Here is a 345,101-nt window from a genome sequence, read left to right as displayed (position 1 = left end):
GGGGCCCCCCCCCCGCGGCGGATCAGGCGCCGACGGCGGCCAGGGACTCCTCGGCGGCCTCGACGACGGCCTCCGGGGTGAAGCCGTACTCGCGGAACAGCGTCTTCGCATCGGCGGAGGCGCCGTAGTGCTCGAGCGACACGGCCCGGCCGTGCGCGCCGAGGAAGCGGTACCAGGGCATGGCGACGCCGGCCTCGACCGTGACGCGGGCGGTCACGGAGGAGGGAAGCACCGACTCCTTGTACTCCTCGTCCTGCTCGTCGAACCACTCGACCGACGGCATGGAGACCAGGCGGGTCGGGGTGCCCGCGGCCTCGAGGCGCTTCTGCGCCTCGGCCGCGTACTGCACCTCGGAGCCGGTCGCGATGAGGATCACCTTCGGCTCGCCGGTGGAGGCGTCCTTCATGACGTACCCGCCCTTGGCGACGTTCTCCGCACCGGCGTACTCGCTGCGGTCGAAGGTGGGCAGCGCCTGGCGGGACAGGAGCAGGCCGACGGGGCCGTTGTCCCGCTCCAGCAGCACCTTCCACGCCTGCGCGGTCTCGTTCGCATCCGCCGGGCGGACGATCGAGAGGTTCGGGATCGCGCGGTAGGCGGCGAAGTGCTCGACCGGCTGGTGGGTCGGGCCGTCCTCGCCCAGGCCGATGGAGTCGTGGGTCCACACGTAGGTGACCGGGGTCTTCATCAGCGAGGCCAGGCGCACGGAGCCGCGCATGTAGTCCGCGAACTGGAAGAAGGTGCCGCCGTAGGGGCGGGTCAGTCCGTGCAGGGAGATCCCGGAGAGGATCGCGCCCATGCCGTGCTCGCGGATGCCGAAGTGGAGCGTGCGGCCGTACTGGTCGCCCGCGAACTCGGAGGAGCTGAGCTCGGCGGGGAGGAAGGACGGCTCGCCCTTCATGGTGGTGTTGTTCGAGCCGGCGAGGTCGGCGGAGCCGCCCCACAGCTCGGGCATGACCTCGGCGAGCTCGCCGAGGACCTTGCCGGAGGCGGCGCGGGTGGCGACGCCCTTCTCGTCGGCCTCGAAGGTCGGGATCGCCTCGGCGAAGCCGCCCGGCAGCTCGCGCGCGAGGAGGCGGTCCAGCAGCGCGGCCTTCTCCGCGTTCGCGGAGCGCCAGGCCTGGTAGCCCTTGTCCCACTCGGCCTTCTTCTCCGCGGCGCGGTCCGCGAGGCTGCGGGTGTGGGCCAGCACGTCCTCGTCGACCTGGAAGGTCTGCTCGGGATCGAAGCCGACGGCCTCCTTGAGACCCTTCACGCCCTCGGCGCCGAGCTTCGCGCCGTGCACGGAGTGCGAGCCGGCCAGCTCCGGGATCGGCCAGCCGATGACGGTGCGCAGGCGGATGAAGGTGGGCTTGTCGGTGACCTTCTGGCCCTCGAGGATCGCGTCCTTGAGCGCGGCGACGTCCTCGCCGTACTCCGTCCCCCCGTGGGTCCAGTCCACGGTGCGCACGTCCCAGCCGTAGGCCTCGTAGCGCGCGGCGGTGTCCTCGGTGAAGGCGATGGAGGTGTCTCCCTCGATGGAGATCTCGTTGTCGTCCCAGAGCACGATCAGGTTGCCGAGCTGCTGGGTGCCCGCGAGGGAGCTGGCCTCGGAGGAGACGCCCTCCTGCAGGTCGCCGTCGGAGGCGATGACGTAGGTGAAGTGGTCGAAGGGGCTGGTGCCGGGCGCCGCCTCGGGATCCAGCAGGCCGCGCTCGCGGCGCTGGGCCATGGCCATGCCGACGGCGGAGGAGATGCCCTGGCCCAGGGGACCGGTGGTGATCTCCACGCCCTCGGTGTGGAAGTTCTCGGGGTGGCCGGGGGTCTTCGAGCCCCAGGTGCGCAGCTCCTCGATGTCCTTCTTCTCGAGGCCGAAGCCGCCGAGGAAGAGCTGGATGTACTGGGTCAGGCTCGAGTGGCCCGCCGAGAGCACGAAGCGGTCGCGGCCGAGCCACGCGTGGTCGGTCGGATCGTGGCGCATCACGTCCTGGTAGAGCAGGTACGCGGCCGGGGCGAGGCTGACGGCGGTGCCGGGGTGGCCGTTGCCGACCTTCTCGACCGCGTCGGCGGCCAGCACGCGGACGGTGTCGACCGCCCGCTTGTCGAGCTCGGTCCAGCCCTCGGGGGCCGTGAAGTTCTCCGTCATGTCGTGGACATCCTTTCGCCGGGATGCGGCCTGGACGGCCGCTCGGAAAGACGGACCTCTCCGCACGGCGCCGGATGACCGGCTGCGACGTGCGCGTTCCGCACGGGAGGCAACGGGGTTCACCTTAGTCCGGGCGGTGGGGCGAGGTCATGCGCGTCCAGGCTGTTGCCGTGGCGGACGGTGCCCACTCTCACCCCGCGCCTCGCCCCGCCGCCGCGGGCGAGCACCTAGACTGGGGTGGTTCGTCGGCCGCGTGCCGTGACCAGGAGGAAGGACGGTGGGCGGTGACCGCCACCCAGGGAGCTCAGCTGCGGGGCGCAGGCCAGGACGGCGGGCGCGGTCCGCGGACCGTCGGCTCCACCCTCCGCGCCTACGTCGCGCTGACCAAGCCGCGGATCATCGAGCTGCTGCTCATCACGACGATCCCCACGATGTTCCTCGCCGCCGGCGGGTTCCCCTCGCTGTGGCTGATCATCGCCACCATGGTCGGCGGCTATCTCGCCGCGGGCGGCGCGAACGCGCTGAACATGTACCTCGAGCGCGACATCGACGCGAAGATGAAGCGCACCCGGAAGCGTCCGATCCCCTCCGGCGCCGTCACCCCGCGCGCCGCGCTGATCTTCGGCCTGACCATCTCCGCGGTCTCCGCGCTGTGGCTGGGCCTGCTGGTGAACTGGGTCTCCGCTGCGCTCGCGGTCGGCGCGATCCTGCTGTACGTCGTCTTCTACACGATGATCCTCAAGCGCCGCACCAGCCAGAACATCGTCTGGGGCGGCATCGCCGGCTGCATGCCGGTGCTGATCGGCTGGTCTGCGGTCACCGGCACCGTCTCCTGGACCGCGGTGCTGCTGTTCCTGGTGATCTTCTTCTGGACGCCGCCGCACTACTGGCCGCTGGCCGAGAAGTTCCAGGACGACTACGCCAACGCGGGCGTGCCGATGCTGCCGGTGGTGTCCTCGCGCTCGAACGTCGCCCGCCAGATGCTGCTGCACACCGCGCTGATGATCGCCTCGAGCCTCGCGATCATCCCGCTGGGCGAGACCGGCTGGGTGTACGGCGTCGCCGCCGCCGCCTCCGGCGCCTGGTTCGGCTTCCTCGTGGTGCGCTACGCGCTGCGGGTCCGCCAGGGGCTCTCCGGGAAGGCCCTCGCCCCGATGAAGGTCTTCCACGGCTCGATCACCTACCTCACGGTGCTCTTCGTCGCCCTCGCGATCGACCCCTTCGTCACCCTCTGACCCCATGAGCTCCGGGGAGGCCCCGCGCCCGACGGGCGAGGAGGACCCCCTGCGCCCGGGCGACCGGCGGATCCTCGAGCAGTACCTCGGCCACCTGCGCATCGAGCGGGGCCTGTCCGAGAACACCCTGGCGGCCTACCGGCGTGATCTGCGCCGCTACCTCGTCGACCTCGCGCGCCGCGAGGTCGACCCCGCCGCGGTGGACCCCGAGCAGCTGGGGGAGTGGCTGCAGTCCCTGCGCACCGGGGCCGACGGGGGGACCCCGCTCTCCGCCGCCTCGGCCGCCCGCTCCCTCGCCGCGGTGCGCGGGCTGCACTCCTTCCTCGACGCCGAGCGAGTCTCCACCACCGGCGACCCCTCCCGCCTGGTCCCGACCCCGACCCTGCCGCGACGCCTCCCGCACCCGCTGACCCTCGACCAGGTCGAGGCGCTGCTCGAGGCCGCCGGACGCCCCGGCACCGGGCGCGACGCGACCGAGCGCGCCCTGCGCGACCGCGCCCTGCTCGAGCTGCTCTACGGCATCGGCGCACGGATCTCCGAGGTCACCGGCCTGGACCTCGACGACGTGGACCTGCCGGGGCGCTCCGCCGTGCTGCGCGGCAAGGGGGACAAGCACCGGGTGGTGCCCGTCGGCCGTTTCGCCGCCGAGGCGCTCGGGGCATATCTCACGCGGGGCCGCCCGGCCCTCGCCGCGCGCGGTCGCGGCACCCCGGCGATCTTCCTCGGCGCCCGCGGCACCCGCCTGACCCGCCAGGCCGCCTGGCAGGTGGTGCAGCGCTGCGCCCGCGACGCCGAGCTGGAGGACCTCCCCGAGCCGATCAGCCCGCACACGCTGCGCCACTCCTATGCCACCCATCTGCTGCACGGCGGCGCCGACGTGCGCTCCGTGCAGGAGCTGCTGGGCCACGCCTCGGTCACCACGACCCAGCTCTACACGCAGGTGACGGTCGACTCCCTCCGCGAGACGCACGCCGGCGCCCACCCCCGCGCCCGGCGGGGGGCTTAGACTTGGGCGGCACGACGCCCCCGACCGGCCCCGGCCGCCGGGGGCTCGCCGCGGGTGGCGCGGGGACCGACGCGCAGCCGTCCCTCCCCGGGCTGGGACCGGAGCACCTCCGGAGCCCGCTCGCCCCGCGGCGTGCACGCACCAGACCACGACGCCGACGACAGGACAACGACGTGAGCCCGACCTCCCCCCAGCAGCTGGACATCGATCTCGGCCCGACCGGCCGGCCGATGCCGGAGCTCCCGGAGCCGGCCGCGCTCGACTCCCACGGGCCGGCCCGGATCATCTCGATGGTCAACCAGAAGGGCGGGGTCGGGAAGACCACGAGCGTCATCAACCTCGGCGCGGCCCTCGCGGAGCTCGGCCGCAAGGTGCTGCTGGTGGACCTCGACCCCCAGGGCGCGCTCAGCGCCGGCCTGGGCGTGAACCCCTACGACCTCGACGTGACCGTCTACAACCTGCTCATGGAGCGGGGCCACGACGTGCGCTCGGTGATCCAGGAGACCGACACCGAGGACCTCGATGTGCTCCCGGCGAACATCGACCTCTCCGCCGCCGAGGTCACCCTCGTCAACGAGGTCGCCCGCGAGATGGCGCTGGCCCGTGTGCTGCGCCCCGTGGCCGACGACTACGACGTGATCATCATCGACTGCCAGCCCTCGCTGGGCCTGCTCACCGTCAACGCCCTCGCCGCGAGCCACGGCGTGATCATCCCGCTGGAGGCCGAGTACTTCGCGCTGCGCGGCGTGGCGCTGCTGGTGGAGACGATCGAGAAGGTGCAGGACCGCATCAACCCCCGCCTCGAGCTCGACGGCATCCTGATCACGATGTTCGACCCGCGCACGCTGCACGCCCGCGAGGTGTGCCAGCGCGTGGTCGAGGCGTTCCCCGACAAGGTCTTCCACACCACCATCAACCGCACCGTGAAGTTCCCCGACGCCTCCGTCGCCGCGGAGCCGATCATCTCCTTCGCCACCTCGAACAAGGGCGCCGCCGCCTACCGGCAGCTCGCACGCGAGCTGATCTCGCGCGGCGCCGCGGCCTGATGGCCGGGCAGCGGCCGCGCCGCGGCAGCGGCGGAGGAGCGGGACGCGGCGGCGCGGGGAAGCCGGCCCGCCGGCGCAGCGCCTTCACCCCGCCCCGGCAGGTCCGGCTGCGCGACGACGAGGGCACGCGCCTGCCCGCGGCGGACGGCGAGGAGCCCGAGGTCCACCGCGAGGACGGCGAGCGTCTGCAGAAGGTGCTCGCCCGCGCCGGCTTCGGCTCCCGCCGCGCCTGCGAGGCGCTGATCTCGTCCGGACGGGTCCGCGTGGACGGCGCCGTCGTCCACGAGCAGGGCGTGCGCATCGACCCCGCGTCCCAGGTGGTCCACGTCGACGGGCGCCGGCTCCAGCTCGACGACGCGAAGCTCACCGTCGTGCTGAACAAGCCCCGCCGCGTCGTCTCCGCGATGAGCGGCCCCGAGGGGCGCCGCGACCTCACCGAGTTCACCGCCGCCTACTCCCAGCGTCTCTACCACGTGGGCCGCCTGGACTACGAGACCGAGGGGCTGCTGCTGCTGACAAACGACGGCGAGCTCGCCCATCGGCTGACCCACCCCAGCTTCGAGGTCGACAAGACCTACGTGTGCCGCTTCGACGCGCCGGGCGGCCCGCCGCGCGGGCTCGTGAAGGCGCTGCGGGAGGGCGTCGAGCTCGAGGACGGCCCGGCCCGCGCCGACCGCGCCCGGGTGCTCGCCCAGGACGGCCGCGAGGCCGTGGTCGAGGTGACCCTGCACGAGGGGCGCAACCGGATCGTGCGCCGCATGTTCGCCTCCCAGGGCTTCGATCTCACCGCGCTGGTCCGCACGCGGATCGGTCCCGTGCTGCTCGGCGAGCTCGCCCCGGGCGAGACCCGCGAGCTCACCGATCGCGAGCTCGGCACCCTGATGGCGGAGGTCGGGCTGTGAGGACCCTCGTCCCCTCGCCCGTGCGGATCATCGGCACCGGGCTGATCGGCGGCTCCCTCGGCATGGCGCTGCGCCGCGCCGGGGTGCAGGTCCAGGTCGAGGACGTCTCCCCGGGCACCGCCGCCCTCGCGGTCGAGCTCGGCGTGGGGGAGCTGCCCGCCGCCGGGGACCGCCACCCGGAGCTCGTGCTCGTCGCCGCGCCGCCCGACGTCGCCGCGTCCATCGTCGACGGGGCGCTGCGCCGCTGGCCGGACGCGCTGGTCGCCGATGTCGCGAGCGTGAAGACCACCGTCCTCGAGGGCCTGCGCCGCCTCGCCCGGCCCGAGGACCTGCCGCGCTACATCGGCGCCCACCCCATGGCGGGTCGCGAGGTCTCCGGCGTGATCGCCGCCCGCGCCGACCTGTTCCAGGGCCGGCCCTTCGTCGTCGTCCCCCACGAGGAGACGCTCCCCGACGCGGTCAGCGTGCTGAAGGGCCTGGCGACGGAGATCGGCTCCGTGCCGATCGTGCTGGACGCCGCGGCGCACGACACCGCCGTCGCGCACGTCTCCCATGTGCCGCAGGTGATCTCGAGCCTGCTGGCCACGACCCTGCTGGAGCCCTCCGAGCAGGCGCTGGGCCTGGCCGGGCAGGGGCTGCGGGACACGACCCGGATCGCGGACTCCGATCCGCGGCTCTGGGTCGAGATCCTCGGCGCGAACGCCGGGGCCGTCGGCGCGGTGCTCTCCTCCATCGCGGACCGCCTGGAGGCGGTGCGCGGGGCTCTGGTGACCCTCGAGGGGGACCCCGACCCGGGCACCGGGTCCCGACGCGCCCTGGCCGACCTGATCGCCGAGGGCAATCGCGGCGTGCGCCGTATCCCGGGCAAGCACGGCGGGGCGACCGACGCCTTCACGACCCTCGTGGTGCTGGTGCCGGACAGGCCCGGCGAGCTCGCGCGTCTGCTCACCGAGATCGGGCAGATCGGCGTGAACCTCGAGGACCTCCGCCTCGAGCACGAGCTGGGGCGCGAGGTCGGCCTCGCCCACGTCGCGATCGACGCCGCCCGTGAGGACCTGCTCACGCGGGAGCTCGCGGTGCGCGGCTGGAGGGTCGCAGGGGCCTGAGCGCCCCGTATCCTTCTGGAATGCACACCAGCGCGCCGCACGACCCCGCCGAGGGCATCACCATCGCGATCGACGGTCCGGCCGGCTCCGGGAAGTCGACCGTCTCCCGCCTCGTCGCCGAGGCGCTGGACGGAGGCTTCCTCGACACCGGCGCGATGTACCGGGCGATCGCCTGGGCCTGCCTCGAGGACGGCGTCGACCTCGCCGACCGCGAGGCCGTCGCCCGCGTCGCCGAGGAGATCGACCTCGACCTCGGCACCGACCCGGCCGGGGCCACCGTGGTCGTCGCCGGCACCGACATCACCGCCGCGATCCGCGAGCAGCGCATCTCCCAGCAGGTCTCGGCCGTCGCGACGAACACCCTGGTGCGCCCGATCCTCCAGCGCCGCCAGCGCGAGGTGCTCTTCTCCACCGCCGCCGAGCGCGGTTTCTGCGTCGCCGAGGGCCGTGACACCACCACCGTCGTCGCCCCCGACGCCCGGGTGCGGGTGCTGCTGACCGCCTCGGACGAGGAGCGGATGCGCCGCCGCGCCGCGGAGCTCGGCCTCGAGGACACCGAGGAGACGCGCGAGCGCATGGCCGACCAGGTGCTGCGCCGCGACCGCGACGACTCCTCCGTCTCCGAGTTCCTCACCGCCGCCGAGGGCGTCGAGCAGATCGACACCACCGGCCTCGGCATCGAGGACGTCGTCGAGAAGGTGCTGATGCTGGTCGCGGCCGCGGAGGCCGCCGACGAGACCGCCGAGCACGGCCCGGCCGAGCCCGCCCCCGCGGTGCCCGTCGCGGTCGAGGCAGGGGCCGACGGCCCGAGCGACGAGGACATCGAGGCGGCGCTGCGCGCGGGCCTGTCCGACTACGAGCTCGACGAGGAGGACCTCGCCCTGCTCGGCGGCGGCGAGGAGGCGCAGCTGCAGCCCGAGGCGCGGCGGAACCTGCCCGTCGTCGCCGTGGTCGGCCGCCCCAACGTCGGCAAGTCCACGCTGGTCAACCGCATCCTCGGCCGCCGCGAGGCTGTCGTCGAGGACCGTCCCGGCGTGACCCGCGACCGCGTCTTCTACGAGGCGGAGTGGTCCGGCAAGGACTTCTGGCTCGTGGACACCGGCGGCTGGGAGGACAGGGTCCAGGGCATCGCCTATCGCGTCGCGGAGCAGGCCGAGGTCGCCGTCTCCCTCGCGGACGTGGTCATGTTCGTCGTCGATGCGAACGTCGGCATCACCACCACCGACGAGCAGCTGCTGAAGGTGCTGCGCAAGGCGCGGGTGCCGCTGGTGCTGGTCGCCAACAAGGTCGACGACCAGCGCGGCGAGCTCGAGGCCGCGGCGCTGTGGAACCTCGGCCTCGGCGAGCCGTACCCGGTCTCCGCCCTGCACGGCCGCGGCTCCGGAGACCTGCTGGACGCGGTCGTCGCCGCCATGCCGGAGGAGGGTCGGGGAGCGCCGGTCGACCACGGCCCGCGGCGCGTGGCCCTCGTCGGCCGCCCCAACGTCGGCAAGTCCTCGCTGCTGAACCGGCTCGCGAAGGAGCAGCGCGTCGTCGTCGACGACATCGCCGGCACCACCCGCGACCCCGTGGACGAGAAGATCGTCCTCGGCGGCAAGGAGTGGACCTTCGTGGACACCGCGGGGATCCGTCGCCGCATCGCGCAGTCCCAGGGCGCGGACTACTACGCCTCGCTGCGCACGCACGCGGCGCTGGATCGCGCCGAGGTCGCCGTCGTGCTGCTGGAGGCCAACGAGCCGATCTCCACCCAGGACCTCAAGATCATCGACATGGTCCTGGAGTCCGGGCGCGCCCTCGTGCTCGCCTTCAACAAGTGGGACCTGCTGGACGAGGAGCGGCACAAGGCGCTGGAGCGGGAGATCGAGCGGGACCTCGGCCATGTCGCCTGGGCGCCGCGCGTGAACATCTCCGCAGCCACCGGCCGCCACTCCGAGAAGCTCGTGCCGGCGCTCGAGAAGGCGCTCGAGTCCTGGGACCGCCGCATCCCGACGGGCCGGCTCAACGCCTTCCTGGGCCAGCTCGTCGCCGCGCACCCCCATCCGCTGCGCGGAGGGAAGCAGTCCCGGATCCTCTTCGCGACGCAGGCCCGCACCCGTCCGCCGCGGTTCGTGGTCTTCGCCAGCGGCTTCCTCGAGCACGGCTACCGCCGCTTCATCGAGCGACGGCTGCGGGAGGACTTCGAGTTCACCGGCTCCCCGATCGTCATCGGTGTGCGGATCCGCGAGAAGCGCCGCCGCTGAGCGGACCCGTCGAGCGGCTCCGTGGACGCCCCGTTCCCGCTGCGGCGGGGGCGGGGCGATGTCGTCGGGGGGGGCTGCGCCGGGTGCCCCGGGGGCCCAGCGCGCCGAGATGCCGGGCACCGCCGGCGGCACGTATCGTGGCGCCCATGAGCAACACCGGTGACGACGGCTCCTGGACCCCGCAGCACGACCCCTTCGCCCCGCAGGACCCCTCCGGGCGGCAGGCGCCCGGCGCGGGCCAGGACCCCTACGCCGCGCCGAGCGGCGGCCAGGACCCGTGGGCGCAGCCACCGGCGGGACAGCCCGCGCCGGGACAGGGCGCGCAGGACCCCTTCGCCGCCCCCGCGGGGCAGGACCCGTTCGGGCAGGCCGAGGCGCCCGCCGGCCAGGAGGCCTACGGCCAGCAGGATCCGTACGGCCAGCCGGGAGGCTCCGGCGACGCCTCGCCCTACGGCCAGGCCTCGCCCTACGGCCAGGCCTCCCCGTACGGCCAGGCCTCCCCGTACGGCCAGGCCTCGCCCTACGGCCCCGCCTCCGGGGCGTCGGCCTCTGATCCCCACGCCGACGCCTCTGGCGAGGAGCGGTGGTCGCCCGCGACGGGATCCGCCGCCGATCCCTACGGCCAGGCGCCCGGCTCCGACCCCTACGGCCAGGCCTCCCCGTACGGCCAGGGCTCTCCCTACGGCGCCCCCGCAGGCGCCCAGGGCTTCCCTCAGGACGGTGCGCAGGGCGCCGGCCACGCCGCCCAGCCGGGTGCGGCGCCCGTGCAGGGCGAGGCGCAGAGCCGCGTGCTCGTCGGGGTCCTGGGGATCTTCTTCGGCGCCTTCGGCGTGCACCGCTTCCTCATGGGGTACACCGCCATCGGCCTGGTGCAGGTCCTGGTCACCGTGCTCAGCTGCTTCACGCTGTCCCCGATCACGACCATCTGGGGTCTCGTCGAGGGCATCATGGTCCTCGCCAAGTCCCCCTCCTTCGAGCGGGACGCCCATGGCCGCCCGCTGAGGGACTGATCCCACCCGTCCCGGAAGGACGCCCATGACGCTCCCGCCCGCTCCCGATCGCGGCTCGATCCAGACCAGTGCGATCCTGCTGATCGTGCTCGGCTTCCTGTGCGGAGGGTGGATCCCCACGATCTTCGGGATCATCGCCCTGGTGCAGATGGAGTCCGACCCCCGCTCCGCGCGCACCATGAACAAGGTGGGCTGGATCGTCTTCTGCGTGATCGTGGGGCTCGTGATCCTCGGGATCCTCGCCTACTTCGTGTTCGGCATCGCGATCCTGGGGATCTTCGGGATCGCCGCGAGCACCGGCTGAACCCGGGAACCGTCCCCGCCGCCGCCGGCCGCGGCCGCACCCCGTCGACCCCTGCCAGGAGGAGCATCATCGCCACCCCGGACTTCGTCCTCTCGCTGCGCGAGAGGATCGGCAACGAGCTGCTGTGGATGCCGGGCGTCACGGCCGTCGTCCTGAACCCCGCACGCACCCGCCTGCTCGTGGTGCGCCGCGCCGACGACGGCCGCTGGACCCCGGTCACCGGGATTGTCGACCCGGGGGAGGAGCCCGCCCGCGCCGCCGAGCGCGAGGTCGCCGAGGAGGCGGGCATCGCGTGCACCGCCCTGCGCCTGCTGGACATGCGCGCCCTGCCGGAGATCACCTACCCCAACGGGGACCGCGCCCAGTACCTCGACATCTGCTTCCTGTGCGAGGCCGACGACTCCCAGCGGCCCTTCCCGGCCGACGGGGAGAACACCGAGGCGCTCTGGTGCCCCGTCGAGGACCTGCCGCCGATGAACGACCGCTTCCGCGAGCAGCTCGCCCTCGCCCTCGAGGACCGGGCCGAGGCGAGGTTCCGCCGATGAGCACGGGCAATCCCCTCCCCGGCACGCGGGTGCGGATCCCGCTGACCGACCGGCCGGGAGACCAGGCCGTGGTGCGGGTGATCGCCGCGCCGCGACGGGACCTCGCCCGCGCGGGACGCCTCAGCGAGGCGCTGCGCCCCTTCGCCGAGGCGCTGCTGGTCGACGTCCACGTGGGCGAGAAGCTCCTGCTGCCCGGCGCCTGGGTGCAGCACGAGGTGCTGCAGCGGGGCGAGCCCCTCGCGCCCGTCCCGGTCGCCGCCGCGGACCTGCGCCCGCCGGCCGTCATCGCCGGCACCCCCGAGCGGGCGGAGCTGCACTGGGGCGAGACGGTGTGGCCGCTCGACCTCGGCGGAGCGGTCGCGATCCCCGAGGCGGCCCGCGCCGACTCCCATCCGCTCTCCCGCCTGCGACGGCTGCTGCTGGTCGCCGCCGGACGCCGCGCGGAGATCGCGCTGACCCTCTGGCAGGCGCCCGACTTCGAGATCCCCTGGCAGGACGTGCGCCTCCTCCCGCGCGCCGCGTCCTGGTTCGAGCTCGCACAGGTCCCGACCGGCATGCGCTACGCCGACGCGGAGCGCGCGCAGGGCGTCGGCCGCGCCCGCGGCTGAGGGCACCGCCGGGGAGGACGGGACAGGGGAGGGGAGGACGCAGGACGTGCGACGCGCCGGGGCGCACCGTCTTCCCGGCGTGACGGGTCTCACCCGCTACTCTCAGGGCCTGAGAGACGTCGACGAGGAGGTCTTCGTGGCCCCGACCCCTTCCCCACGGACAGGCACCGACCGCCGGTCCTTCCTGCGCTTCACCGCGGGTGCCGCCGCCCTGCTGCCGCTGGCCTCGCTGGCCGGCTGCTCCGGAGGAGGGCGTGACGCGGGCACCCTGCGCATCGCCTTCCAGCAGTTCGGCTCCAACACGATCAAGCAGGAGTGGATCGAGCGCGCCGCGGAGACGTTCTCCGCGCAGAACCCGGAGCTGGTGATCGACCTGGTGCCGATCGTCGCCTCGGAGAACGACTACTTCACCAAGAACGAGCTGCTGATGAGCTCCCCGAGGACGAGCCCGGACCTCGTCTACGAGGACTCCTTCATCCTCCTGTCCGACGTCGGGGCCGGATACCTCCAGCCCATGACCGACCTGGTCGAGGGCTGGGACCACTGGGACGACATCGCCGAGGCGTCCAAGCTGGCCGTCACCGGCGAGGACGGGGAGGTCTACGGGGTGCCGATCACCACCGACACCCGTGCGATCTGGTTCCACCGCGAGGTGTTCGAGCAGGCGGGCCTGCCCGCCGACTGGCAGCCCACCTCCTGGGAGGACATCCTCGAGGCGGCCCGCGCGATCAAGGACTCGGGCTCCGAGGCGATCCCGTTCTTCATGTTCGCCGGCACCCCGCAGGGCGAGAAGGCCTCGATGCAGGGCTTCGAGATGCTGCTGTACGGCACGGGCGACGGCACCGGCCTGTACGACGAGGACACGAAGAAGTGGGTGCTGGGCTCGCAGGGATTCATCGACTCCCTCGCCTTCCTCAAGACCGTCGTGGACGAGGAGCTGACCGCCTCCCTCGGCCAGCTGCTGGATCCCAACATCTCCGAGCAGATCTACACCTCTCTGCTGCCCGACGCGAAGCTCGGCATGCTGATCGACGGCTCCTGGATCTCGCAGAACTGGACCGAGACCGCCGGCCGGCCCTGGCCCGAATGGCCCGAGGTGGTGGGGCTCGCGGACATGCCCACCCAGGACGGCGGCGGCACCGGCACCGTCACCCTCGCCGGTGGCTGGGGCCTGTCCATCCCGCAGCACGTCACCGACCGCGAGACGGCCTTCCGCTTCCTCGAGACGCTGGTCTCCACCGAGACCCTCGTGGACTACGCGATCGCGGACAACCACATCTCCGTCCGCAACGACGTCGCCGAGGTCGAGGAGTACCTCAGCTACTCCCCGGCGGTCGAGTACTTCACGAAACTGCTGGACACCGCCTACTACCGGCCGGCGCTGCCCGCCTACCCGGAGGTCTCCTCCGCGCTCCAGGAGGCGATGGAGGCCGTGCTCACCGGGAGCGAGCCCGAGGCGGCGGCCGCCGCGTACGACGCGACGGTGCGCGACATCGTCGGCCCCGAGAACGTGCAGGAGGCCCAGGGATGACCGCGACCGACACCACGACCCGCCCCGCTGCAGGGGCCGGCGCCCCGCGCCGCGGGGGCCGACGCACCCGGCTCGGGGACGGGCTCTCGCCGATGCGCGCCGTGCCGATGCTCCCGGCCGCGCTGCTGCTGCTCGGCTTCATGCTCGGCCCGATCCTGTACTCGCTCTACCTCGCCTTCACCGACTCCGCGATCCGCGGCGACGGCGCCTCCGACACGAGCTTCGTCGGCGTCCAGAACTTCACCGACGCCTTCGCCGACGGCGACTTCTGGAACTCGGTCGTCCTCACGCTGGTGTTCACGCTGATCTCCGCAGTGCTCGGACAGAACCTGCTCGGCATGGGCCTGGCCCTGCTGATGGAGCGCTCGCACCGGCTGGTCACCTTCGCGGTCACCTCGATCGTGATCGCCGCGTGGATCCTTCCCGAGGTGGTCGCCGGCTACCTGCTCTACACCTTCTTCGCCGACGAGGGCAGCCTGAACACCCTGCTCACCTCGATCGGCCTGCCCGGGCAGGAGCTGCTGTTCAGCGCCCCGATCATCGCGGTCTCCTTCGCGAACATCTGGCGCGGCGCGGCGTTCTCGATGCTGGTCTACTCCGCGGCGCTGAGCTCCGTGCCCGGGGACGTGTACGAATCCGCGGCGCTGGACGGCGCCGGGCCCGTGCGTCGCTTCGTCTCGGTGACCGTGCCGCTGCTGCGGCCCGCCATCGCGACGAACCTGATGCTGACCACCCTGCAGACCCTGTCGGTATTCGGACTGATCTTCATCATGACCGGCGGCGGCCCCGCCCGGCAGAGCCAGACCCTGCCGCTGTACATGTACGAGCAGGCGTTCTCCTACGGGCAGCTCGGCTACGGCACCGCCGTCGCCCTGCTGCTCCTGCTGATCGGGGCGCTGGCCTCGATCGCCTACCTGCGCCTGCTGCCCGAGGAGGACAAGCGATGACCGCCGCTCCCACGACCACGACCGCCCCCGCGGGCGGTGCGTCGGCCGCTCGTCCCGCACCCCGCAAGGGACGCTCCCGCGCCGCCGGCACGAAGCTCGCCAGCAACCTCGTCATGGCCGCGATCGGCATCACGTTCCTGGTGCCGCTGCTGTGGGTGGTGCTGGCCTCCTTCGACACCGAGGCCTCGCTGTCGGTGGCCTGGCCGCAGCGCTGGAGCCTGGACAACTACGCGGCGATCTGGAACGAGGAGACGACCTTCCGGCCGCTGGGGAACTCGCTGATCCTGTGCGGCGGCGCGACGATCCTCACCATGGTCTCCGCGGTGCTGTGCGCCTATCCGCTCTCCCGCTACCGCTTCCGCGCCAAGCGTCCGCTGCTGCTGACGATCATCTTCTCGACCGGTCTGCCGATCACCGCGATCATGATCCCGGTCTATTCGATGTTCGTGCAGGTCAACCTCATCGACTCGATGGGCGGGGCGATCCTGTTCCTCGGGGCGAGCTCCCTGCCCTACGCCATCTTCCTCACCAAGGGGTTCATGGACGGGGTGCCGCTGGAGATCGAGGAGTCCGCGTGGACCGAGGGAGCGGGGGTGCTGCGCACCCTGTGGTCGGTGGTGCTGCCGCTGATGCGCTCGGGCCTGTCGGTGGCGACGATCTTCACCTTCGTCTCCATGTGGGGGAACTTCTTCGTCCCCTTCATGCTGCTGCTGAGCCCGGACAAGCTCCCCGCCGCGGTGACGCTGTACACCTTCTCCTCCCAGTACGGGCAGGTCGCCTACGGCCAGCTCGCCGCGTTCTCGATCTTCTACTCGCTGCCGGTGGTGGTGCTGTACCTGTTCCTGGGCCGGAACCTCGGACAGGGCTTCGCCGCCGCGGGCGGCGTGAAGGGCTGAGCCGGCCCGGTCCGGGACCGACCGGGCGTTCGGGCCCTCGGCGGCCGGGGCCCGTGGTGGGTAGCGTGGGCGTCCCGCATCCGTCCCACCGCCCCAGGAGGCTCCCGTGACCGAGCAGGACCCGTCCCAGGACCGCGTGCTCTCCCGAGTGGCAGAGCGCGCCGAGCAGCTCTCGACCTCCGGCGGCGAGCCGGCCTTCTCCCCGCAGGACCAGGAGCCGCCCGGACTGACGGGACCGATGAGCCCCGTGCCCGATCACGGCGAGCGCAGCTACGTCGGACACGCACGACTCGAGGGGATGGCCGCCCTGATCACCGGGGGTGATTCGGGCATCGGCCGGGCCGTGGCGATCGCCTACGCCCGCGAGGGCGCCGACGTGGCGATCGCCTACCTCCCCGAGGAGCAGGAGGACGCGGAGGAGACCCGGCGGTGGATCGAGGACGCCGGACGCCGTGCCCTGCTGCTGCCCGGCGATCTCCGCGACGAGGAGCATGCGCGCTCCCTCGTTCGTCGAACTGTCGAGGAGCTCGGCCGTCTCGACGTGCTCGTGAACAACGCGGCCTTCCAATGGGGCAGGGCCGAGCCGAAGGGCCTGGAGGGGATCACCTCCGAACGGCTGCGCCGCACCCTCACCACGAACCTCGAGGTGCTGTTCTGGCTCACCCAGGAGGCGGCCCCGCACCTCCGACCCGGAGCGAGCGTCATCAACTCCTCCTCGATCCAGAGCTACGACCCGTCCGTGCCGCTCATGGACTACGCCGCGACCAAGGCCGCGATCAACAACCTGACCGTCAACCTCGCCGGGGATCTCGGGCCTCGCGGTATCCGCGTCAACGCCGTTGCCCCGGGGCCGATCTGGACCCCGCTGAACGTCGCGACGCGCGTGCCGGACGACTACGTCGCCTTCGGGGCGAACACGCCCCTGGGCCGTGCAGGGCAGCCCGCCGAGTGCGCAGGGGCCTACGTGTTCCTGGCCAACCCCGAGGAGGCGAGCTACGTCTCCGGCACCGTGCTCGGCGTCACCGGGGGCCGCCCCGTGTTCTGAGCGGCGCGCCGTGCTTGACGGGGAGCCTCCCCGCCTGTGAAGGTCATCACACCGGGCCGCATCGCACCGAGAGGCGGCCTTCGCTCTCGGCCCGGACGGGGAGGTCGGGCCGCCTCCTGAGCAGGAAGAGGTCTCCCATGGACACCGCCGTCTTCGAGAACCACGAATCCGAGATCCGCGGCTACTGCCGCAACTACCCGACGGTCTTCGCCTCCGCCTCCGGCGCGCGTCAGGTGGACGAGCAGGGTCGCAGCTACATCGACTTCTTCGCCGGGGCCGGGGTGCTGAACTTCGGCCACAACCATCCCGCGATGAAGAAGGCGCTGATCGAGTTCCTCGAGGCCGACGGGGTCGCGCACTCGCTCGACACCTACACCACCACCAAGCGCGACTTCGTCGAGCGCTTCCACGAGGTGGTCCTCGCGCCGCGCGGCATGGACCACCGCCTGCAGTTCATGGGGCCGACGGGCTCGAACGCCGTGGAGGCCGCGATGAAGCTCGCCCGCGCCGCCACCGGCCGGCGCGAGATCGTCGCGTTCAGCCACGGCTTCCACGGCATGACGCTGGGCTCGCTCGCCGCGACCGCGAACGACGCCTTCCGCCGCTGGGCCGGGGTGCCGCTGGAGAACATCCTGCGCCTGCCGTTCGAGACCGCGCCCGGCGGGGACACGGCGCTGGCCGAGTACGCCGCGGCGCTGAAGGACCCCTCGAGCGGGCTGCTGCCCCCGGCCGCCTTCCTCGTCGAGGTCGTGCAGGCCGAGGGCGGGGTCAACGTCGCGAGCCCGGACTGGCTCCACCAGGTCCAGGACCTCGCCCGTGAGCACGGGGCGCTCTTCGTCATCGACGACATCCAGGCGGGGATCGGCCGCACCGGCAGCTACTTCTCCTTCGACGGGATGGGGCTGGACCCCGACATCATCACCCTGGCCAAGGGACTCGGCGGATTCGGCACCCCGATCGCGATGAACCTCAACAAGCCCGAGGTGGACCGGCACTGGAGCCCCGGCGCCCACACCGGCACCTTCCGCGGACAGGGCCTCTCCTTCGTCGCCGGGAAGGTGGCGCTGGACTTCTTCACCGACGACGCCTTCCTCGAGGGGGTCCTCGAGAAGGGCGAGCAGATGCGCACCCGCCTCCAGGCGATCGCCGATGCCCACCCGGACCGCGGCTGGGTGGTGCGCGGACGCGGCATGATGCAGGCCCTGGACACCGGCGACGGTGCGCTGAACGCGCGCCTGCAGCGGGAGTGCTTCGACCGCGGCCTGCTGTTCGGCCCCTGCGGCAGCGGCGGCCGGGTGATCAAGCTGATCCCGCCGCTGATCATCGAGCCGGACGACCTCGCCGAGGGCCTGGACATCCTCGAGGCGGCGATCGCCGCCGCGCTGGAGGAGGCGTGATGCGCCGCCGCGAGGACATGACCTTCGCGCCGGAGGAGTACGAGCGGAGGATCCGGGAGCTGCGGGAGCGGATGGCGGCCAGGGAGCTGGACGCGGTGATCATCAGCGACCCCGAGAACCTGATGTACCTCACCGACCACCAGACCACCGGGTACTCCTTCTTCCAGGCCCTGATCGTGCCGCTGGAGGCGGAGCCGGTGATGATCACCCGCGCGCTCGAGGAGTCCAACGTCGTCTCCCGCACCTGGCTCGAGCACTCCCGCGCCTATCCCGACTCGGGCGACGCGATCCTCGAGCTGGTCTCCACCCTGCGGGACCTGCGCCTGGCGGACTCCCGGGTGGGCTACGAGCGCAACAGCTACTACTTCCCCGCCCATCAGCAGGACCGCTTCCACGACGCCTTCGGCGAGGGCCTCGTGGACTGCTTCGGGATCGTCGAGGAGGGGCGGATCCGCAAGTCCCCGGCGGAGATCGAGGTGATGCAGCTGGCCGCCTACGCGGGGGAGGCCGGCATGGCCGCCGGCCTGCACACCGCCATGTCCGGCGCCACCGAGAACGAGGTCGCCGCCGCGATCGCCTCGGCGATGTTCCGCGCAGGCGGGGAGTTCCCGGCGGTGATGCCCTATGTCGCCTCCGGCCCGCGCTCGATGATCGGCCACTCCACCTGGGAGGGGCGCATGATCCGCCCCGGGGAGCACGTCTTCCTCGAGGTGGGCGGCTGCTACCGCCGGTATCACGCCGCGATGATGCGCACCGTCGTCAACGGCGCGCTCTCGGACTCGATGCGCTCCGCGCAGGACCTCATGAAGCACACCCTGGCGGAGCTGCGCTCGCTCATGAGGCCGGGAGTGACGGTCTCCGAGGTGGACCGGCTGACCCGACGGATGATCGAGAGCAACGACGTGGGCGCGAGCCTCGCCACCCGCGCCGGCTACTCCATCGGCATCGCCTTCCCGCCCTCCTGGGACGAGGGGTACATCCTCTCCCTCCTCGAGGGCGACGAGCGGCCGCTCGAGGAGGGGATGACCTTCCACCTCATCCCCTGGATGTGGGGCGTCGACGGGGACAAGACCGTCGGGATCTCCGACACCGTCCGGATCACCGCCGACGGCTGCGCCTCCTTCCTCACGCTCCCGGAGGACTTCACCGTCCACGAGAGCTCCGCCCGATCCTTCCCGGCCGCGGCCGGCACGCCCCGCCCCTGAGAGGAGCAGCACCATGACCACGCAGAGCACACAGGCCTCGCCCCGGACGGCGCTCACCGCCGTCGACCCCTCGACCGGCGCCGTCGTCCGCGAGGTGCCCGCCGCCACGCCCGCACAGATCGACGCCGTCCTCGACCGCGCCCGCAGCGCCTTCCTCGCCTGGCGCGAGACCTCCTTCGAGGAGCGGGCCGCGCTGCTGGAGGCCGTCGCCGCCCACCTGCGCGAGCACGTCGAGGAGCTCGCGCCGCTGATGAGCGAGGAGATGGGCAAGCCGATCGGCGAGGCCCGAGGCGAGGTGGGCAAGGCGGCATGGGCGGCCGAGCACTACGCCGCCCACGGCGCCGACTATCTCGCCGACCAGCACATCGCCTCCGACGCGAGCTCCTCCTACGTCCAGCACCTGCCGCTGGGGACCGTGCTGGGGGTGCTGCCCTGGAACGCCCCGTTCTGGCTCGCCTTCCGCTTCGCCGCCCCCGCGCTCATGGCCGGGAACACGGCGGTGATGAAACACGATCCCCACGTCCCCGGCTGCGCGGCCGCGATCGAGGAGGCGTTCCGCGCCGTCGGCGCCCCGGAGGGGGTGTTCCAGACGCTCCACGCCGCGACCGCCGACGTCGAGCAGGTGATCCGCGACCCGCGCATCCAGGCGGTGTCCTTCACCGGCTCGGACCGGGCCGGCGCCGTCGTCGCCTCGATCGCGGCGAGCGAGATCAAGCCCGCCGTGCTCGAGCTCGGCGGCTCGGACCCGTGCCTCGTGCTGGCGGACGCCGACCTCGAGGAGGCCGCGCGGGTCGCCGCGCTCTCCCGCATCATCAACGCCGGCCAGTCCTGCATCGCCGCGAAGCGGGTGATCGTCGAGCGGCCCGTCCACGACCGCTTCGTCGAGCTGCTCGCCGCGCAGCTCGCGGCGCTCGTCGTCGGCGACCCGCGCGAGGAGACCACGCAGGTGGGCCCGATCGCCCGCGCCGAGCTGCGGGAGAACCTCCACCGCCAGGTCACCACCTCCGTCGAGGCGGGGGCGGAGCTCGTCCTGGGCGGCGAGATGCCGACGGCGGAGGGCTTCTTTTATCCCGTCACGCTGCTGACCGGGGTCGAGGCCGGGATGAGCGCCTGCACCGAGGAGACCTTCGGCCCGGTCGCCTCCGTGATGGTCGCCGAGGACGCCGAGCACGCCCTCTCCCTCGCCAACGACACCCCGTACGGGCTCGGTGCGAGCATCTGGACCGAGACCTCCCGCGGCGAGGCGATGGCGCGCCGGATCGAGGCCGGGCAGGTGAGCGTCAACGGGATCGTCAAGACCGATCCGCGCCTGCCCTCCGGCGGCATCAAGCGCTCCGGCTACGGGCGGGAGCTGGGCCCGCACGGGATCCGGGAGTTCGTCAACGCCCAACAGGTCTGGGTGGGGCCGGCCCGGAGCTGAGGGACCGGGACGACGACGGGGCCGCACCGCTCGCGCGGTGCGGCCCCGTCGGGCTGTGCTGTGCGGGGAGATCCCGTCGTGCCCTGCGGCGCGGCAGGGATCGGTGCCGAGCCGCTCAGCGGAAGACGATGGTGCGCGAGCCGTCCAGCAGGACCCGGCGCTGCGCGAACAGGCCCACGGCCTCGCGCAGGGTGCGCACCTCGGTGTCCTGACCGATCGCCATGAGCTCCTGCGGGGAGCGGGTGTGGTCCACGCGGATGACCTCCTGCTCGATGATCGGGCCCTCGTCGAGATCGTCGGTGACGAAGTGGGCGGTCGCCCCGATCTGCTTCACGCCGCGGGCGTGGGCCTGGCGGTACGGGTTCGCGCCCTTGAACCCGGGCAGGAAGGAGTGGTGGATGTTGATGCAGCGTCCGGAGAGCTCGGCGCTCAACTCGGGGGAGAGGATCTGCATGTAGCGGGCCAGGACCACGAGCTCGATGTCGTGCTCGACGACCGCCTCGCGCACCCGGTCCTCGAAGGCCGCCTTCTCCTCGGCGGAGGTCACCGGACGGTGCTCGAAGGGGACCCCGTGGAACTCGGCGTACCGGGCCGGGGTGTCGTGGTTCGCGATCACCAGCGGCACCTCGATCGGGAGGTTCCCGATCGAGGTCTGGAACAGCAGGTCGTTCAGGCAGTGGGTCGACTTCGAGGTGAGCACGAGGGTGCGCACCGGGCGGCCCACCTCGTCGATCTCCGCCTCGATCCCGAAGCTCTCGATCGGTGCGGCGAGCGCGGCGCGCACCTCGTCCAGGGACGCGTCTGTGAGGATCTCGACGCGCATGTAGAAGCGGTGGGAGTCGCCGCTCTCGAACTGGCGGCTCTCGACGATGTTGCCGCCGGCCTCGACGATCGCTCCGGTGATCGCGTGCACGATGCCGGGGCGGTCCTCGCACGCGAAGGTCATCACGTAGCGGCGGGCAGGGGAGGGGGAGTGATGCGCTGAGGTCATGGCCCGAGTGTAGGAGAGCGCTGCGGGGAGTGCGGCGCACGGGTCCGCCACGGCGAGCGGCACCGGGTGGATAGGCTGGTCAGCGCACCGACGAGGAGGGGACGGGCGAGCATGGCAGCAGCAGGCGGGCGGCTGGATCGAGGTCCCCTGGTCGGGGTCCTCGCCGTCCTCGTCACCTCCGTGCTGTGGGGCACCACCGGCACCGCGGCCACCTTCGCCCCGGACGTCGGACCGCTCGCCATCGGCGCCGCGGCGCTGGGCATCGGCGGGATCCTGCAGGCGCTGATCGCCCTTCCCTCGCTGCGCCGCGAGCGCACCGCCCTGGCCTCCCACCGGGGCACGGTGGTCGCCGGAGCACTGGGCGTGCTGATCTACCCGCCGGCGTTCTACAGCTCGATGCACCTGGCCGGCGTCGCCGTCGGCACGGTCGTCTCCCTCGGATCGGCGCCGCTCGCCTCGGGCCTCCTGGAGCGGATCCTCGAGGGACGCCGGCTCGGCGCCTGGTGGATGCTCGCGGCGGGCCTGGGCATCGCGGGCAGCGCCGTGCTGTGCGCCGCGACGATGCACGACGCCGCCGCCGACACGGCCGGCACGACGGCGGGCGTGGGGCTCGGCCTGGTCGCCGGAGCGACCTACGCGCTCTACTCCCGGAGCGCGCACCGCCTGATGGGCCGAGGTGTCGGTCGCGCCGCGGCGATGGGCTCCGTGTTCGGGCTCGGCGGACTGGCGCTCCTGCCCGTGCTCGCGCTCACCGGCGCCCCGCTGCTCGCCTCCCCGCAGGCGTTCGCCGTCGGCGCCTACATGGCGCTCGTGCCGATGTTCCTCGGCTACGTGCTGTTCGGCCTCGGCCTGACCCGGATCTCCGCGAGCACGGCGACGACCCTCACCCTCGCCGAGCCGGCGGTCGCGGCCGTGCTGGCCGTGCTCGTCGTCGGGGAGAGGCTGCCGCTGCTCGGCTGGCTCGGGATCGCCGGGATCGGCCTCTCGCTGCTGATCCTCGCCCTCGCGCCCTCGGGACGGGAGGTCGAACCGCTGGCGGTGCCCGATGTCGCGGCCGCCCCGTGAGCCCCGGCGCCGCGGGGTCGGGCGGGGGCCGGACATGACGAAGGCCGCCGACCGGTGTTCCCACTGGTCAGCGGCCTCTCTCGGTCGGGCTGACAGGATTTGAACCTGCGACCCCTTGACCCCCAGTCAAGTGCGCTACCAAGCTGCGCCACAGCCCGAGACCCTCCGTCACCGGAGGACCGAGGAATACAGTACCCCGCTCCGAGCGCTGGGGCGAATCGAGAGGGGCGTGACCTGCGGCACCCGTGGCGGAGCGCGGATCCGCGGCGTCCATGGGATAGGCACGCCGGGCGGTGGTCGTCGGGCGCATCGGCCCCGCCCAGCTCCTACACTCCAGGCATGGCTGAGCGACGGATGCGACGGGGGGAGGAGCACGCGACTCCCCATGGCGAGACCCCGTACTCGCCGACCTCCCTCCTGCGCGCGCTCACCGCGGATCCCTACTCGGTCGACCCTCTGCGGGAGGACGAGCATCCGCTGGAGTCGGCCACGCCGCCCGACAATCGTCGGATGCGCGCCGTCACCCTGCTGCTGGCCGTGCTGCTCGGCTTCGCGGTCGCCGTCTCCGTGGTCGACCTGCGGCAGGAGGCCGCCGGCGCCGACAGCCCCCGCGCGCTTCTCGAGGAGGAGGTGCTCGAGGTGCGCGCCGAGACCGACCTGCTCGAGGATCGTCGCACCCTCCTCGAGCAGGAGATCCTCGAGGCCCAGGAGGAGGTCCTCGACACCGCCGACGGCAGCTCCGCGGAGCGGATCGGCGAGTACGAGCGCGCGGGCTACGGCGTGTCGCTGACCGGCCCGGGCGTGCAGCTGACCCTCGACGACTCCGCTCCGCTGCCCTCCCGCCCCGGCGCGGGTCCGGGCGCCGTGAACCGGGTGGCCGACGGCGACCTGCAGATCGCCGTGAACGGCCTCTGGGCCGCCGGTGCCGAGGCGATCTCCGTCAACGGCCAGCGCGTCACCGAGACCACCGCGATCCGCACCGCCGGCTCCGCGGTGCTCGTCGACTTCCGCCCGCTCTCCCCGCCCTACGAGATCACCGCGCTCGGCGATCCCGAGCAGCTGCGCGCCGGGGTCGAGGAGGCGGAGGCGGGCGAGTACCTCTCCGAGATCTCGACCCGCTACGGCATCGGCCTGACCTGGACGGCGGGGGAGGATCTCTCCACGCCCGCCCGCGCCCAGGGCACCCTGCGCGAGGCCTCCGTGCTCGAGGACCCCGCCGGGTCCGCGCCCGCGGACCTCCGCGACCCGACCCCCGACAGCGCCGCCGAGGGCGGCGAGGACCAGGAGGACACCCCGTGATCGCCATCCTCGGCCTGGTGGTGGGCATCGTGCTGGGCGTCGTCGTCCAGCCCGACGTCCCCGCCGGCCTCCAGCCCTATCTCCCGATCGCCGTGGTCGCGGCGCTGGACACCCTCGCGGGCGGTCTGCGCGCGAGCCTCGACGGCGCCTTCGACGCCCACGTGTTCATCACCTCGTTCCTTTTCAACGTGCTGATCGCCGCGTTCCTGGTGTTCCTCGGGGACCAGCTCGGCGTCGGCTCCCAGCTCTCCACCGCCGTGATCGTCGTGCTCGGCATCCGGATCTTCTCCAACGCGGCCGCGATCCGTCGGCTCCTGTTCCGGTCATGAGCGACGGCACCCGCACCCCGTCCAGCCGGGACCAGCAGCGGATCGTGTGGCACCGGCTGAAGGACACCCTCCGCCCTCAGGCGACCGTCGCCCAGGTGATCGTGGGTCTGCTGTGCCTCCTGCTCGGCGTGTCGATCGCCGCGCAGATGGGTCGCAACGACGAGTCCCTCGAAGGGGCCACGCAGCAGGAGCTGGTGCGCCTGCTGGACGAGTCCGGTCGCCACGCCTCGGACCTCGAGCTCGAGAACGCCGAGCTCGAGCGCACCCTGGAGACCCTCCGCTCGGGACGCGAGGGCGACGTCGCCGCGCAGGACGCTGCCGAGCAGCGGCTCGCCGACCTCGAGATCCTCGCCGGCACCGCCCCCGCCCAGGGGCGCGGGATCGTCGTCTCGATCGCGGACCCGGAGCAGGGCGTGCGCGCCTCGACCCTGCTGGGCGTGCTGCAGGAGCTGCGCAACGCCGGCGCCGAGGTGGTGCAGATAGGCGACGTGCGCGTGGTCGCCTCCACCTCGATCACCACCGCGCCCGACGGGGGTCTGCTCGTGGACGGCCGGGCGATCCGTGCGCCCTACACGCTGAAGGCGATCGGCGATCCCGCCGTGATGGAGCCCGCGCTGCGGATCCCCGGCGGCGCGGCCGACTCGGTCTCGGGCGACGGCGGGACGCTCTCCGCGGCCGCCGAGGACGAGGTCCGGATCGAGGCGACCGTGGACCTCAGCGCCCCCGAGCACTCCCGGGTGGTCAAGTGATCGTCAAATCCTGACGTGCTGGAGGGAAGGAACCCCCGGTGGGCGCCATGGGCGTGCGAGAATGGATCAGCGGCGGCCTGCACCGCCACGACGCACGGTCGCAGCAGGCCAGGAAGGGGTGTGAGGTGTCAGGGAACACCGAGTGGAACGACGCCAATCTCGACCACACGTCGAAGCTGAGCGCGATCTCGCCCAGCGACCCCCTCGAGGACGCCGAGCCCGGCCTGTCCTCGCAGGATCGTCGGGCGATCGAGAACCTCCCCCCGCGCAGTGCGCTGCTGATCGTGCGGAAGGGCCCGAACCTCGGCGCCCGCTTCCTGCTGGACTCCGAGACCACGGTCGCGGGGCGCCACCCCAAGAGCGAGATCTTCCTCGACGACGTCACGGTCTCCCGCAAGCATGCTGCCTTCGTGCGTGACGGAGACGGCTTCCTGGTGCGCGACCTCGGCTCGCTCAACGGCACCTACGTGGGCAAGGAACGCGTCGACGAGGCGCGCCTCCACGCCGGCCAGGACGTGCAGATCGGCAAGTACCGCCTGACGTACCACCCGTTCCCCGGGGCGGTCTGACCCGATGCCGGCCGCCGCCTCGCGCAGGCCGGGCTCCACCGCCGCCGCACGCATGAGCATCGGCCAGGTGCTCGAGATGCTGCGGGACGAGTTCCCCGACCTCGCCCACTCCAAGCTCCACTACCTGGAGTCCGAGGGCCTCCTCGCGCCCGCACGCACCCCCGCCGGCTATCGCAAGTACAGCCGCGAGGACGTGGACCGACTGCGGTTCGTGCTGCGCGCGCAGCGGGACCGGTTCTGGCCGCTGAAGGTCATCAAGGAGCATCTGCTCGAGCACGGTGTCGACTCCGAGGTCACCTCGATCGCCTCCCGGCCCGGCCCCAGCTCCACCCTCCAGCCGGTGCGGCTGGACCGGCGCGGCCTCGCCCGTGAGGCGGGGGTGGAGGAGGACTTCCTCGCCGAGCTGGAGCAGTACGGCTTCCTGACGGACGACGTGCTCTTCTACGGCACCACCGAGCTCGAGATCGTCACCGCCGCCCGCGACCTCGCCGACGAGGGCCTGCACCCGCGCCATCTGGTGATGCTGCGTACCGCCGCCGAGCGGGAGGCGCACATGATCCGCTCCGTGGCCCGGCCCCGCTCCCGGGCGGGGGACGCCGCGGCGCGCGGCGAGGCGGAGGACTTCGCCCGCGACCTCGGCGAGTCGATGATCACCCTGCACGGCGCGATGCTGCGCACGAAGCTGCGGGAGGTCTGAGCGCACCGGGTTCCTGGCACCTCACTCGTCACCTCTCCGTGACCTTCGCGCGGCGCGTTGGTACCGGAGAGGGGGCACTTCGCGCTACTCTGGGCGGGCGCTCTCATCCTTCCCCCTCTGAGAGCCGGAACCCGGAGGTAGACGTGAACGCCACCCGAGGCGATGATCGCACTGAGCAGTCCACCGTCCCCGCGGAGCCCGCCCAGGGCGTGCTCTTCGACGACGTGGTGGACACCCCTGGCGAGCTCGGCTATCGCGGCCCTGCCGCGTGCAAGGCCGCCGGCATCACCTATCGCCAGCTGGACTACTGGGCCCGCACCGGCCTGGTCGAGCCCGGCGTGCGCGCGGCCCACGGCTCCGGCAGCCAGCGCCTCTACGGCTTCCGCGACATCCTCGTGCTCAAAGTCGTCAAGCGCCTCCTCGACACGGGCGTCTCCCTCCAGCAGATCCGCATCGCCGTCGCAGCTCTTCGTGAGCGCGGCATCGACGACCTCGCCGGCATCACCCTGATGAGCGACGGCGCCTCCGTCTACGAGTGCACCTCCGCCGAGGACGTCTTCGACCTGGTCCAGGGCGGCCAGGGCGTGTTCGGCATCGCCGTCGGCCGCGTGTGGCGCGAGGTCGAGAACGATCTCGCCGTGCTGCCCGGCGTCGACCCGGCCGACGACGCGGCGCTCGCCCTCCAGGACGAGCTCGCGGCGCGTCGCCGCTCCCGCCAGGCCGGCTGAGCGCCGCCCGCACCACCACCGACGAGAACGGCGGGACCCTCGGGGAAGGGGGCCCGCCGTTCTCTCGTGCGGTGATCGTGTCACTCGTGCGGTGATCGTGCTGGGGTTGCGCGACGCCGAGCTCACGGGGCCCGGGGAGCCCGGCGCGGGCGACGAGCTCCGCGGCCGCGCGGTCCCGCGCAGAACCGGGGCCCGCGCGGGGGAGGAGCGCTCAGGAGTTCTGGCGCGAGTCCATCACGGTGCGCAGCAGCGCGTCGAAGTCCTCGGTGAGGCGCGCGCCGGAGGCGCCCTCATAGCGGTGCAGCGGGACCGCGCCGCCCTGCGCCTGCTGCAGGCCCACCCGCTCCTCGATGACCGGGTCCAGGACCGAGTCGCCGAAGAGGTCGCGCAGCTCGGCCAGGCGGTACTGGTGCTCCACGGAGCGCGGACGGTAGCGGTTCACCACGAGCCCCAGAGGCTGCAGCCGCGGGGCGATGCCCTCCTCGTGCATCTCGGCGGCGAGCTTGAGCGCGCGGTCCGCGGCGGTGACCGCGAAGAAGCCCGGCTCGGCCACCACGAGGGAGCGGTCCGAGGCGGCCAGCGCCATCTGCGTGAGCCCGTTGAGGGAGGGCGGGCAGTCGATGATGACCAGGTCGTACTGGTGGGTGCGCTTGTCCAGCGCCTGGTGCAGCCGCCCCACGTCCTTCTGGTTCAGCGCGGGGGAGTCCATCACCGCGGAGCGGCTGGTGCCCGGGATGATGTCGAGGTGGGAGGCGGCGTCCTTCGACCACGGCGTGGGGATGATCGCGCGATCGATCGTCTCCGTGCGCGGGGAGGAGAGCACCTCGGCGATATCGAGCGTGGAGGCCGGCTCCCCGAGCAGGCCCAGCGTCGAGTCGCCCTGGGGGTCGAGATCGATGACGAGCGCGTTCACCCCCTGGTGCAGGGCGGCAGAGGCCAGGCCCAGGGTCACGGACGTCTTGCCGACGCCGCCCTTCAGGGAACACACACTCACGATGAACACCCCCGCAGTCTACCGACCCGGGCGGGCACCTCGGTGCCGCGACGAGCGGTAACCTGCCGTGGCCACCCGCACCCCGCCCCTGGAGGGACCCCGATGACGCAGCTGACCCACGACCTCGTGCTCGAGGTGCTCGAGGGATGCGCCGCCAGCGCCCTCGCCGAGGCCCGCGAGCTCGGTGCCGTGCGCACCGTCTCCGCGACGGAGCTGATGCTGCGCACCGACGATCTCGACGCCGCCCGCTCCCTGCGCCGCGTCGTCGCCGCCTCGACCTCGCTCACGGTCCCCGCGCGCCGCCCCCGGGAGCTGCTGGAGACCTCCGTGCAGCAGCGCCTCGCCGAGCTGCTCGAGGACCTGCGCCGGCAGCGCCCCCGCCAGGTGTTCCACGGGCTGCGCCTGGAGGCGGCGGGCGCCGGGACGCCGGAGATGCGACGCCTGGCCACCGCCCTCGCCGAGCTCGCCGATCTCCCGATCGACGACGCCGACGGGGACCTCGTCGCCCGGGTGCGCCGCGGCGCCTCGCCCGGGACCTGGCAGGTGCTGCTGCGCACCACGCCGCGCCCGCTGGCGACCCGGGCATGGCGCGAGGTCGACTACCCCGGCGCCGTCAACGCCACCATCGCCGCGACCGTCCTGGACCTCCTGGACGTCGGCGCGGAGGATTCCCTCCTGGACATGACCTGCGGCTCGGGCACCTTCCTCGTCGAGCAGCTGCACCGGGCGGCACCGGCCCGCGCCGTGGGCGTGGACCTCGATCCCGCGGCGCTGGACGCGGCGCGCCGGCACCAGCGCGCGGCCCGGCGCAGAGGCCGCATCGACTGGGTCGAGGGCGACGTGCTGACCGCGGAGCTCGAGGGAGGCTTCACCCGCCTGGTCACCAACCCTCCCTGGGGCACCCTCCACGGCGAGCACGAGAGCAACGAGGACCTCCTCGCGGCGCTGCTCGAGCGCGCCGCCGAGCTCGCCGCACCCGGGGCGCGCCTGGGCGTGCTGACCCACGAGATCACCCGCATGCAGCGCGTCCTCGAGCAGCGCGCCGCGGGCTGGCGCCGGGCCGGGGAGCACCGCTTCTTCCAGAAGGGACACCACCCGCGCCTGTTCCTGCTCGAGCGCTGAGCAGGCCCCCGCCGCAGCACGACCCGAGCGGGGGCCGGCGGGCTCAGAGCCCGCGGCGCCCCGCCGCCAGCGCCCGCCTGCCGCCGGAGTCCCCGTGGATCCGCACCCGCGCCACCTCATCGCGGCCCGTCACCCACAGCAGCAGCTCGAGCGGCTCGCCGTGCACGCGCAGGCTCCCCTCGGCGCCGCGGGAGCGCAGCCGCCGCCCGCCCCGCGGGGAGACGAGCGTGACGTCGGCCGGGATCCGCATCGCCAGCGGCGCCATGAGACCGACCGCCCGCCACGCCGCCCGGTCCCGCTCCGCGTCCGGTCGGCGCGGCTGCCAGCCGCACCGGCCCCGGCGCAGGTCCTCGTGATGGATCAGCAGCTCGGCCTGGCCGCTCAGCCGGTCCATCCGTCCGGCGAAGGAGAGCGGGCCGGGGCCCATCCGGAAGTCCTCGACCCGTTCCGTCCACGGGCGATCCCGCCGGCTCTCCCGCGCCTCGCGGGCTCGTCGGCCGAGCGACCCGGGCAGGCGCGGCCCGACGATCAGGTGCGGCGCGGACTCCCGCAGCACGAGATGCTCCAGGAGGTCCTCCGCGTCCCAGCCGGGCAGGATCGTCGGCGCCTCGGGGCCGAGCGCGGCGAAGCTCGCCGCGAGGGCCTCGCGCTCATCGCACTCGCGGCCGCCTCCGGCGCGGTCCCCGGCTCTGCGCACGCGGCTCATGCCTGGTTGCTGAAGGCCGCGTCGAAGGACTGCTCCGAGACGGGGTAGTCCAGGCTGCGCAGCAGCTCGAGTGCCTCCTTCGCGCCGTGCAGGCGGTCCATCCCGGCGTCCTCCCACTCGATGGAGATCGGGCCCTCGTAGCCGATCGAGCGCAGCGCCCGGAACGCTGCGTCCCACGGCACGTCCCCGCGGCCGAAGGAGACGAAGTCCCAGCCGCGCCGCGGATCGCCCCACGGCAGGTGCGAGCCGAGACGGGTGTTGCGCCCGGTGGTGCGCACCCGGATGTCCTTGCAGTCCACGTGGTAGATCCGGTCGGCGAAGTCGGTGATGAAGGAGACCGGGTCGATCTCCTGCCACATGAAGTGGGAGGGGTCCCAGTTCAGGCCGAAGGACTCCCGGTGCCCGATCGCCTCGAGGGTGCGCTTCGTGGTCCAGTAGTCGTAGGCGATCTCGGAGGGATGGACCTCGTGCGCGAAGCGCACGCCGCACTCCTCGAAGACGTCGAGGATCGGGTTCCAGCGGTCGGCGAAGTCCTGGTAGCCCTCGTCGATGACGTCCTGGCCGACGGGCGGGAACATCGCCACGTACTTCCAGATCTTCGAGCCGGTGAAGCCCACGACCGTGTCCACGCCGAGCTTCTGCGCGAGGCGGGCGGTGTTCTTCATGTCCTCGGCGGCGCGCTGCCGCACGCCCTCCGGATCGCCGTCGCCCCACACGGCGGGGCCGACGATCGCCTGGTGGCGGAAGTCGATCGGGTCGTCGCAGATCGCCTGGCCCTTGAGGTGGTTGGAGATCGTCCAGACCTTCAGCCCGTGCTTCTCCAGGATGCCGAGCCGCTCGGCGATGTAGGCCTCGTCGTCCCAGCGGCTCGCGTCGAGGTGCTCGCCGGAGACGGCGATCTCGAGGCCGTCGTAGCCCCAGCCGGCCGCGAGCTCCGCGACCTGCTCGAGGGTGAGATCGGCCCACTGGCCGGTGAACAGGGTGTGGGGGTGCGCCATGGCGGCGTGGCTCCTTCTCGTCGGTGAGGGTGGCGTGCGTGGGGTCAGAGGCGGACGGTCGCGCCGTCGGCCCGGTGGGAGGCGATGACGGCGTCGAGGATCCGCTGGAGGGTGAGCCCGTCCTCGAAGTCGGGGGAGTAGGCGGCGGGGTCGCGGTCCCGGACGGCCCGCAGCAGGTCGCGGGCCTGGTTCGTGAAGGCGTTCTCCCAGCCCAGGATGTGGCCCTGCGGCCACCAGCCCTCGAGATAGGGGTGCTCGGGCTCGGTGACGAGCACCCGGGTGAAGCCCTGCTCGGCGACCGGTGCGGTGGCGTCGAGGAACCACAGCTCGTCCAGGCGCTCGAGGTCGAAGCGCAGCGCGCCCTTCGTGCCGTACACCTCCACGGACAGCTCGTTCTTCGCACCGGTGGCCATGCGGCTGGCCTCCACGGACGCGATCGCCCCGCCGTCGAGCTCGAGGGTGGCCCAGGCGGCGTCGTCGACGGTGACGGGCTCGGGCCCGTCGGGGCCCGGACGCTCGGGGACCATCGTCGCGAGCCGGCCCCGCACCGCGGTGACCTGCTGCCCGGTGACGTACTGGATCTGGTCGATCGCATGGGAGCCGATGTCGCCGAGCGCGCCGGAGCCCGCGGTCTCCTCGCGCAGCCGCCAGGTCATCCCGGCCTCGGCGTCCACGAGCCAGTCCTGCAGGTAGGAGGCGCGGATCTGGCGGATCTGGCCGAGCCGGCCGGCGGCGACGAGGTCGCGGGCGTGGGCGAGGGCGGGCACGCGCCGGTAGGTGTGGCCGAGGGCGGCGACCTGGCCCCGCTCGCGCGCGGCGCGGGCGGCCTCGACCATGCGCTCCGCCTCGGCCGGGTCGTTCGCGAGCGGCTTCTCGCACAGCACGTGCTTGCCGGCCTCGAGCGCTGTGATCGCGATCTCGGCGTGGAGGAAGCCGGGGGTGCAGATGTCGACGATGTCGACGTCGTCCCTCGTGATCGCCTCGCGCCAGTCGGTGGCGTGCTCCTCCCAGTCCAGGCGGCGGGCCGCCTCCGCGACGGCCTGCTCGTCCCGGCCCACGATCACGCGGCGTGCGATCGGCGGCACGTCGAAGGCGGCGCCGACGGTGCGCCAGGCCTGGGAGTGGGCGCGGCCCATGAAGGCGTAGCCGATCAGGGCGACGCCGAGCGGACGGGCGGGGGACTCGGGCACAGGGGCTCCTTCGGACGACGGGTCGTGGACGGGCGGGCAGCAGCCCGCGAGTGCGCGGCGTGCTCGGCGGGGCCGCGGGCCCGGGTCGACCTCGCCCCGGGCGTACGGCGCTCGGGCACCGATGACGCACCGGTGACCACCCTATGTCGCTGATCACATCCGGGCAAAGGCGCCGGCCGCCCGCCGGGCATCCGCCGATGCCGGAGACTGGGGGGATGGAACGTCATGTGCGCGCATGGATGAGGGCCGAGGTCCAGGAGGGGACGGACGTCGCTCTGCTGGTCGCGGTCTCGGACGCCCCGGTGGCGGAGGAGACGCTGAGCGTGCGCGCGGGCGGGGCCGAGCATCCGGTGACGGAGACCCGGGACCGCTTCGGCAGCCGCCTCCACCTCCTGCACGGCCTGCCCGGCGGGGAGGTGGAGATCGTCTACGACGCGCGCGGCATCGGCGAGGCGCCCGCGCCGCGGGTGCTCGAGGCGGACTCGGTGCTGCACCTGCGCCCCTCCCGCTACTGCGAGGTCGACGAGTTCACCCGCAGCGCCCAGGAGATCGTGGGGGAGCGCGAGGGGATCGAGGCCCTCGACGCGGTCGTGGACTGGGTGCACGGCCACCTGGACTACGTGCCCGGATCGAGCACGATCACCGACTCGGCCCGCAGCACCTTCGTCGCCCGGCGCGGAGTGTGCCGGGACTTCGCCCATCTCACCGCGACGCTGCTGCGCGCGGCGGGCATCCCGGCGCGCTGCGCCTCGGTGTACGCGCCGGGTCTGAGCCCGATGGACTTCCACCTCGTGGTCGAGGCGCTGGTCGAGGGGGAGTGGCTGGTGGTCGACGCGACGCATCTCGCGCCGCGCGCCTCCATGGTGCGCATCGCCACCGGTCAGGACGCCGCGGACACGGCCTTCATGACCACCCTCGCCGGGGACGTAGCGCTCACCGGCATCCAGGTCACCGCCGTGGTCGATCCGGAGCTGCCGCGGGAGCGGCCGGGGGAGCGGCGAGCGCTGCGCTGAGCGCTGCGCCTGCCGCCGGGCGCTCCGCTCAGGCCTGCGGCGTCCCCGGCCCGGAGGGGTCCTCGGGATCCGTCTCTCCGTCGATCCCCGTCGGCCCCTCGGAGCCGGTCGAGCCCTCGTCGTCCGTCGGCCCCGCCGTGTCCTCCGGCGACTGCCCGTCGGAGCCCTCGGGTGCCTGCCCGTCCTCGGCCTCGAAGCTCGCAAGGTACTCCTCGACCTCGGCGGCGATGTCCTCGGCGCTCGGGACGACGGAGCCTGCCCCGGAGGTGATCATCCTGTCGTAGCGCTGCTCGAACCCGGCGACCATCTCCTGCAGCTGGGGCTGGGCCTCGATCTGCGCGGCGATCGCCTCGCGCACGGGGAGCGCCTGCGCCTCGAGCGCGCCGGCCCCGATCCGGGGACCCCGCTCCTCGCCGATCGCGGTCAGAAGCGCGATCGCGGCATCGGGGAAGGACATCTCGTGGAGGTACTGGGGCACGTGCACGGTCAGGCCCACCACGTCGTGCCCGCCCTCGGCCAGCCGCATCGTCAGCAGCGCCGTGAACGGGGCGCGGAGGCGGAAGGTGCCGGGCATGGTGCGGCGCACCGCGATCGACTCCGGGTCGCCGGCGAAGCGGGTCACCGGCAGCTCGCGGGTATGGGGGACCGGGGCGGGGAAGCCCTGGAGCAGCAGGGTCCGCTCGATGCCGAGCTGCTCGACCACGATCCGCAGCGCGCTCGCGACGCGCTCCCACTGGAAGGACGGCTCCGGCCCGGTGAGCAGGAAGAAGGTCTGCCCCTGCTCGTCGGTCACCTCGTGCAGCAGGATCTCGGGCTTCTCGTAGTCGTCGAAGTGGTCCAGCTGCAGCGTGACCTCGGGGCGGCGCCCGGCGTAGTCGTGCACCTGGTCCATGTCCAGCCGTCCCACGACACGGCTGGAGAGCGTGTTGAGCAGGTGGTCGTCCAGGAGCCGCTGCGCATCGCCCGCATCGGTGAAGGCGCCGAGGGTGACCAGCAGCGTTCTGCCGTGCAGGGCGCGCGAGTCGACATGGCGCTCGTAGCTGAACAGGGTCGTCGGATCCATCATGACCTCCAGGGCGACAGGACGGCCTCGGCGGGCCGCGGGTGGGTGACCTCCTGGTCAACGGCCCCTCCGTCGGAACTATTCCGCCCTCGGCGCAGACGGGCCGGAGTTGGCGCACCTCACAGCAGCATCAGGGCCGTGTCCACGGCGAGCCGCGCCGCGAGCGCCCCGGTCACCACCAGGAACACGATCCGCACGAAGCGCGATCCCAGGCGCAGCGCGAGCCTCGCGCCGAGGAAGCCGCCGCTGAGGTTCGCCAGCGCCAGCACGCCGCCCAGCAGCCACCACACCTGGCCCTGCAGCCCGAAGACCAGCAGCGCCCCGACGTTGGTGGTGAGGTTCGCGAGCTTCGCGTGGACGCTCGCCTCGAGGAAGCCGTAGCCCAGCAGGGAGACCATCAGGATGATGAAGAAGCTGCCGGTGCCGGGGCCGAGGATCCCGTCGTACACGCCGACGCCCGCCCCGATCCCGCCCGCGCGCAGCAGATGGGAGCGGCCCTGGTGGCGCGGGGCGTGCTCGAGCCCCATCGACGGCTTCAGCAGGGTGTACGCCCCGACGGCGAGCAGGGCGACCAGCACGATCGGGGTCAGCCACGGCTTGGGGATCAGGCTCGCCATCGCCGCTCCGGCCGCGCTCCCGCCCAGCGCGCACACCACCAGCGGCCCCGCGGTCGCGGCGACCGGGGTGATCCGTCGGACGTAGGTCCAGGAGGACACCGCCGTCCCCGCCGCGGAGGCGATCTTGTTCGTGCCGAGCACGGCGCCGCTGGAGGCGTCGGACGGCATGGCGGTCAGCAGCGCGGGCAGCTGGATCAGACCGCCGCCGCCGACGACCGCATCCACCCAGCCGGCCACGAAGGCGGCCCCGATGAGCAGGACGAAGGTCAGGGCGGAGAGCTGGGTGAGCTCGGCGAGCAGAGGCACCGCACCAGTGAACCACCGCCCCGGCCCGGCGTGCCGGGCTGACACACTGGGGCCATGCACGCGCTCATCTGGGACCTCGGCGGCACGCTCGTGGACACCTATCCGGACGTCGACCGGGCGCTCGCCGAGGCGCTGCGCGCGGAGCCCGACCAGGAGCTGCTGCACGAGGTCGCGGTGCTGACCCGGCGCTCCAGCTCCGAGGCGATCACCGAGCTCGCCGCCCGCCATGAGGTGCCCGAGGCGCGCCTGCGCACCGCCTACGAGGCGACGAAGGAGCAGTGGGCGCGCAGGCCGCCGCCGCTGAAGGACGGTGCCCGGGAGGTGCTGGCAGCCGTGCGCGAGCGCGGCGGTCCGAACCTCGTGGCCACCCATCGCGATCGCGAGAGCGCCGCCGCCCTGCTCGACTCGCTCGGTCTGGAGGTCGACGACATGGTGTGCGCGCCCGACGGCCACCCCCGCAAGCCCGCCCCCGACATGGTGCTCGCCCTGCTGGCCCGGCACGAGCTGACGGCGGGGGAGTGCCTCGCGGCGGGGGACCGGCCGGCCGACGTCGAGGCCGCGCGGGCCGCCGGGGTCGAGGGCGTGCTGCTGGAGACCCCCGGGATCCCGCTCGAGGCGCCGGGGGCGCGCCGCATCCACTCGCTGCGCGACCTGATCCCGATGCTCTGACCGCCGTCGACCCGGACGGCCCACGTGGTGCTGCTCGCCCGCACCGGCGCGGCACTCATGGCGCGCCTGGCCGGCGCGGAGCCCTCCGCTGCACCGCCGGATCCAGCCGGTAGTGGCCGCTCGCAGCATCGTGCTGGAAGAGGCTGATCAGGGCCGCGAGCGCGAGGGCGATCCCGCTCATCTCCAGCAGCTCCTCGATCATCGTGCCGCAGATGTAGCGGTTGTCCACGATCCAGTCCGATGCCGCCAGATGACGGCCGTTCAGGCTCTCCACCCCGACCGCGCCCACCAGGAACAGCGCCCCGCCCAGCAGGATCCCGATCAGCGCCCGGCGGGGGAGCGAGAGCACCAGGCGCAGCAGGAGCAGCCCGATCACCAGCGCGATCGGCGCGCCGACGAGGACCCAGGTGAACCCGACGTCGAACGGCAGCAGCGCCACGAGCCGGTCGCCAGGCACGTCGAAGCGCTCGTGGATCTCGAGGTACTCGTCGACCGAGGCGAGCAGCGCCACCACCGCCAGCAGCCACCAGGAGCGACGGAAGGACGGCCCGGCCAGGGCGATCATCGCCGCGAGCCCGCCCAGCAGCAGCCAGAGGCCGGAGTTGTACCAGGTCGCCATGTTGTACTCGCGCCCCACGTCGAAGTACCAGAACACGGTGTGGAAGTTCTGCGAGGTGACGCCGGTGATGCGCTGATGGGCCAGCAGCGTCACGAGCGCGACGAGGATGATCACCACCGCCACGGCGATCAGGCGGGCGGCGATGCGGGGGAGCGAGAGCGGGCGGAAGTCGGCCTCGTCGGGAGTGACGGCGTCGGTGGCGCGTGCGTCTGCGGTGCGCACGGCGGCGGGGTCAGTCATATCGGACACCCTATGAACTCCCGATGAGATCTCGGTGAACCCCGGATGTGGACGCTCTCATGCGTGTCGCGGCACGTCGGGGGACTACGTTGGGGACATGGCGATCATCTACAAGGCAGAGCTCAGCCCGACGAAGCCCGAGGTGCTGCGAGAGCTGCTCACCTCCCGCCCCTGGGGCGAGGACGAGGAGCTCCAGGTGCTCGGCGCGTACCGCTTCGACGACCCGTCCGGCGAGGTCGGCGTCGAGTGCCACCTCGTGCGTGTGGGGGAGAGCATCTACCACCTGCCGCTGACCTACCGGGGCGCGCCGCTCGAGGACCCCGCGGCGCAGCTGGTGACCACGATGGACCACTCGGTGCTGGGCACCCGCTACGTCTACGACGGCCTCGAGGACGAGCTCGCGATCGAATGCTTCGCCCGGGCGCTCGCCGGCGAGCAGCAGCAGGCGGTGCTGGAGACCTTCGCGCCCGACGGCACGCCCGCCGGGACGCGTCCGCAGTCGGTGGAGCTGACGCTCGAGGTCGACGAGGGCGAGGTCGCGCCGACCCTCGAGGAGCTGCTCGACGGCGACGAGACGTTCACGATCGCGCGCACGGTCGACGGGCTCGACGGCGCAGTCCGTCTCGTCGCCGCCTGGGACGGCGGGCGCGGGGTCGTCGCGGCCTGCTGAGGGCACGAGGCGACCGCTCCCGGTCCGGGCGACGGGGGAGCAGTGCCGCGGGCTCCCCGTGATCCCGCCGCACGGCAGGGCCCGCCGCCCTAGTCGCTCTCCCCGGCGAGGTGGGTGGCGAGGACGTCCTGGGCGATCTCGCGCAGCAGCCGGATCGAGTCGCGGGGGAGCTGGGCCTCGGCGCTGCCGGCACGCATCGCCGCGATGATGCGCCGGCTCAGACGGCCCGGGCCCGCCAGGCGCACACGACGAACGCCGGGGGAGTCCGAGAGGCTCACCAGGCGGGGGAGCAGGCCGACCCCCGCTCCGGCGCCGACGAGGGCGATGGCCGTCCCCCACTCCGTGGCCTCGTGGGCGATCCGCGGGGTGAGGCCTGCCGCCGTGAAAGCGGTCGTGAACAGCGCGCGATAGGCGGAGCCGGGCTGGTCGGTCACCCACGGGTCGGCGACGAGCTGGTCCAGCGACACGCGCTCCTGCGCGGCGAGCGGGTGGCCCGCCGGCACCATGACGTCCAGCGGGTCGTCGAGCAGGGTGATCTTCTCGAACCGGGGATCGGCCTCGAGAAGCACCTCGCCCTGCATCGAGACGACCACCGCCACGTCGATGCGCTCGGCCACCAGCAGGTCGAAGCAGCGTGCCGGGCTCGCCTCCATCACCTGGACCTCGACGGAGGGGTGCAGGTCGCGCAGGCGGGGCAGGAGGGGGGCGATGAGGTGCGAGGCCGCGGTGGAGAAGCCGCCGATGCCGAACTGCCCCGGGACCTGACCGTCCGCGCTCGCGCTCGCGGCCCGGATCTGCTCCCACTGCGCGAACAGCGCGTCGCTGCGGCGCACCAGCTCCTTCCCCGCGGCGGTCAGGCGCAGCCCTCGGCCGTCGCGTGTGAGCAGCGTCTGGCCCAGGGACTGCTGCAGCTCTCTCAGCTGCGCCGACACCGCCGAGGGGGAGTAGCCCATGAGCTCCGCGGTGGCCGCGACGGTCCCGCATCGGGCGAAGGTGCGCAGGGTGACGAGGCGAGGATCGATCATGCGGAGATTCTGCACTGCACTCGTCGATGATTCGCGCTTATCGTGCATGATCCGCGGCGCTAGCCTTCTGCGTATCCGCTGTCATCCCCCGACGATGAGGGAGAGCATGGCCACGATCGACGCACGACCCGCAGCACCCTTCGCGACGGCCGCCATCGCGCCCGAGAAGCTCTCCGAGCTCCAGGCGCTCATCGACTCCCGTCGGCCCGGCTTCTCGCTGACGGCCCCGTTCTACACCGACAGGCAGCTGTTCGACCTCGACATGCGCGCCGTCTTCGGACGGCACTGGCTGTTCGCGGGGAGCATCGCCGAGCTGCCCGAGCCGGGCGACTACATCACCGTCGACTTCGGCCCCTATGCGCTCATCCTGCTGCACCACGACGACGGCTCCGTCAGGGCCCTGCACAACGTGTGCCGCCACCGCGGCGCCCGGATCCTCACGGAGGACTCCGGCACGACGGGAAACCTCGTGTGCGGGTACCACTCGTGGACGTACGCCCCGGACGGAGCGCTGATCCACGCCTCCGCGCCCGGCGAGATCGACTTCGACGCCGGCTGCTTCGCGCTCAAGCGCGCGCACTGCAGAGTGGTGGGCGGCCTGATCTTCGTGTGCATCGCGGCGGAGCCGCCGGAGGACTTCGACGAGGTCGCCGAGATCTTCCGTCCGTACATCGAGCCGCACGAGCTCGGCGCGACGAAGGTCGCGTACCAGCAGGACATCGTGGAGCAGGGCAACTGGAAGCTCGTGATGGAGAACAACCGCGAGTGCTACCACTGCGACGGCCACCCCGAGCTGGCGTGCTCGCTGTTCCCCACCTGGGGCCTCACCGACGAGACGGTGCCGTCCCACCTCGCCGACGTGTGGGACCGCAACCTCTCGGCGAGCGCCGCCCTCGAGCAGCGATGCCGTCGGTACGGTCTGCCGTTCGAGGTGGTCGAGGAGCTCGACACCCGCGAGGCCGGCATCCGCATCTCGCGCGAGCCGCTCGACGGCGAGGGGGAGTCGTTCTCGGCCGACGGCCGTCGGCTGTCGAAGAAGCTGCTGGGGGACCTGCCCGACTTCCGGCTGGGCCGCTGCTCCATGCACCTGCAGCCCAACAGCTGGTTCCACCTCCTCGGCGATCACGTCATCACCTTCGCGGCGTTCCCCCTCGACGAGGAGCGCACGCTGGTGCGCACCACCTGGCTGGTCGCCGACGACGCCGTCGAGGGCGTCGACTACGACCTCGAGACCTTGACGCACACCTGGAAGCGGACCAACCTGCAGGACAAGGCGTTCGTCGAGCTGTGCCAGCGCGGCGCCGCCAGCCCCGCCTACGAACCGGGCCCCTACATGAAGAGCGAGTACCAGGTCGAAGCGTTCGTGAACTGGTACATCACCCGCCTGCGGGAGGCGCTGCAGTGACCTTCGACGTCGACGTGGACAGGGGCGCGGTTTCGCTCGCCCTGCGCACCCGCGGCCTCGAGATGCCATGGAACCGCGTCCTTGCGGCCGTGGCGGGGCCGGCGCGCGCCGCGACGGCGCTCGGCCCCTGGTACCCGGAGGAGTTCCAGGCCGAGTGCGTCGAGACCATCCCCGAGTCCCAGGACTGCACGACCTTCGTGTTCCGACGGCTCGACGGCGCGCCGCTCGCGTTCCGCGCGGGCCAGTACCTCAACATCGACTTCCCCGTGGACGGGGAGGACGCCGAGCCGGTCAGCCGCAGCTACTCGCTCTCCAGCGCCCCGACCTCTCCCTGGACCTTCGCCGTGACGGTGCGCCGCGACCCGGCGGGTCGGGTGTCCTCGTGGGCTCATGCCACCATCCGTCCGGGCATGATCCTCGACATGCTGGGCCCGGTCGGCGCGTTCCACCTGCCTGACTACGACCGCCGGGCGCGCTACCTGTTCCTCGCCGCCGGATCGGGCATCACCCCGATCATGTCGATGATCCGCACGATCCACTCCCTGCCGGGACAGGCCGACGTCTGCCTGCTCTACCACGGCTCGTCCCCGGATCGCTTCGCCTTCGTCGACGAGCTCGACTTCCTCGAGAAGGCCGACTTCCGCATTCGGGTGGCCTATTCGCTCGGCGACCGCGAGCGGCCCGAGGGGTGGGGCGCCCGCGTGGGACGCATCTCGGCGGAGATGATCGACGCCGTCGCGCCCGACGCCAACGGTCGCCAGGTGTACGCCTGCGGCCCGCAGGGATACCTCGAGCAGGTCCTCGACTGCCTGCCCGCGGTCGGCGTGGACGACACCTCGGTGTTCGTCGAGAACTTCACCGGCGACTCCGCCACACGACGCGAGTACGCGGCCGAGCTCGCGGCCGCCACGGAGTTCGCCGAGGACCTGCAGGTCGCCGCCGAGGAGAGCGCGGAGCACCAGGGCGCGGTCCTGGACGTTTACGACCTCGCGGCAGACCTCCCCGAGCTCGCGCACGTGGAGCCCACCGTGGCGGTCGACGCCGAGGCGAGCGCGCCCGTTCCCCGCACCCCGGACGCACCGGAGGGGGAGCGCCAGGTGGTCGGTGCCGGCGCGCTCACCATGTCCTTCGTCCGCAGCGGGCTCGACGTGCGCATCGACCCCGAGCAGAACATCCTCCAAGCGGCGCGGGCCTCCGGTGTGCGCATCGGCGCCAACTGCCAGGAGGGCATGTGCGGCTCCTGCAAGATCGTGAAGCTGGAGGGCGACGTCGACATGCACCACCAGGGCGGCATCCGCGCACGCGAGATCGCCGCCGGGAAGTTCCTGCCCTGCTGCTCCACCGCACTGACCGATCTCGTCATCGACGCCTGACCCCACGAGAGAGAGCTCCCATGAGCACCGCACCCCGCATCGTCATCATCGGCGCCGGCATCGTCGGCGCGAACCTCGCCGACGAGCTCGCCCAGCGCGGCGCCACGAACACGCTCGTGCTCGAGCAGGGCCCGCTCGAGACGCCGGGCGGCTCCACCTCGCACGCCCCCGGCCTCGTCTTCTCGACGAACCCCTCGAAGTCGATGACCGCGTTCGCGCAGCAGACCATCGAGAAGTACACGCACCTGAGGGGACCGGACGGCACCGGGTCGTACCTGGCCGTCGGCGGTCTCGAGCTCGCGACCAGTCCCGAGCGGCTGCAGGACCTGCATCGTCGTGCCGGCTGGAACCGCTCCTGGGGAGTCGAGGCGCAGGTGGTCGACACCGACGAATGCCGGCGACTGTTCCCGATGGTCGATCCCGAACCCGTCCTCGGCGGCCTCTGGACGCCCGGGGACGGCCTCGCGCTCGCGTTGAAGGGAACGCGCCTCGTCATCGAGCGCGCTCGGAGGGCCGGGGTCGAGTTCCGCGACCGCACCACCGTGACGGGGATCGACACCTCGGGCGGCCGCGTGCGCGCCGTGCTCGTGGGGGAGGAGTGCATCCCGGCCGACATCGTCGTCTCCTGCGCCGGATTCTGGGGCCCGCGGATCGGCGAGATGGCCGGGGTCGACGTGCCGCTGCTTCCGCTCGGCCACCAGTTCGCGATCACCTCGCCCGTGCCGAGCCTCCGGGGCAGGAACGAGCTGCCGAAGGGCGCCTCCGCCCCGATCCTGCGCCATCAGGACCGCGATCTCTACTTCCGCGAGTGGGGCGACCGGATCGGGATCGGCTCGTACGCGCACCGCCCCATGCCCGTCGCCCTCGACGACCTGCCGCAGTACCGCGCCGAGGAGATCACCGACGAGGCGATGCCCTCGAGCCTCCCGTTCACGCCGGAGGACTTCGCGGCCGAGTGGGAGGAGTCGCAGAGGCTGCTGCCCGAGCTGCGACAGACCTCGGTCGATCGTGCCTTCAACGGCGTCTTCTCCTTCACGCCGGACGGCGGATCGCTGGTGGGGGAGTCCGCCGGGGTCGACGGGTTCTTCATGGCCGAGGCCGTCTGGGTGACCCATTCGGTCGGCATCTCGCGGGCGCTCGCCGAGGTGATCACGACGGGGACCTCGGAGACCGACCTGTCGGGCCTCGACCTCAACCGGTTCGAGAAGAACCAGACCACGCGCGCCTACGTGGACGAGACGAGCCAGCAGAACTTCGTCGAGATCTACGACATCCTGCATCCCCGCCAGCCGCGGGTCTCGCCGCGCGACCTCCGGCTCAGCCCGTTCCACCGGCGCCAGGTGGAGCTGGGCGCCTTCTTCCTGGAGGCGCACTCCTGGGAGCGGCCGCACTGGTACGAGGCCAACGCCCCTCTGCTGGACGAGCTGCCCCCCGAGTGGGCGGCCCCGCCGCGCGACGACTGGTCGGCGCAGTTCCACTCGCCCGTCGCGGCGTGCGAGGCATGGAGGACGCGCACCGCCGTCGCGATGTACGACATGACGGCGCTGACGCGCTTCTCGGTGACGGGCCCCGGTGCCGCCGACCTGCTCGACCGTCTGACCACGTCGTCGATGCGGCGCAGGCCCGGCGCGGTCAGCTACACGCTCCTGCTCGACCGGGCGGGCGGCATCACGAGCGACATCACCGTCGCGATCCTCGGCGAGAACGACTACCAGGTGGGCGCCAACGGCAGCATCGATCTCGCCTATCTCGCCCGCGAGGCCAGGCACCAGTCGCAGGAGGACCCCGCGAAGTGGGTCGAGGTGCGCGACATCACGCCCGGGACGTGCTGCATCGGGCTGTGGGGCCCGCTCGCCGGCGAGGTGGCGGCGCGGCTGACGGACGAGGACCTCGGCGCCGAGGCGCTCGGCTACTTCCGCACCCGCAGCGTCACGCTCGCGGGGATCCCGGTGACGGCGATGCGGCTGTCGTACGTCGGCGAGTTCGGCTGGGAGCTGTACACCTCGGCGGACCTGGGGGAGAGGCTGTGGGACGCGATCTTCGCGGCGGGGCAGGAGTACGGCATCGTCGCGGCGGGGCGCGAGGCGTTCGAGTCGCTGCGCCTGGAGAAGGGCTTCCGCTCCTTCGGGACGGACATGACCACGGAGCACGAGCCCGTCCAGGCCGGCATCGGCTTCGCGGTGAAGGCCTCGAAGTCGGCGGACTTCGTGGGCAAGGACGCGCTGGCCGCGCGTGCGGCCGCGGCGACGACGCGACTGACGTGCCTGACCTTCGACGAGCCGACATCGATCGCACTCGGCCTCGAGCCGGTGTTCCTGCCCGGGTCCGGGACCGCCGCCGGGTACGTCACCAGCGCCGCCTACGGCTACACGCTCGGTCGTGCGATCGCGTACGCCTGGCTGCCCGACGACCTGACGGTCGGCGACGGCGTCGAGGTCGAGTACCTCGGCACGCGCTACGCGGCGACCGTGTCGGAGGAGCCGCTCTACGATCCCGCCATGGACAGGATCCGTCCCGAGAAGGCAGCGCAGGTGCCCGCAGGCCGGTCAGCGTGAGGGGGAGGGCAAGCAGCCCGGGCCTCTCACCGTACTTTACATAACGTGCATTATCGGCCCAGTGTTCAGAGGTGTTCAGAACCGAGTGGCGGGTATCAGTCGGTATTCCTTTCATGAAGCGATCGAAGCATGCCACTCGATCACGACCGGTCAGGTCTCCGAGTGTCTACGACCGGTCATGACTCCGAGCGTCGTCTCACGCCGGCATCACCTCTCGTGTCGTCGCAGTGCCTAGTCTTCCGGGACCTTGTGGCAGCGAGATGTGGACGTGTTCTGCCTCCGGGCAGTCGCTGGGCGCTGTCGACGATGCGTAGGCGATGCCCGGTGTGAAGACGGCATAAAGATGGCATGCGGTGCGTCAGGGCCGTCGACCTCAGCGGTCATCCTCGGCATCGTCCGGCGCTGCGAGGGTTATCCGACCGCTGTCCAGGAACTCATCCTTAGGGCCGGGAACGTCGAGACCGGCGGCGTCCGCGTCGTGCGCGATCTCGATGGAGTCGACGCCCTTCTCGCCCGGGTACAGCTCGGGCAGAGACGGTGTTCCGCCCGGGCTGAGCCGTCGTCGAATGCGTTGCCACGTCTCATTCATGCTCACTCCGTCCGAAGCTCCGTCAGCACGACTGGTGTATCAATGCAGGTCAGGGGCGCTGGAGCGCTTGCACCCATGCCCTGGGGCCGCTCCCCCTTATTCTCGCTGTGATGTGCGTCATGCGCAACGAGGCGAGGCCGGGGAGCATGCGCGGGATCAAGGGCGGGCAGGGCTCAGGCCTCACCCGGCATCCTTCCGGTGTCGGCGCCGCTCCCCCGGCCCGCCATGACAAAGAAGGCGCCGGAGATCAGCACGCCGCACACCATCGCGATCGCCATCGGCAGCGAGGAATGAGTTCCTGCCACACCGACGAGCGGCGCCGCGATCGAGGCGGCGAAGGAGAAGCCGAGGCCCAGCATCGCCGAGCCCGTCCCGGCGAACTCGCGCGCCTGGTCCGAGGCGAGCGCGCCGCCGTTGCCGAAGATCATGCCCTGCGGTGCGACGGTGAAGAAGAACGCCGGCAGCACGATCCACGCCGGGGTGTCCAGGAACAGGCTCCCGATCAGCAGCGAGAAGCTCGCGAGGGACACCACGATCAGGCCGACGCGGATCAGCCTGCGCGGATGGATGGTGCGGGTCAGCCGCGCCGAGAGCAGCGACATCGCCATCATGCCCATCGAGTTGATCGCGAAGCTCACCGAGTACTCGCTCGAGGAGAAGCCCAGCATCTCCTGCACCACGAAGGACGACGCGGAGACGTACGCCATCAGCGCGAAGGCCGAGAACGCGTTCACCAGCATGTATGCGACGAAGATCCGTCGGCCCAGCAGGGTGCGGCAGTTGCGCAGGAAGGTGCGGAAGCCGCCCGAGTGTCGCCGGGAGACCGGCAGCGACTCGGGGATCAGGAAGAGCACGCCGATCAGCGAGATCAGAGACATCACCGAGATGACCACGAAGATCTCGCGCCACTGGCCGAACACCAGGATGATCCCGCCCAGCAGCGGGGCGACGATCGGGGCGACGCCGCCGACGCCCTGCATGATGTTCATGATCCGGAACAGCTCGGGGCCGTCGGTCATGTCGATCAGCACCGCGCGACCCAGCACCATCCCGAAGCCGCCGCCGATCCCCTGCAGCACGCGCAGCACCAGCAGCACCTCGACCGAGGGTGCCAGGGCGCAGCCGATCGACGCGAGCAGGCACAGGATGATCCCGATCAGCAGCGGGCCGCGCCGGCCCATGCGGTCCGAGAGCGGACCGGCGACGATCTGGCCGCTCGCGGTGCCGAGGAAGAACGCGGTGATCGTCAGCTGCATCCGCGAGGCGGTGGTGCCCAGCTCGCCCGCCACCTCCGGGAAGGCGGGGATGTACATGTCGGTGGCGAGCGGGCCGATCGCGCTCAGCGTGGTCAGCACGACGATCACCATCACGGTGACCTTGGCGCGGGTGCGGCTCAGCTGCTCCTCGTCGGGCAGGTGCGCGAGCTCGTGATCGGCAGGGTCCTCGAGGACGGGGATCGCGCCGGTGATGGTGGGGATCGATCCGGTGACGGTGGGGACGGAACCGGTGGAGGTGGGGACCGGGCCGGTGGAGGTGGTCGGCTCGGGGCGCGGGTCCTGGGCGGGATCCTCGCGGGGGATGTCGTCGGCGGCGGGGGCCACGGTGCTCCTTCTGGGGATCGGCAGACGACGAGCCGGGAGGAGATCACAGGGATCCCGCCCGACTCGATCGCACCATCCTAGGGACGCTGTGACCTCTCGTACAGCCACACCAGGCCGACGGCCACGAGGTCCACCACGATGAACACGAGCATGACCGGCCCGCCCATCCCCACGCTGCGGTCGATGACGATGCCGCCGCCTCCGGCGAAGAGCGCACCGACGACCATCATGATCAGGTTGTTCATCACGTGGAAGGCGATCGGCGCCTCCAGCCCGCGGCTGATCACGGCCATCGCCGCCATGCACAGCCCGAAGACCGCGTAGTAGCTCAGCAGCCACGGATCCACCGACATGTGCACGAGGCCGAAGACGATGCTCGAGGCGATCATGCCGAGCACGAGCGCGGGCCTGACCGCTCGGACCCAGGAGGCGAGCAGCGGCATCATCGCCCCGCGGAACAGCAGCTCCTCCCCCGCCGCCTGCAGCGGGGTGGTCAGCAGAGCGACCAGGACCAGCCCGATCGTGGTCGAGGTGATCGCGAACTGCCCGATCCCCGCGGCCGACGGGTCGATCAGGGCGGTGAGCGCGAGCGCGACTCCGACGAGCGCCGAGAACGCCCCTGCGTACACCAGGCCGCGACGCAGGCTCGCCCGCCGCGGCGAGGCGATCAGCGAGCGCCAGGGAACGCGCGCCACCAGCGCAGTGACCAGGATCGCCAGCGGTCCCATGGCGGCGAGGCCGAGGTTCATCACGGCCATCATCAGCGGGCTGATGGTCGCGTCCATCGGGTCGCGGCCGAAGGCGGCCATCTCCATGAGGACGACGATCAGCGTCAGCACGGTCTGGAGCACGACCATCGCCACGAGCAGGCCGGGGATGATCAGCAGCGGCTTCCACCAGGCCAGGCGCAGGTGTGCGCCGAAGGGACGCTCCGGGTCGAGGCCCGAGCGGGGTTCAGGGGCGGAACCGGGTGCAGCGGCGGGACGGGGGGCGGTATCAGCGGCGACGGGAGCGCCCGACGGCTCGGCGGCCGACGGGGCCGCGGCGGACGGGACCCGGCCGACGGGATCGCGGGGCGGGGGCGAGGAGGTGTGCGTCGTGCTCATGGGACCACCCTCCCCGCCCTCGCACCGCCGAGGAAGTGCCGCTTCGTCGGCGCCTCGGCCGACCATCGTCGAGCCCTCGGGCGCCGCCCGTGACCTTCGTCGGGCGGGACGAGGGCCGCAGGTCGGCCGGCCGCTGCACCCCTCGGCGAGGACCCGGCGAGCACGAGCCTCCGGGCGGGGCCGACGATCGCCGCGGTCCACCGGGCGGCGCGGGACGGTCGCTCAGGCCGCGCCCGTCCCCTGCTCCGCCAGCCGTCGCTGATAGGTGGGGTCCGTGCGCTTCAGCCAGCGGATCACCGCGGAGGTCACCGGGATCATCGCGTACTGGACGAGCACCTTGTAGAGCACGCCGAGCACGGTGTACTCCACGTACTGCTCGAAGGTGGTGATGCCGATCGCGACCGAGGCGATGGCGCAGAAGATGATCGTGTCCACGAGCTCGCCGAGGCCGCTCGAGGTGAACAGGCGCGCGATCAGGCCCCGCTCCCCCATCCGGCGCTTCATGCGGGAGACGACCAGGGAGTTCAGGGTCTGCCCGGCGAGGAAGCCGGCGAGGCCCGCGAGCACGACGATCCAGACCGGCCCGAGGGCGAGCTCGAGGGCCTCCTGCTTGGCGAGGCCGTACTCGTCGGGGAAGGGCGGCAGCGCGATGATCACCTGGTAGCTGAGCGAGGCGAGGATGCTCACGGCGAAGGAGGTGAGGATGGCGCGGCGGGCGCTGCGGGGGCCGTACAGCTCGGTGATGATGTCGCCGAGCACGTAGGCGAGGGGGAAGAGGAAGAAGCCGCCGTCGGTGATGATCTCGAACCCGGTGCCGGGCACGTCGCCGAAGCTGACGCCCTTGGCGGCTCCGATGCCGGAGAGGATCACGACCGTGACCATGGCGGCCAGGAGGATGTCGAAGTGGGAGGAGCCCCGGTCGGCGTAGACGGCGCCGGCCGGGCGTCCAGACGGTGGGGCGGGGGCGGTGCGGTTCTGTTCAGCAGTCACCGGGGAAGGGTACACAGCACGGCGCCGCCCCGACCGGTCACGGGACCGGACGGGGCGGCGCGGGGGCCGACGGGGACTCGCCGGGAGGCGAGTACGTCGGCGGTGTCAGATGCCGGCGGCGTCGTAGTCCGCGTCGGCGACGAAGCTCTCGAACTGGCTCTCGCTGCCGTACCAGAGGTTGGAGTCGCCGGCGAAGGGGCCGGAGTCGGAGTACTGCCACAGCTCCCAGCCCCACCAGCGGCCCGGCAGGGTGCTGGGACGGGAGGAGCTGTAGGAGGCGAGGAAGAGCGGCGAGTTCGTCGGGGTCCAGTCCCCCACCACGTCGTTCCACCAGTGCAGGTTGGTGTAGATCACCGGGCGGCGCCCGGCCTGGTCCCGATAGCGGATCGAGAAGGCGGAGATCCAGTCCCGCATCTCCTGCTGGCCGAGCCCGTAGTTCCGCGGGAGCCCGGAGTAGGCCTCGAAGTCGACCATGCCCGGCAGCGTGATCCCGTCGCCGGTCCAGCCGCCGCCGTTGTTCAGGAAGAAGTCCACCTGCTCCTCGGGGCCACCGGAGTCGGGGCGGGCGAAGTGGTAGCCGCCGCGCACGAGCCCTGCGCCGCCGGCGCCGGTGTACTGGTGGGAGAAGGCGGGGCTGCGGTAGGAGCGGCCCTCGGTGGCCTTGACGTAGGCGAAGCGGGAGCCGGCCGCGGCCTGGGCGGCCCAGTCGACCTCCCCCTGCCAGCCGGAGACGTCCTGGCCGTAGATGCCGGCGGCCTGCGCGGCGGGTGCGGCGAGGGCGGCGGTGCCGGTGCCGAGCGCCATGGCGCCGACGGCTCCGCCGCGCAGCACGCTGCGGCGGGAGGCTCCCGAGGCGGGGCCGGCGGTCGGGGCGGGCGGGGCGAGATGGCGGGGACGGTAGGACGACATGGGGAAGCTCCTGGGGAAGGGGACAGCTGCACTGCGAGGAAGAGTGCGACGGGGATCACACCGGGTCCACCGTAGAGGGGTCCCCCGGGACCGCGCCACCGCCCGCTCCTGTTCCGGCGTGTCGCGGCGAAACGGGCGGAAAGTGCGCAGTGCTGCGAAGCGGTCAGTCCGTCTTCGGGGCGATGAAGGCCCGCAGGGTGCCCAGGATGGTGGTCGCCGCGAGCTGGGTGACGTCCCGTCCTTCCAGCTGCTCGCGCACGAGCAGGTCGATGAAGATGCCCATCAGCAGCTGGGCGAGGTCCTCGACGGGCAGCAGCGCCCGCTCCCCCGAGGCCTCCAGGCGTGTGGCCAGGAGCGCTCCGATCTGGTTCCGCATCCGCTCCCGCTGCTCGGCGAGCTCCGCGCGGAGGGCCTCGTCGCGCAGGGAGCGGGCGATCGCGTCGGAGTACAGCAGGTACCACTGGCGGCCGAAGGGGCGGATCCCCTCGAACACCGCGAGCATCACCTGCGCGTCGTCGGCCTCGAGGATCGAGCAGCTCTCGTCCGCCCCGACGTCCGCGACCGCGCTCTCCACGGAGCTGTTCGCGATCGCCATGAGCTCGGCGGTCACCTCGTCGAACAGGGCGATGAACACCTCCTCCTTGCTGGAGAAGTTCGAATAGAAGGCCCCGCGCGTGAAGCCGGCCGCCTTCACCAGGTCGTCGACGGTCACGCCGTCGATGCCCTTCTCGACGAAGACGTCCAGCGAGGCGCGCACGAGCTTGGCGCGGGTGTTCTCCTTGCGTCGCGTGCCCGCCGACTCGGGCAGCGGCTCGAACAGATCGGTCATGGCTCCTCGGATGCGCGACTGACGGACGTCTCGCGCGGTGACGCCCATTGAAGGGGTGCGGCGAGCCCGATACTATCCCATCGATACATCTTCGTATCGAATTCGCGGACGTCTCGGGCAGGGGTCCGTCGTCGTCCTCGTGCCGAGCTCGTCCTGGAGGCCGCGTGTCCTCGTCCCTGTACCGTCTGGGCCTTCTGATGGCCTCCCTGCGCTGGAAGATCGTCGGCGCCTGGGTCGCCCTGCTGGTGATCGTCGGCGGCCTCGCCGTCGGCCTCGGCGGCACCTTCACCGCCGACATCGAGATCCCCGGCACCGAGGGGCAGCGCGGCATCGACACCCTCGCCAACCGCTTCCCCGAGATGGGCGGCACCGCCGGGCAGGTCGTGCTGGTGACCGAGGACGGCTCGAGCGTCGACCAGCACCAGGACGAGATCGACGCGCTCATGGAGGACATCGCCGAGGTCGAGGGCGTCGCGGCCGCCCCCTCCCCCTTCGACGACCTCTCCCCCGGCACGCGCACCGACGACGACACCGCGATCATCGCCCAGTTCCAGATGGAGGGGCAGACCGGCGCCTTCCCCGAGAGCTCCGTCGAGGAGATCCGCTCGATCGTGGAGGAGGCGGGCACGCCGAGCCTGGAGACGCACCTCGGCGGGCAGGTGCTGCAGAGCGCGGAGGTTCCCTTCGGCGCCGGCGAGGTCTTCGGCATCATCGCCGCCCTGATCATCCTCGCGATCGTGTTCCGGTCCCTGATCCCCGCCTTCATCCCGATCGTCACCGCGATCGTCGGCGTGGGCGTGTCGATGCTGGCGCTGGTCGCGCTCTCTGCCGGGGTCGACATCCCCTCGGTCACCACCGCGCTGGGCGCGATGCTCGGCCTCGCCGTCGGCATCGACTACGCGCTGTTCATCCTCTCGAGGCACCGCGACCAGCTCGCCCACGGCGACGACGTGCACGAGTCGATCGGCAAGTCCCTGGCCACCTCCGGCAGCGCCGTCATCTTCGCCGGCCTCACCGTGATCATCGCGCTGGTGGGCCTGTTCATCACCGGCATCCCCTTCCTCACCGTGATGGGCGTCGCCGCGGCCGCCACGGTGGCGCTGTCCGTCGTGGTGGCGCTGACCATGCTGCCGGCGCTGATGGGCATCCTCGGCGAGCGGCTGCGGCCCCGCAGGATCCGGCGCCTGATGGCCGAGAACGAGGGCGCCCTGCCCGAGCCGGACCCCGCGCAGCGCCCCCGCCGCTCCTTCGGCCGCGCCTGGGTGCGCCTGGTGACCAAGGTGCCGGCGCTGACGATCCTGGCGGTCGTGATCGGCGTCGGCGCGCTCGCGATCCCGATCAAGGACCTCGAGCTGGCCCTGCCGGACCTGGGCACCGAGCCCGTCGGCACCGATGCGCGCGACACCTACGCCCTCGTCTCCGAGGAGTTCGGCCCCGGCTACAACGGCCCGCTGCTGGTCACCGCCGACATCATCAACACCACCGATCCGCTCGCCGTCGTCGACGAGCTCGAGAGCGACATCTCCGAGCTCGACCACGTCAAGGAGATCCAGCTGGCGACCCCCAACCAGGGCGCCGACATGGCCGTGGTGGTCGTGATCCCCGAGGGCGGACCCACCGAGCAGTCCACCAAGGACCTCGTCGCCGATCTGCGCGACAGCGCCGACGGCTGGGAGCAGGACCTCTCGATCTCCGACGTCACCGTCACCGGCGCGACCGCGATCGGCATCGACGTCACCGACAAGCTCTCCGCCGCGCTGCTGCCCTTCGCGCTGTTCGTCGTCGGCCTGTCCCTGATCCTGCTGACGCTCGTCTTCCGCTCCCTGTGGGTGCCGCTGAAGGCGTCGGTCGGCTATCTCTTCTCGGTCGCCGCGGCCTTCGGCGTCACCTCGATGGTTTTCGAGTACGGCTGGTTCAACGGGCCGCTGTTCGTGGACGTCAACGGGCCGGTCGTCTCCTTCATGCCGATCATGGTGATGGGCGTGCTGTTCGGGCTCGCGATGGACTACGAGGTCTTCCTCGTCTCCCGCATGCGCGAGGAGTTCGTGCACACCGGCGACGCGAAGCACTCGATCGAGCGCGGCTTCACCGCCAACGCCCCCGTCGTCACCGCCGCCGCGCTGATCATGGTCTCCGTGTTCGCGGGCTTCGTGACCTCGGGGTGGTTCATGCTGCAGCCGATCGCGGTGGCGCTCGCCGTGGGCGTGCTGGTGGACGCCTTCGTGGTGCGGATGACCTTCGTGCCCGCGGTGCTCGCGCTGCTGGGCCGGCACGCCTGGTGGCTGCCGCGCTGGCTGAACCGCCTCCTGCCCACGGTCGACGTCGAGGGCGAGGGTCTGGCCGGGGTGCTCGAGCACCGTCGCTGGACCGAGGAGCACGGCGTGCACTCGCTGCGCCTCGAGGACGCGGTCGCTCCCCTGCTCGGCGAGAAGGGGACCCTCGGCCCGCTCACCGGCGCGGTCGCCCCCGGCTCCCTGCTGGTGGTCCGCGCCCCCGACAGCGCCGCCCGCGCGACCTTCCTCGGCCTCGTCGCAGGCCGCGTCGCCCCCGTCTCCGGCGTCCTCGCCGTGCACGACCGGCTCTCCCCCGACGACATCGGGGCCGTGCAGGCCCAGGCCCACTGGATCGGCGCGGACGCCCCGGTGGCCCGGCGGCTCGAGCAGATCGACGGCCGACGTGTCGGCCGCTCCGTGATCGTGATCGGGGAGCTCGAGGACCTCGCCCACGCCGCCGTGTCCGTCGACGACACGCTCGTCGAGCGGATCGACGCGCTCCTCGCCCGCGGGGCCACGATCGTGGTCGGCTCCCGCGCCGAGCACGCCACCGACGCCGAGCGCCGCCTCCACGCGACCCTGCGGGACCCGCGCCGCATGCTCGCCCTCTCCGTCCAGCGCTCCACCGCACAGACCCCCGAAGGAGCTCTCGCATGAAGCGCCTCGCCCACCCCCGCACGTTGATCGTCGTCCTGGTGCTGCCCCTGCTCGTGGCGGCGCTGGGCATGTGGGCGCTCAGCGGCCGCGTGGACCGGCTCGACGCCGTGCCCGCCGCCGTGGTCAACCTCGACGAGGGCGCGGAGGTGACCGACGCGGACGGGGAGACGCAGACCGTGCCCTTCGGCCGCCTGCTCGCCGGCTCCCTCACCCAGCCCGGCACCGTCGAGGGGCAGGACGCCCCGGAGACCACCGGCTTCGACTGGCAGCTGACCAGCCAGGAGGACGCCGAGGAGGGGCTGAAGGACGGCAGCTACTCCGCCGTCGTCATCATCCCGAAGGACTTCTCGAAGCATCTGGCCACCCTCGGCACGCCCGAGGCGTCCCGGGCGATCCTCGAGGTCACCACCAACGACGCGAGCGGCCAGATCAACGCGCTCGTGGGCACCGCCGTCGCCGAGGCCTCGGCGAACACCATGGGCGGGCAGATGGCGGAGCAGTACCTCGACCAGCTCTACGTGGGCTTCAACGACCTCGGCGACGGCTTCTCCGATGCGGCCGACGGGGCCGAGGAGCTCGCCGGGGGCACCTCCGAGCTCGCCGACGGCGCGGAGGAGCTCGCCGGCGGCACGCGCACTCTCGCGGACGGGAGCACCGAGGCCGCCGAGGGCGCCCGGGAGTTCTCGGGCGGCGTGTGGACCTTCGCCGACGGCACCTGGCAGGCCGCCGACGGCAGCCGCACCCTCGCCGACGGGCTCGACGACCTCGCCACCGGCAGCGAGGAGCTCGCCGGCGGCATCGGGGAGCTGCAGACCGGGATGCGCGGCACCGAGGGGCAGCCGGGCCTGCTCACCGGCGTCGAGCAGCTCGCCGCCGGGGTCGAGGGCGACGGCACCGCCGAGAACCCCGGCCTCGAGGCCGGCGCCGACCAGCTCGCCACCGGCCTCGAGCAGTTCGCCGGCGGCGTCGAGCAGACCGGCACTGCGGTCGCGGGCGACGGCACGGAGCAGAACCCGGGCCTCGCCCCCACCGCCCGGCAGGTGGACCAGGGCATGACCGAGCTCGGCCAGGGCGCCCAGCAGGCGGCCGACGGGCTCCGCGGCACCGAGGACGAGCCCGGCCTCACCCAGGCCGCCGAGGGCGTGGTCGCCTACGCCGACGGCGTCGACCAGGCCGCCGGCGGGCTGGACACAGCCCTTGACGGCGACGGCACCGCGAAGAACCCTGGCATGACGGCTCTCGCCGTCGGGGACGGCTCCGCCGAGGAGCCCGCTCCCGGCTCGATGCAGGCGAACGCCTGCGATCTCGCCGAGCGCTATCCCGAGGACCCCCAGGCCGTGGCGCTGTGCCAGCAAGCGACGGGCATGTCCGGCTACGTCGACGGGATCGACCAGGCCCGCTCGGGCCTGCACACCGTCGTCGACGGCGACGGCACCGCCCAGAACCCCGGCCTCGCCGCCACCGCTCAGGGCGTCGGCGAGGGCGCGACCGCAGCCGCCGACGGCGTGCAGCAGATCGCGGACGGCATCAACGGCACCGATCAGCAGCCCGGCCTCGTCCAGGGCACCGGGGGCATGGTCACCTATGCCGAGGGGATCGAGACGGCCTTCGCCGGAGACGGCACCGCCCAGAACCCGGGCCTCACCGAGTCCGCGAACCAGCTCGCCACCGGCGCCCGCGCCAGCGCCGACGGCGCCGGCGAGCTCGTCACCGGCGTGACCGGTCTGCGCGACGGGCTCACCGAGTACGCGAACGGCGTCGACCAGCTCGCCGCCGGCGCGGACCAGCTCGCCGAGGGCACTCGCGGCGCCGCCGACGGGGCCTCCGACCTCGCCGACGGCAACGAGGAGCTCGCGCTCGGCGCCGGCCGGCTCGGCACCGGCGCGGACCAGCTCGCCGACGGCAGCGAGCAGCTCGCCGACGGTGCGGGCGAGCTCGCCGACGGCACCGACGAGCTCGCCGAGGGCTCGGGCCAGCTCGCCGAGGGCTCCGACGAGCTGGCGGGCGGTCTGCGCGAGGGCGCCGACGGCGTGCCCTCCTACAGCGAGTCCGAGCGGCAGCGGATGAGCGAGATGGCCGCCGCCCCCGTCGGCACCGCGGCGGAGCGTCAGAACGAGGCGAACGGCGCGGACACCGCGACCTTCCCCTTCGTCACCGCGCTCGCGCTGTGGCTGGGCGCCTTCGGCACCTTCCTGCTGCTGCCGGGCCTGTCCCGCCGTCTGCTGGACCGGGCGATGCCGATGTGGAAGGTGGTGCTGCGCTCCCTCGCCCCGGCGCTGCTGATCGCGGTGGTGCAGACCGTCGCGGTGCTCGCCGTGCTCACGGCGATCGGGATCTCCCCCGTCTCGCCGCTGTCGGTGGGGGTGGTCGCCTTCGCGGGCGCGGTGATGTTCGCGGCGCTGCACCAGGCGCTGCTGACGGCGCTCGGCGACCGGATCGGCCGGATCGCCTCGATCGTGCTGATGGTGCTGCAGGTGGTGACCCTGGTGGGGATCGTGCCCGTCGAGACGGCCCCCGCGCTGCTGCAGTCGGTGGGCTCGCTGATGCCGCTGTCGATCGTCACCCAGGGCCTGGTCCATGCGGCGCTCGGCGGCAGCCTGGTCAGCACCACCGGGACGCTGCTGGCGATCCTCGCCTGGGCGGCGGTGTCGCTGCTGGTGACCTTCGCGGCCTCGCGCACGGCGAGGATCGCGCGACGCTCCTCGCACGTGAGCGTCGTCGGCGCGGTGCCCGCCGCGGCCTGATCGCGCCTACTGGAAGTCCCTGGACCGGCCCGCCGCGGCCAGGTCCAGGGGCTCCACCGCGTCGGCGACGAGGTTCACCGCGCCGGTGCGGTTCTCGACGATGCCGCGCAGCACGATCGCCCGCGCGGTGCGCAGCAGGGCCCGGTGCCGCACCCAGAACCCCTGGGAGCAGACCACGTTGAGGATCCCGGTCTCGTCCTCGAGGCTGAGGAAGGTGACGTTCCCGGCGGTCGCGGGGCGCTGGCGGTGAGTGATCACCCCGGCGACCCGGATCCGGCTGGAGTCCTCCGCCTCCCGGGTGCCGGTGATCGAGAGCACCCCGTCGGCTGTCATCCGTTCCCGCACCAGCGCCATCGGATGGTCCGCGAGGGTGATCCCGGTGGCCCAGGCATCGGCGGTGGCGAGCTCCGCATCGCTCATCCCCGGCAGCATCGGCGCCTCGGCGCCGACGGCGAGGTGCGGGAGCGTGTCCGGGGACTCCTGCGCGGCGGCGCCCGCCGCCCACAGCGCCTGCCGGCGCGAGCTCGCGAGGCGGTCCAGCGCCCCGGCCGTCGCGAGCGCCTCGAGCTGACGGGCGGTGAGGCGCACCCGCCGCGCGAGGTTCGGGACGGAGGCGAAGGGGCCGCCGCGCTCCCGCTCGGCGACGATCTGCTCGGCGGTCTCGGTGGAGATGCCGCGCACCTGGTCCAGGCCCAGCCGGATCGCGGGGCCGCTCGCGGCCCGCTCCCCCTGCACCTGCTCCCCCGGTGTCTCGAGCCGGTACCCGACGTGCTCCTCGTCGGTCTCCAGGTCGGTGCGGGCGCGGGAGGCGAGCACATCCGGGCCGTGAGTGAGCACGCCGTGGCGCCTCGCGTCGGCGACCAGGGACTGCGGGGAGTAGAAGCCCATCGGCTGGGAGCGCAGCAGCGCGGCGGTGAACGCGGCCGGGTAGTGGCACTTGAGATAGGAGCTCGCGTAGACGAGATACGCGAAGGAGTAGGCGTGCGACTCGGGGAAGCCGTAGTTGGCGAAGGCGAGTAGCTTGCGGTGGATCGCCTCGGCGTCCTCCCCGGTGATGCCGTGGCGGGCCATCCCCGTGAACAGCGCATCGGACAGCTCGAGCATCTTCTGGGTGGAGCGCTTGGAGCCCATGGCGCGGCGCAGCTGGTCGGCCTGGGCGGGGGTGAAGTCGGCGACGTCGACCACCATCTGCATCAGCTGCTCCTGGAACAGCGGGATCCCGAGCGTGCGGCCCAGGGACTTCTTCAGCTTCGGATGCAGGTAGGTGACCTCCTCCTCGCCGGCGCGGCGGCGGATGTAGGGGTGGACGGACCCGCCCTGGATGGGGCCGGGCCGGATCAGCGCCACCTCGACCACCAGGTCGTAGAACACCCGCGGCTTCAGCCGCGGCAGGGTGGAGATCTGGGCGCGGGACTCGACCTGGAACACGCCCACGCTGTCCCCGGCGCAGAGCATGTCGTAGACGGCCGGGTCCTCCTGCGGCAGGGTGCGCAGCTCGAAGTGCTGGCCGTGGTGCTCGGCGACGATCTTCAGCGCATGGTCGAGCGCCGTGAGCATCCCCAGGCCCAGCAGGTCGAACTTCACCAGGCCCGCATCGGCGCAGTCGTCCTTGTCCCACTGCAGCACGGAGCGGTCCGCCATCGCCGCCCACTGCACCGGGCACACCTCGATCACGGGCCGGTCGGCGAGGACCATCCCGCCGGAGTGGATGCCGAGGTGGCGCGGTGCGTCGCGCAGCTGCTGGGCGAGGGCGACCACGTCGTCGGGAACGTCCGCGTCCTTCAGCGAGGAGAAGGAGCGCTCGATCCGCTTGGCGAAGGCGTCCTGCGCGCCGGGGTCGTAGCCGAGCGCCCTCGCCGCGTCGCGCACCGCGAGCTTCGCCCGGTAGGTGATGACGTTGGCGACCTGCGCGGCGTTCTCCCTCCCGTAGCGCTCGTAGACGTGCTGGATCACCTCCTCCCGGCGGTCCGAGGCGATGTCGATGTCGATGTCCGGCGGGCCGTCCCGCTCCGGGGCGAGGAACCGCTCGAACAGCAGCTCGTGGCCGACGGGTTCGACCGCCGTGATCCCCAGTGCGTAGCAGACCGCGCTGTTGGCGGCGGAGCCGCGGCCCTGGGCGAGGATCCCCTCCCCTGCGCAGAAGTCGACGAGCTCGTGGACGATCAAGAAGTAGCCGGGGAAGTGCAGGTCGGTGATGACCTTCAGCTCGTGGTCGATCTGCGCCCACGCCCCGGGGATCTTCTCGGGAAGGCCCGGTGCGGGCCGCGGCCCGTAGCGCTCGCGCCCCTCGATCTCCACCAGCTCCACCAGCCAGCTCGCCTCGTCGTGCCCGGCGGGGACGGGGAAGGGCGGCAGATCTGGGGCGAGCAGGCGCAGGTCCAGGGCGCAGTCCCGGCCCAGCTGCGCCGCCTGCGCGATCGCGGAGGGATAGCGGGGCAGCAGCTGCGCCATCTCCTCCCCGCTGCGCAGGTGCGCGGGGCGGGAGGCGAGGTGGGGGTCGGCGCTCTCCAGCGACCCCCCGGCGCGCAGGGCGGCGTGGGTGTCGGCGAGGCGCTTGTCCGAGGGACGGGCGTAGTGCGCGTTCGTGCTCGCCACCAGCGGCAGGGAGACCGCGTCCAGCCCGTGCGACTCGCGCACCAGGCGGGCGCCCTGGGCGAGCGCGTCGTGGAGCTCGTCGGCCTCTCCCCCGCCGCCGACGATCAGCTCGACGGCGACGTTGCCCGCCCCGAACAGCTCCACCAGGCGGGCGATCTGCTCCGCGGCGGCGTGGGCGGCGCCCTCGAGGTCCCCCTCGGCCAGGCGCGCGCTCGCGGCCCGGGTCACGGCGCCCTTGCGGCAGCCGGTGAGGATCAGCCAGTGCCCCTCCCGGGCGATCCGCGACAGCTCGGCGAGGCGGTAGCGGGGTGCGGCCTTCTGCCCGCTGCCCAGGTGGGCGCGGGCGATCGCGGCGGAGAGCCGGCGGTACCCGGCCTCGTCCCGCACCAGCACCAGCAGGTGCTCCCCCTCGGGGTCGGGCGTTCCGGTGCGGGGTGCGGAGGTCACGGGGGTGCTGCTCGCGGTCTCGGCCCCGGGCTCGAGGCCGAGGGTCAGCTCGGCGCCGAACACGGTCGCGATCCCCGCCTCGGCCGCGGCCTTCGCCGCCTGCACCACCCCGGGCAGCCCGTCGTGGTCCACCAGCGCGATCGCACCGAGCCCGAGCCGGGCCGCCTGGATGGCCATATCCTCGGGGCTCGAGGCGCCGTCGAGGAAGCTGAAGTGGGAGTGGGCGTGCAGCTCCGCGTACTCGACGTGACGGGCAGGACGGTACGGATCCTCCGCCTGCTTCCCGGTGTGCTCGACGACGATCGGCGGGGAGACCAGCTCGGCGGGACGGTCCGAGAGGACCGCCTCGAGGTCCTTCCACGCGGGCGGGCCCAGGAACCAGCGGGCCATGGTCAGACGCCCCGCGCTGCCGCGCCGTCGTGCAGCGCCCGAGCCGCCCTGCTCGCCACGTCGGCATCCGCGTCCCCGACGCTGGAGGCCTCGTAGCGCAACTGGTTGCGTGCACGGCGCATCTGATCGAATCGTCGTGCCCCTGACTGCCCTGGGGGCGTGGTCAGCACTGCCCTCAGGAAGCGTCCCAGCGCTTCGTGCTGTCCCGGTCCGTTGGTCGTCCGGTACCCGTAGGCGGCCAGCAGCGCTTCTCCGACGTCATGGGCGGCGTCGTAGGCGAGGTTGTATCGACTCTCCGCCCAGCTGAGGTTGTCGAGGTCCGCGAGACGACGACGGGCCTTCTCCAGGAACAGCTCTGCACGCCGCAGGTCGACGGGCACCTGTTCCAGTCGGCGCGCGGCCACGAGAGCGCGCACTGACTGCTCCTGGTTCGGGTCGAGCGGGGTCAAGGCCATGGCAGCTCTCCGAGGACGGGGACGGTGGGACTGTTCCGCACCCGGGTGTGGAATCCCGAGTCGCGATCGAACTCGCTGCGGGTGGTGATGGTGGGATTGACCGGGCGGTGCACGATCTCCTCGACCCGTCCGCAGGCGTCGTACACCGCATCGGGGTCCGGGGTCCCGATGATCATGAGATCGATGTCGTTCGGAGCAGGACCGTCCACCCGTCGCATCCGTGCGGCGAAGGAGCCGTGGAGGAATGCGCTCTCGATCCCGTGGATCCGGGAGAGCTCGTCCTTCAGCAGCGGAACGGGCCCGGTGGTGATGAGGAGGATCTCCCGCAGGGGGGCGACGAGGGGGCTGTCCGGGTCGGCGCGGAGCAGACGTGTGCGTCCTGCCTGGCGCTCGGTCAGGATCCCCGCCTGGAGAAGTCGGGTGGCTTCCCGATGGACGGAGGGGTACGCCAGTCCGGTCTGCTCGGCGAGCTGGGTGAGACTCCGCTCCTCGTCCTCGAGCATGAGGGCGGACAGCAGACGAGCCTGGCCGTCCGATCGGAAGATGGGGGCGAGCAGCGGCGCTTCGGTTCTCATATAACGGAGGATATCCTCCATTATTTTGACACTCAAGAGATCCCGGACCTCAGTCCCGACCCCCTCTGCCCGTGCTCCTGCCGCTCGTTCCTCGCAGCACGTCGCCTCAGCGGTGCCGTCGGACTGCGCTCCTGCCGCTCGTTCCTCGCAGCACGTCGCCTCAGCGGTGCCGTCGGACTGCGCTCCTGCCGCTCGTTCCTCGCAGCACGTCGCCTCAGTCATAGAGCCCCTCCAGCGTCCACTCCCCTGCCCGGGACAGGGCGAGCACGGCGACCTCCTCGGCGCTCGCTCCGCGCACCACGAGCTGCAGGCGCGCGCCACGCCTGCCGTCCCGCGCCCACCAGCGCTCGTCGAGCACGACGGGGGCGGCATGGGCGAGCACCTGGCAGCCGGAGCCGGCGCGCAGCCCGGCCCGCTGCAGCGCCGGCGCGCCCGGGGCGAGGACGAGCAGGCGGGCCGGCGCGCCGCTCAGCAGACCACGGGCGGTGACCACGACGGGACGGCCCGCGGCGTCCTCGAGCCGCACCGCGGGCGGGTCGCGGAACACGGTCGCGGGCACCGGGCGGGGCAGGGCGCCGGGCCAGGGACCCTCGCGCCGTGCGGGCCTCTCGCTGCGCCAGGGCACCAGGGCGACCTCGTCGGCCAGCAGCCTCCCCCCGACGAGGGCCGGGACCTGCACCGCCTCCTCCCCGGCCAGGCCCTGCGCGCGGGCGAGCGCACGGGAGGCCCGCTGCGCCGCCTCCCCGGCGCTGCCCCACAGCGCGGGCGCGTTCTCCCCCGCCGGGGCCAGCTGCAGAGGATGCAGCCCGATCCGGGTGATCGCCCCGGTCGCAGGACCGCCGAGTCGCGCCCGGGTGATCCATCCGTCGCACTGCCAGCGGATGCGGTCCACGACGTCGGCGACGGTCAGCGCCCCGTCGTGCCGCCAGGTGCGCTCCATCTCCTCGCCGCCCTCGGTGCGGGCCACGATCCGCAGCCTGGTGCACACCAGCCCTCGTTCGACCAGCATCGCGTGCAGCTGCTCGGCCAGCGGACGCGCGATGAAGGCCGCCTGGTCGGTGCGCACCAGCGGGGTCTCCAGCGTCGTCTCGGCCAGCAGCGGCTGGGTGGGATGGTGCGCGGCGGGCGGGGCGGGCTCCTGCCCGCGGGCGAGCAGGTGCAGCGTCGCGACGTCCGGGCCGAAGCGGTCGGCGACCGCGGCCGAGGGCAGTGCGGCGAGATCGCCGAGGGTCGTGATCCCGAGCCGCTGCAGCAGGTCGACCGTCTCGGCGAGGTCGAGGCGTCGTTCGGGGCGGGCGGCCGAGGGCTGACCGCGATGGCCCCAGCCGGGGCCGACGGGGGCGCTGCGCAGGGCCTGGATCGGGTGCGGGGCGAGGTAGTCGGCGCTGCGGCCCTCGTGCACGATCCGGCCCGGCCCGGAGGCGAGCAGTGCGGCGAAGGGACCGTCGGCGATCCCGACGGCGCAGTCCCAGCCGGTGAGGTCGGCGACCGCGTCGAGGATCCGCTCGGCGAGGCGCTCCTCCCCGCCCTGGTGGCGGGCCGGCCCTCGGGCGGACATCAGCAGCACCCCGGGGCGCAGCACGTCCACCCCGGCCGCGATCGTGTCCACCGCGGCGGCGACCAGCTCGAACAGCGCGGTCTCCTGCTCGCGGTCGGCCTCCAGCACGAGCGCCTCGGGACAGGCGGCCCGGGCGGCGCGGCGCGTCATCCCCGGGCGCACCCCGGCCTCGAGGGCGGCGGCGCCGGCATGGGTGACGCGGTGCTGGTCGAGCAGGATCACCGGGACGGCGGCGAGATCGAGCGGGGCCGGCGCGGGGGCGTCCTCCTCCCCTGCGGCGGCCTCGAGGCGTCGCTGGTGGCGGTCCAGCGCGGCCAGCAGCGGCCAGTCCGGGACGGTCACGGCGACGGTGCGGGTCGCCCGGACGGTGGCGGCATCGACAGCAGCGGGGCCGGCCGCGGCGGGGGCGTGGAGGTCGGCGGGGGCGTGCACGCTCATCACCCGGCCCTCCGCACGCTCGGCAGGAGCTGCATCGCCGGACGCCGCTCCGAGACCGCCGCCGGACGGGCCGCAGCCCCCGCCGCCGCACCGGCGGGAACCGCTGCGAGCATCCCGTCCACCTGCGGCAGCAGCACCTCGGCCGACCGGTGACCGGCGATGCCGCGGCCCTCGGCGGTGATCTCGAGACGGCGCCGACGCAGTCGTCCCGAGCCCTGGCCGAGGCCGGACCATCCTCGAGCGGTGGAGCGCAGCGTGAGGTCGGCGCGGCCGGGCGGGGTGGCGGCGAGGACGAGGGTGTCGGCGGTGCGGGCCCGACCCAGCAGGCTGCGCCAGAGCGCCGGGGCGAGGTCCAGGTCGGGGCCGAGCACGAGCACGCCCACCCCGTCGGCAAGGGCGGAGAGCACCTGGGGCCGCTGCTCGCCGTCCGCCGGGGCGAGGGCGAGGCGGCAGGGATCCAGGCCCGCGTCCATCGCGGAGCGCAGCCCCAGATCGGGCATCCCGGCGATCGCGCACCAGGAGTCCTCCCCCGCCGCGGCGACCGCGAGGGACAGCAGCAGCGAGGTGCTCGCGGCGCCCTCGAGCGCCACGGAGCTGCCGGCGCGCAGGCTCCCGCGCGGGAACAGCGTCCGGAGCGGCCCCGGGACCGGCAGGCGGGCGCCGAGCCCGTCGTCCTCGGCCTCGGAGACGGGGCGCGCCGAGGGCTGCAGGGCGGTGCGGTCGATCCGTCCGCCCCAGCGGGCGGCGGAGCGCTCGGCCGCACCGAGTGCGGCCCGGGCCCGGGACAGCCGCTCCTCGCGGTCCTCGATCTGCAGGGCGGTGCCCATCGCGCTCCTCCTTCCGGCCCTCGCCGTTCCTTCGCACACGTGTTCGAGCAGGGGTTCGAACTGTACGCCTCGGCGGGGTGGCGCTCAAGGCGCCCAGGTCGTGATTTCGAACGTGCATACGAAGGTTCGGGGAGGGGTGTGACAGACGAGAGGTATGAGGAAGTCGTCCGCCCGGCTCAGAACGGCGGGGGCGGTGCGGGCGGTGGATCCTTCCGACGCTCGAGCGCGCGTCGTCGACCCTCGCGTGCGGCCTCGTAGCGCGTCCAGGAGTCCATGAGCTCCCTGGTCATGGCCGGGCTCGCGAGGTCGGTGCCGTCGCGGACCATCACGCTCACCCGGTCGTGGATCGACCAGGCGGTCCGTCCCGGCAGCCCGGGCGTGCAGGGCAGGCGGGCGGGGTCGAGCAGGCCGGCCGTCTTCGCCCGGTGGTGCTGCCAGCACAGCAGGTGCAGGTTCTCGAGCTCGGTCAGGCCGCCGCGCTCGGGGTCCTCGTGGCAGTACTCCTCGATGTGGTCGGCCTCGGAGGCCCAGGAGGTGGAGCGGGTGCAGCCCGGCACGGCGCAGGTGCTGCTGCGCAGTCGCAGATGCTCCAGCATCGCCCGGGTCGGGGTGTAGCGCTCGGCCGGCAGGGGCAGGAACGCGCCGGTGCACGGGTCGGTGAGCACCCGGTACCAAGTAGTGCTCTGACCGGCCAGCTCGCGGGCCATCGCGGGAGGGATCGGGATGGTCCCCTCGAGCATGCCGGGCTCCTCGGAGCCGCCGAGCAGGGTCAGGACGGGAACGGTGACGTTGAGGCGGAAGCGGGGCCGCGGGACCGGGATCCCGTCGGTGTCGAGGGCGGCGCCTCCCAGCAGGTCGTACTGGAGCAGGGCGAGGGAGGCGACCTTCCCCGTCTCGGCGGCGGTGCCCCGCGGGTCCAGGGGGATCCTCTCCCCGGTCTCGAAGGCGCGGCGCTGGGCGGCCTGGACCGCGCGGGCGGCGGCATCGAGCCGGCGGGCGAGGTCGAGGATCTCCGGTGCCGGCCCGATCACGCGCAGGCAGCCGATCCCGTCGTCCCGGGTCGGAAGCAGCTCCACACGGCGCCGGCCTTCCGGGGTCATGTGCGCAGGGCTCTCCTGCTGGGACTCCAGCCGGGAGAGGAGGCGGGAGAGGCGCAGCTGGAACTGCTCGGCGGTGAGGCTGACGGGCCAGTGCACGGTGGCAGCGTCCACGTCCTCCATCCGGGCCGCGGTCAGGTGCCGGGTGCGCCGCAGGATCCTCTCGAACCAGGCCGCCGGGAACTCCCCGGTCTCCAGACGTTCCAGGGTGCGGGGCAGCTCGGTGACCGCGCGGTGCGCATCGCGGACGATCCTGGCGGCGACGGCACGGGTGCACCGCAGGGCGAGGGCCGCGGCGAGCAGCTCCGCCTCGGCCTCGTCCTCGTCGGTCCCGTCCTCCGCGGGGTCGAGGAACGACGGGGCGAGGGCCCGGAAGCGCACGGCGAGCCGGCGGCTCTCCTCGAGCGAGGCCTCGTGCACCGCGCGCAGGCGCGACGGCAGGACGGGGTGTGCGGGCGTCGCGGACCGTCGGCCGGGGACGGCGGAGCCCGCGTCCTCGATGCCTCGAGGCCGCGCGTGCTCCGGCGCGTCCTGCTCGAACTCGCCCATCTCCCCCACCTCCTCGCGGCTCTCCCGCCGTCCGGGTCGTCGGCTCACTGCCTGGTCGTGCACTCCTCTCGACCCTAGGGAGAGCGCCCCTGCGGCGACAGAGGCACCCGGTTCCTGTGGACCCGGAGCCGTTGTGGAGGAACGATCGACGCCGTCGACGACATGGGTCGGCGCTCCAGGCGCCGTCGACCGTGCCGGTCCCGATGCCGTCGGACGTCCCCTCCTCCCCCGCCGCTCCTCTGCGATCATGAGACGGACCGCACATCGAGGGAGAGGACTGGGATGCGAGCGCTGGTGCTGCACGAGAAGAGCCGGATGTCGATCGAGGAGGTCGAGGCGCCCGGCGCTCCCGGCCCCGGCCAGGTGAGGATCGCGATGCACACCGTCGGCATCTGCGCCTCCGACGTGCACTACTGGACCGACGGGAAGATCGGCCCGTTCGTGGTCGAGGCGCCGATGATCCTCGGCCACGAGGGCGCCGGCACCGTCCTCGAGGTCGGCGAGGGCGTCACGGATCTCGCCGTCGGCGACCGTGTGGTCATGGAGCCGGGCGTGCCGGACCCCACCTCCCGCGCGGTCAAGGAGGGCAACTACAACGTCGACCCGGGCGTCGAGTTCTGGGCGACCCCGCCCGTGCACGGCTGCCTGGCCGACGAGGTGCTCCACCCCGCCGCCTACACCTACAAGCTCCCGGAGTCGATGAGCTTCGCCGAGGGCGCGCTGATCGAGCCCTTCGCGGTCGGCATGTTCGCCGCGACCAAGGCGGAGATCTCCCCCGGAGACGTCGCCGCCGTGGTCGGCGCCGGCACGATCGGGATCATGACCGCGCTCGCCGCGCTCGCCGGCGGTGCCAGCACCGTCTTCATCTCCGACGTCCTGCCGGAGAAGCTCGCGCTGCTCGACGGGATCGACGGCATCGTCACCGTCGACGCGACCCAGCAGGACCTCGGCGAGACGGTGCGCGACGCGACCGGCGGCTGGGGCCCGCAGGTCGTCTTCGAGGCGACCGGCGCCGCGCCCGCGTACAAGGCCCTGTGGTCGCTGCCCGCGCCGGGCGGGCGGATCGTCCTGGTGGGCATGCCGGTGGATCCGGTGCCCTTCGACATCGCCACCGCCCAGAGCCGCGGCGTCTCGCTCGAGACGGTGTTCCGCTACGCGAACGTGCACCAGAAGGCGATCGACCTCGCTGCGAGCGAGGCCGTGGACCTCTCCCCCTTCGTCTCGGAGACCTTCGCCTTCGACGACTCGGTCGCCGCCTTCGAGCGGTTCCTCGAGGGGCGGCCGACGGACGTGAAGATCCAGATCACGCTGTGAGTCCGTCGGCAGGATCGGCGTCGAAGCTGCGAGGTCCGCAGGAGACGGCGCTGCTGCTGCCGGTTCCCGGCGCCGAGCGAGCTGTCGCAGAACATCGGCGACGGCTCGACAGTGCGGCGGCCGATGGGATCCCCGCGCACCTCACCGTGCTCCATCCCTTTGTGCCCCTGGAGGCCCTGCGCGCACGGGACCACGATCGACTGGAAGCACTGTTTGCCGATGAACCTCCTATCTCGTATGCGGGTAGACGGACCGGGTGGTTCGGGGGACAGGTTCTCTACATCGCGCTCGACGACGCCTCCCCGGTCCGGAGACTCACCGAGCAGGTCGTCGCCGCCTTCCCCGACCACCCTCCCTACGGCGGCGCGATCCCGCTCGAAGACGTCATGCCCCATCTGACGATCGGACATGACCGCCCTCTGTCCGAGCTCCTGGCGGCCGAGCACGCGGTCGCGGCGCATCTGCCCGTCGAGGACCGCCTCGATCATGTGGAGCTCTGGAGCGGTCCCGCGCTCGCGGGACGCACGTCGCCGAAGCCGTGGCGGCACGTCCGCTCCTACCGACTCGGAACGCGATGACCCCTCGAGACCCTCTGCAAGACGGCGTCGTGGCCCGCACCGACCGCGAGACGGTGCCGCCGCGGGTCGACTACGAGCTCACCGAGCTCGGTCATGCCCTCGCTCCGGTCGTGGAGGCGATGAACCGATGGGGCGCCGACTACGCGGCAGCTCTCCCGCCCCGTGGATGACCGAGGGACAGCAGCAGTCACGAGGGGTGCCCTGGCAGTTCCTCCCGGCGAGGACGGCGGCGGCATAGCGTGCCGGGAGCTCGACCTCCGAACGATGAAGGATCTCCATGCCCTCTGATGCCCCGCAGCGCCCCCTCGCCTCCCGCCTGCTCGTGCCGTCGGCGGCGCTGCTGTGGGGGCTGCACTCCTCGCTGCTGAGCCCCGCGCTCGCGCTGATCCTCGCCACGCTCTACGACGCCTCCACCGCGGACATCGGCTGGTCGCTGGCGATCTACAACGCCGGCGGCTTCATCGCCTCGATCGTGCTGCCCGCCTGGGCGGACCGGCGCCGCACCTACCTGCCGATGCTGATGGCCGCCGCGGTGCTGACGATCGCGCTGGCCGCAGCGCTCGCCGCGGTGAGCACGCTGCCGCTCGCGACGGTGGCGCTGGTGGTCCTCGGCGGCCCGGCGGGGCTCGGCACCACGATGCTCTTCGCCCATCTGCGGGACGTCGGCGCGGCCACCTCCACGATCGTCGACACCCGCGCGATCATCTCCGCGGCGTGGATGGGCGGGCCGCCGCTCGCGACCGCGATCATCGGCTGGGCCGGGGCACGCGGGATCCTGCTGGCACTGGTGGTGATCGCGGTGGTGAACATCGTGATGACCGCGGTGATGATGCGGCAGCACCGTTCCGCAGCTGCGGAGGCGCCCGAGCCGGCCCGCTCCCCGCACGCGCTGCCGCCCGGCAGCGGGCTCGCGACCGTAGTGATCATCGGCGCGTTCGTGCTGTTCCAGGCCACGAATGCGACGGCGATGACGTTCATGGCGCTGTACGTCACCGAGACGGTGGGCCTCAGCGTCATGTGGGCGGGGATCGTGCTCGGCGTCGCCGCCGCGCTCGAGGTGCCGGCGCTGATGATCATCGGGCGGCTCGGCGACCGCATCTCGCACCTGACCCTGGTCGCGGTCGGCGCCGTGCTCTCGGCCGTCTACTACGCCGGGCTGATGCTGGTCACCGAGCCGGTGCTGCTGCTCGTGCTGCAGATCCCGAACGCTCTCGGCTTTGCCGCGATCTCCGGGATCGGACTGACCCTCTTCCAGGACCTGATCCCGGGGGCGGGGATGTCCACGGGACTGTTCATGAACGCGAGGCGCGTCGGCGCGATCCTGTCCGGGCCGATCATCGCCGCCGGGGCGCTGCCGCTGCTGGGACAGCGCGGCATCTTCGCGATCTGCGCGGTGCTGACCGTGATCGGGCTCGTCATGATCCCGCTGGCGAAGCGCCTCGCGGCCCGGCCAGCGGAGACGGCGCGAGCCTGAGCCACGTGAGCCGGAACGGCTGATTCAGGAGCACGATCGCCACGCGTCCGGTCCCTGGTCGGCGGGCCTTGGTCGGTCCTCGGCACTGCCGTCAGCCGGCTGCGGCGGTGCGCCCGTCGGCGGACGTGCGGGCCCAGTCGGCCGACTCCTGCGCGAGGCTGCCCAGCAGCCGCAGTCGCTCCTCGCTCGGTGAGCCGGGCGCGGCGGTGTACCCGAACATGAACCAGTCGGGATGGGCGGGGAAGTCCATCGCCTCGTAGCCGAGCTCGAGGTCTCCCACCTCCGGGTGGTGGATGCGCTTGAGGCCGGTGCGGTGGTGGCGCACGTCGTGCGCGGCCCAGCGCACACGGAAGTCGTCGCTGCGGGTGGCGAGCTCGCCGATGAGGTCGCTGAGCCGCTTGTCGCGCGGGGACTGGCCCGCATACGTGCGCAGCGTCGCGACGATGCCGGTGGCGTTGTCCTCCCAGTCCGGGAAGAAGCTCTGCGACGCGGGGCTGAAGAAGACGAAGCGGGCCGTGTTCCCGCGGGCGGCGGGGTCCTCCAGCACCGGGGCGTACAGCGCGCGGCCGACGGGATTCGTCGCCACCACGTCCATGCGCCGGTCCCGCACCCACACCGGCACGGAGACCGCGTCGACGAAGCGCTGCAGGGTGTCCGGGAAGGGCTGTTCGGCGTGACGGGGCCGCCGCCGGGCCGGCGGCCCCGCGGCCTCGGCGAGGTCGTGGAGGTGGTCGGTCTCCGCCTCGTCCAGCAGCAGGGTGCGAGCGAGCGCGTCCAGCACCTCCGTGGAGACGCCGCGCAGGTCGCCGCGCTCGATCCGGGCGTAGTACTCGACGCTGATCCCCGTGGCCGCGGCGACCTCCTCGCGGCGCAGCCCGGGAACGCGTCGACGCGTGCCGCCGAGGATCCCCGCCTGGGAGGGCGTGATCCGGTCCCGACGCGTGCGCAGGAAGTCGCTCACCTCTGCTCGATGGTCCATGGTCACACCGTATTCCTCCCCGCTCACGCCTCCGGGATCTCGCGGCCGAAGGTCTCCAGCGTGATCGCATCGGGGTCGGGGCCGCCGCGCTCGCCGGTCTCCAGCGCGTCGATCCGGGCGACCTCCTCGTCGGAGAGCGCGACGCGGAACACGTCGAGGCTCTCGGCGATCCGCTCGGGGCGCACGGACTTCGGGATGACCGAGCGGCCCTGCTGGAGGCCCCAGCGCAGCATGACCTGCGCCGGCGTGAGGCCGTGCGCGGCGGCGATCTCGCCGATCACCGGGTCGGTCAGGGTGGAGCGCTCCACGTCGCCTCGGTAGTGGGTGATCCCGCCGATCGGGGACCAGGCCTGGGTGAGGATGCCGTGGCGGGCGTTCGCCTCCTGCACGTCGCGCTGCGCGAAGTAGGGGTGGGACTCGACCTGGTTCACAGCGGGGGTCACGCCGGTCGCCTCGAGCAGGCGCTCGAGCACATCCGGCATGACGTTGCTGATGCCGATGGCGCGCACGCGCCCGTCGGCCAGCAGCGTCTCCAGCGCCTTGTAGGCGCCGATCGTCTTCTCGAACTCGCTGGTCAGCGGCTGGTGCAGCAGGAGCAGGTCGATCTGGTCGACGCCGAGCTTCGCGGCGGACTTCTCGAAGCCGTGCAGCGCCTGGTCGTAGCCGTAGTCGGTGATCCACAGCTTCGTCTCGAGGAACACCTCGGAGCGGTCCACGCCCGAGGCGCGCAGCCCCTCCCCCACCTCCCGCTCGTTGCCGTAGGAGGCGGCGGTGTCGATGTGGCGGTAGCCGATGCGCAGGGCCTCGGCGACCGCGGCGGAGGTCTCCTCCGGCGGGGTCTGGAACACGCCGAGGCCGAGGGCCGGCATCGTCACGCCGTTGTTCAGGGTGAAGGAGGGATTCGGTGCGGTGAGATCGATCGTCATGCCGACCACGCTAGGAGCGGTGACGCGCCGGTGGGAGGAACTGCTGGTTCCCCCTTCGCGACCGGGGGGGGCTCATCCCAGCGAGAGCATCGCCCGACGCTGCCAGAACACCACGGCGCTGGCCGCGGCGACGTTGAGGGAGTCCACTCCCCCGGCCATCGGGATCACCACGTGCTCGTCGACCGCGCGGAGCGTCGCGGGCTTCAGGCCGTGGCCCTCCGCGCCGAGCACGAGGGCGACCTTCCGCTTCGGGCCGAGGTCCACTCCGTCCAGCGGCGCCGCCCCGTCGGTCAGCGCCAGGGCGAGCACGTCGAAGCCGGCCTCGTGCAGGCCGTCGATGCCCGCGGCGGGCCAGGAGGTCAGCCGGGTCCACGGCACCTGGAAGACGGTGCCCATCGAGACACGGATCGAGCGGCGGTACAGCGGGTCCGCGCACTGCGGGGTCACCAGCACCGCATCCACGCCCAGCGCCGCGGCGGAGCGGAACATCGCCCCGACGTTCGTGTGGTCGACGATGTCCTCGAGCACGGCGACGGTCCGCGCGCCCTCCAGCAGCTGGGCGACGCCGGGCAGCTCGGGGCGCTGCATGGCCGCGAGCGCGCCGCGGTGGAGGTGGAAGCCGGTGAGCTGCTCGAGCAGCGCCTCCTCCCCCACGAACACGGGCACCTCGGGGAAGCGCTCGTACAGCGGCGCGAACTTCTGAAGCCACTTCTCGCTCATCAGGAACGAGCGCGGGGCCATCCCCGCGTCCATCGCCCGGGAGATGACCTCGAAGCTCTCGGCCATGAACAGGCCCCGCTCCACCTCGACGCGGGAGCGTAGCTTCACGTCCGTCATGCGCAGGTAGTCGTCGAGCGCCGGGTCCCCGAGCTCGGTGATCCGGCGCAGCTGCGCCTCGCTCATGCGCTCAGTCCAGGGAGAGGGAGCGGGCGGTGAAGCGCTCGCCGCGCTGCTCCACCACGAGCGGCAGCCCGAACGTCCTCGTCAGGTTCTGGGAGGTGAGGGTCTCGGCGATGGGGCCGGCGGCGACCAGGCCGCCGTCGCGCAGCAGCGCGACATGGGTGTAGCCCGGCGGGATCTCCTCGACGTGGTGGGTGACCAGCAACGTCACCGGGGTCGCGGGGTCCTTCGCGAGCCGCCCCAGGGTGCGCACGAGCGCCTCGCGGCCGCCGAGGTCCAGGCCCGCCGCGGGCTCGTCCAGCAGCAGCAGCTCCGGGTCGGTCATCAGGGCACGCGCGGCGAGGACGCGCTTGCGCTCGCCGGTGGACAGGGTGCCGAAGTGGCGGTCCGCGAGGCCGCCGACGCCGAAGGCGGCCAGCAGGGTGCGGGCGCGCTCGAGGTCGACCTCGTCGTAGCTCTCCCGCCACCGGCCGACGACGCCGTACCCGGCGGTGACCACGACGTTCTCGGCGGTCTCGTCGGCCGGGATCGTGTCGGCGAGCTCCTGGCTCGCCAGGCCCAGCAGTGGGCGCAGCTCGAAGATGTCCACGCGCCCCAGCTGCTCGCCGAGGATCTCGACGGTGCCGGAGGTGGGGTGCAGCCGTGCCGAGAGCAGGCGCACGAGGGTGGACTTGCCGGCGCCGTTGGGGCCGAGCACCGCCCACCGCTCCCCCTCCCCGATCCGGAGGGTCACCTCGTCGAGGATGGTCTTCCCGCTGCGGGTGACGGTGACATCGGTCAGGGAGGCTGCTGCGACGGACATGGCCCCGAGCCTATCGCCTGGGCGCCCTGGTCCGTGGTCGGCCCACCGGGCGCGTCGGCCCCTGCCTAGACTGGCCCGGTCCGACCCCGACCTGCTGGAGGTCCCTGTGGCGCACCGTCCCGTCTCCCTGCTCGCACCGCGCGGCTCGGTCGCCGCCGACGACCTCCGCGAGGGCATCGACGCGCTCCTGGCGGACCACGACGGCGACGTGCCGCTCGAGTTCCCCGCCGACGTGCTCGCCGCCGCCGAGAAGGCCGCGGGGCGTGACGCCGCGGCAGGCGGTGCGGACCGACGCGATCTCACCGACGTGCCCTTCGTGACCCTGGACCCGGCAAGCTCCACGGACCTCGACCAGGCGATGCACCTGGAGCGCACCACGGAGGGGTACCGGGTGCTGTACGCGATCGCGGACGTGCCCTTCTTCGTCGACCTCGACGGCGTGATCGATCATGAGGCGCGGCGGCGCGGGGAGACCCTCTACCTCCCGGACCGACGCATACCGCTGCATCCCGAGGTGCTCTCCGAGGGCGTCGCCTCCCTCCTGCCGGAGCAGACCGCGCCCGCCTTCGTGTGGGAGCTGACGCTGGACGAGCGCGGCGAGGTCGTCGGGATCGGGCTCGAGCGGGCGCTGGTCCGCTCCGTCGCGAAGCTCGCCTACGACCAGGTGCAGCAGGAGCTCGACGCCGGGCAGGGCCATCCGATGATGGTGCTGCTGGAGGAGATCGGCGACCTCCGCACCGCGCTCGAGGCCGAGCGCGGTGGGGCGAGCCTGAACGTGCCCGAGCAGGAGGTGGTGGCCGAGGAGGACCACGTGCGCCTGACCTGGCGGAGCATGAACCCGATCGAGGACGCGAACGCGCAGCTCTCGCTGATGACCGGCATGGCCGCGGCGAGCCTGATGCTCGAGCACGGCGCGGGGATCCTGCGCACCATGCCGCCGGCGGAGCAGCGCGCCGTGGACCGCTTCCGCCGCCAGAGCCAGGTGCTCGGCGTGCCCTGGCGCGAGGGCGTGGAGTACGGGGAGTTCCTGCGCTCCCTGGACTGGCGCGAGCCGACCCATCTCGCGCTGCTGAACCTCGCCACCTCCCTGTTCCGGGGCGCCTCCTATGCGGCGTTCACCCGTCCCGAGGAGGTGCCCGAGGACCCGGTGCAGGCCGCGATCGCCGCGCCCTACGCCCACACCACCGCCCCGCTGCGCCGCCTCGTGGACCGCTTCGTGCTGCTGGTCTGCCTGGACCATGCGCAGGGCCGCAGCCCCTCGCAGGAGCTGCTCGCCGCCCTCGGCGAGATCCCCGAGGCGATGCAGTCCACCGGCGCGCAGGCCGGGAACCTCGAGCGGGCCGCCCGCGAGCTCGTGGAGACCGCCGCGCTCGTCGCCTGGCAGGGCGAGACCTTCGACGCGACGGTGATCGAGCGGCGCGAGGCGAGCGAGGGCAACGGCAACGGGTCCGGCGCCCCGCTGCGCGTCGAGGTGCAGCTGACCGATCCGCCGGTGACCGCCTGGGTGCCGATGGACGCGGAGGTCGGGACCGTGGTGCGGGTACGGCTGGAGACGGTGGACGTCCCCGCGCGGCGGGCGGTCTTCGTCGCGGCCGACGAGTCGAGCGCGGCCGACGACGAGGCGCCCGGCGGCGAGGACGGAGCCGGCTCGTGAGCGAGGCCGCTGCCGGGCGTGATCTCGTCGCCCTCCCCCGGGCGGCGGTGCTGATGCTGTGGACCGCCGCCTACCTGCGCGGCGATCTCGGGCCCGACGACGCCGCCCGGATGAGCCACGGCGTGGGCCGCTCCGGACCCTCCGGCGAGGGCACGGACCTGTTCGAGTGGATGACGGCGCTGCGCCGCCTGCCGCTCGCCCAGCTGCGTCTGGTGCTGCCCGCCCCCGGCCGGCTCGCGGGCCTCGTCGGCCCGCCTCCGGTGGTGCCGCTCGCCCTCGAGGCGGAGCAGGCGATCATCGTCACCGGCGCCGGGATCGCCGATCACACCCTCGTCCCGGTGCTGAGCCCGGTCGAGGTCGAGGGACGCGAGGTCACGGCGGTGACCTGGGTGAAGGTCGAGGCGCCGCTCGGGGCGCAGGTCCCGCCGGCGGCGACCTCGGGCAGCGCCCGCGAGGAACTGCTGCGCGCGCTGCGGCGCACGGCCGAGGGGAGCGTCGACCTGGACCTCGTGCCGGAGGAGCCGGTCGAGGCCGCCCGCATCCCTCCCACCTGGATCTGCACCGCACTGCCTCGCCACGTCGACGGGGCGGCCGCGCACCTGCTGGTCCTCGCCTCCCGCACCCTGCTGCTGACCCGCTCCGAGATCGAGGAGGGCCACGGCCACACGATCGACCTCTCCGAGGCGCTCGCACGGAGGGGCCTGCTCGACGAGCTGCACGAGGCGGCGCGCGCGGCGCTGGTCGAGGCGATCGAGCGGATCGTGCTGGACGAGCTCGGCTGAGACGGGCCGCCCCGGCGCACGCCGGGACGGCCGGGGCTCAGGCGGTCAGCGCGACTGCTCGATGACGGTGCGGTAGACCTCCAGGGTGCGCTCCGCGATCGAGGTCCAGGAGAAGTGCTCGGCGGCCCGGCGGCGCGAGGCCTCGCCCATCTCCTTCGCCCGTGCCGGGTCCGAGACCATCCGCACCAGCGCGTCGCGGGTATCGGCGATGAACCTCTCCGGGTCCACGGGGGTGCCGGTGCCGTCGCTGAGCTGCTCGAGCTGGACCAGGTAGCCGGTCTCCCCGTCGGCGACGACCTCGGGGATCCCGCCGGTCGCGGAGGCGACCACGGGGGTGCCGCAGGCCATGGCCTCGAGGTTCACGATGCCGAGCGGCTCGTAGATGCTCGGGCACGCGAAGGTGGTCGCGTGGGTGAGGATCTGGGTCAGCTCGTGGCGCGGCAGCATCTCGGTGATCAGGTGCACGTTGCCGCGGGTGGTGGACAGCTCCCTGACGAGCCCGTCGACCTCCTGGGCGATCTCCGGGGTGTCCGGGGCGCCGGCGCACAGCACCACCTGGTAGTCCTCGGGCAGCTCGCGCACCGCCCGCAGGAAGTAGGGCAGGCCCTTCTGGCGGGTGATCCGGCCGACGAACACGATCGTCGGCGCCTCGGGGTCGATGCCGCGGGAGGTCAGCGCCGAGGTGTCCTGGTTCGGGGCCCAGGAGTCGATGTCGATGCCGTTGTGGACCACGTGCACCTTGGCCGGGTCGACCGAGGGGTAGGCGCGCAGGATGTCCTCCCGCATCCCGGCGGAGACCGCGATGACCCCGGCTGCGCCCTCATAGGCGGTGCGCTCGGCGAAGGAGGAGACGCGATAGCCGCCGCCGAGCTGCTCGGCCTTCCACGGGCGCAGCGGCTCGAGGGAGTGGGCCGAGAGCACGTGCGGCACCCCGTGCAGCAGCGAGGCGACGTGCCCGGCGAAGTTCGCGTACCAGGTGTGGGAGTGGACCAGGTCCGCGCCGCCGCAGTCCGCGGCGATCAGCAGGTCGGTGCCGAGGGTGGACAGGGCGGCGTTGGACCCCTCGAGCTCCGCGGGGGTGCTGTAGGAGCTGGTGCCCTCCTCCTCGCGCTCGGCGCCGAAGGCCCGCACCCGCACGTCGATGTGCGGGCGCAGCACCTTGGTGAGCTCGGCGACGTGCACTCCGGCACCGCCGTAGACCTCCGGGGGGTACTCCTTGGTGAGCAGATCGACGCGCATGGGGGTTCCTTCTCCTTCGTGCCTCGGCGCGGGGCGCCCGACGCAGACCGGATTGCCCGTTCCGCCCGGTGTGCCCACGCTCTCGGGGATGTGCGTGACGAGTGCCACGATTGGACTATCCTCGCACCATGTCGTCCCAAAAGGTCCTCGCCATCGTCCTCGCCGGCGGCGAGGGGAAGCGGCTGATGCCGCTGACCCTCGATCGGGCAAAGCCCGCGGTGCCGTTCGGCGGCATCTACCGCCTCATCGACTTCGCCCTGTCGAACATCGTCAACTCCGGCTATCTCAAGATCGTCGTGCTCACCCAGTACAAGTCGCACTCGCTGGACAAGCACATCGCCCAGACGTGGCGGATGAGCTCGCTGCTGGGCAACTACGTCGCGCCGGTCCCCGCGCAGCAGCGGATGGGCAAGCACTGGTTCCGCGGCAGCGCCGACGCGATCGCCCAGTCGCTGAACCTGATCCACGACGAGAAGCCGGAGTACGTGGTCGTCGTCGGCGCCGACAACATCTACCGCATGGACTTCTCGCAGATGCTGGACGCGCACATCGAGTCCGGCCGCTCCTGCACGGTCGCCGCGATCCGTCAGCCGATCGAGCTGTCGGACCAGTTCGGCGTCATCGAGACCGATCCGTCGGACCCCACCGCCATCAAGGCCTTCGTCGAGAAGCCGAAGGAGACCGAGGGCCTGGCTGACGACCCCTCCTCGGTCCTCGCCTCGATGGGCAACTACATCTTCACCGCCGACGCGCTGGTCGAGGCCGTCACCCGCGACGCCGAGGACGACTCCTCCAAGCACGACATGGGCGGGGACATCGTCCCCTCGTTCGTGGAGAACGGCGACGCGACGGTCTACGACTTCATCCACAACGACGTGCCGGGCTCCACCGATCGCGACCGCGACTACTGGCGCGACGTCGGCACCCTGGACGCCTTCTACGACGCGCACATGGATCTGATCTCGATCCACCCCGTGTTCAACCTCTACAACGACAAGTGGCCCACCTTCACCGGGCACCGCAACGCGCCGCCGGCGAAGTTCGTCCACGCCGGCCCCGGCCGCGTCGGCTCCGCGGTGGACTCCGTCATCTCGCCCGGCGTGGTCGTCTCCGGCGCCTCGGTCTCCAGCTCCGTGCTCTCCCCCGGGGTGCGCGTGAACTCGTGGTCGACGGTCTCGGACTCCGTGCTGATGGACGGCGTCACGGTGGGTCGGCACTGCCAGATCCACCGCGCGATCATCGACAAGGACGTGGTCGTCCCCCCGCGCACCCAGATCGGCCTGGACGCCGAGAAGGACCGGGCCCGCGGCTGGGTCGTCACCGACTCCGGCATCACCGTGATCGGCAAGGGCACGGTCATCGAGCCGTGAGCGCCGCAGTTCCCGGGACCACGACGACCTCCCTCGCGACGGGGCTGCTCGTCTCCGACGTCGACTCGACCTTCCTCACGCAGGAGGTGATCGAGCTCGTCGCCGATCACGCCGGCGTGCGGGCCGAGGTCGAGGAGATCACCACCGCGGCGATGCGCGGCGAGCTCGACTTCGCCGCGTCACTGCGGGCGCGGGTGGCGCTGCTGGAGGGGCTCGACGACTCGGTGCTCGCCGAGGTGCGCTCCTCGCTGGTGCCGACGCCCGGCGCGCTCGAGCTGGTGCGCCGCGCGAAGGCGGCCGGCTGGGCGACCGCGCTGGTCTCCGGCGGGTTCCACGAGGTGATCGATCCCCTCGCCGCCGAGGCGGGCATCGACCACGTGCGGGCGAACCGCTTCGAGATCGCGGGCGGCCGCCTCACCGGGAAGGTCTCCGGCCCGATCATCGACGGCGCCGCGAAGCGCGCCACCCTCGAGGAGCTCGCCGCGCGGCACGGCGTGCCGGTCGCGCGGATCGTGGCGATGGGCGACGGGGCGAACGACCGCGAGATGCTCGCCGCCGCCGGCACCGGCATCGCCTTCCGGGCGAAGCCCGCGCTGCGGGAGATGGCCGACGTGGTGCTGGACGGGGAGTCGCTGCTCGACGCCTGGCCGCACCTGGAGGCCGCGGCCTCCCGCTGAGCGGCTCCGGACAGCACAGCGCCCGCCCCACCGCGACGGTGGGGCGGGCGCTGTCGCGTCGGCCTCAGGGGCGGACGATGGTGTGCAGGGTGAGCGCGTCCTCGCCGAGCGCCTCCCAGTTCTCCAGGGAGCCGGAGAGCACGGACATGGAGCCGGTCGGCATGCCGATGCGGGCCTGCGCGGTCGCCCCGGCGTCGGAGTCGTCGTCCGCCAGCAGCGCGCTGAGCGAGGAGATGGTCGGCTCGTGCCCGATCACCAGGACCACCGCGTGCTTCGGGGCGACGCCCCGGACCAGCGAGAGCAGCTCCGAGGGGCCGCCGGAGTAGATCTCCTCGTGCGAGGTGACCTCTCCGTCGAAGTCCGTCATCTGCGAGCGGACGCCCTCCCAGGTCTGCGCGGTGCGGGTGGAGTCCGAGACGAGCACCCGAGAGACCTCCACGTTCTGCGCGGCGAGGTACTCCCCCACCAGTCGGGCCTGGGACTGTCCGCGCTCGGCCAGCGCACGCTCGTGGTCGGGCTGGCCGGAGCTGTTCTCCGCCTTGCCGTGGCGCATCAGGAGCAGCAGACGACTGGCGGGGTCGGAGGAGGACATCGGGGTGGGTTCACACCTTCACGGTCGGTCGGTTCGGGACGGGGATCAGTGTCCCATGCCCAGGCCGCCGTCGACGGGGATGACGGCGCCGGAGATGTACGCCGCATCGTCGCTCGCGACGAACGCCACGACGCGGGCCACCTCCTCCGGGTCCGCGAAGCGCCCGGCGGGGATCGCCTTGCGGTAGCTGTCCTGGAGGTCCTCGGAGAGCTGCTGGGTCATCTCGGTGTCGATGTAGCCGGGCGCGACCACGTTCGCGGTGATGCCGCGGGAGCCGAGCTCGCGGGTGAGCGCGCGGGCGATGCCGACGAGACCGGACTTCGAGGCCGCGTAGTTGACCTGCCCGGGCGAGCCGTACAGGCCCACCACGGAGCTGATCAGCACGATGCGGCCCTTCTTCTTGCGCACCATCGACTTGATCACGCGCTGCACCGTGCGGAAGGCGCCCGTGAGGTTGGTGTCGAGCACCGTCTCGAAGGACTCGTCGCTCATCCGCAGCAGCAGCTGGTCATCGGTGATGCCGGCGTTCGCGACCAGCACCTCGATCGGTCCGTTCTCGGCCTCGACGGCCTTGATCGCGGCGGTGAGGCTGTCGCCGTCGGTGACGTCGGCGGCGACGGTGAGCGCGCCCTCGGGGCCGCCGGTGCCGGAGCGGCTGGTGACCGCGACCTTGTCGCCGCAGCGGAGGAACTCCTCCGCGATCGACCGGCCGATGCCCCGGTTGCCTCCCGTGACCAGGACGCTGCGGGGCTCGGGGGTGCTCTCGGTCATGCGGACTCCTTCGTGTCAGGGGCGGCGGACGCGGTGTGTCGGCACGCGGCAGGGACGCCGCCCGGTAGGGGTGTGTGCTCTACGATACGGGGCGAGAGAGTGTCGGGACCCGAGGGGGGACCCGGCCCCGCCCACAGCTCCGGAAGGTGCCCCACGATGGCCTATCGCTTCAATCCTCCGCCGAACTGGCCGATCGACGATCCGCAGTGGAGCCCGCCTCCCGGCTGGCAGCCGGATCCGTCGTGGGGCCCCGCGCCCGAGGGCTGGAACTTCTGGGTCAGCGCCGAGGACGCCCCGGCGGCCCCGTCGGCCGCGCCGGAGCAGGCTCCGGCCGAGCAGCCCGCTCCCGCGCAGGAGCCCGCGCCGGTCGAGGACGACGCGACGCGGCTGAGCGCCGGCGATGATGCGCAGACGCATGTGGCTCAGCAGCCGGAGCAGCCCGTGACCACCGCGTCCGAGCCCGCGGCGGACGCCCAGGATTCCTCCGCCGGCCAGGATGCTGTCGCCGGCCAGGATGTTCCTGCCGGCCAGGATGCCGCCGGCCAGGACGCCTCTGCCACGCAGGGCGCCACCGGCCAGTACGGCGCGATCAACCCCTACGGCGCCGCTCCCAGCGGTGGCGACGCCCCGCAGGGCGCGCCGTCCGGCGAGCACGCCGACGACACCCGCGGGCGGCATGCGGCGGAGCCCGTCGACCAGGGGGCGCCCGCACCGGTGCCCGCCGACGAGGGTGCGCCGGCATCTGCGCCCACCGGGGCCGATGCGGCGCAGCAGTCCGCGCCCTCCGACGCCGAGGACGCGACGCATGTCGCGGGCACCGATCCCCGCACCGCCGGGACCGACTCCGAGGCCGCCGGCGCCGTCGGCGCGACCGCCGGGACTTCCGGGGCCTCGGAGACCGCCGAGTACGCGGGGCCCGACCTCGAGGCGGGCCTCGCCCAGCAGGCCCCGTACGAGACCGCCGAGCCGGCGCCGGGCGCGGGCCAGGACGCCTCCGCCCAGGGCACGGACCACAGCGGTGCGGGCTGGGGTGCGGCAGCGGCCGGGGGTGCTGCCGTCGGCGGTGCGTACGCCGCCCAGAGCTCGGCCGACGCCTCCCAGGGATCCGCCGACGGCGGTGCCCCCTCCGCCCCCGACTACGGCCAGGCCCAGGGCCAGGGCGATGCCGCGTCCGGCTACGGCCAGGGCTCCGCCGACCAGGGCTACGGACAGGCGCAGGCCGGCTACGGCCAGGCCTCCCCGGCCCAGGGCTACGGCCAGGCCTCGGCCGACCAGGGCTACGGCCAGGCCTCGGCCGACCAGGGCTACGGCCAGGCCCCGCCCGCCGACTACGGCGCCCAGGGCTACGGCCAGGGATCGCCTGCGCAGGGCTACGGCCCCGGCTCCCCCGCCCAGGGCTACGGCCAGGGCTCCCCCTCGACCGACTCCGGGGCAGCATGGACCGCGTCGACCGGCGCAGAGCCGCCGAAGAAGGGCATCGTCCGGCGCTTCTGGTGGGTCGGCTGCATCCTCCTGATCATCATCGCGCTCGTCCTCGCGATCATCGGCGGCGTGTTCCTGCTGAACCGCGGCGGCGACGAGCCGACCGGCGGCGGCGACCCGACCACCTCCCAGGAGGAGACCACCGACGGCGGCGAGGAGACGACCCCCGAGGAGACCACCGACGACGAGGCGGAGGAGCCCGAGCCGACCCCGACCGACCTCGCCACCATCGACCCCTCCGCGAAGCCGGTCGAGATCGTGGGCACCGACGGCACCGGGACGCTCGCCGTGCACATGACCTACACCCCCGCCGACAAGCTCCCGAGCGAGTACGGCGGCACCGTCGAGCCCGGCGAGCAGGGCGACTACCTCGTCCTCACCGCGAAGCTCACCGTCACCGAGGGCACCTTCGACGGACTGAACCCGCAGCAGTTCACCGTGATCACCCCCTACGGCGGCGGCATCACGCCGTCGAGCGAGACCTACGGGCTCAAGGGCTCCGGGGCCGGCTTCTACCCCGAGAACGGCTTCGTGGCCGGCGACGAGTACACGATGACCATGCTGTTCGACGTCAAGCGCGCCGGCGACCTCAAGCTGGAGTTCGACTCCTACTCGGACACCTACTCCTGGGACGTCCCCGCGTGACCTCTGCACAGCGCTTCAACCCGCCGCCGAACTGGCCCGAACCCCCGCATGACGAGTGGGTCCCGCCGGCGGACTTCCGGCCCGGCCCCTCCTGGGGGCCGGTGCCGGCCGGGTGGAGGCTCTGGACGGACGACCGATCCGCCCCGCAGGCCGCGGCGCCGCTGCAGGACTCCGAGGACGTCCCCGCCAGCGGCGCCCGCCCCCGGGCGCGGGTCGAGCAGTACCCGGTCTCCGTCCTCAACCCGGGGATGTGGACCGAGAACCATCTCCAGGACGAGGACTACGGCTTCCCGCCGGCACAGCCCCGCAAGGACCGGCCGCGGCTGCGGCTGGGGATGACCATCACGGTCACGGCCCTCGGCCTGCTGCTCACCGCCGCGACGGTGATCCTCTTCGTGCAGCTGGTGCAGTTCGGGATCGAGGACCTCACCGGCGTGCTCGGCGAGCAGGCGAGCAATCTGCACGGGGCCGGGCACGCGATGTCCGGTGAGCACGGGACGGGCGCCGCGGCACCTGATCGCGGATGACCGACCGCTCCGCCCGTCGCCGCATCCTCTTCTCCCGCGACACCCTCCTCGGCCTCGTGGTCGTGCTGCTGCTCGCCGCCGTCTGCGTGTCGCTCGGGCTGTGGCAGTTCGGCCGCTTCGAGGACAAGCGCGACCGCGCCGCGGTCATCGAGGAGAACTACGACGCCTCTGCCGTCCCCCTCGCCGAGGCGATGCCCGATCCTGCTGCCCCGCTCCCGGACGCGCAGGTGTGGACCCCGGTCGAGATGCAGGGCAGCTACTGCACCGATCCCGGCTGCGTGCTCTACGTCCGCAACCGCCAGCTCGGCGGCGAGGTCGGCTTCTGGCAGCTGGTCCCCTTCCGCGGCGAGGACGGCACCACGCTGATGATCGTGCGCGGCTGGGTGCCCGAGGACGCCGACGCCAGCTCCCCCGCCGACCCGGCGCCCGTCCCGGAGGGCACCCTCACGGTGACCGCCCGTCTGCGGACGGCGGAGCCGGTGCTGGACCGGGTCCCGCCGGAGGGCCAGGCCCACTCCGTCAACCCCACCCAGATCGCCTCCCAGCTCGGCCTGGACACTGACGCCGTGGTGATCGGCGCCTTCGGCGAGCTCGCGCAGGAGCAGCCGGCCGCGGACCGGCCGCAGCCGCTCCCGGCACCGGAGACGGGCCTCGGACCGCATCTGTCCTACGCCTTCCAGTGGTGGATCTTCGCGCTGTTCTTCCCGGGCGCCCTGATCTTCCGCCTGCGCCGCCAGTTCCAGGACCTCGCCGCGGAGGAGGCCGAGACCGCCGCAGGGGCCACGCCCGGCGAGGGCGACGACGATGCTGCGGTCGCCATCGCCCCGTCGGACCCGCACGCCGCCGCCACCGCCCCGGCGTCCCGGACCGCCGCGCGGACCGGCGCACGGGACACCGCAGACCATCGCCCCCGACGCGCCGTCCGCGCGCGTCGACGGGGCCAGGACGAGGAGGAAGAGGATGCCCTCATCGACCAGCAGCAGCCCTGAGCGGCACGGAGCGCCCGCCTCGCGCTTCCTGCCCGGCCCGCGGCCGCGCCGCATCGCCCACCGGGGCCTCGCGCTCGAGGCGCCGGAGAACACCCTCGAGGCGTTCCGCGCCGCCCTCGACGCCGGCGCGGACATGCTCGAGACCGACACCCGCGCGACCCGGGACGGACTGGCCCTCGCCGTGCACGACGAGGACCTCGCCCGCATCGCCGGCGACCCCCGCCGCATCGACGAGCTCTCGGCGACGGACGCCGGCGCCGTGCGGCTGTCCGGCGACCGGCCGCTCGCGATGCTCGAGGACGTGCTGGACGCCTTCCCGGACGTCCCGCTGAACATCGACGTGAAGAGCCCCTCCGCGATCGGTCCCGCCGTCGCCGCGATCGCCCGGACACGCAGCGCCGACCGGGTGTGCCTGGCGGGCTTCGACGGCGCCGTGGTGCGCCGTGCGGTCGCCACGCTCCGCGCCGCGACCGGGGTCACGGCCGTGCGCAGCCCCTCCCGGGGTGTGATCGGCCGCTTCCTCGCCGCCCGTGCGCTCGAGGCCCCGCTCGCCGTCACCGATCGGCTGCTCGCCCCCTACGGCGCGCTGCAGGTGCCGGAGACGTTCAAGGGGATCCCGGTGGTGACCCGGGACACCGTCGCCGCCGCGCACCATGCCGGCTGCGAGGTGCACGTCTGGACCGTGGACGAGCCTGTGACCATGCAGGATCTGCTGGTCAAGGGCGTGGATGGTATCATCACCAATCGCGTCGACCTGCTCTCCGAGCTCCTCGACGACGCCTGACCCGCGAGGGCCGTGCAGCTCCCGGGAAGAGATCCGGCCCCGCAGGCGTTGACACCTCCGGGTGTCGCCGAGCACGACACCCCACAGACCTTCCGGACGGCACACCGTCCGGCCCCGTACCCCGGCAGGAAGCGAGAACCGCATGAACAGCCGCAGCCTGCGAGGCACCCGACTGGGCTCCCTCTCCATGGAGACCGACGAGGGCGTCCTCGCCGCACCGCGCCAGGAGGCAATCTACGACTGCCCCAACGGCCACCACATCGTCCTCCCCTTCTCGGTCGAGGCGGACGTCCCGGCCGTGTGGGAGTGCCGCTGCGGCCAGACCGCGGTGCTGCGCGACCACGAGAAGCCCGAGGAGAAGCCGGGCAAGCCCGTGCGCACCCATTGGGACATGCTGCTCGAGCGCCGCAGCGAGGAGGACCTCCAGGTCCTGCTCGACCAGCGCCTCGAGCTGCTGCGCGCCGGCAAGCTCCACCAGCGCCGCAACCTCTGAGCCCTCCAGCTCATGGGAAGAGCCCCCGCACCGCCGATCACGGCGGTGCGGGGGCTCTTCCCATGGGCGGTCTCGCAGCCCGGGTCACTCCGGGGAGGGCGGGTCCTGCACGATCATCGGCGGGACGGCGCCGTCCTCCCGCCGTCCGTCGGCCCCGCCGGAGGCACCGCCGGTGCGGCGGTTCTCGACGATGATCTCGCCGTCGATCACGCCGCTGCCGGAGCGGCGGTAGAGCACGGTGCGAGCCTGCTCCGAACCGCTGCCCAGCCCCATCGCGGAGACGGCGCGCTTCTGCACCGGGGTGAGCAGCAGCACGAGCGCGGCGAGGTCGGTGAGCAGTCCGGGGAAGAAGAACAGCAGCGCCGAGAGCATCGTGAAGGCGGGACGCGAGAGGTGGTCCTGCACGTCGCCGCTGCCGCGCACGGCACGGAACAGGGAGCGCACACGCACGAAGGACTGCTGTCCGACGGCGACCAGCAGCGCCACGCCCACGAGCCAGCCCACCACGACGATTAGCACGGACCACCACAGGCTCGTGTTCACGCCGATCAGCACCAGGATCGCGAGCTCGAGGAGGCCCACGACGACGATCGCGAGCGGGATCGCGCTCGCGCGGCGCGAGCGGCGGCGGTCGGCGGGGTCGGTCGGGCGCCCGGAGGCCCCCGGGGTGCTGTGGGGCGAGCTCGTCACGGCGGTTCCCTTCCTGTGCGAGGAGACGGCCAGGTTAGCGCAGGGCCTTGCGAAGGCCCTGGGCGCGACGTGCGAGTCCCCAGAGGGTCACCTTCACGAGCGCCTCGCGCACGATGTCGGAGGACATCTTGCTGGCCCCCTCGGTGCGCTCGTCGAAGTCGATCGGCACCTCGACGATCACGGCGCCGAGGTCGCGTGCACGGCGGGTCATGTCGACCTGGAAGCAGTAGCCCTGGGAGGCGATGTCCTCCTCCATCAGGCGCGAGAGCAGCCCGGCGCGGAAGACGCGGAACCCCGCGGTGGCGTCGGCGACCCCGAGACCCATCAGCACCGTCACGTACACGTTCGCGCCGCGGGAGAGGAGCCGTCGACGGGCGGGCCAGTCGTGGACGGCGCCGCCAGGCACCCAGCGGGACCCGATCACGAGGTCGGCGCCGCGCCGCACGGCCTCCAGCAGGCCCGGCAGCTGCTCGGGCCGGTGCGAGGCGTCGGCGTCCATCTCCACGAGCTGCTCGTAGCCGTGCTCGAGACCCCAGGCGAAGCCCGCGAGATACGCCGGGCCGAGGCCCTGCTTCCCCGCCCGGTGCAGCACGTGCACGGCCGCATCGCGTCGGGAGACCTCCTCGGCCCACTCCCCCGTGCCGTCCGGGGAGGAGTCGTCGACCACGAGCACGTGCGCCTCCGGCACCGCGCGACGCAGCCGCTCGAGGGTGCCGGGCAGCGCCTCCCGCTCGTCATAGGTGGGGATCACCACGAGGGTCGGCGGCAGCGGGGCGGTGGACGGGCGGGTCATCGGTCTCCTCGGAGGATCGGACGGCGCGGGCGGGACGGCGGGGACGCCGGAGGATCAGCGACGGGCCGCAGGCCGGGCCAGGGCGCGCCGGCCGGAGGTCAGCGCCCCGAGCAGCCCGGCGACGCCGAGGGCGGAGATCCCGATCGCGATCCACGGCCCGGCGGCCACGGCCGGGGTGGTCCCGGTGCGCAGCGGCACGTCGGCGACCATCGTGCCCTGCTCCCAGTGGTCCACGAAATCGATCTGGCGTCCCTCGGGGCTGTAGATCGCGGAATGGCCGACGGTCGAGACGTGCACGACGCTGCGCCCGGAGAGCACCGCCATCACCCGGGCCTGCGCGAGCTGCTGGATCGCCTCGTTCGAGTCGCCGAACAGCGCATTGTTCGACTGCACGACGATCACCTCGGCGCCGTCGTCGACCACGTCCCGCACGAGGCTCTCGTAGGCGATCTCGAAGCAGATCAGCAGCCCGGCGGTGCCCTCGCCCTGGCCGAGCTCGGCGAGGTCCATGGTGCCGATCTCCTCGCCGGCGATCATGTCCCGGGTGACGAGGTCGACCTGGTCGGAGAGCCGGCTGAACACGCCGCGCATCGGGATGTACTCGCCGAAGGGGACGGGGTGGCGCTTGGAGTAGGCGTAGGGGGTCTCGCCCTCCGGGGTGATCAGCACGGACTGGTTCAGCCGCTCCGTCTCCCCCACGGGCACCTGTGTGCCGACCAGGACGGGCGCGTCCGCGTCCCGGGCGAGGGAGGTCAGCAGCGAGGAGAGATAGGGGTCCTGACGGGGGTCGTAACCGGTGGAGTCCTCGGGCCAGACGACCAGGTCGAGGTCGGTGTCGTCGGCCGTGGCCTGGTCGACCGCGGTGCGGGCGGCGGTGAGGTGGTTGTCGAAGACGTCGTCCGGCATGGTGTAGCTGCCTGGGTCGATCTCCCCCATCGAGCCCTGCACGGCGGCGACCGTCATGGAGGGCCGTTCGGCCGGGGCGCGGTTGAGGGGATGGGGCACGACGACGGTGGCGAGCACGGCGGCGACGGCGATCGCGAAGGGCCACACACCGGAGAAGCCGGTCAGCCCGCGGTGGCGGCGCCCTAGGAGGGCGAGCGCGCCGAGCAGCAGCAGCTGCGCCAGCAGGGCGACGACGAGGGCGAGCCCGGCCATCCCGATCCACGGCGCGAGATTCACCAGCGGCGAGTCGGACAGCGCGAAGCCGCTCGCGCCCCAGGTCAGCCCGCCCCACGGGACGGTGCCCCGCAGCGTCTCGACGCCCACCCAGAGCGCGGAGACGACCAGCGCGGAGGAGACGCAGAGGCCGCGGCGCACCATCACCGCGCGGGCGGCGAGGCCGAACAGCACGATGTACAGCGCCTCGAAGATGCCCAGCGCCAGCCAGGGCGCGCTGCCGGCATAGGTGCTGGCCCACTCGGTCAGCGGGATGAAGAAGGCGAGCCCCCACAGCAGGGAGACGAGGACGGCGAGCCAGGTCGAGCGCACCAGCAGCCCTCCGCACAGCAGCGCGATCCCCACCGGCAGCAGCATCCACAGGTCGTAGGGCGGGAAGGCGAGCAGCGCGCAGATCCCGCCGAGGAGCCCGCAGCCGATCGCGACGGCCCAGTGCGTGGCCTCGTACTCCTCGCGCGGTCCGCGGCCTCGCGGGCGCGCGCGCGCGGCGGTCCGGTCGGCGGTGCTCACGCGGCGTCCCCGCCGAGCTCGTCGTGGACGACGCGGCCGTCGACGACGGTGCGCAGGGCGCGCGGGCTGCCCTGGTCCAGGTCGGGCAGCAGCGGGGTGCGGGAGCGGGGGTCGGTGGACCAGGTGTCGACCCGCTCGGCGAGGGAGCGGACGGTGAGGTCCCAGGGCTCCCATAGGACGAACGTGGCGGGCAGCCCGGTGCGCAGGGTGCCGGGATGGCGCCTCCCAGCGACCCGCTGGCCACCGCGGCTCGCGGCCAGGAAGGCGGCGCGGTCGCTGAGGCGCTGCGCGGCTGGGGCGGTGCGGGCGGCGACGCGGACCCAGGTCCACGGATCCGCGGCCTCGTCCCGGCCCGCGGAGCCGAAGGCGAGCGGGGTGCCGTCGCTGACGAGGTCGAGGAAGGCGGCGTCCTCGGTGACGGGGGCGATGACCTGCACGCCCTCGCGTGTCCCCGTCGGCCCGGGCAGGCGCAGGACGATCCCGTGCACGGCCGCGGCGGCGTCGCCGGCCGGGTCGGGGTCGGTGCCGTCCGTGGTCGCGGCGGCATCGACGAAGCCGGGGGTGACCAGGCAGCCGGTGGCGTCCACGCGCTCGGCCTCCGGGTGGAGCACGAGGGCGCTGTCCTCGGGGCCGGTCCAGGCGATCAGCCCGTCGGCCACCAGCATCGCGGAGGCCTCCGGGTCGTCCGCGCTGTACAGGACGATGCCGGTGTAGAGGACGGGCACCGTGGGATGCGAGGGGGGCTGTGCAGGCGGGTTCTGGGCACTCACGCGTCCCATCCTCCCCGCTCCCCCTGGGAGAACGCTCATCGGCCGATCTCCTGGGCGACCAGGCCGCGGCGCACGCCGTCGATCGCGGCGCGCGCGGTCCTGCCCAGGCGCTCGTCGGCGGTGAGCTGGTCGAGCAGGTCGATCACCTGGCGGCAGTGGCGCACGAAGTCGCCCGGCGGGAGGTCGTTGCCCTCGAGCGCGGCGGCCAGGTGCGCGCCGCGCGCCCAGCGGTGCACGATCGCCGCGATCGCGGGATCCGGCGGGAGGGTGGGGTCGATGCCGTGCCTCGCCTCGGCGGACTGCAGCTCGGCGGCGATCCTGCTGGAGGCCTCGAGCGCCGCGCCGACGGCGGGATCGGGGATCAGCTCCGGCGCACGGTCGTCGCGGCGGGTCTCGTGGACGGCGGCGGAGACCACGGCGGCGAGCCCCGGCGCGTCCAGACCGTCCCAGGCGCCGTGCTCGAGGCATTCGGCGATCAGCAGGTCCCGGTCGCTGAACAGGCGTCGCAGCCGCATCCCGCTCGTCGTGGGCACGAGCTCCTCCCCGTCCTCGCCCGCGTGCTCGAGATAGCCGAGCTCGAGCAGCAGGTCGGTGAGGCAGTCGAAGCGGCGGGCCAGCGAGCTGGTGCGTCCGCTGATGCGGCGCTGGACGCCCTCGAGCTCTCCGCGGGACTTCCGCCACCGGCCCACCCAGCGCAGGTGCGACTCGAGGTCGGGGCAGGCGGCGCAGGGGTGCTCGGCCAGATGCGTGCGCAGCTCCTGCAGGCGGGGGTCCTGGGCGGCGGTGGAGGGGGTGCGTCCGGCGCGCCGGCGCACTTCGCGGCGGGCGTCGTCGTCCTGGCCCGCCAGGCGCTGTCGGAGCGCGGAGGCGGTGTCCTTGCGCACCTTGCCGCTGCCGAGCGCCTCCGGGCGCGGCAGGCGCAGGGTGTCGATGACCGCGGGCGGGGAGGGCACGTCCCCGGGGCGGAGGCTGCGGCGGCGTCCCTCGGTGTCCAGCAGGTCCACCTGGGGGCCGCCGAGGACGTGGCGGTCCACGTCGAGCACGACGGCGTAGCCGCGGCGCTTCCCGCCGGGCAGTGCGATGATCTCGCCGCGGCGCAGGTCGCCGAAGACGCTGCGGGTGCGGTCGCGGTCCGCGGCGGCCCGTGCCTGGGAGAGCTCCTTCTCCCGCGCGCTGATCGCCTCCTGGACCTCGGCGTACTCGAGCAGGTCGCCGCGCTCGCAGGTGACCGCCGCGCGGTAGTCCTCGACGGTGTCCTCGAGCTCGCGGGCACGCCGGGCGAGGCCCACCACGGAGCGGTCCGCCTGGAACTGGGCGAAGCTGGTCTCGAGGGTCTCGCGGGCGCGGGAGTGGTCGAAGCGGTCCAGCAGGTTCACCGCCATGTTCGGGGTGGGCCGGAAGGCGGAGCGCAGCGGGTAGGTGCGGCGCGAGGCGAGAGAGGCGGCGGCCGGGGCGTCGAAGCGCGGCCCGCCGACGATCACGGCATGTCCCTCGGTGTCGATGCCGCGCCGTCCGGCACGTCCCGTGAGCTGGGTGTACTCCCCCGGTGTGAGGTCGGCGTGCTCGACGCCGTTGAACTTCACGAGCTTCTCGAGCACCACGGAGCGGGCCGGCATGTTGATGCCGAGGGCGAGGGTCTCGGTGGCGAAGACGACCTTGAGCAGCCCGCGGGCGAAGAGCTCCTCGACGACGGTCTTCAGCAGCGGCAGCATCCCGGCGTGATGGGCGGCGTAGCCGTCCAGGACGGCGCGGCGGAAGGCGTGCAGGCCCAGCACCTCCTCGTCCTCGACGCCGATCTCGGCCAGGCGTTCGTCGAGGACGGCGCGGATCTCGCCGCGCTCGTGGTCGTCGGTCAGGCGCAGGCGGGCCCGGGCGCACTGCTGGACGGCGCCCTCGCAGCCGGCGCGGGAGAAGATGAACATGATCGCGGGCAGCAGCGCGGCGTCGTCGAGCAGCTCGACCACATCGGGGCGGCGCAACGGACGGCCACCGGCGCCGCCGCGAGAGCCGCCGTGTCGACCGCCGTCATGCCGCGAGCCGTCACGTCCCGAGCCCGGACCGTGGTGGCGCGGGCCCTCGTGCTCGCCGCGCCGGTCCCCGCCCCGCTCGCCGCGTGGCGAGCCGTGGCGTCCGGCGCCGCGGGGGCGGTGGCGGCCGCGGGTGCCCTTCCGGCCGCGATAGCCGCGGCCGCGCTGTCCTCCGCTGCGCTCGTCCACCGGCAGGGAGAAGGAGGTGATCCGCTCGATCTCGGGGTTGACCTGTCGATCGCTGCGGGCACCGGGGCCGTGGGAGACGACGGCCTCCCCGTCGGCGTCGACGAAGAGGTCCAGCAGCTCCTCGCCGACGATCACGTGCTGCCACAGCGGCACCGGCCGCGTCTCGGAGACGACGATCGAGGTCTCGCCCCGCACCTCCTGGAGCCAGGCCCCGAACTCCTCGGCGTTCGAGACCGTCGCCGAGAGCGCGACCAGCTGGACGGAGCGGTCCAGGTGGATGATGACCTCCTCCCACACGGGGCCGCGCAGGCGGTCGGCGAGGTAGTGCACCTCGTCCATCACCACGAAGCCCAGCCCGTCCAGCAGGTCGGAGTCCGCGTAGAGCATGTTGCGCAGCACCTCGGTGGTCATCACGACCACCTCCGCGGTGGGGCGGATCGAGGTATCGCCCGTCAGCAGGCCGACGCGCTCCGCGCCCAGCCAGTCCGCGAGCTCGCCGAACTTCTGGTTCGACAGCGCCTTGATCGGCGCGGTGTAGAAGACCTTGCGGCCCTGCGCGAGCGCGAGATGCACCGCGAACTCGCCGACGACGGTCTTGCCGGCGCCGGTGGGAGCGGCCACCAGCACGGAGCGGCCGTCCTCGAGGGCGCGGCCGCCGGCGAGCTGGAAGTCGTCCAGCGCGAAGTCGTAGCGGGCGGTGAAGGCGGTGAGCTCGGAGTTCTCCCGCCGCTTCTCCTCGGCCCAGGCGGCGTACTTCTCGGAAGGAGAGGTCACTTCGCTCCCCCGTCGACCGCCCTCTCGCCGCGCAGCGCCGAGAGATCGGCGAGCAGGCGCACAGCGCCGGGCAGCACACGCGCGGTGAGGGGCAGCAGGGAGCGGGCCTCCCCGTCGGCGTAGGCACGCAGCGAGCGGCCGTGGCGCAGTCCCACGGTCACCTCGCGCACCGGGCGGATCCGCACGCCCTCGAGCTCGGTGTGGGTGCCCTTGAAGACGCGGGGGAAGAAGCGCAGGAGATCGCGCCTCCCCCGTCCCTCGACGCTCAGCAGCTCGAGCTGTCCGTCGTCGATGCGGGCGTTCGGGACCATCTGCATCCCGCCACCGTAGACCCCGGAGCTGCACAGGGACAGCAGCGGCGCGTCGATCTCGAACCGCTCGCCGCCGTCGATCTCGAGCCAGTACGGCAGCGGGGTGAAGGTGGGCAGCTCTCGCAGCACGGCGGTGGTGTAGCGCACGGTGTGGGAGGCCCGGGAGCTGTTGGCCCGCGCGTTGACGATCGCGTCGAAGCCGAGGTTGACGTTGCCGAGCGCGAGGGAGCGGTGGGGCAGCGCGTTCTCCCCCGCGGAGGTCACCTCGATCGCGTCGATGGTGACGACCGGGCGGGACAGCGCGTGCAGCAGCGCGCGGGTGGACTCCTCGGGATCGTTGACGCTGAGCCCCAGGGCGCGGGCGAAGTCGTTGCCGCTCCCGGCGGGCACGATCCCGAGCCGTACGGGGGTGCCCGCGACGATCTAGGCGCCGAGCGAGACGGTGCCGTCCCCGCCCACCACCACGAGTGCCGTCAGCGAGTCGCGGACCTCCTCCGCCCGGGCCCGGGCGACGTGCGCGCTGGGACCGGACAGGTCGACGACCGAGATGCCCGCGAGATGGAGCAGATGCCCCACCTGCCGTCCCACGCGATGGGCCGTGCCCTGAGCGGCGGTGGGGTTCGCGAGCAGGCCGACGCGGAGTCTGCTCACCGGCCGCCCTCGTCGGGCTCGTCGAGCCGGGAGGGGCCGTCGATCTTCTCGACCTCGTCGTCGATGCGGCTGGCCTCGTCGTCGTCTAGGTCCTCGTCGCCGCTGCGCTTCGCCCGGCGGCGGTCGTGGAGCATCGAGATGACGATCGCTCCGAAGAAGAGGCTGGCGATCGCGGCGGACATCGCGATGAGGGTGATCGGCTCGGGCGTGGGCACCATGACCGCGGTGAAGGCGAAGCTCAGGAAGATGATCCAGCGCCAGGCCTTGAGCATCGCGCGGCCGCTGACCAGGCCCATGAAGTTCAGCAGCACCATGACCACCGGCACCACGAAGGCGACGCCGAAGGCGAGCATGGTCTTGACCAGGAGCGAGAGGTACTCGTCGTAGCTGATCAGCTGCTCGACGCCATCGGCCTGCGGCGTGAAGCTCAGCAGCACGGGCACGAGCTGGTTCACGGCCCAGTACCCGGCGAGACAGCCGACGAAGAACAGCGGGATCGCGAAGCCGAAGAAGCCGATCGCGTAGCGCCGCTCGTTCTTGTGCAGGCCCGGCATCACGAAGAGCCAGATCTGCAGCATGATCATCGGCGACGAGAGCAGCAGGCCCACATAGGCGGACATCTGCAGCTTGACGTTCAGTCCGGTGCCGACCCCCCGGAAGTTGAGGTCGGCCTGCAAGCCCTGTTCTGCGGCGAGTGTGAAGGGGCGCTTGAGCGCCTCGAAGACCCAGTCGAACAGGAACCAGCCCACGACCGAGAACACCAGCACCGTGATGGCGCTGATGACCAGCCGGTTGCGCAGCTCGGTGAGGTGCTCGCCGAGGGACATGCGTCCCTCGGGGTCGCGTCCCCTCTTCGTCGCGGGCGCGCCCTGCGCCTGGTCGCGTCCCTGGGTATCACTCGCCACGGATCAGTTTCCTCCCAGCCCGGCAGAACGGGACGGGCACACGGCCCTGCCCCGTCCCGGCGCGGAGCTCAGTCGCGGCGGTAGGGCTCGTCGTCCTCGCGCGGGGCGCGCACGGTCTCGCGGTCGCGGTCCTCGCGGATCTCACGGTCGCGGGGGTCGTACTCGCGGTCGTCGCGAGCGCGGTCGTCACGTGCACGGTCGGAGCGGGCGGGACGCTCGTCCTCGGCCTCGTCGTCCCCGCCCTTGTCGTCACCGCGCATCTCCTCGACCTCGCTCTTGAAGATGCGCATGGACTTGCCCATGTTGCGCGCGAGTCCCGGAAGCTTGTTGGCCCCGAACAGCAGGATCACGAGCACGATCAGCAGCACGATCGCCCAGGGGTTGCGGAAGAAGTTCATGGAAGTCCCTTTCAACAGCGCCATGACTCAGCGCAGGCGCGCCCATCATCCCACAGCGGACTGGGCGCCGGACGGGCCGCCACGGCGACGGCTCGGCCCACCGCACGGCGGGTCGTCCCAGGGTAGCGCCTAGCGAGGGGTGTGACGTGCAGCGCCCGCGCGCGCCACAGTCACGATCGTGTCTCTGAGCGCGGCAGGGGACAGCACCTCGGCGGCGCCGGCGGACTCGAGCACCGCGTCCACCAGCGGTGCCCGCACCGGGCTCTCGAGACGGGCATAGGTCGCGCCGCCACCGGCGTCGGCACCGTCCGTGCCGTCCTCGCCGTGGCCGCCCCCGCCGTCGCGCAGCTGGGTGGCGGCGAAGGACTCGGCGATCCAGTGCCCGGCGGGCTCCAGGCGCAGCCACACCTCCCCCTCGACACGGCCGGAGAGGTCCGCGTCGACCCCGGGGGCGGGCCGGCTCATCGGTGTCCCGGCCGGCAGGATCTCCACGATCCGGTCCAGGCGGAAGCGACGGCGGCCGCCGGCGAGCTCGCAGTCGGCCACGAGATAGGAGCGCGCCCCGTCGGACTCGATCCGCTCGGGACGGATCCGGCGCACGCTCGTGCCCGAGCGGTCCGTCGAGGAGTAGCGGATGGTCAGCGTCCCCTCGTCGGAGCCCTGCTCGGTGCGCAGCGCTGTGCCCACCGCGGCGAGCACCGTCTCGGCGCGGTCGGCGGTGCGGGCGGCCCGCTCGTCGGCCGAGATCGCCTCCGCGATCTCCTCGCGGCGCGGGACGGGCGGGGCGGGGGCACCCTCGGCCGGCGCCTCGCCGGACATCGCGGCCAGCAGCTTCGCGCGGGCGGAGTCGACGACCTGCTCCGCCTCGCCCGCGGCAGGCTCGAGGGCGGCGAGGCCCGCCAGCAGCGCGGTGATCTCGACGGCGCTGAGGCTGAGGGCGCGGCGCAGCGGCTCCGCATTGCGCACCCGCACGGTGCCGTGCTCCCACTCCGCCTCGATGAGGTCCTCCCAGCCGGCGCCCATGTCGCCGCAGACGAAGAGCACCTGCAGGTCGTCGACCAGCTGGGTCTCGCTCACGCCGAGCGCCTCGGCGAGCTCGGCGAGGTCCGCCTCGCCCCGGCTCATGACGAAGGACGCGGCGGAGATCAGGCGCGAGAGGTGGTCGCCGCTCTGCGGGCTGATCCGGATCCGCGGGGTGGGGCGCGGCGCGGCGGCCTCGAGGGCGTCGAGCGCGGCAGGGCCCTCGTGCCGCGCGGCGACCGCCTCGAGCACCTCGGCGATCTCGGCGCGCCAGGCGGCGGGCTCGAGCAGCTCGACCCAGCGCACGTCGGCGAGGACAAGGCGGCGGGCCGCCGGGCGGGGCAGCTCGGGAAGGCGCAGCTGCTCGACCTCGAGCGGGGCGACGGCGCGGTCGCGCAGGGCGAGCGCCTTGTAGGGGGCGGCCTGCAGGAGCGCAGAGTCCCGGTCGTCGCTGTCGAGCATCCGCTCGAGCACGTCGGCGAGGTCGATGTCGTCGGGGCGGGGTGCCTTCGCGGCGGGACCCCCGGCGGGGAAGGACTCGATCCTCGAGGCGCGGAACACGCGGGGCGCGTCGCGGTCGCGGTCGTGGCCGTAGACGTACCAGTGCCCGTCGTGGACGCCGACGACCCACGGCTCGACATGGCGCTGCGCGGGGGCGCCGTGCGTGCCTCGATAGCTGAAGCGCACCGAGCGCCCGGTCACCACGGCGTCCAGCAGCGGGGAGAGCACGGGCAGGGACTCGACGGCGCCGCGCGGTGTGCGCCGCAGCAGGTCGGGGTCCGCGTCGTGGCCGAGGCTGAGCAGCTTCGCGCGCACGCGCCGGGCCGCTCCCCCGGCGGTCGCATCGTCCCAGGCGCGGCTCGCGGCGAGCAGCACCGTGTACTCCTCGGTCGTGAGATCGAGCACCGCCGTGGAGGGCGAGGCGTCGATCCGGTAGTGCACGGTGTTCTCGTCGAGCACGTCGCGCTCGGCGACGAGCGGGAGCCCGAGCTCGAGGATCGCGGCCTTGTCGCGCTCGAACATCCGCTCCGCGGCCTGCTCGGACGTCGCCTCGGCGTAGTCGGGGATGACGGAGAAGAGCTTCGCGCGGTCGATACGCCGTCGCGAGCCGATCGTCATGATGACGTTGAGCAGTCTCTCCACGTTCTTCGAAGCCACCCGCCCAGACTAGCCGGACGGGATCACGGGGATGCGGAGCTTCCGCCGCGCGCCTCTAGGCTGGGGCCATGCTGCGATGGGAACGGGGCACCGTGAGTGCCGTGACCAGCTCCTGGCCCGGAGTGGACCGACTCGAGATCGATCTGGACGACGGGGCGGGGACGCTGAGCGCGATCGCCTACGAGGAGCTCACCGGGCGTCCGCGCGCCGGCGAGCAGGTGCTGCTGAACACCAACGCCGTGCGGCGCGAGCTCGGCACCGGCGGCGACGCCATGGTCGTGGCCCGCACGGAGGTGCTCCCGGAGACCGCCGACGTGCGGGGCCACATGGTCAAGGCCCGCTACACGCCGATGCAGACCATGGTCGACGCGCTCGACGACCCGGACAGCGAGCACTACGAGACGGTCCGGGAGGCCACCGGCATCGACGGGATGCCCGTGGTGGTCGCGGACCTGCACTCCTCCCTCCCCGCGATCGTCGCCGGGATCCGGGCGCGGCGCCGCTCGGCCCGGATCGCCTACGTGCACACCGATGCCGCGGCGCTGCCCGCCGTCTATTCGAAGAGCGCGGCCCGGCTGCGCGAGGCTGGCCTGCTCACCGCAGTGATCAGCGCCGGGCAGTCCTTCGGCGGCGATCTCGAGGCGGTCACGGTCCACTCGGCGCTGCTGGGCGCCCGGCACGTGGTCGGCGCGGACGTCGCGATCGTGATCCAGGGCCCGGGCAATCTCGGCACCGGCACCGGCTGGGGCTTCTCCGGCATCCAGACGGCGGAGTCGCTCCACGCGGCCTCCGTCCTCGGTGGCGTGCCGATCGCGACCCTGCGGGTCTCGGAGGCCGATGAGCGGGAGCGGCACCGGGGCCTGTCCCACCACTCCTCCACCGCCTACGGGCGGGCGCTGCTCGCCCCCGTGCATCTGCCGGTGCTCCCCCGCACCGACTCCCGGTACAATTCTTTTCATGAGTCAGTGCGTAAACAGGTCAAGAGCACGATCCTGAAGCCGGCGAAGAAGCGCGGCGTGCTGCACCACCTCACCGAGGTCGACGCCAAGGGGCTGCGCGATGCGCTCGAGGAGATGCCCGTGCGGATGACCACGATGGGACGGACCCTCGCCGAGGACTACGCCTCCTTCCAGTACGCGGCCCTCGCCGGGCGCTGCGCGGCCGAGCACGTCCGCGGCGCCGGCGGCGGCTCGGGCGGCGCGAAGGGCGAGTCCAAGGGGCCCAAGGGAGGCGCGAAGCGCTAGAGGCTCCGGCGCCGGCACGGGCCCGACGGGGTTGCCGGGACAGGCGACCGACGGAGTTGCCGGGGCAGGCGACCGACCGAGTTGATCGACGTGAGGTACCAGGAAAGCGGTACCCGACGTCGAACAACTGGCCGTCCTGCCCTGCGCCGCGGCCGGCGGGGCCGTCCCGTGAGGCTGATCGACGTGAAGTACCAGCAAAGCGGTACCTGAGGTCGAACAACTGCCCGGGCGGAACCGCGACGGTGCGAGCCGGGCCGCCCCGTGGGGTTCTTCGACGAGAGGTACCAGGAAAGTGGTACCTGGGGTCGACCAACTGCCCGTCCGGCCGACCGATCCATGTCGGCCGTCCGATCCGCGTCAGCCGCGCTGGGCGTCGCCCTCGCCGTGGGCCTCGCCGCGCTCCTGGACCAGGTGCAGCAGGCGGTGCGCGGCAGAGATCGCCCGCTCCCCGTCGTAGCGCTGGATCGCGTGCAGCGGATGGGTGCGCCCGTCCGCGAGGTCGAGATGGGCCCAGGGATCGCCCATCGGGAAGCTGATCCCGAGCACCTCGGGCCATTCGAAGGTACGGGTGCGCATGAGGTTGCGGACCTCGAGCCCGTCGGGACGGGCGACCACGCGCACCGAGGCCTCGAGATGGCAGAACAGCGCGATGAGCAGGCCGATCATGAGCAGGCCGAGCCGTCCGCCGAGCTGGAAGCTCGTGATCATGACCGCGCCGCCGATCATCCCGGCCATCACGATGACGGCGGTGATGTAGGCGGCCCAGCGCACCGCCCGCGGACGGAACACCTCGACGGCGCGTGCGTCGTCGCGGCCCGGGGTCCCTGCGGCACTGCTCATCGGGATCTCAGATGCGGCAGGCCTGGATCGCCGTGACCAGGATGGCGCGGGCGCCAGCCTCGTAGAGCTCGTCCATCATGCGGTGCGCGGAGCGGCTGTCGACCATGGCGCGCACGGCCGACCACTCCCCGCCGTGCAGCGGAGAGACGGTCGGGGACTGCAGGCCGGGGGTGATCTCGACCGCCCGCTCCAGCAGCGCGGAGGGGATGTCGTAGTCGAGCATGACGTACTCGCGGGCGACGAGCACGCCGCGGATGCGCCGCTCGAGCACCTCGAGCGCGTGCTGCGCCTCCTCGTCCAGCTCCATGCCGGGGCGGGAGAACAGCACGGCCTCGCTGGTCATGATCGCCTCGCCGAAGGGTTCCAGACCTGCCTCGCGCAGCGTGGTGCCGGTCTCGACGACGTCCGCGATCACGTCGGCGACGCCGAGGCGGATCGAGGACTCGACCGCGCCGTCGAGGTGGACCACCTCGGCGCTGATCCCCCGCTCGGCGAGGTAGTCCTCCACGAGGTTCTCGTAGCTGGTGGCGATGCGGGAGCCCTGCAGCTCCTCGACGGTGCTGTGCGTCCCGGCGGGCGCGGCGAAGCGGAAGGTGGAGCGGGCGAAGCCCAGCGAGAGGATCTCCTGGGCCGGGGTGCGGGAGTCCAGCAGCATGTCCTGGCCGGTGATGCCGACGTCGACCGTGCCGGAGCCGACGTACACCGCGATGTCCCGGGGACGCAGATGGAACAGCTCCACCCCGTTGTCCTCGTCGACCACGACCAGCTCCTTGGAGTTGCCGCGGCGGCGGTAGCCGGCCTCCTGGAGCAGGTCGGCGGCGGGGTCGGACAGGGCGCCCTTGTTGGGCACGGCGATGCGGAGCACGGATCCTCCTCGGCCGATGCGGCGGCCTCGAGACGGGTGGGACGGGAAGTCGGGGGCGAGCGGCGCGGGGCCGGCTCAGAGATGTCGGTAGACGTCCTCGAGGGAGATGTCCTTGGCGATCATCATGACCTGGAGGTGGTAGAGCAGCTGGCTCATCTCCATGGCGGCGTCGTCGGTGGACTCGTGCTCGCAGGCCATCCACACCTCGGCGGCCTCCTCGACGATCTTCTTGCCGATCTGATGGACGCCGGCATCGAGCTCCGCGACGGTGCCCGATCCCTCGGGTCGGGTGCGTGCCTTCTGGGTCAGCTCGGCGAACAGTGCCTCGAAATCCTTCACGGGACCAGGGTACGCGTCCCGGCAGGTGCTCCGCGGTGCGGACCGCCTGCCGGGCACGCGCCCCGCCCGTGGCTCAGCCGCGGCGGACCGTCGGGTCCAGGTGCGCGGTCTCGACCGTGACCCGGTCGGCCTCCGCGTCGCGGCGACGGCGCACCCGCCACCAGACGAAGAAGCCGGTGAGGGTGAACGCGCCGTAGAAGAGGTACATGAACGCGCTCGCGTAGTAGCCGGCGCTCCACAGCAGCGGCACGCCGACGAGGTCGACCGCGACCCAGATCAGCCAGAACTCGACCCAGCCCTTGGCCATGCCGAAGGTCGCCAGCAGGCTGCCCATGAAGATCCAGGCGTCGGCCCAGACCGGCTCGTAGGAGCCCAGCGCCCGGAACAGCGGGGTGAGCGCCGCGGTGCCGCCGACGAGCACGACGAGCAGCAGGGCGCGGGTGCCCCAGGAGGCCCAGACGGGCTCGACGGCGGTGCCGTCCTCGTGCTTCGCCTGGCGCCAGCGCACCCAGCCGTAGACGCTGGTGGCGATGAACATGATCTGTCGGCCGGCCTGGCCGAGCAGGTCGACGGAGTTCGGGTTGCCGAAGACGCTGCCGAGGAAGACGGTCAGCAGCAGGGCGTTGCCCAGGATGCCGATGGGCCAGGCCCAGACCTTGCGGCGCATGCCGCCGAGCGCGCTGAGCAGTCCGAAGACGTTGCCGAGCACCTCGCGGAGCAGGAGGAACTGGCCTCCGCCGAACTCGATCTTGGCGTCGAAGAGCCACTGCAGGATATCCATGTCGGTCCTTTCACCTCGGATGCAGTGGCTCCGGGGGAAAAGGGTTGCCTGCGGGGCTCGGGGAGGCGTGCGCCGTCCCGGGACCTGCGGGACGTGCGCCTCTCATCCAGGCTGTACTGTCGGTGCCGGAATTCCACCGGCTCCACCGCAGGATGCGGGTCGCGGACTGTCACCGCCGGCTCGGACTTTCACCGACCCCGGAGCACGTCACAGGATGTGACGGAGCAAGGATAGGTCAGTGCGCGGCGTGGGCGCCCGCCAGTTCGCGCAGGGCGGAGATCTCCTCGGCGGCGTCCTGCGCCTTGTAGATCGCGGAGCCGGCGACGAAGACGTTCGCGCCCGCCTCGGCGCAGCGCTCGATCGTCTCGCGGCTGACGCCGCCGTCGACCTGGATCGACACCTCGAGGTTCGCCTCGGAGATCGCGCGGCGGGCCCGACGGATCTTCGGGAGCATCGTCTCGAGGAAGCTCTGCCCGCCGAAGCCGGGCTCGACCGTCATGATCAGAAGCATGTCGAACTCGCCGATGATGTCGATCAGCGGCTCGACCGGGGTGGCGGGGCGCAGGGCGACGCCGACCTGGGCGTTCTTGCGGCGCAGGTCGCGGGCGAGCTTGACGGGGGCGCGGGCGGCCTCGAGGTGGAAGGTCACCGAGGAGGCGCCGGCCTCCGCGAAGACGGGCGCCTGGTTGTCGGCGTCCTCGATCATCAGGTGCGCATCGATCGGGATGCGGCTGCGCTCGACGATCTGCTCGACCATGCTCGGCCCGAAGGTCAGGTTCGGCACGAAGTGGTTGTCCATGACGTCGACGTGGACGCTGTCGGCGCTGGAGATCTTGTCGAGCTCGGCGCCGATGGACATGAAGTCGGCGTTGAGGATGCTGGGGTGGATGAAGCTGGAGTCGGTGGAGTACGAGATGCTCACGAGCTCGGGGTTCCTTCCTCGGTGGGGACGGGGAGCCTGCGCAGCAGGCAGATGAACATGGCGTCGGTGCCGTGGACGTGGGGCCACAGCTGCACGTCGGGGCCCTCGCCCAGCTTGACCTCGTCCCGCACGGCGGGCAGCAGGCCGGCGCGGACGGCGGGGCGGGCGTCGAGGCGCTCGACGTCGTCGCGGCGCTTGAGGACGTCGGCGACGATCAGGCGGGTCTCGGCCAGGTGCGGCGAGCAGGTGACATAGGCGACGACGCCGCCGGGCGCGGTCGCGTCCAGCGCGGAGGTCAGCAGGTCGCGCTGGATCGCGCCGAGCTGGCCGACGTCCGCGGGGGTGCGGCGCCAGCGGGCCTCGGGCCGGCGGCGCAGCGCCCCGAGCCCGGAGCAGGGGACGTCGGCGAGGACGCGGGAGAACTCCCCGGGCCGCTCGGCGCCGATGGTGGTGCCGTCGGCGGTGAGGGTGGTGATCTCGCAGCCGGCCTCGCGCAGGCTCGCCACCGCGCGGTCCACCAGCTCGGTGCGGTGCTCCTGCAGCTCGACGGCGAGGAGGTCGGCGTCGTGGTCGATGGTGAGCCCGCCGAGCAGGGCGGTCTTCCCGCCGGGGCCCGAGCAGAGGTCGAGCCAGTGGGCGTCGTCGGCGAGGACGAGGTCGTCGGCGCCGAGCGCGAGGGAGAGGGCCGCGAGCTGGGAGCCCTCGTCCTGGACGGCGACGCGGCCCTGCTTGACCAGGTCCATGCCGCCGGGGTCGCCGGAGGGCCAGGCGGCGGCGAAGACGGAGAGCCGGCCCCGGCTCGCGCCGTGGTCGATCAGCTCGTCGAGGTCGGTCAGGCCCGGGCGCATCACCAGCGAGACCGCGGGGGCCTGGTTCTGCGCCTCGAGCAGCTGATCGATCTCGTCGCGGGAGCGGCCGTTCCCGGCGAGGGCGTCGGACAGGGCCCGCACCACCCAGCGGGGGTGGGAGTGGACGACGGCGAGATGCCCGGTGGGGTCCTTCTCGCGGTCCGGGGCGACCTCCGCGATCCAGGTGGCGAGGTCCTTCTCCCCCACCCGACGCAGCACGGCGTTGGCGAAGCTCGCACCTCCCGCGCCGACCTCGGCGCGGGCCAGGGCCACGGTCTCGGAGGTCGCGGCGTGCGGGGCGACGGTCATGTCCAGCAGCTGGTAGGCGCCGAGGCGGAGCACGTCCAGCAGCGCCGGCTCGACCTTCGCCAGCGGTCGGTCCACGCAGGCGGCGATGATCGCGTCGAGCCGGCCCTGGGCGCGCAGCGAGCCGTAGAACAGCTCGGTGGTGAAGGCGGCGTCGCAGCCGGAGACGCGGTGGCTGCGCAGCAGGCGGGGCAGGACGAGGTTCGCGTAGGAGTCCTCCTCGCGCACCAGGCGCAGCCCCTCGAGGGCGACCAGGCGGGAGGGGGTGGAGGCGCGGGAGCGCTCGGAGGGGCGGGAGGAGGACCAGCCGCGGCGCGGGCCGCCCTGGCCGCGCGAGCCGGAGCGCTCGCGGCCCTGCGTGTCGCGGGGTCGGTCACGACGGTCGTCCCGCCGACCACCCCGGTCATCGCGCCGGTCGCCGCGATCGTCCTGTCGGTTGCCGCGGTCGTCCCGTCGGTCGCCGCGCCGGTCGTCCCGGCCTCGGCGATCGTCGCGGCCTCCCCGGTCGTCCCGGCCCCGCCGGCTGTCGTCGTGGCGGCGCCCGCCGCGTCGGTCCTCGCTCATGCGCGTGCTCCGTCCTGCTGGTCGTCCTCGAAGCGGGCGTCGGGGCCGAGCCCCGCCCCGCGTGCCCAGTCCGCCGCGCGCATCGGGCGCTTCCCCGCCGGGGCGAGGGTCGCGATGGCGAGCGGGTCGGTGCCGGTGCCCACGAGCACCTGTCGCTTGGTGGCCGCGAGCGCGCCGGGGGCCGACGGGGCGCTCGCGCGCGAGGCCTCCTCGACGGCCTCGAGGCCGAGGATCTTGGTGCGGGCGCCGTCCAGGAGCGTCCACGCGCCGGGCTGCGGGCTCATGCCGCGGATGTGGGCGGAGACCTCGTCCGCCGGACGGGTCCAGTCGATCCGGGCCTCGGCGGTGGTGAGCTTCGCGGCGTGGGTCGCGGCCGCGTGGTCCTGCGGGGTGAGGGTCGCGGTGCCGTCCTCGAGCGCGTCGAGGGCCTCGAGCAGCAGCGCGGCGCCGTCGTGGGCCATCCTCTCGAGCAGCTCTCCGGAGGTCTCGAACTCGCCGATGGCGGTGGGGGCGGCGGCGATCACGTCGCCGGTGTCCAGGCCCTTCTCGAGGCGGAACACGCTCATCCCGGTCTCGCGGCGGCCGGCGAGCACGGCCCGCTGGGCGGGAGCGGCGCCCCGCAGCTCGGGCAGGAGGGAGAAGTGGAGGTTCACCCAGCCGTGGCGGGGGATCTCGAGCGCCGCGGGCGGCACGAGGTTGCCGTAGGCGACCACGGGCGCGGCGTCCGGGGCGAGATCGCGCAGCTGCTGCTGCACCTCCTCGTCCCGCAGCGTGGTCGGGGTGAGCACCGGCACCCCGGCCTCGAGGGCGAGGGACTTCACCGGGGACGGGGTGAGCCTGCGCCCGCGGCCGGACGGGGCGTCGGCGCGGGTGAGCACGCCGACCACCTCGTGGCGGGAGTCGAGCAGGGTGCGCAGGGAGGGGAGGGCGGCCTCGGGGGTGCCGGCGAAGAGGAGACGCATGATGGCCCGAGTCTACGGTCCCACCGGCGGCTCCTGTCGGGCCGTGCCTACAGTGGAGGCCATGAGGCGAGCGCGGTGCGAGGGATGAGCGGGATCGACCCGATCCCCGGCCATGCGCTCGGCTCCCCCGCCTACCGACGGATGCAGCTGGCGCTGGTCTGCGCGGGCATCGCCTGCTTCGCCCAGCTGTACTCCCCGCAGGGGATCCTGCAGCTGATCTCCGCCGATCTCGGCATCGGGCCGGAGCAGGCGGCGCTGACGGTCTCCGCCGCGACCGCCGGCCTGGCGCTGGCGGTGATGCCGTGGTCCTTCGTCGGCGATCGCCTCGGCCGGCGTCCCGCCATGATCCTCGCCGTGATCGCGGCGACGGTGCTGGCCCTGGCGGCGGCCTGGTCGCCGAGCTTCCCGCTGCTGCTCGTGCTGCGCCTGCTGGAGGGGGTGGCGCTCGGCGGGGTGCCGGCCCTGGCCATGGCGTATCTCTCCGAGGAGGTCGATGCGCGCTCGCGCGCGGTCGCGGCGGGCTGGTTCGTGGCGGGGACGACGCTGGGCGGCCTGTCCGGCCGGGTGCTTGCCACCCCGGTCGCCGATGTGCTCGGCTGGCGGGCGGGGATGACCGCGGTGGTGATGCTGGCGGTGCTCGCGGCGGCGGGGTTCGTGGCCCTCGCCCCGCGGGAGCGGCGCTTCGTGCCGCGGCGGCGGGCATCGGGCGGGGCCGTCCCGGGTGGAGGGGCGGGCCGGCTGCTCGCCCCGCTGCGTGACCCGGGCCTGCTGGCGCTGCTGGCCTGCGCTTTCCTGCTGATGGGCGGCTTCGTCGCGGTCTACAACTATCTCGCCTTCCACCTCAGCGGTCCGCCCTACCTGCTGCCCGCCTCGCTGATCGGGCTGATGTTCCTCGCCTACCTGGGCGGCACCGCCTCGTCCCCGCTCGCGGGCCGGCTCGCGTCCCGGCACGGGCGCCTGCCCGTGATGCTGGGCGCGATGACGGTGATGCTGATCGGCCTGCTGCTGACGCTCGCCGCTCCCCGGCCGGTGCTGATCCTGGGCCTCGTGCTGATGACGGCGGGCTTCTTCGGCGCGCACTCGGTCGCCAGCGGATGGGCGGGCACGCGCGCGCCCGGCGCACGATCGCAGGCGACGGGGCTGTACAACCTCGCCTACTACGCGGGCTCGAGCGTGCTCGGCTGGGCGCTCGGCTTCGTGCTCGCCGGGGCCGGCTGGGGCGGGGTCGTCGCCGCGGTGGGCGCGGCGGTGGTGCTCGCGGGCCTCGTCTCCGCGGCGCTGCTGCGCGACGAGGACCGTCCCGTCGCGTCGGCCGGGAGCGCCTGAGCACCCGCACGCGGCGCCGTGGCCCCGCCGTCCGGGGTCGGGGCGCCGACTCCACCGCCCCGGGCGCGCCCGCCACGGCTCAGTACACGAGAGAGAACACCCATACGGCGAGGGTCATGGTCGTGGCGGAGATCAGCACGATGCCGATCAGGTTCAGCCACAGCCCGGCCGCCGCCATCTGCGGGATCCGCACGTAGCCGGAGCCGTAGGCGATGGCGTTCGGCGGCGTTGCGACCGGCAGCATGAACGCGCAGGTCCCGGCCAGCGCCACCGGGATCGCCAGCAGCATCGGGTCCACGCCGATGCCGACGGCGACCGCGGTCGCGACCGGGAGGAAGGTCGCGGCGGTGGCGGTGTTCGAGGTGAGCTCGGTGAGGAAGAGGATCCCCGCGGCGACGATCGCGACGATCAGCACCACGGGCAGGCCGCCGATCCCGGCGGTGACCTCGCCGATCCACTCGGTCAGGCCCGAGGAGCTGAACTGGGCGCTGAGCGCGAGGCCGCCGCCGAACAGCAGCAGCACGCCCCAGGGCAGCTTCACCGCCGCGTCCCAGTCCAGCAGGCGCACTCCGCGGGCGGCGCCGGCGGGCAGCACGAACAGCAGCAGCGCGACGACCATGGCGATGCCCGCATCGCCGATGGGCGGGTCGCCGGCCCCGGCGATCTGCCAGATCAGCGGGATGAACACCCAGCTCAGCGCCGCGAGCACGAACACGGACAGCACGCGCACCTCGCCGGAGGAGATCCTCCCGAGTCCGCGTCGCTCCTCGCGGATCAGCTCCGCACCGCCGGGGATCTCGGAGATCTCGGGCTTGAACACGACCTTGGTGAGCAGCAGCCAGGCGATCAGCAGGAACACCACGGCGATCGGGGCGCCGACGACCATCCAGCGGCCGAAGCCGATCGTCACCCCGAACTCCTGGCTCATGTGGGCGGCGAGCAGGGCGTTGGGCGGGGTGCCGATGATGGTGGCGAGGGAGCCGATCGAGGCGGCGTAGGCGATGCCGAGCATCAGGGCGGTGCCGAAGTTGGAGCGCACCGCGGAGCTGGCGGTGCCGGCCGATCCCTCGGCCTCGAGGTCGGGGTCGACGCCCTCCCCCGGCTCCTCGCCCTTGCGGGCGGCGTCCTCGAGCCGCAGCCGGTTCACGAGCACCAGCACGGAGACGCCGGTGGGCAGCATCATCACGGCGGTGGCGGTGTTCGAGACCCACATGGAGATGAATCCGGTGGCGATCATGAAGCCGAGGATCAGCAGGGAGGGGCTGGTGCCGATGGCGCCGACGATCGCCAGCGCGATGCGCTTGTGGAGGTTCCAGCGCTGCATGGCCAGGGCGAGCATGAACCCGCCCATGAACAGGAAGATGATGTTGTTGCCGTAGGAGGCGCCGACGTCGTCGAAGCCCACCTCGGGGTTCAGCACCGGGAAGACCACCAGCGGGACCAGCGCGGTCGCGGGGATCGGCAGCGCCTCGGTCATCCACCACACGGCCATCAGCACCGCGGTCGCGGCGGTCAGCTTCGCGGCATGGGGGACGTCCGCGGGCATGACGAGGTAGATCAGGAGCGCGGCGACCAGGCCGACGGCGAGGCCGAGGCGGCGCACCAGCAGCGTCCGGTGGGTCTCGGCCGGGGCGCGCTCACCCTCGGAGACGTCCGAGCGTCCCTCCTGCGCGGTGCGCTTTTCGGGGTCGGCGGCGGGGTCCGGGGCGGGGTGGTCGGACGTCGGGGAGGCGTTCGAGGCCATGGTGGGGGTCCCTTCAGCGCATCGTCGCGGCGGCAGGCGGTGACCCAGAACACTAGCGGATCGTTCAGAACACGTCCGGCGGATCGAGACGGACGCGCAGGGAGCCGCGGTCCTTGCGGGCGCTGCGGGCCGCGACGCCGAAGCGCAGCGCGGCGGCGAGCTCGCGGGAGCGGCGCGGCTCGATCCGCAGCACCGCACGAGCGCGTCCGGCCTGGTCGGGGCCCTCGAGGTCCACGGGGCCGAGCACCTCGGTCCCGTCCGGCAGCTCGGTCGTCTCGAGGAAGCCGCGGCAGGCCTCCCGCTCCCCCACCACCTCGGCGACACGCCGGAACGGGGGCAGGTCCAGCTCGCGCCGGTCCTCCAGCACCCGGTCCAGGAACAGCGCGGAGCGGTGGGCGACGAGGTCGCGGATGGCGGGGAGGGTCGAGGTGCCGACGACGAGCACCTCGCCGCCCTCCTCCGCGGTGCGGACCAGGGAGATGGCGCCGCGCCAGCGGCGGACGGCCTCGACGTCGGCGTCGAAGGCGGCGCGGCCCAGCATCGCGTCGGCGTCGAGCAGCAGGCAGGCGCTGTACCGGCCGGGCGGGGCGGGCTCGGCGCCGGGGGTCGCCACGACGATCCCGTGCTCGGGCACGGCATCGTCCTCGAGAGGGCCGTGGGCGCCGCCGGCGACCTTCAGCGGCGCGTCGGGGAAGGCGCGGTGGAGCTCCTCGGCGGTGCGGGTGGAGCCGATGACCATGGCGCGCACGTGGGTGCGGTCGCACTCGGGGCAGCGGTAGCCGTCCTCCCGTCGGCCGCAGACGGTGCAATGCAGGGGCCCGTTCCGGCCGCGCTGCGACAGGGGCGCCGCGCACTCGGGGCAGCGGGCGCGGGTGCCGCAGAAGGTGCAGGCGATCGCGGGGGCGTAGCCGGTGCGCGGCACCTGGACGAGCACGGGCCCGCGCTGGAGGCCGTTGCGCAGCACGCGCATCGCCTCCTGCGGGAGGCGGGAGCGGCCGGAGGGGCCCTCGCGGTCGCGGAGGTACTGGTCCATGGCCACGATGCGGGGGCGGACCGCGGTAACGGGGGCGGGCACGGGATCGAGGCGAGCGAGATAGCCGGCATCGGTGAGGGCGCGCATCGTCACCGACTCGCTCGCGGCGAGGAAGAGGAGGGCGCAGCGCTCCTCGGCGGAGCGGCACTGGAGCACGGTGCGGGTGTGCGGGTAGGGGGCGCGGGGCTCCTCGAGCAGGTCGTCGGCCTCGTCCCAGCAGATCACGAGGGCGAGGTCCTGCACGGGGGCGAAGGCGGCGGAGCGGCTGCCGAGCACGACCCGGGTCGCGCCGCGCAGGATCCGGCGGAAGGTGCGATAGCGCTTCTCGGGTCCCTCGGTGCCGGCGAGGACCTCGTGGGCGATGCCCCGCTCCGTCAGGACGCGGGAGAGCCGGGCGACGTCGCGCTGGTCGGGGGCGATGACGAGGGCGCCGCGGTCGGGCCCGAGTGCGGCGATCGACTCGGCCGCGATCGCGGTCCACGGGTCCACGGGATCCAGCACGAGGGAGGCGCGGGGCACGGGGCCCTCCGCGCTCCCGGCGCGGGAGAGCAGGGCGGCGAGGCCCGGGTAGCGGTCGGCGTGGCGGGGCGCGACGGGCGCCTCGGCGGACGGTTCGGCTGCGGGAACCGTCTGTTCGTCGTGCCCGGTCTCCCCGGCATCCGTGGTCGCCGCGGGCTCCGCATCGTCGGCGCTCTCCGTGCTCTCGAGATCCTCGGCGGCCTCGGCCTCGGCCTCAGCCTCAGCCGCTGCCGCCTCCTCCTTCTCGGCGGCGGCGCGGTCGGCCTTCTCGGCGCGGGCGTGACGGGGCGGGAGGGCGAGGCGCAGCACGTCGCCGATGGTGCCGGCGCTGCGCTCGGCGACGTCCTCGCACACCCGCATCATCGTGGGCGGGACGACGACGTCGTCGGAGACCAGGCGGTGCAGCGGGGCGAGGGCCCGGTCGGTGGTGGGCTCGGCGCGGCGCTCGAGCACGATCCCCTCGGTGTCCTTGCCGGAGAAGCGCACCCGTACCCGCATGCCCGGACCGGCCGCGGCGGTGTCGGGGGTGACCGCGTACTCGAAGGGACGGTCCAGGTGGGGCAGCACGCCGACGAGGCGCACGCTCGCGACCGGCAGCTCGCTCACGACCTCGAAGCCGGCGGTGGTGCGCAGGCCGGGACCCCGGACCGCATCGGGGCGGTCCGGGGAGGCGGTGGCGTTCTCCGCGACGGCGGGGACGGAAGCGGCGGGGGCCGCGAAGAGGGGTGCCTGGCCGTCGGCCGGTCCCTCCTCGCGCTCCCCCGCCGCTCCGTGGGCGGTGCTGGTCAGCGCTTGTGCACCGCCACCAGGTCGCACACGAAGATCAGGGTCTCGCCGGGGGCGATGACCGGCGGGGCGCCGCGGTCGCCGTAGGCGAGGTGGGCGGGGATCTCGAGGCGGCGACGGCCGCCGACCTTCATGCCCTGCACGCCCTGGTCCCAGCCGGTGATGACCTGGCCGACGCCGAGCTGGAAGCGCAGCGGCTCGCCGCGGTCCCAGGAGGCGTCGAACTGCTCGCCGGTGGAGTGGGAGACGCCGACGTAGTGGACGTCCACGACGTCGCCGCGGCCGGCCTCCTCGCCCTCGCCGAGGATCTCGTCGGTGCTGACGAGCTCGGTGGGTGCGGGGCCCTCGGGGGCGTCGATCTCGGGCTTGGTGCGATCGCTCATGCGATGTTCCTCCTGTGGTGGGTGAGAGGGTGCAGGGGTCAGTCTGCCGTGTGGGCGGCGTCGAGGACGTCGACGACGAAGATCAGGGTCTCGCCCGTCAGGGGGCTGTCCTCGGTGGGCTCTCCTTCCCCGTAGGCCTCGGCGGGCGGGATCACGAGCATCACCTGGGAGCCGATCTTGAGGTCCAGCAGGTTCTCGTCCCAGCCCTGGATCACCTGGCCGCCGCCCTGGACGAAGGAGAAGGGCGCGCCGCGCTCCCAGGAGGAGTCGAAGGCGGAGCCGTCGGACCACTTCCAGCCGGAGTACTGCATGGTGAGGTAATCGCCGGCGCGGGTGGTGTCGCCGGTGCCCTGGATCAGCAGCTCGCGGACGGTCTTCGCAGGCGGCTCGCCCTCGCCGGGGCCCGAGATGGACGGCGCGCCGCTGTCGTCGAGGGTCACGTCCGGGTAGGTGCCGGACGGGTCCCCCTGCTCGCCCTCGGCCCGCAGCGGGGAGACGACGCGGTCGACATCACCGACCTGGAGCAGCGAGTATGCCTGTCCGTCGTTGCCCTGCTGCCAGCCGGCCATCACGAAACGGGAGCCGACGGTCATAGTGGTGAAGACGTCGAAGGCAGCCTGGCCGATGGAGTCTGTGGTGACCTGCACGCCGCCGGCCGGCCCACCCTGCCACCAGGACTGCAAGGTCTCCCCGGTGCTCGCGTCGACGTACAGGTGGCGCCAGATCACGGTGTCGCCGTCGGCGATGGTCGCGCCGTCGCCAGGGACCACGACCTGTGCCTGAGCCGCGGAGATCTCGAGCGGGGCGGTGAACTCGACCGTCGGCTCGGCGCCGAGGTCCTCGCTGACGGTCACGCCGGACAGGGCGTCGCCCCCGCCGTCCGAGGCACCGCCCGCGTCGGAGGCGTCGGAGCTGCTCCCGTCGTCGGTGCAGGCGGCGAGGCCGATGGCGGCGGTCGCGGCGAGGGCGGTGGTCAGCAGCGTGCGGCGGCGGATCAATGGAGGACCTTTCGGATCGGCAGCCCGTGAGCGGGCACCGCACCAGGGTACGGGGCGCTCGGTGGGCGGAGCCTGGGGCAGGGAGTGGCTGTCGTCTCAGGCGGCATGCGCCCGACGGCGGTGCTCAGGCGAGCGGGGGCTCGGCGGGAGCGTCCTGCTCCCGGATCTCCGCCAGCAGGGCGTCGACGGCGGGCAGCTCGGTCGCGAAGGGGTCCATGACCTGCACCGGCATCGCGCCGCGGCGGGTGAGCCGCAGCGTGGTCCAGTCCACGACGTGGTCCACGCCGTGCTCCTGGGCGGCGGTGACCACCTGGCCGCGCAGGTGGGCGCGGGTGGTGGTCGGGGCGACGGTGCGGGCCCGCTCGATCCGCTCCTCGGGCAGGATCGCCGGAGCGAGGCCCCGTCGCTGCAGCGCGAAGAACACGCCGCGGGCGGGGTCGATGTCGTGATAGGCGAGGTCGAGCCGTTCGATCGCCGGGTCCTCGAGGTCGATGCCGCGACGCTCCCTCACCTGGGTGAACAGCCGCTCCTTGATCGCCCAGTCGAGGTTCTGCCCCGCCCAGGTCCGGTCCCCCGTGCGCACCGCATCCAGGGCCTTCTGCCAGCTCTCGAGCACCTCGGTCTCCTCCCCTTCGGCGAGGTCGACGACATGGTCGAGCCAGCGCTGCTGCACCTCGAGCGCGGTGGTCGTGCCGCCGCCGGCGGTGGGCAGCGGTGCGGCGCCGGTGAGGTCCCGGGCCACGGCGCGGATCGCGGCGATGTCGTCGGCCAGGCCCAGCTCGGGCAGGGCCCTGCCCGATTCGATGGCGCGCAGCACCAGGTCGGTGGTTGCGAAGCGCAGGTGGGTGGAGACCTCGCTCATGGTCGAGTCGCCGACGATGACGTGGAGGCGGCGGTACAGGTTCGCGTCCCCGTGCGGCTCGTCGCGGGTGTTGATGATGGGGCGGGTGCGGGTGGTGGCGGAGGAGACCGCCTCCCACATGTGGTCGCTGCGTCGGGAGAAGACGAACTGCGCGCCCGCCCCTGCGCCCGCCTCGCCCGGGACGGCGGGGGCGACGCCCCCGGCACCGGTGACGATCTGGCGGGTGACCAGGAAGGGCAGCAGGTAGCGGGGCAGGCGGGTGAACTCGCCGCGCCGGTCCACGAGGAAGTTCTCGTGGGAGCCGAAGGCGTTGCCGGCGGAGTCGACATTGTTCTTGAGCAGGTGGATGCGGGCGTCGTGGCCGGCCTCCGCCAGGCGCGCATCGGCCTGGGCGGTGAGCTCGGCGAAGATCCGCTCCCCCGCCCGGTCCTGGGCCACCAGGTCCCACCAGTCGTCGCACTCGGCGGTCGCGTACTCCGGGTGGGAGCCGACGTCGAGGTAGAGCCGGGCGGCGTTGCGGAGGAACACGTTCGAGGAGCGGCCCATCGCGACGACGGGCCGGAACAGCTCCCGTGCGGCCTCCTCGGGCTCGAGGGCGCGGCTGCCGTCGGCGCGCACGCACACGAGCCCGAACTCGGTCTCCAGACCTCCCACTCGGCGCTTCATCGGGTCACTGGCCGCCCTTCTGCACGAAGGAGCGCACGAAGGTCTCGGCGTTGGACTCGAGGACGGAGTCGATCTCGTCGAGCAGGTCGTCGGTGCCCTGCACGGAGGCGAAGGTCTGGCCTCCGGTCAGCGTCTCGTCGTCGGGCGCGTTCTCGTCGGGGCCGCCGCCGGGGGCGTTCAGGGACTGCTGGGACATGGCGTCCTCCTTCAGGGGTGCGGGTGGGTCAGGATGCGGTGACGGCCCGGCGCAGCGCGTCGAGCACGGTGTCGAGATCGGAGTCGGGGTCGATGCCGTGGCGGGCGCACCACTCGGCGCTGCCCAGGCGCGGGTCCGCCAGGCGCAGGCGGTGTCCGCCCGTGGGGCCCGCGACGGTGATCGCGTCCCAGCCGGCGGAGGGGACGTTCGCGCCGTGGGCGGAGATCAGCCCGCCGCGCAGGTGGGCGCGGGTGCTGGTCGGGGCGGTGGTGATCGCGGCCTCGACCTCGTCGGCGCCCACGAGGGTGCCGACGGCGCCGGCGGCGCGGAGCCTGTCGAACAGGCCCTTGCCGGGGCGGAGGTCGGAGTACTGCAGGTCGACCATGGCCAGCCGCGGATCGGCCCAGTCCAGGCCGTGCCGGGCCCGGTAGCGCTCGAGCAGGGAGAGCTTGGCGACCCATTCGACGCGGGAGGCGGCGCGCATCGGGTCCTCCGCGAGGAGGTCGAGGATGTCGCCCCAGGCGCGGAGCACCTGCGCGGTCTCCTCGTCGGCCGCATCGGCCGCGGCGGAGAGCGAATCGAGGTGGGCGCGCTGGATCTCGAGGGCGGTGAGCTCGCGGCCGTCCGCGAGCGGGACCGTCGCCCGCAGGCTCGGGTCGTGGCTGATCGTGCGCACGGCGGCGACCGGGTCGGCCAGCGCCAGGTCCGGCAGGATCCGCCGCCCGGTGCGATGCTCCGCCTCGAGCGCTGCGAGGACGAGGGAGGTGGTGCCGAGCTTGAGGAAGGTGGACTCCTCGAGCAGGTTCGCGTCCCCGATGATCACGTGGAGGCGGCGGAAGCGGCCCGGGTCCGAGTGCGGCTCGTCGCGGGTGTTGACGATCGGGCGGTTCAGGGTGGTCTCGAGCCCGACCTCCGCCTCCATGAAGTCCGCGCGGGAGGAGAGCTGGAAGCCGGGCTCCTGCCCGCGGGTGCCGAGGCCGACGCGGCCTGCACCGACCAGCACCTGCCGGGTGGCGAAGAAGGGCAGCAGCGCCTCGACGATCCGTTCGAAGGGCACGTCCCGGTCCACGAGGTAGTTCTCGTGGGTGCCGTAGGAGGCGCCCTTGCCGTCGGTGTTGTTCTTGTACAGGGCGACCTCGGGGATCCCCTCGGCGCCGGCGAGGATGCCCATCGCCCGGCGGGCGATCTCCTCCCCTGCGCGGTCCACGACGACGGCCTCGCGGGCGCGCAGGACCTCCGGGGCGGAGTACTCGGGATGGGCGTGGTCGACGTACCAGCGGGCGCCGTTGCGCAGCACTGCGTTCCCGATCGAGCGCTGCGAGGCCCAGGCGAGGACCTCGGCGTCATCGCCCTCGGGTGCGACCTCCGGGCCGGTCACGGGCGCGTCGAGCTCGACGCTCGGCACGTGGGCGTCGCGCACCTCGTCGGTGAGCTGGGTGGGGTGGGCGGCGGCGCGCTGCATCTCGAAGCCGCGCGCGTCCCGCAGGGGGGTCTCGTCGCCGTAGTCCCAGCGCACGCGCCGGCCGCGCTCCCCCTCGGCGGGGTCGAGCAGGGCGTAGGCGCCGACGACGAGATGGGACAGCAGGATCGAGCTGCCGGCGCCGGCGCGGGCGCGGTCCTCGACGTCGGCGTGCAGCACGCCGAACTCGGTCTCGATGCCCATCACCCGCTCGGTGGTGAGGGCGGGCCGGTTCTGCTCGGTCACGCGGAGACCTCCTCGGCGGTGGCGGCGGCGTCCTCGGGCCGGCTGCGGTCCTGCAGCGGGACCACGGCCTCGACCCGGCGGCGGGAGCGGCCGGGCAGTCCGGTCACCCGCGCCCAGTCCTCGGCGTGGGCGGCCGAGGGCATGTCCTCGTTCTCCGCGAACTCGACCCGGATCGCCTCGGTCAGGTGCTCGGAGCCGACGCCGGGCTCGCCCGTGGCGATCTGGTCCTTCACGGCGAGCTTCTTCGCCCGGTCCACGATGTTGCGCAGCGTCGCCCCGGAGACGAAGTCGCGGAAGTGGAGGGTGTCGTGGCCGCCGTCGGCGTACTCCACGCGCACGTAGGCGGTGGCGGGGCCGTCGGCATAGATCTCGCGCACGGCGAGGTCCAGCAGCGACTCGCGGTCCTCCCGCACGGGCACGTCCTCGCCGAGGTACAGGCCGAGGATCTCCCGTCCGGCGCGGGCGTTCGGGCGGCGCACCCGGATCTTCACGTCCAGGCGGCCGGGCCGCAGGATCGCCGGGTCGATCATGTCCTCGCGGTTCGAGGCGCCGATGACGATCACGTTGTCCAGGCCCTCGACGCCGTCGATCTCGGCGAGCAGCTGGGGCACGATCGTGGTCTCGACGTCGCTGGACATGCCGGTGCCGCGGGTGCGGAACAGCGCCTCCATCTCGTCGAAGAAGATCACCACGGGGTGGTCGGCGGCGGCCTTCTCCCGCGCCCGCTCGAACACCAGGCGGATCGACCGCTCGGTCTCGCCGACGTACTTGTTCAGCAGCTCGGGGCCCTTGACGTTGAGGAAGGCGGAGTTCGCCAGCGCGTCCTCCACGCTCACCCCGCGCACCTCGGCGCTGCGCAGCACGAGCTCGTGCGCGACGGCCTTCGCGATCATGGTCTTGCCGCAGCCGGGCGGGCCGTAGAGCAGCACGCCCTGCGGGGGCCGCAGCCCGTAGGTGCGGTAGAGGTCCTGCTGCAGGAAGGGCAGCTCGACCGCGTCGCGGATCGCCTCGATCTGCTCGCCGAGCCCGCCGATCTCGCCGAAGGACACCTCCGGCACCTGCTCGAGCACGAGGTCGGTGATCTCGGCGCGGTCGATCCGCTCGAGCACGAGCTGGCTGCGCAGGTCAACGAGCACGTGGTCGCCGGGGTGGAGGGTCTCCTCGGTCAGCGCGCCGGCCCGGCGCAGCACGCGGGTGTCGTCGGGCGCGACCGCGACGAGGACGCGCGAGTCGGCGAGGGCCTCGACGACGGGCACGACGTTGCCGGAGTCGCCCTGCGGCACCGCCTCGACCGCGGCGAGGGCCTCGTTCAGGCGCAGCTCGGTGCCGGGGGCGAGGGCGTCGAGGTCGAGGCTCGCGGCGGTCGCGACGCGCAGTCGTCGGCCGTTGTGGAGCACGTCGATGGTGGTGCCCTCGCAGCGGCGCAGGAAGGTGGCGTAGGAGTTCGGCGGGTCCCCCACCCGCTCGAGGTCGTTCTTGAGCTCGACGATCTGGGCGCGGGCGGAGCGCAGCCCGCTGACCAGTCGCTCGTTGTGGGCGGCGAGCTTCTCGAGCTCGGCGGTCATCTCCGCGTAGGTCTTCATCGTCGTCTCCTCCCCGTGGGGCGGGTTCCTCGGTGGTCTGTGATGGTGCCGCTCAGCGGTCCCGGCCCTGGCGGATGTCGCGCAGGGCGCGCTTGAGCTTGCGGGGTGCGACGCCGCGCTCGCCGACGTCCTGGGCGGTCCACTCGCCCGAGCCGCCGCCGAAGCCCTCGTTGTCGGGGTGGTTCAGCTCCTCCTCGTCGCGGGAGCCGGGCGCGGGCCGGGTCGCGCGGCGCAGCGCCTCGGTGCCGTGCGCGGTGCGGCGGGCGGTGAGCAGGAAGCCTGTGTGCGCGTTCATGCGGTGCTCGGGGCGCACGGCGAGCCCCTCGAGGTGCCAGGGACGCACGAAGGACTCCCAGGCATGGGGCTCGGTGAACTCGCCGTGGTCGCGCAGCGCCTCCGCGGTGCGGGAGAGCTGGGTGACGGTGGCGACGTAGGTGAGGAACACGCCGCCGGAGACGAGCACGTCCGCGGCGGCCTCCACGCACTCCCAGGGGGCGAGCATGTCCAGGACCACACGGTCCACCGCGGCGGTGCCGAGGGTGGGGGCGACGTCCTGGAAGTCGCCGACGGTGAGGTCCCAGCGCGGGTGCAGCGCCTCCTCCTCGAGCCCGAAGAAGGTGCCGACGTTCTCGCGGGCGACCTCGGCGAAGTCCTCGCGACGCTCGATGGAGTGGACGGAGCCCCCCGGGCCGACGGCGCGCAGCAGCGCGGTGGTCAGCCCTCCCGAGCCGACGCCGGCCTCGAGCACGCGCGCCCCGGGGAAGATGTCGCCCCACATGAGGATCTGCGCGGAGTCCTTGGGGTAGATGATCGCGGCGCCGCGCGGCATGGCGAGCATGTAGTCGGCGTACAGGGGCCGCAGCGCCTGGTAGCGGATGCCGTGGCTGTTCTCGACGACGGTGCCGTCCTCGGCGCCGATCAGCTGGTCGTGGTGGAGCACGCCGCGGTGGGAGTGGAACTGCCCGCCCGGCTTCAGGGTGATGGTGTGCAGGCGGTTCTTGGAGTCCGCGAGCTGGACCTTGTCGCCGAGGGCGAAGGGTCCGGTGCGGTCGAGGCCGCGACGGGGCGCGCGGGGCGCGGGGCCCGACGCCGTGTCGTCGGCGGCGGGCGGCGGCTGAGAAGTCATGCTCTCCAGCATAGGGCCGGACCAGCGCGGTGACCGGGCCTGTTCACCGTCCGCGCAGGAGCGTGTTCACGTCGGCGCTGAGGATCACGCCCCGGGGCCGCCCGTCGGGGTCGACCACGAGGTAGACCGGCGCGGGGCGCGCGAGCATCGCGGAGACCAGCTCCTCGCCGCCGAGGCCCGTGCGCAGCGCGACCACGTCCCCGACGGGCTCGGCGACGGCGGAGGCGGGGACCTGCTCGCGGTGCTCGGGCGGGACCGCGGCGACCGCCTCGGGCTGGAGGCGCAGCGCCCGGCCGACGGTGCCGGGGCGCGGGGAGGCGGGATCCAGCAGCAGCACCTGCTCCGCCCCCGGCCCGTCGGGCAGGCCGGCGAGCGGGGTGTGCGGGGCGAGCAGGCGCACCGGGCGGGCGAGCGCGGCGGCGTCGAGCGCCCCCACCCGCTCCTGGACGCGCGCCTCCTCCAGGGCGCGGCTCGCCCCCTGCCAGAGCAGGCCCGCGATGAGCAGCGCCCAGACCAGGGTGAGCAGGGAGAACCCGCCCGCCCCGCCGAGGCGCACGATCCGCGACAGCGGCAGCACCACCACGCCGACGGCGATGGCCCGTCCGATCCAGGCGGTGATCCGGGTGCCGAGGACCGGACGGCGCAGGACCGCGCCGAGCAGGGACTCCAGCGCCCGCCCGCCGTCCATCGGCAGGCCGGGGAGCAGGTTGAACAGGGCGAGGACCACGTTCAGCCAGGTCGCGAAGGAGGCGGCGACCGAGAGCACCGAGCCCTGTGCCGCGATCGCGGCCAGGGCGCCGGTCGCCGCGGCGAGCAGGCCGTTGCTCGCGGGACCGGCGAGGGAGACCAGCATGGACCCGATCGCGGGCATCCGCTCGGCCCGGTACTGCGTGTGCCCGCCCCACAGGGTCAGCGCGATGTGGTCGACCCTCGCCCCGAAGGCGCGGGCGACGAGCGCATGGGCGAGCTCGTGGACCAGCACGGAGAGGATGAGGAACAGACCCAGGCCGAGGGCGACGAGCGCGCTCCGCCCGACGGAGAGGCCCGGGCCCTGCAGGGAGGGGAACATCAGCACGGCCACCAGCAGCACCGTGACGAGGGTGGCCGGGCTGACCTGGAGCGGCGGCAGCGCGCCGATCCTCAGCATCGTCCGTGGCATGGGGCCTCCTCGATCGCGGGGCGGCTCCCCGGGGCAGGGCGAGGATAGTCCCTGCTCCTGCGTCCCGGCTCAGGACGGGCCGGCCCCGGCACGAGAGGCCGACGAGCCTATGATGGAGTGATGAGTCGAATCGCCATCACGGCCTTCAGCGGGTGGAACGACGCCGGCGAGGCGGCCACCGGGGTGATCGAGCATCTCCTCGAGGTGTGGCCCTCGCGGCCCGTCGGCGCGGTCGATGCCGAGGAGTTCATCGACTTCCAGGTCAACCGGCCCGAGATCCGCACCACCGAGGAGGGGCTGCGGGTCGTGGACTGGCCCGACACCCGCCTGCACCTGATCACCCCGCCGCGGGGGCCGGAGATCGTCGCGGTGCTCGGACCGGAGCCGTCGCTGCGCTGGAAGAGGTTCTGCGACGAGGTGCTCGAGCAGCTGCAGGCGCTCGACGTCTCCTCGGTGGTGTCCCTCGGCGCGCTGCTCGCCGACTCCCCGCACAGCCGTCCCCTGCCGGTCTCCTCGCAGGTCGAGCCGGTGCCCGCGCAGCGGGTCGAGGACTCCGAGCAGTACTCGGGGCCCATCGGGGTGCCGACGATCCTCGCCCGCCGCACCGCGAGCGCGGGGCTGAGGACGACGAGCATCTGGGTGCAGGTCCCCCACTACGTCTCCCAGAACTCCTCCCCGAAGGCGGTGCTGGGACTCGTGCGCGAGGTGCAGGAGCTGATCAGCGCGCCGATCCCGGTCGGCGAGCTGGTGGAGGACGCCGAGGCGTGGGAGCGCGGGGTGGACGAGCTGGCCCGCACCGACGAGGACGTCGCCGAGTACGTGCGGCGCCTCGAGCAGGCGCAGGACGCGGCCGAGCTGCCCGAGGCGAGCGGTGACGCGATCGCGAAGGAGTTCGAGCAGTTCCTGCGGCGCCGCCGCGAGACTGACTGAGCCTCCCGCCCCGCCGGCTCAGCCGGCCAGCGTGATCCCGAACAGGGCGTCGACCGCGGCGGCCACATCGCCCGGGGCGTCCGCGGGCAGCTCGCGGCCCGCGGTCCCCGGGAGCTCGTCGCCCGCGGCCCAGGCATCGAGCGCAGTGAGCGCCGCGGGGGTGTCGAGGTCGTCGCGCAGCGCGGCGCGGAGCGCCTCGACGACGTCGGGGCCCAGTTCGCGGCGGTGGGCGGCGGCGCGATAGGCCTCCAGGCGCTGCTGCGCGACCTCGAGCTCCGCGTCAGACCACTCCCAGTCGCTGCGGTAATGGTGCGCCATGAGCACCAGGCGGATCGCCATCGGGTCGACGCCGTCGCGGACGAGGCGGTGGACGAAGACGAGGTTGCCGAGCGACTTGCTCATCTTCTCGCCCTCGTGGGCGACCATCCCGGCATGCGCGTAGGAGGTCGCGAAGGGACGGCCGAGGCCGACCGCATGGGCGGCGCTCAGGTCGTGATGGGGGAAGACGAGGTCGCTGCCGCCGGCCTGGATGTCGAAGGGCAGGCCAAGGCCCTCCTCGGCGATGGAGACGCACTCCACGTGCCAGCCGGGGCGGCCCCGGCCGAGGGCGCCGCCGTCCCAGGCCGGCTCCCCCTCGCGCTCGGCGCGCCACAGCAGCGGGTCGAAGCGGCCCCGCTTGCCCTCGCGGTCGGGGTCCCCGCCCCGGTCGGCGAAGACCTCGAGCATCTGCTCCTCGGTCCAGCCGGAGACGTCTCCGAGGGCTCCGTCGAGGGAGAGGTCGTGGTACCAGTCGTCGCCCTCGGCATCGGGGGTCGGCACCTGGTAGGCGCGGCCCCGCTCGCGCAGGGTGTCGACGGTGGCGATGATCTCGTCCATCGCCTCGCTCACGGAGCGGTAGGTCTCCGGCGCGATGATGCGCAGCGCCGCCATGTCCTCGCTGAACAGCGCGACCTGGGACTCGGCCAGCTCGCGCCAGTCGACCCCGTCGCGGTCGGCGCGCTCCAGCAGCGGGTCGTCGACGTCGGTGATGTTCTGGGCGGTGGTGACCTGGAGGCCGGAGTCCACGAGCGCACGACGCATGAGGTCGGCCGCGTGATAGGTCGCCGCATGGCCCAGGTGGGTCGAGTCGTACGGGGTGATCCCGCAGACGTAGAGGCGGGCGTGTCCCGGCACGAGCGGCGTCACGGGGGCGATGCGCCCGGTGCGGGTGTCGAACAGCCGCAGCGGCGTCGTGGAGGCGGGCAGCGGGGTCAGCTCAGGGGTGGTCCAGGATTGCACCACTCGATCATACGGTCGACGTCCTCGAGGTGGGATCAGGCGCCGCCCAGCGGGTCGATCACGCCGAACCAGAGCAGACCCAGCAGGGCCACGCCTGCGACGATGCGGTAGATCACGAAGATCAGGTAGGAGCGGTTCTCGATCAGCCGCATGAACCACACGATCACCGCGTAGCCGACGCCGAAGGCGACGAGGGTCGAGATCACGATCGCGGCCAGCGAGGGCTCCCCCGCGGCGGCCGCGGCGGCGCGCCCGTCGGCCGTGAAGAGCACCGGGACCTCCTTGGCGGCCTTGTAGAGGCCGGAGGCGAACACGGCGGGGACCGCGAGCAGGAAGGCATAGCGGGCGGCGGCCTTGCGGGAGTAGCCCATGAGAAGCCCCGCGGTGATCGTGCCGCCGGAGCGGGAGACGCCGGGGATCAGCGCGAGGGCCTGGGCGAGGCCGAAGAGGATGCCGTCGCGCACCGTGAGCTGATCGAGCTCCTTGCGGTGCGGGGCGATCCTGTCGGCCAGCCCCAGCAGCAGGCCGAAGAGGATCAGCATCGAGGCGGTGATGTACAGGTTCCGCAGGCTGTGGTCGATCTGGTCCTCGAAGAGGAGCCCGAGCACGCCGATCGGGATCGAGCCGAGGATCACCAGCCAGCCCATCCGCACGTCGGGATCCGAGTGCGGGACCTTCCCGGCCAGGGCCTTGAACCACTTGCCGATGATCCGGGTGATGTCGTTCCAGAAGTAGATCAGCACCGCGGTCTCGGTGCCGAGCTGGATGATCGCGGTGAACGCGGCGCCGGGGTCCTCCCCCGGGTTCATGAGCTCCCCGACCACGCGCACGTGGGCGCTGGAGGAGACGGGGAGGAACTCGGTCAGCGCCTGGACCAGGCCCAGGATCACCGCCTCGATGAAGGACATGGACTCTCCTCGATGGACTCGCGCTCGGGGTCGCCGCGGACGGCGTCGTGGTCGCGGCAGCGCCGCGATCGACCCCGCACAGCGTACGCGGCGCTGATGAGGTGAAGACTGCATGGAGGTCCGGCGGACGAGGTCGGACCGTCCGCCGGGAGGGGGCGCCCGGCCCGGCCGGAGCCTCAGCCGAGCGCGACCTCAGCGGTCCTCGTCGTCGTCCTCGTAGTCCTCGTCGTCATCATCGTCGTAGTCGTCGTCGTCCTCGAAGTCGTCGAGATCGTCGAAGTCGTCGTCCTCATCGTCCTCGTCGTCATCGTCCCCGTCGAAGACGATCAGCGGGGTGGCGATGTCGTACGCGTCGAAGAGGGCGTCGTCGTAGGTGTCGAAGGCCGTGGAGAGCTGCTCGGTGGCGGCGTCCAGGGCCGGGTCGTCGTCACCGCGGGAGGCGGCGGCCGCCTCGTAGTGACGCTCGAGGGCGGCGATCAGCGCAGCGAGAGCGGAGCGAGGATCCGTGTTCATGGTTGGACCGTACATCGTCCGAGGGCACAATGGACAGGGGAGAACGGCGGGCCGTCCCCGGGATCCCGGGCCGGGATGCGCAGGCGGCCCCCCGTACCGCAGCGACCGTGCCGCATCTCACGCCGCGACGGCCCCGTCGCAGGTCATCGCGCTCAGGAGGAACTGTTGATCCGACCCCGCACCCCGCTCACCGCAGAGGTCCAGCACGTGAGCGATCCCCGTGGCCGTCGCGACCTGCCCGTGGAGCGCGGGCGCCGGCTCGAGGACTACGAGTACCAGATCATCACCGTCCCCCGCGGCAGCTCGATCGGCCAGGTCCGCGCCGAGCTCGCCGAGCAGGCGGAGTACGGGCGCTGGGAGCATGCGCGCACCCGCCTGTACATGGGCGGCGGGAAGAAGGTCTGGATGCGGCGGCGGATCATCCGGGTGCAGTCCACGCTGTAGAGCAGCCTCCGGGCGGCGTCCGCCCGTCGTCCACATCGCTCGCGCCGGCCGGGCGCGGACAGTGCGGATCTGGTGGGATGGGCCCGTGCCCGTCTCCTCCCCGCTCCTGCTCGCCGTGCTGCTGGTGGTCTACCTGCCGCCGGCGGCGGTGCTCGCCTGGCACGACGGCACCTCGCACCGTCTCCCGAACTGCTGGGTCGCCGGGCTCACCGGCGGGGTCGGCCTCGCCCTCGGCGTGCTCGCGCTGCTGGTCCCCTCGCTGCGTCCCGCCCTGTCCTCGGCGGTGATCCTCGCCCTGGTGCTCGGGGCCGGCGCCATCCTCCTGGGGCTCCTCGCCCCGTCGCTGCTGGGGATGGGGGATGCGAAGACGGTGCCGGTGGTGGTGCTGATGTCGTCGGCGCTCGGCGGGGAGGTGCTCCTGGCGGGGCTGCTCGCAGGGATGCTCCTGGCGGGGGTGCTGGGCGGCGTGGTCCTGCTCGCGACCCGGCGTGCGGGGGCGCGCTTCGCCGTCGGTCCGGTGCTGCTGGCCGTCCCGTTCCTGGGACTGCTGGGCGCTCCCCTGGTCGCCGGGGCGCTCGGCACCGCCTGAGCGGCAGCACCTGGACGGCAGCGCTCGGACGGCACCGCCTGGGCGGTGGCGGGCGGGCCCCGCTCAGCGGCCGCGCCGGCGCTGCCGGGCGACCTCGTAGAGGGCGAGGGACCCGGCCACGGAGGCGTTCAGCGACGAGGCGCTGCCGCTCATCGGGATCTCCGCGATCGCGTCGCAGGCCTCCCGCCACCCGGCGCTCATCCCCACGGTCTCGTTGCCGACGACCAGCAGCGTCGGACCGGTCAGGTCGACGTCCGCGACCTCGTGACCGCCTGCCTCGTCCAGCCCCAGCACCGTCCACGGCTCCCCCGCGGGCCGACGACCCTCCACCCACTCGAGCACCTCGCGGTGCGAGGGCACGCGCAGGACGGGCACGGCGAAGACCGAGCCGGTGCTCGCCCGGATCGCGGCGGGATCCCAGGGATCGGCGGCGTGGCCGGTGACCACGAGCCCCGCGCCGCCGAGCGCGTCGACGGAGCGGGCGAGGGAACCGATGTTCCCCGGCCCCGTCGGCCGGTCGAAGACGACCACGGTCGAGCGCGGCCCGGCATCGAGGCGGGAGAGGTCGTCCGCGGGCATCGCGGCGACGGCCAGCAGCTCGGGGGCCCCGTCCTCCTTCTCCCCCAGCTCGGCCATCAGCTCGGGGGCGAGGTGGACGACGGGCGCCGGCGAGGACTCGAGCAGCTCGCGCGCCCAGCGGGAGGGGTTCTCCCTCGAGTCGGTCAGCAGCGCGCGGATCTCGTGGCCGTGGTCGATCGCCTGGGTGATCGGGCGGACACCCTGGACCAGCATCTCCCCGGCCCGGCTGCGCTTGGTGCGGTTGGTCAGCAGGGCCTGCCACTGCTGGAACTGCGCGTTGCGGCGCTCGATGCGGCGCGCGGTGCGGCGGGGGTCGCGAGGGCTCATGCCCCGGCCCCGTCGTAGCCGAGCTGGCGCCAGGCCTCGTAGACGGCGATCGAGACCGAGTTGGCGAGGTTCAGGGAGCGGCGGGCCGGGAGCATCGGGATCCGCACCCGGGAGGTGATGCGCGGATGGGCCATGACCTCCTCCGGAAGCCCGGTCGGCTCGGTGCCGAAGAGCAGCACGTCCTCCCGCCGGTACTGGACCTGTCCGAAGGCGGTCTCGGTGCGCGCGGTGAAGGCGAAGACCCGCGCGTCGGGCACCGCGGCGAGGGCGGTCTCGAGATCTTGGTGGATGCTCACCTCGGCGAGGTCGTGGTAGTCCAGTCCTGCTCGGCGCAGCTTCGCGTCCTCGAGGTCGAAGCCGAGCGGCTCGATGAGGTGGAGGCGGGCGCCGGTGACGGCCGCGAGACGGATCGCGTTGCCGGTGTTCCCGGCGATCGCCGGCTCGTGGAGGAAGACGTGGACCATGAGGAGGATTCTCCCACGCACCGTCCCCGTCCCCTCACCAGTGCGCGGCCTGCCGGATCCCGGCGTCGCGCAGCGCCTCCCACCACTGCCCGTCGCGCAGCAGCTGCGTCTCCCGCTCCCTCACCGCAGGGACCCCGGCGCCCGCTGCGGAGGGATGCATGACGAGCTCGGAGGTCCCCGGCGGGAGCAGTGCGAGCCCGCTCGTGAGCGACGTGCGCAGCGCGTCGACGGAGGGCGCGGTGCCGTGGTGGGAGAGCAGCGCGGCGGGCAGGGGCACGCCGAGGGCGTCGGCGAGGTGCACGGCGGCGGAGTGGACCCCGCGGGCCGCGACGGGGAGGGCGTCCGTGCCCGGGAAGGGGTCCATGCTCCGCGGCAGGCGGAAGCCGAGTCCGTGCCGGGCGCACCAGCGCAGCGTCGCCTCCAGCAGCGCGCCCGACCGCAGGCTGTACAGCGCCGTGGTGTGGAAGTCTGCCGCGCCGGGCTCCAGGCCCCGCCCCCGCATCCAGGCGAGCTGGGCGTCGAACTCCTCGACCGCCTCGTCGAGGTCGAGCTCCCGGGCGAGGCGTCGCGGGTCCGTGGTCATCGCGCCGCCCCGCTCCCGCAGGCTCGCTCCGTCGGACAGCGGCCGCCACGGGGGCAGGTCCGCCTCGCCCATGAGGGCCAGGTGCAGACGGGGCGTGAGGCCCGCATCGCGCAGCCGTGCCGCGGCGCGCGGCGACTCCTCGGTCACGGTGAGCAGCGTCGCCGCGCTGATCAGCCCCTCCTGTCCGAGGGCGATGATCACCGCGGTGCCGGCGGGGTCGCGTCCGAGGTCGTCGGCGGTGACGACCAGGCGCCGCTCGTGCTCCTCGGCCCTCATGCACGCCGCCCGGTCCGCACGGCGACGTCCGCGGACGCCTCGGCGGCGCTCCGCTCCGGCGAGGGGACTCTGACCAGGTGCGCCGAGAGAGCGCCGAGGGCGCAGAGCAGGAAGGGATAGACGCGGAAGGCCTGGCCCGGGTCAGTACCGGGGCTGTCCCCGGAGTGATACCCGAAGAAGGTGCCCAGAGAGGCGAGGGCGAGGCCGCTCACCGCGCCGCTGAGGCGTCCGAGGGCACCGGTCACCGAGAGGAACAGGCCCTCGCGGTGCAGGCCGTGCACCGCCGCGTCCCGGTCCACGACGCGGGCGACGACGAGGTCGTTGGTGGCGAGCAGCCCGGCCCAGCCGATCCCGAGCACCGCTCCGGCCAGCAGCGCGGTGGTGAGATCGCGGGCGAGGTACAGCAGGGCGAAGGAGCCGGTCAGGGCCCAGAAGGCGAGGCGCCAGGTGCGCAGCGCACCGAGCCTGCGCACTGCCGCGAGCCAGGCGAACAGCGCTGCCGCGCAGGTCAGCAGCACCACGCCCTGGACGAGGAAGGCGGTCGCGACGGGCAGGCCGAGGGTGTGGCGGACGTACAGCTGCACCCCGGAGAGCACGATCGCGACCGCGCTGCCGTAGCAGAGGCTGGGCAGCGCCACCATCCACAGCAGCGGGGTGCGGAGGATCTGGGCGAGGGAGGGAAGCAGACGCGGCCGCTCCTCCTGCCGGCGGTTCGGCTCCTCGTGCGCGCCGAGCGCCATCACCACGATCGCGGCCACGGCGATCACGGCGTACAGCGCCGCGGTGCGGGAGAAGCCGCCCACCTCCTCCTCGGAGCCGAGCAGCGAGGTGGTCAGGACCGGGGTGAGGGCGAGCGAGATGACCATCGCCACCAGCTGGAACCCCTGGCGCAGCACGTTCGCCAGCGCGCGGCGCCGCTCCTCGGGGAACAGCTCGGGCAGCAGGGCGCCGTAGTTGGCGTTCAGCATCGAGTCGAAGAGCTCCGACAGGATCGCGAAGAGCGCGAACCAGGCCACCAGCCCCGGCCCGTCCAGGGAGCCCGGCGGGCTGAACAGGGCGATCATCGAGGCGGCGAGCAGGGGCGCGCCGAGCAGGAGCCAGGGGCGGCGTCTGCCGAGCCGGGTGCGGGTGCGGTCCGAGAGGTGGCCGAGGACCGGGTTGTCGATCGCGTCGATCACGGCGTAGACCGCCATCACGGCCGCGTAGGCGCGCACGTCCATGCCGAGGATGTCGACGTACAGCAGCACGATCGAGCCGCGGATCAGGTTGATCGGGATCGAGGTGCCGAACATCCCCAGCGCGTAGCGCCAGGCGGGGGTGCGCACCGGGGCGGGCGCGGGGAGCGGGACGTTCGATGACGCTGCGGCCACGGCGGCCTCCTCGACTTCGGGGCGATGCTGCCCCACTCTAGACCGGCGCCCGCTCCCCGCGCCCCGGCCCGCCTCCCGCTCAGAGGATCAGGAACAGGGCTCCGGCCATGACGAACCCGATCACGGACTCGAGGGTCTGCTGCACGGTCCAGGTGCGCAGCGTCGTGGCCACGTCCATGTTCAGCAGCCGGCCGACGAGCCAGAAGCCGGAGTCGTTCACGTGCGAGGCGAAGACGGAGCCCGCGGCGGTCGCGACGGTGATCGCGGCGATCTGTCCGGCCGAGTAGCCGGCCGCCTCCACCGCCGGCGCCATCAGGCCGGCGGCGGTGACCAGGGCGACGGTCGCCGAGCCCTGCGCCACGCGCATCACCACGGCGATCACGTAGGCCGCGAGGATCAGCGGAAGGCCCAGGTCGCTGAGCGCGCCGGAGAGCGCGTCGCCGATGCCCGAGGAGCGCAGCACGCCGCCGAACATGCCGCCCGCGCCGGTGATCAGCACGACGGAGCAGATCGGGCCGAGGGAGGAGTCCACGATCTTCTCGAGCGCGGAGCCGTTCTCGCCGCGGCGGGAGCCGAGCACCACGAGGGCGACGAGCACGGAGATCAGCAGCGCGACGGCGGAGGAGCCGAGGGTGGTGAGTACGCCGTACCAGACGGCGTTCTCGTCCACCACGCCGGCGGCGCGCAGGAAGTCGAGCCCGGTGTTGAGGAAGATCAGCGCCATCGGGAGCAGCAGCACGGCGATGACCGTGCCGACCTTCGGCGGGTTCGCGACCGGCTCGCCGTCGCCGCCGCCGAAGATCCCGCCCATGGTCTCGAGGGTGAAGGGGAACTTCCTGGCGGTCACGCGGCCCCACAGCACGCCGGTGAGGTAGAAGGTGGGGATCACGCAGACCAGGCCGATCAGGAGCACGATCCCGAGGTTCGCGCCGTACAGCTCCGTCGCGGTGACGGGTCCGGGGTGCGGCGGGACGAAGACGTGCATCGCGGAGAAGGCGACGGCCGAGGGCATGGCGTAGAGCAGCACGGGGCCGCCGAGCCGTGCGGCGACCGCGAAGACGATCGGGAGCATGACCACGAGCCCGGCGTCGAAGAACATGGGGAAGCCCATGAGCAGGGAGGCGACGCCGAGGGCGAGCGGTGCCCGCTTCTCGCCGAACATGCGGATCATCGTCTCGGCCAGCACGGTCGCGCCGCCGGAGTGCTCGATGAGCTTGCCGAGCATCGCGCCGAGTCCGACGAGCAGGGCGACGCTGGCGAGGGTGCCGCCGAAGCCGTCCAGCATCACGTCCACGATCGAACCGGAGGGGATGCCGGTCGCGAACGCCGTCAGCAGGCTGACCAGGACCAGGGTGAGGAAGGCGTGGAGCTTGAACCGGATGACGAGGACGAGGATGAGCGCGATGGCGCCGGCCGCGATCGCGAGCAGCGGCGCGGCCCCGAGCGTCTGGGACCAGCCTTCGATCTCCATGAGGTTCTCCTTGGGGGGAAGGGACGGAGGGACGCCGCGCGGGGCGGGGTCCTGGGAACGCGGTCGGGCTGCGGGCCGGCGCCGACGCCGGACGGGGCAGCCGCCGACTGCTCATCCTGTCAGACAGGTCGCCTCGCCGCCCGGGACCGGTCGTCCCTCGGGACGCAGGGAACCGGACATGCGGAAGGCCCCGGCTCATCGAGTGAACCGGGGCCTTCCCTGTGGTGTCCGAGGGGGGACTTGAACCCCCACGCCCTAAAGCGGGCACTAGCACCTCAAGCTAGCGCGTCTACCAATTCCGCCACCCGGACAGGTGCGTCGTGCTGACTTGAGAACAGTAGCACGGTCCGGACTTCGCTCCGCACCAGAAAGCGCCTCTGCCAGGGTGAACGTGAAGACAATCACGCCGTGGCGCCCACCCGGCCCCGATCCATCACGGCGTGCAGGACGGCCAGGACGAGCTCGATCCGCTCCTCGAGGCCGGCCGGGGCCGGGACCGGCAGGCGGTCGGCCAGGTCCTGGAGCGCAGCGGCGGCGAGCACGACCATGGTCGGATCGGGGTCGACGAGGTGCGACGCCTCCCAGCTCCCCATCTCCTCGAGGAGCGCGGCGAGCTGGGCGGCGGCGTCGTGTCGGCCGCGCGTGAGCAGATCGGCGCGGGCGCGGGTGGCCAGGGCGGTGCAGCGGCGCAGCGCGGCCGTCGAGAGGTCTGCGGGGATCGACGTCGCGGTCATGGCATCCGGGGAGGGGATCACCTGCCGTGCAGCCTCCGTCCCCTCGGCGTCCTGCGCCGTCGTGCCGCCGTTCAGGCCGTCCTTCGCCAGCTCCATGCCGCCCGTCCCCTCCCGCTCGTCCCGGGGCCCGGAGGGGCCCCTGCGACGCGCGTCACTTTACCCCGTCTTTACCTGGGTGGACAAGGGTGGCGCGGAGCGCGCTCAGCGCCCGGCGCTCCCCCGGCGCCGTGCGAGCTCGTCCCGGGCGGCGGCGAGCATCGTCGCGACCGGGGCGGCGGGGACGTGCAGCATCGAGCGCACCTGCATGTCGGCCTGGTGGGCGAGCATCTCGAGGCCGTCGGCGACCTCTCCCCCGGCCTGCTGCACGACGGCGGCGACGGGGGCGGGCCACGGGTCGTAGAGCACGTCGAGCAGCACCCGCGGCGGCGTGATCCCGGCGTCGCCGCGGGCCTCCCAGGCGGCGGCGACGGCACGGGCACCCTCGACCGCGAGGGCGCTGACGACTGCGTCGGCCCGCAGCACCTCGTGGTGCGAGGACCAGGGGATCTCGACCGCCTCGGCGCCGGCCTCCTGGGCGAAGCGGTGCAGCGGCGCGAGCTTCTCGGCGCTGCGGGCGGTGAGCAGGACGGTGGCGGCGCCGAGGTCGAGCAGCGCCGCGAGCGCGCTGAGCGCGGTCGCCCCCGAGCCCACCACGCCGCCGGTGTCCACGGACCGGGCGCCGTGGTCGCGCAGGGTCGCGGCGATCCCGTGCACATCGTGGTTCTCGGCCCGCCAGGTGCCGCCGGGGCGGCGCAGCAGGGTGTTGGCCACGCCGAGCCGCCGGGAGACCTCGTCGTGCTCGGCGGCGAGGGCGAAGGCCTCGGGCTTGCCGGGCATGGTGACCGAGAGGCCCTCGAGCTCGCGCCCGGGCCCGTCGGCGAGGAAGGCGGGCAGCTCCCCCGCCCCGACCTCGAAGCGCTCGTAGCGGGCGTCGTCCACGCCGAGCGCCCGGTATGCGGCGCCGTGCAGCACCGGGGAGAGCGAATGGCCGACGGGAGACCCGATCACCGCGAAGCGGCGCAGCGGGGCCGCGGAGGTCATCCGTTCGAGGCCGCCCATGCCTGCCACTCCTTGACGTTCTCCTCGTGCTCGGCCCAGGTGGCCGCGAACTTGGTCTCGCCGGTGTCGGTGTTGACGGCGACGAAGTAGAGCCAGTCCCCCTCGGGCGGGTCCGCGGCCGCGTCGAGCGCCTGGGCGCCGGGCGCGGCGATCGGCCCGGGCGGCAGGCCGTCCTTGAGGTAGGTGTTGTAGGGGCTGTCGGTGGCGCGCTCCGCATCGGTGGTGCCGACGCTCGCGGACTTCCCCGTGACGTAGTGGACGGTCGAGTCGAACTGGAGCTTCATCGGCGAGCCCTTGGCCTCGCCGGTGCCCTCGAGGCGGTTGTGGATCGTGCGCACGACCTTCCCGTAGTCCTCCGGGTTGCGCACCTCCATCTCCGCGAGGGAGGCGTAGGTGAGGGTGGTGTGCCACTGGTCCTTCGGGATCTCGCGCTCGGTGAGCTGCTCCTCCATCCGGCCCCACATCATCTCGATCACGTCCTCGGCGGTGTGCTCCTCGAGGATGTCGTAGCGGCCGGGCCAGAGGTAGCCCTCGAGGGTGCCGGCCTTGTTCTTCGGGATGCCGTAGGAGGTGTAGTCCTTCGCGGCGGCCTCGAACTCCTCCACCGGGATGCCGGTCTCCTCGGAGAGCAGCGCCCAGATCTGGGTGAGGCGCAGCCCCTCGGGGACGATCACGCGGTGCCCGGCGAGGTTCTCCGGGTCCATCAGCATGGTCAGCGCGTCGGCGGAGGTCATCTCCTGCTTCAGGCGGTACACGCCCGGCTCGATCTTCGAGGCGTCCTGGGTGGAGGAGAACAGCGTGATGAACGGCGCGGAGGTCTTGATGACGCCCTCCTCGACGAGGGTCGCGGCGATGTCCGTGCCGGTGTCGCCCTCGCCGACCTCGACGAGCGCCTCCCCGCTCCCGGGCCCTTCGAACTCCGGGGCCTCGTCCTCGACGCTGACGTTCGCGGTGACCCACCGGTACCCCTGGAATCCGCCGACGGCGAGGGCGCCGACCACGGCGAGGACGAGCAGCACGGGCAGCAGCGAGCGGAAGAACCCGCCGCGTCGGCGGCGCGGCTCGCCGCGATGCCCGCCGCGGCGGGGACGAGGAGCGCCCGATCCGCCGTCCTCGGGGTCCTGCGCCTCGGCGAGCTCGTCGAAGGAGTGGTGCTCGTCCTTCATCAGCTGTCCTCCTCGGTCGGGTCCTGCGAGGTCGTGCTCGGCGGCTCCTCGACGAGCTCGCCGCCGCGCCGCCCGGTGGACCTCTCGAGGTCCAGGGCCTGCTGGAGGATCATCACGGCGGCGACCTGGTCCACGACCTGGCGATGGCGACGACCCTTGCGCCCGGAGCTGTGCAGCACCTTGTGCGCGGACACGGTGGTCAGTCGCTCGTCGATCAGGCGGACCTCGATCTGCCGTGAGGCCGCGACCAGCAGCGTCACGAGCTCCGCGGCGAAGACGCGCGCCTTCGTCGCGGCCGCGCCCTCGGTCCCGTCCAGGGACCGCGGGAGCCCGACCATGATGACATGGGCGTCGAGCTCGAGAGCCTCCTGGACGACACGGCGCGCCGCCGAGTCGCGCTCGAGGGTCTCGATCGGCGTGGCGATGAGCCCGTCGAGATCGCTGCGGGCGAGCCCGACGCGGACGTCTCCGACGTCCACGCCGAGCCTCACCCCGCGCGGGAGGCCCGTCGGCGCCTCGGCGTCGACCGGGCCGCTCATGCGGTCCGCGCCTCCTCGATCGCGCCGCGCACCGCGCCGAGCGCCTCGGCGATGCGGGCCGGCTCGCCTCCGCCGCCCTGGGCGAGGTCGGGCTTGCCGCCGCCGCGGCCGCCCATGGCCTCCGCGCCGGTGCGCAGCAGGGTCCCGGCCGCGAGGCCGAGGTCGCGGGCGCCGGCGCTGGTGGCGATCACGAGGGCGGCGCGACCGCCCTCGTGCCCGGCCACGGCGACCACGACGGGCGCGTCCTCGCCGAGGCGGGCGCGCAGGTCGGTAGCGAGAGTGCGCAGGTCGCCGGCGGCGACGCCCTCCCCCGCGTCGTGCAGCAGCACGCGCACGCCGGAGACGTCCTGGGCGCTGTCTACCAGGCGGCCCGCCTCGGCCTGCAGCTGCTGGCCGCGGAGCGTCGCGAGCTGCTTCTCCATGTCCTTCATCCGCTGGGTGAGGGAGCGGACGCGCTCGGGCAGCTCCTCGGCGGAGCCGACCTTCAGCATCTCGGAGAGCTGGGAGACCAGGGCATGGGACTTGGCCTGGTGACGGTAGGCGGACAGGCCCACGAGCGCGTCGACGCGGCGCACGCCCGAGCCGATCGAGGCCTCGCCCATCAGCTGGACGGTGCCGATCGCGCCGGTGCTCGCGACGTGGGTGCCGCCGCAGAGCTCGCGGGACCAGTCCCCGCCGATGGAGACGACGCGCACGATGTCGCCGTACTTCTCGCCGAACAGCGCCTGGGCGCCGAGCGCCCTCGCCTCGTCGATCGGCATCTGCTGATCGGTGACGGTGAGCTCCTCCTGCAGGAGGGTGTTGACGCGTCCCTCGATCTGCTCGAGCACGGACTTCGGCACGGCCTGGCTGTAGCGGAAGTCGAAGCGCATCCGGCCGGGCGAGTTCTCGGAGCCGGCCTGGGTCGCGCCGTGGCCGAGCTCCTCGCGCAGGGACTCGTGGACCATGTGCGTGGCGGTGTGGGCGCGGGCGATCGCCCCGCGTCGGTCGCGATCGATCGACGCGATGGCGGAGACGCCGGGGGCGAGCTCGCCCTCGACGAGGCGGCCGCGGTGGACGATCAGGCCCTTCACCGGCTTCTGCACGTCATCGACCTCGACCAGTCCGCCGCCGGTCAGCGCGATGCTGCCCTGGTCGGCGAGCTGGCCGCCGGACTCGGCGTAGAACGGGGTCGAGGCGAGCACGACCTCGACCTGCGCGGGCGCCTGGACGGAGTCCACGAGCGCGCCGTCGACGAGCACGGACTCGACGGTGGTGGCGACGGTGTCCTCGGTGTAGCCGAGGAACGGGACCTCGCCGCCGCGCTCGGAGAGCAGGCGGTTGTACAGCCCGGTGTCGGTGTGGCCGGTCTTCTTCGCGGCCGCGTCGGCGCGGGCGCGCTCGCGCTGCTCCTGCATCGCGGAGCGGAAGGCGTCCTCGTCGACCTGGAGCCCGACCTCGGCGGCCATCTCCATGGTCAGGTCGATCGGGAAGCCGTAGGTGTCGTGGAGCTTGAATGCCTCGTCGCCGGGCAGCACGCGCCCGCCGTCGGCCGCGGCGCTCTTCGCGACCTGGTCGAAGATCGCGGTGCCGGTCTCGAGGGTGCGTCGGAAGGTCTCCTCCTCGGCGTAGACGATCTCGGCGATCCGCGGGAAGTCGGCCTCGAGCTCCGGATAGGACTCGGCCATGAGGTCCTTGGAGATCGGCAGCAGGTGCGGCATCGACGGCTCGGCGTAGCCCAGCAGGCGCAGCGAGCGCACGGCGCGACGGATGAGGCGGCGCAGCACGTAGCCGCGGCCCTCGTTGCCGGGGCGCACGCCGTCGCCGACGAGCATCAGCGCGCTGCGCACGTGGTCGCCGATGATGCGCAGGTGGACGTCGTCCTCCGCGTCCGCGCCGTAGCGGCGGCCGGAGAGCTCCTGCACCTTCTCGATGACGGGGAAGATCTGGTCGATCTCGTACATGTTCTGCTTGCCCTGAAGCAGGTAGGCGAGGCGCTCGACCCCGAGGCCGGTGTCGATCGCCTTCTGGTCGAGCTCGCCGAGCAGCTCGTAGTCCTTGCCCTTGCCCGGACCGCGCAGGAACTGGTCGAAGACGAGGTTCCAGATCTCGAGATAGCGGTCCTCGGCGCGCTCGTCGCCGGGCCACTGGGGCAGGCGGCCGGTGGGGGCGTCGGGGCCGTATTCCGGGCCGCGGTCGTAGTACCACTCGCCGGTGGAGCCGGCGGGGCCGGGCTGGCCGGTGTCCCAGCAGCTCTCCTCCCAGGGCAGCTGCACGATCCGCGCGGGGTCCAGGCCGATGACCTGCACGAGGTGGTCGTAGGACTCCTGGTCCTGCTCCCACAGGGTGATCCAGAGCCGCTCGGGCTCGAGGCCGAAGCCGCCGTCGTCGACGGAGGAGGTCAGCAGCTCCCAGGAGAAGTCGATCGCGCCGGTCTTGAAGTAGTCGCCGAAGGAGAAGTTCCCGGCCATCTGGAAGAACGTGCCGTGGCGGGTGGTGCGCCCGACGTTCTCGATGTCGTTGGTGCGGATGCACTTCTGCACGCTCACCGCACGGTCGTAGGGCGCCTTCTCGGTGCCGACGATGTACGGGATGAACGGGACCATGCCGGCGATCGTGAAGAGGATCGAGGGGTCGTTCGAGACCAGCGAGGTGCTGGGCACGACCTCGTGCGCCTTCTTCTCGAAGTGGGCGAGGAACCGCCGGTGGATCTCGGAGGTGCGCATGGGTGCGGGATGTCCTTCCTGGAGCCGCGTCGGCGGCGCGGCGGGATGCTGTGGGGCGGACGGCCGTGGTGCGGCCGGCACTGCGGACACGAAGGCCCCGGTCAGGGTACCGGAGTACACCCGCCGGGGCCTGTCGCGCCGCGGAGAGGAGAGGTCAGCGCGCGTAGTACTCGACGACCATCTGGACGTCGACCGTGACGGGGACCTCGGCGCGCTTGGGGCGCGAGACGAGCTGGGCCTTCAGCTCGGGCAGCTCGACGGAGAGGTAGGAGGGGACCGACGCGAGCACGTCGGAGTTCCCGCCCTCGGCGGCGATCTGGAAGGGCTCCATGGCCTGCGACTTCGGCTTGACCTGGATGGTCTGGCCGGGCGCGACGCGGAAGGAGGGGCGGTCCACCAGCTGGCCGTCGACCAGGATGTGGCGGTGCACGACGGCCTGGCGGGCCTGGAGGATGGTGCGGGCGAAGCCGGCGCGCAGGACGAGCGCGTCCAGGCGCATCTCCAGCAGCTCGACCATCGACTCGCCGGTCAGGCCCGGCTGCTTCTTGGCGTCCAGGTAGGCGCGGTGCATCTGCTTCTCGCGGAGGGCGTACTGCGCGCGCAGACGCTGCTTCTCCTTGAGGCGGACCGCGTAGTCGGACTCGGTGCGGCGACGGGCGCGGCCGTGCTCGCCCGGGGGGTACGGGCGCTTCTCGAAGTACTTGACCGACTTCGGGGTGAGCGGGAGCCCGAGGGCTCGGGACAGACGCGCCTGGCGGCGCGCACGGGTGACGTTGGTCACGAGGTATACCTCTTGTTCGCGTGTGGTGAATCCAGTCTTGCAGCCGCGGATTCAGCGACCGACTCTACCGCACGCCCCCGTCCGGGTCCATGTCCGACGGGGCTGGTCACACCGGGCTTCCTGTGGAGTGCCTCACGCGCCTGCGCCGGGCGGGGGCGGAGCCTGGTCCAGGATGCGGCGCAGCGCCTCGACCCGGCGGCTCGTGACCTCCTCGTGTCCGTGGCCCTTGGGATGGTAGTAGCGGGTGCCGACGAGGTCGTCGGGCGCGTACTGCTGGGCGACCACGGCGTGCGGGGCGTCGTGGGCGTACTGGTACTCGACCCCGTGTCCGAGCTTCTTCGCTCCCGAGTAGTGGGCATCGCGCAGGTGGGCGGGGACGCCCTGGCCCTTGCCGGCGCGGACGTCCGCGATCGCGGCGTCCAGCGCCTTGTAGGAGGCGTTGGACTTCGGGGCGGTGGCGATGTGGACGACGGCCTGGGCGAGCGGGATGCGCCCCTCGGGCATGCCGAGCATCTGCACGGCCTGCATCGCCGAGACCGCGACCTGCAGCGCGGCGGGGTCGGCCATGCCCACCTCCTCGCTCGCGGCGATCACGACGCGTCGGGCGATGAAGCGGGGGTCCTCCCCCGCCTCGATCATGCGGGCGAGGTAGTGGAGGGAGGCGTCGACGTCGCTGCCGCGCATGGATTTGATGAAGGCGCTGGTGACGTCGTAGTGCTGGTCGCCGCCGCGGTCGTAGCGCAGCGCGGCCCGGTTCACGGCCTGGGAGAGGGTGGCCGCGTCGATCTCCTTGGACTCCTTCATCAGGGCCGCGGCGGCGGCCGCCTCGAGGGAGGTGAGGATCTTGCGGGCGTCCCCGCCGCCGAGCCGCAGCAGCGCCTCGCGGGCGTCGCCCGTGAGGGTGACGGCGCCGCCGAGCCCTCGCTCGTCGGTGAGCGCGCGGTCCACGAGGGTGTCGAGGTCCTCCCGTGCGAGCGGCTCGAGGGTGAGCACGATCGAGCGCGACAGCAGCGGGGAGATCACCGAGAAGTAGGGGTTCTCGGTGGTCGCGGCGACGAGGGTGACCCAGCGGTTCTCGACGCTCGGCAGCAGCGCGTCCTGCTGCGACTTCGAGAAGCGGTGGACCTCGTCCACGAAGAGGACGGTCTCGCGGCCGACGGTGCGCAGCCGGGAGCGGGCCTGGTCCACCACGTCGCGGATGTCCTTGACCCCGGCGAGCACGGCGGAGACCTCGACGAACTCGCGGTCGCCGGACTGCGCGACGACATAGGCGAGGGTGGTCTTGCCGGTGCCGGGCGGTCCCCACAGGATCACGGAGCTCGGCGCGGTGCGGGAGTCGTCGGTGGAGACCAGGCGGCGCAGCGGGCTGCCGGGCTCCAGCGCCGCGTGCTGGCCGACGATCTCCTCGAGGGTGCGGGGGCGCATCCGCACTGCGAGCGGGGCGCGGTGGTCGACGTTGCGGTCCGACAGTGTGCGCGGCGCGGGCGCATCACCACCCAGCGAGAAGAGGTCCTCGTCCATCCCTCCAGGGTAGGCCCGGCGCCCGGGCGGGGAGGGCCTCGCCCGCGGTGACTCCCGTGACGGCAGGGGTCAGCGGCGCAGGGCGCGCGCGATCCGGCCGGGCCAGGACGGGCCCTCGTAGATGAAGGCGGTGTAGCCCTGGACGAGGTCGGCGCCGGCGGCGAGGCGCTCGCGGACGTCCTCGGCGGTGGTCACGCCGCCGCAGCTGATGACCACGGCCTCCTCCCCCAGCTCGGCGCGGAGCAGTCGGAGGATCTCGAGGGAGCGGCGGGCCAGCAGCGGGCCGGAGAGCCCGCCGGCGCCGATCCGCTCGATCTCGGCGCGGTCGGCGCGCAGCTCCTCGGGCCGGGAGATGGTGGTGTTGGTCGCGATGACGCCGGCGAGCCCCACCTCGGCGGCGAGGCGGGCCACCGCCGTGACGTCGGCGTCGTGGAGGTCGGGGGCGATCTTCACGAGCACCGGCACCTCGCGGCGCAGACGACGGGCGGCGCTGCGGCTCTCGTCGACGACGGCCTCGAGGATCGGACGGAGCATCTCGACGCTCTGCAGGTCGCGCAGCCCCGGGGTGTTGGGGCTGGAGACGTTGATGGCGAGATAGGAGGCGTAGGGCGCGAGCAGACCGGCGGAGAAGCGGTAGTCCTCGGCCGCGTCCTCGAGCGCCGTGATCTTGGACTTGCCGATGTTCACGCCGATCACCGCGCGCTGGCCGCGCTCGGTGCGCCGGGCCGCGGCGAGGCGGTGGGCGAGGGCCTGGGCGCCGTGGTTGTTGAAGCCCATGCGGTTGATCAGCGAGCGGTCCCCCACCAGGCGGAAGGAGCGCGGGCGCGGATTGCCGGGCTGCGCCTTCGCGGTGACGGTGCCGACCTCGACATGGCCGAAGCCGAGGTCGAGGAACGCGAGCGGGAGCTCCCCGTCCTTGTCGAGACCCGCCGCGAGTCCGAGCGGGGAGGAGTGCTCCGCGCCGAGCACGCGACGACCGGTGCCCGCGGGCCGCATAGGGTCCGGCGTGCCCGTCGCGCGGCGCAGGAGCCGCGGCGCGCCGGGGACCGCGTGCGCGAGCGACAGCGCCCGCAGGGTCAGCAGGTGCGCCTGCTCGGGGTCGAGACGGGCGAGCACGTGACGGAACAGGACGTCGTAGGGCCCGCGACGGGCGGCGGTGTCGGTGGTCACGGGCATACGGTACGCGGTCCGGGCCCTGCTCCCCGGGTCCTAGGGCTCTTCCGGACGCGCCGCAGGGGTGCTCCGGCCGGGCCGCAGGGGCCCGATGGTCAGGCCTCGGGGTGCTTCCGGGCCCCGAGGAGCATGTAGACCAGCGCGAGCACGGGCAGCGCGAGCGGCACGTAGCCGTAGCCCTGGCCGTACACGCTCCACACGGTCGCCTCGGGGAACAGCACGGGGTCGAGCACGGTCAGGGTGCCGACGGCGAGCACGCCGATCAGCTCGATCACGACGAGCACCCGGGCGACCCTCGAGCGCCGTCCGCCGCGCACCAGGGCGACGGTCACGGCGATGTAGGTCGCCGCCGCGAGCAGCGAGAGGGAGTAGGCCACCGGTGCGCGGTCGAAGTCCCGCAGCACCTGCACCAGGCTGCGCGCGGTCGCCGAGAGGGCGAAGATGCCGTAGACGGCGACGAGGACGATCTCGAAGCCGCGCCCGCCGCGGCTCCTGCCCGCCGCGGTGCCGCGTCCGTCGCGGTCCGCGGGGCGGTCGTCGGTGCGCGGTGCGGTCATGCGAAGCCTCCCGGCCAGATCTGGTGGATGCGCATCAGGAGCACGAGGGTCACCGCGCAGGTCACGGCGATCACCACACTCCCCCAGCGCGTGCGCTCGAAGGCGCCGAGCCAGCCCCCGCCGACGACGAGCATCAGCCCGGTCAGCACGTACCCGTAGAGCGTCACCCGCTCGGGCGGCGGGCCTGCGGAGGTCGCATCGCGCACGCCGAGGGCGATGCCGAGCACGATCCAGCCGATCGCGGTCAGCGCCGCGGCGCCCAGCAGCACGAGGTCGGCGCTGAGATCCTTCGCGGCGTAGTAGATCGCGAGCGCGGCGGTCAGACCGCCCAGCACGGCGACCACGATGCTCAGCAGGCTCATCGGTGCGGCTCCCTCATCGTGCGGTCGGTCCTCCTCCACGGCCGCGGACGGTCGGTCGGGGCCGAGACCTACGATAGGCCCATGCCGATTCTGGAACTGACCGCTGAACCCTTCGTCGACGTCGCCGCCGACGTCCTCGTGCTCCCCCTGGTCGCCGGCGCGGGCGATGCCCCCGCCTCCGTCCCGGGATCCCCCGAGATCTCCGAGGCCGTCGCGGGCCTCGCCCCCTCCGCCGCGCGCGGGGACCTGCACCGTCTGCCCTCCACGGGCCTCGCCGCCGCGACCACCCTGCTCCTCGTCGGCGTGGGCGAAGAGGATCTCTCCGCCGTCTCCGCCGAGGACCTCCGCCTCGCCGTCGGCGCCGCGACCCGCTCGCTGACCGGCGTCGGCCGCGCCGCGCTCGCCCTGCCCACCGCCTCCGACGCCCAGCGCGCCGCCGCCCTCGAGGGCGCCGCGCTCGGCGCCTACGCCTTCACCGCCCACAAGACCGGCACCGGTGAGAAGGCCCCCAAGGGCGCCCTGGCCGAGATCGTCCTGCTCGCCGGCGAGGCCGGGACCGATGCCCTCGAGCCCGCGCTCGAGCGGGCCCGTGTGCTCTCCGGCTCCGTCGACCTCGTGCGCGACCTCGTGAACACCCCGCCGAACCTGCTGCCCCCGGCGGAGTTCGCCCGCCGCGCGGAGGAGCTCGTCGCCGACCTCCCGATCACGGTGACCGTGCTGGACGAGGCCGCCCTCGCCGAGGGCGGCTACGGCGGCATCGTCGGCGTCGGCCAGGGCTCGACGCGCCCGCCGCGCCTGGTCCGCCTCGAGTACGCGCCCGCCGGGGCGAGCCGCTCGGTCTCGCTGGTGGGCAAGGGCATCACCTTCGACACCGGCGGCATCTCCCTGAAGCCGGCGCCCGGCATGGACGACATGACCTCGGACATGGCCGGTGCCGCGACCGTGCTCGGCGCGACCCTCGCCGCGGCCCGCCTCGGGCTGGGCGTGAAGGTCACCACCTTCCTCGCCCTCGCCGAGAACATGCCCGGCGGCGGCGCCCAGCGCCCCGGCGACGTGGTCACCATGCGCGACGGCACCACCGTCGAGGTGCTGAACACCGACGCCGAGGGCCGCATGGTCATGGCCGACGCGCTCGTCGACGCGGTCGCCGGGGAGCCGGACCTGGTGATGGACGTCGCGACCCTCACCGGCGCGGCCGTGGTCGCGCTCGGCAAGCGCACCGGCGGGGTGATGGGCACGGAGACCGGCCGGTCGGCCGTGGTCGCGGCCGCCGAGCGCTCCGGCGAGCCCTTCTGGCCGCTGCCCTTCCCGCAGGAGCTGCGCGCCGACCTCACCGGCCGCGTCGCGGACCTGCGCAACATCGGCGAGCGTCCCGGCGGGGCGCTCTCGGCCGGCATCTTCCTCAAGGAGTTCGTGGGCTCGACCGAGTGGGCGCACCTGGACATCGCCGGCCCCGCCTTCGCGAGCGCACCGCTGGGATACATGGGCAAGGGAGCCACCGGGATGAGCGTCCGCACCGTCCTGCAGGTCCTCGAGGACCACGCCGGGGCCGCGGGGGCGTGATGCTCGCCGCATCGACACCCTGACCGTTGCGCGCAACAGGTCCGCCCGGCGCCGCCCGGTGCCCTAGCATGGGGCACGCAGGCGGCGCCGTCGGCCATCCGGGTCCGAACGCGCCGCGGAACACCCAAGACACCGAGGAGCACACAGGTGGCGGACACAACCACTGACCAGTTCGACGTCGTGATCCTGGGCGGTGGCAGCGGCGGCTATGCGGCCGCGCTGCGCGGAGCCCAGCTCGGCCAGAAGATCGCCCTCGTGGAGAAGGACAAGCTCGGCGGCACCTGCCTGCACCGCGGCTGCGTCCCGACGAAGGCTCTGCTCCACGTCGGGGAGCTCGCCGACGCACCGTCCGAGGCCGCCGCCGCCGGCGTGGACCTCACCCTCAACGGCGTCGACGCCGCGAAGGTGCTCGGCTTCAAGGACAAGATCATCGGCCGCCTGTACAAGGGTCTCCAGGGCCTGGTGAAGTCCCGCAAGATCGACTACGTCGAGGGCTTCGGCAAGCTCACCGGCCCGAACACCGTCACGGTCGAGACCGAGTCCGGCACCCGTACCCTGACCGGCAAGAACGTCATCCTCGCCTCCGGCTCCTACTCGAAGACCCTCCCGGGCATCGACCTCGGCGGCCGCTTCCTCGACTCCGAGACGGCGCTGCAGCTGCCCGAGCTGCCGAAGAACCCGATCATCCTCGGCGGCGGCGTGATCGGCGTCGAGTTCGCCTCGGTGTGGAAGTCGCTCGGCGCGGAGTCCGTGACCATCGTGGAGGGTCTGCCCCACCTGGTCGCCAACGAGGACGAGGCGATCTCCAAGGCCCTCGAGCGGGCCTACAAGAAGCGCGGCATCGCCTTCTCCCTCGGCGTCTTCACCGAGAAGGCCGAGCAGACCGAGACCGGTGTCAAGGTCACCCTCGCCGACGGCAAGGTCTTCGAGGGCGACTACCTCCTGGTGGCCGTGGGCCGCGGCCCGAACACCTCCGGCCTGGGCTACGAGGAGCAGGGCGTCGAGATGGATCGCGGCTTCGTGCTCGCGAACAAGGAGACCCTCGAGACCAACGTCCCCGGCGTCTACGCCGTCGGCGACATCGTCCCCGGCCTGCAGCTCGCCCACCGCGGCTTCGCCCAGGGCATCTTCGTCGCCGAGCGGATCGCGGGCCTGAACCCCGCCCCGATCGTCGAGTCCGGCATCGAGCGCATCACCTACTGCGAGCCCGAGGTCGGCTCCGTCGGCGTCACCGAGAAGCAGGCCAAGGAGCAGCTGGGCGAGGACAAGGTCGAGGCCTACGAGTACAACCTCGGCGGCAACGGCAAGTCCCAGATCCTCGGCACCACCGGCTTCATCAAGCTGGTGCGCGAGAAGGACGGCCCGATCATCGGCGTCCACATGATCGGCTCGCGCACCTCCGAGCTGATGGGCGAGGCGCTGCTCATCGTCAACTGGGAGGCCTACCCCGAGGACGTCGCCTCCCTCATCCACGGCCACCCCTCGCAGCACGAGGCCATGGGCGAGGCGGCTCTCGCCCTCGCCGGCAAGCCGCTGCACGCCCACGCCTGAGTCTTCCCAGAGGAGAGAACCCCATGTCTGAAACCGTGAAGATGCCGGCACTCGGCGAGTCCGTCACCGAGGGCACCGTCACCCGCTGGCTCAAGGGCGTCGGCGACACCGTCGAGGTCGACGAGCCGCTGCTCGAGGTCTCGACCGACAAGGTCGACACCGAGATCCCCTCCCCCGTCGCGGGGACCATCGAGAAGATCCTGGTCGAGGAGGACGAGGACGCCGAGGTCGGCGCCGATCTCGTCGTCATCGGCGACGGCTCGGGCGCCGAGGGCTCCGGCTCCGACGACTCCGGTGCCGAGGCCCAGGCCGAGCAGGCTCCCGCCGAGGAGCAGGGCGAGGACCTCGCCTCCGACGAGACCGTCGCCCCCTCGACCGACGAGGAGACCCCTGCCGGGGAGTCCGAGAAGCCCGCGGACGCCTCCGGCGATGCCGGTTCCGGCGCCTCCGGCGGCGCGGCTGAGGGCGAGGAGGTGACGATGCCGGCGCTCGGCGAGTCCGTCACCGAGGGCACCGTCACCCGCTGGCTCAAGGCCGTCGGCGAGACCGTCGAGGTCGACGAGCCGCTGCTCGAGGTCTCGACCGACAAGGTCGACACCGAGATCCCCTCCCCCGTCGCGGGCACCGTGCTCGAGATCCGCGTCCAGGAGGACGAGGACGCCGAGGTCGGCTCCGTGCTGGCGATCGTCGGCTCCGGCGCCGCCGCGGCCCCGAAGGCCGAGGAGCCCGCCGCTCCCGCACCCGAGGAGAAGAAGGCCGAGGAGAAGCCCGCAGAGGCCCCGAAGGAGGAGGCTCCGAAGCAGGAGGCGCCGAAGGCCGAGGCCCCGAAGCAGGAGGCGCCCGCGGCGCCCGCCGCTCCCGCCCCGCAGGCCGCCGATGCGGTCTCCGGCGCAGAGTCCTCCGGCTACGTCACCCCGCTGGTGCGGAAGATGGCGGCCGAGGCCGGCGTGGACCTCTCGAGCGTCAAGGGCTCCGGCCTCGGCGGTCGGATCCGCAAGCAGGACGTGCAGCAGGCGATCGAGGCGCAGAAGGCCCAGGCCGCACCTGCCGCCGCTGCCGCACCTGCCGCCGCGGCCGCCGCTCCCGCGGCGCCGAAGGTCGAGGTCTCCTCGAAGCGCGGCACCGAGGAGAAGATGCCCCGCATCCGCAAGGTCATCGGCCAGCGGATGATGGAGTCCCTGCACGGCATGGCGCAGCTGACCACGGCGGTCGAGGTCGACGTGACCCGCATCGCGAAGCTGCGCGCGAGGGCGAAGGACGAGTTCGCCGCCCGTGAGGGCGCCAAGCTCACCTTCCTGCCGTTCCTCATGATGGCCGCGATCGAGGGTCTGAAGACCTACCCGCAGCTGAACTCCACCATCGACGACGACAAGATCGTCTACCACGGCTCGGAGAACATCGGCATGGCGGCGGACACCGAGCGCGGTCTCGTGGTCCCGGTCATCAAGAACGCGGGCGACCTGAACCTCGCGGGCCTCGCCCGCCAGATCGGCGACCTCGGCGGCCGGGCGAAGAGCAACAAGCTCGTCCCCGACGACCTCTCCGGCGCGACGTTCACGATCACGAACACCGGTTCGGGCGGTGCGCTCTGGGACACCCCGATCGTGCCCGCCCCGCAGGTGGGCATCCTCGGCACCGGCACCATCACGAAGCGTCCCGCCGTGGTGCAGAACGCCGAGGGCGACGACACCATCGCGATCCGCTCGATGATGTACCTGTTCCTCTCCTACGACCACCGCATGGTCGACGGCGGCGACGCCGCCCGCTTCCTCACCTACATGAAGAAGCGGCTCGAGGAGGGCGCGTTCGAGGGCGAGCTCGGCCTCTGACCCCATCCCCGCGCGCAGCCATCGGCTGAGCATCGGCAGGGCCCCGGCACCGTCACGGTGTCGGGGCCCTGCCTCGTCCCGGCCCTCCTCGGGCGTCTCACGCGGTGCGCGTCTCGAGGATCCTCCAGCGGGCCCCGTCCCAGACCAGCACGAGATCGACCTGCGCCGCACCGCTGTTCGAAGTCTCCTGCACGAGGCCGGAGCCCTCGCGCACCTGGCCGGCCTCGGTCGAGACGAGCACGCGCAGCACGGCCCTGCCGTCCTCGTCGGGTCCCTCGATCAGATCGGCCTCGTGCACGACGGGGCCGCTGCCCTGCACCTCGTAGCCCTCGTAGGCCTCGCGGATGCGCTCGTCCTCCTCCTGCGCGGCACCGCCCTCGGCGGCGACGGGCACGTCGGAGACGCCGGTGAGATAGGAGTGGCGGGAGCCCGCGAGTTCCGCCGCCAGCGCCCACGGGTCCTCGATCGCGGGCACCTGCCCCTCCTGCGAGCTGCCGGCGCCCGCAGGAGCTGGGCCGGAGGCGGCCATGGGGGTTTGTGGCGCCGGCTCCGGGCAGTCCATGGTCAAGGTGATCGCCGCCGCCGCGCCGAGGCCGAGGGCGAGCACCACCGCCCCGCTGAGCAGGGCGGTGCGCCGATGTCGACGCTCCCCCAGCACCGCGGAGAGCGCACCGCCGGGCCCGCGCCGACGCGATGACCCGGCGTCCGCTCCGCTCGCGTCGCGCGCCTCGGTCCGCGCTCTGCGCAGCCGAGGCGTCGGAAGCGGCGCCACAGGTCCTGCGTCGGCCGCCTCGACTTCCTCCTCCGCCTTCTCCTGCGCTACCTCCTCCTGTGCCGCGTCCGGCCGGTCCGGCTCCTCCTTCTCGCCCGGTAGCCGCGGCGGATCCGCCGGACCCGCCCCCGCGGGGGCGTCGAGGAGTCCGGGCAGGTCGAGCGAGGGCGCGCCCCCGCCCGGGAGGGCGTGGACCCGTCGGCGCAGCGTCCGCTCCTCGTCCTCGAGCACGGAGTCGATCCAGTGCAGATCCGCGCTGCGCACGGCGAGGGACTGCTCGCGTCGCAGGCCGCTGAGGTCGAGCACCAGCACGCTGCCGTCGGCCCGGACCCCGAGCCCGCGGCCCCGTGGCGCCCCGAGCACCCAGCCGCGCTCGTGGAGCGCCGCGACGAGGGCCTCGAGCTCCTCCCGCGCCCGGGCCTGAGCCACCCGCTCCCCCGTCGCAGGTGCACCGCCGTCGGCGGCGCGTCGTCCGCGGCCTCGCGCGAGAGGCGGGGCGGTCTCGCGGATGTACCCGTCCTCCTCCCTGCCGATCACGTCCGGCGCGGCGCTGATCCCGGCCACCTCGAGCGCGGCGAGCAGCTGCATCTCCGCGGTGACGGACTCCCGCCCTTCCGGGCCCCGCCATCGCACCCGCAGCGCGTCCTCCCGCCCCGGCGCTCCGAGACTCTCCTCCTCGCGCCCGGTCCGGTCCCCGGCGCCACCGTCCAAGCCGGCGCCAGCGGGTCCCGGGCCCTCCCGGCCCGGGCCGTCGCGGCCCGGACCGTCGACCGTCGGACCCAGGACGAACCTGTGGCGTCCTCCGCTCCTGGCGTGCTCCCCCTCATCCATAGCCACAGTGAACCCCACCACGACGCGCACCCCCGCTGGTCATCCACAACGCGCAGGTCGCGGCAGGAGTAGCCTGGAGAGATGCTCGATGTGATCCGTCTCGGCCTCAGCGAGCCGCTCCCCCACGAGGACCGGCACGCACAGTTCGACCTGCCTCCGGGGCCGGTGGACTACCGCGCCGCCTGGGACCTGCAGCGCCGGATCCACGCCGAGGTGGTCGCGGGCGAGCGGCCGGACACGCTGCTCCTGCTGGAGCACCAGCCCGTATACACCGCGGGCAAACTCACCCAGGACCACGAGCGCCCCCGCGACGGCGCCGAGGTGGTGGACATCGACCGGGGCGGGAAGATCACCTGGCACGGGCCGCAGCAGCTCGTCGGCTACCCGATCGTGAAGCTCCCTATCCCGATCGACGTGGTCGGCTTCGTGCGCGCCCTCGAGCAGGCGATCATCGGCGTCTGCGCCGGGCTCGGCCTCGAGACCGTCCCGATCGAGGGGCGCAGCGGGGTGTGGGTGGCTCCCGAGGGCGAGGAGGAGCGCAAGGTGTGCGCGATCGGGATGCGCGTCTCGAAGCGCGCCACGATGCACGGCTTCGCCCTGAACTGCGCCAACGACCTCTCCTGGGCCCAGAACGTGATCCCCTGCGGGATCGACGACGCCGGGGTGACCAGCCTCAGCCGGGAGCTGGGCCGCAGGGTGCCGGTCGCCGAGCTGCTCGACCCGGTCGCGGAGGCGATGATCGACCTCGTGGCGCACCGCACCTCCGCACGGGCGCTGTGAGCGCCGCGCGAGCAGACGGGGTCGATAGACTCCAGGGACGTCGAGACGAGGAGGCATCACGGTGACGATCGCTGCCGAGGGCCGTCGCATGCTGCGCGTCGAAGCGCGCAACGCCGAGGTCCCCATCGAGCGCAAGCCCGAATGGATCAAGACCAGGGCCGTGATGGGCCCCGAGTACACGGCCATGAAGCAGCGCGTGCACGGCCAGGGCCTGCACACGGTCTGCGAGGAGGCCGGCTGCCCGAACATCTTCGAGTGCTGGGAGGATCGGGAGGCGACCTTCCTGATCGGCGGGGACACCTGCACCCGGCGCTGCGACTTCTGCAACATCGCCACCGGCAAGCCGATGGCGGTGGACCCGATGGAGCCGTTCAAGGTCGCGCAGTCGGTCAAGGAGATGGGCCTGCGCTACTCGACGGTCACGGGTGTGGCCCGCGACGATCTCGAGGACGGCGCGGCGGGGCTGTTCGCCCGCACCTGCCAGCAGATCCACGCGATGAACCCCGGCACGGGCGTCGAGCTGCTGATCGACGACATCAAGGGCCGCGGCGAGCACCTCCAGCAGGTGTTCGAGGCGAAGCCGGAGGTGTTCGCGCACAACCTGGAGACGGTGCCGCGGATCTTCAAGCAGATCCGTCCCGCCTTCCGCTACGACCGGTCGCTGGACGTCATCTCGATGGGCAAGGACGCCGGGATGATCACCAAGTCCAACCTCATCCTGGGGATGGGCGAGACGGACGAGGAGATCCTGGAGTCGATGCAGGCCCTGGTCGACGCCGGCTGCGACATCCTCACCATCACCCAGTACATGCGGCCCTCGAAGCTGCACCACCCGATCGACCGCTGGGTGAAGCCCCAGCAGTTCGTCGAGCTGTCCGAGGCCGCGACGGAGATGGGCTTTCTCGCGGTGATGGCCGGTCCGATGGTCCGCTCCTCGTACCGCGCCGGGAAGCTCTGGGCGCAGGCGATGCGCGAGCTCGGCCGCGAGATCCCGGAGAACCTCCGCCACCTCGACTCCGATCAGCCCGCCCGTCAGGAAGCTGCGAGCGTCGTCGCCCGCACCCAGCAGGCCGCCGCGAGCTGACGCTCCGCCGGCCCCGAGAGGACACATCCCCCATGGCTCGCACGTCCGAGACCACGTCCGCCAAGGACGACACGAAGAAGCGCGGCAAGCGCAACGCCGACGGTACGAAGAAGCCCGGTCGCCTCAAGCAGATGCTCGAGGTCTTCAAGTACACGCAGGAGGTCGACCGGTCGACCCTGCCGCTGATGATCCTCGCGGTCGTCGGCGCGATCGCCGTCGGCGTGCTGCTGACCGTGCTGATCTTCGACAGCCCCTGGTACGGCATCTTCATGGGCCTCGCCGTCGGCGTGCTGATCGCGATGATCATCCTGGCGCGCAAGGCGGAGCGAGCGGCCTTCGACCGCATCAAGGGCCAGACCGGCGCGGCGCTCGCCGCGATGCAGTCGATCCGCCGCGGCTGGAACGTCGAGGACGAGCCGGTGCAGATCGATCCCCGCAGCCAGAAGATGCTCTTCCGCGCCTCGGGACGGGCGGGCATCGCGGTCGTGGCCGAGGACTCCACTGGCATCTCGATGAAGCTGCTGGAGAAGGAGCGGCGCAGCATCCGACGCGTGCTCCAGCACGACAACGTGCCGGTCCACCAGATCGTCGTCGGCGACGGCGAGGGCGAGGTGCCGCTGCACAAGCTCCCCACCTACATGCAGCGCATGAAGAAGCAGCTGACCAAGCAGGAGTCCGCACAGGTGACCAAGCGCCTGAACGCGCTGCACCGCTCGCTGCGCCAGCAGGTGCCCAAGGGCGTGGACCCGATGCGCGCCCGTCCGAACCGCAAGGCGATGCGCGGCCGCTGACCCGGCACCCGCCCTCTCGGCGACGCCCCCTCCCGCTTCGGGGGGGCGTCGTGCTGTGCGCGGAAGGGCTGCCCGTGGGGCCGGGAGGCGGCCGTGACCTTCTCGTTATCTGCGTGACCTTTTCGTGACATTCGGCATCGACGCAGGTCAGCGCCATGAAGTGGGGAGGCGTCCTGCGGGTCGACGACAGGGCGCGTCCAGGGGTGCTGGAGTGCTCTCCCCCGCCGGACAGGCGAGGCGGCGGACCACGTCAGAGGGTGACGACCGCGGTGCCCGCGACGACGTCGTGCAGGGGCTGGGTGTCGCGGTTCCAGACCACTGCCGGAAGCACCAGCAGCATCAGCGCGGTGCGCACCACCGCGCGCAGCAGCATCGGGCTGCGGCCTCTGACGGGGACGACCCGCACCCGCAGCAGGAACTGGCCCGGGGTCACCCCGAAAAGCGTCAGGAACAGCACGTTCACCGCCGCGAAGAGGATCAGGTTCGCCAGCGGGTCCCCGCCGAACAGCAGGGCCGAGATGCCCACGCACAGCCCCCAGTCGACGATCAGCGAGAGGGGCCGGCGCCAGAACGGCGCGACGGCGCCGCGGCCCGAGGCCGGCAGTCCGAGAGCGGAGCCCTTGACGTAGCCCGCCTCCCCGGGCGGGCCGTCCATCCAGGAGCCGAGGTCCTTGCGATCGATCACGGGCGGAGCCTACGCGGCAGTGCTGGGAATCGCCGGGCGCTCCCGGGCGCGGGGCACCACTGCCCCTAAGCTTGGTCTCACCCGAGTCCGGGCCCGACGCGGTCCCTCGGCACTCGAGCGGTTCGGCCCCTCGGGGTGAGACAGCACTTAACGCGCCGTACGGCGCGGATGGAGGAGATGTGTTCAACAATCCCAGCGAGGTCACGAAGTACATCGAGGAGGAGGGCGTCGAGTTCATCGACATCCGCTTTTGCGACCTTCCCGGCGTCATGCAGCACTTCAACATCCCGGCGAGCACCTTCGACGAGGAGGCCATCGCGACGGGCCAGCTCTTCGACGGCTCCTCGATCCGCGGCTTCCAGGCCATCCACGAGTCCGACATGAAGCTCGTCCCGGACCTGGAGACGGCCTACCTGGATCCCTTCCGGGAGCGGAAGACCCTCATCGTCAACTTCTCGATCGTGGACCCGTTCACGGACGAGCCCTACTCCCGCGATCCCCGCACCGTCGCGGCCCGCGCCGAGGAGTACCTGAAGTCCACCGGCATCGCCGACACCGCGCTCTTCGCGGCCGAGGCCGAGTTCTACATCTTCGACGACGTCCGCTTCAAGACGTCGGTCAACTCCGGCTTCTACTCGATCGACTCCGACGAGGCGGTGTGGAACACCGATCGCGACGAGTCCGAGTTCGGCGGCAACCAGGGCTACAAGACCCGCCTCAAGGGCGGCTACTTCCCCGTCCCGCCGAACGACCAGATGGCCGACCTGCGCGACGAGATCTGCGCCGTGCTCGAGGAGACCGGGCTGTCGGTCGAGCGCGCCCACCACGAGGTCGGCACCGCGGGCCAGCAGGAGATCAACTACCGCTTCAACACGCTGCTGCAGGCGGCCGACGACGTCATGAAGTTCAAGTACGTCGTGAAGAACACCGTGTGGGACGCCGGCAAGACCGCGACCTTCATGCCCAAGCCCCTGTTCGGCGACAACGGCTCGGGCATGCACACCCACCAGTCGCTGTGGAAGGACGGCGAGCCGCTGTTCTTCGACGAGCGCGGCTACGGCGGCCTCTCTGACATCGCCCGCTGGTACATCGGCGGCATCATCGAGCACTCGCCCTCGCTGACCGCGTTCACCAACCCCACGGTGAACTCCTTCAAGCGCCTGGTGCCGGGCTTCGAGGCGCCGGTGAACATGGTCTACTCGGCCCGCAACCGCTCGGCCGCGATCCGCATCCCGGTCACGGGCTCCTCCCCGAAGGCCAAGCGCGTCGAGTTCCGCGCCCCGGATCCCTCGGCGAACCCGTACCTCGCCTTCGCCGCGCAGCTCATGGCGGGCATCGACGGCATCCGCAACCGGATCGAGCCGCCGGAGCCGATCGACAAGGACCTCTACGAGCTCCCGCCGGAGGAGCACGCCCAGATCCAGCAGCTGCCTGAGTCCCTCGGTGCGGCGCTGGACGCGCTCGAGGCCGATCACGACTACCTCGCCGAGGGCGGCGTGTTCCCCGAGGACCTCATCTCGACCTGGATCGAGCTCAAGCGCACCACGGAGATCGATCCGTTCCGCTTCCGCCCGCACCCGCACGAGTTCGAGCTGTACTACGACATCTGAGTCGACTGCGCTCGTACGTCGAGGAAGGCCCCCGATCTGCTTCGCTGCGGTCGGGGGTCTTCCCTGTTCCCGCCCGGAGGAGCGGCCCAGAGCGGACGCTATTGGCCGCAAGGGCCGCGAGGGTATGGAATAGGAGCATGATCAGTATTGAGATCACTGTCATTGACCGCGGAGGCGTCAGCACTCCCGGCGTCGAATGGGAGGACGGGTAATCCCTCATGGAGTGCCTCGTCCGACACAACTTCCCGATCCTCGCGATCTGCGGCGGCAATGCGTCCTGTTCCACCTGCCACCCCTTTCTCGACGAGGTCTCCTACAAGACCGCCGGCGAGATCGATGAGAACGAGGCTGATGTGTTGGACTCACTCAACGAATCCGAGCGCGAGCCCACGTCCCGACTGACCTGCCAAATCCCCTGGGAGTCGGATCTCGAGGGTGCTGCGGTGACGCTCGGAACCTTCTGATCGTGACCCATCCCAAGTGACGTTCCCGCTGGGAGATGGCATTGCCCTCGCCCAGCGCACCGGCTCCCATCTCCGGGTGCCCGCGCCTCAGCCCTCGGGATCGTCTCCGAGCACCCGCACCTCCTGCGCGCAGCGGCAGGCGACGGCGATCTTCCATGCCCACTCCAGCGCCTCCTCGTGAGTGGCGACCTCGAGCACTGAGTACCCGCCCTCGAGGGGGTCCGTGTCGCTCTGGACTCGCCGTCGGGTGCCGGGAGGCGACGCTCTTACGAGCGAGTGGAACCCCATCCTCCTCGCCTCTGGCGGCGTCAGCATCGATCTCCCCTGAATCCGTTGAGAGAAGCCCCTGGACCTTCCCCGGTTTAAGGGCTTCCGTGTCCCGGTGGTCCGTTGTGCGGGACCGACGAGGTGGGTCCGTCAGGCGAACAGCGCAATGATGCCCGGCACGCTGAGCACAGCAACGTAGTACCCCATGAACTGCACGCCGGTATGTACGGCGAAGAGCTTGTTCAGCATGCCGCCCACCAGACCCACCGTAAGGGTGACGAAGAGGGCGACGACGCCTCCCTCGTAGAGGCAGATCACCATGAGCAGACCCGCGAAGGCACCGACGATCGCCTCGTGCGAGACCGACTGCATGATCCACTTCGCAGCGCGGTGAGCCTGGGTCATGGCGAACGGGTACGTGATGAGCAGGGCCAGGATGACGGCGAAGAGGCCGAACACCAGGAACTGCCACGGCTCGAGCATGTCGTGCAGATTGTTCGTCGCGCCGGTCTCGACGTCGATCGTGTAGACGGGCGGAGCGTTGAACAGCGGCTGCGCCACCGACGCTGCCATCGGGGAGAGCGGCAACCCGATCGCGATCAGCGGGATCAGCGTCTCGGCGATGTACGTAGCTTCCGTCGTCCCGTTCTTCACCGACATCTGTGTGGTCAGGCGCTGATAGGAGCCTTTGATCCGGCTTCCGAATACCTCACCCATCAGCACGGTCATCGCCACTGGTGAGAACACGAAAGTCGCGCTCGAGATCGACGCAGCACCGGCTGTCATGGCAACCTGGCGACGGTCGAGCACCTTGAACGGCGAGGGCATCTTTCCCTTCCACGTCCTGGTGTCAGCCGCGAGCTCGAACTGGCGCTTGCCCTTCCGTTCCAGAGTCTTGCGGCCGATCGGGCTTGCGGCCATGAACAGGTCGAAGATGAGCGGCCCGGTAGCGATCCCCAGGAAGAAGCTCACCGTCAGCGTGCGGTCCAGCAGCGAGAGCGTGAGTGCGTTCAGCCCCAGCACCAGCATCACGAATGGAACCAGCGCGAATACTGCGGCCCAGCGGCTCTTTGAGAGCACTGCGATGAGTATCGCAGCGCCCAGGAAGATCCAGCCGGCGACGGCGCCGATCGCGTCGGCGAACGGAGTCAGGACCCAGGCGAAGAGGACTGCCAGGGGCACTGCGATGAGCGCGGAGATGGCGCCGCCAGAGATCGCCTTGCGCAGAGCGATGTGCGGCACTCCGAGTTCGCGCAGCAGCTGAGCATCGCGGAGCAGCGGAGCAGCCATGGTGTCCCCGGGAATGCCCAGGAGGGTGGTTGGCACTGCATGGGTGATGTGCTTGGCGGAGATGGACGCCATGAAGAACGCGAAGACGCCGACGGGCGGAACACCCAACAGGATGACCAACAGCGTCATCGGCGCGATCGTCGCCGTCTCGTCGGTGCCGGAGACCAGTCCGAGCAGTCCGAAGCCGACGGCGCCGATGAGCGCCATGCCTGCCGCCCAGCCGAGCACGGGGATGAGTTGTTCCATCACTTGCCGACCTGCTCTGCCGGGGATGCCATGACCTGGGGATTCTTGTGGAGATGTCGCTGCTTGAAATCGTCGTAGAGGCCGAGCATCTTGACTTCTTCCAGCACGGCTGCCGGGAACTCGTCTGGGTCGCCGATCGGACCGATCTCGGCCTCCATGGAGTCCATCGCCGTCTCCCGTGAGTTAGCACCGGTGTCGGTCTCGAGGAGGTCCCGCTTGGGCTTGAAGAGGCGAGCGCAGACCACGGCGACCGTCACGCAGGCAGCGAGTCCGATCAGCAGCGAGTACGACCCGACCATCGCCGGATCAATGCCGCTCTCCGCCAGCAGCCACTGCGCGGTGAGGAACACCGTCGTCGCGAACCCGACACCCAGGAGAACCGAACAGAGCAGGTGCTCGGACGAGACGGTGTCTCCCCAGACCTCCAAATAGGTGTCCTTCTCTGGGTCTGACTGTGATTGCTGGGTCACTTGGCGTCCTCTCCCAGGAATGCGATCGCGACCCTGGATGTGATGGGCCTATCCAGGGCAGATGAGAGCCAGGGCGATATCTGGAGCAGCGCGGTCAGGTCAATGCCCGTCTTGATCCCGAGGCCGTTGAGCATCCAGACCAGGTCCTCAGTGGCGAGATTCCCGGTCGCTGACTTCGCGAAGGGGCATCCGCCGACGCCTGCGACCGAGGCGTCGAAGATCCTCACGCCGCTCTGGAGCCCCGCGTAGACGTTTGCGAGAGCCTGTCCATAGGTGTCATGCATGTGGAGACCGAGCATGTCGATTGGGATGCCGGCTGCGGTGAGCGCGGCGAGGGTCTCCTTCACCAGTCCGGGCGTGGCCACGCCGATCGTGTCGCCAAGGGAGAGTTCGTCGACGCCCCACTCGACCATCTCGGAGGCGAGTCGAACCACCTCTCCGGTGGCGACCGGGCCCTCCCACGGGTCTCCGAACACCATTGACAGGTATCCGCGCACCGGCAGCCCTGTCGCTCGCGCTTCGCGCACCACCTCCATAGCTCGGGCCTCTGCTGTGCCGCGGTCGACTGAGAGGTTCGCAGACGAGAAGGACTCGGTCACGCTCAGGAAGACTGCGATCTCCTGCGCACCGGCCGCAACTGCACGTTCGAAGCCCTTTGCGTTCGGGACCAGCACGGGCGTACGAGCCGCCACATCGCGCACCCCGAGCAGCACGTCCTCGCTCCCCGCCATCGGCGGAACGCGGTCCGGCCGAACGAAGCTTCCCGCTTCGATCACTGGCATCCCCGCGGCGGCGAGTCGTCGCACCAGGTCGATCTTCGTGTCCACTGATATCTGCTGAGCTTCCGCCTGCAGACCGTCTCGGGGAGCCATCTCCCAGATCGTCACCTGCTGCGGCAATCCTGCTTCGGGCGCTGGCGCCGGAAGGCCGAGCTCGAGGGCGCTCATCGCTGCGCTCATCGCTGCGCTCGCCCTTCAGCGAGCAGGCGCTCAGCGACGTCGACCCGCACTGCACCCTCGGAGACCATCGCGCTCGAGACCGCATCGATCTCGTCGGCGGTCGCCCCTGCGGAAGCCGCGACATTACGCGCATGCAATGCCATGTGCCCCTGCTGGATGCCTTCGGCCGCGAGCGCGCGCACAGCCGCGATGTTCTGCGCAAGACCCACGGCGGTGGTGAGCTCGGCGAGCTGCTGTGCGGAGTCGACCTCGGACATCGTCACGGCGGCTTGGGCGGTCGGGTGGGTGCGGGTCGCGCCGCCCACCAGACCGACCGGTATCGGGAGCTCGAGCGTGGCGGAGAGGTTCCCCTCGGCGTCGAGGTCGAAGTTCGACAGCGACGAGTACTGGCCGCCTCGTACCGCATGGCTATGCGCACCAGCCTCGACCGCCCGGGTGTCGTTCCCTGTGGCCAGCACCACCGACGAAATTCCGTTCATGATGCCCTTGTTGTGCGTCGCGGCGCGGTAGGGGTCGTCGATCGCGAAATCGACGGCGGCCACCATGTCTTCGACGACTTGCTTGCCGCCGATCACCGCGGCGGGGATCACGCACCGCGCGCGGCTCAGGCGGAGGTCGGCCTTGTTCGTGAGGATCCTCAGCAGTGAGCGACCCCCCGACAGCTCTGAGAGCCCAGGAGCCACTGCCTCCGCCATCGTATTGACCGCGTTGGCACCCATGGCGTCTCCGACGTGCACCACCAGGTGGACGACCACGTGAGTGCGTCGCTTGCCCTCGATCACGCGGACGATGAGCTCGCGTGCACCTCCCCCGATCTCGATCAGACGCGGGTCCTGCGCGTTCGCGAGTTCGAGGATCCGCTGCTCATGCTCCTTGATCCGCAGTTTCGCGCCATATGGATCCAGTACGTCGAGCAGCTGGATCTGAGCCTGCATGAGCGGCAGGGTCGAGGAGGTGAAGAATCCACCGGTATCACGTGTCATCCGAGCAATATTGCTCGCAGCCGCGATGACCGAGGGCTCCTCAGTAGCCATCGGCACCAGCACCTCACGACCGTTCACGATGAAGTTGGTGGCGACGCCGAGCGGGATGCCGATCTGCCCGACCACGTGCTCGACCATCCGATCGGCGCGGTCCATATCGAGCCCGCCGGAGCGGATCGCATCCAGGTGCCCGGACAGCGCGGGAACCTGAGCCCGCACCTTCTCAAGCCTTTCGGCAGGCTCGTCATTGCGAAGTCCGCTCAAGCGGGATGTCGTAGCCACAGTGCTCCTTGTCGGTTGCTCCAGTGCAAGCCGACCCATTCAAACAAGAGCACCGAGGAAGCAACATAGAGACAGTGGCCATAGATCCATGAGCAACTATGTATGGATCGACCTCCGGGCGGCTTCCATGCGTGCGGCCATCTCGAGCCGGAACCGAGCATCTGGTTCGTGCCACTCGACGGGAAGCAGCCCGCCGATGCGCTCAAGGCGCTGTCGCACCGTGTTCGGATGCACCGCCAACCGTCGGGCAATGGCGGTGATGGAACCCTGCTCGTCGAGCGAGGCCATCAGAGTGGTGAAGAGTTCAGTGCCCCGCTTGGCATCCCATTCGAGGAGCGGACGGAGCGTCGACTCGACGAAGACTTCTGCGCGCTCTCCACGGCCGTCGAAGAGGACGGCGTAGGGCGCGAACGCGTCGGCGCGTACCACGCCGGAGGTCTGCCCCATTGCGGACACGAAGTCCCGCGCACCCCGGATGGAGTCGAGTTCGTCAAGCAATGCTCCGAGCGTTGAGGCCTCCTGTTCGACGATCAACAGCTCGCCGATGTTCGCCGCTCGCGCGGCGCGTTCGATCCGCTCGACGAGCCCCGGCTCTGGAGTGAAAGCCCATACCCGTCCCCCGTTGGAGGCGGCAAGGAACTTCTTCTCAGATCGCAGGGAGCGCAGGATCCGCTCCGTACCCACGGGATCCACCAAGAAATGGGCAACCCGCCAAGGACGTGCCGGGTTCAGGCCCCTCACCCTGACCCGTTCGAGAACCTGTTGCTGATCGCCATGGGCATCGACGAGTTCCTTGACGAGCTCCCCTCGAATCCTCTCCTCAGCCAGATCGCTGGCTCGGCGCTGCATCCACACCAGGGCAAAAGCCACGCCCGAGCGCTCCACCGATCGGCGTTCGGCACGAGTGAGAGGGGCCCGGCCGTGTTCAACGAGCACCGCCGCAACTGGCGTCTGCTGCGCCACGATCGGCGCGATCAGCTCTGCCGGACCCTCGTCGAGCACCACGGAACTGCCCTTGTCGAAAGCGCCTCGAAGAGGGGCGAGGAGACCCTCATCCGCAGGAACCAGATCGTCCGGGCCGGCGAGCACCGTGAAGTCCGCGTCGATCACAGCGATCCGGCGGCCGAGGCTATCTTCGAGCGCCGCAGCGATCGTCGGCGGATTCGCACCGGAGGCCACCAAGGAGATGAGCTGCTCGTGCAGTGCAGCGCCCTGGGACACCTCGGCCGCGCTGATCTCGGCGCGGCGTCGCTCCCGCTCCGCCAGCAACGACGCGGAATGGAGATCTTCGACGAGCCTGTCCTGTTCGATCACGATCGCCGCGTGGTCCGCGAATGAGCTCGCGAGGCTGATCTCCTCGGGACTGTACTGACGGGAGCGGCGATCGGCGACGAAGAGAACGCCCAGGACCTCACTTTCCACCAGGAGAGGAACGCCGAGGATCGAGGAGATCCGCTCGGAACCGACGATCCGGTCGATCTCGCAGTCGTGGGGCAGGTCGAAAGATTTCGGATAGTCGTCGACCCACACCGGGCCCATTTTCTGCACTACACGCGACGCGATGCCGACGCCAGGGGGCACGATCATTCCCCGAAAATCCGGATTCGTCTCACCCTGCACGGCACACACTTTGAAGGTCTCGGCATCTTTGTCATAGACCGAGATATAGGTGACGTCCGAGCCCAAGAGTTCGTGTGCCCTCCCAACGATGCTGTCCAGCAGAGCTCCGTCCCGTCGCGCGACCAGATCGTGCGTCAGCGCCACGACGGCCGCGAACTGCAAATCACGGCGGCGCAGTCTTGTGACTCGATCTACGACCTGATCCACGAGCGGTGACAGCTCCGGCGACTCGCTGCGCAGCCATTGCAGAGCACTCGCATCGACATCTCTCCCATCGGCAAGTGCCCCCAGGACAGTGCGGAGTGAATGTGTGTTCATCGGCACCTGGCCCGGGGAATGCCTTCGGTCACCACGCTGATCCCTTCTCCGAACATCGATGTCGGTCCACAGTAGGTGACGGCCCGATCGATTCCGCACGGAGGGTCGGCGTCGCCAAGGCGGAGCTCTTCACCCTGCAGCCAGGTCGCGTCGCCGCAGCAGGAGGAGCCCCGTGATGGCGAGCACTACGGCCAGGGCACCCATCACCAACAACGGCACCACCTCGACGTCCTCCGACGGCACCAGAGCGACGTGGGGACTGATGCGCGAACAGGTGACAGCTGCGGTTAGGCCGCCAGGCTGACGGTCGGGTCCATGATGGTCTCGTACTCGATGGGGGTCAATCGGCCCAGACGAGCCTGTCGGCGACGACGGTGGTAGGTGCGTTCGATCCAGGTGATGATAGCGATGCGCAGCTCTTCTCGGGTCCGCCACCTCTTGCGGTCCAGGACGTTTTTCTGCAGCAGAGCGAAGAAGGACTCCATTGCGGCATTGTCCCCGGCAGCACCGACTTTCCCCATTGACACGATGAGGCGATACCGGTTCAGTGCGTGCACGAACTTCCGTGACCGGAACTGGCTCCCGCGGTCCGAGTGCACGATGCATCCGGCGGCATCGCTACGACGAGATACTGCGTTGTCCAGGGCGTTCACCGCGAGACGTGCCTTCATCCGGTCGCTGATCGAGTAGCCCACGATCCGGCCGGAGAACACGTCCTTGATCGCGCAGAGGTAGAGCTTCCCCTCATCGGTCCGGTGCTCGGTGATATCGGTCAGCCGCAGTTCGTTGACGTCATCGGCCGTGAAATCTCGCTGCACGAGGTCGTCGTGGACCGGCGGGCCCGGCCGTTTCCCGTTCTTCCCCCGCTTCTTCCCGAACACGGACCACCACCGGTTGTCCCGGCAGATCCGCCACGCGGTCCTCTCACACATGAGCTGGCCAGCCGCTTCCGCTTCGCCGGCGAGGAACCGGTAACCGAACTCGGGATCGTCACGGTGGGCGTCGAACAGGGCGTTCGCCCGATACGCCTCGACCAGTTCCGACGGGGTGACCTGCTGTTTCCGCCAGCGATAGTAGGGCTGGCGGGAGAGCTTCAGGACCCGCAGGGACACCGCGACGGGGATCCCGTCAGCGGCGAGCTCGCTCACGAGCGGGTAGAGGATTCTCCCGGCAGATTCGCCTGCGACAGGTAGGCGGCCGCGCGGCGCAGGACCTCGTTCTCCTGCTCCAGCAGCCGGTTCCGGCGACGCAGATCCCGCAGCTCGGAGGACTCCTCGCGGGTGGTCCCGGGCCGGGCACCGTCCTCGACATCGGCCTGGCGCATCCAGTTCGTCAGACAGGATTCGGAGATGCCGAAGTCCTTCGCGATCACCGCGAGCTTCTGGCCAGGTTCACGGTTCCTCGCGACACGCACGACGTCGTCACGGAACTCCTGGGGATAGGGAGCGGGCATGGTCCACATCCTTCCCTGCAACGCTCCACAGCGCCACAGATCATGTGACACCTATACGCGCATCAGTCCCGTCGCAAGTGCTGCACGAAGAGCTCCTGGCCCTCGTCGGCTTCGAGTACCCCATGATCGACGTCCAGCTCGATCGGAAGCATCCTCCCGTTGCTCCTGAGCCCCTCACGGATGCTCGCAGCCTCAGCCTGCATCTGTGAGGTGTTCGCAATGAACTCCAGGAGCACTGGCTTGTCGTGGGATCCGCCGCGAGTAGGCTTCCCGCTGTACGACGGGTGCTGGGAAGCGATGTCTGCGACCTTCCTGCGCACGCTGCCCAAAGACCGGAAGTTGTCCGGTCTCCCTGCCCTGGGGTGGATGTCCGCGGCCCTCAACAGGTCCGACAGTTCTTCGAGCGCCGGTGACTTCCGGTTGAGCTCACGCCACTCGTTCCGGCTCACGAGATCACAAGCGAGGATCACTTCATCGCGCGTCCAGTCCAAGCCATGCTCGGAGTCTACGTGAGCGCCGATAGACTCACAGACGATGAAAGCACCAGCGGCAGAGGGAGTTCGTGCGCTGCTCGAGCCGCTCTCGCTCACCCAAGGCGCTATTGCACGGCAGATGCACGACTACACATAAATGCAGGTCACAGGCTCTATCAGCTGTACTACGACATCTGAGCCGACAGCGCTCGCGCAGCAGAGACCCCCGTCCCGCCGACCGGCGAGGCGGGGGTCTCCGCGTCGGCTCCCGGCGCGCCCCCGCCGTTCGGATCCCGACACGCACTCGTGTCCGACCCCGGCATGATGTACATGTATGTACATGTCCATACCGGTTGCCCGCGGCAAGCGCCGCATGATCGTCGAGACGCTGTCCCGGCGCATCCACGACGGTGAGTACGAGCTCGGCGATCGCCTCGAGGGCGAGCTGCGGCTGGCCGAGGAGTTCGGCGTCTCCCGGACCACGGTCCGCCAGGCGCTCGCGGATCTCCAGCATCAACGGCTGATCGCGACCGAATCCGGACGGGGCTCCTTCGTGATCTTCGACGGGCACCGCCTCGATCAGCAGCAGGGCTGGACGCAGTCCCTCGCCGAGACGGGCAGCGACGTCAGCGCCCGGATCCTCTCGATCGACCATGTCATCCGCGAGGACGTTCCCCTCCTGCCGGAGGAGGTCGATCTCCATCGAGCGGTCGCGATCCGCCGCGTGCGCACCCTCGTCACGGCCGACGGGGACTCGCAGCGGATCTCCTTCGAGTGCGCGACGGTCCCCGCCGCCGGACTGCTCGCCGAGCTGCCGACCACCGGACTGGTCGAGGACTCCCTCTCCGCCACGCTCGCCCGCGCGGGCCTCGCCCCCGCGCGCGGCACCCAGCGCGCCGACGTCCATGCGCTGGACGCGCGAGAGGCCTCGATCCTCGATCGCGCCGTCGGCAGCCCGTTCCTGCGCACCTCCCGCACGTCGTGGACGGCCGACGGCCGCTTCGTCGAGCACGTCGTCTCGCTGCTGGACCCCGCTCACTTCACCCTCGCCCTCACGTTCGGAGACGATGCATGACCACCTCCCCTGCCCTCACCGCACAGGACCGGGCGCACGGGTCCCTGCTCGGCCTCGCCCTCGGCGACGCGCTCGGGATGCCCACCCAGTCCCTCCCCCACCAGAGGATCGCCGCCCTGTACGGGCGGGTCGACAGCCTCCTCGACGCGGCCGACGACCAGCCGATCGCCCCGGCCATGCCGGCCGGTTCCATCACGGACGACACCGAGCAGGCTCTGCTCCTCGCCCAGCTCCTCCTGGACGGCGACGGCCACGTGGACCCTCACGACCTCGCCGCCGCGCTCATCGCCTGGGAGCAGGACATGATCGCTCGGGGATCCCGCGATCTGCTCGGCCCCTCGACCAAGGCGGCGCTGGAGAAGCTGCAGGCCGGCGTCCCGGTCGAGGAGACCGGACGCCACGGCACCACCAACGGCGCGGCGATGCGCATCGCCCCCGTCGGCATCGCCGTCGCCCCGGGTGACGCGCTGCTGGACGCGGTGGTGGAGGCCAGCCAGGTGACCCACCTGACCGGGCTCGGGATCTCCGGGGCCGCCGCGATCGCCGGCGCCGTCTCCGCGGCGCTCGAGGGAGCGGACACCGACGCAGCGCTTGAGGCGGCGCTCGGCCTGGCCGCTCGGGGCGCCTCGCGCGGGAGCTGGATCGCCGGTGCCTCGATCCCTACCCGCGTCCGTGCCTTCCGGACGCCGCTGCGCGCCCTCGGCCCTGCCGCCCGGGACGAGTTCCTGCGGGACGTCGTGGGCACCTCCGTCCAGTCCCAGGAGTCCGTCGTCGCGGCGCTGCTCCTGGTCGACCTCGGACAGGACGACCCCCTCGACGCGCTGTGCACCGCCGCCTCGCTCGGCGGGGACACCGACACCGTCGCGGCCATGGCCGGGGCCGTGCTCGGCGCGCTGCACGGCGCGGACGCCTTCCCGCCCGCCATGACCGCGCAGGTGCGCGAGGTGAACGGGCTCGATCTCGCTCCCCTGGCCGCGCAGCTGCTCGCTCTGCGCCGCCGCGCCGCCCTCTGACCCCGCCCCTCCGAGCACGCCCATCCCTCGAGGAGACATCGATGTCGACCACAGCCCATGGCGGCGAGACCGCCGCCGCACTCCCGAGCGAGCAGGGGGCGCTGGGCGCCCTCGAGCAGCGGGGAATCGAACCCGTCGCCGAGCACGAGCGCACCGGGAGCCCCCTGGAGCTCTTCTGGGTCTGGTTCGCCGCCAACATCTCCGTGCTCGGACTCCCCCTCGGGGTCAGCCTCATCGCGCTCGGACTGTCGGTCGGCCAGTCGATCCTGGTCGCCGTGCTCGGCGCGTTCGGCTCCTTCGCGATCGTCGGCCTGATCTCCATCGCCGGGCGCCGCGGCGGCGCGCCGAGCCTCACCCTCTCTCGCGCGATCTTCGGCACCCGCGGCAACGCCGGACCCACCCTCGTCGCGCTCCTCTCGCGCCTGGGCTGGGAGACCGTCAACACCTCGACCGCGGCGCTCGCCCTGGTCACGATCGTCTCCCTGCTCGCCGGGACCGGCGGCGACGCGAAGTCGGCGCCGCTGATCGCGGTGCTCGGCGTCGCAGTGTTCGTCGCGTTCACCGTCGCCGTCTCGGGCATGGGGCATGCGGCGATCCTCGTGGTCCAGAAGTGGTCGACCTGGATCTTCGGCGCGGCGAACCTCGCCATCCTCGCCTTCCTCGTCGTCAACGTGGACTGGGCCGCCGTGATGGCGCTCCCCCACGGCACCACCGCCGCGGTCCTGACCGGCATCGGCACGATCGCGGCCGGCACCGGCATCGGCTGGGCGAACTCCGGCGCGGACATGGCCCGCTACCAGTCCCCGCGCGTCTCGGCCGCGTCCCTGGTCGCCTCCGCCTCTGCGGGAGCCGGCATCCCACTGGTCGTGATGATCTCCATGGGCGCGATGCTCGGCGCCTCGGACTCCGGGGTCGCCGCGTCCGCGAACCCGCTGGACTCCATCCGCGACATGCTCCCGCTCCCCGTCGCCGTCGCCTATCTGGTCGTCTCCTTCGTGGGCCTGCTGCTCTCCAACCATCTCTCCGTGTACTCCGCCGGCCTCACCACCCTCACCCTCGGGCTGCGGGTGAAGCGTGTCCACGCCGTGCTCGTCGACGTCGTGGTCACCACCACCGCGTCGCTGCTGTTCCTCCTGGTGGCCGACGGCTTCTACGGACCGTTCATCACCTTCATCTCGCTGCTGGCCGTGCCGATCTCCGCCTGGGTCGGGATCTTCCTGGTGGACATGCTGCGCCGACGGGCGTACGACCCGGACGCGCTGCTGGACCTCTCCCCGGGCAGCGGCTACTTCTACACAGGCGGCGTGCGCTGGGCGGCCGTGGTGCCCTGGCTGATCGCGATCGTCGTCGCAGCGCTGTTCATGCAGATCACCCCGGGGCAGACGCCCTGGTACACGGGACCTCTGTTCGATACCTGGATCGGGCGCAACGGCATGGCCTGGCTGCTCTCCCTCACCATCGCTGCCGTCCTCTACGCCGTGATCGGCCTGCGCTCGATCGGCTCCAGGCGATGACCGCGCCGGTCAGGTCCGGGCGGGTGCTGCATGCCGGGCAGGCCGTCGTGGACGTCGTGCTGCGCATCCCGGGGATGCCCGAGCCCGGGGGCGACGTCTTCGCCGCCGCGCACCGGCTGGTCGCAGGCGGCGGAGTGAACACGATGGCCGCCGCCGCACGGGACGGCGCCGAGGTGGTCTACCTGGGCAGCCACGGCACCGGCCTTTTCGGGGACTTGGTCCGGGCGGCGCTGGCAGAGGAGGGCGTGCGCGTCCTCGCCGCCCCGGATCCGCAGCAGGACACGGGCTTCAGCGTCGCCCTGGTCGACGACTCCGCCGAGCGGACCTTCGTCTCCACCCGCGGCGCGGAGGCCGAGACCCCGCTCGCGCAGCTCCTCGCGGGCGCGCCCGTCCCCGGCGACGTCGTGTGCGTCTCCGGCTACTCGCTCGTGCATCCCGTGAACCGCGGGTCCCTCCTGCGATGGCTGCCGGGCCTGGAGGGCGGCGTGCAGGTGGTCGTGGATCCCTCGCCGGTGATCGGCGAGGTCGACCTGGAGTCCGTGCACGCCCTGCTCGCCCGGGCGGACGTCTGGACGACGAACGAGCGCGAGGCCCGACTGCTCGTGGACCGCCTCGAGGGGAGCGCCGAGGGATCCCCGGCGAGGACAGTGGCGGCACCGGCCGGCTCCGACGTCACCGACGCCTCCCCCGACGGCGACCTCCTCGCCCTCGCATCCCGGCTGTGCGCCCTCGCCGGAGCGGTGGTACTCCTGCGCGCCGGTGCACGCGGCGCCGTGCTCGCCCACCCCGGCAGGGAGCCGATCGTGCTCCCGCCCCTCCCCGTGACCGCGGTGGACACCAACGGTGCGGGGGACGCGCACACCGGGGTGCTCTGCGCCCGGCTCGCCGCCGGGGAGCCGCTCGAGGACGCGGCACGGCGGGCGGGGGTGGCCGCGGCGATCGCCGTGACCCGTCACGGGCCGGCGACCTCGCCGACCGCCTCGGAGACCGATCACGCAATGCAAACACTGTAGGTCGAGATACAGCTGTTCTCGTCTGTTCCCTGACGATCCGGCCGCCGCGCCGTCGCCGCTGCTGCACAGCACGGGACCCCCGTCCCGCCGACCGGCGGGACGGGGGTCTCCGCGTCGGTGCTCCGCGCGGTCTCAGCGGCCGGAGCGGTACTGGTACGAGACGACGGCGCCGTCTCCGGGGGCTCCGCCCTCGCCGAACACGCCGGTGGTGGCGTAGACGGTGCCGCGCTCGAGCTCCACGTCGGCCGTCCACGTCGGCCGGCGAGGCGGCCTCGAAGAGGGTGCGTGCCCTCGAACGGCCGGGCGAGATCGTGGAGATCTCGTCGCCGAACATCTCGGCGACGAGGATGTCGCCGTGCGGGGCCATGGCAAGGCCCGTCGTCCCCTGCATGCCGCGGTCGGCGATCGCCCGGGTGTGTCCGGAGCGGGGGCTGACCCGATAGACCGTGCTGAGCGGGAAGGCCTCGCCGAGAGCGCCCTGCAGCGTGGAGACGTAGAGCCTGCCGTCCTTCCCGATCTCGACATCGGTCGGGGCGGGCTCGGGCGTGTACGACGCGCCGACCACGCAGTCCGGCAGTGTGGCACCCCCGAGCATGCCATCGGCGAACGCCCTGTGCTCCTCGGTGAAGGTCACGGCGCTCCCGGGGATGACGGCGAGCGTGGAGATCTCGCCGGTGCGCAGGTCGACGGCGAGGATCGCGTTGGCCGCCGCATCGGCGACATAGGCGGTGCCGCGGTCGACGGTGAGCTGATAGGCGTTGGACTCGATGATGCCGGGGTACTCGTTCAGCAGGATCGGGCCGCCCTCGGGGCCGGGCGGGGCCGCCTCCTCGACGGCGGTGACCGCGGCGGCGCACTGGTCGTCCAGTCCCTTGAAACCGTACGTCTGCCCGCCGCCGGGGTTGTCCTCCGCCTCGTGGACCCAGAGGTCCTCGCTGACGACGGTGCGGTTGCCGTCGCGGTCGACGCGGATCACGTGGCTCTCGGGACCGGTCGCCCCGACAGAGATCTCGAGGTGGTAGGTGGCGCCGTGACGGCCGTCGACGGCGCCGGAGATCCCTCCGCCGGCAGGATCGGGGACCTGGTAGCGGAGGCTCTGCTCGCCCCGTCGGTCGACCTGGGTCACGATCCCGGCGAACGCCTGGGTGACGGTGATCGTGCCGCTGCGGCCGACGGCGAGGGAGCGCGGGCCGTCACTTGTCGTCTACCTGCACTCCTGCTCATGACAGTTTTGGGTGGCCGGACCCGCTCCCCCGGCTCAGCTCTCCGGGTCGTCCCCGAACACCCGCACCTCCTGGGCGCAGCGGCACGCGAAGGCGATCCGGCGTGCCCATTCCAGGGCCTCCTCACGGGTGGCGACGTCGAGCACGGAGTACCCGCCCTCGATGCGGCGGGTCTGCTCGTAGGTGGTCTCCAGCACACTGCCGCTGCCGGTGACCATCACCGGGGGCACGGACTCGTCGATGCCCCCGCCGAAGACCCACACCCCGGCGGCCTTCGTCTCGCGGAGCACGGCATGGGAGTCCTCGGACGCGGCGGCGAGCTCCTCGTCGGACAGGTTCATCGCGCTGCTGGGGAAGGAGATCAGGTATTTCGCCATGGTCGGCTCCTCTCGTCGGCCTCCGCGCCGTCGCGGGGCTCGCCCCCGAGTCTCCTCGCCCGGAGCAGGCGCCGCCACCCCGGCGACCACCGGCCCTCAGCCGGCGGCGAGGTCCCGGCGGCGCAGCAGAGCGAGCCCGAGCAGGGCCAGCGCCGTGGCGGTGACGCCCATCACGACGAGCGGCATCACCTCGAGATCCTCGGAGGGCACGAGGGCGATGTGCTGCAGGGGCGAGAGGTCCATGGCCCAGTCCGGCAGGCCCAGCATCTGACCGAGGAAGGTCACCAGCGCGGTGTACACCACGAGCAGCCAGGCGAGAGGGGCGAGGCGGGACCCGAGCCCGTAGAGGGCGAGCGCGATCGCCGCATACAGCGCGACGGCGGGGAGATAGGTGAGTGCCGCGAGGGTCATCTCGCCGATCCAGGCCGTGTCCTCGGTCGCGCTCCATACGCCGATCCCGACGCCGAGGCCGAGCAGCACCTGCATCGCGGCGGTGCCCAGGAGCACGACCAGGAACCACTGTCCGGCCAGGCGCGCCCGGGAGGTGCCGGCGACGAGCACGCCGGCGAGGCGTCCCGCGGTCTCCTCGGTGCGCATCCGGAGCATCCCGGAGACGGCGAGGGCGACCGGGCCGATCGCGAGCATCATCAGCACGAAGGCGGAGAACGAGCCGGTGAGGTCGTCGAGCCGGATCGGGGCCATGCCGGCCAGGTCCGGGAGGTTCTCCGCGAAGTCGGTGAGCGAGCTGGCGAGGGAGCCGAAGGCGAGCGCGAAGAGGAACAGTCCGATGCCCCAGGCCAGATGGGTCCCGCCGACCAGCCGCCGGGTGAGGCCGCCGGGGGCGAGCAGCGCGGCCGAAGCGGCGGCGCGTCCGGCGGCGGCAGGGCGGAGACCGGCCCCCAGGTCACGGCGGTGCGAGAGCCGGCCGGCGATCACCAGCAGCACGGCGACGGCGGCGAGGGAGACGAGCAGGGGCCACCAGCGCAGGTCCACGAAGGCGCGCGTCTGCTGCGCCCAGGCGAGCGGCGAGAACCAGGACAGCCACGAGCCGTCGCGTTCGATCACGTCGCCGATGCCGCGCACCATGAAGGAGAGCGCCAGGATCCCCAGCGCCGTGCCGGAGGCGGTGCCGGCGTGCTCGGTGAGCTGGGCGGTGACCGCGGTGACCGCGCCGAAGACCAGTCCTGTCAGGGCGGTCGCGAGCCCGAGCGCCAGCGAGTCCGACGCCCCTCCCCCGCCGATCAGCATCCCGGAGGCCACCGCGGCGCCGAGGGCGAGGTTCGCCAGCGCCACCACCAGCAGGGCGGAGACCGACGGGGCGAGGCGGCCGGTGGGCAGGGAGCGCAGCAGCTCGAGCCGTCCGGACTCCTCCTCGCCGCGGGTGAGGCGGGCGGTGAGCAGGATCGACATGATCGCGGCCGGGACGAGCAGGTAGAGCAGCAGCTCGTTGGCGACCATGGCCCAGAAGGTGTAGTGGTCGGCGGCGAAGAACGGGCCGGTCATCATCACGGCCGAGGGGTTGTCCAGCAGCGTCGCGCGGGCGTCGAGCGCGGCCTGATCGGGGTAGACGTCCTCCATCGCGTAGATCGAAGCGGGCACGAGCACGAGCACGGCCAGGGTCCAGATCAGGATGCCTCGCCGGGCGAGGCGGAGGTGGAGGCGGAGCAGGGAGCGCAGCCCGGTGAGCGGGCCGACCGCGCGGCGCTGCCTGCGATGGGTGGGGGCGGCGGTCGCGGCGGTCATGACGCGTCCTCGGTCACAGGCTCGAGCTCGTCCCCGTAGTGGCGCAGGAAGAGGTCCTCGAGGGAGGGCGGGGTGATCGTGAGCCCGGTGACGCCGAGGGCGGTGAGCACGGGGAGCACGTCGTGCAGCGCCCGGTCGTCGACGTCGAAGCGGAGCCGGCCGTTCTCGGCGACGAGGTCGTGGACACCGTCGAGCCGCGTGAGCGGCGCAGGATCGGCGTCGGTCGTCGCGGCGACGGTGGAGCGGGTGAGGTGGCGCAGCTCGGCCAGGGTGCCGGACTCCACGGCTTTCCCGGCGCGGATGATGGTGACGGTGTCGCAGAGCTTCTCGACCTCGGCGAGGATGTGGCTGGAGAGCAGCACGGTGCGGCCGTCGGCTCGCAGGCGGGCGACCTCGTCGGTGAAGATCGCCTCCATCAGCGGATCGAGGCCGGAGGTCGGCTCGTCCATGATGTAGAGGTCCACGTCGCGGGAGAGCGCGGCGACGAGCGCGACCTTCTGGCGGTTGCCCTTGGAGTAGGTGCGGGCACGCTTGGCGGGGTCGAGCTCGAAGCGCTCGATCAGCTCCTCGCGTCGGCGGCGATGGCGCTCCCCGCTCTCGCCGCGGGTGAGCACGTCAATCGCCTCGCCGCCGGTCAGGCCCGGCCAGAGGTTCGTGTCGCCGGGGACGTAGGCGAGGCGGTGGTGGATCGCGACCGCGTCCCTCCAGGGGTCCCTGCCCAGGACGCGGGCCGTCCCGGAGCTCGCCCGCAGGAGACCCAGCAGCACGCGGATGGTGGTGGACTTGCCCGCGCCGTTGGGGCCGAGGAAGCCGGTCACCTCGCCGTGGGGCACGGTGAGGTCGAAGCCGTCCAGCGCCCTCGTGGCGCCGAAGGTCTTGGTGAGGTCGCGGACGTGGACTGCAGGTTCCGGGCTGGTCATGTCGGGCTCCCGTCGGTCGGTGAGGTGGAGTCGGTGGTGTGCGCGCCCTCGTCGGCCGCGGTGTCCGCGTCGCCCTGTGCGGCGAGATAGGCGTCCAGCAGGCTCGCGTCGGTGAGCAGCGGGGTGGTGTAGAGCTCGAGCAGGGGCAGGGTCAGCGAGTCGGTGTACTCGCGCATCCACCGCGGGAGGTCCTCCAGGTCCATCGGCGCCCCCTGGCCCGGCATCTGCAGCACGAGGGAGCCGAGCGCCATGTGCGCGAGCACCCGCACGCGCGCCTCGGGGTCGCGGCTGGGGCTGAGCACCCCTGCCCGCTCCCCCTCCTCGTAGTAGTCCCTCGCATTGGCGATGAAGTCCTCGATCAGGCGCTCGGCGAGCGGGCCGCCGGCCTGGAGGCGGCGCAGCACGTAGCCCGTCTCGGGCGCGTACTGCTCCACGGCGGCGAGCTGGGCGAGCATCGTGCCGACGCCGCCGGTCACCGCCGCCCTCTTCTGCTGCCGGGTGACCTCGAGGGCGCGCCGGTCGCAGGCCTCGAGGAGCTTCTCGCGCGAGCCGAAGTGGTGGATGATCAGGCCCGCGCTGACCCCGGCGTCCTGTGCGACGGCGCGCAGCGGGGCGCCCAGGCCGTCGACGGCGAAGCGTCGCATCGCGGCCTGGAGGATCCGCTCGTCGGCGGGGGCGGGCTCGGCCATGCGGCTCTCCTCGGGCATCGGGCCCGCCCCGCGGGAGCGCGCGGACCCTGCATTGAACTGACGTTCAACACCCTATACGTGTGTTCAATGCAGGGCTAGGGGCTCTTCGCCCGGAGATGCGAACGCGCCGGCCCCGAAGGGACCGGCGCGCGGAGTCGGAGGGCGTGAAGTGCTCAGCCCAGGGCGTCGAGCCCGCCCTTGGTGCGCAGCAGCGAGAGCACGAGGCCCTTGGGGTCGGCGGCGGGCTCGAGCGCGCACTCGTCGGGCTCGAAGGACCATGCCGCGCGCAGCGCCCGGAACACCTCGAACTCCTCCTCCCCCGTCCTCAGCGGCACGGCCTGGTAGCCGCCCGCCTCGGGGAGATGGATGATGAACGCTCCGGTCAGCTCCGGCATCTCGCGGGTGGAGCCGTCGTCGTCGAGCAGCAGCTCGGCACGGCACACGGCCACCCCCTGCAGCGCGTAGTCGCCGCGCACCTTCTTCGAGGTCTTGATGTCGGCGCTGAGCAGCGTGTTCCCGATCCTCACGATCGCATCGGTGGTGCCGGCGTAGCCGACGGAGTGGTTCACGACCGTCTGCTCGACCTCCACGAACTCGGGCTGGAAGTCGTCCAGGAAGCGGCCGTAGCCGTCCAGTCGCACCTCGGCACGGGCGACGAGGCCGCGGAGGTCCTTCTCCGTCGCGAAGGCGCCGGAGCCGGTGCGCATCCGCTCGATGATCCCGCCGATGTGGTCGGCGTCGGGCCGTGTGCCGCTGGTGCCCCAGTCCTCGCAGGCGGAGTGGACCAGGGTGCCGAAGTCCGAGGCGGCGGCGGTGTGCTCCGAAGCGGCGGCGGCGATCTTCTTCTGGGTGCCCCAGCGGTCGCGGGTGACGCGGGAGATCTCCGACGCGGCGCGGTCGGGGTTCCGCTCGAGCCAGGCGTACATGTCCAGCGCCCGCTTCGAGGCCATGGTCGCGTACCAGCCCTGCAGGAAGTCCTTGGCGCGCATCCCCGTCACGGTGGTGATCGAGGGGTACATCAGCGGGCCCTCGGGCTCGAGGCGGTACATGCGGCCGCGCGGAGTGTCTGCGCTCAGGGAGGGGGTGGTCATCGGTCCTCGGAGGGGTGCGGGGGTCGCGCGGGGCGACGCGGGCGGACAGCCTCCCACGGTACGCGCTCGGCCGCCCCAGGCCTGTCCGGGAGGGGCCGACGCGCCGGGGGCGGGCGCGTCTCACGTCGGCGGGTCGGCTCAGCCGTCCTCGCCGAAGATGATCTGCTCGGCGAGGGTGCGGGAGCGGCGGGTGACCTTGAGGTAGCGGTCCTCGAGCTCCGCCGCGGTCGCGTCCTCGCCGTCGATCAGCAGGGCCAGGGCCCGCAGGTCGTTCCGATCGCTGGGGAGCACCTCCCCCTCGCGCCCCTTCCACAGGAACAGCCCGCGCCGCAGCTGCCAGGCGAGCGTCCAGGCGGCCCGCAGCTCCTCGGCCTCGCGTCCCTCGAGCAGCTCGGCGGCGGCCGCGGCCTCGAGCTGGGCGAGGGTCGAGGTGGTGCGCAGGCCCTCGACCTCGTGGCCGTGCTCGAGGGCGAGCAGCTGCGTGCACCATTCGACGTCGGTCATCCCGCCGCGTCCGAGCTTGAGATGGCGGGAGGGGTCGGCGTTGCGGGGCAGACGCTCGGACTCCACCCGTGCCTTCATGCGCGTGATCGCCCGACGGTCCTGCTCCTCCAGCCCCCCTCCGGGATAGCGGTGGCGGTCCATCTCCTCGGTCAGCCGCTCGCCGAGGGCCTCGGAGGAGACGACCACGCGGGCCCGCAGCAGCGCCTGCTTCTCCCAGGTCTCGGCGTCCCGGCGGAGGTAGTCGATCCAGGACTCGGCGGTGCGGGTGAGCGGGCCGACCTTCCCCTCGGGGCGCAGATCGGCGCTGACCTTCATGTCGGAGCGGGCGACGGGGGCGTTGAGGATCTTCTGGATCTGGGTGGCGACGGCGTTCGTGATCTCGACGGTGTCGCTGCCGGCGCCTCGGTCCACGGCGATGAACTGCACGTCCGCGTCGGAGGAGTAGCCCATCTCCCGAGCGCCGAAGCTGCCCTGGGCGATGATCGCCAGTTCCACGCCGAGCGCCCGCGCAGGATCCGAGCGTCGCTCGCGCAGCTCCTGAGCGGTGGTCTCGTCGACCTCGTCGACGCCGTCCAGCGGCTCGGCCTCCTCGCCGACGACCTTCCGCTCGCGGGCCACGACGTGATAGGCGACCAGCAGCCCGGCCTCGAGCACCGCCTCGGCGAGGTCGGTGAGGGCACAGGCGACCTCCGCGGCGGAGGCGACGTCCGTGAGATGGGCGAGCGCGATCCGCAGCAGCTCGCGGCTTCGGGTGCGGCGCAGCACGTCCCGCGCCTCCTCGACGGTGTCCACGCGGGTGATGACGGCGAGAAACTCCCGGCCCAGCACGTCGCGGGACAGGGGGCGCAGCTGCTCGTCGCGGGCCAACCAGCGCACCGCCTCCGGGATCCGCTCAAGCTCCTCGCCGACGTACCTGCTCGCGGCCAGCACCCTGGTCAGGCGCTTCGCAGCGAGCCCCGAGTCGCGCAGCAGCCCCATGTACCAGTGGGCGGAGCCGATCTCGTCGGAGAGGCGGCGGAAGGCGAGCAGGCCCAGGTCCGGATCGATCCCGTCGGCGAACCATTCGAGCATCGCCGGGAGCAGCTGGCGCTGGATCCTGGCGCGGCGGGAGATCCCCTCGGTGAGGGAGGAGATGTGCGCGAGCGCCCGGCCGGGGTCGCGGTAGCCGATCGCGGCCAGGCGCGCCTGCGCGTCCTCGGCGCTCAGCGCGATCTCCCCGTCGGACAGCTGCGAGGCGGTCAGCAGCAGCGGCCGGTAGAAGATCTCCTCGTGCAGCTGGCGGACGCGTCGCCGGGTGCGCTGGTAGCGCTTCGCGAACTCGTCGGTGCTCAGGCCCAGGCTGCGGGAGAGGCGGCGCAGGTCCGAGGCGGCGGTGGGCAGCACCTGGGTGCGGCGCAGGCGGTGCAGCTGGAGGCGGTGCTCGACGCAGCGCAGGAAGCGGTAGGCCTCATCCATCTCGGCGACATGGGTGCGGGAGATGTAGCCGCCCTCGCCGAGCCGGGCGAGGGAGTCGAGGGTCGAGCGGCCCTGGAGCTGCTCGTCGGCGCGGCCGTGCACCATCTGCAGCAGCTGGACGGTGAACTCGACGTCCCGCAGCCCGCCGGGGCCGAGCTTGATGTTGCGGTCCACCTCGGCGCGCGGGATGTGCGCGACGACGCGTCGGCGCATCGCCCGGGTGTCCTCGACGAAGCCCTCGCGGGTCGAGGCCTGCCACACCCACGGTGCGACCATCTCCTCGTAGGCGGCGCCGAGCTCACGGTCGCCGGCGGCGGCGCGGGCCTTCAGCAGCGCCTGGAACTCCCAGGACTTCGCCCATTCGGTGTAGTAGCGGCGATAGGAGTCCAGGGTGCGCACCAGCGGGCCGTCCTTGCCCTCCGGGCGCAGGTTCGCGTCCACCTGCCACAGCGATCCCTCGGCGGTGCGCTCGGAGCAGGCGCGGGCGAGCTCCCTCGCCAGCGCGGCCCCGATCGTGATCACGTCCTCCTCCTCGCACCCCTCGTGCGCGGGGGCGACGACGTGCATGACGTCGACGTCGGAGATGTAGTTGAGCTCCCGCGCGCCGGTCTTGCCCATCGCGATCACGGACCAGCGCACCTGCTCGTGCCCCTCCACGGTGGCGCGGGCGATCGCGGAGGCCGCCTCGAGGGCGGCGTCGGCGAGGTCGCTGATCGCGACGGAGACGCGGGGCTGGAGGGCGGCGGGGTCGACGGCGACGGCGTCGGCCGCGGCGATCTGGGCCAGGCGAAGGTGGTAGGCGGCGCGCAGCGCATCCCTCTCCTCGCGGCCGCCGGAGCCCGCCACGGGCACCTCGGCCGACGCATCGGCGCCGACGGCCTCGAGCAGCGCCTCGCGCACCGCGGCGGCGGGGACCGCGAGCTCGTCGTCCCCCTCGCGCAGGAGCCCCAGGCGCCCGGGGTGGCGGGCGAGCACGTCGCCGAGCGCGACCGAGACGCCGAGCAGGCGGATCAGCCGGTGCCCCGGGGTGCCGGCGGTGCCCACCCCGGCGAGGAACTCCTCGAGCAGGGCGTCCTGTCCGGCCTCCCGGGCGGACTCCGCCAGGCGCAGCAGGCCGAGGACGGCGTCGTCCCCGTCGGCCGTCGCGCCGAGGGCCTCCGCGGCCCCGTCGCCGAGACCTCGCAGCGCCGGTTCGGAGAGGAAGCGGCTGACGCGGTCGGTGCGGCTGAAGCCGAGCCGGGCGAGGGCACCGGTGGTGGTCGCCGGTTCCTCGCCCGCAGCGGGCTGCTCGGGCGGTGCGGGCTCGGACGACGGCGCAGTCGGTGCGGTCGGTGCTTCCTGCTCCGGGGAGCCGTGCTCCTCGGGCGGTGTCGCGGCGTCCATGGCGTCCCCGTCAGACACGGCTGAAGGTCGAGCGGAGCTCGTGGTCGGTCACCTGTTCGCGATAGCGGTGCCACTCCTCGCGCTTGTCGCGGAGGAAGTACTCGAAGACCTGCTCGCCGAGCGTGTCCGCCATCAGCTCGGAGCCCTCGAAGACCTCCAGGGCGCGGAACAGGTCGGTGGGCAGCGGCTCGATGCCCATCGCGCGGCGCTCCCGCTCGGTGAGCTCCCAGACCGCGTCCTCCGCGCCCTCGGGCAGCTCGTAGCCGCCCTCGACCCCGGCCATCCCGGCCGCGAGCAGCACCGCGAAGGCGAGATAGGGATTCGCCGAGGAGTCCAGTCCCCGGAACTCGACCCGGGAGGAGGTGGTCTTGGTGGGCTTGTGGAAGGGGACGCGCACCAGCGCGGAGCGATTGTTGTGGCCCCAGCAGATGTAGCTCGGCGCCTCCTGCGCGCCCCAGAGCCGCTTGTAGGAGTTCACCCACTGGTTCGTCACCGCCACGTACTCCGGGGCGTGGCGCAGCAGCCCGGCGATGAACTGGCGACCGGTGCGGGAGAGGCCGTACTCGGCGCCCGGCTCGTGGAAGGCGTTCTTCCCGCCCTGGAAGAGGGAGAGGTGGGTGTGCATGCCGGATCCGGGCTGGTCGATCATCGGCTTGGGCATGAACGAGGCGACCTGCCCCATCGACAGCGCCACCTCCTTGACCACGGTGCGAAGGGTGACGATGTTGTCGGCCGTGGTGAGCGCGTCGGCGTAGCGCAGGTCGATCTCGTTCTGACCCGGACCGTTCTCGTGATGGGAGAACTCGACCTGGATGTTCATCGCCTCCAGGTGCTGGATGGCGGAGCGGCGGAAGTCCTGGCCCTGGCCGCGGTGGACGTGGTCGAAGTAGCCGGCCTGGTCCACCGGCCGCAGCGGGGACCCCTCCTCGTAGGGCTGCTCGAAGAGGTAGAACTCGATCTCGGGATGGGTGTAGAACTCCAGCCCCTTCTCCTCCGCGCGGGCGAGGGCATCCTTCAGCACGCGGCGCGGATCGGAGGCCGCGGGCTCGCCGTCGGGGGTGAGGACGTCGCACATCATGCGGCCGGTCGCGTTGGTCTCGCCGCGCCAGGCCAGCAGCTCGAAGGTCGCGGGGTCCGGGCGCAGGATCATGTCGGACTCGTAGCTGCGGGTGAGGCCCTCGATCGTGGAGCCGTCGATGCCGATGCCCTCGGTGAAGGCGATCTCGAGGTCCGCCGGCGAGATCGCGATCGACTTCAGCGTCCCCGCGATGTCGCTGAACCACAGCCGGATGAACCGCACGTCCTTGTCGGAGACGGTGCGGATGACGTCGTCATGGAGATGTCCCATGGGGTAAGTCTGCCTCAGGTCCCCGGCGCGGTGCGGGCTCCGGGCTCCCCCGGACGGGATGCGCCCCGGTCTCCTGCGGAGGCCGGGGCGCATGGCGGGCGCGTCGCTGGACGCGGATCCGAACTGCTCAGATCAGCCCGGCGGAATCGACGTACCACTTGCCGTCCTCGCCCTGCACCATCGAGATGCCCGCATCCTCGCCCATGAAGCTGACGGCCACCGTCCCGTCGCCGTTGTCGCTGGTCTCCACCATCGAGCGGTCGAGGGCATCGGCGACCGACGGATCGAACTCCGTGCCCGCCTCCTCTGCGCTCTCCTCGAAGCCCGCGACCCAGGACTCCAGGTTCGAACCGGACATGCCGCTTCCGGTGGTGGGGTCCATGGCCAGCGAGCACGCGGTCTCGGCGTCCCCGGTGGCGGCGGCCTTGACGAACTCGAAGGCCCGGTCCCCCGCGGCGGTGAGGTCCTCCTCGGAGACGGGCTCGCCGTCGGACCCCCCCGGCGGCGTCATCGCCCTCGGTCGACTCGGACTCACCCTCGGAGCCCTCGCTCTCGGAACCCTCGGCGCCCTCGCTCCCGGCGCCCTCGGACTCGCTGCCCTCGGACTCCCCGCCCTCGGACTCCCCGCCCTCGGACTCCCCGCCCTCGGACTCCTCGCCCTCCGGGGCGGGCTGCTCGGCCGAGGGGTCGTCGCCTCCCTCGCCTCCGCCTGTGAGATCACCGATCGCGCCGCAGGCCGACGCCCCTGCGATGAGCGCGAGGGCGCCCAGCCCGGTGGCCGTTCCCCTGACGGTCCTGCGCATGATCGAGTTCATGGTCCTGTCCTCCCTCGATGTCGGGGCCATTCCCTTGACCAGAGAGGAGTGACACGGGAAGGGCGCCGCTGTCGCTGGGGAGAACTCCCCATCTCCGTGACCGCAGCCAGCGGGGCAGGGATCAGAACGGGATCGAGAGGTACCACTGCCCGTCGTCGCCGCGGGTCATCGGGACCTCCACGGGCTGCTCGAGCAGGCTCAGCGAGATGGTGCCGTCGTCGGCGGGCTCGGCCTGGACCATCGAGGCGTCCAGCTGGTCGAACACGCCCGGCTCCAGCATCTCCTCGTAGTCCGCCATGGCGCCCCGCGCCCCGTCGGCGCACTGCTGCAGGCGCTCACCCTCGGGGGCGGCGGCGGTGCCCGGGTCGAGCACGTAGCCGCACGCGGCCTCCCAGTCCTGATCGTCGATCACACCGAGGAAGCCGAGGAAGCGGTCGGTCGCCGCGGCGAGGTCCGGCTCGGTGACCTCGCCGCCGTCGCTCGCCTCCGGGGCGGCGTCGGCCGAGGAGCTCGGCGACGCGCTGGGGGTCTCCGGGGCGGGCTGCTCGTCGTCCCCGCCAGTGCAGGCAGCGGCGCCGAGCGCGAGTGCGAGGGCGGAGGCACAGGCGGCGATCCGACGGACGGGGCCGCGCAGGGGATGCGGTTCCATGGTGACCTCTTCTCGGCGACGTCTGCGCACGACGCTCCAAGGGTGGCACATGCGGGGCCCGCACCGCACCTGACCGGCGGGAACCGGTCGCCCCGGGGCGACGCGGACGGCGCTAGGCTGGAGCGCCGGATCCCCGTCCCCGTCCAGGAGCCCGCTGTGAGCACTCAGTCCCCCGCCGCCGTCCCTGCCGCTCCGGCGAAGCTCCGGCTGCGCCACCTCCAGCAGGCCAAGGAGCAGGGCCGCCCCTTCGCGATGCTGACCGCCTACGACCAGTTCTCCGCCCGCGTCTTCGAGGAGGCCGGGATCGAGACCCTGCTGATCGGCGACTCCGTGGGCACCACCGTGCTCGGCCACTCCTCGACCACCTCGACCACGCATGCGGACATGCTCGTGTTCACCGCGGCCGTCGCCCGCAGCGTCACCCGCCCGCTGATCGTCGCCGACCTCGCCTTCGGCACCTACGAGACCGGGCCGCGGGATGCGGTGCTGCACGGCATCGAGCTGGTGCGCGCGGGCGCCGAGGCGGTCAAGCTCGAGGGCGGCGCCGAGGTCGTCCCCCAGATCGAGGCGCTCGTCGCCGCGGGCATCCCCGTGATCGGGCACCTCGGCTTCACGCCCCAGTCCGTCAACGCCCACTCCGGGCACCGGGTCCAGGGCCGCGACGAGCAGGCGGCGAAGGAGATGCTCGCCGACGCGCTCGCGATCCAGGAGGCCGGGGTCAGCGCGATGGTGCTCGAGCTCGTGCCGGCCCGCGTCGCCGCCGAGGTCACCGCCGCACTGCGGGTGCCCACGATCGGGATCGGCGCCGGGGCCGGCTGCGACGGCCAGGTGCTCGTGTGGCAGGACATGGCGGGCCTGTCCGGCTTCCGGGGGAAGTTCGTCAAGGCCTTCGCGGACCTGCGCGGCGAGCTGCTCGGCGCCGCGACCGCCTATCGCACCGAGGTCGAGGAGCGCAGCTACCCGGGGGCCGAGCACTCCTTCGACTGACGGGACCGACGGGCCGGCCGCCCGCGCGGGAACGGCCGGCCCTCACGCGGGAGCGGTCAGCCCGCGTGGACGAGGGCTCAACCCTCCTCCCACTCCTCGTCGTCCTGCTCCCACTCCTGGTTGCGCTTCGCGGCGATGCTCAGCGCGCGCTCGGCCTCCTCGCGCGTGGCGTAGGGGCCCATCCGCTCGGTGGCCGGGGACTGCGCCCCCTCCTCGACCGCGCCGGTGCTCAGGTTGTAGTAGTACTGCGTGCCCTCGGTCACGTCGGTCTCCTTCGCTGTCGGTGAGAGACTGGTGGACATGACTGTAGAGCAGGATTGGATCCGTCCCGAGGGGCGCGCGCTGCTGGTGCCCGGAACCCTCAGCCCCCGTCGGCCCGTGCCCGCGAGCATCGAGCGCCCCGAGTACGTGGGCAAGGACGAGGCGGTCTCGGACACGGGTCCGTTCGTGCAGAGCGCCGACGTGATCGCCCGCGTGCGCGAGGCGTCCCGCGTCGCAGCGCTCGCCCTCCAGGCCGCCGGCGAGGCCGCGCAGCCCGGCGTCACCACCGACCACATCGACGCGGTGGTCCACGACGTGCTGCTCGAGAACGGCGCCTACCCCTCCACGCTCGGCTATCTCGGCTTCGAGAAGTCCTGCTGCACGAGCCTGAACGAGGTCATCTGCCACGGCATCCCCGACTCGACCGTGATGCAGTCCGGGGACATCCTCAACGTCGACGTCACCGCCTTCCTGCACGGCGTCCACGGCGACTGCAACGCGACCTTCCTCGTCGGCGACGTCGCCCCGCGCGCCCAGGAGCTGGTCGAGGTCGCCCACGACGCGATGCTGCGCGGGATCAAGGCGGCTCGACCCGGCCGCGAGGTCAACGTGATCGGCCGCGTCATCGAGAAGTTCGTCTCCCGCCACGGCATGGAGTCGGTGCGCGACTACACCGGCCACGGCGTCGCCGAGGGCTTCCACAACGGGCTGGTCATCCCCCACTACGACTCCGCGCCGATGTTCGACGACGTCATCGAGGAGAACATGACCTTCACCATCGAGCCGATGGTGACGCTCGGCTCGCAGGCCTGGGACCAGTGGGACGACGGCTGGACGGTCGTCACCCGCGACGGCTCCTACTCGGCCCAGTTCGAGCACACCATGCTCATCACCGACGCGGGCCCTGAGCTCCTCACCGTCGTCTGAGACCGGTCCGTTCCCGGACCCCGCGGACCGACCGCCGCGGGGGTCCGGCGGCCGTGCGGGGCCGTCCTCGGACGTCCCCGTCGCGTGCCTGCGCAGCCCGGGTATCGTGGGCGCCCGAGAGAGGGCGCCGAGGGCGGTGCCCCGGCACCGGGCGGGGCTTTCCCGCACCGCACGACCAGGGAGAGACGATGAGCAAGAAGGCCTTCGGGATCGACATCGGCGGCAGCGGCATCAAGGGAGCGCCCGTCCACCTCGGCAAGGGCGAGCTCGCCGCCGACCGGGTGCGGATCCCGACCCCGCAGCCCTCGACCCCCGAGGCCGTGGCGGACACCGTCGCCGAGCTCCTCGGCTCCTTCGACATCCCCGAGGACATGCCCGTCGGCGTCACCTTCCCGGCCGTGATACAGGAGGGCGTGGCGAAGACCGCCGCGAACGTGGACAGGTCCTGGGTCGGCACCGACGTGGACGCCCTGTTCACCGAGCGCACCGGCCACGACGTGTTCGTGGTCAACGACGCCGACGCCGCTGGCATCGCCGAGATGGAGTTCGGCGCGGGCCGGAAGAGCTCCGGCGTGGTGCAGGTGTTCACCCTCGGCACCGGCGTGGGCAGCGCGACCTTCGTCGACGGCCGCCTGGTGCCCAACACCGAGCTCGGCCACGTGCTCCTGCACGGGGAGAGCGCGGAGAAGTACATGGCCTCCTCCGTCAAGGAGCGCGAGGACCTGGACTGGGAGACCTGGGCCGGTCGCCTCCAGGAGTACTTCTCCCACATCGAGTTCCTCTTCAGCCCCACCCGCATCATCGTCGGCGGCGGCGTCTCGAAGAAGCACCAGAAGTTCCTGCCGCTGCTGGACCTCGAGGCCGAGATCGTGCCGGCCGAGCTGCGCAACGAGGCCGGGATCATCGGCGCGGCGGTGCTCGCCCATCGCGAGGAGAAGGCCCTGCGGAAGGGCAAGAAGAAGGACGACAAGCACCACGCCGGCAGCTGAGCCCGTCGGCCGGGGCCTTCCCGCGGCCGGAGTGCCCCGTCGACCGGAGTGCCGCGTCGGCCGGGGGATTCCGTCGCGAGCGCTCCCCTCGGGCGCCGCGCCCGTCGGGCGCGACCCGCGCGGGGTTGCCCCGCGGGGCGGACCAGCCGGCCTGTAAGCCGGGTTCTGTGATCGGCAGCCATCCCTCTCGGGTCGCCGTTGCCGACGACCTCCAGCGGTCTACCCGGGAACTCGGGCCGGCGCCCTCATGCGTTCCCTGTCTGACCTTGCTCCCGGTGGGGTTTACCGTGCCGGTCTCGTCACCGAGACCGCGGTGGTCTCTTACACCACCCTTTCACCCTTACCGCCCCGCCCGAGGGCGCGGCGGCGGTCTGCTCTCTGTGGCACTGTCCCGCGGATCACTCCGGGTGGGCGTTACCCACCACCGTGCCGGATGGAGCCCGGACTTTCCTCGGCCCCGCGGCGCAAGCCGCGGGGACGCGGCTGCCCGGCCGACTGGTCCGCCCGGCAGTCTACGCTCCCACCTGCACCTCCCCCTGCCCCGTGAGCAGGCTCCCGCGCCGACGTGCCGAAGCTCTCGCGGCGTCCTCCCTCGACCCTGCCCTGCCACCTCGGAGAATGTTCTGATGCTGATCCTGCTGCCGCCCTCGGAGACGAAGACCCGGCCCAACGAGGTCGGGCATCGTCCGCTCGACCTCGACGAGCTCGCGCTGCCGGCGCTGCGGGAGGCGCGCGGGACGATGCTGCGAGCCGCGCACCGCACCGCCGCGGGGTCCGACGCCGCCTCCCGGCTGGGGGTCCCGGCCTCCTCCCCCGAGCTCGTCGGGCGCATGCTGCATCTCGAGCAGGAGCCCGCCGCCGCGCCGCTCGGCGTGTACTCGGGGGTGCTCTACGACCAGCTCGAGCCGGGCGCGGAGATCCCCGGCGACCGTCGCGTGCTGGTCCAGAGCGCCCTGCTGGGCCTGGTCGACGCCGGGTGGGACCGGATCCCCGCCTACCGTCTCTCCGCCTCCTCGCAGCTCTCGCGGCTGGGGAAGGCGGGTTCCTGGTGGGCGCCGCGGCTGACGCCGATCGCCGCACAGCTGCGCGAGGAGGAGGCCGCGGGGTCCTCGCCGCTGGTGGTCGACTGCCGTTCGGGCTCCTACCGCTCGATGATGGCGATGCGCAGCGGGGACGGGGTGCGGGTGCTGGAGGTCGCGCCGGTGCAGGAGAGCGGCGGGGTCCGCAAGGTCATCTCCCATGACGCGAAGCGCTACCGGGGCCTGGTGACCCGTGTCCTGCTGGCGGCTGAGGCCGCGCCCGCCACGGCGGAGGAGCTGGTCGACGTCGTCGGCGAGGGCCTCGCCGGGATCTCGGGGCGCGGCAGCTCCCGGCTCGGCGTCGAGCTGGACGGGGACAGGCTCGTCGTGGTCGACCGGGTCGACTGACGCCGCCTCGACGGGCGTGGTCCGCCCGGCCGCGTCCACGGGTCCGGCAGAGCGCCGCGGCCCCGGCTCTCGGGCGGCCCCGTCGCGTTCGGCCTACCCGACCGGGCTCGGCCTACCCGACCGGGTTCAGCTGGCCCGGCCGCCCCACGGGTCGGTGACCTGCGCGGTGATCTGCACGTCGAGGCTCGGCAGCGCCTCCGTGAGCAGCTCGCGGGCGAGCGGGAGCCACAGCGCCTCGCTCGCGGCGTGCGGCACGTCGATCAGCGCCGGCACGGCGGCGGGGTCCGCCGCGGACTCGAGGTGCTCGAGCGCCGGGTGGTGGCGCAGGTCGGAGGTGATGTACACGTCGGCACCGCTGCGCGTGGCGGCCTCCAGGAAGGAGTCGCCCGCCCCGGGGCAGACGGCGACGGTGCGCACGGGACGCTCCGCCTCGCCCGTGTGCAGGATCCCGCGCGCGGTCGCGGGGACCAGGGCCGTGATCTGCTCGGCGAGGCCGCCGACGGTGGTGGGCGTCGCCGGCTCGCCGACGGCGCCGAGCCCGAAGCGGGTGGAGCCGTGACCGGCCTCCTCCCCCTCGTCACCGGGCAGCAGCGGGCGGGGGTCCTGCAGGTCGAGCGCCCGCAGCCAGGCGCCGACGGTGCCGCGGGTGGAGCGGTCCACGTTGGTGTGCCCGCACCACAGCGCCGTCCCGGCGCGCAGCAGGTCGGTGACCACCGCGCCCTTCCCGTCGTCGGCAGGCAGGAAGCTCGCCCCGCGCAGCAGCAGCGGATGGTGGGTGATCAGCAGCTCGGCGCCGGAGGCGACCGCCTCGCGGGCGACCGCGAGCGTCGGGTCCACGGCCAGAAGCACGCGGGAGACCGGCGCCTCCCGCTCCCCGAGGACGAGGCCAGCGCGGTCCCAGTCCTCCGCCCAGGCGAGCGGATAGGCGGCCTCGAGCACGCCGACGACGTCGCCGACGGTCACGGTGGTCTCGGAGGTCGCCGGGGTCCGGGCGCTCATGGCGCTCATCCGCGCAGCGCCCGCGTCTCGACGAGCGCCGCCTGGTAGGCCTTCCACGGCATGAGCACGCACTTGACCCGCGCGGGGAACTTCGCCGCGCCCATCAGCGCGACGCCGTCGCCGATCAGCTCCTCGTCACCCTCGATCCGTCCGCGGGAGCCGATCGCCTGCTCGAAGTGGGTGCGCACCGGCTCCACCTCCTCGACGCCGTGGCCGATCAGGAGATCGGCCATGATCGAGGCGGAGGCGCGGCTCATCGCACAGCCGACCGCGTCGTAGGAGACGTCCTCGATCCGCTCGGCGCCGTCCTCGGACAGATGCAGGCGCAGCGTGATCTCGTCGCCGCAGGTGGGGTTCACGTGGTGGACCTCGGCCTCGAACGGCTCGCGCAGCCCGGCGTGGAGGGGCCGCTTGTCGTGCTCGATCACGAGCTCGGTGTAGAGCGCGGAGAGATGGGTGCTCATGAGAGGGCTCCGAAGAACTCGACGGTGCGGGCGACGCCGTCGACGAGCGCGTCGACCTCGGCGTCGGTGGTGTGGACGGAGAAGGACGCGCGGGTGGTGCCGTGGAGCCCGAAGCGGCGGTGCAGGGGCCAGGCGCAGTGGTGGCCCACCCGCACCTCGATGCCGTAGGAGTCCAGCACCTGGCCGACGTCGTGCGGGTGGCGGCCGGCGACGCCGAAGGCGACTGCTCCGGTGCGCTGCGGGGAGGCGGCCGGGCCGATGATCCGCACCCCGTCGATCCCGGAGAGCCCGTCGATCGCGCGCAGGGTGAGAGCCTGCTCGTGCGCGGCGATCTGCTCCATGCCGAGCGCATCGAGATAGTCGCAGGCGGCGGCGAGGCCGACGGCCTGGGAGATCGGCGGGGTGCCGGCCTCGAAGCGGGCGGGCGGCTCGGCGAAGGTGCTGGCCTCCATCGTCACCGTCTCGATCATGGATCCGCCGGTGAGGAAGGGCGGCATCGCCTCGAGCAGCTCGTAGCGGCCCCAGAGCGCGCCGATCCCGGTGGGGCCGAGCATCTTGTGCCCGGACAGGGCCGCGAAGTCGACGCCCAGCGCGGCGAGGTCGAAGGGCATGTGCGGCGCGGACTGGGCGGCGTCCAGCACGGTCAGCGCGCCGACCGCGCGCGCCGCCTCGACGAGCCGGCCGACGGGGTTGACCGTGCCGAGCACGTTGGACTGGTGCGTGAACGCGAGGACCTTCGTGCGCTCGGTGAGCAGCGAGTCGAGGTCCGTGAGGTCGAGGGTGAAGTCCTCGGCCATGGGGATCCAGCGCAGCCTCGCGCCGGTGCGGCGGGCCAGCTCCTGCCACGGGACGAGGTTCGCGTGGTGCTCCATCTCGGTCACGAGGATCTCGTCGCCCTCGCGCACCCGCAGGCGCTCGGGGGTGGAGGTGTCGCCGTCGCCGAGGGAGCGGGCGACGAGGTTCAGCGCCTCGGTCGCGTTCTTCGTGAAGACGATCTCCTGCGCGGAGGGGGCGCCGAGGAAGGCGGCGAGCCGCTCCCGGGAGTCCTCGTAGGCGTCGGTCGCAGCCCCCGCCATGCGATGCGCGCCCCGCTTGACCGCGGCGTGGTCATGGGTGAGATAGGCGACCTCCGCATCGATGACCTGCTGGGGGCGCTGCGAGGTGGCGCCGCCGTCGAGGTAGATCATCGGGGTCTCGGGGTCGAGCATCCGCTGCAGGATCGGGAAGTCGGCCCTGATCGCGTCGACGTCGAAGGGTCTGGTCGCTGCGCTCACCTGCGGGGCCTCCTGTGGTCGATGGCGGTCCGGCCAGTATAGGAACGCCCAGGTTCCGGAGGCGGGGCCGTGAGACCCTGTGCACAGTCCGCTCGACCGCGACCCCGGAGGTGCCCGTGGAGACCCTGATCCTCGCCGCGATCGGTGTGTCCATCGCGGTCTCCCTCATCGTCATCATCGGCCGCATGCTGGTGCGCCGGCGCGAGGAGCGCGAGAAGTGGGAGCGGGACGGCCGTCCCGAGCCGCGCGAACGAACCCCCGAGGAGAAGGAGCGCGACCGCCGCAGCGCCATTACCTGGGGATGCCTCGTCGTGGCCGTGCCCGTGGTGCTGGTGCTGGCGTACTGGGTCAGCCGCTGAGGCTGCGGCCCTTCGCGCGCCGGCCGCCCGCGTCGGCCCCGCGACGGAAGCGGACGCAGACCGAGTGGCGTGTTTCGACCGGTATTGCTGAGGAGTACCGGTCGGAGTACGCCACTCGGTGCAGGGACGGCCGGGCGGCGACGACGGGGCGTGTGCGCCGGGGCTCAGCACGGCCACAAGGGTCGCGGGAGTCGTGCTCGGACTGTGCTCCACTCCGTGCCAAAGCCCCCGACCCAGCACTGTCAGTGCAGGTCAGGGGCCTCTCTTTGGGTGGGTCGTGAGGGGCTCGAACCCCCGACCTTCTGGGTGTAAACCAGACGCTCTGACCAGCTGAGCTAACGACCCGGAACGGGGTCTCCCCCGTCGAAGCGGAGCGACCCCGCCGGAACGGGGACTGCCCCGTCAGCGCGGGGTGTCCCCGCCGTGACGGGGTGCCCCGTCGGTGGTGGCGGTCAGTTGGTGCGGCTGGCCAGGCGGGTGCCGGTCCAGTCGGCGGCCAGCGACAGCGAGCTCATCACACGCAGGCCCGCGATCTCGGCGCTCTCCTGCACCTCGCCCGGGGCGACATGCCCGGGCCGGCCGGCCTTCGGCGTGAGGAGCCACACAGGGGCGCCCGCCTCGATGTTGCGCAGCGTGTCGACGAGGGCGTCGGTGAGGTCGCCGTCATCGTCGCGCCACCACAGCACCACGGCGTCGACGATCTCCTGGGTGTCCTCGTCCTCCATCTCCTCACCGATCAGGTCCTCGATCGCGTCGCGGAGATCGTGGTCCACGTCGTCGTCGTAGCCGATCTCCTGCACGATCTGACCCGTGGTGAGGTTCAGCGCCTCGGCGATGGCGCTGGGCGTGGGGGCGTCGGCCGACGGTGACAAGAAAGAACTCCTCAGGACGTGGTGTCAGTGCGAGCGCAGCATTCCGATCGACCCGCACGGGCCCACCGCGAGTGCTGCGCGCGCCGATTCTATGCCACGGCGCACTCTCCTGCATTCCCGGCGCAGGACGTCGGTCCCGGTGCAGGCGGCAATGTCCCGAGCGTCACAGATGAGGAGGGTCTGTGAAGGTCCTCGGCGCGTCGCACGACGGTAGTCTGGACGGAACCGAGGCCGACAGGAGCCGGGCCCACCGGCGTTCTTCAGCTCCCGCGGCCGGTCCATCGACTCCGGTAGAGAGAAGGACAGTGTGACTTCGCACGAGACCCCTCGTCCCATCGGCATCAACCTGCCGAGCCACGCGCAGGATCCGGACCCGGAGGAGACCCGGGAGTGGCTCGACTCGTTCGACGGACTCGTCGAGCACCGCGGCGTCGACCGCGCCTCCGAGGTGATGCAGAGCCTGATCCAGCACGCTCGTGACGAGGACCTGCACCTGCCGGACTCGCTCACCACGGACTACGTGAACACGATCCCCGCGGATCAGCAGCCCGAGTACCCCGGTGACGTCGAGCTCGAGAAGGAGCTGCGCAACATCAACCGCTGGAACGCGGCGATGGTCGTCCATCGCGCCCAGCGCCCCGGCGTCTCCGTCGGCGGGCACCTCTCCTCCTACGCCTCCATCGCCACGATGTACGAGGTGGGCTTCAACCACTTCTTCCGCGGGCGCAGCCACCCCGGCGGCGGCGACCACGTCTTCTTCCAGGGACATGCCTCCCCCGGCATCTACGCCCGCGCCTTCGCGATGGGCCGCCTCGGCCAGGAGGACCTCGACGGCTTCCGCCAGGAGGTCTCCTCCGAGCACGGCATGCCCTCCTACCCGCACCCGCGGGCGATGCAGGACTTCTGGGAGTTCCCGACGGTCTCCATGGGCATCGGCCCGGTCAACGCGATCGAGCAGGCCTCCTTCGACCGCTACCTGCACAACCGCGGCCTCAAGGACACCTCCGAGCAGCACACCTGGGCGTTCCTCGGCGACGGCGAGATGGACGAGGTCGAGTCCCGCGGCGCGCTCCACATCGCCGCGAAGGAGCACCTGGACAACCTCACCTTCGTCATCAACTGCAACCTGCAGCGCCTGGACGGCCCGGTCCGCGGCAACGGCAAGATCATCCAGGAGCTCGAGAGCCAGTTCCGCGGTGCGGGCTGGAACGTCGTCAAGGTGATCTGGGGCTCGGGCTGGGACCCGCTGCTCCAGGAGTCCACCGACGGCGCGCTCATCGACCTGATGAACGCGACCCCGGACGGCGACTACCAGACCTACCGCGCGGAGAACGGCGCGTTCATCCGCGACAACTTCTTCGGCCGCGACCCGCGCACGAAGGCGCTCGTCGAGGACCTCTCCGACGACGACATCTGGTGGAAGCTCAACCGCGGCGGCCACGACGCCAAGAAGATCTACGCCGCCTTCCAGCAGGCGATGACGCTGAAGAACGGCAAGCCGACCGTCATCCTCGCCCACACCATCAAGGGCTACCGCCTGGGCTCGAACTTCGCCGGTCGCAACGCGACCCACCAGATGAAGAAGTTCACGATCGAGGACCTCAAGGCGCTGCGCGACACCCTGCGCATCCCGATCTCCGACGAGCAGCTCGAGTCCGGCAGCGTCTACGACGCGCCGTTCTACCTGCCGGGCGACGACTCCCCGGTCATGCAGTACCTCAAGCAGCACCGCGAGGCGCTCGGCGGCCCGGTCCCCTCCCGCAGCACCGAGCACAAGGCGCTCGAGCTGCCGGGCGACAAGGCCTACGAGGTCGTCCGGCGCGGCTCCGGCAAGCAGGAGATCGCCTCGACGATGGCGCTCGTGCGCCTGCTCAAGGACCTCATGCGCGACAAGGAGACCGGCAAGCGCTGGGTCCCGATCGTGCCCGACGAGGCCCGCACCTTCGGCATGGACTCGCTGTTCCCGACGGCGAAGATCTACAACCCGGACGGGCAGAACTACCTCTCGGTGGACCGTGACCTGCTGCTGGCCTACAAGGAGTCGACCTCCGGCCAGATCAAGCACATGGGCATCAACGAGATCTCCTCGACCGCGGCCTTCACCGCGGCGGGCACCTCGTACGCCACGCACGACTACCCGATGATCCCGTTCTACATCTTCTACTCGATGTTCGGGTTCCAGCGCACCGGCGACTTCTTCTGGGCCGCCGGCGACCAGATGGCCAAGGGCTTCGTCATCGGCGCGACCGCCGGCAAGACGACGCTCGCGGGCGAGGGCCTCCAGCACATGGACGGCCACTCCCCCGTCCTCGCCTCGACCAACCCCGGCGCGGTGATCTACGACCCGACCTACGGCTACGAGCTCGGGCACATCATCCGCGACGGTCTGAAGCGCATGTACGGCGAGGACGACCGCCTGCAGGAGGTCTTCTACTACATCACCGTCTACAACGAGCCGATGGTGCAGCCGGCCGAGCCCGAGGACCTGGACGTGGAGGGCCTGCTCAAGGGCATGTATCTCCTCGACCAGGCGCCCGAGGGCGACGGCCCGGTCGCGCAGCTGCTCGCCTCCGGCGTGGGCGTCCCGTGGGCCAAGCACGCCCGCGAGCTGCTCGAGCAGGACTGGGGCGTGCGCGCCAGCGTGTGGTCGGTGACCTCGTGGACGGAGCTGCGCAAGGAGGCCCAGGAGGCCGAGAAGCACAACCTCCTGAACCCCGAGTCCCCGCGCACCCCGTGGATCTCGCAGCGCCTCGAGGGCGTCGAGGGCCCGTTCGTGGCCACCTCGGACTACGACTTCATGGTCCCGGACATGATCCGCGAGTGGATCCCGGGCCGCTACGGCGTGCTCGGCGCCGACGGCTGGGGCTTCTCCGACACCCGCCCGGCCGCCCGCCGCCATCTGAAGATCGACGCCCACTCGATGGTCGTCAAGACGCTGCAGATGCTCGCCCGCGACGGCAAGGTCGACCCCTCGGTCGTCCGCCAGGCCATCGACAAGTACGACCTGACGAACGTGAACGCCGGCGAGTCCGGCTCGTTCGGCGGCGAGTCCTGATCACCCCCGTCGGGCCGCTCCTCCGTGCGAGGGGCGGCCCGACGGCCGCTCTCCCCCTCTCCGCGGCCCGTCTCGTCCCACGAGCGGGCCGTCCCTCACTCCCCTGGAGGTACCTGTGCTCGCGATCGTCTGCCCCGGCCAAGGGGCGCAGAAGCCCGGCTTCCTGACCCCCTGGCGCGAGCTGCCGGGCGTCGAGGAGCTGCTGGGCTCGCTCTCCGAGCCGGCCCGCATCGACCTGCTGCGCCACGGCACCGAGTCCGACGCCGACACGATCCGCGACACCGCGGTCGCCCAGCCGCTGCTGGTCGCCGCGGGCATCGTCGCCGCGTCCCAGCTGCGCTCCGAGGAGGACCTCCCCGCGGCCGACGTGCTCGCCGGCCACAGCGTCGGCGAGCTGACCGCCGCGGCGCTCGGCGGGGTGCTCTCCGACGAGGACGCGATGCGTCTGGTCGCGGTGCGCTCGCGCGCCATGGCCACCGCCGCCGCGGCCGAGCCCACCTCGATGGCGGCCGTCGTCGGCGGCACCCGCGAGGACGTGCTCGCCGCGATCGAGCGCCACGGACTCCACCCTGCGAACATCAACTCCGCCGCCCAGGTCGTCGCCGCCGGCAGCGCCGAGAAGATCGCCGCGCTCGGAGAGGACGGCCCGGCGAAGGCCCGCGTCATCCCGCTGCAGGTCGCCGGGGCCTTCCACACGCCGTACATGGCCGCCGCCCGCGAGGAGCTCGCCGCCTTCGCGCCGACGCTCTCCCCCGCCGACCCGACCCTCCCGCTGGTCTCCAACGCCGGCGGCGAGGTCGTCACCTCGGGCGCGCTGTACCTCGACGCGATCGTCACCCAGGTCGCCTCGCCCGTGGACTGGGAGGCCTGCATGGCGACCTTCCGCGACCGCGGCGTGACCGCGATGATCGAGGTCGCCCCCGCGGGCACGCTCACCGGGCTCGCGAAGCGCGAGCTGAAGGGGATCGCGCTGGCGAACCTCAACACACCCGACGATCTCGAGGCCGCCCGCGCCCTGGTGCGCGAGCACGCCGGTCTCGCGCCGTCCGACCAGGAGGCCTGACATGGCGATCACCCTCACCGCCCCGAGGACGGTCCCCGGCTCGCAGATCCTCGCCTACGGCGCGGCCCGCGGCGACCTGGTCGTCCCCAACGACGACCTCGTCGGCCCGATCGACTCCTCCGACGAGTGGATCCGCCAGCGCACCGGCATCGTCACCCGCACCCGCGCGAGCGCCGAGGTCGGCGTCAAGGACCTCTCCCTCACCGCGGCGAAGGAGGCGATCGAGCGCTCCGGCATCGCGCTGGAGACCCTCGACGCGATCATCGTCTCGACGATCTCCTTCCCCTACCCGACCCCGTCGCTCGCGACGCTGCTGGCGGGCGAGCTGGGCCGGCCCGACGTCATCGCCTACGACATCTCCGCGGCCTGCGCCGGCTTCGCCTACGGCATCGGGCAGGCCGACTCCCTGATCCGCTCGGGCGCCGCCCGGAACGTGCTGGTGATCGGTGCGGAGAAGCTCTCGGACTTCGTCTCCCCCACCGACCGCTCGATCTCGTTCCTGCTCGGGGACGGGGCCGGCGCCGCGGTCGTCGGCCCGTCCGACGCCCCGCGCATCGGTCCGACGGTCTGGGGCAGCGACGGCGACCACTGGGACACGATCCGCATGACCGGCTCGTCGATCGACTTCCGTGACGGGAAGGCCGAATGGCCCACCCTCGAGCAGGACGGCCGCACGGTGTTCCGCTGGGCCGTCTGGCACACCGCGAAGAAGATCCGCGAGATGCTCGAGCTCTCCGGCATCGGCATCGAGGACGTGGACGTGTTCGTCCCCCACCAGGCGAACATGCGCATCATCGACGAGCTCGCCAAGCAGCTGAAGCTGCCGGAGGACGTGGTGATCGGCCGCGACATCGCCGAGACGGGCAACACCTCCGCCGCGTCGATCCCGCTGGCCACCCACCGCCTGCTCGAGGAGGGCGCTGCGAAGAGCGGCGACGTGCTGGTGCAGTTCGGCTTCGGCGCCGGGCTCGCCTACGCCGGCCAGGTGCTGGTCCTGCCCTGAGCCCCGCCCGGGCCGCCGGGCACCGCCCGGACGACTGTCACCCGCATCACGACCGGGAAGTAACATCGTTCGGCCTGACCGGAACAGCACAGCGTCCCGGGTAGTCTGTCCCCGCCACACAATCCGAACATCCCTAAGGAGCACCCATGGCACACACCGAGAACGAGATCCTCGAGGGCCTCGCCGAGATCGTCAACGAGGAGACCGGTGTCGCCACCGAGGACGTGAAGCTCGAGAAGTCCTTCACCGACGACCTCGACATCGACTCCATCTCGATGATGACCATCGTCGTGAACGCGGAGGAGAAGTTCGACGTGCGCATCCCCGACGAAGAGGTCAAGAACCTCGCCACCGTCGGCGACGCCGTCAAGTACATCGCGGGCGCCCAGAACTGAGCCCCGCCTGACGCCCGGGACGGGTTCGTCCCGGGCGTCGCCGTTCCCCGTCTGCCCCGACCCGGAGGTCCGCATGTCCGCTTCCCGTTCCCGAGTCGCCGTCACCGGCCTCGGCACCGTCAACCCGCTGGGCGCGGATGTCGCCTCGACGTGGGAGGCGGCCCTGGCCGGGACCTCCGCGGCCCGCACCCTCGAGAACGACTGGAAGGAGTCCTACGGGCTCTCCGTCGACTTCGCCTGCCGTCTGGTGCCCGGGGCGCTGGACTCCCTGAGCCGTCCCGAGTCGAAGAAGCTCGACCCCTCCGGCCAGTACGCGATGGTCGCCGCCCGCGAGGCATGGGCCGATGCGGGCGCTCCCGACGTCGACCCGACCCGCCTCGGCGTGGTCGTCGGCACGGGCATCGGCGGCATCTGGACGACGCTGGACCAGTGGGACGTCGTGCGCGAGCGCGGCGCCCGCCGCGTCAACCCCTTCACCGTGCCGATGCTGATGGCGAACTCCTCCGCCGCGAACATCTCCATGGAGCTCGGTGCCCGCGCCGGCGCCCACACCCCCGTCTCCGCCTGCGCCTCCGGCTCGGAGGCCGTGGCGCTGGGCATGGGCATGATCCGCGACGGCCGGGCCGACGTGGTCGTCGTCGGGGGCACCGAGGCGTCCATCCACCCGATGACCATCGCGGCCTTCGCGAACATCCGGGCCCTGTCCACGCGCGTCGACGATCCCGAGCACGCCTCGCGCCCCTACGACGTGGACCGCGACGGCTTCGTGCTCGGCGAGGGCGCGGCGATCCTGGTGCTCGAGAGCGAGGAGCACGCGAAGGCGCGCGGCGCCCGCGTCTACGGCTACGCCGCCGGCCGCGGCATGGCCTCCGACGCCCACCACATCTCGGCCCCGAACCCCGAGGGGCAGGCGGCCGCGGTGCGCGAGGCGGTCCAAGACGCCGGCCTCGCCGCCAAGGACATCAAGCACCTCAACGCCCACGGCACCTCCACCCCGCTGGGCGACATCGGCGAGCTGCGCGCGGTCTCCGACGCGCTGGACGGCGTGACCGACCAGATCGTCGTCACCTCGACGAAGTCGATGACCGGGCACCTGCTCGGCGGCGCGGGCGCGCTCGAGACCCTGTTCTCGGTCCTCGCCGCGCACCATCGCACCGTCCCGCCGACGATCAACATCGAGGACCTCGACCCCGAGACCCCGATGGCGATCGCGAACGGCGCCCCGGCGCAGCTCCCCGAGGGGGATCTCGCGGTGCTCAACAACGCCTTCGGCTTCGGCGGCCACGACATCGCGCTGGTGGTCACCACGGCCTGACCGGCACCCCTGCCGCAGCGCTCGCGAAGGGCGCCCGCTCCCCTCGGGGAACGGGCGCCCTTCGCGCATCGGAGGGTCGTGCGGCCGCGGCCGACGCGCGCTCAGCTGACGCGGTGCAGCCAGCGCATCGGCACGCCCTCGCCGGCGTGGCGGTAGATCTCCAGCTCCTCATCCCACGGCGCGCCGAGCGCGATGCCGAGCTCGCGCGGGAGGGCGCGCGGGTCGGAGCCGGCGCGCTCCATGCAGCCGCGCACGTGGTCCTCGGTGAGCACGATGTTGCCGGCGTGGTCGGTCGCGGCGTGGTGGATGCCGAGCTCGGGCGTGCAGCTCCATCGGGCGCCGTCGACGGCGGCGGTCGCCTCCTGGGTCACCTCGAAGCGCACCTCGTGCATGCCGCGCAGCGCGCTGACCAGGCGTGCGCCGGTGTCCTCACGGCCGCGCCAGGTCATCTCGGCCCGCTGCAGGCCGCGGCCGACGGGCTGGTCCTCCCAGCGGATGCGTGCGGGCATGCCGAGGACCCCGCTGGCCGCCCATTCGATGTGGGGCGTGAGGGCGCGCGGGGCCGAGTGGATGTACAGAACGCCCTGAGTCATCTCGTTCCTTCCGGTGTCCGATGCGTCTTCCCCAACGAATCGAAACCATGGACGGAACCGATGGCAGCGCGTGTCTGTCCGAGACGAGCTTAAAGGGTCTCCCTGATCTGGCGCAACGCGCGCTTCTTCACGGAGCGTTCGAGGCCGTCGATGTAGAGCTCCCCGTCGAGGTGGCCGACCTCGTGCTGGATGAGGCGGGCGATGAGCCCTTCGCCGGCCAGCTCGATCTCCTCGCCCTCGAGGTCCGTGCCCACGCAGCGGGCAAAGGCGGAGCGGGTGCGCGGGAAGAAGAGCCCGGGCACGGAGAGGCAGCCCTCGTCGTCGTGCTGCAGCTCCTCGGAGAGCTCGACGATGACGGGGTTGAGGATGTACCCGAGCTCACCGGTCTCGACCAGGTGCCAGGAGAAGGCGCGCTGGCCGATGCCGATCTGGTTCGCGGCCACGCCCGCGCGGGCGGGGTCGTCCACGGTGTCGAGCAGGTCCCGCACGAGGGTGCGGGTGCCGTCGGTGACCGTGCGGATCGGGTCGCAGGGGGTGCGCAGGACGGGGTCGCCGACGACTCGGATGGGACGGACGGTCACGCCTGCTCCTCCCCCGGCTCCGCGCCGAGTACCCGGTGGGTGACCTCGACGCCGGGGACGACACTGCGCTCGACGGTGCAGCCCGCGGCGACGGCCCGGTCGAAGACCTTCACGACCGTGGCGATCTCCTGCGCGGTGAGCCCCTCGAGCGGGAGCTGCACCTCCTCGGCGATCGACAGGTAGCGGTTCTCGGCCTCGTCGGAGGTGCCGTGGGCCCACAGCCGAGCCTCGAAGTCCTCGCCGAGGCGGCGGGCGAGGTTCACGTCGCTGCTCATCCCGGCGCAGCCGATCAAGGCGAGCTTGAGCAGCTCGCCGGGGCTCGCCTCGCCCTCGCCGTGGCCGATCGGGATCTCGACGCCGCGCTGGGTCCGGCCGACGAGGGTGCGGTGGCCGGTGCGGTCCGCCCACACGCTGCCGGGACCGAAGTCCTCCGGGAGCGGGAAGCGGTCATCGGGCAGGGAGGGCATCGGCATGCTCCTTCAGGGGGCCGGAGGAGAAATGACTCAGCCCCGGACGAGGCCGGGGCTGAGTCGCAGGGGCTCCCGCAGTTGGATTCGAACCAACAACCCTTCGATTAACAGTCGAATGCTCTGCCGTTGAGCTATGCGGGATCGACCTGGACGACTGTAGCAGGATCGGGGCCGGGCTCGCATCCCGGAACCCCCTCACGACCGGCCACTATGACGAAGGTTACGCGTCCGCGCCGGGTCCCGTCGTGGATGCTGACGCGTCATCGCCCGGACCGCCGCTCCCGGATCGAGGAGGTCGCCATTCCTCCGGAGCACCTCGAGGAGGCGGGTGGCGCCGCCGCGACCCGCCAGCCCGTCTGAGTCGGAGTGCCCGCGGGGCCCGTGGCGCGGCGTCGAACCAGGTCATGCGGCCGTGCGTGGTAGATTCGTCCGGGCCCTCTCGAGGGGCCACGGCCCAGTAGCTCAGCCGGTCAGAGCAGCGGACTCATAATCCGTCGGTCGCGGGTTCAAGCCCCGCCTGGGCTACTCCTCCCCCTCGGCGGGCATCTGCCGCAGCAGGTGTCTCAGCGCGTGCTCGAGCTCGGGGTGAGCAGGCTCGAAGCCGCTCCTGCGCAGCCGGTCGTCCGAGACGTCCTGGTCGGTGCGGATCAGCTCGTCGGCCCCGGCGCAGCCGAGCAGGAGCGCAGGTCCGGCGGCGGGGACGGGCAGCAGGGCGGGCCGGTGCAGCACCCGCCCGAGGGCCCTGGCGAACTCGCCGGCGGTGACCGTTCCCGGCGCGACCGTGTTCAGCGGCCCGGCCGCCGTGCTCGAGAGGATCACGTGGGCGTAGGCCCGGACCATGTCGTCGAGCGAGATCCAGGAGATGGCCGCGTCCCGCGCGGTGAGCCGACCGCCCACTCCCGCGAGGAACAGCGGCAGCTGCGGCAGCAGCGATCCGCCGCCGTCGCTGAGCACCAGTCCCGTGCGGAGCAGCGCCACCCGCAGTCCTGCCTCGCGCGCCGGGGTCGTCGCGGCCTCCCAGTCGCGCACCACCTCGGCGAGGAACCCCTCCCCCGGGCCGGAGTCCTCGACCAGCTTCTCCCCCGGCCGGCGCGGCCCGTAGTACCCGATGGCGGAGGCCTGCACGAGGGCCGTCGGCCCATCGGCCATACCGGCGAGGGTGCGGGAGAGGAGCGTGGTCCCCGCGAGGCGGGAGGCGCGGATCTCCGCCCGTGCCGGGGCGGTCCATCGCGTTGCGATCGACCGACCCCCGAGGTTGACCACGACGTCCACGCCCTCGAGGTCGGCGGGGTCGAGCCGCCCTCCCTGTGGGTCCCAGGAGATCTCTCCCGGCGCCGCCGCGGCGCGCCGCACGAGCGGCCGGACGGTGTGACCGCCGGTGCGCAGCAGCGCCGCCAGCTGGCTGCCGATGAGCCCCGAGGACCCGGCGATCGCCACGGTGAGCGGGCGCCGGCCCGCCCGCGCCGCGTGGAAGGCGAGGTCCTCGCGCAGCTGGCGGGCGCGGAAGTGGAGCACGCCCCGCACCAGCTCCCCGACACGGGGCTCCCATCGCTCGAGGCGCCGAGGCAGCTCGACCTCGAGGCGGTCGTGCACCGCGGCGCCCGAGCGGCTCTGCTCGACCGCGTGCTCATGCCGCCAGGTGCGCCAGGGGCCGCGCACCTGCTGGTCGGCGAAGTCGAAGGGCGCCGTCGCATCGGCGTGGCGCAGCAGCCAGCGGGGGCGCAGCGGCTGCGGGAGCAGCGTCGGGCCGAGGCGCACGCCGACGAGACGGCCCTGCCTGGTGCCGCCCTCGGCGGCGTCCTCGGCCGTGGCGAGACCCGGCGGGGTGAGCCGTGTGAGTGCTCCGGGCCGTTCCAGCCAGGCGTTCACCTCGTCCCGGGGATGCTCGAGGTGGTAGCGGGTCTCGATCCTCACGGCGACTCCTCGATTCCGGAGCGGGCGGTGGGCCACCCGATCACGTCGGCTCCTCTCACGCTACCTCGCCGAGCTATGGACGCGTGGAGCAATGCCGCGGCACGGTGCACGCTCGGCGGCACGCCATGCCGGGCAACGCCCAGCGCCCCCTTTGACGCCGCGGCCGCACTGTGCCCCGGGTGCAGGAGGAGGCGCTGTGACACGGCGCGCCCGACAGGGGTGTCCGAGGCCTCGCCGTCACCGGCGGGGTCATCGTCTGCGTGGGGCTGGGGCCGGAGATGACCGCTCGACCGAGGAGAGCGGCGCGTCGGAGGTGCTCTCGGCATCGAGCGCCCCCGCGATGCGGCGGAGGAAGGCGGCGACCTCACCGCGTACCTCCTCGGGCACCTGCTCCGCCGCCTCCTGCATCCGCGTGTGCAGGCCGTCCAGGCGCTCCCGGACCTGCGTGTGCCCGTGGTCAGTCGCGACGACGACGCTCGAGCGGCGATCATCCGGGTTCGGGACCCGTTGCAGATGCCCCGAAGCGGTGAGACGGTCCAGCAGCTTCGAGCTGGAGGCGCCGGAGATTCTGAGCAGCCGCGCCAGGCCCAGAGGGGTCAGCGGCTCCTCGTGCCGCTCGTGCGCGATGACATGGCGCAGCGCGGCCAGATCGGTCATGTTCATGTCCATCCCGGCGCTCGTCCGACGGCGCATGTCGCCGTGTGCGGCCTGGTAGGTGCGCAGCGCCGCGAGCAGGTCGATCGCGGAGTCGTGCTCGGGGTACCAGTAGCCGTCGGAATGCTCGCCCCTCGCCGCTTCCCCGGGCCTCTCCGTCCACTCGCCCGACGCGTCGGCGTAGGGCGCCTCATCCGCTGCGCCGGCCGCGACCGGATGCGCGGTCCCCGCCCGTCGCGACTCCTGGGCGCCGCCACCTTGGTCCATCCCAGGATCGTAGCGTCCTGCCGGCGTCGGACGTCCGCGCGGTCCGTACACCCTGCCGAGAGCCCTCCCGCCTCCCCGCGGCGCGCAGGGCCGGCAAGCGCTGGCGCTCCGCCGCCGATCTGCTGACCGCCGGCCCCGACGACGCGACAGACCGCGAGCGCCGCGAGGCGGCACGCGAGCGCGGACTCCGGGCCGGACGCGCCTCCTCGAGCGGTGCCGTCAGTCCGACGGTGCCCGCAGCGACCGACGCTTGATCTGCACCTCGGTCAGACGCGCCATGATCTGCTGGTAGCGCTCCGCGTCGGAGGGATCGGTGCGCTGGAGGCGCTGTTTGAGCACGGAGTACTCGCGCGTGATCGACAGCTCGCTGAGACGGTCCAGGAGCGAGACGCCGAGCCGTCCCAGCGCCTCCTCGCTGCGGGCCGGCAGGTCGAGGTTCGCGATCTCCACGATGAGCGGCCGCACCGTCTCGCCGGCGATCTCGAGGACCTGCTCCAGATAGCGCGCGGCGGGCAGCTGCCCGCCCACGGCGTCCAGGAGGGTTCCCGCGGCCAGCATCACGTCCCACACCCCCTGCAGGGCAGGGACGTGGAAGGAGTCGTCCGGCAGGCCGGCCACACGCTCCGCGTCCAGCAGGTGCGGGGCCTGCAGCATCACCGCCAGCGACTGGGTCTCGACCTGGCCCACGGGGTCGCGGGGGCTGACCACGTCGGCCAGGCGCGGGATCGGCAGGGCGCCACCGTCGTCCTCGATCACCGGGGCACCGGGCCGCTCCCCCGTCCGCTCGGGCGGCATCTCGTGGGCGCGGTGCCCGCCGCCCTCGGTGCGGGCGGCGTCGTGCACGGCGCGCAGCACGGTCCGCTCCTCCATCCCGAGCCAGCCGGCGAGCCGGCGCGCGTACTCGGGCCGCATCGCACGGTCCCGGATCCTCGCCACGACCGGCGCGGCCATCCGCAGCGCGGTGACCTGGCCCTCGACGGTGTCGAGGTCGACCTGGGAGATGGCGGTGCGGATCGCGAACTCGAACAGCGGCCGACGGGTCTCGATCAGCTCCCGCACCGCCTCGTCGCCGCGCTGGATCCTGAGATCGCAGGGGTCCAGGCCGTTCGGCTCGACCGCGACGTAGGTCTGGGCGACGAAGCGCTGGTCCTCCTCGAAGGCGCGCAGCGCCGCCTTCTGCCCGGCGGCGTCGCCGTCGAAGGTGAAGACGACCTCCCCGGCCAGGCCCTTCCCGTCGGTGTTCAGCCGCAGCCCGGCCGACGGGTTCGAGTCACCCATCACGCGGCGGACGATCTTCACGTGCTCGGCGCCGAAGGCCGTGCCGCAGGAGGCGACGGCGGTGGTGACCCCGGCCAGGTGTGCGGCCATCACGTCGGTGTAGCCCTCGACGACCACCACGCGGTGCTGGGAGGCGATCTCCTTCCGGGCGAGGTCGAGGCCGTAGAGCACGGAGGACTTGTGGTAGATCGCGGTCTCGGGGGTGTTGAGGTACTTGGGGCCCTGGTCGGACTCGAGCAGGCGCCGCGCCCCGAAGCCGATGGTCTTGCCGGTGATGTCGCGGATCGGCCACACGAGGCGCCCGCGGAAGCGGTCGTAGACGCCGCGCTGGCCCTGGGAGACGAGCCCGCTGGCGGTGAGCTCCTCCTCGGTGAAGCCCCGTCCGCGCAGCACCGAGGTCAGCGAGTCCCAGCCCTCGGGCGCGAAGCCGACGCCGAAGTGCTCGGCGGCGGCCTGGTCGAAGCCGCGCTCGGTGAGGAAGCGCCGCCCGATCTCGCCGATCGGGGCGGAGAGCTGCTCGCGGTAGAACTCCTCCGCGATCGAGTGGGCGTCCAGGAGGCGGCGCCGGGTCCCGAAGTCGGGCCGGTCCCCGCCCTTGCCGTCGCCCTCCTCGTAGTGCAGCTGGACGCCGTAGCGCCCGGCGAGCATCTCGACCGCCTCGACGAAGCTGAGGTGGTTGATCTTCTGGACGAAGGAGATCACGTCCCCGCCCTCGCCGCAGCCGAAGCAGTGCCAGTGGCCGAGCTGGGGGCGGATGTTGAACGAGGGCGTCTTCTCGTCGTGGAAGGGGCACAGCCCCTTCATCGAGCCGATCCCGGCGGTGCGCAGCGTGACGTGCTCGGAGACGACCTCGTCCAGGCGGGAGCGCTCGCGCACGAGGTCCACGTCGGCGCGGCGGATCAGTCCCTGTGCCACCCGCTCAGAGCTCCGATCCGAGGCCGGGCAGGGGCATGTCCGCGGCGGTGACGTGCGTGAGGGCGCGGTCGTAGAGCACCTCGTGCAGGCGCCTCGCGGTGACATCGGTGTAGGAGGCGATCTGGTCGACGATCACGCGTCGCCGGGCGTCGTCGTCCTCGGCCTGCTGCCACAGCTCCGCGAACAGGGGGCTGAGGTGCTGGGTGCCGGTGTGCCACAGCCGGGAGTAGAGGTCGCGGATGATCTCCTCCTGCGCCTCGTAGACGGGCTGCTGGGAGGCGGAGGACATCACGTACGCGGCGGCCAGGCCCTTCAGCACCGCGATCTCGACGTGGGTCCCCTCCGGCACGATCACGTCGCCGCCGTAGCGGGACAGGGGCGCGGGCCCGTGCTCGGCGCGGGTGGCGGTGATCGCGGAGCGGGTGAAGCGGCCGATGAGCTGGCTGGCCATGTCCTTCAGCGCCGCGGCCGAGCGCATCGACCCGTCGAAGGCGGACATCCAGGAGGGCTCGGCCTCGAGGCGGGTCAGCGCCGCGTCCAGCGCGTCGAGGCTCTCGTGGGGCATGTACCAGTCCTGGACGACGTACAGCGCGGCGGAGCGCTCCATCGGGTCGCGCAGGCGGCCGAGGTCGAGGGTGCGTCCGGTGATCGCGTCCTCGATGTCGTGGACGGAATAGGCGATGTCGTCGGCGAGGTCCATGACCTGCGCCTCGAAGCACTTCCGTCCCTCCACGGCGCCCTCGCGCGCCCAGGAGTAGACGTCGTGGTCGTCGGCGTAGGTGCCGAACTTCGGGGAGTCCGGGTCCGGGCCCTCGCCGCGCGACCAGGGGTACTTGATCGCAGCGTCGACGCAGGCGCGGGTGAGGTTCAGCCCGTGGGGGCGCTCCGGTCCGATCACCTTGGGCTCGAGGCGGGTGAGCAGGCGCAGGGTCTGGGCGTTGCCCTCGAAGCCGCCGAAGTCCTTCGCGAGGTCGTCGAGGACCTTCTCGCCGTTGTGGCCGAAGGGCGGGTGGCCGAGGTCGTGGGAGAGGCAGGCGGCGTCGACCACGTCGGGGTCGCAGCCGAGCTCGGCGCCGATGTCGCGTCCCACCTGCGCGACCTCGAGGGAGTGGGTGAGGCGGGTGCGGACGAAGTCGTTCGCGCCCGCGCCGAGCACCTGGGTCTTCGCACCGAGACGGCGCAGCGCGGAGGAGTGCAGCACCCGGGCCCGATCCCGCTGGAAGGGCGTGCGGGCCTGGGACTTCGGCGGCTCGGGCACCCAGCGCTCGAGGTCGTGGGCGGAGTAGCCGACGGGCGGGACGGCCGCGGCGGGGCCGGGAGGGGCGGTGGTCGTCATGGCTCAGCCGCCCGAGATGTCGAGCTCGGCCTCGTGGAGGCGGGCCCGGTGCTCGTCGGACAGCTCGCGGGTGTCCATCCAGCCGGCGGGGACGGTGGCGTTGCGGGGGTGGCCGGTGCGGCCGCGCGGCCCCTCGACGTCGGCGCCCGGGTAGGGGGCGGTGAGGTCGAGCTCGGAGAGCTTCTCGTCGAGGTCCACGAGGGACTCCATGGTCGCGAGCCGGCGCCGCATGTCGCCGCCGACGGGATAGCCCTTGAAGTACCAGGCCACGTGCTTGCGCAGGTCCTTCACGCCCCGGTCCTCGCTCTCGTAGAACTCGGTGAGCAGCTCGGCGTGTCGGCGCAGGATCCGCGCGACGTCGCCGAGGCCGGGCCGGACCCGTTCGGCGCTGCCGGAGAACCCGGCGGCGAGGTCGGCGAACAGCCATGGCCGTCCCTGGCAGCCGCGGCCGACGACGACGCCATCGGCGCCCGTCTCGTCCATCATCCGCAGCGCGTCCTCCGCGGACCACACGTCGCCGTTGCCGAGCACGGGGATGTCGGTGACCGTCTGCTTGAGGTCCGCGATGGAGCTCCAGTCCGCGGTGCCGGAGTACTGCTCCTTCACGGTGCGGCCGTGGAGGGTGATCGCGGCGGCGCCGACCTCCTGGGCGATCAGGCCCGCGTCGCGGTAGGTGAGGTGGCCGTCGTCCACGCCCTTGCGGGTCTTGAGCGTCACCGGCACGTCCCCGGCGGCCTCGACCGCGGCGCGCAGGATGCGGGTGAACAGCTCGTCCTTCCAGGGCAGCACGCCGCCGCCGCCGCGACGCGTCACCTTGGGGACGGGGCAGCCGAAGTTCAGGTCGATGTGGTCGGCGCCGTCGCGCTCGAGGATCATCTCCACCGAGCGGGCGACGACCGCGGGGTCCACGCCGTACAGCTGGACGGAGCGGGGCCGCTCCCGATCGGCCATGCGCAGCAGGCGCCACGACTCGCGGTGGTCCTCGATCAGCGCGCGCGTGGTGACCATCTCGGTGGGGAACAGACCGCCGTCGTCCTCGCTGTGCAGGGCGCCGAACTCGCGGCACAGCACGCGGAAGGCCATGTTGGTGACCCCGGCCATGGGCGCGAGCATCACCGGGGTGTCCACGGTGAGCCTCCCGATCGTGAGAGGTCGCCGAATGCGCTCCCGTCCTGGGGCCGACGGGGCGTCGGCGGGGGCGGGAGCGGCGGTCACGGCGGTCACGGTGTCGGTCAGAAGGGTCATCGTCCCTGGATTGTCCCATCCTGGGCGGACGTTCGGGAGGATCCGTGAGGTGATGTGCATCGGGTCCGCCCGGGGAGGAACCGTCGGAGGCAGGGGCGCGGAGGGTCCTCGGTCCCCCGCCGGGCCCTCCCCACGGGGGAGAATCAGGTGACGGCACCACTCCCCGGCGCCGGACGACCGTGCCGCCGAGGACCCCGCTCGAAGGAGGCGTGCGATGAGCACATCCGCAGCAGACCGATCCCCGGCCCGCACCGCATCGACGACCGGCACCGCACCCGCGCACGACGGCGCACCCGCGACCAGTGCCGCGACGGGCCGCCCCGCGCCCCGCATCGGCTTCGTCGCCCAGGTGGACCACTCCGCCCTGGACGAGGGCCGCGCGCTGTTCCGCAGCGCGGAGGAGCTCGGCTACGACGCGGGCTACGTGCGGGTGCGGCACCTGCAGGACGCGCTGCCCTCGCCGCTGCTGTTCCTCTCCGCCCTCGCCCAGCACACCGAGCGCATCGAGCTGGGCACCGCGGTGATCCCCCTGCGCTTCGAGAACGCGGGCCGGCTCGCGGAGGACCTCGCCACCGCCCATCTGCTCACCGGCGGCAGGCTCCGCGCCGGCCTCGCACCGGGCTACTCCGCGCACGATGCGATCTACGCCCGCGCCTTCGGGGCCCTGCACGGAGACCATCGCGACCACGTGGACCGGATCCTGCACGACCTGCTCTCCTTCCTGGACGGGGAGATCGTCGCGGGGGCGGACGCGCACATCGAGGAGGTCGACCCCGGCACGCCGCTGCGCCTGCAGCCCCGCGCGCCCGGGCTGCGGGAGCGCCTGGCCTACGGGGCGGCGAGCCCGGAGCGGGCGGCGTTGGCGGGCCGGCTCGGCCTCGGCCTGCAGCTGGCGACGATGGCCCCGGACGACGGCTCGGGCCGCTCCTTCGCGCAGCTCCAGCTCGAGGCGCTGCGCGCCTATCGCGAGGCGTCGCTCGGGGCCGGGCACGGGGAGGGCCGGGTCATGGTCAGCCGGCAGATGCTCCCGGTGCTCGACGAGGCGGAGCTCGAGCGCTTCACCACGCTGATCCCGCGCGAGCGCTCCGCGGAGGCGGGGGTGCTCGCCGAGCACCGCCGCACCGAGCTCGGCGGACGCGAGGCGGTCTACGGTCCGGTCGTGCTCGACGAGCCGGTCGCCGTCGCGCAGGCGCTGCTGGCGGACCCGGTGGTGCTGGAGGCCGACGAGATCGCGCTGGTGCTGCCGCCCGGCGCACCGCTCGAGGACAGCACCCGCACCCTGGGCACCTTCGCCCAGCACGTGCTGCCGCATCTGCTGGCCGCCCTGCCCTGAACGGCCCCGGCACGCCCCGCGTGCACCGAGGACCGACCGCGCGCTTCCGCCCACAGCGGAGAACTCCCCCGCCGGCGCGGGGCGACCGTAGTCTCACCGCATGGAGACGCACCTCGAGCCGCTGTGGCGGGAGCTGATGGGGGCGGAGCTGCGGGCCGAGAGGCACCGTCAGCACCGCACCCTCGCCGAGGTCGCGAGCGCGGCCGGGGTGTCGATGCAACACCTCTCCGATGTCGAGCGCGGCCGCAAGGACCCCTCCTCGGAGCTGCTCGCCGCGATCCTCGGCGCGCTCGACGTCGACCTCCCGCTGCTCCTGCTGCGCACCGCCGACAGTGCGCCCGCCGCCGCCCCGTCGACCGGGCGCATCGCGCCGGTCCTCGAGCTGCGCTCCTCCCCCGGAGGACGAAGCTCCTCCGCCGAGGGAGATCGCCGCTCCTTCGCCGGCCCGGCCTCCGAGCCCCGCGACGGCTCGGGCGTCACTCTGCTCGTGGCCGCCTGAGCAGCACCTCGTCGGCGAGGCCGTAGGCGACGGTCGCCTCCGCATCCAGCACCTGCTCCCGCTCGAGGTCCCGCCGCACCCGCTGCAGGTCCTGTCCGGAGTGCTCGGCGAGCAGGGCCTCGAGGCTTCCGCGCAGTCGCTGGACCTCCTCGGTCGCGAGGATCAGGTCCGGCACCGCGCCGCGTCCCTGCGCCTCGAGCGGGTGGAGGACGACGCGGGTGTGGGGCAGCACCCAGCGCAGCCCGGGCGTGCCCGCCGCGAGCAGCACCACCGGCGCCGCGACCACCTGGCCGATGCAGGTGACCGCCACCCGGCTGCGCACGAAGGCGAGCGTGTCGTAGATGGCGAGCACCGCCTGCACGTCCCCGCCGGAGGAGTTGAGGTAGAGGTGGATCGGTGCGTCGGCAGACTCGTTCTCCAGGTGCAGGATCTGGGCGATGACGGTGTTCGCGACGCCGTCGTCGATCGGGGTGCCGACGTAGACGATCCGATCGCTGAGCAGGCGGGAGAACACGTCGGCGCTGCGCTCGGCGCCGGTGTGGGTGCGCTCCATGACGGAGGGGATGGTGTAGCTGCTCATCGTGCGCCCCCGATCCCCGCGGCGCGGCCGCGGGCTCCGGACGGACCGAGCGGGAGGATCTCGGCGAGGTCCGCGGCGACGTGGTCGGCGAAGCCGTAGTCCACGGCGCCCTCGGCGTCCCAGATGCGGTCGCGCTCGGAGTCACGGGCGATCCGCTCCTCGCTCTGCCCGGTCCGCTCCGCGGTGAGGCGGATCAGCAGGTCGCGGTTGCGGCGCAGGTCCTCGGCCTGCAGCTCGATGTCGGCGGCGCTGCCGCCGAACCCGGCCGAGCCCTGGTGCATGAGCACCTGGCCGTGCGGGAGCACGTACCTCTTGCCGGGTGTGCCCTGGGTGAGGAGGTACTGCCCGGCGCTGTAGGCCATGCCGAGCGCGACTGTGCGCACGTCGCAGGGGACCAGGTCCATCAGATCGCCGATCGCGAGCATCGCCGGGACCAGCCCGCCGGGCGAGTTGATCAGCAGGGTGATGTCGGCGGCGGGGTCCTCGGCCGCGAGCAGGAGCAGCTGGGCGGCCAGCGACGATCCGTTGTCCTGCTCGAGCTCTCGGTCCAGCATCAGCACGCGCTGATGCAGCAGCCGGGTCGCGGTGAGGGCGGCGAGGGGCTGCGGGGCGGTGGGGTCGGAGGTGTCGAGTCGGGGCGGTGGGGCGGTGTGCGTGGTCATTGCCCCAGCCTGCGCCGCCGCGGTCCCGTCCGGGTCGTTCTCCGCCGCGTGCTGATCAGCCCGCGACTGATCAGCGCAGGACTGTTCAGCGCAGGACGGAGAAGCCGGGGTGCCCCGCGGTGGAGGGTGCGGGCGGAGCGCGGCAGCGGGTGCTCACCCGCCGACCAGCCGCCTGCGCAGCACGGGGTCGACGAGCACGCTCACGTGGTCGCTGATCTGCTCGGCGGTGCCGATGCCGGGGCGCAGCGCGCGCACCGCAGGGTCGGTGATCTCCTCGACCAGCAGCTCCGGGAGCCCGCGCAGCCCCACATGGGGGCGGTCGAAGAAGGGCTCGGTCGCGGGGTCCAGGGTGGGCAGGCCGACCTGTCCCTGCAGCGCGGCGATCTGCTCGACCAGCGCGGCGAGGGCGCCCTGCCGGGTGCGCCAGTCCTGTGCCCGCAGCACCGCGAGCACGGAGCGGCGCAGGGCATCGCCGTCCGGCAGCGCGGCCGCCGAGCGGGCGAGCCACTTCCCGTAGGGCACCCAGCGCCGGTGCAGCAGGTGGGCGAGATGGAGCAGGGTGCGCACGTGTCGCGCGGCGATCACGGCGGAGCCGTCCTCGTCGCCGCGCAGCCCGGCCCGGCCCACGTCGGCGAGCTCCTGGCCGATGCGGGTCCAGTCCGCGCCGATCGCGTACCTGCGCACGTCCTCCGGGTACGTGCGCAGCCGCTCCCGGATCGCGGTGATCGCCCCGGTGCCGTCGTGGAACACGGGCCCGGCGGTCACCTCGAGCGCCGCCTGCCCGGTCAGCTGCAGCCAGTCCACCAGGTCGAGCGGCGCGGCGCCGTCGAGGCGCTGCGGGGCGATCCCCACCCGTGAGGCGGCGAAGTCCGCGGCCGAGACGACCTCGACGCGCTGGCGTACCACCGGCTCCCAGGTCGTCGCGAAGCGCACGGGATGGCCGCGCCACTGCGTCGGCAGCTCCCGCTCGAGGAGCGCGTCGACCTCCTGCGCGGCGCCGTCCTCGACGAGCAGCGTGAGCCGGAGACCCCAGTCGTGGTCGCGCGACTGCGCGTCGTCGAACCCGAGCACGTCCGATCCCGAGCCCAGCCGCGCCGCGGCGTACGGGAGACCCGACAGCCGGCGCTCCAGCAGCGGCGCCACCACCTCCCGGTGGTAGGCGGCGGACAGCTCGAGGCCGGAGGTGCTGCTCATGCGGAGCACTCTGCCATCCCCGCGGCGCGACGTGTCACGGACGGGCGCGAGGCGGCACGACATGGCGATACAGCCATCTCATGTCGCCACGCGCCCGTCGGCGACGCTCCGCGGCCTCGGACCCGCGCGGCCCCGGACACCCGCGGTCATGGACACCCGCGGTCCCGGACACCCGCCGGCTCGCCGGGACGAGGACGGGGCCGACGGGGATCTCCCCGTCGGCCCCGTCGGCCGTGCTGTGCGGCTCAGGCGCCGATCAGGCGCGCGGCGAGGTAGGACTCGACCTGGTCGAGCGCCACGCGCTCCTGGGTCATGGTGTCGCGCTCGCGGATCGTGACGGCCTGGTCCTCGGCGGTCTCGAAGTCGACGGTGATGCAGAACGGGGTGCCGATCTCGTCCTGGCGGCGGTAGCGGCGGCCGATCGCCTGGGTCACGTCCATCTCGACGTTCCAGAGCCTGCGCAGGGTCTCGGCGAGCTTCTCTGCGCGCGGCACGAGGTCCTCGCTCTTGGACAGCGGCAGCACCGCGGCCTTGACCGGGGCGAGGCGCGGGTCCAGGCCGAGCACGGTGCGCTTGTCGACCCCGCCCTTGGCGTTGGGGGCCTCGTCCTCGCGATAGGCGTCGACGAGGAAGGCCATCATCGAGCGGGTCAGGCCGAAGCTCGGCTCGATGACGTAGGGCGTGTAGCGCTCGTTCGCGGCCTGGTCGAAGTACTGCATCTTCGTGCCGGAGGCATCGGTGTGGCTGCTGAGGTCGAAGTCGGTGCGGTTGGCGACGCCCATCAGCTCGCCCCACTCGCTGCCCTGGAAGCCGAAGCGGTACTCGAAGTCGATGGTGCCGGCCGAGTAGTGGGCGCGCTCGTCCTCGGGCACGTCGAAGCGGCGGAGGTTCTCCTCCTTGATGCCGAGGTCCACGAACCAGTTCCAGCACGCCTCCACCCAGGCCGTGAAGTGCTCGTCGGCCTCGGCGGGCGGGGTGAAGTACTCGATCTCCATCTGCTCGAACTCGCGGGTGCGGAAGATGAAGTTGCCGGGGGTGATCTCGTTGCGGAACGCCTTGCCGATCTGGCCGATGCCGAAGGGCGGCTTCTGCCGGGTGGCGGTGACGACGTTGAGGAAGTTGACGAAGATGCCCTGCGCGGTCTCGGGGCGCAGGAAGTGCAGGCCCGCCTCGGTGGAGACGGGGCCGAGGTAGGTTTTCACCAGGCCGGAGAACTGCTGCGGCTCGGTGAACTCGCCGCGCGTGCCGCAGTTGGGGCAGGCGATCTCCGCCATGCCGCCCTCGGGTGCGCGGCCCTTCTTGGCCTCGAAGGCCTCGATCAGGTGGTCCTCGCGGAAGCGGTTGTGGCAGCTGCGGCACTCCACCAGCGGGTCGACGAAGGTCGCCACGTGACCGGAGGCCTCCCACACCCGCTTGGGGAGGATGATCGAGGAGTCCAGGCCCACCATGTCCCCGCGGGACTGGACGAAGGTCCGCCACCACTGGCGCTTGATGTTCTCCTTGAGCTCCACGCCCAGGGGGCCGTAGTCCCAGGCGGAGCGGGAGCCTCCGTAGATCTCACCGGCCTGGAACACGAAGCCGCGCTTCTTGGCGAGAGCGATGACGTTGTCCAGCGTGCTGGCGGGGGCCTTGGCCACGGGGAGACTCCTGGTGACGGTGCGATCGGATCGCTCCCAGCATAGTCGTCGGCCCAGGGCGCCGCTCACGTGTGAGCGTCCCCACGCGCACCGGCTCCGCACGGCCTCCCGACTTGCACCCCGGCACACCCATTGGTGAGAATGATTGTCATGTCGCATGCCTCTCCCCTTCGCCGCCGCACCCTCCTGTCCGCCCTCGGCCTCGGCGCCGGTGCGGCGCTCCTGGCCGCCTGCGGGGAGGGCACGGCCGCCGACGGAGACGGCCTGTCGGTCGTCACCTCGGCCTACGCACTGAGCTTCCTGGTCACACGGATCGGCGGCGAGCACGTCGCCCTCACGGACCTCACCACACCGGGGGCCGACGCCCACGGCCTCGAGCTGTCCGTGAAGCAGACCATGCTCGTCGAAGAGGCCGACCTGGTGCTGCAGATCCCCGGCTTCCAGACCGCGCTCGACGACGCCATCGCCTCCCAGGACGGCGACAACGTGCTCGACGTCTCCTCCGTGATCACGCTCCTGCCCGCCGATGCCGGCAGCGCAGAGGAGGGGCACGCCGGGGAGAGCGAGGAGGAGCACGCCGAGCACGCCGAGGAGGGCGACTCCCACGAGGGCCACGACCACGGCCCGAACGACCCCCACTTCTGGCACGACCCGCTGCGGATGGCGGATCTGGGCGACGCGATCGCCGCGCGCCTGGGCGAGCTCTCCCCCGAGCACGCCGAGGAGTTCACCTCCGCCGCGGCCACGGTGCGCGAGGAGCTCGAGCAGCTCGACGCCGAGCTGACCTCCGCCTTCGAGGAGGTGACCGACGAGCGACGCACCTTCATCACCAGCCACGCCGCCTACACCTATCTCGCCGACCGCTACGACCTGCACCAGGTGGGGATCTCCGGGATCGACCCGGAGACCGAGCCGTCCCCGCAGCGGCTGCTCGCCCTCGAGACCGTGGTCCGCGACGAGGAGGTCACCACGATCTTCTTCGAGGCGACCGCCTCGCCGAAGGTCGCCCAGACCCTCGCCGACAACCTCGGCATCGACAGCGCCGAGCTGGACAACCTCGAGACCCAGCAGTCCCCGGAGGCGGACTACCCTGCCGTCATGAGAAGCAACTGCACCGCCCTCGCGGAGAGCTGGGCGTGAGCGCCGGGGACGGAGCCGGGGACGGACCGGTCGTCGAGATCGTCGGCGCGAGCGTCTCCCGCGCCGGCCAGCGGGTCCTGCACGACATCGACCTGAGCATCGAGCGCGGCGAGCTCGTCGCGCTGCTCGGCGCGAACGGCTCGGGCAAGTCGACCCTGCTGCGCGCCGCGGTCGGGGTGCTGCCGCTCGAGAGCGGCACGGCGCACCTGCTGGGCCGCCCGGTCTCCCAGGGCCGCGCCCACGACGGCCTCGGCTACGTCCCCCAGGAGTCGGCCGACACCGGATCCATCCCCGCGACCGCGCGGGAGACCGTCGCCAGCGGCCTGCTCAGCGCCCGCCGCTGGTGGCCGAGCGCCCGCGACCCCCGGGTCGACGCCGCGCTCGAGGCGGTCGGGATGGCGGACCTCGCCGGCCGGCCGATCACCCGCATGTCCGGAGGCCAGCGCCGACGCGTGATGATCGCCCGGGCCCTGGTGCGCGAGCCCGAGCTGCTCGTGCTCGACGAGCCCTTCTCCGGGGTGGACGTCCCCACCCAGCAGCTGATCGCCGATCTCTTCCGCGAGCTCTCCGCCCGCGGCACCACCCTGCTCGTGGTCCTGCACGAGACCGGTCCGCTGACCGACGACATCAGCCGCGCCGTGGTCCTGGACCACGGCCGCATGGTCCATGACGGCCCCGTGAGCGAGCGCCCGCACCTGGACCCCGGGCACGGACACCCCGAGGACGCCGCCCCGCTCGACGAATGCCTGGGACAGGAGATCCACCCCGCATGATCTCGATGCTGGACATCCTCACCTCCGACCTGCTGCGCTATCCGCTGATCATCGCGGTGCTCATCGGGCTCACCGCCCCGGTGGTCGGCACCTATCTGGTGCAGAAGCGGCTCTCCCTGCTCGGCGACGGTCTCGGGCACGTCGCGCTGACGGGCGTGGCCGTCGGCTGGCTGGTCGGCGCCTGGCTCGCCGCCACCCCCGCGGACCTGCTCGCGATCCCGGGGGCGCTGGCCGCCTCCGTGATCGGCGCCGTGCTGATCGAGTACGTGCGCGAGATCAGCCACACCAGCCGCGACGTGGCGCTGGCGATCCTCTTCTACGGCGGCATCGCCGGCGGCGTGGTCATCATCCAGCTCGCCGGCGGCACCTCCCAGAACCTGATGGGCTATCTCTTCGGCTCCCTCTCGACCGTGACCCGGCTGGACACCGTGATCGCGCTCGTGCTCGCCGTGGTCGTGCTCGCGATCGGGGTGGGGCTCTCCGGTCTGCTCGCGGCCGTCACGGCCGACGACGAGTTCGCCCGCGCCGCGGGGCTGCCGGTGCGGACCGTCAACATCCTCATCGCCGTCATGGCGGCGCTGACGGTGACGCTGTCGATGCGGATCGTCGGTGCCCTGATGGTCTCGGCGCTGATGATCGTGCCGGTCGCGGCCGCGCAGCATCTGGTGGTCGGCTTCGCCCGCACGATGCGCACCGCCATGGTCATCGCGGTGCTCTGCGCCGTCGGCGGCCTGCTGATCACGGTGTACGTCGACCTGCCGCCGGGCGGCGTGATCGTGCTGCTGACGATCGCGGTGTACGTGGCCGCGCTCGTCGTCCGCTCGCTGCTCGCGGCACGCCGCAGCCGGCCGGCCGGCGGCCCCGGGCCCACGGCCGCGGACGCCGCCCCGGTGGCGGCGCGTGGTCCCTCTCACCGGTGATGGTGGTCCCTCCCACCAGTGATGGAGGTCCCGCACCAGGTGGGGGACAATGAGGGCATGCAGAGGAACACCCGCCAGCGCGCCGCGATCCTGGAGACGCTCTCCCGGCAGGTGGACTTCCGCAGCGCCCAGCAGATCCACGAGCAGATGCGCGCCGACGGCGAGACCGTCGGCCTCGCCACCGTGTACCGCAACCTGCAGGCGCTCTCCCGCGCCGGGCGTCTGGACGTGCTCGTGGCGGGGGACGGGGAGTCCCTCTACCGGCAGTGCGAGGACACCGGCCACCACCATCACCTGGTGTGCCGCGAGTGCGGCCGCACCGTCGAGTTCCTCGCCCCGAGGCTCGAGGCGTCCATGACGGCGATCGCCCGCGAGCACGGCTTCACCGAGGTGGACCACACCCTCGAGGTCTTCGGGCTGTGCGAGGAGCACTCGAGCACCGCCGCGCCCTCGGAGGACGAGGACGATCCCGAGGAGCCGGAGGCCGAGGTGGCCGCGCGATGATGGACTGGGTCCAGTCGCTGCCGCTGCTGCCGGCGATCGCGTTCCTGTACGTGGTGATCTGGGCGCGCGCCGGCGGCACCTATCTCGTCGGCCGCGGGGCGCGGAAGGCCGCGAACCGCGGCCGGTTGAAGAAGCTGCTGGAGTCGACCTCCGTGCAGCGCGCGACCGAGCTCGTCAACCGCTGGGGTGCCTGGGTCGTGGCGCTGAGCTTCCTGACCGTCGGCTTCCAGACCGCCGCGAACGCCGCCGCGGGCCTGACCGCCATGCCTGCGCGCCGCTACCTGCCCGCCCTCGCCGTCGGCGGCCTGGCCTGGGCGATCATCTACGCGACCGTCGGCCTTGTGGCCGTGGCGGGCTGGTTCGAGCTGTTCCTCGTCTCCCCCGCCGGCGCTGTCGCCGTGCTCGCCCTGCTGGTGCTGCTGGTGGCCCTCGTGCTGCACCACCGTCGCCGCACGGGCGCCCGGGCCGCCCTGGTCGCGACCCTCGCCGAGAGCGAGGTCGCGACCGAGGCCTCGCCCGAGGCCGAGGGCGGCCGGCCGACTGCGACGGAGTCGGCCGCCGCTCCGGCTCGGCCCGCGAAGGCCGCCGCGGCCGAGCGGGTCGCTCAGAGCCCTGCGGACTGAGCCTCCGGCGCATCGGGGGCGTCGACCGCTCCCCCGTAGCGCCGATCGCGCCGCGCGTACTCCGTGATCGCCCGCCACAGCACGCGGCGGTCCACGTCGGGCCACAGCTCGGGGACGAACACGAGCTCGGCGTAGGCGGCCTGCCAGAGCAGGAAGTTGGAGGTGCGCTGCTCGCCGCTGGTGCGCAGGAACAGGTCCACCTCGGGCATGTCGGGGTCGACGAGATGGCGCTGGATCGTCTTCTCGCTGATCCCGGAGCCCTTGAGCCGCCCTGCCCGCGCCTCCTCGGCGATCTCGCGCACCGCGTCGACGATCTCGGCGCGACCGCCGTAGTTCACGCACATGTACAGCGTCATGCGGGTGTTGTCGCGGGTACGCTCCTCGGCCTCCTTGAGCTCCCGGATCACCGAGCCCCAGAGGCGCTGCTCACGGCCGATCCACACGATCCGCACGCCCCAGGAGTCCAGGGTGTCGCGCTGGCGGCGCAGAACGGAGCGGGAGAAGCCCATCAGGAAGCGCACCTCCTCCGGGGACCGCTTCCAGTTCTCGGTGGAGAAGGCGTAGGCGCTCAGGTGCGTCACACCGATCTGGAGGGCGCCGGCGACGACGTCCAGCAGCGCCGCCTCCCCGGCCTCGTGCCCTGCCGTGCGGGGCAGGCCCTGACGGTTCGCCCAGCGGCCGTTGCCGTCCATCACCACCGCGACGTGGCGAGGGATCGTGGGGGGCGGCAGCTGCGGGGGCAGTGCGCCGCTGGGATGGGCGAACGGCTCCTGGTACCCGTGACGGGATGCACCGGGCATGCGGGGTCCTCCTGGATCGTGCGGGATCGTGCGGGCGGTGGACCCGCCCGGGATGGGGATCAGCGTTCGACGTAGTGCAGGGAGCGGACCGAGCGCTCGAGATGCCAGGTCACCGTGTCCGCGATGAGACGACCCGCCTCCTGCTGCACGGTCTCCTCCGCGTCGGTCACATTCTCCCAGTCCCCGGCGAGCAGGAAGATCATGTGCTCGATCGTGGACTGGCGCACCGCGATGGCGCCCGGCCGACGGCAGGGTGTGCAGACCAGGCCGCCCGCACGCACATCGAAGGCGTGGTGGGGTCCGTCGGCCCCGCAGGAGGCGCAGACGCGCAGCTCGGGCGCCCAGCCGGAGACGGCCAGGGTGCGCAGCAGGAAGGAGTCGAGCACGAGCGGCGGGGCGATGCGGCCCTCGGCCATGGCGCGCAGCGCGCCGACGAGCATGAGGAATCCGCGCTGGTTGGGATCGACCATCTCGTCGGTGAGGCGGTCGGTGGTCTCGAGCATGGCGCTGGCGGCGGCGAAGCGGGAGTAGTCCGCGGTGATGCCGACGGCGAAGGCCTCGATCGTGACGACCTGGGTGACGGTGTGGAGGTTCCGCCCGGCATGCAGCTGCACGTCGACCAGCGTGAACGGCTCCAGACGCGCGCCGAAGCGGCTGCCGGTGCGGCGCACGCCCTTGGCGACGGCGCGGACCTTGCCGTGCCGCCGCGTGAGCAGCGTGATGATGCGGTCCGCCTCGCCCAGCGGGTGGGTGCGCAGGACGATCGCATCGTCACGGTAGAGCTTGCTGGCCATGGTGCTCCGAGACTACGCCGCGGGCACGACGCATCGGCGGAGGCGACGGCCGAGGCGGACGGGACCTCGCTCACGCCGGGCCGTGCGGCGCTCTCACCGGGCGGCGCCGCGCTCTCGCCGGGCCCTGCGACGCACTCGACGGGTCGCAGCACGCTCCCGCCGGACCGTGCCTCGCCGCATCCGTCCCCGTCGAACTCCCCCACCGCGTGGTCCGCCGGCGCACCCGGGCGGTCCCGGCACGGCATGATGGGCCTCGTGCCGCACCCGCCGCGGGCGCGGCACCGACCGCCGGACACCGACGACCAGGAGGACGCCCATGGGGATCTTCGGCATGCTGCGCCGCGACGACACCGCGAAGAGCACCGCCCGCGACGCGATGCGCGAGGCCCGCACCGAGAAGGCGGAGACGAGCCCGAACGGCGCCGTGCAGCGCATGATCGACACCGTCCGCGACATCGGCCTGGACGGGAAGCTCGCCTATTCCTCCGCCGCCGACGTCGCGAGGAAGGCGCAGCGCGGCCGGGCCCGGAAGCGGCCGGAGAAGGCGGTGCGCCGGATCGTCCGCAGGCACCGCCGGGGCGTCACCGCCGGCGGCTTCCTCACCGGGCTCGGGGGCGTGGTGACCCTGCCGGTCCTGCTGCCCACCAACGTGATGGAGTTCTACATCCAGGCCACCCGCATGGTCGGCGCGATCGCCGTCGTGCGCGGCTACGACCTGGACGACGAGGAGGTGCGCGTGCGGGTGCTCGCGACGCTGCTCGGCGAGGAGTCCGGGGACGTGCTGAGGAACATCGGCCTGAGCCCTGTCGCCGGCGCCGCCGCCCGCGGCGTGGCGGGGAGGCTCCCCGCGTCCCCGCACTCGGCCGTGGTCTCCGCGGTCGGCGGTCGGCTCATCCGGCGCTTCGGCCTGCGCTCGGCGCGCCTGTTCGGCAAGGCGATCCCGGGCCTCGGCGGCGTGCTCGGCGCGCTCTCGGACCGCAAGCAGCTGAACCGGATCGCTGAGGCCGCGAGGAAGGGCTTCCCGCAGGTCCGCTGAGCCGGGTCGTGGCCGCGCGCCGGCGGGGTCGCGGGCGCGGCGGCCGGCCGCTCGGTGCGCCCGCCCGTCGGCCGTCTCTCAGCCCCGGCGGCCGACGGCGAAGACGCGGCGGAAGGGCAGCACCACGCCGTGTCCGTCGTCCGGATACGCGCGGCGCAACCGGGCCTTGAACTCCTCCTCGAAGCGCGGCCGGAGGTCCTCGGGCAGGGCCTGCAGGGTGGGGCGCGCGCCGGTGCCGGCGACCCAGTCGAAGACGGGGTCCGGGCCGTGGAGGACATGGAGGTAGGTGGTCTCCCAGGCGTCCACCTCGAGGCCCGCCTGCTGCAGCGCCCGCAGGTAGGTCGCGGCGTCGTGCGAGGCCGGCGAGGCGATGCCCTGCACGTGCGGGGCGTAGGGCTCCTCGGCGGCGAGCTCGCGTCGGATCGTGTGGCTGGGCTCCTCGAAGTTGCCCGGCACCTGCATCGCGAGTCGGCCGCCCGGCGCGAGCATCCCCGCCAGGCGCGGCAGCAGCTCCAGGTGCCCGTCGACCCACTGCAGCGCGGCGTTGCTGACCAGCACGTCGACCTCGCCGGGCGGCTCCCAGGTGCGCAGGTCCGCGTGCACGGCGGTGAGGCCCGGGATCTCGGCGGCGCGGGCGATCATCTCGGGGCTCGAGTCGACGGCGAGCACCTCCGCCTCCGGCCAGCGCTCGGCGAGCAGTCGCGTCAGCGTGCCCGGGCCGGCGCCGAGGTCGACCACTCGCCGCGGCGACCCGGCGCCGAGGCGGGCGGTGAGGTCGAGGAAGGGCCGGGCGCGCTCGTCGCCGTAGCGGAGGTACTGCTCGGGGCTCCAGGTGTGGGCCATCGGGATCCTTCCCTCGACATATATCTTGACGTCAAGATATCAGCTCACAGGGTGACGGTCCGGGAGATCTCCACTCTCGGCTGCACCAGGGAGACCCCGGATCCCGGCGCGACCCAGCCGTCGGCCAGCGCCGGCGAGTAGACGGTCTCGACCACCTCCATGCTCGCTCCGTCGGGCACCTCGGCCTCGATCACGACCTCGTGGCCCGCGGGGACCCCGACGATCCGGAGGGTGCGCAGGCCCTGCGCGCCCGCGGAGCCGTCGTCGCTCAGCGGCTCCCCGTCGACGGTGACCCCGGAGAACTCTCCCTCCGCGAGCTCCATGCGGAACTCGGCTCCGGGCCGCGCCGAGGTCAGACGGATCCGTGTGCTGGTCGTCCCCTCCCCTGCGGGCTCCACCTCGACCTGCGGCCCCTCGACCACCGAGGTGCCCTCGATGCCGTCGAGGGACCGGCCCCACTCGGTCACGCCGTCGCTCTCCCAGCGCGTGTGCCCGGTCTCCGCGTCGACGGCGGCGACCACCCGCTCCTGCACGGGCTCGCCCGCGGCGCGGGTGAGCGCGATGCCGCCGATCGCGAGGCCGATGGCGAGGACCGCCGGCAGCACGGGGATCAGGAGCCGGTGCGGCCGCCGCTCGGTGCCCGAGGCCTCCCCCTGCGGCGCGATCAGCAGCGGCGCGGCGGCGGCGAGAGCCAGCGCGGTGGTCGCGGCGAGCGCTCCGGCCGAGGAGGCGATCCCGAACTCGCCGAGCGCATGGACCTGGGTGCCCACGAGCCATCCCGTCGGCAGCAGGGCGGCCGCCCTCACCACGAGCGAGGGGACCGGGGGAAGCAGCGTGCCGAGCAGGATGCCGATGCCCGCCGCAGCGGCCGGGAGCACCATGGAGCTCGCGAAGGCCGGCGAGAGCACGGCGACCGCCGCGATCAGCAGCAGCGCGAGCATCCCCGTCCCGGCCAGCAGCGCGTCCCGACCTATCAGGAGGCGACCGAGCAGCCAGGCCGCCGCCATCACCGTGGCGCCGGCGAGCAGCTCCGCGCCGAGGAAGGGCAGCGCCACCACCGGCTCCTTCATCGTCTGCGAGAGGATGTCGGGGCTCGCGGCCGCGGTGGCGCTCCACAGTCCGTATCCGGCGGCGCCCGCGAGGGCGATCGCGAGCAGGGCGAGGAGCGCGCCGAAGGAGGTGCCGAGCAGGGTGAGCCGTCCGCGTCGGCGCAGCACGGCCGCCGTCGCCGCGAGGGCGAGCGGAGCGGCGAGGCCGAGGCCCTGCACGAGCCAGGGCGGCATCACGAGCATCCCCCACGGCATGGTCGTCTGCACCGGGCGGTCCTCGCCCGCGTCCTCGAGCGCGGCGAGGTCCTGCGCGCCGAGCTCCCTCGTGAGGGAGAGGGTCAGCTCGCCGAAGTGCTGGAGCGAGCCGGGGTCGAGGTGCTCGGCGTCGTCCTGAGGGCTGTGATAGGCCCACGCCTCGCCGATCAGGGCGACGTCCAGTCCCCACCAGCCTCCCTCGTCGCGGTAGACCGTGAAGTCGGTGTCGTTGGGGATGACCCCGAACAGCGCATCGGTGAACGATTCGTACTCGGGACGGGGCATCGCCGGGAGCGTCTCGTGCATGGGACCGGCGGTGCGGGCCACGAGGGGCCTGCCGGAGATGCCGCGCGCCTCGTGGTTGAGCACCACGACCGGTGCGCGCAGCTCCTCACCGGCGCCGTCGACGTACGCCTGCGCGCCGAGCAGGCCGGTCTCCTCCCCGTCGACCAGAAGGATCACCAGGTCGTTGCGCAGCGCCTCGGGACCGAGAGCCCGCACCGTCTCGAGGATCACCGCGAGTCCGACCCCCGCGTCCGCGGCGCCGGGCGCGTGGGGGACGGAGTCGATGTGCGTGGCCAGCACGAGGGTGCCCGTCGGGTCGCTGCCGGGGCGGGTCGCGACGAGGTTGCGCACGTATCCCGCCGAGCCGGCGCCCTCCGCTGCGCGTCGGCCGATCACCTCCGAGGAGGTGACCTCGAAGCCCGCCCCGGCGAGCTGCTCGGCGAGGTGGTCGTGGGCGGCGGCGTTGGCCTCCGTCCCCACCGGGCGCGGCTCCTGCACCAGCGGAGCGGCGGCCGCGGCGGCGCGCTCGGCGCTGAACACCTCGTCCGGGGCGGTCGCCGGCTGCGGTGCGCTGGTGCCGCGGGAGAGGAGGCCGCCGACGACCGCCAGCAGCAGCACGAGCAGCAGGATCGGCCCCGCTGATCGGGGGCCGCTCCCGCGGCCGGGCGGGGAAGGATCTCGGGTGACGTCGTCGTCCGGGGTGCTCGACATGGGTCCTGTCTACGCGGCCGAGGACGATGACGGAAGTCGTTCAGGTTTGTATCCGCCGAAGGGAGGAGCGGCGGGGCGACGGTGCGGCGAGCAGCGTGCCTCCCGCCCGACGCTCAGGACCCGAGACTCTCCAGTCCGGGGAGGTCGCCGAGCGCGTCGGCCGCCTCGAGCAGCGCGGCCCGGAAGGCGAGCAGGGAGGGATGCTCGCGCGCCCCCGCGCGCGCCGCGGTGTACAGGCCCCGGTGGGGGTCGCCGGGCAGCCGCAGCACCCGGGTACCGCCGAGGTGCTCGGCGGCGATCAGACCGGGCACGAAAGCCGCGGCATGGCCGGAGCGGACCAGGTGCACCTGCAGGAGCGGATCGGGGGTGTCGAAGCGGACCCACGGCTCGATCCCCGCCGAGCGGAGGTAGGTGCGCTCCCACGCCCCGGTGCGGGTGTCCTCCGGGTCGAGCGCCCAGGGCATCTCGGCGAGGTCCTGCAGGCGTCGCGCCCCGGAGGCGGGACCGTGGTCGGGCAGCACCAGCAGCAGCGGGTCCTGCAGGAGGTCCTCCCGGTCGGTGCCGCGACGGACGACCTGCTGGCCGCCGGGATAGTCCTCGCCGAGGATCACCTCGAACCGGTGCGCGAGCAGCCCCTCGTAGGCCTCCTCGACCTCGCGCTGGGCGATCTCGATCCGCAGGTCGGGGTGACGCTGCTCCAGCACGCTCACGGTCGCGGGGGCGAGCGCGATCAGCGGGGTCTGGAACGAGGCGACGCGGAGCACTCCCCCGGCCTCGCCCTGGGCGCTGACGAGCTCGGCCTCGGCCGTCTCCATCAGCCCCAGCATCTCCTCGGCCCGACGGGCCAGCCGACCGCCCGCGTCCGTGAGGACGACGCGGCGTCCGGCATGCTCGAACAGGGTGACCTTGGACTCCCTCTCCAGCTGGGACAGCTGCTGGGAGACGGCCGACGGCGACATCGAATGCTCCCGCGCGATCGCCGACATCGTCTCCAGCCTGCGCAGTTCCCGCAGGAGGAAGAGCCGGTGCAGGTTCAGCATGAGCATCCTTCCCGATCGGCCATATCTGCTTCACGGTACACGTCGAGAACATTCGCTGGACCCGGCTGGACCGCGGGGGCAGAGTGGAGTCGTGACCACCTCTTCCACCTCCTCGACCACGGCGACCGCAGGCGTCGGCGGCGGCGCCCACGCCGGCGGCGTGGCGATGACGCCGATCCTGTTCATCCTCGGCTCGTGCATCTCGCTCCAGTTCGGGGCGGCGCTGGCCACGCAGCTCTTCCCGGCGATCGGCTCCTGGGGCACGACGGCGCTGCGCCTGGGCCTCGCCGCGGCTGTGCTGATCGTGATCGTGCGCCCGAAGGTCCACCGCTTCACGCGGCAGCAGTGGCTGGGGGTGGCCGCCTTCGGCGTGGCGGTCGGCGGCATGAACGGAGCGTTCTACGCCTCGATCGACAGGATCCCGCTGGGCACGGCGGTGGCGATCGAGTTCCTCGGACCGCTGGTGCTCTCCGCGCTGCTGTCCACGCGCCGCACCGATCTGCTGTGGGTGCTGCTCGCGCTGGGAGGCGTAAGCCTGTTCGGGTTCGAGTCCCTCACCGGTGCGGCCTCCCTGGACGTGCTCGGCGTGATCTTCGCCCTGGTCGCGGCGGTGTTCTGGGCGCTCTACGTGCTCGCCAGCGCGCATGTGGGACGCATCGTGCCCGGGCAGGACGGCCTCGCCGTCGCCATGCTGATCGGCGCCCTGGTCGTGCTGCCGCTCGGCGCGCCCGGCGCCGTGGCCGGCATCGCCGAGCCGCGCCTGCTGCTGATCGCGCTGGGCACTGCGCTGCTCGCCTCCGTGCTGCCGTACACGCTCGAGCTCTCCGCGCTGCGCCGCCTGCCCCGTCACGTCTTCGGCATCATGCTGAGCCTCGAGCCGGTGGTCGCGCTGTTCGCGGGCGTGCTCCTGCTGAGCCAGGAGATCACTCCGCTCCGCGTCGCGGCGGCGGTGCTGGTGGTCGTCGCGAGCGCCGGCGTCACCCTCACCGCCCGCGCCCGCCCCGCCGGGGAGCCGCAGCCGATTGACGAGGCACCGGGCTGGGAGCTGCCCACGCCCACCCACGCGACGCTGACCGGCGAGATGCCGATCCTCACCGAGGACGACCTGCGCGAGGACGGCGACGCGTCGACGCGCTGAGCGGCAGCGCCGCTGACCCCACTGGTTGATCGACGATCCGTACCACTCCCCCGGAGTTGATCGACGACCCGTACCTCTCCATCGGAGTGGATCGACGACCCGTACCTCTCCATCGGAGTGGATCGACGATCCGTACCGCCCCCTCGGAGTTGAACGACGGGAGGTACCGCTCCCCCAGAGTTGATCGACGGGAGGTACCAGAAATCTGGTACCTCCCGTCGAACTCGTCCGTCGGAGCGAGGGGCCATCGCGCCCCGCAGCGCACCCCGACTCCGCCGCCGCGGCGCAGGGCGCATCCGCACCCTGCACCGTCTCGCTCAGGCCCGGGAGCGGGCGTTGCGGTTCAGCGCGGAGGTGATCGCCTCGAGGGAGGCGCGGGTGATCGAGCCGTCGATGCCGACGCCCCAGAAGATGCGGTCGTCGATCTCGCACTCGATGTAGGAGGCGGCGAGGGAGTCGTCGCCCTCGGTCAGGGCGTGCTCGGCGTAGTCGAGGATGCGCACGTCGATCTTCCGCTCGGCCAGCGCCTTGACGAAGCCGTCCAGCGGGCCGTTGCCGATGCCGGTGATCTGGTGCTCCTCGCCGTCGACGACGAGGGTGACGGTGATGCGGTCGGCGCCGTCGCCCGCGGACTCCTGGCGCACGTCGCGGAAGCTGTAGCGGCCCCAGCGACGCGAGTCATCCTTCGCCGGCAGGTACTCGTCGGAGAACACGTCCCACAGCGCCTCGGCGCTGACCTCGCCGCCGTCGGAGTCGGTCCTCTGCTGGACGATGCCGGAGAACTCGATCTGCAGGCGGCGCGGGAGGTCCAGCCCGTGCTCGGTGCGCAGCAGGTAGGCCATGCCGCCCTTGCCGGACTGCGAGTTCACGCGGATCACGGCCTCGTAGGAGCGGCCGAGGTCCTTGGGGTCCACGGGCAGGTAGGGCACGCGCCAGACCATGTCGTCGACGGCCTTGCCGGCCTTCTCGGCGTCGGCCTCCATGCGCTCGAGGCCCTTCTTGATGGCGTCCTGGTGGGAGCCGGAGAAGGCGGTGAACACGAGGTCGCCGCCGTAGGGGCTGCGCTCGGGGACGGGCATCTGGTTGCAGTGCTCGACGGTGCGGCGCACCTCGTCGAGGTCGGAGAAGTCGATCTGCGGGTCGATGCCCTGGCTGAACAGGTTCAGCCCCAGCGTCACGAGGTCGACGTTGCCGGTGCGCTCGCCGTTGCCGAACAGGCAGCCCTCGATGCGGTCGGCGCCGGCCATGTAGCCGAGCTCGGCGGCGGCCACGCCGGTGCCGCGGTCGTTGTGGGGGTGCAGGGACAGGACGATCGAGTCGCGGCGATCGAGGTGGCGGTGCATCCACTCGATGGAGTCGGCGTAGACGTTCGGGGTGGCCATCTCGACGGTCGCCGGCAGGTTGATGATCATCTTGTTCTGCGGCGTGGGCTTGATGACGTCGATGACGGAGTTGCACACACGCAGGGCGTACTCGAGCTCGGTGCCGGTGTAGGACTCCGGGGAGTACTGGTAGGTGACGGCCGTGTCCGGGATCGTCTCCTCGTACTTCTTGCACAGCAGCGCGCCCTGCACGGCGATGTCGAGCACGGCGTCCTCGTCGGCGCGGAAGACGACGTCGCGCTGCACGACCGAGGTGGAGTTGTAGAGGTGAACGACGGCGCGCTTGGCGCCCGAGATCGCCTGGTAGGTGCGCTCGATGAGGTGCTCACGGGACTGGGTGAGGACCTGGATCGACACGTCCTCCGGGATGCGGTCCTCCTCGATGAGGGTGCGCACGAAGTCGTAGTCCGTCTTGGAGGCCGACGGGAAGCCGACCTCGATCTCCTTGTAGCCCATCTTCACCAGGAGCTCGAACATGCGCAGCTTGCGCTCGGAGTTCATGGGATCGATGAGGGCCTGGTTGCCGTCGCGCAGGTCGACCGCGCACCAGCGGGGGGCGCGGGTGATGCGGCGGGTGGGCCAGGTGCGGTCGGGGAGCTCGACCTGAATCTGCTCGTGGAAGGGCAGGTACTTGTGGGTCGGCATGCCCGAGGGCTGCTGGGGCGCGTCGCCCGTGGTGCCGACGACGGGGGTGGCGGGGTCGGCCTCGGCGGCGACGGTCGCGGTGTTTGCGGTGCTCGTGGAGTCAGTCATTTCAGGTCCTTCTCGCTGGGTTTGCCGGTCGCCGGACAGCACGTCAGCCGCGACAGGTTCCCGGCGGTTCAGGACCCGTCGCGGCGTCTAAGCAGGAGCAGCGATCCACGCACGATGGCCACGTTAGCACCGTCACCCCGGCCGCTCGGGGCGGCTCACGATGCGAACATGCGGGAGGTCGTTGCGCCTCCGCCGACGACCGTCCCGATCTCCAGCCCCACACACGCTGCGTTCAAGCCCGCGATTGCCATGCGGACCCTCCCTTCAGATCTCGCGATGACGTGCGTCGGGATCCTGAGGACCTTCGGTCTCCGGAGAACGCTCGGGCACCCACGGATCCTCGTCCTCGTCCACCGGCACGTCGCCGTTCACCAGTCGGGACTCGAGGGACTTCGAGTAGAGCGCGATGGGTTCGGAGGCGACCTCGATCGTGCCGTCGATGTCCTGCCACTCACCGCCGTCCACGGAGAACTGGCCGGCGAAGGTCGTGGTCAGAGTGACGTCGTACCAGCCCTCCCCCGAGTACTTCGCGGACACCTCTTCCGACGGGTACGGCTTGCCCGGCTTGCTCGTGGTGATCGTGTTCCCGTCACCAAGATCCCAGTGATACGAAGTCGGAATGGCCCGCACCGCCACCGGCGTGCCGAGCAGCTCCGTCTGGAGCGTCTGCACCTCATGCTCCGCATGTAGCACATTCACCATTCCCGCCGGCAGCCACCCCCGCTCCGGCCCAGCGCTGGCCACAGACGGCTTCACCGGCAGCTTCGCAAAGTCGCTCTGCGTCATGATGATCACGACCGGCTCGGGTGCCTCTGCCTCCACCGCCGTTTCGATCCCCCCAACCCCGGGAGTTGGCCTCGACGGAACCTGACAAGAGTATCCGTTGGAAGTCTCCGCGCCCGACCTCGTATCCTGCGTGATCGACTCGAAGGTCAAAGCGCCCCCCTCACGAGCACTCGATGCCCGAGGTCTCGCCAGGATCTCGCCTCCATACGTCGTGTAGTCCGGCGCTGCGGTACACGCGTCCCGGGACGCCTGGCACGCCACCCCATTGCAGTTCCAGCCACCATGGTCTGCCGCCCGCTGCAAACGAGTGATGAAATCGGGCACCCGTCCAGAAGGGGGCGTAACAGTATTTCCGACATCCTGACTGGCTACCGGGGGCACAGCAGGATCCCCATCACTGGCTGACCCCTCGGGGTAAAGAACATCTTCGGCAATCTGCGTATCCTCCACAGTAGCGTTGTTCTCATCTGTCGAACCCGCAATTCCAGCATACGAGAACTGCATTAAAGCGGTCCAGATTGCCAAAACCAGAACAACAGTCAGTCCCCGAGAAACTGGTCTAAACAGCGCGCCCGAGAACATCTCACCCAGCCTCCGCCGTCACTCGCACCGATACAACCTTCCAGGCCCCGTCCACCCAATCCATAACAGCCGCCGTGGTGTACCTGGTCGCGGGCTCCAACTCAAGCTCGCCGGTCTCAAGGTTTGGCTCCTCGTGTTCACCAAGCACGAAAATATAGCCAACCTCGAAATCAAACTCTTCCGAATCATAGTGAACGACTCCGACATCTTCAATCGAGGTGGCACTCCAATAGAGCCCCGCCTCCGAGTTATCAAGAATAATTCTTCGATTCTCCGCGCACGTTTTACAACTGCCAATCTCCCGACTCTCCATGCCTTCCACGTTCCCAGTCTGATATCCCCAGATCATGAGCACCATGTAGTACCGGAACGCCTGCTCCGCCCCCTCAGGAGTGTTCTCATCCATCCCCGGATAGTCCGCCGGATCCGGGGCGGGCACCTCGGGCGCCGCGCTCGGCGAGGCGTCGTCGCCTCCACCATCGCTCGCGGCACCGTCATCGCCACCCCCATCGCTCGATCCGGAGATGTCGATGCTGGGCGGCGGCGTGGTCACGGGACCGTCTCCACCCTCACCGCATGCGGCGAGTCCGAGGAGGAGCGTGCAGGCTGCGGCGGCGCTGAGGAGGCGTCGGGGCATGGGTGGTGCCTTCCGAGGAGTGGGACGGATCACCGTTACCGTACTCAGCAGTCACCCAGGTCCGCCATCGATCCCCGGAAATGTGGACAACCTGCCGTCAGAATCCCAGGCGACCCAGCTGCTTCGGATCCCGCTGCCATTCCTTCGCGACCTTGACCCGCAGGTCCAGGTGCACCTTCCGGCCCAGCAGCGCGTTGATCTCGCTGCGCGCCCGGGAGCCGACCTCCTTCAGTCGCGAGCCGCCGCGACCGATGATGATGCCCTTCTGGCTGTCGCGCTCCGCGAACAGGGTCGCCCGCACCACGAGCCGTCCGGTGCCGGGCTCGACCGGGGTGAACGCATCGCCGTCGGGGTCGACCTCGACGACCTCCTCGACGACCACGGCGATCGAGTGCGGCAGCTCGTCGCGCACGCCCTCCAGCGCCGCCTCGCGGATCAGCTCGGAGATGCGGTCGTCGCGGGTCTCCTCGGTGAGCTGGTCGTCGGGGTAGAGCTGCGGGCCCTCGGGCAGCTGCCGGGTGACGACGTCCATGAGCACGTCGATCTGCTCGCCCTTCACGGCGGAGATCGGCACGATCTCGTCGAAGTCCATCAGCTGGTCGACGTTCATCAGGTGCTCGGCCAGTACGTCGCGCCCCACCAGGTCGATCTTGGTGACGATCGCGACCACACGGGGTCCCCGTCGGCCGGTGCGCATCTCCACCAGGTCCTCAGCGATGAACCGGTCGCCGGGGCCGATCTTCTGGTCGGCGGGCAGGCAGAATCCCACCACGTCGACCTCGCCGAGGGTCTCGCGCACCAGGTCGTTCAGCCGCTCCCCGAGGAGCGTGCGGGGGCGGTGCACGCCCGGGGTGTCCACGAGGATGATCTGGGAGTCCTCACGGGTGACGATGCCGCGGATCGCACGCCGCGTGGTCTGCGGCTTAGTCGAGGTGATCGCGACCTTCTCCCCCACCAGCGCGTTGGTGAGGGTGGACTTGCCGACGTTGGGCCGGCCGACGAGGGCGACGAATCCCGCCCGGTGCACACCGCCGCTCTCCGCTCCGGTGCCGTCGGTAGTGCCGGGCACCTGCTGCTCATCGCTCATGGTGATCCTCCTGGTCTCGGTCCTCGTCCTCGTCGTCGGCTGCCCTGCTCACCAGCACAGTGGAGAGCCGTTTGCGGCGTCCGGCAGTCCTCTCCGCCTCGAGGTCGAGGCCGAGGGCGGTGGCGGTGCTGCCGGGGATCGGCACCCGCCCGGTGGTCTTGGCGAGCAGCCCGCCGACGGAGTCGATGTCGTCGTCGTCGATGTCGAGGTCGAACAGCTCCCCCACCTCGGACAGGCTCGCGCGGGCGGGCACCCGGTAGCGGCCGCCGCCCAGGTCCTCGATCTCGGGCTCGCGCCGATCGTGCTCGTCGGCGATCTCGCCGACGATCTCCTCGAGGACGTCCTCGATGGTGACGATGCCGGCCACTCCCCCGTACTCGTCCACCAGCACGGTGATGTGCACATGGCTGGTCTGCATCTGGCGCAGCACCTCGTCGGCCGGGACGAACTCGGGCGCGAACCGGGCCGGGCGCATCACCTCGCTCACGGGCCGCTGCGGGCGCGGGTCCCAGGGTGAGTGGATCGCGCGCATCACGTCCTTGACGTAGAGCATGCCGCGCAGGTCGTCGACGTTCTCGCCGATCACGGGGATCCGGGAGAAGCCTGAGCGGACGAACAGCCGCATCGCCTTCTCGGCGCTGGAATCGGCGGCGATGGTGACCATGTCGGGGCGGGGCACCATCAACTCGCGCACCATCGTGCCGCGCAGGTCGAAGACGCCCTGGATCATGTCGCGCTCGCCGTCGCGGACGTGCTCGTCCTCGAGGGCGCGGTCGACGTTACGGCGAGCCTTCTCGGCGCGCTCCTCGGGATCCTCCTGGCTGCCGGCGCGGGCGGCGAGGGACGCGCCGAGGTTCGCGAGCGCGCTCGCGGGCACCCACAGCACCCACCGCATCACGGCGACGAGGCCGCGGGAGGAGATCAGCACCGATTCGGCGCGGCGTCGGCCGATGGTGCGCGGGGAGATGGCGAGCATCAGCAGTGCCATCAGCCCGGCGATGAGCAGCGTGGCCAGCAGGGGCAGCGCCCAGCCCTCACCGGGTCGCAGCTCGGCATGGGCGGAGAAGCAGATCGCGGCGATCGCCGTGACCATGACGGTCTCGCCGAGCACGCGGCCCAGGGAGACGGAGGCGAGGGTGCGGCCGGAGTCCGCGTGCTGGTGGAGGACCCGCTCACGGGCGGCGGCGGGCTGGTCCGCGACCGCCTTCTCGAGCGTGCCGCGGCTGACGGCGAGCTGGGCGGCGTCGACCGCGGTGAGCACCGCCGAGACGATCCCGCCGACGAGCGCGAGCGGTACGAGCACGAGCAGGGCGAGGCTGAGCGCGCTCACGGGCGCCCTCCTCGGGTCGACGGACGCGGGGCGAGAGCCGCACCGCGCGGGTCCAACAGGGTGGTCGGAGCAGCGCGGTGCCCGGGAGGTTGATCAGGCTGGGACATCGCGGCTCAGGCGCTCGGCCGCGAGGCGAGGAAGGTGAGCAGGAGCTTGCGCTGCAGATCGAACATCACCGTGCGCTCGTCCTCCTCCATGTGGTCGTAGCCCAGCAGGTGGAGGATCGAGTGGACGGTCAGCAGCAGCATCTCCTCGACGGCGCTGTGCCCGGACTCGGCGGCCTGCTTCGCGGCGACGCTCGGGCACAGCACCACATCGCCCAGCAGTCCCTCCGGGGCGGGGTGCTCGGGGGTGCCGGGGGTGAGCTCGTCCATCGGGAAGCTCATCACGTCGGTGGGGCCGGGCAGGTCCAGCCACTGCACGTGCAGCTTCTCCATCGCCTCCTCGTCCACGAAGATGATCGACATCTCGGTGGCGGGGTGGAGGTGCATCGCCTCGAAGACGAAGCGGCTCAGCTCCACGAACTCGCGCTCGTCGACGACGGCGGTGGTCTCGTTGCGGATCTCGATGGTCATGCTCAGTTCCCCTTGCTGCGGTGGCGGGAGTCGCGGGTGCCGCCGGGTCGGATCTCCCAGCGCCCGTACGCCTCGACGATGTCGCTGACCAGGCGGTGGCGCACCACGTCCCGGGAGGAGAGGCGGCAGAAGGAGATGTCGTCGATGCCGGAGAGGACGTTCTCGACCACGCGCAGGCCGCTCTGGTGCCCGCCGGGGAGGTCGACCTGGGTGACGTCGCCGGTGACGACCATGGTGGAGTTGAAGCCGAGGCGGGTGAGGAACATCTTCATCTGCTCGGGCGTCGTGTTCTGCGCCTCGTCGAGGATGATGAAGGCGTCGTTGAGGGTGCGACCGCGCATGTACGCCAGGGGCGCGACCTCGATGGTGCCGGCGCCCATCAGACGCGGGATCGACTCGGGGTCGAGCATGTCGTGCAGCGCGTCGTAGAGCGGGCGCAGGTAGGGGTCGATCTTCTCGTTCAGCGAGCCGGGAAGGAAGCCGAGCCGCTCTCCGGCCTCGACCGCGGGGCGGGTGAGGATGATGCGGTTGATCTGCTTGGAGAGCAGCTTCTGCACCGCCATCGCGACGGCGAGATAGGTCTTGCCGGTGCCGGCCGGGCCGATCCCGAAGGTGATCGTGGAGCTCTCGATCGCCTCGATGTAGCTCTTCTGCCCCATGGTCTTGGGGCGGATGGTGCGGCCTCGCGACGAGAGGATCGTCCGGGAGAGCACCTCCTCGAGCTTGCGGCCGCTCGCCCGGTCGTCGCCGAAGAGGTTCGCGGCGCGCTGCACGGCCTCGGCGGTGACGGGCTGGCCGGTGCCGGCCAGCTCGATGAGGGAGCGCATGATGTGCTCGCCGCGGCGCAGCGCGTCGTCGGTGCCGCGCAGGGTCACCTGGTGTCCGCGCACGTGCACATCGGTGTCGGGGACGGCGTCCTCGAGGGCGGCCAGCGCCTGGTCGTTCTCCCCGAGCACCTGGAAGGGGCTGAGATGGTCGGGGATCGCCAGCTTCCGCTCGCGCACCTCGGGGGCGCGTCCGGGAGCCGGGCTGAGGGGGTCTGTCACAGTTCTCCTTCTGCGAGCGTCCCGCCCGCGAGGACGTGCGCGTGCACGTGGAAGACGGTCTGTCCGGCGCTCGCGCCGGTGTTGAAGACGAGGCGGAAGTCGCCGTCGGCCTGCTCGGCGGCGACCTTCGCGGCGACGGTGGCGGTGTGGGCGAGGAGCGCGGGGTCCTCGGCGAGCTCGGTCACGTCGCGGCGGTGCTCGCGCGGGACCACCAGGACGTGGACGGGCGCCTGCGGATGGAGGTCCTTGAAGGCGATGACCTTCTCGTCCTCGTGGACACGATCCGAGGGGATCTCCCCGGCGAGGATCCGGCAGAAGATGCAGTCGGGATCGTGACGCAGTGTGTCGTTGCGGTTGACGCTCGTACCCATGGTCGCGAGTCTACGGGAGCGACGAACACCACCCCTCCTTGGGGAAGCCCCCGGAAGTATGAGAAGTTTAAAGGACTATGACGAAGCTCGGAATCCTCCTCAGCAGTGCCCGCCCCAACCGCGTCGGCGAGAAGGTGGCCCAGTGGGTCAGCACCTCGGCCGACGGCCGCTTCGAGATCGACCTCATCGACCTGCGCGAGGTCGCCCTGCCCTCCTTCGACGAGCCCTCCTCGCCGAAGTCCGGCGCCGAGAAGACCACCGACCACGGCCGTTCCTGGGCCGAGCGGATCGCCGCGCTCGACGCGATCGTGATCCTCACCCCGCAGTACAACGGCGCCTACCCGGGCGCCCTGAAGAACGCGATCGACTTCCTGTTCCACGAGTGGGAGAACCTGCCCACGATCCTGGTCGGCTACGGCTGGGGCGCCGCGAACGAGGTGCTGCCCCTGCTGGAGACCCTGATGAGCCGCGTGGGCGCCGACGTCGTCGGCTCCGTGGGCCTCGGCTTCCGCGAGGACCTCTCCGTCGAGGGCGAGCTGTTCGTCACCGAGGAGAAGGCCGCCGCGCTCGAGACCGCGCTGGCCGCGCTCGAGGCGAAGGTGCTCTCCCCGGTCGGCTGACCGGTCGCACCTCAGTACGCACCTGCCCGGACTCCCCGGACACCCCCACCGAGAACACCGATCTCTGGCTGCACCGCCGGAGATCGGTGTTCTCGCGTTCAGCACGCGCGCGTCGCCGGGCGCGCCGATGAGCGCTCGACGAGTACACGGGAATCTGGCCTGGCCGCCGGAGAACGGGGCATTCGTCGTATCGGGCACGGCGTGTCCGGCCCTGGGCCGCGGCGCGTCGAGGTCGGGAAGCGCGTGAGCGGGTCGAGGAGGCGCGAGCGGCCGTGTTCAGCCCCAGCGGCCGACGAGTGCGCTGAGCACCGCGAGGGCTGCGGGGCCGGCGGTGGAGGAGCGCAGAACCTCAGGGCCCAGCAGCACGGTCCGGGCACCGGCCTCGCGCAGGGCGGCCAGCTCGGACTCGTCGATCCCGCCCTCGGGGCCGACGACCACGACGATCTCCTCGATCCCCGACTCACTCGCACCGCGCAGCTCCTCGGCGAGGCTCATCACGCCGACGGACTCCTGCTCGTGCAGGACGAGCACGAGAGTCCCGTCGGCCGCGCGGGCGCGCAGGTCCTCGACGAGCGCATTCGTCGTGACCGGGGCGTCGACGGCCGGGATGCCGGGCCGACGGCACTGCTTGACGGCGGCGCGAGCGGTGCCCTCCCACTTCGCGCGTCCCTTGGCGAGCTTCTCCCCCCGCCATACGGAGACGGAGCGCTTCGCGATCCACGGGACGATGCGGTCGACGCCGAGCTCGGTCGCGGACTCGACGGCCTGCTCGTCGCGACCGCCGGTGGCGAGGGCCTGCACCAGCGCGAGACGGGGCAGACGCTGCACGGCCGGGGACGGGTCCGCGAGAAGGCGCAGGTCGAGCGCCTCCTTGCGGGCGCCGGTGACCTCGGCGAGGACCTGTCGGCCGGGGGCGTCGGTGAGGAGCAGCTGCTCCCCCACCCCGATCCGGGCGACCTTGGCCGCGTGGCGGCCCTCGTCGCCGGCGAGCTCGAGCTGGTCTCCCTCACGGGCGGCGGCGAGGGCCTCGTCGAGGATCAGGAAGCCGGGCGGGGTGGTGGGCACTGGCTCTCCCGTCTCAGAGGTTCAGGCGCTCGCGGAGCTTCGCGAACGGTCCGCCGTGGTTCTTCGGGCGGGTGGCCTCGTCGCCGCGGAGGGCGGCGAAGCGCTCGAGCAGCTCGCGCTCCTCGTCGGTGAGCGCGCTGGGCACGTCCACGTCCAGGACCACGCGGATGTCGCCGCGGCGCTCGCGGCGCAGCGGGGTCACGCCGAGGCCCTTGAGGAGGATCTCCTCGCCGGGCTGAGCGCCGGGGCGGATGTCGAGCTCCTGCTCCCCGTCGAAGGTCTCCAGCGGGATCGTCGCGCCGAGCGCGGCGGTGGTCATCGGCACGGAGATCGTGGTGACCAGGTCGTCGCCGGAGCGGTCGAACATCTCGTGGTCCTTGACGGACAGCTCCACGAAGAGGTCGCCGGAGGGGCCGCCGGCCTCGCCGGTCTCACCCTCGCCGCGCAGCTGGATGCGGGTGCCGTTCTCGACGCCGGAGGGGATGCGCACGGTGACGGTGCGCTCGGTGGCGGTGCGTCCGTGGCCGGAGCAGCCGGTGCAGGGGCTCTCGATCACGTCGCCGTGGCCCTCGCAGGTGGGGCAGGGCGCCATGGTGACCATCTGGCCCAGCAGCGACTGCTGGACGCGCTGGACGTGGCCAGAGCCGTTGCAGGCGGTGCAGCGGGTGGGGCTGGTGCCCGGCTCGGCGCAGGAGCCGGAGCAGCGCTCGCACAGCACGGCGGTGCGGAAGGTGACCTCCTGCTCGGTGCCGAAGACGACGTCGCGCAGCTCGATCTTCACTCGGCGCAGCACGTCGCCTCCGCGGCGCTGGCGCGGGACGGGCCCCTGGTTGCGCCCGCGCATCCCGGAGGCTCCGGCGAACATGTCGAAGATGTCGTTGAAGTCGAAGCCGGCGCCGCCGCCGCCGGGGAAGCCGCCCATGCCCGGGCCGCCGCCCATGTCGTACTGGCGGCGCTTGTCCGCATGGGAGAGGGTCTCGTACGCCTGGGAGACCTTCTTGAACTTCTCCGCCGCCTCCGGGTCCGGGTTGACGTCCGGGTGGAGGGTGCGGGCGAGCTTGCGGTACGCCTTCTTGATCTCCTCGGTCGAGGCGTCGCGGGAGACGCCGAGCAGCTCGTAGTAGTCGTCGTTCACAGGCGTGGGTCCTTCACAGGGGTCGGAGGTCGGTGACGGCCGGCGACGGGCGCGGGGCCCGCCGGCGCGGTCATTCGAGGAATCGGGAGACGTAGCGGGCGATCGCCTGGACGGTCGAGATCCCGGCCGCGTAGTCCATGCGGCTGGGGCCGAGGATCGCGAGGTAGGAGCCGGCGCCGTAGCCCGCGCCGACGAGCGCGGCCTGGTGCAGCGCCCGGTCGTGGAGCTCGGAGCCGATCCGCACCTGCACGTCCCCCGGGGAGACGTGCATCTCGGTGAACAGGCGCAGCAGCACCAGCTGCTCCTCGAGGACGTCCAGCAGCGGCTCGACGTCGCGGGCGAAGTCCTCGGCGGAGCGGGCGATGTTCGCGGTGCCCGCCATCATGATGCGGTCCTCGGCGCGGGTCGCGGCCAGCGCGGTGAGCGCCTCGGCCACCTCCGCGGCGGCGGGCCGCTCGGGGACGGGCAGGGACTCGAGGTAGTCCGTCAGCGGCGCGGCGAGGTCGGTGACCTCCCGGCCGGCGACGGCGCGGTTCAGCTGGTCGCGCAGCGCCGCGTAGTACTCGGCGGGGCGACCGGCGACGACGGGGACGGTGCGCTGGTCCACCCGCCCCGACTCGGTGATCAGCACGACCAGCAGCAGCGAGTCCGCGACCTTCACGAGCTCGACGTGGCGGATGCGGGCCTGGCGCCGGGCCGGGTACTGCACCATCGCGACCTGCTGGGTGAGCTGGGCGAGGAGGCGCACGGTGCGGGCCAGGAGCTCCTCGACGTCCCCCGCGTCCTCGAGCAGGGTGCGGATCGCCCGCTTCTCGGCGGCGGAGAGGGGCTTGACCATCGCGACGTGGTCGACGAAGGCTCGATATCCCTTGTCGGTGGGGACGCGGCCGGCGGAGGTGTGGGGCTGGTGGATCAGCCCCTCCTCCTCGAGGACGGACATGTCGTTGCGGACGGTCGCCGCGGAGACGCCGAGCTCGTGCCGCTCCAGCAGCGACTTCGAGCCGACGGGCTCGCGCGTGGAGACGTAGTCCTCGACGATGGCGCCGAGGATCTGGAGCTTGCGGTCGTCCATGTCGTGCACCTCCTGCCGCGCGGTCCGGCACCGGGGCTTCCCGGTGCCCGGGTCTCCCTGGACATTGGCACTCTCCCATGCCAAGTGCCAATCGTACGCGTCCGCGGCGTGCTTCGCAGGGAGGCGTTCGCCACGGGGCTACAGTGTCCGCCGTGTCCACCCCGCCTGCTCGCTTCCCCGACCGGTACGGCGCCGATGTGCTCTCCTCCGGTCCGCCCGCCCATCACCGCCGCCGCCCCGTCGGCCGCGAGGTCCCCGCGCAGCGCGACCTCGTCGTCGAGGAGGCCTCGACCGGCTTCACCGGCGCGATCACGCGCGTGGAGAAGACGGCCGGGGAGCTGATCGTCGAGCTGGAGGACGGCCGCGGCCGACGCCGCACCTTCCCGCTCGGGCCGGGCTTCATGATCGACGGCCAGCCCGTCGTCCTCACCCGCCCGCAGGCGGCGCAGAAGGCGCCTGTCCGCAAGCGCTCCGCCTCCGGCTCGGTGTACGTCGAGGGGGCGAAGGCCCGCACCGCGCGTGCGTCGCGGATCTGGGTCGAGGGCACCCATGACGCGGAGCTGGTGCAGAAGGTGTGGGGCCACGACCTGCGGATCGAGGGCATCGTCGTCGAGCAGCTCGAGGGCGCCGACAACCTCGCCGAGCGCGTGCGCGAGTTCGGCCCCTCCCCCGGCCGCCGGCTCGGGATCCTGGTGGACCACCTGGTGAAGGGGTCGAAGGAGTCCCGCATCGCGGCCGAGGTGATGGCCCTGCCGGGCGCTCGTGGGAACGTCACCGTGCTCGGCCACCCCTACGTCGACGTATGGCAGGCCGTGAAGCCCGCGCGCGTGGGACTGAAGGAGTGGCCGCACATCCCCAAGGGGACGGACATCAAGGTCGGCTCCCTCGCCGCGCTCGGCTGGCCCCACGAGGACAAGGCCGACATCGGCCTGGGCTGGAAGCGGATCCTCTCCACGGTCCGCTCCTACGCCGATGTCGAGCCGACGCTCTCGGGGCGCATCGAGGAGCTCATCGACTTCGTCACCGTCGACCAGGGGTGACTCGGCACGGGACGTCGTCGCGGGCCGTCGACGCCGCCCGACGGTGCGGGCACGCGGTCCGGGTCGGCGGCCCTCGGGAGCCCACCAGGGGGATATCCCCCAGCGGATGCGGCGGACCGCCGCGCTGACCGCGGGGTCCCCGGCTCGTTAGGGTGAACCCGTCACCCGAGACGACGGCCCCCGCGCCGACCGAGACGAAGAAGGATCCCATGAGCCAGACTCCGCATCCGCACGACCCGTACGGCACCGAGCCCGGCACCCCCGCCTCCGACTCGCTGCCCGAGCAGCCTGCCGAGCGCCCGGCCTCGGACCACCTCGACATCGATGCCCCTGCCGCCTCTGCGCCGCAGGAGCAGGGCAGCGCGACCTCGGACCCGGCAGAGCATCCCTACGATCCGTTCGCGCAGTCCGCTCCCAGCGCGCAGCCGGCCCCCGCCGCGCAGCATGATCCGTTCGCGCAGCAGGACCCCTACGCGCAGCCGGGCTCCGCTCAGCAGGCGGATCCCTACGGGCAGTCCGCGAGCTCGGCCGCTCCGGCCGCGGCGCCGGCCTCCCCCTACGGGGCGCCCTCGCCGTCCCAGCCCTCCGCGCAGCCGGCCCATGCCCAGCAGCCGTACGGGCAGCAGCAGGCTCCGCATGCCCAGCAGCACGCTCCCTACGCCGCCCACGGACAGACCTCAGCCGAAGGAACCATGAACCCCGACCAGGCCCCCGCCCACGTCAAGGGCGTCTTCGACGGCCCCCTGACCGGTCAGCCCACCACCGAGTCCGATACGAAGCTGTGGGCGATGTTCGCGCAGCTCTCGGCGATCGTCGGCTATGTGATCGGCGCCGGCTTCCTCGGCTGGCTCGGCCCGCTGATCATCTTCCTGGTCTACAAGGACCGCAACCGCTTCGTCCGCTACAACGCGGCGGAGGCGCTGAACGCGGCGATCGCGACCCTGATCGTGGAGATCGCGCTCGCCATCGTCTTCACGATCATCACGGTCATCACCCTCGGCTTCGGCTCGGTGCTCTTCGCCCTCATCGGCGTCCCGGCGCTGGTCCACGTCGTCTTCGCCATCATCGGCGCGGTGAAGGCCTACCAGGGCGAGTGGTGGAACTACCCCGTCAACATCCGCCTCGTGAAGTGATCCGCTCTCACAGCATCTGACTCACGGCCGACGGCCGGACGCAGGAGCCCCCGGGAGTCGCTCCCGGGGGCTCCTGCATGTCGCGGCGCGGGCGACCGACCTCGCGCACCACAACCGGATGCCGCGCGCCGGAACCGGATACCGCGCGCCCGGGCCGGATGCCGCGGGTCAGGACTCGACGCCGCGGGCCGGGTCCTGCCGCACGGCGCCGCGGCCCGTCACATCCAGTTCACGCCGTCCTGCTCGAACTCGGCGAGGCGGTGGCGCGCCATTCGCCGCAGCAGGTCCTCCGGCATCGGCGTGTCGTAGGGGAGCTTCACGCTTCCCTTGCCGGTCTCGAGCCCCTCGAGCTCGTCGGCGAAGGCCTCCTTCGCGCTCGGGGTGACGGTGAAGTTCGCGTGCGCCTTGTGAGCGCTGATGGCGAGCAGGATCGTGCCGCGGGGGTGGACGAAGGCGGGGCTGCCCCATTTGATCGCCTCGGTCGCCTCGGGCAGCTCCTCGCGCACCAGGTTCTGCAGCTCGGCGAGGCGAGTGCGGGCCGGGTCCTCGAGGGCGGCGAGGTACTCGTCGATCATCGTCGGGCGGGATCCTGTCGGTGGCGTCATGCGGACAGTGTGCACCTCGGTGATCCGTGGGACCAGTGGATCGACGACGAGAGAGCACGGCTGCCGGGGCAGAGAGCAGGAGGAGGCTCGAGCTCGAGGGGCTCGGTCATCGAGATCGTTCCGCGGCCGACGGGTCTCAGGGCACGAGGTCGCGGATCACCGCGTCGGCGAGCAGACGCCCTTCCCTGGTGAGGACCGCGCGGCCTGCGGCGAGGGCGTCGGGATCGAGGTGGCCCCGATCGCGGTGCACCTCGAGCATCGAGCGGTTCTGCTCGGGCACGACGTCGACGGCGAGGCCGTCGGCGATCCGCAGCTCGAGCATGATGCGCTCGACGAGCCGGTCCTCGGCGGCGACCTGCTCGCTGTCCGCGACGGGCAGTTCGCCGGAGGCGAGCATGCGCGCGTAGCGGCTGGGATGCTTCACGTTCCAGGAGCGCAGTCCGTCGCGGTGGCGGTGGGCGCCGGGTCCGATCCCCCACCAGTCCCCGCCCTTCCAGTAGGCGAGGTTGTGGCGGGAGCGGTGCTCGGGGGTGCGGGCGAAGTTGGAGACCTCGTACCAGGTCAGGCCCGCCTCGCACGTGAGGTCGTCGACGAGCTCGTACTTGTCGGCCATGTCGTCGGGGTCGGGCGCCTCGATCTCGCCGCGGCGCAGCTGCCGGGCCATGGCGGTGTTGCCCTCGATGATCAGCGAGTAGGCGGAGAGGTGGTCGACCTCGCAGGCCAGGGCCGCGCGCACGGAGGTCTCGACGTCGGCGACGGTCTCCCCCGGCGTGCCGTAGATGAGGTCCAGGCTCACCTGCAGCCCGGCGTCCTTCGCCCACTGGACCACCTGCGGCACCCGGTCGGGGTCATGGGTGCGGTCGAGGGTCGCGAGCACCGACGGGATCGCGGACTGCATGCCGATCGAGACGCGGGTGATCCCGCCGTCGGCCAGGCGCGAGAGCGAGGCGCGGGTGACCGAGTCGGGGTTCGCCTCGGTGGTGACCTCGGCGTCGTCCGCGAGCGGGATCAGGGAGCGCAGGTGGTCGAGCATCCGCACGAGGTCGTCGGCGGGCAGGAGGGTGGGGGTTCCGCCGCCGAAGAAGACGGTGGAGATCTCCTCGTACTCGTACCCGGCCGCGCGGTCCGCCGCGAGGGTCAGGTCCATCTCGGCCATCGCGTTGTCCGCGTACTCGGCCTGGGACCCGCCGCCGCCCAGCTCGGCGTTCGTGTAGGTGTTGAAGTCGCAGTACCCGCAGCGCACGGCGCAGAACGGAACGTGGATGTAGGCGGAGAGGTCCTTCACGACCGTCACAGCCCGAGACCGAGACCGAGGCCCCGTCCGGTGGAGCGCAGCCGCTCCGGGAAGTCCTCGCGCTCGCCCGCTCTGGCGAGCGTCTTCTGCGCGGCGCCGACGAGGGTCTCGTACAGCACGGTGCCGCTCGCCTCCGCCCAGTCGAGCAGGGCGCGGGCCTGCGCGGCGTCCAGTCCCCGGAAGGCGTCGGCGATCGTCACGCCGTGGTCCGGCCGCTCGAGCACCTCGATCGCGTCGCCGGCGCGCACCTCGCCCTCGACGAGCACGCGGAAATAGGCGCCGGCCCGGCCCTGGTCGGTGAAGGCGCGGCCCCAGCGGCGGTCCCCCATCCAGGCGGCGAAGGTGCCGCAGGGGTTGCGGGGGCAGGTCGCCTCGAGCTCTGCGCCGCCGATCCGCCAGCGCTCCCCGATCACCGTGTGGTCGGTGTCCTGGCCGACGGTGGCGAGGTTCTCGCCGAAGAACCCGTCGGGCAGCTCGTGGCCGAGCGCGGAGGCGTAGGCCTCGCGCACCTCCCGGGAGTAGGCGTAGACGGCCTTGAAGATCCCGCCGTGGTGCTCACGGTCGCCCTGCACGTCGCCGAGCACGCCGTGGGTGAGGAGCGTGACGGGCCCGTCGGCCGGACGCTTGTCGATCCCGCTCATGAGGGAGCGCTCGCGCACCTCGAAGAGCTGGGCGACCGTGCACACCGCGCCGAGCCGGCCGCCGCCGGGTTCGAAGGCGACCTCGAGCGGGTTGAGGCGGCGCGGGGCGGTCTCGGGCAGCGGGCCGGGCGCGGTGCTCACTTCTTCTTCTTCTCGTCCTTCGAGGGCTCGGAGGCGTCAGAGGAGAGCGCGGCGATGAAGGCCTCCTGCGGCACCTCGACGGAGCCGATGTTCTTCATGCGCTTCTTGCCCTCCTTCTGCTTCTCCAGCAGCTTGCGCTTGCGGGAGATGTCGCCGCCGTAGCACTTGGACAGCACGTCCTTGCGCATGGCGCGGATGTTCTCGCGGGCGATGATGCGCGAGCCGATCGCGGCCTGGATCGGGACCTCGAACTGCTGGCGGGGGATGAGGTTCTTGAGCTTGCCGGACATGTCCACGCCGTAGGAGTAGGCCTTGTCGCGGTGCACGATCGCGCTGAACGCGTCGACCGGCTCGCCCTGCAGGAGGATGTCGACCTTGACCAGGTCCGCGGTCTGCTCGCCGGAGACGTCGTAGTCCAGCGAAGCGTAGCCGCGGGTCTTGGACTTCAACTGGTCGAAGAAGTCGAAGACGATCTCGGCCAGCGGCAGGGTGTAGCGCAGCTCGACGCGGTCCTCGCTGAGGTAGTCCATGCCGCCGAGGGTGCCGCGCTTGGACTGGCACAGCTCCATGACCGCGCCGATGAACTCGCTGGGCACGAGGATCGTCGCCGAGGCGACGGGCTCGCTGATCTGGTTCACCTTCCCCTCGGGGAAGTCGGAGGGGTTCAGCACCTCGATCTCGGTGCCGTCCTCCATCACGACCTGGTAGACCACGGAGGGGGCGGTGGAGATGAGGTCGAGGTCGAACTCGCGCTCGAGTCGCTCGCGGATGATCTCCAGGTGCAGCAGGCCCAGGAAGCCGACGCGGAAGCCGAAGCCGAGGGCGGTGGAGGTCTCGGGCTCGTAGACGAGCGCGGCGTCGTTGAGCTTGAGCTTGTCCAGCGCATCGCGCAGCACGGGATAGTCGGAGCCGTCGATCGGGAACAGGCCCGAGTAGACCATCGGCTTGGGATCGGCGTAGCCGGCCAGCGGCTCGGTCGCCCCGCGCACCGAGGTGGTGATCGTGTCGCCCACCTTGGACTGGCGCACGTCCTTCACGCCGGTGATGAGATAGCCGACCTCGCCGGCGCCGATGCCCTGGGTGGGATGCGGCTCCGGGGAGCTCACGCCGATCTCGAGCAGCTCGTGGTGGGCGCCGGTGGACATCATGTCGATCCGGTCGCGGGCCTTGAGGAAGCCGTCGACGACGCGCACGTAGGTGACGACGCCGCGGTAGGTGTCGTAGACGGAGTCGAAGATCATCGCGCGGCAGGGGGCGTCGACCTGTCCCTCGGGGGCGGGCAGGGTGCGCACCACGTGGTCGAGCAGCTCGGGCACGCCCACGCCGGTCTTCCCGGACACGCGCAGCACGTCCTCGGGGTCCACGCCGACGAGCTGGCCGATCTCGGCCGCGTACTTCTCGGGCTCGGCGCCGGGCAGGTCGATCTTGTTCAGCACCGGGATGATGGTCAGGTCGTGCTCCATCGCGAGGTACAGGTTCGCGAGCGTCTGCGCCTCGATGCCCTGCGCGGCGTCGACCAGCAGGATCGCCCCCTCGCAGGCGGCGAGGGAGCGGGAGACCTCATAGGTGAAGTCCACGTGCCCGGGGGTGTCGATCATGTTCAGGGCGTAGTTGACGCCCTCGACCTGCCAGGGCATGCGCACGGCCTGGGACTTCACGGTGATGCCGCGCTCGCGCTCGATGTCCATCCGGTCGAGGTACTGGGCGCGCATGGCGCGCTCCTCGACGATCCCGGTGATCTGCAGCATCCGGTCGGCCAGCGTCGACTTGCCGTGGTCGATGTGGGCGATGATGCAGAAGTTGCGGAGCCGCTCCTGGGGCGTCGACGCGGGAGCGATGTCCCGTGCCTCATCGGCAGCGATCCTCGGGGTCACCGGCATTCGTCCTCTCGTCGATGGTGTGCCGGGCGCGCATGCGCCGGGCATCGGTCCATGGTCTCATGTGCCGCGCGCGCCGCGGCGTCCCGCGGACGGCCGACGGGCCGACGTCACAGCGAGGCCGACGGGATCACCCGGCCGGACGCCCGTCCCGGAGGAGGGCACCGGGCCGGGACGATCACCGCCCGTCGGCCTCCCCCGCGCCCGCCAGGCGCTGACCAGCCCGCGGCACACCACCGGGGAAGGTGAGGGGCAGCGCAGCGGCCGCGCCGGGGTCGCGGCCGTCCATCGCCTGCACGTGCACGTGCGGCTCCATGCTGTTGCCGGAGTTCCCGCACCGGGCGAGCACCTCCCCCGCCGCGACCCGCTGTCCGATGCCCACGGCGATGCTGCCCTGCTGCAGATGGCACAGGACCACGAACGCCGCCCGGCCGCCGCGGGCGACCTCGAGGACGACGTGGTTCCCGGCGAGTCCCTGCCAGCCCCGGCGCAGTCGACGCCACTGCGTGAGCGCGTAGAGCACCGACGGCAGACCGCGATGGGCGCGATGGTCGGCTTCCCCGTCGTGGACGTGCCGGACGGTCCCGTCGGCCGGGGCCAGCACCTCCAGGCCGAAGCCGGCGAAGTGCTCCGGCGGCTCGGGCAGCAGGAACGACATCGGCGTGAACGGCGCCGTCCGGCCCCGGTCGTCGAGGGGCACCAGGTCGATCGCGCACGTCGAGGCGCCCAGCGTCGTCCCGTGGCTGGGGACGCGGTCCGCCGGGCTGTTGCGCACCAGCGCCGCCCCGCGCAGCGGGCTCACGAGCCCCAGCGGGCCCCTCTCCCCTCTCGCCGCGCTCACCCCTGCTCCCCGGCGGGCTCAGGCGGCGGGGTGGAAGTAGGTGGTGCCCAGCGATCTCGTGACGGCGCCGGTGACGCGCTGGAGCTGCTCCATCTCGTCCTCGAAGTCCTCGGTGATGTCCTCGAGCTGGCGGAAGCGCAGGCTCGCGAGCGCGCGGCCGACGATCCTGCGGCCCGGCTCGGCGGTGCCGAGGCGGTCGAAGCTGTTGCCGTGGAGCTTGGCGAGGGTCTCGAGCGCCTCGTCGATCTCGCTGAGGCAGTACGCGGCCGAGCGCGGGAATATCGAGTCCAGCAGCAGGAACTCGATCGCGCCGGAGACGCGCACGCGGCCGCGATAGGAGCGGATGTACGCCTCGTGCGCGCTGCAGGAGCGCAGCAGCAGCACGGTCGCCGCGTCGGAGGTGTCGGAGAGGTCGTGGGCCTGGAGGTTGCGGGCGAGCATGTCGACCCGTTCCAGCAGCTGGCCCACGCGCAGGAACAGCCATGCCTCGTCACGGGTCATCGACGCGTCCAGCAGGCCGTTGACCATGGCGCAGCGGTCCTTGGCGAACTGGAAGGCGCCGTGCATGCGGGAGGGCCGCACGACGCGGGGCATGCCGAGGGTGGCGGTGTTCAGCGACTCCCACACCTCCGTGGACAGCGCCTCGCGCACGCCGCGGGCGTTCTCCCGCGCGGCCTGGAGGGCGCCGGCGACGCAGGAGGGGTTCGCCCGGTCGGTGACCAGGCGCTCCAGCACCCGCTGCACCGTCAGGTCCTCGGCCGGCACGTCGGTGACGCCGAAGATCCCGTACACGCCCGCGCAGGAGTCGACGGGGTCGAGGGAGGCGTCCTCGGTGATCGACTGGAGCGACACGCCGAGGATGCGCGCGGTCTGGTCGGCCCGCTCCACGTAGCGGCCGATCCAGAACATCGCGTCGGCGATCCTACTGAGCATCATGGCGGTCCTCCTCCTCGTCGTCGGCCTCGATGATCGGGATGGCGGAGGTGACCGGGTCGGGCTCGACCCCCCGCTCCTCGCCGTGCTCCTCGCGGGGGTCGTCGAACTGGTCGCGCGTGTCGTCGGTCGGGTCCTCGATCCCCTCCTCGTCCTGGTCGGCGAGACCCGAGGCGGCGGCGCCGGGGCGGCCGGCGGCGAGCACCCAGGTGTCCTTCGAGCCGCCGCCGCGGGAGGAGTTCACGATCATCTCCCCGCGCGGCAGGGCGACGCGGGTGAGCCCGCCGGGCAGCACCCAGACGTCGTCCCCGCTGTTCAGGGCGAAGGGGCGCAGATCCACGTGGCGGGGCTCTGGCCCCTCCTCCACGAGAGTGGGGATGGTGGAGAGCTGGACGACGGGCTGGGCGATCCAGCCGCGCGGATCGGCGCGCAGCCGCCTCCGCAGCGCGTCGAGCTCCTCGTGCGTGGCGGAGGGGCCGATGACGATGCCCTTGCCGCCGGAGCCGTCCACGGGCTTGACCACGAGCTCCTCGAGCCGGTCGAGGACCTCGACGAGGGAGTCGGGCTCCTCGAGCCGCCAGGTGTCGACGTTGGGGAGGATCGGCTCCTCGGAGAGGTAGTAGCGGATCAGGTCCGGGACGTAGGTGTAGGTCAGCTTGTCGTCGGCGATGCCGTTGCCGATGGCGTTGGCGACCACGACGTTGCCTGCGAGGACGGAGCGGACCAGGCCCGGCACGCCCAGCATCGAGTCGGGGCGGAACACCTCGGGGTCGAGGAAGTCGTCGTCGGTGCGCTTGTAGATGACGTCCACGCGGCGCAGTCCCGCGGTGGTGCGCATGTAGATGCGATCGCCCCGCTCGACGAGGTCCGAGGCCTCCACGAGGTCGACGCCCATCGTGCGGGCGACCAGCGAGTGCTCGAAGTAGGCGCTGTTGTAGCGGCCGGGGGTCAGCACCACCACGGTCGCCTCCTCGCCGGCGGTGTCCGGGGCGGCGGCCTGCAGCGCGGCCAGCAGCCGGCCGGGGTACTCGCCGACGCGGCGCACGGGCCGGTCCGCGAACAGCTCGGGGAAGCCCTGGGCCATGGCGCGGCGGTTCGAGAGCACATAGCTGACGCCGCTGGGGGTGCGGACGTTGTCCTCCAGCACTCGGAAGCCGCCGTCCCCGTCGCGGACCAGGTCGATGCCGGAGACGTGGATGCGCACCCCGTTCGCCGGCCGGTAGCCGCGCACCGCGTCGACCACGTAGGTCGAGGAGGTGACGAGCTCCTCCGGGATCACGCCGTCGGCGATGGCGCTGCGGTCGCAGTAGAGGTCGTCGAGGAAGGCCTCGAGGGCGCGGACGCGCTGGGAGACGCCGGAGGAGACCCGGGCCCATTCGTCGGCGTCGATCACCCGCGGGATCGCGTCGATCGGGAAGGGGCGCTCCTCCCCCGCGTAGTCGAAGGTGACGCCCTGGTCGAGATAGCTGCGGGCGAGGGACTCGGAGCGGGAGCGGAACTCCTCGAGGCCCAGCCCGGCCAGCGCGTCGTGCAGCGCCCGATAGGTGGGGCGCAGGGTGCCGTCGGCGGCGAACATCTCGTCACCGTCCGCTCCGGTGCGGGCGCTGCGGAACAGCGAGGTGTCTGACATGCCTACCATTCTCACACCGACCTCCATCCCCTCGTGGGCGCTCCGCCCAGGAAGCGAGAACCATGTCGCTGCTCTCCCGGCTCGGCTCCGTCGCCCGTTCCCTCGCCCGCAATCCCTCGGTGCGCCGCGGCGCACGGGACCTCGGGCGCGCCGCGATCCGTTCCGTGCAGGAGCAGCGCGGCGGGTCCAGGCAGGGCTCCGGGCAGCACGACGGTGCTCGTCCCGAGGCCGACGGACGCGCCCGGGCGTCCGGCGGCGCGCTCGCCGACCGCCGCCACGGCGTCCCGCTCGAGCTGGTCTACGCCCCGCGGGACGATGACCGGCCCGATCCGGGCGAGGTCGTGTGGGCGTGGGTCCACTACGAGGAGGACCTCTCCCAGGGCAAGGACCGTCCGGTGCTCGTGATCGCCGAGGAGGACGCCTCCGCCGGCGGGGCCGACGGGACGGGGACCGTGCTGGTGGCCCTGATGCTCACCTCCCGAGACCGCACCGAGCCCGGCGCGACCCGCACCGATGAGCACGGCGCGACCTGGGTGGACATCGGCGCCGGGGACTGGGACCGGCAGGGCCGCCCCTCGGAGGTCCGGGCGGACCGCCTGCTGCGCCTGGCCCCGGGGTCGGTGCGACGCGAGGGTGGGCGGCTTGACCGCGAGCGCTACGACCGGGTCGCGGAGGCGGTGCGCGCCGTCGCGCTGTGAGCGGCCGCCTCGCCGCCGGAGGTCGCGCGGGCTCTGCCCTCCGGGTGCGCGCCCTGTGCGGGCGCCGAGGAGCAGGTGGGGCGCGCATCGCGGATCGGGAGACACGGCGCACATGAGCACCGGTCCGGTGACTGTCCTCTGTTAGGATCGCTCCTTGTATGTGTGACATACCGTTCGGTGTGCGCAGGGGTGTCCTCCCGAAGTGTCTCAGGGGACGGGCGGTTCGTGCGACCCGGGCGAGTACCCGTGGCAGCGACTCCGGTACCGACGTCTCCAGGCGAATCCCCACCGCCGTCCCCGTCGGCTCCGTTCCTCGGCAGTCCGGGATGATCCACCTCAGCAACACTGGAGAAGAGTCTTCGTGGCAAACATCAAGTCCCAGATCAAGCGCAACAAGACGAACGAGAAGGCTCGTCTGCGCAACCGCGCCGTCAAGTCGGAGCTCAAGACCTACACCCGCAAGGTGAAGGCCGCTGTCTCGACCGGCGATGCCGACGTCGCGACCGAGGCGCTGAAGTCCGCTTCGCGCAAGCTCGACAAGGCCGTCTCCAAGGGCGTCATCCACAAGAACCAGGCCGCGAACCGCAAGTCCGGTCTCGCCAAGCTGGTCGCCGGCGTCGCCAAGTGATCGTCGGTCCCTGACGGACCCCGCCCCTCCGGGGCATGAGGAGCCCGGTGCGCAGCGATGCGCACCGGGCTTCTTCATGTCCGCGGCGGGTGCTGCGGGAGCGGGTGCCTGCATCGGTCGTGGAGACCGGGGCCGACGGGCGCGGGCGGCGGGGCCGACGGGTGCGGGCTGCGGGGCCCGGCAGCCGCTCTCAGCGGGCGCGGCGCGCCCGGCAGATCTCCATCACCATGCGCTGCACCGACCACTGCGGGTCGCGGCCGGCGCCCTTGACCTCGTGGTCCGCGCGGGCCACGGCCTCGATCGCCCGGGCCAGGGAGCGGTCGTTCCAGCTCTTCGCCTCCCGGGAGAGGTTGCGCAGCATCCAGTCGGGCATGCCGAGGCTGCGCGGGGTCGCGTTCGGTGCGGACACCTTCGCCAGCGAGCGGACCTTCGAGGCGATCGCGGCGACGATCGGGACGGGGTCGGCGCCGGCGAGCTGAGCCTGCTGGAGCAGCTGCAGCGCGTCCTGCTCCTTGCCCGCGATCGCGGCGTCGGCGACGGCGAAGGCGGTGGACTCCACACGGCCGGAGGTCAGCGCGTGCACCTCGGCGACGGTCACCTGGGCGGGCTGCTCGCCCGGGTCGGGGGTGGTGTCCTCGATCAGCTGGCGACTGATCGCCGCGAGCTCGGCGAGGTCGGTGCCGAAGGCGTCGACGAGGGCGACCAGCGCGTCGGGCTGGATGCGACGGCGGGCACGGGCGAACTCCGCGGCGACGAAGGCCTGCTTGTCGGCGGCGCGCTTGACGGGGCTCGCGTCCACGCGCGGCACTCCCGCCTTCTTCAGGGCGTCCAGGAGCTTCTTGCCGCGGTTGCCGCCGCGGTGGACGAGCACGAGGGTGACGTCCTGCTCGGGGGTCTTCACGTAGTCGAGCAGCTCGAGCACGAGGGAGTCCGGGGCGGACTGCAGCTCGGGGACGACCACGAGGCGCGGCTCGCCGAACAGGGAGGGGCTCGCGACCTGCGCCAGGGCGCCGGGGCCGAGGGCCTCGCCGGAGAGGTCGTGGACCTCCACGGAGGGGTCGGCCTCCTTGGCCAGCGCGCGCAGGCGCTGCACGGCCCGGTCGGCGATCAGGCCCTCCGTGCCGTGGACGAGCACGATCGGTGCGAGGGCGACGCTGTGCCACTCGACATCGCTCACGGGAGCTCCTCACTGCTCAGGGGACTGCACGATCCTAGCGGTCCGGGCCGACGCCCCGGTGCCGCTACCGCGCTGGCGCGACGCTCCGCGGCGCGGCGTCCTCGCCCGTGGGGAGCACGACGGTGCCGTGGACGTCGGTGCGCAGCACCTGGGCACCGGTGCCGCGGACGAGGTCCAGCAGCTCGTCGGTGGGATGACCGAAGGTGTTCTCCCGCCCCACCGGGACCAGCGCCAGGTCGGGGTCGAGCTGCTCGTAGAGCGGGGCGTGCTGGAAGCGGGAGCCGTGGTGGGCGACCTTGACTATGTCCGCCGGGCCCGGCTCGGTCGCGGCGAGCTGCTCCTGCGCGGCGGGTTCGAGGTCGCCGAGGGTGACCAGGCGCGTCCCGTCGGCCCAGCGCGCCTCGAGCGCGATCGAGCAGTCGTTCGCGGCGTCCCCCTCCCCGGATCCCCGCTCGGCGGCGCTGGCCCGTTCGGCGGCCTGGGCCGAGTCGGGCCACAGCACCGTCAGGGCGAGTCCGTCCTGCTCCCAGCCGGTGCCGGTGGTCGCGACCTCGACCGGCGCTCCCGGGACGACGTCGGCCGCGGCGGCCGGCAGCGGGCAGACCCATTGCTGCGCCGGGGTGCGCGCCCCGGTCAGGGCGTCCCTCCCGCCGGTGTGGTCGGCGTGCGGGTGGGTGAGCACCAGCAGGTCGATATCCTGCACCTGCAGCAGGTCGAGGCAGGCGCTCAGCGCTGCCGGGTCGGGGCCGGTGTCCACCAGGACCGTCGGCCCGTCCCGGGCCGCGCCGGCGGGGCGCAGCAGCAGCGCATCGCCCTGGCCGACCGCGCACAGGGCGAGGCTCCAGCCGGGGGTGCTGCGCACCGGCAGCATCCGCCCGATGCCGGGGGCGAGCGCGATGACGAGAACCACTGCGGTGGCCCAGCGGACGGCGGGACGGCGCCTCCCCGCGACGGCGAGGCCCGCGAGGAGGAGCACGGCGATCGCGCCGAGCACGCCCGTGGTCCCGTCGGGCACGGCGATGCGGGAGCCGGGCAGGTCGTCGGCGGTGCGGGCGATGAGGAGCACCAGATGGGCCCCTCCTGCGGCGATCCCGTACAGCACCGCGGCCCCGCCGGGCCAGAGCACCCCGAGCACCAGCGCGACGAGGCCCAGCACGGTCGAGGGGCCGACGAGCGGCCCGACGAGCATGTTCACGGGCACGGCCCAGACGGAGACCTCGGGGGTCAGCAGGATCAGCACAGGCGTGCAGGCGGCCTGGGCGACGAGCGGCACGGCGAGCACGAGCGCAGCCGTCCGGCCGAGCCGTCCGCCGCTCATCTGCTCGAGCGCCCGGGCGAGCGGCGGTGCCGCGAGCAGGATCGCCGCGGTCGCGAGGGCGGAGAGCAGGAAGCCGATCGAGGCGGCGGTGACGGGGTCGAGCACGGACCACAGCGCGACGGTGAGGGCGAGCGCGGCGACCGGGGAGGCGCGCACGCCGGCGAACCGTGCGGCCAGCAGTGGTGCGGCCATGGTCGCGGCGCGCTGCACGCTCGGCTCGTCGCCGACCAGCCACACGTACCCCGCGACCACGCCGGCCGCGATCAGCAGGCGGGGACGGCGGCGCACACCGGCGAGCAGCAGCGGGCCCAGCACGGCGGCGAGGACGAAGGCGATGTTCGCTCCGCTGACGGCCACTAGATGCGAGATCCCGGCGCGGCGCATGATCTCCTCGGTCTTCTCCCCCATGCCGCTGGTGTCCCCGGTGGTCATCCCGCGCACGAGCGCGGCCTCGTCCGGAGGGAGATGAGCGGTGGCGTCGCGGGCGATCTGCCGCAGGCGGTGCCGGGTCTCCTGGCCCGGCCCGACACCGCCCGACGCCTCCTGCGCGGGACCGACCTCCGTGGCGCGCAGGACCAGCAGCGAGGCATCGCCCGAGACCCGCCCCCGCGCATGGACGGGCTCCCCGTCGCGGATCCGGGCGAGTCCCTCCGCAGCCTCGCCGTCGGCGCGCACGAGCACGGGCACGGCGGCGGTGAGCTGCTCCTGCGTCCGTCCGATCCGTGCCGGACCCGGCTCGGTGCGGGCCATCATCTGCAGACCGGTGCGGGACCATTCCGGGCCGCCGCTCGGCGGTGCGGGGTCGCCTCCCGCGATCACGGTGAGCTCGACGACGAGCCCGTCGGCGGCGGCCTCGCCGAGCACCTCGGCGGTGCCGTCGTGGCGGTGCAGCGCCGGGATCAGGAGCAGTCCGGCGAGGAGCACCAGTGCGAGGTGGGCGAGGATGGTGCGCGCGCCGCGTGCGGGCCCGAGCAGGGTCAGGGCGGTCAGGGCGAGGGAGACCAGCACGGCCCCGGCGGCGATCGCGGCGGCGCCGCCTGCGGTCACTCCGAGCACCGCGAGCGCCCAGACGCAGGTCGCGCCGGGCAGCAGGCGCAGGTCCGCGCGGGTCATGTCCGCTCCTCGCTCCGGGGAGGCGTGCTCACACCGTCGCCCTGTCGCGCATCTTCTCGAGGGTGGCGGGACCGATCCCGGAGACCTCCTCGAGCTGGTCGACGCTCTCGAAGCGCCCGTTCTGCTCGCGGTGGTCCACGATGCGCTGCGCGATCGCGGGGCCGACGCCGGGCAGCTCGTCGAGCTCGGCGACGCTCGCGGTGTTCAGGTCGATCAGTCCGCCGTCCGCTCCCCCACCGCCCGCCGCCCCGTCACCGGCACCCGCGTCGCCCGCGGGCGGAGCGTCCGCGGCGGGCGCCGGGGCGGCGACGGCCGGCGGCTCCTCCCCGGGGACGGGCACGTGGATCTGCTCGCCGTCGACGACGGGGCGGGCGAGGTTCACGGCGGCGAGCTCCGCCTCACCGGTCGCGCCGCCGGCGGCGTGCAGCGCGTCGTCGACCCGGGCGCCGGGCGGGAGGCGGACCACGCCGGGAGAGGTGACGGCGCCGGAGACGTGGACGACGAGCTCGGTCGGGGCGGAGGAGGCGGGGGCGGCGGGGTCCCCCGAGGACTCGGCTCCGCCCCCGGTCGTCCCGTCGCCTCCCTCGAGGTCGCCGTCATCGTCGGCGCCCTCGGCCCCGTCCGACCCCGCGCCGTCGGCGCCGCCCTCCGGGCCGGCCGCCTCGCCCTCCGAGACCGCCACCCCGGCAGGCTCCTCCTGCGGGATCGCCGAGCCGGTGCCGGAGAGGTGGATGACCCCGGCGCCGATCAGCACCAGCACCGCGATGCCGATCAGCGCGGAAGCCGGCGGGGCAGGGAAGGGCAGTCGACGTCGAGGCCGCTCCGCGGTGTGGTCGCGTCGGCGGATCAGCGGCTGCCCGGTGCGGCGATGCCGCGCCGCAGTGCCGCGCTCCTCGGTCCCAGGTGGTGCTCCCATGCCCGCGAACCTAGGCGCACGAGGCAGGCGCCGTCCGAGCCCGCTGCCGCCCTGGGGACGGCGGGGCGCTGTGGAGGAACGGTCAGGTCCCCCGGTTCGGGATCAGTCGAGGCCGAGCACGACCAGCCACTGCCGCCAGAACGCGGCGGCGATCACGACGATGACCAGCAGATACCACAGCACGGTCAGCAGCACCCAGCGGCGCAGCAGTCCTGCAAGCGGGGCGGGCGGCTTCAGATCGCCGTGCTCGATCGTGCGGGCCAGGGTCGCGAAGAACATCGGTGCGGTGACGGTCCAGATGACCATGCACCAGGGGCACAGCGCACGGATCACGAAGATCGCGGAGATCGCGAGGAAGTGGATGTAGCCGAAGGCGAACGTCATCCCGCCGAGCCTCGCCCAGCGGAACCAGGTGGGCAGCTGCGTGCCGGAGACCATCAGCGCACCGGCCGCGGCCATGATCGCGAAGCCGGCGAGCCCGATCGCCATGTTCGGGATGCCCAGCGCCGAGGACTGCCAGGTCATCATCACGTTGCCGCAGGAGATGAAGGGGTTCACGTCGCAGCCGAGGCTCGCCCCGGGGTTCGCGAGCAGGAACTCCTTGCCGACCTGCAGCTCGAGGGAGGCGATCCAGCCGATGATCCCGCCCAGCAGCAGCACCAGGCCGGCCAGGCGGATGCTCGCCCGCGGGCGGGAGGCCCGTTCGGCCGCGAGCTCGGCGTCGATCTCGGCGCGCAGCGCGGCGTCGTCGGCCGGGGCGTGCTCCGGCGTGGAGGCCGCCCCGGTGGCGGATGGGTCGGTGTTCTTCTCGCTCATGGACTCGGCTTCCGTGCGATGTGACGGGCTGGAGGATTCAGACGACGGGATGCGCGCGGAACCACTCCGCGAGGCGGGCATTGCCCTCGTCCATGCTCACGCGCGGCGTCCACTGCAGCAGCTCGCGCGTGCGGCGCTGGTCGAACCAGTGCGCGGTGGACATCTGCTCGGCGAGGAACTCGGTCATCGGCGGTTCGTCGTGGCCCGGGCGCTTCTCCCACACCCGCTCGATGAGCCGTCCGGCGAGGCGGGCCACGCTGCCGGGGACGCGCAGGGTCGGGGCGGGCACGCCCGCGGCCTCGCACCAGCCGGCGAAGACGTCGCGGACGGTCCGCGGCTCGCCGTTGGAGATCACGAAGCTCTGCCCGTGCACGTCCGCGATCCGGTCGTGGGCGGCGACGATCGCGTCGGCGGCGTTGGTGACGTAGGTGGTGTCGATCAGGGCCATGCCCTCGTCCAGCAGCGGCAGGCGGCCGCTCGCGGCGCGGTCGACGATCCGCCCGACGAGCTGGGTGTCCCCCGGCCCCCACACGATGTGGGGGCGAATCGAGGTCACGGAGATCCCGTCGTCCCCGTCGGCGTCCATCGCGAGCAGCTCGGCGGCCGCCTTGGTGCGGGCGTAGGGGCCGCGGGCCCGCTCCGGATCGGCGGGGGTCGCGTCCAGGCCCACGATCGCGCGGCCCAGGTGCGCGGCCGACGGGGTGGAGACGTTCACGAGGGTGCCGCCGCCGTTCGCGCGCAGCGCGTCGAGCACGTTCTCGGTGCCGCCGATGTTGATCGCCCGGTACTCGCTCTCGGGGCCGGAGATCGATACCTTCGCGGCGAGGTGGACGACCGCATCCGCCCCGACGACGGCGCGGCGCACGTCGTCGGCCTCGGTGAGGGAGCCGCAGACGTCCTCGACGCCGTCGATCCCGGCGGGACGGCGCTGGAAGGCGCGGACCGTGGCGCCGCGGTCGCGCAGGGCGGTCGCGACGGCACCGCCGAGCATGCCGGAGGCGCCGGTGACCAGGACGGTCGGGGCGCTCACAGAGCCTCCGCCCGCTCGCCCCGCAGGGTCTGCTCGGACCAGCGCGACAGCGCCGCACGGTCGATCTTCGAGTTGTGACGGATGTCGGTGGGCAGCGCCCGGGTCTCGAACACGGCCACGACCTCGACGCCGGCGCGCTCGCGCACGGCACGGCGCACGGCCTCGGAGAGGGAGGGGGCGGCGGGCTTCGGGCGCGCCGCCTTCCCGGGCCGGTGGCCGTCCTCGGTCTCGAGGATCACGACGACCTGCTGGGTGCCGCGGGGACCGACGACGGCCGCGCCGGCGCGGCGCACGGTCGGCACCGCCTCGGCGGCCTCCTCGACCTGGACGGGGGTGAACAGCCCGTCGGCCGTGGCCAGGACGTGCGCGGCACGGCCCTCGACCCACAGCCGTCCGGCCCTGTCGAGGTGGCCGACGTCGCCGGTGGCATGCCAGCCCTCGAAGCGCATGGAGGTGTGCGTGGTGCCCCAGAGCATGAGGTAGCGGTCGCGCACGTGCGGGGCGCGCACGAGGATCTCGCCGGTCACGCCGGCCTCCTCGGTGATCTCGCCGGTCGTGCGGCCCTCCTCGTCCATCACCGCGACCGCGATCTGCACGCGTGGGACGGGGGTGCCGACGCAGACGCCGGAGCCGGGGCCCGCCGCTTCGATGCCCTCGAGGTCGATCGCGGCGACGGCCAGGCACTCGGTCATGCCGTAGGGGGTCAGCGCCTTCGCCTCCGGCATGATCTCCGCCAGCCCCTGCAGCAGGTGCGCGGGGATCGGGGCGCCGGCGGAGAAGAAGCTCGCGGCGCCGGCCATCGCGGCGCGACCGGCCTCGTCGAGCTCTCCTGCGGTGTCCAGGATGTTCCGCAGCGCGGCGGGGGCGGTGAACACGGCGGGGCGGCCGAGCGCGCCGATCGCGGCGGCCAGCGCCGGGGCGGTGAGCTCTCCGGGACGGGTGATGTCCATGTCCGGCACCACCGTCGGAGCGCCGAGGGCGGGGCCCAGCAGCGCGAAGGTCGCGAAGCCGGCGACCAGACCCCGCTCGGGAGCGAGGTCGAGGGTGTCGCCGACGGCGGCGAACATGGCGCTGAGCTGGCGATGCGTCATGACCGCGCCCTTGGCGGGGCCGGTCGAGCCGGAGGTGAACAGCACCGCCGCGTCGGAGTCGGGGTCCGGGTGGGCCACGTCCAGCGGGGCGCCGAGCTCGCGCTGAAGGGCGCCGGAGCGGGCGAGCTCCGCGAGCGACGTCTCGACGCCGAGGGCGGCGCGGTCCACGGTGGGCAGCTGCTCGACGCTGATCCGCCGGCCGGGCCAGCCCATCGCGCGGGCGCCGACGAGAGCCTTCGGGATGCCGATCAGCCAGTCGATGTGGGAGCCGATCACGGCGCGGGTCAGGCCCTGGGTGCCGAGGCCCGCGTCGGCGACCACGGCCACCGCACCGATCCGGAAGCAGGCGTAGAGCACGCCGGTGAGGTCGGCGCCGGGGGTGATCAGCAGGCTGACCCGGTCGCCGGGGCGGACCCCGTGGCCGAGCAGGCCCGCGGCGATGTCCTCGACGCGGCGGTGCAGCAGCGACCAGGAGATCTCCCGCGTGCCGCCGTCCTCCTCGGCGCCGAGCTCGACCACGGCCGGCCGATGGGCGTGGATCGGGTCCGCGGCCAGGCGCGCGATCGGCTCGCCGATCGGGGCGGCGGGCACCTGCTCGGCGGCGTAGGAGGAGACGGGGCGCCGGGCCGGGGCCTCGGTGCGGGGCGTGCCTGCGGCGGAGAAGGTCGCCTCGAGCCACTGGGCGACGAGCCCGGCGACGTCCGCGTCCTCCCACACCAGGTGGGAGGCGCCCTCGAAGCGGTGCACGTCCGCGTGCGGGACGCGCTGGATCAGATCGCGCAGGAAGCGGTCCGAGAAGGTGATGTCGCGCGGGCCCCAGGCGAAGAGCGTGGGGACCTGGAGGTGGGTGAGCCCCTCGGCGACCCGGTCGAGGGTGGCGCGGGAGGGGTGGTCCGCGGCGGCGGGGATGTCGGCGACGAACTGGTCGATGCCGCGGCGGCGCGAGCGGGATCGGTAGGGCGCGAGATAGGCGTCCTGGATCTCCTTGGGCAGCGACGGCTTCGACAGCGACAGGGTGGTGCGCAGGAAGGCGTCGGTCAGCGAGGTCGAGGCGGTGCGGAAGCCGGGGGTGGTCGCGAGCTGCAGCGCCTTCGGCAGCGCCTCCTCGATCCGCTGGTGCACGCCGGTGTTGGTGAGGATCATGCCGACCACGTCGTGGCGGTTGTCCAGCGCCCAGCCGGTCGAGATCAGCCCGCCCCAGTCGTGGCCGACGGTGACGACCGGCCCGTGCAGGGACAGCGCGTCGGTCAGCAGGGAGAGGTCGGTGATGCGGTCCTGGTAGCGGCGGGTCACTCCGGTGCGCTCGGAGTACCCCATCTCGAGCTGGTCCACGGCGATGAGCCGCCAGGGGATGTCCTCGCGCACCAGGGAGCGGAACAGGAAGGACCAGGTGGGGTTGCCGTGGACGGCGAGCAGGGTGCCGCGCGGGGTGATGCCGCGCTCGGCGAGCCAGGGGCCGGAGTCCAGCAGGTGCCACCGGCGCAGCTCGCCGGTGTGGTCGCGGACCTGCTCGGTGCGGTGCAGCACCGGGTCCACGCCCGGCACGTCGGGGATCTCGGGGGTGGTCTTCACCACTGGACCTCCATCATCGCGGTGTTCAGTCCGGAGCCGACGCCCATCAGCAGCACGCGCTGGCCCCGTTCGATGTCGTCCTGGATGTGCGCGAGGGTCATCGGCACCGCCTCTGCGGCGATGTTCCCCCAGTCCGGGAAGGTGACGGGGATCCGCTCCATCCCCACCCCGGTGATCTTCGAGAAGTTGCGGGTGTAGACCATCGAGACCTGGTGCGGGATGACGTAGTCGATGCTCCTGAAGTCGAGACCGGACTCGTTCGCGGCCTTCCAGGTGTCCACGATGAGGTTGATGCCGTTCTCGAGCAGGCCGTTGGAGTCGGTGCGCATGTCGTCCATGTTCGCCACGCACAGCTCGTGGTGCTCGGTGCCGGAGCGGGCCTGGGTGACCTTCAGGCGGTGGCCCTCGGGGTGCACGTCGGCCGGACCCAGCACGGCCGCCGCGGCGCCCGATCCCAGGGTGAGGGAGGCGAACTGGTTGTTGAAGTCGGCGCGGGTGGAGCCCTTGGCGTTCAGCCGCTCGATCGTGCCGCGCTGGACCTGCTCGACGTCCTCCGCCCCGACGATCAGGGCGTACTTGATCTGGCCGGAGTCGATCATGCCGGCGGCCATCGTCATGGCGTTGACGAAGCCGAGGCAGGCGTTGGTGATGTCGAAGTTCATGCACGCCGGGGGCAGGCCGAGGCTGTGGTGGATACCGGTGGAGACCGCGGGCTCGAGGTGCTTGCGGGAGACGGAGGCGTTGATCAGCAGGCCCACCTGGTCGCGCATGATCCCGGCCTTGGCCATCGCGCGCTCGGCGGCGAGCACGACGCCCTGCTTCCAGCCGTTCTCGCGGTCGCGCCACCACTTGCGCTCGTAGACGCCGGCGACGCGCTGCAGCACGCCCTTGGGCAGGCGCAGCCGCTTGCGGGCCGGGGCCAGCATCTCGTCGATCTCGTCCGAGGTCACCGTCACCTGCGGCAGAGTCCCTTCGACCGCCAGCAGACTCGTGTTCGAGTGGACGATCCCTGTGTTGCCGTTCCCCATCTGCCTGCGCTACCTCGTCGTTCGGTCAGTTCGTGTGCTTGTCGTCGATGCATGGCGGCCGCGCGGAGCCCGGCACATGCGTCCGCCATCCTCCCACCGGAGCCTGGGGAGTCCCTCAGGGGGTGGTGGATCCCACGTCCCCGTCCTCGAGGTGGTGGCCGAGGTGGTGGCGGGCGAAGGCGAGGGACTGTCGCAGGGTGCGCTCGCGCGCGACGGGGTCGCGGCTGGTGGTGACCTCCAGCAGCACCGAGCCCTCCCAGCCGCGGTTGGCGAGACGCCGCAGCACCTCCGCGCAGGGCTGGTTTCCCTCGCCGGGCGGCAGGTGCTCGTCCTTGGTGGTGTTGCCGGACCCGTCGGCGAGGTGGAGGTGGGTGAGCTTGTCGCCGAGCCGTTCGATCATCTCCAGCGCATCGTCCCCGGCGGTCGCGGCGTGGGAGAGGTCGACGGTGACGTGGGCGTAGTCCTCGTCGGTCGGGTCGTGGTCGGGGAGGTAGTTCAGCACCTCGCGCACCCCGAGCCGCCAGGGGTACATGTTCTCGACCGCGATCGCGATGCCGTGCTCGTCCTCGAGGCGGGCGACGCCCTCGACGAAGCCGCGCGCGTACTTCCCCTGCCACCGGAACGGCGGATGGGCGACGATCGTGGGGACGTCCAGCGCCTTCGCGATCTCGATCGTGCGCTCGATCTTCACCCAGGCGTCGCGCCCCCACAGCCCCTGCAGGAAGAACAGCGTCGGGGCGTGGAGGGAGAGGATCGGCAGGTCGTAGCGGCGGGAGTACTCGGCCAGCAGGTCCGGGTCCTGGCTGTCGCGCGGGTAGGAGACCATCACCTCCATGCCGTCGTAGCCGATCTCGGCGGCGAGGCGGAACGCCTCCTCGACCCCCGAGGGGAAGACGGAGGAGGTGGACAGGCCCACGGGGATGCGGCGGCGCGGCGACTGCTCGCTGCGCGGGTCCCCGGCGGAGAGACGACGGGACAGCGCCTCGCGCGCCCCGCGCTGCGCGCTGTTGGGGCGGGTGAACGGCTTGCGGCCCCCGTTCGTGGACGGGTTCTCCGACTCGCTGTCGCGGCGTGGACTCACGGAACCTCCTGGGCTGTCTCGCGAGGCAAGTATGCACCGTCGCGCGCCCCTAGACTCGTCCGCATGCCGGTCCGAGTACTCACCCCGACGGACGCCCTCGCCTACAGGCTGCTCACCTCCAGCGCCTTCGGCGGGTCCGTCGATCCCGACGATCCCGCCGCCTCCGCGCCCCTCTCCCCCGGTCAGACCGCGCTCGGGATCGACTCGGCGGCGCTGCCGGGAGGAGCCGAGGGGGTGCTCGCCGCGGCCGCGCGGATTCGGCACGACGAGATCTCCCTCGGCGGCGGGCGGGTGCGCTGCGGCGGCATCGCCGGGCTCGCGGTCCATCCCGCGCATCGCGGCGACGGGCTGTTCGCCGAGCTGCTCGCTGCGGTGCTCGCCCGCTGCGACGAGGAGTCGCTGCCGGTCTCGATGCTCTATCCCTCGAACCCCGAGATCTACCGCCGCCACGGCTATCAGGTGGTCGCGCGCGTCGAGACGCTCGAGGTGCCGCTGGTGGACCTGCAGCGCCTGCGGTGCGTGCCCGGCCGGCGCACCGTCCCGGTCACCGCTGCGAGCATGCCGCGCGTGCGTGCGCTGTACGAGGAGCTCACGGCCGGGGACAACGCCATGCTGCGTCGCCACGGGCCGCTGTTCCCGGACGGGCTTCCCGGCCACGGCTGGGAGGCCGTGCTGCTCGTCGGCGCGGACGGCCTGGATCGCGGCTACGCCTCCTGGACCCGGCGCGGGGGCGACGGTCCCGGTCTCGAGGTCCACGAGGTGCTGGGGCGGGACCGGGAGGACCTCCGCGCCCTGCTGCGCGTGATCGGCTCCTGGTCGACGGTGACCGAGTCGGTGCGGCTGCGCGTGCGGACGGAGGATCCCGTGCTGGACGTGCTGCCCGGAGGCGGCGCCCGGCCCGCCGGCGGGACGGTGCCGATCGTGATGATGAGGGTGGTCGACACCGCGGCCCTGCTCGAGGCGCGGCAGGCACCGGCCGGGCTCTCCGGCGCGCTGCGGCTCGAGGTCACGGACGACACGGTCCCCGCAGGCACCTGCCGTGCCGCGGGACTCTTCGACGTGCACGTGGCCGACGGGCGCGTCCGCGCCGTCCCGGTCCCGGGGAGCGGGACGACCTCGGCGGAGTCGTCGGCCGGGCCGTCGGCCGCCCATTCACCCGAGGCGACCGCGGGAACGGTCCTGCTCGACGTCCACGCGGCCTCGCTGCTGCTCGCCGGCGGCCGCTCCCTCGCCGACGCCCGTCGGACGGGACTGCGCGCCGAGGCCGACGCGCCCGCCGAGGCGCTGCTCGACGCGCTGCTGGCCGGCCCCCGGCCGAGCGTGCTCGACGCGTTCTGAACCCGCGCATCCCGCCCCTCCGCACCTGACCCTGCGCCCCCTTCCCCGACCCACCGCGACCCCGGAGCACCCCACCCCATGGCCAAGCTGCACTTCAAGTACGGAGCGATGAACTCCGGGAAGTCCGACACCCTGATCAAGACCGCCTACAACTACGACGAACGAGGGCTGGCGACGCTGACGGTCAAGCCCGCCCTGGACACCAAGGGCGAGGACTGGGTGGTGGCCCGCGGCGGGGCGAGCCGGCGCGTGGACGTGCTCGCCCATCCGGGCGAGGACCTGCGGGAGCGGGTCTCCCTCGCCGCCGACGAGCGGGGCCTGCGGCCGCTGCACTGCGTGCTCGTGGATGAGTCCCAGTTCCTCGAGCCGCTGCAGATCGACCAGCTCTTCCGCATCGCGAAGCAGGACGCGATCTCGGTGATCTGCTACGGGCTGCGCACCGACTTCCGCACCGCGACCTTCCCCGGGGCGCAGCGGCTCTTCGAGCTCGCGGACAACGTGGAGAAGCTGCCGACGATGTGCCGCTGCGGCGCGCAGGCCGAGTTCAACTGCCGGCGCATCGGCGAGCGGTTCGTGTTCGAGGGCGACCAGGTCGCGATCGACGAGGAGGCCGGAGGAGCGGTGGCCGACGCCGTCACCTACATGTCGTTGTGCGGGAACTGCTTCATGGACGAGCAGCGGCGCGCCGGCGTCACCGTGCTGGGGTGAGGCCGACGCGCCGCTGCGCGTCGGGGCGGGCCCGTCGGACCCGGGTGCTGCTCAGGAGCTGAGGGGCTTGTCCTCGCCCACCTCGGCGTCGCCGCCGGCGGCCGCGCTGCCGGCTGCGAGGTCCGTGTCGGCGGAGGCGTCCGCGACCTTCGCCGCGTCCTCGTCGAGGGTCGCGTCGGAGCTGTTCGAGAGGCGCTCCTTCGCGGCGCCGGCCGCGCCGACCACCGCTCCCTGGGCGGCGGAGGCGACCTCGGGGGCCTTGTCCTTGACGGTCCCGGCGGTGTCCTGCGCGACGCGGGTCGCGGTGTCCTTGGCCTGCGCGGCGCGGCGCTGGACCTCGGGATCGTCGGCGACCTGGCGGGCGGTGCGCTCGAGGGACTCGTAGGGGCCGCGGCCCGCACGGGACCCGATCACGAAGCCGATGCCGAGACCGGCCAGGAAAATGAACTTCTTCATCGATGCCTCCAGTGGCGTCCGGGTGGTGTGTGGTGCGGTGTGCTCCCGCATCGTGTCACAGTCGCCGGGGCGCTCGGAGGCGGATGCTGACCGGACGGTCCGCGCGGAGTCGTCCCGGAACCGTCCCGATCCGGTCACAGGATCTCCACGCCTGCGCGCCGCTCGGGCCCGCCGCGGGCCCGCCGAGGACCTACGATCGGGGTGACGGGCGATGGTGCCCGCGCCGTCGCCCCCGAGGGTCCGGCGAGATCCGTGATCGAGGAGAAGACCCGCGTTGTCCCCCGTGCCCCAGCCCTCCGACCGCGACGCCCTGCGCACGACCGCCCTCACCGCCGAGGACGTCGCCGCCCAGGTGCGCACCTGGGTGCAGGACGCCGCCGGACGCGAGGTCCCGGCCGCCGCCGGACTCCTCTCCGACCTGCTGCGCGATCCGAAGGGGCTCGACTTCACGCTCGCCTTCGTGGACCGGGTGATCCGCCCCGAGGACCCCCGCGCCGCGGCGGTCGAGCTGCGTCGCCTCGCCCAGGACCCGCCGGCCTTCCTCCCCGCCCCGCTGCGCCGCGTCGTCGGCCTCGGCGGCGCCGCCTCGCGCCTGGCGCCCTCGGTGGTGGTGCCCACCGCCCGCGCCGCCATGCGCAGGATGGTCTCCCATCTGATCCTCGACGCCCGCCCCGGGCCGCTGACCGCCTCCCTCTCCCGGCTCACGGCCGACGGGACGACGCTGAACATCAACCTGCTCGGCGAGGCCGTGCTCGGCGCGCAGGAGGCGGCGAGGCGCCTCGCGGGCGTGCACGAGATCGTCTCCCGGCCCGACGTCGACTACGTCTCGATCAAGGTGTCCTCGATCGTGGAGCACCTGCCGCTGTGGGGAGCGGCCGAGACCGTCGACCACGTGGTCGAGACGCTGCTGCCGATCTATCTCGACGCCGCCCGCACCGACTCCCCCACGTTCCTGAACCTCGACATGGAGGAGTACCGGGACCTCGAGCTGACCCTGGAGGTGTTCGAGACGCTCCTGGACCGTCCCGAGCTCGCGCAGCTCCACGCCGGGATCGTGCTGCAGGCCTATCTCCCCGATGCGCCGCGGGCGATGGCGCGGGTGCGCCGCTTCGCCGAGCGCCGGGTCGCGGACGGCGGCGCGCCGGTCAAGGTGCGCCTGGTCAAGGGGGCGAACCTCGCGATGGAGAAGGTCGACGCCTCGGTGCACGGCTGGCCGCAGGCCCCGCTGCCCTCGAAGCTGGAGACCGACGCGCAGTACAAGCGGATGCTGCTCGAGGCGATGGACCCGGGCCGGCTCGAGGCGGTGCACCTCGGCGTCGCCGGGCACAACCTCTTCGACGTCGCCTTCGCCCACCTGCTCATGGCCGAGCGCGGGATCCCGAGCGGTCCCGGGCACGGCGTCGAGTTCGAGATGCTCGCGGGCATGGCCCCGGGGCAGCAGGCCGTGGTGCGGGAGGCGACCGGGACGATGCGCCTGTACGTCCCGATCGTCCATCCGCGTCATTTCGACGTGGCCGTCTCCTACCTGGTGCGTCGTCTGGAGGAGAACGCCTCCTCGGAGAACTTCCTCTCCGCGGCCTTCGACCTCGACTCTTCCGAGGAGCTGTTCGCCCGCGAGCAGGACCGGTTCACCCGTGCCCTCGACCTCGCCCGGAGCGAGGACGCCCCGGACACGCACCGGGTCCAGGACCGTGCGGCGGAGACCGGAGCGCGGCTCGAGCTGGGCAGCCTCGCGCTGCCCGCGGTGCCCGGCGCCTTCCACGGCACCCCGGACACCGATCTGTCCACAGCCGCGAACCAGGAGTGGGCAGCCGGCATCACCCATCGCATCCGCGGCTCGGAGCTCGGCGTCGAGGAGTCCCGTGCCGCGCGTCTGACCACCACGGACGAGGTCGAGACCACGGTGCAGGCGGCGCTCGCGGCGCAGCCGGCCTGGGCCGCGATGCCGGTCGAGAAGCGTGCCCTGGTGCTCCGCCGAGTCGCCGGCACCCTGGCCGCGCACCGCGCCGAGCTGCTGGAGGTGATGGCCTCCGAGACCGGGAAGACCTTCGAGCAGGGCGATCCCGAGGTCAGCGAGGCGATCGACTTCGCGCTCTTCTACGCCGAGCAGGCCGAGCGCCTCGCCGCGCGCCGCGACCTCGCGCTGACCCCGCGCACCCTGACGCTGGTCACCCCGCCGTGGAACTTCCCGGTCGCGATCCCGACCGGCGGGGCCCTCGCCGCACTGGTGACGGGCAGCGCCGTGATCATGAAGCCGGCCCCGCAGGCGCGACGCTGCGGCGCGCTGCTGGGACGTCTCTTCCACGAGGCCGGGGTGCCGGAGGGCGTGTTCACGCTCGTGGACGTGCCCGAGGACGAGGTGGGGCGCTCCCTCATCGCCCATCCCCGCTTCGACCAGCTGATCCTCACCGGCGCCTACGACACCGCCGCCCTGTTCGCGTCCTGGCGCCCCGATCTGCGGATCCTCGCCGAGACGAGCGGCAAGAACGCGATCATCGTGACCCCGCAGGCGGATCTCGACCTCGCCGCCCGGGACGTGGCGCTGTCGGCCTTCGGCCATGCCGGGCAGAAGTGCTCCGCGGCGAGCCTCGTGATCACCGTCGGCTCCGTCTCCCGCTCCCGCCGCTTCAACGCGCAGCTCGCCGACGCGGTGCTGTCCCTCGAGGTCGGCGAGCCCGTCGACCCGACGGTGCGGATGGGGCCGATCATCGAGCCGCCCGGCGAGAAGCTCGCCGCGGGCCTCACAGAGCTCGGGGAGGGCGAGACCTGGCTCGCCGAGCCGCGCCGGCTCGACGAGGAGGGACGGCTGTGGACGCCGGGCGTGCGGATCGGCGTGCGCGAGGGCTCCGCCTTCCACCGCACCGAGTACTTCGGGCCGGTCCTCGGCATCATGCACGCCGACACCCTCGAGGACGCCGTGCGGATGCAGAACGGCACCGATTACGGGCTCACCGCGGGGCTGCACTCCCTCGAGCCCTCCGAGATCGCCTGGTGGACCGAGCACGTCGAGGCGGGGAACCTCTACGTCAACCGGGGCATCACCGGCGCGATCGTGCAGCGACAGCCCTTCGGCGGCTGGAAGCGCTCCGCGATCGGACAGACCGCGAAGGCGGGCGGCCCGCACTACCTGCTGCACCTGCAGGACCTCGCCGACTCCGCCTCCGTCCCCTCCCGCACCGAGGACCCGCAGGCCTGGCTCGAGGCGGCGTGCGACTTCGACCGCGAGGAGATCGACGGGTTCTTCGCCCCGCGCGACGAGCAGGAGGTCCACGGCGAGATCAACCTGCTGCGCCACCTGCCGCTGCCGGTCATGGTCCGCGCGGCCGACGGGACGACGCCGGTGGAGCTCGAGCGGGTGCTGCATGCCGCGCGCACCGCCGGCGCCGAGGTCGAGGTGTCCGTCGCCGACGAGGCGCTGCTCCCGATCGCACGGGCCGTGGGCGCCGGCACATCGGTGCCCGTCACGGTCGTCCACGAGGACGCGGCGACCTTCGCCGCCCGTATCGGCCGGCTCGCCCAGCGCCGCGTGCGCGTGATCGGCGAGGTCGACGACGCGCTGCGGGACGCGCACGCCCAGCGCGTCGAGGTCGCCCTGTTCACCGGTCCCGTGCTCGCCTCGGGACGCGCCGAGCTGCTGACCTTCCTGCAGGAGCAGGCGATCAGCGCGACGAACCACCGCTACGGCAACCCGCTGCCGCACCCCCTGGACCTCACCGGCGGCAGGGGCTGGGCCCGCGGCCCCCGCTGACCCCACAGGCCCAGCCCCGTCCCGTCGGCCGGCCTGTCCCCGCCGGCCCGGCCGCCGCCCGGACGCCGGCACATCGAGTGGCAGGTTTCGATCGGTATCACTGAGCGATACCGGTGGAAACCTGCCACTCGATCTCGTCGGCGGGCCTCCACACCCACCTTTCCGCCGAGGAGCGGCTGGACGCCCGGCTCAGCCCCGCGGCGCGCCGCTGTCCACCCAGCAGCGAGCCGCGCTCAACCCGGCCGCCACCCGCCCCGCACCAGCTCGCGACGCACCTTCGTCACTGCCGGAGCGCAGCCGGCGCGAAGATCCTTCGCCGTCGTGCGCAGTTCCACCCACCCCGCATCCCGTCGCCGGTCCCCTCGATCGATGTCGCGGTCCTGCTGACGGCGGTGCAGATGGGACGGACCTTCGTGCTCGAGCGCGAGCTTCCACTGCGGCCAGTGGAGATCCGGCTCGCCGAGCTCGACGACCTCCCCTCCCGCGCACTCCTGACGTGCCGGGGCATTCGCGAGCGGCTCCGGCAGCCCGGCGGCGACCATCGCGAGACGCAGCGCGGTCTCCGGCGGGGAATCGCTGGACATCCTCACCTGTGCGATCGCCTCGCGCACCCGGCGAGCGCCTCGACCACGGTGGCCGTCTGCCGCAGCGACGAGCTCGGGGATCGTGGCGTACGGCCGGGACCGTCCCTCGTACTCCTGACGCGGGCGTCGGACGAGGTGGTCACCTATCGCCACCAGCGCACCGACGTCGAGGACGGCGCCCAGGCTGAGGAAGGTCCCGACCCGGGACACGAGGCGGACAGCCGGACCGTTCCGCGCCTCGAGGAGCCCCACCGTCTCCGCCTCCACACGACTCCAGCGCACAAGCCGGGTGCCCTGCCGGCGCCTACCGGGTGTGGCCATGTGGAGCCGTCTGTCGACAGCACCGTCGCGCGGAGGAAGGATCTCCGAGCCCACGACCACGTGAGCCTGCCTGGGAGGTTCGGTCACCGGCATCGAGAAGACGCCGGGCAGGGGCATCCCCCACAGTCGCGCCGCCGTGAGCCCTGCCGCGAAGGCCGTCGGATCGACCCTGCACAGGGCGGCGACGATCTCGCGTTCGGTGACTGTCCGGTCTGCTCTCGCCCAGAGACCTCGGACCAGCGGCCGGAGGTCGCTGCGTGTCAGCCGCGTCGGGTCCACCCCGGCCGCCAGCGCCTCGGCGGTGGAGAAGATGGCGTATCGCAATGTCTCGGGCAGAGGACTCGGAGCGCGGGACATGACGACAGCATCGGCCGTCGTCGCACCGAACCGTCCCAGGCATCCACAACGGCCTGCTCACGGCTCGACGGAGACGTCTCCTCCCCACCACGCCGGCCCGGCGGTGCTCCGGAACTCCGACGCTGAGGGTCGTGCCCCACCCCTGTGCGTCCCTGTACACAGATCGAGTGGCAGGCTTCAACCGGTATCGCTCAGTGATACCGGTCGAAAGCTGCCACTCGACGTGCCAGTGGACGGGCGGCGGCTCGGTCGGGGCCGACGAGGCGGCTGGTTCGGTGCGAGCCGGCCCGGAGCCGACGGCCCCCGCCCGGCCGGGGTCAGCCGGCGGCGGGGGTGCCGACGCGGGCGCCCTCGGGCACCTCGCCGCCCTCCTCGCCGAGCACGGCCTCGCCCACGATCTCGACGTCGGCCCCGAAGGTCCAGTCGCCCTGCACGTCCAGGCTCGTGGCCTCCTTGAGCGAGGGCACGCCCTGCGGGAAGCGGAGCTCGAAGTCCTGGATCAGCTTGTAGGAGCCGGACTCCAGGGAGACCGACGGCACGCTCTGAACCTGCTGGACCAGGGCGTTCCGCTCGTCGAGCGCGTAGGCGTCGGAGCGGATCAGGAACAGGTCGCTGGTGGCCTTCACGGGCAGGAACCGGTCGCGGCCCACCACGATCGCGGTCGCGCCGTCGAACACCTCGATCGCGGCGCCCATCGCGGACTCGATCTGGTAGACGGGCGTGGAGGACTTGTCGGAGGGGTCCACGGTCTTCTCGTTCCGGATCAGCGGCAGGCCCATGACGCCACCCTTCTCCTTGAGGATCGCGTCGAGCTGCTCGAGGTCCCACCACAGGTTGTTGGTGTGGAAGAACGGGTGGCGGTGCTCGTCGGTGAAGTAGTCCATCTCCTCCGTCGGGGTCTGCGCGGTGTCGCGCAGGATGAGCCGCCCGTCGGACTTCCGCACCGCGAGGTGGCCGCCCTTGCGGTCCGCGGGGGTGCGGCGGCACAGCTCGGCGGCGTAGGGCGCGCCAGTGGAGGCGAACCAGGCGGCGAGCACCGGGCTCGGCACGGTGCCGAGGTTGTCGGAGTTGGAAACCGAGGCGTACTTGAAGCCGGCGTCGAGCAGCTGCTGGAGCAGGCCCGAGGTCTGCAGGGCGGTGTAGATGTCGCCGTGGCCGGGCGGGCACCACTCGAGGTCGGGGTCCGCCTCCCACTCGACGGGGGTGAGGTCGTCGGTGCGGAGCTTGGGCTCCTTGTTCTGCAGGAAGTCCAGCGGCAGGTCGCCGACGGGCAGGTCGGGGTACTTCGAGAGCACCTCGAGGGTGTCCTCGCGGGTGCGGAAGGAGTTCATGAAGATCAGCGGCAGGCGCGAGTTCGTGCCGCGGCGGGCGGCGAGGACCTGCTCGACGATGAGGTCCAGGAAGCTCTTCCCGTCCCGCACGGGCAGCAGCGACTTCGCCCGGTCCAGCCCCATGGAGGTGCCGAGGCCGCCGTTGAGGTTGATGATCGCGAGCTTGTCGAAGACCTTCTTCGCCTCGGCCACGTCGATCTTCACGTCGTCGAGGTGGGTGGGGTCCAGGTACGGCTCGATCGTGTCCTCGGGGATCGTGCCGGTCACCCCCTCCTCGAGCTGCCCGTAGTAGTGGGAGAAGACGTCGATCGCGGTCTGCGCGACCCCTGCGTCCTTCATCTTCTGCTGCGCTGCGGCGAGTCCTTCGTTGCTCATGGTCACAGCGTATCGACTCCCGCTCGCCCTGCCGCATCCGGCACCGCCTCGCCGAGATCGAGGCGCGGCCAGTGCGCCAGGCGGCGCAGCACGGTGCGGTCGTGGCTCGCGACGACCACGGCCGACGGGGTGCGCTCGAGCGCCTCCAGCAGGTCGTCCACCCCGCTGATGCCGAGGTGGTTGGTGGGCTCGTCCAGGAGCAGCACGTCGGGCCGCTCGGAGAAGAGCCGCGACAGGGCCCGGCGTCGCCGCTCCCCCGGACTGCTGCGGCGCGGCTCCTGTCGCTCGTCCTCCTGGGCGAGGAGGGCCAGGCGGGCACGGCCGAGCACTCGCACCGCCCCTGCGTCCGGCGAGAGGTCGCCCGCGAGCACCCGCAGCAGCGTCGTCTTCCCGGCGCCGTTGGGTCCGACGACCAGCAGCCGGTCCCCGCCCTCGAGGCGAAGCGTCGTCTCGGGCAGCCGGGGCGGGGCCGACGGGTCCGGGGTGCGGTCCGGACCGGCGGAGTCCGCTTCGGCCCTGCTCCCATCGGCCCGGCGCCCATCGGCCCGGTCCACCCGCACCCCGTCGGCGCGCAGCAGCGGGGTCCCGGCACACGTGCCGGAATCCGGCAGCGACAGCCTCGGCGGCGGGGGCGGCACGTCCAGGCGGTGCTCCTCGAGCCGGGCGAGCCGGTCGTTCAGGGCGCGGACGGTGCCCGGTGCGCGGGACTGCCGCTGGTGCTTGCCGGTGCCCTTGTCGGGCCGCCATCCGGTCGACAGGCGCGAGCGGGCCGCATCGGCTCCCTCCTGGAGGCGACGCTGCTCCTCCTGCTGGGCACGGTAGGCCTCCTCCCAGGCCGTGCGCGCGCGGCGCCGGGCCTGCTCCCAGCCGGCGAGTCCGCCGCCGACGAGCAGGGGGCGTCCGTCCTCGGTGGGGTCGAGATCGAGCACGGAGGTGGCGACGTCCTCCAGCAGCGCCCGGTCGTGGGAGACCAGGGCGACCGCGCCGGGGTGCTCGCGCAGAGCCCGCGTGAGGTGCGCGAGCCCCCGCGCGTCGAGGTGGTTGGTGGGCTCGTCGAGCAGCAGGATCTCGTCGCGGGCGGCGATCACGCCGGCCAGCCGCACCCGGTACCGCTGTCCCACCGAGAGGGCGGTCAGCTCGCGCTCGCGATCGGTGACGGCGCCGACCTCCTCGAGGGCGACCTCGAGCCGCCGCGGCGCGTCCCAGGCGTCCAGGGCGGTGACCCGGGCGAGGGCGTCGTCGTAGCGTCGCGCGGCCTCGGCGGTGCCGTCGGCGAGCGCGTCGGCGGCGGCGTCGTGCTCGCGCAGCGCGGCGAGGGGCCGGGCGAGGAGCGCATCGAGCAGGTCGCCGACGGTGCGGGGGCCGTCGGCGTCGGCGGTGGCGAGCTCCTGGCGCACCATGCCGAGGGCACCGTGGCGCTCCACGGTCCCGGCGTCGGGCTCGAGCGTCCCGGCCAGCGCGTCCAGGAGGGTGGTCTTGCCGCGTCCGTTCTCGCCGACCACGGCGAGCACGGCTCCGCGGACGAGGGTCAGGTCGATGCCGGTGAGGAGGACGCGCCCGCCGCGCGAGAGCTGCAGCTCGCGGGCGCGGAGATGAGAGGGGGTCCGCTGGGACATGGTTCGGGTGCCTTCCGGTGGTGGGTGTCACCGGGCACGGCGGATCGCCGCCCGGTGGAGGTCCGGACGGCAGCGCGGGGTGGTGGAGGGGCGCCGCCGTCAGCGGCGGGCGCGGGGGCGCGCGATGGCGCAGGTGCCGAGGAAGCAGGTCGTCATGGGGCCACCGTAGGAGCGACCCGGCGGCGCTGTCACCCGATTTCCGCCCGGTCGACGCCCGAGGCCTTCCCCCCGAGCCCCGAGCGGTGCTTGACTCGTGGTGGAGCGCGCCGGGCACCGCCGTCCGACGCGCGATCCGCTGGAGGCGACATGACCGACCGTCCGCACAGGATCCCTGCCGACGACGTTCCTGCCGACGGCGCCGGCGCTCCCGGTCCCGGCCTGCCCGAGGTGGTGGACCGGGAGACCTGGGAGGCCGCCCGCGCCGAGCTGCTGCTCGAGGAGAAGGCGCACACCCGCGCCGGCGACGCCCTCGCCGCGAAGCGCCGCCGCATGCCGATGCTCGAGGTCGACGGCGACGCCGAGGTGGTCGGCGCCGACGGGCCGGTCCCCTTCCGCAGCCTCTTCGAGGGGCGCGACGAGCTGCTCGTCTACCAGCACATGTGGTGGGACGGCGCGCCGCACCAGGGCCAGTGCGAGGGCTGCACGATGACCGCCTGGCATCTGCACGATGCGACCTATCTGCGCGCCGCCGGCGTGTCCTTCGCGATCCTCACCACCGGCGCCTGGGAGGAGGTCGCGCCGTTCGTGGCGTTCATGGGCTACACCGAGCCGTGGTTCTCGGTCCGGGAGACCGCCCCGCCGATCGGAGGCGACATGGGCTACCTGCAGTGCTATGTGCGCGAGGGCGACCGCGTCTTCCTCACCTACGCGATCACCGGGCGCGGCACGGAGATCTCCGATCCGACCCTCGCACTGCTGGACCTGACCGCCTTCGGCCGGCGCGAGGCCTGGCAGGACATGCCCGCGGGGCGCATCGCCGAGCGCGACGCCTGCTGGTTCTGGCGCACCGACGTCGACGGGAACCCCACCTGGGGGCCGACGGGCCGGCCGGCGGCGCAGTGGACGCGCCCCGGTGCGACCGCGCAGACCACCCTCGGCCGCACCGGCATGCATCACTGAGCCCGTTCCGGCCTCCGCGGCCGATGCACGAGCGTGACGAGCACGACCGACACCATCATCAGCAGCAGCCAGGAGACGAACTTCGAGGCCGGCACGAGCTCCCAGCCCGCGCGCTGATGAGGGTAGATCCACGCCCCGGCGGCGGTGCCGACGTTCTCCGCGACCCACAGCAGCCCCGCGACGCCGAGGAAGGCGGCGATCACGGGCATCCGCCGCCAGGGCGCCCGGCGATGGACGCGCAGCGACATCGCGCACCGCCCGTAGAGCAGCAGCATCGCCGCGAGCAGCACCCAGCGGGCGTCGGGCAGGTAGTGGTGGGTGAAGAAGTTCGCGTAGATCGCCGCTGCCAGCGCAGCGGTCGCGAGCAGCGGCGGGTAGCGGGTGAAGCGCAGGTCGAACAGGCGCATCACGCGCACCATGTAGGAGCCGACGGCCGCGTACATGAACCCTGTGTACAGCGGCACCTCGCCGATCCGCAGGAGTCCGTCGGTCTCGTAGGCCCAGGATCCGACCGCCGTCTTGAACACCTCCATCGCGGTCCCGACCAGGTGGAAGAGAGCGATCACGCCCATCTCCCGCAGGCTCTCCAGGCGCAGGGCGAGCATCGCGACCTGCACCGCGACCGCCGCGAGGACGAGCGCGTCGGCGCGAGCGAGCGGCGCATCGTCCGGGTACAGCACTCGCGCGGTCACCAGCAGCACGAGCATCACCGCTCCGAACACGCACGCCCAGGCCTGCTTGAGGCCGAACACGACGAGCTCGACGAGGCGGGCCCGCCTCATCCCGCCCGCGGTCGCGAGGGTCGAGGTGCGGCGCTGCGCCCACCGATCGATCCGCTCCTCGAGCGGGGTGAAGGGGACACGGTCAGGGGTCATCCGCCCAGTCTCGTCGCGCGATGCGCAGGTCCTCGCGAGACGTCGTGGGCGTTCCGGGGAGAGGACGGGGAGCTCCTGAGGAGTCGGGCCGACGGCAGCGGCGCCGTCGTGGTCGGCCCCGACGCCGCACCCCGCGCCTACGATGAGCGGATGTCCTCCGACGGCACGGCGCACATCGTTTGCCGGAGCGGATCGCGTTCCTGGACGACTCGCCCCGTCACGTCCAGGCCGCGGCGAGGTGCGGATGGCACGCGGTGCTGCACCGCGCATCGGGGACGGAACGCGCCGCGCCCCGCCTCCCCTAGAATCGGATCCCATGAGCACAGTCCTGTCCGCGGTCGCCTGGCCGTACGCCAACGGTCCCCGCCACATCGGCCACGTCGCCGGCTTCGGCGTCCCCTCCGACGTCTTCTCGCGCTACATGCGGATGGCGGGCCACGACGTGCTCATGGTCTCCGGCACCGACGAGCACGGCACGCCGATCCTCGTCGAGGCCGACAAGGAGGGCATCTCCGCCCGCGAGCTCGCCGACCGCAACAACCGGCTCATCGTCGAGGACCTGGTCGCGCTCGGCCTGTCCTACGACCTGTTCACCCGCACCACGACCCGCAACCACTACCAGGTGGTGCAGGACATGTTCGTCGCCGTGCGGGACAACGGCTACATGATCGAGCAGACCACCTCGGGCGCGATCTCCCCGTCGACCGGCCGCACCCTCCCCGATCGCTACATCGAGGGCACCTGCCCGATCTGCGGCGCGGGCGGCGCGCGCGGCGACCAGTGCGACAACTGCGGCAATCAGCTGGACCCGACGGATCTCATCGACCCGGTCTCCCGCATCAACGGCGAGACCCCGGAGTTCATCGAGACCTCGCACTGGTTCCTCGACCTGCCGGCGCTCGCCGCGGAGCTCGGCCGCTGGCTCGACGAGCGGGAGGCGACCGGTCTGTGGCGCCCGAACGTGATCCGGTTCAGCCAGAACATCCTCGAGGACATCAAGCCCCGTGCGATGACCCGCGACATCGACTGGGGCATCCCGGTCCCGGGTTGGGAGGACCAGCCGAACAAGCGCCTGTACGTCTGGTTCGACGCGGTGATCGGCTATCTCTCCGCCTCGATCGAGTGGGCGCGCCGCTCCGGGGACCCCGAGGCGTGGCGCCGCTGGTGGAACGATCCCGAGACCCTCGCCTACTACTTCATGGGCAAGGACAACATCGTCTTCCACTCGCAGATCTGGCCGGCGGAGATGATCGCCCAGAACGGCGAGGGCGACAAGGGCGGCGAGCCCGGCCGCTTCGGCGAGCTGACCCTGCCCACCGAGGTCGTCTCCTCCGAGTTCCTCACGATGGAGGGCAAGAAGTTCTCCTCCTCCAAGGGGATCGTCATCTATGTGCGCGACGTGCTCGAGCGCTACCAGCCCGATGCGCTGCGCTACTTCATCTCCGCCGCGGGCCCCGAGAACCACGACGCGGACTTCACCTGGGTCGACTTCGTCTCCCGCACCAACAACGAGCTGGTCGCCGGCTGGGGCAATCTCGTCAACCGCACCGCCGCGATGATCGCGAAGAACGTCGGGGAGATCCCGGCCGCCGGCGAGCTCGAGGACGTCGACACCGCGCTGCTCGACCAGATCCGCACGGGCTTCACGACCGTCGGGAAGCTCATCGAGAGTCACCGCCAGCGCGCCGCGATCGCGGAGATCATGCGCCTGGTGGCCGAGGCGAACGCCTACGTCTCCCGCACAGAGCCGTTCAAGATGAAGGCCGAGGAGCAGCGTCCGCGCCTGCTCACCGTGCTGCACGTGCTCGCCCAGGCGGTCACCGATCTCAACACGATGCTCGCCCCCTTCCTCCCCCACTCGGCCAACGCCGTGGAGAAGGCGCTCGGCGGGGACCGGGAGATCGCCCCGATGCCCCGCATCGACGAGGTCGAAGACCTCGACGGCGGCCCGGGCTACCCGATCATCACCGGCGACTACACGGCCGTGCCCGCCTGGGAGCACCGCCCGGTGACCGTGGGGCAGACCGTCGTGAAGCCGACCCCGATCTTCGTCAAGCTCGACCCGGCCGTGGCCGAGCAGGAGCTCGAGAGGCTCGAGGCGGAGGCCGCCGACGAGGCCTGATCCCTCCGGCTGCGGAGCGGGAACCGTGACCACGACCGCCCTGTAGTAACACTTTCGGAGGAAAGTGTGACTACAGGGCCTCCTGGCGATCCTCGACGACTATGCGGAGCAGGTGCGGCGCAGCGGATGAGGAGCAGTCCTCGTCGGCCCTCGGAGGTGTACGGTGACCAGCACCTGGACGATGCGTCGGACGCCGACCCGAGGAGATGGTCCCCATGAGCGCACCCGCACAGACCCTCAACCCGAAGGTGGTCGGGATCAGCATCGCCGCGGCCGTCGGCGGCTTCCTCTTCGGCTTCGACACCTCGGTGATCAACGGCGCCGTCGGTGCCCTCTCCGCGGAGTTCTCGCTCGGGGCGGGCCTGACCGGCTTCGCCGTCTCCTCCGCGCTGCTCGGGTGCGCCGTGGGTGCCTGGTTCGCGGGCTCCCTCGCCAACCGCTTCGGCCGCATCCCGGTGATGGTCATCGCCGCGATCCTGTTCTTCGTCTCCGCGATCGGCTCGGGGCTCGCCTTCGGGGTGTGGGACCTGATCGTGTGGCGCCTCGTGGGCGGGCTCGGCGTCGGCGCCGCGAGCGTCATCGCCCCGGCCTACATCGCCGAGGTCGCACCCGCGAGATACCGCGGGCGCCTCGGCTCGCTGCAGCAGCTCGCGATCGTGCTGGGCATCTTCACGGCGCTGCTGTCCAATGCGGTGATCGCGAACACCGCCGGCGGCGCCGCGGAGTCCTACTGGTTCGGGGTCGCCGCCTGGCGCTGGATGTTCATGATCGAGGCCGTGCCCGCCGCGGTCTACGGCGTGATGGCCCTGTTCCTGCCGGAGTCGCCGCGCTATCTCATCGGCAAGGGCGAGCGGGACAAGGCCTCGAAGGTGCTCTACGACTTCACCGGCGAGCTCGACGTGAATCTCAAGATCGAGCAGATCAGCCACTCCCTGGAGCGGGAGAGCCGGGAGAGCCTGCGGGACCTGCTCGGCGGCCGCTTCGGGCTGCTGCCGATCGTGTGGCTGGGGATCGCGCTGTCGCTGTTCCAGCAGCTCGTGGGCATCAACGTGATCTTCTACTACTCGACCACGCTGTGGCAGTCGGTCGGCTTCGACGAGTCCCAGGCGCTGCTGACCTCCACCATCACCTCGGTGATGAACATCGTCGCGACGATCATCGCGATCCTGCTGGTGGACAGGGTGGGCCGCCGCGTCATGCTGCTCGTCGGCTCGGCGGGCATGACGGTGTCGCTGGGACTCATGGCGCTGGCCTTCTCCTTCGGGGAGACGGCGGCCGGGGCGGAGTCGGTGTCGCTGCCCGATCCGTGGTCGACCGTGGCGCTGATCAGCGCCAACGCCTTCGTGATGTTCTTCGGCACCACGTGGGGCCCGCTGGTCTGGGTGCTGCTGGGCGAGATCTTCCCCAACCGGATCCGCGCCTCGGCCCTCGCGGTCGCGGCCGCGGCCCAGTGGGGCGCGAACTGGGCGGTCTCGGCGACCTTCCCGACGCTCTCGGAGATCGGCCTGAGCTTCGCCTACGGCCTGTATGCGGCCTTCGCACTGCTGAGCCTGCTGTTCGTGGCGCGGTGGGTCCCCGAGACGAAGGGCCGCGAGCTGGAGGACATGGACCAGCTGCGCCTGGGACGGCGGGGGGAGGCCAGCGACGTCGCGGCCGACGGCTGAGCACAGTCCCGCCGCCCCTGTGCAGGAGGCTCAGCCCTCCAGCACCGCCCGCGCCGCGCGCGCGATGTGCGCGGCGTCGATGCCGGCCCAGTCCAGCAGCTCGGCGGTGGTGCCGGAGCCCGGCACCCCGTCGACCGCGAGGTGCTCGAGGTGCAGATCGGCGAGCGGCTCGGCGGCCAGCGCCGCGAGCACCGCCGCGCCCAGCCCGCCCTCGGGATGGTGATCCTCGGCCACCACCGCGCGCCCGCCGGTCTCGGCGACGGCCGCGCGGATGCCCTCGGCATCGATCGGCTTGACCGAGTACGCGTCGATCACGCGAGTCTGCACGCCCTCCTCGGCCAGCGCATCGGCCGCGCCGAGCGCCTCGTGCAGCGTCACGCCGGCGCCGATGAGGGTGACCGCGTCGTGCGAGCTGCGGCGCAGGGTCTTGGACCCGCCGACGGGGAACTCCTCCTCGGGCCCGTAGAGCACCGGGTATCCGCCGCGGGTGGTCCGCAGGTAGCTGACGCCGTGCAGGTCAGCCATCGCGGCGACCAGGGCGGCGGTCGAGGTCGCGTCGCTCGGGTACAGCACCGTGGAGCCCTGCGTCGCCGCCATCATGGCGAGGTCCTCCAGGCCCATCTGGGAGGGGCCGTCGGCGCCGATCTCCACCCCTGCGTGCGAGCCGACCAGTCGCAGGTCGGCCCGGGAGACGGGGGCCATGCGGACGAAGTCCGCGGCGCGGCTGAGGAAGGCCGCGAAGGACGAGGCGTAGGCGATGTACCCGCGGGCGGCCAGGCCGGTCGCGGCGGCGACCATCTGCTGCTCGGCGATGAACATCTCGAAGAACCTCTCGGGATGCGCCTGGACGAAGTCTGCGACGCCGGTGGAGTTGGACACCTCCCCGTCCAGCGCCACCACACGGGGATCGACGTCGGCGAGGGCTGCCAGCGCCGGCCCGTAGGCCTTGCGGGTGGCGATCTCCTCTCCCACGTCGAAGGTCGGCAGCTCGACCTGACCGCGGGACGCCGAGCGGCGCTCAACCTCGGGCGGGCGGGGACCGCGCACCTGCAGCGAGCGGACGCCGCCGAGCGCGTCGATCGCCTCCTCGGCACGCTCCTCGGGCATGGGCTTGCCGTGCCAGTCCTCCTCGTCCTCGACCCCGGGGATCCCCTTGCCCTTGACGGTGCGGGCGAGGATCACCAGCGGCCGCTCGAGGTCCTCGTCGGCACGGGCGAGGGCGGCGTCGATCGCCTCGACGTCATGTCCGTCGACCACGACCGCCTCCGCGCCGAATGCCTCGACACGGGCGGCATAGGCGTCCATGTCCCATCCCAGCGCGGTCTCGCCGCGCTGGCCGAGCCGGTTCACGTCGACGACGGTCACCAGGTTCGTGAGCCCGTAGTGGGAGGCGGTCGCGAGGGCCTCCCACATCGAGCCCTCGGCGAGCTCGCTGTCGCCGGCGAGCACCCAGACCCGGTACGGGGCCTTCTCGAGCTTCGCGCCCGCCAGAGCGATGCCGACGCCGTCGGGCAGTCCCTGGCCGAGCGAGCCGGTGGCGACGTCGACCCAGGGCAGGACAGGGGTGGGGTGCCCCTCGAGCCGCTGGCCGAAGCGTCGGTAGCCCTCCAGCAGCTCCTGCTCGGACACGACGCCGGCCGCCCGGAACACCGAGTACAGCAGGGGCGAGGCGTGTCCCTTCGAGAAGATCAGGTGGTCGTTGCCGGGGGTGTCGGGGTCGTCCCAGTCGTAGCGCAGGTGGCGCGACATGAGGACGGCCAGCAGGTCGGCGGCGGACAGGCTGGAGGTGGGATGTCCCGAGCCGGCGGCGGTCGAGGAGCGGATCGAGTCGACCCGCAGCTGGGCGGCGAGCTCGCGGACCTGCTCGAGGGAGAGTCCGTCGTGCATGGTCGTGGTCATGGGGAGTCCTTCCGTGGCGGATCCTGCCTGACCTCCCCACCGTAGGAGCCTGCACGCCGGGCGGCCAGGGGGCGGCCGACCGTTCGGTCCCGCGCTCAGAGCTCGTGCACGCGCAGCACGACGGCGTGGTCCGTGCCGGCGGCGGCACCGCCCTGGCGGAGGATCTCCGGGATGAACTCCTCCGGGGCGGGATGGTCGGTGACGTGCGCGAGATAGCCCTCGTGCGCGCGCAGGGAGGCGACCGCGGCGTCGACCTCGCGCTGTCCGACGGGCTTGGCGTGGGTGGGGTCGGGGTGCCCGGCCACCGCGAGCGTCCTCGTGCCCCAGGGCGCGAGATGCTCCTGCTCGGCCAGCTCGCGGAACACCCACGGGTTCGCGGCGTCGCGGCAGGCGTCGACGGCGGCGAGGCCCGCGACCCGGTGGTCGGCCTGGTTCAGCCCGCCGTACGCCTCGACCTCGAAGTTCGCGGTGAGCACCAGGTCGGGGCGCGCCTGCCGGATCACGCGGGCGATGTCGCGGCGCAGCGCGAGCGAGCCCTCGAGCATCCCGTCGGGGTGGTCGAGATGGCGCAGGTCCTCGACGCCCACCTGTGCGCAGGCGCTGCGCTGCTCCGTCTCGCGCAGCGGCGCGACGATCTCGGGCGGCTCCGCCATCCCGGCCTCGCCGCGGGTCAGCAGCAGGTAGGTCACCTCCACGCCTGCGGCGGTCCAGGCGGCGACGGCGGCGGAGGCGCCGTACTCCATGTCATCGGGGTGCGCGACGACGCACAGCACGCGCTGCAGTCCGTCCTCGGGCAGCGGGGGAAGGGCGATGGGAGCATCCATGGCGCCACCCTAGGCGCGGACGAGCTCCCGGTCGAGAGAGGCGCCGAGCCCGGCCTCGAGGTCGCGGACCAGGCGGTTCACGGCCGCGCGCCCGGCACGGTTCGCCCCGATGGTGGAGGCGCCCGGGCCGTGGCCGACGAGGTGGATGCGGGGATCGGCGGCGACGGCGGTGCCGTCCATCGCGATCCCGCCGAGCGGGCCGGTCAGTCCCAGCGGTCGCAGGTGGCGCAGCTCGTGCCGGAACCCGGTGGCCCAGAGGATCGCGTCCACCGGGGTGCGCGTCCCGTCGGCCTCGATCACACCGCCCGGCACGATCCGGGAGAACATCGGCCGACGGTCCAGGATCCCGCGGCGTGCGGCGCGGCGCAGCGCCGGGGTCCACAGCAGCCCGGTGTGGGAGACGACGCTGCCGACGGGGCGTCCCTCCCGCACCGCGTCCCACACCCCGGCGACGGCCTCGCGCCCGGCCTCCTCGGTGAACTCGTCCTCGCGGAAGATCGGCTCGCGGCGCGTGTACCAGCGGGTCTCGCCCACCTCGGCGATCTCCTGCAGGTGGCCGAGCGCGCTGATCCCGCCGCCGACCACCGCGACCCGCTGCCCGGCGAACTCGTCAGCGGCGACGTACTCGGCGGTGTGCAGCTGCCGCCCGCGGAACTCCGCCGCGCCGGGGACTGCGGGCACGAAGGGACGGGTCCAGGTGCCGGTCGCATTCAGCACCGCACGGGTGCGCAGCACGGGCAGCGCCCGTCCATCGGCCCCCACCGCACGGACCAGCAGGGGCCCCTGCCGCTGCCCCGCACCCGCCGGATCCTCCTCGACACGGGTGACGCGCACGGGCCGACGGATCTCGAGCCCCGTCCGCGCCTCGAACTCGGCGAAGTAGTCGGGCACCGCGACGTTCGCGGGGACGTCGCCGCCGACCCCCGGGGCCGGGGCGTCGGGCAGCTCGCGGATCCCGTTGACGGTGGCCATGGTGAGGCTGTCCCAGCGGTGGCGCCAGGCCCCGCCGGGCCCGTCCTCGGCGTCGAGTACGACGACGTCCTCCATACCGCGTCGGCGCAGATGGTAGGCGGCGGAGAGGCCGGCCTGCCCAGCCCCGATCACGACGGCGTCGAGGAGTTCCATGTCCGGCTCAACCCGGCTGCGGCCTGCGGTGTTCCCGGAGGCGAGCAGGCTCACGCCGGGACGGCGCGCGCCTCCGGCAGGACGGCGCGGGCGGCGTCGAGCCCGCGGGAGAGGTCCCCCCAGAGGTCCTCGAGGTCCTCGAGGCCGACGCTGAGGCGCACGGTCCCCTCGCTCACCCCGCAGGCCTCCCGCTGGGCGGGGGTGAGATGGGAGTGGGTGGTGCTCGCCGGATGGCAGACCAGCGACCGGGCATCGCCCAGGTTCACGGCGAGGGACCACAGCTCCAGCGCGTCGCAGAAGGCCGCCGCCGCGTCCTCGCCGCCGTGCAGGTCGATCGAGAACACGCCCGAGGTGCCGCGGGGGAAGTCCCGGGCGACGAGATGCCGGTCGGGCCGGCCGGGGAGAGAGGGATGGTGCACCTCGGCCACCTCGCCGGCGGCGGCGAGACGTCCGGCGAGCGTGGTCGCGTCGGTGCTGATCTTGCGCAGGCGCAGGTCGAGCGTCTCGATGCCGACGAGGATCTGCTGGGCGCTGGTCGCGGGCAGGGTCGCCCCGAGATCGGTGACGTACTTGGCGCGGGCGTAGGCGAGCAGCCCCGAGCCGCCGCGCGCGTACTCGTCGGCGAAGGTGACGCCGAAGCGGCGGTTGCGGGTGGTCAGGCGCTCCCAGCGCTCGGGACATCGCCGCGGGTCGAAGCGTCCGGTGTCCACGATCAGGCCCGCGATCGTGGTGCCGTGGCCGCACAGGTACTTCGTGGCGGAGTGGACGACGACGTCGGCACCGTGGTCGCCGGGACGGTAGAGGGCGGGGCTGGCGAGGGTCGAGTCGACGATCACCGGGACGTCATGGGCATGGGCGATGGCGGTGAGGGCGTCGAGGTCCAGCAGCTGCGCTCCCGGGTTCGCGATCGACTCGACGATCGCGGCGCGGGTGTGCGGGGTGAACGCCGCCTCCCACGCCTCGAGGTCCCAGGGGTCCGCCACGGTGGTGGTCACTCCGAGGTCGGCGAGGGTGTCGTCGAGCAGTTCGGTGGTGCCGCCGTAGAGGCGCGAGGAGGCGACGACGTGCCCGCCGGGAGCCGCGAGGGCGCACAGCGCGATCGTCGTGGCGGCCTGTCCGGAGGCGACGGCGATCGCCCCGATCCCGCCCTCGAGCGCCGTGATCCGCTGCTCGAGGACCTCGGTGGTGGGATTCCCCGAGCGGGAGTAGGCGAAGCCGTCGGCACGTCGCTCGAACAGGGCGCGCAGGGACGAGTGGCTGGTCTGCGCATAGGCGCTCGAGGCGTAGATCGGTGGGGTGAGGGCGCGGTGCGTGTCTGCCCGCGTCCAGCCCGCGTGGATGCCTGCGGTGCTCATGGCGCCTCCCTGCCGTGCTCGATGTCCGTCCTGTGCGGTCCATCGTGCGGCGGCGCGGGCGGGCGCGGCGAGAAGCGTGACGAAGTATGGCGCGGTGTCAGCCGCGCCGACTCAAACTCCGCTCACCTGACTGAGCTCCTACCGCTCGTCCCTCGCAGTACGTCGCTCAGACTCCGTCCCTCTTGACTGAGCTCCTACCGCTCGTCCCTCGCAGTACGTCGCTCAGACTCCGTCCCTCTTGACTGAGCTCCTACCGCTCGTTCCTCGCAGTACGTCGCTCAGTCGATGGCCCCGATGGGCTCGCGCTTCTCGGCCTGGAACTGGTCCTCGATGCGTCCCAGCGCCCAGTAGGCGGAGATCGAGATCTGCTCGCGGGGGATGCCGGCGTCCTTGACCAGGAGACGACGCAGCTGCTTCGTGATGCCGCGCTCGACGTGGCAGAAGACGTCCAGGCCCTCGTGGTCCGAGAGGTCCAGCGCCGCGACCTCGTCGAGCAGCTGCTCGCGCGCGCCGAGCACCCAGCGCAGCTCGACGCCCTCGGGGTGCTCGAGCTCGAGGCGGTCCTCGTCGTGGTCCAGGTGGATCAGGGCCAGACCTCGGGCGTCCGGGTCCATCGCCTCGAGGCCGGCGGCGATCGCGGGCAGCGCGGCGTGGTCGCCGATGAGCAGGTGGCTCGTCGCGTCCGCCGCGGGCGACCAGCCGCCGCCGGCGCCGTTCATGGCGATGAGGTCGCCGGGCTGGGCCTCGTCGGCCCAGCGGGCGGCGACGCCGTGGTCGTCCTCGCCGGACTCGCCGTGCAGGACCACGTCGATCTCGATCGTCTGCGCCGCATCGTCCCAGCGGCGCACGGTGTAGGTGCGGCGGGTCGGGAGCAGCTCGGGGCTCTCCGCGCGCAGGGCGTCGAGGTCGTACGGGGGCTGCAGACCGGAGCCGGGTGCGGGAAGGAGGAGCTTCACGTACGCGTCGGTCTGCTCGTTGCGGTGCAGGGTGCTGAAGCCCTCGCCGCCGAGGGTGAGGCGCAGCAGGCGCGGGGAGATGCGGGTCTTGCCCAGCACCTCGAGCACGGCCTGGGGGCGCGGCGCCCGGGGACGGCGCGCGGCGGGCGCCTCGACGGACGGGGACTGGGCGGTGGTGGTCTGCATGCCCTCCACATTACGCTACTTACGCATTACGTAAATCCGTGCCGGGCTCCCGTCCGCGCCTCGGGACGTGCGCCCTGCCCTGTCGCATCGCGGCCCACTAGGCTGGCACGCATGAGCACCTCGCCCGCCGCAGAGACGGACGTCGTCGTCGTGGGCTCCGGCCCGAACGGTCTCGCGGCCGCGGTCACCCTGGCCCGGGCCGGTCTCGCGGTCCATGTCCTCGAGTCGCAGGAGACGATCGGCGGCGGGGCGCGCACCCTCGACCTGGGCCTCGCGCCCGGCATCGTCCACGACCTCTGCTCCGCAGTGCACCCTCTCGCCCTCGCCAGCCCCTTCTTCGCGGAGTTCGACCTCGCCGCGCGCGGCGTGCGCGCGATCGCCCCCGAGGCCTCCTACGCGCAGCCGCTCGACGACACCCCCGCCGCGATCGCCTGGCGGGACGTGGAGCGGACCGCCGACGGTCTCGGCGCCGACGGGCCGGCCTGGCGCGCGCTGCTGGGCACGCTCTCCCGCGACCAGGACCTCGTCGTCGAGCTCGCCCTCGGGGACAAGCGCTCGGTGCCCTCCGCGCTGCTGACCCCGCGGACCCTGCGCACCGCCCCGCTGTTCGGTGCGCTGGTCGCCCTCCAGGGGACCCCGGCCTGGGACCTCCCCTTCCGCACCGAGCGCGCCCGCGCCCTGCTCACCGGGGTGGCGGCGCACGCGATCGGACAGCTGCCCTCCCTCGCGCTCGGCGCCACCGCCTCGTTGCTGGGCACCATCGCGCACGGAGTGGGCTGGCCGATCCCCGTCGGCGGCTCCCAGGCGATCGTCGACGCGCTGGTGGCGGACCTGCGCGCCCACGGAGGGACCGTGACCTCCGGGCACCATGTGCGGACCTGGCGGGACGTGCCCCCGGCCCGCGCCGTGCTGCTGGACATCCCCGCGCCCGCCGCCGCGGACGTCCTCACCAACCGTCTCCCCCGCCCCCTGGAGGCGATGCTGCGGAGGGTCCCCCACGGGGACGGCGCCGCGAAGGTCGACTTCGTGCTGTCCGGTCCGGTGCCGTGGCGGGATCCCGACGTCGGCCGCGCCGGGACCCAGCATCTGGGCGGCACCCGCGCCGAGATGGCCCGCACCGAGGCGGAGGTCGCCTCCGGGCGCTTCCCCGACCGTCCTCTCACCCTGGTCAGCGACCCGGCCGTGGTCGACCCGGGCCGGGTCCGGGACGGGCTGCGACCGCTGTGGGCCTATGCGCATGCACCGGCCGGGGACCGCACCGACCCGACCGAGCGCGTCACCGCGCAGATCGAGCGCTTCGCCCCCGGTTTCCGCGACCTCGTCGTCGCCTCCCGCGCCGTGCCCGCGGCGGAGATGATCCACCACAACCCTGCCCTCGTCGGCGGCGACATCTCCCAGGGCAGGGTGACGATGGCGCGAATGATCGCGCGGCCCACCCCGCTGCCGGACCCCTACCGCCTGGACCGCACCGGCTGGTACCTGTGCTCCTCGGCGACGCCTCCGGGGCCGGGCGTGCACGGGATGGCGGGGCTGCACGCGGCCTCCCGCGTGCTGCGATCGGAGTTCGGGATTCGGGAGCTGCCGAGCCTCGCCCCCACCCCGGGGCGAGCACAGGAGTCATCAGTCTGAGGGATCGGATCCCGCATTCTGCTCAGCGGGATGGGATGGACTGCTCACATCGCCCGGTCGCCGCGTTGCACCGTGAACGGGTGAGGCGCAGGATGGCTCACCGTGAATTCTCCGACCCCTCCAGATCCCTCCGTCCAGCCCCCTGAGCGGACGCCCGGCGACGCCGCCGGGGTCGCCGTGGACCCCGCCGACACGCCTGAGGCGCACAACCCCAGCGGCCGCACCTTCATGGGCCAGCCCGGCCCGCTCGCGAACCTGTTCAGCGTCGAGCTGTGGGAGCGCTTCAGCTTCTACGGCATGCAGGGCATCCTCGCGATCTACATGTACTTCGCCGCGACCGACGGCGGTCTCGGCATCGACGAGGGCACTGCCCTCGGCATCGTCGGCGCCTACGGCGGCTCCGTCTACCTCTTCTCGATCCTCGGCGCGCTCGTCTCCGACCGCCTGCTCGGTCCGGAGAAGACCCTCTTCGGCTCCGCCGTGATGATCATGTTCGGCCACATCGCCCTGGCGCTGGTCCCGGGCGTGGTCGGCCTCGGCCTCGGCCTGCTGCTGGTGGGCGTGGGCTCGGGTGGTCTGAAGTCCACCGCCGCCACGCTGGTCGGCGCGCTGTACACGCGCGACGACCCGCGCCGCGACGCCGGCTTCTCGATCTACTACATGGGCATCAACATCGGCGGCCTGCTCGGTCCGCTGGTGACGGGCATCGCCCAGCAGCAGTGGGGCTTCCACCTCGGCTTCGGCCTCGCCGCGGTCGGCATGGCGATCGGCCTTCTGCAGTACGTGCTGACCCGCAAGGGACTTCCTGCGAGCGTGCACACCGTCCCGGATCCGCTGCCCCGCGCGCAGCGACCCCTGTGGGCCCTGATCGCCGTCGGCGCCGTGGTCCTCGTGGCAGTGCTCGCCGCGACCGGCGTGCTGAACGCCCAGAACCTCGCGACCGTCGTCGCGGCCCTCGCCGTCGTCGGCGCCGTCGTCATCTTCGCGATCCTGCTCGCCTCGAAGAAGCTCGACTCCGACGAGCGCTCGCGCGTGGTGTCCTTCATCCCGCTGTTCATCGGCACGGCCGCGTTCTTCGCGCTGTTCCAGCAGCAGTTCACGGTCATCACCCTGTACTCCGACACGCGCCTGAACCGCGAGATCCTCGGCTGGGAGATGCCGATCTCGTGGGTGCAGTCCTTCAACCCGTTCTTCATCATCGTGCTCGCCCCGGTGATGGCGGCGCTGTGGACGAAGCTCGGCACCCGTCAGCCGATCACCCCGCGCAAGTTCGGCGTGGGCATCATCCTGATGGGCTCGGCCTTCCTGCTGTTCCTGCCGATGGCCGCCGTCGTCTCGGTGCCGGTGCTCTGGATCGCGATGATCATGCTGGTGGCGACCGTCGGCGAGCTGTGGCTCTCCCCCGTCGGCCTCTCGCTGGCCACGAAGCTCGCGCCGCGCTCGTACCCGGTGATGATGATGGCGCTGTACAACCTCTCCGTGGCGCTCGGCACCGCGCTCTCCGGTGCGCTCGCCGGCTTCTACTCCGCGGAGAACGAGGTGGGCTACTTCGGCGTGCTCGGCGCCGTGACCATCGCGATCGGCGTGCTCATGCTGCTGGTCGCGAAGCCCGTCGGCCGGGCCATGCGCGGGGTGCGCTGACCGACCCCGCTCGTGCGCAGCTCCGGGAGCCGCTCCACCTCCGGGTGGGGCGGTTCCCGTGCTGTCGGGGACGGTCCGCCCGGTCCTCAGCTGTCGAGGACCGGCGGGGGGCGCGCTTCGGAGGTTGCCATGGAGTCACCGTGGAGCGGCGGGGTCCCGGCGACGATGACGCGTGTCCTGGATTCCCCGGCCGCCGTATAGCATCAGGGCCGGTCGCTCCGGTCCGCCTCCCCGTCGCGACGCAGCAGGCCGACGAGCGCGAGCATCACCGCCGACCCGCCGCGGAACACGCCCTCCTCGTGGGTGAGCACCCCGCAGTCGGCGAGGTCGCCGACGTCGTGCATGACGTGCAGCATCCGCGCGAGGGCGCGGGGCTCGTGCTCCGGGGGCGGCAGCTCCGGCCCGGGCGGGAGGCGCAGCCCCTCGTCCCCGCAGGCCACCAGGAGCGCCGCGATGGTGTCGGGCATGCCGCGGAACCCGCCGTCCTCGGCGCCGCGGGTCTGACGGCCCAGCAGCGCGGCGGTGATCAGGGCGTGCCCGAACTCGACGAAGCCCTCGGCGTTCTCCGGCGCTGCCGCCGGGACCGGGCCGACGGCGGCGCGGACCCGGCCGTCCGCGAGCTCGAGCCAGCCGCCGTCCAGCAGCGTGGTCCACACCCCGGCCAGCTCCGGCCGGTCCCAGAGGCTGCGGGCGCCGCCGTCGAGGCCGAGGTGCTCGAGCAGCTCCGCGGTGGTCTCCCTCCCCGGCGCGCCGGTCGCGGTCGCGCGCCGTCCCTCGCCGACCACCTCCAGGACGCCCACGGCCCGCCGCACCAGGGGGCAGTCGAGATAGGGGCCGACGCCCTCCTGCTCGGCAAGCTCGCCGAGCGGCTCGCCGTCGTCCTCGAGGGCCGGCAGGAACCAGGGCCAGTCCCGCTCCTCCGCCTCGTCGCGGCGGCGCAGCGCGCGCTCGAGCAGCGGGTCGAAGGGCGTCGAGGGCTGCGCGAGCCGGCCGGTGCCGGAGACGGCCAGGCGCTCCGCGTCGGGCAGGGAGTGGAACCAGTGCAGGTAGTCCGCGAGCGCCTCCTCGTCCTCGAGGTCCACCCCGAGCGAGAGCCCGTGGCCCAGCACGTTGGTGGAGAAGGAGCGGCGGGTGGGATCGTCGGCGGCCTCGAGCGCGGCGAACTCGAGATCGTGCAGCAGCGCCGGCGCCTCGGCCCCTCGCATCGAGCCGGGCGCCCATCGGCCGGTCTCGACGAGGAAGTCGATCAGGCGTCGCAGCACCGGCACCATGTCCATCAGCTGCTCGCGCGGCTGGACGACGGTGCGGGGCACCACCTCGGTCAGCAGCTCCCGGGTGAGTGCGGCGGTCCACAGCCCCACCTCCGGGCTCCCCAGCCGCTCGGCCTTCAGCCGCAGCAGGGTCTCCAGGGTGCGCACCTCCTCCAGCGCGGGGGCGTCCTCGTCGGTCCGCAGGCGCCAGGCCCCGTACTCGGACAGCACGCGGTCCCGCTCCTCCCGTCCCTGCTCCTGCTGCACCATTCCCCCAGCATGCCGTCCCGCCGCCGGGGAATCCAGCGCTCAGAGGCCGCCGCGCCGGAGCGACCCCGCGTCCAGCAGCTTCTGCGTACGGGCGCGGCACGCGCTGTTCGCGCGCTGTGCAGGCGGTCGTCACCCTCCCGTCGTGCGGGCCCGCGAGAATCCGATGGACCCGCCCGCCCCGGCGGGGGACGATGCACGTGCTCGGTCCTCGAGCCCCTCCAGCGCTCCCGGGCCGTCACACCTCGACGACGACGGGAAGGAGGCGATGCGATGCCGCAGGTCAGGGTCTACAACCTCGGCTACGACCCGGGGACCGGGATCGGCGAGCTGCTGCACACCACCACCGTGCGCCACGCGATGGGGATGATCCGGCGCGAGGTCGCCGTGCCCGTCGAGCTCACGGTGGTCGACGAGCGGATCGTGCCCCTCGCCCTCGAGCTCACCCGCGAGCTGAGCGGCGCCTGGGTCGAGGGGGCGGGGCGCCGCTCCGTCGGCTTCAGCTATCGCGCCGTCCACGAGCGGGACCACTGGACCTGCGCGTACTGCGGCCGCAGCGTCTCGCGCGCGCCGGCGTGCGAGGCGCTGCTGGCCACCGTGGACCACATCCTGCCCGTCTCCCGCGGAGGTCGCTCCTCCTGGACGAACCTCGTCTCGGCGTGCAAGGGGTGCAACAACCGCAAGGCGGACCGCACCCCCGCGGAGGCCGGGATGCCGCTGCGCTTCGCGCCCTACGATCCGGCCGTCTCCTACCGGGTGGGAGGACACGTCGAGGACCTCCCGGTGCTGCTCGGCGCCTGATCAGGGCGCGGCGCCGGCCGACGTGACCAGGAACGCACCGGCCGCGACCTGCTCGTATCTCATCTATGAGTTACTGTCGGCGCATGACTGAGACCACGGAGTTCCTCCCCCGGATCGGCGCTCTGGTGCGCGACGCGCGCCAGCAGTCCGGTCTCACGCAGGCCCAGCTCGCCACGACCCTCGGCACCAGCCAGAGCGCGATCAACCGCATCGAGAAGGGCCAGCAGAACCTCACCCTGGAGATGATCTCCCGGATCGGCAGGGCCCTGGACTCGGAGATCGTGGGCATGGGCACCTCGGGCCCGAGCCACCTGCGCGTGCACGGTGAGACCACGCTCTCCGGCGCGATCGACGTGAAGAGCTCCAAGAACGCCGGCGTCGCGCTGCTGTGCGCCTCGCTGCTGAACACCGGCACCACCGTGCTGCGCAAGGTCGCCCGCATCGAGGAGGTCAACCGCCTGCTCGAGGTGCTGACCTCCATCGGCGTGAAGGCCACCTGGCTGAACGAGCTGGGCGACCTCGAGCTGCGCGTCCCCGCGACCCTCGACCTCAGCTCGATCGACGAGGGCGCCGCGCGCCGCACCCGCTCGATCATCATGTTCCTGGGACCGCTGCTGCACCGCGCGGGGAAGTTCCAGCTCCCCTACGCCGGGGGCTGCGACCTGGGCACCCGCACCGTCGAGCCCCACATGACGGCGCTGCGCCACTTCGGCCTGGACGTCGTCGCGACCGACCACAACTACCAGGCGACCACCGCCGTCGGCACCGGCCCGACCCGCCCGATCGTGCTCACCGAGCGCGGCGACACCGTCACGGAGAACGCCCTGCTGGCCGCCGCCCTGTACGAGGGCGAGACGATCATCCGCAACGCGAGCCCGAACTACATGGTCCAGGACCTGTGCTTCTTCCTCGAGAAGCTCGGCGTGCGGATCCAGGGCATCGGCACCACCACCCTGGTCGTCCACGGCACCTCCTCGATCTCGACCGACGTCGACTACGCCCCGAGCGAGGACCCGATCGAGGCGATGAGCCTGATCTCCGCCGCGATCGTCACCCGCTCCTCGATCACCGTGCGCCGCGTGCCGATCGAGTTCATGGAGATCGAGCTCGCCCTGCTGGAGGAGATGGGCCTGCGCTACGACCGCTCCGAGGAGTACCTGGCGGAGAACGGGAAGACCCGCCTGGTGGACATCACCACCCATCCCAGCGACCTGCGCGCCCCGGCGGACAAGATCCACCCCATGCCCTTCCCGGGCCTGAACATCGACAACCTGCCCTTCTTCGCCGTGATCGGGGCGACCGCGCAGGGGCAGACGCTGCTGCACGACTGGGTGTACGAGAACCGCGCGATCTACCTCACCGAGCTCACCAAGCTCGGCGCGAACGTGAAGCTCATGGACCCGCACCGCGTGCTCCTCGAGGGGCCCACCCGCTGGTCCGGCGCGGAGCTGGTGTGCCCGCCCGCGCTGCGTCCGGCGGTCGTGATCCTGCTGGCGATGCTCGCCGCGAAGGGCACCTCCGTGCTGCGCAACGTCTACGTCATCAACCGCGGCTACGAGGACCTCGCCGAGCGCCTGAACAAGCTCGGCGCGCGCATCGAGACCTTCCGCGACATCTGAGCGGTCCCTCCCGCGCGGCCGACCGTCCGGTGGGTCGTGCGGGAGCCCGGTCCCGGCCTGGATAGGATCGACGGATGACCAGCGAGGAGAAGCGCGCCCGGCCCGTCATCGGACGGGCCGGCTCGTACGAGAAGGGCGTCGCCCGCCGGCAGGAGATCCTCGAGCGGGCCGCCGAGGTGTTCCGCGAGCGGGGGGCCGACGGCACCTCGCTGCGCCGGATCGCGACGGCGATCGGGGTGTCCCATGCAGCGCTGCTGCACTACTTCGACTCCCGCGAGCAGCTGCTGGTGGCGGTGTACGAGCACGCCGAGGCGAAGCGCGACACCTCGGGCGACGCCGCGGAGTCGGCGGTGGACGTGCTGGTCAAGGCCGCGATGATCAACATCGGCGTGCCCGGCATGGTCGAGCTGTACACGACGCTGGTCGCCTCGGCGCTGGCCGCCGACGGCACGCCCTCGAACGAGTTCTTCACCGACCGCTTCGAGCGCATCCGCACGGAGCTGACCGAGCGCCTGGCCGCAGAACAGGCCGCCGGAACGGTCCGCGACGACGTCGAGCCCGCCGATATGGCGGCCCTCCTCATCGCAGCGTCCGACGGCCTGCAGATCCAGTGGCTGCTCGAGCCCTCGGTCGAGCTCGAGCGCACCCTGGCGACCTTCTCCGTGCTGCTGGCTCCCCCGGCTACGTCCTGAGGCTGCCGCGCAGGTCGGGGACGTCGGAGAGCAGGCGCCGGGTGTACTCGGCCTGCGGCGCGAAGATGACCTCCTCCGTCGACCCGCGCTCGACGACCCTGCCCCGCTCCATCACCGCGACCCGGTCCGCCAGATAGCAGGCCTGGCCGATGTCATGCGTGATGAACAGGACCGTCAGGCCAAGCTCGCTGCGCAGGTCGTGCAGCACGTTCAGCACGTTCACCCGCAGCGTCGCGTCCAGCATGCTGGTCGCCTCGTCGGCCAGCAGCACCTTGGGCCGCATCATCAGCGCCCGCGCGATCATGATGCGCTGGCGCTGGCCGCCGGACATCTGGTGCGGGAACTTGTGGAGCACGTCGCGAGGGCGCATGTCCACGTAGCCCAGGCACTCCTCGATCAGCGCATCGGCCTCGTCGGAGGGGATCCTCGCGAGCGCGAGGCTGCGCCGCAGCAGGGAGCCGACGGTGAAGAACTGGTTGAAGGAGGCGAAGGGGTCCTGGAAGACCGCCTGCACCTCCGACCAGTAGTCCCGCAGTCCCTTCCCGGACAGGGAGGTGACGTCCTGGCCGCGGAACGCGATGGTGCCCGAGGTGACGGGCATCAGACGCAGCAGCATGCGGGCGAGGGTCGACTTGCCCGAGCCCGACTCCCCCACCACGGCGAGCACGCTCGCCTCGGGGAACTCGAGGCTGACGTCGTCGACCGCGACCACGGTGCCGCCGGCGACCGAGAACTCCTTGGTCACGTTCGCGCAGGACAGCAGCACCTCGCGCTCCGTGCGGCTGCGGGTGATCATCTCGGGGGTCTCGATCATCGGGCCCCCACCTCCTTCTCGGGCGCGGGCGCTGCAGGAGCGGCGGGGCCGGCGGCGCCAGCGTCGAGGCCGGCGCGCCGCCTTCCCCGCTCCCAGGTCTCCCGGCTGGGGTCCAGCACCGAGGACAGCAGCGTCCTGGTGTAGTCGTGCTCCGGCTGCTCGACGAGCCGACGGGTGGGTCCGGTCTCGACGATCCTCCCGGCGCTCATGATGGCGAGCCGGTCCGAGACCTGCGAGAGCACCGGGAGGTCGTGCGTCACGAAGACGACGCCCGACATGATCCGATGCTCCACCATCGCCAGCAGCATCTCCACCAGCATCCGCTGGCTGGAGACGTCGAGCGCTGAGGTGGGCTCGTCCGCGATCAGCAGCCTGGGGTTCTGCAGCGTGGAGATCACCGTGATCATGCGCTGCTTCATCCCGCCGGAGAGCTGGTGCGCGTAGGAGTCGAGCACCCGCACCGGCATCTCGAGCATCTTCAGCCGGTCCCGGGCGAGGTCGAGCGCCTCGTCCCGGCTCACCCTCGGGTCGTGGGCCCGCATCACGTCGTGCACGAGGCTTCGGATCCGCAGGGTGGGGCTGATGGAGTTCATCGCCCCCTGCGGCAGCATCGACACGGTCCGTCCCCGATAAGGGCGGTGGCGCTTCAGGTCCGCGACCGAGAGGGTGGAGAGATCGATGCTCTCCCCGTCGATCTCGAGGGTGCCGGACAGGACGTACAGCGGCGGGGTCGCGATCATCGCCAGGGCGTTGCCCAGAGTCGTCTTCCCGCAGCCGGACTCCCCGGCCAGTCCCAGGATCTCCCCCTCTCCGAGCTCGAGGGAGACCCCGTCCACGGCGGTGAAGTCCTCCTCCCCGCCGCCGTAGACGCAGCGGATGTCGTGTGCTCGGGCGAGGACCGCCCGCTCCATGCGGGCGGGGGCGGCGTCGTCGTGGCTCATGCGAGCTCCTTCCCTCGTGGTGCGCCTGCGGGGCCCTGCACGGTGCGGGCCGTCTGCTCGGCGAGCAGCCTCGCCTCCTCCGCGCGCCGGGCCGCCGCCTGCTTCATCTGCTTGCGCTTTCCGCGACGCAGGCGCGGATTGAACACCTCGTCGAGGCTGGACTGCAGGAGCAGGAAGCCGAACGACACGAGCGTGAGCACGATCGTCGGAGGGAGGAAGGCCCACCAGGCACCGCCGCCCACGGCCTGGAACGCGAGCGCCCAGTGCAGCTGGATGCCCAGCGAGTTCGCCCCCGACGGGCCGAGGCCGAGCATCGACAGGGCGGACTCGGCGAGGATCGCGCCGGCGACCTGCAGGACGAACGCCATGACCGTGTACGACAGGATGTACGGCAGAACGTCCCGCAGGAGGATGCCGGGCAGCCGTGCCCCGGAGAGCCGGGCCACGTCGATGTGCTCCCTCGTCGCGACCGACGAGGCCTGAGCGCGGACGGCGCGGGCGGTCCAGGGCCACGAGGTGATTCCGATGACCACCGCGAGCGACCATACGCTGCTCTGGGGCAGCGAGATCGAGATGAGGATCAGCACGATGATCGAGGGGATCGCGAGGACCACGTTGGTGGCGCCCATGAGGAGCTCCTCGAACCAGCCGCCGATGTAGCCGGCGACGAGGCCGACGATCACCCCGATGACTGTGGCGACGATCCCCGCGACCAGGCCGATGATCAGCGAGGTGCGGGTGCCGGCCATGAGCACCGCGAGCACGTCGTGGCCGAAGTTGTCCGATCCGAGCGGGAGACCTGCTCCGGGCGGGTCGTACAGCGAGGCGACCTTCTCCCCGGGCCCGGTGGGATAGACGTAGCCGGCCAGGCCCAGCAGGATCACGCCGACGACGAGGACCAGCGCGATCCAGAACCGTCCCGAGAAGTTCAGGGAGCGGAACGGGTTGCCGCGCGGGACGGCCTTCTCGTCGGCGACGGGGGCGTTGGGTGTGCTCATGTCACTTCTCCCCTGCGCTCGCCGCGCGGATGCGCGGGTCGATGATGCCGTAGGCGATCTCCACCAGGAAGTTCGCCACGAGCACCGCGACGGTGATGATCAGCGTGACCGCCTGGATGACCGGGTAGTCGTTCTGCGTGATCGCGTTGAACAGCAGGGTCCCGACCCCCGGATAGCTGAAGACCAGCTCGGTGATCAGCGCGCCTCCCACGAGGGTGCCGATCGCGAGCGCGAGCCCGGTGATCTGCGGGAGCATCGCGTTGCGGAAGATGTACTGGGTGATCCTGTTGTCTCGGATGCCCATGGCGCGGGCGTAGTTGACGTAGTCGCCGCCCAGCTCGTAGATCGCCATGGAGCGCATGCCCACCGCCTGCCCGCCGATGAACACGACCACCAGTGAGAGGAAGGGCAGCCAGTAATAGCTCACCGCGTCCCAGAGGAACTCGACGGAGAACTCCGGTGTGAGCCCCAGCGAGTAGGCGCCGCCGACGGGGAAGATCCCCGCCACCACCGCGAACCCGTACAGCAGGAGGATGGAGAGGCAGTAGTACGGCATCGCGGAGAGGAACAGGGCGCTGGTGAAGACGCTGCGGTCCCAGTTCCCGCCGCGGAACGCCGCGATCGCGCCGACCAGGTTGCCGGCGATCCATCCGATCAGCACCGCGGGCAGCTGCACCGCGATCGACCAGGGAAGGGCCTGGCCGATCAGGTCGTTGACCGAGGCCGGGTAGTTGGCGAACGAGGTCCCCAGGTCGCCGGAGAACACCTTGCCGAGGTAGGTCAGGAACTGCTGCCACAGGGGCGCGTCCAGACCGAACTCGGCGACGAAGCCTTCGTAGATCGCCTTCTGCTGCTCGCCGGTGACGGAGCCTCCGCGGGCGAGGTTCGAGACGATGACGTCGACGGGATTGCCCGGGACGAGCCGGGGCAGCAGGAAGTTGAGGCTCACTGCTGCCACCAGCGCGACCAGGTACCAGCCCGACTTGCGGGCGATGTATCGGCCGAGGGTCACGGGACGCTCAGCCGCCGATCTTCTTCAGCTGGAAGATCCACTCGTTGCCGGCGCCGCGGAACATCGGCGGGGCGTAGTCGTTGTCCTCGGCGGGCCAGTTCGACCAGTTGCTCGCGTTGAACTCGAAGAACTCGTCGGGACGGTACATCAGCGGGAAGGCGGGCACCTCGGCGCGGTAGATGTCGTCCAGCGCCGTGAGCGCCTCGAGCTTGGTCGCGTCGTCGGAGGCGGCGGCCGCCGCCTCGAGCAGGTCGTTGACCTCCCCGTTCTCCCATCGGCCGTAGTTGCGGTAGGCGGTCTGGCCGAGCGCCGCCATCTCGACGTTGCTCATCACGTCGCTGAAGCGCTGCCACGGGGTGGAAGGTCCGGTGCCGGCGACGTACCAGCAGGCCATGTCGAAATCGCCGTTCTGGATGGCGGTCTGGGTCTGCGCCTGCTGGGGGAAGTTCGTGCTGGCGTCCACACCGATGGCCTGGAGGTTCTTGGCGACGACCTCGAGGGCGGCGTTCCAGTCGGTCCAGCCCTGCGGGGTGATGAGCTTCCAGGGGCCGAGCTTCTGGCCGTCCTTGGCGTAGAAGCCGTCGGCGCCCTTGGCGTAGCCGGCTTCCTGGAGCAGGGACTCGGCCTTCGCGGCGTCGAATGTCCAGCCGTCGGCGGCGGCCTTGTCGCGGTCCAGCCACTGGTCCTCGGCGCCGTCGGGGATGATCAGCGAGGCGAGCACCTGGGAGGAGTAGCCGCTCATGGCGGTCTCCGCGATCGAGGCGTAGTCCACCGCATGCGCGAGTGCGCGGCGCACAGTGGGATCGTCGAGGCCCGGCTTCGTGGTGTTGATCAGCAGCATCGGCATCGAGCCCGGGGAGAAGTACGGCTTCTCGCGCAGGTAGGTGCCCACCGGCTTGCCGCTCTCCCACATCTTCCAGATCTGCGGGACGAACTGCTGCATCACGTCGAGCTCGCCGTTCTGGAACTTGAGGTTGCCGTCCTCGTTGGACTTGAAGATCGGGTGGATGATCTTCGTCATCGCGGGCAGGCCGCCGTAGAAGTCCTTGCCCCAGTACTCCTCGTGGCGCGCGAGGATGATCTGGGTCTGGTCCGCGAGCTCGAGGGTGAAGGGCCCGGTACCCATGGCCTCGGTGGTCTCCCAGCCGGCGATCTTGTTCCCGGTCTCCTGCGCGGCCTTCTCGAACACCGCCTTCGGGACGATGAACTGGGTGGCCAGGGAGTTCAGCACGGCGCCGACGTTCTTGCGCTCCTTGTTCACCGCGATCGAGATCGTGCTGCCGTCGGCCGTCATCTCGTCGACCTCGGTCCAGAAGGCGGCGACGCCCAGGGAGGGGTCGATCTTGCCGAGCTCGAAGGTGTACAGCACGTCCTCGGCCGTGAACTCGCTGCCGTCGTGCCAGGTGATGCCCTCCTGGAGTGTCAGCGTGATCGACTCGCTGCCGGTGATCTCGTGCGAGGCGGCCAGTCCCGGCAGCAGCTCGCCGGTGACGATGTGGAAGCGCAGCAGCGTCTCGTAGATGTACTGGGCGACGTTCGCGGAGGCGGGCCAGGCCGGCGCGCCGGCGAAGGTGTTGAAGTTGGTGGGCGGGCTCCACTGGAAGCCGGCGATGAACAGCTGGTCGGCGCCGTCGCCCGCACGGCCGGTGCCGGCCTGGCCTCCGTTGCCGACGCCGACGAGCTCCTCGCCGCCGCCTCCTCCCCCTCCTCCGCCGCCGGTGGCGCCGCCGCAGGCGGCGAGGGCCGCCGCGCCGCCGAGCGCGCCGGTGCCGGCGAGGAATCGGCGGCGCGAGGCGCCGGGACGAGGGAATTCTGCAGACTCGGACATGGAAGACCTGCCTCTCGGGAATCGCTCCGCCGTTGGAGCGCCGGATCGCCGTCGATCCGTGCAGGAATTGAACCTCGCCCGACGCGAAAACCTCCATTGGTAGGCGTCACGGTCCTATAACGATCGTGACCTCGGTCACTGCTAGGTGCGGTCGTACGCGCACGCCCCTCTCCCGGAACAGGTCCTCAGAGGCGCGCCGACACCCGTGCCCGGGCGATGACCTGCCGCGCCGCGACGTCCGCGCCCGCGAGCAGCGGCGAGGGCACCCCCGGGGCCGCCCCGATCGCGGAGCCCGGCTGGGTGGACTGCGCGGGGATGCCGAGCACCACGACCGCCGGATCGACCTCCCCGTCGGCGGAGACCAGGTTGTGGCCGCCCTCGGCGTCCTCGGCGATCTCCGCGCCGGTCGCCTCCATCGAGTGGGTCTCCACCCCGTCCACGGTGTGGATCCGGGCGCGGCCCGAGTCCAGCAGGGCGCGCAGCAGCGGATCGTCCGTGTCCGGGACCTTCCCTTTGGACATCCGCGTCTCGAGCAGCACCTCGGAGGAGACCTCCCGGCCGGTCACGGCGGAGGAGGCGCGGAAGAGCCCCGCGTCCTCGTCGGCCTCGACCGCGGTGCCGGGTCCGAGCAGCTCGACCACCCCTGCCTCCAGCAGCGCCAGCACCAGGCGCACCCGCTCCGCCGGCGGGCCCGAGGCGAGGGCGAGCGAGTCGCCGTCGAACCATCCCAGCACGTCTCGGGCCAGCGAGACGCCCGTGAAGGCGCCGCGGGCGGTGAGGCGACCGACCTCACGCCGCAGCGCCCCCATCGCCCCGTTGACCGCGGCGCGGGGGTGGCGCCAGGGATCGGACATGGAGCCGAGCTCGTCGCGGATCAGACGGCGCACCAGGCGGGCCCAGCCGTCCGGGCCGACCTCCTCGCCGCGGGTGGGCCGATGCAGCTCCTCGAGGGCCCAGGTCCACTCCTCCTCACCGATCGAGGCCTCGAGCACCGCGTCGATCTCCTCGACGGTCGAAGCGGCCTCGAGTCCGGCGAGCCAGTCGCCGCCGACGGCCTGCGGGCGCAGCTCGCCCAGCGCCTCGAGGTAGACGCGGGCGAACTCGCGGCCGAGCACCGGCCACACCTCGTCGGCGAAGTCGATGCCGCCGCGGGCGGCGAGGGCCGTGAACCACTCCGGGCTCGCCCAGCGCGGCACGAAGGGGCGCACGGAGCGCCCACCTTCGGGCTTGGAGCGGTAGGGGACACCGCGCCGCGAGCCGACCAGCAGACGCGGCTCTCGGCCGCTGGGCAGATAGCGCAGACGGCCGTGCAAATCGCCCTCAACGGGCTCGAACTCGCCGCCCCACTCCTCGGCCAGCTGTCCGAGGACGTCGAAGAGGTTCGCGCCGAGCCCGCGCACCAGCACGTCCTGCCCCGCGGGGAGGCCCGTGAAGTCGCGCTCCGCCGGCATGCCGGGCTCGACGTAGCGCAGGCCGTGACGTGCGGCGAAGCCCGCCAGCTCCTCCACCTCGCGGCTCCGCCGCCCCTGCACCATCCCCTGGGCGAGGACGACGGCGGGCGCGCTCAGCCGGCGACCGTCCTCGAGCACGACGGTGCGCTCCGCGCCCATGCCCTCGAGGTCGACGGCGCGGCCGAGGACCTCGGTGAGCACGACGGCGCCCGTCTCCGCGGCGGCCTCGAGCTGGTCGCGGTAGTAGACGCCCTGCAGGCGCCGGGTGGGGAAGGTCGCGCCGGTCAGCGCCGACGCCTCCTCCACCACCCAATCCCCCGCCGGGTGCGCGCCCTCGGCCCGGACCCGCCGCGCCCAGTCCACGAGATCGGGCCCCGGGGCGGGCGGGCCGCTCATGCGGGTCGAGTCGTCGGGGTGGACGGTCGTCGCGTCGGCCTGGGTGTTGTTGAGGTACGCCGCCGGCTGGTCGAGGCGCCAGGTCGCGCCGGGACCGATCGCGAGGGCGTCGAGGAGCGCGACGCGCAGCGGCGCGGCTCCCTCGGCGCGGACGCGCGCGGCCAGACGCAGCACGGTGGCGACGCCCCGAGGGCCGCCGCCGACGATCACCGCGTCGAAGTGCTCCGGGCTCATCGGGGCACGACGGCGACGGCGTCGGCGCGGATCCCGCCGTGCTCGTCGAGCTCGACCAGGCGTGCGCCGGTGCGGGTGAATCCGGCCGCGTCGACCCGGGGGCGCACCTCGACCGCGCCCTCGCGCGCGTCGACCTCCACGTCGACCTCGTACACGCTGCGCAGCACAGGGACCCGGAGCGCCTCCGCGGGGCTGCCGTCGGCGACCAGACGGCCGCCGTGGAGCACGACGATCTGGTCGCAGTAGCGCGCGGCGTGGTTGAGGTCGTGGATCGCGATGAGCGCGCTGATTCCCTCCTCGCGGGTGATCTGACGGACCAGCTGGAGCGTCTCGATCTGGTAGCGGAGGTCGAGGGCGCTGGTGGGCTCGTCCAGGAGCAGCACGCGGGTGTCCTGGGCAAGGGCGCGGGCGATCAGGGCGCGCTGCGCCTGTCCGCCGGAGAGCTCGGACATGGAGCGCTCGGCGGGGTCGCCGAGGCCCATCCGGGCGATCGCGTCCTCGACCTTCGCGCGGTCCTCGGCGCGCGGGGCGATCCCGAAGTGCGGGGTGCGGCCGAGCATGACGGCCTCCCGCACGGTGAGGTCGAAGGGCGCGTCCCCGGCCTGAGGCACGTAGCCGACGACTCTCGCGAGCTCGCGGCGGCCGAGGGAGGAGGTCTCGCGCCCCTCGACGGTGACGGTGCCGGACTTCGCGCGGTGCACGCCCGCGATGGCCTTGACCAGGGTGGACTTGCCGGAGCCGTTCGGTCCGAGCAGCGCGCAGAACGCTCCGGGCGCGACCTCGAAGGTGACGTCCTCGAGGATCCTGCGCGGGCCGTAGGAGAAGGACAGGTGCTGGACGGAGAGGCTCACTTCAGGGTGTTCCTTCGCGTGAGGATGAGGTAGATGAACACGGGCCCGCCGATGAAGGCGACCACGATGCCGACGGGCACGACGGCGGGGGCGATGACGGTGCGCCCCACGGCGTCGGCGATCAGCAGCAGCAGGCCGCCCGAGAGGGCGGCGAAGGGCAGCAGGTGGCGGTGGTCGGCCCCGATCGCGAGGCGCGCGATGTGCGGGCCGACGAGTCCCACGAAGCCGATGATCCCGCAGAAGGAGACGACCACGGCGGCGAGGGTGACGGACAGGGCGATCAGTCCGATACGCACCGGTCCCACGTTCACGCCGAAGCTGCGGGCGGCGTCGTCGCCCGCGAAGGCGATCGCGTTGAGGTCCTTGGAGAACAGCAGCGTCACCGGCACCGCGATCACGGTGATCACGCCGACGATGATCACGTCGGACCAGGTCGCGTCGTTCACGGAGCCGAAGGTCCAGCGGATGATGGCCTGGAGCGTGTTCTCGTTGGCGGTGAACTGGAGCGCCGAGGTGAGCGCCTCGAAGATCTGGGTCATCGCGATGCCGAGCAGCAGCAGGGTCGCCACCGCCATGCGGCGGGCCGTGGCGATGCCGAGCACGATCGCGGAGACGGCCAGCGCCATCACCATCGCGCCGGCGATCGTGGCCCAGGCGGGCAGCTGGTTGGTGCCGGCCAGGGTGATCACCAGCGCCGCCCCGAAGGCCGCGGCGGGCGAGACGCCGAGGGTGAAGGGGCTGACCAGCGGGTTGCGCAGCAGTCCCTGCATGAGCACGCCGGAGACCGACAGCGCGGCGCCGGCGGCGAAGGCGAGCAGCACGCGCGGCAGGCGCAGCTGGGTGATCACCGCATAGGAGGAGGCGAAGTCGGCACTGATGGTGCCGCCGAAGATGCTCACCTGGAGCGAGCGGAGCACATCGTCGAAGCCCACACCGGCGGTGCCGATGGTGACCGCGGCGATCAGGGCGATCACGGAGACGACCGCGCCGGCGGCGAGGACGAGGGACTTGCGCAGCTCGCGGCCGCGGCTGGGATCGCTCGGCTCCGGGGACGGGGCGGGCGCGGGGGCGGGCTGCTTCTGGAGGGTCGCGGTCATGCCTGCGGCCCCTGCACGTAGTCGGCCGGAGCGGACAGCTCGGTGTCCTGGAACTCGCTCACCCAGCGCTCGAGGTACTCGTCGGGATCCACGCCCTCCATCTGCTCGGGGTGGAGCCAGGAGGCGAGGTAGACGGCACCGATCGACTTGCCCAGCGCGCTGGTGGCCCACCCGTTGGCGATCGCGACCCGCCCCTCGGCCACGGCGTTCAGGCCGCTCCAGCCGGGGCGGCCGTCGAGATCCTCGCGCAGCGCTGCGAAGCGGTCGACGGGCTCGGCGGAGGGCTCGAACTCGTGCATCACGAACTGCGGATCGCGCAGCACCACCTCGGAGGGGTCGACGGTCAGCTCCTCCTGGGCGTCTCCCCCGGAAGCGTCGTCGAAGATGTTGCGTCCCCCGGCGGCCTCGATCATGGCGTGGAAGCCGGAGCCGGGCAGGGTGGTGAGGTAGGGCTCGACCGTCTCGAAGTACACCGTGACGGGCTCGACCTCGGCCAGCCACTCTTGGAGCAGGGCGTCGATCTCGGCGCGGAGGTCGAGCACGCTCTGCGCGCCGTCCTCGACGCCGAAGACCTGCCCGAGCAGGGTGAGGGTCTCGTCGACCACCTCGGTGTCCCAGGCGGTGGCGATCACGACGGGGATGTCGAAGGCAGAGAGCTGCTCGAGCGCCTCCTGCCACACGGCGTTGCGCGGCAGGATCACGACGTCCGGGGCGAGCTCGGCGATGGCCTCGTAGTTCAGCTGGTCCAGCCCCTCGGCGATCACCTGCTCCTCGCTCAGCTCGAGGTAGGGCAGGCGGTCCAGGGAGGCGCGGTCCACGCCGATGACGCGGTCGCCGGCGCCGATCGCGCGCACGAACTCGTTGGAGTAGCTGTTGACGACCACGGCGGTCTGCGCGGGCCCGGGCAGGGTCACCTCGCGGCCCTGGTCGTCGGTGAGGGTGAGCTCCTCGGTGCCGGCCGCCTCGCCCTCGACGGTCACCTCGCCGCACGCGGCGAGGCCCAGGACGGGAAGGGCGGCCAGCGCGGTGCCGAGCAGGGTGCGCCGGGTGGGGCGAGGGCGGGAACTGGCGTGGGTCATGGTTCCTCGTTCGGGTCGGTCAGGCGGCGTCGGGCAGCGACGGGTCGCCGAGGCTGAGCATCAGGCGGTTGGCCCAGGCGAAGAAGGCCGAGGCGGTGAGCAGGTCGGTGATCTCGTGGTCATCGAGGCCCTGGGCGCGCAGAGCCTCGAGATGCGCCGCGCCGAGGGCGGGGCGGGGACGCGAGAGCTCGGCGGCGGCGGTGACGATCGCGCTCCAGCGCTCGTCCTGGCCCTCGGCCAGGGGTGCGAGGTCGGCGGAGATCCAGTCCGCGTTGCGCTCCAGCTGTGCGGCCAGCAGCGCATCGACCTCCTCCTCGCGCTTGGAGAAGCCCGCGGCCTTGCGCGCGTGCACGGAGGCGCAGTAGATGCAGTCGTTGACCTTGCTGGTCACGGCGGCGGCGAGCTCGCGCTCGGCCTTCGGCATGCCGTCGCGGGGCAGGAAGATGGCGTTGTCGAGCTCGCTGCGGGCGCGGGTGACGCCGGGGGTCAGCGAGAGCATCCGGAAGTAGACGCTGTTGGTGCTGGCCTTGGAGGCGAAGGAGGCGCGCTGCTCCTCGGTGAGCTCGTCCTCGGAGGGGACGGGGATCCACGGCTCCCACTGGAGCTGGTCACGGGTGAACGCCGCAGGGCGGGTGCGTCCGGTGGGAGTGGCGCCGCCGTGCGCGGCGACACGGCCACGAGAGCGCGGGGTGCGGGTCGGGGCGTCGGCGGATGGCAGGTCGAGTCCGTGCAGGGCGGCGAGGCCGGCGACCAGCCGCTGGAGGTAGCTCTCGAAGGCGACCAGCTGGCTGATCAGCACCACGGTGCGGGAATCGTGGCCGACGGCCGTGAGCTGCTGCTGGTCGGCGAGAGTGGCGAGTGCCGGAGAGATCGAGAGCAGATCCACCTGATCGCGCAGCGCGGCGAGCGCGGGATCGCTGGAGAGCGGATCGGCGGCGGTCAGCTCCGGGGAGGCGCCCTGCGCCCGGTGCCAGTCCGCGAGCACGCCGCTGCCCTGCCAGTCCGCGGTCACTGCGGCCAGCGCGTGCAGCACACGAGCGGGGAGCGCCTGCGGTGCGCGGTAGAGCGCGTCATAGGCGCTGCGGGTCTGAGCGAGGACCTCCGGGCGCACGGTCGCGAGCGCCCCGCTCGCCTCGGGGGCTCCGGTGAGGACCGCGTCGAGGATCTGGTGGGCGTCGAAGGACTGCTGCACATCGGACATGCGCTCCTCTTATGCGCTACCCAAGCATTCCTAAGGGTTAGAGTCGTGTGGAAGCAGTCACGCCTCCTCGAATGCTGAGGTCGCGCGGTATCCTCGCCATGAGCTCGTGCGCCATGTGCACGGCGATCAAGGAGGACCATGGCGCCCACGATGAAGGAGGTCGCGGCTCGAGCAGGCGTGTCGACGAAGACCGTCTCCCGCGTCGTGAACCACCATCCGAGCATCAGCGATGCGGTCCGCGAACGGGTTCGCCGGGCGATCGAGGAGCTCGGCTGGACGCCCAATGCGCATGCGCGCTCCCTCCGCACCGGCCGCACCGGGCTGATCGGCCTGTCCCTGGTGGATCTCAAGGCACCGATCACGGCGCGCCTGGCCCAGGCATTGGTCATCGAGGCCGAGCGGGAGGGACTGCGCGTCTCGATCAAGCCCTCACGCGGGCGGGCCGAGCGCATCGCGCAGACGTTCGCCTCCCGGGGTGCCCTCTTCGACGCGGTGGTCCACATCGGTCCGCTGCCCCGAGGCTGCGAGCCCCCGGCGTTCACCCCGGAGCGTCCGGTCGTCGGCCTGTGCCCGACGTCGGGTCCTGAGGGTCCCGCTGTGCTGGATTCGATCGACAGCGATGATGCGGGCGCAGCATCAGCCCTCACCCGGCACCTGCAGCGGATCCACCATCATGACGTGGTGCTGCTGGGCCGCGAGGCGGAGCTGCCCGACGCCTTCCTCGGCGAGCTCATCCACTCCTTCCCCGACGCGCCCGTGCTCCGCCCCGGATCTCGCTCCACCCACGCCGCCGATCGAGCGGCAGGTCGCACGCTGGCAGCGCTCGCCCTCGAGCGGCATCCCTGGGCCCGGGCACTGGTCTGCGCCGATGACGAGCTCGCGATCGGCGCGCTGTCGCTGCTGCATGACAGGCAGCTCGAGGTCCCGGCCCAGGTCGCTCTGACCGGCTATGGCAACATCGACGACGGGCGGTTCTCCACCCCCTCGCTGACCACGGTCGACCTCGACCTGCCCGAGATCGCCCGACGCGCCATCGAACTGATCTCCCGGCGCACCGCCGGGGATCGCAGCGCGCCGCAGCGCGTCGTGGTGCCGACCACCCTGATCCGTGCGGAGTCCACGCTCGGGGCCAGCCACGTCGAGCACTGGGGGACGAGATGACGCAGGTGACCCTCGCCGACGTCGCCGCGGCTGCGGGGGTCTCCACAGCGACCGTCTCCTATGTGCTGCGCGCACCGGAGCGCACCGACGGGACGATCCGGGTCTCCGCGAGGACCCGGGAGACGGTGCATCGCGTGGCGCGCGAGCTGGGCTATGTGCCCTCGGCCGCGGGGCGCGGACTGGCTCTGGGCACGGCCGAGCGCATCGCGATCATGGTGCCCAATCTGGTCCAGCCGTACTTCGCGAGGATGGCCGAGGCACTGATCCTCGCGCTCGAGGAGCGCGGCCTGAGCACCACTCTGCGACTCGCCCACGATGCCGCGGCGGAGCGGGATGCAGTGCTGGGCCGCACCACGCAGGATGTCGCCGGCGTGATCATCTGCCCGCATTCCCTCTCCGCGGAGCTCCTCGCAGGCGCAGCCCCGGCGCTGCCGACGGTCCAGGTGGGAGGTGCGCCCACCCCGGAGATCGATGCTGTGGTGATGGCAGAGCAGGAAGGGCTCCTCACGGCGACCCGGCATCTGCTCGACCGCGGCCGGCGGCGGATCGCCTACGTGGCCGATCCCTGGCTGCCCTCCCACGAAGGGCCCCGCTATCTCGGATATTTCGAGGCCCACACCGAACGAGGTCTCGAGGTCGACGATGCCCTGGCCATCCAGGGCACGGACTGGGACCGCCACGAGACCGGCCTGGAGGCGATGGTCGGCCTGCTGCGCTCCGGCGCTCCGTTCGATGCGGTCACGTGCATCAATGACGCGGCCGCCGTCGGCGCGATGCGCGCCGCCTCGCTCGCCGGCCTCCGGATCCCGCGGGACGTCGCCTTCATCGGCTTCGACAACACGGAGGAAGCGGCCTTCACCACCCCTCCTCTGACCTCAGTGGACCCGGGCGTGCCGGAGATGGCGCAGCGGGCGGTCGCGATGCTGATCGCACGGCTGGAGGGCGAGAGCGGCCCGGCCCGGCGCGAGAGTGCACCTCTGGAGCTGATCGTCCGCGCCTCCACCGGCGACTGAGCCCGCGCCCGGGGCCTGCGCCCCCAGGCCGAAACGATGTCATTTTCAACGTTGCGTCCCCTATTGACATCGCTTAATCGCGCGTTCAAGATGGCCTGCATCACATCTCGATGAGGAGTCCTCCGTTGCCTGCCCTTCCCCCGCGCTCCGCCCGCCGCCCGGCACCCGCCCTCCCCCGTGCCGAGCGCCACGAGGGACTCCGCCCGCTGGATCTCTCCGAGGTGGTGCTGCACCCGCGAGGCAGTCTCGGCGCCTGGCAGGAGCTGAACGCCTCCGCCACCATCCCCCACTGCATCGAACAGCTCGAGAGCTCCGGGGTGATCGACAACTTCCGGCGGCCGGTCGGGGAATCCGGCGCGAAGCACCGCGGCTTCGTCTTCGCCGACTCGGACCTCTACAAGGTCATCGAAGCCGTCGCCTGGGAGATCGGGCGCTCCGGCACCACCGTGCACAACGCCTGGCTCGACGAGATGATCGCGCTGATCGCCCGGACCCAGGAGCCCAGCGGCTACCTGCAGACCTGGATCCAGGGCGTGCAGCCGGAGAAGAAGTTCTCGGAGCTGCACTGGACGCACGAGCTGTATGTGCTCGGCCATTGGCTGCAAGCGGGTATCGCGCTGGCCCGCACCACCGAGCACACCGACCTGCTCGACCTCGCGGTGCGCTTCGTGGACCTGGTGGAGCGCCGTTTCGGGCCCGGCCGCGAGGACGGCATCCCGGGTCACCCCGAGATCGAGACCGCCCTGGTGGAGCTGTACCGCCACACCGGTGAGCAGCGACATCTGGAACTCGCCCAGCACCTGGTGGATCAGCGCGGCCGCGACATCCTCCCCGGCGGAGGCTTCGGCTCCCACTACTTCCAGGACCATCTGCCGGTGCGCGAGGCCGTGGACCCCACCGGCCACGCGGTGCGCCAGCTGTACCTGAACGCGGGGGTGAGCGATCTCTTCCTCGAGACCGGCGAGACCGCACTGGGTGAGGTCATGGAGGAGCAGTGGGATCGGGTCCACACCCGCAAGATGTACCTCTCGGGGGCCTTCGGGTCGCGTCATCGCGATGAGTCCTTCGGCAATGACCACGAGCTGCCGTCGGACCGTGCGTACGCGGAGACCTGCGCGACCATCGCGGATCTCCACTGGACCTGGCGGATGATGCTCTCCGGTGACGATCCCCGCCACGGAGACGTCATCGAGCGGGAGATCCACAACGCGCTGGCCGCTTCGCTCGACGCCACCGGCACCCGCTTCTTCTACTCGAATCCGCTGCAGCGCAGACCGGACAGGTTCGACGAGGAGAACGCACCGGCCGAGCGACGCCCGTGGTACTCCTGCGCCTGCTGCCCGCCGAACATCGCCCGCACGATCGCCCAGCTCGGCGCCTATGTCGCCGCGTGGCGCTCAGGGGACGCGGGGCCGAGCCTCGAGCTGCTCCAGCTCACCGACATGTCCATCACCCTCCTTGCCGAGTTCGGCACCGGCACCCTCCACGTGGAGACCGACTACCCCGTCTCCGGCGTCCTCGCCCTGCGCCTGTCGCCACTGACTGCTTCCGCCGGTGCGCGCCTCGGGGTGCGGATCCCGGGCTGGGTGCGCAGCGGCTCGGTCCGATCGGCCGACGGGGTCGAGCGGCCCCTGCGCGACGAGGAGCTCTCGGCCCAGCGGCTCGAGCTCGCCCTCGAGGACGTCGACGGCACGACGCTCACCCTGGACATGCCCCCGCGCTGGACGCTCTCGCACCCCCGCGTGGATGCCACCCGTGGCTGCGTGGCCCTCGAGCGAGGACCGATCGTCCACTGCCTCGAGCAGGTCGATCTGCCGAGCGGGGTCGAGGTCGATGACCTGGTCGTCCCCGCCGAGGCGACGGCAAGCGCGAGGGATGACGGCAGCCTCGAGATCTCGCTGCTGCACCGGCCCGACGGCGGGGAGCTCTACCGCTCCGCCGACGGCGAGCACCCGCCCCGCCCAGGCGAGGAACGGATCACCGTCGCCACGACGCCCTTCTCCCGCTGGGGCAATCGCGGGTCCGGCGCCATGCGCATCTGGCTTCCGCGCGAGCACTGACCCCCTCCCGATCCACCCACCCCGGCCTCTCAGGGCGCACCCTCGTGCTCGCCGCCACCATCTGGGTGGCTCAGACCGTCCCCGGACTGGTGCCGGTGTTCGGCATCGTCCTGCCGGCGTGGGCGGTGACTACGTTGATGTGGCGGTCCGGAGCGATGCCGATCAGTTCTTCGCAGCGAACAGGAACTTGTAGCTGAGACCCGCGATGGCGGCACCGACCAGGGGTGCCAGGACGAACAGCCACACCTGGCCCAGCGCCGCCGGGTTGAAAACGGCCACCGCGATCGAGCGGGCCGGGTTCACGGAGGTGTTGGTGACCGGGATCGCGACCAGGTGGATGAGCGTCAGGGACAGGCCGATGGCGAGCGGGGCGAAGCCCACCGGGGCCCGGCCGTCGGTCGCGCCCAGGATCACCCAGAGGAACACCGCGGTGAGGATGACCTCGATCAGCAGTGCAGAGAGCAGGCTGTATCCGCCGGGAGAGAGCTCGCCGTAGCCGTTGGTGGCGAAGGAGCCGGCGGCACTGGGATCGATCGCGAAGTCGGCCTGGCCGCTGGCGATCACGAACAGCGCCACGGCCGCGAGGAGCCCGCCCACGATCTGGGTGCCGATGTAGGGGAGCACGAAGCGGGACTCGAGCCGTCCCGAGAGGAACACCCCGAAGGTCACGGCCGGGTTGAAGTGGCCACCCGAGATGTACCCCACGGCGTAGGCGCCGGTGACCACGGTCAGACCGAACGCGAGGGCCACACCGAGAAAGCCGATGCCGAGGTGGGTGCCCTCGGCGTTCAGGAAGCCGGCCGCGAAGATCGCAGCGCCGCAACCTCCGAAGACGAGCCAGAAGGTGCCGACGAATTCGGCGGCCAGGCGGGAGAGGAGGGTGGGGGACGCGGGGGCGTCGGACATGTCGGACTCCGAGGTGTCAGTGAGGGATGGCTACGGCAGGGTGGGGCAGGGTGGGGATCACCGCTCCATACCTTACCTTGCCATGCCGATGAGCCAGAGTCACTGACATCCGAAGCCCGATCAGCCCTCGAGCCAGCACGGCTCCACCAGGGTGATCCGTGGCCCGGCACCCTCGATCTGGAGCAGGCGCACCAGCTCGCCGACGGCAAGCTCGCTGATCTCCACCCGGCGGGGATCGATCTGTGGGACCGCAGCCAGCAGCGGGCTGATGTCTGCCAGGTCCTCGCCGCTGAGCCCGATGAGCAGCCGGGTCTCGTCCACCAGCGCGCCGGTGGCGGCCATCGCGAAGAGCACCTGACGCACCCCGGTGATGCCGAACAGGGCGGTGCGCTGGTTGGGGAGGATGATTCGCAGCGCCCGTTCCGGCACATCAGCGAGCGCTCCGACGTCGAGCACCACGTCCAGCTCCACCTCCTCGGCGGCAGCCTCGATCCCGGTGAGGAAGCGGGAGACGTCATTGCGGGAGCGCCTGCGGCCCGGTGCGCCGAACAGCAGCAGCCGATCACAGCCCTCCTCGACGGCCCGTTCCACGACCATGTGACCGAGCATCTCGAAGTCCAGGTCCACGACGGATCCCTGGGGGAACTCCTCGGGCTTGCCGATCGTCACGAAGGGAAGCCCGGACTCGATCACGGGGGCGACACGTTCGTCGTACCGGTCCAGCTCCATCAGGATCAGGCCCTCGCACACCCCGGTGCGGACCACGCGGCGGATACCTGCCGCGCCTTCCTGTGCGGTGACCAGCAGGATGTCGTAACCGTGCAGGCGGGCCTCGCGGGCGATCGCACCGATGAAGACCATTAGCACGCCGTCATCGGCCCCGGTCTCGGGGACCATCAGGCCGATCACGCCGCTGCGCCGGGAGCGCAGGGTGCGGGCGCCGGAGTTGGGGTGATATCCGAGCTTGGCGATCGCTTCCTCGACCCGGGCGCGGGTCTCCTCGGAGATCGGCCGGGAGCCGGTGAGCACGTAGCTCACGGTGGATTGGGAGACCCCGGCCAGCCGAGCGACGTCCTGGCTCGTCGGCGTCTTCTTCCTCGCCGCCATCTTCCTCACCACCATGCCAGGTTCCCCTCCCCGGCTGCGCTCACCCGATGCTCAGCCCCGAGGTTCCAGTGTTCCACGAGTGCAGTGCCGAGCTGCGTCCGTCGGCGGAATCCAGGATCCGGGCTGCGGCGAGCGCCTCCTCGAGCAGGTCCGCGAGCTGCACCCGCACGCCGGTGTCGGCGGCGCGCACGGCCGCCTCGACGATCGCCTGGGTCCACACGTTCGCATGCACCTCGGAGTCCGGCACCGGGCCGCCCCGCAGCGCGGCGCAGAACCGCTCGAGAGAGTCCGCCAGCTCCCAGCGGGCGTCCGGGTCCGGTGCCCGGCCGAGGCGAGCCTCTGTCGCCTCTGCCGCAGCCGCGTGGGAGGTCGGCGCCGTCTCGCCGTCCCAGAGCACGCTCCCGTGCTCGCCGCTGATCCGCCAGTCGCCGTTCCAGCTGGTCTCGGCGCCCGGTGCGGCCCAGGAGCCGGCGAAGGTATGCACCACGCCGCTGTCGTAGGTGATGGTGACCGTCGCGGCGGTGTCTCCGGCGTACCAGCTCCAGGAGGGGTTGTACGAGGTGGCGGTGACGTCCAGCGGATTGCCGTCGATCAGCACCCGCCCGGCGTCGAAGGCGTGGATGGCCATGTCCACGATCAAGGGATGCTCCATCTCGTCCCTGAAGCCACCGAAGCGGGGCGCCTTGTAGAAGCGGGTGTCCACGATGCCCGCGCCGCCGAGCTCATCGGCCAGTCGCCGTGCCTCGTGCAGGTGGGGGTTGTTGCGCCGCGACTGGGAGACCATGAACAGCTTCCCGGTGGCCTCCGCGTGCCCGGCCAGGGAGACTGCCTCGGCAAGCGTCGCTGCGCAGGGCTTCTCCCCCAGCACCGGATATCCGGCGTGCAGGGCATCGGCGGTGACGGCGTGGTGGGCGGCGGGGATCGTGACGTCGATGACCGCCTCCGCCCCGGAGCGCCGCGCAACGTCGAGGGCATCGGTCCCGGTGACGATCGCTGCCCGCTGCTCCTCGGGCACCACCTCGGCGACCGCGCGTTCCGCGGCGCCCTCGAGCACGTCGGCCACGCCGACCAGCCGGGCGGCGTCGCTGCGCAGCACGGTGCCGATCCAGGCCCGTCCCATGCCACCGGCTCCGATCACGACGACCGGGACGAGGGCCGGTGCTGCTGCGGGGGCGGCGTCCGTCATGCTCATTCGCCCTTCCCCGCGGCGGCTGCGTCTCCCACGCCCTGGCCGACGGCGCCGGTGGAGAACCACTCGGTCTCGTATCGGTCCAGGAAGGGCACCTCACGGTCGGCGACGGCGGGCCGGGCCCACCGCACGCTGTTAGCGATGACGCGCCGGACGTCCTTGTGCTGGTAGACGGGGTAGTCCTGATCGCCGGGGCTGAAGTAGAAGATCTTGCCCTTGCCGCGCCGGAAGGTGCAGCCGGAGCGGAACACCTCTCCCCCGCTGAAGGAGGAGACGAAGACCAGCTCGTCGGGCACCGGGATGTCGAAGTGCTCCCCGTACATCTCCTGCTCGGGGATGACGATCGGGTGCGGAACGCCCTCGGCGATCGGGTGCGAGGGGTTCACGGTCCAGACCAGCTCGCGGTCGGCCTCGTTGCGCCAGCGCAGCGTGCAGGTGGTGCCCATCAGGCGCGTGAAGGGCTTGGACCAGTGCCCGGAGTGCAGGACCACCAGGCCCATGCCCGCGAGCACGTGCTTCTGGACCCGCTCGGCGACCTCGTCGGAGACCTCGTGGTGGGCCATGTGGCCCCACCAGGTGAGGACGTCGGTCTGGGCGAGGACCTCTTCGCTGAGCCCGTGCTCGGGATCGTCCAGGAGGGCGAAACGGGTGGTCACCTCGTCGCCGAGGTTCTCCACGATCCCATCGCGGATCGCGGAGTGCATCCCCTCGGGGTAGAGCTCACGCACGCGCGGGTCGCGCTGCTCGTGGCGGTTCTCGCCCCAGACGGTGACGCGCAGGGGGCTGGTGTTCATGGGCATGGGTGTCCTTGGGTGGGGTGAGGGGAGTCATGGGTCATCCCGTGACAGCTCCGACGGTGAGGTCTGACATCGTCGTCTCATGTCTGAGAAGATTCATCGATTCGAATCAACTATGAGCGGAACGTCGGGTGCCCGAAATCATGTCCGACGTTCGTAGGCCACGCAAGCCCCGTGGCGCATCACCGCCGGCAGCTCTCCATGAACGACTTGTCGATTCGTATCGCGCCCGATTCGCGCCCGAAGTGCGGCTCTGCCCCGATCGACTCCCGCGCGCTCCCGGAGCCACATCGAGGCGCCCCCGCACCTTCGGCGGTGGACGGTGCTAGCGTGCCGGGGTGACCGTTCCGGATGTTCGTCCTAGCTCCCCGTCCGCCACTGCCGCGATCGGGTTCGATCGCGAGAAGTACATCGAGCTGCAGTCCCGCCACATCCAGCAGCGCCGCGAGGAGATCGGCGGGAAGCTCTACCTCGAGATGGGCGGCAAGCTCTTCGACGACCACCACGCCTCCCGGGTGCTGCCCGGCTTCACGCCGGACAACAAGATCGCGATGCTCGAGCGGCTGCGGGACGAGCTCGAGATCCTCGTGTGCCTGAACGCGAAGGACCTCGAACGCCAGAAGGTCCGTGCGGATCTGGGCATCACCTACGAGGACGACATGCTGCGGCTGGTCGACGTCTTCCGCGAGCGGGGCTTCCTGGTCGAGAACGTGGTCCTCACTCAGCTGGAGGAGAAGAACCACATCGCCCACGCCTTCATCGAGCGCCTGCAGCGCCTGGGCCTCACCGTCGCACGCCACGGGGTGATCCCCGGCTATCCGCAGGACACCGCCCGGATCGTCTCCGAGCAGGGCTTCGGCGCGAACGAGTACACGATCACCAGCCGGGACCTCATCGTGGTCACCGCGCCCGGCCCGGGCTCGGGCAAGCTCGCCACCTGCCTCTCGCAGATCTACCACGACCACCAGCGCGGCATCCCCTCGGGCTACGCGAAGTTCGAGACCTTCCCGATCTGGGACCTGCCGCTCGAGCACCCGGTGAACCTCGCCTACGAGTCGGCGACGGCGGATCTCGACGACCTGAACCTCATCGACCCCTTCCACCTCGCCGCCTACGGCACCCAGGTCACGAGCTACAACCGGGACGTCGAGGTCTTCCCGCTGCTGCGCACCCTGCTCGAGAAGCTCACGGGCTCGTCCCCCTACGCCTCCCCCACCGACATGGGGGTGAACCTCGCCGGGTCCTGCATCACGGGCGACGAGGTCTGCCGGGAGGCGGCGCGCCAGGAGATCATCCGCCGCTACTACAAGGCGCTGATGCACGAGCGGATCCAGGGTGAGGACGACGTCGTCTCGCAGCGGATCGGGATGGTCATGTCGAAGGCCGGATGCTCGCCGAGCGACCGCTCGGTCGTCGAGCCGGCGCTCGCGGTCGAGGCGCGCACCGGGGAACCGGGTGCCGCGATCGAGCTGGCCGACGGCACGATCGTCACCGGCAAGACCTCTGCCCTGCTCGGCTGCTCGGCGGCGATGCTGCTGAACGCCCTGAAGCATCTGGCGGGGCTGGACGATGCGGTGCAGCTGCTCTCCCCCTCCTCGATCGAGCCGATCCAGACCCTGAAGACGGAGCACCTCGGATCGCGCAATCCGCGCCTGCACACCGATGAGGTGCTGATCGCCCTGTCGGTCTCCGCCTCGAGCGACGAGAACGCGCGGCACGCCATCGACCAGCTGCGCAGCCTGGCCGGCTGCGACGTGCACACGACGACGATCCTCGGGACGGTGGACGAGGACATCTTCCGCAACCTCGGCATCTCGGTGACCTCCGAGCCGCGCTTCCTGCGCAAGGCGCTCTACCACAAGCGCTGAGCGACGCGCCGCCCCCTCTCGCCCCTTGCGCCGCATCGGGCGAATCGGTCCAATGGTGACCGGCCCCACTCGGACAGTCGTCCATCGCTAGGGTGGGCTCGGGGTGGGGCCGTGCACGTCGATTCGAGGGGGATCACCATGCACGCCGTCCGTCGCACACTCGCCGCCGCCGCGGCACCGCTGCTGATCGCGGGCCTCGCCGCCTGCGGGAGTTCCGAGGAGCCGGCCGCCACCGAGCAGGCCCCGACCGTCGAGGAGACCGACGAGGAGAAGAGCCCGACCGAGGAGCCGGAGGAAGAGAGCCCGACGGAGGAGACGGCGGGCGACGCCGACGAGGACTCTCCGTCGGCCGAGGAGCCAGGGCGCTCCGACGAGACCGGTGACTCCGAGGGCCAGGCGTCCGACGCCCCCGAGGAGTCAGAGGGCGAGGAGTCCGGGGACTCCGACGACGCTGGGGCGGCCGGCTCCGGCATCACCTCCGTCGAGCACCTCTGGGTCGACGACTCCTGGACGCTCGAGGAGATCGACGACATCTGCGGCGAGATGGACCTCTCCCCTGCCAATTACTCCGACCAGGAGGGCTTCTTCAGCTGCGGCCCGACGGCCGCGAGCGCCCTGGCCTGCCAGGTCGAGGCCGAGAACCTCGTCTACTGCATCACGAACGCCCCGGACCGCAGCGCGATCAGCTTCGCCTCGGACAAGGCCGCGGAGGACGCCGGGAGGATGCCCGCGAACGAGGACGCCCTGCCGATCCAGGTGACGCTGCCCGGAGGCGTGACCTGCCAGCCGATCTCCCACGATCACGACCAGCACTTCGAGGACATGTTCAGCTGGTACTCCTGCGACGACGGCTCCGAGCTGCTGACCGACGAGGACATCACCAACACCTTCGCCGTCGAGGGAGAGACCTGGACTGTGCAGCGGTCCGTCGACAAGGGCGCTCCCGAGGAGGTCGTCGCCGAGACGGTCACCTTCGCCGGGACCTGACCGTTCACCGCCGGTTCCGGTGCGGGTCTGCTACGGTCCGCGCGTGCCCAGCTCGCCTATGCGGCGAGACTCTACGGACTGGTCACCGAGCTCGGCGTGACGGTCGTGATCGTCGATCCGCCGCTGAACCTCTCGCTGTTCGACCGGCAGGCTCCCGAACGGTTCACCTCGGTCGCGCCGGGGGTCGAGACCTGGCTGGTCGGAGGTCATTCGATGGGCGGGGTGCGGGCCTGCGAGCTCGCCGAGGAGGCGGGCGCCCTGAAGCTGTTCGCCTCGTACTGCGCCGCGGACATATCCACGCCGGAGAAGATCGCCGAGCACCGCGACGCCCTGCCGGGCGGAGCTGAGATGGTCGAGATCGCGGGGGCGAGCCATGCGAGTTTCGGGGACCACTGGCCGCAGAACAGCGACGGCACGCCGACCATCGACGACGCCGAGATGGACGCCGCGGTCGAGGACGCCGTCGCGGAGCTCCTCCGCTCGATGCCCTGACCTCGGCGCACGCGCTCTCCGGTCAGGGCAGCTCGATCAGCGCCTGGACCGGGGCGTGGTCGGAGGGGTAGGCACCGGACGCGTCGCGCCACACGTTGATCGCCGCCCTGCTGGTGACCAGGCCGTCGGTGGTGAGCACCCAGTCGATGCGGTCGCCGTCCTCGACCGGGTCGTCGTAGCCGGGGAAAGTCCCCCAGGCCGGGGTGACGCGCTGCGCGGCGGAGTCCCAGGTGTCGACCGTCGGCCCGTCGGTGACCAGCGTCGTGTAGGCGCCGGAGTCGTGGGCGCGGGAGTTGAAGTCGCCGGTGACGATGGTGGGGAGCTCGTCGAGCTCGCCGCCCTGGAAGAGGTCGATCATCGCGTCGGCGCTGCGGATCCGAGCCGGCTCGCTCCGATGGTCGAAGTGGGTGTTGATCATCGCGAACTCGGCTCCGGAGGCGAGGTCGCGCAGCCGCGCCCAGACCACGATGCGGGTGACGGTGTTGCCCCAGGTGGCCGAGCCGATCACGTCGGGGGTGTCGGAGAGCCAGAACTGGTCCTACTGGAGCACCTCGAGGCGGGTGCTGTCGTAGAAGATCGCGGAGTACTCGCCGGCGCTGCCGCCCTCGCGGCCGTAGCCGATGCTGCGGTGGCGCGGCAGGGCGGACTCGATCGCGGTCAGCTGCCCGTACAGGGCCTCCTGGATGCCGAGCAGGGTGGGCTTCTCCCGCTCGAGCAGCTCGACCAGCAGCGGCCGACGGGTCGGCCAGTGATCGGGGTCGCCCTCCACGGTGCCGCCGCCCGAGGAGCGGTCGTAGCGGATGTTGAAGCTCATCACGTGGAGCTCGTCTCGCTTCGCGCGGCCGATCAGCGCTCGGGAGGGGTTCTGCGCGGGTGCGGCGCCCGCCGGGGCTGCGGCCGCGGCGAGAGCGGCGCCCCCGGCGGCGGCGCCGAGGCCGGTGAGGACGGTGCGACGGGCGGGGGCGACGGCCATGGGGCTCTCCTGGGCTCGGGGTCGGGACCGCGACCGACCGTAACGCCGAATTCAGAGGTGACCAGGGGGTTCGCCCGCTTCAGGGCAGGGCTTCACCGAGTCGATGCCCGACGGCCATGGTCGTCCTGGCACCGGCGCCGTGCGGCGGATGCGCGACGGGGCGCCCGCCGAGCGGCGGACGCCCCGTCGTGGGGAAGGCGGGCAGGTGCCCGCGGCCTCAGCCGTCGAGGTTCTCGACGGCGTAGTCGGCCTCCTCCTGGGTGAACTGGTCCCCGTACTCGGAGGAGAGCTGGTCGCGGATCGCCTCGGGCGACATGTCCATCGTGTCGCGGTAGGACTTCGCGGACTCCAGGGCGTTCTGGTTCCAGTCCGCGACGATGGTGTCGATCGCGTACTGGGCCTGCTCCTCGGTGAACTGCTCGCCGTACTCGGAGGTGAGCTGGTCGTAGATGCCCTGCTTGGACATGTGCAGCGTCTCGGAGTAGGACTCCGCCGACTTCAGCGCGTTGTCGTTCCAGTCGGCCTCGAGGTTGTCGACCGCGTACTGCGCCGCCTCCTCGGAGAACTGGTCGCCGTACTCGGAGGTGAGCTGGTCGAAGATGCCCTGCTTGGACATGTGCAGCATCTCGGAGTAGGACTCCGCGCTGTTCAGCGCCGAGGTGTACTCCGCGGGGACGTCGCCCTCGGCCGGTGCCTCCTCCTCGGCGGGGGCCTCCTCCTCGGCGGGCACCTCCTCGTCGATCGCCGCCTCCTCGGGCGCTGCCTCCTCGGCGGGCGCCTCCTCCTCGGGCGCGACGGGAGCGGCCTCGGTGGTGGTCGAGGAGTCCTCGCCGTCGCCGGAGCTCGTCGCGACGATCGCGCTGCAGCCGGCGATCGCGAGCGCGATGATCGCGAGGCAGCCGCAGCCGCCGGCGATGAACCACTTGCCGCGCTTCTTCTTCTGCGGGGCCGGGGCGGGGGCGCCGGCGGGCATGCCGAACTGGGGCGCGGAGGAGGGACCGGGAGCGCCGGGCTCCGGGGACGGGGGGAGGGTGCTGTTCACAGCGGGTGTCCTCTCTGGACAGGATTCGGAGGCCCCCGGGCGCGGGGGCGCCGAGGGGTACTGCTGGGAAGAGAGGCCTGCCGCGGTGTGCGGATGCTCCGTGACCGAGTGCGTCGATCGACCGCGCGGGGCCTGCAATTTGAATCTTGCACCGGCGGTGTGACAGACGAAGTCCTGAACACCTGCAATGGAAGGCAGATCACAGGGTAACCACGATCCCCCAGGTCACAGAGAGGTCACGGCACCTCGGTCACTTCGGCGACCCGGTCAGTCCGGGGCCGGGCCGTCCCACAGCGCGGCGTAGCGCTCGGCGAGCAGCGGCCAGATCTGCCGGACGACGTCGGCCGTCGAGGTGATGCCGTCCGCACCCGCGCCGTCGAGCACGAGCTCGTGCGGGATCACGCGTCCGGCCTCGTCGGCGCGGCCCTCGGGATCCCGCAGCCGCACGGCGAGCAGCCCGTCCGTCCTCCAGCAGCCCTCGTCCTCGTCCTCGTGTCCGGAGAAGGCCCGTTCGTACAGCGGCAGCGGATCCGCGTCGGGGCCGGTGCCGTCGACGGGCAGGAAGCGGAAGCCCCAGGTCCGGCCGCGGGTCGCCCAGAGCAGGATCATCGCCTGCTCCGGCGCAGCACGCCCTCGCGCTCGGCGCGCTCGAGATCGATCTTGAAGCCCGTGAGGATCGCGGCGAGGCTCTGCTTCTTCTCGAGCGCCCGGTCGTGGACGCCCCGGAGCTTCTCCCCCGCGAGCGAGGCGGCGTCCTGGACCATGTCCTTGCTGAGCAGCGGAACCACGGTCGCGAGCGCCGTGGAGATCAGGCCGAGCCGGCCCGGGAGCCGGTGGCGGGCTCCGAACATCGCCAGCGCCATCGCCCCGGTGCCGATGGTGCCGGCGTTCTCGGCGAGCTCCCGGGCGACCTTCGCGGGGATCTCCTGCCGCCTGGCCCAGGTGACATGCCGTTCGAAGGGCAGCATCGCGGCGAGCGGGAGGATCACGTCCACCCCGATCCGCTCGCGCACGGCGATGCGTCCCGGCGTGAACCGTGCCGAGGACAGCAGCAGCGCGTCCTCCCCCACGGCGAGCGCCTCGTCGCCCACGACCATCGACTCGATCGCCTCGCGCAGCTGGCCGAGCTCGTCGGCGGCCTTCTCGAGCACGAGCGCCTTGAAGCGGTCCACGTCCATCTCCGGCAGCAGGTCCGCCTTGGACAGGGCGAGCACCCAGATGCGGGGGAAGCGCACCAGTTCCTTCCCGCCGACGAGGATCTCGTCCCGCAGCCTCACCAGGCCCGTGCGCAGCGTGTGGAAGAGCGCCTTGAGGTAGCGCTCCTCCTCACCGGCCGCGTCCTTCAGCTTCTGCCCGTCGACCATCAGCAGCGCGACGTCGGAGACGAGCAGGGCGCGGAAGGCCTCGATGCGTCGACGCTCCTCCTCAGGTCCGCTGACGGAGCGCTCGAACCACTCCCCGGGGTAGTCGTGCCACACCAGCTGCACGGCGTCGACGGGCATCGCCTTGCGCTCGGCGGCGCTGGGGGTGCTGCGCAGCGAGAGGGTGAAGCGGTAGGGCTCGGCGCGGAAGCGGTTCCCGGCGGGCACCTCGGCGGAGTTCTCCATCCGGAAGTAGTTCTTCAGCAGCCGGTCTCCCTGGGTGGTGTCGTCGGCGACGAGGTCGTAGAGCTGCGGGGCCTGCGAATCCTCCCGCCCGGCCTGGTCCTGGGCCGCGCCGTAGAACGAGGACAGCAGCACCGTCTTGCCGCTGCCGCTCTCCCCGAACACGGCGATGTGCTGCTCGAGCTTCCTGCTGCGGGGCGCGGGACGTCGCGGGGTCCGCCGGATCTTCTTCTCGCGAGCTGCCATGCCCCGAGACTAGGGGATCACCTCCGCTCGTCGGGGGTCTCCCCGACCCCTGCCGGCCGATAGCCTGGCCTCACCAGCGAGGACGCCCACGCCGCACCGAGGAGCACCATGCCGCGCACTCTTCCCGAGCAGCCGGACTTCGCCAGCGCCGCCGAGCAGGAGGTGTGGGAGCACCTGACCGAGCAGCTGCCCGCCGAGGCGGTGCTGATCACCGGGCAGCGCGTCACCGCCCGCGGCGAGGAGGTCGAGGCGGATCTGCTGGTGCTCTGGCCGGGCATCGGGATCGCAGTGATCGAGGTGAAGGGCGGACGGATCTCGCTGGAGGACGGCGCCTGGCGGCAGGCGGACCGCTCCGGCTCTCGGGAGCTCGCCCGCTCCCCCATCGATCAGGCCCAGCGCGCGAAGCACCACCTGTTGGAGTACCTCAACGGCGCCTCCTCCCGTCCGGTCGGCCGCGCCGTGCACCTCGCGGTGCTGCCCTACACGCAGCTGCCCGCGGACTGGGACCCGCCCGAGGCGCCGCGCACCCTCGCGCTGGACGCGACCGACCTGCCCCACCTCGCGGACCGGATCGTGCACGCCCTGAACTCGCAGACCCGGGACGCCTATGCCCCGCTGGACGCCGCGCAGTGCGAGCACGTCGTGAAGATGCTGCGCCGCACCCACCGCGCGATCGAGAACCACCAGCTGATCGCGAAGGAGATCGCCGACGAGGGCAACCAGCTCACCCGCGAGCAGGAGCGCGCGATCGCCCTGCTGCGCTTCCAGCACCGCGCGCAGATCATCGGCGGGGCCGGCTCCGGCAAGACCCATCTGGCGATGATCAAGGCCCGCACGCTCGCCCGGGACGGCTTCCGCACCGCGCTGCTGTGCTACTCCCGCGGCCTCGCCCGGCACTTCCAGCTGCTCGCCGCGACCTGGCCGGAGCAGGAGCGTCCCGCCTATGTGGGACTCTTCCACGACCTGCCGGTGCGCTGGGGCGCCGAGACCGAGCAGGAGTTCGACGGCTCCCCCGTCGAGTACTACGAGGAGCACCTTGCGGCCCGTCTCGCGCAGCTGGTGGAGGAGGCCCACGAGGACGAGCTCTTCGACGCGATCGTCGTCGACGAGGCGCAGGACTTCGCCGACGCCTGGTGGGAGGCGCTGCAGCCCTGCCTGCGCGACCCCGCGGAGGGCGTCCTGTTCGTGTTCGCCGACGAGCACCAGAGCGTCTTCGACCGCGAGGGCCGCGCCCCGATCACGCTGAACCCCTTCCCGCTGGACGACAACCTGCGCAGCACCCGCACGATCGCGCACGCCTTCGCGCCGCTCACCCCGGTGGAGCAGACCCCGCGCCTGCCGGCCGGCGCGCCCGTGCGCTATCTCGCCTCCTCCGCCGAGGACGCGGTCGCGACCGCCGACGACGCGGTCGAGAAGCTGATGGACGAGGGCTGGGAGCCGGGACAGATCGCCCTGCTGACCACCGGCAGCCGCCACGCGGAGCAGAGGACGCAGATCGAGCACGAGGGGTACGACGGCTACTGGGACGGGTTCTTCTCCGCGACCGACGTGTTCTACGGGCACGTGCTGGGCTTCAAGGGGCTCGAGCGTCCCGTCGTGGTGCTCGCGGTCAACGGCTTCGGCGCGGCGGAGCGGGCGCGGCAGCTGCTCTACGTGGGCCTGTCCCGGGCCCGCTCGCTGCTGGTGGTGGTCGGGGACGGCGGGGAGATCTGGGACGCGGGTGGGCCCGTGGTGTGGGAGCGGATCAGCGGGAGCCGGTGAGCCGGCGCACCACCACGAGCGTGATCACGGTCGCGAGCGCCGGCAGCACGATCCCCAGCAGCACGAAGGCGCCCGCGCTCCCGGTCCGCTCCTGCATCCAGGCGAAGTTCATGCCGAAGAACCCGGTCGCGAGCGTGAGCGGCAGGAAGATCGTCGCGACCAGGGTGAGCCGCTCGTTGACGATGGCGCCCTGCTCCGCCAGCAGATCGCCGAGCACCGTGTGGAGGCGTGCGGCGGCGGAGCCGTTCGCCTCGAACTCGACCGCGGCCCGGCGCAGCCGGTGGCGCAGCTCCTTCGGGAGCTCCTGGGAGAGCTGCTCCTCGGGGAGGCACAGCCGGTGCATCGCGGCCTGGGCCTCCTGGATGCGGAAAAGCTCCGCCCGCCTCCTGCCCAGCAGGCGCCGCTGCGCCGAGGCGGCATAGCCGTCGGCCCGGTCCTCGAACCGCTCGCTCTCGTCCTCGAACCCGTCCAGCACCTCCTCGCCGCGCCGTGCGACGGCCAGCAGCATGCCGACGACCGCCTCGCGGACGCCGTCGGCGGCCCCCGCCTCCGCGCGTACCGCCTCCAGCGCCTCCGGCGCTCCCATGACGAGCACCCCTGCGGCGGCGGCGTGGATCCGCACGGTCAGGTGCTGCGCGCCGTGGTCCGGCAGGAGCAGCACGAGCTCGAGTCGCCCGCCCGTCAGGTGCGCGAAGGGTCGACGGGCGAGCTCGTCGGTGCACGGACCCTGGATGTCCCAGCTCCGGACGGCCGCCTCGACGACCGGGTCCTGGAGGTCTCGGGCGAACGCGCACCCGGGGGTGTCCCCGAGCGCCTCGAGCGCCGCGACGGTGTCGACGACCTGCATGCGGAGGTCCTCCTCGGACTCAGAGCGAGACGATCACGAGCGTGGCCCCGAAGACGAGCCCCGAGGCGATCAGCACGATCGTGGTGTATCCGAGGATGTCACGCATCTTCAGCCCGGCGATCGCCAGCAGCGGGATCGCCCAGAAGGGCTGGATCATGTTGGTCCACTGGTCGCCGTAGGAGACGGCCATGATCGTGATCGCGGGGTCCACGCCGAGCTCCGCACCGGCGCTGAGCATGATCGGCCCCTGCACGGCGAACTGGCCGCCGCCGGAGGGGACGAAGAAGTTCACGAGCCCTGCCGCGAGCAGCGCGAACAGGCCGAAGGTGGTGGGGGTGGAGATCGAGACGAAGGCGTCGGAGAAGATCTGCACGAGCCCCGAGCCGACCATCATCCCGAGGATCCCGGCGTAGAGCGGGAACTGCAGCAGGATCTCGCCGACGTTGGAGGCGGCGTTCTTGGTGAGGTGGATCAGCTCGAAGGGGTTCCGCACCAGCAGCAGGATGAGGGCGAGGAAGGACCAGTTCACGGTGTCGAGGGTGAGGGTGCCGCCGCGGGAGAAGTGCAGCACCAGGTAGGCCACCAGCGCGAGACCGGTCAGCAGGGTGACCAGGCGGCTCGCGTCCAGCCGGTCCGCGGGGGTGACGACCTCCTCCTGGCCGTCCTCGAGCTCTTCGCGCGCGTCGATGGTCAGCTCGGCCACGCGGTCGCCGCGTCGTGGCGCGACGAGGTACAGCGCGAGCGCCACGACGATGATGGTGGCGAGGGCGGCGAGCATGTTCCAGGTCGAGAAGACGGTCTGGGACATCGGCACGGTCTGCCCGCCGAGGGAGTCCATGAGGAAGGAGCCCTCGGTCGCGGCGGTCAGCGGTCCGGAGGCCGAGTAGCCCATGTGCCACACGACGAAGCCGCCGAAGCCGGCCGCGACCAGCATCGGGAAGTGGAGCGTCAGCCCGCGCTCGCGGCCCTGGTGGGCGACCTCGCGGGCGAGCAGCCCGCCGACCACGAGCCCCAGGCCCCAGGTGATCAGCGAGGCGACCGCCGCGACGACGAACACGAAGACGTAGGCCGCGAGCTCCGTGCGCGGCACCGAGGCGAGCGCGGCGAGCAGCCTGCGGACGGGGCCGGTGTTGGCGAGGATGTGCCCCAGCAGCAGGATCAGCGCCATCTGGGTCATGAAGGCGAGGAGCCCGGCCAGTCCGTCGCCCCAGTGGACGACGAGGTCGGCGGGCGAGGTCGGGGTGAGGACCAGGCCCAGGATCGCGACGATGAAGGTCAGCACGATCGAGAACACGAGCGCCGAGGGGATGAACCTCTCGACCAGATTGTTCAGGGGGCGCATCGCCCGCGAGAGCGGGGTGCCCTCCTTGTGCGGGGTGGCGGACTCGGGCGCGCTGGGCATTGCGGCATCTCCTCCGGGGACACAGGGCCCCGCAGCACGGCGATGTGCTGGTCACGAGCCCCGTCGCGGATGTGACGCGGTCCACTGTAGGGGCGCGACCGCCTCCGACGCGGCCGGACGCGGCGGAGAGAGGCGCGAGCATGGGCGTAACCTTCGTCCGTCGCATTCGCCGGTGCGATGCCGCCCGTCGAAGGGATCGCATGTCCGCGCGCTCCGCCCCCGCCCGCGACCCCCGCCTGGACCGTCCCTGGCCCGCGCTGTGGTCGATCGTGCTGGGCTTCTTCATGATCCTGGTCGACACCACGATCGTCACGGTCGCGATCCCGCGGATGCAGGAGGACCTGGGGGCGGACCTGACCGGCCTGCTGTGGGTGACCAGCGCCTATCTGCTCGCCTACGCGGTGCCGCTGCTGATCACGGGGCGGCTCGGGGACCGGCTGGGGCTGAAGTCGGTCTATCTCGTCGGGCTCGTCGTGTTCACCGCCTCGAGCCTGTGGTGCGGGCTCGCGGGGAGCGTGAAGATGCTGATCGTGGCGCGCGTGGTGCAGGGCCTCGGTGCGGGGATGATGACCCCGCAGACCATGTCGATGATCACCCGCATGTTCTCGCCGCAGCGGCGAGGTCAGGCGATGGCCGTGTGGGGCGCGACGGCAGGGGTCGCGAGCCTCGTCGGCCCCGTCCTCGGCGGGCTGCTGGTGGACGGCCCGGGCTGGGAGTGGATCTTCTTCGTCAACGTGCCCGTCGGGGTGCTCGCGATCGCGCTGGTGCTCCGCAACGTGCCGCGCTTCCCGCGCCGCTCGCACTCCTTCGACTGGCTCGGCGTGGCGCTCTCGGCGACGGGCCTGTTCCTGCTGGTGTTCGGGATCCAGGAGGGCGACAGCTACGACTGGGGCACGATCACGGACTCCCTCGTGATCGGCCCCGTGGACACGGGCGTGCCCGTGACGGTGCCCGGGATGATCCTCGCCGGGGTGCTGGTGCTGGCGGTGTTCGTCCTCTGGCAGGCGGTGATGCGGCGCGAGCCGCTGGTGCCGCTGTCGATGTTCCGCGACCGCAACTTCTCGGTCGCGAACGTTGCGATCGCGATGATGAGCGCGACCGTGCTCAGCTTCGCGATCCCCACCACGCTGTTCTTCCAGCAGGTGCTCGGCATGTCGCCGACGCAGGCGGCGCTGATGACGGCACCCTCCGCGGTGCTCTCGCTGGTCCTCGCGCCGCTGGTCGGCCGCTGGATGACGAGCCACGACCCGCGACCGCTGGCCCTGATCGGCTTCGCCTCGCTGGCGGGCGGGCTGCTGTGGCTCTCCCTGCTGATGGACCCGGACGCCTCCGTGCTGGTCCTGCTGCTGCCGTTCGTGCTGATCGGGATCGGGAACGCCTGCATCTGGGGGCCGCTGTCCCTGACCGCGACCCGCAATCTCCCGCCCTCGCAGGCTGGCGCCGGATCCGGCGTCTACAACGAGATGCGGCAGGTCGGCTCGGTGCTCGGCTCGGCCGGCATCGCGACGCTCATGGCCGACCGGATCGCTTCCCGCCTCGGTGAGGCGACCAGGGGCCGGGGCGCTGCGCCTGCGGGCGCGGAGTCCGGAGCAGGCTCCCTGCCCCCGTTCCTGCACGCCCCGTACGCCGCGGCGATGGCCGACGCCATGTGGCTTCCCGTCGGCCTCGCCGCGGTCGGCCTCCTCGCCGCGCTCGCCATCGGCCGACCGATCGACACCGGGGTGTGGGCGAAGGACGAGTGAGAGCACTCCCCACCGCCGTCCACAGCCGGGCCCTCCCGCTCGCGGCCCGTCGGCCCCGCGGCCTAGAGTGACGGGCATGAGCACCCCTCCTCCCGTCGATGCCGTCTCCGCGCTGCGAGAAGGCGACGCCGGACGGACGGAGGAGGCGCTCGCGATCCTCTCGCGGGTCTTCGGCTACGACTCCTTCCGGGGCGAGCAGGCCGCGATCATCGACCAGGTCGCGAGCGGCGGGGACGCGGTGGTGCTGATGCCCACCGGCGGCGGCAAGTCGCTGTGCTACCAGATCCCCGCCCTGCTGCGGGAGGGCACCGGAATCGTCGTCTCGCCGCTGATCGCGCTGATGGCGGACCAGGTCGCGGCGCTCGAGGCGGTCGGCATCCGCGCCGCGTACCTCAACTCCACCCTCGAGATGCACGAGGCGCAGGCCGTCGAGCAGCAGCTGCTGGCCGGGGAGCTGGACCTGCTGTACATGGCGCCGGAGCGCCTGGTCCTCCCCCGCACCGTCCAGCTGCTGCAGCGCGCGCAGCTGGCGCTGTTCGCGATCGACGAGGCGCACTGCGTCTCCCAGTGGGGCCACGACTTCCGCCCCGACTACCTGGGCCTGTCGATGCTCGCCGACGCCTTCCCCGGCGTGCCCCGGATCGCGCTGACCGCGACCGCGACGGAGGCGACGCACCGCGAGCTCACCGAGCGCCTGCAGATGCAGCAGGCCCGGCACTTCGTCTCGAGCTTCGACCGCCCCAACATCCAGTACCGCATCGAGCCGAAGGCCTCCCCGCGCGAGCAGCTGCTGCGCCTGATCACCGCCGAGCACGAGGGCGACTCCGGGATCGTCTACTGCCTCTCGCGCAAGTCGGTGGAGACCACCGCGCAGTGGCTCGCCGACCGCGGCATCCCCGCGCTCCCCTATCACGCGGGCCTGCCGCCGGAGGTGCGCCAGGACCACCAGGAGCGTTTCCTGCGCGCCGACGGGCTGATCATGGTCGCGACGATCGCCTTCGGCATGGGGATCGACAAGCCCGACGTGCGCTTCGTGGCCCATCTCGACCTGCCCAAGTCCATCGAGGGCTACTACCAGGAGACGGGCCGCGCGGGCCGCGACGGCCTGCCCTCGACCGCGTGGATGGCCTACGGCCTCGGCGACGTGGTCAGCCAGCGGAAGTTCATCGAGGGCGGGGAGAGCTCCGAGCAGTTCAAGCGCAACGCCCGCTCGCACCTCGACGCGATGCTCGCCCTGTGCGAGACGGTCGACTGCCGACGCGTGCAGCTGCTGCGCTACTTCGGCCAGGACTCCTCCCCGTGCGGGAACTGCGACACCTGCCTGAACCCTCCGCAGACCTGGGACGCGACGGTCGCGGCGCAGAAGCTCCTCTCCGCCGTGATCCGCCTGGACCGGGAGCGCGGCCAGCGCTTCGGCTCCGGGCAGGTGGTGGACGTGCTGCTGGGCCGCGAATCCGAGCGCTCCCTGGCCTCCCGCCACCACGAGCTGAGCGTGTGGGGCATCGGCGAGGAGCTCTCGGAGAAGGAGTGGCGCACCGCGATCCGGCAGCTGCTCGCACGGGGGATCCTCGAGGCGGAGGGCGACTACGGCGTGCTCGTCCCCGGCCCGCAGGCCGGCCCCGTGCTCCGCTCCGAGGAGACCGTGCAGCTCGCCGTCGACCGCGCCCCGCAGCGCGGTGCGCGCGGCGGCGGCCGACGCGCCGGCGGCGCCTCCCGCGCCGCCGAGACCCTCGAACCCGCCCAGCGGGAGCGCTTCGAGGCGCTGCGCGCCTGGCGCACCTCGGTCGCGAAGGAGAAGCAGATCCCGCCCTACATGGTCTTCTCCGACGCGACGCTGGTCGGGATCGTGGAGACGGCGCCGCAGTCCGTCCAGCAGCTCGGCACGGTCAGCGGGGTGGGCGCGAAGAAGCTCGCCGAGTACGGAGAGGACGTGCTCGAGGCGCTCTCGGGCTCCGACGCCGGCTGAGCACCTCCCCGACTACCCTGTGGACACACGTCCACGAACGACTCCGGGGGAACCACCATGACCGCACCGACGCCGCCCCAGGGCCCTGCCCAGGGAGGGCCGCAGGGCCCTCAGCACTTCGCCCCGCCGCCGGCGGAGCCGGTCTCGCAGTCCTCCGCCCGCAAGAACCTGGTCATCGCCGGCGTGCTCGCCGGGGGCGGCTGCCTGCTGGTGATCCTGGTCGTGATCGCGCTGATCATCTACTTCGCAGTGCGCGGCGGCGACTCCGGGGGCGGCGGCGGGGAGACCGGCGCGGCGGACCTCCCCCCGGAGGAGCAGGCCACAGCGCTGGTGGCGGACTACTTCGACGCCCTGGCCGCAGGAGACGCGGCGACCGCCCTGGAGCTGAACCCGGTGAACGAGGACATGGGCGCCGCGCCGCTGCCCGTCGAGGCGTACACAGCCGCCCTCGAGGCCGCGCCGATCACCGGGGTCGAGCTCGGCACCCCGGTCATCGACGACGGCGGCCTCGCCGAGGGCGAGGTGCCGGTGACCTTCACGGTGGGTGACGAGACCGTCTCCGACACGTATCGCGTGCACGACTACGACGACGACGGCGTGATGGAGCTGACCGGCGGCCATACCATGGCCCAGGTCCCGGACGGCCTCGACGGCCTGGGACTGACGGTCAACGGCGCCGAGGTGACCGCGGGCGAGCCCATCGCCCTGATGCCCGGCGGCTACGAGGTCGCCCTCAGGGCCGAGCACTTCGCGCTGACCTCGACCGATCCGCTGCTCGTCGGCGAGCTGGCCACTTCCCTCGAGTGGCCGGAGGCGACGCTCACCGAGGAGGGGCTGACGGCCTTCCGGGGCGCGGTCGACGACGCGGTGCAGGCCTGCCTGGAGCAGACCACCCTCGAGGCCGGCTGCGGGATGACCCCGGTGCCGACGACGAGCGATGACGGCTGGACCATGGTGGAGAACACCGTGGAGCGCTCCATCTCCGAGGACACGCAGCGCACGATCGACACCATGGAGGCGACTCCCTCCTCCGACGAGCCGACCTACGTCGAGGGCACCTCGGTCGGCTCGGTCACGACCACCATCGAGTGCACCAAGGACGGCCAGAAGGGCCGGTGCGAGATGTGGCTGGGCGGCGGCATGGGCATCCCGAACGTGGACATGGCCGATCCGGAGCTGCCCGTCACCTGGAGCTGAAGGTCAGCTCACCCCGCCCGGGAACTCGGCCGGCTCGCCCGGCTGGGTGCCGGCGGTGAGGTCGATGCCGTAGTCCGAGGCGTGGCGCAGCTCGGTCCCGGCGTAGAGCCCCTCGACGCTCTCGTCGAGGCGGAACACGCGGGCGCCGCGCAGGCGGTGGTCCTCGGCCCCGCCGAGGCCGTAGGTGCCGAAGCCGGTGCCCGGCGCGTAGCCGAGCTGGATGCCGTAGTAGTCGGCGACGTAGGTGTTGATGTGGTCGTGGCCGACGAACAGACCCTTCACGTCGCCGCGCTGCAGCATCGCGGCGAACATGCCGGAGTTGAAGGGGCCGGGGCACTCGTCCTCGTTGCGCTCCCCGACGATCGAGTGCTTCTGGACCGCGCGGGCGTGATCGGCCTCGGTGCGGGAGTCGACGCTCGCGAACCACGCGAAGCGGTGCTCCCACAGGGCGATGTGCTGGAAGACCAGCCCCGGGACGAGGCCGCGATTGCGCCGCTCGAGCGCGGCGGAGGTGGAGAGATACCACTGCACCTGGTCGGGGCGCAGCCAGTCCCAGTCGGGGTAGCCCTCGAAGTCCTGCCCGGCGATCTGCTCGGGGGCGTAGCGGCCGGAGTCAAGCAGCCACAGCGCGAAGGCCTCGCCCCTGTCGCGGCGAGGCCGGATCGTGAGGACCTGATTGCCGGTGCCGGTGACGGCGGCGCCGGGGGTGTTGAGGTTGTGGGGGTACTGGCGCACGAAGTCGATGTACGCGCTCTCGTCGAGCCCCGTGACGGGGGTGGAGTCCTCGTCGTGGTTGCCGAAGGTCAGCGCCCACGGGATGCCGCGGTCCTCCATCGGCCGCACCACGTTGTTGATCGCCTGCTTCGCCTCGAGGGCGCTGGTGGGCGAGCCGTTGATGACGTCGCCGTTGATGAGGGCGAAGTCCGGCTGCACGTCGTCGAGCACCGCCTCCTGCAGCTGGATCGTGCGGCGGTCGGTGCGGGGGCCGTCCTGGGTGTCGTTGAACTGGACGACGGTGAAGGTGCCGTCCTCGCGGAAGCGGAGCCGGTTGCGCACGATGCCGTCCTTCCCTGCGGGCGCCGAGGGCGCGGCGGTCGCGGCGCCGGCCGCGCCGGCGGTGGCGAGTCCGGCCATCGCCGCGGCGGTGGAGGTGCGCAGCAGGCCGCGCCGGGACGGGGACAGGGGCGAGGGGGTCATGGGGTGCCTTGTCTCGGGGAGGGATGAGGGCTCTCCTACCGAACCCCTCCGGCATGACGTCCTTCCCCCGGCTCCGGGACGCGGGTCTGAACGTCGGGTGAACTCGCCCGGCCCTCCTCCTCAGCTCTCCGCGCGCCCGCTCCCCCATTCCTGCGCGTACGCCTCGCGCCGCCGCGCCTGCTCGGCCGGGTCCGGGACGGGCAGGGAGGCGATGAGGCGGCGTGTGTACGGGTGCTGGGGCCGCTGCAGCACGTCCGATCCGTGCCCCTCCTCGACGAGCTCGCCGCGGTAGAGCACCCCGATGCGGTGGGCGAGGGAGTCGACGACGGCGAGGTCGTGGCTGATGAACAGCGCCGCGAAGCCGAGCCGCTGCTGCAGCTCGCGGAACAGGGCCAGCACGGTCGCCTGCACGGAGACGTCCAGGGCGCTGGTCGGCTCGTCGGCGACGAGCAGCTCGGGGCCGAGGACGAGCGCGCGGGCGAGGGAGACCCGCTGGCGCTGCCCGCCGGAGAGCTCGTGGGGGTAGCGCCGTGCGTAGTCGCCCGGCAGCTCCACCGCCTCGAGCAGCTCGCGCACGCGGCGGCCGCGCTCGGCGGCGTCGAGCTGCTGCTCGTGGACGACGAGCGGCTCGGCGATGCACTGCTCGATCGTCAGGTGCGGGTTGAAGGAGGTGGCGGGGTCCTGGAAGACGAAGCCGATCCGCCGCCGCAGCGGGGTGAAGCTCCGCTCCCGCATCCCGCGCATCTCGTGGCCGAGCACCGTGAGGCTCCCGCCGGTGGTGCGCTCGAGCCCCGCGATGGCGCGGCCGATGGTGGTCTTGCCGGAGCCGGACTCCCCCACCAGGCCGTACACCTCGCCGCGGCGGATGGTGAGGTCCACGCCCTTGACGGCGCGGAAGGGGGCGCGGCCCAGCCGGCCCGGGTACTCGACGACGAGGTCGCGGGCGATAACGAGCGGCTCCGCCTCCTCGAGCGCCTGCTGCGCGGCGGGCTCGAGCGCGCTCCAGGCGGAGTCCCGGCCCAGGTGCGGCACGGCGGCGAGCAGCTTCTGCGTGTACTCCTCGCGGGGGTTCGCGAAGAGCTCCGTCGCCGTGGCCCGCTCGACGACGCGGCCGTGGTGCATCACGGCGACGGAGTCGGCGAGATCCGCGACCACGCCCATGTTGTGGGTGATCAGGATGATCGAGGTGCCGAAGCTGTCGCGCACGTCGCGCAGCAGGTCGAGGATCTCGGCCTGGACGGTGACGTCGAGGGCGGTGGTGGGGCCCTCCAGGAGGCCGGTCGGCATCAGGGGTGGTGATGCCGTGCAGGGGACGGGCGGGGATGTGATCCAGCGCACCCGCACAGGGGTGGCCCGCACAGTACCCCTCCCCCAGGGGCGGCCGCGGCGGGTTCGCCCGCAGAGCGCTCACGGTGACCGAACTGTGATCTGCGACGCTGCCCGATCGGGCGGTCGGCTCAGCCCTCGCCCCACCAGCGCAGCACCCGCAGCGCCTGCAGGGTCAGCCACGGCGAGGGCTCCCCCACCGGGACGTCGACCTCGAACCAGACCGCACCGGGCAGTCGGTGCTGCTGGAGCCAGGTGCCGTCCTCCTGCTGCGCGTCGAGGACGGACCGGGCGGCGTCGGCCATCCGCGGATCGCGCAGATCCCGCTCGCGGAAGTGGTCGAGCGCCCGCAGCGCGGAGTAGATGTGCCGCGGCGGGTACAGGAAGTGCTCCACCCAGGGGCCGACGATCTCCCCGGTGCTCTCCCGGCGCATGAGACGCCGCCGCAGGAGGTACTCCTCCGCCTCGCCCCTCGCGGCGCGCAGCACGGGCGAGCCGCCGGTGGCCTGCTCGTGCACGTGCAGGGCCCGCAGCACGTTCAGGGTCGAGTGGAAGCTCGCGCGCCTCGAGCCGTCCTCCCACTCGCAGTTCCAGCCGCCCTCGTCCATGCGGTGGGCGACGAACCAGCGGGGCAGGGCGGAGACGTCGGCTCCGAGCCAGAGGCCGTTGGCCAGCGTCATCGCGTTGATGCAGCAGTCCACCTCGCCGCCCCAGTAGGGCAGAGAGGGGTCGTGCTCCCAGTGCGCGTGCTCGGCGAGCTTCGCGACGGTGTCGCGGTCGACGAGCGGGGCGGGGTCCATGCCCCATTCGCGCAGCGTGGTGAGGGACCAGGTGGTCGCGGTCCAGGGCTGGCCGGGCAGCTCGAGGTTCTCGGGGTCGTCGAAGAACCCGGCGGGGAAGAACGCGCCCCCGGCCCACAGCCCGGTCTCCGGGTCCTGGTGGTCCAGCAGCCTCGCCCCGAAGCCCTCGTGGGGGATGCGCGCGCGGGTCGCCTCCCACACCTCGGGCGGCTGGTCCAGCAGATCGCGCTCGACCTGCCAGCGCAGGGAGGGGTCGGTGTCGAGGAGCCAGGAGACGACGTCGGTGGGAGCCACCCTGGGATCCTCCCCGCGAACCGCGGCGCGGGCAACCCCGCCCGCCGCCTGGTCTGCGCTCATGCTTCGCCCCGTCTCGGCCGGGATCATCTCCGGTCTCGTCGCGTTCACGAGCTCCTTCGTCGTCGTCCTCGCGGGTCTCGAGGCGGTCGGCGCCTCGCCCGCGCAGGCGGCGAGCGGACTGCTCGCGGTGAGCGTGCTGATGGGGCTGTGTTCGATGCTGCTGTCGCTGCGCACCCGTCTGCCGATCACGGTGGCCTGGTCCACCCCGGGCGCGGCGCTGCTCGCGGCGACGGGCGCGGTGGACGGCGGCTGGCCCGCCGCGGTCGGTGCGTTCGTGCTGGTCGGGGTGCTGATCGTGCTGACGGGGCTGGTGCCCGCCCTCGGCGCCCTGATGGCCCGGATCCCGACCCCGATCGCGCAGGCGATGCTCGCCGGGGTGCTGTTCCAGCTGCGCCTGGGCCCGGTGCTCGGCGTGGCGGCTAATCCGCTCGCGGTGGCGCCGGTGATCGTGGTGTGGGCGCTCGCGCAGCGGCTCTCACCGCGCTGGGCCTCCCCGCTCGCGTTCCTCGCCGCGAGCGTCGTGATCGTCGTGTCCCTGACGGCGGCGCCCTCCCCGTCGGCCGCTCCCCCGCTGCTCCCGGCGGTGGAGCTCACCGTCCCGACGCTGACCGTCGGCGCGGGCGTGGGGGTCGCGCTCCCGCTGTACCTGGTGACGATGGCGGCGCAGAACGTGCCGGGGGTGGCGGTGATGCGGAGCCTCGGATACGAGGTGCCGTGGCGGGCGTCGATGGTGACCACCGGTCTGGGCACGATGATCGGCGCGCCGATCGGCGGGCACGGCGTGAACCTCGCGGCGATCACGGCCGCCCTCGCGGCCGGGCCGGAGGCCGGGGAGGATCGGCAGCGGCGCTGGATCGCCTCGACCGCCTCGGGCGTGGTGCTGGTGCTGTGCGGTCTCGGCGCGACCGCCTTCGCACAGCTGATCGCGCTCGCCCCGGAGGGTGTGATCCCGGCGGTGGCGGGGCTCGCGCTGCTGGGCACCTTCGTGGCCTCGCTGCGCTCCGCGCTCGCGGAGCCCGAGGAGCAGCTCCCCGCCGGGGTGACGGTGCTGATCGCCGCCTCGGGCATCGCGGTGGCGGGGATCAGCGCGGCGTTCTGGGCGCTGCTGGTCGGGCTCGCGCTGGGGGCGCTGCTGCGGGCGGGGCGCCGGACGGGCTCAGCTCACAGCGGGTAGGGGCTCACAGCGGGTAGGGGCCGAAGCGGGACCAGGCCACCACCACCGACCCGAGCGCCAGGAGCATCGAGGGGAGCATGGCGCGGAACGGGTCGCCGCGTCGGGCGTGCACGAGCGCGGCGAAGACCATGGTGATCGCGAGGCCGGCGGCTGCCAGCGGCACCAGGACCGTGGCGATGCCGGTGAGGGCGGGGACGACGAGGCCGAGCGCGCCGAGGATCTCCAGGGCCCCGATCCCCTGGATGACGCTGTGGGGGAAGTCCTCGGCGTAGGGGGTCTTCTCTATCTGCTGCTCGCGCGGTGCGAGGAGCTTCATCGCGCCGCTGGCCACGAAGACCGCGGCGAGGGCGAAGGCGAGGATCCACAGGAACGTGTTCATCGGACGACCTCCTTGTCCCGGGCACCCCAGTATCCCCCTCTCCGCCTCCTGCTGTCAGGAGAGTGCGGCGAAGTGCTGCACGACGGTGCGCACGAGGGAGCCCGTCCTCGCCCGCTCCGCCTCCAGGACGGGCAGGTCACGGGCGGTCAGCGCCGCGGAGGTCACGGGGCCGACGCTCGCGAGCACCAGCGCGCCCGCTCGGGCGCGCTCCCTCACCGCGTCCAGGGTCCCGGCCCGTGCGGCGGCGTCGAGCCAGCCGGTCGCGCCGGGCGCGGAGGTGAACAGCACGGCGTCGGCCCCTCCGGCGCCGGCGAGCTCGACCGCGCGGGTGAGGGCGGCGGGATCCGACGGCGGCCCCCAGCGGTAGACGGTCAGGCTGATCACCTCGGCGCCGTGCGCGGTGAGCAGCTCGTCGAGCCCGTCGTCGCCGGAGCCGTGGTGCTGGACGGCGATCCGCAGACCGTCCACCCCCGTGCGCAGCAGCTCCTCGCCGAGCTCGGCCGCGGTCTCGGAGGCCGCGACGTAGACGCTGTCCAGCCCCGCCCCGCGCACCGCGCCGTGGGCCTTGGTGCCGCGGGAGTGGATGCGGGAGGCGCCGAGCGCCGCGCGGAGGTCCTCGCCGAGCCCGGCGGCGTCGGCCGCCTCGAGCCAGCCGCGCATCCCGACGCCGGTGAGGACGACGGTCGCGTCCGGCGGCGCGGCGACCAGCGAGCGGGTGCGCTCGAGCAGCGTGTCGTCGTCGACGTGCGGGATCGTGGACATCGCGGCGGCGGGCACGACGCGGGCGCCGTGCCGTTCGAGGGCGGCGGCGAGCTCCTCGGAGCGCCGGTCCACGGCGGTGATGACGGTGCGTCCGGCCAGGGCGTCGGAGAGCAGGGTCGTCATGTCGCGCCGGTCCCCCGTCAGTCCTTGGCGCGCACGAGGCGCTCGTGCCCGGTCTCCTCGAGCACGGCGATGTCGGAGTTCGCCTTGAGGAACTCGGAGAAGGAGCGGTAGCCGAGGGCCTTCTCGCTGAAGGAGGGGTCCATGCGGCGCATGTGGGACTTCACGGCCGAGCTGTGCAGCCATTCGCTGTCGCCGCGGCCACCGAGCTGGAGGGCGCGCTCGAGCAGGCGGGTGGCCGACTCGCGGGGGTCCTCCTCGCCCTCGTCCTCGTCCTCGAGCGTGTCGTCGAGGCGGTCCTCGATCTCCTGCGAGGCGGTGCTCGCGCTGCTGTCGACGCCGCTGTGCCGGCTGCGGCCGCCGCGGCGCGAGCCGGAGCCGCCGCTGTTCTCGGTGCTCTCGGCGCTGGTGGAGCTCTCGGTGTTCTCGGTGCTCTCTGCGCCGTCGGTGCCGTCCGTGCTGTCGGCGCCGCCCTGGCCGCGCCGGCTGCGGGAGCGCGAGGTCCCGCGTCCCTCCTCGTCCCCGCCGCCGAGGCGCCGGGAGCGGGAGCGTGCGGGGGCGGAGGGCCGCTCGACGCCGGGGAGGTTCTCGTAGGACTCGAACTCGTCGCAGGCGGCGGCGAGGGACTTCGCGGTGGAGCCGGCGACGCCGAGCGCGATCACGTAGCGGCCGAGGCGGCGGCAGCGCTGGGCGAGGGGGACGTAGTCGGAGTCCCCGGCGACGATCACGACGTGGGTGAGGTCGGGCAGGAGGTAGAGGTCTTCGACGGTGTCGACGGCGAGGCGGATGTCGGCGCCGTTCTTGGCGTAGGCCGCGGCGGGGAACAGCTGGACGAGGTCGACGGCACGGGCCACGAGCTGGCTGCGGTAGACGGCGTTGACCGGCGAGGACCAGTCCGCGTAGGCGCGGGTGAGGGTGAGGGACCCGAAGGAGGCGGCGAAGTCGATCACGGCGCCGACGTCGACGGTCGCCTTCGCGAGCCGCTCGGCGATCTCGGGCTCGGTGGGGTCCTCCGCGATGCGGTGGCGGTCGCGGCTGTACGCCTGCCGTCCGTGCACCCGGTCGTACCAGGACATGACGATGTTGTCGAAATCGAGATATACCGCGACGCGGGGATCCTGTGGGTCAGCCATGCCCCCAGTCTGCCTGGTCGCGGGGAGGACGCGCGAACTGCGGGGTGCGCCGCGGCGGGTGGACGACGGGAGGACACGAGAACGGAGGGCGGGAAGATGCGCAAGCGGGGGCCGTTGCGCGCGACCCGACGAGAGGCCGCGCAATATCGCGGGGCACCTTCCCGCGCCACTCGACAACTATTCCCCGAAAGAGATCAAGTACATTTTACAATGGGACCTCGAGAGCGATTCCGCCTAATGCACGCTGAAGGAACAACAAGAAGACTCGATCCACGCCCCCACACGACACGCCCTGCACCCCACCCCGACGGACGACGGACTCCCAGCTCAGAATGTGGATGACGCCCCCGATCCCCCTCCCCGCGCGCGACCTCCCCTCCCCACACCTCACTCGTCCACACCCGCACACACCATTCTGTGGATACCCCCAGGAAACATCCGAAACTCATCCACACACCTTTCTTCTGTCACACCGACGCCGTAGTCTCGAGATATTCCAGGCCGACGGAGGAGGTGGGGACATGAGCACCGCGACGAGCACGCCGGCGAGCGCCGGCGACGACGACATCGACGGCACCGCCCTCGACCCGGCCGCCCTCGCCTTCCTCGACTCCCTCCCCTCGCGTCTGCGCGTCGTCCGGGCCCGCGCGGCGCGCACGCGGGAGGACCTCCCCGCACGCTCGGGCTGCGAGGAGGACATGCGGCTCGGCGAGGCGGCCCAGCGGGTCTGGGACGCCGAGACGGCGAGCGCCCGCGCCCTGGCCGCGCGCCTCCGCGCCCTCGCCGTGCTGATCGAGTCCGAGGGTGGGGACTGCGCGGACGACGTGGACACCCTCCGCGCCGCGATGGCGCTGCGGGTGACGCACGGCGTCGCGCAGCGGGAGCTCCTGGCGGCGCACCGCGCGGTGGACCAGCTGCCGCGCACGCTCGCACGCCTGGAGGCGGGTGCGCTGCCCAGCTGGTGGTTCCAGAAAGTGCTGCGCGAGTCGGAGGATCTCGGCGACGAGTCCCGGAGGCTGCTGGATGCGGCGCTCACCGCCTGGCCCGCCGACATCCCCGTCGAGCGCTTCCTCACTCTGCTGCGCGCGCTGGTGAGGCTGCTCGCCGAGCGCGAGCAGGACCCGTCAGCTCCGGCGGAGGCTCTGCCGCGCGAGGTCGAGCTCACCCCCGACGGGCGCGCCGGGACCGGAGCGGCGTCGCTGCGCGGGCCGATCCCAGAGATCCTCGCGTTCTGGAAGCGTCTGGACGAGACCGCGCATGCGATCCAGGCCGCACAGCGCAGCGCCCTGCGGGAGGGGACCGAGATCCCCTATGACCTCGACGGCATCGCGAGCGCGACCCAGCGCCCCGTGCCGCTCGACCGGCTCCGCTACGACCTGATGCTGAACGCCGAGTTCGACACCGACGGCGTGAGGGTGCCCGCGCCGCGCTTCCGCCTGAACGTCACCGTGCCGGTGTTCACCCTGCTGGGCCTCTCCGACGCCCCCGGCATGCTCGAGGGCACGATCCCGCTCCCTCCTGCGGTCGCGCGCGAGATCGCGGGCGGCGAGAGCGTCTGGTATCGGATCCTCACCGATGCGTGCACGGGCGCCTTCCTGCCGCTGCCCCCGGACCGATATCCGCCGACACAGGCCATGCTCGAGAATCTCCGCCTGCGCAGCTCGACCTGTGCGGTCCCCGGCTGCACGCGACCGGTCTCCTGGGCCTCCGAGGCCGACCACATCGAGGAGTTCGTCCACACCGACCCCGCCCGAGGTGGTCGCACCGAGCTCGAGAACCTCCACCTGCTGTGCTGGCAGCACCATCAGGCGAAGACCGCCGGCGATCTCGACCCGACCAGGCTCCCCGTCCCGGCCAGCGGGCCGGAGCCCGGTGAGGGACTCGGCCCGGGACGCACCCGGTGGCGGATCGGCACCCGCGGCGAGCAGGTCATCACGGCCGACGACATCGACCTCGGCACACGACTCGCCGTCGAGGACCTCGACCGCGCCTGGCGGGCCTTCGTCGACCGCCGGACGGCGTCGTCGCCACCGCCGGCTCAGACACCACCTCCTCCGCCACCTCCTCCGCCGACGTCGCCGGCGAGATCGCCGATTCCGAAGGGGCCTCCCGCCCTGGGCGAGCCGGCTGCGCGAGATGAGGAGCCCGGCAGTTCTCCCTACGAGGATCCGCCACCCTTCTGACCTGCGGCGCCACGTCCGGACGCGGGTGACCGCTGCACCGCGCTCAGTCTCGCGGCCCCTGGATCGTCAGCGACCGGCGACGCCGGTGCACGGTGAGGTACTCCAGTCCGTCCTCCTCCGCCCGGAACCCGCGCACCGTGCGGCGGGGCAGCAGCGCGACGTCCCCGGCGCGCAGCGGCTCCTCGCCGTCCTCCGTCGTGAGCACGCCCTCGCCGCGCACCACGTGCACGAGCGTGTCCACCTCGGCGCCGATGTGGGCGGGGATCTCCTCCCCGGCGGGCAGTCGGATCAGGTTGGAGTCCAGCTCGCGCTCGGGCACGGCGATGGACCAGACGGCGCCGCGGCGCGGCTGTTCGGGCTGCTCCGCGGTGTTGGTGAGGATCGGCATGTCGCACCCTTCCTGCTCTCGATGTCGCCTCCGAACGTACCCCGGCCGCGCCCTCGGGCCGGGCGGCGGGCGCGCTGCTCGGCGCGATCACCGGGGCGGCGGCGTGGCTGCTGTCGCGACGGCGACGAGATCCGCTGCCGGGCCGCTGAGCCGCCGGGGCCCGTTCCACACCGCGGTCAGCGGGCGGCGCAGACGGGAGCCCGCCAGCGGCACCCGCAGCAGCTGCCCGCTCTCGAGCCCGGAGCGGACGGCGAGCATGCTGAGCACCGCGGGCCCAGCACCGGAGGCGACGGCGATGCGGACGGCGGCGTTGCTGCCGAGCTCCTGGACGGGCGGGGTCCCGCCCGCCGCGGGGACGAGCTCCTCGAAGGCGTCGCGCGTGCCGGACCCTCCCTCGCGCACCACGAGCGGGGTCGAGGCGAGCTCGTCGAGCTCGAGCGGCCCCTCGCGCAGCGCCCAGGGATGCTCCGGGGCGACGACCACCACGAGCTCGTCCTCGCGCAGCGTCAGCGTGTGCACGTCCCGCGGGAGGCGGGGCGTCTCGACGAAGCCGAGCCGCAGGTGCCCGTCGTGCACCCCGGCGAGGACCTGGGTGGAGTTGAGCACCTCGAGGTCGACCCGGGTGCGCGGGCTGCGGCGGCGCAGCTCGGCCAGCCAGGCGGGCATCAGGTGCTCCGCGATCGTCATCGACACCCCCACGCGCAGCTCGTGCACGCCCTCCTCGCGGCTGTGCCGCAGCCAGTCGGAGAACTGCTCGGCCGCCTCCAGCAGCTGCCGTGCCTGTGCCGCGTACAGCAGCCCGGCGGAGGTGGGACGGGAGCCTCGCGGGTCGCGCTCGAGCAGGGCGGTGCCCGCCTGCGCCTCGAGCTGGGCGATCATCCGGCTCGCATTGGGCTGATGGATCCCGGCGCGCCGGGCGCCGGCGCCGAGCCCGCCCTCGTCCACCACGGCCACGAACAGGGCGAGGGCCGACAGGTTCGGCAACGAGGATGGCATATCAGAACTATATGCCCTGCTGGTGAACTGCCGACTACCGGCAGGTCAGAGGCGGTGGAACCGTGGACGTCATGCCCTCCGCTCCCTCACGAACCCTCGCTTCCGGCGCCGCCCCCTCGACATCGACGCCCTCGACGCTCCCGGCCCTCTCGATCCTGCCGGGCCTCGCGCTCGCCCTCGGCGTCGCGGTCGTCTCGATGCTCGTCGCACCGCTGCTGCCGGGGATCAGCGCCCTGGTCCTCGCGATCGTCGTCGGCGTGGTGCTCGCGAACGTCGTCCCGCTCCCCCGGGCCGCGGCGCCGGGTCTCGCGATCGCCTCGAAGAAGCTGCTGCGCGCCGGGATCGTGCTGCTGGGACTGCAGGTCGCGCTCGGCGACCTGGCCTCCCTCGGCATCGGGATGCTGCTGGTCGTGGTCGCGGAGGTGGGGGTCGGCATCCTCGGGACCGTGCTGCTGGGCCGGCTCGTCGGCGTCGGCCGTCACCTCACCGTGCTGATCGCCTGCGGGTTCTCGATCTGCGGCGCGGCGGCGGTCGCGGCGGCCGCGGGCGTCACGGATCCGGACGACGAGCGCGAGGAGGACACGGTCACGGCCGTGGCGCTGGTGGTGCTGTGCGGTTCGCTGATGATCGTGCTGGTGCCCGCGGCCGCCGCGCTGATGGGCCTGCACGGCGAGACCGCCGGCCTCTGGGCGGGCGCCTCCATCCACGAGGTCGCCCAGGTCGTCGCCGCGGGCGGCGCGATCGGCGGGGGCGCGGCGCTCACCGTCGCCGTGATCGTGAAGCTCGCCCGCGTGCTGATGCTCGCGCCGGTGATGGCGGTGATGTCGATGCAGCAGCGCCGGCACGGCGCGAAGGACGGGAAGCAGCCGCCGCTGGTGCAGCTGTTCGTGGTCGGCTTCCTCGCCATGGTGCTCGTGCGCTCCTTCGTGCCGCTCCCGGAGCCGGTGCTCGAGGCCGGGTCGCTGCTGCAGACCCTCCTGCTCGCCGCGGCGATGTTCGCGCTCGGCACCGGGGTGAGGATCTCGCTGCTGAAGCAGGTGGGACCGCGCCCCTTCCTCCTCGCCGCGCTCTCGACCGCGCTCGTCGCCTCGGTCGCGCTCGGCGGGGTGCTGCTCGTCGCCTGAGGACTTCCGTCCCATGAACCCGCATCTGCGCCGCTATGGTGGTCCTCATGACGCAGATGCGGGTACGTGATGCCGCCACCTTCCTCGGGGTGAGTGAGGACACCGTGCGACGGTGGATCGAGAAGGGGACCCTCGAGGCGACCCACGACGCGAGCGGCCGGAAGGTGCTCGAGGGGGTCGAGGTCGCGCGCCTCGCCCGGGAGCTGGCGGTGACGCCCGAGCTGCACGGCACGACCGCCTCCTCCGCCCGGAACCGCTTCACGGGGCTGGTCACCCGGGTCGTGACGGACACCGTGATGGCGCAGGTCGAGCTGCAGTGCGGTCCTTTCCGCGTCGTCTCGCTGATGAGCAGCGAGGCCGCCCGGGAGCTCGGGCTGGAGCCCGGCAGGGTCGCCAGCGCCGTCGTGAAGGCCACGCAGGTCGTGATCGAGGCGGAGCCGTCATGAAGACCCTGCTCCGCTCCGCGGCCGCCGCCGCGGCGATCGCGCTGACCGCCGCCGCGTGCGGCTCCGGCGGCCCCGCCGAGGACCCGGCCGCCGCACCGGTCACCCTCCACGTCTTCGCCGCCGCCTCCCTGCAGGAGCCCTTCGAGGAGCTCGGCGAGCAGTTCGAGTCCGAGCACGAGGGCGTCACGGTCGAGTTCAGCTTCGCCGGCTCCTCCACGCTGGTCGAGCAGATCCAGCAGGGCGCCCCGGCCGACGTCTTCGCCTCTGCGGACACGAAGAACATGGACAAGCTCACCGACGCCGGCCTCGACGCGGCGGATCCTGTCGACTTCACCACGAACACGCTGAGGATCGCGGTGCCGGCCGGGAACCCCGCGGGCGTCACGGACCTCGCCTCCCTCACCGGCGACCTGAACCTCGTCGTCTGCGCGCCGGAGGTGCCGTGCGGCGCGGCGACCGGGACGGTGGAGGAGGCGGCGGGACTCGAGTTCGCCCCCGTCAGCGAGGAGCAGTCCGTCACGGACGTGCTGAACAAGGTCACCAGCGGCGAGGCCGATGCGGGCCTGGTCTACGTCACCGATGTGGAGAAGGCCGGCGACGCCGTCGAGGGGATCGACTTCCCCGAGGCGCAGGAGGCCGTGAACACCTACCCCATCACCACCGTCGACGGCGCGGCGAACCCGGAGCTGGGCCAGGAGTTCGTCGACCTCGTCACCGGCGAGGAGGGCCAGGAGGTCCTCGCCGGATACGGCTTCGGCGGCGCATGAGGACCCTCCCCCGCTGGATCCTGCTGCCGGCCGGGCTCGGCGCGCTGCTGGTCGTCCTGCCGCTCGCCGCGATGGCGCTCCGGGTCGAGTGGAGCGACTTCTGGGCCCTGATCACCTCGGAGTCCTCGCTCGCGGCGCTGCGGCTGAGCCTGCAGACCTCACTGACCAGCGCCGCGGCCTGCGTGCTGCTGGGCGTGCCGATGGCGCTGCTGCTCGCCCGCACCGACGGACGCGGCATGTCGCTGGTGCGCTCGCTGGTGCTGATCCCGCTGGTCCTGCCGCCGGTGGTCGGCGGCATCGCACTTCTGTACACCTTCGGGCGCCAGGGACTGCTGGGCCGGCACCTGGAGGTGCTGGGTGTGCAGATCGCGTTCTCCACCACCGCGGTGGTGCTCGCGCAGACCTTCGTGGCCCTGCCCTTCCTGGTGCTCAGCCTGGAGGGGGCTCTGCGCACGGCCGGCACCCGCTACGAGCGGGCCGCCGCCTCGCTCGGGGCGCGCCCCTCCCGCGTCCTCACCCACGTCACGCTGCCGCTGGTGCTGCCCGCCCTGCTCTCCGGCACCGTGCTCTCCTTCGCCCGTGCGCTCGGGGAGTTCGGCGCGACGATCACCTTCGCCGGCTCCCTGCAGGGCACCACCCGCACCCTGCCGCTGGAGATCTACCTGCAGCGCGAGAGCGATCCGGAGGCCGCGGTGGCGCTCTCCTTCGTGCTGATGCTCGTCGCGGTCGCGGTGATCGCCCTCGCGCACCGGAGGCGGAGCGCATGAGCCTCGTGCTGCGTGCCGCCGTCGCCGAGCGCCATGTCGAGCTCGACCTCGAGGTCGGACACGGCGAGACCCTCGCCCTCGTCGGCCCGAACGGCGCCGGGAAGTCGACCGCGCTGTCGCTGATCTCCGGGGACCTGCGCCCCAGCTCCGGCTCGGTCTCCCTCGACGGCCGGATCCTGGCCGACGAGGGGACCTGGGTGCCGCCGCATGACCGCCGCGTCACCACCCTGAGCCAGGACCCGGTGCTCTTCCCGCACCTCTCGGCGCTCGGGAACGTCGTCTTCCCGCTGAGGGCCCAGGGCGTCCCGCGCGGGGACGCGAGGCGCCGGGCGCTCGAGCACCTGGACGCCCTGGGCCTCGCCGGTCTCGCCGCCCGCCGCCCCGCCCAGCTCTCCGGCGGACAGGCGCAGCGGGTCGCGATCGCGAGGGCGCTCGCGGCGGATCCCCGGCTGCTGCTGCTGGACGAGCCGATGGCTGCGCTGGACGTCGACGTCGCGCCCGCGCTGCGCGAGCAGCTGCGCGGATTCCTCGCAGGCCGCACGGCGATCGTCGTCACCCACGACGTCCTGGACGCGCTCTCGCTCGCCGAACGCGTCGTGGTGCTCGAGCAGGGCCGGCAGGTCGACGCGGGGCCGACGACCGAGGTCCTCGCCCGACCGCGCTCGGCCTTCGCGGCACGGCTGGCGGGGCTGAACCTCGTCGCGGGCCGATGGGACGGGCACCGGATCGAGCTCGAGGGCGGCGGCCGCCTCTCGGCGAAGAGCCCCCTCGTCCCCGGCACCGCGGTGCTCGCCGCCTTCCGCCCCGCCGCGGTGCGCCTCGCCGAGCAGGGGCTCCCCCGCACCGTCCACTCCCTGACCCCGCACGGCGACCTGGTCCGGGTGCGCACCGAGGATCTCGCCGCGGACCTGTCCCCGCAGGACGCCGCCGCCCGGCATCTCGCCCCCGGCACGGTGGTGCATCTCGCGGTCGCCCCTGAGGACGTGAAAACCTACCTCGCATGATCGACCTGCGCGCCCTGCACCGCGAGCTGCTCGACCGGCACGGCCTGCAGGGCTGGTGGTGGCCCGGCGAGGAGCCCTTCGAGATCGCGCTCGGCGCGGTGCTGGTCCAGCGCTCCCGGTGGGAGCAGGCGGCGCAGGCCCTCGCCGCACTCACCGCCGCCGGACTGCGCGAGCCCGCCCGGCTCGCGTCGGCCGACGAGGAGCACGTGCGGGAGCTGGTCCGCCCGGCCGGCTTCCCGCGCACGAAGCCGCGGCGCGTGCAGGCGCTCGCGGCGTGGTGGGCCGGCCGTGCCGCGGCCGCCGACGAGCTGGACGACACCGCCCTCCGCCGAGAGCTCCTCTCCGTCGAGGGCGTCGGCGAGGAGACGGCCGATGCGATCTCGCTGTACTGCTTCGCCCGGCCCGCCTTCCTCTGCGACGAGTACGCGCGGCGGGCCCTGCGCGAGCGCGGCGCCGAGCTCCCGGGCACCTACCGGGCCTTCGCCCGTGCGCTCGTCCCGGCGCTCGAGGAGGCGGCCTTCACCGTGCCGGAGCTGGCGGAGCTGCACGGCCTGATCGTCGAGGAGGGGAAGCTCAGAGCGCGTCCAGCAGCTCCCGCACCGCAGCGTTGAACGCGGCCGGATCCTCGAGGTTCGGATAGTGGCCGACGCCGTCGAGCTCCACGTACCGCCCTCGCGGGGCCGTCTCGGCGAGGCGGCGACCGCTGCGTCGGTGGTCGTCGCCGTCGAGCGCTCCGCCGAGCGCGAGGACGGGGATGCGCAGATCTCCGACGCGCTCCCAGGTCCCGGTCACCGGGGTCGGCGGGTGCGGGCGCACGGGCACCCCGTTCTCGTCGAGCCGGAGATGCTGGTCCAGCGTGCTCCGTGCCATCTCCTGGATCAGATCGCGGAGAGCCGGGTCGACCTGGTCGAGAGTGCGATGGGGGCCGGCGGTGAAGCGCTGCAGCACGTCGATCCAGGCCTGCGCCGAACCGCCGGACTCGGCGGCCCTCCAGTCGGCGAAGGCCTGCAGGGCCCAGGGATCGGTGAACTCGATCTCGCTGGTCCCGGTCCCGCCCACCAGGATCCCGGCGACGCGCTCCGGGTGCTCGAGGGCGAGGTCGCCGGCGGTGCTCCCGCCCATGGAGATGCCCGCCGCGACCACCGTCTCGATCCCCAGCGCATCGAGCAGGGCGACCACGTCGTCGACGAGCCGGTAGGGCGCCTCCGCGTCGGAGGAGCCGCCGTGCCCGCGGGCATCGGGGACGAGGACGCGCCGCTCGGGGAAGGCGCCGAGCTGCGGACCCCACATCCGGGAGTCGACGGCGCCGCCGTGCAGCAGCAGGAGCGGCAGGGCGTCCGGATCCGTGCCGGGCAGGTCGAGATAGGAGATGCGCTGGTCGGGGAGGTCGAGGTGGATCGGGGCGGGGTGCGTCATCGCAGCGTTCATGACACCCAGGGTGTCATCTCCCGCCGTGGATGCCAACCCAGGTGTCATACTGGGTCGATGGACAACCCTCCTCTCGCCCCGGAGGCCCTCGCGCCCTGCCTCGCCGAGGTCTATGTCGCCCTCGGCCCCGTCTACCGCCGCGTCGCGCGCCTCGTGGAGCAGGACGAGCAGGTCAGCGGACTCTCCGTCGGGGTGCGCAACGTCCTGGACCAGCTCCGCCGGGACGGGGAGCGCACGGTCCCGCAGCTCGCCCGCGCCCAGGACCTCAGCCGCCAGTACACCCAGCGCATGGTGGACCAGGCGGCGACGGACGGCCTCGTCGAGCTGGTCGATAACCCCGCCCACCGCCGCTCCCGCCTCGTGCGCCTCACGCCCGCGGGCAAGAAGGCGATCACCGCGGTCCTGGAGCGCGAGCTCGCCCTGCTCGAGCGGGTCGGCGGCGACCTCACCGCCGCGGAGCTCGACGGCACCCTGCGCGTGCTGCACCATATGGACCTCGCACTGATCGCCCTCGAGGAGGACGGCCGCTGACCAGCACCCCTCCCTCGCCTACGAGGCGGTGCTCGAGGCGCTCCATCCCCTCGCCTACCGTCTGAAGCTCCGCTCGAAGCAGGAGCTCGGCCGGGGGCGCTGCCTGCAGACCCTGCACATCGGCCCCTACGACGAGGAGGGCCCCGTGCTCGAGCGGATGCACCACGAGGAGATCCCCTCCCGGGGACTTGCGATGACGGGTCGTCATCACGAGATCTACCTCGGCGACCCGCGCCGCGCGGCGCCCGAGCGCCTGCGCACGATCCTGCGCCAGCCGGTGCGCTGAGCCTCCCGACACAGCAGAAGGGCCCCGGCTCTGCCGGGGCCCTTCTGACGAGTCACTGTCTCACGAGATTCTCGAGTGGAGCTAAGGGGATTCGAACCCCTGACCTCTTCCATGCCATGGAAGCGCGCTACCAACTGCGCCATAGCCCCGTATCGGGTGCCGCCCCATCAGGCGACTCGTCGAGAATACCCCGCTTCCCCGCTCAGGTGAAATCGGGGGGCAGGTTGTGTGACAGCAACCTCATCAGGCCCTCCGTCGGCTCCGCATGGAGCGGCTCGAGCACCGAGCGGTGGCAGTTCTCGAGCCCGGCGATGCCGCGGAATCCGCGCATGTCCAGACCCAGCAGGGCGGTGATCCCGAGCGTGATCGCCGCGCCGTGGGCGACGACCATGACGGTCCTCTCGGGGTTCTCCTCGAGCAGGCGGCGGCAGCCGGCGGCGACGCGCTCGCCCACCTCGGGGCGGTCCTCGATGTCGAGGCCCGTGATCGGCCGATGGGCGCGCCAGTCGGCGTGCTCGGAGGGCCAGCGGCTGCGGATGTCCTCCCCGCGCAGGCCCTCCCACTGCCCGAAGCTGCGCTCGAGGAAGGACTCGTCGGTGGTGACCTGGAGCCCGCAGGCGCGCGCGATCGCCCCGGCGGTGTCGCGGGCGCGCGACAGCGGCGAGGAGACGATGACGTCGGGCGGGGAGGCGGCGACGGTGCGGGCGAGCGTCTCGGCCTGGTGCCGACCGTTCTCGTTCAGGGGGATGTCGACCTGTCCCTGCAGGCGGCCCTCCCGGTTGTGATCGGTCTGGCCGTGACGCACGAGGACGAGCCGGGTGCGATGGGCGGGCCTCACTCGGGGCGGCCCTCGTCGATCCCGAGGTCGAGCACGGGGGCGTCGCGCCACAGCCGCTCGAGGGCGTAGAAGGCGCGGTCCTCGGCGTGCTGGACGTGCACGACGATGTCGCCATAATCCAGCAGCACCCAGCGCGCGTCGCGCTCGCCCTCGCGGCGCAGCGGCTTGCGTCGCCGCTGGGTCAGCAGCGCCTCCTCCACGCCGTCGACGATCGCGGAGACCTGGCGCTCGGAGTCCCCGCTGCACACCAGGAAGACGTCGGTGATGACCACCAGCTCCGAGACGTCCAGGCCGATGACCTCCTCGGCGAGCTTGTCGGCGGCGGCCTGGCCGGCCACGCGGGCGAGGTCGAGGGATTCTTCGGGAGCGGTCACGCTGCGGGGTCCTCCAGGACGAGGTGGGCGGGAGTCGTGTCGAGCAGGGCGGTGGCGGAGGCCGAGGCCTCCGAGGGCGAGAGCACGCCGGTCAGCAGCAGGGCGACCAGCGCGATCAGCGCGAGGGCGATCAGCACCCACACCAGCCACAGCAGGCGGCGGCCGCCCGCGCTCTCGGGCCGGTGGAGCACCTTGCCGTCGAAGCGCGGTGCGGGGCGCGGATCGGGCGCGTCGGTGACGGAGAGCTCGCCGAGCTCGACGCCGTCGCTGTCGCGGACGATCTCCGCCTCCGCGGCGCGGGGCGCAGGGGCGCCGACGGGCTCCGGGGCGGGCTGGTCGCTGAGCTCGATGATGCGGGCGCGGCGACCGAACTTGCGCAGGGCGGGCACGGGCGCGTCGGCGTCGGGCGGGGGCACGGCACCGCGGCGTCCCGGGGCCTCGGGGCTCGGCTCGGCACCGGCGAGCTCCTCGGGGCTCAGCGCGCGGGCGCGGCGGCCGCGCCGCGGGGTGGTCTCCGGCTCGGTCATCGGCCGTCACCTCCTGTGTAGAGCGCGTACTTGTTGATGTATTGCACGACCCCGTCAGGCACCAGGTACCAGACGGGGGCGCCGGCGGCGACGCGGGTGCGGCAGTCGGTCGAGCTGATCGCCATGGCGGGCACCTCGATCAGGGTGACGCCATCGTCCGGCAGTCCCGAGGTGTCCAGCTCGTGCCCCGGCCGGGTGACGCCGACGAAGTGCGCGAGCTGGAAGATCTCCTCGGTGTCCTTCCAGGTCAGGATGTTCTGGAGCGCGTCCGCGCCGGTGATGAAGAAGAGGTCCGCGTCGGGGTGCTCGGCGTGCAGCTCGCGCAGCGTGTCGATCGTGTAGGTCGCGCCGGGACGGTCGACGTCCACGCGCGAGACGGTGAAGACCGGGTTCGCGGCGGTCGCGACGACGGTCATCAGGTAACGGTGCTCCGGGTCGGAGATCTCCTGCGACGCCTTCTGCCAGGGCCGGCCCGTGGGCACGAACACGACCTCGTCGAGCGCGAAGACGCTCTGCACCTCGCTGGCGGCGACGAGGTGGCCGTGATGGATGGGATCGAAGGTCCCGCCCATCACGCCGATCCGTCGTCGCTGCAGCTCCACCGGTCTCAGCGGTCGGTGTCGGAGTCGGTGTCCGCGTCGTGCTTCTTGTCGAGGCTGCGGTGGTGCGCACCCCCGGTGAGCCAGGTGATGGCCAGCATGGTCATCAGGATCGCGAACGCACCGATCCCGATGAAGGGTGCGGGGATGCCCTCGCTCGCGCCGGCGCCGGACTCGGCGAGGATCATGAGCTGGTCGATCATGTTCTAGAAGGCCTTTCCTCGAGTGACCGGCCCATCATCCCACAGCGCGGGCGGGGTGCCGGCCGGAACCCGCCGGGTGGGAGTGGGGTCACGGGCGCACGTGGCCCTGACCGACCACGAGCCACTTGGTGGCGGTGATCTCGCTCAGCCCCATCGGGCCGCGGGCGTGGAGCTTCTGGGTGGAGATCCCGATCTCGGCGCCGAATCCGAACTCTCCGCCGTCGGAGAAGCGGGTGGAGGCGTTCGCCATGACCACGGCGGAGTCGACCTCGGCGAGGAAGCGCTGCTGGGAGACGAGGTCGCGGGTGAGGATCGACTCGGTGTGGCCCGAGGAGTGGGCCCGGATGTGCGCGAGCGCCGCGTCGAGGTCGTCGACGACGGCGACGGCGAGCTCGAGGGCGAGATACTCCACGTCCCAGTCCTCCTCCGTCGCGGGGACATGCTCGACGCCCGCCGGCAGCAGCGCGGCCGCCCGCTCGTCCACGTGCAGGCGCACGCCGGCCTCCGCCAGAGCGGTGCCGAGCCGCGGCAGCGCCTCGGCGGCGACGTCCTGGTGGACCAGCAGCGTCTCCAGCGCGTTGCACACCCCGACCCGCTGGGTCTTGGCGTTGAGCACGATCTGCTCGGCCTGGTCGAGGTCGGCGCTCGCGTCCACCAGCACGTGGGTGGTGCCGGTGCCGGTCTCGATGACGGGCACCTGGGCGTTCTCGACCACGCGGCGGATCAGGCCAGCGCCGCCGCGCGGGATCAGCACGTCGACCAGCCCGCGGGCACGCATGAGCACGTCGGCGCCCTCGCGGCCGTGCGCATCGATCCCGACGACGAGATCCTCCGGCAGCCCGCGCTCGGCGAGCACGTCCCGCAGCACCGCGATCAGCGCGGTGTTGGAGTGCAGGGCCGCGGAGCCGCCGCGCAGCACGACGGCGCTGCCGGCCTTGAGCGCGAGGCCGGCGGCGTCGACCGTCACGTTCGGGCGCGCCTCGTAGACCATCCCGATCACGCCCATCGGCACCCGCACCTGGCGCAGCTCGAGGCCGTTGGCGAGCACGGAGCCTCGCACCACCTCGCCGACGGGGTCGGGCAGCGCGGCGGCGTCGCGCAGCTGCTGCGCGATCGACGCGATCCGCTGCGGGTCCAGGGCGAGCCGGTCGCGCAGACCGGCGGCCATGCCGGACTCGTCGGCGGCGGCGAGGTCCTGGGCGTTGGCGGCGACGATCTCGTCGGCGCGGGCGACGAGCGCCTCGGCCATGGCGTGCAGCAGCGCGTCCTTCTCGGCGCGGCGGAGGCGGGCGAGCACGGGCTGGGCGTCCTTCGCGGCGCGGGCGGCGCCGCGGACGGCCGACTCGACGGAAAGCAGCTGATCGTCCATGGCCCGAGTCTACGAGCGGGACGTCCAGGGAGCCCGGGGCGTCCGCCCAGGGAACATGCGGCAGGGGACCCTAGCCTCGGTCGGTCCGCCCCTCTCCCGAGCCCCGAGGTGATCGCCTGCATGGACGCCGTACTCCACCTGGTCGAGGTGGTCATGGCCTCGCCGTGGCTGTACGTCCTGCTCTTCGCGGTCGTCGCGGCGGACTCGGTCTTCCCGGTCTTCCCCGGGGAGACGGTGGTGATCACCGCCGGCGCCTATGCGGTCGCGCAGGAGTCGCCGCATGCGCTGGTGCTGATCCCGGTGACGATGGCCGCGGCGCTGAGCGGTGACCTGATCGCCCATCACGTGGGCCGCGGCGCCGGGCCGGTGACCAGACTGCTCCGCGCGCGACGTGCCGGCGACAAGCTCCTGACCTGGGCGGAGAACGGCCTGAACACGCGCGGCGGCGCCCTCATCGTCACCGCCCGGTTCATCCCCGGCGGGCGCACCGCCACCTCGATCGCCTCGGGCATGATCCGCTACCCGCGGCCCCTCTTCGCGGGCTTCGCCCTGCTGGCCGCGACCGCCTGGGCGCTGTACAACGTCGGGATCGGGATGGCCGGCGGGCTGCTGTTCCGCGAGCGGCCGCTGCTGGGCGTGGTGCTCGGCATCGCGCTCGCGCTCGTGCTGAGCTGGCTGATCGAGCGGATCCGCTCCGGCCGGGAGACGCGGTCCCGCGTCCTTCAGAGCACCACCAGCTGATCGCGGTGGATCGCGGGGCGGCGGTACCGCTCCCCCAGCAGCTCCCGCGCCTCGTCGGTGCCGCGCCCCGCCATGGCCCGCAGCTCGTCGGAGCTGAAGGAGGTCAGGCCGCGGCCGATCACGGTGCCGTCCGGGGCGACGACGTCCACGGGCACCCCCGCGGGGAAGGTCCCCTCCACCCGGGTGACGCCGACGGCGAGCAGCGAGCGACGGCGCGAGCGCACGGCGCCGGCCGCGCCCTCGTCCAGGTGCAGCGTCCCCGCGCCGCGGGTCGCGAAGCGCAGCCACACCAGGCGCGAGCGGCGACGGCCGTGATGGGCAGGGAAGAAGGTGCCGACGTCCCGGCCCTCCACCGCCTCGGCGAAGCGCTCGGCGGAGGTCATCAGCGCCGCAGTGCCGGTGGTGGAGGCGAGCTGGGCGGCCGACAGCTTCGTGACCATGCCGCCGGTGCCGACCTTCGAGCCGACCGAGCCGATGCTCACCCCGGCCAGGCGCGCCACGTCCTCGACCACGCCGATCCGCTCCGCACCGGGTTCGCGGGGCGGGGCGGTGTAGAGGGCGTCGACGTCGGTGAGCAGGATCAGCGCGTCGGCGCCGAGCAGCTGCGCGACGAGCGCCGCGAGGCGGTCGTTGTCCCCGAAGCGGATCTCGTGGGTGGCGGTGGTGTCGTTCTCGTTGACCACCGGCACGGTGCCGAGCTCGAGCAGGGCCTCCAGGGCGCTGCGCACGTTGCGATAGGTCTGGGGGCGGATCACGTCGGCCTCGGTGAGCAGGACCTGCCCGGTGGTCCGCTCGTGCGCGGCGAAGGCTCGGGACCAGGCGGTGGCGAGCAGGGCCTGGCCCACGCTCGCGGCGGCCTGCTGCAGCGGCACCGAGGTGGGCCGCTCCGGCAGTCCCAGCGGGCCGAGCGCGGCCGCGATCGCCCCGGAGGAGACGATCACCAGCTCCGTGCCGCGCGCCGCGAGCGTCGCGGCGACCTCCGCGACGCCGTCGAGGCGGGACTGGTCCAGCCTCCCCCGTGCGTCGGTCAGGCTCGAGGAGCCGATCTTCACGACGATGCGGCGGGCGCCGACGAGCTCCTCGCGGGCGGTGAGACGGGCGGGCTGACGCAGCTCCGCCACGCTCACCGCTGACCGTCCCCGTCGCTCGAGGGATCTGCCCAGTGGCCGGACCTCCGCTCCGCCTCCATCGAGGCGAGACGGTCCATGCGGGCGGCGGTGCGGGCCTTCTGCTCCTCGCGCTTCTGCTCGCGGGTGGGGCGGTGGTGGTCCTCGAGCCGGTCGTCGGTGCCGCGGCGGCCGAGCATCTCGGCGCCGCCCACCATCGTCGGCTCCCAGTCGAAGACGACCGCGTCGTCCCCGGGGCCGATGAGCACGGTGGAGCCGGCGACGGCCCCGGCGGAGAACAGCCCGTCCTCGACGCCGAGCTTCGCGAGGCGGTCGGCGAGGAAGCCGACGGCCTCGTCGTTGGTGAAGTCGGTCTGCCGCACCCAGCGCTCGGGCTTGTCGCCGCGGACGCGGAAGGCGGTGCCGCCGTCGTACTGCTCGGTGACGACCTCGAAGGAGGCCCGATCCGCGCCGCGCGGGGTGAGGACGACCGGCGCCGGCTCAGGAGCGGGCAGGGCGGCGCGCGCCTGCTCGACGAGCTCGCCGAGCAGGAAGGACAGCTCCCGCAGCCCCTTGCGGGAGACCGCGGAGACGTCGAGGATCGGCATCTCCCGCTCCCCCAGCCGCTCGCGGACGAGGTCGGCCATGTCGGCGCCGTCGGGCAGGTCAGTCTTGTTCAGCACGACCACGGCGGGCCGCTCCATGAGCGGCACGCGGGTCTCCGCCTCCTCGTCCAGGCTCGCGGCATAGGCGGCGAGCTCGGACTCGATGATCTCGAGGTCGCTGACGGGGTCGCGGTCGGACTCGAGCGCGGCGGCGTCCAGCACGTGCACCAGCACGTGGCAGCGCTCGATGTGGCGCAGGAAGTCCAGCCCGAGGCCCTTGCCCTGGCTGGCGCCGGGGATCAGCCCCGGCACGTCGGCGATCGTGTACCGGTGCTCTCCCGCCTCGACCACGCCGAGGTTCGGCACCAGGGTCGTGAACGGGTAGTCGGCGATCTTCGGGCGGGCGGCGCTCATCGCCGCGATGAGCGAGGACTTGCCGGCGCTGGGGTAGCCCACCAGCGCCACGTCCGCGACGGTCTTCAGCTCGAGCACGAGGGTGCGCTCCTGGCCCGGCTCGCCGAGCAGCGCGAAGCCGGGGGCCTTGCGCTGCTTCGAGGCGAGGGCCGCGTTGCCGAGGCCGCCGTTGCCGCCGCGCGCGGCGACGTAGCGGGTGCCGATGCCCACGAGGTCGGCGATCACGGTGCCGTCCTCCTCGGTGACCACTGTGCCGTCGGGCACGGGCAGCACGAGGTCCTCGCCGTTCGCGCCGTGGCGCAGGTCGCCCTTGCCGAAGCCGCCGCCGGTCGCGCGCTGGTGCGGCTTGTGGTGGTACTCCAGCAGCGTCGTGGTCGAGGCGTCGACCTCGAGGATCACGTCGCCGCCGCGGCCGCCGTCGGCGCCGTCGGGGCCCGCGAGGGGCTTGAACTTCTCGCGCCGGATGGAGGCGGCGCCGTGCCCGCCGGATCCTCCGACGACCTGCAGTCGGACGCGGTCGACGAATGTGGCCATGGGTGCTCTCCGAGGGTCGAGGGTGCCGTGGGGGTGGATAAGCGACGAGGGGCGGAGCGATCGGCTCCGCCCCTCGAAGGACGCTGGGTGCCCCGGGTCCGGGGCGGCGTGTCAGACGGTCTCGACGACGCTGACCACGCGACGGTCGCGCTTGCGGCCGAACTCGACGGTGCCCGCGGTGAGCGCGAACAGGGTGTCGTCGTTGCCGCGGCCCACGCCGTCGCCGGGGTGGATCTTGGTGCCGCGCTGGCGGACGAGGATCTCGCCGGCGCCGACGACCTGGCCGCCGAAGCGCTTCACGCCGAGGCGCTGGGCGTTGGAGTCACGGCCGTTCTTGGAGGAGCTGACGCCCTTCTTAGATGCCATCTGGGATCAATCCTTTGTCTGGTCGAGGGATCGCTCAGGCGATGCCCGTGATCTTCAGCCGGGTGAGCTCCTGGCGGTGGCCCTGGCGCTTCTTGTAACCGGTCTTGTTCTTGTAGCGGAGGATGCGGATCTTCTCGCCGCGGAGGTCCTCGACCTTCTCGGCGGTGACCTTGACCTTCGCGAGCTCGGCCTGGGCGGAGGTGACCTTGTCACCGTCGACCAGCAGCACGGGAGCGAGATCGATGCTGTCGCCCGCCTCGCCTGCCACGCGGTTGATCACGATGGTGTCACCGACCGACACCTTCTCCTGACGACCGCCTGCGCGGACGATTGCGTACACCACGTCACGTCTCCATCTTGTGATTCGGATCTAGTCTTCGAGTCGTGCGCCCACTCGGGTGACCACCGCGGACCTGCGACCGTCAACCGTTCCCGGCCGGGGAGCCGGGCGGGAGATGCGGTCGCGCGATGTCCACCGGACGACGACTGCGACGCGTTTGCGCCAGGGGACAGCTTACGATCCCATGAACAGCCGGTCAACCATGGGACACGCCCCGACCAGCGAGAACGCCGTCACACCGTGTGGAACAGGTCACTGGTCCCCGTCGGGATCGACCACCTGGCCGTCGACGACGACCTCGGGCTGGCTGTGGCTGCCCGAGGCGGCGGCGATCGAGGCGATCGTCGCGCGGGTCAGCGCACGGCTGTCCTCGTCGTCGGCGAGGCGGTGGACGTCGCCGGACTCCTCGGAGCCGCCGGCGTCGCCGCCGTGCTCGTCCTCGTCCTTCGCCCCGCCGCGTCCGCGCCGGCCGCGCCGGCGCGAGGAGCCCTTGGAGCCGTCCTCGCCGCCTCCGCCGCTGCCGCCGCCCTGGGGGTGGCTGTGGCCGCCGTCGGCGTCCATGTCGACCGTCATGCCGCGTCCGTGGCAGTGCTCGCAGGTGGTGGAGAAGGTCTCCACCAGGCCCTGGCCCACGCGCTTGCGGGTCATCTGCACCAGGCCCAGCGAGGTCACCTCGGCGACCTGGTGCTTGGTGCGGTCCCGGCCCAGGCACTCCACGAGGCGACGCAGCACGAGATCGCGGTTCGCCTCGAGGACCATGTCGATGAAGTCGATGACGATGATGCCGCCGATGTCGCGCAGCCGCAGCTGGCGCACGATCTCCTCGGCCGCCTCGAGGTTGTTCTTGGTGACGGTCTCCTCGAGGGAGCCGCCGGAGCCGGTGAACTTGCCGGTGTTCACGTCGACGACGGTCATCGCCTCGGTGCGGTCGATGACGAGGGAGCCGCCGGAGGGCAGGTACACCTTGCGGTCCATCGCCTTCAGCAGCTGCTCGTCGATGCGGTGCTTGGCGAAGACGTCCTTCTCGCCGACATGGCGGGTGACGCGCTCGAGCAGGTCGGGGGCGACCTCGGAGACGTAGGAGTGGACGTCGTCGTAGCCCTTGCCGCCCTCGACGATCAGGGAGGTGAAGTCCTCGTTGAAGACGTCGCGCACCACCTTGATGGCGATGTCGGGCTCCTGCGAGAGGGCCACGGGCGCGGACCGCGACTTCTGGGACTTCTGGATCTTCTCCCACTGGGCGGTGAGGCGCTCGACGTCGCGGGTGAGCTCCTCCTCGCTCGCGCCCTCGGCGGCGGTGCGCACGATCACGCCCGCGTCCTCGGGGATGATCTGCCGCATGATCTTCTTCAGCCGGTTGCGCTCGGTGTCGGGGAGCTTCCGGGAGATGCCGGTCATGGAGCCGCCGGGCACGAACACGACATAGCGGCCGGGCAGGGAGATCTGGCTGGTCAGCCGCGCGCCCTTGTGGCCGATCGGGTCCTTGGTGACCTGGAC

The 345,101-nt window shown here is 72.5% G+C and carries 309 protein-coding genes, 6 tRNA genes, 1 other RNA gene, 4 pseudogenes and 1 riboswitch (1 of these 321 only partly in view); of the genes and pseudogenes, 120 read left to right on the top strand and 200 right to left on the bottom strand.

The genetic code is table 11. The annotated features are described in order from the left end of the window. Positions 1–22: 22 nt before the first annotated feature. On the bottom strand, positions 23–2,122 hold the full coding sequence (tkt, locus tag DS079_RS05950) for a transketolase (RefSeq protein ID WP_126985676.1): 2,100 nt from the start codon (positions 2,120–2,122) through the stop codon (positions 23–25). Between the two features lie 284 nt (positions 2,123–2,406). Between tkt and DS079_RS05945 the strand changes: the two genes are divergently transcribed. The 17 genes from DS079_RS05945 to DS079_RS05865 all read left to right on the top strand — a co-directional run bounded on the left by DS079_RS05945 (position 2,407) and on the right by DS079_RS05865 (position 20,565). Then, complete coding sequence (locus DS079_RS05945) at positions 2,407–3,357, top strand: heme o synthase (protein ID WP_010551500.1); 951 nt, start codon at positions 2,407–2,409, stop codon at positions 3,355–3,357. A 4-nt stretch (positions 3,358–3,361) separates the two neighbouring features. Then, a complete protein-coding gene (locus DS079_RS05940; protein WP_126985674.1) occupies positions 3,362–4,363 on the top strand; it encodes a site-specific tyrosine recombinase XerD in 1,002 nt (333 codons plus the stop codon). 173 nt (positions 4,364–4,536) lie between these two features. Continuing rightward, a complete protein-coding gene (locus DS079_RS05935) occupies positions 4,537–5,409 on the top strand; it encodes a ParA family protein (RefSeq protein WP_126985672.1) in 873 nt (290 codons plus the stop codon). After that, positions 5,409–6,311, top strand: coding sequence for a pseudouridine synthase (locus DS079_RS05930; protein ID WP_126985670.1), 903 nt, complete (start codon positions 5,409–5,411; stop codon positions 6,309–6,311). Before DS079_RS05935 ends, DS079_RS05930 begins: the two co-directional genes overlap by 1 nt. Then, positions 6,308–7,417: a prephenate dehydrogenase gene (locus DS079_RS05925; RefSeq protein WP_126985668.1), complete on the top strand. Its 1,110-nt coding sequence runs from the start codon at positions 6,308–6,310 to the stop codon at positions 7,415–7,417. Before DS079_RS05930 ends, DS079_RS05925 begins: the two co-directional genes overlap by 4 nt. A gap of 20 nt (positions 7,418–7,437) precedes the next feature. Continuing rightward, positions 7,438–9,657 carry a bifunctional cytidylate kinase/GTPase Der gene (der, locus tag DS079_RS05920; protein ID WP_126985666.1) on the top strand — a complete coding sequence of 740 codons (2,220 nt, stop codon included), beginning with the start codon at positions 7,438–7,440 and terminating at the stop codon, positions 9,655–9,657. 146 nt (positions 9,658–9,803) lie between these two features. After that, positions 9,804–10,667, top strand: coding sequence for a TM2 domain-containing protein (locus DS079_RS05915; RefSeq protein ID WP_126985664.1), 864 nt, complete (start codon positions 9,804–9,806; stop codon positions 10,665–10,667). 25 nt (positions 10,668–10,692) lie between these two features. Beyond that, the gene (locus DS079_RS05910) at positions 10,693–10,971 is read left to right on the top strand and encodes a PLDc N-terminal domain-containing protein (RefSeq protein ID WP_010551507.1); all 279 of its coding nucleotides are present in this window, start codon (positions 10,693–10,695) and stop codon (positions 10,969–10,971) included. Positions 10,972–11,099: 128 nt separating this feature from the next. Next, positions 11,100–11,516, top strand: coding sequence for an NUDIX domain-containing protein (locus DS079_RS05905; RefSeq protein WP_082358564.1), 417 nt, complete (start codon positions 11,100–11,102; stop codon positions 11,514–11,516). Next, a complete protein-coding gene (locus DS079_RS05900) occupies positions 11,513–12,124 on the top strand; it encodes a hypothetical protein (RefSeq protein WP_126985662.1) in 612 nt (203 codons plus the stop codon). Before DS079_RS05905 ends, DS079_RS05900 begins: the two co-directional genes overlap by 4 nt. A 136-nt stretch (positions 12,125–12,260) precedes the next feature. Further along, positions 12,261–13,655 (top strand): extracellular solute-binding protein, encoded by a 1,395-nt coding sequence (locus DS079_RS05895; RefSeq protein WP_126985660.1) that lies wholly within the window; start codon positions 12,261–12,263, stop codon positions 13,653–13,655. Further along, complete coding sequence (locus DS079_RS05890) at positions 13,652–14,602, top strand: carbohydrate ABC transporter permease (protein ID WP_053915817.1); 951 nt, start codon at positions 13,652–13,654, stop codon at positions 14,600–14,602. The genes DS079_RS05895 and DS079_RS05890 overlap by 4 nt, the downstream gene beginning before the upstream one ends. Then, positions 14,599–15,498 carry a carbohydrate ABC transporter permease gene (locus DS079_RS05885; RefSeq protein WP_126985658.1) on the top strand — a complete coding sequence of 300 codons (900 nt, stop codon included), beginning with the start codon at positions 14,599–14,601 and terminating at the stop codon, positions 15,496–15,498. Before DS079_RS05890 ends, DS079_RS05885 begins: the two co-directional genes overlap by 4 nt. A gap of 106 nt (positions 15,499–15,604) precedes the next feature. After that, positions 15,605–16,543 carry an SDR family oxidoreductase gene (locus tag DS079_RS05880; RefSeq protein WP_126985656.1) on the top strand — a complete coding sequence of 313 codons (939 nt, stop codon included), beginning with the start codon at positions 15,605–15,607 and terminating at the stop codon, positions 16,541–16,543. 137 nt (positions 16,544–16,680) lie between these two features. Beyond that, positions 16,681–17,940, top strand: coding sequence for an aspartate aminotransferase family protein (locus DS079_RS05875; protein WP_126985654.1), 1,260 nt, complete (start codon positions 16,681–16,683; stop codon positions 17,938–17,940). Further along, positions 17,940–19,145 carry an ectoine hydrolase gene (doeA, locus tag DS079_RS05870; RefSeq protein WP_126985652.1) on the top strand — a complete coding sequence of 402 codons (1,206 nt, stop codon included), beginning with the start codon at positions 17,940–17,942 and terminating at the stop codon, positions 19,143–19,145. The genes DS079_RS05875 and doeA overlap by 1 nt, the downstream gene beginning before the upstream one ends. A gap of 13 nt (positions 19,146–19,158) precedes the next feature. Next, a complete protein-coding gene (locus tag DS079_RS05865; RefSeq protein WP_126985650.1) occupies positions 19,159–20,565 on the top strand; it encodes an NAD-dependent succinate-semialdehyde dehydrogenase in 1,407 nt (468 codons plus the stop codon). 115 nt (positions 20,566–20,680) lie between these two features. Here DS079_RS05865 and DS079_RS05860 read toward each other — a convergent pair whose 3' ends face one another. Next, positions 20,681–21,556: a formyltetrahydrofolate deformylase gene (locus DS079_RS05860; RefSeq protein ID WP_126985648.1), complete on the bottom strand. Its 876-nt coding sequence runs from the start codon at positions 21,554–21,556 to the stop codon at positions 20,681–20,683. A 111-nt stretch (positions 21,557–21,667) separates the two neighbouring features. On the opposite strand from DS079_RS05860, the gene DS079_RS05855 reads away from it, so the two are divergent. Next, positions 21,668–22,621, top strand: a complete 954-nt coding sequence (locus tag DS079_RS05855; protein ID WP_126985646.1) for a DMT family transporter — start codon at positions 21,668–21,670, stop codon at positions 22,619–22,621. Positions 22,622–22,705: 84 nt separating this feature from the next. On the opposite strand, the gene DS079_RS05850 is transcribed toward DS079_RS05855, so the two are convergent. Continuing rightward, positions 22,706–22,779 (bottom strand) — tRNA-Pro (locus DS079_RS05850). Between the two features lie 181 nt (positions 22,780–22,960). Between DS079_RS05850 and DS079_RS05845 the strand changes: the two genes are divergently transcribed. The 6 genes from DS079_RS05845 to DS079_RS05820 all read left to right on the top strand — a co-directional run bounded on the left by DS079_RS05845 (position 22,961) and on the right by DS079_RS05820 (position 26,992). Further along, on the top strand, positions 22,961–23,920 hold the full coding sequence (locus tag DS079_RS05845) for a DUF881 domain-containing protein (RefSeq protein ID WP_126985644.1): 960 nt from the start codon (positions 22,961–22,963) through the stop codon (positions 23,918–23,920). Then, positions 23,917–24,249: a small basic family protein gene (locus DS079_RS05840; RefSeq protein ID WP_010551520.1), complete on the top strand. Its 333-nt coding sequence runs from the start codon at positions 23,917–23,919 to the stop codon at positions 24,247–24,249. The genes DS079_RS05845 and DS079_RS05840 overlap by 4 nt, the downstream gene beginning before the upstream one ends. Further along, positions 24,246–24,998 carry a DUF881 domain-containing protein gene (locus DS079_RS05835; RefSeq protein ID WP_010551521.1) on the top strand — a complete coding sequence of 251 codons (753 nt, stop codon included), beginning with the start codon at positions 24,246–24,248 and terminating at the stop codon, positions 24,996–24,998. Before DS079_RS05840 ends, DS079_RS05835 begins: the two co-directional genes overlap by 4 nt. Positions 24,999–25,123: 125 nt before the next feature. Further along, entirely contained in the window at positions 25,124–25,567 is a 444-nt protein-coding gene (locus DS079_RS05830) for an FHA domain-containing protein (protein WP_126985642.1), read from the top strand. Positions 25,568–25,619: 52 nt separating this feature from the next. Further along, a complete protein-coding gene (gene ftsR, locus DS079_RS05825) occupies positions 25,620–26,264 on the top strand; it encodes a transcriptional regulator FtsR (RefSeq protein ID WP_241237565.1) in 645 nt (214 codons plus the stop codon). A gap of 143 nt (positions 26,265–26,407) precedes the next feature. Then, a complete protein-coding gene (locus tag DS079_RS05820; protein WP_010551524.1) occupies positions 26,408–26,992 on the top strand; it encodes a MerR family transcriptional regulator in 585 nt (194 codons plus the stop codon). 211 nt (positions 26,993–27,203) lie between these two features. Here DS079_RS05820 and DS079_RS05815 read toward each other — a convergent pair whose 3' ends face one another. After that, on the bottom strand, positions 27,204–27,995 hold the full coding sequence (locus DS079_RS05815) for a ParA family protein (protein WP_010551525.1): 792 nt from the start codon (positions 27,993–27,995) through the stop codon (positions 27,204–27,206). 93 nt (positions 27,996–28,088) lie between these two features. On the opposite strand from DS079_RS05815, the gene DS079_RS05810 reads away from it, so the two are divergent. Next, complete coding sequence (locus DS079_RS05810) at positions 28,089–29,108, top strand: methyltransferase (RefSeq protein WP_126985638.1); 1,020 nt, start codon at positions 28,089–28,091, stop codon at positions 29,106–29,108. A 43-nt stretch (positions 29,109–29,151) separates the two neighbouring features. Here DS079_RS05810 and DS079_RS05805 read toward each other — a convergent pair whose 3' ends face one another. From DS079_RS05805 to DS079_RS05795, 3 genes are read right to left on the bottom strand one after another with little or no spacing between them, the layout of a single operon-like run. Continuing rightward, the gene (locus DS079_RS05805) at positions 29,152–29,814 is read right to left on the bottom strand and encodes a TIGR03085 family metal-binding protein (RefSeq protein WP_126985636.1); all 663 of its coding nucleotides are present in this window, start codon (positions 29,812–29,814) and stop codon (positions 29,152–29,154) included. Continuing rightward, the gene (locus DS079_RS05800; protein WP_126985634.1) at positions 29,811–30,812 is read right to left on the bottom strand and encodes a sugar phosphate isomerase/epimerase family protein; all 1,002 of its coding nucleotides are present in this window, start codon (positions 30,810–30,812) and stop codon (positions 29,811–29,813) included. The genes DS079_RS05805 and DS079_RS05800 overlap by 4 nt, the downstream gene beginning before the upstream one ends. A gap of 44 nt (positions 30,813–30,856) precedes the next feature. After that, on the bottom strand, positions 30,857–32,002 hold the full coding sequence (locus DS079_RS05795; RefSeq protein ID WP_126985632.1) for a Gfo/Idh/MocA family protein: 1,146 nt from the start codon (positions 32,000–32,002) through the stop codon (positions 30,857–30,859). Positions 32,003–32,217: 215 nt separating this feature from the next. Here DS079_RS05795 and DS079_RS05790 point away from each other — a divergent pair, with 215 nt between their 5' ends. Further along, complete coding sequence (locus DS079_RS05790; RefSeq protein ID WP_029360764.1) at positions 32,218–33,015, top strand: transglutaminase-like domain-containing protein; 798 nt, start codon at positions 32,218–32,220, stop codon at positions 33,013–33,015. 28 nt (positions 33,016–33,043) lie between these two features. Here the strand turns inward: DS079_RS05790 and DS079_RS05785 are convergent, their stop codons facing one another. Next, positions 33,044–34,078 (bottom strand): PAC2 family protein, encoded by a 1,035-nt coding sequence (locus tag DS079_RS05785; protein WP_126985630.1) that lies wholly within the window; start codon positions 34,076–34,078, stop codon positions 33,044–33,046. A gap of 119 nt (positions 34,079–34,197) precedes the next feature. After that, entirely contained in the window at positions 34,198–35,001 is an 804-nt protein-coding gene (locus DS079_RS05780; protein WP_126985628.1) for a TSUP family transporter, read from the bottom strand. Positions 35,002–35,055: 54 nt separating this feature from the next. On the opposite strand from DS079_RS05780, the gene DS079_RS05775 reads away from it, so the two are divergent. After that, complete coding sequence (locus DS079_RS05775; protein WP_126985626.1) at positions 35,056–35,670, top strand: HAD-IA family hydrolase; 615 nt, start codon at positions 35,056–35,058, stop codon at positions 35,668–35,670. A gap of 55 nt (positions 35,671–35,725) precedes the next feature. On the opposite strand, the gene DS079_RS05770 is transcribed toward DS079_RS05775, so the two are convergent. Further along, on the bottom strand, positions 35,726–36,529 hold the full coding sequence (locus DS079_RS05770; protein ID WP_126985625.1) for a hypothetical protein: 804 nt from the start codon (positions 36,527–36,529) through the stop codon (positions 35,726–35,728). A 97-nt stretch (positions 36,530–36,626) separates the two neighbouring features. Between DS079_RS05770 and DS079_RS05765 the strand changes: the two genes are divergently transcribed. Then, the gene (locus DS079_RS05765) at positions 36,627–37,199 is read left to right on the top strand and encodes a maltokinase N-terminal cap-like domain-containing protein (protein ID WP_126985623.1); all 573 of its coding nucleotides are present in this window, start codon (positions 36,627–36,629) and stop codon (positions 37,197–37,199) included. An 89-nt stretch (positions 37,200–37,288) separates the two neighbouring features. Here DS079_RS05765 and DS079_RS05760 read toward each other — a convergent pair whose 3' ends face one another. Continuing rightward, a complete protein-coding gene (locus DS079_RS05760) occupies positions 37,289–38,224 on the bottom strand; it encodes a LysR family transcriptional regulator (RefSeq protein WP_126985621.1) in 936 nt (311 codons plus the stop codon). A 106-nt stretch (positions 38,225–38,330) separates the two neighbouring features. On the opposite strand from DS079_RS05760, the gene DS079_RS05755 reads away from it, so the two are divergent. The 3 genes from DS079_RS05755 to DS079_RS05745 are packed head-to-tail and all read left to right on the top strand — an operon-like array spanning position 38,331 to position 43,557. Further along, positions 38,331–39,629, top strand: coding sequence for an aromatic ring-hydroxylating oxygenase subunit alpha (locus DS079_RS05755; RefSeq protein ID WP_126985619.1), 1,299 nt, complete (start codon positions 38,331–38,333; stop codon positions 39,627–39,629). Beyond that, entirely contained in the window at positions 39,626–41,002 is a 1,377-nt protein-coding gene (locus DS079_RS05750) for an iron-sulfur cluster-binding domain-containing protein (RefSeq protein ID WP_206516139.1), read from the top strand. Before DS079_RS05755 ends, DS079_RS05750 begins: the two co-directional genes overlap by 4 nt. 20 nt (positions 41,003–41,022) lie before the next feature. Further along, a complete protein-coding gene (locus DS079_RS05745; protein ID WP_126985617.1) occupies positions 41,023–43,557 on the top strand; it encodes a GcvT family protein in 2,535 nt (844 codons plus the stop codon). Positions 43,558–43,930: 373 nt separating this feature from the next. Here the strand turns inward: DS079_RS05745 and DS079_RS05740 are convergent, their stop codons facing one another. The 6 genes from DS079_RS05740 to DS079_RS05710 form a co-directional block, all read right to left on the bottom strand. Continuing rightward, positions 43,931–44,146 carry a hypothetical protein gene (locus DS079_RS05740; protein WP_126985615.1) on the bottom strand — a complete coding sequence of 72 codons (216 nt, stop codon included), beginning with the start codon at positions 44,144–44,146 and terminating at the stop codon, positions 43,931–43,933. A 173-nt stretch (positions 44,147–44,319) separates the two neighbouring features. Continuing rightward, positions 44,320–45,747 (bottom strand): multidrug effflux MFS transporter, encoded by a 1,428-nt coding sequence (locus DS079_RS05735; protein WP_164736121.1) that lies wholly within the window; start codon positions 45,745–45,747, stop codon positions 44,320–44,322. A gap of 77 nt (positions 45,748–45,824) precedes the next feature. Continuing rightward, the gene (locus tag DS079_RS05725; RefSeq protein WP_126985611.1) at positions 45,825–46,853 is read right to left on the bottom strand and encodes a CPBP family intramembrane glutamic endopeptidase; all 1,029 of its coding nucleotides are present in this window, start codon (positions 46,851–46,853) and stop codon (positions 45,825–45,827) included. Positions 46,854–47,075: 222 nt separating this feature from the next. Beyond that, positions 47,076–47,843, bottom strand: a complete 768-nt coding sequence (locus DS079_RS05720; RefSeq protein ID WP_126985609.1) for a queuosine precursor transporter — start codon at positions 47,841–47,843, stop codon at positions 47,076–47,078. A gap of 105 nt (positions 47,844–47,948) precedes the next feature. Then, on the bottom strand, positions 47,949–48,752 hold the full coding sequence (locus tag DS079_RS05715) for a GH25 family lysozyme (RefSeq protein ID WP_126985607.1): 804 nt from the start codon (positions 48,750–48,752) through the stop codon (positions 47,949–47,951). A 163-nt stretch (positions 48,753–48,915) separates the two neighbouring features. Further along, positions 48,916–49,581, bottom strand: coding sequence for a TetR/AcrR family transcriptional regulator (locus tag DS079_RS05710; RefSeq protein ID WP_126985605.1), 666 nt, complete (start codon positions 49,579–49,581; stop codon positions 48,916–48,918). 164 nt (positions 49,582–49,745) lie between these two features. Here DS079_RS05710 and DS079_RS05705 point away from each other — a divergent pair, with 164 nt between their 5' ends. Both DS079_RS05705 and DS079_RS05700 read left to right on the top strand, forming a co-directional pair. Next, positions 49,746–52,511, top strand: a complete 2,766-nt coding sequence (locus DS079_RS05705) for an MMPL family transporter (protein ID WP_126985603.1) — start codon at positions 49,746–49,748, stop codon at positions 52,509–52,511. Beyond that, positions 52,508–55,255 (top strand): YhgE/Pip domain-containing protein, encoded by a 2,748-nt coding sequence (locus DS079_RS05700; RefSeq protein ID WP_126985601.1) that lies wholly within the window; start codon positions 52,508–52,510, stop codon positions 55,253–55,255. The genes DS079_RS05705 and DS079_RS05700 overlap by 4 nt, the downstream gene beginning before the upstream one ends. A 6-nt stretch (positions 55,256–55,261) precedes the next feature. Here the strand turns inward: DS079_RS05700 and DS079_RS05695 are convergent, their stop codons facing one another. From DS079_RS05695 to DS079_RS17035, 6 genes are all read right to left on the bottom strand, one after another. After that, on the bottom strand, positions 55,262–58,687 hold the full coding sequence (locus DS079_RS05695) for an error-prone DNA polymerase (RefSeq protein WP_126985599.1): 3,426 nt from the start codon (positions 58,685–58,687) through the stop codon (positions 55,262–55,264). 2 nt (positions 58,688–58,689) lie between these two features. Beyond that, the gene (locus DS079_RS05690) at positions 58,690–59,142 is read right to left on the bottom strand and encodes a hypothetical protein (RefSeq protein ID WP_126985597.1); all 453 of its coding nucleotides are present in this window, start codon (positions 59,140–59,142) and stop codon (positions 58,690–58,692) included. Continuing rightward, positions 59,133–59,717, bottom strand: a complete 585-nt coding sequence (locus DS079_RS05685; protein ID WP_126985595.1) for a winged helix-turn-helix domain-containing protein — start codon at positions 59,715–59,717, stop codon at positions 59,133–59,135. Before DS079_RS05685 ends, DS079_RS05690 begins: the two co-directional genes overlap by 10 nt. Positions 59,718–59,931: 214 nt before the next feature. Continuing rightward, on the bottom strand, positions 59,932–61,713 hold the full coding sequence (locus DS079_RS05680) for a Y-family DNA polymerase (protein ID WP_126985593.1): 1,782 nt from the start codon (positions 61,711–61,713) through the stop codon (positions 59,932–59,934). After that, positions 61,713–62,540: a hypothetical protein gene (locus DS079_RS05675; protein ID WP_126985591.1), complete on the bottom strand. Its 828-nt coding sequence runs from the start codon at positions 62,538–62,540 to the stop codon at positions 61,713–61,715. Before DS079_RS05675 ends, DS079_RS05680 begins: the two co-directional genes overlap by 1 nt. 176 nt (positions 62,541–62,716) lie before the next feature. Continuing rightward, positions 62,717–64,234: an HNH endonuclease signature motif containing protein gene (locus tag DS079_RS17035; protein ID WP_164736120.1), complete on the bottom strand. Its 1,518-nt coding sequence runs from the start codon at positions 64,232–64,234 to the stop codon at positions 62,717–62,719. Between the two features lie 234 nt (positions 64,235–64,468). On the opposite strand from DS079_RS17035, the gene DS079_RS05665 reads away from it, so the two are divergent. The 4 genes from DS079_RS05665 (at position 64,469) to DS079_RS05650 (ending at position 67,552) form a co-directional block, all read left to right on the top strand. Then, positions 64,469–65,500, top strand: coding sequence for an NAD(P)-dependent alcohol dehydrogenase (locus DS079_RS05665; protein WP_126985589.1), 1,032 nt, complete (start codon positions 64,469–64,471; stop codon positions 65,498–65,500). Beyond that, entirely contained in the window at positions 65,497–66,078 is a 582-nt protein-coding gene (locus tag DS079_RS05660) for a 2'-5' RNA ligase family protein (RefSeq protein ID WP_126985587.1), read from the top strand. The genes DS079_RS05665 and DS079_RS05660 overlap by 4 nt, the downstream gene beginning before the upstream one ends. Before the next feature lie 29 nt (positions 66,079–66,107). After that, positions 66,108–66,248: a winged helix-turn-helix transcriptional regulator gene (locus DS079_RS05655; protein ID WP_206516138.1), complete on the top strand. Its 141-nt coding sequence runs from the start codon at positions 66,108–66,110 to the stop codon at positions 66,246–66,248. Between the two features lie 107 nt (positions 66,249–66,355). Continuing rightward, a complete protein-coding gene (locus tag DS079_RS05650; RefSeq protein ID WP_126985583.1) occupies positions 66,356–67,552 on the top strand; it encodes an MFS transporter in 1,197 nt (398 codons plus the stop codon). Between the two features lie 91 nt (positions 67,553–67,643). On the opposite strand, the gene DS079_RS05645 is transcribed toward DS079_RS05650, so the two are convergent. The 4 genes from DS079_RS05645 to DS079_RS05630 form a co-directional block, all read right to left on the bottom strand. After that, on the bottom strand, positions 67,644–68,531 hold the full coding sequence (locus DS079_RS05645) for a helix-turn-helix domain-containing protein (RefSeq protein ID WP_126985581.1): 888 nt from the start codon (positions 68,529–68,531) through the stop codon (positions 67,644–67,646). Positions 68,532–68,554: 23 nt separating this feature from the next. Further along, positions 68,555–69,457 (bottom strand): aldo/keto reductase, encoded by a 903-nt coding sequence (locus tag DS079_RS05640; protein ID WP_126985579.1) that lies wholly within the window; start codon positions 69,455–69,457, stop codon positions 68,555–68,557. 72 nt (positions 69,458–69,529) lie between these two features. Then, positions 69,530–70,360: a TrmH family RNA methyltransferase gene (locus DS079_RS05635; protein ID WP_126985577.1), complete on the bottom strand. Its 831-nt coding sequence runs from the start codon at positions 70,358–70,360 to the stop codon at positions 69,530–69,532. A gap of 4 nt (positions 70,361–70,364) precedes the next feature. After that, positions 70,365–71,159 carry an ABC transporter ATP-binding protein gene (locus DS079_RS05630; protein ID WP_126985575.1) on the bottom strand — a complete coding sequence of 265 codons (795 nt, stop codon included), beginning with the start codon at positions 71,157–71,159 and terminating at the stop codon, positions 70,365–70,367. A 106-nt stretch (positions 71,160–71,265) separates the two neighbouring features. Between DS079_RS05630 and DS079_RS05625 the strand changes: the two genes are divergently transcribed. Next, the gene (locus DS079_RS05625) at positions 71,266–72,813 is read left to right on the top strand and encodes an RNB domain-containing ribonuclease (RefSeq protein WP_126985573.1); all 1,548 of its coding nucleotides are present in this window, start codon (positions 71,266–71,268) and stop codon (positions 72,811–72,813) included. Next, positions 72,810–73,595, top strand: a complete 786-nt coding sequence (locus DS079_RS05620) for a hypothetical protein (RefSeq protein WP_126985571.1) — start codon at positions 72,810–72,812, stop codon at positions 73,593–73,595. Before DS079_RS05625 ends, DS079_RS05620 begins: the two co-directional genes overlap by 4 nt. Positions 73,596–73,640: 45 nt before the next feature. Here the strand turns inward: DS079_RS05620 and glgA are convergent, their stop codons facing one another. Beyond that, the gene (gene glgA, locus DS079_RS05615; protein ID WP_126985569.1) at positions 73,641–74,834 is read right to left on the bottom strand and encodes a glycogen synthase; all 1,194 of its coding nucleotides are present in this window, start codon (positions 74,832–74,834) and stop codon (positions 73,641–73,643) included. Between the two features lie 128 nt (positions 74,835–74,962). On the opposite strand from glgA, the gene glgC reads away from it, so the two are divergent. Both glgC and serB read left to right on the top strand, forming a co-directional pair. Further along, positions 74,963–76,204, top strand: a complete 1,242-nt coding sequence (gene glgC, locus DS079_RS05610) for a glucose-1-phosphate adenylyltransferase (RefSeq protein WP_126985567.1) — start codon at positions 74,963–74,965, stop codon at positions 76,202–76,204. Beyond that, complete coding sequence (serB, locus tag DS079_RS05605; RefSeq protein WP_126985565.1) at positions 76,201–76,881, top strand: phosphoserine phosphatase SerB; 681 nt, start codon at positions 76,201–76,203, stop codon at positions 76,879–76,881. The genes glgC and serB overlap by 4 nt, the downstream gene beginning before the upstream one ends. Positions 76,882–76,945: 64 nt before the next feature. On the opposite strand, the gene DS079_RS05600 is transcribed toward serB, so the two are convergent. Then, positions 76,946–77,473, bottom strand: coding sequence for a SixA phosphatase family protein (locus DS079_RS05600; protein ID WP_126985563.1), 528 nt, complete (start codon positions 77,471–77,473; stop codon positions 76,946–76,948). 45 nt (positions 77,474–77,518) lie between these two features. Beyond that, positions 77,519–78,244, bottom strand: a complete 726-nt coding sequence (locus tag DS079_RS05595) for a beta-ketoacyl-ACP reductase (protein WP_126985561.1) — start codon at positions 78,242–78,244, stop codon at positions 77,519–77,521. A gap of 156 nt (positions 78,245–78,400) precedes the next feature. Here DS079_RS05595 and DS079_RS05590 point away from each other — a divergent pair, with 156 nt between their 5' ends. The 5 genes from DS079_RS05590 (at position 78,401) to DS079_RS05570 (ending at position 83,164) form a co-directional block, all read left to right on the top strand. After that, positions 78,401–80,371 (top strand): hypothetical protein, encoded by a 1,971-nt coding sequence (locus DS079_RS05590; protein ID WP_126985559.1) that lies wholly within the window; start codon positions 78,401–78,403, stop codon positions 80,369–80,371. Continuing rightward, entirely contained in the window at positions 80,368–80,898 is a 531-nt protein-coding gene (locus DS079_RS05585; protein ID WP_126985557.1) for a hypothetical protein, read from the top strand. The genes DS079_RS05590 and DS079_RS05585 overlap by 4 nt, the downstream gene beginning before the upstream one ends. Beyond that, positions 80,895–81,887 carry an SURF1 family cytochrome oxidase biogenesis protein gene (locus tag DS079_RS05580; protein ID WP_126985555.1) on the top strand — a complete coding sequence of 331 codons (993 nt, stop codon included), beginning with the start codon at positions 80,895–80,897 and terminating at the stop codon, positions 81,885–81,887. The genes DS079_RS05585 and DS079_RS05580 overlap by 4 nt, the downstream gene beginning before the upstream one ends. Next, positions 81,859–82,671, top strand: a complete 813-nt coding sequence (locus DS079_RS05575; protein ID WP_126985553.1) for a glycerophosphodiester phosphodiesterase family protein — start codon at positions 81,859–81,861, stop codon at positions 82,669–82,671. The genes DS079_RS05580 and DS079_RS05575 overlap by 29 nt, the downstream gene beginning before the upstream one ends. A gap of 142 nt (positions 82,672–82,813) precedes the next feature. Beyond that, on the top strand, positions 82,814–83,164 hold the full coding sequence (locus tag DS079_RS05570) for an RNA polymerase-binding protein RbpA (protein WP_010551569.1): 351 nt from the start codon (positions 82,814–82,816) through the stop codon (positions 83,162–83,164). Between the two features lie 84 nt (positions 83,165–83,248). Here DS079_RS05570 and DS079_RS05565 read toward each other — a convergent pair whose 3' ends face one another. From DS079_RS05565 to DS079_RS05525, 10 genes and pseudogenes are all read right to left on the bottom strand, one after another. Next, a complete protein-coding gene (locus DS079_RS05565; RefSeq protein ID WP_126985551.1) occupies positions 83,249–83,854 on the bottom strand; it encodes an FxsA family protein in 606 nt (201 codons plus the stop codon). A gap of 34 nt (positions 83,855–83,888) precedes the next feature. Continuing rightward, the gene (locus DS079_RS05560; protein WP_126985549.1) at positions 83,889–84,647 is read right to left on the bottom strand and encodes a polyprenol monophosphomannose synthase; all 759 of its coding nucleotides are present in this window, start codon (positions 84,645–84,647) and stop codon (positions 83,889–83,891) included. A 54-nt stretch (positions 84,648–84,701) separates the two neighbouring features. After that, positions 84,702–86,336: an apolipoprotein N-acyltransferase gene (lnt, locus tag DS079_RS05555; protein ID WP_126985547.1), complete on the bottom strand. Its 1,635-nt coding sequence runs from the start codon at positions 86,334–86,336 to the stop codon at positions 84,702–84,704. Next, a complete protein-coding gene (locus DS079_RS05550; RefSeq protein WP_126985545.1) occupies positions 86,333–87,115 on the bottom strand; it encodes a hypothetical protein in 783 nt (260 codons plus the stop codon). The genes lnt and DS079_RS05550 overlap by 4 nt, the downstream gene beginning before the upstream one ends. 26 nt (positions 87,116–87,141) lie before the next feature. Then, positions 87,142–90,096, bottom strand: coding sequence for a DEAD/DEAH box helicase (locus tag DS079_RS05545; RefSeq protein WP_126985543.1), 2,955 nt, complete (start codon positions 90,094–90,096; stop codon positions 87,142–87,144). Next, positions 90,093–90,671: a hypothetical protein gene (locus DS079_RS17370; protein ID WP_241237568.1), complete on the bottom strand. Its 579-nt coding sequence runs from the start codon at positions 90,669–90,671 to the stop codon at positions 90,093–90,095. Before DS079_RS17370 ends, DS079_RS05545 begins: the two co-directional genes overlap by 4 nt. 30 nt (positions 90,672–90,701) lie before the next feature. Then, positions 90,702–91,058 (bottom strand): annotated as a pseudogene (locus DS079_RS17365) (diacylglycerol/lipid kinase family protein); the annotation flags it as partial. Continuing rightward, positions 91,055–91,963, bottom strand: a complete 909-nt coding sequence (tatC, locus tag DS079_RS05535) for a twin-arginine translocase subunit TatC (RefSeq protein ID WP_241237564.1) — start codon at positions 91,961–91,963, stop codon at positions 91,055–91,057. The gene tatC and the pseudogene DS079_RS17365, both read right to left, overlap by 4 nt. Positions 91,964–92,031: 68 nt before the next feature. Further along, positions 92,032–92,361, bottom strand: coding sequence for a Sec-independent protein translocase subunit TatA (tatA, locus tag DS079_RS05530; protein WP_126985541.1), 330 nt, complete (start codon positions 92,359–92,361; stop codon positions 92,032–92,034). A gap of 129 nt (positions 92,362–92,490) precedes the next feature. Continuing rightward, entirely contained in the window at positions 92,491–94,539 is a 2,049-nt protein-coding gene (locus DS079_RS05525) for a WYL domain-containing transcriptional regulator (protein ID WP_241237563.1), read from the bottom strand. A gap of 68 nt (positions 94,540–94,607) precedes the next feature. Between DS079_RS05525 and DS079_RS05520 the strand changes: the two genes are divergently transcribed. Beyond that, the gene (locus tag DS079_RS05520; RefSeq protein ID WP_126985539.1) at positions 94,608–95,783 is read left to right on the top strand and encodes a DUF3866 family protein; all 1,176 of its coding nucleotides are present in this window, start codon (positions 94,608–94,610) and stop codon (positions 95,781–95,783) included. 357 nt (positions 95,784–96,140) lie between these two features. On the opposite strand, the gene DS079_RS05515 is transcribed toward DS079_RS05520, so the two are convergent. The 7 genes from DS079_RS05515 to fmt form a co-directional block, all read right to left on the bottom strand. Continuing rightward, positions 96,141–96,623, bottom strand: a complete 483-nt coding sequence (locus tag DS079_RS05515; RefSeq protein WP_010551580.1) for a PH domain-containing protein — start codon at positions 96,621–96,623, stop codon at positions 96,141–96,143. 7 nt (positions 96,624–96,630) lie between these two features. Next, complete coding sequence (hisG, locus tag DS079_RS05510) at positions 96,631–97,488, bottom strand: ATP phosphoribosyltransferase (RefSeq protein ID WP_126985537.1); 858 nt, start codon at positions 97,486–97,488, stop codon at positions 96,631–96,633. Between the two features lie 75 nt (positions 97,489–97,563). Further along, positions 97,564–97,827, bottom strand: coding sequence for a phosphoribosyl-ATP diphosphatase (locus tag DS079_RS05505; protein WP_010551582.1), 264 nt, complete (start codon positions 97,825–97,827; stop codon positions 97,564–97,566). A 73-nt stretch (positions 97,828–97,900) separates the two neighbouring features. After that, positions 97,901–98,608 (bottom strand): nicotinamide riboside transporter PnuC, encoded by a 708-nt coding sequence (pnuC, locus tag DS079_RS05500; RefSeq protein ID WP_126985535.1) that lies wholly within the window; start codon positions 98,606–98,608, stop codon positions 97,901–97,903. Between the two features lie 90 nt (positions 98,609–98,698). Then, positions 98,699–98,817: riboswitch (FMN riboswitch) on the bottom strand. A gap of 26 nt (positions 98,818–98,843) precedes the next feature. Next, a complete protein-coding gene (rpe, locus tag DS079_RS05495; RefSeq protein ID WP_126985533.1) occupies positions 98,844–99,530 on the bottom strand; it encodes a ribulose-phosphate 3-epimerase in 687 nt (228 codons plus the stop codon). Beyond that, positions 99,527–101,248 (bottom strand): RsmB/NOP family class I SAM-dependent RNA methyltransferase, encoded by a 1,722-nt coding sequence (locus DS079_RS05490; RefSeq protein ID WP_126985531.1) that lies wholly within the window; start codon positions 101,246–101,248, stop codon positions 99,527–99,529. Before DS079_RS05490 ends, rpe begins: the two co-directional genes overlap by 4 nt. After that, positions 101,245–102,210 carry a methionyl-tRNA formyltransferase gene (fmt, locus tag DS079_RS05485; protein ID WP_126985529.1) on the bottom strand — a complete coding sequence of 322 codons (966 nt, stop codon included), beginning with the start codon at positions 102,208–102,210 and terminating at the stop codon, positions 101,245–101,247. The genes DS079_RS05490 and fmt overlap by 4 nt, the downstream gene beginning before the upstream one ends. An 84-nt stretch (positions 102,211–102,294) precedes the next feature. On the opposite strand from fmt, the gene DS079_RS05480 reads away from it, so the two are divergent. Then, positions 102,295–103,536, top strand: coding sequence for an MFS transporter (locus tag DS079_RS05480; RefSeq protein WP_126985527.1), 1,242 nt, complete (start codon positions 102,295–102,297; stop codon positions 103,534–103,536). 79 nt (positions 103,537–103,615) lie between these two features. On the opposite strand, the gene DS079_RS05475 is transcribed toward DS079_RS05480, so the two are convergent. The 10 genes from DS079_RS05475 to DS079_RS05430 form a co-directional block, all read right to left on the bottom strand. Beyond that, positions 103,616–105,280: an SLC13 family permease gene (locus DS079_RS05475; protein ID WP_126985525.1), complete on the bottom strand. Its 1,665-nt coding sequence runs from the start codon at positions 105,278–105,280 to the stop codon at positions 103,616–103,618. A 64-nt stretch (positions 105,281–105,344) separates the two neighbouring features. Continuing rightward, positions 105,345–107,648, bottom strand: a complete 2,304-nt coding sequence (locus DS079_RS05470; protein ID WP_241237562.1) for a primosomal protein N' family DNA-binding protein — start codon at positions 107,646–107,648, stop codon at positions 105,345–105,347. Then, positions 107,618–108,001, bottom strand: a complete 384-nt coding sequence (locus tag DS079_RS05465) for an FKBP-type peptidyl-prolyl cis-trans isomerase (RefSeq protein WP_010551590.1) — start codon at positions 107,999–108,001, stop codon at positions 107,618–107,620. The genes DS079_RS05470 and DS079_RS05465 overlap by 31 nt, the downstream gene beginning before the upstream one ends. A 38-nt stretch (positions 108,002–108,039) precedes the next feature. Next, on the bottom strand, positions 108,040–108,999 hold the full coding sequence (locus DS079_RS05460) for an FKBP-type peptidyl-prolyl cis-trans isomerase (protein ID WP_164736119.1): 960 nt from the start codon (positions 108,997–108,999) through the stop codon (positions 108,040–108,042). 124 nt (positions 109,000–109,123) lie between these two features. Continuing rightward, positions 109,124–110,527 carry a Pup--protein ligase gene (gene pafA / locus DS079_RS05455; RefSeq protein ID WP_126985521.1) on the bottom strand — a complete coding sequence of 468 codons (1,404 nt, stop codon included), beginning with the start codon at positions 110,525–110,527 and terminating at the stop codon, positions 109,124–109,126. Between the two features lie 4 nt (positions 110,528–110,531). Then, positions 110,532–110,723, bottom strand: a complete 192-nt coding sequence (locus DS079_RS05450; RefSeq protein ID WP_010551593.1) for a ubiquitin-like protein Pup — start codon at positions 110,721–110,723, stop codon at positions 110,532–110,534. 28 nt (positions 110,724–110,751) lie between these two features. Continuing rightward, positions 110,752–112,386 carry a depupylase/deamidase Dop gene (gene dop, locus DS079_RS05445; protein ID WP_126985715.1) on the bottom strand — a complete coding sequence of 545 codons (1,635 nt, stop codon included), beginning with the start codon at positions 112,384–112,386 and terminating at the stop codon, positions 110,752–110,754. Between the two features lie 38 nt (positions 112,387–112,424). Next, a complete protein-coding gene (gene arc, locus DS079_RS05440) occupies positions 112,425–114,011 on the bottom strand; it encodes a proteasome ATPase (protein ID WP_126985519.1) in 1,587 nt (528 codons plus the stop codon). Between the two features lie 52 nt (positions 114,012–114,063). Beyond that, on the bottom strand, positions 114,064–115,137 hold the full coding sequence (locus tag DS079_RS05435; protein WP_010551596.1) for a tRNA (adenine-N1)-methyltransferase: 1,074 nt from the start codon (positions 115,135–115,137) through the stop codon (positions 114,064–114,066). A gap of 43 nt (positions 115,138–115,180) precedes the next feature. Next, positions 115,181–116,296, bottom strand: a complete 1,116-nt coding sequence (locus DS079_RS05430) for a site-2 protease family protein (protein ID WP_241237560.1) — start codon at positions 116,294–116,296, stop codon at positions 115,181–115,183. A gap of 120 nt (positions 116,297–116,416) precedes the next feature. Between DS079_RS05430 and DS079_RS05425 the strand changes: the two genes are divergently transcribed. Further along, complete coding sequence (locus DS079_RS05425; protein ID WP_126985517.1) at positions 116,417–117,226, top strand: PAC2 family protein; 810 nt, start codon at positions 116,417–116,419, stop codon at positions 117,224–117,226. Positions 117,227–117,244: 18 nt separating this feature from the next. Here the strand turns inward: DS079_RS05425 and mshC are convergent, their stop codons facing one another. The 3 genes from mshC to DS079_RS05410 all read right to left on the bottom strand — a co-directional run bounded on the left by mshC (position 117,245) and on the right by DS079_RS05410 (position 119,925). Then, positions 117,245–118,504 (bottom strand): cysteine--1-D-myo-inosityl 2-amino-2-deoxy-alpha-D-glucopyranoside ligase, encoded by a 1,260-nt coding sequence (gene mshC, locus DS079_RS05420; protein WP_126985515.1) that lies wholly within the window; start codon positions 118,502–118,504, stop codon positions 117,245–117,247. 35 nt (positions 118,505–118,539) lie between these two features. Then, positions 118,540–119,412 (bottom strand): undecaprenyl-diphosphate phosphatase, encoded by an 873-nt coding sequence (locus DS079_RS05415; protein WP_126985513.1) that lies wholly within the window; start codon positions 119,410–119,412, stop codon positions 118,540–118,542. 192 nt (positions 119,413–119,604) lie between these two features. Beyond that, positions 119,605–119,925 (bottom strand): hypothetical protein, encoded by a 321-nt coding sequence (locus DS079_RS05410; protein WP_010551601.1) that lies wholly within the window; start codon positions 119,923–119,925, stop codon positions 119,605–119,607. A gap of 165 nt (positions 119,926–120,090) precedes the next feature. On the opposite strand from DS079_RS05410, the gene DS079_RS05405 reads away from it, so the two are divergent. Then, positions 120,091–120,369, top strand: coding sequence for a DUF5703 family protein (locus DS079_RS05405; protein WP_010551602.1), 279 nt, complete (start codon positions 120,091–120,093; stop codon positions 120,367–120,369). An 85-nt stretch (positions 120,370–120,454) separates the two neighbouring features. Beyond that, a complete protein-coding gene (locus DS079_RS05400; protein WP_126985511.1) occupies positions 120,455–120,958 on the top strand; it encodes a hypothetical protein in 504 nt (167 codons plus the stop codon). Between the two features lie 63 nt (positions 120,959–121,021). Here the strand turns inward: DS079_RS05400 and DS079_RS05395 are convergent, their stop codons facing one another. The 16 genes from DS079_RS05395 to DS079_RS05320 all read right to left on the bottom strand — a co-directional run bounded on the left by DS079_RS05395 (position 121,022) and on the right by DS079_RS05320 (position 136,664). Beyond that, positions 121,022–121,864, bottom strand: coding sequence for an RNA methyltransferase (locus tag DS079_RS05395; RefSeq protein WP_126985509.1), 843 nt, complete (start codon positions 121,862–121,864; stop codon positions 121,022–121,024). Further along, positions 121,861–122,328 (bottom strand): tRNA (cytidine(34)-2'-O)-methyltransferase, encoded by a 468-nt coding sequence (locus DS079_RS05390; RefSeq protein ID WP_126985507.1) that lies wholly within the window; start codon positions 122,326–122,328, stop codon positions 121,861–121,863. Before DS079_RS05390 ends, DS079_RS05395 begins: the two co-directional genes overlap by 4 nt. A gap of 34 nt (positions 122,329–122,362) precedes the next feature. After that, the gene (locus DS079_RS05385) at positions 122,363–123,187 is read right to left on the bottom strand and encodes a ChbG/HpnK family deacetylase (protein WP_053915735.1); all 825 of its coding nucleotides are present in this window, start codon (positions 123,185–123,187) and stop codon (positions 122,363–122,365) included. After that, on the bottom strand, positions 123,184–124,557 hold the full coding sequence (locus tag DS079_RS05380) for an MFS transporter (RefSeq protein ID WP_241237559.1): 1,374 nt from the start codon (positions 124,555–124,557) through the stop codon (positions 123,184–123,186). Before DS079_RS05380 ends, DS079_RS05385 begins: the two co-directional genes overlap by 4 nt. A 79-nt stretch (positions 124,558–124,636) precedes the next feature. Beyond that, positions 124,637–126,022: a GntP family permease gene (locus DS079_RS05375; RefSeq protein ID WP_164736131.1), complete on the bottom strand. Its 1,386-nt coding sequence runs from the start codon at positions 126,020–126,022 to the stop codon at positions 124,637–124,639. Between the two features lie 228 nt (positions 126,023–126,250). Continuing rightward, positions 126,251–126,339, bottom strand: a tRNA-Leu gene (locus tag DS079_RS05370). A gap of 90 nt (positions 126,340–126,429) precedes the next feature. After that, positions 126,430–126,858 (bottom strand): hypothetical protein, encoded by a 429-nt coding sequence (locus DS079_RS05365; RefSeq protein ID WP_126985501.1) that lies wholly within the window; start codon positions 126,856–126,858, stop codon positions 126,430–126,432. A gap of 105 nt (positions 126,859–126,963) precedes the next feature. Next, entirely contained in the window at positions 126,964–127,860 is an 897-nt protein-coding gene (locus tag DS079_RS05360; RefSeq protein ID WP_126985499.1) for a shikimate dehydrogenase, read from the bottom strand. Further along, entirely contained in the window at positions 127,839–129,026 is a 1,188-nt protein-coding gene (gene mltG, locus DS079_RS05355) for an endolytic transglycosylase MltG (RefSeq protein WP_126985497.1), read from the bottom strand. The genes DS079_RS05360 and mltG overlap by 22 nt, the downstream gene beginning before the upstream one ends. Further along, positions 129,026–129,565, bottom strand: coding sequence for a Holliday junction resolvase RuvX (gene ruvX, locus DS079_RS05350; RefSeq protein ID WP_126985495.1), 540 nt, complete (start codon positions 129,563–129,565; stop codon positions 129,026–129,028). Before ruvX ends, mltG begins: the two co-directional genes overlap by 1 nt. Then, positions 129,562–132,270 (bottom strand): alanine--tRNA ligase, encoded by a 2,709-nt coding sequence (gene alaS, locus DS079_RS05345; protein WP_126985493.1) that lies wholly within the window; start codon positions 132,268–132,270, stop codon positions 129,562–129,564. Before alaS ends, ruvX begins: the two co-directional genes overlap by 4 nt. A gap of 154 nt (positions 132,271–132,424) precedes the next feature. Then, positions 132,425–133,051: a 30S ribosomal protein S4 gene (rpsD, locus tag DS079_RS05340; RefSeq protein WP_010551614.1), complete on the bottom strand. Its 627-nt coding sequence runs from the start codon at positions 133,049–133,051 to the stop codon at positions 132,425–132,427. Positions 133,052–133,183: 132 nt separating this feature from the next. Continuing rightward, positions 133,184–134,572: a replication-associated recombination protein A gene (locus DS079_RS05335; RefSeq protein WP_053915727.1), complete on the bottom strand. Its 1,389-nt coding sequence runs from the start codon at positions 134,570–134,572 to the stop codon at positions 133,184–133,186. A gap of 69 nt (positions 134,573–134,641) precedes the next feature. Continuing rightward, positions 134,642–135,748 carry a quinone-dependent dihydroorotate dehydrogenase gene (locus tag DS079_RS05330; protein WP_164736118.1) on the bottom strand — a complete coding sequence of 369 codons (1,107 nt, stop codon included), beginning with the start codon at positions 135,746–135,748 and terminating at the stop codon, positions 134,642–134,644. A 92-nt stretch (positions 135,749–135,840) separates the two neighbouring features. Beyond that, complete coding sequence (locus DS079_RS05325; RefSeq protein WP_164736117.1) at positions 135,841–136,302, bottom strand: hypothetical protein; 462 nt, start codon at positions 136,300–136,302, stop codon at positions 135,841–135,843. Then, positions 136,299–136,664, bottom strand: a complete 366-nt coding sequence (locus DS079_RS05320) for a hypothetical protein (protein ID WP_070501811.1) — start codon at positions 136,662–136,664, stop codon at positions 136,299–136,301. Before DS079_RS05320 ends, DS079_RS05325 begins: the two co-directional genes overlap by 4 nt. A gap of 81 nt (positions 136,665–136,745) precedes the next feature. On the opposite strand from DS079_RS05320, the gene DS079_RS05315 reads away from it, so the two are divergent. From DS079_RS05315 to sucB, 3 genes are all read left to right on the top strand, one after another. Beyond that, positions 136,746–138,227, top strand: a complete 1,482-nt coding sequence (locus DS079_RS05315; RefSeq protein ID WP_126985489.1) for a leucyl aminopeptidase — start codon at positions 136,746–136,748, stop codon at positions 138,225–138,227. 147 nt (positions 138,228–138,374) lie between these two features. Further along, a complete protein-coding gene (lpdA, locus tag DS079_RS05310; RefSeq protein ID WP_126985487.1) occupies positions 138,375–139,778 on the top strand; it encodes a dihydrolipoyl dehydrogenase in 1,404 nt (467 codons plus the stop codon). A gap of 23 nt (positions 139,779–139,801) precedes the next feature. Further along, positions 139,802–141,607, top strand: coding sequence for a 2-oxoglutarate dehydrogenase, E2 component, dihydrolipoamide succinyltransferase (sucB, locus tag DS079_RS05305; RefSeq protein WP_126985485.1), 1,806 nt, complete (start codon positions 139,802–139,804; stop codon positions 141,605–141,607). Positions 141,608–141,704: 97 nt separating this feature from the next. On the opposite strand, the gene DS079_RS05300 is transcribed toward sucB, so the two are convergent. Continuing rightward, complete coding sequence (locus DS079_RS05300; RefSeq protein WP_126985483.1) at positions 141,705–143,012, bottom strand: hypothetical protein; 1,308 nt, start codon at positions 143,010–143,012, stop codon at positions 141,705–141,707. A gap of 279 nt (positions 143,013–143,291) precedes the next feature. On the opposite strand from DS079_RS05300, the gene lipB reads away from it, so the two are divergent. From lipB to DS079_RS05285, 3 genes are all read left to right on the top strand, one after another. Beyond that, a complete protein-coding gene (gene lipB, locus DS079_RS05295) occupies positions 143,292–143,990 on the top strand; it encodes a lipoyl(octanoyl) transferase LipB (protein WP_126985481.1) in 699 nt (232 codons plus the stop codon). A 61-nt stretch (positions 143,991–144,051) separates the two neighbouring features. Further along, positions 144,052–145,074, top strand: coding sequence for a lipoyl synthase (gene lipA / locus DS079_RS05290; protein WP_126985480.1), 1,023 nt, complete (start codon positions 144,052–144,054; stop codon positions 145,072–145,074). A gap of 32 nt (positions 145,075–145,106) precedes the next feature. Continuing rightward, a complete protein-coding gene (locus DS079_RS05285; protein ID WP_010551625.1) occupies positions 145,107–145,865 on the top strand; it encodes a DUF4191 domain-containing protein in 759 nt (252 codons plus the stop codon). Between the two features lie 250 nt (positions 145,866–146,115). Here DS079_RS05285 and DS079_RS05280 read toward each other — a convergent pair whose 3' ends face one another. Then, on the bottom strand, positions 146,116–146,550 hold the full coding sequence (locus DS079_RS05280; protein ID WP_126985478.1) for an RDD family protein: 435 nt from the start codon (positions 146,548–146,550) through the stop codon (positions 146,116–146,118). A gap of 179 nt (positions 146,551–146,729) precedes the next feature. On the opposite strand from DS079_RS05280, the gene glnA reads away from it, so the two are divergent. Both glnA and DS079_RS05270 read left to right on the top strand, forming a co-directional pair. Beyond that, positions 146,730–148,160: a type I glutamate--ammonia ligase gene (glnA, locus tag DS079_RS05275; protein ID WP_126985476.1), complete on the top strand. Its 1,431-nt coding sequence runs from the start codon at positions 146,730–146,732 to the stop codon at positions 148,158–148,160. Between the two features lie 218 nt (positions 148,161–148,378). Further along, a complete protein-coding gene (locus DS079_RS05270) occupies positions 148,379–148,624 on the top strand; it encodes a 2Fe-2S iron-sulfur cluster-binding protein (RefSeq protein WP_241237558.1) in 246 nt (81 codons plus the stop codon). A gap of 87 nt (positions 148,625–148,711) precedes the next feature. On the opposite strand, the gene DS079_RS17720 is transcribed toward DS079_RS05270, so the two are convergent. The 8 genes from DS079_RS17720 to DS079_RS05230 form a co-directional block, all read right to left on the bottom strand. Beyond that, complete coding sequence (locus DS079_RS17720) at positions 148,712–148,912, bottom strand: YciI family protein (protein ID WP_373877736.1); 201 nt, start codon at positions 148,910–148,912, stop codon at positions 148,712–148,714. A 129-nt stretch (positions 148,913–149,041) separates the two neighbouring features. Further along, a complete protein-coding gene (locus tag DS079_RS05260; RefSeq protein ID WP_206516137.1) occupies positions 149,042–150,427 on the bottom strand; it encodes a tripartite tricarboxylate transporter permease in 1,386 nt (461 codons plus the stop codon). Further along, positions 150,427–150,897 carry a hypothetical protein gene (locus DS079_RS05255; RefSeq protein WP_126985472.1) on the bottom strand — a complete coding sequence of 157 codons (471 nt, stop codon included), beginning with the start codon at positions 150,895–150,897 and terminating at the stop codon, positions 150,427–150,429. Before DS079_RS05255 ends, DS079_RS05260 begins: the two co-directional genes overlap by 1 nt. Further along, positions 150,894–151,844: a hydroxymethylglutaryl-CoA lyase gene (locus DS079_RS05250; RefSeq protein WP_126985470.1), complete on the bottom strand. Its 951-nt coding sequence runs from the start codon at positions 151,842–151,844 to the stop codon at positions 150,894–150,896. The genes DS079_RS05255 and DS079_RS05250 overlap by 4 nt, the downstream gene beginning before the upstream one ends. Positions 151,845–151,852: 8 nt before the next feature. Next, positions 151,853–153,121, bottom strand: a complete 1,269-nt coding sequence (locus tag DS079_RS05245; protein WP_241237557.1) for a hydroxymethylglutaryl-CoA reductase, degradative — start codon at positions 153,119–153,121, stop codon at positions 151,853–151,855. 96 nt (positions 153,122–153,217) lie between these two features. Next, positions 153,218–155,059 (bottom strand): helix-turn-helix domain-containing protein, encoded by a 1,842-nt coding sequence (locus tag DS079_RS05240; protein ID WP_126985466.1) that lies wholly within the window; start codon positions 155,057–155,059, stop codon positions 153,218–153,220. A gap of 287 nt (positions 155,060–155,346) precedes the next feature. Then, a protein-coding gene (locus DS079_RS05235; RefSeq protein ID WP_241237556.1) for an IS3 family transposase occupies positions 155,347–156,512 on the bottom strand; the annotation gives its coding sequence in 2 pieces (ribosomal slippage) (positions 155,347–156,225 and positions 156,228–156,512; 1,164 coding nt in all). Between the two features lie 62 nt (positions 156,513–156,574). Next, a complete protein-coding gene (locus DS079_RS05230; RefSeq protein WP_206516136.1) occupies positions 156,575–157,102 on the bottom strand; it encodes a hypothetical protein in 528 nt (175 codons plus the stop codon). 223 nt (positions 157,103–157,325) lie between these two features. Here DS079_RS05230 and DS079_RS05225 point away from each other — a divergent pair, with 223 nt between their 5' ends. The 4 genes from DS079_RS05225 to DS079_RS05210 are packed head-to-tail and all read left to right on the top strand — an operon-like array spanning position 157,326 to position 161,600. Next, on the top strand, positions 157,326–158,060 hold the full coding sequence (locus DS079_RS05225) for a GntR family transcriptional regulator (RefSeq protein ID WP_164736116.1): 735 nt from the start codon (positions 157,326–157,328) through the stop codon (positions 158,058–158,060). Beyond that, a complete protein-coding gene (locus DS079_RS05220; protein ID WP_126985461.1) occupies positions 158,057–159,073 on the top strand; it encodes an ADP-ribosylglycohydrolase family protein in 1,017 nt (338 codons plus the stop codon). Before DS079_RS05225 ends, DS079_RS05220 begins: the two co-directional genes overlap by 4 nt. Positions 159,074–159,114: 41 nt before the next feature. Further along, positions 159,115–160,587 carry a purine-cytosine permease family protein gene (locus DS079_RS05215; RefSeq protein ID WP_126985459.1) on the top strand — a complete coding sequence of 491 codons (1,473 nt, stop codon included), beginning with the start codon at positions 159,115–159,117 and terminating at the stop codon, positions 160,585–160,587. Next, positions 160,584–161,600: a PfkB family carbohydrate kinase gene (locus DS079_RS05210; protein ID WP_126985457.1), complete on the top strand. Its 1,017-nt coding sequence runs from the start codon at positions 160,584–160,586 to the stop codon at positions 161,598–161,600. The genes DS079_RS05215 and DS079_RS05210 overlap by 4 nt, the downstream gene beginning before the upstream one ends. 298 nt (positions 161,601–161,898) lie before the next feature. Here DS079_RS05210 and DS079_RS17715 read toward each other — a convergent pair. From DS079_RS17715 to DS079_RS17355, 10 genes and pseudogenes are all read right to left on the bottom strand, one after another. Further along, a pseudogene (locus tag DS079_RS17715) lies at positions 161,899–162,756 on the bottom strand (ScyD/ScyE family protein); the annotation flags it as partial. A 102-nt stretch (positions 162,757–162,858) separates the two neighbouring features. Continuing rightward, entirely contained in the window at positions 162,859–163,200 is a 342-nt protein-coding gene (locus tag DS079_RS05200) for a YciI family protein (RefSeq protein WP_126985455.1), read from the bottom strand. A 96-nt stretch (positions 163,201–163,296) separates the two neighbouring features. Next, entirely contained in the window at positions 163,297–164,943 is a 1,647-nt protein-coding gene (locus DS079_RS05195; RefSeq protein ID WP_126985453.1) for an ABC transporter permease, read from the bottom strand. After that, a complete protein-coding gene (locus DS079_RS05190; RefSeq protein WP_126985451.1) occupies positions 164,940–165,863 on the bottom strand; it encodes an ABC transporter ATP-binding protein in 924 nt (307 codons plus the stop codon). The genes DS079_RS05195 and DS079_RS05190 overlap by 4 nt, the downstream gene beginning before the upstream one ends. Then, complete coding sequence (locus DS079_RS05185; RefSeq protein ID WP_241237555.1) at positions 165,860–166,552, bottom strand: TetR/AcrR family transcriptional regulator; 693 nt, start codon at positions 166,550–166,552, stop codon at positions 165,860–165,862. The genes DS079_RS05190 and DS079_RS05185 overlap by 4 nt, the downstream gene beginning before the upstream one ends. A gap of 173 nt (positions 166,553–166,725) precedes the next feature. Further along, positions 166,726–167,643 carry a PD-(D/E)XK nuclease family protein gene (locus DS079_RS05180; protein ID WP_126985447.1) on the bottom strand — a complete coding sequence of 306 codons (918 nt, stop codon included), beginning with the start codon at positions 167,641–167,643 and terminating at the stop codon, positions 166,726–166,728. Between the two features lie 138 nt (positions 167,644–167,781). Continuing rightward, positions 167,782–170,985 (bottom strand): bifunctional [glutamine synthetase] adenylyltransferase/[glutamine synthetase]-adenylyl-L-tyrosine phosphorylase, encoded by a 3,204-nt coding sequence (locus tag DS079_RS05175; RefSeq protein ID WP_126985445.1) that lies wholly within the window; start codon positions 170,983–170,985, stop codon positions 167,782–167,784. 10 nt (positions 170,986–170,995) lie between these two features. Then, positions 170,996–172,333 carry a glutamine synthetase family protein gene (locus DS079_RS05170; protein ID WP_126985443.1) on the bottom strand — a complete coding sequence of 446 codons (1,338 nt, stop codon included), beginning with the start codon at positions 172,331–172,333 and terminating at the stop codon, positions 170,996–170,998. A 127-nt stretch (positions 172,334–172,460) separates the two neighbouring features. Further along, complete coding sequence (locus DS079_RS17360; protein ID WP_241237554.1) at positions 172,461–172,844, bottom strand: hypothetical protein; 384 nt, start codon at positions 172,842–172,844, stop codon at positions 172,461–172,463. Between the two features lie 425 nt (positions 172,845–173,269). Continuing rightward, on the bottom strand, positions 173,270–173,797 hold the full coding sequence (locus tag DS079_RS17355) for a hypothetical protein (protein WP_126985441.1): 528 nt from the start codon (positions 173,795–173,797) through the stop codon (positions 173,270–173,272). A 156-nt stretch (positions 173,798–173,953) separates the two neighbouring features. Between DS079_RS17355 and panB the strand changes: the two genes are divergently transcribed. After that, positions 173,954–174,784, top strand: coding sequence for a 3-methyl-2-oxobutanoate hydroxymethyltransferase (gene panB / locus DS079_RS05155; protein ID WP_126985439.1), 831 nt, complete (start codon positions 173,954–173,956; stop codon positions 174,782–174,784). 77 nt (positions 174,785–174,861) lie between these two features. On the opposite strand, the gene DS079_RS05150 is transcribed toward panB, so the two are convergent. Beyond that, positions 174,862–175,047 (bottom strand): SPOR domain-containing protein, encoded by a 186-nt coding sequence (locus tag DS079_RS05150; RefSeq protein WP_126985437.1) that lies wholly within the window; start codon positions 175,045–175,047, stop codon positions 174,862–174,864. 37 nt (positions 175,048–175,084) lie between these two features. Here DS079_RS05150 and map point away from each other — a divergent pair, with 37 nt between their 5' ends. Together map and ppgK are read left to right on the top strand one after the other, a co-directional pair. Further along, positions 175,085–175,972, top strand: coding sequence for a type I methionyl aminopeptidase (gene map, locus DS079_RS05145; RefSeq protein ID WP_053915705.1), 888 nt, complete (start codon positions 175,085–175,087; stop codon positions 175,970–175,972). A gap of 188 nt (positions 175,973–176,160) precedes the next feature. Next, entirely contained in the window at positions 176,161–176,961 is an 801-nt protein-coding gene (ppgK, locus tag DS079_RS05140) for a polyphosphate--glucose phosphotransferase (protein ID WP_126985435.1), read from the top strand. A gap of 138 nt (positions 176,962–177,099) precedes the next feature. On the opposite strand, the gene rnpB is transcribed toward ppgK, so the two are convergent. Further along, an RNA gene (gene rnpB, locus DS079_RS05135) (RNase P RNA component class A) lies at positions 177,100–177,460 on the bottom strand. 127 nt (positions 177,461–177,587) lie between these two features. Between rnpB and yaaA the strand changes: the two genes are divergently transcribed. After that, positions 177,588–178,388: a peroxide stress protein YaaA gene (gene yaaA / locus DS079_RS05130; RefSeq protein WP_126985433.1), complete on the top strand. Its 801-nt coding sequence runs from the start codon at positions 177,588–177,590 to the stop codon at positions 178,386–178,388. Positions 178,389–178,514: 126 nt separating this feature from the next. Here the strand turns inward: yaaA and DS079_RS05125 are convergent, their stop codons facing one another. The 3 genes from DS079_RS05125 to DS079_RS05115 are packed head-to-tail and all read right to left on the bottom strand — an operon-like array spanning position 178,515 to position 181,125. After that, entirely contained in the window at positions 178,515–179,387 is an 873-nt protein-coding gene (locus tag DS079_RS05125) for a Nif3-like dinuclear metal center hexameric protein (RefSeq protein WP_241237553.1), read from the bottom strand. Between the two features lie 5 nt (positions 179,388–179,392). Next, entirely contained in the window at positions 179,393–179,851 is a 459-nt protein-coding gene (gene sufU, locus DS079_RS05120; RefSeq protein WP_010551644.1) for a Fe-S cluster assembly sulfur transfer protein SufU, read from the bottom strand. Next, the gene (locus DS079_RS05115) at positions 179,848–181,125 is read right to left on the bottom strand and encodes an aminotransferase class V-fold PLP-dependent enzyme (protein ID WP_126985429.1); all 1,278 of its coding nucleotides are present in this window, start codon (positions 181,123–181,125) and stop codon (positions 179,848–179,850) included. The genes sufU and DS079_RS05115 overlap by 4 nt, the downstream gene beginning before the upstream one ends. A gap of 116 nt (positions 181,126–181,241) precedes the next feature. Here DS079_RS05115 and DS079_RS05110 point away from each other — a divergent pair, with 116 nt between their 5' ends. Continuing rightward, positions 181,242–181,484 carry a hypothetical protein gene (locus DS079_RS05110; RefSeq protein ID WP_053915700.1) on the top strand — a complete coding sequence of 81 codons (243 nt, stop codon included), beginning with the start codon at positions 181,242–181,244 and terminating at the stop codon, positions 181,482–181,484. Between the two features lie 271 nt (positions 181,485–181,755). On the opposite strand, the gene DS079_RS05105 is transcribed toward DS079_RS05110, so the two are convergent. Beyond that, positions 181,756–181,829 (bottom strand) — tRNA-Val (locus tag DS079_RS05105). 107 nt (positions 181,830–181,936) lie between these two features. Continuing rightward, on the bottom strand, positions 181,937–182,356 hold the full coding sequence (locus tag DS079_RS05100; RefSeq protein WP_126985427.1) for a DUF3052 domain-containing protein: 420 nt from the start codon (positions 182,354–182,356) through the stop codon (positions 181,937–181,939). Positions 182,357–182,663: 307 nt separating this feature from the next. On the opposite strand from DS079_RS05100, the gene aceE reads away from it, so the two are divergent. From aceE to DS079_RS05075, 5 genes are all read left to right on the top strand, one after another. Further along, complete coding sequence (aceE, locus tag DS079_RS05095) at positions 182,664–185,411, top strand: pyruvate dehydrogenase (acetyl-transferring), homodimeric type (protein ID WP_126985425.1); 2,748 nt, start codon at positions 182,664–182,666, stop codon at positions 185,409–185,411. A gap of 115 nt (positions 185,412–185,526) precedes the next feature. Beyond that, the gene (locus DS079_RS05090) at positions 185,527–186,474 is read left to right on the top strand and encodes an ACP S-malonyltransferase (protein WP_126985423.1); all 948 of its coding nucleotides are present in this window, start codon (positions 185,527–185,529) and stop codon (positions 186,472–186,474) included. Between the two features lies 1 nt (position 186,475). Beyond that, a complete protein-coding gene (locus DS079_RS05085; RefSeq protein ID WP_126985421.1) occupies positions 186,476–187,477 on the top strand; it encodes a beta-ketoacyl-ACP synthase III in 1,002 nt (333 codons plus the stop codon). Between the two features lie 146 nt (positions 187,478–187,623). Then, positions 187,624–187,872 (top strand): acyl carrier protein, encoded by a 249-nt coding sequence (locus tag DS079_RS05080; RefSeq protein WP_010551652.1) that lies wholly within the window; start codon positions 187,624–187,626, stop codon positions 187,870–187,872. A 73-nt stretch (positions 187,873–187,945) separates the two neighbouring features. Next, positions 187,946–189,187: a beta-ketoacyl-[acyl-carrier-protein] synthase family protein gene (locus DS079_RS05075; RefSeq protein WP_126985419.1), complete on the top strand. Its 1,242-nt coding sequence runs from the start codon at positions 187,946–187,948 to the stop codon at positions 189,185–189,187. A 101-nt stretch (positions 189,188–189,288) separates the two neighbouring features. On the opposite strand, the gene DS079_RS05070 is transcribed toward DS079_RS05075, so the two are convergent. The 4 genes from DS079_RS05070 to DS079_RS05055 all read right to left on the bottom strand — a co-directional run bounded on the left by DS079_RS05070 (position 189,289) and on the right by DS079_RS05055 (position 190,972). Further along, a complete protein-coding gene (locus tag DS079_RS05070; protein WP_126985417.1) occupies positions 189,289–189,780 on the bottom strand; it encodes a DUF3145 domain-containing protein in 492 nt (163 codons plus the stop codon). Between the two features lie 89 nt (positions 189,781–189,869). Beyond that, complete coding sequence (locus tag DS079_RS05065) at positions 189,870–190,361, bottom strand: peptide deformylase (RefSeq protein WP_126985415.1); 492 nt, start codon at positions 190,359–190,361, stop codon at positions 189,870–189,872. Then, positions 190,358–190,828 carry an OsmC family protein gene (locus DS079_RS05060; RefSeq protein WP_126985413.1) on the bottom strand — a complete coding sequence of 157 codons (471 nt, stop codon included), beginning with the start codon at positions 190,826–190,828 and terminating at the stop codon, positions 190,358–190,360. The genes DS079_RS05065 and DS079_RS05060 overlap by 4 nt, the downstream gene beginning before the upstream one ends. A 72-nt stretch (positions 190,829–190,900) precedes the next feature. Next, positions 190,901–190,972, bottom strand: a tRNA-Asn gene (locus DS079_RS05055). A gap of 310 nt (positions 190,973–191,282) precedes the next feature. Here DS079_RS05055 and DS079_RS05050 point away from each other — a divergent pair. Then, positions 191,283–191,356 (top strand) — tRNA-Ile (locus tag DS079_RS05050). On the opposite strand, the gene DS079_RS05045 is transcribed toward DS079_RS05050, so the two are convergent. From DS079_RS05045 to dusB, 5 genes are all read right to left on the bottom strand, one after another. Further along, entirely contained in the window at positions 191,354–192,745 is a 1,392-nt protein-coding gene (locus DS079_RS05045; RefSeq protein ID WP_126985411.1) for a TIGR01777 family oxidoreductase, read from the bottom strand. The two genes, DS079_RS05050 and DS079_RS05045, sit on opposite strands and share 3 nt — an antisense overlap. Positions 192,746–192,994: 249 nt before the next feature. Continuing rightward, complete coding sequence (locus DS079_RS05040; protein ID WP_126985409.1) at positions 192,995–193,666, bottom strand: MarR family winged helix-turn-helix transcriptional regulator; 672 nt, start codon at positions 193,664–193,666, stop codon at positions 192,995–192,997. A gap of 219 nt (positions 193,667–193,885) precedes the next feature. After that, positions 193,886–195,859 carry a DNA primase gene (dnaG, locus tag DS079_RS05035; protein WP_126985407.1) on the bottom strand — a complete coding sequence of 658 codons (1,974 nt, stop codon included), beginning with the start codon at positions 195,857–195,859 and terminating at the stop codon, positions 193,886–193,888. Between the two features lie 4 nt (positions 195,860–195,863). Then, a complete protein-coding gene (locus DS079_RS05030; RefSeq protein ID WP_126985405.1) occupies positions 195,864–197,195 on the bottom strand; it encodes a deoxyguanosinetriphosphate triphosphohydrolase in 1,332 nt (443 codons plus the stop codon). A gap of 3 nt (positions 197,196–197,198) precedes the next feature. Continuing rightward, positions 197,199–198,440 carry a tRNA dihydrouridine synthase DusB gene (gene dusB, locus DS079_RS05025; protein WP_010551667.1) on the bottom strand — a complete coding sequence of 414 codons (1,242 nt, stop codon included), beginning with the start codon at positions 198,438–198,440 and terminating at the stop codon, positions 197,199–197,201. A gap of 214 nt (positions 198,441–198,654) precedes the next feature. Between dusB and DS079_RS05020 the strand changes: the two genes are divergently transcribed. Both DS079_RS05020 and DS079_RS05015 read left to right on the top strand, forming a co-directional pair. Further along, positions 198,655–199,773 carry an LLM class flavin-dependent oxidoreductase gene (locus tag DS079_RS05020; RefSeq protein ID WP_126985403.1) on the top strand — a complete coding sequence of 373 codons (1,119 nt, stop codon included), beginning with the start codon at positions 198,655–198,657 and terminating at the stop codon, positions 199,771–199,773. Positions 199,774–199,873: 100 nt separating this feature from the next. Continuing rightward, complete coding sequence (locus DS079_RS05015) at positions 199,874–200,272, top strand: helix-turn-helix domain-containing protein (protein WP_126985401.1); 399 nt, start codon at positions 199,874–199,876, stop codon at positions 200,270–200,272. On the opposite strand, the gene DS079_RS05010 is transcribed toward DS079_RS05015, so the two are convergent. The 4 genes from DS079_RS05010 to DS079_RS04995 all read right to left on the bottom strand — a co-directional run bounded on the left by DS079_RS05010 (position 200,250) and on the right by DS079_RS04995 (position 204,345). Next, positions 200,250–200,852, bottom strand: a complete 603-nt coding sequence (locus DS079_RS05010) for a ClpP family protease (protein ID WP_126985398.1) — start codon at positions 200,850–200,852, stop codon at positions 200,250–200,252. The genes DS079_RS05015 and DS079_RS05010 overlap by 23 nt on opposite strands. Continuing rightward, entirely contained in the window at positions 200,849–201,514 is a 666-nt protein-coding gene (locus tag DS079_RS05005) for a ClpP family protease (protein ID WP_126985396.1), read from the bottom strand. The genes DS079_RS05010 and DS079_RS05005 overlap by 4 nt, the downstream gene beginning before the upstream one ends. A gap of 153 nt (positions 201,515–201,667) precedes the next feature. Then, positions 201,668–202,708, bottom strand: a complete 1,041-nt coding sequence (locus DS079_RS05000; protein ID WP_241237552.1) for a DUF4037 domain-containing protein — start codon at positions 202,706–202,708, stop codon at positions 201,668–201,670. Between the two features lie 245 nt (positions 202,709–202,953). Beyond that, positions 202,954–204,345, bottom strand: coding sequence for a glycine--tRNA ligase (locus DS079_RS04995; RefSeq protein WP_126985392.1), 1,392 nt, complete (start codon positions 204,343–204,345; stop codon positions 202,954–202,956). Between the two features lie 150 nt (positions 204,346–204,495). Between DS079_RS04995 and DS079_RS04990 the strand changes: the two genes are divergently transcribed. The 5 genes from DS079_RS04990 to DS079_RS04970 are packed head-to-tail and all read left to right on the top strand — an operon-like array spanning position 204,496 to position 208,305. Continuing rightward, entirely contained in the window at positions 204,496–205,485 is a 990-nt protein-coding gene (locus tag DS079_RS04990) for a metal ABC transporter substrate-binding protein (protein ID WP_126985390.1), read from the top strand. Further along, positions 205,482–206,258 (top strand): metal ABC transporter ATP-binding protein, encoded by a 777-nt coding sequence (locus DS079_RS04985; RefSeq protein WP_164736115.1) that lies wholly within the window; start codon positions 205,482–205,484, stop codon positions 206,256–206,258. The genes DS079_RS04990 and DS079_RS04985 overlap by 4 nt, the downstream gene beginning before the upstream one ends. Further along, a complete protein-coding gene (locus DS079_RS04980; protein WP_126985388.1) occupies positions 206,255–207,178 on the top strand; it encodes a metal ABC transporter permease in 924 nt (307 codons plus the stop codon). Before DS079_RS04985 ends, DS079_RS04980 begins: the two co-directional genes overlap by 4 nt. Before the next feature lie 57 nt (positions 207,179–207,235). Then, a complete protein-coding gene (locus tag DS079_RS04975; RefSeq protein ID WP_126985386.1) occupies positions 207,236–207,682 on the top strand; it encodes a Fur family transcriptional regulator in 447 nt (148 codons plus the stop codon). After that, on the top strand, positions 207,679–208,305 hold the full coding sequence (locus DS079_RS04970; protein WP_126985384.1) for a DedA family protein: 627 nt from the start codon (positions 207,679–207,681) through the stop codon (positions 208,303–208,305). Before DS079_RS04975 ends, DS079_RS04970 begins: the two co-directional genes overlap by 4 nt. Here the strand turns inward: DS079_RS04970 and DS079_RS04965 are convergent. Next, positions 208,287–209,105, bottom strand: a complete 819-nt coding sequence (locus tag DS079_RS04965; protein ID WP_126985382.1) for an isoprenyl transferase — start codon at positions 209,103–209,105, stop codon at positions 208,287–208,289. The two genes, DS079_RS04970 and DS079_RS04965, sit on opposite strands and share 19 nt — an antisense overlap. A 59-nt stretch (positions 209,106–209,164) precedes the next feature. Beyond that, complete coding sequence (gene recO, locus DS079_RS04960; RefSeq protein WP_053915678.1) at positions 209,165–209,899, bottom strand: DNA repair protein RecO; 735 nt, start codon at positions 209,897–209,899, stop codon at positions 209,165–209,167. A gap of 316 nt (positions 209,900–210,215) precedes the next feature. Between recO and DS079_RS04955 the strand changes: the two genes are divergently transcribed. Continuing rightward, positions 210,216–210,935, top strand: coding sequence for an EcsC family protein (locus DS079_RS04955; protein WP_126985380.1), 720 nt, complete (start codon positions 210,216–210,218; stop codon positions 210,933–210,935). Positions 210,936–211,013: 78 nt separating this feature from the next. Here the strand turns inward: DS079_RS04955 and DS079_RS04950 are convergent, their stop codons facing one another. The 3 genes from DS079_RS04950 to DS079_RS04940 form a co-directional block, all read right to left on the bottom strand. Further along, entirely contained in the window at positions 211,014–211,778 is a 765-nt protein-coding gene (locus DS079_RS04950; protein ID WP_126985378.1) for a methyltransferase domain-containing protein, read from the bottom strand. Positions 211,779–211,822: 44 nt separating this feature from the next. Then, positions 211,823–214,078 (bottom strand): M28 family peptidase, encoded by a 2,256-nt coding sequence (locus DS079_RS04945; protein WP_126985376.1) that lies wholly within the window; start codon positions 214,076–214,078, stop codon positions 211,823–211,825. Between the two features lie 113 nt (positions 214,079–214,191). Beyond that, positions 214,192–215,118 (bottom strand): LysR family transcriptional regulator, encoded by a 927-nt coding sequence (locus tag DS079_RS04940; protein WP_126985374.1) that lies wholly within the window; start codon positions 215,116–215,118, stop codon positions 214,192–214,194. Positions 215,119–215,209: 91 nt separating this feature from the next. On the opposite strand from DS079_RS04940, the gene DS079_RS04935 reads away from it, so the two are divergent. After that, the gene (locus tag DS079_RS04935; RefSeq protein ID WP_126985372.1) at positions 215,210–216,256 is read left to right on the top strand and encodes an EamA family transporter; all 1,047 of its coding nucleotides are present in this window, start codon (positions 215,210–215,212) and stop codon (positions 216,254–216,256) included. A gap of 317 nt (positions 216,257–216,573) precedes the next feature. On the opposite strand, the gene leuA is transcribed toward DS079_RS04935, so the two are convergent. The 8 genes from leuA to DS079_RS04895 all read right to left on the bottom strand — a co-directional run bounded on the left by leuA (position 216,574) and on the right by DS079_RS04895 (position 224,805). Continuing rightward, a complete protein-coding gene (leuA, locus tag DS079_RS04930) occupies positions 216,574–218,391 on the bottom strand; it encodes a 2-isopropylmalate synthase (RefSeq protein WP_126985370.1) in 1,818 nt (605 codons plus the stop codon). A 264-nt stretch (positions 218,392–218,655) separates the two neighbouring features. Continuing rightward, complete coding sequence (locus DS079_RS04925) at positions 218,656–219,213, bottom strand: PKD domain-containing protein (protein WP_241237551.1); 558 nt, start codon at positions 219,211–219,213, stop codon at positions 218,656–218,658. 547 nt (positions 219,214–219,760) lie between these two features. After that, on the bottom strand, positions 219,761–220,312 hold the full coding sequence (locus tag DS079_RS04920; RefSeq protein WP_241237550.1) for a DUF6318 family protein: 552 nt from the start codon (positions 220,310–220,312) through the stop codon (positions 219,761–219,763). 181 nt (positions 220,313–220,493) lie between these two features. Next, complete coding sequence (era, locus tag DS079_RS04915; RefSeq protein ID WP_164736114.1) at positions 220,494–221,483, bottom strand: GTPase Era; 990 nt, start codon at positions 221,481–221,483, stop codon at positions 220,494–220,496. Next, on the bottom strand, positions 221,473–222,813 hold the full coding sequence (locus DS079_RS04910; RefSeq protein ID WP_126985366.1) for a hemolysin family protein: 1,341 nt from the start codon (positions 222,811–222,813) through the stop codon (positions 221,473–221,475). Before DS079_RS04910 ends, era begins: the two co-directional genes overlap by 11 nt. A gap of 113 nt (positions 222,814–222,926) precedes the next feature. Beyond that, the gene (gene ybeY / locus DS079_RS04905) at positions 222,927–223,388 is read right to left on the bottom strand and encodes an rRNA maturation RNase YbeY (protein WP_010551690.1); all 462 of its coding nucleotides are present in this window, start codon (positions 223,386–223,388) and stop codon (positions 222,927–222,929) included. A 2-nt stretch (positions 223,389–223,390) separates the two neighbouring features. Next, the gene (locus DS079_RS04900; RefSeq protein WP_010551691.1) at positions 223,391–224,434 is read right to left on the bottom strand and encodes a PhoH family protein; all 1,044 of its coding nucleotides are present in this window, start codon (positions 224,432–224,434) and stop codon (positions 223,391–223,393) included. Then, complete coding sequence (locus DS079_RS04895; RefSeq protein ID WP_010551692.1) at positions 224,431–224,805, bottom strand: histidine triad nucleotide-binding protein; 375 nt, start codon at positions 224,803–224,805, stop codon at positions 224,431–224,433. Before DS079_RS04895 ends, DS079_RS04900 begins: the two co-directional genes overlap by 4 nt. A gap of 77 nt (positions 224,806–224,882) precedes the next feature. Here DS079_RS04895 and DS079_RS04890 point away from each other — a divergent pair, with 77 nt between their 5' ends. Beyond that, a complete protein-coding gene (locus DS079_RS04890) occupies positions 224,883–225,425 on the top strand; it encodes an NADPH-dependent FMN reductase (RefSeq protein ID WP_126985364.1) in 543 nt (180 codons plus the stop codon). A 276-nt stretch (positions 225,426–225,701) separates the two neighbouring features. On the opposite strand, the gene DS079_RS04885 is transcribed toward DS079_RS04890, so the two are convergent. The 3 genes from DS079_RS04885 to hrcA form a co-directional block, all read right to left on the bottom strand. Next, the gene (locus DS079_RS04885; protein WP_126985362.1) at positions 225,702–226,490 is read right to left on the bottom strand and encodes a 16S rRNA (uracil(1498)-N(3))-methyltransferase; all 789 of its coding nucleotides are present in this window, start codon (positions 226,488–226,490) and stop codon (positions 225,702–225,704) included. A 13-nt stretch (positions 226,491–226,503) separates the two neighbouring features. After that, positions 226,504–227,625 (bottom strand): molecular chaperone DnaJ, encoded by a 1,122-nt coding sequence (gene dnaJ, locus DS079_RS04880; protein WP_126985360.1) that lies wholly within the window; start codon positions 227,623–227,625, stop codon positions 226,504–226,506. Between the two features lie 70 nt (positions 227,626–227,695). Continuing rightward, positions 227,696–228,697 (bottom strand): heat-inducible transcriptional repressor HrcA, encoded by a 1,002-nt coding sequence (hrcA, locus tag DS079_RS04875; RefSeq protein ID WP_164736113.1) that lies wholly within the window; start codon positions 228,695–228,697, stop codon positions 227,696–227,698. A 143-nt stretch (positions 228,698–228,840) separates the two neighbouring features. Between hrcA and DS079_RS04870 the strand changes: the two genes are divergently transcribed. Then, positions 228,841–229,737, top strand: a complete 897-nt coding sequence (locus DS079_RS04870) for a DUF3097 domain-containing protein (RefSeq protein ID WP_053915662.1) — start codon at positions 228,841–228,843, stop codon at positions 229,735–229,737. A 209-nt stretch (positions 229,738–229,946) separates the two neighbouring features. Beyond that, the gene (locus DS079_RS04865) at positions 229,947–230,870 is read left to right on the top strand and encodes a DUF4870 domain-containing protein (RefSeq protein WP_126985354.1); all 924 of its coding nucleotides are present in this window, start codon (positions 229,947–229,949) and stop codon (positions 230,868–230,870) included. A gap of 218 nt (positions 230,871–231,088) precedes the next feature. On the opposite strand, the gene DS079_RS04860 is transcribed toward DS079_RS04865, so the two are convergent. From DS079_RS04860 to DS079_RS04830, 7 genes are all read right to left on the bottom strand, one after another. Continuing rightward, a complete protein-coding gene (locus DS079_RS04860) occupies positions 231,089–231,475 on the bottom strand; it encodes an iron chaperone (RefSeq protein ID WP_126985352.1) in 387 nt (128 codons plus the stop codon). A gap of 136 nt (positions 231,476–231,611) precedes the next feature. Next, a complete protein-coding gene (gene hemW, locus DS079_RS04855; protein WP_010551700.1) occupies positions 231,612–232,769 on the bottom strand; it encodes a radical SAM family heme chaperone HemW in 1,158 nt (385 codons plus the stop codon). Then, entirely contained in the window at positions 232,766–233,551 is a 786-nt protein-coding gene (locus DS079_RS04850) for an MOSC domain-containing protein (RefSeq protein WP_164736112.1), read from the bottom strand. The genes hemW and DS079_RS04850 overlap by 4 nt, the downstream gene beginning before the upstream one ends. Continuing rightward, on the bottom strand, positions 233,548–235,431 hold the full coding sequence (gene lepA, locus DS079_RS04845) for a translation elongation factor 4 (RefSeq protein WP_126985350.1): 1,884 nt from the start codon (positions 235,429–235,431) through the stop codon (positions 233,548–233,550). Before lepA ends, DS079_RS04850 begins: the two co-directional genes overlap by 4 nt. Before the next feature lie 175 nt (positions 235,432–235,606). Then, complete coding sequence (locus DS079_RS04840) at positions 235,607–236,269, bottom strand: M23 family metallopeptidase (RefSeq protein ID WP_309298669.1); 663 nt, start codon at positions 236,267–236,269, stop codon at positions 235,607–235,609. An 18-nt stretch (positions 236,270–236,287) separates the two neighbouring features. Beyond that, positions 236,288–237,205, bottom strand: coding sequence for an alpha-E domain-containing protein (locus DS079_RS04835; RefSeq protein ID WP_241237549.1), 918 nt, complete (start codon positions 237,203–237,205; stop codon positions 236,288–236,290). After that, positions 237,192–238,832, bottom strand: coding sequence for a circularly permuted type 2 ATP-grasp protein (locus DS079_RS04830; protein ID WP_164736111.1), 1,641 nt, complete (start codon positions 238,830–238,832; stop codon positions 237,192–237,194). The genes DS079_RS04835 and DS079_RS04830 overlap by 14 nt, the downstream gene beginning before the upstream one ends. 62 nt (positions 238,833–238,894) lie before the next feature. On the opposite strand from DS079_RS04830, the gene DS079_RS04825 reads away from it, so the two are divergent. Both DS079_RS04825 and rpsT read left to right on the top strand, forming a co-directional pair. Beyond that, the gene (locus DS079_RS04825; protein ID WP_126985346.1) at positions 238,895–239,530 is read left to right on the top strand and encodes a type II toxin-antitoxin system PemK/MazF family toxin; all 636 of its coding nucleotides are present in this window, start codon (positions 238,895–238,897) and stop codon (positions 239,528–239,530) included. Positions 239,531–239,891: 361 nt separating this feature from the next. Beyond that, complete coding sequence (gene rpsT / locus DS079_RS04820) at positions 239,892–240,158, top strand: 30S ribosomal protein S20 (RefSeq protein WP_010551707.1); 267 nt, start codon at positions 239,892–239,894, stop codon at positions 240,156–240,158. A 190-nt stretch (positions 240,159–240,348) separates the two neighbouring features. On the opposite strand, the gene holA is transcribed toward rpsT, so the two are convergent. The 8 genes from holA to DS079_RS04780 all read right to left on the bottom strand — a co-directional run bounded on the left by holA (position 240,349) and on the right by DS079_RS04780 (position 251,300). Further along, positions 240,349–241,335 (bottom strand): DNA polymerase III subunit delta, encoded by a 987-nt coding sequence (gene holA / locus DS079_RS04815; RefSeq protein WP_126985344.1) that lies wholly within the window; start codon positions 241,333–241,335, stop codon positions 240,349–240,351. Between the two features lie 64 nt (positions 241,336–241,399). Further along, positions 241,400–243,766 carry a ComEC/Rec2 family competence protein gene (locus DS079_RS04810; RefSeq protein ID WP_126985342.1) on the bottom strand — a complete coding sequence of 789 codons (2,367 nt, stop codon included), beginning with the start codon at positions 243,764–243,766 and terminating at the stop codon, positions 241,400–241,402. 28 nt (positions 243,767–243,794) lie between these two features. Further along, a complete protein-coding gene (locus DS079_RS04805; RefSeq protein WP_126985340.1) occupies positions 243,795–244,682 on the bottom strand; it encodes a ComEA family DNA-binding protein in 888 nt (295 codons plus the stop codon). A gap of 102 nt (positions 244,683–244,784) precedes the next feature. After that, positions 244,785–245,498, bottom strand: coding sequence for a vitamin K epoxide reductase family protein (locus DS079_RS04800; protein WP_164736110.1), 714 nt, complete (start codon positions 245,496–245,498; stop codon positions 244,785–244,787). Positions 245,499–245,535: 37 nt separating this feature from the next. Next, the gene (locus tag DS079_RS04795; protein WP_126985338.1) at positions 245,536–246,528 is read right to left on the bottom strand and encodes an NAD-dependent epimerase/dehydratase family protein; all 993 of its coding nucleotides are present in this window, start codon (positions 246,526–246,528) and stop codon (positions 245,536–245,538) included. Next, a complete protein-coding gene (locus DS079_RS04790) occupies positions 246,525–249,194 on the bottom strand; it encodes an alpha/beta fold hydrolase (protein ID WP_126985336.1) in 2,670 nt (889 codons plus the stop codon). The genes DS079_RS04795 and DS079_RS04790 overlap by 4 nt, the downstream gene beginning before the upstream one ends. After that, the gene (locus DS079_RS04785) at positions 249,188–250,219 is read right to left on the bottom strand and encodes a 3-oxoacyl-ACP synthase III (RefSeq protein WP_126985334.1); all 1,032 of its coding nucleotides are present in this window, start codon (positions 250,217–250,219) and stop codon (positions 249,188–249,190) included. The genes DS079_RS04790 and DS079_RS04785 overlap by 7 nt, the downstream gene beginning before the upstream one ends. Before the next feature lie 115 nt (positions 250,220–250,334). Beyond that, on the bottom strand, positions 250,335–251,300 hold the full coding sequence (locus tag DS079_RS04780) for a sugar phosphate isomerase/epimerase family protein (RefSeq protein ID WP_126985332.1): 966 nt from the start codon (positions 251,298–251,300) through the stop codon (positions 250,335–250,337). Between the two features lie 63 nt (positions 251,301–251,363). Between DS079_RS04780 and DS079_RS04775 the strand changes: the two genes are divergently transcribed. Both DS079_RS04775 and DS079_RS04770 read left to right on the top strand, forming a co-directional pair. After that, entirely contained in the window at positions 251,364–252,638 is a 1,275-nt protein-coding gene (locus DS079_RS04775; RefSeq protein WP_126985330.1) for a GNAT family N-acetyltransferase, read from the top strand. Positions 252,639–252,716: 78 nt separating this feature from the next. After that, entirely contained in the window at positions 252,717–253,346 is a 630-nt protein-coding gene (locus DS079_RS04770) for a thymidine kinase (protein ID WP_126985329.1), read from the top strand. A gap of 51 nt (positions 253,347–253,397) precedes the next feature. Here the strand turns inward: DS079_RS04770 and DS079_RS04765 are convergent, their stop codons facing one another. Then, positions 253,398–253,802, bottom strand: coding sequence for a hypothetical protein (locus tag DS079_RS04765; RefSeq protein WP_126985327.1), 405 nt, complete (start codon positions 253,800–253,802; stop codon positions 253,398–253,400). Between the two features lie 283 nt (positions 253,803–254,085). On the opposite strand from DS079_RS04765, the gene DS079_RS04760 reads away from it, so the two are divergent. Continuing rightward, entirely contained in the window at positions 254,086–257,550 is a 3,465-nt protein-coding gene (locus DS079_RS04760) for a proline dehydrogenase family protein (RefSeq protein ID WP_126985694.1), read from the top strand. Positions 257,551–257,783: 233 nt separating this feature from the next. Here the strand turns inward: DS079_RS04760 and DS079_RS04755 are convergent, their stop codons facing one another. The 3 genes from DS079_RS04755 to DS079_RS04745 all read right to left on the bottom strand — a co-directional run bounded on the left by DS079_RS04755 (position 257,784) and on the right by DS079_RS04745 (position 262,134). Further along, positions 257,784–258,134: a hypothetical protein gene (locus tag DS079_RS04755; protein WP_126985325.1), complete on the bottom strand. Its 351-nt coding sequence runs from the start codon at positions 258,132–258,134 to the stop codon at positions 257,784–257,786. 995 nt (positions 258,135–259,129) lie between these two features. Next, positions 259,130–260,518: a UTP--glucose-1-phosphate uridylyltransferase gene (locus tag DS079_RS04750; RefSeq protein ID WP_126985322.1), complete on the bottom strand. Its 1,389-nt coding sequence runs from the start codon at positions 260,516–260,518 to the stop codon at positions 259,130–259,132. Between the two features lie 2 nt (positions 260,519–260,520). Beyond that, positions 260,521–262,134, bottom strand: coding sequence for an ATP-binding cassette domain-containing protein (locus DS079_RS04745; RefSeq protein ID WP_126985320.1), 1,614 nt, complete (start codon positions 262,132–262,134; stop codon positions 260,521–260,523). A gap of 306 nt (positions 262,135–262,440) precedes the next feature. Between DS079_RS04745 and DS079_RS04740 the strand changes: the two genes are divergently transcribed. After that, on the top strand, positions 262,441–263,253 hold the full coding sequence (locus tag DS079_RS04740) for a DUF899 family protein (RefSeq protein WP_206516135.1): 813 nt from the start codon (positions 262,441–262,443) through the stop codon (positions 263,251–263,253). Here the strand turns inward: DS079_RS04740 and DS079_RS04735 are convergent. Then, positions 263,247–264,128, bottom strand: coding sequence for a DUF817 domain-containing protein (locus tag DS079_RS04735; protein ID WP_126985318.1), 882 nt, complete (start codon positions 264,126–264,128; stop codon positions 263,247–263,249). The genes DS079_RS04740 and DS079_RS04735 overlap by 7 nt on opposite strands. A 316-nt stretch (positions 264,129–264,444) precedes the next feature. Here DS079_RS04735 and metG point away from each other — a divergent pair, with 316 nt between their 5' ends. Then, the gene (gene metG / locus DS079_RS04725) at positions 264,445–266,250 is read left to right on the top strand and encodes a methionine--tRNA ligase (protein WP_126985316.1); all 1,806 of its coding nucleotides are present in this window, start codon (positions 264,445–264,447) and stop codon (positions 266,248–266,250) included. A gap of 215 nt (positions 266,251–266,465) precedes the next feature. After that, positions 266,466–267,914, top strand: coding sequence for a sugar porter family MFS transporter (locus DS079_RS04720; protein ID WP_373877735.1), 1,449 nt, complete (start codon positions 266,466–266,468; stop codon positions 267,912–267,914). Positions 267,915–267,944: 30 nt separating this feature from the next. On the opposite strand, the gene DS079_RS04715 is transcribed toward DS079_RS04720, so the two are convergent. The 5 genes from DS079_RS04715 to DS079_RS04695 form a co-directional block, all read right to left on the bottom strand. Next, complete coding sequence (locus DS079_RS04715; RefSeq protein WP_126985312.1) at positions 267,945–269,813, bottom strand: transketolase; 1,869 nt, start codon at positions 269,811–269,813, stop codon at positions 267,945–267,947. A 95-nt stretch (positions 269,814–269,908) separates the two neighbouring features. After that, entirely contained in the window at positions 269,909–270,637 is a 729-nt protein-coding gene (locus DS079_RS04710) for a PIG-L deacetylase family protein (protein WP_126985310.1), read from the bottom strand. A 9-nt stretch (positions 270,638–270,646) separates the two neighbouring features. Further along, complete coding sequence (locus DS079_RS04705; RefSeq protein WP_164736109.1) at positions 270,647–271,762, bottom strand: FAD-dependent oxidoreductase; 1,116 nt, start codon at positions 271,760–271,762, stop codon at positions 270,647–270,649. Between the two features lie 50 nt (positions 271,763–271,812). Further along, positions 271,813–273,117 carry an O-acetylhomoserine aminocarboxypropyltransferase/cysteine synthase family protein gene (locus tag DS079_RS04700; RefSeq protein ID WP_126985306.1) on the bottom strand — a complete coding sequence of 435 codons (1,305 nt, stop codon included), beginning with the start codon at positions 273,115–273,117 and terminating at the stop codon, positions 271,813–271,815. Positions 273,118–273,395: 278 nt separating this feature from the next. Then, a complete protein-coding gene (locus tag DS079_RS04695; RefSeq protein ID WP_164736108.1) occupies positions 273,396–274,259 on the bottom strand; it encodes a siderophore-interacting protein in 864 nt (287 codons plus the stop codon). Between the two features lie 111 nt (positions 274,260–274,370). Between DS079_RS04695 and DS079_RS04690 the strand changes: the two genes are divergently transcribed. Both DS079_RS04690 and DS079_RS04685 read left to right on the top strand, forming a co-directional pair. Continuing rightward, the gene (locus DS079_RS04690) at positions 274,371–275,888 is read left to right on the top strand and encodes a phytoene desaturase family protein (RefSeq protein ID WP_126985302.1); all 1,518 of its coding nucleotides are present in this window, start codon (positions 274,371–274,373) and stop codon (positions 275,886–275,888) included. Between the two features lie 228 nt (positions 275,889–276,116). Then, complete coding sequence (locus tag DS079_RS04685; protein ID WP_241237567.1) at positions 276,117–277,529, top strand: peptide MFS transporter; 1,413 nt, start codon at positions 276,117–276,119, stop codon at positions 277,527–277,529. A gap of 203 nt (positions 277,530–277,732) precedes the next feature. On the opposite strand, the gene DS079_RS04680 is transcribed toward DS079_RS04685, so the two are convergent. Further along, complete coding sequence (locus DS079_RS04680; RefSeq protein WP_241237548.1) at positions 277,733–279,049, bottom strand: hypothetical protein; 1,317 nt, start codon at positions 279,047–279,049, stop codon at positions 277,733–277,735. 270 nt (positions 279,050–279,319) lie between these two features. Between DS079_RS04680 and DS079_RS04675 the strand changes: the two genes are divergently transcribed. The 3 genes from DS079_RS04675 to DS079_RS04665 all read left to right on the top strand — a co-directional run bounded on the left by DS079_RS04675 (position 279,320) and on the right by DS079_RS04665 (position 282,158). After that, positions 279,320–279,847: an HNH endonuclease gene (locus DS079_RS04675; protein ID WP_126985298.1), complete on the top strand. Its 528-nt coding sequence runs from the start codon at positions 279,320–279,322 to the stop codon at positions 279,845–279,847. Between the two features lie 83 nt (positions 279,848–279,930). Continuing rightward, positions 279,931–281,466, top strand: coding sequence for a UDP-N-acetylglucosamine 1-carboxyvinyltransferase (locus tag DS079_RS04670; protein WP_010551739.1), 1,536 nt, complete (start codon positions 279,931–279,933; stop codon positions 281,464–281,466). A gap of 74 nt (positions 281,467–281,540) precedes the next feature. Further along, on the top strand, positions 281,541–282,158 hold the full coding sequence (locus DS079_RS04665) for a TetR/AcrR family transcriptional regulator (protein ID WP_126985296.1): 618 nt from the start codon (positions 281,541–281,543) through the stop codon (positions 282,156–282,158). On the opposite strand, the gene DS079_RS04660 is transcribed toward DS079_RS04665, so the two are convergent. The 10 genes from DS079_RS04660 to DS079_RS04615 all read right to left on the bottom strand — a co-directional run bounded on the left by DS079_RS04660 (position 282,148) and on the right by DS079_RS04615 (position 294,060). Continuing rightward, positions 282,148–282,972, bottom strand: a complete 825-nt coding sequence (locus DS079_RS04660) for an ABC transporter ATP-binding protein (protein ID WP_126985294.1) — start codon at positions 282,970–282,972, stop codon at positions 282,148–282,150. The genes DS079_RS04665 and DS079_RS04660 overlap by 11 nt on opposite strands. Next, positions 282,969–283,913 carry an ATP-binding cassette domain-containing protein gene (locus DS079_RS04655; protein ID WP_126985292.1) on the bottom strand — a complete coding sequence of 315 codons (945 nt, stop codon included), beginning with the start codon at positions 283,911–283,913 and terminating at the stop codon, positions 282,969–282,971. The genes DS079_RS04660 and DS079_RS04655 overlap by 4 nt, the downstream gene beginning before the upstream one ends. Beyond that, a complete protein-coding gene (locus DS079_RS04650; protein WP_126985290.1) occupies positions 283,910–284,911 on the bottom strand; it encodes an ABC transporter permease in 1,002 nt (333 codons plus the stop codon). The genes DS079_RS04655 and DS079_RS04650 overlap by 4 nt, the downstream gene beginning before the upstream one ends. Position 284,912: 1 nt before the next feature. Next, entirely contained in the window at positions 284,913–285,923 is a 1,011-nt protein-coding gene (locus DS079_RS04645) for an ABC transporter permease (protein ID WP_062950601.1), read from the bottom strand. A gap of 7 nt (positions 285,924–285,930) precedes the next feature. Further along, positions 285,931–287,751, bottom strand: coding sequence for an ABC transporter substrate-binding protein (locus DS079_RS04640; protein ID WP_126985288.1), 1,821 nt, complete (start codon positions 287,749–287,751; stop codon positions 285,931–285,933). 185 nt (positions 287,752–287,936) lie between these two features. Beyond that, a complete protein-coding gene (locus tag DS079_RS04635) occupies positions 287,937–289,832 on the bottom strand; it encodes an FAD/NAD(P)-binding protein (protein ID WP_126985286.1) in 1,896 nt (631 codons plus the stop codon). Further along, the gene (locus DS079_RS04630; RefSeq protein ID WP_126985284.1) at positions 289,829–290,683 is read right to left on the bottom strand and encodes an ABC transporter ATP-binding protein; all 855 of its coding nucleotides are present in this window, start codon (positions 290,681–290,683) and stop codon (positions 289,829–289,831) included. Before DS079_RS04630 ends, DS079_RS04635 begins: the two co-directional genes overlap by 4 nt. Further along, entirely contained in the window at positions 290,680–291,780 is a 1,101-nt protein-coding gene (locus tag DS079_RS04625) for a FecCD family ABC transporter permease (RefSeq protein ID WP_126985282.1), read from the bottom strand. Before DS079_RS04625 ends, DS079_RS04630 begins: the two co-directional genes overlap by 4 nt. After that, on the bottom strand, positions 291,777–292,859 hold the full coding sequence (locus tag DS079_RS04620; RefSeq protein WP_126985280.1) for an ABC transporter substrate-binding protein: 1,083 nt from the start codon (positions 292,857–292,859) through the stop codon (positions 291,777–291,779). Before DS079_RS04620 ends, DS079_RS04625 begins: the two co-directional genes overlap by 4 nt. A 19-nt stretch (positions 292,860–292,878) precedes the next feature. Next, entirely contained in the window at positions 292,879–294,060 is a 1,182-nt protein-coding gene (locus DS079_RS04615) for a peroxidase-related enzyme (protein WP_126985278.1), read from the bottom strand. 138 nt (positions 294,061–294,198) lie between these two features. Here DS079_RS04615 and DS079_RS04610 point away from each other — a divergent pair, with 138 nt between their 5' ends. The 3 genes from DS079_RS04610 (at position 294,199) to DS079_RS04600 (ending at position 298,294) form a co-directional block, all read left to right on the top strand. Then, positions 294,199–295,221 carry a LacI family DNA-binding transcriptional regulator gene (locus DS079_RS04610; RefSeq protein ID WP_126985276.1) on the top strand — a complete coding sequence of 341 codons (1,023 nt, stop codon included), beginning with the start codon at positions 294,199–294,201 and terminating at the stop codon, positions 295,219–295,221. Further along, entirely contained in the window at positions 295,218–296,234 is a 1,017-nt protein-coding gene (locus DS079_RS04605) for a LacI family DNA-binding transcriptional regulator (RefSeq protein ID WP_126985274.1), read from the top strand. The genes DS079_RS04610 and DS079_RS04605 overlap by 4 nt, the downstream gene beginning before the upstream one ends. 125 nt (positions 296,235–296,359) lie before the next feature. Continuing rightward, positions 296,360–298,294 (top strand): glycoside hydrolase family 127 protein, encoded by a 1,935-nt coding sequence (locus DS079_RS04600; protein ID WP_241237547.1) that lies wholly within the window; start codon positions 296,360–296,362, stop codon positions 298,292–298,294. Positions 298,295–298,456: 162 nt separating this feature from the next. On the opposite strand, the gene aqpZ is transcribed toward DS079_RS04600, so the two are convergent. From aqpZ to DS079_RS04580, 4 genes are all read right to left on the bottom strand, one after another. After that, on the bottom strand, positions 298,457–299,200 hold the full coding sequence (aqpZ, locus tag DS079_RS04595; protein ID WP_126985270.1) for an aquaporin Z: 744 nt from the start codon (positions 299,198–299,200) through the stop codon (positions 298,457–298,459). Positions 299,201–299,320: 120 nt separating this feature from the next. Further along, on the bottom strand, positions 299,321–300,322 hold the full coding sequence (locus tag DS079_RS04590; RefSeq protein WP_164736107.1) for a LacI family DNA-binding transcriptional regulator: 1,002 nt from the start codon (positions 300,320–300,322) through the stop codon (positions 299,321–299,323). A gap of 25 nt (positions 300,323–300,347) precedes the next feature. Then, positions 300,348–301,499 carry a Gfo/Idh/MocA family protein gene (locus tag DS079_RS04585; RefSeq protein WP_126985268.1) on the bottom strand — a complete coding sequence of 384 codons (1,152 nt, stop codon included), beginning with the start codon at positions 301,497–301,499 and terminating at the stop codon, positions 300,348–300,350. Then, positions 301,496–302,296, bottom strand: a complete 801-nt coding sequence (locus DS079_RS04580; RefSeq protein WP_126985266.1) for a ThuA domain-containing protein — start codon at positions 302,294–302,296, stop codon at positions 301,496–301,498. The genes DS079_RS04585 and DS079_RS04580 overlap by 4 nt, the downstream gene beginning before the upstream one ends. 335 nt (positions 302,297–302,631) lie before the next feature. On the opposite strand from DS079_RS04580, the gene DS079_RS04575 reads away from it, so the two are divergent. The 3 genes from DS079_RS04575 to DS079_RS04565 all read left to right on the top strand — a co-directional run bounded on the left by DS079_RS04575 (position 302,632) and on the right by DS079_RS04565 (position 305,640). Next, a complete protein-coding gene (locus tag DS079_RS04575) occupies positions 302,632–304,161 on the top strand; it encodes a DUF1846 domain-containing protein (protein ID WP_126985264.1) in 1,530 nt (509 codons plus the stop codon). A gap of 138 nt (positions 304,162–304,299) precedes the next feature. Then, positions 304,300–305,148, top strand: coding sequence for a hypothetical protein (locus DS079_RS04570; protein ID WP_126985262.1), 849 nt, complete (start codon positions 304,300–304,302; stop codon positions 305,146–305,148). Positions 305,149–305,175: 27 nt separating this feature from the next. Next, positions 305,176–305,640 carry an alpha/beta hydrolase gene (locus DS079_RS04565; RefSeq protein ID WP_309298672.1) on the top strand — a complete coding sequence of 155 codons (465 nt, stop codon included), beginning with the start codon at positions 305,176–305,178 and terminating at the stop codon, positions 305,638–305,640. A 22-nt stretch (positions 305,641–305,662) separates the two neighbouring features. On the opposite strand, the gene DS079_RS17350 is transcribed toward DS079_RS04565, so the two are convergent. From DS079_RS17350 to DS079_RS04545, 5 genes are all read right to left on the bottom strand, one after another. Further along, a complete protein-coding gene (locus DS079_RS17350; RefSeq protein ID WP_241237546.1) occupies positions 305,663–306,148 on the bottom strand; it encodes an endonuclease/exonuclease/phosphatase family protein in 486 nt (161 codons plus the stop codon). A gap of 30 nt (positions 306,149–306,178) precedes the next feature. Further along, positions 306,179–306,613 (bottom strand): exonuclease/endonuclease/phosphatase family protein, encoded by a 435-nt coding sequence (locus tag DS079_RS17345; RefSeq protein WP_241237545.1) that lies wholly within the window; start codon positions 306,611–306,613, stop codon positions 306,179–306,181. Between the two features lie 217 nt (positions 306,614–306,830). Beyond that, positions 306,831–307,655 (bottom strand): Ltp family lipoprotein, encoded by an 825-nt coding sequence (locus DS079_RS04555; protein ID WP_126985260.1) that lies wholly within the window; start codon positions 307,653–307,655, stop codon positions 306,831–306,833. 267 nt (positions 307,656–307,922) lie between these two features. Further along, positions 307,923–308,264: a hypothetical protein gene (locus DS079_RS04550; RefSeq protein ID WP_053916659.1), complete on the bottom strand. Its 342-nt coding sequence runs from the start codon at positions 308,262–308,264 to the stop codon at positions 307,923–307,925. Further along, complete coding sequence (locus DS079_RS04545; RefSeq protein ID WP_126985258.1) at positions 308,261–309,505, bottom strand: TRAFAC clade GTPase domain-containing protein; 1,245 nt, start codon at positions 309,503–309,505, stop codon at positions 308,261–308,263. Before DS079_RS04545 ends, DS079_RS04550 begins: the two co-directional genes overlap by 4 nt. A gap of 108 nt (positions 309,506–309,613) precedes the next feature. Here DS079_RS04545 and DS079_RS04540 point away from each other — a divergent pair, with 108 nt between their 5' ends. Beyond that, complete coding sequence (locus DS079_RS04540) at positions 309,614–311,266, top strand: nuclease-related domain-containing DEAD/DEAH box helicase (protein WP_126985256.1); 1,653 nt, start codon at positions 309,614–309,616, stop codon at positions 311,264–311,266. Here the strand turns inward: DS079_RS04540 and DS079_RS04535 are convergent. Both DS079_RS04535 and DS079_RS04530 read right to left on the bottom strand, forming a co-directional pair. Continuing rightward, positions 311,250–312,113, bottom strand: a complete 864-nt coding sequence (locus DS079_RS04535; protein ID WP_126985254.1) for a CorA family divalent cation transporter — start codon at positions 312,111–312,113, stop codon at positions 311,250–311,252. The genes DS079_RS04540 and DS079_RS04535 overlap by 17 nt on opposite strands. A 19-nt stretch (positions 312,114–312,132) precedes the next feature. Beyond that, on the bottom strand, positions 312,133–313,515 hold the full coding sequence (locus DS079_RS04530; RefSeq protein WP_241237544.1) for a short-chain fatty acid transporter: 1,383 nt from the start codon (positions 313,513–313,515) through the stop codon (positions 312,133–312,135). Between the two features lie 200 nt (positions 313,516–313,715). On the opposite strand from DS079_RS04530, the gene DS079_RS04525 reads away from it, so the two are divergent. The 3 genes from DS079_RS04525 to DS079_RS04515 all read left to right on the top strand — a co-directional run bounded on the left by DS079_RS04525 (position 313,716) and on the right by DS079_RS04515 (position 318,420). After that, on the top strand, positions 313,716–315,257 hold the full coding sequence (locus DS079_RS04525) for a DHA2 family efflux MFS transporter permease subunit (protein WP_126985252.1): 1,542 nt from the start codon (positions 313,716–313,718) through the stop codon (positions 315,255–315,257). Positions 315,258–315,333: 76 nt separating this feature from the next. Next, positions 315,334–317,223 carry a DNA helicase RecQ gene (recQ, locus tag DS079_RS04520; protein ID WP_126985250.1) on the top strand — a complete coding sequence of 630 codons (1,890 nt, stop codon included), beginning with the start codon at positions 315,334–315,336 and terminating at the stop codon, positions 317,221–317,223. 57 nt (positions 317,224–317,280) lie between these two features. Beyond that, positions 317,281–318,420, top strand: coding sequence for a hypothetical protein (locus DS079_RS04515; RefSeq protein ID WP_126985248.1), 1,140 nt, complete (start codon positions 317,281–317,283; stop codon positions 318,418–318,420). A gap of 3 nt (positions 318,421–318,423) precedes the next feature. On the opposite strand, the gene DS079_RS04510 is transcribed toward DS079_RS04515, so the two are convergent. The 3 genes and pseudogenes from DS079_RS04510 to DS079_RS04500 form a co-directional block, all read right to left on the bottom strand. Beyond that, positions 318,424–319,617, bottom strand: a complete 1,194-nt coding sequence (locus DS079_RS04510) for a metallophosphoesterase family protein (RefSeq protein WP_126985246.1) — start codon at positions 319,615–319,617, stop codon at positions 318,424–318,426. 120 nt (positions 319,618–319,737) lie between these two features. Further along, a pseudogene (locus DS079_RS04505) lies at positions 319,738–320,880 on the bottom strand (ATP-binding cassette domain-containing protein); the annotation flags it as partial. A 194-nt stretch (positions 320,881–321,074) separates the two neighbouring features. Next, the gene (locus DS079_RS04500) at positions 321,075–322,037 is read right to left on the bottom strand and encodes a squalene cyclase (protein WP_126985244.1); all 963 of its coding nucleotides are present in this window, start codon (positions 322,035–322,037) and stop codon (positions 321,075–321,077) included. Between the two features lie 61 nt (positions 322,038–322,098). Between DS079_RS04500 and DS079_RS04495 the strand changes: the two genes are divergently transcribed. After that, positions 322,099–323,274 (top strand): benzoate/H(+) symporter BenE family transporter, encoded by a 1,176-nt coding sequence (locus tag DS079_RS04495; RefSeq protein ID WP_126985242.1) that lies wholly within the window; start codon positions 322,099–322,101, stop codon positions 323,272–323,274. A 4-nt stretch (positions 323,275–323,278) separates the two neighbouring features. Here the strand turns inward: DS079_RS04495 and DS079_RS04490 are convergent, their stop codons facing one another. Genes DS079_RS04490 through DS079_RS04480 form a run of 3 tightly spaced genes read right to left on the bottom strand, consistent with a single transcriptional unit; the run spans position 323,279 to position 325,668 of the window. Beyond that, positions 323,279–323,653: a DoxX family protein gene (locus DS079_RS04490; RefSeq protein WP_126985240.1), complete on the bottom strand. Its 375-nt coding sequence runs from the start codon at positions 323,651–323,653 to the stop codon at positions 323,279–323,281. Positions 323,654–323,707: 54 nt separating this feature from the next. Continuing rightward, a complete protein-coding gene (locus DS079_RS04485) occupies positions 323,708–324,538 on the bottom strand; it encodes a uroporphyrinogen-III synthase (protein WP_126985238.1) in 831 nt (276 codons plus the stop codon). Between the two features lie 17 nt (positions 324,539–324,555). After that, the gene (locus DS079_RS04480) at positions 324,556–325,668 is read right to left on the bottom strand and encodes an NYN domain-containing protein (protein WP_126985236.1); all 1,113 of its coding nucleotides are present in this window, start codon (positions 325,666–325,668) and stop codon (positions 324,556–324,558) included. A gap of 521 nt (positions 325,669–326,189) precedes the next feature. On the opposite strand from DS079_RS04480, the gene DS079_RS17025 reads away from it, so the two are divergent. After that, positions 326,190–327,851, top strand: a complete 1,662-nt coding sequence (locus DS079_RS17025) for an HNH endonuclease signature motif containing protein (protein WP_164736106.1) — start codon at positions 326,190–326,192, stop codon at positions 327,849–327,851. A gap of 43 nt (positions 327,852–327,894) precedes the next feature. Here DS079_RS17025 and DS079_RS04470 read toward each other — a convergent pair whose 3' ends face one another. Beyond that, positions 327,895–328,239 (bottom strand): cupin domain-containing protein, encoded by a 345-nt coding sequence (locus tag DS079_RS04470; protein WP_126985234.1) that lies wholly within the window; start codon positions 328,237–328,239, stop codon positions 327,895–327,897. A gap of 87 nt (positions 328,240–328,326) precedes the next feature. Next, positions 328,327–329,235: a LysR substrate-binding domain-containing protein gene (locus tag DS079_RS04465; protein ID WP_126985232.1), complete on the bottom strand. Its 909-nt coding sequence runs from the start codon at positions 329,233–329,235 to the stop codon at positions 328,327–328,329. A 62-nt stretch (positions 329,236–329,297) separates the two neighbouring features. Between DS079_RS04465 and DS079_RS04460 the strand changes: the two genes are divergently transcribed. The 6 genes from DS079_RS04460 to DS079_RS04435 are packed head-to-tail and all read left to right on the top strand — an operon-like array spanning position 329,298 to position 333,954. After that, positions 329,298–330,359, top strand: coding sequence for a YeiH family protein (locus tag DS079_RS04460; RefSeq protein ID WP_126985230.1), 1,062 nt, complete (start codon positions 329,298–329,300; stop codon positions 330,357–330,359). A gap of 47 nt (positions 330,360–330,406) precedes the next feature. After that, the gene (locus DS079_RS04455) at positions 330,407–330,805 is read left to right on the top strand and encodes a TOBE domain-containing protein (protein WP_126985228.1); all 399 of its coding nucleotides are present in this window, start codon (positions 330,407–330,409) and stop codon (positions 330,803–330,805) included. Further along, a complete protein-coding gene (gene modA, locus DS079_RS04450; protein WP_126985226.1) occupies positions 330,802–331,572 on the top strand; it encodes a molybdate ABC transporter substrate-binding protein in 771 nt (256 codons plus the stop codon). Before DS079_RS04455 ends, modA begins: the two co-directional genes overlap by 4 nt. Then, positions 331,569–332,339: an ABC transporter permease gene (locus DS079_RS04445; protein ID WP_126985224.1), complete on the top strand. Its 771-nt coding sequence runs from the start codon at positions 331,569–331,571 to the stop codon at positions 332,337–332,339. Before modA ends, DS079_RS04445 begins: the two co-directional genes overlap by 4 nt. Beyond that, positions 332,336–333,343, top strand: coding sequence for a sulfate/molybdate ABC transporter ATP-binding protein (locus tag DS079_RS04440; protein WP_126985222.1), 1,008 nt, complete (start codon positions 332,336–332,338; stop codon positions 333,341–333,343). The genes DS079_RS04445 and DS079_RS04440 overlap by 4 nt, the downstream gene beginning before the upstream one ends. Beyond that, positions 333,340–333,954 (top strand): endonuclease III, encoded by a 615-nt coding sequence (locus tag DS079_RS04435; protein WP_126985220.1) that lies wholly within the window; start codon positions 333,340–333,342, stop codon positions 333,952–333,954. The genes DS079_RS04440 and DS079_RS04435 overlap by 4 nt, the downstream gene beginning before the upstream one ends. Here DS079_RS04435 and DS079_RS04430 read toward each other — a convergent pair. After that, positions 333,917–334,771, bottom strand: a complete 855-nt coding sequence (locus DS079_RS04430) for an alpha/beta fold hydrolase (RefSeq protein ID WP_164736105.1) — start codon at positions 334,769–334,771, stop codon at positions 333,917–333,919. The two genes, DS079_RS04435 and DS079_RS04430, sit on opposite strands and share 38 nt — an antisense overlap. Before the next feature lie 57 nt (positions 334,772–334,828). On the opposite strand from DS079_RS04430, the gene DS079_RS04425 reads away from it, so the two are divergent. Both DS079_RS04425 and DS079_RS04420 read left to right on the top strand, forming a co-directional pair. Continuing rightward, a complete protein-coding gene (locus tag DS079_RS04425) occupies positions 334,829–335,302 on the top strand; it encodes a MarR family winged helix-turn-helix transcriptional regulator (protein WP_126985216.1) in 474 nt (157 codons plus the stop codon). An 85-nt stretch (positions 335,303–335,387) separates the two neighbouring features. Then, positions 335,388–335,588: pseudogene (locus DS079_RS04420) on the top strand (GyrI-like domain-containing protein); the annotation flags it as partial. 76 nt (positions 335,589–335,664) lie between these two features. Here DS079_RS04420 and DS079_RS04415 read toward each other — a convergent pair. The 7 genes from DS079_RS04415 to DS079_RS04385 form a co-directional block, all read right to left on the bottom strand. After that, positions 335,665–335,737, bottom strand: a tRNA-Ala gene (locus tag DS079_RS04415). 53 nt (positions 335,738–335,790) lie between these two features. After that, entirely contained in the window at positions 335,791–336,426 is a 636-nt protein-coding gene (locus DS079_RS04410; protein ID WP_126985212.1) for a histidine phosphatase family protein, read from the bottom strand. Beyond that, the gene (gene rsfS / locus DS079_RS04405) at positions 336,423–336,800 is read right to left on the bottom strand and encodes a ribosome silencing factor (RefSeq protein WP_126985210.1); all 378 of its coding nucleotides are present in this window, start codon (positions 336,798–336,800) and stop codon (positions 336,423–336,425) included. Before rsfS ends, DS079_RS04410 begins: the two co-directional genes overlap by 4 nt. Then, positions 336,797–337,327: a hypothetical protein gene (locus tag DS079_RS04400; protein WP_010551792.1), complete on the bottom strand. Its 531-nt coding sequence runs from the start codon at positions 337,325–337,327 to the stop codon at positions 336,797–336,799. The genes rsfS and DS079_RS04400 overlap by 4 nt, the downstream gene beginning before the upstream one ends. Continuing rightward, a complete protein-coding gene (nadD, locus tag DS079_RS04395; RefSeq protein ID WP_062950530.1) occupies positions 337,324–337,899 on the bottom strand; it encodes a nicotinate-nucleotide adenylyltransferase in 576 nt (191 codons plus the stop codon). The genes DS079_RS04400 and nadD overlap by 4 nt, the downstream gene beginning before the upstream one ends. Before the next feature lie 35 nt (positions 337,900–337,934). Beyond that, complete coding sequence (locus DS079_RS04390) at positions 337,935–338,129, bottom strand: hypothetical protein (RefSeq protein WP_010551794.1); 195 nt, start codon at positions 338,127–338,129, stop codon at positions 337,935–337,937. Positions 338,130–338,217: 88 nt separating this feature from the next. Beyond that, a complete protein-coding gene (locus DS079_RS04385; RefSeq protein ID WP_126985208.1) occupies positions 338,218–339,498 on the bottom strand; it encodes a glutamate-5-semialdehyde dehydrogenase in 1,281 nt (426 codons plus the stop codon). Positions 339,499–339,618: 120 nt separating this feature from the next. Here DS079_RS04385 and DS079_RS04380 point away from each other — a divergent pair, with 120 nt between their 5' ends. After that, positions 339,619–340,239, top strand: a complete 621-nt coding sequence (locus tag DS079_RS04380) for a DedA family protein (RefSeq protein ID WP_053916715.1) — start codon at positions 339,619–339,621, stop codon at positions 340,237–340,239. Here DS079_RS04380 and proB read toward each other — a convergent pair. From proB to DS079_RS04355, 5 genes are all read right to left on the bottom strand, one after another. Next, complete coding sequence (gene proB / locus DS079_RS04375; protein ID WP_126985206.1) at positions 340,221–341,366, bottom strand: glutamate 5-kinase; 1,146 nt, start codon at positions 341,364–341,366, stop codon at positions 340,221–340,223. The two genes, DS079_RS04380 and proB, sit on opposite strands and share 19 nt — an antisense overlap. Next, entirely contained in the window at positions 341,363–342,898 is a 1,536-nt protein-coding gene (obgE, locus tag DS079_RS04370; protein ID WP_126985204.1) for a GTPase ObgE, read from the bottom strand. Before obgE ends, proB begins: the two co-directional genes overlap by 4 nt. A 111-nt stretch (positions 342,899–343,009) precedes the next feature. After that, a complete protein-coding gene (rpmA, locus tag DS079_RS04365; protein ID WP_010551799.1) occupies positions 343,010–343,264 on the bottom strand; it encodes a 50S ribosomal protein L27 in 255 nt (84 codons plus the stop codon). Between the two features lie 34 nt (positions 343,265–343,298). Then, on the bottom strand, positions 343,299–343,607 hold the full coding sequence (rplU, locus tag DS079_RS04360) for a 50S ribosomal protein L21 (protein WP_029360839.1): 309 nt from the start codon (positions 343,605–343,607) through the stop codon (positions 343,299–343,301). A 249-nt stretch (positions 343,608–343,856) separates the two neighbouring features. Further along, a protein-coding gene (locus DS079_RS04355; RefSeq protein ID WP_126985202.1) for an Rne/Rng family ribonuclease crosses the window boundary here: on the bottom strand, positions 343,857–345,101 show its final stretch. The gene runs 1,449 nt beyond the window's last position; only the last 1,245 of its 2,694 coding nucleotides appear in the window; the start codon falls outside the window, past its right edge; the stop codon is at positions 343,857–343,859.

Source organism: Brachybacterium paraconglomeratum, assembly GCF_003994255.1.
GTDB classification, from domain to species: Bacteria; Actinomycetota; Actinomycetes; order Actinomycetales; family Dermabacteraceae; genus Brachybacterium; species Brachybacterium conglomeratum.
This window is presented reverse-complemented; position numbering and strand designations above follow the sequence as displayed.

Coding starts and splice junctions, on each gene's coding strand:
- tkt (WP_126985676.1), bottom strand. CDS start 2,122: ATGACGGAGAACTTCACGGCCCCCGAGGGCTGGACCGAGCTCGACAAG.
- DS079_RS05940 (WP_126985674.1), top strand. CDS start 3,362: ATGAGCTCCGGGGAGGCCCCGCGCCCGACGGGCGAGGAGGACCCCCTG.
- DS079_RS05930 (WP_126985670.1), top strand. CDS start 5,409: ATGGCCGGGCAGCGGCCGCGCCGCGGCAGCGGCGGAGGAGCGGGACGC.
- der (WP_126985666.1), top strand. CDS start 7,438: ATGCACACCAGCGCGCCGCACGACCCCGCCGAGGGCATCACCATCGCG.
- DS079_RS05915 (WP_126985664.1), top strand. CDS start 9,804: ATGAGCAACACCGGTGACGACGGCTCCTGGACCCCGCAGCACGACCCC.
- DS079_RS05910 (WP_010551507.1), top strand. CDS start 10,693: ATGACGCTCCCGCCCGCTCCCGATCGCGGCTCGATCCAGACCAGTGCG.
- DS079_RS05905 (WP_082358564.1), top strand. CDS start 11,100: ATGCCGGGCGTCACGGCCGTCGTCCTGAACCCCGCACGCACCCGCCTG.
- DS079_RS05900 (WP_126985662.1), top strand. CDS start 11,513: ATGAGCACGGGCAATCCCCTCCCCGGCACGCGGGTGCGGATCCCGCTG.
- DS079_RS05890 (WP_053915817.1), top strand. CDS start 13,652: ATGACCGCGACCGACACCACGACCCGCCCCGCTGCAGGGGCCGGCGCC.
- DS079_RS05885 (WP_126985658.1), top strand. CDS start 14,599: ATGACCGCCGCTCCCACGACCACGACCGCCCCCGCGGGCGGTGCGTCG.
- DS079_RS05875 (WP_126985654.1), top strand. CDS start 16,681: ATGGACACCGCCGTCTTCGAGAACCACGAATCCGAGATCCGCGGCTAC.
- doeA (WP_126985652.1), top strand. CDS start 17,940: ATGCGCCGCCGCGAGGACATGACCTTCGCGCCGGAGGAGTACGAGCGG.
- DS079_RS05865 (WP_126985650.1), top strand. CDS start 19,159: ATGACCACGCAGAGCACACAGGCCTCGCCCCGGACGGCGCTCACCGCC.
- DS079_RS05860 (WP_126985648.1), bottom strand. CDS start 21,556: ATGACCTCAGCGCATCACTCCCCCTCCCCTGCCCGCCGCTACGTGATG.
- DS079_RS05855 (WP_126985646.1), top strand. CDS start 21,668: ATGGCAGCAGCAGGCGGGCGGCTGGATCGAGGTCCCCTGGTCGGGGTC.
- DS079_RS05845 (WP_126985644.1), top strand. CDS start 22,961: ATGGCTGAGCGACGGATGCGACGGGGGGAGGAGCACGCGACTCCCCAT.
- DS079_RS05835 (WP_010551521.1), top strand. CDS start 24,246: ATGAGCGACGGCACCCGCACCCCGTCCAGCCGGGACCAGCAGCGGATC.
- ftsR (WP_241237565.1), top strand. CDS start 25,620: ATGAGCATCGGCCAGGTGCTCGAGATGCTGCGGGACGAGTTCCCCGAC.
- DS079_RS05810 (WP_126985638.1), top strand. CDS start 28,089: ATGACGCAGCTGACCCACGACCTCGTGCTCGAGGTGCTCGAGGGATGC.
- DS079_RS05805 (WP_126985636.1), bottom strand. CDS start 29,814: ATGAGCCGCGTGCGCAGAGCCGGGGACCGCGCCGGAGGCGGCCGCGAG.
- DS079_RS05800 (WP_126985634.1), bottom strand. CDS start 30,812: ATGGCGCACCCCCACACCCTGTTCACCGGCCAGTGGGCCGATCTCACC.
- DS079_RS05790 (WP_029360764.1), top strand. CDS start 32,218: ATGGAACGTCATGTGCGCGCATGGATGAGGGCCGAGGTCCAGGAGGGG.
- DS079_RS05785 (WP_126985630.1), bottom strand. CDS start 34,078: ATGGATCCGACGACCCTGTTCAGCTACGAGCGCCATGTCGACTCGCGC.
- DS079_RS05775 (WP_126985626.1), top strand. CDS start 35,056: ATGCACGCGCTCATCTGGGACCTCGGCGGCACGCTCGTGGACACCTAT.
- DS079_RS05770 (WP_126985625.1), bottom strand. CDS start 36,529: ATGACTGACCCCGCCGCCGTGCGCACCGCAGACGCACGCGCCACCGAC.
- DS079_RS05765 (WP_126985623.1), top strand. CDS start 36,627: ATGGCGATCATCTACAAGGCAGAGCTCAGCCCGACGAAGCCCGAGGTG.
- DS079_RS05760 (WP_126985621.1), bottom strand. CDS start 38,224: ATGATCGATCCTCGCCTCGTCACCCTGCGCACCTTCGCCCGATGCGGG.
- DS079_RS05755 (WP_126985619.1), top strand. CDS start 38,331: ATGGCCACGATCGACGCACGACCCGCAGCACCCTTCGCGACGGCCGCC.
- DS079_RS05745 (WP_126985617.1), top strand. CDS start 41,023: ATGAGCACCGCACCCCGCATCGTCATCATCGGCGCCGGCATCGTCGGC.
- DS079_RS05740 (WP_126985615.1), bottom strand. CDS start 44,146: ATGAATGAGACGTGGCAACGCATTCGACGACGGCTCAGCCCGGGCGGA.
- DS079_RS05725 (WP_126985611.1), bottom strand. CDS start 46,853: ATGAGCACGACGCACACCTCCTCGCCCCCGCCCCGCGATCCCGTCGGC.
- DS079_RS05715 (WP_126985607.1), bottom strand. CDS start 48,752: ATGTCGTCCTACCGTCCCCGCCATCTCGCCCCGCCCGCCCCGACCGCC.
- DS079_RS05710 (WP_126985605.1), bottom strand. CDS start 49,581: ATGACCGATCTGTTCGAGCCGCTGCCCGAGTCGGCGGGCACGCGACGC.
- DS079_RS05700 (WP_126985601.1), top strand. CDS start 52,508: ATGAAGCGCCTCGCCCACCCCCGCACGTTGATCGTCGTCCTGGTGCTG.
- DS079_RS05695 (WP_126985599.1), bottom strand. CDS start 58,687: ATGGCCCGCTGGTTCCTGGGCCCGCCCGCGTGGAAGGACCTCGAGGCG.
- DS079_RS05690 (WP_126985597.1), bottom strand. CDS start 59,142: ATGGCCTTGACCCCGCTCGACCCGAACCAGGAGCAGTCAGTGCGCGCT.
- DS079_RS05685 (WP_126985595.1), bottom strand. CDS start 59,717: ATGAGAACCGAAGCGCCGCTGCTCGCCCCCATCTTCCGATCGGACGGC.
- DS079_RS05680 (WP_126985593.1), bottom strand. CDS start 61,713: ATGAGCGTGCACGCCCCCGCCGACCTCCACGCCCCCGCCGCGGCCGGC.
- DS079_RS05675 (WP_126985591.1), bottom strand. CDS start 62,540: ATGGGCACCGCCCTGCAGATCGAGGACCGCGAGGAGCGGCTGTCCCGG.
- DS079_RS05665 (WP_126985589.1), top strand. CDS start 64,469: ATGCGAGCGCTGGTGCTGCACGAGAAGAGCCGGATGTCGATCGAGGAG.
- DS079_RS05650 (WP_126985583.1), top strand. CDS start 66,356: ATGCCCTCTGATGCCCCGCAGCGCCCCCTCGCCTCCCGCCTGCTCGTG.
- DS079_RS05645 (WP_126985581.1), bottom strand. CDS start 68,531: ATGGACCATCGAGCAGAGGTGAGCGACTTCCTGCGCACGCGTCGGGAC.
- DS079_RS05640 (WP_126985579.1), bottom strand. CDS start 69,457: ATGACGATCGATCTCACCGCACCGAATCCCTCCTTCACCCTGAACAAC.
- DS079_RS05635 (WP_126985577.1), bottom strand. CDS start 70,360: ATGAGCGAGGCGCAGCTGCGCCGGATCACCGAGCTCGGGGACCCGGCG.
- DS079_RS05630 (WP_126985575.1), bottom strand. CDS start 71,159: ATGTCCGTCGCAGCAGCCTCCCTGACCGATGTCACCGTCACCCGCAGC.
- glgA (WP_126985569.1), bottom strand. CDS start 74,834: ATGCGCGTCGATCTGCTCACCAAGGAGTACCCCCCGGAGGTCTACGGC.
- glgC (WP_126985567.1), top strand. CDS start 74,963: ATGTCGTCCCAAAAGGTCCTCGCCATCGTCCTCGCCGGCGGCGAGGGG.
- DS079_RS05600 (WP_126985563.1), bottom strand. CDS start 77,473: ATGTCCTCCTCCGACCCCGCCAGTCGTCTGCTGCTCCTGATGCGCCAC.
- DS079_RS05595 (WP_126985561.1), bottom strand. CDS start 78,244: ATGACCGAGAGCACCCCCGAGCCCCGCAGCGTCCTGGTCACGGGAGGC.
- DS079_RS05590 (WP_126985559.1), top strand. CDS start 78,401: ATGGCCTATCGCTTCAATCCTCCGCCGAACTGGCCGATCGACGATCCG.
- DS079_RS05580 (WP_126985555.1), top strand. CDS start 80,895: ATGACCGACCGCTCCGCCCGTCGCCGCATCCTCTTCTCCCGCGACACC.
- DS079_RS05575 (WP_126985553.1), top strand. CDS start 81,859: ATGCCCTCATCGACCAGCAGCAGCCCTGAGCGGCACGGAGCGCCCGCC.
- DS079_RS05570 (WP_010551569.1), top strand. CDS start 82,814: ATGAACAGCCGCAGCCTGCGAGGCACCCGACTGGGCTCCCTCTCCATG.
- DS079_RS05560 (WP_126985549.1), bottom strand. CDS start 84,647: ATGACCCGCCCGTCCACCGCCCCGCTGCCGCCGACCCTCGTGGTGATC.
- DS079_RS05550 (WP_126985545.1), bottom strand. CDS start 87,115: ATGGGACGCGTGAGTGCCCAGAACCCGCCTGCACAGCCCCCCTCGCAT.
- tatA (WP_126985541.1), bottom strand. CDS start 92,361: ATGAACTTCTTCCGCAACCCCTGGGCGATCGTGCTGCTGATCGTGCTC.
- DS079_RS05520 (WP_126985539.1), top strand. CDS start 94,608: ATGCTGCGATGGGAACGGGGCACCGTGAGTGCCGTGACCAGCTCCTGG.
- DS079_RS05515 (WP_010551580.1), bottom strand. CDS start 96,623: ATGAGCAGTGCCGCAGGGACCCCGGGCCGCGACGACGCACGCGCCGTC.
- pnuC (WP_126985535.1), bottom strand. CDS start 98,608: ATGGATATCCTGCAGTGGCTCTTCGACGCCAAGATCGAGTTCGGCGGA.
- DS079_RS05490 (WP_126985531.1), bottom strand. CDS start 101,248: ATGAGCGAGGACCGACGCGGCGGGCGCCGCCACGACGACAGCCGGCGG.
- fmt (WP_126985529.1), bottom strand. CDS start 102,210: ATGCGTCTCCTCTTCGCCGGCACCCCCGAGGCCGCCCTCCCCTCCCTG.
- DS079_RS05480 (WP_126985527.1), top strand. CDS start 102,295: ATGAGCGGGATCGACCCGATCCCCGGCCATGCGCTCGGCTCCCCCGCC.
- DS079_RS05475 (WP_126985525.1), bottom strand. CDS start 105,280: ATGGCCTCGAACGCCTCCCCGACGTCCGACCACCCCGCCCCGGACCCC.
- DS079_RS05465 (WP_010551590.1), bottom strand. CDS start 108,001: ATGAGCGATCGCACCAAGCCCGAGATCGACGCCCCCGAGGGCCCCGCA.
- pafA (WP_126985521.1), bottom strand. CDS start 110,527: ATGAAGCGCCGAGTGGGAGGTCTGGAGACCGAGTTCGGGCTCGTGTGC.
- DS079_RS05450 (WP_010551593.1), bottom strand. CDS start 110,723: ATGTCCCAGCAGTCCCTGAACGCCCCCGGCGGCGGCCCCGACGAGAAC.
- dop (WP_126985715.1), bottom strand. CDS start 112,386: ATGGGCATCGAGACCGAGTTCGGCGTGCTGCACGCCGACGTCGAGGAC.
- arc (WP_126985519.1), bottom strand. CDS start 114,011: ATGAAGACCTACGCGGAGATGACCGCCGAGCTCGAGAAGCTCGCCGCC.
- DS079_RS05435 (WP_010551596.1), bottom strand. CDS start 115,137: ATGACTTCTCAGCCGCCGCCCGCCGCCGACGACACGGCGTCGGGCCCC.
- DS079_RS05430 (WP_241237560.1), bottom strand. CDS start 116,296: ATGCCACGGACGATGCTGAGGATCGGCGCGCTGCCGCCGCTCCAGGTC.
- DS079_RS05425 (WP_126985517.1), top strand. CDS start 116,417: ATGAGTCGAATCGCCATCACGGCCTTCAGCGGGTGGAACGACGCCGGC.
- DS079_RS05415 (WP_126985513.1), bottom strand. CDS start 119,412: ATGTCCTTCATCGAGGCGGTGATCCTGGGCCTGGTCCAGGCGCTGACC.
- DS079_RS05410 (WP_010551601.1), bottom strand. CDS start 119,925: ATGAACACGGATCCTCGCTCCGCTCTCGCTGCGCTGATCGCCGCCCTC.
- DS079_RS05395 (WP_126985509.1), bottom strand. CDS start 121,864: ATGAGCCCTCGCGACCCCCGCCGCACCGCGCGCCGCATCGAGCGCCGC.
- DS079_RS05390 (WP_126985507.1), bottom strand. CDS start 122,328: ATGGTCCACGTCTTCCTCCACGAGCCGGCGATCGCCGGGAACACCGGC.
- DS079_RS05385 (WP_053915735.1), bottom strand. CDS start 123,187: ATGAGGGCCGAGGAGCACGAGCGGCGCCTGGTCGTCACCGCCGACGAC.
- DS079_RS05365 (WP_126985501.1), bottom strand. CDS start 126,858: ATGGAGCTGGCGAAGGACGGCCTGAACGGCGGCACGACGGCGCAGGAC.
- DS079_RS05360 (WP_126985499.1), bottom strand. CDS start 127,860: ATGGGCGGCCTCGAACGGATGACCTCCGCGGCCCCGCTGCGCCGCTTC.
- mltG (WP_126985497.1), bottom strand. CDS start 129,026: ATGAAGGACGAGCACCACTCCTTCGACGAGCTCGCCGAGGCGCAGGAC.
- ruvX (WP_126985495.1), bottom strand. CDS start 129,565: ATGAGCGGCCCGGTCGACGCCGAGGCGCCGACGGGCCTCCCGCGCGGG.
- alaS (WP_126985493.1), bottom strand. CDS start 132,270: ATGCGCACCTCCGAGATCCACCGGCGGTTCCTCGCCCACTTCGAGAAG.
- DS079_RS05335 (WP_053915727.1), bottom strand. CDS start 134,572: ATGGACGAGGACCTCTTCTCGCTGGGTGGTGATGCGCCCGCGCCGCGC.
- DS079_RS05330 (WP_164736118.1), bottom strand. CDS start 135,748: ATGCCCGTGACCACCGACACCGCCGCCCGTCGCGGGCCCTACGACGTC.
- DS079_RS05325 (WP_164736117.1), bottom strand. CDS start 136,302: ATGACCGCACCGCGCACCGACGACCGCCCCGCGGACCGCGACGGACGC.
- DS079_RS05320 (WP_070501811.1), bottom strand. CDS start 136,664: ATGAGCCTGCTGAGCATCGTGGTCGCCGTGCTGGGCGGTCTGACCGCC.
- DS079_RS05315 (WP_126985489.1), top strand. CDS start 136,746: ATGCCGATTCTGGAACTGACCGCTGAACCCTTCGTCGACGTCGCCGCC.
- sucB (WP_126985485.1), top strand. CDS start 139,802: ATGTCTGAAACCGTGAAGATGCCGGCACTCGGCGAGTCCGTCACCGAG.
- lipB (WP_126985481.1), top strand. CDS start 143,292: ATGCTCGATGTGATCCGTCTCGGCCTCAGCGAGCCGCTCCCCCACGAG.
- DS079_RS05285 (WP_010551625.1), top strand. CDS start 145,107: ATGGCTCGCACGTCCGAGACCACGTCCGCCAAGGACGACACGAAGAAG.
- DS079_RS05270 (WP_241237558.1), top strand. CDS start 148,379: ATGGAGTGCCTCGTCCGACACAACTTCCCGATCCTCGCGATCTGCGGC.
- DS079_RS17720 (WP_373877736.1), bottom strand. CDS start 148,912: ATGGGGTTCCACTCGCTCGTAAGAGCGTCGCCTCCCGGCACCCGACGG.
- DS079_RS05260 (WP_206516137.1), bottom strand. CDS start 150,427: ATGGAACAACTCATCCCCGTGCTCGGCTGGGCGGCAGGCATGGCGCTC.
- DS079_RS05250 (WP_126985470.1), bottom strand. CDS start 151,844: ATGAGCGCCCTCGAGCTCGGCCTTCCGGCGCCAGCGCCCGAAGCAGGA.
- DS079_RS05240 (WP_126985466.1), bottom strand. CDS start 155,059: ATGAACACACATTCACTCCGCACTGTCCTGGGGGCACTTGCCGATGGG.
- DS079_RS05225 (WP_164736116.1), top strand. CDS start 157,326: ATGTCCATACCGGTTGCCCGCGGCAAGCGCCGCATGATCGTCGAGACG.
- DS079_RS05220 (WP_126985461.1), top strand. CDS start 158,057: ATGACCACCTCCCCTGCCCTCACCGCACAGGACCGGGCGCACGGGTCC.
- DS079_RS05215 (WP_126985459.1), top strand. CDS start 159,115: ATGTCGACCACAGCCCATGGCGGCGAGACCGCCGCCGCACTCCCGAGC.
- DS079_RS05210 (WP_126985457.1), top strand. CDS start 160,584: ATGACCGCGCCGGTCAGGTCCGGGCGGGTGCTGCATGCCGGGCAGGCC.
- DS079_RS05200 (WP_126985455.1), bottom strand. CDS start 163,200: ATGGCGAAATACCTGATCTCCTTCCCCAGCAGCGCGATGAACCTGTCC.
- DS079_RS05195 (WP_126985453.1), bottom strand. CDS start 164,943: ATGACCGCCGCGACCGCCGCCCCCACCCATCGCAGGCAGCGCCGCGCG.
- DS079_RS05190 (WP_126985451.1), bottom strand. CDS start 165,863: ATGACCAGCCCGGAACCTGCAGTCCACGTCCGCGACCTCACCAAGACC.
- DS079_RS05185 (WP_241237555.1), bottom strand. CDS start 166,552: ATGGCCGAGCCCGCCCCCGCCGACGAGCGGATCCTCCAGGCCGCGATG.
- DS079_RS05180 (WP_126985447.1), bottom strand. CDS start 167,643: ATGACCACCCCCTCCCTGAGCGCAGACACTCCGCGCGGCCGCATGTAC.
- DS079_RS05175 (WP_126985445.1), bottom strand. CDS start 170,985: ATGGACGCCGCGACACCGCCCGAGGAGCACGGCTCCCCGGAGCAGGAA.
- DS079_RS05170 (WP_126985443.1), bottom strand. CDS start 172,333: ATGGGACATCTCCATGACGACGTCATCCGCACCGTCTCCGACAAGGAC.
- DS079_RS17360 (WP_241237554.1), bottom strand. CDS start 172,844: ATGACGCCGCCGGGGGGGTCCGACGGCGAGCCCGTCTCCGAGGAGGAC.
- DS079_RS17355 (WP_126985441.1), bottom strand. CDS start 173,797: ATGGAACCGCATCCCCTGCGCGGCCCCGTCCGTCGGATCGCCGCCTGT.
- map (WP_053915705.1), top strand. CDS start 175,085: ATGACTGTAGAGCAGGATTGGATCCGTCCCGAGGGGCGCGCGCTGCTG.
- ppgK (WP_126985435.1), top strand. CDS start 176,161: ATGAGCAAGAAGGCCTTCGGGATCGACATCGGCGGCAGCGGCATCAAG.
- yaaA (WP_126985433.1), top strand. CDS start 177,588: ATGCTGATCCTGCTGCCGCCCTCGGAGACGAAGACCCGGCCCAACGAG.
- DS079_RS05125 (WP_241237553.1), bottom strand. CDS start 179,387: ATGAGCGCCCGGACCCCGGCGACCTCCGAGACCACCGTGACCGTCGGC.
- sufU (WP_010551644.1), bottom strand. CDS start 179,851: ATGAGCACCCATCTCTCCGCGCTCTACACCGAGCTCGTGATCGAGCAC.
- DS079_RS05085 (WP_126985421.1), top strand. CDS start 186,476: ATGGCGATCACCCTCACCGCCCCGAGGACGGTCCCCGGCTCGCAGATC.
- DS079_RS05080 (WP_010551652.1), top strand. CDS start 187,624: ATGGCACACACCGAGAACGAGATCCTCGAGGGCCTCGCCGAGATCGTC.
- DS079_RS05075 (WP_126985419.1), top strand. CDS start 187,946: ATGTCCGCTTCCCGTTCCCGAGTCGCCGTCACCGGCCTCGGCACCGTC.
- DS079_RS05070 (WP_126985417.1), bottom strand. CDS start 189,780: ATGACTCAGGGCGTTCTGTACATCCACTCGGCCCCGCGCGCCCTCACG.
- DS079_RS05060 (WP_126985413.1), bottom strand. CDS start 190,828: ATGCCCTCCCTGCCCGATGACCGCTTCCCGCTCCCGGAGGACTTCGGT.
- DS079_RS05040 (WP_126985409.1), bottom strand. CDS start 193,666: ATGGACCAAGGTGGCGGCGCCCAGGAGTCGCGACGGGCGGGGACCGCG.
- DS079_RS05030 (WP_126985405.1), bottom strand. CDS start 197,195: ATGACGACCACCGCCCCTCCCGGCCCCGCCGCGGCCGTCCCGCCCGTC.
- dusB (WP_010551667.1), bottom strand. CDS start 198,440: ATGACCCTTCTGACCGACACCGTGACCGCCGTGACCGCCGCTCCCGCC.
- DS079_RS05020 (WP_126985403.1), top strand. CDS start 198,655: ATGAGCACATCCGCAGCAGACCGATCCCCGGCCCGCACCGCATCGACG.
- DS079_RS05015 (WP_126985401.1), top strand. CDS start 199,874: ATGGAGACGCACCTCGAGCCGCTGTGGCGGGAGCTGATGGGGGCGGAG.
- DS079_RS05010 (WP_126985398.1), bottom strand. CDS start 200,852: ATGAGCAGCTACACCATCCCCTCCGTCATGGAGCGCACCCACACCGGC.
- DS079_RS05005 (WP_126985396.1), bottom strand. CDS start 201,514: ATGACCACGCACACCGCCCCACCGCCCCGACTCGACACCTCCGACCCC.
- DS079_RS05000 (WP_241237552.1), bottom strand. CDS start 202,708: ATGAGCAGCACCTCCGGCCTCGAGCTGTCCGCCGCCTACCACCGGGAG.
- DS079_RS04990 (WP_126985390.1), top strand. CDS start 204,496: ATGTCGCATGCCTCTCCCCTTCGCCGCCGCACCCTCCTGTCCGCCCTC.
- DS079_RS04980 (WP_126985388.1), top strand. CDS start 206,255: ATGATCTCGATGCTGGACATCCTCACCTCCGACCTGCTGCGCTATCCG.
- DS079_RS04975 (WP_126985386.1), top strand. CDS start 207,236: ATGCAGAGGAACACCCGCCAGCGCGCCGCGATCCTGGAGACGCTCTCC.
- DS079_RS04970 (WP_126985384.1), top strand. CDS start 207,679: ATGATGGACTGGGTCCAGTCGCTGCCGCTGCTGCCGGCGATCGCGTTC.
- DS079_RS04965 (WP_126985382.1), bottom strand. CDS start 209,105: ATGCCCGGTGCATCCCGTCACGGGTACCAGGAGCCGTTCGCCCATCCC.
- recO (WP_053915678.1), bottom strand. CDS start 209,899: ATGGCCAGCAAGCTCTACCGTGACGATGCGATCGTCCTGCGCACCCAC.
- DS079_RS04955 (WP_126985380.1), top strand. CDS start 210,216: ATGGGGATCTTCGGCATGCTGCGCCGCGACGACACCGCGAAGAGCACC.
- DS079_RS04950 (WP_126985378.1), bottom strand. CDS start 211,778: ATGGCCCACACCTGGAGCCCCGAGCAGTACCTCCGCTACGGCGACGAG.
- DS079_RS04945 (WP_126985376.1), bottom strand. CDS start 214,078: ATGTCGAGCACCCCGGACGACGACGTCACCCGAGATCCTTCCCCGCCC.
- DS079_RS04940 (WP_126985374.1), bottom strand. CDS start 215,118: ATGCTGAACCTGCACCGGCTCTTCCTCCTGCGGGAACTGCGCAGGCTG.
- leuA (WP_126985370.1), bottom strand. CDS start 218,391: ATGACTGACTCCACGAGCACCGCAAACACCGCGACCGTCGCCGCCGAG.
- era (WP_164736114.1), bottom strand. CDS start 221,483: ATGAGCGATGAGCAGCAGGTGCCCGGCACTACCGACGGCACCGGAGCG.
- ybeY (WP_010551690.1), bottom strand. CDS start 223,388: ATGACCATCGAGATCCGCAACGAGACCACCGCCGTCGTCGACGAGCGC.
- DS079_RS04895 (WP_010551692.1), bottom strand. CDS start 224,805: ATGGGTACGAGCGTCAACCGCAACGACACACTGCGTCACGATCCCGAC.
- DS079_RS04890 (WP_126985364.1), top strand. CDS start 224,883: ATGACGAAGCTCGGAATCCTCCTCAGCAGTGCCCGCCCCAACCGCGTC.
- hrcA (WP_164736113.1), bottom strand. CDS start 228,697: ATGGACGACCGCAAGCTCCAGATCCTCGGCGCCATCGTCGAGGACTAC.
- DS079_RS04865 (WP_126985354.1), top strand. CDS start 229,947: ATGAGCCAGACTCCGCATCCGCACGACCCGTACGGCACCGAGCCCGGC.
- DS079_RS04860 (WP_126985352.1), bottom strand. CDS start 231,475: ATGACGCCACCGACAGGATCCCGCCCGACGATGATCGACGAGTACCTC.
- lepA (WP_126985350.1), bottom strand. CDS start 235,431: ATGCCGGTGACCCCGAGGATCGCTGCCGATGAGGCACGGGACATCGCT.
- DS079_RS04835 (WP_241237549.1), bottom strand. CDS start 237,205: ATGATGCTCAGTAGGATCGCCGACGCGATGTTCTGGATCGGCCGCTAC.
- DS079_RS04830 (WP_164736111.1), bottom strand. CDS start 238,832: ATGTCAGACACCTCGCTGTTCCGCAGCGCCCGCACCGGAGCGGACGGT.
- DS079_RS04825 (WP_126985346.1), top strand. CDS start 238,895: ATGTCGCTGCTCTCCCGGCTCGGCTCCGTCGCCCGTTCCCTCGCCCGC.
- DS079_RS04810 (WP_126985342.1), bottom strand. CDS start 243,766: ATGACCCGCGCGGACCTGCGCCTGCTGCCCGGCGCGACCTGCGTCTGG.
- DS079_RS04805 (WP_126985340.1), bottom strand. CDS start 244,682: ATGGGAGCACCACCTGGGACCGAGGAGCGCGGCACTGCGGCGCGGCAT.
- DS079_RS04800 (WP_164736110.1), bottom strand. CDS start 245,498: ATGAGCGAGAAGAACACCGACCCATCCGCCACCGGGGCGGCCTCCACG.
- DS079_RS04785 (WP_126985334.1), bottom strand. CDS start 250,219: ATGGGGAACGGCAACACAGGGATCGTCCACTCGAACACGAGTCTGCTG.
- DS079_RS04775 (WP_126985330.1), top strand. CDS start 251,364: ATGCCGGTCCGAGTACTCACCCCGACGGACGCCCTCGCCTACAGGCTG.
- DS079_RS04770 (WP_126985329.1), top strand. CDS start 252,717: ATGGCCAAGCTGCACTTCAAGTACGGAGCGATGAACTCCGGGAAGTCC.
- DS079_RS04765 (WP_126985327.1), bottom strand. CDS start 253,802: ATGAAGAAGTTCATTTTCCTGGCCGGTCTCGGCATCGGCTTCGTGATC.
- DS079_RS04755 (WP_126985325.1), bottom strand. CDS start 258,134: ATGTCCAGCGATTCCCCGCCGGAGACCGCGCTGCGTCTCGCGATGGTC.
- DS079_RS04750 (WP_126985322.1), bottom strand. CDS start 260,518: ATGAGCAACGAAGGACTCGCCGCAGCGCAGCAGAAGATGAAGGACGCA.
- DS079_RS04745 (WP_126985320.1), bottom strand. CDS start 262,134: ATGTCCCAGCGGACCCCCTCTCATCTCCGCGCCCGCGAGCTGCAGCTC.
- DS079_RS04740 (WP_206516135.1), top strand. CDS start 262,441: ATGACCGACCGTCCGCACAGGATCCCTGCCGACGACGTTCCTGCCGAC.
- DS079_RS04735 (WP_126985318.1), bottom strand. CDS start 264,128: ATGACCCCTGACCGTGTCCCCTTCACCCCGCTCGAGGAGCGGATCGAT.
- metG (WP_126985316.1), top strand. CDS start 264,445: ATGAGCACAGTCCTGTCCGCGGTCGCCTGGCCGTACGCCAACGGTCCC.
- DS079_RS04720 (WP_373877735.1), top strand. CDS start 266,466: ATGAGCGCACCCGCACAGACCCTCAACCCGAAGGTGGTCGGGATCAGC.
- DS079_RS04715 (WP_126985312.1), bottom strand. CDS start 269,813: ATGACCACGACCATGCACGACGGACTCTCCCTCGAGCAGGTCCGCGAG.
- DS079_RS04710 (WP_126985310.1), bottom strand. CDS start 270,637: ATGGATGCTCCCATCGCCCTTCCCCCGCTGCCCGAGGACGGACTGCAG.
- DS079_RS04705 (WP_164736109.1), bottom strand. CDS start 271,762: ATGGAACTCCTCGACGCCGTCGTGATCGGGGCTGGGCAGGCCGGCCTC.
- DS079_RS04700 (WP_126985306.1), bottom strand. CDS start 273,117: ATGAGCACCGCAGGCATCCACGCGGGCTGGACGCGGGCAGACACGCAC.
- DS079_RS04695 (WP_164736108.1), bottom strand. CDS start 274,259: ATGCAGACCACCACCGCCCAGTCCCCGTCCGTCGAGGCGCCCGCCGCG.
- DS079_RS04690 (WP_126985302.1), top strand. CDS start 274,371: ATGAGCACCTCGCCCGCCGCAGAGACGGACGTCGTCGTCGTGGGCTCC.
- DS079_RS04685 (WP_241237567.1), top strand. CDS start 276,117: ATGGGCCAGCCCGGCCCGCTCGCGAACCTGTTCAGCGTCGAGCTGTGG.
- DS079_RS04680 (WP_241237548.1), bottom strand. CDS start 279,049: ATGGTGCAGCAGGAGCAGGGACGGGAGGAGCGGGACCGCGTGCTGTCC.
- DS079_RS04675 (WP_126985298.1), top strand. CDS start 279,320: ATGCCGCAGGTCAGGGTCTACAACCTCGGCTACGACCCGGGGACCGGG.
- DS079_RS04670 (WP_010551739.1), top strand. CDS start 279,931: ATGACTGAGACCACGGAGTTCCTCCCCCGGATCGGCGCTCTGGTGCGC.
- DS079_RS04665 (WP_126985296.1), top strand. CDS start 281,541: ATGACCAGCGAGGAGAAGCGCGCCCGGCCCGTCATCGGACGGGCCGGC.
- DS079_RS04660 (WP_126985294.1), bottom strand. CDS start 282,972: ATGATCGAGACCCCCGAGATGATCACCCGCAGCCGCACGGAGCGCGAG.
- DS079_RS04655 (WP_126985292.1), bottom strand. CDS start 283,913: ATGAGCCACGACGACGCCGCCCCCGCCCGCATGGAGCGGGCGGTCCTC.
- DS079_RS04650 (WP_126985290.1), bottom strand. CDS start 284,911: ATGAGCACACCCAACGCCCCCGTCGCCGACGAGAAGGCCGTCCCGCGC.
- DS079_RS04640 (WP_126985288.1), bottom strand. CDS start 287,751: ATGTCCGAGTCTGCAGAATTCCCTCGTCCCGGCGCCTCGCGCCGCCGA.
- DS079_RS04635 (WP_126985286.1), bottom strand. CDS start 289,832: ATGAGCCCGGAGCACTTCGACGCGGTGATCGTCGGCGGCGGCCCTCGG.
- DS079_RS04625 (WP_126985282.1), bottom strand. CDS start 291,780: ATGACCGCGACCCTCCAGAAGCAGCCCGCCCCCGCGCCCGCCCCGTCC.
- DS079_RS04620 (WP_126985280.1), bottom strand. CDS start 292,859: ATGACCCACGCCAGTTCCCGCCCTCGCCCCACCCGGCGCACCCTGCTC.
- DS079_RS04615 (WP_126985278.1), bottom strand. CDS start 294,060: ATGTCCGATGTGCAGCAGTCCTTCGACGCCCACCAGATCCTCGACGCG.
- DS079_RS04610 (WP_126985276.1), top strand. CDS start 294,199: ATGGCGCCCACGATGAAGGAGGTCGCGGCTCGAGCAGGCGTGTCGACG.
- DS079_RS04605 (WP_126985274.1), top strand. CDS start 295,218: ATGACGCAGGTGACCCTCGCCGACGTCGCCGCGGCTGCGGGGGTCTCC.
- aqpZ (WP_126985270.1), bottom strand. CDS start 299,200: ATGTCCGACGCCCCCGCGTCCCCCACCCTCCTCTCCCGCCTGGCCGCC.
- DS079_RS04590 (WP_164736107.1), bottom strand. CDS start 300,322: ATGGTGGTGAGGAAGATGGCGGCGAGGAAGAAGACGCCGACGAGCCAG.
- DS079_RS04585 (WP_126985268.1), bottom strand. CDS start 301,499: ATGAGCATGACGGACGCCGCCCCCGCAGCAGCACCGGCCCTCGTCCCG.
- DS079_RS04580 (WP_126985266.1), bottom strand. CDS start 302,296: ATGCCCATGAACACCAGCCCCCTGCGCGTCACCGTCTGGGGCGAGAAC.
- DS079_RS04570 (WP_126985262.1), top strand. CDS start 304,300: ATGCACGCCGTCCGTCGCACACTCGCCGCCGCCGCGGCACCGCTGCTG.
- DS079_RS17345 (WP_241237545.1), bottom strand. CDS start 306,613: ATGGCCGTCGCCCCCGCCCGTCGCACCGTCCTCACCGGCCTCGGCGCC.
- DS079_RS04550 (WP_053916659.1), bottom strand. CDS start 308,264: ATGATCCTGCTCTGGGCGACCCGCGGCCGGACCTGGGGCTTCCGCTTC.
- DS079_RS04545 (WP_126985258.1), bottom strand. CDS start 309,505: ATGGCAGCTCGCGAGAAGAAGATCCGGCGGACCCCGCGACGTCCCGCG.
- DS079_RS04540 (WP_126985256.1), top strand. CDS start 309,614: ATGCCGCGCACTCTTCCCGAGCAGCCGGACTTCGCCAGCGCCGCCGAG.
- DS079_RS04535 (WP_126985254.1), bottom strand. CDS start 312,113: ATGCAGGTCGTCGACACCGTCGCGGCGCTCGAGGCGCTCGGGGACACC.
- DS079_RS04530 (WP_241237544.1), bottom strand. CDS start 313,515: ATGCCCAGCGCGCCCGAGTCCGCCACCCCGCACAAGGAGGGCACCCCG.
- DS079_RS04525 (WP_126985252.1), top strand. CDS start 313,716: ATGTCCGCGCGCTCCGCCCCCGCCCGCGACCCCCGCCTGGACCGTCCC.
- recQ (WP_126985250.1), top strand. CDS start 315,334: ATGAGCACCCCTCCTCCCGTCGATGCCGTCTCCGCGCTGCGAGAAGGC.
- DS079_RS04515 (WP_126985248.1), top strand. CDS start 317,281: ATGACCGCACCGACGCCGCCCCAGGGCCCTGCCCAGGGAGGGCCGCAG.
- DS079_RS04510 (WP_126985246.1), bottom strand. CDS start 319,617: ATGACCCCCTCGCCCCTGTCCCCGTCCCGGCGCGGCCTGCTGCGCACC.
- DS079_RS04495 (WP_126985242.1), top strand. CDS start 322,099: ATGCTTCGCCCCGTCTCGGCCGGGATCATCTCCGGTCTCGTCGCGTTC.
- DS079_RS04490 (WP_126985240.1), bottom strand. CDS start 323,653: ATGAACACGTTCCTGTGGATCCTCGCCTTCGCCCTCGCCGCGGTCTTC.
- DS079_RS04485 (WP_126985238.1), bottom strand. CDS start 324,538: ATGACGACCCTGCTCTCCGACGCCCTGGCCGGACGCACCGTCATCACC.
- DS079_RS04480 (WP_126985236.1), bottom strand. CDS start 325,668: ATGGCTGACCCACAGGATCCCCGCGTCGCGGTATATCTCGATTTCGAC.
- DS079_RS17025 (WP_164736106.1), top strand. CDS start 326,190: ATGAGCACCGCGACGAGCACGCCGGCGAGCGCCGGCGACGACGACATC.
- DS079_RS04470 (WP_126985234.1), bottom strand. CDS start 328,239: ATGCCGATCCTCACCAACACCGCGGAGCAGCCCGAACAGCCGCGCCGC.
- DS079_RS04465 (WP_126985232.1), bottom strand. CDS start 329,235: ATGCCATCCTCGTTGCCGAACCTGTCGGCCCTCGCCCTGTTCGTGGCC.
- DS079_RS04455 (WP_126985228.1), top strand. CDS start 330,407: ATGACGCAGATGCGGGTACGTGATGCCGCCACCTTCCTCGGGGTGAGT.
- modA (WP_126985226.1), top strand. CDS start 330,802: ATGAAGACCCTGCTCCGCTCCGCGGCCGCCGCCGCGGCGATCGCGCTG.
- DS079_RS04445 (WP_126985224.1), top strand. CDS start 331,569: ATGAGGACCCTCCCCCGCTGGATCCTGCTGCCGGCCGGGCTCGGCGCG.
- DS079_RS04440 (WP_126985222.1), top strand. CDS start 332,336: ATGAGCCTCGTGCTGCGTGCCGCCGTCGCCGAGCGCCATGTCGAGCTC.
- DS079_RS04435 (WP_126985220.1), top strand. CDS start 333,340: ATGATCGACCTGCGCGCCCTGCACCGCGAGCTGCTCGACCGGCACGGC.
- DS079_RS04430 (WP_164736105.1), bottom strand. CDS start 334,771: ATGAACGCTGCGATGACGCACCCCGCCCCGATCCACCTCGACCTCCCC.
- DS079_RS04425 (WP_126985216.1), top strand. CDS start 334,829: ATGGACAACCCTCCTCTCGCCCCGGAGGCCCTCGCGCCCTGCCTCGCC.
- DS079_RS04400 (WP_010551792.1), bottom strand. CDS start 337,327: ATGACCGAGCCGGAGACCACCCCGCGGCGCGGCCGCCGCGCCCGCGCG.
- nadD (WP_062950530.1), bottom strand. CDS start 337,899: ATGGGCGGGACCTTCGATCCCATCCATCACGGCCACCTCGTCGCCGCC.
- DS079_RS04390 (WP_010551794.1), bottom strand. CDS start 338,129: ATGATCGACCAGCTCATGATCCTCGCCGAGTCCGGCGCCGGCGCGAGC.
- DS079_RS04385 (WP_126985208.1), bottom strand. CDS start 339,498: ATGGACGATCAGCTGCTTTCCGTCGAGTCGGCCGTCCGCGGCGCCGCC.
- DS079_RS04380 (WP_053916715.1), top strand. CDS start 339,619: ATGGACGCCGTACTCCACCTGGTCGAGGTGGTCATGGCCTCGCCGTGG.
- obgE (WP_126985204.1), bottom strand. CDS start 342,898: ATGGCCACATTCGTCGACCGCGTCCGACTGCAGGTCGTCGGAGGATCC.
- rpmA (WP_010551799.1), bottom strand. CDS start 343,264: ATGGCATCTAAGAAGGGCGTCAGCTCCTCCAAGAACGGCCGTGACTCC.